General features: G+C 38.7%; 424 protein-coding genes, 1 tRNA gene and 2 riboswitches (1 of these 427 only partly in view). Of the genes, 249 read left to right on the plus strand and 176 right to left on the minus strand.

Going from position 1 to position 461,373, the window contains the following annotated elements:
* The first annotated feature begins 172 nt into the window (after positions 1–172).
* Entirely contained in the window at positions 173–718 is a 546-nt protein-coding gene (locus AC27HL_RS00005) for a gamma carbonic anhydrase family protein (RefSeq protein ID WP_487079851.1), read from the plus strand.
* A gap of 8 nt (positions 719–726) precedes the next feature.
* On the opposite strand, the gene AC27HL_RS00010 is transcribed toward AC27HL_RS00005, so the two are convergent.
* The 5 genes from AC27HL_RS00010 to tsaC all read right to left on the minus strand — a co-directional run bounded on the left by AC27HL_RS00010 (position 727) and on the right by tsaC (position 4,309).
* Complete coding sequence (locus AC27HL_RS00010; RefSeq protein ID WP_487077988.1) at positions 727–960, minus strand: hypothetical protein; 234 nt, start codon at positions 958–960, stop codon at positions 727–729.
* A gap of 28 nt (positions 961–988) precedes the next feature.
* The gene (aroE, locus tag AC27HL_RS00015; RefSeq protein WP_487077990.1) at positions 989–1,804 is read right to left on the minus strand and encodes a shikimate dehydrogenase; all 816 of its coding nucleotides are present in this window, start codon (positions 1,802–1,804) and stop codon (positions 989–991) included.
* A 116-nt stretch (positions 1,805–1,920) separates the two neighbouring features.
* Positions 1,921–2,616, minus strand: a complete 696-nt coding sequence (locus AC27HL_RS00020; RefSeq protein WP_487077992.1) for an OmpW/AlkL family protein — start codon at positions 2,614–2,616, stop codon at positions 1,921–1,923.
* A 242-nt stretch (positions 2,617–2,858) separates the two neighbouring features.
* Positions 2,859–3,767: an oxygen-dependent coproporphyrinogen oxidase gene (hemF, locus tag AC27HL_RS00025; RefSeq protein WP_487077994.1), complete on the minus strand. Its 909-nt coding sequence runs from the start codon at positions 3,765–3,767 to the stop codon at positions 2,859–2,861.
* Positions 3,764–4,309 carry an L-threonylcarbamoyladenylate synthase type 1 TsaC gene (gene tsaC / locus AC27HL_RS00030; protein WP_487077996.1) on the minus strand — a complete coding sequence of 182 codons (546 nt, stop codon included), beginning with the start codon at positions 4,307–4,309 and terminating at the stop codon, positions 3,764–3,766. The genes hemF and tsaC overlap by 4 nt, the downstream gene beginning before the upstream one ends.
* A 284-nt stretch (positions 4,310–4,593) precedes the next feature.
* Between tsaC and AC27HL_RS00035 the strand changes: the two genes are divergently transcribed.
* A complete protein-coding gene (locus tag AC27HL_RS00035; protein ID WP_487077998.1) occupies positions 4,594–6,555 on the plus strand; it encodes an alpha/beta hydrolase family protein in 1,962 nt (653 codons plus the stop codon).
* A 63-nt stretch (positions 6,556–6,618) separates the two neighbouring features.
* Here AC27HL_RS00035 and AC27HL_RS00040 read toward each other — a convergent pair whose 3' ends face one another.
* The gene (locus tag AC27HL_RS00040) at positions 6,619–8,253 is read right to left on the minus strand and encodes an acyl-CoA synthetase (RefSeq protein ID WP_487077999.1); all 1,635 of its coding nucleotides are present in this window, start codon (positions 8,251–8,253) and stop codon (positions 6,619–6,621) included.
* Between the two features lie 273 nt (positions 8,254–8,526).
* On the opposite strand from AC27HL_RS00040, the gene purE reads away from it, so the two are divergent.
* Positions 8,527–9,009 carry a 5-(carboxyamino)imidazole ribonucleotide mutase gene (purE, locus tag AC27HL_RS00045; protein ID WP_487078000.1) on the plus strand — a complete coding sequence of 161 codons (483 nt, stop codon included), beginning with the start codon at positions 8,527–8,529 and terminating at the stop codon, positions 9,007–9,009.
* A 13-nt stretch (positions 9,010–9,022) separates the two neighbouring features.
* Positions 9,023–10,183 (plus strand): 5-(carboxyamino)imidazole ribonucleotide synthase, encoded by a 1,161-nt coding sequence (locus AC27HL_RS00050; protein ID WP_487078002.1) that lies wholly within the window; start codon positions 9,023–9,025, stop codon positions 10,181–10,183.
* A gap of 55 nt (positions 10,184–10,238) precedes the next feature.
* Here AC27HL_RS00050 and AC27HL_RS00055 read toward each other — a convergent pair whose 3' ends face one another.
* From AC27HL_RS00055 to AC27HL_RS00070, 4 genes are all read right to left on the minus strand, one after another.
* Positions 10,239–10,796 (minus strand): DNA topoisomerase family protein, encoded by a 558-nt coding sequence (locus tag AC27HL_RS00055; RefSeq protein ID WP_487078004.1) that lies wholly within the window; start codon positions 10,794–10,796, stop codon positions 10,239–10,241.
* Positions 10,797–10,893: 97 nt separating this feature from the next.
* The gene (locus AC27HL_RS00060; RefSeq protein WP_487078006.1) at positions 10,894–11,367 is read right to left on the minus strand and encodes a DUF494 family protein; all 474 of its coding nucleotides are present in this window, start codon (positions 11,365–11,367) and stop codon (positions 10,894–10,896) included.
* An 11-nt stretch (positions 11,368–11,378) separates the two neighbouring features.
* Positions 11,379–12,497 carry a DNA-processing protein DprA gene (gene dprA, locus AC27HL_RS00065; RefSeq protein ID WP_487078008.1) on the minus strand — a complete coding sequence of 373 codons (1,119 nt, stop codon included), beginning with the start codon at positions 12,495–12,497 and terminating at the stop codon, positions 11,379–11,381.
* A 31-nt stretch (positions 12,498–12,528) separates the two neighbouring features.
* On the minus strand, positions 12,529–13,614 hold the full coding sequence (locus AC27HL_RS00070; RefSeq protein ID WP_487078010.1) for a LysM peptidoglycan-binding domain-containing protein: 1,086 nt from the start codon (positions 13,612–13,614) through the stop codon (positions 12,529–12,531).
* 116 nt (positions 13,615–13,730) lie between these two features.
* On the opposite strand from AC27HL_RS00070, the gene def reads away from it, so the two are divergent.
* From def to trkA, 4 genes are read left to right on the plus strand one after another with little or no spacing between them, the layout of a single operon-like run.
* A complete protein-coding gene (gene def, locus AC27HL_RS00075) occupies positions 13,731–14,246 on the plus strand; it encodes a peptide deformylase (protein ID WP_487078012.1) in 516 nt (171 codons plus the stop codon).
* Positions 14,247–14,287: 41 nt separating this feature from the next.
* Positions 14,288–15,289: a methionyl-tRNA formyltransferase gene (fmt, locus tag AC27HL_RS00080; RefSeq protein ID WP_487078014.1), complete on the plus strand. Its 1,002-nt coding sequence runs from the start codon at positions 14,288–14,290 to the stop codon at positions 15,287–15,289.
* Positions 15,290–15,291: 2 nt separating this feature from the next.
* Complete coding sequence (gene rsmB / locus AC27HL_RS00085) at positions 15,292–16,593, plus strand: 16S rRNA (cytosine(967)-C(5))-methyltransferase RsmB (RefSeq protein ID WP_487078016.1); 1,302 nt, start codon at positions 15,292–15,294, stop codon at positions 16,591–16,593.
* A gap of 15 nt (positions 16,594–16,608) precedes the next feature.
* The gene (gene trkA, locus AC27HL_RS00090; RefSeq protein WP_487078018.1) at positions 16,609–17,988 is read left to right on the plus strand and encodes a Trk system potassium transporter TrkA; all 1,380 of its coding nucleotides are present in this window, start codon (positions 16,609–16,611) and stop codon (positions 17,986–17,988) included.
* Positions 17,989–18,012: 24 nt separating this feature from the next.
* On the opposite strand, the gene AC27HL_RS00095 is transcribed toward trkA, so the two are convergent.
* The 4 genes from AC27HL_RS00095 to AC27HL_RS00110 all read right to left on the minus strand — a co-directional run bounded on the left by AC27HL_RS00095 (position 18,013) and on the right by AC27HL_RS00110 (position 23,468).
* Positions 18,013–19,479, minus strand: coding sequence for a TrkH family potassium uptake protein (locus AC27HL_RS00095; protein WP_487078020.1), 1,467 nt, complete (start codon positions 19,477–19,479; stop codon positions 18,013–18,015).
* Between the two features lie 12 nt (positions 19,480–19,491).
* Positions 19,492–20,112, minus strand: a complete 621-nt coding sequence (locus tag AC27HL_RS00100) for a YigZ family protein (RefSeq protein WP_487078022.1) — start codon at positions 20,110–20,112, stop codon at positions 19,492–19,494.
* A 10-nt stretch (positions 20,113–20,122) separates the two neighbouring features.
* Positions 20,123–21,442: a Xaa-Pro dipeptidase gene (gene pepQ, locus AC27HL_RS00105; RefSeq protein WP_487078024.1), complete on the minus strand. Its 1,320-nt coding sequence runs from the start codon at positions 21,440–21,442 to the stop codon at positions 20,123–20,125.
* A gap of 61 nt (positions 21,443–21,503) precedes the next feature.
* Positions 21,504–23,468, minus strand: a complete 1,965-nt coding sequence (locus tag AC27HL_RS00110) for a transglycosylase SLT domain-containing protein (RefSeq protein ID WP_487079853.1) — start codon at positions 23,466–23,468, stop codon at positions 21,504–21,506.
* 222 nt (positions 23,469–23,690) lie between these two features.
* Between AC27HL_RS00110 and tusA the strand changes: the two genes are divergently transcribed.
* On the plus strand, positions 23,691–23,939 hold the full coding sequence (tusA, locus tag AC27HL_RS00115; protein WP_487078026.1) for a sulfurtransferase TusA: 249 nt from the start codon (positions 23,691–23,693) through the stop codon (positions 23,937–23,939).
* A 70-nt stretch (positions 23,940–24,009) separates the two neighbouring features.
* Here tusA and glyS read toward each other — a convergent pair whose 3' ends face one another.
* The 6 genes from glyS to dnaA form a co-directional block, all read right to left on the minus strand.
* Positions 24,010–26,076: a glycine--tRNA ligase subunit beta gene (gene glyS, locus AC27HL_RS00120; protein ID WP_487078028.1), complete on the minus strand. Its 2,067-nt coding sequence runs from the start codon at positions 26,074–26,076 to the stop codon at positions 24,010–24,012.
* Positions 26,073–27,011, minus strand: a complete 939-nt coding sequence (glyQ, locus tag AC27HL_RS00125; protein ID WP_487078030.1) for a glycine--tRNA ligase subunit alpha — start codon at positions 27,009–27,011, stop codon at positions 26,073–26,075. The genes glyS and glyQ overlap by 4 nt, the downstream gene beginning before the upstream one ends.
* Positions 27,012–27,186: 175 nt before the next feature.
* Positions 27,187–29,631 carry a DNA topoisomerase (ATP-hydrolyzing) subunit B gene (gene gyrB, locus AC27HL_RS00130; protein WP_487078032.1) on the minus strand — a complete coding sequence of 815 codons (2,445 nt, stop codon included), beginning with the start codon at positions 29,629–29,631 and terminating at the stop codon, positions 27,187–27,189.
* A gap of 10 nt (positions 29,632–29,641) precedes the next feature.
* Positions 29,642–30,736: a DNA replication/repair protein RecF gene (gene recF, locus AC27HL_RS00135; RefSeq protein ID WP_487078034.1), complete on the minus strand. Its 1,095-nt coding sequence runs from the start codon at positions 30,734–30,736 to the stop codon at positions 29,642–29,644.
* A complete protein-coding gene (gene dnaN, locus AC27HL_RS00140) occupies positions 30,736–31,839 on the minus strand; it encodes a DNA polymerase III subunit beta (protein ID WP_487078036.1) in 1,104 nt (367 codons plus the stop codon). Before dnaN ends, recF begins: the two co-directional genes overlap by 1 nt.
* Before the next feature lie 28 nt (positions 31,840–31,867).
* Positions 31,868–33,229: a chromosomal replication initiator protein DnaA gene (dnaA, locus tag AC27HL_RS00145; RefSeq protein ID WP_487078038.1), complete on the minus strand. Its 1,362-nt coding sequence runs from the start codon at positions 33,227–33,229 to the stop codon at positions 31,868–31,870.
* Positions 33,230–33,711: 482 nt separating this feature from the next.
* Here dnaA and rpmH point away from each other — a divergent pair, with 482 nt between their 5' ends.
* From rpmH to AC27HL_RS00240, 19 genes are all read left to right on the plus strand, one after another.
* Entirely contained in the window at positions 33,712–33,846 is a 135-nt protein-coding gene (gene rpmH, locus AC27HL_RS00150) for a 50S ribosomal protein L34 (protein ID WP_033080930.1), read from the plus strand.
* Between the two features lie 40 nt (positions 33,847–33,886).
* On the plus strand, positions 33,887–34,243 hold the full coding sequence (rnpA, locus tag AC27HL_RS00155) for a ribonuclease P protein component (RefSeq protein ID WP_487078039.1): 357 nt from the start codon (positions 33,887–33,889) through the stop codon (positions 34,241–34,243).
* On the plus strand, positions 34,210–34,458 hold the full coding sequence (yidD, locus tag AC27HL_RS00160; RefSeq protein ID WP_487078041.1) for a membrane protein insertion efficiency factor YidD: 249 nt from the start codon (positions 34,210–34,212) through the stop codon (positions 34,456–34,458). The genes rnpA and yidD overlap by 34 nt, the downstream gene beginning before the upstream one ends.
* Before the next feature lie 6 nt (positions 34,459–34,464).
* On the plus strand, positions 34,465–36,093 hold the full coding sequence (gene yidC / locus AC27HL_RS00165) for a membrane protein insertase YidC (protein ID WP_487078042.1): 1,629 nt from the start codon (positions 34,465–34,467) through the stop codon (positions 36,091–36,093).
* A gap of 207 nt (positions 36,094–36,300) precedes the next feature.
* On the plus strand, positions 36,301–37,686 hold the full coding sequence (gene mnmE / locus AC27HL_RS00170) for a tRNA uridine-5-carboxymethylaminomethyl(34) synthesis GTPase MnmE (protein ID WP_487078044.1): 1,386 nt from the start codon (positions 36,301–36,303) through the stop codon (positions 37,684–37,686).
* A 52-nt stretch (positions 37,687–37,738) separates the two neighbouring features.
* A complete protein-coding gene (gene mioC / locus AC27HL_RS00175) occupies positions 37,739–38,182 on the plus strand; it encodes an FMN-binding protein MioC (RefSeq protein WP_487078046.1) in 444 nt (147 codons plus the stop codon).
* Positions 38,183–38,592: 410 nt separating this feature from the next.
* Complete coding sequence (gene mnmG, locus AC27HL_RS00180; protein WP_487078048.1) at positions 38,593–40,482, plus strand: tRNA uridine-5-carboxymethylaminomethyl(34) synthesis enzyme MnmG; 1,890 nt, start codon at positions 38,593–38,595, stop codon at positions 40,480–40,482.
* Between the two features lie 31 nt (positions 40,483–40,513).
* Positions 40,514–41,140, plus strand: a complete 627-nt coding sequence (gene rsmG, locus AC27HL_RS00185; RefSeq protein ID WP_487078050.1) for a 16S rRNA (guanine(527)-N(7))-methyltransferase RsmG — start codon at positions 40,514–40,516, stop codon at positions 41,138–41,140.
* A gap of 39 nt (positions 41,141–41,179) precedes the next feature.
* Positions 41,180–41,992 carry a ParA family protein gene (locus AC27HL_RS00190; protein ID WP_487078051.1) on the plus strand — a complete coding sequence of 271 codons (813 nt, stop codon included), beginning with the start codon at positions 41,180–41,182 and terminating at the stop codon, positions 41,990–41,992.
* Positions 41,989–42,879: a ParB/RepB/Spo0J family partition protein gene (locus AC27HL_RS00195; protein WP_487078053.1), complete on the plus strand. Its 891-nt coding sequence runs from the start codon at positions 41,989–41,991 to the stop codon at positions 42,877–42,879. Before AC27HL_RS00190 ends, AC27HL_RS00195 begins: the two co-directional genes overlap by 4 nt.
* A gap of 330 nt (positions 42,880–43,209) precedes the next feature.
* Entirely contained in the window at positions 43,210–43,602 is a 393-nt protein-coding gene (locus tag AC27HL_RS00200) for an ATP synthase subunit I (protein WP_487078054.1), read from the plus strand.
* A gap of 32 nt (positions 43,603–43,634) precedes the next feature.
* Positions 43,635–44,405: a F0F1 ATP synthase subunit A gene (gene atpB, locus AC27HL_RS00205; RefSeq protein ID WP_487078056.1), complete on the plus strand. Its 771-nt coding sequence runs from the start codon at positions 43,635–43,637 to the stop codon at positions 44,403–44,405.
* Positions 44,406–44,514: 109 nt separating this feature from the next.
* Positions 44,515–44,751 (plus strand): F0F1 ATP synthase subunit C, encoded by a 237-nt coding sequence (gene atpE / locus AC27HL_RS00210; RefSeq protein ID WP_074496250.1) that lies wholly within the window; start codon positions 44,515–44,517, stop codon positions 44,749–44,751.
* 50 nt (positions 44,752–44,801) lie between these two features.
* Positions 44,802–45,272 carry a F0F1 ATP synthase subunit B gene (atpF, locus tag AC27HL_RS00215; RefSeq protein ID WP_487078058.1) on the plus strand — a complete coding sequence of 157 codons (471 nt, stop codon included), beginning with the start codon at positions 44,802–44,804 and terminating at the stop codon, positions 45,270–45,272.
* Between the two features lie 14 nt (positions 45,273–45,286).
* Positions 45,287–45,820: a F0F1 ATP synthase subunit delta gene (gene atpH, locus AC27HL_RS00220; protein WP_487078060.1), complete on the plus strand. Its 534-nt coding sequence runs from the start codon at positions 45,287–45,289 to the stop codon at positions 45,818–45,820.
* Between the two features lie 13 nt (positions 45,821–45,833).
* Complete coding sequence (atpA, locus tag AC27HL_RS00225) at positions 45,834–47,375, plus strand: F0F1 ATP synthase subunit alpha (RefSeq protein ID WP_487078062.1); 1,542 nt, start codon at positions 45,834–45,836, stop codon at positions 47,373–47,375.
* 28 nt (positions 47,376–47,403) lie between these two features.
* Positions 47,404–48,264 carry a F0F1 ATP synthase subunit gamma gene (gene atpG, locus AC27HL_RS00230; RefSeq protein ID WP_487078064.1) on the plus strand — a complete coding sequence of 287 codons (861 nt, stop codon included), beginning with the start codon at positions 47,404–47,406 and terminating at the stop codon, positions 48,262–48,264.
* A gap of 44 nt (positions 48,265–48,308) precedes the next feature.
* A complete protein-coding gene (gene atpD / locus AC27HL_RS00235; RefSeq protein ID WP_487078066.1) occupies positions 48,309–49,694 on the plus strand; it encodes a F0F1 ATP synthase subunit beta in 1,386 nt (461 codons plus the stop codon).
* A gap of 55 nt (positions 49,695–49,749) precedes the next feature.
* Complete coding sequence (locus AC27HL_RS00240) at positions 49,750–50,169, plus strand: F0F1 ATP synthase subunit epsilon (RefSeq protein WP_487078067.1); 420 nt, start codon at positions 49,750–49,752, stop codon at positions 50,167–50,169.
* Between the two features lie 96 nt (positions 50,170–50,265).
* On the opposite strand, the gene AC27HL_RS00245 is transcribed toward AC27HL_RS00240, so the two are convergent.
* Together AC27HL_RS00245 and AC27HL_RS00250 are read right to left on the minus strand one after the other, a co-directional pair.
* A complete protein-coding gene (locus tag AC27HL_RS00245) occupies positions 50,266–50,514 on the minus strand; it encodes an HP1242/YdcH family protein (protein WP_487078069.1) in 249 nt (82 codons plus the stop codon).
* A gap of 11 nt (positions 50,515–50,525) precedes the next feature.
* The gene (locus AC27HL_RS00250) at positions 50,526–50,837 is read right to left on the minus strand and encodes a TraR/DksA family transcriptional regulator (RefSeq protein ID WP_487078070.1); all 312 of its coding nucleotides are present in this window, start codon (positions 50,835–50,837) and stop codon (positions 50,526–50,528) included.
* A 229-nt stretch (positions 50,838–51,066) separates the two neighbouring features.
* On the opposite strand from AC27HL_RS00250, the gene AC27HL_RS00255 reads away from it, so the two are divergent.
* The 5 genes from AC27HL_RS00255 to AC27HL_RS00275 all read left to right on the plus strand — a co-directional run bounded on the left by AC27HL_RS00255 (position 51,067) and on the right by AC27HL_RS00275 (position 54,648).
* The gene (locus AC27HL_RS00255; RefSeq protein ID WP_487079855.1) at positions 51,067–51,606 is read left to right on the plus strand and encodes a cytochrome b; all 540 of its coding nucleotides are present in this window, start codon (positions 51,067–51,069) and stop codon (positions 51,604–51,606) included.
* Between the two features lie 39 nt (positions 51,607–51,645).
* Complete coding sequence (locus tag AC27HL_RS00260) at positions 51,646–52,206, plus strand: YceI family protein (protein ID WP_487078071.1); 561 nt, start codon at positions 51,646–51,648, stop codon at positions 52,204–52,206.
* A gap of 174 nt (positions 52,207–52,380) precedes the next feature.
* Positions 52,381–52,929: an RNA polymerase sigma factor gene (locus tag AC27HL_RS00265; RefSeq protein ID WP_487078073.1), complete on the plus strand. Its 549-nt coding sequence runs from the start codon at positions 52,381–52,383 to the stop codon at positions 52,927–52,929.
* Complete coding sequence (locus tag AC27HL_RS00270; RefSeq protein ID WP_487078075.1) at positions 52,926–53,771, plus strand: hypothetical protein; 846 nt, start codon at positions 52,926–52,928, stop codon at positions 53,769–53,771. The genes AC27HL_RS00265 and AC27HL_RS00270 overlap by 4 nt, the downstream gene beginning before the upstream one ends.
* A 22-nt stretch (positions 53,772–53,793) precedes the next feature.
* Positions 53,794–54,648 (plus strand): DUF4097 family beta strand repeat-containing protein, encoded by an 855-nt coding sequence (locus AC27HL_RS00275; protein WP_487078077.1) that lies wholly within the window; start codon positions 53,794–53,796, stop codon positions 54,646–54,648.
* Positions 54,649–54,725: 77 nt separating this feature from the next.
* On the opposite strand, the gene AC27HL_RS00280 is transcribed toward AC27HL_RS00275, so the two are convergent.
* A complete protein-coding gene (locus tag AC27HL_RS00280) occupies positions 54,726–57,020 on the minus strand; it encodes a S9 family peptidase (protein WP_487078079.1) in 2,295 nt (764 codons plus the stop codon).
* 267 nt (positions 57,021–57,287) lie between these two features.
* On the opposite strand from AC27HL_RS00280, the gene AC27HL_RS00285 reads away from it, so the two are divergent.
* Both AC27HL_RS00285 and AC27HL_RS00290 read left to right on the plus strand, forming a co-directional pair.
* Complete coding sequence (locus AC27HL_RS00285; RefSeq protein ID WP_487078081.1) at positions 57,288–57,785, plus strand: AMP-binding enzyme; 498 nt, start codon at positions 57,288–57,290, stop codon at positions 57,783–57,785.
* 129 nt (positions 57,786–57,914) lie between these two features.
* Positions 57,915–58,949 (plus strand): DcaP family trimeric outer membrane transporter, encoded by a 1,035-nt coding sequence (locus AC27HL_RS00290; protein WP_487078083.1) that lies wholly within the window; start codon positions 57,915–57,917, stop codon positions 58,947–58,949.
* A 154-nt stretch (positions 58,950–59,103) separates the two neighbouring features.
* On the opposite strand, the gene AC27HL_RS00295 is transcribed toward AC27HL_RS00290, so the two are convergent.
* Together AC27HL_RS00295 and AC27HL_RS00300 are read right to left on the minus strand one after the other, a co-directional pair.
* The gene (locus AC27HL_RS00295; RefSeq protein WP_487078085.1) at positions 59,104–59,718 is read right to left on the minus strand and encodes a LysE family translocator; all 615 of its coding nucleotides are present in this window, start codon (positions 59,716–59,718) and stop codon (positions 59,104–59,106) included.
* Between the two features lie 179 nt (positions 59,719–59,897).
* A complete protein-coding gene (locus AC27HL_RS00300; protein WP_487078087.1) occupies positions 59,898–62,231 on the minus strand; it encodes a Tex family protein in 2,334 nt (777 codons plus the stop codon).
* 252 nt (positions 62,232–62,483) lie between these two features.
* On the opposite strand from AC27HL_RS00300, the gene glmU reads away from it, so the two are divergent.
* The 5 genes from glmU (at position 62,484) to AC27HL_RS00325 (ending at position 68,953) form a co-directional block, all read left to right on the plus strand.
* The gene (gene glmU, locus AC27HL_RS00305; protein WP_487078088.1) at positions 62,484–63,845 is read left to right on the plus strand and encodes a bifunctional UDP-N-acetylglucosamine diphosphorylase/glucosamine-1-phosphate N-acetyltransferase GlmU; all 1,362 of its coding nucleotides are present in this window, start codon (positions 62,484–62,486) and stop codon (positions 63,843–63,845) included.
* 227 nt (positions 63,846–64,072) lie between these two features.
* On the plus strand, positions 64,073–64,834 hold the full coding sequence (locus tag AC27HL_RS00310) for a DeoR/GlpR family DNA-binding transcription regulator (protein ID WP_487078090.1): 762 nt from the start codon (positions 64,073–64,075) through the stop codon (positions 64,832–64,834).
* A gap of 14 nt (positions 64,835–64,848) precedes the next feature.
* Entirely contained in the window at positions 64,849–66,681 is a 1,833-nt protein-coding gene (gene glmS / locus AC27HL_RS00315; protein ID WP_487078092.1) for a glutamine--fructose-6-phosphate transaminase (isomerizing), read from the plus strand.
* Positions 66,682–67,000: 319 nt separating this feature from the next.
* Positions 67,001–67,465, plus strand: coding sequence for a chemotaxis protein CheX (locus tag AC27HL_RS00320; RefSeq protein WP_487078094.1), 465 nt, complete (start codon positions 67,001–67,003; stop codon positions 67,463–67,465).
* Between the two features lie 255 nt (positions 67,466–67,720).
* Positions 67,721–68,953: a hypothetical protein gene (locus tag AC27HL_RS00325; RefSeq protein WP_487078096.1), complete on the plus strand. Its 1,233-nt coding sequence runs from the start codon at positions 67,721–67,723 to the stop codon at positions 68,951–68,953.
* Between the two features lie 66 nt (positions 68,954–69,019).
* On the opposite strand, the gene AC27HL_RS00330 is transcribed toward AC27HL_RS00325, so the two are convergent.
* Positions 69,020–69,847, minus strand: coding sequence for a hypothetical protein (locus AC27HL_RS00330; protein WP_487078098.1), 828 nt, complete (start codon positions 69,845–69,847; stop codon positions 69,020–69,022).
* 531 nt (positions 69,848–70,378) lie between these two features.
* Between AC27HL_RS00330 and AC27HL_RS00335 the strand changes: the two genes are divergently transcribed.
* The 4 genes from AC27HL_RS00335 (at position 70,379) to AC27HL_RS00350 (ending at position 73,549) form a co-directional block, all read left to right on the plus strand.
* Positions 70,379–71,056 (plus strand): response regulator transcription factor, encoded by a 678-nt coding sequence (locus AC27HL_RS00335; RefSeq protein WP_487078100.1) that lies wholly within the window; start codon positions 70,379–70,381, stop codon positions 71,054–71,056.
* Positions 71,049–72,425 carry a sensor histidine kinase gene (locus AC27HL_RS00340; protein ID WP_487078102.1) on the plus strand — a complete coding sequence of 459 codons (1,377 nt, stop codon included), beginning with the start codon at positions 71,049–71,051 and terminating at the stop codon, positions 72,423–72,425. The genes AC27HL_RS00335 and AC27HL_RS00340 overlap by 8 nt, the downstream gene beginning before the upstream one ends.
* Before the next feature lie 96 nt (positions 72,426–72,521).
* Positions 72,522–73,124 (plus strand): hypothetical protein, encoded by a 603-nt coding sequence (locus AC27HL_RS00345; RefSeq protein ID WP_487078103.1) that lies wholly within the window; start codon positions 72,522–72,524, stop codon positions 73,122–73,124.
* Between the two features lie 32 nt (positions 73,125–73,156).
* Entirely contained in the window at positions 73,157–73,549 is a 393-nt protein-coding gene (locus AC27HL_RS00350) for a hypothetical protein (RefSeq protein ID WP_487078105.1), read from the plus strand.
* A gap of 145 nt (positions 73,550–73,694) precedes the next feature.
* Here AC27HL_RS00350 and AC27HL_RS00355 read toward each other — a convergent pair whose 3' ends face one another.
* Together AC27HL_RS00355 and AC27HL_RS00360 are read right to left on the minus strand one after the other, a co-directional pair.
* A complete protein-coding gene (locus AC27HL_RS00355; RefSeq protein ID WP_487078107.1) occupies positions 73,695–74,513 on the minus strand; it encodes a hypothetical protein in 819 nt (272 codons plus the stop codon).
* Positions 74,506–75,225 (minus strand): 4'-phosphopantetheinyl transferase family protein, encoded by a 720-nt coding sequence (locus AC27HL_RS00360; protein ID WP_487078108.1) that lies wholly within the window; start codon positions 75,223–75,225, stop codon positions 74,506–74,508. The genes AC27HL_RS00355 and AC27HL_RS00360 overlap by 8 nt, the downstream gene beginning before the upstream one ends.
* A gap of 157 nt (positions 75,226–75,382) precedes the next feature.
* Between AC27HL_RS00360 and AC27HL_RS00365 the strand changes: the two genes are divergently transcribed.
* The 19 genes from AC27HL_RS00365 (at position 75,383) to AC27HL_RS00455 (ending at position 91,889) form a co-directional block, all read left to right on the plus strand.
* A complete protein-coding gene (locus AC27HL_RS00365; protein ID WP_487078110.1) occupies positions 75,383–76,117 on the plus strand; it encodes a beta-ketoacyl synthase chain length factor in 735 nt (244 codons plus the stop codon).
* A complete protein-coding gene (locus tag AC27HL_RS00370) occupies positions 76,110–76,883 on the plus strand; it encodes a lysophospholipid acyltransferase family protein (RefSeq protein ID WP_487078111.1) in 774 nt (257 codons plus the stop codon). Before AC27HL_RS00365 ends, AC27HL_RS00370 begins: the two co-directional genes overlap by 8 nt.
* Positions 76,876–77,133 carry a phosphopantetheine-binding protein gene (locus tag AC27HL_RS00375; protein WP_487078113.1) on the plus strand — a complete coding sequence of 86 codons (258 nt, stop codon included), beginning with the start codon at positions 76,876–76,878 and terminating at the stop codon, positions 77,131–77,133. The genes AC27HL_RS00370 and AC27HL_RS00375 overlap by 8 nt, the downstream gene beginning before the upstream one ends.
* Positions 77,134–77,155: 22 nt before the next feature.
* Positions 77,156–77,404, plus strand: coding sequence for an acyl carrier protein (locus tag AC27HL_RS00380; RefSeq protein WP_487078115.1), 249 nt, complete (start codon positions 77,156–77,158; stop codon positions 77,402–77,404).
* Positions 77,404–78,015 carry a COG4648 family protein gene (locus AC27HL_RS00385; protein WP_487078117.1) on the plus strand — a complete coding sequence of 204 codons (612 nt, stop codon included), beginning with the start codon at positions 77,404–77,406 and terminating at the stop codon, positions 78,013–78,015. Before AC27HL_RS00380 ends, AC27HL_RS00385 begins: the two co-directional genes overlap by 1 nt.
* A 157-nt stretch (positions 78,016–78,172) precedes the next feature.
* Positions 78,173–79,378: an AMP-binding protein gene (locus AC27HL_RS00390; protein ID WP_487078119.1), complete on the plus strand. Its 1,206-nt coding sequence runs from the start codon at positions 78,173–78,175 to the stop codon at positions 79,376–79,378.
* Positions 79,371–79,754: an ApeI family dehydratase gene (locus tag AC27HL_RS00395; protein WP_487078120.1), complete on the plus strand. Its 384-nt coding sequence runs from the start codon at positions 79,371–79,373 to the stop codon at positions 79,752–79,754. Before AC27HL_RS00390 ends, AC27HL_RS00395 begins: the two co-directional genes overlap by 8 nt.
* Positions 79,751–80,482, plus strand: coding sequence for a glycosyltransferase family 2 protein (locus AC27HL_RS00400; RefSeq protein ID WP_487078121.1), 732 nt, complete (start codon positions 79,751–79,753; stop codon positions 80,480–80,482). Before AC27HL_RS00395 ends, AC27HL_RS00400 begins: the two co-directional genes overlap by 4 nt.
* A 4-nt stretch (positions 80,483–80,486) precedes the next feature.
* Positions 80,487–81,464 carry a lysophospholipid acyltransferase family protein gene (locus AC27HL_RS00405; RefSeq protein WP_487078122.1) on the plus strand — a complete coding sequence of 326 codons (978 nt, stop codon included), beginning with the start codon at positions 80,487–80,489 and terminating at the stop codon, positions 81,462–81,464.
* Positions 81,465–81,469: 5 nt separating this feature from the next.
* Entirely contained in the window at positions 81,470–83,017 is a 1,548-nt protein-coding gene (locus AC27HL_RS00410) for an HAL/PAL/TAL family ammonia-lyase (RefSeq protein WP_487078124.1), read from the plus strand.
* Entirely contained in the window at positions 83,010–83,453 is a 444-nt protein-coding gene (locus AC27HL_RS00415; protein ID WP_487078126.1) for an acyl-CoA thioesterase, read from the plus strand. The genes AC27HL_RS00410 and AC27HL_RS00415 overlap by 8 nt, the downstream gene beginning before the upstream one ends.
* Positions 83,440–84,078, plus strand: a complete 639-nt coding sequence (locus tag AC27HL_RS00420) for an outer membrane lipoprotein carrier protein LolA (protein ID WP_487078127.1) — start codon at positions 83,440–83,442, stop codon at positions 84,076–84,078. The genes AC27HL_RS00415 and AC27HL_RS00420 overlap by 14 nt, the downstream gene beginning before the upstream one ends.
* Positions 84,062–86,368: an MMPL family transporter gene (locus AC27HL_RS00425; protein WP_487078128.1), complete on the plus strand. Its 2,307-nt coding sequence runs from the start codon at positions 84,062–84,064 to the stop codon at positions 86,366–86,368. Before AC27HL_RS00420 ends, AC27HL_RS00425 begins: the two co-directional genes overlap by 17 nt.
* Positions 86,369–86,406: 38 nt before the next feature.
* Positions 86,407–87,675, plus strand: coding sequence for an NAD(P)/FAD-dependent oxidoreductase (locus tag AC27HL_RS00430; protein WP_487078130.1), 1,269 nt, complete (start codon positions 86,407–86,409; stop codon positions 87,673–87,675).
* A 2-nt stretch (positions 87,676–87,677) separates the two neighbouring features.
* Positions 87,678–88,268 carry a DUF3261 domain-containing protein gene (locus tag AC27HL_RS00435; protein ID WP_487078131.1) on the plus strand — a complete coding sequence of 197 codons (591 nt, stop codon included), beginning with the start codon at positions 87,678–87,680 and terminating at the stop codon, positions 88,266–88,268.
* A complete protein-coding gene (locus tag AC27HL_RS00440) occupies positions 88,265–89,437 on the plus strand; it encodes a beta-ketoacyl-ACP synthase (protein WP_487078132.1) in 1,173 nt (390 codons plus the stop codon). Before AC27HL_RS00435 ends, AC27HL_RS00440 begins: the two co-directional genes overlap by 4 nt.
* Entirely contained in the window at positions 89,430–89,891 is a 462-nt protein-coding gene (locus AC27HL_RS00445) for a hotdog family protein (protein ID WP_487078134.1), read from the plus strand. The genes AC27HL_RS00440 and AC27HL_RS00445 overlap by 8 nt, the downstream gene beginning before the upstream one ends.
* A gap of 37 nt (positions 89,892–89,928) precedes the next feature.
* Positions 89,929–90,663, plus strand: a complete 735-nt coding sequence (fabG, locus tag AC27HL_RS00450; RefSeq protein WP_487078135.1) for a 3-oxoacyl-ACP reductase FabG — start codon at positions 89,929–89,931, stop codon at positions 90,661–90,663.
* Complete coding sequence (locus AC27HL_RS00455; protein WP_487078137.1) at positions 90,663–91,889, plus strand: beta-ketoacyl-ACP synthase; 1,227 nt, start codon at positions 90,663–90,665, stop codon at positions 91,887–91,889. Before fabG ends, AC27HL_RS00455 begins: the two co-directional genes overlap by 1 nt.
* A gap of 6 nt (positions 91,890–91,895) precedes the next feature.
* On the opposite strand, the gene AC27HL_RS00460 is transcribed toward AC27HL_RS00455, so the two are convergent.
* The 7 genes from AC27HL_RS00460 to AC27HL_RS00490 all read right to left on the minus strand — a co-directional run bounded on the left by AC27HL_RS00460 (position 91,896) and on the right by AC27HL_RS00490 (position 97,846).
* Positions 91,896–92,438, minus strand: a complete 543-nt coding sequence (locus AC27HL_RS00460; protein ID WP_487078138.1) for a PepSY domain-containing protein — start codon at positions 92,436–92,438, stop codon at positions 91,896–91,898.
* Between the two features lie 42 nt (positions 92,439–92,480).
* Positions 92,481–94,382: a TonB-dependent receptor plug domain-containing protein gene (locus tag AC27HL_RS00465; protein WP_487078140.1), complete on the minus strand. Its 1,902-nt coding sequence runs from the start codon at positions 94,380–94,382 to the stop codon at positions 92,481–92,483.
* A gap of 57 nt (positions 94,383–94,439) precedes the next feature.
* Positions 94,440–94,838, minus strand: coding sequence for a QcrA and Rieske domain-containing protein (locus AC27HL_RS00470; RefSeq protein WP_487078142.1), 399 nt, complete (start codon positions 94,836–94,838; stop codon positions 94,440–94,442).
* Between the two features lie 2 nt (positions 94,839–94,840).
* A complete protein-coding gene (locus AC27HL_RS00475) occupies positions 94,841–95,329 on the minus strand; it encodes a hypothetical protein (RefSeq protein WP_487078144.1) in 489 nt (162 codons plus the stop codon).
* A gap of 8 nt (positions 95,330–95,337) precedes the next feature.
* On the minus strand, positions 95,338–96,204 hold the full coding sequence (locus tag AC27HL_RS00480; RefSeq protein WP_487078146.1) for an FAD:protein FMN transferase: 867 nt from the start codon (positions 96,202–96,204) through the stop codon (positions 95,338–95,340).
* 15 nt (positions 96,205–96,219) lie between these two features.
* Positions 96,220–96,771 (minus strand): FMN-binding protein, encoded by a 552-nt coding sequence (locus tag AC27HL_RS00485; protein WP_487078148.1) that lies wholly within the window; start codon positions 96,769–96,771, stop codon positions 96,220–96,222.
* 88 nt (positions 96,772–96,859) lie between these two features.
* Positions 96,860–97,846: a DUF6662 family protein gene (locus AC27HL_RS00490; RefSeq protein ID WP_487078150.1), complete on the minus strand. Its 987-nt coding sequence runs from the start codon at positions 97,844–97,846 to the stop codon at positions 96,860–96,862.
* Between the two features lie 713 nt (positions 97,847–98,559).
* On the opposite strand from AC27HL_RS00490, the gene AC27HL_RS00495 reads away from it, so the two are divergent.
* From AC27HL_RS00495 to AC27HL_RS00520, 6 genes are all read left to right on the plus strand, one after another.
* On the plus strand, positions 98,560–99,330 hold the full coding sequence (locus AC27HL_RS00495) for a SapC family protein (RefSeq protein ID WP_487078151.1): 771 nt from the start codon (positions 98,560–98,562) through the stop codon (positions 99,328–99,330).
* Positions 99,331–99,528: 198 nt separating this feature from the next.
* Positions 99,529–100,158 carry a helix-turn-helix transcriptional regulator gene (locus tag AC27HL_RS00500; protein ID WP_487078152.1) on the plus strand — a complete coding sequence of 210 codons (630 nt, stop codon included), beginning with the start codon at positions 99,529–99,531 and terminating at the stop codon, positions 100,156–100,158.
* 111 nt (positions 100,159–100,269) lie between these two features.
* Positions 100,270–102,189, plus strand: coding sequence for a hypothetical protein (locus AC27HL_RS00505; protein WP_487078153.1), 1,920 nt, complete (start codon positions 100,270–100,272; stop codon positions 102,187–102,189).
* A gap of 43 nt (positions 102,190–102,232) precedes the next feature.
* Entirely contained in the window at positions 102,233–102,847 is a 615-nt protein-coding gene (locus tag AC27HL_RS00510; protein WP_487078154.1) for a YjaG family protein, read from the plus strand.
* A 62-nt stretch (positions 102,848–102,909) separates the two neighbouring features.
* Positions 102,910–104,169 (plus strand): sensor histidine kinase, encoded by a 1,260-nt coding sequence (locus tag AC27HL_RS00515; RefSeq protein ID WP_487078155.1) that lies wholly within the window; start codon positions 102,910–102,912, stop codon positions 104,167–104,169.
* Positions 104,166–104,696 (plus strand): response regulator transcription factor, encoded by a 531-nt coding sequence (locus tag AC27HL_RS00520; RefSeq protein ID WP_487078156.1) that lies wholly within the window; start codon positions 104,166–104,168, stop codon positions 104,694–104,696. Before AC27HL_RS00515 ends, AC27HL_RS00520 begins: the two co-directional genes overlap by 4 nt.
* Positions 104,697–105,022: 326 nt before the next feature.
* Here the strand turns inward: AC27HL_RS00520 and AC27HL_RS00525 are convergent, their stop codons facing one another.
* Positions 105,023–107,080, minus strand: a complete 2,058-nt coding sequence (locus AC27HL_RS00525) for a TonB-dependent receptor (protein ID WP_487078158.1) — start codon at positions 107,078–107,080, stop codon at positions 105,023–105,025.
* 544 nt (positions 107,081–107,624) lie between these two features.
* Between AC27HL_RS00525 and AC27HL_RS00530 the strand changes: the two genes are divergently transcribed.
* Positions 107,625–109,217 (plus strand): serine hydrolase, encoded by a 1,593-nt coding sequence (locus AC27HL_RS00530; RefSeq protein WP_487078159.1) that lies wholly within the window; start codon positions 107,625–107,627, stop codon positions 109,215–109,217.
* An 80-nt stretch (positions 109,218–109,297) separates the two neighbouring features.
* On the opposite strand, the gene rsmD is transcribed toward AC27HL_RS00530, so the two are convergent.
* Entirely contained in the window at positions 109,298–109,888 is a 591-nt protein-coding gene (rsmD, locus tag AC27HL_RS00535) for a 16S rRNA (guanine(966)-N(2))-methyltransferase RsmD (protein WP_487078161.1), read from the minus strand.
* 149 nt (positions 109,889–110,037) lie between these two features.
* Between rsmD and ftsY the strand changes: the two genes are divergently transcribed.
* The 6 genes from ftsY to AC27HL_RS00565 all read left to right on the plus strand — a co-directional run bounded on the left by ftsY (position 110,038) and on the right by AC27HL_RS00565 (position 119,623).
* Positions 110,038–111,291, plus strand: a complete 1,254-nt coding sequence (gene ftsY / locus AC27HL_RS00540; RefSeq protein ID WP_487078163.1) for a signal recognition particle-docking protein FtsY — start codon at positions 110,038–110,040, stop codon at positions 111,289–111,291.
* A 40-nt stretch (positions 111,292–111,331) separates the two neighbouring features.
* Positions 111,332–112,036 carry a cell division ATP-binding protein FtsE gene (ftsE, locus tag AC27HL_RS00545; RefSeq protein WP_487078164.1) on the plus strand — a complete coding sequence of 235 codons (705 nt, stop codon included), beginning with the start codon at positions 111,332–111,334 and terminating at the stop codon, positions 112,034–112,036.
* Positions 112,026–113,000, plus strand: a complete 975-nt coding sequence (ftsX, locus tag AC27HL_RS00550; RefSeq protein ID WP_487078165.1) for a permease-like cell division protein FtsX — start codon at positions 112,026–112,028, stop codon at positions 112,998–113,000. The genes ftsE and ftsX overlap by 11 nt, the downstream gene beginning before the upstream one ends.
* Before the next feature lie 220 nt (positions 113,001–113,220).
* Positions 113,221–114,084 (plus strand): RNA polymerase sigma factor RpoH, encoded by an 864-nt coding sequence (gene rpoH, locus AC27HL_RS00555; protein WP_487078167.1) that lies wholly within the window; start codon positions 113,221–113,223, stop codon positions 114,082–114,084.
* A 254-nt stretch (positions 114,085–114,338) separates the two neighbouring features.
* Positions 114,339–116,816, plus strand: a complete 2,478-nt coding sequence (locus AC27HL_RS00560) for a TonB-dependent receptor plug domain-containing protein (protein WP_487078169.1) — start codon at positions 114,339–114,341, stop codon at positions 116,814–116,816.
* A gap of 188 nt (positions 116,817–117,004) precedes the next feature.
* Positions 117,005–119,623, plus strand: a complete 2,619-nt coding sequence (locus AC27HL_RS00565; protein ID WP_487078171.1) for an EAL domain-containing protein — start codon at positions 117,005–117,007, stop codon at positions 119,621–119,623.
* A gap of 23 nt (positions 119,624–119,646) precedes the next feature.
* On the opposite strand, the gene AC27HL_RS00570 is transcribed toward AC27HL_RS00565, so the two are convergent.
* Positions 119,647–120,627, minus strand: a complete 981-nt coding sequence (locus tag AC27HL_RS00570) for a hypothetical protein (protein WP_487078173.1) — start codon at positions 120,625–120,627, stop codon at positions 119,647–119,649.
* Between the two features lie 91 nt (positions 120,628–120,718).
* On the opposite strand from AC27HL_RS00570, the gene tatA reads away from it, so the two are divergent.
* From tatA to AC27HL_RS00610, 8 genes are read left to right on the plus strand one after another with little or no spacing between them, the layout of a single operon-like run.
* Positions 120,719–120,952 carry a Sec-independent protein translocase subunit TatA gene (gene tatA / locus AC27HL_RS00575; protein WP_487078175.1) on the plus strand — a complete coding sequence of 78 codons (234 nt, stop codon included), beginning with the start codon at positions 120,719–120,721 and terminating at the stop codon, positions 120,950–120,952.
* The gene (gene tatB, locus AC27HL_RS00580) at positions 120,952–121,320 is read left to right on the plus strand and encodes a Sec-independent protein translocase protein TatB (protein WP_487078177.1); all 369 of its coding nucleotides are present in this window, start codon (positions 120,952–120,954) and stop codon (positions 121,318–121,320) included. The genes tatA and tatB overlap by 1 nt, the downstream gene beginning before the upstream one ends.
* Positions 121,317–122,069: a twin-arginine translocase subunit TatC gene (tatC, locus tag AC27HL_RS00585; protein WP_487078179.1), complete on the plus strand. Its 753-nt coding sequence runs from the start codon at positions 121,317–121,319 to the stop codon at positions 122,067–122,069. Before tatB ends, tatC begins: the two co-directional genes overlap by 4 nt.
* The gene (locus AC27HL_RS00590; RefSeq protein WP_487078181.1) at positions 122,069–122,590 is read left to right on the plus strand and encodes a hypothetical protein; all 522 of its coding nucleotides are present in this window, start codon (positions 122,069–122,071) and stop codon (positions 122,588–122,590) included. Before tatC ends, AC27HL_RS00590 begins: the two co-directional genes overlap by 1 nt.
* Positions 122,591–122,611: 21 nt before the next feature.
* Positions 122,612–123,397, plus strand: coding sequence for a TatD family hydrolase (locus tag AC27HL_RS00595; RefSeq protein WP_487078183.1), 786 nt, complete (start codon positions 122,612–122,614; stop codon positions 123,395–123,397).
* Position 123,398: 1 nt separating this feature from the next.
* On the plus strand, positions 123,399–124,847 hold the full coding sequence (locus AC27HL_RS00600) for a sensor domain-containing diguanylate cyclase (protein WP_487078185.1): 1,449 nt from the start codon (positions 123,399–123,401) through the stop codon (positions 124,845–124,847).
* 19 nt (positions 124,848–124,866) lie between these two features.
* The gene (gene hemB, locus AC27HL_RS00605; protein ID WP_487078187.1) at positions 124,867–125,877 is read left to right on the plus strand and encodes a porphobilinogen synthase; all 1,011 of its coding nucleotides are present in this window, start codon (positions 124,867–124,869) and stop codon (positions 125,875–125,877) included.
* Positions 125,878–125,894: 17 nt separating this feature from the next.
* Complete coding sequence (locus tag AC27HL_RS00610) at positions 125,895–126,746, plus strand: DMT family transporter (protein WP_487078189.1); 852 nt, start codon at positions 125,895–125,897, stop codon at positions 126,744–126,746.
* Here the strand turns inward: AC27HL_RS00610 and AC27HL_RS00615 are convergent.
* Positions 126,739–128,247 (minus strand): Ppx/GppA phosphatase family protein, encoded by a 1,509-nt coding sequence (locus AC27HL_RS00615; RefSeq protein ID WP_487078191.1) that lies wholly within the window; start codon positions 128,245–128,247, stop codon positions 126,739–126,741. The genes AC27HL_RS00610 and AC27HL_RS00615 overlap by 8 nt on opposite strands.
* Positions 128,248–128,250: 3 nt before the next feature.
* A complete protein-coding gene (rhlB, locus tag AC27HL_RS00620) occupies positions 128,251–129,516 on the minus strand; it encodes an ATP-dependent RNA helicase RhlB (protein WP_487078193.1) in 1,266 nt (421 codons plus the stop codon).
* A gap of 188 nt (positions 129,517–129,704) precedes the next feature.
* Here rhlB and trxA point away from each other — a divergent pair, with 188 nt between their 5' ends.
* Together trxA and rho are read left to right on the plus strand one after the other, a co-directional pair.
* A complete protein-coding gene (trxA, locus tag AC27HL_RS00625) occupies positions 129,705–130,031 on the plus strand; it encodes a thioredoxin TrxA (protein WP_085300150.1) in 327 nt (108 codons plus the stop codon).
* Positions 130,032–130,221: 190 nt separating this feature from the next.
* The gene (gene rho / locus AC27HL_RS00630) at positions 130,222–131,481 is read left to right on the plus strand and encodes a transcription termination factor Rho (protein ID WP_487078195.1); all 1,260 of its coding nucleotides are present in this window, start codon (positions 130,222–130,224) and stop codon (positions 131,479–131,481) included.
* A gap of 58 nt (positions 131,482–131,539) precedes the next feature.
* On the opposite strand, the gene AC27HL_RS00635 is transcribed toward rho, so the two are convergent.
* Positions 131,540–132,037 (minus strand): hypothetical protein, encoded by a 498-nt coding sequence (locus tag AC27HL_RS00635; protein ID WP_487078197.1) that lies wholly within the window; start codon positions 132,035–132,037, stop codon positions 131,540–131,542.
* Between the two features lie 139 nt (positions 132,038–132,176).
* On the opposite strand from AC27HL_RS00635, the gene AC27HL_RS00640 reads away from it, so the two are divergent.
* The 3 genes from AC27HL_RS00640 (at position 132,177) to fre (ending at position 135,244) form a co-directional block, all read left to right on the plus strand.
* On the plus strand, positions 132,177–132,911 hold the full coding sequence (locus AC27HL_RS00640; RefSeq protein ID WP_487078199.1) for a substrate-binding periplasmic protein: 735 nt from the start codon (positions 132,177–132,179) through the stop codon (positions 132,909–132,911).
* A gap of 101 nt (positions 132,912–133,012) precedes the next feature.
* Entirely contained in the window at positions 133,013–134,494 is a 1,482-nt protein-coding gene (gene ubiD, locus AC27HL_RS00645; RefSeq protein ID WP_487078201.1) for a 4-hydroxy-3-polyprenylbenzoate decarboxylase, read from the plus strand.
* 54 nt (positions 134,495–134,548) lie between these two features.
* Positions 134,549–135,244: an NAD(P)H-flavin reductase gene (fre, locus tag AC27HL_RS00650; protein WP_487078203.1), complete on the plus strand. Its 696-nt coding sequence runs from the start codon at positions 134,549–134,551 to the stop codon at positions 135,242–135,244.
* Positions 135,245–135,353: 109 nt separating this feature from the next.
* Here fre and AC27HL_RS00655 read toward each other — a convergent pair whose 3' ends face one another.
* Positions 135,354–136,052 (minus strand): DUF2982 domain-containing protein, encoded by a 699-nt coding sequence (locus AC27HL_RS00655; protein ID WP_487078205.1) that lies wholly within the window; start codon positions 136,050–136,052, stop codon positions 135,354–135,356.
* Between the two features lie 142 nt (positions 136,053–136,194).
* Between AC27HL_RS00655 and arfA the strand changes: the two genes are divergently transcribed.
* Positions 136,195–136,398: an alternative ribosome rescue factor ArfA gene (gene arfA, locus AC27HL_RS00660; RefSeq protein WP_487078206.1), complete on the plus strand. Its 204-nt coding sequence runs from the start codon at positions 136,195–136,197 to the stop codon at positions 136,396–136,398.
* Positions 136,399–136,447: 49 nt separating this feature from the next.
* On the opposite strand, the gene AC27HL_RS00665 is transcribed toward arfA, so the two are convergent.
* The 5 genes from AC27HL_RS00665 to cyaY form a co-directional block, all read right to left on the minus strand.
* Positions 136,448–137,647: a heme biosynthesis HemY N-terminal domain-containing protein gene (locus AC27HL_RS00665; RefSeq protein ID WP_487078208.1), complete on the minus strand. Its 1,200-nt coding sequence runs from the start codon at positions 137,645–137,647 to the stop codon at positions 136,448–136,450.
* Positions 137,647–139,059 (minus strand): uroporphyrinogen-III C-methyltransferase, encoded by a 1,413-nt coding sequence (locus AC27HL_RS00670; RefSeq protein ID WP_487078210.1) that lies wholly within the window; start codon positions 139,057–139,059, stop codon positions 137,647–137,649. Before AC27HL_RS00670 ends, AC27HL_RS00665 begins: the two co-directional genes overlap by 1 nt.
* A gap of 80 nt (positions 139,060–139,139) precedes the next feature.
* Positions 139,140–139,883: a uroporphyrinogen-III synthase gene (locus AC27HL_RS00675; protein WP_487078212.1), complete on the minus strand. Its 744-nt coding sequence runs from the start codon at positions 139,881–139,883 to the stop codon at positions 139,140–139,142.
* A complete protein-coding gene (hemC, locus tag AC27HL_RS00680) occupies positions 139,870–140,802 on the minus strand; it encodes a hydroxymethylbilane synthase (RefSeq protein ID WP_487078214.1) in 933 nt (310 codons plus the stop codon). Before hemC ends, AC27HL_RS00675 begins: the two co-directional genes overlap by 14 nt.
* Positions 140,803–140,819: 17 nt before the next feature.
* Positions 140,820–141,137 (minus strand): iron donor protein CyaY, encoded by a 318-nt coding sequence (gene cyaY / locus AC27HL_RS00685; RefSeq protein ID WP_487078216.1) that lies wholly within the window; start codon positions 141,135–141,137, stop codon positions 140,820–140,822.
* An 84-nt stretch (positions 141,138–141,221) separates the two neighbouring features.
* On the opposite strand from cyaY, the gene lptM reads away from it, so the two are divergent.
* From lptM to AC27HL_RS00720, 7 genes are all read left to right on the plus strand, one after another.
* Complete coding sequence (gene lptM, locus AC27HL_RS00690) at positions 141,222–141,395, plus strand: LPS translocon maturation chaperone LptM (protein ID WP_487078218.1); 174 nt, start codon at positions 141,222–141,224, stop codon at positions 141,393–141,395.
* A 10-nt stretch (positions 141,396–141,405) separates the two neighbouring features.
* On the plus strand, positions 141,406–142,653 hold the full coding sequence (gene lysA, locus AC27HL_RS00695; protein ID WP_487078220.1) for a diaminopimelate decarboxylase: 1,248 nt from the start codon (positions 141,406–141,408) through the stop codon (positions 142,651–142,653).
* A 20-nt stretch (positions 142,654–142,673) separates the two neighbouring features.
* Positions 142,674–143,504: a diaminopimelate epimerase gene (dapF, locus tag AC27HL_RS00700; RefSeq protein WP_487078221.1), complete on the plus strand. Its 831-nt coding sequence runs from the start codon at positions 142,674–142,676 to the stop codon at positions 143,502–143,504.
* A complete protein-coding gene (locus AC27HL_RS00705) occupies positions 143,501–144,226 on the plus strand; it encodes a DUF484 family protein (protein ID WP_487078223.1) in 726 nt (241 codons plus the stop codon). The genes dapF and AC27HL_RS00705 overlap by 4 nt, the downstream gene beginning before the upstream one ends.
* A 10-nt stretch (positions 144,227–144,236) precedes the next feature.
* Entirely contained in the window at positions 144,237–144,959 is a 723-nt protein-coding gene (locus AC27HL_RS00710; RefSeq protein ID WP_487078225.1) for an HAD-IA family hydrolase, read from the plus strand.
* Between the two features lie 156 nt (positions 144,960–145,115).
* Positions 145,116–147,290, plus strand: a complete 2,175-nt coding sequence (gene uvrD, locus AC27HL_RS00715) for a DNA helicase II (RefSeq protein WP_487078227.1) — start codon at positions 145,116–145,118, stop codon at positions 147,288–147,290.
* Positions 147,291–147,316: 26 nt separating this feature from the next.
* Entirely contained in the window at positions 147,317–148,579 is a 1,263-nt protein-coding gene (locus tag AC27HL_RS00720) for a diguanylate cyclase (RefSeq protein WP_487078229.1), read from the plus strand.
* 168 nt (positions 148,580–148,747) lie between these two features.
* Here the strand turns inward: AC27HL_RS00720 and rarD are convergent, their stop codons facing one another.
* Positions 148,748–149,659, minus strand: a complete 912-nt coding sequence (gene rarD, locus AC27HL_RS00725; protein ID WP_487078230.1) for an EamA family transporter RarD — start codon at positions 149,657–149,659, stop codon at positions 148,748–148,750.
* A 262-nt stretch (positions 149,660–149,921) separates the two neighbouring features.
* Between rarD and recQ the strand changes: the two genes are divergently transcribed.
* Positions 149,922–151,724, plus strand: coding sequence for a DNA helicase RecQ (recQ, locus tag AC27HL_RS00730; RefSeq protein ID WP_487078232.1), 1,803 nt, complete (start codon positions 149,922–149,924; stop codon positions 151,722–151,724).
* Positions 151,725–151,782: 58 nt separating this feature from the next.
* Here recQ and AC27HL_RS00735 read toward each other — a convergent pair whose 3' ends face one another.
* Entirely contained in the window at positions 151,783–152,082 is a 300-nt protein-coding gene (locus AC27HL_RS00735) for a c-type cytochrome (protein WP_487078234.1), read from the minus strand.
* Between the two features lie 178 nt (positions 152,083–152,260).
* Between AC27HL_RS00735 and AC27HL_RS00740 the strand changes: the two genes are divergently transcribed.
* Together AC27HL_RS00740 and AC27HL_RS00745 are read left to right on the plus strand one after the other, a co-directional pair.
* Positions 152,261–152,566 carry a DUF3630 family protein gene (locus tag AC27HL_RS00740; RefSeq protein ID WP_487078236.1) on the plus strand — a complete coding sequence of 102 codons (306 nt, stop codon included), beginning with the start codon at positions 152,261–152,263 and terminating at the stop codon, positions 152,564–152,566.
* A 73-nt stretch (positions 152,567–152,639) separates the two neighbouring features.
* Positions 152,640–153,113, plus strand: coding sequence for a 2-thiouracil desulfurase family protein (locus AC27HL_RS00745; RefSeq protein WP_487078238.1), 474 nt, complete (start codon positions 152,640–152,642; stop codon positions 153,111–153,113).
* A 40-nt stretch (positions 153,114–153,153) separates the two neighbouring features.
* Here AC27HL_RS00745 and AC27HL_RS00750 read toward each other — a convergent pair whose 3' ends face one another.
* A complete protein-coding gene (locus AC27HL_RS00750; RefSeq protein WP_487078240.1) occupies positions 153,154–154,167 on the minus strand; it encodes a GGDEF domain-containing protein in 1,014 nt (337 codons plus the stop codon).
* 236 nt (positions 154,168–154,403) lie between these two features.
* Here AC27HL_RS00750 and AC27HL_RS00755 point away from each other — a divergent pair, with 236 nt between their 5' ends.
* From AC27HL_RS00755 to AC27HL_RS00765, 3 genes are all read left to right on the plus strand, one after another.
* Positions 154,404–156,179, plus strand: coding sequence for a DUF885 domain-containing protein (locus AC27HL_RS00755; protein ID WP_487078242.1), 1,776 nt, complete (start codon positions 154,404–154,406; stop codon positions 156,177–156,179).
* A gap of 79 nt (positions 156,180–156,258) precedes the next feature.
* Positions 156,259–156,341, minus strand: a riboswitch (cyclic di-GMP riboswitch).
* A 152-nt stretch (positions 156,342–156,493) separates the two neighbouring features.
* Positions 156,494–158,335 (plus strand): hypothetical protein, encoded by a 1,842-nt coding sequence (locus tag AC27HL_RS00760; RefSeq protein WP_487078244.1) that lies wholly within the window; start codon positions 156,494–156,496, stop codon positions 158,333–158,335.
* Positions 158,336–158,350: 15 nt separating this feature from the next.
* Entirely contained in the window at positions 158,351–158,830 is a 480-nt protein-coding gene (locus AC27HL_RS00765; protein ID WP_487078246.1) for a hypothetical protein, read from the plus strand.
* Positions 158,831–158,889: 59 nt separating this feature from the next.
* Here the strand turns inward: AC27HL_RS00765 and AC27HL_RS00770 are convergent, their stop codons facing one another.
* Positions 158,890–159,144, minus strand: coding sequence for a hypothetical protein (locus tag AC27HL_RS00770; protein ID WP_487078248.1), 255 nt, complete (start codon positions 159,142–159,144; stop codon positions 158,890–158,892).
* Between the two features lie 231 nt (positions 159,145–159,375).
* On the opposite strand from AC27HL_RS00770, the gene tesB reads away from it, so the two are divergent.
* Positions 159,376–160,233 carry an acyl-CoA thioesterase II gene (gene tesB, locus AC27HL_RS00775; protein ID WP_487078250.1) on the plus strand — a complete coding sequence of 286 codons (858 nt, stop codon included), beginning with the start codon at positions 159,376–159,378 and terminating at the stop codon, positions 160,231–160,233.
* On the opposite strand, the gene AC27HL_RS00780 is transcribed toward tesB, so the two are convergent.
* On the minus strand, positions 160,217–161,476 hold the full coding sequence (locus AC27HL_RS00780; RefSeq protein ID WP_487078252.1) for a mechanosensitive ion channel family protein: 1,260 nt from the start codon (positions 161,474–161,476) through the stop codon (positions 160,217–160,219). The genes tesB and AC27HL_RS00780 overlap by 17 nt on opposite strands.
* Positions 161,476–162,381, minus strand: coding sequence for an acyltransferase (locus AC27HL_RS00785; RefSeq protein WP_487078253.1), 906 nt, complete (start codon positions 162,379–162,381; stop codon positions 161,476–161,478). The genes AC27HL_RS00780 and AC27HL_RS00785 overlap by 1 nt, the downstream gene beginning before the upstream one ends.
* 423 nt (positions 162,382–162,804) lie before the next feature.
* Here AC27HL_RS00785 and proB point away from each other — a divergent pair, with 423 nt between their 5' ends.
* On the plus strand, positions 162,805–163,920 hold the full coding sequence (proB, locus tag AC27HL_RS00790; protein WP_487078254.1) for a glutamate 5-kinase: 1,116 nt from the start codon (positions 162,805–162,807) through the stop codon (positions 163,918–163,920).
* Positions 163,921–163,931: 11 nt separating this feature from the next.
* Entirely contained in the window at positions 163,932–165,182 is a 1,251-nt protein-coding gene (locus AC27HL_RS00795) for a glutamate-5-semialdehyde dehydrogenase (protein WP_487079856.1), read from the plus strand.
* 79 nt (positions 165,183–165,261) lie between these two features.
* Here AC27HL_RS00795 and ilvC read toward each other — a convergent pair whose 3' ends face one another.
* The gene (ilvC, locus tag AC27HL_RS00800; RefSeq protein ID WP_487078256.1) at positions 165,262–166,746 is read right to left on the minus strand and encodes a ketol-acid reductoisomerase; all 1,485 of its coding nucleotides are present in this window, start codon (positions 166,744–166,746) and stop codon (positions 165,262–165,264) included.
* 181 nt (positions 166,747–166,927) lie between these two features.
* Between ilvC and ilvY the strand changes: the two genes are divergently transcribed.
* Positions 166,928–167,803, plus strand: coding sequence for an HTH-type transcriptional activator IlvY (gene ilvY, locus AC27HL_RS00805; RefSeq protein WP_487078258.1), 876 nt, complete (start codon positions 166,928–166,930; stop codon positions 167,801–167,803).
* A 4-nt stretch (positions 167,804–167,807) separates the two neighbouring features.
* Here ilvY and AC27HL_RS00810 read toward each other — a convergent pair whose 3' ends face one another.
* Positions 167,808–169,331 carry a YifB family Mg chelatase-like AAA ATPase gene (locus AC27HL_RS00810; RefSeq protein WP_487078260.1) on the minus strand — a complete coding sequence of 508 codons (1,524 nt, stop codon included), beginning with the start codon at positions 169,329–169,331 and terminating at the stop codon, positions 167,808–167,810.
* Between the two features lie 491 nt (positions 169,332–169,822).
* Here AC27HL_RS00810 and ilvG point away from each other — a divergent pair, with 491 nt between their 5' ends.
* From ilvG to AC27HL_RS00840, 6 genes are all read left to right on the plus strand, one after another.
* A complete protein-coding gene (ilvG, locus tag AC27HL_RS00815; protein ID WP_487078262.1) occupies positions 169,823–171,487 on the plus strand; it encodes an acetolactate synthase 2 catalytic subunit in 1,665 nt (554 codons plus the stop codon).
* Complete coding sequence (gene ilvM, locus AC27HL_RS00820) at positions 171,488–171,745, plus strand: acetolactate synthase 2 small subunit (protein ID WP_487078264.1); 258 nt, start codon at positions 171,488–171,490, stop codon at positions 171,743–171,745.
* Between the two features lie 104 nt (positions 171,746–171,849).
* Entirely contained in the window at positions 171,850–172,776 is a 927-nt protein-coding gene (locus AC27HL_RS00825; protein WP_487078266.1) for a branched-chain amino acid transaminase, read from the plus strand.
* A gap of 244 nt (positions 172,777–173,020) precedes the next feature.
* Positions 173,021–174,883, plus strand: coding sequence for a dihydroxy-acid dehydratase (gene ilvD, locus AC27HL_RS00830; protein ID WP_487078267.1), 1,863 nt, complete (start codon positions 173,021–173,023; stop codon positions 174,881–174,883).
* Entirely contained in the window at positions 174,876–176,456 is a 1,581-nt protein-coding gene (gene ilvA, locus AC27HL_RS00835; protein ID WP_487078269.1) for a threonine ammonia-lyase, biosynthetic, read from the plus strand. Before ilvD ends, ilvA begins: the two co-directional genes overlap by 8 nt.
* Positions 176,457–176,569: 113 nt before the next feature.
* Positions 176,570–178,042: a DUF418 domain-containing protein gene (locus AC27HL_RS00840; RefSeq protein ID WP_487078271.1), complete on the plus strand. Its 1,473-nt coding sequence runs from the start codon at positions 176,570–176,572 to the stop codon at positions 178,040–178,042.
* A gap of 55 nt (positions 178,043–178,097) precedes the next feature.
* On the opposite strand, the gene ubiK is transcribed toward AC27HL_RS00840, so the two are convergent.
* Positions 178,098–178,349 (minus strand): ubiquinone biosynthesis accessory factor UbiK, encoded by a 252-nt coding sequence (gene ubiK, locus AC27HL_RS00845; protein WP_487078273.1) that lies wholly within the window; start codon positions 178,347–178,349, stop codon positions 178,098–178,100.
* Positions 178,350–178,534: 185 nt separating this feature from the next.
* On the opposite strand from ubiK, the gene rep reads away from it, so the two are divergent.
* On the plus strand, positions 178,535–180,559 hold the full coding sequence (gene rep, locus AC27HL_RS00850; RefSeq protein ID WP_487078274.1) for a DNA helicase Rep: 2,025 nt from the start codon (positions 178,535–178,537) through the stop codon (positions 180,557–180,559).
* 107 nt (positions 180,560–180,666) lie between these two features.
* Positions 180,667–181,626, plus strand: coding sequence for a GGDEF domain-containing protein (locus AC27HL_RS00855; RefSeq protein ID WP_487078276.1), 960 nt, complete (start codon positions 180,667–180,669; stop codon positions 181,624–181,626).
* Positions 181,627–181,666: 40 nt separating this feature from the next.
* On the opposite strand, the gene AC27HL_RS00860 is transcribed toward AC27HL_RS00855, so the two are convergent.
* The 14 genes from AC27HL_RS00860 to AC27HL_RS00925 form a co-directional block, all read right to left on the minus strand.
* A complete protein-coding gene (locus tag AC27HL_RS00860; protein ID WP_487078278.1) occupies positions 181,667–182,431 on the minus strand; it encodes a substrate-binding periplasmic protein in 765 nt (254 codons plus the stop codon).
* A gap of 129 nt (positions 182,432–182,560) precedes the next feature.
* On the minus strand, positions 182,561–183,040 hold the full coding sequence (locus AC27HL_RS00865; protein ID WP_487078279.1) for a YehS family protein: 480 nt from the start codon (positions 183,038–183,040) through the stop codon (positions 182,561–182,563).
* Between the two features lie 50 nt (positions 183,041–183,090).
* Positions 183,091–184,656, minus strand: a complete 1,566-nt coding sequence (ubiB, locus tag AC27HL_RS00870; RefSeq protein ID WP_487078281.1) for a ubiquinone biosynthesis regulatory protein kinase UbiB — start codon at positions 184,654–184,656, stop codon at positions 183,091–183,093.
* Entirely contained in the window at positions 184,649–185,296 is a 648-nt protein-coding gene (locus tag AC27HL_RS00875; RefSeq protein WP_487078282.1) for a ubiquinone biosynthesis accessory factor UbiJ, read from the minus strand. Before AC27HL_RS00875 ends, ubiB begins: the two co-directional genes overlap by 8 nt.
* Positions 185,297–185,299: 3 nt before the next feature.
* A complete protein-coding gene (gene ubiE, locus AC27HL_RS00880) occupies positions 185,300–186,088 on the minus strand; it encodes a bifunctional demethylmenaquinone methyltransferase/2-methoxy-6-polyprenyl-1,4-benzoquinol methylase UbiE (protein WP_487079857.1) in 789 nt (262 codons plus the stop codon).
* A gap of 136 nt (positions 186,089–186,224) precedes the next feature.
* A complete protein-coding gene (locus AC27HL_RS00885) occupies positions 186,225–186,983 on the minus strand; it encodes a substrate-binding periplasmic protein (protein ID WP_487078283.1) in 759 nt (252 codons plus the stop codon).
* A gap of 110 nt (positions 186,984–187,093) precedes the next feature.
* The gene (gene recG, locus AC27HL_RS00890; protein WP_487079859.1) at positions 187,094–189,172 is read right to left on the minus strand and encodes an ATP-dependent DNA helicase RecG; all 2,079 of its coding nucleotides are present in this window, start codon (positions 189,170–189,172) and stop codon (positions 187,094–187,096) included.
* A 46-nt stretch (positions 189,173–189,218) separates the two neighbouring features.
* Positions 189,219–189,929, minus strand: coding sequence for a tRNA (guanosine(18)-2'-O)-methyltransferase TrmH (gene trmH, locus AC27HL_RS00895; RefSeq protein ID WP_487078285.1), 711 nt, complete (start codon positions 189,927–189,929; stop codon positions 189,219–189,221).
* A gap of 74 nt (positions 189,930–190,003) precedes the next feature.
* Complete coding sequence (locus AC27HL_RS00900; protein ID WP_487078287.1) at positions 190,004–190,393, minus strand: RidA family protein; 390 nt, start codon at positions 190,391–190,393, stop codon at positions 190,004–190,006.
* Between the two features lie 18 nt (positions 190,394–190,411).
* Positions 190,412–192,520 (minus strand): bifunctional GTP diphosphokinase/guanosine-3',5'-bis pyrophosphate 3'-pyrophosphohydrolase, encoded by a 2,109-nt coding sequence (gene spoT / locus AC27HL_RS00905; RefSeq protein WP_487078289.1) that lies wholly within the window; start codon positions 192,518–192,520, stop codon positions 190,412–190,414.
* Positions 192,521–192,730: 210 nt separating this feature from the next.
* Complete coding sequence (rpoZ, locus tag AC27HL_RS00910) at positions 192,731–193,006, minus strand: DNA-directed RNA polymerase subunit omega (RefSeq protein WP_487078291.1); 276 nt, start codon at positions 193,004–193,006, stop codon at positions 192,731–192,733.
* Between the two features lie 78 nt (positions 193,007–193,084).
* The gene (gene gmk / locus AC27HL_RS00915; protein ID WP_487078293.1) at positions 193,085–193,708 is read right to left on the minus strand and encodes a guanylate kinase; all 624 of its coding nucleotides are present in this window, start codon (positions 193,706–193,708) and stop codon (positions 193,085–193,087) included.
* Between the two features lie 129 nt (positions 193,709–193,837).
* On the minus strand, positions 193,838–194,815 hold the full coding sequence (locus AC27HL_RS00920) for a GGDEF domain-containing response regulator (RefSeq protein WP_487078295.1): 978 nt from the start codon (positions 194,813–194,815) through the stop codon (positions 193,838–193,840).
* A 31-nt stretch (positions 194,816–194,846) separates the two neighbouring features.
* A complete protein-coding gene (locus AC27HL_RS00925) occupies positions 194,847–201,530 on the minus strand; it encodes a response regulator (RefSeq protein WP_487078297.1) in 6,684 nt (2,227 codons plus the stop codon).
* Between the two features lie 423 nt (positions 201,531–201,953).
* Between AC27HL_RS00925 and AC27HL_RS00930 the strand changes: the two genes are divergently transcribed.
* The 4 genes from AC27HL_RS00930 (at position 201,954) to AC27HL_RS00945 (ending at position 207,199) form a co-directional block, all read left to right on the plus strand.
* Positions 201,954–204,209: a TonB-dependent receptor gene (locus tag AC27HL_RS00930; protein WP_487078299.1), complete on the plus strand. Its 2,256-nt coding sequence runs from the start codon at positions 201,954–201,956 to the stop codon at positions 204,207–204,209.
* 246 nt (positions 204,210–204,455) lie between these two features.
* On the plus strand, positions 204,456–205,640 hold the full coding sequence (locus AC27HL_RS00935) for a hypothetical protein (RefSeq protein WP_487078300.1): 1,185 nt from the start codon (positions 204,456–204,458) through the stop codon (positions 205,638–205,640).
* A gap of 3 nt (positions 205,641–205,643) precedes the next feature.
* Positions 205,644–206,582, plus strand: coding sequence for an HAD family hydrolase (locus AC27HL_RS00940; protein WP_487078301.1), 939 nt, complete (start codon positions 205,644–205,646; stop codon positions 206,580–206,582).
* Positions 206,579–207,199, plus strand: coding sequence for a DUF1361 domain-containing protein (locus AC27HL_RS00945; protein ID WP_487078303.1), 621 nt, complete (start codon positions 206,579–206,581; stop codon positions 207,197–207,199). Before AC27HL_RS00940 ends, AC27HL_RS00945 begins: the two co-directional genes overlap by 4 nt.
* A 186-nt stretch (positions 207,200–207,385) precedes the next feature.
* Here AC27HL_RS00945 and AC27HL_RS00950 read toward each other — a convergent pair whose 3' ends face one another.
* From AC27HL_RS00950 to AC27HL_RS00960, 3 genes are all read right to left on the minus strand, one after another.
* Positions 207,386–208,573: an amino acid aminotransferase gene (locus AC27HL_RS00950; protein ID WP_487078304.1), complete on the minus strand. Its 1,188-nt coding sequence runs from the start codon at positions 208,571–208,573 to the stop codon at positions 207,386–207,388.
* Positions 208,574–209,001: 428 nt separating this feature from the next.
* Positions 209,002–209,745: a class I SAM-dependent methyltransferase gene (locus tag AC27HL_RS00955; RefSeq protein WP_487078306.1), complete on the minus strand. Its 744-nt coding sequence runs from the start codon at positions 209,743–209,745 to the stop codon at positions 209,002–209,004.
* Between the two features lie 97 nt (positions 209,746–209,842).
* Positions 209,843–210,553, minus strand: a complete 711-nt coding sequence (locus tag AC27HL_RS00960) for a DUF445 domain-containing protein (RefSeq protein WP_487078308.1) — start codon at positions 210,551–210,553, stop codon at positions 209,843–209,845.
* 199 nt (positions 210,554–210,752) lie between these two features.
* On the opposite strand from AC27HL_RS00960, the gene AC27HL_RS00965 reads away from it, so the two are divergent.
* Positions 210,753–211,679 carry a peptidylprolyl isomerase gene (locus AC27HL_RS00965; protein WP_487078310.1) on the plus strand — a complete coding sequence of 309 codons (927 nt, stop codon included), beginning with the start codon at positions 210,753–210,755 and terminating at the stop codon, positions 211,677–211,679.
* 34 nt (positions 211,680–211,713) lie between these two features.
* On the opposite strand, the gene AC27HL_RS00970 is transcribed toward AC27HL_RS00965, so the two are convergent.
* Positions 211,714–212,538, minus strand: a complete 825-nt coding sequence (locus AC27HL_RS00970; protein WP_487078312.1) for an SDR family NAD(P)-dependent oxidoreductase — start codon at positions 212,536–212,538, stop codon at positions 211,714–211,716.
* Between the two features lie 149 nt (positions 212,539–212,687).
* Here AC27HL_RS00970 and AC27HL_RS00975 point away from each other — a divergent pair, with 149 nt between their 5' ends.
* The 13 genes from AC27HL_RS00975 (at position 212,688) to AC27HL_RS01035 (ending at position 233,262) form a co-directional block, all read left to right on the plus strand.
* Positions 212,688–215,576: a M16 family metallopeptidase gene (locus AC27HL_RS00975; RefSeq protein WP_487078314.1), complete on the plus strand. Its 2,889-nt coding sequence runs from the start codon at positions 212,688–212,690 to the stop codon at positions 215,574–215,576.
* Positions 215,577–215,915: 339 nt separating this feature from the next.
* Positions 215,916–216,548 (plus strand): YiaD family glycine zipper/OmpA-like lipoprotein, encoded by a 633-nt coding sequence (locus AC27HL_RS00980; RefSeq protein WP_487079860.1) that lies wholly within the window; start codon positions 215,916–215,918, stop codon positions 216,546–216,548.
* 415 nt (positions 216,549–216,963) lie between these two features.
* Positions 216,964–218,238: an efflux RND transporter periplasmic adaptor subunit gene (locus AC27HL_RS00985; RefSeq protein ID WP_487078315.1), complete on the plus strand. Its 1,275-nt coding sequence runs from the start codon at positions 216,964–216,966 to the stop codon at positions 218,236–218,238.
* Between the two features lie 11 nt (positions 218,239–218,249).
* Positions 218,250–218,951, plus strand: coding sequence for an ABC transporter ATP-binding protein (locus tag AC27HL_RS00990; RefSeq protein ID WP_487078317.1), 702 nt, complete (start codon positions 218,250–218,252; stop codon positions 218,949–218,951).
* A 9-nt stretch (positions 218,952–218,960) separates the two neighbouring features.
* Positions 218,961–220,319: an ABC transporter permease gene (locus AC27HL_RS00995; protein WP_487078319.1), complete on the plus strand. Its 1,359-nt coding sequence runs from the start codon at positions 218,961–218,963 to the stop codon at positions 220,317–220,319.
* A gap of 10 nt (positions 220,320–220,329) precedes the next feature.
* Positions 220,330–221,547, plus strand: coding sequence for an ABC transporter permease (locus AC27HL_RS01000; protein WP_487078321.1), 1,218 nt, complete (start codon positions 220,330–220,332; stop codon positions 221,545–221,547).
* Positions 221,548–221,639: 92 nt separating this feature from the next.
* Positions 221,640–222,986: a sigma-54-dependent transcriptional regulator gene (locus AC27HL_RS01005; RefSeq protein WP_487078322.1), complete on the plus strand. Its 1,347-nt coding sequence runs from the start codon at positions 221,640–221,642 to the stop codon at positions 222,984–222,986.
* Entirely contained in the window at positions 222,986–224,299 is a 1,314-nt protein-coding gene (locus AC27HL_RS01010) for a sensor histidine kinase (protein WP_487078324.1), read from the plus strand. The genes AC27HL_RS01005 and AC27HL_RS01010 overlap by 1 nt, the downstream gene beginning before the upstream one ends.
* A gap of 71 nt (positions 224,300–224,370) precedes the next feature.
* Complete coding sequence (gene greB, locus AC27HL_RS01015) at positions 224,371–224,844, plus strand: transcription elongation factor GreB (protein WP_487078326.1); 474 nt, start codon at positions 224,371–224,373, stop codon at positions 224,842–224,844.
* A 210-nt stretch (positions 224,845–225,054) separates the two neighbouring features.
* The gene (locus AC27HL_RS01020) at positions 225,055–231,846 is read left to right on the plus strand and encodes a toxin TcdB middle/N-terminal domain-containing protein (protein WP_487078328.1); all 6,792 of its coding nucleotides are present in this window, start codon (positions 225,055–225,057) and stop codon (positions 231,844–231,846) included.
* A gap of 8 nt (positions 231,847–231,854) precedes the next feature.
* Positions 231,855–232,142 carry a hypothetical protein gene (locus AC27HL_RS01025; RefSeq protein WP_487078330.1) on the plus strand — a complete coding sequence of 96 codons (288 nt, stop codon included), beginning with the start codon at positions 231,855–231,857 and terminating at the stop codon, positions 232,140–232,142.
* Between the two features lie 96 nt (positions 232,143–232,238).
* Entirely contained in the window at positions 232,239–232,529 is a 291-nt protein-coding gene (locus tag AC27HL_RS01030; protein ID WP_487078332.1) for a transposase, read from the plus strand.
* A gap of 205 nt (positions 232,530–232,734) precedes the next feature.
* Complete coding sequence (locus AC27HL_RS01035) at positions 232,735–233,262, plus strand: transposase (RefSeq protein ID WP_487078334.1); 528 nt, start codon at positions 232,735–232,737, stop codon at positions 233,260–233,262.
* 325 nt (positions 233,263–233,587) lie between these two features.
* Here the strand turns inward: AC27HL_RS01035 and AC27HL_RS01040 are convergent, their stop codons facing one another.
* A complete protein-coding gene (locus AC27HL_RS01040; RefSeq protein ID WP_487078335.1) occupies positions 233,588–233,824 on the minus strand; it encodes an RNA recognition motif domain-containing protein in 237 nt (78 codons plus the stop codon).
* A gap of 178 nt (positions 233,825–234,002) precedes the next feature.
* Between AC27HL_RS01040 and AC27HL_RS01045 the strand changes: the two genes are divergently transcribed.
* Together AC27HL_RS01045 and AC27HL_RS01050 are read left to right on the plus strand one after the other, a co-directional pair.
* A complete protein-coding gene (locus tag AC27HL_RS01045; RefSeq protein WP_487078336.1) occupies positions 234,003–234,347 on the plus strand; it encodes a MarC family protein in 345 nt (114 codons plus the stop codon).
* A complete protein-coding gene (locus AC27HL_RS01050; RefSeq protein ID WP_487079862.1) occupies positions 234,335–234,619 on the plus strand; it encodes a MarC family protein in 285 nt (94 codons plus the stop codon). The genes AC27HL_RS01045 and AC27HL_RS01050 overlap by 13 nt, the downstream gene beginning before the upstream one ends.
* A gap of 30 nt (positions 234,620–234,649) precedes the next feature.
* Here the strand turns inward: AC27HL_RS01050 and AC27HL_RS01055 are convergent, their stop codons facing one another.
* The 3 genes from AC27HL_RS01055 to AC27HL_RS01065 form a co-directional block, all read right to left on the minus strand.
* The gene (locus AC27HL_RS01055) at positions 234,650–235,741 is read right to left on the minus strand and encodes a hypothetical protein (RefSeq protein WP_487078338.1); all 1,092 of its coding nucleotides are present in this window, start codon (positions 235,739–235,741) and stop codon (positions 234,650–234,652) included.
* Between the two features lie 142 nt (positions 235,742–235,883).
* A complete protein-coding gene (locus AC27HL_RS01060) occupies positions 235,884–236,582 on the minus strand; it encodes an exonuclease domain-containing protein (protein WP_487078340.1) in 699 nt (232 codons plus the stop codon).
* A gap of 13 nt (positions 236,583–236,595) precedes the next feature.
* The gene (locus AC27HL_RS01065) at positions 236,596–238,449 is read right to left on the minus strand and encodes a putative nucleotidyltransferase substrate binding domain-containing protein (RefSeq protein ID WP_487078342.1); all 1,854 of its coding nucleotides are present in this window, start codon (positions 238,447–238,449) and stop codon (positions 236,596–236,598) included.
* Positions 238,450–238,744: 295 nt separating this feature from the next.
* On the opposite strand from AC27HL_RS01065, the gene AC27HL_RS01070 reads away from it, so the two are divergent.
* The 5 genes from AC27HL_RS01070 to AC27HL_RS01090 all read left to right on the plus strand — a co-directional run bounded on the left by AC27HL_RS01070 (position 238,745) and on the right by AC27HL_RS01090 (position 247,190).
* Complete coding sequence (locus tag AC27HL_RS01070) at positions 238,745–239,002, plus strand: DUF4212 domain-containing protein (RefSeq protein WP_487078344.1); 258 nt, start codon at positions 238,745–238,747, stop codon at positions 239,000–239,002.
* Positions 239,003–239,004: 2 nt separating this feature from the next.
* The gene (locus AC27HL_RS01075) at positions 239,005–240,741 is read left to right on the plus strand and encodes a sodium:solute symporter family protein (RefSeq protein WP_487078346.1); all 1,737 of its coding nucleotides are present in this window, start codon (positions 239,005–239,007) and stop codon (positions 240,739–240,741) included.
* Positions 240,742–240,852: 111 nt separating this feature from the next.
* A complete protein-coding gene (locus tag AC27HL_RS01080) occupies positions 240,853–241,293 on the plus strand; it encodes a hypothetical protein (protein WP_487078348.1) in 441 nt (146 codons plus the stop codon).
* 283 nt (positions 241,294–241,576) lie between these two features.
* On the plus strand, positions 241,577–243,514 hold the full coding sequence (locus tag AC27HL_RS01085) for a methyl-accepting chemotaxis protein (RefSeq protein ID WP_487078350.1): 1,938 nt from the start codon (positions 241,577–241,579) through the stop codon (positions 243,512–243,514).
* Positions 243,515–243,755: 241 nt separating this feature from the next.
* Complete coding sequence (locus tag AC27HL_RS01090) at positions 243,756–247,190, plus strand: hybrid sensor histidine kinase/response regulator (RefSeq protein WP_487078352.1); 3,435 nt, start codon at positions 243,756–243,758, stop codon at positions 247,188–247,190.
* A 26-nt stretch (positions 247,191–247,216) separates the two neighbouring features.
* On the opposite strand, the gene AC27HL_RS01095 is transcribed toward AC27HL_RS01090, so the two are convergent.
* The 4 genes from AC27HL_RS01095 to coaBC all read right to left on the minus strand — a co-directional run bounded on the left by AC27HL_RS01095 (position 247,217) and on the right by coaBC (position 251,551).
* Positions 247,217–247,876, minus strand: coding sequence for a response regulator (locus AC27HL_RS01095; RefSeq protein ID WP_487078353.1), 660 nt, complete (start codon positions 247,874–247,876; stop codon positions 247,217–247,219).
* 191 nt (positions 247,877–248,067) lie between these two features.
* Positions 248,068–249,540 (minus strand): aminoacyl-histidine dipeptidase, encoded by a 1,473-nt coding sequence (locus AC27HL_RS01100; protein WP_487078354.1) that lies wholly within the window; start codon positions 249,538–249,540, stop codon positions 248,068–248,070.
* 73 nt (positions 249,541–249,613) lie between these two features.
* The gene (gene slmA / locus AC27HL_RS01105; protein WP_487078355.1) at positions 249,614–250,198 is read right to left on the minus strand and encodes a nucleoid occlusion factor SlmA; all 585 of its coding nucleotides are present in this window, start codon (positions 250,196–250,198) and stop codon (positions 249,614–249,616) included.
* A gap of 114 nt (positions 250,199–250,312) precedes the next feature.
* Positions 250,313–251,551, minus strand: a complete 1,239-nt coding sequence (gene coaBC, locus AC27HL_RS01110) for a bifunctional phosphopantothenoylcysteine decarboxylase/phosphopantothenate--cysteine ligase CoaBC (protein WP_487078356.1) — start codon at positions 251,549–251,551, stop codon at positions 250,313–250,315.
* An 84-nt stretch (positions 251,552–251,635) separates the two neighbouring features.
* Here coaBC and radC point away from each other — a divergent pair, with 84 nt between their 5' ends.
* From radC to AC27HL_RS01155, 9 genes are all read left to right on the plus strand, one after another.
* A complete protein-coding gene (radC, locus tag AC27HL_RS01115) occupies positions 251,636–252,313 on the plus strand; it encodes a RadC family protein (protein ID WP_487078357.1) in 678 nt (225 codons plus the stop codon).
* Between the two features lie 327 nt (positions 252,314–252,640).
* Entirely contained in the window at positions 252,641–254,035 is a 1,395-nt protein-coding gene (locus tag AC27HL_RS01120) for a hypothetical protein (RefSeq protein ID WP_487078359.1), read from the plus strand.
* Positions 254,036–254,446: 411 nt separating this feature from the next.
* The gene (locus tag AC27HL_RS01125; protein WP_487078361.1) at positions 254,447–254,545 is read left to right on the plus strand and encodes a JAB domain-containing protein; all 99 of its coding nucleotides are present in this window, start codon (positions 254,447–254,449) and stop codon (positions 254,543–254,545) included.
* 39 nt (positions 254,546–254,584) lie between these two features.
* Positions 254,585–254,908 (plus strand): PilZ domain-containing protein, encoded by a 324-nt coding sequence (locus AC27HL_RS01130; RefSeq protein WP_487078363.1) that lies wholly within the window; start codon positions 254,585–254,587, stop codon positions 254,906–254,908.
* Positions 254,909–254,993: 85 nt separating this feature from the next.
* Positions 254,994–255,662, plus strand: a complete 669-nt coding sequence (locus AC27HL_RS01135) for an AAA family ATPase (RefSeq protein WP_487078365.1) — start codon at positions 254,994–254,996, stop codon at positions 255,660–255,662.
* Positions 255,649–256,035 (plus strand): hypothetical protein, encoded by a 387-nt coding sequence (locus AC27HL_RS01140; protein ID WP_487078367.1) that lies wholly within the window; start codon positions 255,649–255,651, stop codon positions 256,033–256,035. The genes AC27HL_RS01135 and AC27HL_RS01140 overlap by 14 nt, the downstream gene beginning before the upstream one ends.
* 238 nt (positions 256,036–256,273) lie before the next feature.
* Positions 256,274–256,510 carry a 50S ribosomal protein L28 gene (rpmB, locus tag AC27HL_RS01145; protein ID WP_159822134.1) on the plus strand — a complete coding sequence of 79 codons (237 nt, stop codon included), beginning with the start codon at positions 256,274–256,276 and terminating at the stop codon, positions 256,508–256,510.
* 9 nt (positions 256,511–256,519) lie between these two features.
* The gene (rpmG, locus tag AC27HL_RS01150; RefSeq protein WP_033078277.1) at positions 256,520–256,675 is read left to right on the plus strand and encodes a 50S ribosomal protein L33; all 156 of its coding nucleotides are present in this window, start codon (positions 256,520–256,522) and stop codon (positions 256,673–256,675) included.
* Between the two features lie 383 nt (positions 256,676–257,058).
* Positions 257,059–258,822, plus strand: coding sequence for a metallophosphoesterase family protein (locus AC27HL_RS01155; RefSeq protein ID WP_487078369.1), 1,764 nt, complete (start codon positions 257,059–257,061; stop codon positions 258,820–258,822).
* Positions 258,823–258,915: 93 nt separating this feature from the next.
* Here AC27HL_RS01155 and AC27HL_RS01160 read toward each other — a convergent pair whose 3' ends face one another.
* Complete coding sequence (locus AC27HL_RS01160) at positions 258,916–260,658, minus strand: DUF885 domain-containing protein (RefSeq protein WP_487078371.1); 1,743 nt, start codon at positions 260,656–260,658, stop codon at positions 258,916–258,918.
* A gap of 133 nt (positions 260,659–260,791) precedes the next feature.
* Here AC27HL_RS01160 and AC27HL_RS01165 point away from each other — a divergent pair, with 133 nt between their 5' ends.
* The 4 genes from AC27HL_RS01165 to AC27HL_RS01180 all read left to right on the plus strand — a co-directional run bounded on the left by AC27HL_RS01165 (position 260,792) and on the right by AC27HL_RS01180 (position 264,094).
* Positions 260,792–261,289 (plus strand): hypothetical protein, encoded by a 498-nt coding sequence (locus AC27HL_RS01165; protein WP_487078373.1) that lies wholly within the window; start codon positions 260,792–260,794, stop codon positions 261,287–261,289.
* A gap of 63 nt (positions 261,290–261,352) precedes the next feature.
* Positions 261,353–262,237, plus strand: coding sequence for an ATP-grasp domain-containing protein (locus tag AC27HL_RS01170; RefSeq protein ID WP_487078375.1), 885 nt, complete (start codon positions 261,353–261,355; stop codon positions 262,235–262,237).
* 1 nt (position 262,238) lies between these two features.
* On the plus strand, positions 262,239–263,114 hold the full coding sequence (mutM, locus tag AC27HL_RS01175; RefSeq protein WP_487078377.1) for a bifunctional DNA-formamidopyrimidine glycosylase/DNA-(apurinic or apyrimidinic site) lyase: 876 nt from the start codon (positions 262,239–262,241) through the stop codon (positions 263,112–263,114).
* A gap of 125 nt (positions 263,115–263,239) precedes the next feature.
* Positions 263,240–264,094 carry a hypothetical protein gene (locus AC27HL_RS01180; RefSeq protein ID WP_487078379.1) on the plus strand — a complete coding sequence of 285 codons (855 nt, stop codon included), beginning with the start codon at positions 263,240–263,242 and terminating at the stop codon, positions 264,092–264,094.
* An 86-nt stretch (positions 264,095–264,180) separates the two neighbouring features.
* Here the strand turns inward: AC27HL_RS01180 and coaD are convergent, their stop codons facing one another.
* Entirely contained in the window at positions 264,181–264,675 is a 495-nt protein-coding gene (gene coaD / locus AC27HL_RS01185) for a pantetheine-phosphate adenylyltransferase (protein ID WP_487078380.1), read from the minus strand.
* A gap of 228 nt (positions 264,676–264,903) precedes the next feature.
* Between coaD and AC27HL_RS01190 the strand changes: the two genes are divergently transcribed.
* A complete protein-coding gene (locus tag AC27HL_RS01190; RefSeq protein ID WP_487078381.1) occupies positions 264,904–265,560 on the plus strand; it encodes a TetR/AcrR family transcriptional regulator in 657 nt (218 codons plus the stop codon).
* 9 nt (positions 265,561–265,569) lie between these two features.
* Here AC27HL_RS01190 and AC27HL_RS01195 read toward each other — a convergent pair whose 3' ends face one another.
* Complete coding sequence (locus AC27HL_RS01195) at positions 265,570–266,331, minus strand: 3-deoxy-D-manno-octulosonic acid kinase (protein ID WP_487078382.1); 762 nt, start codon at positions 266,329–266,331, stop codon at positions 265,570–265,572.
* Positions 266,332–266,379: 48 nt separating this feature from the next.
* Here AC27HL_RS01195 and AC27HL_RS01200 point away from each other — a divergent pair, with 48 nt between their 5' ends.
* From AC27HL_RS01200 to AC27HL_RS01230, 7 genes are all read left to right on the plus strand, one after another.
* A complete protein-coding gene (locus AC27HL_RS01200; protein WP_487078384.1) occupies positions 266,380–267,468 on the plus strand; it encodes a glycosyltransferase family 9 protein in 1,089 nt (362 codons plus the stop codon).
* A gap of 35 nt (positions 267,469–267,503) precedes the next feature.
* On the plus strand, positions 267,504–267,926 hold the full coding sequence (locus tag AC27HL_RS01205) for a GNAT family N-acetyltransferase (RefSeq protein ID WP_487078386.1): 423 nt from the start codon (positions 267,504–267,506) through the stop codon (positions 267,924–267,926).
* The gene (locus tag AC27HL_RS01210) at positions 267,923–268,366 is read left to right on the plus strand and encodes an NUDIX domain-containing protein (protein ID WP_487078388.1); all 444 of its coding nucleotides are present in this window, start codon (positions 267,923–267,925) and stop codon (positions 268,364–268,366) included. Before AC27HL_RS01205 ends, AC27HL_RS01210 begins: the two co-directional genes overlap by 4 nt.
* 57 nt (positions 268,367–268,423) lie before the next feature.
* Positions 268,424–269,017: a PepSY domain-containing protein gene (locus AC27HL_RS01215; RefSeq protein ID WP_487078390.1), complete on the plus strand. Its 594-nt coding sequence runs from the start codon at positions 268,424–268,426 to the stop codon at positions 269,015–269,017.
* A gap of 86 nt (positions 269,018–269,103) precedes the next feature.
* Entirely contained in the window at positions 269,104–269,538 is a 435-nt protein-coding gene (locus AC27HL_RS01220; RefSeq protein WP_487078391.1) for a hypothetical protein, read from the plus strand.
* Between the two features lie 12 nt (positions 269,539–269,550).
* Positions 269,551–270,114 (plus strand): alpha/beta hydrolase family protein, encoded by a 564-nt coding sequence (locus AC27HL_RS01225; RefSeq protein ID WP_487079863.1) that lies wholly within the window; start codon positions 269,551–269,553, stop codon positions 270,112–270,114.
* A gap of 228 nt (positions 270,115–270,342) precedes the next feature.
* On the plus strand, positions 270,343–272,262 hold the full coding sequence (locus AC27HL_RS01230) for a M6 family metalloprotease domain-containing protein (protein ID WP_487078393.1): 1,920 nt from the start codon (positions 270,343–270,345) through the stop codon (positions 272,260–272,262).
* A gap of 61 nt (positions 272,263–272,323) precedes the next feature.
* Here the strand turns inward: AC27HL_RS01230 and waaA are convergent, their stop codons facing one another.
* Both waaA and AC27HL_RS01240 read right to left on the minus strand, forming a co-directional pair.
* Entirely contained in the window at positions 272,324–273,619 is a 1,296-nt protein-coding gene (waaA, locus tag AC27HL_RS01235) for a lipid IV(A) 3-deoxy-D-manno-octulosonic acid transferase (protein ID WP_487078394.1), read from the minus strand.
* A gap of 65 nt (positions 273,620–273,684) precedes the next feature.
* A complete protein-coding gene (locus tag AC27HL_RS01240; protein WP_487078395.1) occupies positions 273,685–274,113 on the minus strand; it encodes an Lrp/AsnC family transcriptional regulator in 429 nt (142 codons plus the stop codon).
* Between the two features lie 177 nt (positions 274,114–274,290).
* Here AC27HL_RS01240 and AC27HL_RS01245 point away from each other — a divergent pair, with 177 nt between their 5' ends.
* Genes AC27HL_RS01245 through glpG form a run of 4 tightly spaced genes read left to right on the plus strand, consistent with a single transcriptional unit; the run spans position 274,291 to position 277,731 of the window.
* Positions 274,291–275,505, plus strand: a complete 1,215-nt coding sequence (locus tag AC27HL_RS01245; RefSeq protein ID WP_487078396.1) for a glycine C-acetyltransferase — start codon at positions 274,291–274,293, stop codon at positions 275,503–275,505.
* 2 nt (positions 275,506–275,507) lie between these two features.
* A complete protein-coding gene (gene tdh / locus AC27HL_RS01250) occupies positions 275,508–276,536 on the plus strand; it encodes an L-threonine 3-dehydrogenase (RefSeq protein WP_487078397.1) in 1,029 nt (342 codons plus the stop codon).
* Entirely contained in the window at positions 276,536–276,868 is a 333-nt protein-coding gene (gene glpE, locus AC27HL_RS01255) for a thiosulfate sulfurtransferase GlpE (RefSeq protein ID WP_487078399.1), read from the plus strand. The genes tdh and glpE overlap by 1 nt, the downstream gene beginning before the upstream one ends.
* Positions 276,868–277,731, plus strand: coding sequence for a rhomboid family intramembrane serine protease GlpG (glpG, locus tag AC27HL_RS01260; RefSeq protein ID WP_487078401.1), 864 nt, complete (start codon positions 276,868–276,870; stop codon positions 277,729–277,731). The genes glpE and glpG overlap by 1 nt, the downstream gene beginning before the upstream one ends.
* Before the next feature lie 51 nt (positions 277,732–277,782).
* Here glpG and AC27HL_RS01265 read toward each other — a convergent pair whose 3' ends face one another.
* The gene (locus AC27HL_RS01265; protein ID WP_487078403.1) at positions 277,783–278,163 is read right to left on the minus strand and encodes a flagellar basal body-associated protein FliL; all 381 of its coding nucleotides are present in this window, start codon (positions 278,161–278,163) and stop codon (positions 277,783–277,785) included.
* Positions 278,164–278,427: 264 nt separating this feature from the next.
* Between AC27HL_RS01265 and AC27HL_RS01270 the strand changes: the two genes are divergently transcribed.
* On the plus strand, positions 278,428–278,991 hold the full coding sequence (locus tag AC27HL_RS01270) for a chorismate--pyruvate lyase family protein (RefSeq protein ID WP_487078404.1): 564 nt from the start codon (positions 278,428–278,430) through the stop codon (positions 278,989–278,991).
* 12 nt (positions 278,992–279,003) lie between these two features.
* Positions 279,004–279,864 carry a 4-hydroxybenzoate octaprenyltransferase gene (ubiA, locus tag AC27HL_RS01275; protein WP_487078405.1) on the plus strand — a complete coding sequence of 287 codons (861 nt, stop codon included), beginning with the start codon at positions 279,004–279,006 and terminating at the stop codon, positions 279,862–279,864.
* 55 nt (positions 279,865–279,919) lie between these two features.
* On the opposite strand, the gene plsB is transcribed toward ubiA, so the two are convergent.
* Positions 279,920–282,361, minus strand: a complete 2,442-nt coding sequence (plsB, locus tag AC27HL_RS01280) for a glycerol-3-phosphate 1-O-acyltransferase PlsB (RefSeq protein WP_487078406.1) — start codon at positions 282,359–282,361, stop codon at positions 279,920–279,922.
* A 189-nt stretch (positions 282,362–282,550) separates the two neighbouring features.
* On the opposite strand from plsB, the gene AC27HL_RS01285 reads away from it, so the two are divergent.
* The 10 genes from AC27HL_RS01285 (at position 282,551) to AC27HL_RS01330 (ending at position 294,811) form a co-directional block, all read left to right on the plus strand.
* Positions 282,551–283,045, plus strand: a complete 495-nt coding sequence (locus AC27HL_RS01285; protein WP_487078407.1) for an NYN domain-containing protein — start codon at positions 282,551–282,553, stop codon at positions 283,043–283,045.
* Positions 283,046–283,152: 107 nt separating this feature from the next.
* Positions 283,153–284,097: a response regulator gene (locus tag AC27HL_RS01290; protein WP_487078409.1), complete on the plus strand. Its 945-nt coding sequence runs from the start codon at positions 283,153–283,155 to the stop codon at positions 284,095–284,097.
* Positions 284,098–284,304: 207 nt separating this feature from the next.
* Positions 284,305–284,904 (plus strand): cupredoxin domain-containing protein, encoded by a 600-nt coding sequence (locus AC27HL_RS01295; protein ID WP_487078410.1) that lies wholly within the window; start codon positions 284,305–284,307, stop codon positions 284,902–284,904.
* Positions 284,905–284,919: 15 nt separating this feature from the next.
* Entirely contained in the window at positions 284,920–287,238 is a 2,319-nt protein-coding gene (locus AC27HL_RS01300; RefSeq protein ID WP_487078412.1) for a putative bifunctional diguanylate cyclase/phosphodiesterase, read from the plus strand.
* Between the two features lie 9 nt (positions 287,239–287,247).
* On the plus strand, positions 287,248–288,483 hold the full coding sequence (locus AC27HL_RS01305) for a hypothetical protein (RefSeq protein WP_487078413.1): 1,236 nt from the start codon (positions 287,248–287,250) through the stop codon (positions 288,481–288,483).
* 160 nt (positions 288,484–288,643) lie between these two features.
* Complete coding sequence (locus AC27HL_RS01310; protein WP_487078415.1) at positions 288,644–289,597, plus strand: hypothetical protein; 954 nt, start codon at positions 288,644–288,646, stop codon at positions 289,595–289,597.
* Positions 289,598–289,814: 217 nt separating this feature from the next.
* Positions 289,815–292,445, plus strand: a complete 2,631-nt coding sequence (locus AC27HL_RS01315; RefSeq protein ID WP_487078417.1) for a reprolysin-like metallopeptidase — start codon at positions 289,815–289,817, stop codon at positions 292,443–292,445.
* Positions 292,438–292,827 (plus strand): hypothetical protein, encoded by a 390-nt coding sequence (locus AC27HL_RS01320; protein ID WP_487078419.1) that lies wholly within the window; start codon positions 292,438–292,440, stop codon positions 292,825–292,827. The genes AC27HL_RS01315 and AC27HL_RS01320 overlap by 8 nt, the downstream gene beginning before the upstream one ends.
* Positions 292,828–292,839: 12 nt before the next feature.
* Positions 292,840–293,535, plus strand: coding sequence for a response regulator (locus AC27HL_RS01325; RefSeq protein ID WP_487078421.1), 696 nt, complete (start codon positions 292,840–292,842; stop codon positions 293,533–293,535).
* Positions 293,525–294,811, plus strand: coding sequence for a sensor histidine kinase (locus AC27HL_RS01330; protein WP_487078422.1), 1,287 nt, complete (start codon positions 293,525–293,527; stop codon positions 294,809–294,811). Before AC27HL_RS01325 ends, AC27HL_RS01330 begins: the two co-directional genes overlap by 11 nt.
* Here AC27HL_RS01330 and AC27HL_RS01335 read toward each other — a convergent pair.
* From AC27HL_RS01335 to AC27HL_RS01360, 6 genes are all read right to left on the minus strand, one after another.
* A complete protein-coding gene (locus AC27HL_RS01335) occupies positions 294,808–296,061 on the minus strand; it encodes a sensor histidine kinase (protein WP_487078424.1) in 1,254 nt (417 codons plus the stop codon). The genes AC27HL_RS01330 and AC27HL_RS01335 overlap by 4 nt on opposite strands.
* Positions 296,051–296,737: a response regulator transcription factor gene (locus tag AC27HL_RS01340; RefSeq protein ID WP_487078426.1), complete on the minus strand. Its 687-nt coding sequence runs from the start codon at positions 296,735–296,737 to the stop codon at positions 296,051–296,053. Before AC27HL_RS01340 ends, AC27HL_RS01335 begins: the two co-directional genes overlap by 11 nt.
* Before the next feature lie 164 nt (positions 296,738–296,901).
* Positions 296,902–298,080, minus strand: a complete 1,179-nt coding sequence (locus tag AC27HL_RS01345) for an alpha/beta hydrolase (RefSeq protein WP_487078428.1) — start codon at positions 298,078–298,080, stop codon at positions 296,902–296,904.
* Positions 298,081–298,147: 67 nt separating this feature from the next.
* Complete coding sequence (locus tag AC27HL_RS01350) at positions 298,148–298,921, minus strand: MipA/OmpV family protein (RefSeq protein ID WP_487078430.1); 774 nt, start codon at positions 298,919–298,921, stop codon at positions 298,148–298,150.
* Between the two features lie 365 nt (positions 298,922–299,286).
* A tRNA-His gene (locus AC27HL_RS01355) sits at positions 299,287–299,362 on the minus strand.
* A gap of 187 nt (positions 299,363–299,549) precedes the next feature.
* Entirely contained in the window at positions 299,550–301,574 is a 2,025-nt protein-coding gene (locus AC27HL_RS01360; RefSeq protein ID WP_487078432.1) for a methyl-accepting chemotaxis protein, read from the minus strand.
* A 205-nt stretch (positions 301,575–301,779) separates the two neighbouring features.
* Between AC27HL_RS01360 and AC27HL_RS01365 the strand changes: the two genes are divergently transcribed.
* Positions 301,780–302,328: a DUF1285 domain-containing protein gene (locus AC27HL_RS01365; RefSeq protein WP_487078434.1), complete on the plus strand. Its 549-nt coding sequence runs from the start codon at positions 301,780–301,782 to the stop codon at positions 302,326–302,328.
* Between the two features lies 1 nt (position 302,329).
* Here the strand turns inward: AC27HL_RS01365 and hemN are convergent, their stop codons facing one another.
* The 9 genes from hemN to AC27HL_RS01410 all read right to left on the minus strand — a co-directional run bounded on the left by hemN (position 302,330) and on the right by AC27HL_RS01410 (position 313,826).
* Positions 302,330–303,700: an oxygen-independent coproporphyrinogen III oxidase gene (hemN, locus tag AC27HL_RS01370; protein WP_487078436.1), complete on the minus strand. Its 1,371-nt coding sequence runs from the start codon at positions 303,698–303,700 to the stop codon at positions 302,330–302,332.
* A 181-nt stretch (positions 303,701–303,881) separates the two neighbouring features.
* Positions 303,882–304,382, minus strand: a complete 501-nt coding sequence (locus AC27HL_RS01375; protein WP_487078438.1) for a DUF2489 domain-containing protein — start codon at positions 304,380–304,382, stop codon at positions 303,882–303,884.
* A 9-nt stretch (positions 304,383–304,391) separates the two neighbouring features.
* Positions 304,392–304,967: a GTPase-activating protein gene (locus tag AC27HL_RS01380; protein WP_487078439.1), complete on the minus strand. Its 576-nt coding sequence runs from the start codon at positions 304,965–304,967 to the stop codon at positions 304,392–304,394.
* Between the two features lie 721 nt (positions 304,968–305,688).
* Positions 305,689–306,222: a VOC family protein gene (locus AC27HL_RS01385; protein WP_487078441.1), complete on the minus strand. Its 534-nt coding sequence runs from the start codon at positions 306,220–306,222 to the stop codon at positions 305,689–305,691.
* A 141-nt stretch (positions 306,223–306,363) separates the two neighbouring features.
* Entirely contained in the window at positions 306,364–308,148 is a 1,785-nt protein-coding gene (locus AC27HL_RS01390) for a M61 family metallopeptidase (protein ID WP_487078442.1), read from the minus strand.
* Positions 308,149–308,238: 90 nt separating this feature from the next.
* Positions 308,239–309,099, minus strand: a complete 861-nt coding sequence (gene purU, locus AC27HL_RS01395) for a formyltetrahydrofolate deformylase (protein ID WP_487078443.1) — start codon at positions 309,097–309,099, stop codon at positions 308,239–308,241.
* A 92-nt stretch (positions 309,100–309,191) separates the two neighbouring features.
* On the minus strand, positions 309,192–309,416 hold the full coding sequence (locus tag AC27HL_RS01400; protein WP_487078444.1) for a VF530 family protein: 225 nt from the start codon (positions 309,414–309,416) through the stop codon (positions 309,192–309,194).
* A 217-nt stretch (positions 309,417–309,633) separates the two neighbouring features.
* Complete coding sequence (locus AC27HL_RS01405; protein WP_487078446.1) at positions 309,634–310,362, minus strand: glutathione peroxidase; 729 nt, start codon at positions 310,360–310,362, stop codon at positions 309,634–309,636.
* Positions 310,363–310,568: 206 nt separating this feature from the next.
* The gene (locus AC27HL_RS01410) at positions 310,569–313,826 is read right to left on the minus strand and encodes an ATP-binding protein (protein ID WP_487078448.1); all 3,258 of its coding nucleotides are present in this window, start codon (positions 313,824–313,826) and stop codon (positions 310,569–310,571) included.
* A gap of 362 nt (positions 313,827–314,188) precedes the next feature.
* Between AC27HL_RS01410 and hutG the strand changes: the two genes are divergently transcribed.
* Together hutG and AC27HL_RS01420 are read left to right on the plus strand one after the other, a co-directional pair.
* Positions 314,189–314,986 carry an N-formylglutamate deformylase gene (gene hutG, locus AC27HL_RS01415; protein ID WP_487078449.1) on the plus strand — a complete coding sequence of 266 codons (798 nt, stop codon included), beginning with the start codon at positions 314,189–314,191 and terminating at the stop codon, positions 314,984–314,986.
* 9 nt (positions 314,987–314,995) lie between these two features.
* Positions 314,996–316,360: a formimidoylglutamate deiminase gene (locus AC27HL_RS01420; RefSeq protein WP_487078450.1), complete on the plus strand. Its 1,365-nt coding sequence runs from the start codon at positions 314,996–314,998 to the stop codon at positions 316,358–316,360.
* A 63-nt stretch (positions 316,361–316,423) separates the two neighbouring features.
* On the opposite strand, the gene AC27HL_RS01425 is transcribed toward AC27HL_RS01420, so the two are convergent.
* Complete coding sequence (locus AC27HL_RS01425; RefSeq protein ID WP_487078452.1) at positions 316,424–316,780, minus strand: hypothetical protein; 357 nt, start codon at positions 316,778–316,780, stop codon at positions 316,424–316,426.
* Between the two features lie 235 nt (positions 316,781–317,015).
* Here AC27HL_RS01425 and ccoG point away from each other — a divergent pair, with 235 nt between their 5' ends.
* Genes ccoG through AC27HL_RS01440 form a run of 3 tightly spaced genes read left to right on the plus strand, consistent with a single transcriptional unit; the run spans position 317,016 to position 320,107 of the window.
* Positions 317,016–318,449 (plus strand): cytochrome c oxidase accessory protein CcoG, encoded by a 1,434-nt coding sequence (gene ccoG, locus AC27HL_RS01430; RefSeq protein ID WP_487078454.1) that lies wholly within the window; start codon positions 317,016–317,018, stop codon positions 318,447–318,449.
* Positions 318,449–319,423, plus strand: a complete 975-nt coding sequence (locus tag AC27HL_RS01435; RefSeq protein WP_487078455.1) for a serine/threonine protein kinase — start codon at positions 318,449–318,451, stop codon at positions 319,421–319,423. The genes ccoG and AC27HL_RS01435 overlap by 1 nt, the downstream gene beginning before the upstream one ends.
* A gap of 51 nt (positions 319,424–319,474) precedes the next feature.
* Positions 319,475–320,107, plus strand: a complete 633-nt coding sequence (locus tag AC27HL_RS01440; RefSeq protein WP_487078457.1) for a thiol:disulfide interchange protein DsbA/DsbL — start codon at positions 319,475–319,477, stop codon at positions 320,105–320,107.
* 156 nt (positions 320,108–320,263) lie between these two features.
* Here AC27HL_RS01440 and AC27HL_RS01445 read toward each other — a convergent pair whose 3' ends face one another.
* From AC27HL_RS01445 to AC27HL_RS01515, 15 genes are all read right to left on the minus strand, one after another.
* The gene (locus AC27HL_RS01445; protein ID WP_487078459.1) at positions 320,264–320,929 is read right to left on the minus strand and encodes a TVP38/TMEM64 family protein; all 666 of its coding nucleotides are present in this window, start codon (positions 320,927–320,929) and stop codon (positions 320,264–320,266) included.
* 96 nt (positions 320,930–321,025) lie between these two features.
* A complete protein-coding gene (locus tag AC27HL_RS01450; protein ID WP_487078461.1) occupies positions 321,026–323,116 on the minus strand; it encodes a PQQ-dependent sugar dehydrogenase family protein in 2,091 nt (696 codons plus the stop codon).
* A gap of 47 nt (positions 323,117–323,163) precedes the next feature.
* Positions 323,164–323,817 (minus strand): single-stranded DNA-binding protein, encoded by a 654-nt coding sequence (locus tag AC27HL_RS01455; RefSeq protein ID WP_487078463.1) that lies wholly within the window; start codon positions 323,815–323,817, stop codon positions 323,164–323,166.
* Between the two features lie 93 nt (positions 323,818–323,910).
* Positions 323,911–324,261, minus strand: coding sequence for a DUF3802 family protein (locus tag AC27HL_RS01460; RefSeq protein WP_487078465.1), 351 nt, complete (start codon positions 324,259–324,261; stop codon positions 323,911–323,913).
* A 178-nt stretch (positions 324,262–324,439) separates the two neighbouring features.
* Positions 324,440–325,237, minus strand: a complete 798-nt coding sequence (locus tag AC27HL_RS01465) for a 2-oxoadipate dioxygenase/decarboxylase family protein (RefSeq protein ID WP_487078467.1) — start codon at positions 325,235–325,237, stop codon at positions 324,440–324,442.
* Between the two features lie 240 nt (positions 325,238–325,477).
* Complete coding sequence (gene astD, locus AC27HL_RS01470; protein ID WP_487078469.1) at positions 325,478–326,950, minus strand: succinylglutamate-semialdehyde dehydrogenase; 1,473 nt, start codon at positions 326,948–326,950, stop codon at positions 325,478–325,480.
* Between the two features lie 54 nt (positions 326,951–327,004).
* A complete protein-coding gene (astA, locus tag AC27HL_RS01475) occupies positions 327,005–328,021 on the minus strand; it encodes an arginine N-succinyltransferase (protein WP_487078471.1) in 1,017 nt (338 codons plus the stop codon).
* A 70-nt stretch (positions 328,022–328,091) separates the two neighbouring features.
* Complete coding sequence (locus AC27HL_RS01480) at positions 328,092–329,306, minus strand: aspartate aminotransferase family protein (RefSeq protein ID WP_487078473.1); 1,215 nt, start codon at positions 329,304–329,306, stop codon at positions 328,092–328,094.
* 337 nt (positions 329,307–329,643) lie between these two features.
* A complete protein-coding gene (locus tag AC27HL_RS01485; protein ID WP_487078475.1) occupies positions 329,644–330,789 on the minus strand; it encodes an HDOD domain-containing protein in 1,146 nt (381 codons plus the stop codon).
* Positions 330,790–330,844: 55 nt separating this feature from the next.
* The gene (locus AC27HL_RS01490) at positions 330,845–331,456 is read right to left on the minus strand and encodes an anthranilate synthase component II (RefSeq protein ID WP_487078477.1); all 612 of its coding nucleotides are present in this window, start codon (positions 331,454–331,456) and stop codon (positions 330,845–330,847) included.
* Positions 331,457–331,796: 340 nt separating this feature from the next.
* Positions 331,797–333,002, minus strand: a complete 1,206-nt coding sequence (locus AC27HL_RS01495; protein WP_487078479.1) for an alginate export family protein — start codon at positions 333,000–333,002, stop codon at positions 331,797–331,799.
* Between the two features lie 467 nt (positions 333,003–333,469).
* Complete coding sequence (locus AC27HL_RS01500) at positions 333,470–334,486, minus strand: 5-oxoprolinase subunit C family protein (protein WP_487078481.1); 1,017 nt, start codon at positions 334,484–334,486, stop codon at positions 333,470–333,472.
* A complete protein-coding gene (gene pxpB / locus AC27HL_RS01505) occupies positions 334,479–335,210 on the minus strand; it encodes a 5-oxoprolinase subunit PxpB (protein ID WP_487078483.1) in 732 nt (243 codons plus the stop codon). The genes AC27HL_RS01500 and pxpB overlap by 8 nt, the downstream gene beginning before the upstream one ends.
* A gap of 21 nt (positions 335,211–335,231) precedes the next feature.
* On the minus strand, positions 335,232–335,972 hold the full coding sequence (locus AC27HL_RS01510) for a 5-oxoprolinase subunit PxpA (protein WP_487078485.1): 741 nt from the start codon (positions 335,970–335,972) through the stop codon (positions 335,232–335,234).
* 19 nt (positions 335,973–335,991) lie between these two features.
* Positions 335,992–337,185 carry a YcbX family protein gene (locus AC27HL_RS01515; RefSeq protein WP_487078487.1) on the minus strand — a complete coding sequence of 398 codons (1,194 nt, stop codon included), beginning with the start codon at positions 337,183–337,185 and terminating at the stop codon, positions 335,992–335,994.
* Positions 337,186–337,410: 225 nt separating this feature from the next.
* Here AC27HL_RS01515 and mpl point away from each other — a divergent pair, with 225 nt between their 5' ends.
* Together mpl and AC27HL_RS01525 are read left to right on the plus strand one after the other, a co-directional pair.
* The gene (gene mpl, locus AC27HL_RS01520; protein ID WP_487078489.1) at positions 337,411–338,778 is read left to right on the plus strand and encodes a UDP-N-acetylmuramate:L-alanyl-gamma-D-glutamyl-meso-diaminopimelate ligase; all 1,368 of its coding nucleotides are present in this window, start codon (positions 337,411–337,413) and stop codon (positions 338,776–338,778) included.
* 61 nt (positions 338,779–338,839) lie between these two features.
* Complete coding sequence (locus tag AC27HL_RS01525; RefSeq protein WP_487078491.1) at positions 338,840–339,487, plus strand: flavin prenyltransferase UbiX; 648 nt, start codon at positions 338,840–338,842, stop codon at positions 339,485–339,487.
* Positions 339,488–339,542: 55 nt separating this feature from the next.
* Here the strand turns inward: AC27HL_RS01525 and AC27HL_RS01530 are convergent, their stop codons facing one another.
* Complete coding sequence (locus AC27HL_RS01530; RefSeq protein WP_487078493.1) at positions 339,543–339,836, minus strand: hypothetical protein; 294 nt, start codon at positions 339,834–339,836, stop codon at positions 339,543–339,545.
* Positions 339,837–340,069: 233 nt separating this feature from the next.
* Here AC27HL_RS01530 and AC27HL_RS01535 point away from each other — a divergent pair, with 233 nt between their 5' ends.
* The 4 genes from AC27HL_RS01535 (at position 340,070) to AC27HL_RS01550 (ending at position 345,170) form a co-directional block, all read left to right on the plus strand.
* A complete protein-coding gene (locus tag AC27HL_RS01535) occupies positions 340,070–343,321 on the plus strand; it encodes an amidohydrolase family protein (RefSeq protein WP_487078495.1) in 3,252 nt (1,083 codons plus the stop codon).
* Positions 343,322–343,458: 137 nt separating this feature from the next.
* Positions 343,459–343,875, plus strand: a complete 417-nt coding sequence (locus tag AC27HL_RS01540) for a GNAT family N-acetyltransferase (RefSeq protein ID WP_487078496.1) — start codon at positions 343,459–343,461, stop codon at positions 343,873–343,875.
* A gap of 40 nt (positions 343,876–343,915) precedes the next feature.
* On the plus strand, positions 343,916–344,326 hold the full coding sequence (locus tag AC27HL_RS01545; RefSeq protein ID WP_487078498.1) for a GFA family protein: 411 nt from the start codon (positions 343,916–343,918) through the stop codon (positions 344,324–344,326).
* A gap of 28 nt (positions 344,327–344,354) precedes the next feature.
* A complete protein-coding gene (locus tag AC27HL_RS01550; RefSeq protein WP_487078500.1) occupies positions 344,355–345,170 on the plus strand; it encodes a formyl transferase in 816 nt (271 codons plus the stop codon).
* A 21-nt stretch (positions 345,171–345,191) separates the two neighbouring features.
* On the opposite strand, the gene AC27HL_RS01555 is transcribed toward AC27HL_RS01550, so the two are convergent.
* The gene (locus tag AC27HL_RS01555) at positions 345,192–345,680 is read right to left on the minus strand and encodes a chloramphenicol phosphotransferase CPT family protein (RefSeq protein ID WP_487078502.1); all 489 of its coding nucleotides are present in this window, start codon (positions 345,678–345,680) and stop codon (positions 345,192–345,194) included.
* Positions 345,681–346,003: 323 nt separating this feature from the next.
* On the opposite strand from AC27HL_RS01555, the gene AC27HL_RS01560 reads away from it, so the two are divergent.
* Positions 346,004–346,843, plus strand: a complete 840-nt coding sequence (locus tag AC27HL_RS01560; RefSeq protein WP_487078504.1) for a hypothetical protein — start codon at positions 346,004–346,006, stop codon at positions 346,841–346,843.
* A gap of 62 nt (positions 346,844–346,905) precedes the next feature.
* Here AC27HL_RS01560 and AC27HL_RS01565 read toward each other — a convergent pair whose 3' ends face one another.
* On the minus strand, positions 346,906–347,673 hold the full coding sequence (locus AC27HL_RS01565; RefSeq protein WP_487078506.1) for an SDR family NAD(P)-dependent oxidoreductase: 768 nt from the start codon (positions 347,671–347,673) through the stop codon (positions 346,906–346,908).
* Between the two features lie 115 nt (positions 347,674–347,788).
* On the opposite strand from AC27HL_RS01565, the gene AC27HL_RS01570 reads away from it, so the two are divergent.
* From AC27HL_RS01570 to AC27HL_RS01585, 4 genes are all read left to right on the plus strand, one after another.
* Positions 347,789–348,139, plus strand: coding sequence for a winged helix-turn-helix transcriptional regulator (locus AC27HL_RS01570; protein ID WP_487078508.1), 351 nt, complete (start codon positions 347,789–347,791; stop codon positions 348,137–348,139).
* A 27-nt stretch (positions 348,140–348,166) separates the two neighbouring features.
* On the plus strand, positions 348,167–348,445 hold the full coding sequence (locus AC27HL_RS01575; RefSeq protein ID WP_487078510.1) for a putative quinol monooxygenase: 279 nt from the start codon (positions 348,167–348,169) through the stop codon (positions 348,443–348,445).
* 96 nt (positions 348,446–348,541) lie between these two features.
* Positions 348,542–349,228 (plus strand): DUF6445 family protein, encoded by a 687-nt coding sequence (locus tag AC27HL_RS01580; RefSeq protein ID WP_487078511.1) that lies wholly within the window; start codon positions 348,542–348,544, stop codon positions 349,226–349,228.
* Between the two features lie 38 nt (positions 349,229–349,266).
* The gene (locus AC27HL_RS01585; protein WP_487078513.1) at positions 349,267–349,614 is read left to right on the plus strand and encodes a hypothetical protein; all 348 of its coding nucleotides are present in this window, start codon (positions 349,267–349,269) and stop codon (positions 349,612–349,614) included.
* Here AC27HL_RS01585 and AC27HL_RS01590 read toward each other — a convergent pair.
* Positions 349,611–351,218, minus strand: coding sequence for a cytochrome-c peroxidase (locus AC27HL_RS01590; protein ID WP_487078515.1), 1,608 nt, complete (start codon positions 351,216–351,218; stop codon positions 349,611–349,613). The two genes, AC27HL_RS01585 and AC27HL_RS01590, sit on opposite strands and share 4 nt — an antisense overlap.
* A 268-nt stretch (positions 351,219–351,486) precedes the next feature.
* On the opposite strand from AC27HL_RS01590, the gene AC27HL_RS01595 reads away from it, so the two are divergent.
* The 4 genes from AC27HL_RS01595 to AC27HL_RS01610 are packed head-to-tail and all read left to right on the plus strand — an operon-like array spanning position 351,487 to position 354,853.
* Positions 351,487–353,037, plus strand: a complete 1,551-nt coding sequence (locus AC27HL_RS01595) for an ATP-binding protein (RefSeq protein ID WP_487078516.1) — start codon at positions 351,487–351,489, stop codon at positions 353,035–353,037.
* Positions 353,038–353,069: 32 nt separating this feature from the next.
* The gene (locus AC27HL_RS01600) at positions 353,070–353,741 is read left to right on the plus strand and encodes a response regulator (RefSeq protein WP_487078518.1); all 672 of its coding nucleotides are present in this window, start codon (positions 353,070–353,072) and stop codon (positions 353,739–353,741) included.
* Between the two features lie 43 nt (positions 353,742–353,784).
* Positions 353,785–354,219, plus strand: a complete 435-nt coding sequence (locus AC27HL_RS01605; protein WP_487078520.1) for a DUF3291 domain-containing protein — start codon at positions 353,785–353,787, stop codon at positions 354,217–354,219.
* Between the two features lie 37 nt (positions 354,220–354,256).
* On the plus strand, positions 354,257–354,853 hold the full coding sequence (locus AC27HL_RS01610; RefSeq protein ID WP_487078522.1) for a DUF2238 domain-containing protein: 597 nt from the start codon (positions 354,257–354,259) through the stop codon (positions 354,851–354,853).
* A gap of 95 nt (positions 354,854–354,948) precedes the next feature.
* Here AC27HL_RS01610 and AC27HL_RS01615 read toward each other — a convergent pair whose 3' ends face one another.
* Together AC27HL_RS01615 and AC27HL_RS01620 are read right to left on the minus strand one after the other, a co-directional pair.
* Complete coding sequence (locus AC27HL_RS01615) at positions 354,949–355,488, minus strand: NADPH-dependent FMN reductase (protein WP_487078523.1); 540 nt, start codon at positions 355,486–355,488, stop codon at positions 354,949–354,951.
* Positions 355,489–355,490: 2 nt separating this feature from the next.
* Positions 355,491–356,195, minus strand: a complete 705-nt coding sequence (locus AC27HL_RS01620; protein ID WP_487078525.1) for a pirin family protein — start codon at positions 356,193–356,195, stop codon at positions 355,491–355,493.
* A 230-nt stretch (positions 356,196–356,425) separates the two neighbouring features.
* Between AC27HL_RS01620 and rluF the strand changes: the two genes are divergently transcribed.
* Positions 356,426–357,355, plus strand: coding sequence for a 23S rRNA pseudouridine(2604) synthase RluF (gene rluF / locus AC27HL_RS01625; protein WP_487078526.1), 930 nt, complete (start codon positions 356,426–356,428; stop codon positions 357,353–357,355).
* Positions 357,356–357,397: 42 nt separating this feature from the next.
* Here rluF and AC27HL_RS01630 read toward each other — a convergent pair whose 3' ends face one another.
* Together AC27HL_RS01630 and AC27HL_RS01635 are read right to left on the minus strand one after the other, a co-directional pair.
* Complete coding sequence (locus tag AC27HL_RS01630; RefSeq protein WP_487079865.1) at positions 357,398–358,300, minus strand: spermidine synthase; 903 nt, start codon at positions 358,298–358,300, stop codon at positions 357,398–357,400.
* A 10-nt stretch (positions 358,301–358,310) separates the two neighbouring features.
* Positions 358,311–358,976 carry a fused MFS/spermidine synthase gene (locus AC27HL_RS01635; protein WP_487078528.1) on the minus strand — a complete coding sequence of 222 codons (666 nt, stop codon included), beginning with the start codon at positions 358,974–358,976 and terminating at the stop codon, positions 358,311–358,313.
* Between the two features lie 276 nt (positions 358,977–359,252).
* Here AC27HL_RS01635 and AC27HL_RS01640 point away from each other — a divergent pair, with 276 nt between their 5' ends.
* Complete coding sequence (locus AC27HL_RS01640; protein ID WP_487078530.1) at positions 359,253–360,557, plus strand: golvesin C-terminal-like domain-containing protein; 1,305 nt, start codon at positions 359,253–359,255, stop codon at positions 360,555–360,557.
* A 70-nt stretch (positions 360,558–360,627) separates the two neighbouring features.
* Here the strand turns inward: AC27HL_RS01640 and uvrA are convergent, their stop codons facing one another.
* Positions 360,628–363,453 (minus strand): excinuclease ABC subunit UvrA, encoded by a 2,826-nt coding sequence (gene uvrA, locus AC27HL_RS01645; protein ID WP_487078532.1) that lies wholly within the window; start codon positions 363,451–363,453, stop codon positions 360,628–360,630.
* 326 nt (positions 363,454–363,779) lie between these two features.
* Here uvrA and AC27HL_RS01650 point away from each other — a divergent pair, with 326 nt between their 5' ends.
* Positions 363,780–365,144 carry an MFS transporter gene (locus tag AC27HL_RS01650; protein ID WP_487078534.1) on the plus strand — a complete coding sequence of 455 codons (1,365 nt, stop codon included), beginning with the start codon at positions 363,780–363,782 and terminating at the stop codon, positions 365,142–365,144.
* A 40-nt stretch (positions 365,145–365,184) separates the two neighbouring features.
* Here the strand turns inward: AC27HL_RS01650 and AC27HL_RS01655 are convergent, their stop codons facing one another.
* Entirely contained in the window at positions 365,185–365,409 is a 225-nt protein-coding gene (locus tag AC27HL_RS01655; protein WP_487078536.1) for a hypothetical protein, read from the minus strand.
* A gap of 519 nt (positions 365,410–365,928) precedes the next feature.
* Here AC27HL_RS01655 and AC27HL_RS01660 point away from each other — a divergent pair.
* From AC27HL_RS01660 to pssA, 3 genes are all read left to right on the plus strand, one after another.
* On the plus strand, positions 365,929–367,959 hold the full coding sequence (locus tag AC27HL_RS01660) for an oxidoreductase (protein WP_487078538.1): 2,031 nt from the start codon (positions 365,929–365,931) through the stop codon (positions 367,957–367,959).
* A 173-nt stretch (positions 367,960–368,132) separates the two neighbouring features.
* Positions 368,133–370,070 (plus strand): methyl-accepting chemotaxis protein, encoded by a 1,938-nt coding sequence (locus AC27HL_RS01665; protein ID WP_487078539.1) that lies wholly within the window; start codon positions 368,133–368,135, stop codon positions 370,068–370,070.
* A gap of 67 nt (positions 370,071–370,137) precedes the next feature.
* A complete protein-coding gene (gene pssA / locus AC27HL_RS01670) occupies positions 370,138–371,457 on the plus strand; it encodes a CDP-diacylglycerol--serine O-phosphatidyltransferase (protein ID WP_487078540.1) in 1,320 nt (439 codons plus the stop codon).
* 73 nt (positions 371,458–371,530) lie between these two features.
* Here the strand turns inward: pssA and AC27HL_RS01675 are convergent, their stop codons facing one another.
* Positions 371,531–372,232 (minus strand): 2OG-Fe(II) oxygenase, encoded by a 702-nt coding sequence (locus AC27HL_RS01675; protein ID WP_487078541.1) that lies wholly within the window; start codon positions 372,230–372,232, stop codon positions 371,531–371,533.
* 118 nt (positions 372,233–372,350) lie between these two features.
* Here AC27HL_RS01675 and AC27HL_RS01680 point away from each other — a divergent pair, with 118 nt between their 5' ends.
* The 5 genes from AC27HL_RS01680 to AC27HL_RS01700 all read left to right on the plus strand — a co-directional run bounded on the left by AC27HL_RS01680 (position 372,351) and on the right by AC27HL_RS01700 (position 375,149).
* The gene (locus AC27HL_RS01680) at positions 372,351–372,749 is read left to right on the plus strand and encodes an acyl-CoA thioesterase (protein WP_487078543.1); all 399 of its coding nucleotides are present in this window, start codon (positions 372,351–372,353) and stop codon (positions 372,747–372,749) included.
* Between the two features lie 180 nt (positions 372,750–372,929).
* On the plus strand, positions 372,930–373,595 hold the full coding sequence (gene ssb / locus AC27HL_RS01685; RefSeq protein WP_487078544.1) for a single-stranded DNA-binding protein: 666 nt from the start codon (positions 372,930–372,932) through the stop codon (positions 373,593–373,595).
* Positions 373,596–373,839: 244 nt separating this feature from the next.
* Positions 373,840–374,457, plus strand: a complete 618-nt coding sequence (locus AC27HL_RS01690; protein ID WP_487078546.1) for a cytochrome c oxidase subunit 3 family protein — start codon at positions 373,840–373,842, stop codon at positions 374,455–374,457.
* An 8-nt stretch (positions 374,458–374,465) separates the two neighbouring features.
* On the plus strand, positions 374,466–374,720 hold the full coding sequence (locus AC27HL_RS01695; protein WP_487078547.1) for a cytochrome C oxidase subunit IV family protein: 255 nt from the start codon (positions 374,466–374,468) through the stop codon (positions 374,718–374,720).
* A gap of 60 nt (positions 374,721–374,780) precedes the next feature.
* Entirely contained in the window at positions 374,781–375,149 is a 369-nt protein-coding gene (locus AC27HL_RS01700) for a hypothetical protein (RefSeq protein ID WP_487078549.1), read from the plus strand.
* Between the two features lie 245 nt (positions 375,150–375,394).
* Here AC27HL_RS01700 and gltS read toward each other — a convergent pair whose 3' ends face one another.
* The 6 genes from gltS to AC27HL_RS01730 form a co-directional block, all read right to left on the minus strand.
* Complete coding sequence (gltS, locus tag AC27HL_RS01705; protein ID WP_487078551.1) at positions 375,395–376,594, minus strand: sodium/glutamate symporter; 1,200 nt, start codon at positions 376,592–376,594, stop codon at positions 375,395–375,397.
* On the minus strand, positions 376,587–377,027 hold the full coding sequence (locus AC27HL_RS01710; protein ID WP_487078552.1) for an ion channel: 441 nt from the start codon (positions 377,025–377,027) through the stop codon (positions 376,587–376,589). Before AC27HL_RS01710 ends, gltS begins: the two co-directional genes overlap by 8 nt.
* Before the next feature lie 146 nt (positions 377,028–377,173).
* Positions 377,174–377,569 carry a hypothetical protein gene (locus AC27HL_RS01715; RefSeq protein ID WP_487078554.1) on the minus strand — a complete coding sequence of 132 codons (396 nt, stop codon included), beginning with the start codon at positions 377,567–377,569 and terminating at the stop codon, positions 377,174–377,176.
* 215 nt (positions 377,570–377,784) lie between these two features.
* Complete coding sequence (locus AC27HL_RS01720) at positions 377,785–377,976, minus strand: hypothetical protein (RefSeq protein WP_487078556.1); 192 nt, start codon at positions 377,974–377,976, stop codon at positions 377,785–377,787.
* Between the two features lie 169 nt (positions 377,977–378,145).
* Positions 378,146–379,285, minus strand: a complete 1,140-nt coding sequence (locus AC27HL_RS01725; RefSeq protein WP_487078558.1) for an anhydro-N-acetylmuramic acid kinase — start codon at positions 379,283–379,285, stop codon at positions 378,146–378,148.
* Position 379,286: 1 nt separating this feature from the next.
* Entirely contained in the window at positions 379,287–380,705 is a 1,419-nt protein-coding gene (locus AC27HL_RS01730; RefSeq protein WP_487078560.1) for an OapA family protein, read from the minus strand.
* A gap of 156 nt (positions 380,706–380,861) precedes the next feature.
* Here AC27HL_RS01730 and tyrS point away from each other — a divergent pair, with 156 nt between their 5' ends.
* The 11 genes from tyrS (at position 380,862) to AC27HL_RS01785 (ending at position 392,669) form a co-directional block, all read left to right on the plus strand.
* Complete coding sequence (gene tyrS / locus AC27HL_RS01735) at positions 380,862–382,061, plus strand: tyrosine--tRNA ligase (protein WP_487078562.1); 1,200 nt, start codon at positions 380,862–380,864, stop codon at positions 382,059–382,061.
* 379 nt (positions 382,062–382,440) lie between these two features.
* Complete coding sequence (nosR, locus tag AC27HL_RS01740; RefSeq protein ID WP_487078563.1) at positions 382,441–384,570, plus strand: transcriptional regulator NosR; 2,130 nt, start codon at positions 382,441–382,443, stop codon at positions 384,568–384,570.
* Between the two features lie 45 nt (positions 384,571–384,615).
* A complete protein-coding gene (nosZ, locus tag AC27HL_RS01745) occupies positions 384,616–386,505 on the plus strand; it encodes a TAT-dependent nitrous-oxide reductase (RefSeq protein ID WP_487078565.1) in 1,890 nt (629 codons plus the stop codon).
* A gap of 143 nt (positions 386,506–386,648) precedes the next feature.
* The gene (locus AC27HL_RS01750; RefSeq protein WP_487079867.1) at positions 386,649–388,007 is read left to right on the plus strand and encodes a nitrous oxide reductase family maturation protein NosD; all 1,359 of its coding nucleotides are present in this window, start codon (positions 386,649–386,651) and stop codon (positions 388,005–388,007) included.
* A gap of 5 nt (positions 388,008–388,012) precedes the next feature.
* Complete coding sequence (locus AC27HL_RS01755; protein ID WP_487078567.1) at positions 388,013–388,954, plus strand: ABC transporter ATP-binding protein; 942 nt, start codon at positions 388,013–388,015, stop codon at positions 388,952–388,954.
* Positions 388,954–389,772, plus strand: coding sequence for an ABC transporter permease (locus tag AC27HL_RS01760; protein WP_487078569.1), 819 nt, complete (start codon positions 388,954–388,956; stop codon positions 389,770–389,772). Before AC27HL_RS01755 ends, AC27HL_RS01760 begins: the two co-directional genes overlap by 1 nt.
* Positions 389,773–389,783: 11 nt before the next feature.
* Positions 389,784–390,281, plus strand: a complete 498-nt coding sequence (locus AC27HL_RS01765) for a nitrous oxide reductase accessory protein NosL (RefSeq protein WP_487078571.1) — start codon at positions 389,784–389,786, stop codon at positions 390,279–390,281.
* Between the two features lie 103 nt (positions 390,282–390,384).
* Positions 390,385–390,984, plus strand: coding sequence for a DUF4136 domain-containing protein (locus AC27HL_RS01770; RefSeq protein ID WP_487078572.1), 600 nt, complete (start codon positions 390,385–390,387; stop codon positions 390,982–390,984).
* Complete coding sequence (locus tag AC27HL_RS01775) at positions 390,977–391,465, plus strand: hypothetical protein (RefSeq protein ID WP_487078574.1); 489 nt, start codon at positions 390,977–390,979, stop codon at positions 391,463–391,465. Before AC27HL_RS01770 ends, AC27HL_RS01775 begins: the two co-directional genes overlap by 8 nt.
* A 106-nt stretch (positions 391,466–391,571) precedes the next feature.
* The gene (locus tag AC27HL_RS01780; RefSeq protein WP_487078575.1) at positions 391,572–391,895 is read left to right on the plus strand and encodes a ribonuclease E inhibitor RraB; all 324 of its coding nucleotides are present in this window, start codon (positions 391,572–391,574) and stop codon (positions 391,893–391,895) included.
* 189 nt (positions 391,896–392,084) lie between these two features.
* A complete protein-coding gene (locus AC27HL_RS01785) occupies positions 392,085–392,669 on the plus strand; it encodes an outer membrane beta-barrel protein (RefSeq protein WP_487078576.1) in 585 nt (194 codons plus the stop codon).
* Between the two features lie 62 nt (positions 392,670–392,731).
* Here AC27HL_RS01785 and AC27HL_RS01790 read toward each other — a convergent pair whose 3' ends face one another.
* From AC27HL_RS01790 to AC27HL_RS01820, 7 genes are all read right to left on the minus strand, one after another.
* On the minus strand, positions 392,732–393,367 hold the full coding sequence (locus tag AC27HL_RS01790; RefSeq protein ID WP_487078578.1) for a trimeric intracellular cation channel family protein: 636 nt from the start codon (positions 393,365–393,367) through the stop codon (positions 392,732–392,734).
* Between the two features lie 12 nt (positions 393,368–393,379).
* Positions 393,380–393,769, minus strand: a complete 390-nt coding sequence (locus AC27HL_RS01795) for a rhodanese-like domain-containing protein (protein WP_487078579.1) — start codon at positions 393,767–393,769, stop codon at positions 393,380–393,382.
* Positions 393,770–393,853: 84 nt separating this feature from the next.
* Entirely contained in the window at positions 393,854–394,831 is a 978-nt protein-coding gene (locus AC27HL_RS01800) for a cobalamin biosynthesis protein CobD/CbiB (protein ID WP_487078581.1), read from the minus strand.
* The gene (mtnN, locus tag AC27HL_RS01805; protein ID WP_487078583.1) at positions 394,831–395,541 is read right to left on the minus strand and encodes a 5'-methylthioadenosine/S-adenosylhomocysteine nucleosidase; all 711 of its coding nucleotides are present in this window, start codon (positions 395,539–395,541) and stop codon (positions 394,831–394,833) included. Before mtnN ends, AC27HL_RS01800 begins: the two co-directional genes overlap by 1 nt.
* 247 nt (positions 395,542–395,788) lie before the next feature.
* Positions 395,789–395,905, minus strand: coding sequence for a prepilin-type N-terminal cleavage/methylation domain-containing protein (locus tag AC27HL_RS01810; RefSeq protein ID WP_487078585.1), 117 nt, complete (start codon positions 395,903–395,905; stop codon positions 395,789–395,791).
* Positions 395,906–396,087: 182 nt separating this feature from the next.
* Positions 396,088–396,747, minus strand: coding sequence for a DUF2726 domain-containing protein (locus AC27HL_RS01815; protein WP_487078586.1), 660 nt, complete (start codon positions 396,745–396,747; stop codon positions 396,088–396,090).
* A gap of 135 nt (positions 396,748–396,882) precedes the next feature.
* Positions 396,883–397,515, minus strand: coding sequence for a dUTP diphosphatase (locus AC27HL_RS01820; protein WP_487078588.1), 633 nt, complete (start codon positions 397,513–397,515; stop codon positions 396,883–396,885).
* A 150-nt stretch (positions 397,516–397,665) separates the two neighbouring features.
* On the opposite strand from AC27HL_RS01820, the gene AC27HL_RS01825 reads away from it, so the two are divergent.
* Positions 397,666–398,001, plus strand: coding sequence for a DUF2956 domain-containing protein (locus tag AC27HL_RS01825; RefSeq protein WP_487078589.1), 336 nt, complete (start codon positions 397,666–397,668; stop codon positions 397,999–398,001).
* A 37-nt stretch (positions 398,002–398,038) separates the two neighbouring features.
* On the opposite strand, the gene ctlX is transcribed toward AC27HL_RS01825, so the two are convergent.
* Complete coding sequence (ctlX, locus tag AC27HL_RS01830; protein WP_487079868.1) at positions 398,039–398,926, minus strand: citrulline utilization hydrolase CtlX; 888 nt, start codon at positions 398,924–398,926, stop codon at positions 398,039–398,041.
* A gap of 163 nt (positions 398,927–399,089) precedes the next feature.
* Here ctlX and AC27HL_RS01835 point away from each other — a divergent pair, with 163 nt between their 5' ends.
* Positions 399,090–399,536 (plus strand): Lrp/AsnC family transcriptional regulator, encoded by a 447-nt coding sequence (locus AC27HL_RS01835; protein ID WP_487078591.1) that lies wholly within the window; start codon positions 399,090–399,092, stop codon positions 399,534–399,536.
* On the opposite strand, the gene AC27HL_RS01840 is transcribed toward AC27HL_RS01835, so the two are convergent.
* Genes AC27HL_RS01840 through AC27HL_RS01850 form a run of 3 tightly spaced genes read right to left on the minus strand, consistent with a single transcriptional unit; the run spans position 399,537 to position 404,392 of the window.
* Complete coding sequence (locus AC27HL_RS01840; protein WP_487078592.1) at positions 399,537–400,937, minus strand: hypothetical protein; 1,401 nt, start codon at positions 400,935–400,937, stop codon at positions 399,537–399,539.
* A 10-nt stretch (positions 400,938–400,947) separates the two neighbouring features.
* On the minus strand, positions 400,948–401,769 hold the full coding sequence (locus AC27HL_RS01845; RefSeq protein ID WP_487078593.1) for an outer membrane lipoprotein-sorting protein: 822 nt from the start codon (positions 401,767–401,769) through the stop codon (positions 400,948–400,950).
* 31 nt (positions 401,770–401,800) lie between these two features.
* Positions 401,801–404,392, minus strand: a complete 2,592-nt coding sequence (locus tag AC27HL_RS01850; protein ID WP_487078595.1) for an efflux RND transporter permease subunit — start codon at positions 404,390–404,392, stop codon at positions 401,801–401,803.
* A 177-nt stretch (positions 404,393–404,569) separates the two neighbouring features.
* Here AC27HL_RS01850 and AC27HL_RS01855 point away from each other — a divergent pair, with 177 nt between their 5' ends.
* Positions 404,570–404,881, plus strand: a complete 312-nt coding sequence (locus AC27HL_RS01855; protein ID WP_487078596.1) for an ArsR/SmtB family transcription factor — start codon at positions 404,570–404,572, stop codon at positions 404,879–404,881.
* 11 nt (positions 404,882–404,892) lie between these two features.
* Here AC27HL_RS01855 and AC27HL_RS01860 read toward each other — a convergent pair whose 3' ends face one another.
* Complete coding sequence (locus AC27HL_RS01860; protein WP_487078597.1) at positions 404,893–405,912, minus strand: GlxA family transcriptional regulator; 1,020 nt, start codon at positions 405,910–405,912, stop codon at positions 404,893–404,895.
* A gap of 141 nt (positions 405,913–406,053) precedes the next feature.
* Here AC27HL_RS01860 and AC27HL_RS01865 point away from each other — a divergent pair, with 141 nt between their 5' ends.
* Both AC27HL_RS01865 and AC27HL_RS01870 read left to right on the plus strand, forming a co-directional pair.
* Positions 406,054–407,949: a beta-ketoacyl synthase gene (locus AC27HL_RS01865; protein ID WP_487078599.1), complete on the plus strand. Its 1,896-nt coding sequence runs from the start codon at positions 406,054–406,056 to the stop codon at positions 407,947–407,949.
* A gap of 298 nt (positions 407,950–408,247) precedes the next feature.
* The gene (locus AC27HL_RS01870) at positions 408,248–410,437 is read left to right on the plus strand and encodes a sensor domain-containing diguanylate cyclase (RefSeq protein ID WP_487078601.1); all 2,190 of its coding nucleotides are present in this window, start codon (positions 408,248–408,250) and stop codon (positions 410,435–410,437) included.
* Positions 410,438–410,448: 11 nt separating this feature from the next.
* Here the strand turns inward: AC27HL_RS01870 and AC27HL_RS01875 are convergent, their stop codons facing one another.
* The 4 genes from AC27HL_RS01875 to folE2 all read right to left on the minus strand — a co-directional run bounded on the left by AC27HL_RS01875 (position 410,449) and on the right by folE2 (position 419,038).
* Positions 410,449–411,276: a substrate-binding periplasmic protein gene (locus AC27HL_RS01875; RefSeq protein WP_487078603.1), complete on the minus strand. Its 828-nt coding sequence runs from the start codon at positions 411,274–411,276 to the stop codon at positions 410,449–410,451.
* 207 nt (positions 411,277–411,483) lie between these two features.
* A complete protein-coding gene (locus tag AC27HL_RS01880; RefSeq protein ID WP_487078604.1) occupies positions 411,484–412,932 on the minus strand; it encodes an FAD-dependent oxidoreductase in 1,449 nt (482 codons plus the stop codon).
* Between the two features lie 28 nt (positions 412,933–412,960).
* On the minus strand, positions 412,961–417,421 hold the full coding sequence (gene gltB, locus AC27HL_RS01885) for a glutamate synthase large subunit (RefSeq protein WP_487078605.1): 4,461 nt from the start codon (positions 417,419–417,421) through the stop codon (positions 412,961–412,963).
* Positions 417,422–418,111: 690 nt separating this feature from the next.
* Positions 418,112–419,038, minus strand: a complete 927-nt coding sequence (gene folE2, locus AC27HL_RS01890; protein WP_487078607.1) for a GTP cyclohydrolase FolE2 — start codon at positions 419,036–419,038, stop codon at positions 418,112–418,114.
* A 350-nt stretch (positions 419,039–419,388) separates the two neighbouring features.
* Between folE2 and AC27HL_RS01895 the strand changes: the two genes are divergently transcribed.
* Positions 419,389–419,736, plus strand: coding sequence for an Hpt domain-containing protein (locus AC27HL_RS01895; protein ID WP_487078609.1), 348 nt, complete (start codon positions 419,389–419,391; stop codon positions 419,734–419,736).
* A gap of 72 nt (positions 419,737–419,808) precedes the next feature.
* Here the strand turns inward: AC27HL_RS01895 and arcA are convergent, their stop codons facing one another.
* The 3 genes from arcA to AC27HL_RS01910 all read right to left on the minus strand — a co-directional run bounded on the left by arcA (position 419,809) and on the right by AC27HL_RS01910 (position 423,460).
* Positions 419,809–420,510, minus strand: a complete 702-nt coding sequence (arcA, locus tag AC27HL_RS01900; RefSeq protein WP_487078611.1) for a two-component system response regulator ArcA — start codon at positions 420,508–420,510, stop codon at positions 419,809–419,811.
* A 202-nt stretch (positions 420,511–420,712) separates the two neighbouring features.
* Positions 420,713–422,326, minus strand: a complete 1,614-nt coding sequence (locus AC27HL_RS01905) for a sensor histidine kinase (RefSeq protein WP_487078612.1) — start codon at positions 422,324–422,326, stop codon at positions 420,713–420,715.
* 84 nt (positions 422,327–422,410) lie between these two features.
* Positions 422,411–423,460: a methyltransferase gene (locus AC27HL_RS01910; RefSeq protein ID WP_487078614.1), complete on the minus strand. Its 1,050-nt coding sequence runs from the start codon at positions 423,458–423,460 to the stop codon at positions 422,411–422,413.
* A 174-nt stretch (positions 423,461–423,634) separates the two neighbouring features.
* Between AC27HL_RS01910 and AC27HL_RS01915 the strand changes: the two genes are divergently transcribed.
* The 5 genes from AC27HL_RS01915 (at position 423,635) to AC27HL_RS01935 (ending at position 429,462) form a co-directional block, all read left to right on the plus strand.
* Positions 423,635–424,921 carry a DsbA family protein gene (locus tag AC27HL_RS01915; protein ID WP_487078615.1) on the plus strand — a complete coding sequence of 429 codons (1,287 nt, stop codon included), beginning with the start codon at positions 423,635–423,637 and terminating at the stop codon, positions 424,919–424,921.
* 117 nt (positions 424,922–425,038) lie between these two features.
* Positions 425,039–425,236, plus strand: a riboswitch (Lysine riboswitch).
* A 79-nt stretch (positions 425,237–425,315) separates the two neighbouring features.
* The gene (dapA, locus tag AC27HL_RS01920; RefSeq protein WP_487078617.1) at positions 425,316–426,281 is read left to right on the plus strand and encodes a 4-hydroxy-tetrahydrodipicolinate synthase; all 966 of its coding nucleotides are present in this window, start codon (positions 425,316–425,318) and stop codon (positions 426,279–426,281) included.
* Positions 426,278–427,027, plus strand: a complete 750-nt coding sequence (locus AC27HL_RS01925) for a 2,3,4,5-tetrahydropyridine-2,6-dicarboxylate N-succinyltransferase (protein WP_487078619.1) — start codon at positions 426,278–426,280, stop codon at positions 427,025–427,027. The genes dapA and AC27HL_RS01925 overlap by 4 nt, the downstream gene beginning before the upstream one ends.
* 8 nt (positions 427,028–427,035) lie before the next feature.
* Positions 427,036–428,295 carry a PLP-dependent decarboxylase gene (locus AC27HL_RS01930; protein WP_487078621.1) on the plus strand — a complete coding sequence of 420 codons (1,260 nt, stop codon included), beginning with the start codon at positions 427,036–427,038 and terminating at the stop codon, positions 428,293–428,295.
* A gap of 18 nt (positions 428,296–428,313) precedes the next feature.
* Positions 428,314–429,462, plus strand: coding sequence for a succinylglutamate desuccinylase/aspartoacylase family protein (locus tag AC27HL_RS01935; RefSeq protein ID WP_487078622.1), 1,149 nt, complete (start codon positions 428,314–428,316; stop codon positions 429,460–429,462).
* A gap of 95 nt (positions 429,463–429,557) precedes the next feature.
* Here AC27HL_RS01935 and yjgA read toward each other — a convergent pair whose 3' ends face one another.
* Positions 429,558–430,076, minus strand: coding sequence for a ribosome biogenesis factor YjgA (gene yjgA / locus AC27HL_RS01940; protein ID WP_487078624.1), 519 nt, complete (start codon positions 430,074–430,076; stop codon positions 429,558–429,560).
* 116 nt (positions 430,077–430,192) lie between these two features.
* On the opposite strand from yjgA, the gene pmbA reads away from it, so the two are divergent.
* The gene (gene pmbA, locus AC27HL_RS01945) at positions 430,193–431,548 is read left to right on the plus strand and encodes a metalloprotease PmbA (RefSeq protein ID WP_487078626.1); all 1,356 of its coding nucleotides are present in this window, start codon (positions 430,193–430,195) and stop codon (positions 431,546–431,548) included.
* Between the two features lie 45 nt (positions 431,549–431,593).
* Here the strand turns inward: pmbA and mgtE are convergent, their stop codons facing one another.
* The 12 genes from mgtE to AC27HL_RS02005 all read right to left on the minus strand — a co-directional run bounded on the left by mgtE (position 431,594) and on the right by AC27HL_RS02005 (position 440,981).
* Positions 431,594–432,955 (minus strand): magnesium transporter, encoded by a 1,362-nt coding sequence (gene mgtE / locus AC27HL_RS01950; protein WP_487078628.1) that lies wholly within the window; start codon positions 432,953–432,955, stop codon positions 431,594–431,596.
* A 180-nt stretch (positions 432,956–433,135) separates the two neighbouring features.
* Positions 433,136–433,408 carry an HPr family phosphocarrier protein gene (locus AC27HL_RS01955; protein WP_487078630.1) on the minus strand — a complete coding sequence of 91 codons (273 nt, stop codon included), beginning with the start codon at positions 433,406–433,408 and terminating at the stop codon, positions 433,136–433,138.
* Between the two features lie 14 nt (positions 433,409–433,422).
* A complete protein-coding gene (gene rapZ / locus AC27HL_RS01960) occupies positions 433,423–434,277 on the minus strand; it encodes an RNase adapter RapZ (RefSeq protein WP_487078632.1) in 855 nt (284 codons plus the stop codon).
* A 6-nt stretch (positions 434,278–434,283) separates the two neighbouring features.
* Positions 434,284–434,736 (minus strand): PTS IIA-like nitrogen regulatory protein PtsN, encoded by a 453-nt coding sequence (gene ptsN / locus AC27HL_RS01965; RefSeq protein ID WP_487078634.1) that lies wholly within the window; start codon positions 434,734–434,736, stop codon positions 434,284–434,286.
* Positions 434,737–434,766: 30 nt separating this feature from the next.
* On the minus strand, positions 434,767–435,054 hold the full coding sequence (hpf, locus tag AC27HL_RS01970) for a ribosome hibernation promoting factor (RefSeq protein WP_487078635.1): 288 nt from the start codon (positions 435,052–435,054) through the stop codon (positions 434,767–434,769).
* A gap of 37 nt (positions 435,055–435,091) precedes the next feature.
* Complete coding sequence (locus tag AC27HL_RS01975; protein ID WP_487078636.1) at positions 435,092–436,600, minus strand: RNA polymerase factor sigma-54; 1,509 nt, start codon at positions 436,598–436,600, stop codon at positions 435,092–435,094.
* A gap of 65 nt (positions 436,601–436,665) precedes the next feature.
* Entirely contained in the window at positions 436,666–437,397 is a 732-nt protein-coding gene (lptB, locus tag AC27HL_RS01980; RefSeq protein ID WP_487078638.1) for an LPS export ABC transporter ATP-binding protein, read from the minus strand.
* Complete coding sequence (gene lptA / locus AC27HL_RS01985) at positions 437,398–437,943, minus strand: lipopolysaccharide transport periplasmic protein LptA (RefSeq protein ID WP_487078640.1); 546 nt, start codon at positions 437,941–437,943, stop codon at positions 437,398–437,400.
* A complete protein-coding gene (gene lptC, locus AC27HL_RS01990) occupies positions 437,909–438,475 on the minus strand; it encodes an LPS export ABC transporter periplasmic protein LptC (protein WP_487078642.1) in 567 nt (188 codons plus the stop codon). Before lptC ends, lptA begins: the two co-directional genes overlap by 35 nt.
* On the minus strand, positions 438,472–439,023 hold the full coding sequence (gene kdsC, locus AC27HL_RS01995) for a 3-deoxy-manno-octulosonate-8-phosphatase KdsC (RefSeq protein ID WP_487079870.1): 552 nt from the start codon (positions 439,021–439,023) through the stop codon (positions 438,472–438,474). Before kdsC ends, lptC begins: the two co-directional genes overlap by 4 nt.
* Positions 439,020–439,985 carry a KpsF/GutQ family sugar-phosphate isomerase gene (locus AC27HL_RS02000; RefSeq protein ID WP_487078644.1) on the minus strand — a complete coding sequence of 322 codons (966 nt, stop codon included), beginning with the start codon at positions 439,983–439,985 and terminating at the stop codon, positions 439,020–439,022. The genes kdsC and AC27HL_RS02000 overlap by 4 nt, the downstream gene beginning before the upstream one ends.
* A 15-nt stretch (positions 439,986–440,000) precedes the next feature.
* A complete protein-coding gene (locus tag AC27HL_RS02005) occupies positions 440,001–440,981 on the minus strand; it encodes a calcium/sodium antiporter (RefSeq protein ID WP_487078646.1) in 981 nt (326 codons plus the stop codon).
* Positions 440,982–441,349: 368 nt separating this feature from the next.
* On the opposite strand from AC27HL_RS02005, the gene mlaF reads away from it, so the two are divergent.
* From mlaF to murA, 7 genes are all read left to right on the plus strand, one after another.
* Entirely contained in the window at positions 441,350–442,156 is an 807-nt protein-coding gene (gene mlaF, locus AC27HL_RS02010; RefSeq protein WP_487078648.1) for a phospholipid ABC transporter ATP-binding protein MlaF, read from the plus strand.
* Positions 442,156–442,932: a lipid asymmetry maintenance ABC transporter permease subunit MlaE gene (gene mlaE / locus AC27HL_RS02015; RefSeq protein WP_487078650.1), complete on the plus strand. Its 777-nt coding sequence runs from the start codon at positions 442,156–442,158 to the stop codon at positions 442,930–442,932. Before mlaF ends, mlaE begins: the two co-directional genes overlap by 1 nt.
* 46 nt (positions 442,933–442,978) lie before the next feature.
* Positions 442,979–443,449, plus strand: coding sequence for an outer membrane lipid asymmetry maintenance protein MlaD (mlaD, locus tag AC27HL_RS02020; RefSeq protein WP_487078652.1), 471 nt, complete (start codon positions 442,979–442,981; stop codon positions 443,447–443,449).
* A gap of 2 nt (positions 443,450–443,451) precedes the next feature.
* On the plus strand, positions 443,452–444,087 hold the full coding sequence (locus AC27HL_RS02025; protein ID WP_487078654.1) for an MlaC/ttg2D family ABC transporter substrate-binding protein: 636 nt from the start codon (positions 443,452–443,454) through the stop codon (positions 444,085–444,087).
* Positions 444,088–444,157: 70 nt separating this feature from the next.
* A complete protein-coding gene (locus AC27HL_RS02030) occupies positions 444,158–444,448 on the plus strand; it encodes an STAS domain-containing protein (protein WP_487078655.1) in 291 nt (96 codons plus the stop codon).
* A gap of 43 nt (positions 444,449–444,491) precedes the next feature.
* Entirely contained in the window at positions 444,492–444,749 is a 258-nt protein-coding gene (locus AC27HL_RS02035; RefSeq protein WP_487078656.1) for a BolA family protein, read from the plus strand.
* Between the two features lie 39 nt (positions 444,750–444,788).
* Positions 444,789–446,051: a UDP-N-acetylglucosamine 1-carboxyvinyltransferase gene (gene murA, locus AC27HL_RS02040; RefSeq protein ID WP_487078658.1), complete on the plus strand. Its 1,263-nt coding sequence runs from the start codon at positions 444,789–444,791 to the stop codon at positions 446,049–446,051.
* An 87-nt stretch (positions 446,052–446,138) separates the two neighbouring features.
* On the opposite strand, the gene AC27HL_RS02045 is transcribed toward murA, so the two are convergent.
* From AC27HL_RS02045 to AC27HL_RS02055, 3 genes are all read right to left on the minus strand, one after another.
* Positions 446,139–447,197 (minus strand): trypsin-like peptidase domain-containing protein, encoded by a 1,059-nt coding sequence (locus tag AC27HL_RS02045; RefSeq protein ID WP_487078660.1) that lies wholly within the window; start codon positions 447,195–447,197, stop codon positions 446,139–446,141.
* Between the two features lie 188 nt (positions 447,198–447,385).
* Positions 447,386–448,741 (minus strand): Do family serine endopeptidase, encoded by a 1,356-nt coding sequence (locus tag AC27HL_RS02050; protein WP_487078662.1) that lies wholly within the window; start codon positions 448,739–448,741, stop codon positions 447,386–447,388.
* A gap of 66 nt (positions 448,742–448,807) precedes the next feature.
* The gene (locus AC27HL_RS02055; RefSeq protein ID WP_487078664.1) at positions 448,808–449,272 is read right to left on the minus strand and encodes a Z-ring associated ZapG family protein; all 465 of its coding nucleotides are present in this window, start codon (positions 449,270–449,272) and stop codon (positions 448,808–448,810) included.
* Positions 449,273–449,472: 200 nt separating this feature from the next.
* Here AC27HL_RS02055 and zapE point away from each other — a divergent pair, with 200 nt between their 5' ends.
* The 9 genes from zapE (at position 449,473) to AC27HL_RS02100 (ending at position 456,871) form a co-directional block, all read left to right on the plus strand.
* Positions 449,473–450,588 carry a cell division protein ZapE gene (gene zapE, locus AC27HL_RS02060; RefSeq protein ID WP_487078665.1) on the plus strand — a complete coding sequence of 372 codons (1,116 nt, stop codon included), beginning with the start codon at positions 449,473–449,475 and terminating at the stop codon, positions 450,586–450,588.
* A gap of 39 nt (positions 450,589–450,627) precedes the next feature.
* Positions 450,628–451,596: a hypothetical protein gene (locus AC27HL_RS02065; protein ID WP_487078666.1), complete on the plus strand. Its 969-nt coding sequence runs from the start codon at positions 450,628–450,630 to the stop codon at positions 451,594–451,596.
* A gap of 234 nt (positions 451,597–451,830) precedes the next feature.
* Positions 451,831–452,259, plus strand: a complete 429-nt coding sequence (gene rplM / locus AC27HL_RS02070; RefSeq protein WP_487078667.1) for a 50S ribosomal protein L13 — start codon at positions 451,831–451,833, stop codon at positions 452,257–452,259.
* A gap of 3 nt (positions 452,260–452,262) precedes the next feature.
* Positions 452,263–452,655: a 30S ribosomal protein S9 gene (rpsI, locus tag AC27HL_RS02075; protein WP_487078668.1), complete on the plus strand. Its 393-nt coding sequence runs from the start codon at positions 452,263–452,265 to the stop codon at positions 452,653–452,655.
* Positions 452,656–453,102: 447 nt separating this feature from the next.
* Positions 453,103–453,693, plus strand: coding sequence for a ubiquinol-cytochrome c reductase iron-sulfur subunit (gene petA, locus AC27HL_RS02080; RefSeq protein WP_487078669.1), 591 nt, complete (start codon positions 453,103–453,105; stop codon positions 453,691–453,693).
* Complete coding sequence (locus tag AC27HL_RS02085; RefSeq protein ID WP_487078671.1) at positions 453,693–454,958, plus strand: cytochrome b; 1,266 nt, start codon at positions 453,693–453,695, stop codon at positions 454,956–454,958. Before petA ends, AC27HL_RS02085 begins: the two co-directional genes overlap by 1 nt.
* Complete coding sequence (locus tag AC27HL_RS02090) at positions 454,958–455,656, plus strand: cytochrome c1 (RefSeq protein WP_487078673.1); 699 nt, start codon at positions 454,958–454,960, stop codon at positions 455,654–455,656. Before AC27HL_RS02085 ends, AC27HL_RS02090 begins: the two co-directional genes overlap by 1 nt.
* Before the next feature lie 97 nt (positions 455,657–455,753).
* Positions 455,754–456,395 (plus strand): stringent starvation protein SspA, encoded by a 642-nt coding sequence (sspA, locus tag AC27HL_RS02095; protein ID WP_487078675.1) that lies wholly within the window; start codon positions 455,754–455,756, stop codon positions 456,393–456,395.
* Between the two features lie 11 nt (positions 456,396–456,406).
* Entirely contained in the window at positions 456,407–456,871 is a 465-nt protein-coding gene (locus tag AC27HL_RS02100; protein WP_487078677.1) for a ClpXP protease specificity-enhancing factor, read from the plus strand.
* Positions 456,872–456,986: 115 nt separating this feature from the next.
* On the opposite strand, the gene hemL is transcribed toward AC27HL_RS02100, so the two are convergent.
* Positions 456,987–458,270 (minus strand): glutamate-1-semialdehyde 2,1-aminomutase, encoded by a 1,284-nt coding sequence (gene hemL, locus AC27HL_RS02105; protein ID WP_487078678.1) that lies wholly within the window; start codon positions 458,268–458,270, stop codon positions 456,987–456,989.
* Between the two features lie 49 nt (positions 458,271–458,319).
* Positions 458,320–459,327, minus strand: coding sequence for an aspartate carbamoyltransferase (locus AC27HL_RS02110; RefSeq protein ID WP_487079872.1), 1,008 nt, complete (start codon positions 459,325–459,327; stop codon positions 458,320–458,322).
* A gap of 250 nt (positions 459,328–459,577) precedes the next feature.
* On the opposite strand from AC27HL_RS02110, the gene AC27HL_RS02115 reads away from it, so the two are divergent.
* Complete coding sequence (locus AC27HL_RS02115; protein ID WP_487078680.1) at positions 459,578–460,447, plus strand: hypothetical protein; 870 nt, start codon at positions 459,578–459,580, stop codon at positions 460,445–460,447.
* On the opposite strand, the gene hemJ is transcribed toward AC27HL_RS02115, so the two are convergent.
* Complete coding sequence (gene hemJ / locus AC27HL_RS02120) at positions 460,444–460,875, minus strand: protoporphyrinogen oxidase HemJ (protein WP_487078682.1); 432 nt, start codon at positions 460,873–460,875, stop codon at positions 460,444–460,446. The two genes, AC27HL_RS02115 and hemJ, sit on opposite strands and share 4 nt — an antisense overlap.
* On the minus strand, positions 460,872–461,373 hold the end of the coding sequence (locus AC27HL_RS02125) for a chloride channel protein (protein WP_487078683.1). 1,193 nt of this gene lie beyond the right edge of the window; 502 of the gene's 1,695 nt are visible here — the last part of the coding sequence; the start codon falls outside the window, past its right edge; its stop codon occupies positions 460,872–460,874. The genes hemJ and AC27HL_RS02125 overlap by 4 nt, the downstream gene beginning before the upstream one ends.

A 461,373-nucleotide genomic window follows, 5' to 3' on the forward strand; every position in this document is an offset into this window, starting at 1 on the left:
TTTGTTTGCAGATTTATTAATCAAAGCGCGTATTATATGACCTTTTGGAGTACTACTAATAATAATTAACGCTTAAGTTTATCCGTTTAGACTGGTTTATTTACAGCAAGCTTTCTGCTTGGATCCAGTTTTTGCTATTATACCTACAACATTTATTTACTATTTCATCTTTATGCATAAAAGCAATTTACGTAGTTACCGTGGTATACACCCTAAATTTTCAGATACTGTTTATATTGATAGCTCTTCCGTATTAGTTGGCGATATAACTATTGGGGAACATTCAAGCATTTGGCCACTTGTCGCAGCTAGGGGTGACGTGAACACAATTACGATAGGTGATAATACAAATATTCAAGATGGCACAGTACTGCACGTTACTCGAAAATCCACACATAATCCAAATGGTAACCCCCTTATTATTGGAGATGATGTAACTATCGGCCATAAATGTATGCTACATGGATGTTCACTCGGCAATAGAATTTTAGTCGGTATGGGCGCTATTATTATGGATGGTGCCGTTGTTGAAGATGGCGTTTTTATTGGAGCTGGTAGCTTAGTGCCACCGAACAAAATATTAAAAAGCGGTTATTTATATGTTGGCAACCCAGTAAAACAAGTTAGGGCGCTAAAGGAGAGTGAAGCATCATTCCTCAAAACATCAGCCATTAACTATGTTGAATTAAAAGACGAATATTTACTCCAAAACGATTAACGAAAACTCTAGCGCATGTTTATATGAATTTCATTATCCTCTGGTTCATTTTTTTCGAGCCAGAGTTCGGTTATTTCTTCTAAATCATATTTAAGGCAACTATCTATTGATGTTTGTTGTTTCAATTGCATAGAGTGAAAATATATCGTTATTTTCTGTCCCGAAAGTTGGCCGGTAAAACTCCAAGCATCATGCCTTTCATCAAAATGTAAATCATCATTAAATAAGATAGCCTGGTTCATTTCTTTTCACCTATTAACAAACTAAATATTATTGTGTTAATTCTGCTCGTAACGACATTAATACGGGTTCAACATCTGGCAATACGCCCTGCCACAATTTAAAACTTTCTGCAGCCTGCCCTACTAACATACCTAGGCCATCAATAACTTGTTCAACCGCTAAGGACTTTGCTTGTGTTAAAAACCTAGTTGGCTCTTTTCCATATACCATGTCATAGCAAGTATTCGCATTAGCAATAACTTGATTGGAAATTGGCAAGCTAGCACCTGAAAGTCCAGCCGATGTAGCATTAATGATAACATCAAACACCTGTTTTTCAGTATCATCAAATGTGATAGCACTAACATTTTCAGTTGGATACTGCTTAGCAATTGCTCGTGCTTTACTTAATGTTCTATTTGCGATTGTTAACGATAGTGGTAATTGTTGTAATATTGCTTGCACAACACCTTTTGCAGCACCGCCAGCGCCAAGTAACAATATTTTACTATTCTGCAATGTTACTTGGTTTCTCAGAAGATCACCTACTAAACCTAAGCCGTCAGTGGTATCACCATAAATTTTATCATTGTTAAAAATTAAGGTATTAACAGCGCCGGCTAACTCAGCTCGCTCGCTAAGTTCATCACACATAGCAAAAGCTTGTTCTTTAAAAGGCGCAGTAATATTGGCTCCCTTACCATTGTTCGCAATTAAGTTTTGAACCGCTGCGCTAAATTTATCTAACTCAACCAATTCACTTTCATAATGCATTAATTGCTGTGTTTGCTTGGCAAATTGTTGATGGATAAACGGAGATTTTGACTGGGCAATGGGGTTGCCGAAAACGCGAAATTGGTCCATAAGTTTACTGGCTAGAATGTTTAAATGTAGACTAACTTAGTTATTGGAAGATGAAAACAAAAAAGCAGTAACTAAATTACTGCTTTTTATATCAAAAGTATCTGGCTAAGAATTTATTAAAATTTGTAGCCTAACATTAGTGAATAAACCATAGGGTCAACATTAATTTCTGCTTTACCAACATTGTTACCAGCAACGTCAAATGTTGCATCAGAGTCGATATCGATGTAACGAATAGAGGCATTAACCGACCATTTGTCATCTAAATGGTAGTCTGCACCAATTTGTGCCGATAAACCAAATGAACCGTCTAACTCTAAGTTACTTAAACCTAAAGTTTTAGGTGCAGCAGCAAACTCTTCATCAAAGAAAACCGTATAGTTGATACCAACACCAACATAAGGCTTAAACGCTGAGTTTGTATCAAAGTAATATAATGCACTTAATGTTGGTGGTAAGTGAGAAACTTCACCTAGATGTGCGCCATCAACGTTAGCTCCCAACGCTCCTTCTGAAAAACCAGTTGTATCCTGAATTGTTACATCGTGTGTATACGGCGTTGCTGCTAAAAGCTCTACCGCCCAATTGCTGTCGTAGAAATAAACAAAGTTCAAACCTAACTGCGTATTATCGTCAACTGTTAGCGTCATTGTTGAATCAGCGCCCGCTAGCATAATGTTAGATTTGCCACTATCTGGTGTGATATTCGTAGCACCGCCACGAACAATGAAATCGCCGGCTTGGTTTGCTAAAGCCAGTGGAGATAATGTAAGAGCGGAAAGAATTAATCCATTAATTACTGAAGTTTTCATGAGAGCATTACCTTTTGTTAAATATAAAGAATCTTGTTTTTCTATAAGGTAATTTTACGCCTGCGTATTAGTAGAGTAATTGATCTAGCGCAAGGTTTGTGAGAAACCTCAAAATAATTGTGGTTTTATATTGTAGATTAAATTTAAAACACTGGGTTTTGTGATTAAACGCACAAACAATAGCTGAAAATGAAACGTTTTTCGCTTGTATATTGTTTGTACGTTATAAGGAGAGTAGATTGTTATGACAACCAATCTTGAGCGATAAGGTAACTTTGTAGCTTCTCTTCATCGCTACCCGCTTCCGCTTGAAAGTTATACTCCCAGCGTGCCAATGGTGGCATTGACATTAATATTGACTCAGTTCTACCGCCAGATTGCAAGCCAAATAAGGTGCCACGGTCAAATACTAAGTTAAATTCAACATAACGACCACGACGATAAAGTTGGAATTGGCGATGTTGCTCTGTAAATGGCGTGTTTTTGCGTTTCTCAATTAACGGCACATAAGCATTTACAAAACCTTCACCCACCGCTTTCATATAAGAAAAGCAATCTTCAAAAGGCCATTTGTTTAAATCATCAAAAAATAAGCCACCAACACCGCGAGTTTCATTTCTATGCTTCAAATAAAAGTACTCATCGCACCAGGTTTTATGTGCCGGGTAAACATCATCACCATAAGGCTGACAAATATCTTTAGCCGTTTGATGCCAATGAACAACATCTTCTTTAAAAGGGTAAAACGGCGTTAAATCAAATCCACCACCAAACCACCATACAGGTGCTTCACCTTCTTTCTCAGCAATAAAAAAGCGTACGTTTGCATGTGACGTTGGAATAAACGGGTTTTTCGGATGAATAACTAACGACACACCACAAGCCTGCCATTTTCGACCGGCCAATTCTGGACGATGGGCTGTGGCAGACGGCGGTAACTTATCACCTGAAACTACAGAAAAGTTAACTCCCCCTTGTTCAATAACACTGCCATTCGTTAGCACTCTTGTTCTACCGCCACCACCTTCTGCACGCTGCCAATTATCTTCAACAAATTTACCGCTGCCATCTGCCGCTTCTAGTGAAGCACAAATGTGATCTTGTAATGATTTTAGAAATTCAATTACAACATTTATGTTTATAGTGCTCATGAGCGAATAATTTCTCCGGTAAGTGCATCAATAATAGTTGATGGTTGATCAAAGCCTAAGGTTTTACCTTTAACAATAAAATCAATTTTATCAGACAATTCACTTGGAATATCCTGCCAAGTTTTAGCTGGCTCATCACCGCTTAAATTAGCGCTGGTAGAAACGATAGGTTTATTCGTTACCTTACATAATGCAACAACATCAGGTTGGCTAGTAACACGTACTGCGATTGAATCAAACTTTCCTGATAATAGAGGTGATAGCTTTGGCGCTTTTGCAACTATTTGAGTTATGCCGTCAGGCCAACGAGATAAAACCTCAACGCGCTTTTCTTGCGGAATTTTACTATCGTCAATATAGGGCAATAGTTGTGTATAGTTTCCTGCCAACAAAATTAAGCCTTTATCTGCTGGACGATTCTTTAGAGCGAGAAGTTTCTCAATTGCTTTAGTGTTGTCAGGATCACACCCTAAGCCAAATACCGCTTCGGTTGGGTAAGCTAAAATACCACCTTGCTGGAATGTTTCTAATGCTGTTGTCATGGAGTTTTATTTTCGCCAATCAATAAAAATAATTTATCTGGGATTATACGTTTTTTCTCCTTATATGTATTTAAATTTAGAGTAAAAGCTAATTATAACTTACTCATTTTATATAGATAAAAAACTTATCCTTGCAATAATTGTTACAAAAAATTTACAATCATAATCAGCTAACAGCTTTCACAAAAGATTGATAAATATTAAATGGAATTATCTCCAAAAAATAGCTCCTTATTCAGTACTTTTCAATCCAAATAACAATTAATAAATCATGGATAGTGTTAATGAAAAAAATAAATATATTTTTAATGTTTCTTTTAGTTATTTTGAACAGCTCAAACTTAAAAGCTAATGAATGGGAAAGTTTATTTGATTACTCAAAATACCAAAATGCCAAAATATCCCCTGATGGCGAGCATATTGCGGTAGCAGTTGAACATGAAGAAAAAACTATGCTGGTATTCCTTAAACGCGAAGATATGAGCATGGTTGGCAGCCTAAAGTTAGGAGGTAGTTATGAAGTCGGAACTTACCAATGGGCAAACAACGAGCGAGTAGTTCTGAGCTTAGTTAAACGCGTACCGTGGCGCGAAGAACCTCAGTTTTACGGCGAATTATACGCAGTAAATGTTGACGGTTCACGTACTAAGTTAATTTACGGATATCAAGCAGGAGAAGATCAAGTAGGTAGCAAGCTTAAGAAAAAGAAAAGTATTTATGGTTGGGCGAGCATTATTGACACTCTACCTGAAGATGAAAAACATATTTTAATAGAATCAACACCAATGAGTAATACGGGCGAACGACTATCTTCAGTATTACTACTTAATATTTATAATGGGATTATTAAAAGAGACTATGGTAAAGCACCAATACCTTTTAGCCACTTTTTAACTAATCCTGACGGAAAAGTAAAAGTCGTTGCAGGTACTGACAGAAACAATATTAAACAACTATATACAAAGGACAATGGTGAATGGAAACGAATTCCAGAAGGAACGGTGGGCAAATCTGTTTCAATAATATCAATAAGCACATCCGGGAAGTACCTTTATACCAGAGATAACTTAAACCAAAATTATTTTGGTATTTTTAAATTAAACTTAAAAGATTTTTCATATAAAAGTTTATATACAGACAAAAATGTTGATGTTACTGATATAGAATTAACGACCAATGGCAGAACCGCCTACGCAATAAGAATAGACGATGGCTATCCCGCATATTTAATTTTGAATAAAAAAATTGATGAAGCTAAAGTTTTTAAAGACTTATTAAGCTCCTTTCCATATAGCTCAGTTAGTATTACTAGTCGCTCCGATGATGGAAAGTTTTATATTATTTATGTTTCTTCAGATACAGATCCTGGCAGCTTATATTTATATAATAAAGAAAAGAATTCACTTGGCCGTTTATTTAAGTTTAAACCAGAAATAGAAAATAAATATCTCCTACAATCAGAACCAATTCAAATAATGACCGATGATGGAAACAAACTTCACGGTTACTTTACACAAGCTAAAAGCTCTAATGACATTAGTAAGGCTCCTTTAGTTGTACTTGTTCACGGTGGTCCTCACGGCGTCCGTGATTATTGGGGATTTTCTCCTACCGTTCAATATTTAGCACTAAATGGCTATTCTGTATTACAGGTTAACTATCGTGGTTCTGGTGGATATGGTGAAAAGTTTGAAATTGATGGGCACCAAGCATGGGGCACAACAATTCAACAAGATATTTTTGAGAGTTACCAATGGCTTGTTAAACAGAATAAAGTTGAAAATGGAGAGGTTTGTATCATGGGAGCTAGCTTTGGCGCATATTCTGCAGTACAAAGCGCCGCAATTTATCCAAATACATATAAATGTGCGATTGCTAATGCCGGTATTTACGACCTTGAACTTATGTTCGAAGAAGGTGATGTGCAAGCTCGAAAATCAGGTATGAGTTATTTAAGAAATGTTCTAGGCACCGATAAAAAACAATTGAAAGACATGTCTCCGGTAAATTATGTCGAAAAAATAAAAGCACCACTATTATTAGCTCATGGTAAAGATGATGAACGCGCTCCCTATGAGCATGCGAAACGTTTACGTAATGCCTTAGATGATGCTAATAAGCCTTATGAATGGTTTGTTCTAGACAAAGAAGAACATGGCTTCTATAACCCTGAAAACCAAAAAGCTTATATGAGAAAAGTGATAAGCTTCTTAAATCAGCACCTTAAGCAACCTACAAAAACCTAATAATCAGAAAGATAAAAAGACTAACCAAGGTTAGTCTTTTTGTTTCCTACATTGTAATTTTAGCTAGGCTTCAAACAATTCTTTGATCTTTTGACGAAGCACAAACTTTTGTACTTTACCGGTCGACGTTTTAGGTAGCTCGCTAAAAATAATAGTTTTGGGTACTTTAAAACCAGCCATGTGATCTCGACAATGTTGAATAATGTCTTTTTCTGTTAAGGTTTGACCGCGTTTCAAACCAACAAAAGCACATGGCGTTTCACCCCATTTTTCATCTTTCTTTGCCACTACGGCAGCTTCTAAAACAGCCGGATGTTTATACAACACCCCTTCCACTTCCACCGATGAAATATTCTCACCACCTGAAATAATAATATCTTTCGAGCGATCACGAATTTCAATATAACCATCAGGATGCTTGACCGCTAAATCACCAGAGTGAAACCAACCATGCGCAAAGGCCTCATAAGTAGCCTGGTCATTTTTCAAATAACCTTTCATGGTGGTGTTTCCACGAAACATTATTTCACCTATGGTTTCACCGTCAGCACGTACAGGCTCCATCGTATCGGGATTAAGTACATCAACTTCTTCTTGAGTTGGGTAACGAACCCCTTGGCGAGCTTTTAAAGCCGCGCGTTCATCCGCACTTTTATTATTCCACTCATCTTTCCATTCACTGACCACACACGGTCCATAAACCTCAGTTAAGCCGTAACTTTGTGTTATTTCAATACCCAGTTTTTCGATACCTTTGATAACTGCGGCTGGTGGCGGTGCGCCTGCAGTCATGGCTTTGATATTTTTCGGCAGTTGATTTAGTAACTCTTGTTCAGCATTGAGGATCATATTCAATACAATTGGTGCGCCGCAAAAGTGCGAAACCTTATTTTCAATCATAGAGTTAACAATAGCACCAACCTCTACTTGCCTTAAACAAACTTGTGTACCGCCAACGGCAACAATTGTCCAAGGAAAACACCAACCGTTGCAGTGAAACAATGGCAAAGTCCATAGGTAAACTGTTTTATTATCTGTAGGCCAAATAAAATTATGCCCCACGGCATTGAGGTAAGCACCACGATGTGAATACACCACTCCTTTTGGGTTACCGGTTGTACCAGATGTATAGTTTAACGCTAGCGCTTGCCATTCATCATGTATAAGTGAGCCTTCAAAGTTTTCATCACCTTGATTTAATAATTCTTGATATTCAATACTCCCCAAGCGTTCTCCACCTGGGCCTTCAACATCATCAATATCAATCACCAAGGGTTTTCGCTTTGATAATGCCAATGCTTGCTTAATAACACCTGAAAATGCCGTGTCAGTAAGTAACACATCACACTCGCCGTGATCTAGAATAAAGGCTATATTTTCAGCATCTAAGCGAATATTAATCGCATTAAGTACTGCACCAGTTAATGGCACGCCATAATGGGCGTCTAAAAATGCAGGTATATTTGCCGCCATAATACTGACTGTTTGTCCCGGCTTCACACCATGATTAATAAGGCCAGATGCTAAACGGCGAACATTTTTACGATATTCATCATAAGTAAATTGCTGTTTGCCATGAATAATAGCGACTTTCTCTGGGTAAACATCGGCCGTACGATTTAAAAAATTAATAGGGGTAAGCGGCTGGCTATTAGCTGCGACTTTGTCTAGGCCTTGTTCGTATATGTTGTTCATCATCTTTCCTCATTGTAACAATGGGGTTGTTGGCTTATATAGTTTTAGAATTGCCTCCCCTTTTGTGCATATTATTAGTGTACATAATTTAATTTTTTAACCTATGCGTCTTTAGTCTAGGATCGACTAAAGTATAATCGGACTTAGTCGATGTTTTTTTAAACAACTTTATCAGAGATTATTTCCGTATTGACGTAAACCTAGGTATAATGCGCGGCTTATTTTTTGAGGTAAAAGCGCCTCTTATTTAGTAACTAATTATCAAGGTGAATAATTATGAAAGTGGGTATTATCATGGGGTCAAAATCAGATTGGCCAACAATGAAGCATGCTACCGATATGCTAGATTTACTTAATGTTGCTTATGAAACAAAAGTTGTTTCAGCCCACAGAACACCTCATTTATTAGCTGAGTATGCTGAAGGCGCAAAAGATCGTGGTATCAAGGTGATTATTGCTGGAGCTGGCGGCGCGGCGCACTTACCTGGTATGACAGCTGCCTTTACACCATTACCTGTTTTAGGTGTACCTGTACAATCAAAGGCATTAAGTGGTCAAGATTCACTGCTTTCCATTGTACAAATGCCAAAAGGTATTGCTGTTGGCACTTTAGCTATTGGTACTGCTGGTGCAGCTAATGCAGGTTTACTCGCCGCACAAATTTTAGCGACACACGACCAAGAAATAATGGCAAATATCGAAAAGTTTAGAACAGAGCAAACTGAAAATATTTTAAGTAACCCTAACCCAGCAGAGTAGGCGTAAATATTTCATGAAAAAAGTATTGGTATTAGGTGCAGGTCAACTCGCACGTATGATGGATTTAGCAGGTTCACCGTTAAATTTAGATGTAAAGGCATTTGATGTACGCACAAATAAGGTTGTTCACCCAATTACTCCAGAACACACCTATGGTGATTTAGCGCAAGGCATTGCTAATGCTGACGTTATTACTGCCGAGTTTGAACATGTCGCACATGATATTCTTGCGCAATGCCAAGCATCAGGTAAATTGTTACCTAGTAGCCAAGCAATTAAAATTGGCGGTGACCGTCGGTTAGAAAAAGCACTACTAAAATCATCTAATGTTGCGAACGCTGAACATGTTATCGTCGAATCTAAAGCTGATTTTGACCACGCCTTATCACAATTGAGCTTGCCTATTATATTCAAAAGTGCGCTTGAAGGTTATGATGGAAAAGGTCAGTGGCGTATGAAATCAGCAGAGCAAGCTGATGATATTTGGCAAGAAATGTCAGCATTTATCGCCGCTGCCACCTCATCAGTACCACAAGGTATCGTTGCTGAGCAAATGGTGCCGTTCGATAGAGAAGTATCGCTGGTAGGCACACGCAATGCACAAGGTGAAATTGCCGTTTATCCATTAACAGAAAATCATCATACCAATGGTGTGTTAAGTGTTTCAGTAGCAGCACCAATAAATAACGCACTGCAAGCGCAAGCGAGTGAGGCCTTTAAGAATTTAACGGAAGAATTAAATTATGTTGGCATATTGGCCATTGAATTCTTTCAGGTTGGTGAGAAATTACTGGTTAATGAAATTGCTCCGCGTGTTCATAACTCAGGTCATTGGACACAGCAAGGTGCTGACACTTGCCAGTTTGAGAACCACTTACGGGCAATTTGTAACTTACCGCTAGGAAGTACACAATTAGTTCGCCCAACGGCTATGGTGAATATCTTAGGCGAAGATTCAGTGCCGACAGAAGCTCTTGCTATTCCGAGTTTAAGTGTTCATTGGTACAACAAAGAAAAACGGGCCGGCAGAAAAATGGGCCATATAAATGTTAGCGGTGATACCGAACTAGAGTTAGCTCAACGTTTAAGCCAATTGGCTGAGCTATTAGATGCACAAGCATTTCCAGATTTAGCAGACTTTACTGCGAATTATTTAGCAAAAGTTAGCGCATAACCGTAAAGTTTTTATTGGTTAATAAACAAAAAAGCGAGTAGTTAACTCGCTTTTTTTATGACTGAAAATGGCCACATTTTTTCTGTGCGCATTGCAGTTTTTCGCCTGCAGCCATATTTCGTGTTAACAATAAACTGAAACCACACTTTTCGCACTTCCCTGCTACAGGAGGATGATTAACGGCATATTTGCATTTAGGATAAGCATTACATGCATAAAAGCTTTTACCGAAGCGACTTTGCCTTTCAATTAACTGCCCTTTATGGCAACTTGGGCAAGTAATATCTTTATTTTCTTTTGTTTCTTCATGTTCAATATGATGACATTCAGGGTAATTAGTACAGCCAATAAACATGCCATACCGCCCCTGTTTAACAGCCAATTCGTTGCCACATTGTGGGCATTCACTGCCAGCTAAAACCTTATCATCAACCCTTTCATGCTCAACAACAGGTCGAGTGTATTGGCAATTTGGATAATTGACACAACCAAAAAAGGCACCTGATTTACTATGTTTTATTGCTAATTCACTACCACACTCGGGACACACTTCATATTCTTTCTCTAAAGCATGTTCATGAAGTGAAAAAAGTGGCGTTTTTGAATCTGACATAGTAAATGCACCTAATAAATTAGATGCATATTATGCCATATATTAACGGAAATAATGTAGGCTAATTTTCACGCAGCGCAATACAGAAAAAATAACGCTAATGGAGCGGCCCTTCTTGTTCATCAAAAATCAAATCTTCCATTTGTGAGTACGCACTTTCTTTGCCTGGCACATTAAACAGCACCATTAATACAACCCACTTTAAATCATCAATAGAGAAGAATTTAGTATCCAATTCCATCACGCGATCAATCACCATTTCTCGCGTCGTAAAATCGAGCAAATTAACTTGCTCTAAAAACATTAAAAAGCCACGGCATTCAACATCTAGAATTTGATTTTCTTCAGCGGTATAAATGCGCACCGCCTGACTGCCTACCCGTGTTAAATATGGATAAGTTTCAACATCTTGTAAGGCAGCTAGTTTTTCTAACCAAGCGAGCGCTTTATAAATTTCATCTTGGTGAAAGCCAGCTCGGGTTAATTCATCAGTAAGCAATTCATGATCAACCATAACCTCGGCTTCACTATGAATATAATTTTCAAAAAGATACATCAAGATATCAAACATAACTCGCCCCTTTATAATTTCAGGTAGCCTCCTGGCACCGCAGACACCAGACCTCTAAGCTCAAGTACTGTTAATCGAGTTAGCACTACATCTATGGGTAGTTTACTTCGAGAAACCACCATATCTACGGGAGTGATTTCATATCCCACACTAGCTAACATTGGATCGTTACACAAGTCTTGTTTTTCACTTTTTTCAGTTGAACTATCTTTCTCTTTAATTCCCTTTAAGTTTAGACTATCTAATGGAAAATCTTGTAACTCTTCCATTATGTCGGCCAATTCTTCAACAAGTTTAGCACCTTGCTTAATTAACCAATGACAACCTTTCGCTTGTTGATTATAAATAGAACTTGGTACGGCAAATACTTCCCTACCTTGTTCTAACGCACAACGCGCTGTAATTAAAGAGCCACTTTTTAGTGACGCTTCCACAACTAATACGCCAAAGCTTAAACCACTAATAATCCTATTTCGTTTAGGAAAATGTCCTGGTTTCGGGCTAACACCGGGAAAAAACTCACTAACAATAAGACCGTTGTTTTGCAGAATTTCTTTTTGTAATTTTTTATGTCGTGCTGGGTAAATAATATCTAGCCCTGTGGCAACCACGGCAATGGTAAATCCATTTGCTTGTAGCGAACCTTGATGTGCATAGGCATCAATTCCTAATGCCATACCACTTGTTACAACAAATTTTTCAGCTAGCTCACCAGCAAGATTTAGTGCCAACTTCCGACCTGCAACACTGGCGTTACGACTGCCCACAATAGCTATTTTCGGTAAATTTAATAAAGTGACGTTCCCGAGTGCAAACAGTACTAACGGCGGATCATAAATTTCTTTTAGTAACTGCGGGTACAAGTCGGCATCATAAGGGATAATTTGAATATTATTAACAACACAATCGGCAATTATGTTGTTTATTTTTTGCCAATTAGGATTATGTAAGGCACTTTGTTGTGCTTGCGTTAAGCCAGCAAGTGATAAATCTGTATCGACATCAAATAAATTTGTTAAGCCAAATTTCTCAACAAGAAGCAACTTTTTAGGAGTAGCAAGCCGTGGAATAAGTTTCACGGCTAGCCAATAATGAGCACTCGTTAGTGATTTATCATTGCTTTTGGCCACTTGCTTCTCCTTAAGAGTGGCAAATTGTTATTTAAGGTGCAGTAACTCCGTCAAGCACACGTAGTGGTTTTTCTGAGTTTAATATTAATGCCATACTCACTTTGTCATAAACTTTAAATACCATGACTTGCCCTATTGACTCGTCTGGCATGTCATAACCTGAAGCGCCTGAACTCGCCATACGATTCCAACGAGATGAATCATTGGTGTATTGAGGTCCATTACTAGTTTCTACAACAGCTGGGCTTTTACGCTTTACAGTTAAAACATCACCAGCTTGCACATTTTGTTGATTGCCTTTATTAATCATTACAACATCATATTTGGCAAACTCTCTTAACTCTATTGCAGAGCCAACAATCAAGCCTTTAGTTGTATTTCCTGCTCGCATGGTAAAAACTGAAGGATATTGCTGATCATTATTAACAGGAATAACATAAGCGCCAGAGCGAATTTCACGCTTAGCACCTTCAACATAAATAGTGCTAGGCTGCTTTTGACTCATATTGCCACCACTAATAGCTTTTCCCGTACCAACAAGCTTGACATTAAACCCTAATGATTCAGCACTTTCAGGGTCAATAATTTCATTGCCTTTATGGTATATGCCGTAGCTTTGCCCAACAATAAGGTCTTGATTTACGTATACTTTAAAACCATCAATGCTAGATTTATAACCTTCATCACTACCAATAACATACGGCAGTAAATCAAATTCTTGTTCATTTTTAACGCTATCATAATGAATAAATGGCGCTATAACTTCTAAAGGAATTGTACTAACTGGGTTTTGATCTTTTAATTGTTTACGGATACTAGGCGACCATTTTAATTCTGGCTTACCTTTCACAAGCATTGGTTGGCCTTGCTCATCAAAAACCAATCTAAGCTCATCTCCTGGATAAATTAAATGAGGGTTATTAATTTCTGGATTAAGGCGCCATAACTTCGGCCAGAGCCAAGGCTGTTTAAGAAAGATTCCGGAAATATCCCACAATGTATCACCTTTCTTAACAATATAGGATTTAGGTGCATTAGGGTTTAATGTTAGTTCATCAGCCAATACAGCTAACGACATAGCAAGACCAAGTATTAGTGAAATAATTCTTATTAGCATGTTAATCTGCCTATTCTTATAGGTTTTGTTCTAAACCACTATGATTAATTTTAATTAATGGCTAAAATTGAAACATAACACTCTATGCGACATTTCGCGAATTCTTTTAATAAATTATGGCTATTTTACCTGTATTACGATTTCCAGATGAGAGATTAAGAACAAAAGCACAACCTGTAACTGAAGTGAATGATGAAATTCGCACTATAATCAGCAACATGTTTGAAACTATGTACGCCGAAAATGGCGTTGGCTTAGCGGCAACACAAGTCGATATTCACCAACGAATCGTGGTTATTGATGTTTCCGAAAACAAAGAACACCCTTATGTATTAATTAATCCTGAAATTGTTCGCAAGAGCGATGACACCTTAATTAACGAAGAAGGCTGTTTATCCGTACCAGGCTGTTACGCCAAAGTTGACCGCAGTGTCGATGTCACCGTAAAGGCTTTAGATGAAAATGGTAAAGAGTTTTCATTAGATGGTGAAGAGTTACTGGCAATTTGTATTCAGCATGAACTTGACCACTTAAACGGCATTTTATTTGTTGATTATTTATCACCTCTTAAGCGTCAACGTATAAAGAAAAAATTGGAAAAAGAAGCTCGCTTAGAAAAAGCCAACGCTTAAACTACCAAACATATAGATTAACACGTACTCAGGAAACGCCCTTGTCGAACACTTTAGCTAATCCATTGAACATCATTTTTGCTGGAACACCCGATTTTGCTGCGCAGCATTTAGCCGCTTTAATCAAATCTCAACACAATGTTATTGCTGTTTATTGTCCGCCAGATAAACCTGCCGGCCGAGGTAAAAAACTTACGGCTTGTGCAACTAAAATATTAGCGTTAGAGCATAATATTCCCGTTGAACAACCAGAGAATTTTAAGTCTGACGCAGACCAAACAACATTAGCAAGTTATCAAGCCGATGTTATGGTGGTGGTTGCCTACGGCTTGCTCTTACCGCCGGTGATTTTAGAAACACCTAGGTTAGGTTGTATTAATGTCCATGGTTCTATTCTACCTAAATGGCGTGGCGCAGCGCCTATTCAGCGTTCATTAGAAGCTGGTGATGCAGAAACAGGCGTAACCATAATGCAAATGGATAAAGGTTTAGATACTGGCGACATGATTTTAACATCAACATGTGAGATCACACCTAAAGATACCAGCGCCAGCTTATATGAAAAGCTAGCTAAATTAGGCCCAATAGCACTTCTTGATACACTAACGTTAATGGCAAGTGACGATTATCCACGTCAACCACAAAACGACGAACTAGCAACACATGCAGCTAAACTTGATAAAGCAGAAGCAGAGTTAGATTGGCAATTGCCCGCTTCGATACTAGATCGTAAAGTAAGGGCCTATATACCATGGCCAGTCGCACAATTTACATTTAACGAAGACAACAAACAACACCGTATACGTGTTTGGCAAGCAAGTGCCATTGATGTAAAACATGAACACCCTCCTGGTAATATTATTAGTGCTGACAAACAAGGTATTGTCGTCGCGACAATTAATGGTGCGTTGCGCTTAGAGGTAATCCAGCTACCAGGGAAAAAAGCTTTAGCTGTGGCTGATATTTTAAATGGAAAAGCTAATTGGTTTGCCGCTGGTTTATCCATTAATGGCGTCGATGCCTCAGTACAAGAGCAAGTATAATTATGGCAGCAAACCTTAGAGCTTTAGCTGCCCGCTGTACTTTTGCAGTTGTCGATAAAGGCCGCAGCTTAGCCGACGAATTACCACAACAGTTAGCAAAAATAGACGGTAAAGATAAAGGCCTACTGCAAGAGCTTTGCTATGGAGTATTAAGACACTTACCCGAGCTTGAAAATGACGTTAGAGAGTTTATTAAAAAACCACTAACAGGTAAGCAACGTGTTGGTCACTTTTTAATGTTAGTGGGTGTTTATCAAATAAAGTACACACGTATCCCTGATCACGCCGCTTTCAATGAAACCGTTTCAGCTTGCAAACAGCTAAAATGTGATCACCTAAAAGGCCTTGTTAATGGTGTTTTAAGAAATTTCCAACGCCAGAAAATAGCAAGTGGTAGTGCCAATAACCATGAATTACCAGATGCTATTGCCTTTAACCATCCATCTTGGTTTATCAAAAAAATAAAAGCGGCATACCCAGAAAGTTGGCAATCAATATTAGCAGCCAATATGCAGCGTCCACCAATGTGGCTGCGAGTAAATCAACGTCATCATAGTGTGGAAGAGTATTTAGCTCTGCTAGCGGCAGAAAATATTGAACACAGTTTTATCGACATAAAATCAAATGCAATTCGTTTAACTGAAGCAATTGAAGTTAATAAGTTACCCGGCTTTCAACAAGGTTGGGTATCAATACAAGATGGTGCTGCGCAACAAGCCGCAAGATTACTTGACTGCCAAGCGCAAGACAATGTACTTGACTGCTGTGCCGCCCCTGGTGGAAAAACTTGTCATATTTTGGAATATAGTCCCAATATAAAAGCAATGACAGCAATAGATATTGAAGCTGCAAGGCTAGTTCGTGTTAATGAGAATTTACAACGATTAAACCTAACAGCCAATGTTATCGCCGCTGATGCTGCTACTCCAGAAAAATGGTGGGACAAAAAGCTATTTGATCGCATTTTACTCGATGCCCCTTGCTCGGGCACCGGTGTAATTCGCCGCCACCCAGATATAAAATGGCTACGTAAAAGCCAAGATATCGAGGTATTAACCGAGTTACAGCAAGATATCTTAAAAAATATATGGTCATTACTAAAACCCGGTGGTACTTTGCTATATGCAACGTGCAGTATATTGCCTGAAGAAAATAGCCAGCAAGTTCAGCGCTTTATTGAAAACAATTCAAATGCTGAGTTGATTGCCATTACTGATAACACTACCGATATCGGTTGGCAAATATTACCAAACGATGATTCGATGGACGGGTTTTACTACGCCAAACTCATTAAGAAACAATAATAAAAGCGCTTAAAAATGAAAATTATAATTATTGGTGCCGGACAAGTTGGTGGCACATTAGCGGAAAATCTAGTCGGCGAACAAAACGACATAACACTAATTGATACCAACAGTGAGACATTACGCGAGTTGCAAGACAAGATGGACTTGCAAGTAGTTACAGGTCAAGGCTCTCACCCTGACGTGCTTAAGCAAGCTGGTGCTGAAGATGCTGAACTTGTTATTGCCGTAACCAGTGATGATGCGACCAATATGGTTGCCTGCCAAATTTGTTATTCATTATTTAATACCGCCAATAAAATTGCCCGTATTCGTTCAGGTAAAATTCTTAAGTATCAAAAAGAGTTATTTCAAAATAAGAATATTCCTGTCGATCACATTATCGCACCAGAACAACTTGTCACCCGGGATATTGCTCGCTTAATTGACTATCCTGGTGCGTTGCAAGTACTAGAATTCGCGAAAGGTAAAGTTAGCTTAGTTGCCGTTAAAGCCTATTATGGGGGTTTATTGGTTGGGCACGCTTTATCAACCTTACGTGAACATATTCCAAATATTGATACCCGGGTAGCAGCTATTTATCGAAACGGGAAACCAATAAGACCGCTAGGCACTACCGTTATTGAGGCTGACGATGAAGTATTCTTTATTGCAGCAACCATTCATATTCGCGCAGTTATGAACGAGTTACAAAAACTAGAAGCGCCTTATCAGAAAATCATGATCGCAGGTGGCGGTAATATTGGTGCTGGTTTAGCCCGCTTATTAGAAAAAAACCATCAAGTAAAACTAATCGAGCATTCGGCTAAACGCGCTGCATATTTAGCGTCCGAGTTAAATGACACTCTAGTTTTTACTGGCGACTCTTCTGATCAAGAACTATTAATGGAAGAGCATATTGACCAGTTTGATGTTTTCATTGCGGTAACAAACGATGATGAAGCCAATATTATGTCATCTTTGCTAGCTAAGCGCCTAGGCGTTCGCAAAGCTATGGTATTGATACAGCGTAGTGCCTATATAGACTTAGTCCACGGTAGTAATATTGATATTGCGGTATCACCACAACATGCCACCATTTCTGCATTATTAACGCACGTACGGCGCGGTAATATTGATAATGTTTATAGCCTACGTGGCGGTGCAGCCGAAGCAATTGAAATAGTTGCAAAAGGTGATGAGAACTCATCAAAAGTTATTGGAAAAACCATTCAAGAAATTAAGCTACCGCCGGGCACAACCATAGGCGCGATAGTGCGAAATGAAGAAGTATTAATCGCCCACTCGAATACCAAAATAGAAGCTGAAGATCATGTGGTACTATTTTTAGTAAACAAGCGCTATATAAACGATGTAGAAAGCTTATTTCAATTAGACCCTTTAGCTTTCTTCTAACTTAAAGAGCTACACGTAATAAAATTAAGTACGCCAAAATGCTGGTGTGAAAAGCACCAGCAAGGTAAAAATTTCTAATCGTCCAAATAACATAGCGACAATCAACACCCATTTACTAAAGTCATTTATTTCTGCGAAATTCGCAGCTACCTGCCCTAAGCCTGGGCCTAAGTTATTTAAACATGCTGCCACAGCAGTAAATGCAGAAATATCTTCCATACCTGCAGCAAGTAGCATTAGCATACAAATAACAAATACCGCCGCATAGGCAGAAAAGAAACCCCATATAGCTTCTACAACACGGTTCGGTAAGGCTTTTTTCCCCAACTTAATGGTAAACACCGCTTTAGGATGCACAAGTTTATTTAGCTCGCGAATACCTTGTAAGTACAATAACAACACTCGAATTACTTTCATGCCGCCACCAGTACTACCAGCACAACCGCCAATAAAACTCGAGAATATTAATAATATCGGTAACAAGGTTGGCCAGTTCGAAAAGGCAACTTCTCCTGATGACGTAGCAGCAAAACCTGCGGTGGTGCTAATTGATACCGCATGAAATATCGCTTGTTCAAAGTTTTCAAAACCTGATTGATAAACATTAAAACTCATTAAAACCGTAAAACAAACAAGCGTAAGGACTAACTGAAGACCTAAAAACGCTTTAAATTCTGAATCGTAAAAATAACTACGTAACGAACGACTATTAACGACAGCAAAGTGCAACGCGAAATTAACGCCAGCAATAATTAAAAAGAACACACAAATAAAGTTAATTAATGGGCTATCAAAGTACCCCATGCTCAAGTCGTGAGTCGAAAAGCCACCAATGGCAATAGTAGAAAATGAATGGCATATCGCATCAAATAAGTTCATTCCTGCCGCCCAATAACTAAGCGCACAGGCGATCGTAAGCGTTACATAAATAAGCCATAAATGCTTGGCGGTATCAGCAATACGTGGGGTCATTTTTGAATCTTTTACTGGCCCCGGGGTTTCAGCACGATACAACTGCATACCACCAATACCTAACATAGGTAAAATAGCAACCGCGAGCACAATAATCCCCATGCCACCTAGCCATTGTAATTGTTGACGATACCAAAGAACCGCATGCGGTAAACCATCAATTTGCGTAAGTATGGTTGCACCTGTGGTGGTTAAGCCAGAAAATGATTCAAAAAAGGCATCTGCAATGGAAAGGTTAGGCTCATCAAGCAGCAAAAGAGGTACAGCGGAAAAGCTTGCCAATACGGTCCAGAATAACACCACAATAAGAAAGCCTTCGCGAGCACGTAAATCGCCCTTTTCTGCTCTATTTGGATACCAAGATAACAAGCCTGCAAACAAACAAAAAACAAAGGCCATTAAAAATGAGACACCGCCACCATCGCGATAAATAAGAGAAATAAATGCAGGCGGCAACATAGTTACGCTTAAAAGCGCAACCAAAAGACCTAGTATTCGAATAATATTTTTAATTTGCACGGCAGTTTATTATTATTTTTCAGTAATCGTTTTCAGTTGTAGTTTTCCTGATGACAATGTTTGCAACTGTTGTTGAAAGTCTGCAAGCTTTTCATCTGGTAACGCGAGTGTTAACTGTACGTTTTCATTGTAGTCTTGCTTTATAACTTCTCCACCTAACTGTTCGAGAAAATACAAAACATCATTCACTTGTGTATATTGACACGCTAAAGTTTTGCGCACCATAGGAATTTTTAACTTTGTTGTTAAAAGTGTTAGTGCCTGCTTAACGCTACCCCCATATGCTCTTTGTAAACCTCCTGGCCCTAATTTTGTGCCACCAAAGTAACGTACAACAATCGCGCAAATTTCACCGACACCACTGCCCATTAGCATAGTTAACATAGGTTTTCCTGCTGTGCCAGAAGGCTCACCATCATCTGAAAAACCATACAGTTGACTATTTTCAGGTCGACCAGCGATAAAGGCATAACAATGGTGATTTGCTTGTGGGTGCAAAACCTGGAGCTCTTTAATATATGCCTTTGCTTGCACAGCACTAGCACACGGTTTTAAATAGCAAATAAAACGGCTGCGAGTTACTATCGTTTCATCGATAACCTCTTCAGCCGCTATGGTGTATGGCGTAGACACTATATTTAACTTAAGTTAATGCTAAATCACGGGTCATATTTTCATTATGTGATTGATGAACAATAATATTGTCCTCAATACGGATACCGCCAAATGGGCGCATCGCATCTACATTTTGCCAATGAACCATATCGGCATGTGCAGACTGCTTTAAATCTGCAAGCAGTGACTCAATAAAATATAAACCTGGCTCTATGGTAAACACCTGATTAGCTTCAATAATTCTTGAGGTTCTTAAAAAGGCATGTTGTTCAGGTGTATTAACATGAGTGCCACGCTCATCTGCCATAAAACCACCTACATCATGAACTTGCAGCCCTAAATGATGACCTAGGCCATGCGGGAAGAAAGTTGAAACAATACCCGCTTCAACAGCTGTGTCGGCGTCAACATTAATAAAATTAAAGTCTCGAAGCACTTTGCCAATTTCTCTATATGTCGCAATATGTAAGTCTACATAACTAACACCTGGCTTTAAGCCATCGACAGCTTTAAGCATTAATTCGTCCATACGAGCAATTAACTCAGCAAACTTATCGCGTTTAAATGAATAAGTTCTAGTGATATCGGATGCATAACCATGAAAGTTAGCGCCTGCATCAATTAAAAATGATCTATGAGCTTGCGGTACGCCGCGCTCTAATGCGGTGTAATGTAATATTGAGGTATTTTCATTTAACGCGACTATATTGCCATATGGTGTTTCGCTTTCAACATGCTGAGTAGCTTTTAGGTAAGCTTGCTGAATATCATATTCCGAGGAACCTGCTAAGAAAGCTGCTTTTGCCGCTTTATGACCTGCAACAGCAATGGCATTTGATTTACGCATGCATTCTTGTTCGTAAGGAGTTTTATATGCTCGATGGTAATGAAGATAGTTAATCAACCCTTCTGGGTTTATTTGTTCAAAACCTAACGCTTTAGCCACTTCAATATGTGCGCCGATATAAGCGAAGCCTTTTTTGTCGTAAGGCAATAACTTATCAACTTCACTAGGATTTTTTAGAATTTTAATATCAAAAAATTCATTCCAGTAATCATCAGTTAATGGGATAACTTTATGCCAAAAGTCTATCGGTTGGTAATAAATTAAGATTGGTTTATCAGTACCATTAAGTAATAACCAACAGTTTGGAATATCAACTAAAGGCAGCCATGCCTTAAAGTGTGGATTAACTCGAAATGGATAACTGTTATCATCAAGAAAAGCTTTGATTTCTTGGCCGGAATGAATAACTAAACCATCTAAATTATCTCTTGATAATGCGGTTTTAACTCGGCTTTGTAACTCAACAACATGGGCTGGATATAATTTAGCTAATGTATTCATTTAATTTATCTCTGTGTTTCTATTGGCATATTATAGCGCTTTAATAGTTTACTGATGACTTTTATTTGTTACTGATATTCATACTAGTAATTTGATCAAAGAGAGACTCTGCCACCCCAACTTTTTGTTGGTATATTTGCTGATAAGCCAATACGCTTTTGACATATTCACGTGTTTCTTTAAATGGAATGGTCTCTATCCATACATCCGCAGGTAATGGCTTGCCATCTTTAAGCCATTTTTTTACTCGATATGGCCCAGCATTATACGCCGCTGTTGCCAGTACTTGATTGCCATCATGGCGGTCAAGTAAATTACGCAAATATTTAGTACCTAGTTTAATATTGTGTTTTGCGGTCATTAATTCTCTATTTGAAACCTTTTTTCGTGCCAACTGTTTTGCTGTACCTGGCATAACTTGCATTAGCCCCTTGGCACCAGCAGATGAGTTTGCATCTGACATAAAAGAGCTTTCTCGACGAGTAATGGCAAAAGCCCATGCTGGATTAATTTTTTGATGACCAGCATAGCGTTTAATTTCTTCCTCATACCCCAAAGGAAAGCGCAAGTTTATATCATCTAAATAACCTTCTCTCGCCAATGTGAAAATGGCGCGATCATACCATTGCATTTCATGAGCGATTTTTGACGCCACTAATTTATCGCGCTTGGTTAATTTCGATAACCAATAATTCCACTCTTTACGGGCATGATGAAAACGACCGAGTGCAAATAACTCAAAGGCTCTTTTTGCCGCAGGGCTTTTAAGTATTAGCGCTTTTTCCTGTTCCGTAACCGTTAACGGTTTATTTTGAAAGTTTGCCGGCTTGTTCAAGTAGCTTGCGGCTAAAAAGCCATAATAATGACGACTATTAGCCAATTCGTTTAGCTGCTGGTTGCCCGCCGCGACTTCATTAGTTTCCAATAAACTTCTACTATACCAATAACGCCACTGTAAGCTCTCTTGCGTTGATTTTGGTAGCTTAAGTAACTTAGTTTTAATATGCTGCCAATTTTGCTCTCGTAGTGCATCAGTAATATACCATTGCGTTAAATTACTAGTGAATAGCTTCTCATCAACTTTATTTAACCACTCATGGGCTTGTTGGTGATTTTTACTCGCTAACGCTAAAGCAAACTTCAAGGTTATTTGCTGTTGTTGTTCAACGGTAAATGGCAATAATGTTTTAGCAACTTTATAGGTATCAAGAGCCAATTTTGGTGAACGCCAAATTAAGCGTTTTAGGCCGTAAGTAACTATAGTTGCAGCTTTTTCAGATTTATTCTTGAATTTTGCTAAACGCTTAACATAACTCGGATCTCTTCTAACTTTATGCCATAGTTTTGCTAGATACTGCTCATTGGTCGGCAGTAATTTAGTAAGATAAGGAATTAAGGTATGCTTGCCACCGTCTGCCGCCAAAGCTATACGCTGCCACACTATATCTTTTGTTCTATATCCGGCTGCTTGCCAGCGTTCAAAAAGTGGGTCACAAACTTTTGGCTGTGATTTGCCCGCCAACCAAAGCTTAGTTACTTTAGGTAATATCCGCGACGGTGAGACACCTGTTTGTAATTGAAAGCGATAATACTGACAGGTTAATTCTACATTGCTGGTTGGCTTAAAATAGTTTTGAAAAAGCAGTGCTTTTTTACGCTTTGCCAAATAATTTAACCATTTTTTCCGTAGTGGCCAATCTAACGGTGTACCTTCATATTCATTAAGAAATTCGCTAATCTCATTGGCTGACGATAGTTTTATTTTAGTCATCAGCCTTTTTTGGTCTAGATACGGCTGCAATGGGTAATAATGTAGCTGGTCATATAAATTTTGATATGTACTGGAACTCGCGTTCCATATTTGCTTTTCAGCTTGCAAAAAAGTTTTACGCTGTAAGCTTTGTTCACTCGCTTGTGATAAAGGGCTCAGGAAAATACAGCTAAAGAAAACAGTTTTTGCGTACTTGCTAATAGAAGCAAAGCGAATTAGCGGCATTGGTTTACCTTGGAAAAAAGATGCATGCATCAATTATTCACTCCTACAATTACAAAGCAAGTTTAATCAAAAATAATTATTAAAATAGTTGTAATTATTGATATTAATTAATGAGCTAGAGTATAAATAACAAAAAAATGCCAATTACGGTTGCTTCCTGCGCTTGAGCAGATAAACTTGCCGAAATGTAGTCGGTATACGTGAGCGCTTATATTTCTAATTTACAGAGGCGCTAGTTAAATAAGGTGACAAATGAGCTCAACATCATTACCAAAAACAGATCATCAATTAGATGCCATTGGCTTACGCTGCCCTGAGCCCGTGATGATGTTACGCCAAAAAATTCGCAAAATTGCAACCGGTGAAACATTACTTGTTACCGCTGATGACCCCTCAACGGCACGCGATATTCCTAGTTTTTGTCGCTTTATGGAACATCAACTAATTAAGCAACAAACTACTGAAATGCCCTTTCAGTATATTATTCAAAAAGGCTTATAAGAAACAATCGTTTAAAAAAGAAAAAGGAACGCTTTTGCGTTCCTTTTTTACGTTTAAAATACAACTTAAATTATTGCAGTAATGAAATATCAGCAATAGCGAAAAAGCTACTTCTTATTTCACTCAACAGAGTTAAGCGGTTTGTTTTCACTTCTTCATCATCCGCCATAACCATCACATTATCAAAAAAGTTATCTATAGGCTGCTTAAGTGTTGCTAATTCAGCTAACGCATTTTGATAATCTTTCGCTGCCATTAACGGTAGCACTTGCTGTTTTACATCAGCAAAAACGGTAGCTAATGCTTTCTCAGCACTTTCACTAGCTAAGTTTTGTTTAAATTCAGTAAATAATTCACCTTTAAACTTCACTAGAATATTGCCAACACGTTTATTCGCCGCAGCTAAAGTGGCAGACTCTTCCAATGCTTTAAAGTGGGTTACAGCATGAATGCGTTTGTCAAAATCTAAAGGGGCAGATGGTGCGTTGGCCAATACTGCTAAAATAACATCAATCGCAATGTTCTGATCTTGATAATAGGCACGGTAACGACCTAGAACAAACTCAAGAACTTGTTGAGCTACAGCGTCGTTCGACAATTTGTCTTGGTACAATTCAACACTTTTTGCAATTAATTCAGCAATATCTAGATCCAATTGCTTTTCGATAATGATACGAATTAAACCAATTGCTGCCCGACGTAGCGCAAATGGGTCTTTGTCACCTTTAGGTGGCTGGTTAATACCAAATATACCTACTAAAGTGTCAACTTTATCCGCAATAGCCACAGCACAACCAATTGTTTGCTCAGGTAAAGTATCTCCGGCATAACGCGGACGATATTGATCTTCTAACGCCTGTGCAACAGCTTCAGGTTCACCATCATGTTGAGCGTAGTACTTACCCATAGTGCCTTGTACCTGCGGGAATTCAAGTACCATATCAGACAGTAAATCAGTTTTACTTAGTAGACCAGCACGATAAGCTAAAGCTTTATCATCACCAATTTTCTCAGCAACAAACTCACTCAAGCTGGCAATTCTTTCCGACTTAGCTTTTACTGTACCTAACTGCTTTTGGAATAAAACCGACTCTAAACTTGCTAATCTTGACTCAAGCGTTTGTTTTTTATCTGTTTTAAAGAAAAATTCTGCATCAGCTAAGCGAGGACGAATAACCTTTTCGTTACCTTTAATAACTTGACTAGGGTCTTTACTGGCGATATTTGAAACAAAAATGAACTTATTCAATAACTTACCATCAGAATTTGTTACAGGAAAGTACTTTTGATGATCTTTCATAGAATAAATTAGTGGCTCTGCTGGTACATCAAGAAATTCTTCATCGAAGCTACCAACGAGAATTACTGGCCATTCAACAATAGAGGTAACTTCATCTAAAAGTTCATCGTCAGGTAATGCAATACCACCAATTTCCTTAGCTGCATTATTGATTTGCTCTAAAATGGTTGCTTTACGCTCTTGATAGTCAACCACTACAAATGCTTCTCGCATAATGGCTTCATAATTATCTGCATGATCAATTGCCACTAATCCATGGTGATGGAATCGGTGACCCGTCACTAGATTATTAGCATTAACATTTAGTGTTTCGCCAGCAATTATTTTATCACCATAAAGCATAGTTAAGGTATGAACTGGGCGGATAAATTGCGTTCTACCAGCGCCCCAACGCATAGGCTTAGGTACAGGTAATTTACTTACTGCAACGTTAACCATATCAGGAATTAGCAGCTCAATATGCTTACCTTGCTCTACTGTTTTATGTAATAGCCATTCGCCTTTATCGGTAACTAAACGCTCAGCATCGGCAACAGTAATACCATTTGAACGAGCCCAACCTTCTGCCGCTCGGCTTGGATTACCATCGGCATCAAAGGCAACATTAACTGCCGGCCCGCGTTTTTCAATCGCTTTATCTTGCTGGCTTGCAACTAAATCAGAAACCTTTACTGCTAAACGGCGTGGTGTTGCATACCATTGGATATCACTGTAAGACAACTTTGCCGTATCAAGTTGTAATTTAATTTGCTCGAAAAAAGTAATCGCAAGTGTTTGCAGAGACTTAGGTGGTAATTCTTCCGTACCCAATTCAATTAGTAACGTTTCTGTGGTCATTTTGATTGCCCCCCTGTTGAAGCCCCATTGGCACTGTTATTTTTACAAAGAGGGAAACCAAGTTCTTCTCGTTTTGCATAATATGCTTCCGCACAAGCTTTAGATAAAGCTCTAACTCGCAGAATATAGCGTTGACGTTCAGTTACCGAGATAGCATGGCGTGCATCTAGTAAATTAAATGCATGTGATGCTTTCATAACTTGTTCATATGCTGGTAAGGCTAGGCCTTCGGCAATAAGCTTTTCACTAACAGTTTCACACTGGTCAAAAACCTTAAATAGGTCATCAACGTCTGCATGCTCAAAATTGTAAGTTGATTGCTCAACTTCATTTTGGTGAAAAACATCGCCATAAAGTACTTTACCCATAGGGCCATCAGTCCAAACTAAGTCGTAGATACTGTCAACATTTTGGATGTACATAGCTAAACGTTCTAGGCCGTAAGTTATTTCCCCTGTTACTGGTGCACACTCAAGTCCACCGACCTGCTGGAAATAAGTAAACTGAGTGATTTCCATGCCGTTTAGCCAGATTTCCCAGCCTAAGCCCCATGCACCAAGCGTTGGTGACTCCCAGTTGTCTTCAACAAATCGAATATCATGAACTAACGGATCTATCCCTAACTCTTTCAATGAATCTAGGTATAGTTCTTGGATATTATCAGGTGATGGCTTCAACATTACTTGAAATTGATAATAATGCTGTAAACGGTTTGGGTTCTCGCCGTAGCGACCATCAGTTGGACGTCGACACGGTTGAACATATGCACTGCTCATTGGCTCAGGCCCAATAGAGCGTAAAAACGTCATAGGATGAAATGTACCAGCACCTACTTCTAAATCTAATGGCTGAACAATTACACAGCCTTGACGTGACCAATAGTCTTGCAACTGCAATATTAGTCCTTGAAAGGTCTTTATATTAAACGTACTCATGAGAATCCGAATTTTAAGTTATATTTATCAAATTAGGCTAATTATACCTAGTGTCTGTTTGTTAGCCTAGTGTCCTTGCATATATGTGTGAATTTTATTCGATATTTTTTGCAAGGTTATAAACAAAAAATGCCCGATTTGGTGACCGGGCATTTTTTCTTATTGCAATTAAAAGCTAAACATCTAAGTTAGCAACTTTAAGTGCGTTATCTTCAATGAAGTTTCTACGTGGTTCTACGTGGTCGCCCATCAAAGTATTAAATAGCTGATCTGCAGCAATGGCATCTTCAATAGTAACTTGTAGCATTCTACGAGTTTCCGGATCCATCGTAGTTTCCCAAAGTTGATCAGGGTTCATCTCACCTAACCCTTTATAACGTTGTATGTATTGACCACGTTTTGACTCAGCCATTAACCAATTTAACGCTTCTTCAAAGCTAGTAACTGGTTTTATTTTTTCACCACGTTTAACGTAGGCACCTTCTTCCATAAGGCCATTAATAGCTTTGTTTAAACTTTGAATCGCTTCAAATTCTTTTGATTCAATAAACTCATAGTTGCAATCATATACGGTATCAATACCGTGTTTTCTTACATTAAAGCTAGGGTAGTAAATGTTACGTTCTTGGTCATGCTTAACATCAATGGTATAGATAGAGCCATTACCATCTTGTTCATCTAGTTGCTTAAGTATACTAGCAGTCCATGTTTCAACATTTTCTTTGTTGGCAAATGCTTTGGTATCAATGATATCACCGTAAATCATTTTCTCTAAAATATCTGCAGGTATTAAGCGTGAAACACGTTTGATAGTTTCGTGTGTAGTACGGAACTGATTTACAAGTTGCTCTAACGGCACACCTGATAATGCTGGTGCAGATTCATTAACATGCACTTCAGCGTTTTCTAGTGCTAAAGTTGTTAAGTATTCAGTCAAGCCTTCGTCATCTTTTATGTAGCGCTCTTGCTTACCTTTCTTTACTTTGTATAAAGGTGGTTGAGCAATATAGATATAACCACGCTCCATAATTTCAGGCATTTGGCGATAGAAAAACGTTAATAACAATGTACGAATGTGCGAACCATCAACATCAGCATCGGTCATGATGATGATACTATGATAACGCAATTTATCAGGGTTATATTCGTCGCGACCGATACCACAACCTAATGCGGTAATAAGAGTGCCGACTTCCTGAGAAGATATCATTTTATCAAAACGAGCTTTTTCAACGTTAAGGATTTTACCTTTTAACGGCAAGATAGCTTGGTTTTTACGGTTACGTCCCTGCTTGGCTGAGCCGCCAGCAGAGTCCCCTTCCACAATATAAAGTTCTGAAAGAGCTGGGTCTTTTTCCTGACAATCTGCTAACTTTCCAGGTAAACCTGCGATATCTAAAGCGCCTTTCCGACGGGTCATTTCACGGGCTTTACGCGCCGCTTCACGAGCTCGTGCTGCATCAACTATTTTCATAATAATAGTTCTTGCGACTGCAGGCTTTTCTAGCAGGTATTCACCTAGCTTTTCACCCATGGCCTGCTCAACAGCTGTTTTAACTTCTGATGAAACAAGCTTATCTTTAGTTTGAGAAGAGAATTTAGGATCAGGAACTTTAACAGATATAACAGCCGTTAGTCCTTCACGAGCATCATCACCTGAAGCACTAGTTTCTGTACTACCACCTTTTTTGGTTTTATTTAAACCTTCTTTAACCATGTAACTATTAAGCGTACGGGTTAATGCCGTTCTAAATCCACTTAAATGAGTACCACCATCGCGCTGTGGAATGTTGTTAGTGAAACAATGAATGCTCTCTTGGAAACCATCGTTCCATTGCATTGCAACTTCAACAACAATGCCATCTTCTCGCTCTAAGTCGAAGTAAAAAATTTCTTCATTGACTGGCGTTTTATTTGTATTTAAGTAGTCTACAAAGGCTTGAATACCACCTTCAAAATAGAAATGATCTTCTTTACCTTCTTCTCGTTCGTCAATAAGTCGAATTGAAACGCCTGAGTTTAAGAAAGATAATTCACGAATTCTTTTTACTAGTAAGTCGTAATGAAATACTACATCAGAGAATGTTTCTTCACTTGGCCAAAAGCGAACTTCTGTTCCCGTTTTGTCGCTTTCACCAACAATTTTAAGAGGCTCTTCAGGTACACCCGCATGATAGACTTGTTCAAATAATTTGCCTTCTCTGCGAATATTAAGTTTTAGTTTACTACTTAATGCATTTACTACTGAAATACCTACACCGTGTAAGCCACCAGAAACTTTATAGCCAGAGTCTTCTCCGCCAAATTTACCACCAGCGTGAAGTACAGTCATAATAACTTCTGCCGCTGAAACACCTTCTTCAGGGTGAATTTCTGTCGGTATACCGCGGCCGTCATCTTTTACTGAGACGGAACCATCGAGGTGGATTTTAACAATAATATCACTACAGTGACCTGCAAGAGCTTCATCAATTGAGTTATCCAACACCTCAAATACCATGTGATGCAAACCTGTGCCATCATCGGTATCACCTATATACATCCCTGGTCGTTTACGAACTGCATCTAGGCCTTTTAGTACCTTAATACTAGCCGAGTCATATTCATTTTCTATTGTCATAGCTTATAGCCTACTCACTCATTACTGATAGTTTGCCATGTTTCACGTGAAACATTTTGTAGTTTTTTTCTAATGGAACTAATTGCTCCACTGCTGCTTTATCAATTGCAGTTACAATAATTTGGCAATCAATTGCCTTAACTGCTTTACTTAATAATGTTCTGGAATTGCTATCCAATTCCGCGCCGACATCATCAATTAATAAAATTGGTTTTACTCGGTTAACTCTTTCTATTAACTTTGCTTGTGCAAAAGTTAACGCCAGTAAAAACAACTTTTGTTGACCTCGTGATAATTGATTATCTAACGAAGTACCGTTTAAAATAAAACGAACATCAAATTTTTGTGCGCCAAACAAACTATAACCGGTTGCTAGTTCTTTCTCTCGATATTGCGATAACACCTCGAGCAAGCTTTTCTTTGAATTCCAACCTTGCAGGTATTGAATTACTATATCATCAGATACCGAAGGTAACATGACTTTTAGCCAAAAACTTAACTCATTAGTCAACTCTGATACATAACCTGCTCTCAGATCTGCAATTTGCTGTGAACTATCTGCGAATATATCAGTCCAGTAAGTTAACGTGGCATCATCCGTTTTATTTCTTAAACAGGCATTTCGCTGTTTTAGTATTCTTGAGAACTCTCGCCATACATCCGAAAAGGAATGTTTCACGTGAAACAATCCCAAATCAATAAAGCGACGACGTTGTTTAGGGCCACCAAAAAACAACTTAAAACTTTCAGGCGTAATAACCTGTACTGCTACATTTTTTGCAAGAGAAGACAGTTTAGCTTGTTTCTCACCATCAATTCTAATTTCGGTATTACCGGCACTTGAATCAAATACTTTACGGACACCAAGTTGACAATCTCTATCTGTCTTAGCGCTTACAACAAAACTAGATTTATTATGCTGAAGTAAATTCTCTATTTTGGCACTGCGAAAAGACTTTCCATGCCCCAAATAAAAAATAGCTTCTAATAAACTACTTTTACCACTACCGTTATCACCGATAATAAAATTCACATCAGAATGTAAATCTAGCGAGGCATTTTCAATATTACGAAAATCCCCAACAAATAGCTTATTTACCGCCATTACAATCGCATTGGCATAACTACGTATAAAGCTTCGCCTGACTCTCCACCTTCAATAACAACACTACTATTAGCATCTGCTAACGTAAACTTAACGTCAGTTTCCTTGATGGCATTTAATACATCAAGAACATAACTAACGTTAAAGCCTATCTCAACGTCATCGTACGGAAAACTTATTTCAATAACTTCTTCCGCTTGTTCCTGCTCTGGATTATTAGCTGTAATTTTTAATTCTGTAGCAGAAAAATTAAGGCGAACACCTTTAAACTTTTCATTAGACAAAATTGATGCACGAGACAAAACTTGTCTCAGCTCATCTTTATTTGCGTTAAGAATTTTATCGCCATTGCGTGGTAGTACGCGGCGATAATCAGGAAAGCGACCATCAACAAGCTTACTAGTAAAAGAAAACTCGCTATCAATTATTCGTATATGATTTGAGCCTAAAAACACTTGAACTGTTTCATCGACAGGATTGAGTAAGCGAATAATTTCTAGAATACCTTTACGTGGCACAATCACTTGACGAGATGGTAGTTCGAGCTCCTCGTTAGATATTTTACAAATGGCTAAACGATGACCGTCAGTTGCAACAGAACGAATTTCTTTACCTTCTGTTTCAATAGACATACCGTTTAAATAATACCTAACATCTTGATTTGCCATAGAAAAATGAGTACTTTCTATTAAACGCAATAATTCAGACTTTAGTAACTTAAACTCTACATCGCCCTGCCATTGTTCGATATTGGGAAAATCACTTGCGGGTAATGTGGAAAGCGAGTATTTACTGCGACCAGTACTAATCTTTATAACGTCATTGTCGGACTCAAAAGTAAGTGTTGAATCATCAGGTAAGCTTTTACAAATATCTAAAAGTTTTCGAGCCGGAATTGTAACTTTACCGTCTTCAGCATGGTTATCAATAACAGCATAGGCTACCATTTCAAGCTCTAAATCCGTAGCTGTCAAGGTAAGTGATTGCCCACTTACATCAAAAAGTATATTACCCAAAATAGGTAAAGTACTTTTACGCTCAACAGCACCTGAAACCAACAACAAAGGTTTTAGCAGTAATTCTCTACTTAATGAAAATTTCATTTTTGACCCACTTTAAACTTACTTATTATTATGATGACAATGTTCTTGTTAAATTTGAATAATCTTCTTTAATATCATGCGACTCTTCACGTAAATCCTTCACTTTACGACACGCATGCAATACCGTTGTGTGATCCCTACCACCAAATGCATCACCAATTTCAGGTAAACTATGATTAGTTAACTCCTTAGATAATGCCATTGCAATTTGACGAGGTCTAGCAACAGATCTATTTCTTCTTTTTGAAAGCAAATCAGCAACTTTAATTTTATAATATTCGGCCACAGTGCGTTGAATGTTATCAATAGTAACTAGCTTGTCTTGTAATGCCAATAAATCACGTAATGCTTCTCGAACAAAATCAATTGTAATTGCTCGGCCAGTAAAATTGGCATTAGCAATAACCCTATTTAATGCCCCCTCAAGTTCCCGTACATTTGAACGTAAACGCTTAGCAATAAAGAATGCCACTTCGTCAGCTAAGTTGATATGACTTTCTTCAGCTTTGCGTTTTAATATTGCTACGCGGGTTTCTAGCTCAGGAGGTTCAATAGCAATAGTTAGACCCCAACCAAAACGAGATTTTAAACGATCCTCAACATCCACTTCTTTAGGGTAACGATCACTGGTTAGTATGATCTGTTGATTACCTTCCAATAAAGCGTTGAAGGTATGAAAAAACTCTTCTTGTGTTCTATCTTTACCAGCAAAAAACTGAATATCATCTATTAGTAAGGCATCAACCGAGCGATAGTATTGTTTAAATTTTTCCATAGCGTTATTTTGTAACGCTCTTACCATGTCTTGTACAAAACGCTCAGAGTGCATGTAAGCAATTTTAGCATTTGGCTTATTTAGCAAAATACCATTACCAACAGCGTGCAATAAATGGGTTTTACCTAAACCTGTACCACCGTATATAAATAGCGGATTGTATGCTGCGCCTGGATTATCAGCTACTTGCGATGCTGCAGCACGGGCCAATTGATTTGACTTACCTTCTACAAAGTTATCAAAAGTATATTTAACTCTGACATTAGTTGTTTTAGGTAAGTTGCTTTCAGGTGCACTAGCTTCTTTATTTGCTACTTTTTGATTTGGCTGAATTTGACTAATACTATCTTTAATATTCGACGTTTGATCTGGAATACTGCCTACGTCAAAACGCAGTAATGGTGGGTTAGCTGTATCTTGCATACCAACTAATTCATTAATGCGGTTAACGTATTTATCTCTAACCCAATCTAAAACAAAACGGTTTGGCGCGTATAACGTCATTATATTATCAGTAACCACACATTGTAATGGACGTATCCACATACTAAATTGCTGCGCGGGTAATTCTTCTTGAAGAACAGACAAACATTTTTGCCAAAGTGAATGATCCAACAACCGACTCCTGATAATACTATGCTTCCTGCATCATTATTTACGCAACAAAAAACTTGCGCTAAAGCAATAACAGAGAAAAAGATAATAATTTTTTTAATGACTCTATTATCACTATAGTTATCCACAACATCAATATTGACATTTCAATAATCACGGTTTATTTACATTTATTTTTTACAAACTCAATAATAATAGGCTTTAGCTCAATTTTTTATAGCAAAATAATGCTAAAAAACTTTAAATATACGATTTAATTATGATTGCCAAATTGAAATAATTCGTAATCAATTTCACCCTTTTGTTATAAAACTGTGGATACTTTTTAGATCAACACGATCCCGCTAAGATCTTTTTAAATTTGCTAAAGAATAAACATTGACAAAGCTTGCTTCTCTATATAGAATTTCGCCTCATTTTTAGACCCAGTGTGCTCATGAAGGCTGTTTTGCCAGGGCAACAACAACAGACGGATTAGCGTAATGAAAAGAACATTTCAACCTAGTGTATTAAAGCGTAAGCGCAACCATGGCTTCCGTGCTCGCATGGCTACGAAAAACGGTCGTGCTGTAATTGCACGTCGTCGTGCTAAAGGCCGCGCAAGCCTTAGTGCATAATTTTTAACTCGTAGTTTAAGTTAAAAAATTGGTAACCAACATGGTTACTTATGAATTTAATCGGGAGTCTCGTCTTTTGACTCCCGGTCAATTTCAAGCTGTATTTTCAAAACCTCTACGTTTTGGCTCAAGCCACATCACCATACTCGTCACACCAAATTCTGATAATAATAATCGCTTAGGTTTAGCCATAGCTAAAAAACGCGTCAAACTTGCTGTTCAACGAAATCGTATTAAACGACAAATTCGTGAAAGTTTCCGTTTAAATCAACATAATCTCCCCCATATAGATATAGTTGTTATGGTAAAATCGGGTACAGATAAACTCGACAATAAACAAATTAATCAGCAATTGGAAAAAATATGGCGAGAAATAATTCAACGCCACAAAAAATAGCAATTACTTTAGTAAAAGCTTACCAGCGTTGGCTTAGCCCACTGCTTGGTCCCAATTGTCGATTTGATCCAACTTGTTCATTTTATGCTATTGAAGCAATTAATCGCTTCGGTGTGATAAAAGGTTGTTGGTTAGCAGGCAAACGTATACTAAAATGCCATCCATTAAATGCGGGAGGACATGATCCCGTGCCACTATCAAAAAAAGAGAAATAAGACACTATGGAATCTCAACGCGGTTTTCTTTTTATTGCGCTTATGGTTGTTACCTATTTGCTATTTAACCAATGGCAACTAGACAATGCTCCTGTAATTGAGCAACCAGCAGTAACTCAACAAACAACCACAACACCAAGTAACGGCGATTTTGTTCCTGAGTCTTCAGCAACAGCGTCACCAATAAATAATGAAACAACAACCGCTTCTGCAACAATAATTTCAATTACAAGCGATGTCTTGGCATTAAAAATTGATACCAATGGCGGCGACATTATTGAAGCTAAGCTTTTAAAATTTGATACCGAACAAGGCAATGGTGTTCCATTTACCATTTTACGTAATGATACTAACCGTTACGTGGCGCAAAGTGGTTTAACGGGTGCGCAAGGTTTAGACCGTGTTATTCAAGGCCGTCCGGTATATCAAACTTCAGCTACGTCATACCAAACATCTGCCGATGCGCCGTTAATGGTTGACCTTAATTATGTTGACGCAGCAGGCTTATCAGTAACTAAGCGTTTTACATTCAACCATGATAGTTACGCAATTAACGTCGAGTACATTATCAAAAACAATGCGAGTGCACCTGCAAGCGTACAAATGTATGGTCAACTTAAACAAACAACCCTGATTGATACTTCAAGTGGTTTGATCCCAACTTATAAAGGCACAGCGTATTCAACAACTGAAGACGTTTATGAAAAATATGATTTTGATGATATTGAAGATAAAAATCTAAATGTGTCAACACAAGGTGGTTGGGTAGCTATGTTACAACACTACTTTGTTTCATCTTGGGTACCTGAAAAATCAGCAACTAATCAACTATATAGCTTGTACTCAGCAAATAGAGACGCAATTATCGGCTTTAAAGCTCCAGCTATTACGGTAGAACCTAATAGTACAGCTACAACTTCAGCTACTTTCTATGTAGGTCCAAAAGATCAAGACGTACTTGAAAGCATTGAAGAAAACCTTGATTTAACTATCGACTATGGTTTCTTATTTATGATCAGCCAACCGTTATTCTGGCTACTGATCAAAATCCAATCTGTTGTGGCCAACTGGGGTGTTGCTATTATTATCATCACTCTAATTGTTAAAGGTGGTATGTATCCATTAACAAAAGCTCAATATACCTCAATGGCAAAAATGCGTAATTTACAACCAAAAATGACGCAACTTAAAGAACGCTTTGGTGATGATAGACAAAAAATGTCACAAGCCATGATGGAGCTATACCGTAAAGAGAAAGTTAACCCAGCAGGTGGTTGTTTACCTTTACTCATTCAAATGCCAATTTTCTTAGCACTTTATTGGGTATTTTTAGAAAGTGTGGAATTACGCCATGCGCCATTTATGCTATGGATCCAAGATTTATCAGCACAAGACCCTTACTATATTTTACCGGTATTAATGGGTATCAGTATGTTCATTATGCAGAAGATGCAGCCAATGACAGTGCAAGATCCTATGCAACAGAAAATCATGCAATATATGCCAGTTATGTTTACTGTATTCTTTTTCTGGTTCCCTTCAGGGTTAGTTCTTTACTGGTTAGTCAGTAACATTATTTCAATTGTACAAATGAAAATAATCTTCTCTGGCATGGAAAAACAAAAAACCAAATAATTTTTAAATTAATCACTAAAAAGGTAGCTTAGGCTACCTTTTTTATTGCCTAAATTTTAGCAATCAAAAATAAATCGCAATATTAATTCTCTGCTATTAAAGACACAGTAAAAAACGTGGCCAAACACAAACTGTCCATTTCCAGCCTGCACCTAACGGTTTATAATATCGCCAATTACATTATTTATCATGAATTGAGACCACAACATGACCGAGTTAGCTTTTTCACCAAGCGATAAAGAAACCATTGCTGCCCAAGCAACAGCTCCCGGAAGAGGCGGGGTTGGCATAATAAGAGTTTCAGGCCCAGAAGTTGAAAATGTTGCTAAAACTATTTTAGGTAAATTACCTGAATTACGAAAAGCTGAATACTTGACCTTTAAAGATCATCAAGGGCAAGCTCTCGATCAAGGTATAGCGCTATACTTTAAAGGCCCAAATTCCTTCACAGGTGAAGATGTTCTTGAATTACAGGGCCATGGCGGGCCGGTACTACTCGACATGTTACTTAAAGAAATACTTGCTCTACCTAAAGTTCGTATGGCAGGACCAGGTGAATTTAGCGAACAAGCATTTCTAAATGATAAGCTCGACCTAACGCAAGCGGAAGCGATTGCCGACTTAATTAATTCAAGCTCAGAACAAGCCGCACGCTGTGCTTTACACTCGCTGCAAGGTGATTTTTCAAAATTGGTTCACCAAATGGTAAACGATACTATACATTTGCGTATGTACGTTGAAGCCGCAATTGACTTTCCTGAAGAAGAAATCGACTTTCTCGCCGATGAAAAAGTCGTCAATGATCTTAAAGCAATTATTGCTCAAGTTGCTGAAGTTAAAAACAAAGCCCAGCAAGGCAGTATTATTCGTGAAGGTATGCGGGTAGTTATAGCCGGACGCCCTAATGCCGGAAAATCAAGTTTGCTTAATGCGTTAAGTGGCAAAGACAGTGCTATTGTCACCGATATTGAAGGCACAACTCGTGACGTGCTATCAGAGCAAATTCATATCGACGGTATGCCACTACATATTATTGACACCGCAGGTTTACGCGAAAGTGCCGATAAAGTTGAACAAATAGGTATAGAGCGTGCGTGGCAAGAAATAAACCAAGCAGACCGCGTACTATTAATGGTTGACTCATCAACAGATATCAATATTGATCCTAAATCAGTATGGCCAGAGTTCTTCGAAAAATTACCTAAGAATATTGGCTTAACCATAATAAGAAATAAAGCGGATATTAGCCAAGCAACAACAGGTTATAGTGAACCTAACGACACACCAACGGTTACCTTATCGGCTAAAACGAACAACGGCGTTAACGCCCTTACCGAGCACTTAAAGCACATAATGGGTTACCAGGGTAGTACTGAAGGCGGCTTTATGGCTCGACGACGCCACCTTGTTGCTTTAGAACAAGCTCATCAGCATCTCCTAATAGGTTTAGAACAACTCGAGTCATACGTTGCAGGGGAAATTCTTGCAGAAGAATTACGTTTTTGTCAGGAAGAACTGAATAAAATAACCGGCGAATTTACCAATGACGATCTTTTAAGCCAAATTTTCTCATCATTTTGTATTGGTAAATAACGCTAAAAATTTCATAAATTTCTTTTAATAAATTAACAAAACGGAGCATTAAATGAGCTCATTTCAAATTATTGTTGGCAGCATGTTAGGTGGATCAGAATATGTTGCCGAAGCCTGTGAAGAAACATTATCAGAACTTGGCCACGACGTAGAGTTACATTTTCAACCAAGTTTCGATGAAATAACCCATGAAAATCAAACTTGGTTAATTTGTACATCTACTCATGGCGCTGGCGACTACCCAGATAATATTCAAGCATTTGTTAGTGATCTTGAAAATAGCGATCAAGATCTATCCTCAACTAAGTTTTTAACGATCGGCATTGGCGACTCTAGCTATGATACTTTTTGTTATGCAGCAAAAAATATAAATAAACTTTTACTATCAAAAGGTTGCAATGAAACACTACCTATATTTACCTTAGATATGAGTGATGATATTGATCCAGAAGAACTGTCACAGCATTGGCTAAATAAAAATAAAGATCAACTTTAAGATAATTACCCATAAGTTATTCACAGTAACTACTAAATAAAACGCTATATGTGTATAACTTTGGGTAAAAACTATTAATTTACTATTATTATTCAGTAGATATAAATAGCATTAAAATCATCTGTGGATAAATAGCTATTTTGATCAAAGGTTATAAGTCAATTGATCAAGCTTTGATCACAAGGTTAGACCTTTAATATAGTATTGTTTTATATACTAAAAAAACACTTATCAACAGTAAAAGAGGATCCTAATAAGTAATAATAACAAGATCTATTTAAAGATCTTTATATATTATTTAAGGATCGAACCAGATCTTTTAAGTGATTTGATCATTCCCCTACGTTAAAAAAAGCGCTAAAATACCGCTCTTAATTTTTAAAGATGAACAGATCTAAGGTCATTAATTTATGTGGTATCAAGAGTCTTATGACGTAATTGTTGTTGGTGGTGGACATGCGGGCACAGAGGCCTCATTAGCTGCAGCACGTATGGGATGTAAAACCTTACTGCTAACTCACAACATTGATACTCTTGGCCAAATGTCTTGTAATCCAGCTATTGGCGGTATTGGCAAAGGACATTTAGTTAAAGAAATTGATGCTCTCGGTGGTTTAATGGCAACAGCTGCAGATCACGCAGCCATTCAGTTTAGAACTTTAAATGCCAGTAAAGGCCCTGCTGTTCGCGCAACACGTATTCAAGCGGATCGTAGTTTATATCGAAATTTTGTCCGCCATTACTTAGAAAATCAAGAAAACCTGACCATATTCCAACAACCTTGTGATGATCTTATTTTAGAAAATGACAAGATCGTTGGAGTTTCAACTCAAATGGGATTGAAATTTAAAGCAAAAAGTGTTGTTTTAACGGTAGGTACTTTTCTAGCTGGGCAAATACATATTGGCTTGAATAACTATCAAGGTGGTCGAGCAGGTGATCCAGCAAGTGTTAATTTGGCGGCACGTTTGCGTGATATGCCATTTAGAATTGATCGTTTAAAAACCGGTACTCCACCACGATTAGATGCACGTACATTAGACTTTTCAGTAATGGAAGAACAACCGGGTGATGAGCCTCGTCCAGTATTTTCATTTATGGGATCGGATAATGATCATCCACAGCAAATTTCATGTTTTATTACCCATACCAATAAGAAAACCCATGAAATTATTCAATCCGGTTTAGATAGATCACCAATGTACACTGGCGTTATTGAAGGTGTTGGTCCACGGTACTGTCCTTCAATTGAAGATAAAATTCATCGCTTTGCTGAAAAAGATAGTCACCAAATTTTTGTTGAGCCAGAAGGTTTAACAACCCACGAAATTTATCCTAATGGCATTTCAACCAGCTTACCGTTTGATGTGCAAATGGAGCTTGTAAGATCTATTCGCGGTTTTGAAAATGCCCATATTACTCGCCCTGGTTATGCTATTGAATATGACTTCTTTGATCCACGAGACTTAAAACAAACACTTGAAAGTAAATTTATTGAAAATTTATACTTTGCAGGCCAAATTAACGGAACTACTGGTTACGAAGAGGCAGGTGCCCAAGGTTTAATTGCTGCAACAAATGCTGCTGCCCGTGTACAAGGCAAAGAAGAGTTGGTACTAACGCGTGATCAAGCTTATATGGGCGTACTTGTAGACGATCTTGCAACTTTAGGTACTAAAGAACCTTATCGTATGTTTACATCTCGTGCAGAATACCGTTTATTATTGCGTGAAGATAATGCTGATATTCGCTTAACAGAAAAAGGTCGCGAACTTGGTTTAGTTGATGATCCGCGCTGGCAGCGTTTTAATGAGAAAATGGAAAATATTGAGCAAGAGCGTCAGCGTTTACGATCAGTATGGTTACAAAAAGATCATACCGCAGCACCGCAGGTCAATGAATTATTAAAAACACCATTAAGTCGTGAAAATAATTTAGAAGATCTTGTTCGACGCCCAGAAGTAAAATATGACGATTTAATGTCAATTGAAGGTTTAGGTCCTAAGCTGGCAGATAAGCAAGCAGCTGAACAAGTTGAAATTCAAATTAAGTATGCCGGTTATATTGATCGTCAGCTTGATGACATTGCGAAAAAGAAGCGTCATGAAAATACTTTGATCCCAATGGAATTCGACTTTAGTCAAATTTCAGGTTTATCAAATGAAGTGGTTGCTAAACTTAGTGATGCTCGTCCTGAAACTATTGGTAAAGCTTCGCGTATTTCTGGTATTACTCCAGCCGCAATTTCGTTATTATTAGTCTATCTGAAAAAACATGGTTTATTGCGCAAAACAGCATAATAAACCAGCATATTAATTAAGATTTAGCCTAATGACATTATCCGACCAGCTTAGTGCCTTAATCAAAGAAGCCTCTTTAGAGGTTTCTGATAAGCAAATAGCGTTACTTATCCAATATGTTGAATTATTGCATAAGTGGAATAAAGCTTATAATTTAACCTCAATTCGCGATCCAAAAGATATGGTGATCAAACATATTATGGATAGCTTAATGGTTGGCCCGTTGCTAGAAGGACAATCTTTTATCGATGTGGGCACTGGCCCAGGTTTACCTGGAATTCCACTTGCCATCTTGTATCCTGAACGTAATTTTGTATTATTAGACAGTTTAGGGAAAAGAATTACATTTTTACGTCAAGTGGTATTTCAGCTAAAACTTGAAAATGTTACACCGGTTAAAGCGCGCGTAGAGCAATACCAACCTGAGGCTCCGTTTGATGGCGTACTAAGCCGCGCATTTTCATCTTTACTTGATATGGTGACTTGGTGTGATCATCTTGTTACTGTAGAACACGGCCGTTTTTTAGCCTTAAAAGGTCTTTACCCTGACGAAGAAGTGGCGGCATTACCGAGCAATATTTCAGTTGCCAAAAGCCATACTATTGCCGTTCCCCGCTTAGAAGGTGAACGTCATTTGATTGAATTAGTTAAATCATAAATAATAATAAGCTTTTGATCGAAAGTATTTGAGGATCTTGTGGGAAAAATAATTGCGGTTGCAAACCAAAAAGGTGGTGTTGGTAAAACAACAACCTCCGTCAATTTAGCTGCTTCACTTGCAGCAACTAAGCGCAAAGTATTACTAATCGATCTTGATCCTCAAGGTAATGCAACTATGGGGAGTGGTATTGATAAATACGAAGTGCCAGCAACCTGTTTTGAATTATTGATTGAAGAGCGCCCTTTTGAGCAAGTTGTATGTAAAGATACGGCGGGTGTTTACGATCTAATTGCTGCCAATAGCGATGTTACCGCTGCTGAAATTAAACTGATGGAAGTTTATTCACGCGAGCATAGATTAAAAAATGCCTTATCAAAAGTTAGAAAAGATTATGATTTTATTATTATAGACTGCCCGCCTTCGTTAAATATGTTAACGGTTAATGCGATGACAGCGGCTGATTCTGTATTGGTGCCAATGCAGTGTGAGTATTATGCATTAGAAGGCTTAACAGCATTAATGGATACTATTTCTCAACTTACGTCTGTGGTTAATGGTAAGCTACATATTGAAGGTATCTTACGCACTATGTATGATCCGCGTAATCGTTTAGCTAACGATGTTTCTGAACAATTAAAACGCCACTTTGGCGATAAAGTTTATCGTACGGTTATTCCACGTAATGTCCGTTTGGCGGAAGCGCCAAGTTTTGGTGCTCCTGTAATGTATTATGATAAATCTTCAACAGGCGCAAAAGCCTATCTTGCACTAGCAGGTGAAATATTGCGCCGAGCAGAACAAAATAAACAACCTAAACCGCAAGCAACAACCGAGCAAGGAACATTATGAGTCAAAGTAAACGCAGAGGTCTAGGTCGCGGTCTTGATGCTTTATTAACAACCCCAGCTGCAACTTCATCTCAAGCATCTGGTAATGATAGCGAAGTTATTAATAAAGATACCGAATTACAAAATTTACCGATTGAACAATTGCACCCCGGTAAATATCAACCTCGTAAAGATATGTCGGCTGAAGCTTTAGATGATTTATCTAACTCAATTAAATCACAAGGGATCATTCAACCTATTGTTGTTCGCCCAATTAGTGAACATAGTTATGAAATTATTGCTGGTGAGCGTCGCTGGCGTGCAGCACAATTAGCTGAACTTGATATGGTTCCTTGTTTAATTAAACAAGTACCGGACGAGTCTGCTGTTGCTATTGCACTTATTGAAAATATTCAGCGTGAAGACCTAAATGCTATGGAAGAAGCGATAGCACTTGAGCGTTTGTTAATTGAATTTGAGTTAACACACCAAGAAGTCGCTGATGCTGTTGGTAAATCAAGAACAACAGTAACTAACTTACTACGCTTAAATAATTTAAATAGTGAAGTTAAAACCTTACTTGAACATGGCGATATAGAAATGGGTCATGCCCGTGCTTTACTCGCTTTAGATAATGATATTCAAACCAACACCGCTCGTGTAGTGGTTGCTAAAGAGCTAACCGTTCGTGAAACCGAAGCACTTATTAAGAAAGTGCAACAGCCGCCAAAAGCGCCAAAAGAAAAAGTTATCGACCCTAACACTAAAGCACTAGAGCAGAATTTATCTGAAAAATTGGGCTCGCAAGTTGCGATAAGTCACAATAAGAAAGGTAAAGGTAAATTAGTTATATCTTACAGTGATTTATCTGAGTTAGATGGTATTGTTTCTCGCTTTAACTCTTTTTAATCACGTCATTAATTTAGCAAATCGACAAGCGACAATAGTAGTTATTGTTGCTTGGCTAAATCCCTGCCAATTTATATTCAATATTGTGATGAGAAATATCTCAGTTTGTATTACCAAATTGGTTATAAAAACTGAAAGTTTTCACAATTGATTATACATTAGTCGTAATTTGTTCTATTGGTGTTACATTTCGCACATTATCTGGGCAATGAACACCCTCTTTTGTTGCATTAGCGCTGTAATTCAGTATACTTGCGTCGGCTTTTTAAAGAGATAATTTTATCTTTAAAAAACTGTAAAAATTACGAAGATTATCGTACGGAGTTTCTGGTGAGTTTATTTATTCACAATGATTTAGCAAAGCCAGGAAGAAAGTTTGCCTTTACGCAGGTACTCATCGCAATAATATTCGTTCTGGTTTGCAGTATAGCAACATATTTTATTTGGGGATTATCTTTCGCATACTCAGTATTAACGGGTGGCGCGATAAGTATAATCCCTAATTTTGTCTTTGCTCATAAAGCATTTAAATATGCCGGAGCAAGAGCCTCGAGAAAGGTATTAGATTCCTTTTACAGTGGGGTAAAAATGAAATTAGTTTTAACGGCCGTTTTGTTTGCGCTAGCCTTCAAGTTTTTAGCGATAGAGCCATTAGCTTTTTTCAGTAGTTTTTGTTTAGTAGTGGCTTTGCCATTAGTAACACCATTTTTTGTAAAACATTAAATTTTTAAACTTTAATCATTAGGAACTTTAATATGTCATCAAGTGCTGAAGTAACCAGCCAAGAATATATTAAGCACCATTTAACCAATTTATCTGTCGGTGAAGGTTTTTGGACTTTTCACATTGATACCTTGGGTTGGTCAATATTCTTAGGTTTGGTATTTTTAACTATCTTCCGTTCTGTCGCGAAAAAAGCAGAAACCGGTGTACCAGGAAAACTGCAATGTGCAGTTGAAATGATTGTTGAGTTTGTTGACGATAGTGTAAAAAGTACCTTTCACGGTAAAAATCCTGTAATTGCACCTTTAGCATTAACCATTTTTGTATGGGTATTGTTGATGAATGCGATGGACTGGGTACCAGTAGATTTAATTCCAAAGGCATTTGAACTTGTTGGTGTTAACTACATGAAAGCTGTACCTACCACTGATATTAACATGACACTAGCGTTAGCTTTAGGTGTGTTTTGGTTAATTATTTACTATTCAATTAAGGTTAAAGGCATTAGTGGTTTTATTAAAGAATTGACTACTCAGCCTTTTGGTCACTGGACGTTATACCCAGTGAACTTCTTACTTGAAACAGTAACTTTATTAGCTCGTCCATTATCATTAGCGTTACGTCTATTTGGTAACTTATATGCGGGCGAGTTGATATTTATTTTGATTGCAACAGTTGGTTTCTTCCAATTGCCAATGCATTTTGTTTGGGCTGCATTCCACTTGTTGGTTATCCCATTACAAGCATTTATTTTTATGACGCTAACCATTGTGTATTTGAGTTTAGCTCACGAAGATCACTAACTTTTCGGGATTAAGTTAGTACGGCATAAGCCGGCCCGAAGGGTATAGGGCAGGAAGCCCGAAGAAAAATTTTAACTTTTAACTTTACTTTAAATAATCGGAGATAAAAATGGAAAACTTAGGTTTACTATATGTAGCTGCAGCTTTATTGATCGGCTTAGGCGCTTTAGGTACAGCTATTGGTTTTGGTTTATTAGGTGGCAAATTCCTAGAGTCTGCTGCTCGTCAACCAGAATTGGCACCTCAACTTCAAGTTAAGATGTTCATCGTTGCTGGTCTTATCGATGCAATCGCAATCATCGGTGTTGCAATGGGTCTATACATCCTATTCGTTAAAATTGGCTAATTAAGTAATTAAGTCTTTTTTAACTGTAATATTTAATAGGAGGTACACAAATGAACGTTAATGCCACTTTTATCGGTGAAATGATCGCATTTGTCGTATTTGTAATATTTTGTATGAAGTACGTATGGCCACCAATCATTGGCGCCATCGAAGCTCGTCAAGCAACTATTGCTGATGGACTTGCTGCTTCTGACCGTGCTGCGAAAGATCTTGAGCTTGCTCAGGAAAAAGCTACGGCTCAACTTAAAGATGCGAAAGCGCAAGCGGCTGAAATTGTAGAAGCTGCTAAAAAGCGTGAAACGCAAATAGTTGAAGAAGCTGCTGCTAAAGCCCAAGCTGAGAAAGAAAAAATCTTAGCCTCAGGCCATGCAGAAATAGAAACGGAACGTAACCAAGCGAAAGAAGAACTACGCCAACAAGTAGCGGTTCTTGCAGTAGCTGGTGCTGAGAAAATTCTCGAGCGTTCAATTGATGCCGCTGCACACAGCGATATCTTAGATAAACTTGTAGCTGAACTTTAAGAGGGAATAGAGCTATGTCTGAATTGACAACCGTCGCTCGTCCCTACGCTAAAGCAGCGTTTGATTTTGCTATCGAAGCAAATGCCGTTGATAACTGGTTATCAATGCTAGTGTTTGCTGCTGAAGTTTCTGAAAATGAAACTATGACAAACTACCTTTCAGGTGGTGCGTCAGTTGAACAGGCCACAGAGCTTTTTCTAAAGGTTTGTGATGATCAACTTGATAGCAATGGCCAAAACTTAATTAAAGTGATGGCTGAAAATCAACGTTTGTTGGTGCTACCACAAGTTCTTTCTCAATTTAGCGAATTAAAAGCTGAATATGAAAAAGAAGTTAACGTGGATGTAACGTCTGCTGTAGAACTTGCAGCTGACCAAGTAACTACATTAAGCGCCGCGCTTGAAAAGCGTTTGGCTCGAAAAGTAAAGCTCAATTGTGTTGTAGACGCAAACGTAGTTTCTGGCTTATTAATTAAAGCTGGTGACATGGTAATAGATGGTTCAGTACGAGGTAAATTGAACCGCTTAGCAACAACAATGCAATCTTAACGGGGAACAGAGCATGCAACTGAATTCCACTGAAATCGCTGAACTGATCAAAAATCGTATTGAACAGTTTGACGTAGTTAGTGAAGCTCGTAACGAAGGTACTATCGTTTCTGTAACAGACGGTATCATTCGTATCCATGGCCTTGCCGATGTAATGCAAGGTGAAATGATCGAACTTCCTGGCAACCGCTTCGCTATCGCGTTGAACCTAGACCGTGATTCGGTAGGTGCGGTAGTTATGGGTCCATATGCGGACCTAGCTGAAGGCGTAAAAGTTAAAGGTACTGGCCGTATTTTGGAAGTACCAGTAGGACGTGGCCTTTTAGGTCGTGTTGTAAACACTCTAGGTGAGCCTATTGACGGAAAAGGACCTATCGACAACGATGGTTTTGCTCCTGTTGAAGTAGTAGCACCAGGTGTTATCGATCGTAAATCAGTTGATGAACCAGTACAAACTGGTATCAAATCAATTGACTCTATGATTCCAATCGGTCGTGGTCAACGTGAACTTATCATTGGTGACCGCCAAATCGGTAAATCAGCGATCGCACTAGATGCAATTATTAACCAGAAAAATACTGGTATTAAGTGTGTATACGTAGCAATTGGTCAGAAAGCTTCTACTGTTGCGAACTTAGTTCGTTCATTAGAAGAGCACGGCGCGTTAGAAAACACTATCGTTGTTGTTGCTTCTGCTTCTGAAGCGGCTGCATTACAGTACTTATCAGCTTACTCTGGTTGTACTATGGGTGAATACTTCCGTGACCGCGGTGAAGATGCACTAATCGTATATGATGATTTGTCTAAGCAAGCTGTTGCTTACCGTCAAATTTCATTGCTTTTACGTCGTCCGCCAGGTCGAGAAGCATACCCAGGTGACGTTTTCTATCTTCACAGTCGTTTACTAGAACGTGCTGCTCGTGTAAACGAAGCATACGTTGAAAAGTTCACTAACGGTGAAGTTAAAGGTAAAACAGGTTCATTAACTGCCTTACCAATTATTGAAACTCAAGCTGGTGACGTATCTGCATTCGTTCCAACTAACGTAATCTCAATTACCGATGGTCAGATCTTCTTAGAATCTAACCTATTTAACTCAGGTATTCGTCCTGCTGTTAACGCTGGTATTTCTGTATCACGTGTTGGTGGTGCTGCTCAAACTAAAATCATCAAGAAACTTGGTGGTGGTATTCGTTTAGCACTTGCACAGTACGCCGAGCTTGCAGCTTTTGCTCAATTCGCTTCAGACTTAGACGATGCAACTCGTGCTCAATTAGAGCATGGTCAACGTGTAACTGAATTGATGAAGCAAAAACAATACAGCCCATTGTCAATTGCTGAAACAGCAGTATCGTTATTTGCCGCAGAAAAAGGCTATTTAAACGATGTTGAAATCAACAAAGTTGTTGATTTTGAAGACGCATTACGTTCATACGTAAACAATGAGCACGCTGAGTTGATGGCTACTATCAACGAAAAAGGCGACTATAACAAAGATATCGAGTCTGGTTTAGCGAAAGCAATCGAAGCTTTCAAAGCTACCCAAACTTGGTAATTAGTTAACCTTTTCGCGGAGAATAGTCATGGCTGGTGGTAAAGAGATTAAATCAAAGATTGGAAGTGTACAAAATACACAGAAAATCACCAGCGCGATGGAAATGGTTGCAGCTAGTAAAATGCGCAGAGCGCAAGATAGCATGGCTGCTTCTCGTCCATACGCTGAAAATATGCGAAATGTGATCGGTCACATCGCGCTTGGTAATTTAGAATATCGTCATCCTTATATGGAAGAACGTGAAGCTAAGCGCGTAGGCTATATCGTTGTCTCAACAGACCGTGGTTTGTGTGGCGGTTTAAATATTAACCTATTTAAACAAGTACTTGCTGATGCTGGTAAACACCAAGCAGCAGGCGCTGATGTTGAATTTGCAGTAGTGGGTTCAAAAGCTACTGCCTTTTTCAACAACATGGGCGCAAAAGTCGTTTCACAAGTTTCAGGTTTAGGCGATAACCCGTCACTTACTGATTTAATTGGTAGTGTGCGTGTTATGTTAAATGCCTATGATAATGGTGAGATTGATAGATTGTTCATTGTGTATAACAAGTTTGTTAACACCATGACGCAAAAGCCAACGATTGATCAACTTTTACCTTTGCCTAAGTCAGATGATGACGCTATTAAGCATCGCTGGGATTACATATACGAACCTGATGCTCAAGCAATACTTGAACATTTATTGGTTCGTTATACAGAATCTCAAGTATATCAAGGTGTAGTTGAAAATCTCGCATGTGAACAAGCTGCTCGTATGGTTGCAATGAAAGCTGCAACCGATAACGCGGGTGACTTAATTGATGATTTACAATTGGTATATAACAAAGCTCGTCAAGCAAGTATTACTCAAGAATTGAGTGAGATTTGTGCCGGCGCAGCAGCGGTATAAGCAAAGGTTCTTAATTTTAAGAGCACAAGATTAGAGGATTAAACATGAGTACAGGTAAAGTCGTCCAAATCATTGGCGCAGTTGTGGATGTAGAATTCCCACAAGATGCTGTACCTCAGGTATATGACGCATTAAATGTAACTGAAGGTGACCTTTCAGGCTTAGTACTAGAAGTACAACAGCAATTAGGTGGTGGCGTTGTACGTGCTATCGCTATGGGTTCATCAGACGGTTTGCGTCGTGGTCTGACAGTAGTAAACACAGGTGATAACATCCAAGTTCCAGTAGGTACTGCAACTTTGGGTCGTATCATGAACGTATTGGGTGAGCCTATCGATGAAGCTGGCCCAATCGGTGAAGAAGAGAAGTGGTCAATTCACCGCGAAGCGCCAGCATATGCTGAGCAAGCGATGTCTAACGAACTTCTTGAAACTGGTATTAAAGTAATCGACTTGGTATGTCCATTCGCTAAGGGTGGTAAAGTTGGTTTATTCGGTGGTGCTGGTGTTGGTAAAACCGTAAACATGATGGAACTTATTCGTAACATCGCGATTGAGCATAGCGGCTACTCAGTATTTGCTGGTGTAGGTGAGCGTACTCGTGAAGGTAACGATTTCTATCATGAAATGAACGACTCTAACGTACTTGATAAAGTATCGTTAGTTTACGGCCAAATGAACGAGCCTCCAGGAAACCGTCTTCGTGTTGCGATGACTGGTTTGACTATGGCTGAAAAATTCCGTGACGAAGGTCGTGACGTATTATTTTTCGTAGATAACATCTACCGTTACACACTTGCGGGTACTGAAGTATCAGCATTGTTAGGTCGTATGCCATCAGCGGTAGGTTACCAACCGACACTTGCTGAAGAAATGGGTGTTCTTCAAGAGCGTATTACCTCGACGAAGAAAGGTTCAATCACTTCAATTCAAGCGGTATACGTACCAGCGGATGATTTGACCGATCCATCTCCAGCAACTACCTTTGCTCACTTAGATGCAACAGTTGTATTATCTCGTGATATCGCTTCACAAGGTATTTACCCAGCGATTGATCCACTTGACTCTACTTCACGTCAATTAGATCCATTAGTTGTTGGTGCTGAGCATTATGAAACAGCTCGTGGCGTTCAATCAACGCTACAACGTTACAAAGAACTTAAAGATATCATCGCCATCTTAGGTATGGATGAATTATCTGAAGAAGATAAGCAAACTGTTGATCGCGCACGTAAGATCCAACGTTTCTTATCTCAACCGTTCTTCGTTGCTGAAGTATTCACAGGTTCTCCTGGTAAGTATGTTGCACTTAAAGACACAATTGCTGGCTTTAAAGGTATTCTTGCTGGTGAATTTGATGACTTACCAGAGCAAGCTTTCTACATGGTTGGTTCTATTGAAGAAGCAACTGAAAAAGCTAAAAACATGTAATGAAGGCTGGCGACTAACTGCTTTTGAGTACGCAGTCGCCAATTAGGAGGTCAACATGGCAATACTTTCTGTAAATCTTAATGTGGTAAGTGCTGAAGAAGAGTTATTTTCTGGCAGCATTGAATCATTACAGATCACAGGTAGCGAAGGTGAGCTAGGTATTATGCCTGGTCACGCACCTTTGCTGACCTCACTAAAACCTGGTATGGCTAGAATCGTTAAGAAAGGCGGTGACGAAGAAGTTATCTATCTTTCTGGCGGTATGCTTGAAGTTCAACCAAATAACGTTACTGTACTAGCGGATATCGCTGTACGTGGTGGTGACTTGGATGAACAAGCAGCTGAAGAAGCGAAACAACGTGCTGAAGAGAAGTTAAACGCTCACGGCGACGATATTGATTATGCAGAAGCTGCTGCTGAATTAGCGCGCGCTGTTGCACAATTACGTGTTATTCAAGCGACAAGCAAGAAGTAACAAGCTATATAGAACTTACTGAAGTTTTAGTGACAAAAAAAGCGACTTTTACTTTGGTAAATAGTCGCTTTTTTATTTGCCATAACTATGGTTATATTACGCTGGTATTTGTGCTTTTTTTAACATAGCAAATAGCTCGTCTTTTAAATGCAACCTGGCCAGTTTTTGTTTTTCTAAATATTCATCGGCAGTTGATTCTACTCCAACTTCTATGCGATGCACTTCTTGATCTAACTCGTGATATTCCTTAAAAAGCCGAGCGAAGTGTGCATCTGACATTTTTAAATGGCGAATTTCTTGTTCAAACTCTGGGAATTCATGGTGTAAGTCGTGTTTCTCTAGCATTTTTATTGCTCCTATTTAGCACAATTAATACAGGTATCGATATAAGGTAGTATGCGTAAACGCTCGGGGTTTATTGCTTTAGTACATTGGCTACATATGCCATATTCATTACTTTCAAAACGAGCAATGGCTTGGTTAACTAGATTCAATTCAATTTTAGCTTCATGATGAATTTCATTGAGTACTTCGTTGTTTTCATTCTCACTTGTTTGTTCTGAAAAATCTTGTGAACGTCCTTTTTTAAAATCAGCTTCTATTGCATTAATACGCTGATTCAATTCTACTTTTTTTTCTAATAAATCGTTTAAGATAGCTTTGTTCATAATGCAGTCTCCTATGGCTTAGTTTCATTTTATGCCTCTGGTGTCCCGTTGTTTTGATCTAGCGCAAGAACCATGTCGAGTTTTTATATTGTTTTATTGGCAAGCATTAGCAATGTAATTGCGACAAACTGCACTATTTTACGTTTAATTGACTAGGCATACTGTGGGGGAATAGGTACACTAAATTTTCGAGAAGTTATTGAGAAAAGAAATGATTCGCAATAAGTTGCTGTGGAAGAATAATCAACAAGAATACGGCTTAGTTAGTAAGCTCATACATTGGTTATCAGCTATTATTATTTTTGCTTTATTTGCTTTAGGTTACTGGATGGTTGACTTAGATTATTACAGTCAGTGGTATCAGCAAGCACCTCATTGGCATGAAAGTATTGGTATACTATTGCTTATTTTGACGGTATTTCGCTTTGTTTGGCGCTTTATTGCAGGTAAACCAACTTCGCTTGATAGTCATACCAGGTTGGAAAAAAAATTAGCTAAAGCAACAATATTTATTTTATATCTATCACTTTTTATTGTTTTGATGTCAGGTTACCTAATAACTAGTGCCGATGGCAATTCAATAAATATTTTTAGTTGGTTTAGTTTACCTGCATGGCAATTGCCAGTTGAAAATCAAGAAGATACTGCGGGTAATATTCATTATTATCTAGCTTATGCATTGATTTTGTTGGCATTACTACACGCACTTGCTGCGTTGAAACACCATTTTATTGATAAAGATACGACACTTACACGTATGACTAAATAACTTAGCTATTATAATTGTTAATAAATTAAAGGATCGAAAATGAAAAAATTACTTATCGCAAGTGCTTTATTTACTTCAAGTGTATTCATGCCAGTAATTGCTGCAGATTATGTTATTGATACCAAAGGAGCGCATGCTTCTATCAATTTTAAAACAAGTCATATGGGCTTTAGCGTTTTGACTGGACGTTTTAATAAGTTTTCCGGTGATTTTTCATACGATAAAGATAATGTTAGCGCATCAAAAATTACTGTCACTATCGATACATCGAGTTTTGACTCGAATCATGCTAAGCGTGATAAGCATGTTCGTTCAGATGATTTTTTAGATGTTAGTAAATATGCACAAGCTACCTTTGTTAGTACAAATGTTGAAGATAAAGGCAATGGTAAATTAGCCATTACAGGTAATTTTACCATGCACGGTGTGACTAAACCGTTAGTCATTGACGCGATTAAAGTTGGTGAAGGTAAAGACCCATGGGGTGGTTACCGTGTCGGCTTTAATGGCACTGCCACAATATCAATGGGTGATTTTGATTTTAAGAAAGACTTCGGTAAGGTTGATCTTGAACTCTATATTGAAGGCATTCGTAAGTAGTACAAATAACTGATGAATATTAAGGGCTTTAAGCCCTTTTTTTATGTCTTAAATATTATTTAGAAAAGATTTATAAACCTTTTTAAAAAAATACAGTATTAATAACTATAGCCACAAATAAATGGCATAAGTTGAAACAAGCGAGTCTTTTTACTATGGGAATATATATCAATAATGGTAAATGAAAAGGACATCATGCAGCAGGTACAAGCGGGACAGCTAGACAAGCTCGCAATCTTGTATGAAAACAATAAAGTTAAGCTTTTTAATTATTTTAGAAATAAAGGTAATAGTCGCGCTCAAAGTGAAGATTTAGTGCAAGAAACTTTTATGAAAATATTGGCTTATCGCAGTAGCTTTAACGGTTCTAGCACTTTTAGTAGCTGGATGTATGGCATTGCTAGAAATACCGCAGCGGATATGTATCGTAAACAAAAAGGTCATGTGCAGCATGAAGATATTGAAGAGCATGAAATGGCATCAGAGCATTGTGAAACGGAGTTCGCGGTAACAAGCCAGCAGCAGGATATTTTTGATGAATCAATGGCAAGTATTTCTGCAGAGCATCGAGAAATTATTATATTGAGCCGATTTCAGCAGCTTAATTATCATGAAATATCTTCGTTACTCGATTGTAATTTAAATACCTTAAAGTCAAAAATGCGTAACGCAATTAGTAAGCTACATGAGCAATATCAAAGGCTATCTGGAGAGGTGCAATGATGAATCATCAAAAAGTTATCGATTGGAAGTTAGCAACCATTCATAAAGATGTTGCCATAAAAACTTCGCCAAGCAAAGAAATGCAGCAGTATATCTCCTCACATTCAGAATTAGAGAAAGAATTAGCATTTATTGATGCTTTTTGGCATCAAAACGAGCAAGAGCAACCGTCCAGCGAGCTTGATAAGCGTTTTTACAAAATGCTCTCACAAGCACAAGCCGCACAGCAATCTACAGAGTCCAGCTACCTAGTTAAAAAGCCCAAGAAAATTAGTGTTTTAGCTCAGTTTGTTAACTGGCTAAGTGCCGGTGTCGTAAAGCCACTTGCGCAATTTGCAACCTTAGCATTGGTATTTGTTTTAGGATTTAACGCTAACAATGGCAGCGAGTCTACAGATAGCTTAACGGCAAATGTAGGGCTAGAAAGCTTGCAGCAGGAAGTTTCCTCTCTCAGTACTATGCTAGCCCTATCTATGCTTGAGAAATCTTCAGCAGCAGAGCGTTTAACAGGCGTCGCCTATAGCCAAGAAACTGATTTAACAAACCCTGTGTTGATGAGCACATTAATGTCGACATTAGAGAATGATCGTTCCACCGCTGTAAAGCTCGCCATCATTAATGCTTTTAATACTTTGCCTGAAATTAAAGCGCAAGAGGCTAGCTTAATAGCGCTGGCGCTCAGTGAAAGAAATACTTTGGTAAAAATTGAGTTATGTAGCTTGTTGCTCAATATTGGCACCCAGCAAGCGAGAGTTAAGTTATTAGCACAATTAGAAGAAAGTGAATTAACCCCAGATATGGCTGAATTCTTAAAGAAAATTAACGCTATTTCACATATTTAATAAATTTATTGGAGTCATTATCATGAATAAAATTACCCTATTATTTGCTAGCATCATGCTACCAGCGTTAATACAAAGCGCATATGCTTTAGAGAGAACGTATAGTCTACCTTTATCAAAACCGGGAGAGCCTGCCACCTTAAATGCTGAAATTCACACTGGGGCAATATTTATAGAAGGATATGATGGCTCAGAAGTAAAAGTTTCGGCCAAAATTGAAGAGTTTACCGACACTGACGCACATAAGCCGCATCGTCAACATGACAATTATCGACGAGTCAATAAGAGTAAGCCTCGTTCTGCTGAAGGGTTAAAGTCAGTTAAAAATAATATGATGCAATTATCGATTGAAGAAGAAGATAATGAAATCGATATTTCTAGTGAGTACAGTACTCAGAAAGTGGTACTACATATTCAAGTGCCAAAAACTACCCGCTTAGACATTGAATTATATCAAGGTGGAGATTTAGAAATTAACAATATTGCCGGCGCTATTGAAGCGTCAGCATTTAAAGGCAATATTATTGCTAATGGCGTTTCAGGCCCAATGGTGGCGGAAACCCACAGTACCGATATTGTTGTTTCTTTTGATAAATTAGCACAGGAAAACCCAACATCGTTAACCACACATAGTGGAAATATTGATATTAGTGTTAGTAAAAATACCTCAGCAAGAATTAACGTACAAAATTATAAAGGTGAAATACTGTCAGGCTTAGCTACAGACTTTGTTGTTTCAGAAGATGCGACTCGAGTAAATAAAGATGGTAAGCAAAAAATTGTCATCGGCGGCATGATGAGCGCAGAAGTGAATGGCGGTGGCCAAGATATAACATTAGCTACCTATAACGGCAATGTTTACGTGCGTCGTAAATAGTTACTTTGGTAAAAATTGATAAAGAAAATGCCAACATCATATTGATATTGGCATTTTTTACATGCTGAACTTATAAATTATTTACTAAACACAAACTCTTTTGGCGGTGTAACAGCCATTAAATGCTGAACAAAGTAATCCCAACGTTTGCGCATCATGTAAGCTTCACGCGCGAAACCATGACCTCGATTAGGTAGCATTAGCATGTCAAAGTCTTTATTAGCCTCAATTAACGCCTCTACTACAACTAACGTGTTGTATGGTGGTACATTAGTGTCAGTTGTCCCGTGCGCTATTAATAATTTACCTTTTAAGTTATCGACAATTAGCTGATTCGCTTGGCTATCATAATTTGTACTGTCATCTTCATTTTTTACTAATACGCCGTGGTACTTTTCACCCCACTCATCAGCATAGTTTCTGTTGTCGTGATTACCGGCTTGAGAAACGGCTACAGAATAAAAGTCTGGGTAAGTTAACAAAGCTCGCGTTGAAGCAAAGCCACCACCTGAATGTCCCCAGATACCGACTTTTGAACTGTCGATCCAACTATGTTGTTTAGCTAATTGTTTAATTGCTGCAACTTGATCTGGAATACCGCTATCGCCCATGTTTTGATAGTAAAACTCATGGAAGCTTTTTGAACGGCCCGGCGTGCCTAGCGCATCAATTTCAATAACAATAAAGCCAAGTTCTGCAATGGCTTGGTTGTCGCCACGAGCCGTTCTAAAATGACGGCCACGAATACTACCCACTTGTGGTCCTGGATATAAGTAATTAACTACAGGGTATGACTTGCGGGCGTCAAAATCGCTAGGTTTATACATTAAGCCATGAATGTCATGTTTACCGTTACGATCTTTCACTATAAAAGGTGTCGGCGCCTGCCAGCCACTTTCTATAAGCTTTGAAATGTCCATTTGCTCAACAACAAAGCCCGATTTACTTTTGGTGCTGCGAATAAAGCTTACTTCTGCTTGATTCGGTGTTGAAACTCTATCTAAAAAGTATGCTGCATCATGACTTAGCGTAATGCGATGATGTTTTTTCTCTGGAGTTAATAAGGTCAGGTTTGAGCCGTCTTTATTGATGCTATAAAGGTAATGAAAATATGGATCTCCGCCCTCTTTGCCGGCGCCAGTAAAAATAAGTTTTCCTGTATTTTGATCAACATTTAGTAATTCAAGTACGGTCCAATCACCTTGGGTAATTTGGTTTTTAATTTCACCTGTTGCTGCATCAACTAGGTATAAATGTCCCCAATCAGAGCGTTGTGAAAACCAAATAATTTCATTGCTTTTATCAAGGTACTTCCAGCTAATGCCACTAACACCTGACTCAAAAAAACTCTCTTCAACCTCTCTTAAAATGGTGCGCACTTTGCCAGTAACAGCATCAGCCATTTTTAGCGTTGCGGTTTTATGATCACGACTTGATGATACAAAAGCAAAATGGCTGCTATCGGTTGACCAGTCTACATCAAGTAAGCTGCCATCACGGCCTGCTACATGATCGGTAATGGTTGAACGGTGATCGTCTGCTGGCATAGCCAATGGAATTACTTTTGCTTGTTCAATATCAATAACAACACGGTGAATCTTGAAGATGTGTTCATCGCCAGGTAATGGATATTTCCAAACATCAATTTCAGGGTGACCAACCGCTGTAGATACTATGCCCATTTCGCCTACGTTGCGGCCGTCATGCTTAAATGTAGTAAGCTTTTTAGAGTCTGGAGACCATTTTACAACGGGCTTTTTGCTACGAATCCAACCTGCGTTATTTGTTGCATAGCCAAAATTTTCAATGCCGTCAGTGGTTAGCTGTTTTTCGCTATTATCGTTAAGGTTGCGTAGCCATAAATTATGTTCACGAATAAAAACAGCCTGCTTACCATTAGGTGCAACATGCTCGATTTTCTTGGCATTATTTTTGGCTAACTTACATAAATAATGCTCGGTATTACATTGGTACGTTTTACCTTTAACTTGTACTGAAATACTGGTTTTATTTACTATTTCAAAGCTTTTAAAAGGTAGGCTTGCTTCGTTAATTTCTTGCTCTGTAATACGAGCAAGTGCTGTGGCAAGTTTTTGATGATCGAACGCCAATTTCTTTTGCTTAGTATTAGCATTTACAATAAAAAATTGCTCTCCTTGGCCAGTGCGACTTCGGTATAGCAGTTGTTCATTTTTGTCCCAATGTGGATATTCGACAGTACCTGTGAGCAATTTATCGGTAAATTTACTTAACTGATGCTCAGCTTTTTTATATTTATCAACACTTAATGTTTGCGCGTTAGCGTCAACAACGATATTAGCTAAACCAACTAATAATATGGTTGAAAAAAGAAATTTCGTTTTAGCAATCATGCATAACCTTTTATTTTTCCGTTATAAAAATTGAGTTTCCAACATTCTACCACTTCTTTAAAGCATGCTGCTTTAAATATCGACCAGTTGAATAACCGCTACGATAATTGACGCGAAAAAAGGCTTAATTTGCTGATTTTTATCTTTTATAGACTAAAGTCTAGCGCTTTTTTTCATCAATGTAGACTTAGGTCTAATTTCTAAATGGCGGTTGACTCTCTAGTGTTAACTACAGAGTGAATATAATTCGAACAACTATGTTGAGATATGAAAATAATGACTAATTTACCTGAACATCAAAGACAGCAAGCACAACTATCTTGGTTGCAATCTTGTAATGGTGAATGGTTTTATTTTCTTGATGACAATAGTGAAAAAAACACCAGGCAAAATCGCCAAGACAATGACCATATATGGCTTGTTTGTCAAGAAAGCTCTGCCCATAAAGTGACAGGCTATCGCATTAAAAATCACATTATAGAAAAGTTTATTGAACAACTTGCGGCAGTGAACCGTGTTGCTGTAATTGGTGTGCCACATGAACACAAAGGCAATGCCATTTATGTTTATGTTGAAGCTAAGTGTTCAGCTATCGACTTAAATACACTATCACAAGCTATTAGTGCCAAGCTTGCTGGCTCTTTCGGTGAATTTTCACGACCAGAACAAGTACATTTTGTTGATGAACTTCCGATATTTAAAGATAAACCATCATGCCGTCAACAGCTTAAAATGAAAACAATGAATTTAGGCTTTGCCGCTTAAGTAGAAAACACCCGACTCTCAAACAAATAATAAAAAATGAGAGCATTTTTAAAAATATTAAAACGATAAAAATACCGCCAGAGTATTGAAGTGGTTGCTCTAAGGTAAATAACACATGGGGAAAGTAAAATGTTGAATAAGAAAAAGCTTTTATTAGCATCAGGTCTTCTAGCTATGGCTGGCGGTGCAAATGCGGGTTATGAAATTAAACTATCTGATAAAGATACCATTACTTTTGGCGGTTACATTAAGCTTGATACACGTTATGTCGACGGTAATATCAATAGTATTACTAAAGATTATTGGGTAGGTGCTGGTAATGTTGGTGATATTTCACAATTTAGCTTTCGAGCCACAGAATCTCGCTTTAACACCAAATATGTTCATGGTGATGTTACTGGGTTTATTGAGATGGATTTTCATGGAGGCGGCGGGAATGAAATCGTCTCTAACTCGTCAAACCCAAGAATCCGTCACGCCTTTATTAAATACAAAAACATTCTTGTTGGCCAAACTTGGTCGACTTTTGTTAATACCAGTGCCTTAGCTGAAGCCGCTGATTTTGCAGGCCCATTAAACGCCGCAGCTTTTATTCGACAAGGGCAAATTCGCTATACTCAAGGTGGTTTTCAGGTCGCTATCGAAAACCCTGAGTCAGACAAAGGTGATCCGAGCCAAGACTCAGTACCTGATGTGATTGCTAAATATACCTTTAAAGGTGATTGGGGTAATGTTTCTGTTGCAGGTTTAGCACGCCAGTTGAATACCGTTGGAGGGAACTCTGAATCTGCATTTGGTTACGGTGTTGCCGGTAGAATTAAAACTTTCGGTAAAGATGATTTTCGCTTTCAATATCATGGCGGTGAAACTGGTCGTTACGTAGGTGTGGTTGCAGCACGTGATTTAGTTGGTGAAGAAGTTGAGGAAACCACTTCTTATATGGTTGCTTATCGTCATTTCTGGACGGATGATATTCGTAGCACAGCATTTTACGGCAAAACAACTACTGATGTAGCAGATGCTGACAGAAGGCATTGGGGCGTTAATATTTTTAAAAACTATACTAAAGAACTTTCATTTGGTTTTGAAATAGGTAACTTTGAATCTGTTGATCAAAATGCAGATTCTGATTATGTACAGATTTCTGCTAAATATGTGCTATAGCCAAAATATATCTACCAACTCAATTAACAGCTGTAAGTGTTAAAACTTTGCGTTAGTTAACCTCCCAACCGAGGTTGTTTTGGGGAAGCTTTTGCTTCCCCTTTTTTATATTCAGACCTCTACCAGACATCCCGTCTATTGTTAATTGCCGTAGTTAACTTGTTATTAATGCCGCAGCAAACCCAACAAAAATTCCACCGGTTGTTTTACCCACCCAACGTTGGCTAATAGAAGATAAAAAGTATTGGCGAAAACGAAATGCAACGACTACATAAACCGAAGTAAAAATAAATGCGTTACATAAACTGGTACCTGCTAATAAGAGAAATTGCGGCAAAATAGCTTGCTCTGGTTGAATAAACTGTGGAAATAAAGAGGTAAAAAATATCAATGCTTTGGGGTTACTTAAGCCGAGTATCAGGCTTTGTTTATATAGCGCTCTTTTTTGTGGTATTTGCGTATTTTTCTCGGCAAATGCCCAACAGCCTTTACTACGCCAAATAGCGATACCAATATAGACCAAATAGCCAGCACCCGCGTATTTAATCATGGTAAATGCAAGATCAGATGCCATTAGAATTAGCCCTAAGCCAGAAGCCGATATTAAGGCTAAAATCATAACAGCACTAACATGCCCTAATACGCCGGCAAGAGCGCGTTTTCGACCAAAGTTAATACCATTACTCGCCGCCAATATAACCGATGGGCCAATACTAATTGAAGCAAGAAGTGAAATACTAAAGTAAAGAGAGTAACTGCTAAGTTCCATGAAATTCCGAAGAAGTTATGCTGAGGTGTTTTAAAGGCGGCTATGGTAGCGAGCAAAATTAAAAGTGCAAGCTTTAGACTCCTTGTCGAAGCTCTTTTTTGATAAGTATCACTGTTTACCATTAAAAAAGCCGCTAAAAAGCGGCTCTCCATTTATTTGTAAAAAAGTTCATTGAAAGGCTACTTTTTCAACTTGGCAAACGCATCGGCAAAAGCATTGCCCATTGCAGCGTTATTTGTCGCTTTTGGCTTTTGCGTACGTGTTTGATTTTTATGTTGATGTTTCGCTTTATTGTTACTTTTTACATTTGCAGTTTTGTCAGATGACTGATTTTTTGCGGTAGGCAATGTTTCATCTAAACGCATGGTTAGGCTAATGCGTTTGCGCTCAGGGTCAACTTCAGTCACCTTAACTTTTACTACTTCACCTGCTTTTACTATTTCATGTGGATTGCTAACAAATTTGTTAGTTAAAGATGAAATATGCACTAGACCGTCTTGATGAACACCAACATCAACAAATGCACCAAAATTTGCGACATTTGAAATTACACCTTCTAAGAGCATACCTACTTTTAAGTCAGCTATTGTGTTTACACCGTCTTTAAAGGTAGCCGTTTTAAATTCAGGCCTTGGATCACGACCGGGCTTCTCCAATTCATTAATAATGTCAGTAATTGTAACTATACCGAATGTTTCGTTAATTAATGCTGCTGGGTTAATTTTTTCTAGCAGTGACTTATTGCCGATAAGTTCAGCAATGGAGCTATCTGTTTGTGTTAAAATTTGCTCAACAATTGTATAAGTTTCAGGGTGAACACCTGAACAATCTAGTGGGCTTTCCCCACCTGTTATACGTAAAAATCCAGCAGCTTGTTCAAAAGCCTTTGGTCCTAAGCGGGCAACTTTTTTCAATTCATTACGATTATTGAAACGGCCATGTTCATCACGAAAGCTCACAATGTTATTTGCCATGGTTTTATTTAAGCCAGAGACTCTTGACAGTAACGGCGCCGAGGCGCTGTTTAAATCAACGCCAACCGCATTTACACAATCCTCAATAACGTTATCTAAGGTTTGACTAAGTTGGCTCTGACTAACATCATGCTGGTATTGGCCAACACCAATGGCTTTTGGGTCTATTTTTACTAATTCAGCTAATGGATCTTGTAAACGACGAGCAATTGAAACTGCACCTCGTATGGAAACATCAAGCTCAGGAAATTCCTTCGCTGCTAATTCTGACGCCGAGTAGACTGAAGCCCCTGCCTCACTGACCATGATTTTTGTCGGTTTGTTTTTTTCGATTGTCGAGATCACTTCAGCAACTAATTTGTCGCTTTCACGTGAACCTGTACCATTACCTATGGCGATAAGCTCTACTTTATGTTGCTGGCACAAGTTAACTAAGGTGCGAACTGATTTATCCCAATGGCTTTGTGGAGCGTGTGGAAATATGGTGGCAGTTTGTAATAATTTACCTGTGGCATCAACAATGGCGAGCTTACAGCCAGTTCGCATACCGGGATCTAAGCCTAAGGTGGTTTTTGGCCCCGCTGGCGCAGCCATTAATAAGTCATTTAAATTACGGGAAAAAACTTTAATTGCTTCTATTTCAGCCTGCTCACGCAGGGTTCCTAATAGTTCTGTTTCTAAACTTTGGCTCAGTTTTACTTTCCATGTTGCGTTAACCACTTTAGTTAAAAACGACGCTGCTGCTTGTCCCGTTAAACGTAAATTAAAGTGCTCTGTTATTAGTTGTTGCGCACTAGAAAAAGCACTGTCTTGCCCTGGGTCAACATCAATAGAGAGTGATAATAAGCCCTCATTTCGGCCGCGCAACATAGCTAGCATTCGGTGTGATGGCACGCTTTTTAGTAATTCTGAATGCTCGAAATAATCACGATATTTTGCAGCCTCATTTGACTTGCCTTTGACAAGTTTGCTGCATAGGTGGGCTTGCTTTAATAAATGACGGCGTAATTTTTGAATTAAATTAGCATCTTCAGCAAAACGTTCAACAAGAATAAAATGTGCGCCGTCTAAAACTGATTTCTCATCATTAAAACCGTGCTCTTTGTTGATAAATGCAGTGGCTTCGTGCTCGGGATTGGTTTGCCAATTATTGTAAATTTTATCAGCTAACGGTTTTAACCCAGCAGCGATTGCTATTTGGCCTTTAGTTTTGCGCTTAGGCTTAAAAGGTAAATATAAGTCTTCAAGACGGGTTTTACTGTCAGCCTCGTTTAGTTCTTTTGTTAATGACGGTGTTAATTTCCCTTGCTGTTCAATGTTGGCAATAATAACGTTTCGGCGAGCAGCAAGATCGCGTAAATAAGTTAACCGTTGAGCTAGGTGGCGTAAATGATTATCGTCAAGCCCTTGTGTTGCTTCTTTACGATAGCGTGCAATAAATGGCACCGTTGCCCCATCGTCTAATAGTTCTATAGCAATATTTACTTGCTTTACTTTTACATTAAGTTCATCGGCTATTTGCTCAGCGATTGGCGTCATTTAACTGGGGTCCTAGTTATTTACTGTTTGAGGAGTATGCGGTATCTATATTGGCGGTATTATATACGCAAATATTTTTTCTTTTAACAAAAAGCGTATAACGAAGAGGTGAAAATTTACTTTGTAGTCAACAGTTATGGCATTTGACTGATCTTCTATGAAAATGTTGATAGAATTTTCAACGTTTGGCATTTAGAATAATGCAACAATGTTTTAACATCACCTAACTTAATAAAAATAACCGGAAAAATTATGTCTCTCTCTGTTGTTATCCTCGCTGCGGGTAAAGGTACTCGTATGCGTTCGGCACTACCGAAAGTTCTTCACCCAGTCGCTGAAAAACCTATGGTTGCACATGTTATTGATGCAGCACGTCAAGTAGCAGCTGAGAATACTTATGTCGTTTATGGTTTTGGTGGTGATATTTTAAAAAGTAAAATAACCGGAGAAGACTTAACTTTTGTTGAGCAAAAAGAACAGTTAGGTACTGGCCATGCGGTTGATATGGCATCACCATTTATAACTGATGATGAAGATGTGTTGGTACTTTATGGTGATGTACCACTAACGAAAGTAAGTACATTACAACGTTTAATTGCAGCAAAGCCTGAACAAGGTATGGCGTTATTAACAGTACATTTAGCTAATCCTACCGGCTATGGTCGTATTATGCGTAATGAATCAGGCTCTGTAGTGGGTATTGTTGAACAAAAAGATGCAACAGCCGAGCAGTTACTGGTTAATGAAGCAAATACTGGTATTTTATTGGCTAATGGTGGTGATTTAAAACGTTGGTTATCAAATTTATCAAGTGATAATGCGCAAGGTGAATATTATTTAACCGATATTATTGCCGCTTGTCATCAGGAAGGAAAAAGCATTGCTACCGCACACCCAGACAGTGAAATAGAAGTAGAAGGCGCCAATAACCGCGTACAACTTGCAGGCTTAGAACGAGCTTATCAGTTAAGAAAAGCCGAAGAAATGATGATTGCTGGCGCAAGTTTACGTGACCCTAACCGTATTGATATTCGTGGAAATGTTAATGTTGGTCAGGAAGTGGTGATCGATGTTAACTGTATTTTTGAGGGTAATGTAGAAATAGCGGACAATGTTATTATCGGTGCAAACAGCATCTTGAAGAATTGTAAAATTGGCCAAGGCGCAGAAATTAAGCCTAATACTATCATTGAAGATGCCATTATTGGTGAGTTAGCCTCGGTTGGTCCTTTTGCTCGTATTCGTCCAGGCTCTGAATTAAAGCGCGATGCGCATGTCGGCAATTTTGTTGAAATGAAAAAATCTACTTTAGGTGAAGGCGCAAAGGCTGGCCATTTAACCTATTTAGGTGATGCAGAAGTTGGCGCTAAAGCCAATATTGGCGCTGGCACCATAACCTGTAATTATGATGGTGTTAATAAATCAAAAACTATTATCGGAGCCGGTGCTTTTATTGGCTCAAATGCTTCTTTAGTCGCTCCGGTAAACATTGGCGATATGGCAACAACAGCTGCGGGTTCTGTTATTGTTAAAAATGTCGATGATAATGAATTAAGTGTTGCACGTGGTAAACAACGAAATATTGCTGGTTGGAAACGCCCGACAAAAAAGTAAGGTTATAATACTTATTTTAATAAATGCACGCGTTTAATAACGGGTGCATTTTTATTTCAGCGGCGCTACGTTTTATAAAACCGTTATCTTTTTAGGTAAATAACCTTTAAAACAGGTAATAAATTATCATTAAAGCGGCTTATTTAGATTAAATATTGTTTTTATTTTCAGCTTTTGTTCTAATAGCTAAGTTTTAAACCGAAACTTTTAAGAGTCAAACGAAAGAAATGTCAAAACGAAATACGCAACAACGTCGTCACACCATTATTGCAGAATTAAGTAGTTTAGGTGAAGTAAGTGTTGATAGCCTTGCAAAAAAGTTTGATACCTCGGAAGTTACTATTCGTAAGGACTTAGCGGTATTAGAAAATAGTGGTTTGTTATTACGCCGATATGGCGGCGCAGTACCATTACCAAATGAAATAATTGAACCAAAAACTGAAAAAGTTTCGAAACGAAAGGTTTTGATAGCGCAAACGGCGGCGTCCTTAATTCGAGATCACAACCGTATTATTTTGGATAGTGGTAGTACAACATCAGCGCTAGTACGAGAATTAAGTGCCAAGCAGGGGTTAGTTGTAATGACTAACTCTTTGGCAATAGCATCAGATTTACATGCACTTGAGAATGAACCAACATTATTGATGACCGGTGGTACTTGGGACCCTCATTCTGAGTCTTTCCAAGGGCAAGTGGCTGAAAACGTTTTGCGTTCTTATGACTTTGACCAACTTTTTATTGGTGCCGATGGCATTGATATGGAACGAGGTACAACAACGTTTAACGAACTGTTGGGATTAAGCCGTGTTATGGCGGAGGTTTCACGCGAAGTTATCGTGATGTTGGACTCTGAAAAATTAAATCGAAAAATACCCAATTTAGAGTTACCGTGGAATAAAATTCATACGTTAATAACAGATGCAGATATGCCTGAAAACGTACAAAGTGAAATAATTAAACAAGGTGTTAACCTTGTTATAGCAAGTTAAAAAGGACAGGAATTATGTGTGGAATTGTTGGTGCTGTAGCACAACGTGATGTTGCCGATATTTTAGTAGAAGGCCTTAAGCGATTAGAGTATCGCGGCTACGACTCAGCTGGTGTTGCCATTATAGATAATGATAACCAATTAAAGCGCGCACGTCGTTTAGGCAAAGTGCAAGAATTAGCTGATGCTTTACAAGCTAAGCCATTAACTGGCGGCACAGGTATTGCTCATACTCGTTGGGCAACGCATGGCGCTCCAAGTGAAATTAACGCTCATCCACATGTATCGTCAGAAACAATTGCTGTAGTTCACAATGGTATTATTGAAAATCATGAAGAATTACGCACTCGTTTACAAGGTTTAGGTTATGAGTTTGTTTCGGAAACTGATACAGAAGTTATTGCTCATTTAGTTCACCATGAATTGAAAACTGCCGACAGCTTATTAGCCGCCGTACAAACAACAGTAAAACAACTTGAAGGTGCCTACGGTACGGTAGTAGTTGATACTCGCGATAAAGACCGTGTGGTTGTTGCTCGTTCAGGTAGCCCTTTAGTTGTTGGTTACGGTGTTGGTGAAAACTTTATTGCCTCAGATATGTTGGCCTTATTGCCTGTTACACGTAAGTTCTCATTTTTAGAAGAAGGTGATGTTGCCGAAGTAACTCGCTTTGAAGTGAATATTTTTGATATTGATGGCAATGCTGTAGAGCGTGAAGCAAAAGAGTCGGAAGTGAGCCATGACACTGGCGATAAAGGTGAATATCGCCACTATATGCTTAAAGAAACCTATGAACAGCCAACCGCCATACGTAATACTTTAGAAGGTCGCTTATTAGGTAATGTATTAGATACGCAAACCTTTGGTGACGGCGCTGATGATATCTTCAAAGAGATTGAACACGTACAAATTATTGCTTGTGGTACGAGTTATCATTCAGGCATGGTGGCGCGTTATTGGTTAGAAGCGCTAGCCGGCGTTTCATGTAATATTGAAATTGCCAGTGAGTTTAGATATCGCCAATCACATGTACCTAAAAATGCATTGTTAGTGACTATTTCTCAATCAGGCGAAACCGCTGATACCTTAGCGGCATTGCGTTTAGCAAAAGAATTAGGCTACAGAGCAAGCTTAACTATTTGTAATGTTGCGGGTTCTTCGTTAGTTCGAGAATCAGACCTTGCCTTTATGACTAAAGCTGGTGCAGAAATTGGTGTAGCATCTACAAAAGCCTTTACGACTCAGTTAGTAGGTTTGCTGATGATGACCTTGGCCATAGGTCAACATCACGGCATGTCAGAAGAAAAACAAGCTGAAATCGCACAGTCGTTAATGACCTTACCGAATAAATTAGAAGAAGTGTTAGCATTGGCAAGTTCGATTGAAGACTTAGCCGAAGACTTTGCAGACAAGCATCATGCTTTATTTTTAGGTCGCGGCGATCAATACCCTATTGCTATGGAAGGTGCGTTAAAGCTAAAAGAAATTTCTTACATTCATGCTGAAGCGTACGCCGCAGGCGAACTTAAACATGGTCCACTTGCCTTAATTGACGCGGAAATGCCGGTTATTGTTGTAGCACCACAAAATGACTTAATTGAAAAATTAAAATCAAATGTTGAAGAAGTACGCGCACGTGGCGGTTTAATGTATGTATTTGCTGATTCTAGTGCAAACTTTAGTAGTGATGAAACGATGAAGGTTATCGACGTTCCTGTGTGTGATGATTTAATTGCACCGATTGTTTATACCTTGCCATTACAGTTATTGTCATACTATGTTGCTATTATTAAGGGCACAGACGTTGACCAACCACGTAACTTAGCTAAATCAGTTACGGTTGAGTAGCTGTTTAATAAAGTAATTTTTTATCTAGTAAAGTAGTAAATTACTTTACTACATCATTAATTTTAAAAGCGATCATTGCTCTAATGGTCGTTTTTTTGTCTTTACTCTTCAACAAATTATGTTATTCGCATAATTGGACCGTTTAGCCATATTTTTCAGCTTATCGCTCACTTAGCATTACATCATAGTCAGTAATACGGGTATGCATGCTAAAGAAGTAAGATTTTATGCGATTACTGACTTCAATTGTATCGCGTTAGGCCGTAATGGCGGTTTGATATTGAGTTTCAAGTTAAAACCAAAAGGATTCGAAAATGTCATGAATGTAGAGTTTATTAACCCATTTTTGTCGTCAATGCTCAATGTAATGACAACTATGGCAAAGTTGGAACTTACGCCTGAAAAACCACGTTTGAAAAAAAATATGATAGCACAGGGTGATGTTTCAGGCTTAATTGGTATGGTTAGTAAGCAAACTAAAGGCTCCTTATCTATTACTTTCGAAGGTACACTTGCCTTGGCTACGATGAGGGGCATGGTTGGTGAAGGTCCGAATGAAATTAATGAAGAGATTACAGACTTAGTAGGTGAAATAACCAATATGGTTACTGGTGGAGCAAAACGTATGCTAAGTCAAAAGGGCTTTGAGTTTGATATGGCAACACCTATGGTTGTATCAGGTAAAAATCATACCATTAACCATAAAGCCGACGGTCCGCTTGTTATTATTCCTTTAGTATCTGAGCATGGTAAAGCATTTATTGAATTTAGTTTTGATAAGTAAGTGAAGTAACATTAGGAATAGGTATCCGTTAACTTATTGAGAATAATGAAACGTAAGCGATTGTAAGCCATCATTGTCTTTTCTAAATTCTAGAGAATATCTAGTTGAGTTAGTGACTTGTAAAAGATGCGGTAATCTTATCAATATTAAGTTATAGCAAATTTTTCATTTGCTTACGTTTGTTTACTTACCAGAGGAATTAACCTTTATAAACTGCCAATAGTTAATAAAAACTAAAGGTTGTTTATGATGAAAATGAGAAATTTAATTACTTGTACCATTTTAGCAAGCACACTTGTAGCATGTGGTGGTAGCGGTTCTAAAAAAGCGACATCTACACCGGTTCCTGCTCCTGTGCCGACCCCCACTCCAACACCGACGCCAGCACCAAATGATTTGGGTATATCTGCAGTGCCTGAAGCACTTAAAGGGACTTACACTGCGGCGTTGAAATTTGATCGTTATACCAAGGTAGAAACACCCAATGGTGGTGCTATTCATATTGTCGCGCAAGATGGCATTTTAGAAAACCAAATAGTACGTTCCCGTAATATATTACAGCATTTTTTAAGGGACAACCCAGGCTCAGAGTATGGTTCAGATAAAAGCGCTATCGCTAATAAAATGGCAGAAAACAATGCCACTTTATTGTTACTAAATGGTGTTGACGACGGCACCAATGCCGCCGCTGAGCTTGATGGGCAGCCGCTTTATTATGGTGAAATGCAAGTTGAAGGGCACCGTTGGTATGTTAATCAGAATTATGAGCATCGAGATGCCTCATATGAAGAAATTCTACATTTGGTGCATGACTATGGTATTGGTGTTGACCAAAACCCTACTTTTGTTGGTGCAGGTGCAGATTTTCAAAATGAAATAAGAGCAGCGCAGGTTAATGCTTCTGCGGCGAATTTATGGGGTATAGGTGCTGCAGATTGGATTGCAGAATTGACGGCAGAAAATAGTTTAAGCCAAGAATACCTAGCGGCAGTTATTGATGTTTATTATGGCTTATGGGGAGCCGATATTGAAAGCAGCACGCATGGTATGAATGGCTTGTATGTTGCGAAAGTGCGTAGTGATATTACGCAGGAAGATTCACAAGGTGCGACACTGCTAGATAATAAATTTTTTCATTCTTATTTGACTTACAACGCCCGTATAGATGAAAGTTTTACTGGAGATTTTAGTTTGGCTTTTAATCCAGTAATAAAATATAGCCACCACTCGCAATATTTAAAAGATATCACCTTAACCGGAACAAATGATAGCAATGTCATTGTTAATCAATTAGATAACAATATTACAGGTAATGCTGGGGTAAATACTGTAACCTTTTCAGGCAGTTCTGCTGAATATAGTACAACTAAAGAGAATGATGTGGTGACAGTAAAAGATATGCAAGATAATCGGGACGGCACTAATATTTTAACAGCTGTTGAGAAAATAAAGTTCACGGATACAACCCTTGAGGTTAGTAGTTTGTAGTCAAAAAGTAAGGATGTTTGTTTTATAAAGCAAACATCCTGTTGTTAAAAATCAAAAGCTACAAAGTTATGGTACGTAGGAATCTGTACCACTGTATGAAACTTGATAACCAATATCGTCCAGCACTGCCAATGTTACCGCACCAAAAATAGTACCGTTGGCCATAAATTCCTTTGTTAGTGGCGGGATTTCATTGCCGTTATCAAGTACTCGTTTGTTATCTTCTTGCAAAACATAATCGTATAAATGACCATCGTCATCACTCATAGGAACAAAGTCGAAAGATGTACCGTATATTTCATTATATTTTTTCACAGCAATGCTATTCTCAATTCTAAATACGTTGCCCTTATATGTTGAATCTTGCTTGGTATAAGCTTCAGTGTATGAACCGATACCAATAATGTGCCCCATTTCGTGCAATATATTGGCATAAAACTCAACTGGGTCGAATCCTTGCGCGTACGTATGATTACCAATGGTTAGCTCGCCACTAGTCGGTATTAAAAAGTCACCTATTTGTTCTTCAGAATCGGGACCAGCTTGACCATTGCCCCCAGCAAGATATTTAACAAAAATTTTCATTTTAATAGTATGTAAGGTTTTACCATCTACTGCTGTTAATGCCGATAGCCATTTGTTTGCCGCATCAATATAAGGTTGCTGTAGTTCACTACTCCAACTTAACTCTTTATTATTTTGTAAAGATAGCGTATTCATGAAAACGAGTTCAAAAGCTATATTGCCGTTAGTTACTGTTTTGATAATATTTTCTGGTGTAGTTGGTGTAGTTGGTGTAGTTGGTGTAGTACTCGAGTTGCCACCACAGCCATAAAGACAGGTGATGATACCTAGGGTAGCTAATTTTATTTTTTTTAATTTGCAGATATTCACTTAATTACCTTTTTGTAGATAGTAGAGCTAATGGTTAAACCATTCTATGGTGGATAACCGAGTTTTTAAGTAAGGCTATGTAAGCAATGTCAGTGATATGTCTAAACTGAAATTCTTAGGTGAAGGTGTAAGGTAAATAAGCGCTTGTACAGAGGTTTATTTACTGAGAATTTTTGAAGTGAATAAATTACGACGCTTGTACTTTATGCTGCTTATAATCTCTTACGTTAGCCCCAAATTATTGCTTTATAACTACTTCTCTTCATATAAAAGGGCAAATAAGATGGAAAATAAATACGATCAAAACAACTTAATAAGTTGAATGCTAGTCTGCTAAACACACTTGCTTTGCCACAACTTAAACAGCTATCAAGCGGTAATATAGCAAAGCTAAACCAAACTCAGCAGGAAAAATTACTTTGATAAAACGCTGTGTTATACGCCTTGTAAGCGTATGTAAGGGTGGCTTATATTTATAAACTTTTCACAGTAAACTCTGATCTGAAGTCAAAATGAGATGGTTGCCATAAAATGAAAATACTAATTGTTGAAGATGATGCTGAAATATCGCGATTAACAGCTATGTATTTAGAGGCTGAAGGGTTTGAAAGTAAAATTATCAATGACGGTAGTGAGGCTTTAGCAGCGATAAAAGATTACCAGCCTGATTTAATGGTTTTAGATTTAATGCTACCAGGGTTAAGTGGTTTAGATATTTGCAAGCAAGCACGCTTATTTTATTCTGGCCCGATTATAGTACTAACTGCCTGTGATGATGATGTAAGCGAAGTGAGTATGTTAAAGTTTGGTGCCGATGATTTCTTAAATAAACCATTAAAACCACATATATTAGTGGCTAGAATTGAAGCTTTAATAAGGCGCTCGTGTATTTCAAAAGCAGAACCAGTAAGTTCCTCGCAGGCTAAATTGCATATTAATACGGTTAATAGAGATGTTTTCTTCAATGGTGAAGTATTAACTTTGACTGATTCGGAGTATGAAATGCTGCAGCTGTTGCACAACAATGTAGGCAACATTGTTTCTCGGGATGATTGTTGTCGAATACTTAGAGGCATTGATTATGACTTTAACGATCGCTCGATAGATATGCGAATATCAGCACTTAGAAAAAAGCTTAACGATGACAAAATGCCGTATAAAGTTATCACCACTATAAGAAATAAAGGCTATATGTTGCTCAATGGTTAAATTTTCTCATAAAATTTCCCTGTCTTTTTTTACTCGTCTGTATATCAGTATATTTTTGGCGATAATTCTCAGCTTTCTTTTAACACAGTATGTTGTTGAAGATATGATGGAACAAGATGCTATTCATGACTTTGTTAGGGATACTGGGCATATATACGCTGAAGTAAATCGGCAGATATTAGAAGACAAGGTTAAATACCCACAAAAACACGTATTTAACCTCCCTTTTATGGAAAACTTTAAGGTTCGTTGGCTACCGCTTGATAACGATGAAAGTGTTTGTCAACAATGCGACTATTTAGGCACAGTTAGTGGTGTTGCAGTATTCGCGTTAGAAAATGACGGACAGTTACTAGCAGTGCATCCTCTTGCTGAATTTAGCATGCAACTGATCATTGAAGATGAGGTGCATGCTGACAGTGCTGCGACTGATTATGATAATGATGAAGAAATTGAAAACTTAATAGGTTTAAATGTTGAAGAAGCCGTATTTATTCTGTTTGTTATTATTCTGCTACTCATTATTTCTCTTACTATTTATTGGCCAGTTCGGCAGCTACAAAAACAAATCAACGGATTAGTCTCTTCAACCCAATCTTTTGGTGCCGGCAAACTAGATGTCAGAGCCGATGAATTACTTGAAAAACCGTTGAATATTTTAGCGCATAGCTTTAATACGATGGCGACTTCAATTGCCGATACAGTTAAAGAAAATCAAATTTTCGCACAAGCGGTACCACATGAAATGCGGACGCCGTTGAGCCGAATTCAATTAGCTGCAGGTTTATTACGAAAAGACAGTACCAATGAAAAAGAGCTAACATTACTCGATAATATTGATACTTATATAGACGATATTGATGAGCTCATTAGTCAAGTTGTCGCGTTTTCAAAACTTAATGCTATATCTGAACAAGATGAGAGTGATTATTATCAAAGCATAGAGTTGAATGCTTTTGTATCATCCAGAATTGCCGCTCTTGCCCCCAAAAAAGAACTAGATATTGTGCTTGATATTGAACCGAGTGCAGAAATTACTACCAACCCTGTCTACTTGCGTTTACTACTTGATAATTTAATAAAAAATGCCGTTAGTCATTCTAAACAACTAATCAGAATATCGGTGACAGAAAACCACAACAACACTGTCCTAACGGTTGAAGACGATGGCCCTGGTATTGCCAAAGAATTTCACGATACTATTTTTTTTCCATTTGCACGTATAGATAAAAGCCGTAGCCGAAAAACAGGTGGTTTGGGGCTAGGATTAGCAATAGCAAAATCTGCAACTAAACGCATGTTTGGCGAACTATCGGTAGATAAATCTGCTTTGGGCGGAGCTGTTTTTGTAGTGGAATTTCTATACTGATGTTTTTCCATAAAATATTCTGGGTTGTTTGTAATTATTAATAATATAATGTGGTATATTTTGCGGCGGAAAAATAATAAATTGTTAGGGAAAATTATGATTAAAAATTTTTTAGTTAGTGCATTGTTTTTATTGCTATTGAGTGGTTGTCAATCAACGCTAATGGAGCCTGTAACCGAGCAAGCACAAACCAATGCACAAGCAGGAAGCGCACAAGTTATATTTATGCGTTCAGCTTTTGTTGGTCAAGCTATTCAAGCATCAGTTTATGATGTTACTTCTGGTACTCCTAAGTTTATTGGCATAGTTTCAAATGACACTAAAGTAAGTTATATGGCATCACCTGGTGAACATATGTTTATGGTAGTTGGAGAAAGTGCCGATTTTTTAAAGGCTACTGTGGCGGAAGGTAAAACCTATTATTCTGTAGTAACGCCGCGTATGGGATTTTGGAAAGCACGTTTTTCTATGCACCCTGTACGTAATGATGATACTGGAAAATTTAAGTATGGTTCAAAAGACTTTAACGAAATGCTAGCAGATAGCAAGTTTGTTAAAAGTGGTCAAAAAGCTGAGCAGTGGGCATTAAAAAATGCTAATAGTATCAGCTCTAAAATGAACGAATACCTTCCTGAATGGAAACAAAAAAGCATAGAAAAACAACAAGCTGCAACTATTGAAGTTATCGATCATATGTAAAACGACGATGCTAACATAAAAAGGAACAAAAAATGAAAAAAGTCTATCTTTTAGCTCTTAGTTTGGTATTTGTAGTACTTGCTGGGTGTAAATCAACAATTCCGGTACCGCAATATGTTGATCAACCTGTTGCTCAATATGGTGATACAAAAAGTACAGTTAAAGATGTTGAGCGCTCAATTGTTAGAGCTGCAGCGTCTTTGGGTTGGAAAACTAAGGTGAAGTCTGAAGGGGAGATCCTTGCGACACTTGATATTCGTAAGCATCAATTAGTTATTTTAATTAAGCACGATGATAAGAACTTAACAGTCGAGTATCAAAGCTCATTAAACTTAAAATATGATGGTGAAAAAATTCATCGTCAATATGCAAATTGGGTAACCAATTTATTAAGAGCAATTGATGTTCAAAATGTTACTAAGTAGAACTTTCTAACCGTTTACGTTAAAGCCATAAATAAATATTTATGGCTTTTTTATGTTCAGGAAGAATGATATATGGCCATAACACGTATGAACATAAGCGATGTACACGAAGAACCGTTATATGGCTATCAAAGAGCGACTATGTTTACCATTTTGTGAGCTTTTTATTGTTTAAATTATGGCTAGTTTTTATAGCTTCACCTGTAAAAATAGGTACTTGATTATTCTTGTAAGCATCGATGTAAAAATATGTTGGCCATGCGTGTGGTGCATAAGAAAACTTGTTGTTTACTCGAATGTCTGTGACATCAAAAGTATAGGCATGTTTTAAGTTTTGATTACTGCCAGGTACAGTATCTTTGGTATCAATATAACTATCGCTGAAATCTGCACAACTACCAAAATTATTTACGCCGTATTGCCAAAATATACCTGAATAAATTGAGACAGGATCAAGGTATGTTGTTTGAATATTTATCGATGGCTTTAGCTGTTTTAATTTTTCACATAAACCATAAATAACGAACGACCCACAGCTATGTCCAATAAGATGCACCGTTTTAAGGTTTGGTAATAAGACTATTTTTTCAGCAAGCTTTTCACCAATATTGTTACCGGTAACTGAACATACTAAGGCATTATCTGAATAGGGTTGCCAAGATAAACTTAGCTGAGCTTTTTGGAACTCTGCAAGCTGCTCATTATTGCTATCTTTAATCGTGTTCTGTAGTTCGTTACTCCAACTTTTTGGAGTATCTTTTACCCCATGAGCTGACAATGACAGATATTCTGTATTTGAATTTAAATTGATTCTGGTTATGTCGCTATAGTCTCTTGGCCAATGGGCGTAAAGTTGAAAGCCAACAGAAAATAAGATAAATGGAATGCCAGGAATGATGACAGCAAACCACCAAAATAGTTTGAGCCAAATATTAGATTGATAAATCTTCAAAAGCTTATTCATGGTTTAATTTTAGTTCTTTATCCGTGTGGATTAAATAGACACAATGAGGCTCAATTTTCTCGGTTTGCACAATAGATAACGCGAACTCTTGATATACAAAACTAATATGATGGTAACAAGATAATTGCTGTCTAGTTTCGTGCTGAAGGACCTCTAAAATTGTTTTTTTTGTGATTTTTGCTATTGCTTCTTTAAGTGTCCAGTATTGATAAAACTGCCTTTTTTCACCGTCAAGTAATGTATTTATTTCGCTAGTGTGGGCATAAGCTTTAATGAGCGCTTGGGTAATTCGGTGTTGATTTTGAAACTCAATATCGACTCCAATTTCAACATTTGCCTTAGTGATAGCAAAAAAAATAATACCTTTTGAATGGGCAAGAGAAATATTGAGAGCTACAGGCTTGTTATTGCACATTGCTTGTAATTGCACAGAACGTTCGTTGAAATTAAGTTTAAGAGTGTCATAAGGAACACTCAAGTATTGTGCAATATATGATTTTATAAGAAAGCGACTAGCCAGGTATTCTTTTTTTGCTGTAGCTTTTTTTCTTCTAGTAATAACTTTTTTTTCATCAATATGAAGTAGTTTATCTGTTAAAATGGCAAGATTAGCGTTGCATATGATGTTAGCGTCAAATACCGCATAAATAGGTAGATTTAAGTTTTTTATTTGCTTGATATTTGCTATAGGATTTAAAAACTTACTATACAATCGAAATATTTCCATAAAATAAAATATGTGAAGATTAACGTGCAACCTTCGCTATATTTTTATTAAAACAACTGTTTTAATTGCTTTGTTAGCCCCTATTGTATAACATTTCCCGCTAGTTTTTATTAGTTAATTATTTACGGTTTGGGAATTTACAATGGATATCAAAATACGCCACTTAAGTGTTTGGTATGCTCATTGTGAGGAGCTCTCTATTGAGCAAGCAATAAATGCTGATGAAACCGAGGTAAATTGGCCAAAGCTAGCTTTCGTTCCTGCCATGCAACGTCGCCGTTTAAGCCCGTTTGCTAAAATGGCGTTAAAAGTTGCCAATGACTCTGTTGCAAATATTGAACAAGACTTACCTATTGTATTTTCTAGTCGACATGGCGATTTGCCAAAAACATCCACACTATTAGCTGATTTAGCAGACAAAAATGCTATATCACCAACAGCATTTGGTTTGTCTGTTCATAATGCCATTCCAAGTTTATTTAGTATTTTAACTAATAACAAACAGGCGATAAATGCTATTTCTGCCGGACAAGATAGCTTTATGATGGCATTAATTGACGCGTATGCACGCCTTAAATCGGGTTTAGCAAAGGAAATACTTTTTATTCATGCTGATCAAAAACTGCCAGAGACTTATCTTGGCTTTCAAGATGAGCAGCAGTTGTCGCATGCCATATCTATGCTGATATCCCTTCCTGAAGAAGCACAAACAACTGATAACGCACAGCATATTCGTTTTTCCTTTGAGCAGAGTGATAATACTATGCTTAATGGTATGCCGTTGTCTTTATTGTTTTCACAATGGTGTAACAGTACCCAAGAAAAAGTTTTACTAGCAAGCAATAATTATCACTGGTCGTTGGCAAAAAATGTTTAATAAAGTTAATTATTTTTGGCGTGTTCTTGCAACTGGAGTTTGTTTCTCCTTATTTGGCATAGGTGGATTGTTGCTTTCACTTATTGTTTTTCCAGTGCAAAGGTTGTTAATTAGTGATAAAAAATTGCAAAAGCGAGCCGCTAGAAAAACTGTACATTATACCTTTAAATTTTTTATTGGATTTATGGGGTTTGTTGGTATTTTTAAGTTTAATTTGCAGCAAGCTCAACAATTAAAGTCATTAAATGGTCATTTAATTATGGCGAACCATCCATCCTTGATCGATGTTGTCGTATTAATTTCAATGATTCCGAATGCTGACTGTATTGTTAAAACTCATTTATTTAAAAATGTGTTTTTAAAAGGGGTAGTTAATAATACGGGCTATATTAGTAATGCTGATCCAGAAGGGTTACTGGAAGACTGTGAGTCGTCTCTAAGAGAAGGCAATAATTTAATTATTTTTCCACAAGGCACTCGTACTAAATTAGACGATAAACTACAGTTTCAGCGGGGAGCAGCAAATATTGCTATTAGGTGCCAAGCAAATGTCACCTCGGTATTGTTAAAGGTTGAACCTTCTACATTAACAAAAAATGTTCCTTGGTATAGAATACCGAAAACAAAAGCACATTTCTCTGCAATGGTCGTGGACCACTCGCCTATTTTGCCAGAAAATAATGTAATACAAACCTCCAAAGATGTTCGGCAATACAATCGAGATTTGGAAAAATTTTTTAGAGAGGAACTCAGTAAATATGGGTGATTTAAAAGTAGAATTAAAGCAATTAATCATTGAAACTTTAGATTTAGAAGATATAGAAGTTGCTGATATTCAAGACAATGAAGCGTTATTTATTGATGGCTTGGGGTTAGATAGTATTGATGCGTTAGAGCTAGGGTTAGCCATTAAAAAAAATTATGATGTTAAAATTGACGCTAATTCAGAAGAAACAAAGCAGCATTTTTCATCGATAAATGCTTTGTGTGAATTTGTCAGTAAAGCAAAAGCGTAAACAGGTTGTAAGGGAAAGTAATATGCAATCAAAAGAAGAAATATTTTCAACACTAGTAGAAATTATTCGCGATGATTTTGAAGTTGATGAGACGGACATTGAACTTGAAGCTAATCTTTATGAAGACTTAGATCTCGATAGTATTGATGCGGTTGATCTAGTCGTTAAGTTAAGAGCAATCACAGGCAAGAAAATTGACCCTGAAGCTTTCAAAAAAGTTCGTACAGTTGAAGATGTTGTTGTTGAGGTTGAAAAACTGGTTACAAGTTAGTGAAATTCTTAATATCAGCCATTACAACAGGGATACTATTGATGTATCCCTTTGCCGTTTATATTGGCCTAAATAAGTTAGCGCCAAGCTATTTGGCTATTATTTTAATTGCCTTAGTCTTGCTGCGAATTGTGCTGGTTAGATCTCGCCTAAAAACCTTACCTTGGATGTTACCGGCATCAATATTAGGTATTTTAGCTATTAGCAGCAGTGTTGTGATGGATAGCTCAATCGGTTTTAAACTTTATCCATTAGCGATTAATTTCTCGATGCTAAGTGTTTTTGCTTATTCATATTTTAACCCCCCTACGGTTATTGAAACATTTGCACGCTTAAGTGAAAAAAACATGTCGGCAGAAGCTATTCGATATACGGAAAAAGTTACTCTAGTTTGGTGTGCCTTTTTTATCATTAATGGCTTGGTTTCGTTATATACAGCGCTTTTTCTGAGCTTAGATGCCTGGATGATTTATAATGGCTTTTTATCATACATAATGATGGCGATCTTAATGTTGGTTGAATATTTAGTACGCTTAAAAGTAAAAAAGCATCACCGTTTGCAAGCTGAACAAACACCTGAAAATATAAAGAGTTCGACTATCAATGAATGATAATTGCTTCTATCGAAATGATAATTTCATTACTTTTTCGATGTTCTGCCAGCGTGTTTCAATAGCGCGAGCAGCCGTTAGTAAGGTTTCTTGTAATAAGGTTCTACTTTTCGATACAGACAGCTACCAGTTCGCAATATGGTTATTTGCACTCATTTTGGAAAAAAAACATGTATTGTTACCACCTAACGCCCAAGCTGGTACTTTGTCTCAACTTGCGCAAGAGTGTGAAGCAACCGCGGGATCCATTAAGGTAGCGAATAAAAGTCAAATAATAGATGCAAAAATAGATTCCACTATTGATGTTGCTGAATATACTCGAGAGCAACTTTTTGAACTTTTTAACGGTGAAATAACGTTTTTTACGTCGGGCTCTACTGGGCATGCGAAAGCTATCAAGAAAAGCTGCCAACAACTAGTTTTAGAAATTGATACCTTAAAAAGTGAATTTTCGGCAATGTTGGCTCCTGCCAACTTTATTGTCAGCACAGTTTCACATCAACATATTTATGGTTTGCTGTTTAAAATTTTGTTGCCATTACGTTTAGGTAAAAGTGTTATTAATCAAACCTTTGAGTACCCTGAGCATATATGCCAATTGCTTGGGGAGTTGTCCGCTTCAACAATTTTGCAGCAAAAAGGTCGTTTAATATTGGTATCGAGTCCAGCTCACTTGCAACGACTAGTGCAAGATAATGTTTTAATGGCTAATTCTGCACATTTTTCCGGTATTTTTAGTTCAGGTGGATTGCTTTCACGGGCAAGTAGTCAAGCCTTGTTACAACAGATGAAAATATCGCCGACAGAAGTTTATGGGAGTACAGAAACGGGCGGAATAGCATGGCGTTGTGGGCAAAATTCGGCTGAGGAACCATGGCAAGTTTTCGCAAACATCAAAATAACAGTGTCTGATGATCGCCAACGTTTAGAAGTTTTCTCGCCCTATGTTAATGAACAACCTTATATCACGGATGATTGCGTTGAGTTACTGGATACTCAACACTTTTTATTAAAAGGGCGTATTGATCGAACAGTTAAGGTTGAAGAAAAACGAGTCAATTTAAGCCATATTGAGCGTCATTTGGTGCAACATCACTTGGTTGCTGAAGCACGAGTTATTGTGACTAATAATAATTCGGCTAGTGGAAGAAAAATATTAGCTGCTGCGGTTATCTTAACGGATAAAGGGCAAGCATTTATAAATAAACAAGGTAAATTAGCATTGAACAATGTTTTGAAGCTGCATCTGTTAAGTGAAGTAGAGCGTATTTGTTTACCAAAAAAATGGCGATATTTATTAGAATATCCGTATAATTCGCAAGGGAAATTAGTGTTAAGTGATTTGGAGAAGCTGTTTGACTAATGTTACGCATGCGAATAACGATTTAGTAAATATTTGGCCTGAGGTATTAACTGAAAATACTGAAGATGGTCAAGTAGAGTTGCAGCTGCATATTCCTTCTGATTTAGATTACTTTGATGGTCATTTTCCTAAAGCGCCAATTCTGGCTGGCGTTGTACAGCTTCATTGGGCGGTAGAATATAGTAAGCAAAAATTTTCCTTAACTGAACTTGAAGTGAAAAATATTGAAGTATTAAAGTTTCAAGTGGTGATTATTCCGGGACAAAAGCTGACTTTAACATTAACAAAAAAGTCTTCGCATAAGGTACTCTTTTCTTATACCTCAGATAAAGGCCAGCATGCATCTGGCCGTATTGTTTTTGAGGAAAATTCGTGAAGTATTGTATTGTTATTCCAAACTTTAATCACACCCTTTTCTTGGATGAATTAATTAGCAAACTAGTACAGTTTGATTTACCTATAATTATGGTTAATGATGCCAGCAATGCACAAGCTACAGAGTTATTCCGTGAGCTTGCGAAAAAACACCAGCTATTAACTGTGCTCGAACATCAAGTAAATCAAGGAAAAGGTGGTGCAGTGCAAACAGGATTGCATGCTGCATTTAAACAAGGCTATAGCCACGCTTTGCAAGTGGACGCTGATGGCCAGCACAATATAGATGATGTTGAGAAATTAATTGCTGAGTCAAGGCGTTTTCCTGACGCTCTCATTAGCGGTAAGCCAATTTATGATGAGTCTATTCCTAAGTCTCGCTATTATGCGCGTAATATTACTCACTTCTGGGTATGGATAGAAACCCTATCTTTTAAAATAAAAGATACCATGTGCGGCTATCGTGTTTACCCTTTACTGGCTACTGTAGGCCTACTACAGCAGCAAAAACTGGGTAAGCGAATGGACTTTGATATTGAAGTGATGGTGAGGCTTTTTTGGAAAAACATTGAATTTAGGTTTATTGATACAGCTGTTGAATATCCTGAACATGGCGTTTCACATTTTAGAGCGCTAGAAGATAATGTACTAATTTCCTGGATGCATACTCGTTTGTTTTTCGGTATGTTGCCGCGTATACCGCAATTAATTTTTAGAAAATTTAAATAATCTAATGGCTGACGTTAAACATTGGTCAAAAATGCAAGAACGTGGTACGTATTTAGGTATACAGGTACTGCTTTTTGTCTACCGCTTATTTGGTCGAAAAATACTTTCTTTTTTTCTCTACCCTGTGGTTGCCTATTTGTACTTTACAGGCGGCGCTAGTAAACAGGCATCTAAAGAATATTGGCAACGAATTTTCGCCATTAACAAGCCTGAAAAAGCATTTACACATAGCATAGGTATTGCTCATTTTTATAGTTTTGCACAAAGCGCCTTTGATAAAATTGATGCTTGGATGGGACGAATAACACCTGCTAATATTATTTATAGTCAAGAACACCCTATTGCTGAGCTGCAAGAAAAGCAGCAAGGTGCCGTGTTTATAGGTTCTCATTTAGGAAATTTAGAAGTTTGTCGTGCGCTTGGCCATGGTCGCTATCAAACCCGTATTAATGTATTGGTTTTTACTCATCATGCGGTTGAATTTAATAAAGTGATGAAAAAAATTAATGCCAACTCTAATGTCGATCTGATTCAAGCAACACATGTTGGTGCTGAGCTAGCGATATTACTTAAAGAGCGTATTGATAACGGAGAAATTTTAGTGATTGCCGGTGACCGTACTAGTGTAAGCTCACAAGGTCGCGTTATCTATAGTCCATTTTTAGGCCAACCAGCGCCCTTCTCTCAAGGGGCATTTATTTTGGCGTCCATTTTAGATTGCCCGGTATATTTTTTATTTTGTCTTAAAGAAAAAGCACATTACCGGGTAATATTCGAGCACGTTGCCGATACCTTGAAATTTTCTCGAAAAAACCGGCAAGCGTCGCTTAATGCCGTTGTTACGCAATATGCACAACGTTTAGAGCACTATTGCTTAGCGTACCCTATGCAATGGTTTAACTTTTTTGATTTCTGGCAGAATGATCAGGATGTTGTTCGTAATGAAAAAGAACCTAACTCAACAAATGAAAAATTGGAGTAGTCACAGTGCCAACAGATAACAGCACTATTAAATTTGGTGAAGCGCACCTTAAAATAGAAGACATAGTTAATATTGCCAAAGATGATATTGATGTTGAGTTAAGTCAGTCTGTCGACTTTAGTCATAAAATTGATTCAGGAGTGAAGTTTCTTGATACGCTTTTAAAAGAAGATGGCGTAATTTACGGTGTTACAACGGGTTACGGTGACTCTGTTACGGTAAATGTGCCATTGAGTTTAGTACCTGAGTTGCCGTTACATTTAACCCGATTCCATGGCTGTGGTTTGGGTGAAATGTTTAGCTCATTTGAAGGCCGAGCCATTTTGGCTACGCGTTTAGCATCGTTATCAAAAGGTTATTCTGGTGTAAGCTGGCCTCTGCTAGAATTGTTAATAGCATTTTTGCAACACGATATAGTGCCGGTTATTCCACAAGAAGGATCTGTTGGTGCTAGTGGAGATTTAACGCCACTATCTTATGTTGCCGGTGCCTTGGTTGGTGAGCGTGACGTATATTATCGTGGTGAAATAAAAAACAGCCTTGAAGTGATGCAAAGTTTAGGTTTAACGCCGATCGTACTTAGACCTAAAGAAGGCTTAGCAATTATGAACGGTACTGCGGTAATGACAGCTATTGCTTGTTTAGCGTATGACCGATCACAATATTTAGCTAAACTTGCAACGCGAATTACCGCCTTATCAAGTTTGGCTTTGAAAGGAAATAGCCATCACTTTGATGATATTCTATTTTCAGTTAAGCCTCACCCCGGGCAACAGCAAATTGCAACTTGGATCCGTAATGACTTGAATCATGTAGACCATCCTCGTAATGCTGACCGCCTGCAAGATAGGTATTCAATTCGTTGTGCGCCACATGTTATCGGCGTTTTGCAAGACTCATTACCTTGGTTTCGCCAGATGATAGAAAATGAGTTAAATTCAGCCAATGATAACCCCATCATAGATGGCCCAGGAGAGCACGTTTTACATGGTGGTCACTTTTATGGTGGTCATATTGCAATGGTAATGGATTCATTAAAAACAGCCGTAGCAAATTTAGCTGATTTGGCGGATCGCCAAATAGCATCATTGGTAGATACTCGTTATAACAATGGATTACCGTCGAACTTATCTATGAGTGATGGTGCTAGACGTTATATTAATCATGGCTTTAAAGCAGTTCAAATTGGCGCTTCAGCATATACAGCAGAAGCACTAAAACAGACGATGCCAGCGAGCGTATTTTCACGCTCAACAGAATGTCACAATCAAGACAAAGTCAGTATGGGCACTATTGCTGCTCGTGATGCGATGCGAGTTTTGCAATTGACTGAACAAGTATTAGCAAGTACGTTGTTAGCAGCGGTGCAAGGTATTCGTATTCGTATTGCTAATAATGAACTTGATCATGACACATTGCCACTACCGGTAATGGAAATGTACGACGATATTTGCCAGTTTTTTGAGCCGCTGTTAGACGATAGACCATTAGATAAGTTATTGCGCTTTTCGGTTGATGCGATTCAAACACAACGTTGGAGTTTATATGGCTAAACAGGTGTTTTTATCAGCGGAGGCCGTTATTGACGTACCATTTCATGATTGCGACCCTATGCAGGTGGTATGGCATGGCAATTATGCTCGTTATTTTGAGGTGGCACGTTGCAATTTACTGCGTAAAATATCTTATGATTACTTAGATATGCATGCCTCAGGCTATATGTGGCCGATTGTTGATATGCGTACTAAATATATTGGCTCGGCTGTTTTTACTCAGAAAATAATTGTAACCGCGGAACTTGTTGAGTACGAATCTCGGTTAAAAATTAACTATATAATTAGCTGCGCTAAAACGGGTGCTAAATTAACGAAAGGCTATACCGTGCAAGTTGCTGTTGATATGGCAACTCAAGAAATGCAGTATGTATCACCTAAAGTATTAGTGAACAAAATAGAAGAGCTAAACAAAAGTGCTCATGAAAAAATTTAACCATATCGCTATTGTGTTAAAAGTAACACTGATTTTGATGACATTTTTTAGTCAAAATCTACTGGCTGAGCAAGTAAATACAACACCAGACAATAAATTGAAATTTAGTGCGATCTCAATCGCATCCGGTAGTTTTATCCAGCATAAATTCTTCAAAGTACTCAAGCAGCCAATTACATCACAAGGTGAGTTTTATTTTGATGTTAATTTAGGCTTGTTGTGGCAAACAAATAAGCCATTATATTCGGCGCTTGTGCTAAAGAATGGCGGTGTTTATACAGAAGATGGCCAAACCCCCGCTAAAGCGCTTAAAGGCGCGGAAAGTTTAAGTTTGATGCTGCTAAGTATTTTATCAGGCGATAGAGCACAATTAGTTGAAAATTTTACCCTAACTGAAAGTACAACATCGGGCTGCATTAATTTGAAGCCTAACATGGCAAAATTGGCTAAAGTAATGAAAATTATTGAGCTTTGTCAAAAGCATAGTGAAGATGAAAGTGTTGCGGACTTTAATCAAATAGCGCGTATCATTTTGCATGAACATAGTGGTAACAGAACAGAAATAAATGTGAAATTAACTGCAATATCGGCATTGCCAGAGTCAATTCGTGCCCGCCTTAACTAAGCTTCAAAAACTATACTGGTTGCAGTTACTTGCAGTTTTATTCCTTGGCGGGTATTTCATATTTTTTGCGAATTGGAAAATTGAAACTAATTTATTATCAATTTTGCCAAATGCCGAGCAACAACAAGACTTTGAAGCAGCTGAACAAGCGTTATTTAAGCAGAAATCTCAACAACTTGTTGTCTTGTTATCTGGTAGCAATGCCTTAGCGGCGTATGAAGAATTGCAAACGGCTATAAAACAAACTAAGTATGTAGCCGAGTTGCATACACCTGAACCAGCGTTAACAGATATAGCAAATTTTTATTTACCTTATCGACATAATTTTCTCCCTGCGGCGTATTTAGATAATATTGCTAACGGTCAAATGTTAAGTCAATTGGCCAATACTCAACTTGTGCAACTGGCGAATCCTTTTGTTAGTGAAACCATAGCTACGGCTCCTCGACTCAATTTAGCTGCATATTTACAGGAATCACTTACTAAGCTGAGTGAGGTTGAGTTTTATCAGGGCGTTGCCTCGTTAAATGTACAAGGGCAGCGGTATTTAATTATGTATCTGCAATTGTCATTAGATGGCTTTGAGCTTAATGCAAGTCAAGTGATGGCTACCAAACTTAGTCAGATATTTACTCGTATTAGTCGTGATTTTAATGTCGATATAAATTATTCGGGCATACTATTTCACACGGCGGAGTCTACCGCACAAGCAAAAAATGAAATATCTAGCTTTGGTGTCTTTTCCATTGTCGCTGTTATTTTGTTAATACTTATGGCGTTTCGATCCTTATTACCGCTAACCGCGGCTTTGGTGGTGTTGGCTATAGCATGCACTTATGGCTTCGTTGCTATTTTATGTTTTTTTGATAGTTTCCATTTATTGACATTGGTTTTTGCCGTAACGCTAGTTGGCGTGGTTGTTGATTATTGCTTCCATGCATTTGTCTATGCGAGTGATAAAGTAAGTAGCATTCATCAAAGTGGTAAAAGCGCTATTATTAAGCCGTTAACGTTAGGTTTTTTAACTACAGCACTGGGTTATATTGTTTTAATTTTTTCGCCATTATCATTATTGAGTCAAGTTGCTGTATTTATGATTTTTGGCCTATTTGGTGCGCTAATTACGGTATTGATGTTATTGCCCTATTTAGATCGTGCAGTAAGTTTAGAAAAAGCCCCAATAATTCTACGATTTAGCCAAAGCGGCGTAACACTTTTGAATAGACTTCAGCATTATAAATTAGCAATATTTATTATACTGTTTGCTCCCATGACATTACTTTTCTTGTTTAAACCTATGCAATTTAATGATGATGTTAGGTTGTTAAATTCAAGCCCTGACTGGTTATTAGCTCAAGAAGTTAAAACGGCAAATGTGCTAAATTATCAAAACTCAGAAAGGGTTCTTGTAAAAGCAAATACCATACAAGACTTGCTTGAAAATCAAGAGCATATAATTAATCAAATTCAGGTGAGCCAGCCAAATATCAAAATAAAAGGGTTACACGAGCTTTTGCCGTCTATTAAACAACAACAACAGCATTTTGGGTTAATGAGCCAAGCGAATGAACTAGGTCATTTTCAAGGGGTATTGGCAATAACAGGATTAAGTGATCCAATTTCAAGTTTCCAGCCGCTAAACTATGACGCCTTTATGAAAGGCCCGCTAGCGTTTATTGGCCAGTTCTATATCGCACAATATAGCATTGACAGCAATTTGACGACTAAAAATACAGAATTTGCCTCCTGGCTTGAGCTGACAGGCGAGCGATTGTCAGCGGAAAATTTACGCTGGTTAGACGAAAACTTAAACGCATCATTGTATGACCCTGCTCGAAAGGTAAGCGCGGCCCTATCTGATTATCGACAAGGTGTTTTAGTATTACTTGCAAGTGCCTTTGTTGTGGTGATGTTTATTTTAATGAGTCGATATGGCTTCAAGACGGGGGCGTTGTCGACTATTGCTACAGTAGGAAGTGCATTATTAGCCTTGGTGATAAGCCAAGTTATTTCAGGTCACTTAAACATATTTAATTTGCTTGCTGTTTTACTGATAATTGCCTTGGCAATCGATTATGTCATTTTTTATCAAGAGCAAGGATTACAAGCAAAAACTTTTCTTGCTATATGCTTGTCGGCCTTATCATCTGCGGCTGTATTTGGTATTTTGGTTTTTAGTGCAACACCCGCGGTAAGTAGCTTTGGCTTAACTGTGATGATAGGTATTGCCAGTACTTTTATCTTAGCACCTATGTCGGTACTCAGGCATAATAATGGGCTTACCGATTAACTCTGCAACTAGCTAGGTAATAATTTTAGGAAACGATAATGGAAATTAAGTCGCCAACACAGCGAGCCACCGAACAATACGACGTGGTTATTATTGGGGCTGGCCCTTCTGGAACAGTTGCGGCTTCATTGCTTGCTGCAGAAGGAGTGTCAGTATTGATTCTTGAGAAGCAATATTTTCCACGATTCTCAATTGGCGAGAGTTTATTGCCTCAATGTATGGAGTTTTTAAAAGAGGCAGGTCTTGAGCAGGCATTAGATAATTATGCCGAATCATTTGGCTTTCAGTTTAAAAATGGTGCGGCATTTCATAAAAAAGGTAAAAACTCATCATTTGATTTTACGGAAAAGTTCAGTGCTGGCCGTGGTACCACCTATCAAGTGAAAAGAGGGCTTTTCGACAAGTTACTAGCTGACGAAACGGAGCGAAAAGGCGTTAGTATTCGTTATGGTCATCAAGTTAATTCTGTCGTATCACTAGAGCCTCAGGTATGTCTTGATGTCAGTGATGAAGAAAATAGTTGCTATCAAGTGCGAGCAAAATTTTTATTAGATGCCAGTGGTTTTGGTCGTGTTTTACCACGACTACTTGATTTAGAGTTGCCTTCAGACTTTCCAATTCGCCATAGTTATTTTAGCCACTTTAAAGATGGTATTGATTGTTCGGAATTTGACCGAGATAAAATTCTAATTACCGTGAACCCTAATTATAGTGATGTTTGGTATTGGCTGATTCCATTTGCTGATGGCAGTGCTAGTGTTGGTGTTGTTGGTTTACCTGAACGGTTCGACGAATCATTATCGACTATTGATACATTGCAAAATTTTATCAATCAAGATGAAAATCTGAAGCGACTTTTGAAAAATGCGACACCACTGCAAGAGGCAAGAGTTATAAAAGGTTACTCTGCGGACGTTAAAAGTTTATGGGGTAAGAATTTCGCCTTATTAGGCAATGCCGGTGAATTTTTAGATCCAGTGTTTTCTTCAGGTGTTACTATTGCCATGAAGTCTGCGTCTTTAGTTGCACCGCTAGTGAAAAAGCAACTATGCGGCAATACAGTTGACTGGGAAGCAGAATATGCCCAACCGTTGAAGTTTGGTGTTGATACCTTCAGGTGTTTTGTTGAAGGTTGGTATAACGAGAGTTTTCAAAATGTTGTTTATCATGATCGTCATGATGATTCTGTGCGTCGCATGATAAGTTCAATATTGGCTGGCTACGCTTGGGATGAAAAAAATCCTTATGTGGCAAAAAGCGTTAGACGATTAAATGTATTGGCGGAAGTGTGCCAGACAGGGTTATAGACGTGACGTGCTTAAGACAAAAATTATTATTAGCGTTCTTAGCTTGCCTTGTACTCGGCTGTACTACCTTGTCCAATGATAAATCAATACATTTAACTGAGTATGTTAGTTTAAATTTAACAGTGCCTCCGGCAGAAAAAGTAGGCACGATTGATAGCCATTTAGTAGAAATTACAGCGCGTGGTGAAAGTCATCGCTTTATTGCGCAAGTCGAGTATCGTGCCAATGAAATAGCGATGGCGTCAATCTCCCCTTCTGGCGTGCCATTATTTGATTTTATTTGGTTTAATGATAGCGCTGCTGAAATTAACCAATATGTAGACTTACCTTTTAATGATATACGCTTCATTATTGCTGACATGCAATTGTGTCATTGGCCAATAAATGCTCTTAATGAATCACTATCAGGTGATAATATTAGAGTTGTTCAAGGAAAAAATGTTAGTCAGCCAGATGTAATTTGGCAAAGAAGCATTTGGGATAAAGGACAATTGATTATTAAAATTGATAAACTCCAAGATGGTTATCAATTGGAAAATATTGAACGGAATTATCGCATTAGACTAGTGAATTTGAACAAGGAAAGCGCGTGAGTATTTGCTTAAAAGAATTTGGTGTTATTTGTGCTCTTGGTAATAACAAGCAACAAGTTTTATCGGCCTTGATTTCAAGTAAAAAACAGTTTTTATCACTCGACAATGATTTACCATTAGAAGGGGCGCAATATGTTGGTCGAGCTCAATTACCCGATAGTGATGATGTAAGGGAAATATCAACTAATAACAATAAATTAGCCTATATTGCGTATCAGCAAATTGCCGAGACTATTACACCGCTAGTTAAGCAGTATGGCCAGCATCGTCTTGCAGTCGTTATTGGTACTAGTACCGCTAGTATTTATGAAGGTGAATTAGCAAGAAAACAATTGGCCGAAAATGGTAAATTTCCACAAGATTTTCAATATCAAGTGCAAGAAATGTCAGCACCAGCAACTTATGTTGCTGAGTTAGCAAATGCCAAAGGGCCTGTTTATGGCATTTCTACAGCTTGTTCTTCCAGTGGCAAGGCCTTAGTCAGTGCGAAAACTTTGCTAGAAAATGATTTGGCTGATGTTGTTATTGCTGGCGGTGTTGATAGCTTAACACAACTTACTATTAATGGTTTTAAGTCGTTGGAGTCAATTAGTCGTGAAATCTGCCAACCATTTCAAAAAGAGCGTGATGGAATCAATATAGGTGAAGCAGCAGCATTGTTCGTTATGACAAAAGATGCTGATGGTATTCAATTGCTAGGTGCGGGCGAAACTTCTGATGCTTATCATATCTCGGCCCCCTCGCCTGATGGTGCTGGTGCTGCGACCGCTATGGCGCATGCCATTGAAGATGCGAAAATGAGCGCTGAACAAATTGATTATGTAAATTTACACGGTACCGGAACCGTTAAAAATGATGAAATGGAAGCTTTAGCTATGTCATCTGTTTGCGGAGAGCAAGTATATTGCAGCTCAACCAAACATTTAACGGGGCATACACTTGGTGCGGCAGGCGCTTTAGAATTAGGCCTTTGTTGGCTATTGTTGAGTGACGATAATATTAATAAGCAAATACCCGCAAATTGTCGCGGTGGTGATATTGATGAAAAAATGCCGCCGATAAAACTGAGTCAAGGTGAAAAGTTAACTAAGCTACAGTATTGCTTGAGTAATTCTTTTGCGTTCGGTGGTAATAACTTTAGTGCCATCATTGGAAAAAATTATGAATAACTACCAGATTACGGACGTTTTACCTCATCAAGCACCTATGATACTAATTGACTCCTTGGAGTACTATGATGAAGGTGCTTGTCGTTGTAGTGTTGAAATTACTCCAGCAAGCCCTTTTTTTGATGAACTTAAACAAGGCGTACCAAGCTATATAGGTAGTGAATATATGGCACAGGCAATTGCTGCATTTGCGGGCGCTCATGCTTTAGATGCAAAGGGCGAAGTACAGATAGGCTTTTTATTAGGTTCTAGAAAGTATAAAACCTTTCAAGCACATTTTAAGCGCAATGAGGTTTTAACCATCACCATTAAAGAATTATACCGGGAAGACTCAGGGTTGAGAGTTTTTGAATGTGAAATATTAAGTCATGAAAACCATGTCTTGGCACAAGCGAACATCAATGTATTTCAGCCGAAAGACCCAGATGCCTTTATTCATGAAAGCTACGCATAAACATCTTAGAAGAAAATTTAAAAAGTGAAGAATGACAATGACGCAAGATATTAAAAGAATTTTAGTTACAGGCTCAAGCCGAGGTTTAGGTAAAGCAATTGCAATTAAACTTGCGCAAGATGGCTTTGATATCGCTGTACATTGTCGTAGTGGTATAGATGCAGCTAAAGATACGCAAGCACAAATTATTGCACTTGGGCGTAAAGCGAGCTTGCTACAGTTCGATGTTTGTGATCAAAAAGCCGCTAAACTTGCCATTGAAAACGATATGGAAGAAAACGGCGTTTATTATGGTGTGGTTTGTAATGCGGGTATTACCAAAGATATGGCCTTTCCTGCCATGGAAAGTGAAGATTGGAGTAGTGTCGTGAATACCGCATTAGATGGTTTTTATAATGTAATTCACCCAGTGGTTATGCCTATGGTAAGGGCAAAAAGAGGAGGACGCATTGTCACTATGGCATCAGTATCTGGCATTGCGGGTAATAGAGGGCAAGTGAATTATAGTGCTGCCAAGGGGGGGGTTATTGCGGCAACTAAAGCTTTATCTTTAGAGTTGGCTAAGCGAAAAATTACTGTAAATTGTGTTGCGCCAGGGTTAATAGATACAGACATGACGCAAGACCTACCGCTAGATGAAGTGAAAAAAATGATCCCATTGAGACGCGTAGGTAAACCAGAAGAAGTTGCCGCTACTGTGTCGTTTCTAGTCTCTGATGGTGCCGCTTATATTACGCGGCAAGTCATCTCCGTTAATGGTGGAATAGTGTAATGAAAAGAGTCGTAGTAACAGGAATGTCGGCAATAACGGCTTTGGGGGATGATTGGTCAACCTTTAGATCGGCACTAGAAAAAGGCGAAAATGCAGTTGAAATTATGCCACAGTGGCAAAAATTAGAAGGTTTGAATACCTGTTTGGGCGCACCAGTTAAACACTTTGAAAAACCAGCACACTATAAACGCAAAATGATTCGCTCAATGGGGCGCGTTTCTTTGATGGCAACCCGAGCGACAGAGTTGGCGCTTGAACAGGCAAACTTGTTGTCAGATGATGCCCTTACCGATGGTCGAACTGGTGTATCTTATGGTTCATCTATTGGTTCAACGTCGCCCTTGGTTGCCTTTGGCAATATGATGGAAAACGACACTATGGAAGGCGTTACCGCAACGAGCTACATACAAATGATGTCGCATACAGCACCAGTTAATATTGGTGTTTTTTTTGGTGCTAAAGGTCGTGTAATAACGACTAGCTCTGCCTGTACATCGGGCTCGCAAGGTATTGGTTATGCTTATGAAGCTATTAAGTTTGGTAAGCAAAAGGTAATGATAGCTGGTGGTGCAGAAGAACTTTGTGTTACTGAAGCGGCGGTATTTGATACCTTATATGCTACTAGTACCAAAAATGACCAACCAAAACTAACGCCAAAACCTTTTGATAGAGATCGGGATGGTTTAGTGATAGGTGAAGGGGCATGTACTTTAATTTTAGAAGAACTTGAGCATGCACAAGCACGAGGAGCTAGTATTCTTGCTGAAATTGTTGGTTTTGGCTCAAATTCAGATGGTAAGCATGTCACTCAGCCGACGGCGGAAACTATGAAAATAGCGATAGAGTTGTCGCTAGAAGATGCAGGCATAGACGCGAATGCTATTGGCTATGTGAATGCGCATGGTACAGCCACAGATAAAGGCGATATTGCAGAGTCGAAAGCTACGGCAAGTGTTTTTGGTAAGATACCGCTAAGCTCATTAAAAAGTTATTTAGGTCATACGCTTGGTGCATGTGGCAGCATAGAGGCGTGGGCGAGTATAAATATGATGCAAGATAATTGGTTTGCACCGACACTAAACTTAAATCATGTTGACGAACAATGTGGAGATTTAGATTATATTATTGGTCAAGGTCGAGAAATTCAAACGGATTATGTCATGAGTAATAATTTTGCCTTTGGTGGTATTAACACCTCTTTAATATTCAAACGCTGGCAAAATTAGTTAGCTTCATCTTGAGCTATATGAGTTAAAGCCTTTAATACGCTGTTGATTTTTATAGCGTTTATAGTAAGGCAGAAAAAACAAAATAACGCCTGTGATTGAAATAAGCAATAATGCGATTGAAAGTGGCAGTGTAAACCATAAGTTTGCACTGTCTTGCCAGTAGGTAAAGTCATGCAGTTGCTCTATAAAATCTGAGCGGCGATAAGCCGTTTTCAGCACCTTACCAGTAGTTGAGTCAATTTGAATTTCCCATTCAGACTTTGCTCTTATCTTTATAATGCCCTTACTTGGGCGAACATCTAAGCGATCGATAGCCTGCCAGGAGTCAATACCTGCTTCTGGCACTGATTTGGCAATGGTTAATACTTGTTCAAAGCTGATACTTGGATGATTTTTTACGCTGCCTATAGCACTTACTGGTTGAATATATTCCACATCTTTTTTAAGTAACAATAGAATACCGCTGATCAAGATGATCAAAAAAGGTATCGCAATAACAATACTTGCCCATTTGTGGGTACTGCGGTTAATTCGATTAAAATTCATGGTTACTCATATTTAAAAGTTATGTGTTGCTACTTGGCTAATTTAAAACTGCCAAATACCGCTAAAATTGAAGCTTCTTTCAGGTTGATAGGCCGCATCTTCGTCGCTTGATGTTTTGTATAAACGGTCGGTTAAGTTCATTACAGACATGCTTAATCGCAAGTTCTCATTTACTTGATAATCGATTTTCGTATGCCAAATTAGTCTGCTTTCTTGTGCAATTTCTGAGGCGCCAATGTGCTGTTGTGAAAATTGATAATTCAATTGTTGGCGAATACTGACACTATCATTTTGCCAGTTTAGTGACCATTTTATGGCTTTAGGAATACCGTCATCAATAATATTATTATTGTCATCTTGGCCTTGTTGCCATTGAAATCCAAAACTTGATTGCCACTGTCGGTTAATTTGCCAATGGTTAGTTATTTCAAAGCCGTTGATGGTAACTTGCCTGTTATTACGATAACGACGCACATTATCTTGCGTGTAGCGTTCAATGTAGTCATCAATTTTATAATGATAACCATTGAAAATGGTCCTGAAATTATTGTTAACATGGTGAGAAAGTGAAAACTGTAAGCCGACACTTTTTTCTGGCGTTAGCTCGCTGTTACCTTGGGTGTTGCCTCTGGGGGTTTCTCCAGAAAAGAATAACTCACTCACCGTCGGAAAACGAAAAGCATTGGCAAGTTGTAGGCTCATAGAAGTGCTATTTGATAGCTGATAACTGGTGTTTGCAGATAAGGAAACGAAGCTGTCTTCTTTTGTTTTTTGGTGTTGCTTAAGTTTAATTTGGTCGTATCTTACTCCTGTTGCTATGCTAAAATCGTCAAAATACCAGTCATGCAAAGTAAATATAGCAAACGTGTCTTCATTGGCATCAACCATGTCTTTTTGCCATGCTAATTCATTGGTGGCAGAAAACTCTTGTTCACTAATTTCAATATTATGGCGGCCAAGCCATTCAAGCCCGATTACGGTATTGTCGACTAACCAAGAGCCATAAACACCAAAAGTATCAGATTGATAGTTAGTGATATTACGACGAGAAATGTTCTGCTCTTCGTCGAGGCGAGATATATTGGTTTGCCAATGTTGCTGGTGTTGATAGAACTTAAGTTTCCATTGCCCAGAGGAAGAAAGCTCTATTTGTGATAATAGATGATCATCTTGTGGGTAGTTGCTAATGCGCTCATTTGGAAAGGTAATTGAACTTTTGCCGATATCATCCCCTTGACTAACAATGGCAGAGGCAAAAATATCAATGTTATGCCAGCTAAACTCACTTGCTAGCGTTGCTGCATGTTGCTGATATTGGCTATTTAATGGAATAGTGTTGCCCTGTTCATTTTGAGCAGAGTCGGCATTATCAGCTGTACGACTTACTGTGCTGGCACTGAAAGTGTCACCAACAAAATTAGCAAATAAATTTTTGGCATTGTCTTGTGGCTGAAATGCAAAACTAATAGCTGATGTTTGATGTGATTGTGTTGAAATACTCACCACACCGCCCATTGCATCAGAGCCGTAAAGTGTTGATTGTGGCCCCTTTTGAATATAAACCTCTGAGATTAATTCTGCAGGAATAAAGGCGATGGAATTCCCTGCTCTGCGGTCTGTGATAATCGGAATACCATCAACTTCAGTTTTAATTCTTGCGCGACTAAAACCGCGAATATTGTAGCTTTGAAATAAGCCACCTTGACCATTAAGGTTTACCCCTACGCTCTGAGAAATTAAATCGGCAACGGTATGTTGCGCACTAACGGTTTGCTCCGGGTAAATTAGAACATTGTCACTGGTTCTTACATCATCGAGTGATTTAACGGTTTTTGAATGTGAAATTACCATCACCTCTGTTAACTGTGTGTCAATATTCACAGCATTCTTTAATGAAGAGTTTGATTGCGATTGTTTACTTAATGCCGGAGCACTTAAAAACAAGTAAAAAACACTTGTGCTATATAAGAATTTAAATAGATTTTTGAACACTGTATTTACTTATTCTAAGATGTGAATATAAACAAACTGATGATCAGTACTAGTAATATAGCGGGCTAAATCTTGCTTAGCGGGTCCTTTAATTACTTGCCCAATATTGTTAAAACGTGCGCCATGGCATGGACAAATAAAATTATTTTCTTGTACAGAAACCGCACAGCCACGATGAGTGCAAGATAGTATCGATGCAACAAAGTTATGGTTATTTAATTTGGTAATGGCAATAGCTTGTTGGTTGTGGCTAACGGTAATTGTCGGCTTTTCCAGAAAGAGCTTTTTATCAACAACAACTTTATTTCCTTGTAATGTCGACTCGGCATATTTAACTGTACTTTTACAGGCGGGTAATAAACAAGCACTAGCTAAACAGGCTGTTCTTAAAAATTCTCGACGTTTCATTATTATGAATGTGTCCGATTTTTAATTTTATGTTGATAGTGAGTTTTCTTTTTTTTGCGAGATTTGCGGGCAACTTTAATATGAACTATTAAAAGTGTTGGCAGCATTAAACCAACAAGCGCATGTGAGTTACCCAATAAAGTGTGCCAATCTTCACCAACGAGATAATATAGACTGTAAGCTGATAGCAATGAAAAAATAATAAAACTCATTAAGCCAATACCAGACTTTTTTGCTTTTCCAATTGACCAGGTTTTGGAAACATGCGATGTGAATATGCTACCCAAGGCCATTAACATCATAAATGCTGCAAAACCATGCAATTGCAAAAACGGGTACTGTAAAAAATGTGATTCCGGGCCAAAATCTCCTTCAACCATTGCAAAGTTGCGTAATAGCCAAAAGCCTGTGCCACTAAATATGCTTAAAGTTAAAAAACCATAAAATAAATAACGATATTTTTTGGCTATTTTTCGACTAATATTGGACATAAAATACTCTAGTGTACTTGACGGCTAAAACCGAATTTATTGATTACTATCGCGGCTGCACAATAGTGATTTAGTAAATTTTTAGCATCCTTGCGCTTCATAAGAGCAACAATTTTTGTTAGCGCGTCGGCCTGCATGGCACTATTCGCAAAAACCGAAACACTGCCTTTAATTGTGTTGTATTGTTTTGTGATTGGATTGAAATATTGTGAACCTTGTTCTCGGTAATAGCTGCCACTGCTCGCTACAGCGGTATTGAGTAACATAACGTCTTTAAGTGCACTTGGCCGAGTCGCATACTTTATTGACACCTTTTTATTTTGCCAGTCAATAACTCTCATATCGCCACCAGCATTTATATAGCCGGCAATATTGCTTGGTAGTTTTGATATAGCCTGGTCGACAGCGTAGCCTTTAGCAATTCCACCTAAATCAAGTATGATTGGTTTAGCACTGCATATACTATTCCCTGTTAACCTTACGTCAGAAAAATCTCCATAAATGACAGCACTGCCTTGTATTTGTTGTATATTTAGATGATCTGGTAAATGCTTGTCTTTTACTAAAGCTGCAGCGACAGTAATATCATAAACACCGGCAGATGCTTGATATAAGTTGTTGGCAAAAGTTAATACTGTTAGCAAATCCTTAGAGATTTTTTTTGCAATATTAGGTGCTAACATTAATGCCAAGTTTAGCTGTGACAACTCGCTGTTTTTTTGATGGAAATTCATTGCTTGTTGTACACGTGCTATTTCATCAAATGCCAGGTTTGCATACTCAATAAGCGTTTTTTCTGGCAAGTTGGCCTGTAAGTTCACTTCGACAAAAGTTCCTAACAGTGGTCGGCAGCGTTTAATTTGGCTTATCGTCACAGTATTATCTTATGTCTACAGCGCTATTTTACTCAGCACGCTTGACCACGTATGGTTAAGTCGATTGATGCCGTCAGTTACATGGCGACAAGATAAGGTTGCACCAGAAATATTCTTAATTTGTTTGTCGAGTTTAAGAAATTCGCTGCTGTCTTTACCGTGAAATTGTGCGCGCCATTTTGGGTGCATAATTTGGTCGCCGTAAGTTTCTCGATAAGTTAATACTTCTAAGCCCATCACTTTTCCGTCAGCGCTAATCGCAACAGCTATGTCAATATTTTCATGTTTACCGATAACCTGATCAACAATGAACCAGCCGCCATCTTCTGAGCGCCAGCTATTAATATGGTGATTGCGCACGCGAATGTCAGATAAATTTTCAATTAAATCGGCTTGTTCTTCTGTTAAGTTTACTGGCGCTGGCGTTAATTTTTGCTCTGGCCATAATATTTTCTGTGCTTGCTCTATCGTTAAATAGCTCTTAGCAAAAGCTACTTGAATAGGCAAAGCGAAAGTTGCAGCGGTAGCAACTAAACCTTTTAAAAATCGTCTACGTAACATACTCATAATCGTGATTAACTTGTAATTGTTAAAAATGCAAAAGGCTTACCCTTGAGTGTAAGCCTTATCGAATTAAGCTAAGTGCTTAAAATATTTAGAATTCGTAACCATATGATAAGCCGATGTGCATTTTTTCATGTTCATCCCAGTTACGGCCATTACGAACATCGGCATGCTCTGAACCGCCGCCACTAATTTGCCAAAGTACACCAGCAGTTACCCACCACTTTTGTTCAGCAAAATGTAATGTTGGCCCGAAATAGTTACCACGTTGATGCTGGCTACCAATGCGGAAATCACTTAAATCAAAGTTGGTTTTCTTTAAGCCAATTGTGTAACCATCAGCATCAAAACCGTCTTCAGTATTACCTTTTTCCGCTTTATCTTGCGGGTTTAAGTAGTCTGACTGATGTCTAAATTCTAAACCAACAAACCATTTTGGCGCGAAACGGTATGAAATGGCGGCAGCAATATCAACAGCGAATTCGTCTTCTACTACGGTACCTGACTTTCTGCGTTCAAATTCAGTTTTAATATTTAATACAGTTATAACAGTGTCATCTAAGAAATCTTTTTGGAAAAATAGGGTACCAACAAATGAGTCTTGATCTATATCGGCGCCATCTAAGCGGTATTTATCGCGACGCTCGTACGCCAAACCATATGAGAAGCCAAATGCATCTTTATATGGGCTTAATACGTTGTATTTCATTGCTAGCTCATAACCGGCAAATTGTGTATCGCTAAATTTACCTGTGCCATCGCCTGCTTCACACATAGGACATGGAGCGCCATCTTCTTCTGAACCAACATCATAGTCATGATCAAAAATAATTGCTTCAACAGCAACCGTTAAGCTATCTGTCACGCCGTATTCAACTTCAGGACGAATATCGTGGAATCTATAGTGATCGCCAGCATTTTTATCTATACGAATTGTGTCAGCAATTTTAAATTCGTAACTACCAGCAGGACGAGTATCAGTGCCTTTAGCGTAAACCCAAAGGTTTTCACCTGCAGATGCGGTAAATGTTGCAGCAGATATTGCTGCAGCCATTATGGTGTTGAAGTTAAGTTTCATGTTTTAAAGCCCAAATGTATCGGAGAGAGTTCGTTGTTGTTATTCGGGCATTATAATTAGTTAATAAATGTAACGCAAATGATAACTGTTTTTATTTGTGTTTGTATTTTTAAGAGTGAAAAGCCTAATACGAGAAACAGGCTAGTGCCAGTTTATTCGATAAATGCAGGTGTATCAGTTATGCGGTATGGCAGTACAACAGCTGTGGTTTAGTAGGCTTGGTAGTTTTTAAATTGCGGGTGAACTTCGAGATAATCACACCAAGTGCTGAAATTTTTATAGTTATAGCGATTGTCAGTTGCTGTTATCCAACGAGAGCTAGATTTCGGCCGCAACTGAAACTTTTTTTTAAAGCCATCAATTGCAACAAAACAAGCAAGCGATTCGAACGTTTCATTTTTAATTCTAACTTGGGTGAAGCCAGTTATGGTTTTATTAAATGTGACAGTCGTTCTTGGTTTACTCCAACTAAGAGGGCTAATAATTAATAAAACTATAGTTATGTATTTTACTAAATTCATAAGTTAACTTGCTGTTATATAAGTTTTTAAATGTAAAGATAAATAAAAAATTTTAACTATCTTCAAATAATATTGAAATAATTTAAATTATATCATTGAAAGCGTGAATGTCTGTCTCCATAACTATTACTAACAACAGAAAAGTGTCATAAAACGACAATTATTAAAGACGCAGTAAAAGAGAAATTATTCATGGCTAACATTACCCCAATTAAAAAAGAAACTCATCAAAACGTTAAAATTGCAGCAAAACGTGATTTATCACATGTTGCAAATCAGCATATTGCGCCAATTACAGCGCCTGAGTTCTCACAAGGTGCGACAAGCTACCCTGTGGTATTAGTAAAAGATCAAGGCTCTGAGCGTTACCGCAGTGTCGTCATGCTAGGGTTGGAAGCAGGTGAAAACCTTTATCACAAAGAAGACTCTTGGAATGCCGTGTACATTCCTCAAAGTATCGCGATGGCACCATTCTCACTAGGTTTAGATCCTGAAAAGGAAAAAACATTAACAGCGTGTGTCGATTTGGATAACAAGTTTGTTGGTGAAGACAAAGAACATGAGTTATTTGATGCCGAAGGTAACGATACGGAATTTTTCAAAGGTGTACAAGATTCACTAGGTCGCCTTTACGACAATGAAGTTATGAATGAAAAATTCATTAAAGAGCTACTAGATAATGATCTTCTTATGGAACTCGAACTTAATATTAACTTTGCTTCAGGTGAATCTAAAAAGCTTGTTGGTCTTTACGGCATCGACGAGAAAAAAGTACACGCATTAAGTGACGACAAAGTACTAGATTTCCACAAGCGTGGTTTATTTATTCCGATTCACGCTATGTTAGGCTCAGTTGGCCAGGTAAACCGCTTAGCACAACTACGTAATCAAAGTGAGTCTACAGCAAAAATTAACGCTATTCGTTTTACACCAGTAGTAGCGGAAGAAGCTAAAGCATCGTAATTAATCTTATTATGCTGTAAAAAAGAGCCTTACGGCTCTTTTTTTGTACCCAAAATTAACCATTTAATTTAAGTCAAAATTTAATGTAGTCATTTAGGGTTAAGGCATTGAGCTTACTTTTTACGGCTTTTCTGTTTATTATCTAAGTTAATTATTGATTTTATAGAACTAAAACATAGCCGGTTGGACGATGTAACTATGGCACAAACAAAAAATGTTGATACCATTTTAGCTAAACTAAAACATCAAGGCGCAATGACCTCAGGTGAATTGGCAAAAGAATTAGCCATGACTAGTATGGGGGCAAGGCAGCATTTATTACGTTTAGAAGAAAAAGCGTTAGTAAATCATTTTCTACAAAAAGCTGACATTGGTCGTCCCAAGCAGATGTGGCAGCTTACTGAGCTAGGCCATCGACGTTTTCCTGATCGGCACGCAGATTTAACACTGCACTTAATTGAATCTGTGAATAGCCTTTTTGGCAATGAAGGTTTAGAGCAAGTTATTTCCCTGCGTGAAAAACAAATGTTAACGAAATACCAAGCTGCACTTTCACTGTGTAATACGTTGATCAGCAAAATTGAAACACTGGCATTAATACGTTCACAAGAAGGTTATATGGCGAGTGTTGAAAAAATTTCAGCAGATGAATATTTACTTATTGAAAACCATTGCCCGATTTGTACAGCAGCAAAAGAATGTCAAAACTTTTGCCGATCAGAGCTTAGTATTTTTCAGCAATGCTTAGGTGAAAACTATACCGTTAAGCGAAGTGAGTATTTGCTTACTGGTGATAGGCGCTGCGTATATAATATTAAAAAAAGGTAACCAGAACTGTTGTGGGTTACCTCAATTAAGTGTGAATAAACATTAAACCTCTGTTAGGATGTTTTTGGGTAATGATGCTTATTTTGATCTAGGGTTAGGGATTGATACCGTATGACTGAACAGAAAAAACTGCCAAGTGAATTAGAAGAAAATATTCAAAATTTAGCCGGTGATATTTATTTGCAAATTGAGGATAAAATTACCGCGTTAATCACCAGCTACAGCGATAATTTAGCCGTTACTACTGAACAAGTTGAACAGCACCCAAACTATCAGCAACTAAAAGCAGAGTATGAAAACTTAGCAAAAACCTGTGACGATAAAAGCCATGCCCATCACAATGAAGTTAACGACTTGCTCGGCAAAAATAAGCAATTACAAAGTCAAGTTGACTTACAACAACATGAGCTTGAAAACCACGCTAAATTAAATACCGCTAAGCTCACTGATACAGAACAAGTCTTAAAAGAAAAACTGCAGGAAAACTCGCAGTTAGCCGAACAGCTTGGTAAATTAAATGCCAAGCTTGCCGAGCAGCAAGGTGGCTTAGATAAGTTTCAACAAGACCACAACTCCCTATCTCAACAATTGTCGGCACTGCAAACAGAGCACAATAATTTAGGTAAAACCGATAAAGCGAAAGCGGCAACAATATCGGTTCAGAATCAAAAAATTTCAGAGTTGCAGTTAAAACACGAACAAGTTGCCAGTGAATTAGAGCTATTAAAGGCGCAACAAGAACAAGCGCTGCAATCGAGCAATGAGCATTTAACTAGCGAGAAAAAACAGGCTGAGCTACTGCTCACGCAACGACAGCAGCTAGAAAGTGACGTTAAAAAACAAGATGAAAAAGTTGCACAACTAGCGCGTAAAAACACTGAGTTAATTGCTGATATTCAAAGACAAAAAGAAGCTCAAAAAATACAGCACGGTGAGCTTACACAGCTAAATGAAAAATATTCCAATATAGTTAATGAAAATAAAGCACTACAGCTAGAAATAACAAAACTAGAAGCTGAACAAGTGGCACAAAATAGTGTTATTGATGAGCAAAAGCGACAAGTCAGCAGTGAAAAAAGTCATGTTTCCCAATTACAAAGCGATATTAAAGCACGTGAAAAAGATATAGCTCAGCAGCGAACTGAAAATCAGGACTTAGTTAAAAAAGCGCAACAGCAAGCTACAACACAGCAACAAGAGCTTGAAAACCTACAGTTGAACCATGAAAAGTCAATTGCGGATCTCGAGAAAGAACTGACAAAACAGAAGCAAAACACAGAGTCTTTAAGTGAAAAGAATCAGCAAAAAGTCGAACAACAACAGCAAGAGCTTGAAAATTTAGAGAAAAATCATAAAAAGCTCGTTGATAAATTGAATGAAGATATTACCAATTTTCGTGACAAAGAACAGCTTTCAGTGCAAAGGTTGGCAGAGTTAGAGCAGCAGATTACTGAAAATACAGATAACAACAAGCTGTTGGCTGAACAAAACAAGCAACTGGAGGTGAAGTATCAACAAGATATTGAAAAACTGCAAGCTAACCATCAACAAATCACAGCTGATTTTGAACAAACCATAAATGATAAAAATACTGCCTTAAGTAAGCTTCAACAACAAGCAGATAGCCAGGTTAAGGCACTTGAAGAAAAAATTAACCAGCAAACGATATTGCTGACAGAACATGTAGAGCAACTAACAGAAAGTAAATCAGCTTATCAAAAACTGGCTGCAGATAATGAAAATATCACAAAGCAAGCTAGTGATTTAGAACAGAAAACAGGCCATTTAGAACAGCAGTTACAGGCGGAAAAATCCGCTGCTATTAAAAACCGCCAAATGATACAAGAAAGCAAAAGCAAACAAGAGCTCGAGTACAATAAAGCGCGTGAAACTATTAAATATTTACGTGATGAAAATACTGATTTAAACCATAAGCTTGAACAACAAGTCAATGAACTTGAAGACAAGCTAACGGAATATCGCTTACGTTTTGAATATGCACAGAAGCAGTTAACGAAAATGTCTAAATAAGGTTATAATAGCTCACTATTTTACACCGATATTGAGACTCGACGTGGCAATTCACCTACCATTAAAAAAATTCAGTCAATGGCAACAAGTCGCATTTTGTGCTGCTTTACTTGAGCGCATGATACCTAATTATCAAATGTTTGCTGAGCATGCCGAATTTGGCGAGTTTAAAATATTACGAAATCAACTCGACTTAATATGGCAATGGCTAGATAAAGATAACCGTTGCAAAATAAATTATGATGCGCAAATCGCAAAACTTGAAGAGCAAGTGCCTGATCCTGAAGCGTTTGACTTTTTTGGTGTATTTCCCGCGCTTGATAGTGCTATGGCACTTATGTCTTTATTGCAATCAATGCAAGACACACAAAACAGTGCTTTTGAAAATATAGGTAAGTTGTCTGAAAATAGTGTTAGTTACTATGTTGAGTTAAGTTTAGCGCAAGAAATAGACCAGCAAGCACCTGACGATACGGAGATTATTATTACACCCGCACAAATCAAAGAACATCCATTAATGCAGTGGGAAGTTGCAACTCAAAATGAGTTATTTGATTTTCTAAAAACTGCCAGCGAAAACAAAGTCACTTGTTTAAAAGCAAAGGCGTTGGTTTTAGAAGAAGGCTTATCTAATTTAGGGATTGAAATTAATCTCTAAAGGCAAGCTTAATCGTTTTTGAGTAATTTTTAGAACATTTGCAGTGATTGAAACGAAACGAAATGCCATTTGTTAACTATCAAGATATGACAATTATCCAGCGACTATTCTTATTAAGAACAGTTGCAATTGTAATTCAGCTTTTAACGGTGTTAATTGTCTATTTTGTGATGTCATTAAAAATAGCGCTATTACCGTTAATTATTGTTATTATTGTAGAAAGTGTTTTTCATACTTTAAGTGTTTTAATTTTTAGAAAACGCAATGCAGGCAATTTGGCGATTGTATTTCAATTGATTGCCGATGTTATTTTCTTAACGATTTTATTATCTTTTAGTGGTGGCGCGACTAATGCCTTTGTGTCGTTGTTATTATTACCCATCGTTATTGCTGCCGTTAGCTTACCTGCCCGTTATCTGTCATTTATATCTTTATCAGCCGTAGCATCTTATAGTTTTTTGTTGCTTACCATGCCTGAACACACTATGCACCATATGGATATGAGCAACCATTTTATTGGTATGTGGGCAAACTTTTTACTATCGGTATTGGTGGTTACCTTAGTTGTTGGGGCAATGGCTCGGGTTATAACTAACCGCGAACGCGCAATTGCATTGCAACGTGAAGATCAGTTAAAAAGCGAACAGTTGCTTGCTTTAGGCGTTGCCTCTGCACAAGTAACACATCAAGTGGCCACCCCGCTCGCCAATATGCAATTGTTATATGAAGAACTTGCTGAAGACTATCCAGATCATGAGGCTGTTATTGCCATGGCACAGCCATTGAATCAATGTACTGAACAACTTGGCTATTTTCGTTCATTGGCAACCTCGATTCGTGAAAATAAAGCAACAAAGTTAACCACAGCTGAGCTTATTGAGCAGTTGATTGATCAAATGCACTTTCACTTTCCCGAGCAGCAACTCACGATTAAGCAAGCACAAGAAATCCGAGGCACGATAACGTCTGATGCCATGTTGTTGCCAGCCCTATTAAACTTAATTCAAAATGCCATTCGAGCGAATTTAGAAAATAAAGAAAGTGAAATTATCTTAACTGTGAGCTGTGCAAATAATAATTTGGTGCTTGAGATCAGAGATTTTGGTTTAGGTATTGAAGCAAGTATGACCCAAACGCAAAGAGCTGTATTGGGCGATAAAATGGTAAGTAGTAAGTCAGGGTTGGGCATGGCAGTATTATTATCTAATTCAACCTTTCATCGCTTAGGCGGCAAATTACAGTTAAAAAATCATCAAGAAAGCGGCTGTATTGCTTTGGTGAGTTTGCCTATTCAGTTAGTAAGCCAGGAAGGTTCCCAATGAGAAAACTTCTGATTATTGAAGATGATGTTTCATTTGCTGCGACTTTGGCGCGAAGAATGGCTAAGCATAATTTTAATTGCCAACAAGTGCATCAGGCAGACCAAGCTTTACATGCATGCTTGCAACAGAAACCTGATTGTATTTTGTTGGACATGAAGTTGGCATCGGAAAATGGCTTAACTTTAATCAAGCCAATTCGTGCTGCTTTACCTAAGGCTAGACTTGTGCTTTTGACTGGCTTTGCAAGTGTGGCTACTGCGGTGCAAGCGATGCGTTTAGGCGCAGATGATTACTTGGCAAAACCTGTGAATACACAAATGTTATTAACTGCCTTAAGTGTTGAACAAGAGCTAGAGTCATCTATTGAATTCGATATTGATACTATGTCGGCTGAGCGCGTAGAGTGGGAACATATTAACCAAGTGCTTAATAGTAATGGCGGCAATGTCTCAGCAACGGCTCGGCAGTTAGGTATGCATCGACGTACTTTACAAAGAAAGCTGCAAAAAAAACCAGTATCAAAGTGATACTGGTTCTACTATACCCGCTCTACTTCAAAATATACTTTCAGAGCTGAGCTAGGAATTCAGTTCAAGGCGCAATATGTAGATAATGGTTATTCCCTTATCAAATATTGCAACGCTGGCCTGATTTTCTAGCTTATGTTCCCTACGGGCAAGCCGATAAAGGGTCATCTCCTGCGTTATTGATTTTGACAATAGAATAACTATTCTCTTCAATCAATGTCTTGTAGCTACCCCTTTTTCGACTTGCTGAAATGCGTATTTTGAAATAGAGCGGGTATCACACCAAAATATAGTTGATGGCAGGGTGATGCCATCAAAAATAACGGTTAAAACTGGTAATCCATTGCCAAATAAACATTTCGGCCCATAGCGGAAATTTTATTTCCAACAGCAATATCACTGCCATTAGCACGATTTACGCCGCCAAGATGATCACTATACTGTTTGTTTAATAGGTTATTAGCACCGACACGAACCACAAGGCCGCTGCTAACAAAATAATCTATTTGCCAGTCAACAATGGCGTAACCAGCCGATGCTTTTTCATTGTTCAGCTCAGAGACTTTATTTTGTGAACTGTACCCATGAATTGCTAAATTGCTTTGCCAATTTTTATATTGGTAATTTAGATTAATACGCGCATTTAACGGCGATATACGGTAAAGATCACCGTTAATGTCGTCACGTTCTCCGCGCACATAGCTAACAATACCTGATAATTTAAATTGCTCGTTTAAACGGTAATGCCAATTCATATCAGCTCCGTATAACGTGGCGTCAATATTAGTGAAGGTTAGTGGGCTGTCATCACCCATCATATCTGCAACCATTTTCACCCGCATATCAGTTGATGGTGTGCCTTGAATGTAGTTATCAACTTTTTGGTAAAATAATTGTGGAGCGATGGCAAAGTCACCTTCGTCATATGAAATACCAGCATTAATTTGGTATGCGGTTTCGCTGTCTAAATTGATATTACCAACATAAGTTTTGCCATCAGCCAAGCCACCAGTTGCTTGCATTGGCACCCATAAATAACGTTCTTGGTAACTTGCTGCACGTTGTTTAACAGCCACAGAGTAGTTAACTGCTGTGGTATTGGTCCATTGATATTCGCTACTTAAAGCTAAGTCAAATGTAGTATCTGATACGCTGCGGTCAGCATCATTAAATTCGTCTTGTAGGGCTTTAATATTTGGGTTCATCATTGCCATTGAATGAGATATTGCACCGGCATCGGCACGATTAGTTTTTACTCTTAGTCCTAAAGTATGTGAAAACTTGCCACTACTTGGTGTCCATTCCGCAAAAATTGAATGGCGGGCATCTTTAACATCATTAAAGTTCTTGATCTTAAACATCATATTTTCTGGGTTAGTGATCACAGAATTATGTTCAGCGTCAAAACCTTCAAGGCCAACTAACCAGTTACCTTGGCTTAATAATAATTTGTAGTCTAGTGATTGCGCATCAGCAGTATTGTAGCGGTACATTGGCATCATCATATTAGTACGTTGACTAAAGTTATCCATGCCATGCGTCGCGTCTTGATAACCAAGCTGCCAACTTAGTTGCCAATCACTAAGTTGTAATTCGCCGTCAAGGTTGTAGCGGTCAGAATCGATGTAGTCGATATCCATTGACAATGCTGGTGTACCAGAGTCATCGGTTTTTGCATGGTGCCAAGTTGCGCCAATTTGCCAATCTTTACCATGGTGGCGTACATCTATACCGTACTGTTTTTTGTTGTATTTTGTTGAAGAGATAAGGTTGCCGTCTCCATCTTCATAGTCATCACCACTTTGATCGGTTAAGTACAACAAAACACCGGTATTTTCATTGCTAATATTAATATCGCCGGCAACCGTTGATGCATCGTTAATGTCGTTGTAACTGAGCGCCAAATCACCATTTAGTGTTGATCCGGTATCCACTTCAACTTTTTTAAGGTTAACTTCAACAGCACCGCCAAGCGTGTCTATGCCACTGCGAACAGGAGCAATTCCGCGATAAACTGATACTGATTCAACCATAATTGGGTTGATATAAGTTAAAGGTGCATCCATTGCATTAGGGCCCGCACTAACAATTTGCTGCCCGCCGATAGTTTTGGCTATGCGTTCGCCAAACATACCGCGATATTGGGCAATACCGGTGATAGGGCCGTTCTTATTAATATTTGCACCAGGTACGGTTTTCAGCCAGTCGGCAACGTCAGGCATAACTAAGTTACCTTCTGCCAGTGCTGTTTCAGAATGCGTTAATTTTGGCGCCTCGATTGTAATAACTTCAATACTATTGTCATTAAGGTCATCGGCGACAGCATTCACAGCTCCCACAGATAAAATAATAGTAAGTGCTTGGGAGATTTTTGAGATTTTCATTACCGGTTCCTGAACATCATAAATTGGCTAACCAAATGATTTTTACTGATGTTTTTTCTAAAAACAAAGTAAGATCGGTAGAGTGCGACATTATGTCGCAGGTAGGCTTGACCCAGATCAATTTAACTCTGCTGCCTGCTGGATATCGAAGAAAATGTGCCTAAAAACTTTGCGTTTTTAACAAGAATCAATAAGCAGAATTGCTAGCTTTTCAGTGGCTAATTTTATAGTTTTTTGACAAAGCTTTAAAAAATATTGGCAAAAACTTTATTGCTTTTTAATGAGTTTGATTTTCATTACACAGCAACGCATTATATACCGGAAATTTATGTTGCTACGTTTTAGTAAAGCAATAGCTATGTCATGATTGTATGATGAGCAGTGCTAACTCTGTTTTGCCGGCCTAAATGTTTTTGGAAGTTAAAATGCTTGCAATGTTGCAGTAAATCCGGACTTGGTAGCGTGCATCTTGGAAAGATAAAAAAACTCATCGCAATAAACATTCAATAAAAATAAGCGCTATTGAGCGCAATAAGGAATATTAATGAATTTAGCTTATTCATGGCTGTGTATTAGTACACTCGTTTTTTCTACGCTGACTTTAGCAAAAACTAACAGCGATAATGCTAGTGATGAAATTGCCCGAATTGAACAATCGGTAACACAAGCGATGACCGCATTTCAGGTGCCGGGTATAGCGGTTGCGATAGTCAAAGATGATCAAGTGCTGTTAAGTAAAGGTTTTGGTGTACTAAAGCATGGCAGCGAGCAAAAAGTAACCGCAGATACTTTATTTGGTGTTGCGTCTAATACTAAAGCAATGACTGCTGCCTTGTTGGCGCAGCTAGTAGATGAAGACAAGTTAACTTGGCAAACTAAAGTTATTGATATTATTCCTGAATTTCAGATGCCTGATGCCTACGTAACTCGTGAATTTACCATTATAGATTTATTGTCACACAACAGTGGCCTTGGTCTTGGTGCTGGTGATTTAATGATCTGGCCGGAAACTACCTTAACTAATCAAGACGTTATTAAAGGCTTAAAGCACTTACCCCAAGTGTCGAGTTTTCGAAGTGAATTTGCGTATGACAATTTAATGTATGTTATTGCTGGTGAAGTAATCGCCAAATTAACAGGGAAGTCATGGCAAGATAATATTCAAACAAGAATATTTGATAAACTAGGTATGAAAACTACACGTGCAAAATTCTCCTTAATCCCTTCAGATAATAAAAATGTCGCTCGTGCACATGTGCCACTTAATGGTGAACTGCACGTTGTTGGCGGTAATTTCTTAGAAAAGTTTTCATCGGCCGGCTCAGTAGCCTCCAGTGTTAATGATATGTCGCTTTGGTTAAAAGCTCAGTTAAAGCGTGGTAAATATGGCCAAGATGGCGATAAAGAGTTAAGAATCTTTAGCGAAAAACAAAGCCGTGCCATGTGGCAAGCTAGAACACTATTACCGGTTCCACAAAGTGCAACGGATCAAGATAAAACCCACTTTAGTGCATATGCCTTAGGCTGGTTTGTTAAAGACTATCATGGCGTAAAAGTGATTCAACACACAGGTGGTATTTTAGGTATGGTGTCAAAAGTGGTGATGGTGCCAGAAGAAAACCTTGCTATGGTGATTTTAACAAATCAACAGTCTGGTTTTGCTTTTAATGCCCTTTCACAGCAAATACTTAATGAATTTCTGGCATTACCTGAAAAAAATTGGGTCGAGTATTACGCTAATAAATTGAAAGATTATAAAGCGGCTAAACAGGAACAATTAGCAGAAGCGGCTGCGAATATTGATAAAAACTCAAAACCGTCATTACCATTAGCTGATTATGCTCAAACCTATAGTGATAACTGGTATGGCGATATCATTATTACTACTGAAAGTAATAAATTAGTGATGCAATTTGGTAACACACCAGCGCTACGTGGTATTTTAGAGCATTACCAACACAATACCTTTATTGTTCGTTGGGACGATCGCACATTGGAAGCAGATGCTTACGTTAATTTTAATTTAAATCCAGATGGTAGTATTAATTACGTTACTATGGAGGCTGTTTCTTGGGCTACAGATTTCAGCTTTGATTTTCATGATTTAAAGCTGTTACCTAAAGCAACTAAAAATTAGTGTAGCGATTATTTTGAAGAAAGAGTGACATTAAAAAGAGGCTTAAGCCTCTTTTTAATCGCTCGAATTTAGAAAAAACTTTAGCTAGCGCCATTTTGATAAAGCCTGTAAACCACCTGCCCTGCGACTTTCTCTTTCAGTAATTGCCAGTTTTTTGGCATTACTTGCGTATTGTTATCAACTTCCATTTCTACATAAATTAGCGCGTTTTCTGTTAAGCCATGCTGTGAGATAGCCTCTGCTGCTTGCTGTGCTAAGCCCTTTCTAAAAGGAGGGTCGATGAATACTAAAGAAAACTTCTGCTGAGTTTGCTGTAAGAAATTAATGGCATTGGTTACATGTATTTCTATATTACTTGCGTGAAGTAATGCTTTATTGGCAGATAACTGTTGGGCTGCAGCTTTATTTAGCTCGACAAAGGTGACTGTTTTAGCACCGCGAGAAAGTGCTTCAAAACCTAAGCCGCCAGAGCCAGCAAAGCAATCTAAACAGGTAGCATCTTGAATATAAGGCATTAACCAATTAAACACGGTTTCTTTAACGCGATCTGTAGTTGGACGCAGACCATCAGCCATTAACACCGGTAATTTTCGGCCGCGATGCTGACCAGCGATAATACGGATATTGCCTTTTGCAGCATTTTTGTTTGATTGTTTTTTGAGTTTGCTCATAACTTCAACAGCTTTTGTTTTTTGTCGGCGGGTAAGGTGATACTATATCGGCAATTTTATCCTTGTTTGGTAGCGAATACCAATTGAACTCATGAATAGATTGTTGGTTAGCCTCTCAGTTATTCATTAATTTAGCGCTGTATACATTTATGTCGAAGAAAAAAGGTATGTTTTCCTGGTTAGGTCTAGGGAAAAAAGAACAGGCTGCAGCCGTCGAGCCAGCAGAAGAAAAAACACAGAATATCGAAAGTGATAATGGTGTTAATGAAAATTCAGTTGCCGCTGAATTGGATTCAACAGCAGGATTAACCGCTACTTCAGAAGATAATACTTGTGAAGAATCATCAGTGGTGCAAACTCTTGCAGAGCCAGAGCCAGAGCCAGAGCCAGAGCCAGAGCCAGAGCCAGAGCCAGAGCCAGAGCCAGAGCCAGAGCCAGAGCCAGAGCCAGAGCCAGAGCCAGAGCCAGAGCCAGAGCCAAAAGTTGGCTTTTTCGCGCGCTTAAAGCAAGGTTTAACAAAAACACGGCAAAACTTAGGCGGTGGGCTTTTCAGTTTATTCCGTGGTAAGAAAATTGATGATGAGTTATTTGAGGAATTAGAAACTCATTTGTTATTAGCTGATGTTGGTGTTGAAACAACAACAAAAATTATTGATACCTTAACTGAGTCAGCCTCTCGTAAACAATTACAAGATGCTGAAGCCTTATATGGCTTATTGAAAGCTGAATTGAAAAAGGTGATTGAGCCAGTTAGCCAGCCGCTTGTGGTTAAATCTGAAAATGGTCCATATGTTATTTTAATGGTTGGTGTTAATGGCGTTGGTAAAACAACAACCATAGGTAAATTGGCTAAACAATTCCAAGCTGACGGTAAATCTGTGATGCTAGCGGCAGGTGATACTTTCCGTGCTGCAGCGGTAGAACAATTGCAAGTTTGGGGTGAGCGAAATGATATTCCTGTTGTTGCTCAGCATACTGGCGCAGATAGCGCTTCGGTTATATTTGATGCCATTAGTGCTGCCAAAGCACGAGGTGTAGATGTACTGATTGCCGATACCGCTGGACGTCTTCAAAATAAAGGCCACTTAATGGAAGAATTGAAAAAAGTGGTGCGGGTAATGAAGAAGTTAGATGTTAATGCCCCACACGAAGTGATGTTGACGATAGATGCGGGTACAGGGCAAAATGCTTTAAGCCAAACTAAGCTATTTGATGAAGCTGTTGGTTTAACGGGGTTAACATTAACAAAGTTAGATGGTACCGCTAAAGGCGGTGTGGTTTTCGCTGTCGCTGATAAACATGCTATCCCAATTCGATATTTAGGTGTTGGTGAAGGCATTGATGATTTACGTCCATTTAATGGCGATGACTTTATTGACGCGCTATTTACTGAAGAAAGCTAATTGGCGATTACCGGTTAAATAATAATAAATAAGAGCTGTAATGATCCGATTTAATAACGTAAGTAAAACCTACCCCGGCGGGTTTTTAGCACTGAAGCAAGTGAGCTTTGCAATTGCTTCAGGAGAAATGGCGTTTTTAACCGGTCATTCTGGCGCAGGCAAAAGTACTTTACTCAAATTGATGAGTATGATGGAAAAGCCAAGTGCTGGCAGTATTGAAATTAATGGTACTGAGTTGTCATCAATAAAATATCAACAAATACCTTATGTTCGCCGCGGTATAGGGATGATTTTTCAAAATCATAATTTACTGATGGATCGGACAGTATTTGATAATGTTGCATTGCCACTGGTTATTGAAGGCTATAGCCACAAGGAAACGCGAAAAAGAGTTGAGGCTGCGCTCGATAAAGTGCACTTATCAAGTAAGCTAAAGTGCTACCCCTATATGCTCTCTGGTGGTGAACAACAACGAGTTGGTATCGCTAGAGCTATTGTTAATAAGCCGCCAATCTTATTAGCTGATGAACCAACCGGTAATTTAGATCCTAAACTGTCGTTAGATATTATTCGTTTGTTTGAAGAGTTTAATGATATGGGCGTCAGTGTTTTGATCGCGACACATGACTTAGGGCTTATTGCTCGTATGAAATATCGTACCTTAACGTTAAGGCAAGGCCATATGATTACTGACGGTATTGTTGATGGTTTGCAAGCTGATGGGATTAACGCTAATGAGCATTAATCAAAGGCAACAAGGACATCACCAACTTGGATGGACCGGCCGCATAACCGCTTACGTTATTCGACATATGCAACAAGCTATAGGGAGTATTGGCGATTTATGGCGAACCCCATTTACGTCGATAATGACAGTGTTGGTACTAGGTATTAGTTTAACCTTACCCGCTACTTTACACTTATTTGTTAAAAATACCCAAACAGTGACTGAGCAATGGGACTCTGCGTCTGAAATCACTTTATTTTTAAAACTATCTACAACAGATAAAGCCGCACAAAATTTTGTTCAGCGTGTACAACTTTATCCTGAAGTCGACCAGGTTGTTTATATTTCAGCAGAACAGGCGCTTCGAGAGTTTAAACTTATTTCAGGTTTTGGTCAGGCCTTAGAATATTTAGATGATAACCCTTTACCTGCAACAGTATTAGTGACGCCAACTAAGCGATTTAGTCAAGTGCAAGCTGCGCGTGAGTTACTAGTTAAATTAGAAAAAGAACGAGAGGTTGAGCAAGGTAAACTTGATCTTGAATGGCTTACTCGGTTAGAAGCAATGGCGGCATTAATTGAAGATATGGTCATTGGTATCGCATTATTGTTGTGTTTATCTGTGGTATTAATTATTGGTAACACTATTCGCTTGGCGATATTGAATCAAAAAGATGCCATTGCTGTAATGAAATTGGTTGGCGCAACTGACAGCTTTATTCAACGCCCTTTTCTATATGCTGGTGTTTGGTATGGTGTGCTTGGTGGTTTAATTGCCAGTATTTGTGTTGCTCTTTTAGCAAGTTATCTTTCAGGAGCTTTAACGAACCTGACTGATTTGTATCAAAGCCAGTTTGTTCTGTCTGGCCTGTCATTCTATGAATTTATGTTTTTGCAAATAGTTGCTGTTAGTTTAGGTTTATTGGGCAGTTATATTTCTGTTTATCAGCATATTCGCGCGATTGAACCTACTGCGGATTAAATTAATTATCGTGTTAGGATCTTTTATGATCTTAATATCACCTTGTTATTACTATCGATTTCCCCTTCAGTGACAAAGTTTAACAAAATTTTAATAGAAAATTCGAAAGAGACTATTGTTTCCCCCTGTCTTCTAGGCTAATGTTGGCGTATTAAGTCGCGGTAATGGCAAAATTTATGTTATAATCGCGAGCTAGGTTAGATAAAGAGGTTATGATTAAATGAGTGATACAATGCAATCGATGGCACTAATAGTTCCACAAAGTGGCAGCATTGAAGCATACGTGCAATCGGCGTACAGCATCCCTATGCTGACTGCTGAAAGGGAGCATGAGTTAGCGACTCGTTTATACACTGAAAACGATTTACAAGCGGCACAAGAGCTTATTATGTCGCACCTTCGCTTTGTTATTCATGTTGCTAAAGGGTATGCTGGCTATGGCTTACCGCAGGCTGACTTAGTGCAAGAAGGTAATGTCGGCCTAATGAAGGCGGTTAAGCGTTTTAATCCTGAAGTTGGTGTACGCTTAGTGTCTTTCGCAGTGCATTGGATTAAAGCTGAAATTCATGAATTTGTTTTGAAAAACTGGCGTATCGTTAAGGTTGCAACAACGAAAGCTCAGCGTAAATTATTTTTTAACCTAAGAAAGAATAAAAAGCGTTTAGGTTGGTTTAGTAATGATGAAGTAAGTAACGTTGCTGAAACGCTAGGTGTAAGTACTAAAGATGTACTTGAAATGGAATCTCGTATGAGTAACCAAGACCAAGCTTTTGAATTATCAAACGATGATGATGATAGTGTTGGTGCTGGTAGTTATTCTCCTGCACAATACCTAGAAGACAAACAATCAGATTTGGCCACAGAAGTTGAAGATCAAAACTGGGAACAGCATGCCAATCAAAGATTAAGTAACGCATTAGTTAGTCTTGATGAGCGTAGCCAAGATATTATTCGTACTCGTTGGTTAGCTGATGATAAATCAACGTTGCAAGAGCTTGCTAATAAGTATGATATTTCAGCAGAGCGAGTTCGCCAGCTAGAAAAAAATGCTTTAGCTAAGCTTAAAGGCGCAATGGCAGCTTAACTTTGTAAAGTAAGTAATCGTTAAATGAAAACCGGCTTTTGCCGGTTTTTTTATGCCTTTTTTTCACTAATAAATTCTACTGAATTGGTAGTACCTGTTGACTAAATGTAACGATTTAACCTGAATTAACATAGTCGTGCCAGCTAATACAACTCTCCAACATTAAATAACAAACCTCAGTGAACTTTTATCGCAAGATGAATTTAGGCGATAACAAGCCAATAAAAAAATAGTAAATGATGTTGGAGAATTAGATGTATTCAAAGAAAACCCTAAGTGACGCGATTCGTGTTGCTGTGCTAGCGAGTGCAGCGAGCTCGATAGCTGTTACCAACCTAGCCACTGCCGCTGAAGAAACAGCAACAAGTGTTGAACGAATTGAAGTGACTGGTTCGCGTATTAATCGCACCGATGTTGAAACAGCGAGCCCTGTGACAGTTATTTCATCAGAATTTATTGCCCAAAGTGGTTATAACTCAGTAGAAGAAATTTTGTCTGCGCAACCTACCGCCGCTGGTATGAACTTAGGTGCAACGACTAACAATGGCTCTGGCGGCTCAGCGACCGTTAACCTGCGTGGTATGGGGGCACAACGTACATTAGTATTGCTAAATGGCCGTCGAATGGTGTCGTCAGGTACCGGCGCAGATTCGGCAGTAGATTTAAATACTATTCCTGTTGCCATGATCAAAAATATAGAAATATTAAAAGATGGTGCCTCAGCCGTTTACGGCTCAGATGCGATAGCTGGTGTGGTGAATATCATCACCAAAAAAGATTTTGTTGGCACCGAATTAACCGTTGATGGCAGCCAAACAGATAAAGGTGATGGTACCAGTAAAGGTATCAGTATTTTACACGGTTTAGAGTTAGCTGATGGTAACTTGGTCATTGGTTTACAATATTCTGACCGTGGTGAAATTATTCAATCAGATCGTGATTTTGTTAAACCAGGGCAGTCTTCATTTATTCCTGAAGGCTCACTTGGCGGTAAAGTACCCGATGGTGAAGGTGGCTTTAAAGACCGAGAGACTTCGTACGACTACACTGACGATAGCTATGCGCAAACACCCAATGAGCTATTAAGTTTTTTTACGGCCTATAACACAGAGTTAGACTCAGATACGGAATTAAATGTCGATTTTATGTACACCCGTCGTGAGTCAAATCAGCAAATGGCACCACAACCTGCCAGTATTGATCTAGCAGTATGTCAATCAATGGATGCTGATCCTGACTCTTGTATAGAACTAGGTGATACGCTTATTCCTGAGTTGAAAGAACTAGAATACCGTCGTCGCATGACAGATGCTGGCCCGCGCATTTTTGAACAAGAAACTGATACTTATCGTGCCTCTATTGGCCTAAAAGGCTACCTAGAAAATGATGCAATTTGGGAAGTTTCAGCAACTTATGGCCGTAATGATTCAAAAGATCGCGTACAGAATTCAATTCATGCTGGTAATATGGAGAAAAGTATTTATCAGGATCAATCATTATGGTTTAGTGGTGACCCGATTGAACGAGACACTCTGCTATCTCAAGGAATTATTTATACCGAGAACAACGAAGGTGGCAATGAACAATTTACGTTAGCAGCTGGCTATAGTGGCGTAACAGAAAGTGATATTGGTTATGCGGTAGGGTTTGAAACTCGTCATGAAAGTGGTTATTACACGCCGGATGAAGTAACACAGGCTGGTGAAAGTACTGCAGCTCAACAAGACCCAACAGATGGTGACTATTCGGTGCAGTCAGTTTATGGTGAGGTATCAGTACCGGTTACAGATGAGTTAACAGTTGAAGCCGCAACTCGTTACGATGAATACTCTACCTTTGGTGGTGAATTGACTTGGAAGTTAGGGGCAACCTATCGCTTTAGTGATTCTTTTATGATGCGTTCAGTTGCTGCAACCGGTTTTAGGGCGCCAAATGTTAGTGAATTATACGGCGGTAATAGCGGCTCGTTCGATTACTTAACTGACCCGTGGGGTAATGAACAAGACGAACAAATTAAAGTTAATTACACAAGTGATGAAAGCTTGCAGCCAGAAGAAAGTGAGTCATTCACTTTAGGTGCGGTTTGGGAAGTCACTGATGGTTTATCAACAACGTTAGATTACTGGAAATTTGATATCACCAATGCCATTAGCCGTGTTGATGTACAAAAAGAACTAAATGCCTGTTTTGACGGTATGCAAGCGTCGTGTGAAGCCATTAATGTCACTGCAGATGGTGATTTATCTCAGATGACATCAGCATTAACCAATATCGGCTCACAAAAAACCTCCGGGATTGATTGGAATATCAGCTTTAGTCATGAGTTATTTAAAGTGACTTTAGATACCACTTACCTAATTGAGTTTGAACAAGATGGTACAGAATATACTGGTACTATTGACGGTAATATCGGTGGTTATTCTGAAATAAAATCAAATCTTTCTGTTCAGGGTTTTGTCACTGAAGATTTCACCGTGTTGTACAGTGCTCAGTATATTCAGGGGATGGATGGCGAGTATTACGGAGATAAATTCTCAACAGATAATGTGGTTTATCATAATGTATCGGCGTCATATCATATTAACGATCAATGGATTGTTAACGGTGGCGTGAAAAATGCTTTTGACACTGAGCCAGAAGCAGTGCTTGGCGGAAATGACATGGGAACAGTACCAAGTATATATGATGTTGTTGGCCGAACTATGTTTGTTAGTACCACATACAATTTTTAGTAATATTTTTTGTGAAATGAAAACGGTGGTGTAGCCACCGTTTTTTATTTTGTATGCAATTAATTACGGTTAAATGGGCATTTGTGATCAATCACACAGAATAATTACAACTCAGGTCTAGCCAAAAAATTTTAATTTGTTAGACTAAACGTACAAAAATAATACTAATAATAGATGGAATTTCCGTAATGGAGCCGAGGGCGAAGGATAATATCCACGCGATACGCCAACTTCCAAAGTTAAAGTCGTTATTAAAAAAATATCGACAACTTAAAACCATGCAGTCAGGTTTATTGCAGCTGTCAGAATTGGCCAGCACGGTAACCGACATGGATGCGTTTTATCACGCTCTTGAATCAGTGATTAAAACCTTAATGGTCACTGATAGCTTTCATATCGCCTTATTAAATGCTGACGACGAATTACAACTAAGTTATTGCCATAACCCAGTTGAAATGCGGTTACGTGAACATGTTGACTTAGCAAATTGGCGAAAAAGTCTTACCGGTTTAGTTTTACAACGACAACAACCTTTACATTGTTCTGCCAAAGAGCGAATGGCGCTGGCTAAAGCTGATGAAATCGTATTATACGGTTCAGTATGTGTTGATTGGTTAGGTGTACCTTTGCTGCGGGGTCAGCAAGTCATTGGTGTTATAGCTTTGCAAAGCTATGACGAAAAATTATATTTTTCAGAACGTGACTGTCAAATATTGGAGTTTATTGCCGAACACTTAGTAACAGCCATTGATCGTGTGCGAAGTAGAGAGCTTTTGGAGTCAAGTATTCGACAACGTACATTAAAGCTCACGGAAACTAATCAACAGTTACAGCGAGAAATTGTTGAACGACAACAAGCCGTTAAAACTCATCAGGTTTTATTAAATATTTCTGAGTTAACAGCGAAAACGCAATCAATAGATCACTTTTATCAAGTTTTACATCAAGAAGTTAAAAAGTTACTCGCTGCGAATAATTTTTATATCGCTTTACTTTCAGAAGATAAAACCGAATTAGAATTTCCATATTATTGTGATGAGAAGCTGGCGCCACCGAAAACTAGGAAGTTAAGTAATGGCTTATCTGAGCTGGCAATTAGTACTGCAAAGCCTGTGTTATTAACGGATAGAATTGTTTATACGCTAGCCTCTCAGGGCGAGATTACTCAGCGCGCTTTTAATTTGAATTACCCTGAAAATGAATTACCTAAATCTTGGTTAGCAGCGCCTTTATCGGATCAGGGGGATATATTTGGTGTCATAGCGATACAGCATTATCAAGATGATAAAGCCTATCAGAGCAAAGATTTAGAATTGATGCGCTTTGTCAGCCATCATATATCAGTAGCCATATTACGACATAAAACACAACAACAAGCTTTGCGGAGTAATGAAGCACTTGAGCAAGTTATTAATAAACGTACTCAAGAATTGCAAGCAACCAACCTTAATTTACGCATGCAAATTGAAGAGCGTCGAAAAGCTGAAGCTCGTTTGTACCATGAAGCACACCATGATGCTTTAACTCAGTTACCTAATAGGGCGATGTTTTCAGATCGCTTAACTTATTCAATTAGGCACTTAAAGCGTCACCCAAACCATAGATTTGCTGTTTTATTTATAGATTTAGATCGCTTTAAAATGATTAATGACACGCTAGGACATCATGCTGGAGACCAATTCTTAATTGAAATTTCTCAACGCTTACGTGAATGTGTGCGTGACAATGATATTCTTGCTCGTTTAGGTGGTGATGAGTTTGTTGTGCTATTGGACTCTTTGCAATCACTCGAAGATGTTGAAGAAATCGCCTCTCGAATTATCAATTCTATCGAGCAACCCTTCGAATTAGAGGGGCATACGCTATACTCAAATGCCAGTATAGGAATTGCGCAAAGTCGTGTTAGTTATAAAAACTCCAATGAAATTCTTCGCGATGCTGATGCGGCTATGTACCAAGCGAAGAGCTTAGGAAGGGGGCGCTATGTCTTTTTTGATGACAGTATGCGAGAACAACTTATTGCTAGTATGACCTTAGAACAAGAATTAAGGCAAGCAATTAAAAGTAAACAATTTGAGTTACATTATCAGCAAATTTCAGACTTATCATTAACCAACACTCTAGGTTTTGAAGTTTTACTACGCTGGCAACACCCAACTAAGGGGTTACTAACACCAAGCGAGTTTCTGTTTATGGCAGAAGAAACGGGTATGATTTTAGAAATTGAAACTTGGGTGATTGAAGAAGTATGCTTACAGTTAAAATTGTGGAAGCAATCTAGTGAATATCAACATGCCTATATTGGTGTAAATTTATCGGGTCGACATTTAACACAAGCCAATCAACTAGCAAAACTTATTGAATTAATTAATGTAAACACTATAGAGCCAGAGCGTCTTATTCTTGAGTTTAATGAGTCGGCGTTTGCTCGTCATACTGAATTAGCATTAAAAGGTTTACGAAAATTAAAAGAGTTTGGTGTTAAATTAGCATTAGATGATTACGGTGCAGGACTATCATCATTTAACTTTTTGCATAATTACCCCTTTGAATTTATTAAACTTGACCGTAGTTTTGTTCGCACATTGAATCATAATGAGAAGAACCTTTCTTTAGTTAAGGCATTACATGAATTAGGTACTAATTTTGGCTATCGTTTGGTTGCTGAAGGTATCGAATCAGAAGAAATGCTGCAAAAGTTGCAAACGGTCGGTTGTGAATATGGTCAAGGCTATCACATTAGTCGCCCTGGGAAGATATCTAAAGAAAAAGTTGAAGATAATGTGATTGAGATGTATCGCGCCTAATCGCATTTTATACGTTTAAGTATTTAGCCTTTATGGAAAAAACCTTCAACTCTTAAGGCAATACCCGGGGTTGTAGTGTAGTTTTCTTGCTCAGGAAACTCTAAAAAAGGCTCTACCTCGAAAAACAACCAGTCTCGTAATGCGTTAAATCGGTATCGATAACCTAAAGTATAATTATCAATAACAAAACCACGAGCACCATTGCGCTCTCCTTCTACTTGCAAACTTATTACAGACGCTGTGGTTTCGTTAATTTGGTGTAGCTTGTATATGCCGTGTTTCCAACGGATTCCGCTAAAAGCAGCAGAGCCTCGAATGCTGTAATTTATGCGAAACTGAGAGCTTTTATCGATTTGATAGTCATACTCAAGCAGTAGCTTTGCGCCGAGTCCGTCATCTAAATAATAATACAGTGAAGGTTCTATTAAAAAGCCTTGTTGCTCACCAAATTCAAAGTTACGTTTATGCTTTGCTCTAACAAAAATATCTCCGCCTGAAATACCTAAGCGATAATTCATTAACTTTTTTCTATTTTTTTTCTCAGTGTAATTGAGCGCTAAAGAAAACTTTTCATCTTCAGCTTGTGGGTTCGCATTGGCTGACTCTAATGGTAGATTAATCAGTTCATCATCAGTTTCATCTGAAAGCACTATGCTCGCTTTATTTTGAAAATGAGGTAATTTAACGCGTACGCGAAACCGTGTTTCAATGTCATTCCAATCACGACTTTTTGGCAACCAGGCAAAACGAATTTTAGCCGTTGTGGTTGGTGATTGCTGTTCGCTATCATTTGCAATAAAAAAACTATCAAACCATTGCGCTGATTGATAAACAGAATTAGAAACTGTTTCATGCAATCCTTGCATCCAGTGATCATCTTTTTCTTCAGCAGTTACACTTGCTTTTGGGCTTTGTTCTGCAAGTACTGATGTTGCAAATGCAAAGTAAAATAAAACTAGGCCAAACAGCCTGTAACACAGTTTTTTACAATACATTTTTATCAAAATTTGTTTTACCTCATTATTTAGCATATCAGTTGATGATTTTTTTTCTATAAACTTTATAATGAATTCAATTAAATTATAGGGGTTTTTTATGGGCGGTATAAGTATTTGGCAATTATTAATTATTGCAGTGATTGTTGTGTTGTTATTTGGTACTAAGAAATTGCGTAATTTGGGCTCTGATTTGGGCTCAGCAGTTAAAGGGTTTAAGAATGCCGTAACAGATGAAACAGCCAAAAAAGAAGAAACAACAGATGCTGAGAGCATAGCGGATAAGTCAGCTGAGCAAAATAAAGTCTCTGAAAAAGAGAAAGATCAAGCCTAATGTTTGATATTGGCTTTTGGGAATTATTATTAATCGCGATTATTGGGCTAGTGGTACTTGGGCCTGAGCGATTACCCGTGGCAATTCGAACAGTTCGTGGTTGGATGAGCAGTATCCGAAGCTTTAGTGATGGCGTGAAGAATGAACTTTCTGAAGAGCTTCGTATCCAAGAGTTACATGCTAATTTAAAGAAAGCAGAACAGTCGGGTATGAAAAACCTTTCACCAGAGGTGGCAGCGTCAGTTAAGTCGCTGCAAGAAGCTGCCGATATGGTGAATAAGCCGTATCAAACAGCTGAAAAAAAAGACAGTTCTTTTGAAGAAACTGAGCCCTCTCACGATAAAATAATTGATAAGCAGGATAAATGAGTTCAGGCGCTAAGCAAAACTACACGTTATTTGATCATTTACTAGAATTACGAACTCGACTTCTACATGCTGTATTAGGTGTATTGGTGGTGTTTTGTTGCATGATCTACTTTGCTCAAGATATCTATCAGTACGTTGCACAGCCATTATTAGAAGTAATGCCTACCGGCACACAAATGATAGCGACAGATGTGGCTTCACCATTTTTTACGCCATTTAAGTTGACGATTGTATTAGCTATTTTTGTAGCAATGCCGTACATTTTGTATCAACTTTGGTCATTTATTGCCCCCGGGTTATATCAGAATGAAAAACGTTTAATTGCGCCGTTAATGTTTGGTAGCACCTTGTTGTTTTATGGTGGTATAGCGTTCGCCTATTATATTGTTTTTCCGGTAGCTTTTGCTTTTTTCTCGTCTGTTGCACCCGACGGTGTAACCATTGCGACAGATATAAGTAGCTATTTAGATTTTGTCTTAAAGCTATTCTTTGCTTTTGGCATGGCTTTTGAAATTCCAATAGCAATAATCTTAATGTGTTGGACTGGCATGACAAGTCCGGATAGTTTACGTGCTAAACGTCCATATATTGTTGTTGGCGCTTTTGTTATGGGCATGCTATTAACACCTCCAGATATTATTTCACAAACGATGTTAGCTGTGCCTATGCTGCTGCTCTTTGAGGCAGGGGTTATTATTGCTTCTTTATATCATCGTGAAGAAGAACCTGAACCTAAGGAAGAAAAATAATGAAAAAAATTACCTTCATCTCGTTAGCCTGTGCTGGGTTAACGACACTCTCTGTATGTGCGGATACTCTGACCACACAATTAGCTCAATGTGCACAAGTTCAAGACAGCTTAGCGCGCTTGGTTTGTTACGATGATTTAGTAAAAACAGCATCTTTGCCATCCGTTAGTAAGAAGCAAACAGTAATTGTGAGCAAAGAGTCTAAAAAACCATCAGTACCGTCTTCTTCTTCGGTGTTAAGTAAAGAAGCGAGTTTTGGTGCTGAGCATTTGAATAATAAGAATGTAAGTGAAGAAGACTTACAAGTTGTATTTACAGTTGATAAAGTAAAAAAAGATCAACATGGTAAATGGCGTTTTACTTTTAAAAATGGCCAACAATGGAAACAAACCGATGACAGCTATTTTAAAGTTAAAGCAGGTGAAAGCGTGCTTTTGAAAAAAGGTGTGCTTGACGCTATTTATTTAAAGAAAAATGATTCGAATTCTAATCGAAAAATACGTGTAAAACGTGTTAAATAAAATATTTGAGTAGACTCTCTTTTGATTGATGTTGGTGTTAATTTAACCAATACACGCTTTGACAAAGACCGGTCAGCGGTAATCGAGCGTGCTCAATTAGCGGATATTAGTGCTATGTTAGTAACAGGCACTAATATCACCGAGAGTAAAAAAGCCGTATCACTTTGTCAGCAGTATCCTAAGTTTTTATATGCTACTGCCGGTGTTCATCCGCATGATGCTGATCATGTTCCGCCACATTATATTGAAACCCTAAAAGACCTAGCACAGAACGAGTGCGTTAAGGCAATAGGTGAATGTGGTTTAGATTTTAATCGAAATTTCTCCTCACCAGAAAATCAACAGCGTGTTTTTGCAGAGCAAGTTGAACTTGCACAGCATTTAGGGCTACCGCTATTTTTACATCAGCGCGACGCATTTACGCCTTGGTTTAATATTTTGAAACCTTATATTGGTCAGGTCCCTGCTTGCATTGCTCATTGTTTTACCGGTACTAAGGTTGAATTAGAGCAGTGTTTAGATGCTGGTATGTATATTGGTATTACGGGATGGGTTTGTGATGAGCGACGCGGACAGTCTTTACGAGATATTGTGCCTTTAATTCCGTTAGAGCAATTGATGATTGAAACTGACGCACCCTACTTAACGCCTAGAACCATTCGTCCTAAGCCCAAAAGTAGCAGAAATGAGCCAAGTTATTTACCGTATGTGGTTGCTATGCTGGCGGAGTTAAAAGGATGTAGTGAGCAAGAGCTGATTGTTCAGACACGTCGCAATAGCGAAAATGTTTTTAATATAAGTAGTTAACATGCCTAGCCGCTATTTTTTTATTATTTTTGCTATTACGTTTCTAATGTCTTTACCGGTTTATTCTCAAATGACGACAATGACTGCTATAGCGAGTGAGACAACATTTTTTCCAGCGGCTATGCATGTCCATCTTCAGCATAGTTTTATCGGTAGTAGTTTAATTCTTGCGTTAATGTGCTTTGCCTGGGCACGAGCTTTACGAAGTTACAGCATGGCTATTTTAGCATTATACTTTTCAGTGAAGTCATTATGGGTGCTTGCTGATGGTGGTATTTCTTTTGTAGCGCTGTTTACGGCAAATGCGCATTTATTAAAAATTGAACATACGCTATTTTCAGCGCTTTCTATAATGGTATTGATGGCGTTTACCGCTAATTTATTTGCATTGAAAAAGCATAATTATTACTACTTTCTGTGGTTGAAACGCCTAGCGATTATTATTTTTCTTTCAATACCATTAAGCTATTTTCTAACTCAGTTGGACATAGCTTTATTAACACAAGTACTGACAAGCTTAGGTTTACTGCCATTACTTTACATTGCTCGAAATTTACCTGAACAACAAAGTCATTTGTCGTTAACCTACTCAGTAATGCTGTTAGTGCAATTAAGCTTTAATCTTATTGCCTATATTTTGCACTTTGTAGGTGTTGATGTACAAGCTATTAATTGTATCGATATGCTAGCGTTTTGGGTTATGGCTATTATGGTCACCTATATTATGGGACGACGTTATTACAGCCATTTGCAAGACGTAAAATTAGCAAAACAGCAAGTTGTATCTAGTGCTAAAGCATCTGAAATTGCACAGAAAAAATTGTTTGCGGTGCAACAGGAAGGGCAAGAGCTACTCGAAAGTCGAGTGCAGGAAAGAACATTAGAGCTCAATATTGCATTACAAGAGTTAGAAACAGTTAATCAAGAGCTAAAAGAAAAAAGCACGGTTGATGAATTATCAGGGCTTTATAATCGCCGATATTACGATCAAAAATTATTGGCGGAATTTAGACGTAGCCGACGTAATTTAACACCGCTAAGTATTGTTTTGGTGGACATAGATCATTTCAAGCAAGTGAATGATAATCATGGTCACTTAGTCGGTGATAAATGTATTGTTGAAACCGCTAATATTATTAAATCTTTATTGCGACGCAGTACCGACATCGGTTGTCGTTATGGTGGTGAAGAATTTTGTTTGATACTACCCGAAACAGATGGTAAAGGCGCTTTAGCTCTTGCACATGAGGTCTGTCAAAGCGTAAGAGAGCAAGGCGTTTTAACTAATGAAGGTATTATTAACTTAACGGTTAGTTGTGGTGTTACAACCTATCAGCAAGAGAAATCTGTGACACCGGAAATTATGTTTTCAAGCGCAGATAGCGCGCTTTATAAAGCTAAGCAAGCTGGTCGAAATCAAGTCCAAGTGGGCTTGTTAAACGAAATTTAAATTATGGTAGGAAATGAAAATGAATAATAGTTTTGGTCAATACCCTGCTCGTCGCTTGCGCCGTATGCGCAGTGATGATTTTTCTCGTCGCTTAATGTCTGAGCACCAGCTTAGTGTTAATGATCTTATTTATCCTGTGTTTGTTTTAGAAGGTGAAAATCAGCGCGAAATTATAGAGTCTATGCCAGGCGTTGAGCGTAAAAGTATTGATTTACTATTAGCAGAATGTCAGGAGTTAGTGGACTTAGGTATTCCTGCCATTGCTATTTTTCCAGTAACACCAGCTGAAGGTAAGTCTTTAATGGCAGAAGAAGCTTATAATCCTGATGGTTTGGCGCAACGTACTGTCAGAGCAATCAAAGCTAAGTTTCCATCGTTAGGTGTTATTACTGATGTTGCATTAGATCCTTTTACTACCCATGGTCAAGACGGCATTATTGATGAAGAAGGTTATGTATTAAACGAAGTAACCAAAGATATTTTGGTTAAGCAAGCCTTATCTCATGCACAAGCAGGAGCTGACGTTGTAGCACCATCAGATATGATGGATGGCCGTGTTGGTGCGATTCGAGAAGAGTTAGAAAAGCATAATTTTGTTAATACTAAAATATTGGCATATTCAGCAAAATATGCATCGAATTACTATGGTCCATTTCGCGATGCGGTCGGCTCAGCAGGTAATATTAAAGGTGGTAATAAATACTCTTATCAAATGGATCCAGCCAACAGTAATGAAGCCTTGCATGAAATCGCACAAGATATTCATGAGGGTGCTGATATGGTCATGGTTAAGCCAGGAATGCCATATTTAGATATTGTTCGCCGTGTGAAAGATAACTTTCAAGTCCCTACTTATGCTTACCAAGTTAGTGGCGAGTATGCCATGCATATGGCTGCCATTCAAAATGGTTGGTTAGCAGAAAAACCCTGTGTCATGGAAGGTTTATTAGCATTTAAACGTGCCGGTGCCGATGGCATATTAACTTACTTTGCTAAGCAAGTGGCACGTTGGTTAAAAGAACAAGCTTAGTTGACAACAATTACTAGATGACAAGTTATCGTACAGCAATAACCGCGCTACATAGCGCGGTTTTATTGTTTGCTTTATCCGGTTTATTTGGCAAATGGTTAGCAATTTCACCGAGTGTTATTGTTTTCGGTCGAGCATTTTTTGCAGCTATCACCCTTGTGGTTTTTATTAAAATTGTTCAAAAACAGCCACTAAAAGTTGCAGGGAAAACCTTATTAGTTATGGCAATATCTGGTGCAATTTTAGCATTGCACTGGTTAAGTTTTTTTCAGTCTATCCAAGTATCAAATGTTGCTATTGGACTAATTACCTTCGCAACTTTTCCGGTTTTTGTCAGTGTGCTTGAGCCGCTATTTTTTAAAGAACCCATTCGAATTAAGGCTCTTTATCAAGCGGTGTTAACCTTGTTAGGAGTAGCCTTAGTATTGCCGTTGCAGAATCTATCAGTAGATGCTATTTCAGGGCTTTACTGGGGAGGGTTATCAGCATTTCTTTTTGCCGTGTTGGCAATGATAAATCGCCTTTACGTTCGCAAGGTATCACCACAATGCGTCGCCTGTTATCAAAATTTATTTGCCAGTATTACATTGCTACCACTAGTCATATTTTCTGTTGTTAGTCCGACATTAATCGAGTTATCTTTGCTGATTTTATTGGGGGTTGTCTTTACTGCGCTAGCTCATACTCTTTATAATTTAGCTTTAACGCGTTTAAATGCCTCGACAGTCAGTATTGCTGTCTCGCTAGAGCCTATTTATGGCATTGTGGCCGCTTTTTTATTTCTAAATGAAGCATTGACACCAATAATGATAATGGGTGCTGGTTTAGTGATTTTAGCTAATGCTTGGGCGGCAAAAACGGCTAGCTAGTATGAATACTTAGTAATAACTTTATTTGTGTAAAGTGCTGAGTTTCTTGCTGCAGTTCATCAGCAATTAGTGGGTGTTGCTCTAGCCAACTTTTTGGCAAATTAAGCTGAATACCCTGCTCTTTGATAGCTAAAGCATGGCTTGGTAGTTCAGCTTCAGTGCGGTCACGACAGAGAATAATTGCAAGGCGAAATAGCGCCAATAACTTATTTGCCTGCGTTTCACTTATAGCAGATTGCTTCGCTAGTTCATTAGCATCTATATCGCCTTTATAAAGTGTTACAAACATAATGAGTAATTGTCGATCATTTAAACTAAAACCGGCTAAGTCAGCGTGATGTAGAATGTAAGCACTGTGCTGCTGATGATTTTTGTACGCTAATAACAAGCCTATTTCATGTAGGTCACAAGCGGCCTGTAAAATTTCAAAAGCATTGTCTGTAGTTAATTGCCAAGCAGTACTTGCTTGCCTAAAAAGCTCTGCAACTTGTTGTTTAACCATGCTGGCATGTTGTTGATCAATATGAAATCTTTGTAATAATGCTGATATCGTTTGCTGCCGAATATTATTATGGCGACTATTAGGTAGCATTTCGTAAAGTAGGCCTTCTCGCAATGCGCCGCTCGATAGGGTTAGTGACTCAATAGACAATTGCTGAAATAAGGCTATTAGTACTGATAAACCGCTAGCGATTACTGGGCTTCGTTCAGCTGAAAGTCCTGCAATTTCGATGTCTTTGATATTAGAAAAAGTGAGTACTTGTTGCTGAATTTGATATAAAAATTCTAAACAAATTCGTGCAGGCTTATGCTGGTGTAGCAGTATTTCGGCCAATGCTTGCATAGTACCTGAGCCGCCCAAAACACATTGCCAGCCAATATCTTGGTACTCATCACGTATAGGCTTAATTATTTGCTCTGCAGCGTTGATGGCTTGTGTAAAGTTGTCTGGGCTTATGATGCCATTTGGGAAAAATTGCTGGTTAAACGTGACACAACCCATATCAAGACTAATGGCTTTTTTTACGTTGAAGCCATGGCCAGCAATTATTTCAGTACTGGCGCCGCCAATATCTAAAATGAGTCTTTGATCTGCACTACAGCTAGTATGAGCAACGCCTAAGTAGATATTTTTAGCTTCTTCAATACCGCTAAGTAAGGTTATTTTGTGTTTTAAAACTTGCTCTGCTTGGGTAATAAAATCAGCGCGATTTTTCGCCAACCTTAGTGTTGCGGTGGCAACAATACGAATATTTTCCTTAGGGATATTTTGTAAACGTTCGGCAAAGAAACTTAAACATTCTATACCTTTGGCAATTGCTGCTTCAGAGAGAATGTTATCGTTATTTAAACCCGAAGCAAGTCGTACTTTTCGTTTGATTTTATCGACAACCTGCACGCTATCGGCAAGTTGTCGAGTAATCAACATGTGAAAACTGTTAGAGCCTAAATCGATCACCGCATACAGAGGCGGCAAAGTCCCTTCTTTGGTGAACGTCATTGACTAACGGTTCCTTTGTTGCCTATTTCCACCACTACGATTGCGGTTTTGGCCACCATTGTGCGGTTTATGACGACGCTGGCGCGGTTTTGGTTTAGGCAAATCTGTTAGTAACGCATCATGATCATACTTACTAACGGGTAATGTGTGTTCAATATAGCTTTCAATTGCTGGCAAATTAAAAACATATTGCTCACAGGCTAAACTAATCGCATGTCCGGTTGCGCCTGCGCGCCCTGTTCTACCGATACGATGAACATAATCCTCACAATCGTCTGGTAGGTCATAGTTAAAAACGTGGGTAACGGCAGGAATATGTAAACCACGCGCTGCAACATCTGTTGCCACTAAAACATCTAAATGTCCGGCCGTAAATTGTTCTAATATTTTTAGACGTTTCTTTTGTACAACATCGCCGGTTAGTAAACCTACGCGAATTTTATCGGCATCAAGATGAGCATGTATTTTTTCACAAACATGTTTTGTATTGGCAAAAATAATGGCTTTTTCAGGCCAATCTTCCTCAATTAACGTTTGCAGTAATGGCATTTTATCTTCATTTGAAGGATAAAATAGCTCTTCTGAAATACGTAGATTGGTTTTTTGTTCCGGCTCTATTTCAACACTGTCTGGCTCATTCATGTGTTCAAAGGCTAGTTCTTTGACACGAAACGACAAGGTTGCAGAAAACAGCATGCTTAAGCGTTCTGTTGCTGCCGGCATTTTTCTGAACATATAGCGAATATCTTTAATAAAGCCTAAATCGAACATGCGATCCGCTTCATCAAGGACGACAGCTTCAATATTGTTTAGGTTGTAAATACCTTGTTTTAGGTAATCGATTAAACGGCCACAAGTACCGATTAAAATATCAACACCTTGTTCTAATTCTTGACGTTGGCTTTCATACCCTTCACCGCCATAAACACAACCTAAACGTAAGCCAGTGCTTTTTGCCATTTCAATGGCATCGCGATGAATTTGAATGGCAAGCTCACGTGTTGGTGCCATAATAAGTGCGCGTGGTTGCTTATGCGTAACATTTTTCTTTTGTAATAAATGATGAAATGTTGCTGCTAAAAAGGCGATAGTTTTACCTTCACCAGTTTGTGCTTGGCCTGCTATATCTTTACCTTTTAACAGGATAGGAAGAGACTTTGCTTGAATTGATGTGCAATATTCAAAGCCCATAGATTCGAGGCCAGTAACTACCGTTGGCTCGAGCTTAAGTTCCGAGAACTTTATTTCAGTTAAGTGTGTTTTTTTCATACCGCTAGCTTAACAGGTTACGTGATTTAATAGAAATGAGATTTAGTAAAATTGCCGGATAAATTTGTCGCATTAGTTGATTTTGAAATTAAATGCCCATAACTGTTATATATGATTGTTGGTAATTCAAGATGATGAAGGTATAATCTTAACCAATTGGCATAGTGCCACCATTAATGGAGATATAAATGAGCGATAAAATTGTTCAGTTAACTGATGATAGTTTTGACTCTGATGTGATCAATGCATCAGGCCTTGTTCTAGTTGATTTCTGGGCTGAGTGGTGTGGTCCATGTAAAATGATCGCGCCGTTGTTAAACGACGTTGCTGAAGAATACGCTGACAAGGTGACTGTTGGTAAATTAAACATTGACCAAAATTCAAATACCCCACCTAAGTATGGTATTCGCGGTATTCCTACCCTATTACTATTCAAAGATGGTGTAGTTGCAGATACCAAAGTTGGCGCATTATCGAAAACTCAATTAAAAGAGTTTATTGATAACAACTTGTAATAAAAAGGTCCGATATTCGGGCCTTTTTGTTTTTTAGTTAAAGATCAAGCAGGTGATCCTTTACCTGTTTTGTTTTTAATGCTAAGTTTAACATTCGAAAGAAAATAACATTTCAAAAACCATACTCAAACAATCCTAAATTGCCAAACGGCAAAGCATAACAACCTAAATAGTTTAAGAAACCCCCACTATGAACCTTACCGAACTCAAAGAAAAAACCATTAATGAATTAGTTAAGCTAGCTGAATCTATGCAGTTAGAAGATCTTGCTAGAACTCGCAAACAAGACATTATTTTTGCTATTTTAAAAAAGCATGCCGAAAACGATAATGATATTTTCGGTGGTGGGGTTTTAGAAATTCTACAAGACGGATTCGGCTTTTTACGCTCGGCTGACTCGTCATATTTAGCTGGACCTGACGATATTTACGTATCGCCAAGCCAAATTAGACGTTTTAGTATGCGTACCGGTGATACTATTCACGGCAAGATCAGAGCACCTAAAAAAGGTGAGCGTTATTTTGCTTTATTAAAAGTTACTGAAGTTAACTTCGATCGTCCTGAAAACTCTCGAAATAAAATCCTTTTTGAAAATTTAACGCCGATTCATCCAACTGATCGTATTACCATGGAGCGTGGAAATGGTTCGACAGAAGATATTACCGCGCGTGTACTAGATTTAGCGTCACCGATAGGTAAAGGCCAGCGTGGTTTGATTGTAGCGCCGCCAAAGGCAGGTAAAACCTTATTACTACAGAATATTGCGCAAAGTATTGCTCATAACCACCCTGAAGCAGAACTAATGGTACTTCTAATTGACGAACGTCCTGAAGAAGTTACAGAAATGCAGCGCCTTGTAAAAGGTGAAGTGGTTGCATCAACATTTGATGAACCAGCAAACCGTCATGTGCAAGTTGCTGAAATGGTAATTGAAAAAGCAAAACGTTTAGTTGAACACAAAAAAGATGTTGTTATTCTTCTTGATTCAATTACCCGTTTAGCTCGTGCATATAACACGGTTATTCCTTCGTCAGGTAAAATCTTAACAGGTGGTGTTGACGCTAACGCTTTACATCGTCCAAAACGTTTCTTTGGTGCGGCTCGTAATATTGAAGAAGGTGGTAGTTTAACTATTATCGCGACAGCGCTTGTTGAAACTGGCTCGAAAATGGATGAAGTTATCTACGAAGAATTTAAAGGTACAGGTAATATGGAATTGCACCTTTCTCGTAAAATTGCTGAGAAACGTGTATTCCCTGCGATTCACTTCAATCGCAGTGGTACGCGCCGTGAAGAGCTTCTTACTAAACCTGATGAATTACAAAAAATGTGGATTTTACGTAAGATCGTCCATGAAATGGGTGAAATTGATGCGATGGAGTTTATGATTGACAAATTAGCGATGACCAAAACCAATAATGAGTTTTTTGATTCGATGAAACGTCAGTAACTTTAAGTATGCTTTAAAAAATGCCAGCAATTGCTGGCATTTTTTATGACTGGATCTGTTACTTTTTACTGCTTTTTGTATAAAGTCCATCAAAGGCAGTTTGCCAAGTTTTACCATTGTCCTGGCTAATTTGCCAATGTTGTTGAACGGTGCCATCACTATGCGGTATCCAGCTTATTTTATTTAAAACCTCTTTTTGATCTGAGCCTAAGGTTTTCCCTTTCATCACCATAGCCCTGTTTTCTAGGCCACCTTGTAGCTTCAACAGTAAACCTGAGCTGTCGGTCCAAGTTTGATGCCACTGTTTTGTTTGTTGATCGTAAATATTTAGGCTTTTGCCAACATAGCCACTCGGTGAACTATACTCTTCCAAAATAGTGCAGCCATTATTTATTTTACTAATGTGATTAATGCGAATGATATCGTCGGTTTTACTTGTTACTTGCCAATGTCCAAGCCAAAAATCAAAGGCTTGATGATTTTTATCGGTGCAGTTTGCAAGTGCGATATTCGGGAAAATTAATAATCCAAATAGTACATAAATCGTTTTTTTCATTAAGGTGAATCCTTTGTATAGTTTGCATAGCTTTTAATTATGTTTGTACGAAAATTATACGACAAATAAAGATTAATAGTGTAGTATGCGCGTTTTTTTAACTTGTGTGTTGTTATTTTAACCATTTCAAGGGCTGTTTATGCGTTGCATTTCTGTTTTTTGTTTATTGATATTACTTGCAAGCCACTGCGCTTTGGCATTTGAAGATAAAGTAGATATTCATATCAAAGTGGTAACGGAAGACACTTTTCCGGTGCAATATATCGACAACGGAAAAATTGCTGGTCCAGCGACGAAATTAGTCGAGCAGGTGCTTGCTATGTCTGGCCTCAGTTATGATATTGAGGTATTACCTTGGGCTCGAGCGTATCGTTTAGCGACTACAGAGCCAAACGTGCTGATATATTCACTAGCAAGAACGACCGCAAGAGAAAAGCATTTTAAATGGATTGGTCGTATTATGGCTCTTGACTACTATTTATATGGCTCCGTTGATAGTGACGTTAATTTTAGCACTACCATGGAAGCGCTTAAAGAATATCGGATAGGTACTGTACGCGATAGTGCGGTTGATCAATATCTAAGAGCCAATGGCTTTAATAATCTAACAACGGTTGTACAAGGAAGACAAAACTTTCATCTATTTGCACAAAATCGTATTGATTTGTTTCCCGCCAATAAATCAAGTTTCCAAGCGATTTGTTTACAATACGCATTTAACTGCGAACAACTTAAGCCATTGTATAAGCTTAAAATATCCTCTATAGATTTATTTATGGCGTTTAGTGCGTTTACTGATGATGCTCTAGTTAAAGAAGTTCAATCAGCTTATACAAAATTAATAATGCAGAGAAAAGCAGCACTTGAACTGTAAATCTAGACGATTGGTAGATTTATGAATGATTCTAATTGGCATTAGGGTTTTTAGCTTTGTTACCGTTATAATGCTGAACAAATTTTTAGCCTGCATCAAATATGAAATACAGTGATTTAAGAGATTTTATCGATCAACTTGAGAAACTAGGCCAACTAAAACGTATTAGCCAGCCAATTTCTACTGATTTAACTATGACAGAAATCAGTGATCGTACTCTACGCCGAGAAGGTCCAGCCTTACTATTTGAAAACCCAGTTGATAAAGATGGTAAACCACATGGTATGCCAGTATTAACTAACTTATTTGGTACACCTGAACGTGTTGCACTTGCCATGGGGCAAGAAAATGTTAGTGCACTACGTGATGTTGGTAAGTTGTTAGCAACATTAAAAGAGCCTGAGCCGCCAAAAGGTTTTCGCGATGCTATGGATAAGCTGCCACTATACAAGCAAGTGCTCAATATGCCTGTTAAAGTGGTTAAAAAGCCAGTTTGCCAGCAGGTTGTATTAACGGGCGACGAGGTTGATCTGACAAAATTACCGATTCAAAAATGTTGGCCAGGTGACGTAGCACCATTAATTACTTGGGGTTTAACCGTAACTAAAGGCCCACATAAAGAACGGCAAAATCTTGGTATTTACCGTAATCAATTATTAGGCCCTAATAAAGTTATAATGCGCTGGCTATCTCACCGTGGTGGCGCATTAGACTTTCAAGAATTTAAAAAGGCTTTTCCTGGTGAAAAGTATCCCGTTGCTGTGGCCTTAGGTGCCGACCCTGCAACTATTTTAGGTGCGGTAACGCCTGTGCCTGATACCTTGTCAGAGTACGCTTTTGCGGGTTTGTTACGTGGCAGCAAAACCGAAGTTGCAAAATGTATTAGTAATGAACTTGAAGTACCAGCCAGTGCTGAAATTGTTTTGGAAGGTTATATTGACCCTGAAGAGATAGCACCAGAAGGTCCATATGGTGACCATACGGGTTATTACAACGAAGTTGATGATTTTCCAGTATTTACCGTTACACATATAACCCATAGAAAAGAGCCAATTTATCACAGCACCTATACTGGAAGACCACCGGATGAACCGGCAATTTTAGGTGTGGCATTAAATGAAGTATTTGTGCCTATTTTGCAAAAGCAATTTCCTGAAATTCAAGACTTTTACTTACCACCGGAAGGCTGTTCGTATCGTTTAGCGGTAGTGACCATTAAGAAGCAATATGCGGGGCATGCTAAGCGAGTAATGATGGGCGTTTGGTCATTCTTACGTCAGTTTATGTATACCAAGTTTGTTATTGTTTGCGATGATGATGTTAATGCACGTGACTGGAAAGACGTTATTTGGGCAATGACCACACGCATGGATCCAAGTCGAGATACAGTGTTAATTGAAAACACACCAATTGATTATTTGGATTTTGCTTCACCTGTATCTGGCTTAGGTTCAAAGATGGGAATGGATGCCACCAATAAGTGGCCAGGTGAAACGGATCGAGAATGGGGTGAGCCCATTGAAATGACACAGTCAATTAAAAACCAAGTAGATGATATTTGGGACGAACTTAATATTTCTTAATAGATAAATTAAACCACTGCTTAGTTATAGAAGCAGTCATAGGGTAAAGAATTAATGAATGAGATTACATGTCAGGTAGCAGCGGTTACGCCGTTAACAGAGTATGTTTATAAAGTGCTATTAAAGCCAGAGCAAGCGGTTGATTTTGCTGCCGGACAATATCTAAACTTTGTGATGAGTGATGAAGATAAACGACCGTTTTCAATCGCCAGTGCGCCGGGAGCTGAACTAATTGAGTTGCAAATAGGTGCATTTGGCTCTGACAGCTACCCAATGCAAGTTATTGAGCGCATTAAAGCGAATGCAGAAGTAAGCATTGAAATGCCATTTGGTAGCGCACAGTTACGTGAGGATAGTGAACGGCCATTATTGTTAATTGCCGGCGGCACGGGCTTTTCATATATTAAGTCAATGTTTGAGCATTTAGTGAATGAGAACTCACAGCGTGAAGTTATTGTTTATTGGGGCTTGCGTGATCCAAGTGCTTGTTACGAGCTCGAAGAAACAGCAGCCATGATAGCTAAACTGGCCAATGGTAAGTTTATTCCTGTTATTGAAACACCACACGATGATTGGCAAGGTAAACTAGGCATGGTGCACAAAGTTGTCATGAATGACATTAATAACTTAGCTGATTTCGATATTTACTTAGCTGGTCGCTTTGAAATGGTTGGTGCGGTTCGCCAAGACTTTGTTGCTAATGGTGCATTAGTAGAACATATGTTTGCCGATGCTTTTGCCTTTATCTAAATTGGTTTAATTGGTGCTATATGAAAAGCTGAACATAGGCTATGTTCAGCTTTTTTATGTTCCGGACGAAGCGTAAGACGTGATCACATAGATGTGAAATAACGCTCAGTTAATTTATATATGGCGTTTCTTTAGCATTACGTAAATAACTATTGGCTAATACCACGAAGTTATTAACCGGACCATTCAAATTATTTGCGGCAATAAATATATGTGCGCCAAAGGCTTGGTGTAATACTAGGCTGTGATGTAAAAATGCCGCCAATGGGCCTTTAACGGTTTCACCACTTGTTAACTGGAAAGGCTCAAAATTAATTATGCCTTGTTGAAACGTAATTAAATTGTGTTTTATGGCATAGTGAATTAACGGCTTTTGTTCGTGGATAAGTCGATTCGCTAGCCGCAAAGAAATATTATCTACCAGAACATCGAGAGAAAACAATTTAATACCGACATAATTTAACTCTTCTCTGCTTACACCGACAGTATTTGTTACCCCATGCACGTTCTGTAGTTGATGCCATTGAAGTTGCCAATTGCCATGACGATGATAGAAGCAGATATTATCAGAACTAAGAATTAGACTGTGTTGAGGCTCTGCTAGCTTCAGTAAGCCAATAAATATAGCGACACAACTGGCGAGGAGTAAAAACATTAATGGCAAGCGAGCTTGCTGCCAAAAATAACTAGATAGAAATGCGATTAACAGCAAGGCAATAAAACCGAGTAAAGTGATAAACATGCCGTTATGCCGTGCAATGGCTTTTATTTTTACAATTCTTTCTTGCTGTTGGGCAGATGGTTTCATCGAGTAATTGTTAACTGAAGATTTTAATCGGTGTTTATATATTACTCATATTTCGATGCTTAAGATATAATACACTCTGCCAATAGATAAGAGTATTTATTAGTTACTAATCCAAATAACACATTAATAAGGAACTAGCTTAATGGCTAAACAAAAACCAAGTAAGGCTCAGAAAAATAGTGCAGCCTGTGAATTAGGACGAGGAGTTATAAAAGATAATTTTCTTGCTGCGGTGGTAACATCTAAACTTTACAAGCAACAAATTGTTAGTGCTAAGAAAGGCAAAGGTTCATACCAACGTAAGCAAAAGCACAAAGGACAAGAGTCCTATTTAATAGCGGCGTAAATTCGTTGTTATTAAATAGGGCTTTTAGCTGTTTCAGAAATGGTCAATTTTAAGCGTGAATTTTTCGCAATACCTGATTGGCTTTTTCTAGCTGATTTTGTTGCTCTAAAACCAATGCAAACGCTAGCAAGTCAACATCGTCGTATTGTGCCCCTTCAAGGTTAACTAACGTATTAAAAGCTTTTTCTGCCAATGGCCATTGTTGAGAAAATACTGCAAAGTGAGCAACTAATGATAACCATAATGCATTATGAGGATCATTGTGCAGATGCTTTTGAGCGGCGACAATTAAATCATTTGCTTGGCTTATAGGTAAGCTTCTTGTCGCCTTTAATAGCTGAACATTTGCACCTTTTTTGACGACAGGTAGTAATATTTTTGCTAATGGTTCATTTATATTGTTTTCTGCTAATACTTGGCAGTAGGCTAAAACTATAATTTCTGTTTGTTTTGTTTTCTTAGGCAGTTGCTGCCAATAGTGCATTAAAGCGTTGTTGTCACTGTGTTTTATTTGTTCATTGAAGGCACCATAAAAGGCTTGTTGCTGCCATTGCGTGATTGTTTGCTCGGTAATTGCTTTTTGCTTTTGTGCTGAAACTAATTGCTTGATTACATAATCAAAGCGCTTTTCAATTAGGCTTAAATCAATTTCTAACGATAATAACCTTGCGTCATGACCGATATGCTTATGGTGTTGGTCAATAACTTCTCGTGCTTGTTGATAATTTTGCTGACCGATCAGTAATTTTATTTTAATGAGAATGGCTTCTAAACCTGCAGACTTTAATGTGTCTGTACTTTTTTCTAGTAGTGCTAGGTAATGTTCAGTATTAGGTTTTAATGCTTGTTTCTGCGCAGCATCGGCAGCAACTAGATAAGCGATATGTTCAAGTGATGAGGCATCTGCAGACTTCGCCAGCAAATGCTCTGACTGCTTGTAGTCACCTAGCACATAAGCGGCAATGCCTTTGTTTAAATCCCTTAAGGCACGTCGACGACTAGCAAAGGCAATTTTATTCCAAGTGGCAAAACTAATATTTAACCCGCCTTTTAATAGTTTTAATATTAATAATAGAGTTATAAAAATGATTACTAATCTAATAGCCATAGCAACAATTGTTGACTCAATGATTAAATCTCCACTCGATATGAGAATATAACCAGGATCTTTAATTAGTGTCGGAGCATATGCAACCATCATTACAATAGAAATAAAAACAATGAGTAATATAAAAGTTATACGTTTCATTATTTGCCCTCTATCAAATCAGCATTGTTATTAAGCTCAGGCTTTATAGGTGCACTTTGCTTTTGATTTTCTGAAGGCTTTTCGGTAGCAATATTAGATGAACGAGGTATGATATTTATATCTTGTATCGACTTACGAACTACTTCGAGTGACAGTAAATTATTTGGGTAATCCACATCAATGGTCTTTGTTTTGATAAGTTCAATAGCTTGGCTGAAGTTTTGATTTATTTTGTCTTCCATATCAAAATATTTAACTAGCCATGACTGAATATCATTCAATGAAGACAGATATAAACTTTTGTCCGTCTTTCGAGCGCTCCAAATAGCCGTTTGTATTTTCAGGCTTAAATTTTCTCGTAAATTTTGTTGAAAATTAGGAGACATTAATGGCTCAACATTCCCTGTTCTATAACTCACAGTTATATAATCACTGATAAACCTCTTCCATACTTTAGCTATGTTTTCTCGCCAATCACTTGCATTATCAGTGACGTTATTATTTGCAGATTGGTTTGTATTTTTTGGTTTCTCTATTTTGGGAAATGGTAACATTGATAACTGCGTATCTAGTGCCATCAGCTTTAATATAACTTCATCTGTATTTAACTTTGGCAATAACTTTAAGCTAGCAATGTCTTGCTGGATTATTTGGCGCAGTGGTAAATATTGTGGGTCGTTAAGCTCTTGAATGCGCTGTTCTGCATCTGCTAATAAACCAATGGCTGCGGTGGTATCTTTTTCTAACCATAAAGTGCGTGAAGCAACACGAATTAAATATTCCGCTTCGTGCAATAACCAATCGCTCGGTTGATTCTGATTTAAACTTTGCACTTGTTGCTTAACTTGGGCTAGTGCTTGTTGAAGCTCTGAGATATTGTCAAGCGTATTACCTTGAATAGCACTTTCTAAGGCTTTTAATTGCGCGCTATTTTGTTGGCCTTGTTGTTGAAGTTGCTTTGAGACTTGGGCTTGATTTAACTGTAGCTGCTTTTGAAATTCAGTATTTAATTGTTGGGCAAACTGTGCTTTTTGTTGTTCAGCCCAAAAATAATGGCCAAGGCTTGCAGCAATTGCCAGTAACGAAATCAGTAAGGCAAATACTGCTGTTTTCGATAATTTATTTGGTGTTTCAGCTGCTTTAGTTGCGGAAGTTTTTGCTGATGAAGCCGCAGATGATTTATTCACAGATGGTTTACTCTTTTCCTTAGTTTTGGCGATAGTAGAAGTTTTTGTTTTTTTCGTGTCGGTATCGGTTTTATTTTCCGGTACGGAATTATTTTCGCTTGCCGTTAAATTTATCGAAGCAGATAGGCCTTGCTGATTTTCTAAATGCTCAGCGCTAGAGCTACTGGCAGTAGTCTTACTATCTTGTTTGGCGTTTTCTTGCTCTGGCTGATTTTTATCGCTCATGAACTGATCCTATCTTACATGTTGGCGCAAATGTTTTTATTGGTATGAATTTATTCACTCATGCATTTTTAATTGATGGCTTATCTAGGTACTGATAATAGTGCCGATGTTATAGCTTTTTTATTGGCGCCATGCGCATTCATAACTCGTTTAAGCCCCACTTTTTCAGCGTTATTTGCAATTCTGCTACTGGCAACTATCCAAATGCAGTCTTCTTTCCAATAAGTATCTGATTGATTAATTAAGTTTACTATGAATTCTAGTAAAGCGTTACTGGTTACTAAGATACAATTTATCTGCTGTTGTTGCCACGTTTTGAAAAGATTTTGCGATAAATTTCGCCAAACACGTCGATAACTTTCAAAATAATGAACATTTGCGCCGCGTGCAGTTAGTGTTTCGGCAATTAATTCTCGGCCACCATCGCCACGAATAATGATAACGTCTTTGCTATTGATATTATTAAGCTGTGGTAAGGCTAGCAATCCTTCACTGTCATGCTGCTCAGGTACATATGCGCTGACATTAAGTGCTTCGAGTTTTTGTTGAGTGGCGCTGCCAACGGCAATAACATCTTGTTTTGCCCAAGCAGTAATGGGAAGTAGCTTATTGGCAAATTCAACCGCAGCTACACTGACAAAAATAATGATAGGTGCTGTTAATTGGCGTTGCAGGCTTGTAAGTTGTTCGAGCGTGTCTTTGGCTTGATAATCAAAAAAAGGTTGGCAAAGACTTTTAATACCATTTTTTTTCAGGTGGTGTTGAAGCTCACGCCCAGCGGCTTCTGGGCGTGTGATCAGTACATTAATATTACTGTTGGTCATAAACCTGGCGAAGAATTTTATCTGCGCCGTCAGCCAATAACGTTGCGGCTAGGTCAGTACCTAATTGTTCAGCATTGGCAATGTTGCCACGTACTTCGCTAGTTAATATTTCGCTGCCGTCTACCGCGCCGACTAAACCGCGTAAGAAAACTTGGTCATTTTCAATAACAGCGTAGCTACCAATTGGCACCTGACAACCTCCTTCTAACGCTCGGTTCATGGCTCGCTCTGCCACAACGCGTATACGTGTTTCTTCACAGCCCAGTGGTGCAAGTAACGCTTTAATGGTTTCATCGTCAGTACGACATTCAATACCGACAGCGCCTTGGCCATTTGCAGGTAGCATTACTTCTGGTGCAATAAACTCACGAATACGTTCTGGCATTTCTAAACGAATCAAGCCTGCAGCAGCTAAAATAATGGCATCATATTCACCGTTATCAAGCTTTTTAAGGCGAGTATTAACATTGCCGCGTAAATCTCGAATATCTAAATCAGGGCGTAGTGCTTTAATTTGACACTGACGACGCAAACTAGAGGTTCCAACAACAGCGCCTTGCGGTAAATCAGCGAAGCTGGCAATGGTATTAGAAACAAAAGCGTCGCGAGGATCTTCACGAGGACAAATAACTTCTAGGCCTAAGCCTTCAGGAAATTCTACCGGAACGTCTTTCATTGAGTGTACAGCAATATCGGCACGGTTTTCTAACATGGCCACTTCAAGTTCTTTAACAAATAACCCTTTACCGCCTACTTTCGCTAGTGGCGTATCAAGAATAATGTCGCCTTTAGTGGTCATGGGTACTAGTTCAACATTAATACCTGGGTGAAAGTGTTCAAGTTGTGCTTTCACATATTCTGCTTGCCAAAGTGCTAAGGCACTTTTTCGTGTTGCAATACGAACAGTTTGTTGAGTCATCTCAGTTACCTTATTTATTATGCAGACAGGACAATGTTTTCTTCTGCTTGTTTGCTGACTGCGCTGGACAAAAATGTCCATAGCTCGTCACCGCCGCGTTTATCAAGCCATTGCTCATTTTCAAAGTGAAAGTGGTGGCCGTTAAATTTCGTTGCGACCCATATTTCGTGTAAGGGTGCTTGTTTGTTAATGATGATTTTAGTCGCATTTTTAAAAGTCAGTGTCAATAAGCCACCAACGCCTTCGTAATCAATATCGCAGCCACAGTCTTCAATGGCTTCTTCTACCGCTAATAATATTTCGTCGGCGGCTAAATTGTATTGGCTATCATTCATTAACTATTCCTTATTTACCTAAGTGTTGTGATTGTTTAATCTTTGCTTGGTAATTATTGGTCATGGGATTATAAAACGTCTATCATGGGAAAAAAATCGAATAAATCAATTATGCGTAAACAAATTGCAATTATTTTCATCACTATGTTTAGTTTAGCCACAATATCTGGCTGTGGTATTAAAGGTCCTTTATACCAAACTCCTGAACAACAGCAAGAAAACTCGTCTAAAACTGGTGACGAAATCATTAAAAAGTAGGAATAGCCCCTTGGACTTTTTTAATTGTGAACAAAATTCACTGTTTGCTGAACAATGTTCGGTATCAGCATTAGCTAAAACTTATGGTACACCGCTTTATGTTTATTCAAAAGCGACCATAGAGCGACATTGGCATGCGTTTGACCAAGCGGCAGGAGAACGCCCTCATTTAGTGTGTTATGCGGTTAAAGCAAACAGTAATATTGCTGTGCTTAATGTTATGGCGCGCTTAGGTTCGGGGTTTGATATTGTTTCCAAAGGCGAGTTATTGCGTGTGCTTGAAGCCGGCGGTGACCCTAAAAAGGTGGTTTTTTCTGGCGTTGGTAAAACCTCCGAAGAAATAGCGTTTGCTTTAAACCTAGGTATTTATTGTTTTAATGTCGAGTCGGCAGCAGAGTTAGAGCGAATTCAACACGTTGCTAAAAAGCTTGATATAGTTGCGCCGATATCATTGCGGGTTAATCCTGATGTTGATGCCGGTACTCATCCGTACATTTCTACCGGCCTGAAAGAAAACAAATTTGGCATTAGCATCGACAAAGCGCCTGAATTATATGCTTATGCTGCTTCGCTTTCACATGTAAATATTCAAGGCGTCGATTGTCATATTGGCTCGCAGCTAACTGAGATTTTGCCTTTTTTAGATGCTTTAGATCGGGTATTAAATTTGATTGATAAACTCGCTTGCCAAGGCATTGCAATTTCACATATTGATGTTGGTGGCGGCTTAGGGGTTTGTTATGACAATGAACAACCACCGCACCCGAATGAATATGCTAAAGCCATTGCGGATAAGCTTGCTGGCCGTGAGTTAAACCTGATTTATGAGCCAGGCCGTGCCATTATGGCCAATGCCGGTATCTTAGTCACAGAAGTGGAATATATAAAAACCAGCGAAGATAGAAATTTTGCTATTGTTGATGCCGCAATGAATGATTTGATTCGTCCGTCGCTGTATCAGGCTTGGCAAGCGATTATTCCTGTTGAATTGCGTAACGATATTGCCGAAGCGCAATACGACGTGGTTGGGCCGATTTGTGAAACCGGTGATTTTCTTGGTAAAGAACGAAGCTTGGCAATTGAAGCCGGCGACTTGCTGGCCGTGCGTAGCGCTGGTGCCTACGGCTTTACCATGAGTTCAAATTATAATAGCCGACCTCGAGCTGCAGAAGTTATGGTTGATGGCGATAACAGCCACTTAATACGAGAACGTGAAACCTACAGTCAACTGTGGCAAGGTGAGCACTTATTGCCGTGATGGTGTGAGAATAAATAGTAATGTTAGTAAATTTTTCTAAAATGCACGGCCTAGGTAATGATTTTCTGGTGCTGGATAATGTCACACAGAATGTTTATTTGTCGAACGAACAAATAAAGCAGCTTGCCGATAGGCATTTTGGTGTTGGCTTCGACCAAGTATTAGTCGTTGAGCCGCCTTATGATCCTGATTTAGATTTTCATTATCGTATTTTTAATGCGGATGGCAGTGAAGTAGGTCAGTGTGGTAATGGCGCTCGTTGTTTCGCTAAGTTTGTTCGCTTAAAAAATCTAACCAATAAAAATAAGATTAGAGTATCGACCCAATCGGGTAAAATGACACTGTTTATTGAGCGTGATGGCAATGTTTCAGTCAATATGCCGGTACCACAATTTGAGCCCAATAAAATTCCGTTTACCGCACAAAAAGCCGAAGGTACCTACATACTGCGCAGTGAAGAAGAAACAGTATTGTGCGGCGTTGTTTCGCTTGGAAATCCACATTGTGTGCTGACTGTTGATGATGTGAAACAAGCCCCTGTTGCTAAATTGGGCAAGGCGTTGTCGCATCATGAGCGTTTCCCTAAACAAGCCAATGTCAGTTTTATGGAAGTGGTTTCGATGGAATATATTAAGCTACGAGTTTATGAGCGTGGCGCAGCAGAAACGCTTGCCTGTGGCAGTGGTGCCTGTGCTGCAGTTGTTATTGGGCAAATGCAAAAGAAGCTTAATCGACAAGTATTAGTCGACTTACCTGGTGGCCAATTAAAAATTTATTGGAAAGGCCCAGGTAACTCAGTAAAAATGACAGGCCCAGCGGTTCATGTATTCGACGGGCAAATTAATTTATGACACAAGATAAAAATAAAGCTATGCAATCAAAAGAAACATCAGCAGTAAATGAATCTGCAATAACAGCGAACGATATTAGTTTGACCGACGAATTGGTCGTAACTTATTTACAAGATCATCCTGAATTTTTTAATCGCCAAGCAGAGTTTGTTACGGGCTTACGCTTACCAGATCATCAACGCGGTGCCGTGTCTTTAGTCGAACGCCAACTTACACAACAAAGACAAAAAATTCATAGTCTTGAAGAAGAAATTACGCAATTGATGGTGATTGCAAATCAAAATGAGCAATTATTTGCTCTGTATAGCGATCTTTATTTACGCTTGCTTGACTGTACAACCGCCGAAGAATTATTAGATTGTTTGCACTTGGCAACCACACAATTGTTATCTTTAGATGCCTTAAAACTTTGGTTAGTCAAGCCAACTGCTGTCAGCCACAGTTCAATTGTTACCGTTGATTGCTCAGATATAGTTGAGAGTCGACTAAGTAAAGATGGTTATTACTTTGGTCGTTTGCAACAAAGTGAGCAAGAGCTCATTTTTGCTGAACCTACCCAAGGCTCAGTGGTGTTAGTGCATTTAACACATCATGATGAAGAAATTGGCTTTTTGGCGATCAGTAGTCGTGACGCTGAACACTTTGACCCTAGAATGGATACCTTATTACTTAACCAATTTAAAAAATTGGTTGCTAAGTTACTTCATCAACAGCTTTATTAAATAATATTTTATGAGATTTTATCGTCGCCTATTGCCATTTCAAGCTATTAGTTTTGACTTGGACGATACTTTATATAGTAATCATCCGATAATGCAGGCGACCGATAAAAAAATGTCTGCTTATTTTAAGCGTGTGTTGGCTGACTACGGTATTGATACCGCTAAGGCATCGTATAATTTTCGTTTTTGGTTTCCATACCGTCAGCAGGCTATTTTACATTGGCCACATTTAAAGCATGACGTTGGCTTATTACGACAAAAGAGCTACCTGCTTGGAGCACTTGCTTTAGGGCTAAAAAGTACTGAGGCAGAAGAGTTTGCGAATGCTGCATTAAATTATTTTGTTGTGCAGCGTAGTGACTTTTCATTGCCACAAAAAACACATGACTTTCTTGCTGCTTTACAGCGGAAAATACCATTGGTAGCGATTACCAACGGCAATGTTGATACCGATAAAATTAATATTGCCCAATACTTTGCTCATCATTTTCATGCATCTATTGAAAATCGTTTAAAGCCTGACGCTGATATGTTCATTAAAACTTGTTCGGCATTAAATATTAACACTCAACAGTTATTTCATGTGGGTGATTGCGGTAAGAATGATGTTATTGGTGGCATTAATGCTGGTTGTCAAACGGCTTGGTTAAATAAATATCAAGTTGGCAAGCCACTAACGGTTTTACCAACCCTAATGCTTGATGAGGTTGAACAACTTTTGAGCATTGTATAGTTACTTGTGTCATAGCTGTATTTAGATGCTTGCTTAACTGCTAGTAATATCAAACTTTAGCTCTTTTTAGTTGATAAGATTTTTCTTAAAAGTTACTAATAAAGTGCTGAGCTTGTTATGATAGCGGCATATTTTTGTTATTAATTTTGTTTTGCTATGGATGTTTCTGAACTACTTGATTCGTTAAATGATAAACAGCGTGATGTGGTGGCTGCTCCGCTACAAAACATGTTGGTACTTGCTGGTGCTGGCAGTGGTAAAACACGTGTTTTAGTGCAACGAATAGCTTGGTTAATGAAAGTTGAACAAGCTTCCCCTCATAGTATTTTAGCGGTAACTTTCACCAATAAAGCTGCCGCAGAAATGCGCGCCCGTGTAGAGCAAACCGTTGACGGTAATGTTCATGGTATGTGGGTTGGCACTTTCCATGGTTTAGCGCACCGTTTATTGCGTATGCACTTTCAAGAAGCAAAGTTACCGCAAAGTTTTCAAGTGTTGGATTCAGATGACCAACTTAGGTTAGTGAAACGCATAGTACGTTCATTAGAGCTTGATGAAAAACGCTGGCCAGCAAAGCAATTTCTTTGGTATATCAATGGTAAAAAAGACGAAGGTTTACGGCCGCAACATATTGATACGCAGTTTGACGTTACCGAAGAAATGTACGTTAAGGTTTATCGTGTATATCAAGATACCTGTGATCGCGCTGGCCTGGTAGATTTCGCAGAATTATTATTAAGAGCACATGAGCTTTGGTTAAATAACCCTGAATTGCTGCAACACTATCAACAGCGCTTTTCCCATCTACTTGTAGATGAATTTCAAGATACCAATGCTATTCAATATGCATGGCTGAATATGCTCGGCCAGAAAAGTGCTAATGTTATGATTGTCGGTGATGATGACCAATCTATTTACGGTTGGCGCGGGGCAAAAATAGAAAATATTCAACGATTTTTAAAAGACTTTGACGGTGCAAGAACCATTAAGTTGGAGCAAAATTACCGCTCTACAGCCAATATTCTAACGGCTGCCAATCAATTAATTGGCAATAATAATAATCGCTTAGGTAAAGATTTATGGACCGATGGTGATGCTGGCGAGAAAATTTCTATTTATACCGCTTTTAATGAAATCGACGAAGCCCGTTTTATTGCTGGCCGTATCGCTGATTGGCAGAAAAATGATGGTTCACTTGATGATGTTGCCATTTTATATCGTAGTAATGCGCAATCCCGCTTAATGGAAGAAGCGTTAATTCAGGCACAATTACCTTATCGGATATATGGTGGTTTGCGATTTTTTGAACGTCAGGAAATTAAAGATGCCCTCGCGTATCTACGTATATTAAATAATCGTGATGACGATGCGGCGTTTGAACGCATTATTAATACGCCAGCGCGTGGTATTGGCAACCAAACCTTAAGTTTAGTGCGCGATGCTGCTCGTAGCTTGGAGTGCACTTTGTGGCAAGCATGCCAACATATGATGCAAAATGAGCAACTTAAAGGTCGTAGTGCGAAAGTTATTCAACAGTTCATTCATTTAATTGACCAACTTGAAGATGATTCTTGTAATTTGAATTTAGACCAGCAAGCAAACTATGTTATTCAACATTCCGGTTTGAAAGCTATGTATCAAGCGGAAAAAGGTGAGCGTGCTGAAGCGAGAATTGAAAACTTAAATGAGCTTGTAACTGCCTGTCAAACCTTTGAAATTGACCCTGAGTTAGAAGAGGAACAAAGTGAATTAACCGCATTTTTAACTCATGCCGCATTAGAGTCAGGAGAGTCGCAGGCCGATGATTACGAAGCTGCCGTGCAATTAATGACCATGCATTCCGCAAAAGGCCTAGAGTTTCCACTTGTTTTTATCGCTGGTTTAGAAGAAGGTATGTTTCCATCGCAACAATCGGTAGAAGATATAAGCCGTTTAGAAGAAGAGCGTCGCTTGTGTTATGTCGGAATGACGCGGGCAATGGAAAAGCTGTATTTGTGTCATGCGGAAAGTCGTCGTTTGTATGGCCAAGAAAAATATCACAAGCCAAGTCGCTTTCTTAAAGAGCTGCCTGATAAGTGTATTGAAGAAATTAGACTGCAAAACCAAGTTAGTCGCCCAAAAACAACTGGACGTTTTTCTTCGACTATCACTTTAGAAACCTTTGAAAGCACAGGTTTTAAGTTAGGTCAGAATGTTCGACATAAAAAGTTTGGTGATGGTGTTGTATTAAATTACGAAGGCAGTGGTGCGCAAAGCCGAATTCAAGTAAATTTTGCCGATGTAGGTAGTAAATGGCTCGTTGTCGCCTATGCTAATCTAGAAGCGTTATAAAAAAAGAACGAGGAAGTAGGATTATTATGTCAAAAAAGTTGTTAGTAGTGGAAGACAGTCGTCCGATAGCTCGTGTTATAAAACAAATTGGTGAAGCGTTAAATTATCAAGTTACGGTAGCGGCAAGTTTAGCTGAAGTTGAAGCAATTCTTCAGGGCGGAGAAAAAGAGTTTTTTGCGGCCACCATAGACTATGCCTTACCTGATGCTAGTGATGGTGAAGCGATTGCTTGTGTGCTATCTCACGGTATTCCGGGTGTGGTTATGACCGGTAAAATGGATGATGTCACTCGACAGAAGATTTTATCGCAGCCAGTGATTGATTACATTCCAAAAGAAAATAGCCAAGCATTTTTGTATTTAAAGCGCATTTTGCATTGGCAGTTAACCAACCAAGGTAATGGTATTTTGGTGGTTGATGATTCATCGTCAGCACGTAATCACGTTGTTGAGCTGTTAAAGCGCCGTAATTTCAATGTTTATGTCGCTGACAATGGGCAGCGGGCGTTGGAAGTATTAGCCCAACACAATGATATTAAAATGGTTATTACCGATCTGGAAATGCCGGTAATGGACGGTATTGAACTAACCAATGAAATTCGTAAATTATATAGCCGTGAACAATTAGCTATTATTGGTATTTCTGGTGCCAGTAATGGCGTTCATTCCGCACGTTTTATTAAAAACGGTGCTGATGACTTTTTAAGAAAACCGTTTTGTCCGGAAGAGTTTTATTGTCGTATTACGCAAAATATTGAGAGTTTGAATAATATTGAGCAAATACAAAAAGCTGCAAATACTGATTACTTAACTGAGTTACCTAATAGGCGGGCATTTATACGTGATGCGCAAGCTAATATTGCGGAATTTACGGGCAATAAAACCCCTTATGCATTAGCCATGTTAGATATCGATTTTTTTAAGCAAGTGAATGACAACTATGGCCATGATGCTGGTGATCACATCTTGAAGGTTCTAGCACTTTATATGCGTAAACATTTTGGCAATGGTTTAATTGCCCGTTTAGGTGGCGAAGAATTTGCGATATTGATTTCAGGATTAGATGAAGATCAATTGTATAACCGGTTAGATGATTTTCGCCGCACAATTTCTGTTGCGCAATTATCCTTTGAACAGCAGCAAATTACTTTCTCTGTTAGTCTAGGTGTTATCTTTAATAGTGCAGAAAGCTTAGCTAAACAAATGAGTTTAGCGGATGGCGCATTATATTATGCAAAAGAAAATGGTCGTAATCAGGTTAGTATTGTTGGTGCTTTAGAAGAGTCGTAGCAGTTTGAAAATATAGGCAATTATGTTTGGTGGTCAGTGCTATCGCGACATACCTTTCATCCTGAACATGGTCACTTTCATATCGATGTGATCGTGACATATTGTGCGTTCTGAACATAAGAGTGTCTTAAAGACACTCTTTTTTTATTACTGAAAAGTGAGCAGTTATTAGCTAACAACCTCTTTTTGATGCCTTCTTCTTGCTTTAATTGAATCAAAACTAAATACTGCTAGTGCTGTCCATATGCAAGCAAAAGTGACGAGCTTGGCAAAGTAAAGTGGCTCCTGATAATAAAAAGTTGCTAAAACAAACATAATGCTGGGGCCAATATATTGGAAAAAACCGAGAGCAGATAATGTCATACGTTTGGCGGCTGCGGTAAAGCACAGTAATGGCGCTGTGGTAACAATACCGGCACAAATCAAGATGGTATTTAATGACCAAGCATTGGCTAAAATATTACTTGTGGTGGTTTCTAAAAATAATAGCCAATAAATAATGGCGATGGGCAGCATCATTAAAGATTCAACCAATAAGCCAACAAATGAATCAACAGGCATTTTCTTGCGCAATAAGCCATAAATACCAAAAGTTCCCGCTAGAGCTAAAGAAATAATAGGTAATGAACCCGCAATAACTAATTGAATAACTACACCAATAAGTGCTAACACAACCGCAAATATTTGCCATGGTCGTAAACGTTCGCCGAGAAAAATTACCCCTAAAGCAACACTTAACAGTGGGTTAATATAATAGCCTAAACTGGCATCTAGCAAATGATCATTATTGACTGCCCATATGAACATAAACCAATTCACGCCTAAAAATGTGGCGGATATGGTTAAGCGTAATACAACTTTGGGCTGGCTAATTATTTGCACAAAACTACGCCATTTATTAGAAAACAATACAACTAATAGCAATAACAGCGTTGACCAAACGACGCGATGAACCAGAATTTCATCGGCACCAATATGTTGGATTAATTTGAAGTATAATGGTGCTATACCCCACATGGTATAGGCACTAACGGCACTAATTATACCGCCACGTAAGGCAGTTTGTTGAGCTGTTGACATTGCGTATTAGCTTATAGGTAAATGTTCGGCAAGAGTGCGCAATGATAGCATTAATTATCAGTTTTGAGCATTAGTCTTTGTTGCCATTGTTGATCTCCAGTTCGTGTGCTGTACTAAAAGGAGTTTACCGCAGGCAGTTGAAAAGCAAACTTTACTATCTTCAAGGTATTCATATTTAATCTTAGATAATGAAAATAATTCTCTGCACAAGGCGACTACTGCGTTAAAATAACCGCTGGTTTTATCAAGCGAAGATTATCTGTTGCACGCCACGTCATCAACAACATTAACAGAAGCCCTAAAACACCATTTTGGCTATCAAACATTTCGACCCGGTCAGGAAGAAATTATTCAACAAGCAATTCAAGGCCGAGATAGTTTGGTGTTAATGCCCACAGGTGGTGGCAAGTCGATGTGCTATCAGTTGCCGGCAACCATAATGTCGGGAGTAACTATAGTTATTTCGCCGTTAATTTCCTTGATGAAAGATCAAGTAGATGGTTTGATCAGACAAGGAATTTCAGCGGCTTACGTTAATTCATCACTTAACAGTGATACGATTAATGATATTTTTCGACGCTTAGGACAAGGAGAAATAAAACTTCTGTATGTTGCACCAGAGCGCTTGAAAAATTATTACTTTGTGCAAGGTTTGTCGCAGCTTGATATTAGTTTGTTCGCAATTGATGAAGCCCATTGTATTTCACAATGGGGGCATGATTTTCGCCCTGCATATACTCAATTACATTTACTTAAGCAGCACTTCCCTAATGTGCCCGTTATGGCACTGACTGCTACCGCTGATGTTACAACTCGTAGAGATATTTTGCAGCAACTTGCCTTACATGATCCTTATATTCATCTTGATAGTTTTGACCGACCAAATATTCGTTTTACCTTGGCGGAAAAGTATCAAGGTGAGCAGCAAACTCTCGGCTATATTAAAAAACGTAAAGATGAATGCGGCATTATTTATTGCAATAGTCGCTGGCAGGTGGAAAAGCTAGCTAAGTCATTGGCAGGATCAGGTATTAATTGTGCAGCTTACCATGCCGGTTTAGAGCCAGAAATTCGTAATATCATTCAAGACAAATTTGCTAAAGATGATGTGCAGGTAGTAGTGGCAACGGTTGCTTTTGGTTTAGGTATAAATAAGTCTAATGTTCGTTATGTTATTCACTATGAGCCCCCAAGAACATTAGAGTCTTACTATCAAGAAATAGGTCGCGCCGGTCGAGATGGTTTGCCTGCTGAAGCACTATTTTTGCATGACGATAAAGATGTTGAACGGATCAGCAAACGTATCTTAGAAGGTGAAAACGAACAGCGTGTGAACGTTGAAATGCAACGTTTTCAAGCAATGCGTGGTTTTGTTGATGCGCAAACTTGTCGTCGGCGCGTAGTACTAAATTATTTTGCCGAGTTTACCGAACAAGGCTGTGGTAACTGTGATATTTGCTTAGACCCACCTAGCCAATTTGATGCCACACAAGCGGCACAAAAAGTATTGTCTTGCGTTTATCGTATTGAGCAAAGTGGTGATATTGAACATGTTATTGCTGTATTAAGAGCTGATAACAGTAATGAAAAAATTCGCCAATTAGCACACGATAAAGTCTCTACATTTGGGATTGGTAAAGATAAAACACCAGGATATTGGTTTTCTATTATTCGACAGCTAATTCATTTGGGCTATTTGCAGCAAGATATTGCTGCGCAATCAAATTTATGCTTAACACAGGCTGCAGGTGGTGTTTTAAAAGGACAAGAGCCATTAATGCTTGCGGCACCAAGATTGCAAAAAGCCAGCTATTGGCAACGGAATAAGCAAGGTAAAGTGTATGATAGAGCGTTATTTGCTAAGTTAAGATCATTACGAAAAGAAATTGCAGCGCTTGAAGATATCGCGCCTTTTATTGTGTTCAATGATGCCACGCTAGCCGAATTAGCACGTGTGCAGCCTGTTACCTCAGCACAAATGCTCAATATTAGTGGTATTGGTGACACTAAGCTGGCACGTTATGGTGAACCCTTTTTATCCTTGATTAAGCAACATATAGTGTAAATAGGTAGAAACAAAAAAAGCGCTAAGTAGCGCTTTTCTATAATAGCAGAGCTTAATATTATTTTAGGCTTGCGTAGTATGCAGCAATGTTAGCTACATCTTCGTCAGATAATGCCATCGCCATTGGTGCCATTACTGGATCTTTACGGGCGCCCGATTTAAAATCTTTTAATTGCTTAGCAAGGTATGCTTCTTTTTGACCAGCAAGATTTGGGTACATAGGAACTGCAGAAATACCTGCAGCACCGTGACAAGCGGCACACATACCTGATTTAGCTTTACCAGCCGCTGCGTCGCCAGCGAATACAGGTGAAGCCATCATAACAGTAGCAGCAACAGCTAAAGTAAGTTTTTTCATAAATATTATCTCTCTTTGATAACTAATTTTAAAGGATCCTTACTTGATTATATGTAAAAAATAATCAGTTGTCCTTGCTTTTTTTGGTATCGTGCCAGTTGTTAAATTTATCTTATATTTAGTTGCGCTAGCACAAGTTTTAGTCAATTAAATTATCTTACAGGAGTACTTATTATCTATGCAGACAGATAATGAAATTGAAATTTCTGAAATAACCTTAGTCGGCGAAGGTGTACTACAAGTACAGTTTAATCGAGAGTGGTCAATGGACGATTATGCAAAATTAAGTGACAAGCTATTGTCTTTAATATCTGCACAAGTTACCGAGCGTATTCAAGGGGCAGATTTACATTGCTTACGTTTACTTTATGCTGATGCTCACCTGTTACTAACTTTCGAAGAGTATAGTCAGTCTTGTTGGTTTGAATGCGCAACAGATCAAGATCAAGCAGCCCTGTTGTCCCTGCAAAAACTGCTACGATAAGCATTTGGGCGATTGACCTTTGTTTATATTTTCAGCAATAGATTGATTTTATCGGTATAGGCGAGCAAAGTTTATGGAAAAAATACTCATTAGCAGTTGTTTTTTAGGTAATAAGGTTAGATACGATGGCGGTGATAATTTATTAACCACGAGAGTTATTCAACGTTGGCAGCAACAACAGAGATTAGTGGTGATTTGTCCTGAATTGGCGGGTGGTTTGTCAATTCCACGTGCTCCTGCAGAAATTCAACCAGGTAATGTAATACAGGTTATTACCAATAAAGGTGAAGATGTAACCGCAGAGTTTACCCGTGGTGCAAACGCTGCATTAATGCTATGTAAACAACATAATATTCGTTTTGCCCTACTGAAAGAGTCGAGTCCATCTTGTGGCAGTAAAACGATATATGACGGTTCCTTTACCCGACAAAAAATTTCCGGACAAGGCATAACAAGCAAATTGTTAAAGGACCATGGAATAAATGTGTATGGTGAAAATGATATTGCCGAGCTATCAGCTCAGCTAGCAACAATAGACGACATATAACTAATGTATTCTAAGTGGTTTTGTTTTCATTGCTAAGTTTTTATGCCTTAGCAATATGCACATGATTAGTGATGTTACTGGTAATATTATTAATTAACTGGCGCGTTTGGTTTAATATTGAATTGGGGCTGGTAGCAACATTGTAGTCGCTAACACCAATACTTAAGGTCATTTGTGGTAAGCGAGCACCAGATTTACTGCTAACAAACCGTAATTTTTCCACGCCTTGTCTAATCTTTTCCGCTATTTCTCCGGCAATATTACGTTCTAAATCAGGTAGTAATATTAAAAATTCATCACCAGCAGATCGTACCGGTAAACCACTTTCGCCAACATAGCTGCTAATTTTATTTGCCACTTTTGTTAGCAATACGTCGCTAATTAATGGACCAAACTGCTCGTTCATCTTTGAGAAATGGTCAATATTAACAATAATTGCAGCGACTTGTTTATTTGGATTGTCTGATAGCCAGATATCTAAATGTTTAGTCATAGCTTTTCGGTTATATAAGCCAGTCAAAGGATCTAGGTAAATTTCCTTTTTGACATCATCTAATTCACTTCTTAGGTTATCAGTGGATTGTTGAGATGCGAGTAACTGCTGTGCTAACTTTTGCTGTTGAAGTTTAAACTGTTGCGTTGCTTGACGAATTTGCTTAATTGCAGAAAAAACTTGGCGTTTATCCGGTGATTTTAAACTTGAGATATTATCGTCTAATTGATTAACAAGCTGCTCGGTACAATGCTGTGATTTCTTACTGTTATCTTTTAACTCAACGAGTACTTCGTCTAGATCATCAATTAGCTCGCCATTTAGTGCGCTCTGCCCCAAAACAAACTGGCGATATACTTCTTCTAAAAAAAAGTTATCAAGCTTTTTTCCTGTTGCAAGTTGTTTTTCGATTGCGCTATTGAGGGCTTTTGACGATTTATTAAGATAATCATAACTAACAGCGTAATTAATTGGCGTCGCCGGTATATGCCATAACTGCAATTGTTTTATGGCGGCGTGCATTTTTTGTTCGGCTTGTGCTATGGAATCATGGTACTTCACTATTCCAACCTTATTAAACCTTACGACGATAATCTTATACTAAGTATTCTCTAGTAAATTGTGTAAAAGTGCCATAGTTAAATACGTTAATATCGCTAAAAAAGAGCAAATTGAAGATAAAATTTGTAAATTTTCTTTTATTGGCCTTGATATCAATAAATACTTTATAAATGGTTTTGTTTTGTTAAGGTGAGCAAGTATCAAATGTCTTTATTTATTCACCGTTGGGATTTTTAATGAAAGTATTGCTATCAACCATAACTATGCTGCTTTTTCTTATGGCCTGCCAATCAAATTTAGCGCAATTACCTGCGTCATCACTTAAGCAAGTGATCAGTGATTATCAGCAATTTAAAGATAAGCAAAGTCCGTTTAATCAGGATCTCGCTGGGGAAACGAATAATTTATTACCTGATTTATCGCCGGAAAAGCTTAAATTACAGCATCAAAAGCTACATGCTATTTATCAACGGTTAAGTGCGATAGATAATAAACTATTAAGTCGCCCCGAACAGATAAACCATGCTGTTTTGTCTTACACAATTAAAAATCAGTTGGATAGCTACACAAACAAAGAGCACTATATGCCACTAACGGCGGAATCTGGCTTTCATGTTTGGATCAGCCGAATTAATCAACAGGTTAGCTTTAAAACTGAGCAAGATTATCGTGATTATTTAATGAGATTATCAACTTTACCAAAGTATTTTTCTCAACAAATTGCTTGGATGGATAAGGGCATTGCTGAAGGAATTACGCAGCCAAAAGTCGTTCTAGAAGGTTTTGAAGAGTCAATTAAAGCCTTTATTAAAACGGATGTCACAACAAGTACTTATTATCAACCGTTTAAAAATATGCCAAGTTATTTTTCGGAGTCACTTAGTTTGCAATTACGCAAGCAAGCGGCTGAGGTAATTGCTAGCCATGTTATTCCAAGTTACCAAAATTACTATGATTTCATGGTACAAACATATAAACCTAATGCCCGTAGCAATATTGCAGCGACATCTTTACCCAATGGCCAAGCGTATTATCTAAATAGATTGCAGCATTACACAACGCTGCCTATGAATGTTGAACAAGTTCATGAAACAGGCTTGTCAGAAGTAAAACGTATCCGTGGTGAAATGGACGCAATTATTAAGAAAGTTGGTTTTAAGGGCAGCTTTGCTGATTTTGTGCAATTTTTACGTACTGATAAACAGTTTTATGCAACCACGCCTGAAGCGCTGTTAAAGGAAGCATCATTTATAGCCAAGAAAATGGATGCACAGTTACCTAAGCTTTTTAAGACTTTACCTAGAACACCCTATGGTGTAATTCCAGTTCCGGCAAATATTGCACCTAAGTATACAACTGGGCGATATTCAGGGCCTTCACGAGATGACCAGCCAGGTAATTACTGGGTGAATACGTATCGATTAGATCGTCGACCTTTGTATGTGTTAGAGGCATTAACCTTACATGAAGCCGTCCCCGGTCATCACTTACAAGGTTCAATTGCTCGAGAAATGCAAGAAGTACCAAAGTTTAGAAATCGTACTTATATATCGGCTTTTGGTGAAGGTTGGGGCTTATATTCAGAATATTTAGGCATTGAAGCTGGTTTTTATCAAGATCCTTATAGTGACTTTGGGCGCTTAACCTATGAAATGTGGCGTGCAGCACGTTTAGTCGTTGATACGGGTATGCATGCAAAAGGCTGGAGTCGTAAACAGGCTATGGACTTTCTTGCTAACAATACCGCGCTATCATTACACAATGTTAAAACTGAAATTGACCGTTATATTTCTTGGCCAGGGCAAGCCTTGTCATACAAAGTGGGTGAACTAACAATAAAGCGTTTGCGTAAAACTGCGGAAAAAGCTTTAGGTGAAGCATTTGATTTAAGAGATTTTCACGATCAAATTTTGAAAAACGGTTCAATGCCTTTATCTATGCTAGAAACCATTGTTATGGAATATATTAATCTGCAGCAAGTAAAAGCGTCAGCTGAAAATAAAGAAGAATAGACAGAGGAAAGGCACGCAAAGTTACCAGAGGTAATGATGGCAGGCTGTTCAATGAAGATAAGCCCCCACTATATCTAAATTTGGCAGTTCCGCTATCATAGGTTTCCCCTTAGATCGGTAACTTTGCGTCTCCAGTTTTCACTGGGTTTGCCCTTGTCGAGCTTTAGCAGCTCAAAGGTGATTATAGGCAAAGAATTTTATTTGTAAACTTTTTTTGATGTTATATCGCCAATTCATGCGTTAACATATTAAATAATAAACAAAAGTAAAAAACTTATTTGCTTTATAAATGTTGCACATGGAAGTTTATTTAAATGACAAAAATGCTGCAAGGCGCACTTTTTATTCTGATTTTTTTCGCTACCATTGTTGTTGATGCATTGGAAATTAATACGAAAATTCGCAATGAAATCAATAGCTATTATGAAAAAGATAAAGAGTCTTTAATTTACCAAGAAGTCGTAACTGTAGCGCAGTCGGTTATTAATAGTCGGCAAAGTTATAGTCGTAATGTAGTGGCAAAGGCTTTTTCGTTATTATCTGATGTTGCCTACAACCGTGGTGATTTAGCAGCGGCACTGCAATTTGCTCAATACGGTACTAAAGTTGAAAATGCAGATATACCAATTCAGTTGGATTTACTGTTAAAAGTTGCTCGCGGTTATTATTCTCAGGGTAAGTTCATACAACTTCGGGAAGTATCGCAAGAAACAGCTTGGCTAGCTGAAGAAGCTGGCAATATGAACTTTCATTTGCAGGCGATGGCTTATTCTGTCGTCGCATATGCGTTAAGTGCTGATTATACATTAGCGATTAATGAACTGAGTAAAGTTGAGCAGCTACTAACTCAAAATCAACAATCTGTAGAACAGGTGGCATTATTAGAAATTATTGCTCAGGCACACTTCTATTTGTCGGAGTATAATAATGCCGCAGAATTACTCAATAGAGCATTAAAGCTTCGTATTGAATTATCAAAACTGAAAGGTATTGCAAAAACCTATCATTTACTTGCCTCCGCTTATTATCAATTGCATCAGTATGATGATGCTTATCACGCTTATTACGAGTCAAAACAATTAGCAGCAAATTTTGGTTTGAATATTCGGGCTTCGTATGCGGAGCTAGGTCTTGGCAAGGTGCTTTATCAACAACAGAATTTCTTACAAGCCAAATCTCACTTATTGAATGCGCAAACTGTATTTGAACAATACAACTTACCGAGAGTAAAACTTTCGGCACAAATTATTTTAGCGAAAGTGTACTATGCACTAGATGCTCCAAAACAAGCTGTGCAATTGTTGCTCGTTGCTGAAAAAACAGCTGATAATATTGTGCTTAAGCCTGAGCAAGTCGAACTATATTTGTTATTGGCAAATTACTATCAAAGCATTGGTCTTTTTCAACAAGCTGCTAATATGCAAGCACGCTTTATTGAATTACATCAAGGGTTTAATCATGCTGCTGATGTTAAAAATGTTGTGTTTTCAGCGGCAAATAATACCAGTAAGAAAGCAAAAAATTTGGCATTAAACCTAGCAGAGCAAAGCGAGCTTAGTATTCGATTTAATGAGAAATTTCGCCGTCAAGAATTACAAATCGTGCTGCTTGTTACGGCGTTAATATTAATAGCATTGCTATATATGTTAAGACGCTTTCGCCGTTATCGAAAAAAATTGAGCCAAGGCTATGATGAAATAGAGTTACTTAAAACCCAATTAGCGCGCCCTGTTAAAACAAAACAGTGGTATCAACAGCAATATAAAATGGCACGTAAATATCAATACCAAGTTTCTATTGGTTATTTGATAATTGAAAATTGGCAGGAACTAGCATTTCATTTTAATGCAAAAATATTAAATGATGTTTCGCAAGCGATTGCGGTAATTGTTAATGAAAACCTTGAAGAGGAAGACTATTCAGGGGAAATTTGTGCAGGGGAGTATTTGTTTTTATGCCCACACCAAAATACAGAACAGATGTTTAGTAAGTTAACTTGTATTAAACAAGCAATAAATACCAGATTTTTTGCCAATTTAGGAGATTATTCAGTTAAAATTAAATTTTCCGTGGCGTCGCCCAATATCCAAGATATTGATCCATATGTTTTTCTTTCGCGCTTAAGTGATAATACTGAGGCGGAATTAACAGGGTAGTTTATAGGTTAAATAATGATTTTTGTTTTAGCAGTGATCGCAATATTTGTTGCGGTAAGTATATATTTCTTTTTTAAGGCCGAAAGTTTACAACGTGAAATACTGTTGATGAAACGAGAAATATCAACAACTAAAAAGGAAAACAAGCAATACATTGAAACTGTAGCAATTATTGCTCAACGTTATGAGGATATTGCCAAACATAAACTTAGTAGCTTACGAGAAAGTGGCGCTATGGCTGATAAAGAACTTGAATTGATTGCTCCTATGGTTAACAACTATGCTGTGATTTTTAATGACAGCATAAATGGCAAAGGTAAAATGCAAGCGGCGATTAAAAAGGTCTACGAAGGCTTTCAAAAAGGTTCGTATAAAACTCTTGCTAACCATATTGCGCAATCGAGTAAAGACATTAAACGTGCGTGGGCGAGTAATAATATTAACGGCTGTATCATATTGGTTGATGCTTTATTACAAGCTGATAAGAAAAAATAGTGCTTTAAACTAAAAAATCTACCGTTGAAAGTGGATTTTTATTTTAACTTTATTACCGTTTATGGGCGAATGGTAATATCAGGAGAAGTATCTATTTCACCATCGTCGGTAATGGTAGCGGCATTGCTATCACACAAAAGCACAGCAATATTACCGGACTTGCTGCTGCGAATAAAAGCGAGATCATAGCCAAATTGCGTTAGGCTACTTGTGGCAAATTTCTGAGCAAGAGACAGTTTATCCCATAGATTTGACTGCTCTGGTACATATTGACGTCTTTCGAGTAAAATCTCGCGTTCTAGAACTGCTTGCACAATTGCCTCTTTAAATAATTTCGATAACTTTGTTGTTACATAGAGCAACTTATATGAGAAGTTTGCTAATTTCAACAATAATTCAAAAATAATTGTATATTTCTTATGCTGGTGAACCAGATGTTTTAAATAAAATGTATGGAAAGAGGCGATTTTAGAGGCTAAGCCGTTATGAATTATTGTTTTGCTCGTTATAATACCGACAAGTTAAGTTAAGCATTAAGAGATTATATGAGCCAGGTATTGAATGATTTATCAGCGTTATTGAAGTTAGAAGCAATAGAGCAAGGCATATATCGTGGTGACAGCCAAGATTTAGGATTCCGTGCATTGTTTGGCGGCCAAGTTATGGGCCAGGCGCTTTCCGCAGCCCAAGAAACCGTTGCAGCAACACATAGCGTTCATTCTTTACATTCATACTTTTTGCGACCTGGTGACGCCAGTAAACCGGTCGTTTATCAGGTAGAAAATATTCGAGATGGCCGCAGTTTTAATACGCGCCGTGTTAATGCTATTCAAAATGGTAAAGCTATTTTTTATATGACAGCGTCATTTCAGCAGCAAGAAACAGGGTTTGATCACCAGGATAAAATGCCAGATGTGCCTGGCCCAGAAGAGCTAAGGTCATATACAGATTTTATTTTTGACAACCAAGCAGCCATTCCTGAAGAAATACGGGGGAAGTTTCTGTCGGAAAAACCAATAGAAATACGCCCTGTTCACCAGTATAACTGGGTTAAACCAGAAAAAACGGCCGCCAAATGCCAGATGTGGATAAAGTCGAATGGCTGTTTGCCAGATGATTTACGTATTCATACCTATTTATTAGCTTACACATCTGATTTTCTGTTTTTACCAACGGCACTTTACCCGCATGGGCTTAGCTATTGGCAGCCCAACTTTCAATTAGCAACAATTGACCATTCTATGTGGTTTCACCGCCCGTTTCGTCTTGATGAATGGTTGCTGTATAGCATTGATAGCCCGTCAGCGAGCGGTGGTCGCGGCTTAGTTAAGGGGCAAATATTTAATCGAGAAGGTTTACTGGTTGCCTCAACCATGCAAGAAGGTGTTATGCGCCAACGTTAGATGTTTGCCAATCATAGCCACTAGGGTGTTGAAATATGCGTAACTTAAACATTGGTGCTGCGGCGTATAGATGGTCAAAAATATCTGCTTGTATTGCTTCGTAATTCACCCAATTTTTGTCATTACTGAAAAAGTATAATTCTAAAGGTAAGCCAACTTCTGTTGCTTTAAGTTGTCTTACCATACATGTCATGCCTTGATGTACTTTCGCATGTTGCTTTAAATAAGCTTCAATATACGCCCTAAAAGTACCAATATTGGTAAGTTGCCTATGATTGATATTGATACCGTCAAGCTCGCTATTAGGTGTTGACGGCTCATCTTGAATGGTAATTTCTTGTTGCTTATTTGCTAAATATTTGGCGAGTAAATTGACTGATTTTAACGCCTCAACTTGCTGTTTGTTGTAAAAACAAATGCTACGAACATCAATTACAATAGCGCGCTTGATGCGTCGACCACCTGAATTGAACATGCCGCGCCAATTTTTAAATGAGCCACTGGTTAACGCATAGGTTGGTACTGTGGTAATAGTGTTATCAAAGTTTTTCACTTTAACAGTGTTTAAGCCGATTTCTAAGACATCACCATCAGCGCCATATTTAGGTAATTCAATCCAATCACCCGGAGCGACCATTTTATTGGCTGATATTTGAATACTGGCAACTAAACCTTTAATTGTATCTTGAAACACTAAAATTAAAACTGCCGTTAACGCACCTAAACCGCTGAGTAAATACAAAGGTGAGCGATCAAGCACTAATGATATGGCCAATATGGTTGCGACTAAGTAAACGGCGAGCTTGATGACTTGCAAGGTTGAGTTTAATGGTAAGTATTTTTCTGAGGCTGTTTCTCGATATACATTATTAATAACATTTAAAACAGAGCTAATGCTGCGAGCAATTTGGAAACAAATCGCAACCTTGGCGAAAATTATTAGTCCATTTGCGAGCAGTGTTTCTAGCGGAATAAATATCGGTGTTAAAAATAACAATAAAACAAACGGTACTAGTAATGCGATGCGGGTAAATACTTGGTGCTCAAATAGTAAATCGTCCCAAGTGTTTTTTGAGGCAGTAATAACTTTTTTAATAATCACCAGAACTTGATGTTTGGTTAAGTAATAGCTGATGCTGCATAATAATAAAATTACTATACAGCCAATTGCTGCGGCACTTAGTGCTAGGTAAGAGCTATGAACGCCTTGCTCGGTTAACCATGCGGTGATTATTGCTTGCATTACATTTCCTTGTTTGCCTTTTCTTCAAGTTGCAGCATTTTTGCATCTTTATCAAGCCAAAGTTGGTTTACCCATTTTTGAAACTGAATTTTATATGCACGATCATTAACATAATCACCTTGGAGGGTATCGTCAATATCTTGAGTTTCGATACAAATGTCGACTTGATGAATTCGACCACAAAGAAAGTCGATAAAGTTAGGTGTTCCATCGGGGTAATAAATGGTAACGTTAACCACCTTACTCAGGTTACCTTTCATTGCTTGTAATACAAACCCAATCCCGCCGGCTTTAGGCTTTAATAAACGTTGAAACGGCGAATTTTGTTTTTGATGTTTCTCTTTAGTAAAGCGCGTACCTTCGATGAAGTTCATCACACTGACCGGCTTGTGTTTAAATTTTTCACAAGCTTTTTTAGTCGTTTCTATATCTTTACCTTTTAAATGCGGGTTTTTCTTTAAAAAGTGTTGGCTATAACGTTTCATAAAAGGGAAGTCGAGTGCCCACCAAGCTAAGCCTAAAAATGGTACGTATATTAATTCTCGTTTCAGAAAGAATTTTAAGAAAGGAATTTTACCATGCAAAATACGTTGTAAAACAACAATGTCGACCCAGCTTTGGTGATTGCTGATCACCAAATACCAGTCTTTCATTTTGAGCTGCTCTAATCCTGTAACTTTGAGTTTGGTTTTAGTGAATAATTTTTGATTGTAGGTATTAAGCAACACCCAATTACTGGCCATTTGATCAAGCAAATAACTAAATATTTTCTGCCAAAAGGTTAAGGGGACTAAGGCTTTTAAAAGAGAAAAAATGAGAATTGGCAAAAGCCATAGCAAGGTGTTGGCAATATATAAAATAAATGAAAGGCAACCAACTATAGGGCTAGGTAAAAAATGCAACATAACGCAATAACCAATATTTTTTGAGCTAAATTTAAGAATCATAATATTAATGGGTTTCAAGAATGGTTTCAGTAAAAATCTTGAAAAAATGTTTGCTATTAAATTGCCAATAATCTGTAAATTGTGATGAAAGTCACGAAAATTACAGTTATGACCGACTAAATTTTTAAGATGTGAGCTTGAGTGTATAGAAATTGGTATTTTTGTCGCTAAAGTACAGTGGCTGAAAACGCATCACATTTTTATTGCTTCGTGGTGTTAACCATTAAATAGCTTTTTTAGCTTAGTAAAACTGTTATTTAACAAGACTAATTCCATAAAGCGTTAGAAAATAGCAAACAAGTCTATATTTATTGCAAAAGTTGATTGCAAACTAAGCACTATTCAAGGCAAGCTTAATGAACATAAAATAGAGGAGTGGTCATGAAGTTTAATCGTGCGGTTATAAAAGTGGGTAGTGCTTTAGTTTCTCCTGATGCTAAAGGTTGCAACGGTAAGTATTTACTTGCTATTGCTCGCTTTATTACTGAATGTCAGCAAGCAGGTAAAGAAATAATTTTGGTTTCATCTGGCAGTGTTGCCGCTGGTCGAGGTTTGATTGCGCACGGCTCCCCCAACCCCTCTATCCCCACAAAACAAGCTATGGCCGCCGTTGGCCAAATGAGAATGATGGCAAATTGGCAGCGATTTTTTGATGTGCCCTGCAGCCAGTTATTAATAACTCACGGTGATCTTAAAGACCGCCAACGTTATATTAATATTAAAAATACCCTACGAATATTACTCGATAACGGAACTATTCCTATTGTTAATGAAAATGATACTGTGGCAACAGATGAGTTGAAAGTGGGTGACAATGATAATTTAGCGGCTTTGGTTGCCTTAGTAAGTGAGGCTGACTGTTTGTTTATTTTAAGTGATGTTGACGGTGTTTATGAACAAGATCCTAGAATAAACTCTAACGCAAAATTATTACCAACCATTACTAAAATTGATACGTCAGTGTACGCCATGGCGGGTGCCACTAATAACCATATTGCTACTGGTGGTATGAAAACAAAGATTCAGGCAGCAGAAAAAGCTGTAGAAAATGGCATAGAAACCTATATTTTAAATGGCAGCCGTGCGCAAGTGTTTGAGCAAATATTATCAGGGCAAAACCCGGGGACACACTTTGTTGCCAAACAAGGCGCTACACGTGCGCGAAAACATTGGCTAAAACATACACTAAAAAGTAACGGTAAAGTTTTGTTAGATACTGGGGCTGTAAACGCGGTAATAGCAAAAGGCGCTTCTTTACTTCCATCGGGAATTACCAGTATTACAGGAGAATTTACTGCCGGTGATTGTGTCGATCTTTATAATGCTGCCACTGAGCAATATGTTGCTAAAGGTATAAGCCAATATAGCAGCCGAGATTTGCAGCGTATTCAGGGCCAAAAAAGTGATGAAATAACAAGGATTTTAGGCTGTTGCCCTAGTAAAGTTGTAATGCATCGAGACGATATGGTTGTGATTGAGAACTCAGAACAAAATTAGCAGAGTAAAAAATTATGTTTGATATTGTAAAAAGCGCTGCCTTAGCAAAACGAGCAGCATTAACGGTCGCTCAATTAACAAGCCATGAGAAAAATCAATTACTTGTGAAAATGGCGGATGCTATTACTGCAAATAGTGCAGTAATTATTGCTGAAAACGCGAAAGATATTACTGCCGGTAAAGCGAAAGGCCTAACGACGGCAATGCTGGATAGATTATTATTAACACAGCAAGGTGTTAATGATATTGCTGAAGCAATTCGTGACATCGTACGTTTAGACGATCCTGTTGGTCATATGAGTCAGTTGGCATTGCGGCCTAATGGCATGCAAGTAGGTAAAATGCGCATTCCACTTGGGGTTATCGCTATGATTTATGAAGCTCGACCAAATGTAACCGCAGAGTCCGCTGCTTTGTGCTTAAAGTCAGGTAACGCGGTAATTCTGCGCGGTGGCTCAGAAGCTATTCATAGCAATATTGCAATAGCAAATTGCTTACATCAGGTGTTAGAGCAAGCTAATGTTGATAAAAACTGTATTACCGTTATTCCAGATACTAGCCGTGATGTTATCGAGCAGCTATTAAAACAACGAGAAAGTATTGATTTAGTGATTCCACGCGGCGGCGAAGGATTAATTCACTATGTAACGGAAAATAGCCAAATTCCGGTAATTCAGCATTTCAAAGGGGTATGTCACTTATTTATTGATAAGTATGCTGATGTTGAAAAGGCGATTAATATTTTAGTCAATGGCAAAACACAAAGGCCAAGTGCTTGTAATGCCCTTGAAACGGTATTAGTTCATGCCGAAATTGCAGAAAAAATATTACCGAAAATAGCCGTTGCTTTTAAACCTGCGGCTGTTAAAGTGCATGCTTGTGCGGGTAGTATTGAGTATTTTGAGCATGCGGCTCTTGCAACAGAGACTGATTTTCAAGCGGAATATTTAGCACAAGAAATTGCAGTTAAAATTGTATCTAGTTTTGAACAAGCCCTTGTGCATATTCAAACCTATAGTTCTGATCATACTGAAGTTATTGTTACGCAAGACACGAGTCGAAGTCAGCGCTTTGTGCGCAGTATTAACTCTTCCGTGGTAATGGTAAATGCCTCATCGCGCTTTTCAGATGGTGGCCAGCTTGGCCTTGGCTCAGAAATTGGTATTTCTACTAGTAAATTACATGCCTATGGTCCGATGGGACTTGCAGCACTTACAACGGAGAAGTTTGTGGTATTAGGAGATGGACAAATTAGAAGTTAGTAGGTTTAGGTATAAAAATGGCATTGAGTGTGAATCTCAATGCCATTTTTCGTAAGCTTTGTTAATTATGAGTGGCTAACTAGTGATTTGCCTCAACAATACGCTTCATATCTGTCATGTAACCACGTAGCTCCTTGCCAATAATTTCTACTTGATGGCTACGAATGGCTTCATTTACTTCAATTAAACGCACGTTATCAACACCGGTATTTTCTGCTGATAAACCTTCGCCTAACTGTTCTAAGGTTAAATTACTGGCGTAGTCAGCTAGTAAAGGTACTGCCGCATGGCTGAATAAGTAGTTGCCATATTCTGCGGTATCAGAAATAACTACATTCATTTCATAGAGCTTATTACGTGCAATACAGTTAGCAATTAACGGTGTTTCGTGTAGTGATTCATAGTAGGCTGATTCTTCTATGATCCCTGCGGCTACCATAGATTCAAATGCTAGCTCAACGCCAGCTTTAATCATAGCAACAACAAATATGCCTTTGTCGTAATATTCTTGCTCTGTGATTTCGATATCGCAATCAGCGGCAAGTTCAAACGTTGTTTTTGCCGTTTCTGCGCGCCATTTTAATAAGTTAGCATCATCATTAGCCCAGTCTTCCATCATAGTTGCTGAAAAACGGCCTTCAATAATATCATCCATATGTTTTTCAAATAATGGTCGTAAAATGACTTTTAGTTCTTCTGACATATCAAAAGCTTTAATTTTCGCCGGATTTGATAAGCGGTCCATCATATTAGTGATACCGCCGTGTTTTAGCCCTTCTGTTGTTGTTTCAATGCCATATTGCAGAAGTTTACGAGCATACGCGGCGTCCATTCCTTGGGCAATTAGTTGCTTATGCCCAAGAACCGCCGCGGTTTGTAACATGCCACATAAAATGGTTTGCTCACCCATAAGATCTGATTTTACTTCGGCAATAAATGATGACTCTAAAACACCAGCACGGTCGCCACCGGTAGCTGAGGCATAGGCTTTTGCAATAGCTAAACCGTTACCTTGCGGATCATTCTCTGGGTGTACAGCAATTAATGTGGGCACACCAAATCCGCGTTTATATTCTTCTCTAACTTCAGTGCCTGGACACTTAGGAGCAACCATAACGACAGTAATATCGGGACGAATTTGCATGCCTTCTTCAACGATATTAAAACCATGCGAGTAAGATAATGTTGCCCCTTGTTTCATTAATGGCATTACCGCATTAACTGCTGAGGTGTGTTGTTTGTCAGGTGTTAGGTTTAGCACTAAATCTGCTTGAGGAATTAATTCTTGGTAGCTACCCACTTTAAAGCCATTTTCAGTGGCCCATTGATAAGATTGTCGTTTTTCGGCAATAGCTGCGTCACGTAATGCATAGGAAATATTCAAGCCTGAATCACGCATATTCAAACCTTGATTGAGGCCTTGAGCACCACAACCGACAATGACAATATTCCAATCTTTAATAAAGTTGCAACCGTCATTAAACTCTTCTCGCTGCATAAAACGACATTTGCCTAATTGCGCTAATTTTTCGCGCAAGCTTAAAGTATTAAAATAGTTAGCCATGTGTATCTCCTGTGCTTGGCTATCAACCAAGGAATCTAATGAATCAGTAAAATAATTACTATGTGCTATATCCTAACCAAATTTTTATGTTGCTTAAAATGATATATTTGCACTGTTGTGTTGCGAAAATCGCAATATATAATTAATCTTAGTTAATTCTCTTTGTATTGAAAATTAAAATATGGATTTGAAAGCATTACGCATGTTTGTTGATTTAGCTAAATCACTACATTTTGCAAAAACGGCAGAACTTCACCACGTTAGTCCATCAACCTTAAGCCGAACAATTCAACGCTTAGAGCAAGAAGTGGGTAGTTCGTTATTGCATCGTGACAATCGCTCAGTGGTGCTGAGTGAAGCAGGAAAGCAGTATAGTAAATTTGCTGAGCAGCAACTCGAACAGTGGCAGATATTGCAATTATCATTGCATCAAAAACAGGCTGAATTACAAGGAAAATTACATATTTATTGTTCAGTAACCGCCGCTTATAGTCACTTGCCACCATTACTTGAACGCTTTCGACAGCAACATCCTTTAGTGGAGATCATGCTAACAACGGGTGATGCCGCAGATGCACTAGATCAGGTTGAGAAACAAGCGGTTGACTTTGCAATTGCCGCACGGCCCGAGCAGTTATCTCGTATTTTTAATTTTCATCATCTTGCTGAAATTCCGCTGTCTGTTATTGCGCCGACTATGGTGTGCCAAGTACAACAGCAATTGCAGCAAGACTTTCTATGGTCTGAAATCCCAATTATTTTGCCTGAGCATGGTCCTGCCCGTAAACGTTTTGAATTTTGGTATCGTAGGAAGCAGCAAGGAAAAGCGAACATCTATGCCACAGTTTCAGGGCATGAAGCCTTGGTTAGTATGGTGGCGTTAGGTTGCGGCGTTGGTATTGTGCCACAAGTTGTTGTTGAGAATAGCCCAGTTAAAGAGCGAGTACAGTACTTAACGGATGTGGGAGAAATTGAACCTTTTGAACTGGGTGTTTGTTGCTTAAATCAAAGTAAAGATCAACCATTAATTAAAGCGTTTTTTGCATCAATTACATGATTATTTATACCGCCACTGCTTCCGTTAAGTGACGTAAAATTCTATCCATAGCGCGATACGATAATGCCTCTGTTAAGTGTTTGCGTTCAATATTTTCGAGTGCCTCCATGTCTGCAATCGTGCGGGCAATTTTTAGAATTTTGTGGTGCGCTCTGGTAGACAAATTTAACTTTTCAATTGCTAGTTCTAAAAATTCACTGTCATCAGCATTAAGCCGGCAGTGAATTTTCAATTCGGCACTTGATAACTGGGCATTTGCTTTACCTTGTCGTAGCATTTGTCGTTGATGACAGGTAAAAACGCGTTGCTGAATTATCTCACTAGATTCACTTTTTTCGCTACTGTTTGCCCACATGCCTTTTGGCAACCGAGTAACTTCAATTTGAATGTCGATGCGGTCGAGAAATGGTCCAGATAGGCGATTTAAGTACCGCAATACTTGCTCTGGTGTGCTGCGCTGATCGTTGTAAAACCCGGTCGGGCTAGGGTTCATCGCCGCCACTAGCTGAAAGTTTGCTGGAAATGTTTGCTTAACCAATGCTCGCGATATGGTTACCGCACCTGACTCCATGGGCTCTCGCAAAACATCGAGTACTTTACGTTCAAATTCGGGTAGTTCATCAAGAAATAATACGCCGTTGTGTGCAAGTGATATTTCCCCAGGTTGCGGGTGACTACCGCCGCCAACTAAGGCAGCCGATGAGGCGGTATGATGTGGTGCTCTAAATGGCCGAGTTAACCAAGAATCAGGACTAATGCTTTTATGGCAAATGGATTGAATGGCGGCACTATCAAGTGCTTCTTGCTCGGTCATTGGTGGTAGAATTCCAGGTAAACGACTGGCTAACATGGTTTTTCCGGTACCTGGCGGGCCAATAAATAGTAAATTGTGTCGACCGCTCGCCGCAATTTCTAAAGCGCGTTTTGCTAGCGGTTGGCCAACAACATCGGCAATGTCTTCTTGAATTGTATTGTGTGCTTTGCTGGTTAAGTTTGTTTCAACAAAGGGCAATACTTGCTGATTAAGAAAATGGGGAAACAGTTGTGTTAAATGGTTTAAGCTCAATATTTTTGCCTGTTTTACCCAACTTGCTTGGTTGGCATTTTCGCATGGAATGACTAATGTTCTGCCACTTTTTTGGCATGCCATAGCCATTGGAATTTCACCAATAATGGCTCTAAGCTCGCCAGAAAGTGCCAATTCGCCCGCGAATTCATACTGCTTGAGATCTGTTTCGGGCAATTGTTGAGCCGCAGCCAAAATACCAATTGCTATGGGGAGATCAAAACGGCCACCTTCTTTGGGTAAATCAGCTGGCGCTAAGTTAACGGTTATGCGCTTGGCTGGAAATTCATATCCGCAATTAATGATGGCACTTCGTACGCGATCTTTTGCTTCCCGTACTGAAGTTTCAGGCAGTCCAACGATATTGAATGCAGGTAGTCCATTGGCTAAATGCACTTCTACAGTAACTAGAGGTGATTCGAGGCCGATCCTTGCCCGGCTATAAACGCATGCTAATGCCATAAAAGTCCATTTCAATTATGTCAGGTTTAGCACCTAGTTTAGCCAATAACTAAATTTTGTGCGAAAAATTGTCTTGATATAACCAATTAAATAAGCTGGTTGAAAAAAACTATAATAAAAATGCTTGCGTTGAAGATTAGAGCTATGGTACTAATTTAAATAGGCTGAAAACAGCAAAACTAAAATTAATAAATTTACAGAAAATCGATATAAAAATGCAAAACTATAGCTCAGTGATTATTAACATTCTCGTCGTGGTGATTATTAAATCGTCGCGAGGTTGTTTGTTGAGCTAAAGAAAAATAATTCTAAATAACAAACCCCTCGCTCCGAAAGGACCGAGGGGTTTGTTATTTTTAGGCTTTTTAAAAATAAAATACAACTTACTAGCATCATTAATCTTGGAGAAAACTGGCATATTACGAAGTTTTAGAATTTTTGTTCGAATTGAATGATTTCTGAATAAATGGTAATTGAAAGTTAAATGAAACATGACAACAGAAAAGAAATTTACCGGTGGAAATTTGCTATTTAACGTGTTGGAACAACACGGTGTTGAGCATGTTTTTGGCTATCCTGGCGGTGCGATTATGCCTATTTATGATGCACTTTATGACAGTAATGTTGAGCATTTTTTATGTCGCCATGAACAAGGTGCTGCATTTTCTGCCGTTGGTTACGCAAGGGCTTCAGGCAAAGTTGGTGTCTGTTTTGCCACCTCGGGCCCTGGAGCAACTAATTTAATCACCGGCCTTGCTGACGCCCTTGCTGATTCTATTCCTGTGGTAGCTATAACGGGACAAGTTGCGACGTCAGCGATGGGCTCAGATGCTTTCCAAGAAATTGATATTTTTGGTTTGTCATTAGCCTGTACTAAGCACTCCTTTCAGGTAACTGATGTTAATGAGTTAGCTAAAGTGTTGCACAAAGCGTTTGCTATTGCTTTAGAAGGCAGACAAGGTCCGGTACTAGTAGATATTCCAAAAGATATTCAGTTGGCAGAAGTTCAAGCTAGCTTAGATGAAATGGTTAGCTTGAAAAATAAAGTAAAGTTACCACCAGCTAATGTGGGTAGCGCCATTGCATTATTAAGCCAAGCAAAACAGCCGGTGTTATATGTTGGTGGTGGTGTTGGCATGGCCAACGCAATTGATGAGCTTAGGGAGTTCTCGAAAATTACCCATGTACCCAGTGTTTCGACTTTAAAGGGGTTAGGTGCCATTGCTCCAAATGATGAAAATTACTTAGGTATGCTAGGTATGCATGGTACAAAAGCAGCTAATTTGGCAGTACAAGAGTGTGACTTATTGATTGCAGTTGGTGCCCGTTTTGATGATCGGGTAACAGGTAAGCTAAATGAGTTTGCGCCGCATGCGAAAGTGATTCATTTTGATATCGACACGGCTGAAATTAATAAACGTCGAATGGCTGATGCGGCGATTTTAGGCGACTTAAAAGTAAATTTACCGGCATTGGCTATTCCATTAGCCATTGCTCCATGGCAAGAAAAGTGTCAGCAAATGAAGGCTGATTTTGCTTGGGACTATAATCATCCTGGTGAATCAATTTTTGCACCGGCGGTACTTAAAGAAGTTAGTGAGCGTATGCCTGCCAATACTTGTGTTACGACAGATGTCGGTCAGCACCAAATGTGGGCTGCTCAACATATGTTATTTGATGATCCAAGTAACTTTTTAACCAGTGGTGGTATGGGAACTATGGGTTTTGGCATTCCTGCAGCAATTGGTGCACAGGTGAGCCGGCCAACTGACTGCATTGTTGCTATATCAGGCGATGGTTCATTTATGATGAATGTGCAAGAATTATCAACAATTAAACGCTTTCAATTGCCGGTTAAAATAGTACTAATTGATAACGCTAAACTAGGGATGGTGCGTCAGTGGCAAGATCTATTCTTTAATGGTCGTTTAAGTGAGACAGATTTAGCAGACAACCCTGACTTTATCATGCTTGCCAAAGCCTTTGATATTAAAGCACAGCAGATCACAAAAAAATCACAAGTGAGTGATGCCATTGAAGAGATGATGAATCACGATGGCCCCTACTTACTGCAAGTTAAAATTAATGCCCAAGATAACGTTTGGCCTTTAGTTCCACCAAATACTGCCAATGACAAAATGATGGAGAATAGCTAAATGAACCACTATCAATTAATGATTAAAGCAGATGATAAGCAAGTGGTGCTTGAACGAATTTTGCAAGTGGCTCGTTATCGCGGCTTTTTAATTGCTGGTATCAATGCACAAGTTAATACCGGTACGCATATTGGTACTATTGAATTGCAGGTGAAAAGTGAGCGGCCCATTGAACTTTTGGTCGATCAAATTAATAAACTGATCGACATCAAAGAGGTCAAAGTAGACAATAGCGCATCACAGCGATGCATAGCATAATGCTGGATGACAATAGACAACAACAAGTATTCAAAATTAAATCAGTAAAGCTCACTTAATTTAGCTTTATCTGATTGATATAAAATAAAATTTAGGAATTTAAAATGGCTAAAGTTAATGCAGAACTTATTTGGTTTAATGGTGAACTCATGCCGTGGCAAAATGCTACAGTCCATGTAATGAGCCATGCACTTCATTATGGTTCTTCAGTTTTTGAAGGTATTCGTGCCTACGAAACACATAAAGGCACTTGTATCTTTCGTTTAGAAGAGCACATTAAACGTTTATTTGATTCGGCAAAAATTTACCGAATGAATATTCCATATACGCAAGAAGAAGTTGTTCAGGCATGTAAAGATTCTGTAGCAAAAAATAACTTAAAGTCAGCGTATTTACGTCCATTAGCTTTTCTAGGCGATATTGGTATGGGGCTTCGTCCACCAATTGATGCAGTTGCTGATGTAATGATTGCTGCCTTTAGTTGGGAAGCATATTTAGGTGCAGATGCGGTTGAAAATGGCGTTGAAGTAGGTGTATCAAGCTGGAATAGATTGGCGCCAAATACTATGCCTACAGCGGCTAAAGCTGGTGGTAACTATTTATCTTCACAGCTAATTTCAACGGAAGCGGCGCGTCATGGCTATGCAGAAGGTGTTGCTTTAGATGTTAATAATATGGTGAGTGAAGGTGCCGGACAAAATCTATTTTTAATCCGTAAAGGTGTGATTTATACACCGCCTGGAACGGCTTCAATTTTACAAGGTTTAACTCGTGATACGGTATTTTTCCTTGCCGAGCAATTGGGTTACGAGGTGCGTGAAGAGCCTATTTCTCGTGAGTCATTATATCTTGCAGATGAATTTTTTATGTGTGGCACGGCAACTGAAGTTGTACCGGTGAAATCAGTTGATGGTATGCCGGTGGGTAATGGTTCTCGCGGACCTATTACCAAAGCACTACAAGAAGCATTTTTTGGTATTTTTGATGGTACGACTGAAGTGCCAGAAGGTTGGTTAGATAACGTAGAATAACGTTAGATTAAATTCAGTGCTCGCTGATGTTAGCCCAGCTACGTGTTCTGCGTACTGGGCTAGTTTAACCTATCGTATTCACTTCATCTATTCTTGCCGCCTGATATATTTTGCATGTGAGCAAGTTAACGTTAGTTAACACTAATAAGTAAAATTATTTTAAAAGACCATTCAAGTAGTGCTTTTTTAAAATAATTCATTTCACAATTTATAGATTTAACTTAACGCATTTAGGGAATTTGTTATGCCAAAATTACGCTCAGCAACCTCGACTCAAGGCCGAAATATGGCGGGCGCTCGTGCGCTCTGGCGTGCAACAGGCATGACTGACGGTGATTTTGGTAAACCAATTATTGCCGTAGTGAATTCTTTTACGCAGTTTGTGCCAGGCCATGTGCATTTAAAAGATATGGGGCAGTTAGTAGCCGGAGCAATTGAAGAAGCCGGTGGCGTTGCTAAAGAATTTAATACCATAGCCGTTGATGACGGTATTGCTATGGGGCATAGCGGCATGCTGTATAGTTTACCGTCTCGTGATTTAATTGCTGATTCAGTTGAGTATATGGTGAATGCGCATTGTGCTGATGCCATGGTTTGTATTTCAAATTGCGACAAAATTACCCCAGGCATGTTAATGGCTGCTATGCGCCTGAATATCCCTGTTATTTTTGTCTCGGGTGGCCCGATGGAAGCGGGAAAAACCAAGCTTTCAGATCAGATAATCAAATTAGATTTAGTTGATGCCATGATCCAAGGTGCTGATCCAACAGTATCTAACGAGCAGTCAGAACAAGTAGAACGTTCTGCCTGTCCTACCTGTGGTTCTTGTTCTGGCATGTTTACCGCTAATTCGATGAACTGTTTGGCAGAAGCCCTAGGATTAGCTCTACCAGGCAACGGTTCAATGTTAGCGACGCATGCAGATCGTGAGCAACTTTTCTTAAAAGCAGGTAAACAAATTGTTGAGTTAACTAAGCGCTATTATCAAGACAACGATGAAAGTGCCTTGCCACGTAATATTGCTAGCAAAGAAGCACTGCACAATGCTATGTGTCTTGATATTGCGATGGGTGGCTCAACAAACACAATTTTGCATTTACTGGCGACAGCCCAAGAAGCTGAAATAGATTACACCATGGCAGATATGGATAAATTATCTCGTATCGTGCCGCAGTTATGTAAAGTGGCCCCGTCAACACCAAAATATCATATGGAAGATGTTCATCGTGCCGGTGGCGTTATCGGTATCTTGGGTGAGTTATCACGTGCCGGGTTATTAAATACAGAAGTACCTAATGTTTTAGGCTCAACTTTAGCTGATGTTATTGCTCAATACGATATTAAAGTGACTGATGATGAAAACGTGAAAAAGTTCTATCGTGCTGGGCCTGCTGGTATTCGCACAACTAAAGCGTTTAGCCAAGATTGTCGATGGGATACCTTAGATGATGACCGTGAGAATGGTTGTATTCGCAGTATTGATAACGCCTTTTCTACCGAAGGTGGCCTAGCTGTACTATCCGGAAATATAGCAGCAGATGGTTGTGTTGTTAAAACGGCGGGTGTGTCAGATGATAATTTAACATTCACAGGTCCCGCCCATGTCTTTGAAAGCCAAGATGCCGCAGTAGCGGGTATTTTAGAGGGCAAAGTTGTTGCTGGTGAAGTGGTTGTAATTCGTTACGAGGGACCTAAAGGCGGCCCAGGTATGCAAGAAATGTTGTATCCCACCACGTATTTAAAATCTATGGGGTTAGGTAAAGCATGTGCGTTATTAACTGATGGTCGATTCTCAGGAGGGACCTCAGGTTTATCTATTGGTCACGTTTCACCTGAAGCCGCTAGTGGTGGCACTATTGCGTTAATCGAGCAAGGGGACATTATTGAAATAGATATTCCTAATCGTGCAATTAACTTAAATGTTGATGAGACAGTTTTGGCTGAGCGCCGCGTAGCCATGCAAGCGAAAGGCAAGCATGCTTGGCAACCCGCAGAGCGAATTCGTCCTATCAGTTATGCTTTAAAAAATTATGCCATGCTGGCAACTAGCGCAGACAAAGGAGCAGTGCGAAATCGTGCCTTACTTGATGGTGAAGGCCATGACTGAAACTGAACAGCAAGCTTTAGTGCAAGCCAATGCAATTCAAGAGCAAGCACTCGATTATTTACGTAGAATACTGCTGGCGCCGGTTTATGATGTAGCGGTTGAGACTGAATTAACACCGCTAACAAAGTTATCGTCTCGTTTAGGCAACCAGGTATTTCTTAAACGTGAAGATCAGCAACCCGTACATTCATTTAAGTTACGCGGTGCATATAACAAATTAGCAAATTTATCTGAAGCGCAATGCATTCACGGTGTGATTGCTGCGTCGGCGGGTAATCATGCTCAAGGGTTAGCATTAGCGGCAAGTAAACTTGGTATAAAAGCTACCATAGTGATGCCAATAACCACACCTGAAATAAAAGTCGATAATGTTCGACGTTTTGGCGCTGAAGTGCGTTTAGTGGGTAAAAGTTTTAATGAAGCACAAACGGCTTCTTTAACATATGCAAAAGAAGAACATAAAACGCTAATTCACCCATTTGATGACGTTGATGTTATTGCTGGCCAAGGTACAGTGGCTAAAGAGTTACTACAACAGCAGCCCAAAACTGAGGTAGTGTTTATTCCTGTCGGCGGTGGTGGTTTGCTGGCAGGTATGGCGGTTTATTTAAAACAGTTACAGCCAAATATCAAAGTGATTGGCGTTGAAGCTGAAGATTCTGCTTGTTTACAAGCGGCTATGGCGGCTGGTGCCCCGATTGATTTAGCACAAGTCGGCTTATTTGCTGATGGTGTTGCGGTAAAGCGCATCGGTGAACATACTTTTAATTTGATCAAGCACTATTGTGATGACGTGATCACCGTGACGACTGACGAGATATGTACCTCGATTAAAGATATTTTCGAGCAAACCCGCGTTATTTCTGAACCCGCAGGAGCTTTGTCGCTTGCTGGCTTGCAAAAGTATTGTAAAACCAGTCAAGGTGGTGAGTCGTTGGTGGCTATTCTTTCCGGCGCTAATATGAATTTTCATACCTTACGCTATATTTCTGAACGTTGTGAATTGGGTGAACAAAAGGAAGCTGTCTTTGCCGTTAAAATACCTGAAGAAAAAGGTAGTTTTAGAAAATTCTGTCAATCACTTGCTGGCCGTGTCATTACTGAATTCAACTATCGTTACGTAGATAAAAGCACGTTAACTTCAAAAGCACAGCAAGCTAATATTTTTGTAGGTGCAAGATTAGGTGGCAATGCTGACGATAGAGAGCAGTTAACACAAAGTCTGCAAGCAAAAGGCTATCAAGTAACTGACTTTACCGAAAATGAATTAGCAAAATTGCATGTTCGATATATGATAGGCGGTCAAAATAATCTATCTGCACAAGAGCGCATTTTTCGCTTCCAGTTCCCTGAATATCCAGGTGCATTAGAAAAGTTTTTAGACACCCTTGGCGAACGTTGGAATATTACGTTATTCCATTATCGAAATCACGGTGCCGCTTTTGGACAAGTGCTGGCAGGATTTGAGGTACAATCAAGTCAAGAACAAGATTTTTTTACTCATTTGCAAGACTTAGGTTATGAATGGCAAGAAGAAACAGATAATCAAGCTTATCAAGCATTCCTGACTTAAATTGAAAAGCTTGATAGTAAATTAATTATAAAAAATGCAGCATTTCGCTGCTTTTTTTATATGGAAAGATTTATATTTAAACCTAAGAAAATTACAAAAAATAAGGAAGTTTGATGTCAAATGCTCCAACTAGCCAAGCAAGTTTGTTGCCGCCCTCGATAAATCACACAGATGATTTATCGCCAATAGCAGTTAATAAACGTATCGATGCAATGGATATAATCCGAGGTCTAGCCTTAGTTGGTATTTTGTTGATGAATATAGAGTGGTTTAATCGTGCTATAGCGGGGTTAGGCAGTCAAGATACGAGTTTAACGGGAATCGACCACGCCGTAGCTTGGTTAATTCGTTGCTTTATTGAAGGCAAGTTTTACACACTTTTTTCATTGCTTTTCGGTATGGGTTTTGCGGTGATGTTAATTAGAGCAAAAGCAGCACAACGACCTTTTGGTGCTTGGTTTTCTCGAAGAATGTTTGCGCTCATTGTTTTTGGCCTGTTGCATATGGTGTTTTTGTGGGGCGGTGACATTCTGCATGTTTATGGTTTTGCCGGGTTTTTATTACTGGCTTGGGTAACATTATTAAAGCGAGAGCGTTTTAAAATATATGATAACCCACAGGCCTTTTTTAAACTTTCTGTTGTCTGGCTCTCTGTACCCATTTTTGTAGCTATTCTGGCAGGTATTAGCTATGGCGTAATGCAAGACAATGACGAATTAACCGCACTATGGCAAGAAGAACGAAAGGTTACTGAGCGTGTTGAGGCTATTCATGCTCGCACTGATGTTTTATCAGAAGAGAATAATGCCGAAATTGAACAGCAAGAAAATACTGTTCTAGAGCCGTTGTCTTCACAAACAGACATTGAGCAACAAGCACAAGCTATTATCGCTCAGCAACAAGAATTGGCAGCCGATGAAGCAGAAGAGATAGCCGCCTTTACTCAAGGTAGTTATATAAAAGCAACAGAATACCGATTAGGCTTTATGCTGTTCATGCTGATATTTGCCATACCATTTTCTTTTATGATGTTATTGCCCATTTTTATTTTGGGTTATTGGTTAGTATCAAGCGGTGTAATGAAAAATTATCGGCAATATACAGGCGTTTTTAAAGCGATCGCCTGGGTTGGCATAAGCATGGGATTGGTAATGGAAACCGCGGGATTGTTAGTTGCGCAACACCCTGTTGCCAATCAGGTTTCACTAATACTAGCGGTAGGTGAAACTCTATTTTATATCGGTCAACTAGTCATGACGGCAGGATATTTTGGCATAGTTATGTGTTTGTTAAGTATTGAAAAGTGGCTTCAAAGACTATCAGTATTTGCGCCAATGGGTCGTATGGCGCTTACCAATTATATTAGTCATTCAGTAATATTAACCAGTATTTTTTATGGCTATGCGGGTGGCTACTTTGGTGAAATATCTCGTGCGCCGCAAATGTTAATTGTATTTGCGATTATATTATTTCAGCTATTGTTCTCACGTTGGTGGTTAAATAATTATGCATTTGGCCCACTTGAATGGCTATGGCGCTGTTTATCTTATAAAAAATTACAGCCCATGCGTATTGCTAAAAATTAATAGCTAGCGTTTTTTTGAAGGCCTATTGTTGATTAACATTAGGCCTTTTACGACTCTACTCAGCGTTAAATTTGGCTTCTAATTCAGCTACTTTAGCCTCAAGTTCGCTCAGCTTTGCGCGGGTTTTTATTAATACTTGTGTTTGTACATCAAACTCTTCTCGGGTCACAACATCAAGTTGAGATAATTTACGCTGTAAAACAACTTTAGTTTTATCTTCCATTTCGTTGGCAAATTCTTTCAAGCCTGCTGGAATCGAGTCAGTAACTTGCTTGGCGATATCTTCTATTTTTTGAGCGTTGATCATCTGAGTTCTCTTTTAGGAAAAGCAATGACGTTATTGTAACCAATCTTACCGGCATTGATAATTAATTCGTACAGAAGAATGTAAGAAATTAGCTTACTTAGAGAAAGTTTATGTTGTCTTGCGATAAAAGCAGGTAAAATTGTCGGCCGATCATCTTATTCACGAAATTGAGTTACAGCGCAGCAATGAAATTAAACCCAGGTCAAAATGAAGCAAAAAAATATGTTAGCGGTCCTTGCTTAGTATTAGCGGGCGCTGGTAGTGGTAAAACAGGGGTTATTTGCCAAAAAATTGCGTACTTAATTCAAAATTGTGGCTATAAAGCAAAAAATATTGCCGCGGTTACCTTTACCAATAAAGCTGCGCGTGAAATGAAAGAGCGGGTGGTAAAAATGATGGATAAGTCGCTAACGCGTGGCTTAACAGTGTGTACTTTCCATTCATTAGGTTTAGATATTGTACGTCGCGAATTAAAAACTTTGGGCTATAAACCTGGTTTTACCTTATTTGATGATCAAGACACTCTCGCATTATTAAAAGAGCTAACTCAAGAGCAACTTGATGGGGATAAAGACTTATTAAATAAGCTGCAGATGATGATTTCCAACTGGAAAAATGATTTGTTACTACCTGATGCCGCAATTAAGCAAGCAGGTGATGCAGATACGCGTTTATATGCTGAATTTTACGGCATGTATCAAAAACATATGAAAGCTTACAATGCCTTAGATTTTGATGACTTGATTTTAATACCGACATTATTATTGCGCAATTACCCTGAAGTTCGTGCACGTTGGCAGCAAAAAATTCAATATATGTTGGTAGACGAGTATCAAGATACTAATGCTAGCCAGTATGAATTAGTTAAGCTGATCACCGGCGAAAAAGGTTTACTAACTGTAGTAGGTGATGATGACCAATCAATCTACTCTTGGCGTGGTGCGAAACCACAAAACTTAGTACTGTTGGGGCAAGATTATCCGAACTTAAAATTGATTAAGTTAGAGCAAAACTATCGCTCAAGTGGCCGAATTCTAAAGTGTGCCAATATTCTGATTGCTAATAATCCACATGTATACGACAAAGCGCTGTTTAGTGAGCTTAATTATGGTGTTGAGCTGAGAGTAGTACAAACAAAAAATGAAGAGCATGAAGTAGAGCGGGTTGTTGGGGAGTTAATTGGCCATCGCTTTTTAAATAAAAGTAAATTCAAAGATTACGCAATTTTGTATCGCGGTAATCATCAATCTCGTTTACTTGAAAAAGCCTTGATGACTAACCGTATTCCATACAAAATTAATGGTGGTACTTCGTTTTTTTCACGCGCCGAAATTAAGGATATGATGGCGTTTTTGCGAGTATTGGTGAACCCTGATGATGACAATGCCTTTCTTCGTATTGTTAATGTACCGCGTCGTGAAATAGGGCCAACAACGCTAGAAAAACTAGGCAGTTACGCAAATATGCGACAAATTAGCATGTTTGCCGCAAGCTTCGAACTAGGGCTAGAGCAACACTTAACAGGTCGAGGACTTAGTAGTGTTCAGCGATTTACTCAATGGTTAGTGGAAACTGCAGATCACGCGGAACGAGGTGAAACCTCAGCGGTATTGCGCTCTATGGTACGAGAGATCAATTACGAAGATTGGTTGTACGATACGTCACCGAGTGCGAAAGCGGCAGAAATGCGCATGAAAAATGTCACACAATTATTTAGCTGGGTAACACAAATGCTAGAAGGTGATGATGACGAAGAACCAATGACCTTAGCACAAGTGGTTACACGCCTTACCTTACGCGACATGATGGAACGCAACGAAGATGAAGAAGATACCGACCAAGTGCAATTAATGACCCTACATGCGTCAAAAGGGTTAGAGTTTCCCTATGTATTCCTAATTGGTATGGAAGAAGGCTTGTTGCCGCATCAAACCAGTATGGATGAAGGTAATGTTGAAGAAGAGCGTCGTTTGGCTTATGTGGGCATTACGCGTGCGCAGCGTGAGTTGATATTTACCTATGCACGCGAGCGTCGACAATTTGGTGAAGTGGCCCGCACTGAGGCCAGTCGTTTTTTACATGAGCTACCGCAAGATGACTTAAGTTGGGAGCTAACTCAAACCAAGCAAAGCCTAGAGAAAAAACAAGCTACGGCGAAAATAGGTGTGGCAAACTTACGTGAAATACTGAAAAAGAAGCAAGAAAGCTAATTTACCGAGCGAGCTGGTTTGCTCACTTGTTGAGCTTATGATTGACGGTTAATATTTAGACAGGTATTTTAAATGGCTATAGAATTTCCTTAAAAGGAATTTAGTTAATGATAAAGCGCACTACATCAGAAATTATGCTACTGGTTTTAAGTGTGCTTTCTGCCTTGATAATCTCCCCGTTTGTGTACTTGCGCTATATTGATGGTGATTTTGTTGTTGCACTTGTTGATGCCTTTATAATATTTATTTTATTGCTGTTTTTTATTTTCGTATATAAAACTAGAAAAGTTGAAAAAGCAAAATTACTACTTGCAATATTTTTAGCGCTGGCAATTACTGCCGTAGTCATAATTCGTGGCATGTCTCATTTGTATTGGCTTTATCCAGCCATTATTGCTTTTTATTATATTTTACCCGAGCGTTCTGCAGGCTTAATTTGCCTAGCGGCAATTAGTGTTATTTCGCTACAAATTTATCCGCTACTTAACTTAATCGATTTTTTCACTATTGTTATGTCTTTATTGTTAACCTCACTTTTTTCTTACATGATTTTCAGTAATTACCGAAAAAGTAATGAAAAATTAGAGTTATTAGCAACGATTGACCCCTTGACTTTAAGTGGCAACCGTCGGGCTTTAGATCGGCAGTTGGCCGATGTAATTACGGCGCAAAACCGGCAACAATCAACCATGTGTTTATTGTTGTTTGATTTAGATTTGTTTAAACAAATTAATGATCAATATGGCCATGCCATTGGCGACCAAGTGCTTGTTGAAGTAGTGGCACTGGTTTCCAAACATACGCGTGTTTTAGATTCTTTATTTCGCTATGGCGGTGAGGAATTTATCATTGTGCCATTAAAGCTTAAATTAACTGATGCAGTGGTTGTTGCGGAAAAACTCAGGTGCTTAGTTGAGCAGCATATGTTTATTAATGAGATTTCGCTAACTATTTCTGTAGGTGTTGCTGAGTATGTTGCGGGCGAGTCTGCGGAGTCATGGATAAGCCGTGCTGATACCGCATTATACAGAGCCAAAAATTCAGGCCGCAACCAAGTGATTGCCTAAACTATATAAGTAGGTGTTGATAAACGACTATTCATTTGGGCTATAAATCGTATTTAGTTAAAATTGCTTGGTAATGACCTGATTTTTTAATAGCTGCCAGCGCTATTGATAGCTTATTAACTATTTCATCGGATGTCGCTAAGCTTGTCGCAATATTCAGCTCATTTGGAAAATTGTTAATTGATAGATAAGGTACAATATTTTCAGGCTTAAAACCTGCCTTTTTAATATCTCTATCCATTGCCATATAATTCGTTAATACTAAATCTAAGCGTTTATTAAATAGCATTGCCCACATATGTTTGCTGGTTACACTGAGGGATAAGTTGCTATGTTCTTTGAAGCCATTTGTTTTTAAAAAGTGTGCGGAGTGATAGCCGCGAATTGTGCCGACCATAAGCGATTTTGCATCATTAAGTGATGATAGTTGAATATTTTTATTATTTTTTATGCCAACAAGAACCGCATAACTTCGGTAAGTTTCTCCGACCCACTGGAATTTACTTTCGCGATTTGGTGTTTTCAATAAAGAAAACATAAAGGTATTAGCTTGTGTTTTTGTTGCTTGAAAACTGCGTGCAAATGGCCTTATTTCTATATCGCCAGACAAGTTTGCTTGCTTGAGCATAGCTTGCACAATTTCAACTAAAGCGCCGTCAGCCTCTCCCTGTTGATTTACAAAGTGATACGGCGGTAGCTCTTCTGCGAGAAATATAAGTGGTTGCTGCATAGCAAAAGCAATATGTGCTAAGCAACACAAAGCTATACATGAAACCTTTAAACCTAGCATACGTTTTAAAAGCATTTGATAACTACAGCAAACTGTTATTGTACATAATATAGCCTAACTGGCTTTGCAGGTAAACCAGTTAGGTTGACAGAAACCAATGATAAACTGGCAAATAGTAGCCAATTAACGAGTGTTTTTGCAGGACTATTCTCTAATTTCTTTAATGGTGTTGCGAAATTTTAAATGTAGGCCGTTGAAAAATTTTATTAATGTTTCATCATGGCATGGGCGGTAATGCTTGTGCTCGGGTTTTCTAAAAAAGGCACTAAGCTCGTGCTTGCTAAGTGTTAACTCGGCTGTTGCTAGCAAGTTAATAATGTCATCAGCTTTTAGCGCTAATGCTATTTTTACTTTATTGAAAATAACATTATTATTAATCGCTTGATCTAGCTGTGCTTGAGTACCTTCTTTTTTACCTCTATGCTCGATAATTAGGCCATCGAGAAAGCTCGCTAGAATATTGCTAGGTAGACGTGAAAACTTATGTTCACCATTTTTTCGTAGATAATTTTCAATTGCTTCATCGCTTTGTGGGCATTTAGCGTGCTGAAATAACGCTGAAATTTTTTCACTATTTAAAGCAAAAATATAACGAATATGTTGGAATACTTCGTTGTTTGTCATTTATGTTCCTGTTGAAAATACATTGCTAATGTTTTAGCAATGAAAAGTAATTAGGTAAAAGCAATTGTAAGGCAAATAGCGAGAGTTGCGATTAAAGCTAACTTAGTTACGTGCTTACTATGTTGACTTTGCTGTTGATGAAGCTTGTTCAGCATCATAAGTTGCTGACGCTGTGCTTCACGGTTAGTTTTTAAGTAGTCGTAAACTAAATCTGGAATTTCAGGTAATTTTTCATTCCAAAATGGCAAATTGTCTTTAACTTTGCTAAAAACAGCTTTTATGCCCATTTGCTCTTTTACCCAGTTTTCTAAAAATGGTTTCGCGGTTTGCCATAAATCGAGTTGTGGATATAACTGGCGCCCAAGACCTTCAATATAAAGTAAGGTTTTTTGCAATAACACCAATTGTGGTTGCACTTCCATATTAAACCGGCGGGCGGTATTAAAGAGATTTACCAATACTTGGCCGAATGATATTTCAGACAATGGTTTATTAAAAATAGGCTCGCAAACAGTGCGGATAGCAAATTCAAATTCGTCGACACTAGTGTTACTAGGTACCCAACCAGAATCTACGTGTAATTGTGCTACTTTGCGGTAATCGCGATTGAAAAAGGCGACAAAATTCTCTGCTAAATAACGCTTATCTTCTCGGTTTAACGTACCAACAATACCACAATCTATGGCAATCCAGGTTGGATCGTCAGGGTTGCTAGCGTTTACAAATACATTGCCTGGGTGCATATCAGCATGAAAGAAGCTATCACGAAACACTTGTGTAAAAAATACTTCAACGCCTCGCTCTGCCAATAGTTTCATATTAACGTTTTGCGCCGTTAAGGTCTCAATTTCACCTACGCCGATGCCGTAAATACGTTCCATTACCATCACGTTTTTTGAGCTATATTCACTATACACTTCAGGTACATACAGCACCTTGTCGCTTTTGTTGCCCTGACTGAAGTTTCGATTTAATTGAATGGCGTTGGCGGCTTCTCGGTTTAAATCAAGCTCTTCCAAAATGGTTTTTTTGTACTCTGCAACCACTTCTACAGGACGCAATCTTTTTCCATCTGGTAGCCATTTCGCCACGATACCAGCAAAGCGTGACATGACTTTAATATCAGCTAATATTGTTTTTTTGATATTTGGCCGTAAGACTTTTATAACGACTTCATGCTCGCTGTTTTGGTGTAACAAGGTTGCGGTGTGTACTTGGGCAATTGAGGCAGAGGCAAGCGGAGTAAAGTCGAAATGTTGGAAGTGCTGTGCAAACGCTTCTTGGCCCATTGCATCAATGATGATTTGTTGTGCATCCTCACCTGAAAATGCCGGTACTTTGTCTTGCAGCAGTGTAAGTTCAGTTGCAAAATCATCAGGTAATAAATCGCGGCGTGTTGATAACATTTGGCCGAATTTTACGAATACGGGCCCAAGAGATTCAATGGCAATACGGAAGCGTTCAGCTTTGCTTTTATCTCGATGCTGGTTACGTAACCAAAAAAGTGACAAGCGAGCAAATTTAACATACCAAGGTAAGTATTTTTTCGGCACTAGCTCATCAAGACCAAACTGCAAAAATGTTTTTACTATTTTGTATAAACGCTTGCTACTCACTATGTGCCTTATTAGGTTGTTTAATTAAATGTTTAATACGCTCACTAAGCTGTTCAACCTCATTAAAAACTTGTTCAACATCTTGATAGTAATATGATACTTCACTTTTGGTAACTAAAATGTTTTTTTCATGAATTAACCATTCACTGGCGTCAGCTTGGATTTGTTGACGGGCAAAATTTAGCTTATTAGCAAAGACCGTCCCGAGTTGGCCAAGTTTATAGGTAGGGATGTCGCCAATACGCTTTGCTAACTCAGTTCGCCAGTCAATATCAAATGAGCTGGCAATATCGGCAAAACGTTGGGCGATTTTTATGTCACCATCAATATCTAATTGATTTTGTTTAATTAAGTCGGTTAGTTTTTGTTGATCTTTTAACGCAAATAAGGTTTTTACACTAGCCGTTATGCAACAATCACTTGCACTTTCACCAGATGTCACATTGATTTTTTCGGCAGAAATAGCAAAGTTAATTGGAAAACCTAATTCGGCTAACTTTACCGTTAGGGTTTTCTCATTTAACGCGGTCAGTGCGCGGGTACCATGCAAGTTATAAACTAATGCTTGGTTGCATAATTTTTCAATGACCGCACTTAAGGCTTGAGCAAACATTATTTGTTGGCTGAAAGAAGACGCCATAAATTAAAACTTATAGCCTTTGTGCAGTGCAACTACACCACCGGTTAGGTTTTTATAACTGGTTTGTTCAAAGCCGGCATCGTCCATCATAGACTTTAATGTTTCTTGATCAGGGTGCATACGAATTGACTCTGCTAAGTACTGATAACTATCGCCGTCTTTTGCAACAAGTTCGCCCATTTTTGGCAATATATTGAACGAGTAAAAGTCGTAAGCTTTATTAACGATCTCGTGTTCAGGCTTCGAAAACTCTAACACTAGTAGTCGACCACCTGGTTTTAGCACGCGAAAAATAGAACGTAATGCCATGTCTTTATCGGTAACATTGCGCAAACCAAAAGCAATGGTGACAATGTCAAAGGTATTATCTTCAAAAGGTAAGTATTGTGCATTGGCTTGTACATACTCAATATTTTGTACTAAGCCTCGATCGCGAAGTTTATCGCGACCAACATTAAGCATAGAGCTGTTAATGTCGGCTAAAATCACTTTTCCTTCACGACCAACAAGTTGTGAAAACTTGGCAGTTAAGTCACCTGTACCGCCAGCTAAATCTAATACTTTATTGCCGGGACGAACGCCGCTGGCGTCAATAGTGAAACGTTTCCACAAACGATGAATGCCAAATGACATTAGATCATTCATCACGTCGTATTGTTGGGCTACAGAATGAAAAACACCGGCGACTTTCGATTCTTTTTCATTTTTGTCGACGGTTTGAAAGCCAAAATGTGTCGTGTTTTCATCGCCACTAGCGTTATTGTTGTGATGATTTTGATCGTGTGCTGACATCATAAGTTCACTATTAACTAAAATTGTTGATAGTTTACCGTATTTTCTTTGATTAATTAACTATTGAGATCAAGGCAATAATTAATAATTGCCTAAGTGTTATTAAAGACACGTGTCAGAATTGATTTATGGGTATTTAGAACCATTTATCGGCGATAGCTTTGATTTTGCCTTGTGCCTGTAATTCTTGATAGGCGGTTGTTATTTTTTGACGAATACGTAAGGAAGTATTTTTGCTAGCGGCGATATAAAGCTCATCTACAGAATTGGACAATTCAAAAACTTCGGTAATATCGTTTTTAGCAATTGACATGAGTTTTAAACGCCAATTTAAAATGTATTCATTGGCAAAGAAGTATTGCGCTCTGTTTTTAATGATTAGTGCAATCGCTTGTTCTTTTGAGTTAGTTAAAATTATGTTTTTATCGGTTATGTTTGGATAGTTTTTTAGTATAAATTGATGATGATCATAGCGGCTAATTGCGATAATTTCATTACTGATTTGGTCAAGAGATGTTAATTTACTTTTGTTATTTTTGTTGCTCCACAAGCTAGTTTTACTGTCGCTCAGTTTTATTAGCCAATGAAATTCTTGCTCGCGCTCGGGTTTTCTTACCATAGAGAGAATAAGTGTATTAGGCTTTTTTTGGCCAATTCTATAGGCTCGACTCCAGCTCATCGGCATAATTGAGTAGTCAATAACTGCTTGTTGCAGTGTGCTTTTTAGTACGTCGATGCTATAGCCTTTAACGGGGTATTTAGGATTTTCATCAATAAATTGAAATGGCGGCATGTGCTCGGTCACAACCATAAGATTTTCATTTCTGGCTTCCGCCGTTATTGAAAAAATGGCAACCACTAGTAAGTAAATAATGATTAAAATGAAACGGAACATGTAATGCTTTGATCGTAAGAAAAATTAATTAGCGCAAATTATAAGCGATTTGTATTACAAGTAATTTGTATATTTGTAGTCACTTTGTTAACAACTGTACAAAGGTTACATTAAGCATTTGAATAATGTTCACGGTTGCCAAGCCAGCGGTCAATAAGTGCTTGTGCTTGCGCAGGATATTGTTTCCAAATGAGGTAGGCGTTTTGCTGTACTTGTGGAATTAAATGCGCATCTCGTTGTAAATCCGCTATTTTTAAATCTGCCAGTCCAGTTTGTTTAGTTCCAAGTAATTCACCTGGGCCTCTAATTTCCAAATCTTTTTGTGCAATAACAAAGCCGTCGTTACTTTCCCGTAATACATTTAAGCGCTTGGTGGCGGTTTTAGACAAGGGTGCTTTATACATTAATACGCAATGTGAAGCGATTGAGCCTCGGCCAACACGACCGCGCAATTGGTGTAATTGCGCAAGGCCTAGTCGCTCTGGATTTTCAATGACCATTAAACTTGAGTTAGGTACATCAACGCCAACTTCTATTACCGTGGTTGCAACGAGTAAATCTAATTTGGCTTGTTTAAATTGTTCCATAACAGCTTGCTTTTCATCGGCTTTCATTCGGCCATGTACTAAGCCAATTTTTAGTTCTTTTAAATGCTCTTGCAAATATAAGGCAGTATCTTCGGCTGCTTGGCATTGTAATACTTCTGACTCTTCGATAAGTGTACATACCCAATATGCTTGGCGATTATCATTGATGCAGCCTTGTCGGATACGCTCGATAACATCATCTCTGCGACTGTCGGGTAAGGCTATAGTTTGAATTGGCGTACGGCCCGGTGGCAATTCATCGATAACAGAGGTATCAAGGTCGGCGTAGGCCGTCATGGCTAATGTTCGCGGAATTGGGGTAGCTGTCATGATGAGCTGGTGCGGATAGTTACCTTGCCAAGCTCCTTTTTCTCTAAGCGATAAGCGTTGATGAACGCCAAACCTATGTTGTTCATCAATAATGATCAAAGCTAACTTATTGAATTCTACTTGCTCTTGAAATAGTGCATGAGTACCTATGACCATTTGCATATCACCGCTGGCAATATGCTCGAGGGCAATTCGTCGTGCTTTGGCTTTGGTTTTTCCTGCCAGCCAACCGACTGAAATGGCAAGCGGTTCAAACCACTTTTGAAAATTTATGGCGTGTTGCTCAGCTAATATTTCAGTGGGGGCCATTAATGCCACTTGAAACCCTTGACCTATCGCTGTGATTGCCGCTAAGGCAGCAACTAAGGTTTTTCCTGAACCAACGTCACCTTGTACAAGTCGCATCATAGGTAATGGCTTTTGTAAGTCTTGCTGAATTTCAGAGGTTACTCTTGCCTGAGCACCTGTTGGGGCAAATGGCAGTGATGCGAGAAATTTTTCACTTAATGATTTATTTAGTGTTAGTGCAATAGCGGGGTGTTGGTCACTCGAAGCCCGTAGCTTTAACATGCTTAAGTTGTGAGCGAGTAGTTCTTCTTTTATTAATCTAAGCTGTGCTGGGTGTTTCCCTTCTTCTATTAAAGTAACGGATGTATCTGGAGGTGGGCGATGAATTAGTGCCAGCGCTTCCGATAAATCATACTGTTCATGACTTATATCCTTCGGTATAAGCTCTTCCACTCGCCCTCGTTGTAGACGTTTTAATGCTTGCTCAGTTAAATTTCGTAATGAAATTTGTCGTAAGCCATCTGTGGTTGGATAAACGGGTGTTAATGTTTCTTCCACAGGTGTTAGTACTTGGTCTTGATCGAGTGGCTTGTATTCAGGGTGAACTATTTCAAAACCCCGCATGCCTCGGTTAATTTCTCCGTAACAACGAATACTTAAACCAATTGATAAACTGTTTTTTTGGCTGGCAGAAAAATGGAAAAAACGTAGATTTACGCTACCCGTGCCATCGTTAATGGTTACTAGCATCATTCGTCGTTTACCTTGAATGATCTGGTTTTGGGTAATTTCACCAATAATATTGGTATAAATTCCCGGTATAAGATCTCGAACTGAGGTAATACGGGTGCGATCTTCATACCTTAACGGTAAGTGAAACAGCAAGTCTTGTAAGCTGGATAAGCCTATTTTTTCCAGTTTGCTGGCCATACCAGGTCCTACCCCTTTTAAGGTGGTAACTGGGATTTGAGCGAGATTTGTCAGCGCTTCAGTCTGGCGTGGCACGGCTTAATTTCTCTATGCTGTTAGCTTATTCGTTATCAATATTCTGCCAAGCATCTTGAGTCATTTGCATTTGTTGCCACCATTGTTCTGAGGCTACTATTTGTCCGTCGTCATCAATAGCTGGGTAAGGTAAGCCCTTACGCTGACATGCTTTAGCAAAAATTGGATGACCACCTTCAAATAAAATACGCTGACGACGTTCATGACTTATGCTTGGTTTATTGTATAACCCTGCTGCTTGTCGCTGGCGCTGTGCTTCATAAAGAACAACAGAACAGGCAACTGATACATTTAACGATTGCACCATACCAACCATAGGTATAATGATATCTTGATCGGCAAGTTCCAACGCCTTTTCTGATGCGCCAAATTTTTCTTGGCCGAGAATAATCGCGGTGGGTTTAGTGTAGTCAATTTCGCGAAAGTCAACCGCACTGTCAGATAAGTTAGTGACTAATACTTGCATACCTTGCTTTTTTAATTCAGCAATGGCGTCTTCAGTGGCACTGTAATTGTGTACATCAATCCAGTTTTGGCTACCGGCCGCACTACCACCAGAGACACGCATTTGTTCATTCTTCCAGATGGCATGAACATCGCTAACACCGACAGCATCGGCGGTACGAACTACCGCGGCTAAATTATGGTTTTTATGCACGCCTTCCATACACACAGTTAAGTCAGGCTGGCGATGATCTAACATGCTGTTAATTCGTTGTAGTCTATCTGGGGTCATATTATTTTCTAACGTTGGATGAAGAAGAGGTAAGCACTTTTTCGCATACTTACCTATTATTTAATGCTTGTTAATTAGCTATAATTTGGCAATTCCATAACGCCGTCTATTTCTATAGCCACATCTTTTGGTAAACGCGCCACTTGTACAGCCGCTCGAGCAGGATAAGGCTGCTCAAAGTATTGACTCATAATTTCATTAACCGTAGCGAAATTGGCTAAATCTTGTAAGAAAATATTAACCTTAACCATATCATTAATATTGCCACCGGCTGCTTCACATACCGCCACTAAGTTTTTAAAAACTTGCTGTGTTTGTTCTGCAAAGTCTTCAGAAACAATTTCCATTGTCGCTGGCACTAAAGGAATTTGGCCTGATAGATAAACGGTATTATTAACTTTAACGGCTTGACTGTACGTACCAATTGCACTTGGCGCTTTGTCTGTATTGATAATAGTTTTCATTATTTTTCCTAAGCTAGTTTATTTGTTACGAACAACGCGTTGTACGTCAACCATAACTTTAATTTTTCTAATAATATCGGCGAGGTGGATACGATCGCGACAAGTTATTTCCATATCGATTAGATATAATCCGGAATCTTTTTCGCCGGAATTCAATGTGTGTACATTTGAGCCACCGCGAGCAATAACATTGGTTAAGGCAGCTAATGCACCTTTATGATTCATTATTTCTATACGTAGCTTGGCAATAAAGTCTCGATCGATGTCAGTATCCCATTTTACAGGGAATAAGCTACCTTGCTCATGGCCTTTGTGATTACGGCAGCCCTGCTGGTGTACCATTAAACCTTTGCCTGGGCTAAGGTAAGCAACAATTGAATCACCAGGTATAGGTCGACAACATTTACCATAGCTAACCATCATGCCTTCTGTACCTTTAATTGGCATTTTTGTTTTTGAAGGTGCTTGTTGTAAATCAGACTCTTCAGAAAATTCATCTTTCAAGCGTTTAGCAATACCTATGCTCAACGCGTTACCTAGACCTATATTGATCAGTAACTCTTCAATATTTTCATTGCCTGAGTCTTTAACAACCTGGTTTAACTTATCTTCATCAATATCTTCAAGTTTGGTGGAACCTAAGGCGTGGCTTAACAGGCGTCGGCCTAAAGCTAATGATTCAGTTTGCTCTTGTGAACGTAGGTAGGTTCGGATTTGCAGTCGTGCTTTCGAAGTGACAACAAAGTTTAACCAAGTTGCGTTTGGCCTTGCTGCTGTTGAAGTAATCACTTCAATTGTTTGACCAGAGTCTAATGGTTGGCTCAGCGGAAATGGTTTACGATCAACTTTTACGCCAACACAAGAATTGCCAACATCGGTGTGGACAGCATAAGCAAAATCAACAGCTGTAGCACCCATAGGCAATTCAATAATACGGCCATCAGGTGTGAATACGTAAATCTCTTCGGGGAATAAGTCTGACTTCACGTTTTCAATAAATTCAAAAGAGCTGCCGGCACTTTGCTGCAATTCTAATAAGCTTTGCATCCATCGACGCGCTTTCATTTGCGCGGTAGTGCCCGATTCGTCGCCATCTTGCTTATAAAGCCAGTGTGCCGCAACGCCTTTATCGGCCATTTGGTCCATATCATTGGTTCTAATTTGAATTTCAACTGGAATGCCGTGTGGACCAATTAACGAAGTGTGCAATGACTGATAGCCGTTGGTTTTTGGAATAGCAATATAATCTTTAAAACGAGTTTCAATAGGTTTGAATAAGTTATGCACGGCGCCTAATGCACGATAACAGTCATCAATTTTTTCGCCTACGATAATTCTAAAGGCGTAAATATCCATGACTTCGTTAAACATTAATTCTTTGTTTTGCATTTTGCGGTAAATTGAATATAAATGCTTTTCACGGCCAATAACTTGTGCCTTTATACCGCTTTCCGCTAAACGGGCAACTACCTCACCTTGCGTATTGTTAATGATCTCTTTGCGATTGCCACGCGCTTGTTTAACCGCTGACTTTAATGCTCGAGAGCGCATCGGGTAGAGCGCTTCAAAGCCTAAAACTTCTAATTCATTTTTAACATCATGAATACCTAGACGGTTTGCTATCGGGGCATATATGTCTAAGGTTTCTCTGGCAATACGGCGACGTTTATCTGGGCGCAATGATTCCAGCGTACGCATATTATGGGTGCGATCGGCAAGTTTAATGAGAATAACGCGAATATCTTGCACCATGGCCAATACCATTTTACGAAAGTTTTCCGCTTGCATTTCTTCTTTATTGTCGAACTTTAGTTTGTCGAGCTTACTAACACCTTCAACAAGTTCTGCAACGGTATGGCCAAATAATTCTGCTAGCTCGTCTTTGGTGGTGGCTGTGTCTTCTATAACATCGTGTAATAATGCTGCCATGAGAGTTTCATGATCTAGATTCATTTTGGCGAGATTCAGTGCCACCGCGACAGGGTGCGTAATATAAGGCTCACCACTTGAGCGCATTTGGCCGTCGTGTGCTTCACGCGCGACAAGGTAAGCTTGTTTTAACAGATCAATCTGCACTTTCGACAGATAGTTTGATACATGTTCTTTTAATGGTTCAAAAAGGTACACCCGATACTTCCTTAATGATATTTGTGATTCTGTCTAGTTCAGTAAAGTTAGAATACGACTATTTTGCCGCAATGCCAATGTTTTAGCATGCTAGCATCCATTTTTGTTATTTATGTGCTAAAAAACGTACAGATAATAAAAAACGCGTAAATTACTAAAAAGTAATTTACGCGTTCTATTGTTGCGATTAACGTAAAACGTTAATAATAATTATTGGTTGCCACCAACAATTGCTGCAACAGCTGCTAATTCAGCAGAATCTTGCTGTATTTGCTCGTGACGCTCTGAATTGTCCATTACTTCTGTAGTAATTAGACCTTCTTCAATTTCACGTAAAGCTAATACTGTTGGTTTGTCATTTTCAACTTCAACCAAAGGATCTTTTCCGCCCGTAGCAATTTGACGAGCACGACGAGATGCAATTAACACCAAGTCAAAACGGTTACCGACTTTTTCTACGGCACCTTCAACAGTTACGCGAGCCATTTGGTCACTCCAACAATTAAATTTAAATACAAAATAGTGGCGTAGTTTACTTGATCCTTACCTAGGTAAGCAAGCATTCTAGGCTAATAAATCTTTAAATAAGTTTTGATGCTCTTGAGCTTGTTGGCTACGTTTTAATCGCTGATTGTTAACGATAGTGGTTAGATCGGTAAGCGCTTGCTCGAAATCATCGTTAACAATAATGTAGTCAAACTCTTGATAATGTGAACATTCAGCTTGTGCTTGTGCCATTCTGCTTTGGATCACTTCTTCGCTGTCTTGGCCACGGCTGCGTAATCTATTTTCTAATTCTTGTTTTGACGGCGGACTAATGAAGATAGTGGTCACATCAGGTTTTTTCATTCTAACTTGTTGTGCTCCTTGCCAATCAATATCTAAAAATACGTCGATACCTTGTGCGAGTTGTTGGTCTATAGCAACTTCACTGGTGCCATAATAATTGCCAAAAACTTCCGCATGCTCATAAAAGGTATTGTCGGCAATGGCCTGCTGAAATTGCTCTTTACTAACAAAGTGATAATGCTGACCGTTCACTTCTCCAGGGCGAGCATCACGCGTGGTATGAGATACGGATACTTGCATTGGTCGAGATGTTGCTTGCTTTAGCAATGCTGTAATTAAGCTAGATTTACCAGCACCGCTTGGCGCTGACAAAATGAATAAATTGCCTTTGGTTGTCAAAATTTTTCCTTTGTAGTTGTATAAATCACAACTTTACAATGCTAAAAGTTAATTGCGCGCACTATACCCAAATTCGTTGTTAAATTCGACAATAAAGTCGCTTAAGGAAGTGAATTTATCCTACTCCCTTTAGGAGATATCGAGAGAAATTTGTTGCTCGTTGAGATTTAAATCGAGCAGGCTAACAGCATTTCGGGTGCTATTTTTTACCATATATAGCCTCTCGTCTGCCTGTTGCATTATTTGTTCAACCGATAATTTGTCATTAGGAATTAATTGGATGGCGCCAATACTTACCGACACATAGCTGTTTTGACTAATGGCGTGATGAGGAATTGCTAACTCTTGGGTGTTGGTTAAGCACTTGGTAAGAATTTCGTCAGCGCAGGACTGTTGTTGAACAGGGAAATAAAAGTAGAATTCTTCACCGCCACAACGGAAAATCGCCCCACCATACTCAAACAAGGTTCTTCTAATCCCGTTTGCTATTTTGCGTAGCACAACGTCGCCTTGTTGATGGCCGTAATGGTCATTGTATTTTTTAAAGTGGTCAACGTCGATAATGCCATACACCATTGGGCTTTTCGCATTTTTTGATGAAATCCAGTAGTCGACACTATCTTGCTGCCATTTACGACGATTAGGTAATTCCGTTAGGCTATCAAATAAAGCGAACTTTTGTAGTAGATTGCGTTGTCGAACTATTTCTAGATGAGTATTCACCCTGGCACGGACTATGCCGTAATTAAAAGGCTTTTGAATATAGTCACATGCTCCCATCATTAAGCCTTTTTCTTCATCTTCGGCATCTTGTAATCCGGTGATAAATATAACGGGAATATTGGCAAGTTTAGGGTGTTGTTTCAGCTTTTCCATTAGCTCAAAACCATTTTCTTCTGGCATTAGTACATCGAGTAAAATAATGTCAGGGTTTTCTTGCAGTGCTCGTTCAAAGCCTTGCCGAGCACTTTTAGACACAACAACGTTGTAGTGATCTTTAAAGATTGATGCCAACACCTTTAAGTTGACACTTTCGTCATCAATACACAGTATTGTGTAATTTTGTTCGCCTACTCGGCGATTTTCTTCCTTGGAAAACGAATGCATGGTACTACCTCTATAGCAATGACGGGAATGGCTATTTCCCATCAACTATCGCTTGCTCTAAGGCTAATAATGCCGCTAAAGCATCATCAAAGTCAAAGTCATTAACCAATTGTTGAATATCGGCTATTTGTTGATGGTAGGTGGTTTCATGACCAACAGCCATTAATTGTGCAACAATATCTTCAGCTTGAATATTGGCTGATTCTATACAAGGTTTTAATTCCGCTATAATTTTTTTAGCATTTGTGCTGTTAAAACGCTGATCACTTTTGGTGATTTTTTCTTGATGGTAGATATGATTGAGCTGCCCCAAAATATAATCTAAATGTGTAGTGACTTCGTTTAGTTTTAGTTTAATGTGCTGCCCGTTATTGTGTATTTCACCTTCTAATGCATTGGCAGAAATTGCTAATTCATAAGCACCTATGTATTGAGCCGTAGATTTTAATGAATGTGCTGCGCGATAAAGTTCATCTGTCCTGTTTGCTTGGTATAAAGTCAACATTTCTTGCGCAAGTGACTGATACTTAGACCAGAAATCGTAAATTAATTCAGAATAAAGCTTTTCTTTACCTTGCAATTTACTAATTGCTTGGCTAACTGACAAGCCAGTTTGTTGACGTAATTGTGAAATTGTTGATTTTACGTTGTCAGTTTGCTGAAAAGTATCGACGTTTTTCGTGTCAATATCAGCTTTATCACCTAAATATTGGTTGAGTGTTTTATATAATAATTCCGGTTCAATGGGCTTAGTTAAATGCTGGTTCATACCTGCGGCGACACTTTTTTCAATATCGCCTTCCATAGCGTGTGCGGTCATAGCGATAATTGGCAACTCAGTGAGTTTTAAGGTTTCACGAATTTCTTGTGCTGCAGTTAAGCCATCCATTTCTGGCATTTGAATATCCATTAAGACTAAGTCAAAACTTTGCGTGGCAATTTTTTCTAGTGCGATTAAGCCATTTTCAGCACATTCAACTTTGATATTGGTATCGGCCAGGAACTCCTTCGCTACTTGCTGGTTGATCATATTGTCTTCAACAAGTAGTACTTTATAAGCGCCTAAATTTGGTGGCTCAATAGGTGGTAATGTGTTTTCCACGGTAATTCGTTTACTCTCTTTACTTAACAATTCGACAATGGCATCGACTAAGACTGATTGGTTAATGGGCTTTTCGAGAAATTCATCGATACCTGAGAATTTCGCCAATTCTTTGGCCTCATCTTTATCGTATGCTGACACCATGAGGATATGGGGTAACTGCCCTTTTGCTTGGGTTTGGATTTTTTTAGCGGCCTCAATACCATCCATTTTAGGCATTTTCCAGTCCATTAATACCAGATCATAAGGGCTGCCACTTTTCTCAGCGGATAATACGGCATTTACTGCTTGTTCGCCATTTTCGACACCGTCTGCGGCAATCTCGATATGTGCTAGCGCTTCAATGAGTACTTTGCGGGCAATTTCAATATCGTCAGCTACTAAGACTTTCAGGCTGGTGAGCATTTGGCGATTCACCGTTTGTGTTATTTCAGCTTCTTGTTCGGTGTGTTCAAACTTGGCCGTGAAGCTAAACGTTGAGCCACTACCTAATTCGCTGGTTGCTGATATTTCACCGCCCATAAGTTCTGTTAATTGTTTACAAATAGCAAGTCCAAGGCCTGTGCCGCCATATTTGCGAGTCACTGAGGTGTCAGCTTGGGTAAAAGACTGAAATAAGCTACTTTGTTGCTCTTGACTCATGCCAATGCCAGTATCATGCACGGAAAACTTTAAGGTGCTGGTTTTGCTGTCTTGTATTTGCAACGCAATACTAATGTGGATTGCGCCAGATTGCGTAAATTTAACGGCATTATTCGCTAAGTTAATAATGACTTGTTGTAAGCGCAGCGGATCACCTAACAGATATTTAGGTACATCAGGAGCAACATCAATAACAAATTCCAAACCTTTTTCATGAACCTTGAAAGTACAAACATTAACGACACGCTGTAATATTTCATGCAGAGAAAAGCGGATGTTTTCTAAGGTTAATTTTTGTGCTTCAATTTTAGAAAAGTCTAAAATGTCATTGATTAATCCAAGTAACGACTTTGATGAGTCTTGTATTTTTTCCAAATAGTCGTGTTGGGTATTTGACAAATCAGTACGTAAAGCTAATTGACTTAGCCCAATTACCGCGTTCATTGGTGTTCTAATTTCATGGCTCATATTCGCTAAGAAATTAGATTTTGCTTGGCTTGCTTGTTCCGCTTTAATTTTTTCGGCGGCTAGCTCTTTTGTTCGCTCATGTATTTGATTTTCTAAGTTTCGGCTGTAGCTGAGAACTTGTTGGTATAGCTTAGCATTGTCGAACGATATTGCGGTTTGGTCTGCTAGCAATTGTAAAACATTGACTCGGTCATCACTAAAAGCGCCTTCTATATCATAATGTTCAAGATAAACAATGCCTTGTAAGTTTCCTTTGACAATACTTGGAATACAAATGATAGATTTCGGCTGATGAGTTTCAAAATATGGATCTGAGATAAATTGTTCTTGCGCGCTTACTTTGCTAATGACTTGTGCTTTTAAAGTTCTAGAAACTAAGTTGATTATTGAATAAGGCAATTGTTGGCTTTGATTTGAAGTGCCTTCATTGGATAAGGCAATTTCAACATTTAATATGCCGTCACTTTGCAATAATAATGCGCCACTTTGTGCTCCGGCATTTTCAATAATAATTACCATCATACGATGTAAAAAAGCGGTTAGGTCCGCTTCTCCACTTAAGGTTTCAGATGCTTTTAATACTGATGCAAGGTCAAGAACTTGGGTATTGCTGTCTGTTTGTTGGCTAGGTAGTTGCGCTAGGCTATTTAACTTACGATTAAAGAGTGCGCTGTGGGTTTGTGTTAAATGATTTGCTTTGTTACTTGCTCCCCAAACTTGGTAGCAGTTGTATGCGTGATTAAAATACTCTGTTGCCATTGCAACTTTGTCGGCCCGCAACCAGAAGTTGCCAGCAAGTTCGTTGATAATTGCTAGAGAGTTGTTTATTTGATACTTTTTCGCTAATGCAATAGCCTTATCATAATGTTGCCATGCCGTGGCATTATTTGATATTGCTGCTAATTCAGCCTCGACAAGACTTACTTTATAGGCATAGTTTTCTGGTGCGCTATTTGCCCATTGCTGGAGTAATTTCAGGCTTTCTTGTAATTGCTCGAGATTTTTTGCAATGAGATTTTCTTCATTGCCTGCGCCCTGCAATATATGGCAATGCTGAGCAATAATGAGGCTAGCGTAAAATTGAAACTCGCCGAAATGATACAACGAAACAACAGAGCTTTGGTATTGCTGAGCTAGTTTCATCTGTTCAAGTGCTTGTACGTTATCATTGAACAAGTAAGCCTGTATCATTCTCGCCAGATGATAAGTAAATAATGTGGTTATGTTATTTGTATCATTTAGAACTTTGAGCTGATTTTTTTCATCAAAAAATTCTCCATGCAGGCAAGTAGTGTCAGTGTCATTTTGCTGTAAATTAGCGATTAGTTGCTGCCATACTTGCATCATGACTAATTGATAATTTTGCTTTTTATTTTTCATGGTTTCAGTGTGCTGAACAAATACACTTTGACAGGCATCTAAAGGTTCACCACTTAAAAAGCTATACATGCTTTGAAAGAGTGCGGAATGAAATGCGTACTCTATGCTGCCACATTCAATGCCATGGTAAAAATTATGCTCAAATGGCTTAAGCGTGTTCTTTAAAGATGAGGTCCAATGGATGATAGAGGCATTGCGAGTAAATTCAATTTCAACTTGGATCAATTCTGAAGGGTATTGTTGGTTCACCTTTCTTGCCAAAGTTGCAAATGCTAACCCTTCTTCAAAGCGACTAAATGCGCCACATAGTAATAACCCATGAGTAATAAAAACTTTTGCACTTAACGGTGATAAACCTGCGGTTAGACATAACTCCAGCGAGCTGTAAGCTATTCGCATAAAGGCTACCGGACTCAGTAAATATGCTGGTGTGTGCATGGCATTAAGGATATCTAATGCTAACAGTTGGCTTTCATTCGTCATTGGTGCCAACTTACTTAAGTCATCAATTTTTATATTCTGATAATGCTGCTCAATTGCTAAATAATTTAATGCTTCTTCTTCTGAAGGCAGCGCAACACCAATAGTTTGAATAATTGAAATACCAAGGTCGAATGCTTGCTGCATTTTGTTTTGTGCGATTAATGACAGCACCTGAATTTTAGCAAATTTTGCCTGATCGATTGTTGCTGTTAGTAAAGCGTTGGTACTCTGAAAATGTAAATTCCCTTGATTATAGTCTTGAGTGTAATAAAGCACATTGGCCTTGACTAAGGCAAGTTGAAAGCAAAGTGTATATTGAGACTGCCAATGTGTGTTGCTTAAATAGTTTTCAGCCTGTTCAATATAATAAAGTGCGCTATTGTAATCATTTGCTTCTAACGCTTTTTGGCCGGCGATATAGTTAAATTTGGCGAGTAATATTTGTTTGTCTTGCTCAAGATATAGTGATGCCGCTAAATTTAAATGTTCGATAAATTCAAAAATTTTCTCGTCAACCGCGTCAGATTCTTGTAACGACAAATAATATTGTGCAACTTTATAATGAATGAGAGATTTAGGCTCTGGATTAGTTAACAAATATGCCGCTTGTTGAATTTTATCGTGAGAAAATTTTATTTGCTGTAACGTTTCTATACTTTGACTGTCTGAATAGGCGATTAATAGACCATCGGTAATCATAGGGCGAAGTTCACGCTCTATTTCATGATTTGAGATATCAAGAATATGTGCGAGTAATTCAATTGGTACAAGGCTGCCAATACATGCAGCGTGATGTAATATGCTTTGGCCCATTTTTGATACATGGGTTAACCGTAGCGCCATCAGCTCAATAACATTATCGGTTGCAGAAAGCGCATGTGATAATTGTTGATCCCATTGCCATTGGTTATCGCTATTTTTGGCGAGAATGCCTTGTTCTGTGAGTGACTTAATAAACTCTTTAATAAAAAATGGATTGCCGGCTGTTTTTTCGATGACTAAATCAACTAAGGGCTGAATTTTTTCAAGTTTTAATGCTAGAGATGCTGCAATGAATTGACTGACAGCAGAAGTGTCTAATGGCTGTAAATTAATGTGACTGTGAAATGCCGGCGTATTCTTAATGTCTGTTAATAACTGCTTTAATGGATGGGTGTCACTAACTTCATTGTCGCGGTAGGCAATAATAAGCAATAAATTTTGACAGTTGTTTTGGCTAACTAAATGTTGAATTAATTGCACGGTTGCGACATCTGCCCATTGCATATCATCAATGAAAATTGATGTGACTTTACTTTGTTGCCCTAAAGCAGAAAAAAACTGCTCAAATGTTTGGTGAATGCGATGGCGAGCTTCAGCAGGAGGTAATTCAGGCAATGCTGGCTGAGGGCCAATAATTAACGAAAATTGTGGAACTAGGTCGATAATAACTTGGCCATTACCTTGTAAAACATTGAGAAACACCTGTTGCCAGTTTTTTAGGCTTTCAGCGCTTTCCCCAAGTAGTTGTTCAACTAAATCTTTACAAGCTTGTACTATCGCAAAGTATGCACTTGGTTTTTTATATTGCTCATACTTGCCTGACACACTATATCCATGTTTCTCAATTATTGGACGCTGTATTTCTTTGACAAGCCTAGATTTTCCTACCCCAGAATAACCACTAATGATACTTACTTGCGTTTCATTTTGTTCAAATACTTGATTGTATGCATCGAGTAGGGTTTGTTGCTCATTGGCACGTCCGTATAGACTATTTGAAAATATGAGTTTATTGCTAAAGTCTTTTGTGCCAAGCGGGAATAATTCAACATGCTTTTTCTGACTTTGAGCTTGTAAGCAGCGAGAAAAGTCTTCTTTTATTCCAGTTGAGGTTTGATATCGCTGGCTTGGTTCTTTGGCTAACAGGCGAGCTAAGATAATTGAAATTTGCTTCGGTAGATCAACATTATATTCGCTTGCTAGTTTTGGTGTTTTAGCAATATGAGCATGTACCAACTCCATTTCATCTTGATATATAAATGGTAGTCGACCTGAAAATAGCAAATATAAGCAAGCGCCAATGGAATAAAAATCAGAGTACACTTCCACGGCATGGTTCATTCTGCCGCTTGCTTCAGGTGAAAGTGTTGATAAATATTGTCGTTCAACACTTATGCTTGTAGCGCGTTTATGTAAAGCAGAAATCTTAGTTGCAAAACTTAAGTCATATAGCTGCACTTCAAATGCTTGGTTGACGTATAGGTTATTGGGACAAATGTTGTTAACAATAAAACCAAGTTGATGTAATTCAGCAAACAATTGGCAGACATTAATAGCGACAGTCAGCTTATTTTCGAGAGATAGTGATTGCTGAGATAAGTCAGTCAAAGAGAGAGTATTTTTTTGAAATGGAAAAACTGCGTAACAATATTGATGATCGTCCAGCAACTCTATGGGTGAAATCAGTTGATTAACGGGGAGTTTTTTTTGTAATTCTGTGAACTTTTTAAACCGACTAGTGCTTTGATTAGTTGAGTTTTTATTAAATCGTTTTACTAAGAAATTTTCTTTTTGTTCATTTTTCGCCATGAAAACTTGTGTTGAACTGGAAATTTCCTGTTGTTCCTTAACTAATGTATATCCGTTAAAATTTACCATTTTTGTTACATCAACCTTGCTGAATTTAAACGCTTGTAAGCTTTATTAGAGTTTCAGGTAAGAGAATCGAAACTATCAAGCATGGTAGTTGATTTTTAAGTAAATATTAACCCTTTATTTACTTAAAATATGCGGTAAGTTGCTTATTATAATTGTCAGGAATGTACTTTTTAGCCGTTCAAACCTGTGTATTTATGTAATACCTTGTACACAAAACATCTGCAAAATGTAACATTATTTGCTATTGATACACTTTATTTAGATAATGGTACGATAATGTATGCTTTTTCGCTTACAAACAGGATTTGAAATTTTCTTTAAGGACGTTATAGCGATTCCTATGCACGTGCATAGACTGGCAATGAAAAAAGTATTTAAGCCATGGTAACAATGGATAAAAATAAAATTCTTGAAGGGAAATAAATGTTCAGGTCAACTCCTCTTGCTACTGCGGTAAGTGCCGCGTGTATAACCTTGTTACCTCTTTCAGTATTGGCTGAATTAGCTGTAGATGAAAATTTACCGAGCAATTCAAGCTTAAATAAAGAAAGTGTTGAAGTTATAGAGGTTTACGCACAAAAACGTAAACAAGATATTACCGAAGTTAACGTAGCGGTTTCAGTGTTCGATGGCGAAGAAATTGCTCGTCAAAAGCTTAAAGACACTACACAACTTTCAGCTCTCGTACCGAATTTAAAAATTACCAATAATGCGGGTGAAGGCACGCCGCCGGCGTTTAATATCCGTGGTGTCGGTATGATTGATTACAACACTTCAACCATTTCACCGATAGCGGTTTATGCTGACGACATTGTTAGCGGTAGCGCTAATAATTTATCAATAAACTTATATGATTTAGAGCATGTTGAGGTATTAAGAGGCCCACAAGGAACGTTGTTTGGTCGAAATACTACCGGCGGAGCAATTTTATTACGTTCGAAAATGCCAGAGCATGAATTCAGTGGTTACATTAATGCAGGTGTTGCTGAGTTTGATACCTATTCGTTGGAAGGGGCGGTCAATATTCCTGTATCTGAAAGCACAGCCATGCGTTTTGCTTTCAGCCATCAAGATTATGATTTTTCAACTGACAACCAAATGCCAGGCCAACCAGACGGCGGCTTGAAACAAACAAACCTGCGTTTAATTGTTTTATCAGAATTTGATACCTTAACGGTTACGAGTAAGTTCCATGCCGAGGATTGGTCAGGTAAACCTAAACCTATTGCTAGTTTAGGTGTTAACCGAGTCGATGGAAGTGGCTTATGTACGCCTTCGCAAGCTGGTTCAAGCTTATGTGCTGATAATTTTGGTAACCAAGTGGGCGGCAATGATTTTTGGGCCGTGAATGCCGATACCGCTGATAGAGAACATGACACAGATAGCTGGGGCGCAAGTATTAAGTTTGAATGGCAACTCACTGACGATATGTTATTAACCTCTATTAGTGGTTACCGCTCATTAGAACGCTTTCATTCATGGGATTCTGACGGCCCAGGTAACTTTGTTGAAGGCTCAATGGGTACTGACAATACTTTATTCAGCCAAGAGTTAAGTTTAGCTGTTGATTTAGGTGACAGTTTTTGGACCAGCGGTGTTTTTTATGTTGATGAAGAAATTAAGCAAAATAATGACTTTGATTTGTTTCGTGATTTTCGCCCAGTACCAGCATTAGCAGCTATTCCGGCACAGTTTTTTTATGATAATGAATTAGAAAACAGCTCGATTGCACTTTATTCTCAGTTTGAACATAGGCTAGACGAAGCCTTTACCTTAACGGTAGGTGTTCGCTATACAGATGAAACAACGGACTATCATGCACGTGCCGATCTTGATACTGTGGCGGGGTTTGTTCCTAGTCTTTGGAATATCAAAGGTGCAGTTGAAGATGATGAAATTTCAGGAAAAATAGCGTTAAATCAAAAGTTAAACGATGACTCATCGCTTTACTATAGCTATTCGCGCGGTTATAAAAGTGGTGGTTATAATGCCGGTTATTCAACCAGTCCAACTCAAGCCGCTGAATCAGAATATGCGCCAGAAAAACTTGATGCCTATGAAATTGGTGGTTACTTTCAGTTTTTCCAGCAAGACGCGCGTTTACATTTAGCAGCGTTTTACTATGACTATAAAGAACAGCAGGTATTTGTTAATCAAACTCAAGGTGTTGCTGTAGATCACGTACTGAAAAATGCAGGTGATTCAACAATTTATGGTTTGGAATCTGAGCTTGTATTAACGCCAAGTGTTGATTGGGAATTACGCCTAAATATTGGTTATTTGCCGGAAGCAAATATGGGTGAATTTAATCAGCATGGCGTAGTAGTTCAAGATAATCGTTTACCATTTTCATCAAAATGGAATGTTAGCGGTGCCATTCTTCACGAAACATTGTTGATGGGTCGTGAACTTTCTGCGCAATTGAGTTTTGATTATCAATCTGATTTTTATTTTGACCAAGAAGAAAATGCTTATACAGAACAAACAGACTTTGTCGTATTTAATGGTCATATTAGTTATGAAATCAATAATGCGCTTACATTGACCTTATGGGGTAAGAATTTAACTAATACTGAATATAGTGAATTAAGGTTTAATTCAATTGCAGCTTTAGGCGCAGTTACTGAATTAAAAGCCAATGCTAGACAATTAGGTATTGAAGCCAGTTTTAAATTCTAGCTAACTATTTCATTTCTTAATTCACGAAAAAGCTGAGATTATCTCAGCTTTTTTTATTGTTTTTATAAGAGGTCAACCAGAATGACTGTTACAATTATTGAACTATTGTAAAATATTCTCAAAGTGTTTGATGTTGTTAGATTTTTATCATACTTCATATCGCAGTTTTGTAGGTTTACTTTGCACTAAGTGCTTGTTATTTTAATGAGACAAACGCAACTATAACAACAACAAGAGAGAGCTCTAATGAAATGGAAGTTACTGTGGCCAGTTTTGCTGACCTTAATCATCCCTCTTATCGTCGCTTGGTTTATTTATCCAAGCCACCTACCACCTAAGTTTGGTGTTTTTCCACCGCAATTTGTTGCTAATGCCCCTGGCTTTAGTTTGCCTTACTTTTTAGTGATGCTAGCTGGAGTAATTTACATTGGTGGCTTGATTTTAGTGCCCAAATATTTTGGTTTTAAAGGTGCTCCGGTTATTCCTCGGCCAAAGTCAACTAAGTCGCTACCCTGGTGGTTTTGGGTTGGTGGTGCTGTTATGGGCTTCTTTTGGTGGCTCATGTGGACGCGAGTAACTCCATTTGGTGACTTAGTACATTGGGCTTTTACACCGCTATGGTGGGGCTTTATCTTTTTCTTAGATGGCATTGTTTATCAACGAAACAATGGCGCATCCTTGTTCTCGAAAAAGCCATTAACATTGTTGATTGCAGCGGGAATCTCTATTCTGGGTTGGTTGTACTTTGAATACTACGACTACTTTGTACTTGGTAATTGGTATTACCCAAATGCTGATAAAGTTGGTTGGTCTCAAACAGTAATAACGATTGAGTTTTTAATTACCTACTCAACGGTTACTCCAGTTTTATTTCAATGGTTTAACTTGCTTCATACCTTCCCGAAAATGCAAGCAAGATACCAAAATGGGCCGAAAATGGCACTAAATGGTAACCATATGATATTCATTGGCTCAATATTAATTGCCGCTATGGTGTATTGGCCTTACGAATTATTTTGGGCGGTTTGGATTGGCCCATATGCAGTGATGACCGGCATTTTGATGCGTTTAAACATATGGAATCCGTTTACTGATATTGCAAAAGGAAACTGGACAGCAGGTGTACTTATTGGTGTGTCTTCATTACTCAATGGACTGTTTTGGGAAATGTGGAATTATGGCAGCAATGTTAATGCGGCATTGCCAGTTACTAATCCGAATTATTGGATTTACGATATTCCCTACGTCAATGTAATTCATATATTTTCTGAAATGCCATTATTAGGCTATTTTGGCTATATCCCGTTTGGCGTCTTGGTTTGGCAGGTATTTATTTGGAGTGGCAAGTTTATTGGCTTTGATTCCGATATTCTAATAAAACCTGTGCCGCCAACAGAAGAAAACCAAAATGCGGCAGCGGTTACCTCATAAAAAATGGAAAATAATCATTATGATCCCTTACCTTCATGGCATGAAGGTAAGGTTAAACAACGTATATTAGAATTTGTCGAGCAAGTTACAACTCCGGGCTCAGAACATTTTGTTGCCGAAGAAGAGCGCATTGCAACTTTTGATAATGACGGTACGCTTTGGGTTGAAAAGCCTTTGTTAGCTCAGATGGCATTTTATAAAAAAGAACTACTCGATGCTGATGTGCTTGAAGATGCCTCAAAACTAAAGCGTGCAATGAACTGGAGCATTCGAGGGGTTAAAGATCTCGGTGGCTTAACAAAAATGCTGGTCGGTTATTTTCGTGTCGGTATTACAACCGACGAATACCGTGAGCGTGTAGCGCAGTGGATAGCAAAAGCAGAACACCCTAGGTATAAACGCAAGTACACCGAGCTTGTTTATCAGCCTATGCAAGAGGTATTGCAGCTTTTCGCCAAACATGGCTTTACCAATTATATTGTCTCAGGTGGCAGTGCAAACTTTATCCGCCCATGGGCCGATGAGGTTTATAACGTACCTGAAAATCGCATTATTGCCAGTAGTAGTCGAACGCGTTTGTCAAAACGAGATAATGAGCTGGCGGTGAAATTAGAAGCAATGCCATTTTCTTTTGAATATCGTTCTGGCAAAGTTTTGGGTATAGAACGACGATTAGCCAAGCGCCCTATTGCCGCTTTTGGCAATAGTTTAGGTGATGTGGAAATGTTACGCTGGGCGCGAACCACAAAACAATCCCTATGTGTTCTTATTCATCATACTGACGATGTGCGTGAATATAAATATGGCCCTGACCCTCGTTTTCATTTTGGTAAAAGCACCTTAAAGTTCGCACAAGAGCTAAATTGGCAAGTAGTTGATATGAAAAATGATTGGCAAACATTGTTTAGTTTTGAACGTACAAATAATAAGGAAGTTTTATGAATTCTGTCCCGGTACATTTTACCGTAGTGATAAATTTTATTTTGGCATTTATTCCATTTGCACTAGCGTTTTATTTATTTAAAGTCAGCCATCATCGTACCGTTTTATGGTGGTTGCTTAGTTTAGTATTTATAGCGTTTTTACCTAATAGTGCGTACGTTTTGACTGATATTATACATTTTATTGCTGCTGTAAAATCGCCTGATATATCAACGGGCTACTTGTTGTTTGTTTTGGTTCCTTTTTATTCTATTTTCTTATTGGTGAATTTTGAGTTTTACGTTATTTCAATTCAATGGGCAGATAAGTATTTAAAGCATATTAATCAAGGCTTTTTGAGTAAGGCATTTGTGCCCTGTATTCACTTTTTAGCGGCGATAGGGGTTTATTTAGGACGCTTTCAACGCTTAGAGAGTACCGATATTATTCATCATCCCGTTATCGTATTTCGTGATGTATTGGTTGATATTTCTGGTGGCAAAAGTTTGTTAATTATTATTGGCTTATTTGTTTTATTTTATTTGCTATATGAGGTGTTCAGCCGCATCAACGATAGGTTTGCTAAGCGCATAAATGCTAAGCTGGCGTCGCACCCAATGAAGTTAGTAAGTTCATAACAATCAAACACTGCTGTAAAACTACTATTTTTAAAATAATAAAAAGCCGCTAATAATAGCGGCTTATGTTCACGAAGAAGGGCTAGTTTTTTGTTTCTGAAAAAAACTAACTACCTACATCCATGTAGGCAATGTCACGGTCACATTGATGTGAAAGAGTGACGAAAATTCATTAATGCGAATAACTTAAAGTACTTTCGCAATTGACTGCGCCAAGTAATCAACATTGCTGTTGGCAATGCCTGCAATACTCATGCGGCTAGAGCCAACCATGTAGATGCTGTACTCGTCTTGTAACTGCTGTACTTGCTCAGGAGTTATACCTAAGAATGAGAACATGCCTTTTTGACGAGGTATAAAACCAAAGTCTCGCGTTACGCCATTTTCAACAAGCTTATCAACTAATAGTTGGCGATTACCGTTAATGCGATCTCGCATTTCCTTCAGCTCTGCATGCCATTGGGTACGTAATTCATCAGAATGTAAAATGGTTTCAACTAATGCCGCGCCATGTGCTGGTGGCATTGAATAGATACAACGAATTACGGTCAGTAGTACCGAGTTCGCAATGTCGACACTATGCGAGCTTTCGCCAATAATAGTACAAGCACCAATGCGTTCTCGATATAAACCAAAGTTTTTTGAACAAGAGCTACAAACGATCATTTCCTTTACGCTATCTGCCATTAAGCGCAAACCATAAGCGTCTTCGTCTAAGCCTTCACCAAAGCCTTGGTAAGCCATGTCAACTAAAGGTAAAAAGCCAATGTCTTTTGCAACTTCAGCAACTTGTTGCCATTGCTCTTTATTTAAATCCATCCCGCTTGGATTATGACAACAGGCATGCAGTAACACGGCATCTTCAGCTTTTACTTCTTTTAATGCCGCTAACATACCGTCAAAGTCTAAATTCTTGTTTTCGTAGTCGTAATAAGGGTAAGTTTTAACTGTTAAACCGGCAGCGGTAAACAACCCTGTGTGGTTTGCCCATGTTGGATTACTCACCCATATAGTAGTGCCAGCCTTACATGAATTAATAAATTCAGCAGCAACACGCAATGCACCTGTGCCACCAGGTGTAGAAACGGTGCGAGCGCGATTTTCAATTAATACTTTATGATGACCGAATACTAACTTGCTCATTTCTTCGTTAAACAATGGCGATCCCGTAGGGCCAATATAAACTTTGGTATCTTCGGTTTCGAGTCGATGTTTTTCTGCAGCTTTTACACAATCTAAAACAGCGGTATGGCCTGCTTCATTTTTGTAGACACCAACACCTAAGTCGATTTTTTGAGGATTTGAATCTTCACGATATTTAGCCAACAAGCCTAAAATAGGATCGGCAGGCAACGCCGTTAAGCTACCAAACATTTCTGGGTTTACCTTTTTACGAAGAGAGGGAATTTAGTAATTTAACACCTATGTTAAATCACCACTATAATCCCTGTGATTAAAGGGCAAGCATAACGGCAATACGGCGAAAATTAAAGCATAAAGACTAAAATAATCAGCAGAAAATAGTTGAAATAGATCTAGCTGATAACTGAACGCTATTTACTGATTGTTTTACTTGTTAATGTATTGATTTATATAGTTTTAGTTTTTTATTTTGTTTGTGGGTTATGTGTCAATTTAGCTGTAACTTATACTTAACACTTAGTGTTGTTAATTTCTAATACATTATTTTTGAAAATATAAATAAAGATCAACAACCCAAGTTAGCTATCCAATATAATCTCTGTGGTAGAATTACAAAGTTGCTGGTTAACGCTAAATTTTATGACAGCTAAGGTTACTAGCTACTTTATCCGCTCAAAAAGTAAAATAAAACGGTCGGTTTTGCGTCTTAACTCAGGAGAAAATACTGACGCTGCGTGATTATCTTGTTTGTTTTCCAATAACAGCGAACGCTTCACTAAACGAAAACCATATTTTTTTAGATCTTTGATGACGAAGTCTGCTTCAATTCTATGTAAGGTTTTTGTGTCTTTTACACCTCGGCCTTTTGCTGCTTGGTGGTCGACAACCAATAGTTTGCCGCCAAGTTTTATCGATTTTGCTACTTGTGGCATGACAGTAGCGGTTGGAAAACTCCAATCACCTTCAGTAAAAAACATATCATGGTAGCCTAATACTAAAAAAGCACTGTCGTAGGTATTAGTCGGTAATTTTAAGTTAGGTGCTTCACTTAATAGGTAGTCAACATTGGCCAAACGATTATTTGCTAGGCGTTTATCTAGCTCATTGCCAATAAAACTGAGGTAAGCTTTTGGAATTTGCAATGTCACCCTACCATGCTTACCAACCGTATGAGCTAGCAATTCTGAATAATAGCCAGTGCCTGCTAGTAAATCTAAAACCTTGTCACCCTTATTTACACCAATAAAATCTATTATCTCAAAGGGTTTTCTATCTTTATCCAGTGCAATATCTGCTGCCGGCCTAGCGGCAAATTCCGACTCACTTGCCACAGTTGGCGGTATTAGAAAAAGCAAAAAGCTAATAGTGAAAACACGCTTTACTAGAGTCGAAAATAGAGCCATGAATAACATTTCCAATAATTTTTATTTTTAGAATTATTCAGTGTAGTTAACTGGTGCTGAAAAACTAGCCTTTAACTGTTTCAAATTATGTAACTTGTTAAATATTGCCGGTTATTGCTGCTATAAAACCAATAATAGCACCGAAAACGCCACCCCAAACCACAAGCCAACCTAAGTGTTCGTGGATCATTTTCTGCACTATTTCTTTGACCAATTGTGGTGTTAGCTCATTTAAACGTTTTTCGATAATGTCGCTGACTTTCTCGCGCATACCGGCCATGACATTAGGTTGCTCTAATTCTTCTCGTAAAATGTGATTAAACTCTTCACTTTGGCTAATGTCGACAACCGATGCGCGCATTTTTTCTATGAAAGGCTCACGCATTGGTTGTAACGCTTCTGTGCCACCAACCATAGCAAGCATGCCACCAAAAGAAGACTGTTCTACAACCGTAACTAAATTATCAAAAGCAGGTGATAAATCGACTTTATTAATTACTGGGGTTAAATCGATGGCTGAGGCTGGGTTATCACTGCCAGCTAAAAAGCGATCAATGTTTTCTTCGGTGAAAAATTGCTCCATCATTAAATTACGTATGGCAATTTTAAAATCTTCAAAACGAGCCGGAATAACGCCAGAGCCATAAAGAAATGGTACACGCTCAAACAACATATGTATGGCAAGCCAATTGGTTATTGCTCCCGATAAAGCAAATAAACCAAGGGTGAAAATAATGTTATTAGCAAGAAAATATCCAAAAACAACGGCTAAAAGGGCTGAAAAGTTAGTGATAACGCTCTTATTCACAAAAACTCCGTAATTTAATAAAGTTTGATACCTGATCTAGAGAGATATGGTATCAATTGCCCGCGTTTACGCCAATAATTGATTTTTCCGCAATCTTTTTTAAGAAAAACTAGCACCAATATCCGTGATCTGATTTACTAGAGAAATAAAGACGAAGCAGTCCAAAAATCAATAATTATTATAATAATCAAGGCGTGACATGAAGTTTAAAAAAATCTTTTCTAGTTTGCTATTGGCACTAAGTAGTATGGCAATTGTTTCTAGTAATGTAGCCAATGCTGAGCAAAGTGTTCAAGAGCAAATCATGGCAAAAGTTGCCGCTGAAAATGCTATTAAACATAAAGATGAATGGCGTAAAGTTGCCATTGAAAATATGGTGGTAATGACCTTACCTCATGGCCAAGTAATTATTGAGTTAGCACCGCAATTTTCACCTGCGCATGTTAAGCAATTTACTGAGTTAACACAGCAAAATCATTATGATGGTAATAAATTTTACCGAGTAATTGATGGTTTTGTTGCGCAAGCTGGCCCAGAAGATGATAGCCCTGCCGACCGTAACGTACCATTACTTAAACTTGAAGGTGAATGGCAAACCGATAAAGACTGGTCATTTACCTTAGTACAAAACCAAGATCTATTTGCTGAACAAACGGGTTTTAAAGATGGTTTTGCTCTGGCACATAGCCCAAAAGAGCAAAAAGCGTGGTTAACTCATTGCCCTGGGGTTATTGCCATGGCACGAGGAAATGATGCCGACTCGGCATCGAGTCACTTTTACATCACTAATGGGCAAGCACCTAGGTATCTTGACCGTATTATGACTATTTTTGGTCGGGTGATTTATGGTATGAATCATGTTCAAGCGATTACTCGCACGGCAACGATTGAGGGAGAAGCTGAAGTTCCCAGCTCAGCACAAACGCCAATTATTTCAATGAAAATGATGGCTGATTTACCGCAAGATCAGCAATTGCAATTAGAAGTTAAAAATACTGAAAGCCAGTTATTCGCCACTAAACTAAAAGAGCGCATTAAGCGAGAAAATGCTTTTTTCTTTAAAAAGCCACCACCTGTGCTTGATGTCTGTCAAACACCTGTACTTACGCGTATCACCACTAAATAATCGCAACAATAGTGCGGTATAAATACAGGCAAGTTTAAGCATTGTTTTGCTTGTATTTTTCTTTTGCTTTACGGCCTTTTCGATATAATGCAGGTCGTAAAACACGTCGAAGTTTAGGAAACAAATACGAAATCATTGTTAACCAACCGCTAGTGCGGGGCAATGAAATTTCTACTGTTTCGCCACGGGCACAACGTATTATCGCGTCGGCAACCTGTTGGGTACTGCTCATGGGTTGTGAAAATACAATATCTTCCACCTGATCAATTTCCGACATAATAAAGCCTGTTTCTATTGGCCCAGGTGACACAATACCAACATGAATATTACTGCCTTTTAGTTCATCGGATAAAGAGTAAGTGAATGCTCGCAAACCTGCCTTGGTTGCAGCATATGTTGCTGCGCCCTGTAAGGGGGTTCGTCCGGCTAAAGAACCAACATTAACAATGGCGCCGCCTTGAGCTTTGCGCATATAAGGTAGCGCCAGTGCAGACAATTGAATAGGAGCGCGTAAATTAACATCAACCATTTGTGCTAATTTGTCTGCCTGATTCAACTCAACATCGCCACGTTGATGAAAACCAGCATTGTTAATTAGTACATCAATTGAGCCAAACTTTTGCGATGCTTTTAGCAATAACGATTCATTAGCCTTGGCATCATTGATATCCATAGCTACCGTGAATACTGAAGTTAATTTTTCGAGTTCTTTGGTTATTTTATCAAGTCCAGCTTGTCTGCGGGCAACAAGTACTAAGTTAGCGCCTAATCCGGCAAAAGCTTTAGCTGTGGCAGCCCCTACACCTGCTGAAGCCCCAGTAATAATGACAGTTTTGTTGTTGAAGTCGGCATTCATCATTCTAATTCTCTTGTTTTTATTGTCAGATTGACGCTGTTAGCTTGTTTGTATGTATTCTGTTACAGAAAAATTTGTAAATTTATTGTTAAAGTGATGAAAAACATCAGTGAGTTTCATAAGATAACAGCATAACAATAAAGGGATCGACAATGAAAATTAAATATTTAGCAGCAGCTATTGTAGCTAGCTTGACTCTCTCAGCTTGTGTAGCGACACAAAATAATCAAAACTCAACACCAGAAAGTGCAGCGGTTGAAGTAAATCAGAATAAAGTATTTAGCCAAAACTATGTTTTTAAAGAATTAGATAATGGTTTACGTGTATTGATCGTTAAAACTGATTATCCAGATCTTGTTTCTGTACAAATTCCAGTTTCTGTCGGCTCTCGTGACGAAGATGAGGCTGGTCGAACTGGCTTTGCACACTTTTTTGAACATATGATGTTTAAAGGCTCTGAAAAATTCCCACAAGATGTATACGCTGACTTATTTAAAAATGCCGGTGTTGATAACGGTGCGTACACCACCAATGACTATACCAATTACCATTTAGACTTTTCTAAAGATCACTTAGACAAAGTGTTAGAAATTCAAGCGGATCATTTCAAAAACCTTAAATATACTGACGCACAATTTAAAACTGAAGCCTTAACCGTGAAGGGCGAGTATTTAAAAAATAACGCCAGCCCAATTCGTAAATTACTAGCGGCAGTTCGCAAAGAAGCGTTTGACACTCACACCTATAAGCACACAACTATGGGTTTCTTTGAAGATGTTGAAGCTATGCCTGAGCAGTTGGCTTACGGCGAAAAATTCTTTAAACAGTTTTATAAACCAGAATATGTATCAATTGTGATTGTTGGTGATGTTGAACCCGATGCAACTATGGCGATGGTTGAGAAACACTGGGGTGACTGGAAAAAAGGTGATTTTGTTAATGATATTGCCCAAGAGCCAGCACAAACTGCACCACGCTATGTTCATGAAAAATTTGACGGTTTACCAGGTCACTGGTTATTAGTTTCCTATAAAGGTACTGATTGGCAACCAAAAGAGAAAGATCGTGCCGCATTAGATTTAATTTCTGAGCTGTATTTCTCAAATAATTCAGCCTTGTATCAAGAATTGGTGGTAGATAAACAATTGGCGAGCCAAATGTTTAACTATAACCCTGAAACTAAAGATGCTGGTTTGCGCCATGTATTTATTAAAGTAAATGAAGAAAAAGACTTAGCAACTGTTCGCGATGCTATTAACCGTACTTATGCGCAAGCGCGTACAGAATTAGTTTCCTCAGAAAAATTAGACAATCTTAAAGCAAATTTAAAATATAGTTTTGTAAATAGCTTAGATTCTTCAGAGGCAATTGCTGCAACCTTAGCAAGCTACATGCACTTTGACCGTGATCCGGAAACCATAAACTATCTTTACAATAGTTTTGATAATATTTCTGCTGAAGATATTAAGCGTGTTGCCAATAAGTACTTTATTGACGATAACCGCACTACGGTTACTTTATCAGCGTTAGATAAAATTGATGCTTTTGCACAAGAAGTTGATTTAAATGCTGCCGTTGCAAAAATTGAAGCAGATAGTGCCAAGCCTAAAACCGCACAATTTGCTGTGCTAGATAAAACCAATGACTCGCCATTAATTGACGTTAACTTCTTGTTTTACACGGGTGCTGCGGCAGATCCTGCAGGTAAAAAAGGTGTGGCAGCATTAACGGCACAAATGCTAACGCGTGGTGGTTCAGTTACTCGCACTTATAAAGACATTCAAAAAGGTTTATACCCATTAGCCGGACGATTTTCTTCACAAATTGATAAAGAAATGATGTCGTTTACCGGTCGTGTTCACAAAGACAATGCCGAACAGTGGTACCAGTTAATTAGTGATCAATTATTGAATCCAGGCTGGCGTGAAGATGACTTCAAACGTTTGAAGAAAGAACTGATTGACGGTATTAAATCCGGCTTAAAGTCTTCAAATGATGAAGAACTTGGTAAAGAAGTACTTTATAGCAAGTTATATCAAGGTCATGCTTATGAAAACTTTAATAGCGGCGATCTATCTGATTTAGAAGCAATTACTCTTGAAGATGTAAAAGCTTTTTACGCGGCACAGTTAACACAAGCTAAATTGCATTTGGGTATTACCGGCGCTATGCCAAGCGAATTAAAAGCGCAGCTAATGACTGACTTAACAGCATTACCAGTAGGTGATGAAAAACGTTTAACTATTGCCAAAGCGCCGATTTTAAAAGGTCATCACGCCACAATTGTTGAGAAAAATGCACAATCAACAGCTGTTTCGTTTGGTTTTCCAATTGATACCATCCGCAACGATAAAGACTGGGCTGCACTTTGGTTAGTGCGTTCATACTTTGGCGAACATAGAAGCTCAAATAGTTATTTGTACCAACAAATACGTCAAGCACGTGGCATGAACTACGGTGATTATGCTTATATTGAGTACTTCCCACGTGGTATGTTCCAAACGAAGCCTGATGCTAACTTAGGTCGTTCAAGCCAAATTTTCCAAGTATGGTTACGTCCATTGCGTTCAAATAATGATGCTCACTTTGCAACACGTGCAGCTTTATATGAATTGGATAAATTAATTGAAAACGGTATGAGTGAAAAAGACTTCCAAGCCACACGTAATTATCTAACTAATTACGCTCCGCAATTAGTCGCAAGCCAAGACCAACAACTAGGCTATGCACTCGATAGTGAGTTTTATCAAACAGATGAGTTTGTAAAATATGTACGTGAACAGTTTGCTAAACTAACTTTGGCTGACGTTAACCGCGTGATTAAAGAAAACTTGCAAACGGATGATATTCACTATGTGTTTATTTCAGGGGACGGCGAAGACATGAAAAAACGTTTATTGTCTGAACAAGTATCACCATTGAAATATAACTCTGAAAAACCGGCGGAGCTATTAGCAACTGATAAAATTATTGAAGCATACAAATTAACATTACCAGCGAAGAACGTTGAAGTGATTGCGGTTGATTCAGTATTTGAATAGTTAATTTATCGACTTGTCACGCATGCACATTTATTCTGTGCTCGTGACATTGTCTACATGGAGAAAGGCGGTTAGTTTTTATCTGGAATAAAAAAACTAACCGAACGTCATATGCATAAACACCACGCTCGTCGTGGTGTTTTCTCTTCAGTATTTTTAATATCTAAATTACTTCCTTACATGGTTAATGTGAATAGGAAATAATGGTATTTATAGTAAATTTTAAAATATAATATCGAGTAATTTTTCTTGTTCATCAAGGGTTCAGTTTGCACCCGTATGATGAATTCAAAGCTACTTTTTCTTAGGATAATTTTCATGCAGTCACATAAATCCGCAATATCTCTTAAAAAGCCTCTTATGGTTTCACTTATCGGCCTTTCTTTGGCCGTTACCGGTTGTGCCAGTACTAATGCCGAAAAAGGTGCTGCCATAGGCGCTATTACGGGAGCTGTGCTAGGTAAGTCAACCAGCAACCATAAAAATAAACGTGCCGTTTGGGGGGCAGCAATTGGTGCTATCGCAGGAGCAGCCATTGGTGACTATATGGATAAGCAAGAGCAAGAGTTTCGTGACGAGCTTGCAGGCTCTGGTATCGAAGTGGTGCGTGAAGGTGATAACTTACGTTTAATAATGCCTGCCAATATTACTTTTGCTACTGGCCAAGCTTATATAACTTCGGGCTTTTACAATACCTTAGATGATATCGCCCGAGTATTAAATAAGTATGAGAAAACCTTATTAAGTATTGAAGGCCATACTGACAGCCAAGGTTCGATGCAGTTTAACCAAAACTTATCAGAACAGCGTGCAGGCAGTGTTAAGCAATACTTAACCAATAAAGATATCATTGCTAGTCGTTTAAAAACAACAGGCTACGGTGAAACACGTTCGATAGCTGATAATGCCACGGCAAATGGTCGCGCACTTAATCGTCGCGTTGAAATTCAGATCATTCCTAATCAAGCCTAATTATAAAACTCAACCAATTTTCGAAAATACCGCGAAAAATCGCGGTATTTTTTTATCCATTGCAATGCGCTTCATTAATACCAATTGAAATAAGTCGTCAGTCATTTTAAGGCGGCTTAAATATCCAACAACTTCGTTGCTTTCAATCCCAATAGCCAGCTATTACTCTTTCAAGCGCCTTGATTTTGAATATTTATTCTCACTTTTATTTGTTCACTTACTTAATTTAATTGTTATTAGTTTTTCGTTAACTGAAGACACTGTTCGCACAGCAAATCTTGCGAACACAGGCCTGTTCGCACAAACACAAAAATAATATTTTTCTTGTTTATCAGTTGGTTATGTTTTGGCATTGTTTGTGCTAAATCCTCTAGCAACACAACCCCAAATGATAATAAGTTTCAGGGAAAAGAAAATGTTAAAAGACACTTCTGGTCAAGATGTACAGATTGCCCAAACAGGCAGAAAAAAATCACTGATGATTAAAGTGGTAATTGCAACCTTGGCTATTGCCGCCATTGGTTTTTTTATTGCACCTAAATTTAACAATATGTTTAGTTCAGACATGGCAATTTCGAAAGAGCGCTTACGTTTTGCTGTGGTGGAAAAAGGTAACTTGCAGCGTGATATTGGCGTACAAGGCCGCATAGTTGCTGCCAATAGCCCAACGCTATACGCAACAGCTCCGGGTATTGTCAGCTTATTTGTTAAGGCCGGTGACACAGTTACTGAGAATCAAAAACTAGCCGAAGTTGATAGCCCACAGCTGAAAAATCAATATGAGCAAGAATTGGCAACTCTAGAACAGCTCGAGCTCGCGGTTGGCCGTCAGCGCATAGAAATGAAAACAACACAACTAAACAACCAACAAACGATAGAAATGTCGGCGGTTAATCTAGAAGCGGCGAAAGTTAACAAAGACCGTGCAGTCACTAGCATTAAAGATTCATTAATTAGCAAAAAAGAATATGAAGAAAAAGTTGCTGAATTTAAACGTGCTAGCTTGTCGCATGAACATGCCAAGCAAAGTTTTGATTTGCAAAAAGAAAGTATGGAATTTGAATTGAAAACCCGCCAGTCACAGCTTAATCGTCAACAATTTGTTGTTAATGATCTGCAAAGACAAGTAAACGAACTGACCTTATTCGCACCGACTGACGGCATTATTGGTAGCGTTAATATTCGTGAGAAAGACAGTGTTGCAAGTAACACCTCGCTCATTACTGTTATCGATTTAAGTGCCTTTGAAGTGGAGGTGAATATTCCTGAAAGCTTTGCTGATGATCTTGGCGTTGGTTTAGCATCAGAAATTAGTTTTAATGGTGAAGCACATGATGGTCAACTAGTGGCTATTTCCCCAGAAGTTACCAATGGACAAGTGGTTGGGCGCTTACGCTTTAACGCCGAAACTGTCGCAAACTTACGCCAAAATCAGCGTGTTAGCGCTCGTATTCTTATTGAGTCCAAAGAAAATATTTTAAAAGTTCGCCGAGGTGCATTTGTTGAAAGTGGTGGTGGACGAATTATTTATCAAGTGAATGGCAGCAATGCAACGCGTCAAAAGGTCACTTTAGGTGCCCGAAGTATTGGCGAAATTGAGATAGTTTCCGGCTTAAATGCTGGTGATGAAATTGTTATTTCAAGTATTGATGTTTTCAATAATCGCGAACAAATCTATCTGACTAATTAGGAGAAAAACAAATGTTAAGAATGGAAAATGTCAGCAAAATATATCGTACAGAATTAGTAGAAACACATGCCTTACGCAAGGTGGACTTACATATTAAAAGTGGCGAATTTGTGTCTGTTACCGGCCCATCAGGCTCGGGCAAAACCACATTTCTCAATTTAGCTGGCGCATTAGAAACCTTCGAAGAAGGTGATTATTTTCTTGATGGCCAAAACGTAAAAGGACTCAGTGATGACAAATTATCAGAAATTCGAAATCAAAAAATTGGATTTATTTTTCAAAGCTTTAATCTTTTGCCTGATTTACCCCTCTTTGACAATGTTGATGTTCCATTACGTTATCGCGGTATGAGTGCAAAAGAGCGCAAAGAACGTATTGAACATGCGCTTGAAACTGTTGGTTTAGCATCGCGTATGCAACATTTACCAACGCAGCTTTCAGGTGGACAACAACAACGTGTCGCCATTGCCCGCGCTATTGCAGGAGAGCCGTTATTTTTATTAGCCGATGAACCCACCGGTAACTTAGATTCATTAATGGCGCAACAAGTGATGGAATTATTAGAAGATATCAATGGTAAAGGCACGACTATTATTATGGTAACTCATGATGATCAATTGGCCCGTCGTGCGCATCGCAATATTCAAATTTTTGATGGTCAAGTCAGTGATATTGAAAAGTCAATTGCTGAAGACGTTATTCGCAGCGCATAGGAGTTAAGCATGTTCAGTTATAATTTTCAGTTAGCGCTGAAAAGTTTGAAAGACCGACCTGCGCTGACTATTTTAACCATTCTGGCTATTGCCACGGGGTTAGGTTTATACACCACAGTGAAAACCATGAGTTATCAAAGTAGCCAAGTACCTTTGGCGCACAAAAGTAAAAATATTTTTTTACTACAAATGGATAACCGTGAAATTACTGCTGATGCAGTAGAGCATCAAGCGCGTATGGTTGATACCACTTACAAAGACACCTTGAACCTAATGCAACTGGAATTGCCTGGCGTCAAGCAAAGCTTTAATTGGTCTACCTATGGCATTTTAAACGTTGAAGATGAAAATATTAACCCGCTGCAAACCACTGCAGCTGTAGTCAATAGCACCTTTTTTAGCATGTTTGAAACGCCATTTTTATATGGAAACGGTTGGGATAAAGCCACTGAAGACAGCGGTGAAGCCGTTATCATTATTAGCAAGCTCATGAATGATAAGCTTTTTGGTGGCCGCAATAGTGTTGGTGAAAGTGTGCGAATCAATACCCATGTTTTGAAAATTATTGGGGTATTAGACACTTGGTATTTAAGTAGTAAATTTTATAACCGCAGTTTTTGGCCGGGTTACCCTGATAATTTCTTTATTCCTTATACCTTTGCAATGGATAATAACTTACCACGTAGTGCTGGCTTTGATTGTTGGGCGGCAAATGCTGATATTGCTCGCTCGTTTCGTACTGAGAATAAAGACCGCTTAATTAACTCTGAATGTGCGTGGGTAACGTTTTGGGCAGAAGTACCTGACGCAAAAGTTGCTGATTATCGTCAACAAATTATGAGCTATATGGAAAGTGAAAAAGCCTTAGGGCGTTTTCCTCGTGAGTTAGCAATGTATTTAACAAACCTTAACGACCAATATAATTATGTGAATGGTCGAAATCAGTTTCTCAATACTTTCTCTGTGCTATCGACTTTATTTTTCGCCGTGTGCTTGTTAAATGCGGTTGGCATATTACTGGCTAAATTTATGCGTCGTAAAAAAGAAGTCAGTTTACGTCGAGCGTTAGGTGCCAAGAAGAAGACTATTATCATGCAGCATTTGCTTGAAGTGATCATTATTGGCTTCTTAGGTGGAGTGCTAGGTATTGTTATTTCATACTTTGGTCTTCAAGGAATGCTAAATATACGTTTGTATTCATCAGACTACACAGTACGTGTTGAAGATATTCAACCGCTATTTCAATTAAATTGGCTGATGATAGGTAATGCCTTTGCCACAGGTATAGTGTGCACCATAGTTGCCAGTATTTATCCTATTTGGCGTTTATGTAATGTACCGCCTGCTAGTCAATTGAAATCACAATAAGGAGAAAAACATGGATCTGAAGCCTATTTTTCTTAGCCTAAAACAAAATAAATTTATGGCATTGCTGATGATTATTCAGATTGCCTTTACCATGGGCGTATTAAGTAGCTCAGTGTTAGTTGCCACAACAACCCTACAAGAGTGGAATGTACCTTCAGGTATTCCCCATAATGATATTGTTAGAATTTCACCAGAGTTTTTTGACGATAGCCAAGATGTTGGCCAAGCCATAGTTAATGATCTTAATCGTGTCAAAGCCATTCCTGCTGTTATTAATGCTGCACCGTCAAATGCTGTGCCTTTTACGGCTGAAAATATGATTGACGTATATTTAGCAACCGAAGAAGATGCACAGGGTTTTAAAACTGTGGTTTTTGAATCAGACGAACAAATTATTGATGTGTTACAGCTTTCACTGATAGATGGACGTTTAATTACCGCCAGTGATGTTGTTAAAGGTGAGATTGAATCAACACCACAAAGTGCATCTGAGGTGATGATCAGCCAAGATATGGCGAAAGTTTTATTTGGTGATGATTCTGCCATTGGTAAAACCATTTGGTTAGCGAAAAGTGCAGATCCGGTAAAAGTTATTGGTGTTTATAGTAACTTTATGACTGGTGAGCGCTTGAATGGTCGTGGCAAATCTTATCACTCAATTATTCGCCCACAAGTTAAGTGGAGTCAAAACCAACAACCACATTATTTAATGCGTGTGGAAACAGGTACGGCAGTTGCTTTACTTGAAGATATTATCGACGTATTTTACTTAGAACGTGGCCGTTATATTAATTCAAGTGAACTACTCAAGCGTACGCAAAAGCGCATGTATGATGGCCGAGGTAGCCGTGCGTTAACTTTCTTAGTATTGAGTTTCGTATTATTGATAATTACGGGCTTAGGTATCACTGGGTTAACTGCTTTTCAAGTAACACAAAAGCGTAAGCAAATAGGCACACGCCGCGCGTTAGGTGCTAAGAAAAGCGATATTATGCGCTACTTCATCACAGAAAATAGTGTGCTTACACTGATTGGGTTGATAATTGGGGTGCTGGTAACTTTATCAATAACCTTTGAATTATCAGAGCAAGCAGGACAAAACTTTTTTAACTTAAGTGTGTTGTTAATGACTGCATTGCTGCTTTGGCTCGTCAATATTCTCGCGGTTTGGTTTCCGGCTAAACGCGCCGCGAATATTGCTCCTGCCATAGTGACACGTAGCGCATAATTTATAGCTAAGTAGCTTAACTTATCTGATTGAATTTTAAAGTTAAGCTACATGCGTTAACATCTAGCTGTAGAAAAATCACAAGGAATGAAATGAAAGCTCGTATACTCGTTATTGATGACAACTTAGATGTTGCTCATGCGCTAAAGGTATTGTTTACCATAAATAATTTGGAGTGCGATCATTGTTTAACACCAGAGTCAGGGCTCTCAGCGCTTGAAAATAGCCACTATGATCTTGTGATTCAAGATATGAATTTCAGCCAAGATACCACGTCAGGCGAAGAAGGTATTGAGTTATTTAATGAAATTCGAGCTCGTTTCGCTGACTTACCGATAATTTTGATGACCGCATGGACGCATTTGGAAACAGCGGTCGATTTAGTAAAATCTGGTGCCAGTGACTATATTTCCAAACCGTGGGATGACGATAAGCTGATTGTAACGGTTAATAACTTAATTGAGCTTAGTGAGTTACAACAAGCCCACAGAAAAAGTGCGCTGAAACACAATCGCCAACAACGTGAATTGGCTGAGCAATATGATTTATGTGGTATTCGCTATCAAAGTGATGCCATGTTCAATTTATTGCAAATTACTACACAGGTTGCACATGCTGATGTTTCGGTATTAATTACCGGTCCAAATGGTGCAGGTAAAGAGAAAATAGCTGAAATCGTGCAGGCTAATTCCAGTTGTCGTCAAGGGCCTTTTATTAAGGTTAACGTTGGAGCGCTTTCGCCAGAATTGATGGCGGCAGAGTTGTTTGGCGCTGAAGCTGGCTCTTATACCGGCATTACTAAACGTCGTATTGGTCGTTTTGAGCTAGCCGATAACGGCACGTTATTTCTCGATGAAATAGGAAACTTATCTTTAGATGGCCAAGCGAAATTACTTCGAGTACTTGAAACTGGCGAGTTTGAACGTATTGGTGGTAGTGAAACCTTAAAAGTAAAAGTACGTATTATAAGTGCTACCAATGCTGATATTAAAAGTGCCATTGCTAAAGGCGATTTTAGAGAAGATTTATATTATCGCTTAAATGTTATTGAACTGCCGTTGTTGGCACTGAATGAGCGCAAAGCTGATATTTTACCGTTAGCAGAACACTTTTTAGGAGAAAAATATCAATTAACTGAAAAAGCTAGTTTAACACTGAAACATTACACTTGGCCGGGTAACATCAGGGAATTAAAAAATGTTATGCAGCGGGCGTCTTTGCTTGCGCGCGATACGGTTATTGATGAGAAAATATTGGCGTTAAATGTTCAGCTACCAGAATCAACCGTTACATCGGCCAATTCTGAAGAGATCACCGCACAAGATATTCAGCACGCGATTGCTGATGCTGGCGGTGTTATTTCTGAAGCGGCTAAATTATTAGGTCTTAGCCGCTCTGCCCTTTATCGTCGTATGAAAAAATTTGAGATAGTCAGTTAATGGTAAAACGGTCGTTATTTCTACGCTTATATCTAGCATGTACTACTATTATGGTGCTTTATGGCGTGATATTGGCAAACTTACCAGGTGAATTTCATTTTTTTAGTGCGCCAGTTATATTAACTACCCTTGGTTTTTTAATGATACTGTTTTTGTTATCAAAATGGTGTTTGGCGCCTTTAACTAAAACCCTTTTAGCAATCGACAATGGTATTGATGCGTTTAAAGATAACGATTTTAGTCTCACTATTCATAACCAGAATTACACGGAAGTTTCAAGCTTAGTCAAAATTTATAATGAACTCGCTACCGTATTGCGCAATGAACGCATGGATATTTTTCAACGTGAATTACTGCTTGATACTGTGATACAAAGCACGCCAGTTGCTATGGTGCTGGTTAATAGCAGTAACAAAGTGGTTTATAGCAATTTAGCGGCAAAAGAAATGTTTAGCCAAACACGTAAACTTGAAGGCGGCGACTTTTCGCAGCTAATAAGCAATCTTACGCCGGTGTTACAAACCGCGACAATTGAGCGAAGTGAAGGCTTAGTAAGCGATGTACTAGAAGACCAAGCATTGGTTTATAACATTAATTGCCAACAATTTATGCTTAATGGTCGAGAGCATCAGCTATATCTTTATAAAAACATGACTCATGAAATATCTCGCAAAGAAACTGATATGTGGAAGCAAGTCATTCGACTAATTAGCCATGAGTTAAATAATTCATTGGCGCCAATATCATCATTAACACGTTCGGCACAAAAAATTATTGCCCAACCCGAGCATAGCCATATGTTAAATGACGTGTTAGAAACCATTGGTAATCGAGCCAGCCATTTACATGGCTTTATCGAACAATACGCTAGTTTTTCTCGTTTACCTAAGCCCAACTTAAAAGCAGTGAATTTAAGCAGTTTTTTTCAACAAATTGAAACGCTAATTGGCGTAACTTGTTATTTAGACGTGGTACGAGAGAAAGCGGTTTTTGACGCTGGGCAAATTGAACAAGTCATTATCAATTTAGTGAAAAATGCTAAAGAATCCGGCTCTGCTTTGGAAGACGTTGGTTTTGAAATGAAGCAACAAGGCCGACAATTAGTGTTTAATATTTTCGACCGTGGCACAGGGTTAAGTGCACAACAACAACAACAGGCTTTATTGCCATTTTTTACCACCAAAGCGACAGGCACGGGTGTTGGTTTAGCCTTATGTAATGAAATTGTGATTGGTCATCAAGGTAAGCTACGCCTTTATAACCGTACACACGGCGGCTTATGTGTTAGCTTTAGTCTAGAGCTGACAGACTAGCACAATAGCCAAAATCACTATATCATCAGCTACTTCGCTTATTACCATATTAATAATTCCACATCAGCACTATGAAAACGAAACTAATTACTCGCCCTGGCTATATTTTACTGCAACAAGAATTAGATAAACTATGGCGTGAAGAGCGACCGGAAACAACGCGAAAAGTTTCATGGGCTGCTAGTTTAGGGGATCGAAGTGAAAATGCTGATTATCAATATAATAAAAAGCGCTTACGTGAAATTGATCGTCGTGTCCGCTACTTACGCAAAACTCTTGAAGAACTAAAAATTGTTGATTATGGCCCTCAACAAGAAGGGAAAGTGTTTTTTGGTGCTTGGGTGAGCCTAGAAAATGATGATGGCGAGACCTTAAAGTTCCGCATTGTCGGCCCAGAAGAAATTTACGGCCGCAATGACTACTCATCAATAGATTCCCCTATTTCACGGGCATGTTTGAAAAAACAAGTTGATGATGAAGTCGTAGTGAATACTCCCACAGGTGAAAAAATTTGGTATGTCAGTGAAATTGAGTATGAGAAATAGTTAAAATAAAAGTTTCTTTTTGTCTGTTTTTTTACGTTATATACGAATATGTTCAATGTTTAATCTGGTCTTATCTTGTGCCATTAATGATGCAATTAGGTTATTTCTCAGGTTCATTTCAATGAAATAAATATTTACAAATTTGCAACATCTGGTACTGTGTGCGAAAAATTATTGTATATATTTAATATAAGTGAAATGGAATTCATAATGAAATCTTGCATACACTCAATCCTACTAATCCTATTAGTATTAAGCTTTAATGTATTGGCTGGTACTTACGTTGGACAAACTAATGGCTCATTTCGTGTTGATGAATCTGGCAGTGCTACCTATAACATCCCTTTAAATATTCCTGCGGGTATCGCAGGTGTTCAGCCTCAGCTTAGTTTTTCTTACACCAGTAATAGCGGTGACGGAATAATGGGACGAGGTTGGAATTTTTCAGGCGCATCAGCGATTTCAAGATGTCCGAAGAATATGACCCAAGACGATGAACAAGGAAATGTCAGCCATTCAGAAAATGACCGATTATGTCTCAATGGTCAGCGTTTGGTCACTTGGGGAAGTCAGCATAATAAAAATACGTCAAATAGTAGCTACTGGTCTGCGGATAAATACCATACTGAGCTTGATGATTTTAGTATTGTTCGAGCACATGGCAGCACCAGTCAAGGACCGGCCGCTTTTACCGTAGAAACAAAATCAGGTGAAGTTCATTATTACGGCTTAGCATCAAGTGTCAGTGGTAGTGATAGCTTGGGGCAACCGATGTCGATAAGCCTTAAAATTTATGGTGGAGGCAATGAAAGCAGCAGTGATGCTTTTGTTAATGCGGGCAGTGCTAACATAGCCAAAACATGGGCCTTAAAAGCCATCAAAGATGTGAAAGGCAATTATATTGTTTTTCGCTATCATGAAGATGCAACAAAGGGAGAACATTACTTAAAAGAGGTACATTATACTGGCCGTACCGATGGCAAGTCGCCGTTTGCTCGTGTTGTATTAAATTATGTTGATAATCCGAAAATGTTTGTTGGTTGGTCAGTGGGTACACCAATAACAATGAGTAAAATATTGGATAGCGTTACGGTTTATCAAGACCATGAAGTATATCGCCATTATGCTTTAAATTACTTTACATCGTCTGTCTTAGAAGAGAAAAATTATCTAGAATCAATTCAAGAATGTACAGATAAAAATAAATCCAATTGTCTCCCAGCAACAACCTTTGGATGGCAAAAGCCTGCACCTAAATCTACGAGTTATACATGGAGAACAGAGCCTGAAACCGGGTATCGATATAAAGTAGCTGTTACAGAGAATTTTTCACCATTTAACTCTTATGGAGTTACAAAAGGTGAATCTGACAATCGTCATTACAATCACATTATTGACCTAGATGGTGATGGTTATTCTGATATTGTTTATCCATCAGGGAGTTATTGGTATGCGCGCTTTGGCCCATATTACAATACTAACACTAGGCTAAGTAGTATTGGAGTATCCAAGAAGGAGTATGCACAAACCATTGATTACAATGGTGATGGTCAGCGAGACTTATTAGTTGCTAACGGTGAAACCAGTAACTGGATGATAATTTCCTATGTCCCTAGCACAAATACGGTAACGCGATGTGAAACAGAGCCAGGCTACGAATATGTATGTGAAACATATGAACAGGCTTCGAATTTAACTATTGTAAATACGGGGGTTAGAGCGACTGGCTTGGAAGGAAATGCGCAAGTTGCTGACGTTGATGGAGATGGTTTAGAAGATATTATTTTCAGTAAAAATGGTAACTTGCAGGCATATTTAAATAATGATGGTGATGGGAGTTTTACATTTGATAGTTTAGTCGGCACACTTTCGAGTTCATCAGGCCGAATATTTGAAGGAAATGTAAGTCGAAAAAGTGCAAATATAAAGAATGCTTCAGGTATTGATGTTAATGGTGATGGTAGAACAGATCTCGTCATTAAAGTGTCAGAATATGGTGGGAGTTGTAGCGTAGGCGGTCGATTTGTTGGCAGTAGTAGTGAGTGTCATGACGCAGGCGGCACTTGGACTGTGAACAACTCTTCTGGATATCAGCTTCTGGTATCTGACGGTAGTAACTATGTAAATCAACAAGAGCTTAGTGACTATGATGAAGTGAGAGTTGCCGATCTAAACGGTGATGGTTATACCGACTTAATGTATCAACAAGGCACGCGTTGGTATTACCGCTTATCTAATGGTATTCAGCTTCTGAGTCCACAATCTACCAGTTTCAATACCACTGATACATTAGATCATTTGATGTACTTCGTTGATTTAAATGCCGATGGCCGTGCTGATGTACTATACCCTACCTCGTCATCTAACTGGAATGTTATGCTATCGCGCCCGAGTACATCGGCTAATAAAATCATTTTTGAAAAACGTGGTACAAAGTCTTTTGATAAAGATGCAGTTGTTCGCTTTGGTGATATGAATGCTGATGGCAAACTTGACTTATTAACTTCAACCAATGATAACGGTTGGAAAACTTACCTAGCAACAAACCCTAACAGAAAAGAACATGTGATTAATAGCATTACTAATGGTTGGGGTGTTACCACTCAAATATCGTACAAAAACATTACCGACACGAGTGTGTATTTTAGGCAAGACTCAAGCTTTAACAACAGTAGTGATTATATCTCGCCAAAAGCGGCTTTTTATGTGGTTGATAATGTCAGTACGCAAACAACAGCCAATGATAGTGTCAGTGTTGACTATCAATATGGCGGTCTTCTGTTACATAAAAAAGGCCGCGGATTAGCAGGCTTTGAAGCCCTACGTACTACCGATAATCAAACAGGCGTTATCACTGAAACAGCATATAACCAACACTGGCCTTATATCGGCATGCCGCTAAGTACCGTGCAAATGAAAGACAGTGTGCTATTGAGTTCATCAAAGAATTACCTGAGGAATCGAGATACCGCAAGTGGCGGTGTCATGCCATATATTCACCAAAGTACTGAGCTAAGTAATAGCCTAGGCTCTGATTTAAATAAATATGAGATCAGTAAAACAGAGAGTACATTCACATATGATAGTTACGGTAATTTAACCAATTCAATTATCCATGTTCGTGATGCAGAGAACAATAATAATAGGTTGTCTACTTATACGAATAATACTTATGGTTCAAATACTCTATATAAGCAAAAAGGGCGTTTAACTTATGCTACGGTTCAAAAAGCGCTTTATAATAATGCTGCACTAAAGAGTAATATCACCCGTAAGTCCTCTTTTACCTATTACTCTGACGATTTACTCTTAAAAACATCAACGGTATCTCCAGAAAATAACAGAACCAAGCAAACGACTACTTATGTTTATGATGCTGCGGGGAACAAGGTGGAAGTTTGGTTAACGGCTGCGAAAAATAGCCTAGGTAGTAACTTTGAAACGCGTAAAAGTTACACTACTTTTGGTAGTCGCTATCGTAATGTGCAATCAATTAAAAACCATTTAGGCGAGTCAACAACCTTTACTTATAACGGAACCTCGGCAAGTGCAGTCAGGGGCCTAATTGGTTATGTTGAAACCACAGGTGCCAATGGCATCAAAAGTCGAAAGTATCAAAATTTATTAGGGCAAACAACACAAAGCCGATTGTATGGTAAAGGGCAAATAAACAGTTATAGCTATCAAGATTATTGTGCAAATACCAGTTGTGCTAATAGCGACGCTTACGTTCGAGTTCGCTCACTAACCGATGGACAAGCTGAAAAACAAAAGTTTTTAGATGCGTGGGGACGAGAAATTGAGTCGCGCGTTAAACTCCAGGATGGAAATTGGAGTGTGTCGAAAACGACATACGATTCACAAGGTCGAGTTAAACGAAGTTACGAAGCCGGTAAAAACAGTGCGAGCAGCTATTACAGTGAACCAAGCTACGATATTTTAGGTCGTGTGACTGAAAATAGGCAAGCTAATGGCGGTTTTACCGAAATTGAACGCTTTGGTAAGCAAGTGTTTACTACCAATGCGAAAGGTCAACGTACGGAGACGTTGAAAAATTATTTGGGGCAAAATAGTAGTGTTTTTGATGCGTTAACCAATGAATTACGTTATCAATATAACGCCTATGGGCAGCTGCTAAATGTTCGAGCAATTAATCGTAGCAACGTAAATAGTTTACGTACAAGTACCACGTACGATGTTTACGGTAATAAACTCACCACTAATGACCAAGACAAAGGCTTATGGCGTTATACTTATAGCGGCTTTGGTGAGTTACTCACTCAAACCGATGCTAAATCACAAGTTGTCAGCTTTGCTTATGATATCTTAGGCCGTAAAACTCGTCGTTATGATGGCAGTGGTACTGTTTGTTGGGATTTTGGAACATTAGCAGACAAAGCCACTCACAGTGTTGGTAAACTTAAAAAGTTACGATTCTTTGAAGGGCAAAACCAGTCTTGTGGTACAACAAGCAGCCCAAGTTATCAGCAAACACAAACCTATCACAGTTATGGTTTACCGTATCAACAAACAGTTAAAGTAGACGGCTCGAATTATACTTCTACAACAACACACGACAGCTATAACCGTGTTTATACACAAACCTATCCTGCCAATAATTTTATTGTTCGAAATGTTTATCAAAGTGGCTATATGACCAAACAACTCAACCATAGAACAGGCCGAGTGTATCGTCATATAGAAAGTGTTAACGGTCGAGGCCAAGCAACTAACGTTAAATATGCCAATGGCAGCTCTGAAGAAAGAGCATATCAAGCAAGTACCGGTTGGTTAACAAATATAGACACCGAGTTAGGCGTACTTACCCTACATGGCTTTGACTATGAATATGACAAATTAGGTAACTTAACTGACAGAGATGTATTCTTTGGTGTAGGTAATAGTAGTAACTTTGCCGAGCACTATGTTTATGATGATTTGAATCGAGTTACGCGTCGAACCATTGCCATTTCTAATGCGGGTGGCGGTGACGGCTTAACGCCAATTGACCCCGGTGGTCCTATTACATTGCCAATTGACCCTGACCCATGTGATGGCGGCGGTGGAGGTGGTAAAGAATTACTGCTAAGCCAATCGATGATGAAAGTAACATCTGGTTTTGTTCCAGCCTTGCGAGCTCCAGGTGATGCTTGTCTAGATTCTGCGGCAATCTCAACAGCTAGTAGTTCTACATCAAACCATACGTTTAATTTATATGCTCAATTACCTAGTCGTTACCGTATGAACGAAACGTACAGTTATGATGACTGGGGGAACATAAAATATAAACAGAATACCGGTTACTACAAATACGATACCAATAAAACCAATCGTTTATTGGGTGTACACCAGTATAGTAACTTTACTGGTACGCAATATTACAACATGAGTTACGATGCTAACGGTAATATCACTACAGATGGCAAGCGAACTTCATATTACACTAACTTCGATAAGCCGTATTTAATAACCCAAGGTAGCAATAGAACATCGTTTAGTTATGGGCCTAACAGAGAAGTATATAAACGTGTTGATACACGTGGCGGTAAACAAACACAAACTCTGTATTTAGGAGGGTATGAACGCGTTAAATTACCAAGTGGTGTTATAGAACATAAGTTTTACGTTGGTAATGTGGTTATCACCGAGCGTAGCAATAATGCTAATGATGAGTTTTATCTGCATAAAGACCATCAAGGCTCTACTACGTCTATCACCAATGCGAGTGGCGGTATAGTACAGCAATTTATTTATGACCCATGGGGTAAACAATACAACGTTCATAGCAATAGTATTTTTAGTGCTTATTCAAGCCCAGGTATTAGTAAAGGATATACGGGCCATAAAATGGTCAATGATATGGATATTATCCATATGAACGGGCGAACTTATAACGTAGCGCTAGGGCGATTTATGCAGGCGGATCCGTTTATTCAATTTCCAAATAATAGCCAAAGTTATAATCGTTATTCGTATGTATTGAATAACCCAATGAGTTATACCGATCCTAGTGGATATTTTCTTAGTGGATTATCTAAGAAAATTGGCCGCAAGCTGATACGATCTGCTGCTAAAATTTTTGGCGCTAAACTTGTTAACATGGTGGGGACTGCTGTGGCGACATATTTTGGTAGTGCTTTTGGGGCTGCGGCATGGACATATGAATTTAACCGGGCAATGGGGAATAGTTCTACTGGATCATTGCGGGCAGCTTTTACCTCTTTTATAGCAGCGTCATTACCTGCCGCCAATACTGGAAATGAATTTGTTAATTTTGTTGTTGATGGCGTAACTGGGGGCAGTATATCCTATGCGTCAGGAGAAAACTTTGGTCATGGCTTCTGGGCTGCTGGTCTGAATAGTGCAGTCGGTGGAGGCAACGTTTCCTCAAATCCCTATGTTAATATTCTATCTTCAGCAGTTATTGGCGGCACTATATCTAAAGTTACTGGTGGAAAGTTTGCTAACGGTGCATCGAGTGCTGCTTTTTCTGCTGCTTTGAAACAGGATTGGTCAAGTCCACCTAAAGAAGGTAGCGCAGCATGGGACGCCAGAGAAGAAGCTTATTTCCAAGCTGAATATAAGGCGATGATGGACTCATTGGCTACAGGTGAAGATATGTTAGCTTACAATGATCCAGGTTGGATGCGGAATCAAGAGCGAATGATGTTAGATGGAGTCGGTGGAGAAGGTGCATATTTGGATGTTACCGGAGATGCTGCTGTTGATGCATTAGAGTATGCAAGTTATGCTGTTGGTGGAGTTGCGTTGTATAGGGGGACTGGTATTCTTTTATATAGATCCTTAGCCAATTCTAGAATTGGTCATCCTGCATTTAGAAATGGAATGAGAGGGACGTGGAATACAGGTAAATATCGATTTGGTTGGAGTGGTCGAAATGGTTCAGATACATATTACTTGCAACTAAGAGGTGGTGGACGAAGATCTATTCATTGGCCACCTGAAGGTAGAACAATACAAGTAACGAGGCCGAAACCATAAGGAAATGTATGTCTGAAAAAATTAATGATGTCCTAAATTCACATGTATTAGAAGCTCTTAGTTGGAATGTTTCTGATTGGGGGGGAAAGTGTAAATTAAATTCACCTTATAGAGTTGATGGAAGTGATTACCTCTTAAATGTTTGGCAGGAAAGCTTACCTATAGGTGATGTTCTAATTTTTGAGTTTCGAACTAAAAAGTGGTTTATTGAACGTGCTTTTGTTTCTGGAGTTATTGCTTCAGGTAAATGTATAAGGGAATTAACAGAAGAAGAGGTTTTCGACCTCGGAATATAATAAAAAAAGAATAAAAGGGGTCGGTGACGAATTAAATGCTACCGGCCTTATTTTTTGAGTTGGCTATACTTGGTGTTTTAATCGAAAGGATTCGATATGCCGAGAAAACCAAGGATGTTTCAACCAGGCTTACCTTGCCATGTGATTCAACGAGGTAACAATCGCCAAGTTTGCTTTTTTACCGAGCAAGACTGTCTGTTTTATTTGTCTTGTTTAGCATGTAGTTGTGAAAAGCACAACGTAGATTTACATGCTTATGTCTTAATGACTAATCATGTTCATTTACTAATGACTCCAAGTTCGGTTGACGGTATATCTAAGGTCATGCAGTCGATTGCGGTAAAAGGGGTCGGTGACGAATTAAATGCTACCGGCCTTATTTTTTGAGTTGGCTATACTTGGTGTTTTAATCGAAAGGATTCGATATGCCGAGAAAACCAAGGATGTTTCAACCAGGCTTACCTTGCCATGTGATTCAACGAGGTAACAATCGCCAAGTTTGCTTTTTTACCGAGCAAGACTATCTGTTTTATTTGTCTTGTTAGCATGTAGTTGTGAAAAGCACAACGTAGATTTACATGCTTATGTCTTAATGACTAATCATGTTCATTTACTAATGACTCCAAGTTCGGTTGACGGTATATCTAAGGTCATGCAGTCGATTGGACGCAGATATGTGCAATATATTAATAAGCAGCTTCATCGAACAGGCACTTTATTTGAAGGCCGCTTTAAAGCAAGCTTGGTTCAAGCTGATGAATACCTTTTAGCCTGTATGCGCTACATAGAACTAAATCCTGTTCGTGCTAATATGGTTGCTCACGCTGCTGATTACAAATGGTCGAGTCACCGAGCAAATATTGGTATTACTTCCAGAAAATTATTGAAACCACACCCTGCTTATTTGGCATTAGCTAATTCCCCCGCCGCTATTTATCAAAAGTATCAAGGGCTGTTTTCAGAGGCCTTACCTGACAAAATGGTGAATCAATTTACGCAAGCGGCTTTATGTTCAATGCCAATTGGCAATTCACGATTTATTGAAGAAATAGAAAAAGCTTTAGGATATTCAATTGGCAAAATAAAACGAGGAAGGCCTGTTAAGGTTAAAGAAAATTAATTCGTCACCGGCCCTATTTCTCCTTGTCATCATTTAGTTATTCACTCCGTTTACGAAAGTACTGATATTTTCGATTTTAATCCTGCTAAATTAATGGCGCTGAAGAGTTCCTCATCTAAAGTAATGATCTTGTAAATTAGTAGTTATTTAGCCTAATAAAGCGGTGATCTGTTTTGGTAAAAGGGTAATTTGTAAAGTTATTATCAGACAATAATATTTTTGATTGGCTATTTAAATTAGAGTTGATGTTGCGATAGTAAAATCAGCGATGAATAGAGTAAAGCCAGCATTTTGCGGGCTTTGCTCTTTTAATTTTAACTTACCATTACTGCGCTATTTTTACGCGAATTTTATTTTTAGCAACTCTTGTTTCATGCAAGCTAGACAAAGCAGCCTTTGCTTCTACTTCATTTGGCATTTCAACGAAGCCAAAGCCTTTTGATTTACCTGTTTCTTGATCTAAAACTAAGCTGCATTCCGTCACTGAACCATGCTCAGAAAATAAAATACGAATTTCTTGTTCCGTGGTGGTGCGAGAAAGATTTCGAACTAAAAGTTTCATAATGAACCTTTGATATGTGATTGCGACCTGAATTGTCTCATAGTTTCGTCTTAGTTGTGGTTTTTTGTCAGCATAAGAGAAAAAAGCATATTACTGTTATTTCATAACTCTAACTTAAATTATGGTACGGTAATTATTCAGCTTCAATTTCATTAGAATAAGAAAGGCTACTCGCTTTATGATTGATATTTACACACAAGGCATGACTGTATTTTTAGGTTTTTTTGCCATCATGAACCCTATTGCTAATACGGCGGTTTTTGCTGGCTTGGTAGGTGATAAAACAAAAGCTGAGCAAACAAAAATTGCAGCCAAAGCATTAATATTGACCTTCTGTGTAATTTTATGCTTTTCAGTACTTGGTAAAACTATTTTTCATATGTTTGGTATTACTATTTCAGCGTTAAGGATTACGGGTGGCATATTAGTATTTTTAGTTGGTTATCATATGCTAAATGGTCAAGGCTCGAAATTACTTCAGCTGAGAGCCATGATGATGCAGATATCGCCATTTCTCCATTAGCTGTCCCTTTACTTGCTGGCCCCGGTACTATTGCTACCGCCATTAATTATTCGTCCTCAGGAGAAGCGACAGGTATTATAATTACTGTCGCCGTATTTGCATTATTGTGTTTGATTACATTCTTCTGTTTTGTTTTTAGCTCAAACATTATCCATATTATTGGTAAAGCCGGTATTAGTATTGTTACGCGTTTAATGGGCCTTATTCTTGCTGTTATTGGCACGCAAATGGCGATTGTTGGTGCAACAGAAGTTGCTAATTCCTTGAGGTAATGAGGCTATAAATTTTAGGTGTGTGGCTGTTTATAACAGCAGAGCTTTATCTTCTTTAAGTGCATTAATTAGCTTTGTAAGTTGATGGTATTTCTGATTCAACTTTGCTTTGTCATAAAATGTCTTACTTAACATCGGTATTTTGATCTTTTCTTTGTTCATAAAAGCTGTAAGTTGCCTTTGTCTGGTACTGCTTTTAACTGGGTAGTTTGCAAAGTTACCTTTCGGTTCAAGAATATCTGCTTCAATACTTTGCCAGTTTTCATACCAAACGGCGTGGATATCTTTTGTGTTTGTATTTTCGGCCAATGAAATATTAGCAATTATATCTTGAAAATCTGCATATTGATTTTGAGCTTTTTTGAAACTAGGTTTCATTGACTCTTTAGCTAGTTGAGGCCGAACAAGTGATAACAGTTTAATACTGTCAGCAGTTAGTTGTTCATTTAACCCAATTAGTCTTTTTGCGCCATGGTAACGGGAAAAGTTTGAAAAGTAGTTACGAGCTTGAGTCGTTATGTAAAGCTGATTTTCTATTGAGTTTTGCCATAATGATAGTTCAGGAATTTTTCTAGCAGGCTCTTCATTTTCAATTAAGATAAGTGCCCTATTTAACACAATAATTGCTTCGCTTAGCTGTTCAACAGCAGTATTAACTTCAATAATATCCCATTGTGCTAAAGGAAGTTCACTATACCTATTAAGCAAAGGTGTTAGGTGTTTAGGTAGGAATTGGAATGATTTATCAATATTTAGTTGTGCTTTTAAAATGGGAACTAATGTTTTCCCTGAGCTGATGAGTATTTTTTTTGCTGCTGGATTTGACACGCTACGATAAGAATCATGGCTTGCAATGTATGCAGCATAGCTGTTACCTAGTTTTAGCTGAGCTTCAGCGATTTGTAAATGTGAGTGTGCTTCTTTTACTTTAATCGACTCATTTTGAAATTCGTCCGGTGCGATATACGCTAGTGTTTTCAATGCTAATGACAGTTTTTTTAGGTCTTTTGTTGATTTTGCTAACTCATAATCTGCTAAAGCTTGTTTATATTCAGGAGATGTACATGCTATTAGAAACGACAGTGAAATTGCGACCCATATGTTTTTATTAGGATATAGCATGACAAACCCCCTCCCTAGAAGAAACCCTAAATATTTGATAAATATAAAAATCCTTCATTAATTTTAGTTGTTTGTTGAGGGGATTTCAATAGAAAATTTAAGAACAGACTCAAGCTAGTGCAAGCCATAAGTTGATTTTACACTATAAAATTAGCTTTTTTAACGGTGGGTTTTCGTCCCGCTCATTAATTTGAGCCAGTAATAGCTCCGCTGTTGCAATAGCGTCATTTAAGGCGTTATGGGCGTAATGATCTGGCAGGTCATACTTTGCGCGTAATGCTGATAACCTTAATTCTGAGGGGTCATAGGCGACATCTTTTTTATCTAATCGTCTTTTTGCGACCATTAAGGTGTCTATCATAGGAATAGGTGGCGCCATACCGTAAAGTTCTAGGCAAGCTTGGCGTAAAAACTGCCGCTCAATACGCGCAAAATGTACAAGCATGACTTTCCCTGCAAGACGATTTAGTAATTGCTCGATAACGGCTTCAAGTGGCTTACCTTGATCTTTTTGGTCATCTGTAATTTGATGTATGGTGACATTGCTAGGCTCTAAGCTACCTTTTGTACTAATAATTTGATGATAGCTGCTACCAAGCTTTATTTGGTTATCAATAAGATCGACACAGCCAACACTGAGTAACTTGTCTTGGATTGCATCTAAACCCGTTGTTTCAAAGTCGACTGCTAAAATAGGCACTTGATCAAAAGGGGTAAAAAGTGCCGGAAATGGCTCACTGAGAAAATTACGCAAGGGCCCATTGGGTGCTTTATTTAGCATGCGTTTTCGTTGTGCTTCATAGCCCATAAGCCAGTTTGTAAATGGATGATTAGTTAACATATATGTTCACTTACTAAAAAGTTGACTGACGACTATCTTGCAAGGTTTTAATAACTTTGAAGGCATCTTTTAAATGCTCACGTTCAAGTTTAGAGATTTCTTTTGGCGACAAGTAATTGTTTGGCTGTTGCCCTAGTTGCAGTTTATTAGCTTGGTGCTCCATTCGTAGCATGCTTAAAAACTCATAGGCATCGATGAGATTAGCTGCTGATGCTTTGGTAAGTGAAGGTGTACCAGCCGCTTGTTGTAATCGTTCGATGGTATTAACTGACGCGATCCCTTCTGAAAGTGCATAAATGCGGGCGAGGTCGACAATAGGGGCAATGCCATTGTGCTTTAAATCTAAAGTAGCTTTGTTCTCACCATCTTGAATCAAGACAAAGTCGCGAAAAAAGCCCAATGGAGGTCTAAGTTGTAAGGCATTTCGAGATAAATGTGCAATAAATAATGTGCTACGTTGCGTGGTTTTTAGCATGTTAGCTCGTACAGTATCGAGTAGTCGATTGTCGCCATGAACTGTGCTTAAGTCGAAGAATATACTGCAATGCATTAGGGATTTTGGATCTGGATGGTTGATCCAGTGAGCAAAGTATTGTGACCATTTTTCTTGTGTTTGGCACCATTTTTCGTTAGTTGCCATGACTTCACCAGGACAATAAATAAAGCCACATGCGGCTAAACCATCAGAAACAAAGGTTGCTAGATCTTTAAACCAAGGCCGGTGCTGTGGCTGCATTTCATTTGAGATGATAATGGCATTGTCTTGATCAGAATGAGCAAATTGCTCTTGTCTAGCTTGTGAACCAGCAGCCAGCCAAGCATAAGGAACAGGTGCTGGGCCGAGGAGTTTTTCTGCCATAGTGATTAAGCGTATGGTAAATGCCATGGTAATGGCACTAATACTTTTACCAACGTGATCTGCGGTAGTGCCAAGCTTTGCCATGCGAATTTGCAATTTAGGGATCATTTTACTAATTTCTGCCAACTCACTGACGGTGCCCGCTTTGTGTATCACACTGGTAATGTTAACAGCGTTTTGACCTTCGTTATTCATTAAATCAGTTACGGTGACCATACCTTTTAGCTGATTATTGGCCGTTACGGGTAAATGATGAATATGTTTTTGAGTCATCATCATGAGCGCGTCATAGGCTGTGGATTTGATGTCTATGGTCAGCATGTTGTCAGTCATAATACTGCTAACAGGTTGTTGGGTGTCTAGCCCTTGTGCCACACAACGACGACGAATATCTTTGTCAGTAACTATACCTACAGGTACATCATTAGTGGCAACCACCAAGCACGAAAATCCTTGTTCGGTCATCAAAATTGCTGCTTGTTGAATACAAGTATCTGGGCAAACGGTAATCACAGGACTATGATAAAAATTGGCAATAGGCGCGTTAAGTAATGAAGAGTTTAAAATGGCATCTTCATTCACTTGTAGCATTTTTTTATTTAGTCGTTCCTCTGCAGATTGTTGAAAGAAGGCGACAACATCGGGGTGTTTTGCTACTATTTCTTGAAATTTTTCATAATTTACACTGTAAAGTAGAGTGTCTTCATCTGTTGTTACAGAGATTTGGTTGCCGTTATCATCATTTTTTTCTAGGCAAAAAACGGTACAAATATCTCCTTCGCCATATTTGCCGATTAGCTCATTATTTTCTGTGAAATAGCTTAATGCGCCTTTGCGTAGTATGTATAGGTTTTTCGCGACATTACCTTGTGGTGGTAGCGGTAAGCCACGGCGAACATAACAAATACTGATTTCCTTAACGATGAGTTCAATGGCCGTAGGTGGTAGTAGGTCCATCGGAGGAATTGCTTGTAAAAATTCACTGATTTCCGTTAGTGCCGATTCCATGTCATATCTCATTCAAAAGTAAAATGCGTTTGTTGTTGGTATTTAGGGGCTTTAACGACATGAAGTCAACAGTTTAGCTTAGCTCCTAGACTAAAGTTTAATAGGAGCGCAGAAAAAAGGTTGCTAGTGTGTAAGTCAGAGTAGGTTAAGTATTCATTTATCGCATGTTAGCCAAGCTAACAGGTCGAATTAATAGTCAGCCTCTCTTTAAACAACAGGTAACAGCGTATAAAAATCATAAAACGCTATGCCTATTAAGCAGTTAAGGTTTAATAGGAATAAATGCTAGGAGAGAATGATGGAAGGTGAAGGTAATACAACATATTGGCAGGAAAATCTGCGCTTAATATTTATATGTCTTGCCATTTGGTTCGTGGTTTCATTTGGCTTGGGCTTGCTATTAGTCGAGCCGTTAAATGCGATACGTCTAGGTGGATACAAACTGGGATTTTGGTTTGCACAGCAAGGCTCAATTTATTCATTTTTAGGTTTGATTTTTTGGTATGGCGCCAAAATGAACAAACTTGATAAAAAATATCACTCGGAGGACTAAAAATGGAAGAGTTAAAACTTTATACATATATTGCCGTTTTTGGAACTTTTGCTATTTACTTCGGTATCGCATGGTGGGCACGTGCAGGATCAACGAGTGACTTCTATGTAGCCGGTGGCGGCATTACACCAATGCAAAACGGTATGGCAATTGGTGCTGATTGGATGAGTGCTGCGTCATTTATCTCTATGGCTGGTTTAATTGCCTTTTTAGGTTACGGAGGCTCTGTATTCCTAATGGGGTGGACTGGTGGATATGTCCTTCTTGCCATGCTGCTTGCTCCTTATATGCGTAAACACGGTAAGTTTACTGTGCCAGAGTTTATTTCAGATCGCTATTACTCTAAAACGGCACGTATTGTTGCGGTAGTTTGTTTAATTATTGCATCAGTGACTTATGTTATCGGTCAGATGAAAGGTGTTGGCGTCGCGTTTTCTCGCTTTCTCGAAGTTGATTACGATTTAGGCTTAGTAATCGGTATGGTTGTTGTTTGGGTATACGCAGTACTGGGTGGTATGAAAGGTATTACTTATACGCAAATCGCTCAATATGTTGTGATGATTTTTGCCTATACCATTCCGGCAGTCTTTATTTCATTACAATTAACGGGCAACCCAATTCCTCAATTAGGTTTAGGTAGTACCTTAGCCGACGGCAGTGGCATATACCTACTTGATAAGCTAGATATGGTGGTTACTGATTTAGGCTTTAAAGAGTATACAACCTCGAATATGGGCGGCACGTTAAACATGTTTGCTTACACTATGTCGTTGATGATTGGTACCGCGGGCCTGCCACATGTAATTATGCGCTTCTTCACGGTTCCTTCAGTACAAGCGGCACGTCAGTCAGCAGGTTATGCGTTAGTATTTATTGCCTTGCTTTATACGGTTGCGCCAGCAGTAGGTGCTATGGCACGTTTCAATTTAATGAACACAATTGAACCAGTAGCGGGTCAAAACTTAGAATATTCTGAACGTCCTCAGTGGTTTAAAGATTGGGAAAAAACAGGTTTATTAAAGTTTGAAGACAAAAATGGTGATGGCAAAGTTCAATACACAGCGGATAAAACAACCAATGAAATGGTTAAAGTTGACCGTGATATTATGGTATTAGCTAATCCTGCTATCGCAAATTTACCAAACTGGGTGATTGCACTAGTTGCTGCTGGTGGTTTAGCCGCCGCTTTATCAACCGCAGCTGGTTTGTTGTTAGCGATATCCTCATCCGTTTCTCATGATTTAATGAAAGGGGTGTTTGTACCTGACATGTCGGAGAAAAGTGAACTGCTGGCAGGAAGGGTAACCATGACCATAGCAATATTGTTTGCCGGATATTTGGGGATGAATCCGCCTGGATTTGCGGCGGGAACGGTGGCGCTAGCCTTTGGTTTGGCTGCGTCGTCAATTTTCCCGGCACTGATGATGGGTATATTCTCTAAGAAAATGTCAGGTAAAGCAGCTGTTTCAGGTATGATCGCGGGTATCGGTGTTACTATGCTGTATGTATTCCAACATAAAGGTATTATGTTTATTCCTGGTACATCGTTCTTAGGTGATATGGGTCCAAACTGGTTCTTTGGTATTTCACCGAATGCCTTTGGCTCAGTAGGCGCTTTAGTTAACTTTGCTGTTGCCTTTGCAATGCTTAAAGTAACAGGTCCTGCACCGTCGCATATTCAAGACTTAGTTGATAATATGCGTATTCCAATTGGTGCTAATGCAGCACATGATCACTAAACGACTGTGATTGATGTAAAGGCTCCATTGATGGAGCCTTTACTATTTTACTTTTTAACCTTTTTGAAAATTTAGCCTTAAACGTTTTGATAGACATACAAAAGGATGATTATGAACCGTCATACTAAATTAGCCCTCATGATAGCGCCTTTTCTTCTTATTGGTGGCTATATTGCTTCAGACTTTTATATAGAAAACCAAGCGGGTAAACAGCGTATATTTAATATGGTACCTTTTGGCCATTGTGATGTGATCAACCAAAAATGTATTCTGAAATCTGGTGAATTTGAAGTTAATGTTTTTGATGAAAATAATATCACAACGTTAAATGCCACTTTTCCTTTAGATAGTGCAACACTTTTTCTTGTTGATAATGCAGGACAAGCAACAGCATATCCCCTTGGTATGAGTGATAGCCCTTATTATTGGCGCAGTGAAACACCACTGAGAAGTAAAATTGCTAACAAAGGTGAAAAATACAAATTACGTATGATCGCTAATATTAAAGGCGGTCAGTATATTTCTGAGTTTTATACGCAAACGGTTAAGTAACCAAAGTAAAGAACGACCAGTTTTGGTTGGTATAAGCATTCTGTAATATGCTCAATTGATTATGTTCTATTTATACTGCGATAGGTGTTTTGGTTTTTCTTCAATGTGCAGTCATGCCTTGCAATGAAAATATCATGATCCCTATCATTGCTAAGTCATCCAAATTAGGTGGGTATAGTCAGGCTGTGTAACGATAAATGGGCTTTGAACCGAGTTGCTCTTTCTATCGTTGTGCATTTTCTCTAAGATAGTCGATATTTATCCCAATTACTTTATTGTAACCATGCCGAATTTGTCTATAAAACAGAAAGTCACACTCGCTTTAATCATCTTTGTATTATTAACAGCCACATTAGTGGGTATTTTGAGTCAATGGAGTGCTAGAAGCATCATTGAAGACAGAATGCTTAAGCAAGAGCTGCCCAACACGATTAAACAAATTAACGGTGAAATAGACAAAGAAATTTCACAGATGCGTATTATTGCCCAGCAAATAGCGACCGACCCATTTATAAAAAGTTGGTTTGAACAAGGTCGCTCAAAAGCAGGTGAACAGCAGTTATTAGAGAAGTTAACCGCTATTGCAAATAGCCATAAATTAAGTAAAACCTCTTTTGCTGATCGTGAATCAGGGCATTATTGGAATCAAGATGGTTACCTTCGTCAATTACAAAATGATAATGTTGATGGCTGGTTTTACGCCTATCGTGACAGCAACAAAGAGAGTTCGGTGAGTATTTACGCTTACCCTGATTCAGATAAAATAGACTTATTTGTTAATTACCAAGAAGTTAATGGCAAAGGTTTAGCAGGTATCGCTAAGTCATTTGAAGATATCGTTAACCTATTGAGTAGCTTTAAATTAGAGCAAACAGGCTTTGTTTATTTAGTGGATGACCAGGGCATTATTCAATTACATAAGAATAAGTCACTTGTAGGTCAATCCATTGATAGTATCTATTCGCAAGGTATCGCCGGCAAAATTTTAAAGCAATCGGCATTTAGTCTTGATGAAATACAAGATAATAAAGAAGACATATTTGTTGCCGCCAGCTTTATTCCCAGTGCGCAATGGTACGTTGTAGTGCAAGTTCCAAAATCAGAAGTATTTTCCTCATTAAATGAAACGAATGCGCAGATGATTACTTGGTCTTTAGTGGTTACAACAATTGCCATTTTTGTCGCGCTATTGATTGCTAAATCAATTACTAAACCGATTAATTTACTTGCAGAGTTATTTCTACAACTGGGTCAAGGGAAAGCCGATATTTCGTATCGCATACCTGAAAGCGGTCAAAAAGAATTGGTCAATGTAGCGTTAGGTTATAACCAATTTATTGCTAAGCTTGAAGATGTTTTTTCTCAAGTTTCACATACAACAATAGCATTGAGAGAAACGGCCGATGCTTTACAAACTAAAGCGGGGGAAACCATTACCAGCTCAGTAAATAATGATGAGCATTCACACCATATTTCAAGTGCTTTAGGTCAAATTAGCGAAACAGTTTCTGATGTCGCGAAAAATGCAATTCAAGCTTCTGATATTGCAGGAAACATTAAAGAAAATAGTGACTCTATAAGCCAAGTCATCCACTCTGCAAAGTCAGAGGTAGAAGAACTGGGTCACAAAATTAATGATGTTTCTAATGTTATTAGTACACTCGCCACTAACAGTGAAACAATTGCTGGTGCACTAGGTGTTATTCAAACCATTTCAGATCAAACCAATTTATTGGCATTAAACGCGGCTATTGAGGCAGCACGAGCAGGTGAGCATGGTCGAGGATTTTCAGTTGTTGCGGATGAAGTTAGAACACTGGCAAGTAAAACCGTTGAGTCAACAGCGGAAATTCAAACTATAATGAACAATTTAAAAGACACATCAGCAATTGCTTCAAAAGAGATCGCGCAAATTATTGAGCAGTCAGAAAATACCACTCAATCGATCGCTAAGGCGGAAGATATTTTAAAAATGAGTGTTGAGCTGACAAATCAAATTTTAGATTCGAACCATTTAGTTGCGTCTGCAACAGAAGAGCAAGCGCTGACGATTAATGATATTAATAACAACATGACCGATATTACTCGTGCCTCTAAAGAGAATATGAATAATGTAGAAGATATTGTTGGAAATGCCGATAATTTGAATCAACTTGCAGAAAACTTAGAGGGTTTGGTTATTCAGTTTAATGGCAATGCAGAGAATAAGTATCAGAGCTAATATTTAGTGCTAAGGTAAATTAATGGCTTTCTTATTGATAACTTGCTTAAACATCAGTTTTTAATAGTTAACACTTAGCCTGTGTCATGGTTTGAATACGCAAGCGTATCAAATCGTATGATAAGGAAGCTTTCTACGACTAATGTCTAATAAAGGGCAGTTTCATTCGCTTAGCACGCTTGCTATTTTAATATTGACCAAAGTGATAGACGTCGTTGAAAATAATAAATAGAGAGCTTATATGTTTCCAAATTGGCAGTTAGCAGGCTTAAGTTTTGCCTATATAGGTTTACTGTTTTTTATTGCTTATTTTGGGGATAAATATCGTCATAAGTTAGTTCGTAAAAGTCAGGCGGTTATTTATGCGCTAACGCTTGGTGTTTACTGTACCTCATGGAGCTTTTTAGGTACTACAGGTCAAGCGGCAAGCAACTTTCTTTCTCATATTCCTATTTATTTAGGGCCTATATTACTGTTTATATTTGCTTGGCCGTTTATTCAGCGCATTATTCGGGTCAGTTTAAAATTAAACCTTACTTCGATTGCTGACTTGCTGGCGGCTCGCTTTGGTAAATCTCATAATCTAGCCATTTTGGTGACCGTAGTGGCACTAGTCGGCACTATGCCGTATATCGCCCTACAACTAAAAGCAATTGTTTACTCATTTCAACAATTACAAGCAGAGCAAAGCCTAGCAAATTGGCATTTTGGCTTAATAGTGAGTCTTGTTTTGGCAGGTTTTACCGTTGTTTTTGGTATTCGCAATATTGATGTTACTGAGCGCCATCCTGGGGTAATGTTAGCAATAGCTTTTGAATCTCTCGTTAAATTGTTTGCCTTTTTAGCTGTGGGGATTTTCGTCACTTATGTATTGTTTGATTCGCCTATGGAAATTTGGCGTCGCTCGTCTGCTAATATTCAGCTCGATCAACAATTAAACTTTCCAAATATTATGTCAATGTTCGCCATGTTGGTTATTACAATGGCAGCGTTTTTAACGCTTCCGCGCCAATTTCAGGTGATGGTGGTTGAACTTAAAGATGAAAAAGATACTTGGCTAAGCCGGCGTTTATTTCCATTCTACTTGTTAGTGTTTGCAATATTTGCTGTACCTTTAGGTTTAGCAGGGCACCTATTATTGGGCGATAGTGTACCTTCTGATGCTTATGTGTTGTTTTTACCTTGGTATCAACAACAACCTTGGTTGACACTTTTAACCTTTTTAGGCGCAATTTCCGCAGCGAGTTCTATGGTGATTATTTCCTCAATTGCGCTAAGTACTATGCTCAGTAATGAAATTGTTTTCCCTTGGTTATATCGCGCCAAAAAGAACAGTAATACGGACTATGATAATTTTCGTTTACGGCTTCTAACAATTCGTAAAGTATTAGTTCTATTTGTTATTTTGCTCGGCTATGGCGTGTTTTTAATGGCTTCGCCAGACACCTTAAGTTCGTTAGGGCAAATAGCTTTTGGTGCCTTTGCGCAATTATCACCAGCCTTAATAGCGGCTTTTTATTGGCGTAGGGCAACATTAACAGCTGTGTACGGTGGTATTGTTATTGGTTTTGGCGCCTGGTTATTTTTAAACTTTCTGCCACAATTTGGGCTTTATGCGCATCCCTTTGAAGGTGGCTTTATACCAGCGAGTTCAATGGCAAGTTTATTGTCATTATCTGCCAATATTGTCTCAATGTGGCTACTGTCTCATGTTAGTCGGCAAAGTGTGCAAGAGCGGATGCAAGCATCGTTATTTATGGAATATCAAGCGCCAAAATCTTTGCAGTCGCAACGTAATAAACAAATAAATTATCAAGAATTAGAGCTATTAGTTTCTCGCTTTGTTGGCGAAGAAAAAGCCAGTGTCAGTTTTGCCCAGTTTCAACGGTTAGCAGTCAAAGATACATTAGGGAATGTTGCGTATAACCAACAACTTTTACAACACACCGAAAAAACTTTAGCCAGTGTTATGGGGGCATCGTCAGCGCGTTTAGTGCTTTCTTCTGCTTTAGAAGGACGTGATATTGCTTTAGATGAAATAGCGGTATTGGTTGAAGAGGCATCAAGCCAACGTCAGCAATTTAGCCAAGATTTATTGCAAAGCGCCATCGAAAATGCCAGTGAAGGTATTTCGATTGTTGATAGTGATCTTAATTTAGTTGCTTGGAATAAAAAGTATGTCGATCTATTTGATTATCCAAGCAAGCTTATTTATCAGGGCAGCCCTGTTAGTGATTTAATTCGCTATAATGTTCGTCGAGGCCTGTGTGGTGTGGGTAAGGTTGATCAACAAGTTAATAAGCGTTTAGCACATTTACGCAATGGTAGTCCGCATAGCTCAGAACGTGAACATAGTGATGGTAGGGTTATACGTATTGAGGGTAATCCGCTTCCGGGTGGTGGTTTTGTTATGTTGTTTTCTGATATCACCGCTTATCGGCAAGCAGAAAAAGGCCTAAAAGAAGCTAATGTTGACCTAGAAACTCGTGTGCTTGAACGTACGCAAAAATTAGAGCAAACCAATGAAGCATTAGCTTTAGCACGTGAAAAAGCAGAACAGGCCCATGTTAAGAAAAGCTTGTATTTAAAGGCGTGTAGTCACGATTTAATGCAGCCTTTAGAAGCAGCAAGATTATTTACTTCAGCGTTAGCAAGTCAAGGCAACTTGACTGATATCCAGCAGCGCCAAGTGGACAACATTGACCATTCATTAAAGGTTGCCAACGACCTAGTGGCGGATTTAGCAGAAATAGCGCGTATTGAAAGCGGCAATATTAAACCAAATATTACGGTATTCTCCGTTAAATCTTTGTTTGATGACCTGGCAAAAGAGTTTTCTGCCAATGCGCTTGAGCTTAATGTCGAGTTTCGTGTGCACTGCAATTCATTGTGGTTACGTTCAGACCGTAATTTATTACGTCGTATTCTACAAAACTTAGTCGGTAATGCTTTTCGTTATGCTAGCCCCGGCAAGGTGTTATTAGGCGCCAGAGTTAAAGATGAAATGATCTACATTCAAGTGCTAGATAATGGCCCAGGTATCCCTGTTGATAAACAAACTATGGTTTTTGAACAATTTACCCAACTTGATAACCAACAAAGCTCTACCGCCGGCGGCTTAGGTTTAGGTTTGAATATAACGCAGAGTTTAGCAAAATTATTGGGCCACTCCTTAGCATTGCATTCGGAAGTTAATATGGGCTGTAAGTTCACCGTTGGTGTTGAACAAGCTGCAGCGAAAACAGAAGAGGTTACTGTTAAACCGATTGGTAATGTTGGCCTTAAGGGCGTAACGGTCATGTGTATTGATAACGACCCAGATGTACTTAATGGCATGGTAGAGTTGCTGACGGCTTGGGATTGTGATGTTATTGCGGCCAATTCATATAGTCAGGCACTTTCGCTATACAATGACCACAAAAATGATATTGAGATATTGCTAGTAGACTACCAGTTGGATCATGACTTCAATGGTATTGCTTTAATTGCTGAATTAAGAAAGCAGCTTAGCCATTACTTGCCTGCCATTTTAATTACCGCCACGACTGATAGCGATCTAGAAGAAAAAACCTTAGCGGCCGATATTGGCTTTATGCGTAAATTAGTTAAACCTGCAGCACTAAGAGCTATGATGAGCGCAATGCTAACAAAAAAACTCCAAGCTAAATATTTATAAAGCTTGGAGTTCGATTGTATTTGTCGTTAACTATCTTGTAATTGCACGTCAGCAAGGTCTAGCTGACTAATGGCAATAACCGCTTGCGTGCGATTGCGAACATCAAGCTTACGAAAAATAGCGGTGGCATGTGCTTTAATAGTTGCTTCTGAAACATTTAAATCATACGCAATTTGCTTGTTAAGCATGCCTTGTGCAAACATCATCAAAATTCTGTATTGCTGCTGTGTTAGGCTGGCAACGCGCTCGGCAATATCATTGTTGTCTTGTGTTGGTGCAGACTCACTATAAGCTTCTGGCGTCCAAATATTACCTAAGAGTACATGTTGAATGGCATTGTAAATATCATCCACAGGTGTTGATTTTGGAATGAAACCTGAAGCACCGTAGCCCATTGCTTTGCAAATGGTTTCATGGTCTTCATGAGCAGATACCACCACCACTGGAATTTGTGGAAAGTGGTTACGGACATGAATTAAGGTATTAAAACCATGTGCGCCGGGAATGTGTAAATCTAGCAAGACCAAGTCGCTATCATTATTTTCAATAAGTTGCTGTTCTAACTCAGCAATTGTTTGTGCTTCCAACCATTGTGTTTGCGTTAGTTTTAATTTTAATGTGCTTAACAACGCTTGCCTAAATAATGGGTGATCGTCAGCTATTATTATTTTATCTGGCTGAATCATGTCATTGTTTCCTTTAAAGAACCCCAAAATTAGTTTAGGACGTTTAACGTTATTTGTTTATTAGACTTTAGGCTAATTACGCTAACATTGATCTGGTCGACCTTTTTATTATAGGTAATTAAAGCGCAAAATAGTAGGAATGCTAGCGCAGTATAAGGCATATACTGCGCGAAAGTGTAACGGCTAAGAAGTTATGCTTTTTCAGGAATATTGGCTAATACAGCCACCAATAATTGCCAGTATTGCTCAACGGTCGCTATTTGGATTTTTTCATCCGGTGAATGTGGGAATTTAATGGTTGGGCCGAATGAAACCATATCCCAGTTCGGGTAGGCGGTTTTAAATAAGCCACATTCAAGACCAGCATGAATGACCATAATTTCCGGTACTTTATTAAACAATGACTGATAGGTATCACGTACTGTTTGCATTAGGGCTGAGCTAGTATCTGGCTTCCAACCTGGATAAGCGCCAGAGAATTTAATCTCGGCTTTAGCCAATTCAAATACTGATTGTACAGCTGTTTGTGCGTCTAATCGACCATCGTCATGTAAACTGCGAATCAAAGTCATGGCAACAAATTTATTGCCTTTACTGCGCATAACACCTAAGTTTAGTGATGTTTCGACAATACCTTCAATATCATCACTCATACGCAATACCCCATTAGGGCAGGCGTTAAGAGCACGTAAAATAATGCTTTGAGTGTCGACAGTCCAACATTCATCAAAAGTTTCTGGCGAAATTAATAGCATCTCAATGTCAGTTTCGACTGAACCTAACGACTGACGCATTGTTGCTAAATAGTCTGCTAATTTAGCTTTGAAAGCTTCAACTTGTGTCGCACTTATAACAAAACTTGCATCGGCTTCACGTGGAATAGCGTTGCGTAAACTGCCACCATTTAGCTCAGTTAAGCGTAAATCAAACTCGTTACTTGCATCTAATAAGAAACGTACTAATAGTTTGTTTGCATTCGCGCGGCCAGTATGAATATCAACACCTGAGTGACCGCCTTTTAGGCCTGAAATTGACAGATTAAAAGACTCAACATCAGCAGGTGCATCTTCATATTTAATGGCAAAGGTTGCTTCGCCATCAATACCACCAGCACAGCCCATGTAGACTTCGCCTTCTTGCTCAGAGTCAGTATTGATCAGTAAATCACCTTCTAACCAGCCGGCTTCTAAACCAAAGGCACCGGTCATGCCTGCTTCTTCATCAATGGTAACTAAAACTTCCAGTGGCCCATGAGGAATGTCATCACTGGCTAGTACCGCTAGCGCCGAAGACAAACCAACACCATTGTCAGCGCCTAAGGTTGTACCTTCTGCAGTTACCCAGTCACCATCAGCTTCGGTAACAATATATGGCTTAATAGGGTCGACTAAAAAATCGTGCTCAGTGTCAGAGTTTTTTTGCGGTACCATATCCATATGAGCTTGTAAAATAACCCCCTTTCTATTTTCCATACCTGCGGTGGCAGGCTTTTTAATAATAAGGTTGCCTACTGCGTCTTCTTTGACACTTAGCCCTAATTCTTTTGCCCAAGACTGGATCCAAAGTGATATTTTTTGCTCATGCTTTGATGGGTGTGGAATACTGCAAATTTGCTCAAAAATTTGCCATAATGAACTTGGTTTCAGGTGTGCTAACTTACTCACGATGTTTCCTTAATTTTATGCTTTGCCAAATAATTTGGCAGACAATTAACAATGCAATATTAATAATGATGGGCTATTTATCTGCCATTAAAAATTGCCATTGCTCGTTAAAATCATTACTTGGTTTTTTGCTAAAATCAGAACGCACATATTGATTAATTTTACCTTCAGCAAAGGCCATTAAAATATTAGCTAATGCTTGCTCTGAAATAGTGAAGCCCTTGCCTTCACGTAGCTTTCGCTCACGCAATACTTGTTTGAATTGCGATTCTAATTTTTCAAAAAATTGGTTTACACGAGCTCGTAGTCGCTCATTTTCACCCATTAACGCATCACCAGCAAGAATACGGCACATACCCGGATTTCGTTCAGCAAAAATTAATAATACATGCAGAATATGATGACAGCGCACTAATGCTTCTTTATGGTCAGACAGAATTAAGTTAACTCTTGAAAAAATTGATTCTTCAATAAATTCAATTAATCCTTCGAACATGCGTGCTTTAGACGGGAAATGGCGATAAAGAGCGGCTTCAGATACGCCAACTTCAGCGGCAAGTTTTGCTGTAGTGATACGTTGTCCTGTTCCGGTTTGTAGCATATGGGCAAGGCATTCTAAAATTTGTTGTTTGCGATTTGGTTTTTGAGTCGCCGGCATAAAACTGATTCTCTATTTTTGTTATTTTTCAGTGTAACTACTGAAATGTTAGCGTAATTGTATAGCGAGAGTTAGCAGCGATTCAACAATCAACACTGCTAATCATATGCTAGATTAACTTTTCAGTGAATTTTGAAATTTTTCTTGAATAAATTGTACTAGCTGCATGGCAAGCTCACTTTTACTGGTCAGGGCAAAGTCTTTTTGACTGTTGGCTGTAAAAACTGATAATGCGTTATCATCGCTATTAAAGCCTTGCCCTTGTTCAGCCACGTTGTTAGCAGCTATCATGTCTAAATTCTTGCGCGCAAGTTTCCCACGAGCGTAGTGCTCAATATCTTGTGTTTCTGCGGCAAAACCAACCGTGAACGGCTTGTTATTCATTGCGGCAACATCCGCGACAATATCCGGGTTTTTCACCAGATTAAGTTGCATTGTGTCGTGAGACTTCTTGATTTTTTGGCTGGCGACAGTATCTAGGCGGTAATCTGCCACAGCGGCGCAAGCAACAAAAACATCAGCGTTGGCTGCTAATGACATTGCCTGTTGGTGCATCTCAACCGCACTATCGATGGCAATTTTTTGGCAATGCTCAGGTGTTGGTATGTTAACAGGCCCAGATATGATACTGACGTCGGCACCTAATTTTTGTGCAGCGGATGCGATTGCAAAACCCATTTTACCAGAGCTGTGATTCGATATATAACGTACCGGGTCAATAGCTTCGCGTGTTGGGCCTGCGGTAATAAGCCATTTCTGCCCTTTTAATAGTAATGGCAGTTCAGCGAGGGTGGTGTGTTCGCTATGGGTAAATTGCTGGCACGTTAAAGCCACTAATTCGTCAACTTCAAGCATGCGCCCTAAACCAACATCACCACAGGCCTGTTCACCGGCGCCAGGGCCAAATACTTTGTAACCCCATGAGGTTAAGGTGTTGATATTATTTTGCGTTGCATGGTTGTGCCACATTTGTTGGTTCATTGCCGGAGCAATCGCCACAGGGGCTGAAGTTGCTAGGCACAAAGTGGTCAATAAGTCACTCGCCATACCGGCGGAGATTTTTGCAATGATATCGGCAGTTGCAGGGGCAATTAAAATAAAGTCGGCCCATTTTGCTAGCTCGATATGGCCCATCGCCAATTCTGCTTGGGTATCCAATAAGCTGTCTGACACAGCGTTTGCTGATACCGCCTGTAATGTTAATGGTGTGATGAAGGCTTTCGCGCCGTCTGTCATCACCACTCGCACGTCGGCGCCTTTGTCTTTTAAACGACGAACTAGCTCAGGCGTTTTATAGGCAGCAATACCACCACTAATACCTAATAGAATTTTTTTACCCTGAAGAATCTGCATAAACTGCTAATCTTAATAACGACAATTGGCGATAAGATAGCATTATTCACACTTTTTTTAAAATCACTTTGCAAGGACGCAACTATGTTAAAAGACTGGCCCAGCGATGAAAAACCTCGGGAGAAGTTACTGCAATATGGTGCAAAAAGCTTAAGTGATGCCGAATTGTTGGCAATATTTTTGCGCACCGGTGTTAAGGGCTGTCATGTTGTGGACTTAGCGAGGAAACTGTTGAAAAGCTTTGGTAGTATTTCGCGAATATATCAAGCAGAACTAGATGAGTTTTGTCAGCACCATGGCTTAGGGGCCGCAAAATATGTGCAATTACAAGCATGCTTAGAAATGTCTAAACGTTACTTGGCCGAACAAATGCAAACCGGACATGAGCTAACGTCTTCATTAGCAACACAACGTTTTTTAAAGGCTGAATTGCGCAATGAAAGCCGAGAAGTGTTCGCTATTTTGTTCTTAAATACTCAGCATAAAGTGATTAAATTTGAACGCTTATTTCATGGCACGATTAATGCCGCTGCTGTCTATCCACGTGTTGTTGTCGAAGCGGCAATAAAACACCAAGCGGGTGCTGTGATCTTGGCTCATAATCACCCTTCGGGTATTGCAGAGCCAAGTATTGCGGATAATCAAATAACCGATCGATTAGCGCAAGCGCTTGCTTTAATCGATGTTAAGGTGCTCGATCATATAATAGTTGCGGGTTGCTATTGTTATTCGTATGCTGAACATGGGCGAATAGATCCGTAAACATAAGATGGCTGAACAAATATTGAACTACAATCACAATTTTCGTTAAACCGACAATCGTTATTCATCCTAATGCTATTTCAGCCAAAATAACCTATTTGTGGCATCAGCGTGCGAGACTTAAACTCAATAATATCCAAGTCTGTTGAATGGACTTAGGATTTCATTTATTCTACTTGTAGTCTGAAAACCGAAGGCTAAAAGCATAATTTTGATTCACGCCAGCCCATATTAGCGCGGCTAAAAAACGTAATAATTTGCATAAAACTATTAATAATTAGTGGTGCAAAATTAACTTCCCACATATCCATACCAAGTAGACAAACCATGACACAACAAAATGCGCGTATCAAACTAGAAGGGCAAGAAGCCATAGACCTATGGCAAAAAGGCAAAGACGAATGGAATCAATGGGTAAAAGAGAATCCTGACGCCGACGTGAGTTTCGAAAGTGTCGACTTTTCCAAATACCGAACAAGAAAAGAGCCATTCATTAGATTTCACAGCTACAATTTTCCAAAAGGCAATGTGAACTTCAATTATGCAACATTTGGTGATGGGAATGTGATGTTTGGTGATGCGACCTTTGATGACGGTAATGTGTCCTTTAGTTCCGCAATCTTTGGCGATGGGGATGTGTCTTTTAGTGCCACCACCTTTGGCACAGGAAATGTGGACTTTAGTGGTGTCACCTTTAAAAGTGGGAATGTAAGCTTTGGATGTGTCAACTTTGGTAATGGCGATGTATTATTCCATGGCGCCAGCTTTAATAAATCGACAGTATCCTTTAATAGAGCCACCTTTGGAGATGGAGAGATTTGCTTTAGTCACGTGCTCTTTGGTGATAAGTGGGTGGACTTTAATAGAGTCACCTTTGGTGATGGGTATATAAGCTTTGAAGGTGCCACATTTAGTGGTGAAGGGGTATCCTTTGGGCATACCAGCTTTGGCAATGGAAGTGTGAACTTTTTAAGAACCAAGTTTCTAAACGAAACTATCACTTTTACCCCATGCAAATTCAAAGGCCAAGTTGTTTTTGAAAATTGTGAATTCACTGACAATCTTAAACAATTTACTTTCCAAAATGCTCAATTCGAAGACGCATTAACCTTTCAAAACATGAACGTTCCATGCCCCATTGACTTTCGTAATACAAAGCTAAGCAATCAGTTATCTCTTGATGGCCTAACTTGCCGACTGAATAGGAAGCGAGAAAAATGTTTTGAAATTATCGAAGACAAAGAAGACATTCACCGATTCACGCGTTTAAAAGAATTGGCCGAAAGTAACAAAGCTCATGAGCAAGCAATGGCCTTCCATGCCGATGAGCAGCGAGCAAAACGATGGCTTCAAACGGGTGCTTTCGGCTCAATTTTAGATATGATATTTTCAGATGTGAGTAATTATGGCCAATCGGTTCTTCGACCTGCATTGTACTTCTTTACCTCAATCCTAATTTTTGCTTCTTTATACTGTGTAATGGCAGATGAGGAGCATCAACACCCAGGTGAAAAAGTGAGCCTGGTACTGACGGTATCATTGGCAAATAGTGTTCCGTTTTTATCCATAAACAAAAACACTAAAGAATATTTGCTACCAAAGCTATTTGATAAGCCAAAACTACACAAAAAGCTCTATTGGCTAATGGGTACCCAAGCACTTGTATCAATGATGCTCTTATTTTTAATCGGTCTTGGGCTAAGAAACCAATTTAGAATTTAAACAAAGAAAATTATCAACCGATGAATCACTTTTGGTATATCAGTTTGTTGAAAATCTTCGGCAGGGTTATAGGCGCTGCCCACATAGATTTGATGCCATTTATTGTTGCATTAACCAAAGCACCAAAGATGTTTAGCTATAGAGAATACAACCCGTCGATTTCAAGATGACCGTGTTCGGTTATGGCTGTTTCTGGCTCATTTAAGATAATACGGGTTGTAAAATTCCAGTTGATCAACTCAGTTGCATTTCATTCTTCAAATATCAACTATCCTAAATTAAGCTATATTTATTCTCACATATGTGGTTAAAAAATCACTTTATATTGAGTAAATAATGAAATCATAAGTGCTAAAGGTTATTCATAGGATGCTTAAGTAAAATTGTGCGTTACAAGCTGTTTACCCAAAAGTGCTGGCACTGGTCGATATTACCGTGCTTGATCATATAATAGTTGCGGGTTGTCGTTGTTATTCGTATGCTGAACATGGTCGAATAAATGCACAATAATCGGCTAGATTGAAATCACGGTGTTTACAAGGAGTCTCTATGAGCGTTATTGACAATACGAAAGATAATGAAGAAAACGAACGTCGACAGGCTTTTCGAATTGATATGGAAAAAGAGTTAGTTGATATTGTTTGGACTGATGCCAAAGGTGATGAACAGCGAAAAAAAATTGCCTGCTTAGATTTTTCACGTGGCGGTTTAAAAGTGGATTGTGATTGTGAAATAGCAACTAATACCCAAGTCACTATTATATTTAAGGCCGCTAACCCGAATAGCCAGAAACTTTTTGGCCAAGTAGTTCGTTGTATCAAACAAGAAAACGGTTGGTTTGAGGTTGCAATGCAGCTTACTGACTTAGCTTAAATATTCGAGTGTAAGTTGACTGTTAATTATTGAACTATAATGAAATGGTTGTTGTATTTGTAGTAGTAAACAAGGAATTAGCAAAATGATGATTTTAGTAGGCGGGGAAAAAGGCGGAAGTGGTAAAAGCTGCCTAGCACAAAATTTAGCTGTGTATTTTGCCCGAGAGAAGAAAGCCATTGTCTTAATGGTTGATTGTGACCCCCAACGTACCACGTCTGATTGGATACAAGCACGTAATGCTGATCCTTCCTTACCCGCAATTAATTGTATTCAGCTTTATGGTAAAATTCGTAATGATTTATTAAGTTTAAACCAACACTACGATTATGTTGTGGTTGATTGTGGCGGCCAAGATAATTTAGCACTACGAGCGGCAATGTCTGTAGCTGATCACGTTGTTATTCCGTTACGACCTAAACGCCGTGATTTAAAAACCGTTCCACATATGGAAGACATGCTAAGCACCTGTAAAATGGTCAATCCAAAAATGTTGGCATCGTTTGTTATTACTCAGTGTCCTTCACTACCTAATCAAGCAGGGCGAATTTTAGAAGCAAAAGATGTTTGTAGCTCATATGGGATTAATGTATTAAATGCTGTGACTTTTAATCGTAACGTTTATGATGATAGTGAAGAGTTAGGTTCTTCAGTGTTAGAAATTGAGCCTGATGGTAAAGCAGCTGCAGAAATGAAGGCAATAGCAGAAGAGCTATTAGCGATGAAACCGGACAACTCCCATGAGTTTAACTGATCTAAAAAAATCCAAGGACGGGCCGAAGAAAAAGAAGCAATTCACTGTTGATGAATTTATTGCAGATGCGGAAAATTATGCGCAGGGCAAACCTAAAATTGTTAGCTCTGAGCAGAAAGACTTGTCTTTACAAGAAGCCATTTTGGCGGCAAAAGCGCATGTTAAGCAAAAGCAAGAACACAAAGCTGATAGTGGTCGACGCTTTCGCCATGCAACTTTTACCCTGAGTGAATCAGCAATAGAACAATTACAAGAATTGTCTATTGATAGCAAGTTGGCGAAATCTCATATCATTCGAATTTTGATTGATGAATTGTGTAATCAGGATCAAAAAGAAAAATTAACCAAATTATTGGCGTCTAAAATAGGCTAAATTTGCTTTAATATTACTCGACTCGGATGATATTGCAGCAAAAAGTGACCTGCTTAGTGAGTTTTTATTTGGTTAAGGTTATGAATTTTAAAGGTTTTTAAATCTATCTGCTTTAAATTGGATTAAAGCTGGTATTCGTTTTTCAGTTTCTCTATAATATGCCACCTTTTTCAGGATCCCGAGGCGACGGTCTTGGGGAAATATAGCTCGAGCTGAAATTAATTTTGGAGTGACTCACATGTCTAAAGTTTGCCAAGTAACAGGCAAAAAGCCAGTCGTAGGGAACAACCGTTCTCACGCAAGAAACGCAACACGTCGTCGTTTCTTACCTAACCTTCAATCTCACCGTTTTTGGGTTGAGAGTGAAAACCGTTTCGTTAAATTACGTTTAACTCCGAAAGGAATGCGTATTATCGATAAAAAAGGTATTGATGCAGTATTAACTGACATTCGTGCCCGTGGCGAAAAAGTTTAAGGAATTACAATGCGTGATAAAATTCGTTTAGTTTCTAGTGCTGGTACAGGTCATTTTTATACTACTGATAAGAATAAAAAGACTATGCCAGAAAAAATGGAAATCAAAAAGTTTGATCCTAAAGCACGTAAGCACGTGATTTATAAAGAAGCTAAAATCAAATAATTGATAACTTCTGATTTAAAAACCCGGTTCTTACCGGGTTTTTTATTGCCCGTAACAACTACTCTTGTCGATACCTTCCATCCCACTTTATATTTGCTTACGTTTATCTGCTGGTGGAAAGTTGTCATGATAAATTCATCTGATATACACTTAATGACAGAAAAATAAATTGTCGTCGTGAACTTTTATAGTTTAACGCAAAGGCAAAATAAGTTGTTTTCGGAGTTATTATCAGTACAGCGCATGAAATTCCAGCTATTATTGCTGGTCCTATTGTTAGGCATATTAGCCAGCAGCAGCTAACATTTTGGTTAGTAACGAGTAAGTCCTACACGCTGCAATTTCAACTATTTACTGGCAGCAATAATGCACCGGTGCATAACATGGTATTAGCTGCTGAGCAGCACCAGCAAGTGCCTATTGGTGAACATGCAATTGTTAACTTAGTTTCAATAAGCTTTACTGAGCCACTGGCTCTTGATCAGTTACTTTCTTATAACTTTTTATTGTTAGCAAATGGGCAGCAGCATTCATTAGTTGAGCTGATGCCCGAGCTGTTATATCCCAACCAGCAGTACCCAAATTTTATTATAAAATCTGATGTAAAGCAGATGTTGCATGGCTCCTGTCGTAAGCCGCATTTTGATAGTGGTGATGGCTTAGTTCAGGTTGACCATGTTATTGCCGATTCTGTTCTTGATGCAGAAGCTAGGCCTGCTATGTTAATGATGTCTGGCGATCAAATTTATGCAGATGATGTGGCGGGACCAACGCTAGTAGCGATACATCAAGTGATTGAATTGCTAGGTTTATATGATGAGCAATGGCAGGGCACTGTGGTAAATTCTAGCGATGAACTTTTTGCTAGCCCACTTTGTTATTATCAACGTGATCAGCTGCTACCACATGACTCTGCCAATAAAGCGGTTTATGACAAAATATTTGCCGCCAGCAAAAAACCGATATTTACCTCGGTGAATGCGAAAAATCATTTGGTTACCCTAGCAGAAGTGTTTGCTATGTATTTACTGACATGGTCACCTGTGATGTGGCGCTTTGTTGATGTAGAAGCTCATAAGATAGCTGATGAATTTTTAGATACCTATGGCAAAGAAGCTAAAATTATTGCGCGATTTGTTGATGGCTTATCTGTGGTGAGCCGAGCATTAGCGCATATTCCAACCTATATGATATTTGATGATCATGACATTACCGATGATTGGAACTTAACTCGGGGTTGGGAAGAGGCAGCTTATGGACACCCGTTTTCAAAGCGTATTATAGGCAACACTTTAATTGGTTATTGGTTATGCCAAGGTTGGGGTAATGCGCCAGACAAATTTACAGAATTTAATCAGAGAGCGTGTCAGTACTTTACTGATGGTCAATACCGTCAGCAAGATGAATTAATCGATAGCTTACTTGCCTGGGAACAGTGGCATTACAGTTTGGCTACATCGCCAAAGGTTATCGTACTTGATACCCGCACCCAGCGCTGGCGTTCAGAAAGTAATGCTGGCAAACCATCTGGACTAATGGATTGGGAAGCCTTGTCGGAACTACAGCAGGAGCTGATTAATCAACCTGAGGTTATTTTGGTTTCTCCTGCGCCGATATATGGTGTCAAAATGATAGAAACTATCCAACGAGTATTTACCTTCCTAGGAAAGCCATTGGTAGTGGATGCTGAAAACTGGATGGCACATTCTGGTACCGCTAACGTAATGCTGAATATTTTTCGCCACCACAAAACGCCACCGCATTTTATTATTCTTTCTGGTGATGTACATTACTCGTTTTTTTACGAGGTTACTCATAGGTTTAGGAGAAATAGTTCACGTATTTTCCAAATCACATCAAGTGGTATTAAAAACCAATTCCCAAGTGGCCTATTACGTTGGTTAGAGCGTTTAAATCGCTATTTATATGCTACGTATTCACCATTGAATTGGTTTACTAAACGCCGGCGTATGAAAGTGAAAGTACGTAAGCCTGACCCCGAAAGTAATAATACCTTAGTGAACCAAAGTGGCATTGGTTTAATTACCCTGACTAATGACGAGCAAGTGGTTAAAGCTGAGCTGTTAACAGCAAACAATGAGCGCTTGTTGTTTCATCCATTAATATCAAATGAACGAGAAGATTAGCTCTTTTTTCAGTTACATCGTGCCCAATAAAAAAGGAGAAAGCACATCATGTGTTTTCTCCTTTATTTTTATCAATCGAATAATGATTCTATTTTAAGCTTTTTGTTGCTTAATCCAATCCATGGTTAACTCTTCAAGCAATGCCATCGGTAAGCTACCATTTTTCAACATTTGGTCATGAAAGGCTCTAATATCGAACTTGTCACCTAATGCTTGCTCAGCTTTGGCACGTAATTGGCGAATTTTAATTTCACCAATTTTGTACGACAAAGCCTGTGCTGGCCAGCTGATGTAGCGATCGATTTGGCCAATAACATCAGCCATGCTTAAGGCAGTATTCTCAGCTAAATAATCAATCGCTTGTTGGCGCGTCCAACCTTTTGCATGAATACCGGTATCAACCACTAAACGGCACGCGCGCCATGCTTCATAGGTTAAGCGGCCAAAATCACTGTAAGGGTCTTGATAAAAGCCAATTTCTTTGCCTAAGCGTTCAGAATATAAGCCCCAACCTTCACCATAAGCAGCGTGGTAAAGCGTTTTGCGAAATTCAGCCATATCAACTTCTTGGGCAATAGCACTTTGAAAATGATGGCCGGGCTCGGCCTCATGAAACGTTAACGCTTCTAAGGTATATAAAGGCTGGCTTTTTAAGTCTTTAGTGTCTAAAAAGTAAGTGCCTGAAGTAGTACCACTGCCGTCAGAAGCAACGTAATATGCACCACCATTCGGACTAGATTTAATATCAAATGTTGAGCGAGGTAATACCGAGAACCATTTCGGTAATTGCGCTGCCATCTTACGGGCGATATAGCTGGCTTTTTCAATCATATCCATGGCACTGTTAGTATAAAACTGCTCATCTGTGCGTAGGAATTGAATAAAGTCTTTAAACTCACCATTAAAGCCGACTTCCTTGATGATTTGCTGCATTTCTTGGCGAATCCGTTTAACTTCATCTAGGCCTATCTGGTGTATTTCGTCTGCGCTTAAGTTGGTGGTGGTGTAGTATTCGATTAAATATTGATAGTAGTCATCCCCCCCTTTTACGCTGCTGATACCGGCCGTTGTGCGACAATTAGTCATGTACTCTTGGGTAAAGAAATCGTAAAAGGCTTGGTATTCAGGTAATACGGTATCAACAATTAAAGTTTTTACTTGTTGGCGATATTTTTCTTGAGCTGCTGCTGAAATAGTCTTTGGCATATTTTTCATAGGAGCATAAAAAACACTGTCTTCAACATTGGCTACTAAATGTTTACTGATAGACTTTTCATAACCTTTAAAGCTTTCACAATAATGGGTATGACCTAAAGCGATTGCTTGCTTCATATCAACTATATGTTCTTGGTTGTACCTTGGGTAATCTGCCAGACTAATCAAGTAGTTGCTATAGTCTTTTTCGGTAAGAAATGACATATTAGCCGGCGCACCAGCAAAGTAGCTATGAAAGCCTGAATAATAGGTTAACGGATAAAGGTGGTCTTGATATTGGTAGCTTTTGGCTTCTGCTTCGCGCTCGTATTTAAATAAGCGATATGTCACTTGGTCGGCAGCAGATAACTTATCGACATCAATATTTGCCATGCGCGCCAATAATTCGTTGTTATATTTTGAGCGACGTTCGCGACCTTTCGCCGACATTTCTGGCAATTTGCCATTCATCCGAAAAGCGTCAGGGTCTTTACGGAAGAATATTTGTTCTTTATTGGCTGTTTGCCAGTGCTCATCAAGTAGCTGTGAAAACTGCTTGTTGGCTTGATTGGCAACTGCATTTGCTGCACTGAATAAGCCAGCAAACATGAATATGCCAGCACCTAATTGTTTTAATTTCATATGAAGGCCTTGCGTTAGGTTTGGTATTTTTATAATTGGATACAATATTCGTGCTTGCTAGTGTAAAGCTAAGTACAATTAAGCTCAATTATTTCGTATGATGTTGGTTGGTTTTAATGTTTATTGTGATGTCATGATCAAATTGTCAAAAACGGGCTGGAATAATGTCATTATTTTTGCGGTAATGGGCTTTATTTTGTTAATTAATGCCACCCATGAAAACGTTTACTCGCCGAATAATAGCGGTGATAAAAATATTGATGAACAGGTAGCGTTGATTGGGCCGCAACAGGTTATTTTAACCTTAAATATTAGTAATAGTGTGGTTATTGAACGTATTGGTCGCACGTGGCGGGCGCTGCCAGCTCGAATTTCAGGGCAAGCTTTAGAGCAAATGATGATGTCTTGGCAGCAAACAAGTGGGCAATTAATGGCGCAAGCACCTGAAGTAGATCAACAATTTGCCTTGAAAGTAAAACTTGATATTGCTGGCCTTGATGAGCCAATGCAGTTAAGCGTTTTTGCCACTGACCAACAATTGTTGGTTTTTAACCCGTTGTCTGAGCAATGGTTGGTGTTACCGATTGCATTGTATAGTCAGTTATTTCCACCAGAAATCTTCACTAATTAACCAGCATTTAGGTTAATTAGTTACCGTTATTTATTATCGCTTTTCAATTACAGGTAAGAAATTATGAGAAAGTGTGCAATTTTATCTATGGACAGCTTGGCTGACTTTGAAGTTTATGATTATTTAATTGATGAGCCGTTAAATGCTTTGGGTTGGCAAACTGATGTGGTTTCTTGGCGAGATAGTCAGGTCAATTGGTCAGACTATCAGGTAGTTATCATTCGAAGCCCGTGGGACTATCAAGATGATATGGAAAATTTTCTTAACGTGTTGACGAAAATTGAGCAATCAACGGCTCGGCTGGAAAATAGTTTGGCGGTTGTTAAGTGGAACATCAATAAAGACTATCTAAAGTGCTTAGAAAACGATGGCGTTACTATTGTACCAACCCTTTGGCCAGAAGCATTTTCAGCTAGTAATATGGCGGGGTATTTTTCACATTTTGCTACCGAGCAAATAGTGCTTAAACCGCGGGTAAGTGCCAATGCTGATAATACCTTTTGGCTAAGTAAAGATAATTACCAAGAGAAAATTCCTGAGTTGCAAAGCGCGTTTGCTGACCGTGAACTAATGGTTCAACCTTTTATGGCTGATATTTGTCAAGAGGGTGAGTATTCACTGTTTTACTTTAATGGAGAGTTAAGCCATACCATATTAAAAACACCGGCCAAGGGTGACTTTCGCGTGCAAGAAGAACATGGTGGCGGCTTATTAGCGGTAGCACCTGAGCCAGCATTACAAGCGGCGGCAAATAATACCATGCAAGCTATAAGCAAATTACATGGCGAATTACTGTTTGCTCGTATTGATTTTGTTCGTCATCAAGATACTTTTGCGCTGATGGAAGCGGAACTGATTGAACCGTCATTATATTTCAATATGGACGCTGAATCCCCGCAACGTTTTGTTGATGCTTTTGCGGTGCGCATCGCCGAAGGTAATAAATAAAATGCCAGAATTGCCAGAAGTAGAAGTTTGCCGCTTAGGCATTACGCCGCATATCAGCGGACAAAAAGTTGAGCATGTTATTGTTAGAAATGCCAAATTGCGTTGGCCAATCCCTGAAGCAGTGCATGGCATAATAGGAAAAACCCTAGAGAATATCGAACGACGTTCAAAATATTTATTGCTGCGATTTTCCAGCGGCACTTTGCTATTACACCTAGGCATGTCAGGCTCCGTACGAATATTAGAGCAAGGCACTCCAGAGACCAAACATGATCATTTTGAACTTATATTTGATAATGAAAAAATGCTGCGCCTGAACGACCCGCGTCGTTTTGGTGCTGTGCTGTGGTTTCCAGAACATCATGATCAACAAGGTTTGTTGGCAAAGTTAGGGCCTGAGCCATTAAGTGATGACTTTACCTATGGGCATTTATTTGCCAAAGCCAGTAACCGTAAAGTGCCAGTTAAAACTTTTCTTATGGATAACCACGTTGTTGTTGGTGTTGGTAATATTTATGCCAATGAATCGTTATTTATTGCCAGTATTCATCCGGCGACACCAGTGAATTGTATTAGTGAAGAAAAATTTAATGAGCTAACTGATATTATTAAACAGGTATTGGCGGCAGCGATTGAACAAGGGGGCACAACCCTGAAAGACTTTACTCAGGTTGATGGCAAACCGGGTTATTTTGCACAAAAACTCTATGTTTATGGCCGCGCGGGTGAAAAATGCGATGGTTGCCAAAGTGTTTTAGAAGAAATAAGGCAATCAAATCGTAGTTCTGTATTTTGTCCACAATGCCAAGTATTGCCCAAACTGAAGGTAAAGGCGAAGAAAAAAGTGAAATCAGCGAAGGTAAAAACAAGTCAATAGATAATTTAGTGAAAAGCTGCTGATGAGCTGCGAAATTGAAATATTTTGCGCCTGATCAACAGCTTATTTTCAATAATGTTTTACAATCATTTTATAAGGTTGTTACTTGAGGAAGTATAAACACTATGAGATGGATTTATTTTATTGTCCTGCAAGCCATTATTGCCCTAGTAATAGCTGTAGTTGTTTATCAGCATGATGACAAGGCAGCTATTGTTAAAACACCGCCAAAAGCGTTAGCGCAGTGGTACAAACCAGAAAACAAACGCCAAGTTTGGCTGCACAATATGTTTAAGCTTCGCCGCGAAATGCAAGCAGTGGCTTTTTATGCTAAGCAAGAAGACAATGAGCATTTGCAAAAATGGGCAAGTTCGTTAAATGAGCATTATCTCAAAATAGCAGACATGGTGCCGAGTTGGGAGAAAAAACTCGATAAACTAACGCTTGTTAACTTAACGCAAAGCGTTGCGGAGAAAAGTTACGCTGATGTGCTTACTTCTGTTAAAGCCTTGCAAGAAAACTGTGACGCTTGCCATAATGATTATCAAGCCATTACTGCGTTAACTTACCGTGCTCCTGACTTTTCAGGCATTGAGGTAGCATCTGAGCAATCTTTTAATGGCCATATGCAGACGTTAATCACCCATGTAAATCAGATCAAAATTGCCTCAACTGATGGCATGACAGAGCTAGCATTAGCATCATTAGCTGATCTTAAACAAGATATGCAATCGCTTGGACAAGTTTGTACTGATTGCCATAAAAAAGACAAAAAGCCATACCCAAGCGCGCAAATGAACAACACGCTTTTAAGCTTAGAAAATAGTTTGAAAGAGGGTACACTTAAAGAGCAAGGACGAGATTTAGGTACCTTAGCTGTACTTGCTTGTGCACGTTGTCATGGTACGCATAGGTTAGTAACGGGAGCTAACAACTTATTGTCAAAAGAGCAAAGTTTAGCGGAGTTGTTAAAGCATTAACGTTATTCAGCCCAAATATGGGAAGAGTTTAAAATAACCTCTTCCCATAGCTTCATAATGCTTGAGTTTATCTCGTAGAGTTTCGTTTATATGTTTTTCTTTTGCTGTAATGAGCTCTCAAGTGCTTGCTTTACCACCGGATGAACAAACTGGCTAACATCCCCATTATGTAAGGCGACTTCTTTCACTAACGTTGAAGAAATGAATGAATTTTCTTCTGCAGGCGTTAAAAATACTGATTCTAGATCAGGTGATAACCGACGGTTCATATTTGCGAGTTGAAATTCATATTCAAAATCAGATACCGCACGTAAGCCACGAATTAAAACATTGGCTTGATGTTTTTTAGCAAAGTCGACCAATAAACCACTAAAACCAACCACAGTAACATTGGGCAGATGTTTCGTTACCGCTTCTAATAACTCCACACGTTGTGCTAAATCGAATCTAGGTTTCTTGCTGGGGCTAGCTGCAATACCAACAATTACTTCGCCAAATAAACGACTAGCTCGCTCTATTAAATCGGCATGACCATTAGTGACGGGATCAAAGGTTCCCGGGTAAATTGCTTTTACTGACATAATGTTAAATGTGTTTAAGAATATTAGTTGTCATTGTAATAGCTGTTGATATGAAACTCAAAACGCAATTTTTTTCTTAAATTATATTGAAGAAACAAAGCAAGAATGGGGACTGGCAACAGTTTAGATAAAATTTGCTTAAAGTATTTACTCGAAATGCTTTAATTTTGGCTAATTTTGATAGTATGATAGAAAAATCTAGGTCAATAAATACGAGAAGTAGTATCGATGAAAACTCGGGATAAAATAATTCAAGCCAGTATTGCATTATTTAATGAACAAGGTGAACGTAATGTTACCACGAATCACATTGCTGCCGACCTTGGTATAAGCCCAGGCAACCTTTATTACCACTTCCGCAATAAAGAAGACATTATTCTCTCTATTTATGAAGAATATGCGCGTAATTTATTAATTGAAACCATGCCGGAAGTCAGCCCTGACGTAAAACCACTTGACGCCATTATTTTATATATGGATGTAGTATTTCAGGCAATGATGAAGTTCCGCTTTTTCTACAGTAACTTACCAGTGTTATTGGCAAAAAATCCATTGTTGCATGACAAATATGTCGAAGTACAAGGCTTTATAGCGCAGCGTGTAAGTGAGTTGTTACTTTCATTGCGTGAAGCAAATATGATGGAGTTTGCTGATGAAGATTTACCTGATATTGTCAGTATATTACGTTTAGTAAATACGTTTTGGTTAAGCTTCTATCAAACGCAAAATAATGACACTGAGATTAATGACGCAGTATTTTATCAAGGCGTTTTAAAAATATTAGTGATCATACAACCATATATTAGTGATTCAGCGCGTAACGAATTTTTAGAAGCTCGGGCTATGTATCGCCAACGATGCCAAGACAGTCTTAACGCTGCTTAAAACGTAATCTTATGAACTTGACTGGTAACCGCCTAAAAGTGCTTGCCAGTTTTCTTCTTGCCATTGAAAATTAGCTACCCTATTCACTTCTTTGCGAAATGAACGTAATAATCTTGCCATATTCTCTTCAGGCCATTTATTTTTATGCGATCGTTGCTCGCCTCGGTCAAAATCTATTAGCCAAACTTGGTTGTTATCATCAACTAAAATGTTATGGGCGTTTAAGTCGTGATGATAAATACCTTGCTGATGAAACGCTTTAATTATTTGACCAATTTGCTGCCAAAGTTGGTTATCTATCGAACTCTTACTAAGAATACCGACTAAATCGTTGGCGTTTTCGATGCGTGATGATAATAAATCTGCGCGATAAAATAAGCCTTGTTTAATAATGCGAAAAGCAACCGGTTTTGGCGCCGGTAAACCTAACGCTCGCATGGTTTTCAATAAGGAAAATTCTCGTGCTGCACGGGTGTTTTCTATACCGGTAAAAAAATATTGGTCGTTAATTACCTTACCAATTAAACCACCGCGATAGTAATGGCGTAGCACCCAATTTCTAGCCTCATTATTAGCATTTTCTGTGGCTATAAACCAAGTTGTGCCACGTCCTTGGGCACTGCCAACGATGGCATTTTTTTCTTGCCAGTATTCTCCATCAAGCATTTCTGGAGAAAAGTCACCAATTTCTAGGTGATCGTATTGGCAATAAACATTGCCTTTTTGGAAAGTTTCTTGCTGACAGGGTTTTACAATTGCAGGCTGGTTCAAGATAATAGACCTATATTATATATCTGCTCCTATTGTGGTGATTCCTTTATGCTGGGTCAATTATCTGTACCAAAAAATTTATGTTTATTACGTTTATCGGCAATCGGTGATGTTTGTCATGCGGTTGCTATGGTGCAAAACATCCAGCGACAGTGGCCGGAAACGAAAATTACTTGGGTTATTGGCAAGGTAGAAGCGAGTTTGTTACAAGGGTTGGATGGTGTTGAATTTATTATCTTTGATAAACGAGCGGGTATAAAAGGTTATCAAAGCTTACGTCGACAATTAAAGGGGCGTGAATTTGATGTGTTATTGCATATGCAAGTGGCACTTAGAGCCAGTATTGCAAGTTTATGTATTCCTGCGAAAGTAAAAATTGGTTTTGATAGCCAACGGGCGAAAGAAGGTCAATGGTTATTCAGTAATAAAAAAATTGCTGCTCAAGCTGAACCACATGTATTAGACGGCTTTATGGGCTTTGCCCAAGCACTTGGCTTAGAAGTAACCCCGCCACTATGGAAAATGCCAATAACCGACACTGACCAGTTGTGGGCAAGCGAGACATTAAGCAACCATAATCCGGGTAATAAACCAATAGCAGTGATTTGTCCGGCTGCAAGTAAAGCAGAGCGTAATTGGCATGCTGAAGGTTATTCTCAAAGTGCGAAACATTTAACAATGAAAGGTTTTAAAGTTGTTATTTGTGGCGGGCCAACGACCATGGAAAAGTTGCTGGCAGAAGCTATTATCAGTCGCAGTGAGTTCAGTCAGGGCGATAATGAAATAGTTAACTTGGTTGGAAAAACAAGCTTAAAGCAATTATTGGCAGTATTGAAAATTGCGCACTTAGTGATAGCCCCAGATACTGGGCCAGCACACATGGCCGTTACCGTTGGTACACCCGTTATTGGTTTATACGCACATAGTAATCCAAAACGCACAGGGCCATATTTATATCCTCAATATGTTGTCAGTGCTTATGAATCTGCTATTCAATTACAATATAATCAAAGTGTTAGTGAGTTACCTTGGGGAACGCGCGCTAAAGGTAAAGACTTAATGATGCAAATTAGCATCACTCAAGTTAATAAGACCATTGATCGAGTCATTTGTGATAATTACCCTGAATTACTGTAAAGACAATTTTCAGCTTTATGACGACAAGGATGTGAATGAAAGTTATCTACAGTTTTTCTGCGAAGCATATTGAGCAGGTTTATCTATTACACAAACAAGCATGGTGGAGCAGTGGTCGCTCAATTGTAGATACCAAAAAATGTATTGAAGGCTCGCAAGTTTGTATTGGCATACTGGATAACAATGAAAACCTAATTGCCTTTACCCGTGTTATCACTGACTATATTTTTAAAGCCATCATCTTTGATGTGATTGTTGATAAGGCTCACCGTAACTTAGGATTAGGGCAGCAATTAATGCAGTTGCTTAAAAATCATGAGCGGCTACGTAGTGTGCAGCACTTTGAATTATATTGTTTACCCGAGATGATCCCTTTCTATGAAAGCTTTGGTTTTTCTACCGATATTGATGGTATTAGGTTGATGCGTTGCGTTAATACGACAAAGGATAACGAGTGAAAAAATATGTTACCGGCTTTATGTTTTCTAAAAATTTAGAACATATTGTCTTGATCAAGAAAATAAATCCGATATGGCAACGGGGTTTATTAAATGGTATTGGCGGTAAAATTGAAACTAATGAAACCTCCATTGATGCTATGGTCAGAGAATTCACCGAAGAAACAGGAGTTAGCACTCAAGCAGCAGATTGGACTTGCTTTGCTAATGTATATCGGCCGAAGGTTTATGATGTTGATATGTACTTTGCCCAATCTAATCTCGCGTTTCAGGTGCAAAGCATTGAGCAAGAAGAAGTGCATATAATTAACGTTAATAAATTACCTGAAAATCTTATTCCCAATTTACGTTGGTTAATTCCACTGGCATTAGACCAACAGGCTGATTTTTCGGTTCCTGTTCGAATTCGTGAAATAGCACAAGAGCGCATGACTGCTTAACTGAATATAACATTAAGGCTTCATTGAAATACTATTATAAGGCGCATTAACAAGGTGATGAAAAGTAGAAAACTGCACAAAATTATTGGCCTCATTTTAGTGTTGCCTATGCTAGGTTGGACTATCACAGGTGTAATTTTTTTCATAAAACCTGGATATCAAGGCGCTTATGAACAACTATCAATAAAAACTTACTCACTTAACGATGCAATCCTTGTTCGGCCAAAAAGTGACTGGCAAGAAATGAAATTAGTCAGCAGCATTTTGGGTGACCATTTATTGGTAAAGGCTAATAATAAAACTGAACATCTAGACCCAAATTCATTCCTCCCTAAACCTGTACCGACCGAAATTGAGTTTAAAGCCTTATTAACCGATGCCTTTGCTCGCAATAGTGGACGTTATGGCGAAGTAATAAAATTGGATGGTTTATCTGCTCAAACCAATACCGGCATTGAGGTAAAGCTGGATTGGAATAACTTACGCTTAAGTCAAAAAGGTCAAGACACTCATTTAATAAACTTGCTTTATAAAGTGCATTATTTGCAATGGACATCGCATAAAGAGATAGATCAAGTGCTAGGAGTGTTGGGTTTAATCCTACTGATTTTATTAACAATTTTAGGTGTTAGGATTTATCTTAAAAAATAAACCTGTATTGTGAAGTCAACGGTATGGCTCAATGAATGAGCTGTTGTATCCAATTCTCTATTTTCAGTCATTTATAAGGATTTAAGATGAATAAAACCTTTATTGCATTATTTTTTTTGGAATTGCCGTTATTTGGTCATACGGCGGAACTTATTGCCGATAAAAGTGTTCTCGCTGAAAGAAACTGTTTTCGTCAAAACTATAGTGATTACGATACTTGGCGTGAGAGTATGGCTCAAAAGTATCAAAAGAAGTTTAAAACAGAAGCAAAAATAAAGCGTGCGTTAGCTCGCTTTGATAAAGCATTTAAGCAAGAGGCGTTCACTGCATATCAAGAGCAACTAACGTGTCAAACATTTGTATATTTGGTTGATGGTATTAAAGTGAAAGGCTTTATTATTCAAACCAAAAGTACCTCTAAAAAGTTACCTGTCGTGATTTATAACCGTGGTGGTAATGGCGATTTTGGTGCCGTTACCTTTGGCTCTATGATGCATAACTTGTTTCCAATTGCCGAGTAGGGTCTTGTTATTATTGGTAGCCAGTACCGTGGAACTTTTAATAAGAACAAAGCTGACGATGATGAGTTTGGTGGTAAAGATGTTGATGATGTTACGGCTTTGCTAGATTTGATCCCAAGCGCAGCTGGCGCAGATGATAAGCGCATAGGTATGTTAGGCGCGAGTCGTGGTGGTATGCAAACGTACTTAGCACTAAAGCAAACGAATAAAGTAAAAGCAGTCGCAGTAATTGCCGGTAAATCAGATGTTATTGTTGGCTTAAAACAACGACCAATAATGGAAAGGGTTTATAAGGAACGTATTCCAAAGTACGAACAAAACAAACAGGCCGAGCTTGAAAAACGTTCTGTACTTTATTGGCTTGATGAAATCCCTCAAGATGTGCCCATTTTATTACTTCATGGTATGTCTGACGAACGTGTTTCTGTTGAGCAATCTATAGCTTTGGCTGAAGCGTTAGAAAAAGCTGATATGCCGCATAAGCTGGTACTTTATCCCGGCGATAATCACGGACTAGTTCAAAATAAAGAGCAAGCAACAGAAGAAATTGTGACTTGGTTTAAAAAGTATTTGTAGTATTTCTCAGTTTTTTGAGCTTAAGAGTTAAGTTGTAATTAACTGATATTATTTACATTAGTTTGTTTTTTATAATATAACATGTCGGTAACCTACGAAAAAAAGTCGTTTATCTGCTAACAGGTCAACCACAATGTATGTTCATAATGTCTCCAAGGATATCGATGATAATTTGTTCTCGATATTCAACCATCACAATAATAATAATTGATTAACGAGGTGATAGAGATGAAGTTGAATACAAAAGTAGCCCTAGTGGCGGCCGCTATTGGCTTAGGTAGCCAATTCGCGGTAGCACCATCAGCAATGGCAAACCAAGCAAACCCAAACCCTATTCTGGAACGCCAACCTGATGGCACTATGATTGAAATTCGAGTTAAAGGTGATGAACACTTTAACTGGAATGAAGATAAAGATGGCTATACTATCTTGCGCCATAACGGTTGGTACAAGTATGCGACTAAAGAAAGTAATGGTCGTTTGAAAGCATCACCACATGTTGTTGGTCAAGCAAACCCGAAAGCATTAGGTTTACAAAAGAGACTAAAACCATCAAAGGCAGTGCAAGCACAATCATCAAAGAAAATTGCTAGTGCTAATGCAGATGCACCTCAACGTGTTACGCCAGTAGGTGCGGTTAATAACCTTGTTGTTATGATTCGTTTTGCTGATCACGCTGGACGTAACCTGCCTTCTGTCGCGCAAGTTGATACCCTATTTAATGCTATTGGTGGTGATCCAGTAATAGCACCTACGGGCAGTATTCGTGATTTATATCTTGAAAACTCGTATGGTCAGTTTCAGCTAAATTCCAGCGTTTATGCATGGATAACTTTGTCTGAAACTGAAGCATATTATGCCAATGGCCAATCAGGTGACCAAACGTTATGGGAAGGCTTACGAGAGGCGTTAACTCAGTTAGATCAAACGGTTGATTTTAGCAATTTTGATTCTGATGGTGATGGTAATATTGACGCTATAGCGTTTTTGCATTCGGGCTATGGTGCTGAATGGGGTGGTACCGATGTTGATGGCGCAGGTCAAAATGACCGTATTTGGTCACATCGTTGGGCAATGCAAAGTTCCGCCTGGACTTCCGCTGAAGGTGTTACCGTTAATGATTATCATATTAGTCCAGCTTTATGGAGTACGTCAGGATCTGAAATAGGCCGCATTGGTGTTATCGCCCATGAAACTGGGCATTTCTTTGGTCTACCTGATCTTTATGATACAGACGGAGGTGGCGCAGGTATTGGTTCTTTCGGCTTAATGGCTAACTCTTGGGATTTTGAAGGCACACAATATTGTCCACCACATTTTTCTCCATGGAGTAAAACGCAATTAGGCTGGTATACACCACAAGTAATTAATACAGCGGGTGAATACACATTACGTGAAGCTGAACACCACCCTGATGTTTATAAAATTACTCAAGGTTTCCCAAATGGTGAATATTTGCTTGTAGAAAATAGGCAGAATTCAGGTTTTGATTGTACGATGCCACAAGGAGGCCTTGCTATTTGGCATATCGATGAGCAGACCGGACATAATACGGAAGGTTATCCAGGGCAGAGAAATTGGCCACAAAATGGAAATCATTATCAAGTCGCATTATTGCAAGCTGATGGAGGATACGAACTTGAACAAGGCATAGATCGTGGCGATGCTGACGACCTATTCCATGGTCAAGGTAACGACGCTATAGCTGAAGGCCCTGGCGGTCACCCGAATACAGATACGTATCAAAATGGTTTGATTAACCAAACAGGTAATACTATAAGTAATATTAGTAACTCTGCGGCAAGTATGACCTTTTGTTTAAATGGTTGTGGCGGCACTGGTACAGGGTTACCAGCACCAAGCAATTTAACAGCTAATGTTACCACCTCGGGCAAAGGTAAAAATGCGACTAAGTCGGTAGCTTTGAGTTGGCAAGATAATGCAGCGACTGAAGATCAATACATTATCGAACGTTGCCTTGAAACAGGTAAAGGTAAGAGCAAAACATGCAATTTCAGTACATTGGCGACAGTTGGCGCTAATGTTACCAGTTTTATCGATGTGCCCGGTTCTGGTACGTTTAAGTATCGTGTAAAAGCAAGTAACAGCAGTGAAAACTCTGGTTATAGTAATGAAGTAAAAATATAATCTTATCGTTTATATTTAGTTTTTAAGCCCCGTTGATACGGGGCTTTTTTATATCAAGGTATTAATGAGTCGATATTAAATATTTTAATGCTTCGATGCTTAAGTTTGTTGCTCCTTGATTTGCTTGCACGACCTGATAAGCATTATGTCCTAACGACTTTGCCAAAGCGCTATCTGATAATAAGAGCAATACTTCAGTCGCTAATGCTTTTGGCATATCGTCATTTTCAGCAATTTGCACTATTGCTTGAGCGGATGTCAACTGTGCTAAAATTTCTTTAAAATTACTCATATTTGGGCCAACGATGACCGGTTTTTTAAATAATGCTGGCTCTAATGGGTTATGACCGCCAATATCGCTGAAACTTCCACCCATAGTTACTACATCAGCTAAAGCACAAGCTGGAAGTAATTCACCTAAAGTATCAATGATCCAAACTTGGGTAGCGAGTGTTACCGCTTGTTTTTCACTACGTTTGAGTACTTTGTTACCCGCCTCTTCAGCCAGCTTAGCTACTTGTGCAAAGCGCTCTGGGTGACGAGGAACGATAATTAATAAAATATTATTATCTTGCTGTTTTAGGTGTTCAAAGGTTTGTAAAGCTATGGCTTCGTCGCCTGGATGAGTACTGGCAATGAGCAATATATTGCGCGGCTCTACGATAAGTTTTGCTAACTCTTGCTGCTTTTTAACCACGTCATCATTTAATGAAATATCAAATTTAAGATTGCCAGATAGCTGACACTGCTTAGGGGTTGCACCCATGGCCAGGTAATTATCTTGATTAACTTGGCTCTGGGTTAATATTTTATCAAAACGCTGTATTGCCGGCGTAATTAACCATTTAAGCTTTTGATAACTTCGCATGGATTTGTCCGAAAGGCGGCCATTAATTAAGAGTAATTTGATTTTGCTATTTTTACATTGTGCGATTAGGTTGGGCCATAATTCTGTTTCCATAAAAACCATAGTTTTAGGTTTTAGGCATCGCAAAAATAACTGTGTTGCAAAGATATTGTCGAGCGGTAAATAGCAATGTTGCACTTTGTCAGCAAAAAGCTTTTTAACTTGCTCAGAGCCAGTTGGTGTGAATGTTGTGACGGTAATCGGCAAGTTTGGATATATTTCTATCAATTCGCTAATAAAGGGTTTAAGTGCAATAACTTCACCAACGCTCGCAGCATGGACGATGATACCATCAGACTTTAGTGACGAAGGCAATATTCCTAGCCGTTCGCTAAGTCGTTGGCGGTATTTTGGATGATTAATTGAGCGAATAACCAGTACCAGTAAAAGCACGGGTGTTAATAATAAAACTAATAAACGATAGAGAAATAAAGCTAAAGAATTTCGCACGCAACGGGACTCAACATCAACTGGTTTATGGGGGCTAGTATACCTAAATATCAGTAAATTACGTACTAGCGTTCGAATATGGTGTCTAAAATAATTGATGAATTTGTTCTTTCTACTCCTTCGGTTGAGCACACCAAGTTCAATACTTCACTAAGCTTTTCTAAAGTGCTGGCTTGAATAGTAACCAACAGATCGTATTCGCCACTTATAGAGTAAATATGACTAATTTGATGAACTTTTCGCAATGCCAAGCAAATGTTTTGGCGCAGGTTAGGATTAACTTTTAAAGATACGTTAGAGGAAATAAGCTTACTAGTATATTCGCTGCCTAGCACAACACTATAGGCTTTAATAACATTGTTGTCTTCAAGCTTGTTGAGGCGGTTTTGTATTGCTGTGCGCGAAACTCCAGTTGCTCGAGCAATATCAGAAACACTGGCTCGAGCATTTATCCGCAATATTGACAACAATTCTTCATCTTTTTCAGTTAGCAAACTACACTTCTCTCAGCAGTAAATTCATAAAATAGCCTGTAACTTACACTTTGACATGTATATATGTCAATTTAACTATTAAAAAGTGCATATCAACAATTAGTGTCACTTTTCTTGCAAGGCTGACTAGACTGATAATATAACGATTAAATGACACTAATTTATTAAGGAATTAACGTGACTGAATCTGCATCAACAAAAGGTTTTTACACGCATTTAACTGCGCAAATTGAGCAGGTAAAAGCTGATGGTTTATATAAAGCTGAGCGTGTAATTACAACTGCCCAGCAGCCACAAATAGCGGTAAATACAGGTGAAGACGTGGTTAACTTTTGTGCCAATAACTACTTAGGCTTGGCAAACCATTCATCGTTAATTGCCGCAGCAAAACAAGGCTTAGATGAGCATGGTTTTGGTATGGCGTCAGTACGTTTTATTTGTGGTACGCAAGATATTCACAAAACTTTAGAGCAGAAGTTAAGTAACTTTTTAGGCATGGAAGATACAATTTTGTATTCTTCTTGTTTTGATGCCAACGCGGGTTTATTTGAAACCTTATTAGGCCCAGAAGACGCAATTATTTCAGATGCGCTTAACCATGCTTCAATTATTGACGGCGTGCGTTTATGTAAAGCGAAGCGCTTTCGTTATGCCAATAATGATATGGCAGAATTAGAAGCGCGTTTAAAAGAAGCTGATGAAGCGGGTGCTCGTTTTAAGTTGATTGCTACTGACGGTGTGTTCTCAATGGACGGTGTTATTGCCAACCTTAAAGGCGTTTGTGACTTAGCGGATAAATATAACGCTATGGTCATGGTTGATGACTCACACGCAGTTGGTTTTGTTGGTGAGCAAGGTCGTGGTAGCCATGAATACTGTGAAGTAATGGGTCGTGTTGATATTATTACCGGTACGTTAGGTAAAGCTATGGGTGGTGCGTCAGGCGGTTATACGTCAGCGAAAAAAGAAGTTGTTGAGTGGTTACGTCAACGTTCGCGTCCATACTTATTTTCAAATTCATTAGCGCCGGCAATTGTAAATGCTTCCATTAAAGTATTGGATTTACTTGCAGACGGTGATGACCTACGTAAAACCTTAAAAGATAACGCTGCATATTTTAGAACTCAAATGGAAGCGGCTGGCTTTACTTGTGCCGGTGCTGATCACGCCATAGTACCTGTGATGTTAGGTGATGCGAAAGTTGCAAGCGATATGGCTGACCGTCTATTAGCTGAAGGTATTTATGTGATTGGATTTTCATTCCCAGTTGTTCCAAAAGGCCAAGCACGTATTCGTACGCAAATCTCTGCTGCACACACTAAAGCTGAATTAGATAAAGCCATTGAAGCATTTATTCGTATCGGTAAAGAAATGAAAGTGATTGAGGGTTAATCATGAAGTCTTTAGCAAAATTAAAAGCAGAACCGGGCATTTGGATGACCGACTCACCAATGCCAGAGCTAGGGCATAATGATCTGCTGATCAAAATAAAGAAAACCGCGATTTGTGGTACTGATATTCATATTTATAACTGGGATGAGTGGTCACAAAAAACCATTCCAGTTCCTATGGTTGTTGGTCACGAATATGCCGGTGAAGTGGTTGGCATTGGTGAAGAAGTGAAAGGCTTTGCCATAGGTGATCGTGTTTCAGGCGAAGGACATATTACTTGTGGGCATTGTCGAAATTGTCGCGGTGGCCGCACACACTTATGTCGTAATACTGTTGGTGTTGGTGTTAATCGTGAAGGTTCATTTGCTGAATACTTGGTTATTCCTGCGTTTAATGCTTTTAAACTACCCGATGAAATTTCTGATGACTTAGCAGCGATATTTGACCCATTTGGTAATGCTGTACATACTGCGCTTTCTTTTGATTTAGTCGGCGAAGATGTGCTTATTACCGGTGCTGGCCCTATTGGTATTATGGCGGCAGCGGTTGCTAAGCATGTTGGTGCTCGCCATGTAGTGATCACCGACGTTAACGAGTACCGTTTAGATTTAGCACGTAAAATGGGTGCCACACGTGCGGTTGATGTTAGTAAAGAAAAATTAGCTGATGTTATGGCTGACTTGGGCATGACCGAAGGGTTTGATGTTGGCATGGAAATGTCAGGCGTGCCTATGGCCTTTACTGATATGTTAACCAATATGAACAATGGCGGTAAAATAGCTATGTTGGGTATTCCAGGGCAAGATATGGCAATTGACTGGAGCCAAGTTATCTTTAAGGGCTTAACCATTAAAGGAATTTATGGTCGAGAAATGTTTGAAACTTGGTATAAAATGGCAAGTTTGATCCAGTCTGGCTTAGATTTAACGCCAATTATCACCCATCACTTTAATGTTGATGATTTTCAGCAAGGATTTGATATTATGCGTTCAGGTCAATCAGGCAAAGTTATCTTAAATTGGGAAGCATAATGGCAAGTAGCGAAGAAAATTTTAAACACATGCAAATTGGTGAATTACAGCAAGTACTAGCTGATAACACTCATGTTGTGGTTGATATTCGCGATCCGGCTTCATTTCAAGCGGGCCATATTCCAAATGCTCTACATTTAAGTAACGAAAGCTTACCTGAATTCTTACGTACGGCTGATTTTGATGCACCGGTCGTGGTTTGTTGTTACCACGGCATTTCAAGTCAGCAAGCGGCGCAGTTTTTGATCAGTCAAGACTTTACCGACGTATACTCACTTGACGGTGGCTTTACTGATTGGCAGTTGCAATATCCGGATACTATTGCACGTTAATGACTACTGAAGGTTTGCGCCCACTTGTTAGTGTTAAGCAACACAATATTGCTTTATTGTTTTGTGACTACTTAGACACTATTGAAATAAGGGCGCAAATCAACAATGAAAACGATAACTTTGTTATTTATTGTCAGCCGGATAAATACGAATTAGCGGTTGTTGAATTTAAGCAATTTATTGAACAACCGTATCAAGCTAAATATCAGCAAGCGGCCTGGAAAAATGGCAATATTACTGATGTTAACCCACATTCCCCACCGTTACTGACTAGTTTCAAAAAGCAGTTTTTTGCTCATGCTGGTATCGTTACTTTATCAGTTTTTATTTTGTGCTGGGCAGTATTTATTGCGAGCCTATTGGGCTGGGCTGGCACTATATTTCAGCAATTGAAGTTTTATTCATATTTGAACTTAGAGCAAATTTTTCAAGCACCGCATCGTTTATTAGGGCCAGCCTTGTTTCATTTTTCTTGGCTACATATAGTGTTTAATACTATGTGGTGGTGGCAACTGGGTGGCTCTGTAGAACAAACGTTTGGTCGAGCCAGTTTAATTAAGTTATTTTTGGCAACGGCTGTTATTTCAAACCTTGGCCAGTTTATCGTTGATGGGCCAAATTTTGCTGGTTTGTCAGGTGTGGTATATGGATTAGTAGGGTATGTTTGGTGGCTGGGTTGGCTGTTACCAGAAAAAGGTTTAGCCTTATCTAAGCCAATTGTTGGCTTTATGTTGTTTTGGTTATTATTAGGCTATACCAGCATATTACCATTTAATATTGCTAATACCGCGCATTTACTGGGTTTGGTAAGTGGTTGTTGCTTAGCATATCTTAAAGTTGTAAAAGAAAAAAAGCGCATTTAGTTACTACTAAAATGCGCTTTGTAATATTCCAGTATTGTTAATCTGCTAACTTTAGTTGTCTAACCATTGTGTAAACAGAAGCTTTTTAATTAACGGTTTGCCAGTTTCTTTTTCCAACAACTGTTTCACTTTTTCTTCACACAAACGTTGGATTTCATGCCGACCATTAATTGATTTAACTTTTGACTCTGGCTGCTGACCAATAATGTTAATAATAGCGTCACGTAGCAGTGGTGAATGGTGTTCCACAACCTCATAGTTTGATGCATCTTCAATCATCAATTCTACCGTTAGTCGCACATAGCCCATTTTTTTCTTTACTGCGATGTAGTTAGTCACAATTGACGGTTCAAAGCCAAAGTAGGCGTAATCCGCGGCTTTGACTGTTGTTGAACCTAGCAGGGCTATCAATAAAATTATCGGCATTTTCATAATACGCAAACTCGAATGAAGTCGTTAGTACATTGGTGAATTAGGTCATTAGGATCAATAATAACGCGAATTTTACTTGTGCGCAGAATTATTTAGCGATTTTTTTACCTGCTAAGTTAGTTTTTGCCTTAGTGCTTGGTATTCTTGAATGTATTGATAAATCTTTCAAACATGTAAAGGGGCGGAGTAGGCTATATTTTTCCCATGCTAAGCGCTATCATACGTCGTTTTTTGCATTTTCAGTTAAAGGTATCGTTAACAGGTATGACAGCAGAGCATTCTTTATTTCCTGTACAAATGATTGCAACTTGGCTAACACCAAGTTCGGTTGTATTAAAGCCAATGTTACGTAACTGGTTACTCGACCCAGCGTCGCTAACTGCGCGCTTAAAACAGCATAGCCAACAATTTCGTGTTGAAGTACTTGGGCAAAAAATTGCAAGCTGCAATGCAGCTGAAGCCAATGAAGACATAGTTGCAGGCGAGCAAGTATTAGTGCGCGAAGTATTGCTGTATTGTGACGACATACCGCAAGTTTTTGCCCGTAGTTTATTACCGTTGAAATCACTTACTGGCGACCAACAACAGCTTGCACAACTCGGCACTCAATCGCTGGGGCAGGTATTGTTTAATCATCCCAATTTGTTAAGAAAGAAAATTGAAGTTGCAAAATTTAATGAGCAGTCAACGGTGGCAAACATAGCCCAGCATTTGGCATTAAAAGTTGAGCAGCCTATGTGGGGGCGTCGTTCGGTTTTTATGCTTAATAATAAACCACTAATGGTGGCGGAAGTTTTTCTACCGGGTGCTTTTGCATACCAAGAATAAGAAGATTTGACATTGAGTGAATTAACAGAGAAATTAACGGCGATAAAACAAATTACCCGTATGGATAAACCCATAGGCACTTATTTGTTACTTTGGCCAACATATTGGGCGCTTTGGATAGCGGCTGATGGCTGGCCGTCGTTGCATATGTTATTAGTGTTCAGTTTAGGGGTATTTTTAATGCGCAGTGCCGGTTGTGTTATTAATGACTATGCAGACCGCAAAATTGATGGCGCAGTAAAGCGCACACAAAACCGACCGCTCGTAACAGGAGCATTAACAAGTAGCGAAGCATTGCAGTTATTTGCCAGCTTTATTCTTATCGCTTTTGGTTTAGTGCTAACGTTAAGCGAATATACCATTCTACTGTCATTTGTCGCTGTAGGACTGGCGGCCAGTTATCCATTTATGAAACGCATTACCCATTTACCACAAGTGGTACTTGGTGCAGCATTTAGCTGGGGCATGATCATGGCATTTGCTGAAGAGCAAGGGCAAATCCCTGTTGTTGCTTGGTTGCTGTTTAGTGCCAATGTATTGTGGACTGTAGCATACGACACTATGTATGCCATGGTGGATCGTGATGATGACCTAAAAATTGGTGTTAAATCGACTGCAATACTTTTCGGTAATAACGACAAGCGTATTATTTTATTGCTACAGTTACTAACATTGGCTCTACTGTTTACTGTTGGTGATATGCTAGCTTTTGGTTGGCCATATCTACTAGCATTAGTGATTGCAGCAGGCTTTTTCTGTTATCAACAAATACTTATTGCTGGCCGAGAGCGCGAACGTTGTTTTCAGGCTTTTTTAAATAACCATTATGTTGGTTTGATTGTTTTTATTGGCGTTACAATCGAATATTTATAGCACTATAGTGAAAATAAGCACTTACTTGGTGGAGTCAGTGCTTATTTGCAGTTTATTAACGCATAATACTTTGCAGTACTTCAATATCGACTAAGTTACTAACCGAACCTTTTAATAAGCCTAATGTGCTGCTGTCTATGAGCTTATCGTCTTCATCTTGCATAATATAACCTTGCTCTTTCATCGCCAAAATTAAGGTTGATTGCGCTTTCTTATCAATAAACTCTGGCGCATTAATATTATTTAGAACCGATAAGCGTTGGGCAATAGCAACGACTTTCTCGTCCAACTCTGATTTGGCAATAGGCGCTAGTCGGCTTAATAGTGAGGTAATTATTGCAAAGCGTTGCATGGTTTCATTAACACACTCCGCCATTAAGCGCACTGTTGCTTGTGCGTCACTGGTGTTATTGAGTGACCAAAAGCCAGCTTTGCTTTGTTTAGCTATGTTTTCATCAGCTAAAAACTGGCAAATTGTTTGTACTTGCTCTTTGATGTCATCAGCCGATTGCCATAAAAACAAGTCAGTTTTCAGTAGTTGTACTAAGCGTTGAATTTGTGTGATCAAATCTTCTTCATTAATTTTCGCGTTGCGCTCTAGCAAACGACAAACCAAAGAAGGTACAACGAATGAATGTAAGATATTATTGCGGTAGTAGCGCAGTTCTAAAGTAGCACTTTCTGTTAATGAAATGATTTCACCAAAGCTGTCTTGGTTGACGGTGACCTTATTTAAGGTAATAACATGAGCAAGTAACTCTGCTCCTGTTTGTTCAGGTACTGTTAGCTCTTTATGGTAAGGTGCTGCACGTTGTAAGGATAAAAAGAAATCAAGCTGAGTAATTAACTCGGCCTTGGTTAGTGCTTTACTTTCTGTTGCATGTAAAATCAGTGAAACCAGCGCCACGCCATTTAAAGCGGCACATTGGTTAATTGAAACCATGACTTGTTGCGCTAAGGTGTTAACACTAGGTGTTAGCCATTTTGGTTTTTGCGGGTCGATTGGGTCAATAGCTTGTTTCCAGTCAGGAACTTGTTTATTAAGAAATTGGTTAATGTTAATTGGCTCACCAAAATTAACATAACCTTTACCATAGTTTCTCAAATTCCGTATTGCCTTAATTACGCCAAATATCGACTCACCTTTTTTCTGACTGCCGCTGAGTTCTTTATGGTAAGTGCCAACTTCCATCACATGTTCATAGCCTAAATACACGGGCACTAAGGTTAATGGACGATCAATACCGCGCAATAAACTTTGAATGGTCATGGCAAGCATGCCGGTTTTTGGCGAAAGTAAACGGCCAGTGCGGCTGCGACCACCTTCAGAATAGTATTTTACCGAGTAACCACGCTCAAAAAGCAAGCCTAAATACTCACGGAAAATGGTTGAGTAAAGGCGATTACCTTTAAAGCTTCGACGAATGAAAAACGCACCTGCTTTTCTAAAAATAGGCCCAGCAGGCCAGAAATTTAAGTTAATGCCGGCAGCAATTCGCGGTGTTACTAAGCCTTGTTGAAAAATAACATAGGTCAAAAGTAGATAGTCCATATGGCTACGATGGCAAGGTACATAGATGATTTCATGGCCTTCTTGCGCTAAATTACGTAAACGTTCAGCTTTGCTGACCTCGATACCATTGTATAATCGATTCCACAACCAGCCTAAAATTCGCTCGCCAAAGCGCACGGTAACATCGCGATAATCGCCAGCAATTTCATCCATTATAGCCAGAGCTTGTTTACGTACCTCGGCTTCGCTGATCGATTTATTAGTTGCTTCGTCACTAATTAAGCGTTTAATTGCGGGATTCACCATTAAGGTTTCAAACATTTGCTGACGATGCATTAATCGTGGGCCAGTGGCGGCAATAATTTGGCGATGAAAATGAAAGCGAGCGATACGCATTAATTTACGTGCGCTAGCTTCGTCACTGCCGTGTTTGTCGGCCATATGGCGAAATGAGATTGCTTCACTGAAACGCACCATGGTATGGCGACCTAAAAATAATACGATAAAGAATTTTCGTAGCCAGGTTGGGGATTCTTGATCGGCCAATAAGGTGCCGACATTGGTGGTATTTTTTTCTTTTGTTGGCGTACGTCCCCAAATAACATTTGCGGGAATTAATTGAGCATCAAGCTTTTCATCTTTGGCATGAGCATTAAGTAGTTCAAAGCCTTGTGCAATAGCCGTTGTTTTAGTCGGTTTACGCCAATGAAATAAGGCAGTTGGTTTTTCTAAAAATAATAAACGTGAAAGTTGCTGCTCGTTAACAGTTACTTTTTCAAGTGGATCAGGTAAGTTAGCTTTTTTACAAGCTTTACGTAAAGATAGTACATCGCTGGCAGATTGATGGCGTAAAACATAAAAAATGGGTTGCTCAGGTTTGAGCTGACCAGCGCTTATGATCTTATCAGCAACAATTTTGCAGCGAACCAATAACATGATCGGGAAACGAAGCACTAAATAGAATATTTTACGAATGGCTAACATCTTGTTTTACTCAACTTTATTTGACCGCTTATTGTATCACTTAGCAGCAATCTTGTCTCTTTTTCGCTAATATCTCGACAACTTTTTAATTTTTAGTTTATAACTCGTTATAAAATATTTGCCTGCTATTTCAATAAAAGCAAAGTACCATAATGGGATATCAGCATTATAATTTATGAGCTAGAAAATATGTCAGAAAACAGTGTGCCACCAAAAAAAATAGCAATATTTGTTGATGTGCAAAATATTTATTACACCACTCGTGATTCCTTTGCTAGGCAATTTAATTACCGAGCGTTTTGGCGGCAAATCAGGCAAGAAGGTGAAATTGTCACGGCCAATGCCTATGCGATACAACGCAGTGATGATCAACAGCATAAATTTCAACAAGCATTAAAACATATTGGTTTTGATGTGAAGTTAAAGCCGTTTATTCAACGACGTGATGGCTCAGCAAAAGGTGATTGGGATGTCGGCATTACTATTGATGTTATGGAAGCTGCGCCAAATGTTGATATTGTTGTGTTGTTATCAGGAGATGGAGATTTTGAGCTTCTACTTCGAAAAGTAATGTTGCGTGATGGCGTAAAAACGCATGTTTACGGTGTTACAGAACTAACGGCACAAGCGCTAATCAACAGTGCTAGTAAGTTTTTCCCGATAGATAACCATTTACTTATCTAGTTAGTGTATGGCTATTACAGTTAAGTAACGATATTTGTATTTTTCCTTTGGGCGCAGTATGGTATTTCGACAATTACGATAAAAACAATAATAAATAAGGAATCGTTATGTCTGTTGAAGCTCTCTATAAAGTTATTTTATACCCATTTATTAATGAATCATTGGCAAGCTTGAAAGCGATGACCAACTTATCTGGTGAGGCGGGAGAGGCCTTTGTTGATAGTGTCGATGATTTTCGTTTTAAAGGTTATGCGGTTTGCTCAGAAGTGACTGGTGGCTTAGACGGGGTCATTATGATGCATCATTACCCAGAAACTGCAATTGCTATTGGTAACTCTGTATGTCAAAACATGTTTGAAGAAAACTATGACTATCAGGAAATTAATCAAGATCTAAGTAATGCGCTGGCAGAGTGGGGCAATACCATTGTGGGTCGCTCAACCGATTTGCATGGTCGTTATAGCTTAGACTATAAGTTTTCTAGCCCTTACTTTGTTCATGATGTTGAAGATATGGATAAGTATTTAGTGGCGGTAAAAGAAGTGATTACTGTGCCTATTACTGTTGCCGGTGTTGGTCGTTATTATTTTAATTTATTGATTCGTAATGTTGAGTATCAATCGGTTGGTATTAAACGCGAAGCGAGCACAGGTATCGCCAATACACACACTAAAACGCTGCCACTTGAGAGTAAAATTTTACTCGTAGACGATAGTGCTATGATACGTAAAGCCTTACGACGCTATTTATCGCAGCTGGGCTATAATAATGTTATTGAAGCGGATGACGGTTCCACGGCCGTAACTATGGTGCAACAACATCAGCCTGACTTTATGATCATGGATGTGGTGATGGGTGAAATGAATGGTGACCAAGCGTTAGCAACAATACGTGCCAATGGTTGCAATGTACCTGTAGTGATGTTGTCGTCAGTAACGGATAAAAGCTTAGTTAGCCAGTGCCAAGAACATGGTATTTCTGGCTTTATATTTAAGCCTATCCAAGCTGATAACGGCGCTGAAATTGTGAAAGATTATCTTAAAATAGCTTAATAACTTGGTAAAGTTTTCATTTTTGTTGCTGTATTTAATTGTTTTATGATCTAGGTACGGCAACAAAAATAAATGAGAATAGTCATATAATATTGAAACAAAATTTCGATTTTCTAGGTCATGGTTAGTTAACTTAAATTAATTCTGGGTATAGTTGTGCGGTTTTTTTGTTTTACATTTTTTTTAATACTACTGAATTCATACTCGGTGAAAGCTGAAGATTTTGAGATCACACTGGTTGATGCTAGTGATAATCCACTTGCCGATTTAGTGGTATTTTTAAAACCTCTAAATGCAATGGCGCTTCCTGTTAGCGATAAAGTTATTGAAATTGGCCAGTTGCAGCGAGCATTTACTCCTTACATTAGTGTTATGCAGCTTGGTAATCAGGCAATATTTCAAAATAAAGACGATATTACGCACCATATATATTCCCCCGTTGGCGAAAACAAATTCTCATTTAAAATTCGTGCGGGAGAATCACGAAATAAAAACGACTTTCAACAATTGGGTGAAGTTGCCATGGGCTGTAATATTCATGATTGGATGAGCGGATATTTATACCTTGTTGATACGCCTTACTTTGGTAAAACTAATGTTCAGGGAATTGTTAATATAGCGATTGAGCAACAGGGCAAATATGAATTAGTTGCTTGGCATCCGCAAATGCAAGTTGATGGCCATAGTTATAGCCAAGCAGTTGAATGGCCTGAAATAAAACAAATAACGATAAAAATTCCTCATGAAATTACTAAAGCACCAAAGCAGGAAAATGAAGAAGATTTCGACTTTCTATCAGATTACTAAGGACTGTTTTTCTTAATGAAAAGCTTACAAACCAAGATATTTATATTTTTTGTATTGCTATTATTGCTGGTACAAGCGATTGCATTCTGGACTATCATGGCTGGTAACAAGAGCCAGGAAAAGCAAGAAATTACCAATCGTTTGACAACAGCAAAGACTATTTTTAATGCGCAATTTGACAGCCGACGTGACTACCTAACGGCATTCGCTGAAACGGCCGCGAAAGACTATGGTATTAAACAAGTGTTTGAAGATGAATTACGTAGCTTATTAGTAGCAATGAATAATCATCGTAAGCGTATTGATGCTGATATTGCTATGGCAATTTCCGCAGATGGTGTTGTTAGTGCGCAGTTGATTGCAGAGAAAACAGCCACAGGCAAAACGAAAATTAGGCAAGGTAGTGAGCGTGATCAATTGTTTCGATTCCCAAAGTGGTTAGAGAACCAAGATCAAGCGCATTTATATATGGTTAACGATGAAGTATACCAAATTAGTTTTTCTCCTATGACCGTAGGAGCAAGAACCATAGGATGGTTAGCGTTTGGATTTGAAATTGATCAGGAGTTAGCACAACACTTTTTTGATATTACCCAATTGCATACCGACTTTGCTATTCAACAAGGAGACGAGTGGCGTTTAATTGCTTCATCTAATGACGCTGCCCAGTTGTCATTAACTAAAAGTATTGTTACTAACAATACGCCAGATGAATATATTGCCGTTGGACACTTAATTGATGAAGATGGACATGTGCAATTGGCGTTAGCCATGTATGGCTTGCGATCAGATATTGTTGAAGTATTACAAAAGCAATGGTGGCAGTTTTTAATATTGACCTTTGTAACCCTGCTACTTTCACTAGCTGTTGCTTATATCATTGCTGCGTCGATAACTAAACCCATTAAACAACTCGTAAAACAAGCAAAAATAGTGGCAAGTGGTGATTATCATCAAACGGTAAAAGTTAACGATAATAGCGAGTTAGGCCAGCTTGCTAATGAGTTTAATGCCATGCAATCAGCAGTATTGTCGCGTGAAAAATCTATTACTCATAGGGCCAACCATGACCCACTAACGGATTTACCTAATCGCAGCGTATTAAAGCAAACTCTGCAAACATTGGCTGATAAGGAGATCGCGTTTACAGTGTTTCATTTGAATTTAAGCCGATTAAAAGATGTCAATGAAACACTAGGCCACGATGTAGGTGATTGGCTCATCAAATCAACCGCTAAACGACTGAGTAGCTTGAAAGACTTTCAATTGTTATGTCATGTTGGTGCCGATGAATTTGTTTTAATAGCAGAAATTTCTCCTGAATTATCGACCGACGCTTTGGTAGAAAAAATTTATCAGGTGCTAGAAGAAAACTGTGAATATCAGGGTATTAGCTTACAGTTACAAGTGCGGATTGGCATAGCCGCCGTGCCAGAGCATTGCCAAACGACTAAGTCAGTATTGCAAATGGCAGATACTGCCTTACACCATAGCCACAAAGTAAATCAACGTGTACAAACCTATCACCAAGATTTAGATGTTAATAGTGTCGAACGTTTAAACTTAATTAATGATCTTAAAGATGCCATTGCCGGTGACCAGTTGGAATTACATTATCAACCTAAGCTAAACCTTCAAACTGGCATAGTCACTCATGTTGAAGCGCTAGTGCGCTGGCGACATCCTAGTTTAGGTATGGTGCCACCTGATAACTTTATTCATATTGCAGAACAAACCGGGCAAATTAATGCCTTAACACGTTGGGTGTTTATTACAACATTAAAGCAGTATCAGTCGTGGCGAAAGTTAGGGCTAAATATTAGCGTTGCGATAAATATTTCGGCCGAAAACCTTAAAGATAGTCATTTCTATCAGTTTATTTGTCAATCAATTCAAGAGTATGACGTTCCTGCTGAAAAGGTCACGCTAGAAGTTACAGAGAGTGCTGTTGTTGAAGACCCAGAGTCAGCCATTGCATTATTACAGCAATTTAAAATACATGGTATGCGAATATCGATTGATGATTATGGTACAGGCTATTCATCATTGGCACAGCTTAAACAATTGCCGGTGCACGAGCTAAAAATAGATCGATCTTTTGTGCAGCGTTTATGTGATGACGAAGACGATAGAATTATTGTACGCTCAACCATTGAGTTGGCGCACAATATGGGCTTAAGTGTTGTTGCCGAAGGCATTGAAGATGAGTTTGCTTTAAATTGGCTAGCGAAAAATAATTGTGAACTTGCTCAAGGGTATTATGTTAGTCGCCCTAAGCATGCCAATGAACTAACACCGTGGCTATTGGAGCAGGAAGCATATGTTTTTGAATAGGATTTTAGCTTGTTAAAAACTCTGTTAACCTTTGCATTACTATTTTGCATCGCCAATACAATTGCGGCGGAGTATAAAGTGCATGGCGTAGTCGATATTAGGGCGACTAGTGCAAAAACGATAGCGAGTTACATCGATGGGGGTTATGGTAAATTTACCAGTAGTGACGGCGAAAACCTGTCACTAGCGCAGGCAGGGCTAGAACTTTTAATTGAGTTTGATACTGGCGTCAGCGCTCATATTGTCGCCAATGGCTATGGCGATGAAAACGATAGCACTTTAGGAATAACAGAAGCGTTTTTAAAGTATCGTAGTTTACCTAGTAGCTCAGGTTACCGCTGGCAAACCAAAGCCGGTATTTTCTACCCTGAGATCTCACTTGAAAATAATGCCTTTGCATGGGCAAGCCGAAATACTTTAAATTCTTCGGCAATTAATACCTGGCTTGGTGAAGAAATTCGAGTATTAGGAAGTGAGTTGGCGATAACTCGGTTAGGAAAGTTTAATGACAATAAATTTGACCTAACTATCGCAGCGAGTACCTTTGTCAACAATGACCCTGCTGGCGCCTTACTATCTTGGCACGGCTGGACGATAGGAAACCGGCAAACATTATGGACAGAATCAAAAGCGATCCCGGATTTTCGTGCGCGCATGCCTGGTTATGATCTAAATGGCCAAGCCAGCAAGTCAGAGCCTTTTTTAGAACTTGATGATAATTGGGGCTTGCACTTACGCGGTAAAATAAAGTTTCATAATAAAGGTCAAGTTTCGGTAGGTTATTATGATAATAAAGCCACACCTTATATGGTGGAAAACGGTCAATATGGTTGGCGCACGCGTTTTAGTCACTTTGGATTTAGCTGGCGATTGCCCTACGCTGTCGAGCTAAGTGGACAATACCTTTATGGCGATACCCTGATGCAAAGCCCACTGAAAATGGATGTGGTAAATAATGATTACGCCAGTGGTTATTTAGCGCTATCGAAAAGAATTAAAAAACATCGAGCCACCATAAGATTAGAAGAGTTTTCAGTAACGGATAATGATCAAACCGTTGGTGATAATAACAATGAATACGGTAAGTCTGCGACAATAAACTATACCTATCGCTATAGTAAACCTTGGCTACTATCGGTCGAATACAATTGGATTAACAGCCAACGTATGGCTCGAATGTATCTCAATCAGCCCGCCAATTTAGTTGAACGTCAGTGGCAAGTTGCCGCAAGATACTTTTTTTAACGTGTAGATCAAAGTGTCAAAATTTTTAACAATTTTATTAAGTCAGAATTCAAGAATACGTTACCTCGCTGTAAAATAAAGATTTTTTTATATGGTGTGCTTTATGCATTACTATATGATCATTTAGAACTCTTTAACTTAGTCATAAGGAATTTTGATTATGTTGCGATTAATTCAAATATTATTCATTTTATTTTTATTGACGTCTGGCCCTGTTTTTGCTGGTTTTATCGCCAACCCAGGAACATGTGATGTAACCCGTGCAACTCTAACTTCAGTTGAGCAAATTGTTGCACCTCCTTTGCCATCAGGACAACCGTCGGGTGTCAATTTACTTGTGAACGCTTATGATGCGACTGCATGTGTGGGAGTTTACGCTGGTAATGACGATGCTGGAGGGTTGAGCTCTCCTAGCCCAAATATCGGTCAAGCAGGCGATGGTTTATTGAATGGAGAAGATATTTTTAATGGCGAAGAGTTTGTTGATCCAAGTGACTTTCAGGCATTAGATGTTGATGGCATTAAAAATGATCCCGGATGGATTCATTTAGCACACTTTAATGCAGAAAATAACAATATAAGTTACAGTACAGTGGGGCCCGCACCATTGAATGATAACCCTGCATTAACTTTAGATGTTAGTGACTTACTAACACTTAGCCTGACTTGTACATCTGGTAGTATTTCGGATTGTAGCTCGATTAGCTGGCTTTTAACGACTAAACTTGATGTGATTGAAAATGTACAGTCATTACTGGGCCCCTCTACATTTGACCATTTAGCTTTTTCAGTTAAAGCTGGAAATGGAAATGGAAATGGAAATGGAAATGGAAATGGAAATGGAAATGACACGGGAGGTTTCGCGGTATATGACTTTAATTTTAAAACAATCTTCGCTGCAGAAAATAATCCAGCATTGAATTTTCTAACGCCGTATCAACTAGGTGGAACTTTGAATACCGGTGACTTGGGTAATAAAGGCATATCACATTTAAATGTTTGGGCTCGAGATCCAATTGATAATACGACAAGAATTCCAGAGCCAACCAGTTTAGTTATATTTGCAATAGCATTGCTTATTGGTGGTTATATTCGAAAAGGCCATAACATTTAGCTACAAGGTAAAATTAAAGATAGTTAAAAGCGCCTCCTAATTGGAGGCGCTTTTTTTTGGCAAAAAATATTTTGTTAATGTTTTGTTAACCTATGATAAGCTAACTTATATATTTCAATGTATCCAAGCGGATACAATGTGTAGACAATTAGCTACTAACAGCAATTATTTTTAACGCTATGATGTAAATTCAAAGTTGTAAAAGCAGGAATTAAAAATGGTTAAATCAAAATTATTTCTCGGTTTGTTTTGTTTTATCGGAGCAATAAACATTGCTCAAGCAAGTGCTTATGAAAATGTAGCTATTGATAAACAGTTTTGGCAAACACCTAGCGACACAAGTATGGCACCTGTATCGTTGACAAAGGTAAATAGTAAGGCAACGTCAGGTTTAAATTTTGAAGTTGATATCTCAGTACTTGAGCAGCAACTTTTAAATAACGACAGAATATTAGTGGACTTACCTTTACCTGATGGTCGCTTCGCTAAATTTGAGTTAACTGCATCACAAGTAATGCACCCTGAGCTAGCAGCTAAATACCCTACCATAAGAACTTTTTCTGGTAGGCAAGTAGAAAATGCTAATAACGTCGGACAATTTGATATTACCCCGCAAGGTTTTCATGGTGTATTTAACCAAGGGGATGAACAAATTTTTATCGACCCGAGCAGCCAAGCCAGTAATAGGCACTATTACAATTATTACCGTAAAGATGCTGAGCCGATTGTAACAACCGAATTTTCTAAACGCTTAGCTCCGCGCAAACGAGCGGCAGGCGCAAACAATGTAAATTTGCAAAAATTAACTTCAAATAATACCAAGGCGACAACTTTAACAACATATAGACTTGCAATTGCTACTACAGGGGAATATGCAGCATTTCATGGCGGAACAAAAGAAAGTACCCTTGCGGCATTAGTAACTTTAGTTAATAGATTAAATGATGTTTATCAGCGTGATCTATCAATGAAATTTGAGTTGGTAGCTAAGAATGATAGCATTATTTTTACCGATAGTAGTACCGACCCTTTTGCCAACACCGATGAGGATATTGATTTAAATGCCGGAGTTATTGACGGCGCTATTGGTGCAGAAAATTATGATATTGGTCACTTGGTAGGTACAGGTGGTGGCGGTTTAGCTGGCTTTGAAGTGGTGTGTACGAGTATCAAAGCAGAAGGCGTTACGGGCAGCAGTAGACCAACATCTGATTCATTCTATATTGACTATGTTGCTCATGAAATCGGTCATCAGTTTGGTGCGGATCATACCTTTAATGGTGGTATAGAAGCGTGTGATGGCAATCGTGAAGCTGGCAGTGCTTATGAGCCAGGAAGTGCATCTACTATTATGGGCTACGCTGGTATTTGTGGAGAACAAAATATACAAAGAAACTCAGATCCTTATTTTCATATTCATTCTATCGAACAAGTGCGTAACTTTACCTCGCGATTATCAAGCTGTGGTACAACTTCAAGCTTATCGAATGATGCTCCTACGGTGAATGCTGGAGTTGATCGGACAATTCCAGCCAGAACTCCGTTCACGTTATCTGGGACAGCAACTGATCCTGACGGTGATAGTTTAAGTTATAGCTGGGAGCAATTTGACTTAGGTGCGCAATCGACTAGTGCCGCTGAAGATGCAATTGATGATGGTAAACGGCCACTATTTCGCACATTTAGCCCGGTTAGTAATGCTGAGCGTACGTTTCCTAAGCTAGCTGATATCTTGACCAATACAACTACCTATGGTGAAGCGCTACCTACTATGACGCGTGAGTTAAACTTTAGACTGGTAGTGCGTGACAATCAAAATAACTTAGTTGATGATGCGCTAAAAGTTAATGTGATTGCTAATGAAGAAGGCTTTAAAGTTAATGACATTGCCAATTGGAATAGCTCAGTACAAACCGTAACTTGGCTAACTGCGGGAACGGAAAATGCTCCTGTATCTTGTGCGGCGGTAGATATTTTACTTTCAACGGACTCTGGTCAAAGCTTCTCGCAAACACTGGCAAGTAACGTTGACAATGATGGTAGCCATACAATTAATTTACCTAACCTAACAACGAGTACAGCACGGATAAAAGTTGCCTGTAGTGACAATATTTTCTTTGCAATTAATAGCGCTGATTTTGAAATAAATTCAACAGATGCTGCACCAACCAAGCCAGTGTTTTCAGGGCAAAATAATATAAGTACAAATGAAGACACTAGTATTGCATTAAATGCGGCATTACTAACGTTTGAAAATAGTCCGGTAATCGAGAGCTTAGTCATTACAGCAGGTGAAAACTATAGTTTTGATGGTTTAACGGTAACACCAGCGCTAAATTTCAATGGCAATATCAAGGTTAATATGACGGCAACTGCCAATAGCCTAGTGAGTGACCCATTCCAAGTTAGTATTGATGTTAAAGCTATAAACGACCTGCCGGTGGCAAATGCTGATAGTGCAACTGTCGCTCAAGATTCCACGAACAATGAAATAGATGTTCTGGTTAATGATAGTGACGTCGAAGGGCAAGCGCTAACCCTAAAAACAGTTAATGCCTCAGGCAACGGCACGGTCACTATTGTTAATAATAAAGTTAATTACACACCAGCAAATGGCTTTAGCGGCTCTGAAACCATTAATTATACCATTGAAGATTCTGAACAAGGCGGTGCCAGTGCGCAAATATCTATAACGGTTACTGCGGCGCCAGTTACACCAACGCCAGTAACTCCTCCAACGGTTGAGCCAGAAAGTAGTTCTTCTGGCGGTGGTAGTGTTTATTATTTACTGCTAGTTTTATTTATCGCTCTGCGTCGTATTGCTGTTAAAGGATCGAATAATGCTTAAAAACTATTGTTTAGTAATAATATTCATCGTGGCGTTAGCGAGCATGGTAGCTTGTAATAACCAGCCAGAAGCCGAACAATTAGCGAGTAAAACAACAGTTAAAGCGGTAACAGAAAGTGATATATCAGTTGCAATTGAAAAGTCGATATCCAAGAAAGACTTTCGCTTACTGCACAGTAAAGGAAGACGGATTGTCGTACCGGGGTTAGAGCAAGAAGACATAACCTTGATACAGTCACAGTGTGGATTAAAGCCTATGAATAATAGCAATGATGTTATGAAAACCAGCGAGCAAAGGCAGCAGCAAAAATTAGCTTATGCTTTTGCGAAACAATTTAACCAAGCTATGTATGTTCATTGTTTAAATGCGATAAAAAATTAAGGTAAAAAGGGTTTGGCAATAGAAAAAATTCTCTTAATTGATGATGATATTGAACTCACTGCCTTAGTTAGTCAGTTTTTGATTATGAATGGCTTTGAGGTGGAAGTACAAGGGGATGGTGCTAAAGCGATTAGCCATATACTTTCAGCGAAACCGGATCTAATCGTTTTAGATTTAATGCTGCCAGGCTTAGATGGCTTATCGATTTGTCGTCAAATTAGAGAGGATTTTTTCGGTCCTATTATCATGTTAACAGCGCTTGATGATGATATTGATGAGGTAACAGGGCTTGAGGTTGGTGCTGATGATTATTTGTCTAAGCCAATTAAGCCGAGAGTTTTGTTGGCTCATATTCGCGCACAATTACGTCGCCATACTCATATCAGCCAGCAGCTTGATACTCATATTAAAACGGCATTGTCTGATGAGTTAGTGATTGATGCCACTAAGCGAAAAGTTAGTTATCAGCAGCAAGAAATCTCATTAACCTGCGCTGAATTTGACCTATTATGGATACTTGCCAGCCATGCTGGGAAAATTATTTCACGGGATGAATTACATCAAGAAATATTTCGTCTTGCCTATGACGGTATAGATAGATCGATAGATTTACGCATTTCAAGGTTGCGTAAAAAGTTGTCTGATAACTCCAAAGAGCCCAATATAATTAAAACTATTAGAAATAAAGGTTATTTACTTGCTAAGTAAAACTAAAAAAAAGTTATCGTTACTTTTTTTACTACTCTTGCTTAATTTGGTTTTTGCAAGCTTATTGCATAGCCATATTTATAACTTAGTAGAAGATTATATCTATCAAGAATACGATAAATACGTATTAAGTGCTAAAGAGAAAGTACATTTAACCTTTAATAATCTTAACGTGGAAGACTGGCAATTAAAGGCAACTGAGTTAGGCAATATGTACGATACTCAGTGTTTAATTGTTGCCAATACCAGTGATAATTTCTCTAATGATATTTTACAACTCATTAATTCGCCGCAATCCGTCTCGGGCGTTGCCGACTTAACTGGTGCTATGGTTTATTACCCACTTAATGGTGAATTTGTTGCAGAGTTGGGACCTATTCCATTTAGTTCCATGCTTTCATTTATTTATGATTGGTTTGCATGGGCCTTAGCGATAGTTTTGAATTTAATTTTTGCCTATTGCTACTTAACCTATAGCGAACGAAAGCAGCAAGAATTGACCAAAGAAATTTTAGCGCTGCCTATTTCAATTAAAGCTGATGAGCAGCCCTTAGCAATTCTTGCACAACTAAAGGATTCACTAGCGCAGGCACAGCGAGAAAATGAAAGTCGTTTGTTATCACAAAGAGATTTACTGCATGGTGTAGCACATGAGTTTAGAAGTCCAATGTCGCGGATTCAATTTGCTTTAGATATGCTTGAAGATACCCCAATTGATGAGCATTCAAAACTAACTAACAGCATGCATACTGCGTTAGCTGATTTAGACGAATTGGTGAAAGAGCTATTGTATTACGCGCGTTTGAAAGACAGTCAAACTGTTTTACAGTGTGAGTTAGTCAATTTAGTGAATATTTGTAATGAAAGTATTGACCAAGTGAGTTCATTTTATCCAGAAGTTGAGTTTTCTTTGCAGACTGCACATGCGGTTCCTATGTATGCAGATGGTAAACAAATTAAACGAATGTTAGTCAATTTATTGCGAAATGCCGGCCGATTCGCCAAATCTAGCTGCCGCCTTAGCGTTAAGATGAATGGGTCAAATATTAATTTTTGGATAGAAGATGACGGCGTTGGGGTTCCCCCAGGTAAAGCAGAAAGGATTTTTGAGCCATTTACGCGTTTAGACCCTAGCCGTTCGCGAGACTCTGGCGGTTGTGGCCTTGGTTTAGCTATTGTTGCCTCTATAGTCGACAAACATCACGGCTCTATAGAGGTTAAAGAAAGTAAACTAGGCGGTGCTTGCTTTAACATAACTTTTAATAACAACGGCTAAGTAAATTCAATAGTAGCTGTTAAGTTTTGCTCTGTTTCTTTTAGTGTAAATGTCCAGCCCTGTTGTTCACAAATACGGCGAATAATGATTTGCCCTAAGCCATACCCTTGAGCTTTAGTATGTTGATAATTATTACTTTTAACATTGCTGACGCTGATACTGTTACCTGATAAATGAACCGCTATGTTATTTCCTTCGGCATATTTAATGGCATTTATTAATAAGTTGCCAATCGTGATATTGAAATGAATTTTGGGTACCGACAAGGTTGGATAAATACTGCCCTGACAACTAAAGTGTTTGCCTTGTTTCTCGGCTCGTTGTTGGTAAGCTTTTAATAAACTATTGAATAGTGTAGTGATATTTTCATACTCTATATTCGTTTCTTGTCTTTCCCGAGCAAGGCTCAACAAGACATTTATAATGTCTTCCATTTCCTGTGTTGCTCGTTTTATACGCTGTATTTGCTTGACGGTGCCGGGCTGTTGTTGCATTTCTAATAATTCAGTTGCCCCTTTAATTATCGTTACTGGCGTTCTAAGTTCATGGCTAGCAAAACTGGTGAATTCTTGCTCACGATCGATAAAACTTGAAATTCGCTGACTGTAATCATGAAGGGTTCTATATAGTAAGCCAACTTCTTGATCATTCGCCGATAAACCTGGATTTGCAAAGGTATTAAGTGTGCTGTTATCCGTATTTTTTATTTGTGCAATAAGCTTAAACATTGGTGCCATTGCCTTATTGATTGTGCGTTGGAAGATATACAGAACGACGATTAATAATACGAAAAAGAGTGCTAGGGTGATCTCGGCAATAACAATTTCAGACGCTTCACTAATCTCTAAATCGTAAACATCATAAAAAAAATAAAGTGTGGAATTAGAATCGTTTACTACAGCAATATGAAACTCTTGATATGGTGCGAATTCTACATCATGAAAACCAACACCTAGACTTGCTAAGCGTTCTTGATATTGCGTTGGTACTTGCTTTATATCTCGATAAATAGTGAGATTGACACTGGAAAATTCGTTGCGCTGGGCTGTGGAAAGTTTCTTGTATTGTTTTACTATTGTTTGTAGTTGTCGTTCAAATATATGATCTTCTACAGATTTACTAGTAAAAACCAGTGCGACAGCACCAAGTAATGCAATAACTATAAAGCCGCTAATTAGCGTTAGCTTAAGCTGCTGGCTTAAACTTAGTTTACTAAGGTAAGCTTTAATGACGTGGTTTTTATTGTTCATGGTTTACATGTTCCAGTTTGTAACCCTCGCCATGTTTAGAGGTAATAATTAAATTTGGAACATAAGTCGATAACAACTTTCTTACTTTGTAGATATGACTGCGTAAAACATCTTTTTCAGGCTTTAAGTCTCCCCATAATTGAAATTCGATTTCTCGTTTGGCGACAACCTCCGGTTGTTTTTTCATTAAAATTTGCAGAATTTTGAAGTTAGCCAATGTTAATGGCAATTCTCTATTGCTAACTTTGGCGGTTTTATTTGTTTGATTAATAGTCAATTGTTCAAAGGTTAACTCATTAACATAATCGAGATTTATTCTACGAACTTGCGCTTGTAAACGTGCATATAATTCCTGTATCGCAAACGGCTTAACTATGTAGTCGTCAGCACCAGCGTCAAATCCTGCTAGTTTATCAGATAGAGTATCGTTAGCCGTTAGCATTAATATCGGAGTTGCGGGTTTGTCACTGTTTCGTATTGCCGCTGTTGCCGATAACCCGTCCATTTTCGGCATATTGATATCCATAATGATCGCGTCGTAAGTATTCTCAGCCGCTAAAGCAATAGCCATTTTCCCATCATATGCAAAGTCAGCTTGGTGACCTTGGGCTTCAAGGTAATCGGCTATATTTTCGGCCAAATCGAGATGATCTTCAGTGATTAAAATACGTAGCACAGGTATTGTCCTTGGCAACCTTGTTATCATGAGCATATCAATTTTTTCTGTTAGTAACCTTATTTGTACGCAAATAATTTCAGTATTAGGCGTTTGAGTCGGTCAAGAAATCGTGATAGTGATTTCTTGACTTTTTGTCAGTAAGGTTAATAAAGTTGCATAGCCTAGTTGATTGGAAAATGCTGATTTAACCAGTTGACGACTAATGGCATAGTTAGCTCGTCAGATGAACAATGCCCTTGGCTAATCTCTTCTTCAACAATTATATACTGTCCTTGTGTTGATGATTGTGCAATTAATCGCATATCACTAACCGGTGAAATTTTATCACTGCCTTGGTTAATCGCCAGCATAGGTACTTCAGTTTTTATTTTGCCTAAATATTGGCTTGATAATGCTAAGGCTGAGCCTTGTTGTTCTAATTGCTCTTGCGATAAGGCAAAACGAGATAATAGTGCATCTCGTGTCATATCAGGTATCAATGTCATAATAAAATCGAATTTTAGAAATGGGCCATTGACTGCACCACACCAACTAATGGCACCGGCAATCTCGTCGCTATTGGTGAAGGCGGTTTTAATTGCTGCGTTACCACCAAAACTTTTCCCCATTAACACTATATTATCTGGCTGGAGTCGTGGGTCTTGCTTAAGTTTTTTAATGACTTGCTGATGAATAATATTCGTGCGATCAGTATGTTGTACAAAGTTATTGTTACTGCCTAAACCAGGCAAATCAAACGTTACCATGGCCCAGCCGGCTTTTTTAATGTAGTCACGATAAATAGGATAAAGCTGGGTTAATGCGTGGTCGCTACCGTTGGTCATTACTAAAACAGGCATTGCCTTAGCAGGCTGTTGTTTTGGTAAGTGTAAAAATGCTCTTGCTTGGCCATCGCTAGTAGATACGGAGATTTGTTCAAGTACCGCACCGTCAGCTTCAACCGCTTGTTGATAATTTTCTAAAGCTTTACGGTAAGAATTATTTGAGAGAGGTTGTTCGTTGATAAATGGGTAAGCGGCAATAGTGTAATACATGCTTGCCGCTAGAAAATCACCATCGGCATTTGCCTGCTGACCCGCACTATCCCATTCATAATGCCAATTACCACTTTTGTATTCTGTGGTTGCAAGGTCAAAACGAGCGTCTTGGTTTTGATTCTTTACCTTAATGTTATTAATAATTTGCGTTATGGTTTGTTGATTAGCGCCGGATGCTTGCCAACCATAGGTACGTAAATCACGATACCAATCATCCTGGCCTTGTAAATAACGCATTGATGATGAACATGCCGTTAATGCCAACACGGCTGTTAAGCAAAATAATTTTGTTGTTTTTTTCATGACTAAACTCTGTTCCAATATAGCAGGAGCTGGCTCCTGCCGGTTTTAGCTAGTGAATAGCCCGTGATTAGAATCGGTAGCCGATGCCTATTGCTGCACCAAATATATTGGTACTGTCAACAAGATCAGAATCGGTGATAGAGCTATTTAATTTACCGGCTTCTAGTAAACCTTGTAGGTAAAAGCTTTCACTAATTTGATAAGAAGCAATAGCTTTTACACCGTAGCTAATACCACTGTCGGCATTGTAAGTGCTGTTAATTTTATGGTTTAGAGGGTTGTTCATTTCGTCTTCACTAATGCCAAAGTAATAGTTTTGGTAGTCAGCACTGTCGTATCGAACATAGCCTTTAAGTTTGAAAATATAGCTGTCAGATACCCACTTACGGCTGGCATCTAATTCAAGTGAAAGTCCTTCGCCATTGTATAGAGGGGTAATGGTGGTAACGACCGGGCCTGTGTTAAAAGCTGCACTGAAACCATATTCCATTTTACCGTCACGGTCTTTGAAGCCTTTATAGCCTTCAGATAAGTCGGCAGCTTCTAAATCAAAGCCTTCAAAAGGTCGAATGATTGAGGAAAATTGAAAGTTTTTATTTTCAATAAAGCGATAACCAAGTTCATTTCCTTGCCAATAAAAACCACCATGCTTAATGCTGCCGGCAATGATGGGATGACTATCATTACCAACATCGACAAAAGGTGAAGATTCAACTTTAATACCTAAGCCCATATTTAGGCGATCTGGGCCATTTGAAATTTCAACGCTTTGTGCAGCCGAAGAAACTAAAGCAAGTGTAGGAAGCGTGATAGCTGTTAAAAATTTATTTAACGTATTCATAATAAACCTTTATAGGTGAGTAGATTGACTAATATGCGGTGATTATAGAAAGGCAAATGTCAACCAAATGTCACTTGGCATAAGGTAAACAAATTAATATTTAACAATTAATTTAAAGTCTTGAAATTAATAACAATTGACGTCTTAGTTACAGAGAAATGATGAAGGTCATGAATTTTAAATCCATGGATTAATAGGCTGGAGGTCATTCCCGTTTCGCCATTGAATATAAAGCAGCAATGATTTTAGTTTATAGAAAATAGAAAATAGAAAATAGAAAATAGAAAATAGAATTAAATAATTAACTAACTGAGCATGACTATAGAGCTAATGACTAGATTAAAGAATTCTTAAGAAGGAGAAGATGGGGTGGCTAATGGGACTTGAACCCACGACAACCGGAATCACAATCCGGGGCTCTACCAACTGAGCTATAGCCACCACTGAATTTACTTGAAGCGCCTCTTGATAAGGCGCGAGGATTGTATTGCATTTTATGGTCGATTGACAAGAAAAATATCGGCTTTGTAGCGACTTTTAGCAAAATAATTATTAATAATTAAAACTAGCGCTTAAATTATCGTATTTTCATTGGCTATTATTTGCAACATGCCATGAACTTAGCGATCTAAACTTTAAATGTTTTTACTTGATCAGATAAGTCAGCCGCTAAGGTTGCTAATTCATCACTTGCCGCAGAAATTTCTTTTGCACTATCGCCTGTTTCCACGGAAATATCGCTTATTTGCACGGCTTGTTGGCTGATATCACGAGCAACCTCACTTTGTTGTTGTGTGGCTGTTGATATTTGAATATTCATGTCAGAAATGACAGACACTGAAGCCTCTACTTCGGTTAATGACTGCGTTACTTCATGAGTTTTGGCTACAATGCTTTTTGCTTGTTCGCTACCTAAATTCATAGAGTCTGTTGCTTTAATCACTTTGCTTTCTAGTGATTGGATCATATTTTCGATTTCAATGGTCGAATTTTGGGTATTTTGCGCTAAAGTTCTCACTTCATCGGCAACAACAGCAAATCCTCGGCCTTGTTCACCCGCTCTGGCAGCCTCTATGGCAGCATTTAGCGCTAATAAATTTGTTTGGTCGGCAATACCTTTTATTACCACGAGAATGTTTACAATATTGGTTGTACCTTCTTGTACTTCGTCGATCATGGCTTTTGAAGCCAAAATACCTTCGGACAGCTGCCTGATTTGTTCTATGGTTTCGTTTACTGCCGTTGAGCTAGTATGTACAAGTCGTTTTGAATCATCGGCAGCATCGGAGGCTTCCGAGGTTCTACTTGTTACTTCATCTATAGAAGCGCTCATTTCGTTTATCGCCGTTGCTACTTGCTCAGTGGCCTGATGCTGCTGATTAACATTAGTATTCGTGTGTGCAGTTATGCTGGATAGTTCTTGTGACGCGGCTGCTTGTTGCTGTGCAGACGCAGAGATATGTTCAATCATGTCTTTTAACTTTATGATCATATCGTGCATAGCCTGTTGTAATAAACCTAGCTCATCAATTTGGTTTACGGCTACATTTTGCGTTAAATCACCAGCAGAAACATGCTGGGCAACATTAACCGCTTGTACAATTGGAGTGCTAATATTTTTCGCAATAAACAGGCCAATCAAAGTAATAATAATTGATGCCAAAATAACGGTTATGGTTGATATGTTAATGAGGCTGTTTGCAGTTGCAAAGGCTTCAGCTTCATCAATTTCTGCGATTAATGCCCACTTAAAACCATCTAGTTCTATGGTTGTAAAAGAGGAAAGTACGGGATTGCCGTTATAATCAATGATTATCTTGCTGGTATGTAGGTTGTTAAATGCGTCGTTAACGGCTTCCGTATCAACACCGTTTTCAGCCACTGTACCAGCGAACGAAGCCAAAAGAGAATGACCGCTAGGATCTAAGAATGAATCTGAGCGCATACGTTTATCTTGCCCGACGAGATAGGTTTCACCTGTTGCGCCCATTCCGTCACGTTGTTGCATAATTTCGTTAACTTTATTTATTGGAAATTGTAATGCTACATAGCCCGCAGCGTTGCCATTTTCATCTAGTAGCTTGGTCATCATAAATGCCGCAGGCTCGTTATTGGATGGCGGGTAAGGCTTGAAATCACTAATGCTTAATGTGTCGTTGCTACTGTTTTGAGCTTTCTTATAAACTTCTCCAATACTACTGTCTGCTAAAGTTGAATTGAGTATATTCATACCTAAATCAGACTCTTTTGCGGCACTAAAAACAATATTGCCGTTTAAGTCGATTAAAAATAAGTCGTACCAAGCATTTAGCTTATTTATATTTTGAAAATGAGCGCCATATTGCTGCTCAAGTTGCTGCCATTCGGGGCTTGCAATGCCAGTGTTTAATGTTGCTGAGGTAAAGTCTTGCAATGCTTTGGCTGTATATGGGGAGTTGTTGAGAACTAATAAGCTAGATTTTAACGAATTTATGTAATTTTCTAATTGTGACTTTTTTATTGTTCTAACAGATTCGAGTTGATTAAAGGCCTGTTGCTCTATGGTGCTTTTGGCCATATTAATGGTAAAAAATGCAAAAATAATTAGAGGAAACAAAGAAAGGGATAAAAAAGAAAATACCAACTTGTGATTAATTTTTTTAAATTTGAACATGGAGTTAGCTGCCTTAGATTTATTTTTTATTCCTCCTTGACTCAAATAATTTCCTTTGTATTGAGCGTAACACAAATTTTCAATATTTCGACTTGGCATGACTATTTTTATTGATAGTAGTCAAAGTTATTAATTTAATTAGTATATTTTTACTTTTATTGTTATTTTGCTACAGTTAAATAACAATGCTTTGAAGAAAAACTTTATGTCATTAGAAAAAATAACTGAACAAATATCCAATTCTAAACAAGGTGTTGCGGGTAAAATTCCACCAGTAGAATTATGGGATCCACCTTTTTGTGGAGATATTGACTTGGTGATTAAATCTGATGGGAGTTGGTTTTATAATGGCACGGTTTTTAAGCGTTTATCGTTAGTTAAATTATTTGCATCGGTACTTAAGAAAGAGCAAGAAAATTACTACTTAGTAACACCCGTAGAAAAAATTGGCATTGTTGTTGAGGATGCGCCGTTTCTTATTACCCAGTGGCAATGGTTGGATAGCGAACAATCAAAATTACAAGTGACGACTAATTTAGATGATACTTTTGAACTCAGTAATGAGCACCCTATTTCGCTTGATAAATCAGGTAACTTATATGTTAGGGTTAGGCGTAACCTGTTAGCGAAAGTGCATCGCAATGTTTATTATCAATGGGTTGATATGGCGTCAGAGGAATCAATTAAGAACGGCACTGAATTGTGTTTATACAGTGCCGAAACTAGATTTGTGTTGGGAGTGTTAGAAAATTAACCTAAATGACACGTGAAAAGCGCTGTTTACTCACATGTTGTTTCATGTAGGCATCAAAACTCATGCAAATATTGCGAATGAGTAAGCGAGCTTTTTGCTCAACTTTAATTTCATCTTGGTTATTAGTTACTAAGCCGTCATTAATAAATGTTTCAAGTAATGGCAAATCATCTGCAAAGTAGTCGTCAAAATTAATTGCAAACTTAGTATTAATTTTGTTTTTATCTAAATATAAATTACACATAAGTTCACGAATAACTTCACCGCGAATAATATCATCAGTCGATAAACTAACACCTTTAACTTGTGCATGAGCTTGTTTGTCGATGGCTTTATAGTAGTCTTGCAACTCTTTGGTATTTTGGCTAAAACTGTTACCTATGGCACTAATAGACGACACACCTAAACCCAGTAAATCGCAACCACCTTTGGTGGTGTAGCCTTGGAAGTTACGGTGTAAGCTACCATCTTTTTGCGCAATTGACAGCTCGTCTTCTGGTTTTGCAAAGTGGTCCATGCCAATAAAGTCGTAGCCAAAGTCACATAACTTTTCAATTGCTAATTTCATTAGTGCAAATTTTTCATCAACACTAGGTAGCCATTCATCGCGTAATTTTCGTTGTGCAGCAAAGCGTGCTGGTAAGTGGGCATAGCTAAACAATGAAATACGGTCAACGTCCATTTCGTGGGCTTTATTTAACGTACGGGTAAAGGTATCAATATTTTGGTGTGGTAAGCCGTAAATGAGATCAATGTTAATTGATTTGAATCCAACCTGTTTTGCATGGGCAATAAAGTTTTCAATAAATTCGGTTGATTGCACACGATTAATAGTTTGTTGTACTTTCTCGTCAATATCTTGCACACCAATACTTAAACGATTGAAACCTAAACTGTACAAGTGCTCGGCCAAGTTCATTTCAATTTCACGAGGATCAATTTCAATACTCATCTCAACTTGTTCTGCAAAAGTAAATTTTTCTTTTAACAGTTCAACAAGTTTGGTGATTTGCTCGTGTCTTAAAAAGCTTGGTGTACCGCCGCCCCAATGTAATTGTTTGACTGTGTAGTCTTTAAATAACGGTGCTCTAGACGCAATTTCTTCTGCTAGAAACTCAAGGTAGGTATCGGCTTTGTCTCTATGGCGCGTAATAACTTTGTTACAGCCACAGTAGTAGCAAAGGCTATGGCAAAATGGGATATGAACATATAAAGACAACTCACGATTAGGCGATGTTTCTATCGCTTGCACTAAATGGTCATGGTTGAATTGATCATGAAATTCAAGCGCCGTTGGATATGAAGTATATCGTGGACCACTAGTGTTGTATTTCTTTAAAAGTGCGCTATCGAAAAATTGAGTTGCTTGCATGAGTCTTCCCGTTTATCAATCTGTCGTTATTATAGGGAAACTGGCCGCACAAACATTGATCAAGCGCAAAGCAGGTGTTGTTATTGTGACTTATATCAAATTCTGTGTAGTTTTATTAATAAATACAGCTACTTAAAGTTATATAAAGTAGCTGTTATTTATTGTGGTGTAATGAAGCGACTTAAATCGCTTCATTATTCAGAACGGCTGTGCGTTCGTTGGCATATTGATGCAATAGTTCAAGATCGCGTTTAATATCATCGGCTAACGTTGCTTCAATTTTCATACGTTCTAAATCGAGTTTCATGCGTGCTTTTTTAGCTAGTTTTTTACGCTCTTCTAAAATAGGCATATGCTTTATTGCATCATAAAGTTGGAAAATGGCGGGAAACTGCTGTTGCAGGTCTTTGCTCAATTTTAATGAATCAAGCAGTACACTTAAGCGCCAACAACCTTCCGCGAGATCGCATTGTTCTTCTTTCATTGCGCGAACAATAATGACAACGCTTGAGATAATTTTTTTATCGTGTTTTTGTAATGCTTGTTTTTGCGCAAGTTTTGCTTGCTGTTGTGCCTGCTGTTGCTGTTTTAATTGTCGTAACAACTTAATGGCAATTGTTGCGAGCACAACAATAATAATGACACCGATTAAAGTGATATATAGCCAAGGATTTGTAAACATTAATTAGCCCTATTCAAATCGAGATAAATCGCTGTTATCAAATTTATCCCAAAGATCGTCTTCAGAATCGGTTTTGGTTGTTGTTATCGCTACTTCATCTTCTTCGCCAGTGTCTAGCTCTTGACTAATTTTTTCATGCTGTTCCATTAAATCATTAAAATAGTCAACTTCATCTGCCGTTAAAGCTTGATTGCTATCTTGTTTTTCAATGATTTCTTGTAACTTAGCATCTTGCTCAATTCGCGAGAGTTGTTCGGCTAATGTTTCGCCTGATTCAACAACGCGAATAGCAGCAATTGGTGAATTTTCTTGAGTTTTCTTTTTAGTTGGCTGAGGTTTATTCATCGCCGTAACGGCTTTGCCTAAATCAATAGGTGTTTTATTGCCGATACGAGGGTCTTTTTTTACCTTTGGACTTTGCTTGTTATTAACGCTAGCTGTTGCCTCTTTTTGTCGGTTACCTGCTGCTTTGCCACTTTTTTTCTTTGGTTTACGAGGTGCAGGTGAAGCTAGTTTCTTTTTGTCGTCTTTTACAACACCAATTGAACCAGTACCTGGTTTACGTGATTTTTTCGTACGGGACATAGTCATAAACTTAAAATAATGAACACTTGTTGGTATTTTACGACATTCCGAACCAAACAGCGATAGAAAGAAAAAAAGCGACGTTAATAACGTCGCTTTTGGAGAAGAATGTGGTGTTTATCCACATATGTAGTTCCGATTCTTAAGTGGTTGTCCTAACCTTTTGTTACAGTCCCTGTGAATTTGACAGTTTCCGATCTTGTTATATTATCTTCCGTGTTTAATTTTATTTTTCTCGGTCATCCTAACGCTTTCTAGTGCTTTCCCTAATGCCCTTTTTGAGCTTAACTTCAGTTCTCGTCCTGAGATAAAGTGAATAATCCGTATTTAAAATGATTTGTTGCGTTAATAACGCGTATTGCTTTCCATGCAACAACTTTCCATTTTGTTATATGCTGCTTCAGCAGCTGCCCTATACTTTACTGAAGTTTTTCGAAGCGGCAAGTGACTTTTAACGCTTATTTAATGTGCAAAAAAAGGTTTTTTTATAACTGGCTGTTTTCTAATGTAATTTAATGTAAAAAAAATGTAATTTATTTTTAATGAGGTGTAAAACTATGGTCAATGTCTTACAAGTTTGGCATTTAGTAATTGAATTAAATTGCGATATATAGGTTACGAAATTCTTCGTTAATAGCGGTAGTGCTAGATTTTAATTTTTCATTAGGGATAAAAAAAGCGAGCTACTTATTAAGAAGCTCGCTGTCTTAACTAATTGAATTTAATCTTCTTGTTGGTGCAACCAAGCGGCGTGGGTTGGAGCTTTTTTGGTTTGTGACCATTCTTCTATCATTAATGGCGCAACACGCTTTAATTCCGCATATTGTTCTGCCGTGCCGGTATTAGCGGCCAATTCTAAGCGATGACCATTCGGATCAAAGAAATAAATTGATTTAAATACCCCGTGATTAACTGGCCCCAGAACGTCAATACCTTGCGCTTGCAATTCTGCTTTTGCTGCATTTAGAGCGTCAACATCTTCTACTTCTAACGCAATATGCTGTACCCATTGTGGTGTGTTTTCGTCACGCCCCATATCTGGTGAGTTAGGGATTTCAAAAAAAGCCAAAACATTGCCCATACCTGCATCTAAAAATATGTGCATGTATGGGTCAGGCGCTTTCGTTGACGGTACTTCATTTTCTGCTATGGCAACAGTAAGTTCCATATTGAGGTGTTTTTTATACCAATTTACGGTTTCTTTTGCGTCTTTACAACGGTATGCGACGTGATGGAAGCGTTTTAAATTAATCATAATATTGTTTGTTATGCGACTCTCGAATGAGCTAATTTTTACCATAACTCAATAAGTGACCCTAATTTTCTCACCAGTTTTATACATTTATATTGTCAGCAAATACGTACGCTTTAGTTTACATAGCCAAATTTTAATGTGCTAGCCTTGGCTCTGCCAGCCCTTTACCTGCATCTCGTCAACAACTTTCAAGCCAATGGCTGAAAGCGGCGAGTCAGTTATGGTAAACGATGCTGTTAATAATTGGTCATCTCGAAAGTAATGACAATTAACGTCAGTGTTTTTGCCTATATGATCAAACAAAGCTTGTATTGATTGTTCGGTCATTTTTAGTCCATCAACAGCAATAAGTATGTCATTTACAGCTAAACCCGCTTTTTCTGCTGGTGAGTTTGCTAAAACCTGTGTGATTTTTAAGCCAGTATCTTGTGCTTTAAAGTGAGCACCGAAATAAGCATGATAGTTTTCTGCCGTTGTGGTTTCGAGGCTATTAAGTTTTTTGAATTTTTGTTGGGTTAACTGTACGCCGAAAGTTGCTAATTCATCCGTTAAATCTATACGTTCGCTACTATATAGATGGTGTTTGAATTGAGCCGAAATATCTTCTGCACAAAGTATATTTGCGATGTTAATAAAGTCTTCTTCATTGGTACCCATGCTAGTGCGACCGAAATGGATCCATAGCTCTTTCATTAACGTGTCTAAGCTATATTTTTGCTGAGACTTAGTTCTAATGGTTAAGTCTAACCAAAGAGCTATTAGCGAGCCTTTGGTGTAGTAACTGACAATATTATTAACAGCATCAGGCCCTTGCTGATAAAACTTTGTCCAAGCATCAAAGCTTGATTCAATAACACTTTGCTTTAGTTCTCCTTCTCCCCGGTAAACTCGTGTTGCTGTTTTGGCTAATAATGCTAGGTATTCGTTAAAGCTAATCAGGCCTGTTCGGTACAAAGAGAAGTCATCATAATAAGAGGTTATACCTTCAAACGCCCATAATTGTTTAGTGTAAACTTCTTCTTGTAAATTATATGGTGCAAATTCTTTCGGTTTAATACGGCATACATTCCAAGCATGAAAATATTCATGTGAACATAAGCTTAAAAATGTTTTGTAATTGTCAGTTAGTTCGGTTTCTGGGTGTTGTGGATTAGGTAAATCAAAACGACTGGCCTGTAAAATGGTTGAGTTCTTATGTTCTAAGCCACCAAAACCACTGGCTTGCAAATGAGTGATAAACCAATACTCTTGAAAGGGAGCTTCACCAAATAGATTAATATGGTGTTGGCATATTTTGCGAATGTCGGTTGCTAAACGCTCGCTGTTTCCGTAATGCTTACTGGTAAAAACTAAGTGATGTACCACGCCTTCGACGGTAAACTCTGTGCTATCGAAATGACCAAGTGCGACTGGGCAGTCAATTAAATGTTGATAATTATCAGCAAGGTAGCGACCAAAATGGTACTTCTCTGTCTCTCCGGCTCGTGTCAATCCTGTCGCAACTTGCCAAGTTGCATGCGCTGGCATTTTAGATTGCTCAATAATTAGTTCACAGGGCAAATGATTAAGTTCTGCAACTTCAAGGAAAGTTGAACTGCCGTTAAAGAAGCCCCGTTGGCTATCTAGATAAGCTGTGCGTACGGAAAGGTCAAAGGCAAAGACTTGATAGCGAATATGAGCTTGTGTGCTAGTGGCAATGAATGTCCATGTTTGCTTGTCAATTTTGTTTAATGTTATTGGTTGCTCATGTTCATTACGTGCCTGAATTTCAATAATATTTTTTGCAAAATCTCGGATCATATAACTACCAGGCAACCACGCTGGGAGTGACAAGGAATATTCTTTTTCTGCTGAGGTGTTAAATGTTAAATAAACCTCGAAGATATGACTATTTGGGTGAAGAGGAGAAATTTTATATTGGATCATAAAGCACAAATGTTGGTGACATATTTGTGCTTCAATTTATCAGAGTTAATGAAATAAAGCAGCTTAAAGGTTGATTGGCCGTTGTAACAGTTAGCTTAAAATCACTGTTTTATCATTATTTAAACAAATGCGTTGTTCAGCGTGCATTTTCACTGCTTGGCATAAAGCTGTTGCCTCTAAATCATGACCAAGGTGTACCATTTTCTCTATGGTATAGGTGTGATTAATCGGCTTTACTTCTTGCACTATAATTGGCCCTTCATCTAAATCAGCCGTAACATAATGTGCAGTTGCGCCTATCACTTTGACACCGCGATGGTGGGCTTGATGATAAGGTTTTGCGCCTTTAAAACTTGGTAAAAATGAATGATGAATATTAATTGCGCGGCCGCGTAAGCTGTGGCAAAGCTCGTCAGAAAGAATTTGCATATATCTTGCCAGCACGAGTAAGTTGCCTTGGTAGTGTTCGAAAATAGCGAGCATTTCACGCTCTTGCTGCGGTTTGTTTTCTTTAGTTACTGGTAAATAGTGAAATGGAATTTTATGCCATTTAGCTAACGCTTCGCAGTGTTGGTGGTTTGAGGTAATGGCAACAATATTAACGGGTAGCACACCGGCTTTCCATTTTGTTAACAGTGAAACTAGGCAATGATCATCTTTTGAAACTGCAATAACAACATTAGGCACATTACTGAGCTCACGTAGCTGGTATTGCATGTTTAATGGTTTTGCCAGTAAATCTAGGGCTTGGCTAAACTCATCTATGGTGACATTAAGTTCCCGATCATCAAAAGCAATACGAGAAAAGAAAGTGTCGGTGTATGGGTCGCTGTATTGACATGTTTCCGTAATAAACGCACCGTGCTCGAATAAGCTTTGGGTAATTTTAGCTAATACGCCTGACGTATCAGGGCATTGCCAAGTTAAAATGTAATGATGGGTATTTTCCATGTGCCTGTAAATCTTTGTAAAAACGATTTTTCAGTGTGTCACTTCAACGCTTGAATCGTAAATAATATTAAGCTATATACTAATGCCTTTTTTTAGCTTAATTTGCTTTTATGTTGAATGTAGAGCGCTTCAACTTTTTCACGTGCCCAGGGTGTTTTACGTAGAAATTTTAATGTGGAATTAATACTTGGATTATCGGTAAAACAGCGTATTTTAATTTGTTTGCCAAGGTAAGCAAAACCGAAGTGTTCAACAAGCTGGGTGACAATAGTTTTTAATGTGATGCCGTGTAAAGGATTATATGGCTGATGATCCATAGTATTGTCCAAGAAAATATTGTATCGCTATTCTAGCATTAAATATGAGGTGGTGAACATGGCCACATTGCTAACGACATATGAGGATATATTGATGTTGTGAAGTGAAGAGGCCTAGGCACAGTCATGGCACGACGACATTCCTTTTGTCCAGAATATCGTCGTTTATTGTCATCCGTGACATGCCGCTCAACCTGAATTTATATCAACTGGTAAATTAGCTAAAGTGAGCTATTAAATCTTCGCTACCACCAATGTGCTGACCATCAATAAAAACTTGTGGCACAGTATCGGCATTGGTAATGGCTTTAAACATAGTTAAATTAATGTCTTTGCCAACCTCTAACTCTTCAAATGTTAAGCCTTTTTCAGTTAACAATGCTTTTGCTTTTTTGCAATATGGGCAGGTTAGTTTGCTAAAAATGGTAATTGCTGACGTTTGACATGCAGCTGGGTTAATATGGGCTAGCATAGTGTCGGCATCTGATACTTCAAAAGGGTCACCAGGTACGTCAGGTTCAATAAACATTTTTTCAATAATGCCATTTTTCACTAACATGGCGTATCGCCAACTACGCTTGCCAAAGCCAATGTCAGTTTTGTCGACTAGCATGCCCATAGCATCCGTAAATTGGCCGTTACCGTCAGGAATGAAGCTAATTTTGTCGGCATCTTGGTCTTGTGCCCAAGCATTCATAACAAAAGTGTCGTTTACCGACATACAAATGATTTCATCAACACCATTATTAAAAAATGTTGGTGCCAATTCGTTATAACGTGGCAAATGTGAAGACGAACAAGTAGGTGTGAAGGCGCCAGGCAATGAAAACACAATAACAGTTTTGTTGGTAAAAATGTCGTCGCTGGTTCGTGTTGTCCATTCGTCGTTGGCACGTAAGGTGAAAGTCACATTTGGGACTGTTTGCTGCTCTTTATTTTTTAACATACTAGCTCCGCTATCTATTGCTTATTTATTGTTGCTATTTGGTATGGCGTTATTATTCATCTATACCATGCTTAAGTAAAATTTCTAATTTGGATGCTATCAATCTAAAAAATAGATTAATAACAAATAATAGGTTCGATTATTTAGTGTAGCAATAGATTTTCTTTTCGCTGCTAGAGCTGTTTAACGCAATTTGGGCTCAAATGTTAACTGTACTGTTTTAACCAATGATGTATTTCATCAACAAGCTGGTCTATATGCATAATTAATTCTGCGGCCTTGGTATTCATTTTTTGCTGTTCATGGCTTTGAGCAAGCAATTCTGTTTGTTGAGCGATGCCATCGAGCTTTTGGCCACATAAATAGCGTACACTTCCTTTTATTTTATGAACAACAGCTTGAATATTCGGATACTCTAAAGCAACAAGCGCTGCCTGGAAATTGCTTTTGTCTTGCGCCCAAGACTCGATAAATATCGCAGCAACATCTCGACTTAGTTCAATATCATTACCGTTGGTAGCCAATAATGATTGTGAATCAAATAAGCGGTAGTTTGACGACAGATTTTGCGATATTTGGCTGCTATTTTTCATTTGCTGTAATTGGCGATAGGCATGATTGAGTTTATTGGTAATTTGTTCCTGTGGACACGGCTTGGCCATATAGTCGTCAAACCCTGCATCTAAGCACATTTGTGCAGCACCGCTTAAAGCATCAGCTGTTACCGCGATTAGCCATAGTGGTCTGAGGTGCTTAATTTCTGTGAGGCGGGAGGCTAGCTCAAAACCGTCAATATTTGGCATATGACAATCTGAAATTATGATGTCGTATGGTGTTTCGGTATGTTTATCGAGTGCTTGTTGACCGTCATAAGCTATATCGGCAGTAATTTTTAAACGAGCTAACTGCGCGGTAAGCACTTTAATATTTACCAAATTATCTTCAGCAATTAATACTCTTATACCATGAAAGCGTAAGTCATCTTCTGCATTTACTAGCCTAGTACTTTCTCTGCGATCATCTTTTGCTTCTATTTGTTTTGCTAGTTTCAGCTTTAAATTAAATGAAAATGTACTGCCTTCACCCTCTGTCGATTGTAGGGTGATTTTACTCCCCATAGCTGTGGCGATTTCTTGGCAAATACTAAGGCCTAGCCCTGTGCCACCAAAGTTTCGAGTTATTTCGTCGTTTGCTTGAATAAAAGGTGTAAAAAGTAGCGCCTGTTTGTCTTTGGCTATTCCTATGCCTGTGTCAGCGACCGAAATGCAGATGGTATGATAAGTATTATTGTGACTCACAGTTTCATCGATTAGTTGTATTGATAGTTTAATAGAACCTTCGGCTGTGAACTTTTTCGCATTACTGAGTAAGTTATTAAGAATTTGTGTCAGACGAGTTGGATCGGTGAAATAGCGGTTGGTAATTCTATCATCAATTTCTAGGATAATAGGCGTTTGATTGTTGTCAGAGATATGACTAATGCTACTAATAACGTCTTTGGCAATTAGCTGTAAACTCGCGGCAACTGACTCAAGAGTTAATTTACCCGCTTCAATTTTGGAAAAATCTAATACGTCATTAATCAATGCCAGTAAATTGCGGGCTGAGCCCTTTAGTGTCGTCAGTAATTCTTGCTGAGAGCTATTGAGATCGGTAAATGACAGCGATTCCGCCATGCCTAAAACCCCATTCATTGGCGTACGAATTTCGTGGCTCATGCGTGCTAAAAAGGTGAGTTTTTCTTGTGCTGATTGTTCCGCTTTTTCGCGGGCGATTTCTGCTTTCGATAATGCTTGAACAATTTCTCTTTGCTGCGCTTTTTTGATACGTCGACGTTGATAGTTAAACCATGTGATGATCAATATTATTAGCAGTGTGACTAAAAGAAAAAACTTCACATTTTGATAAGTTACCGCTATTTCGCCTGTGTTAGTTTGCCGATTACTAAAAACCGATTTATTCCATTTGGCATAAATATCATCGAGTCGGGTTGCCGAGATATCGCTGATGGCGCGATTAATTATGGTGAGTAAGCGAGAGTTGTCTTTGTGGCTGGCAAAGGCAAAGTTTGCATCTGGTAAAAACTCTGGTAGTGGCTGACTCGTTAAACTTGATAGTTGCATTTTCTTGATCAAGTAAGCAGATGACAATGATTGTCCGATAAAAGCGTCTGCTTCTTTATTTGCCACCGCCAGAATTGCTTTATTAATATCGTTGTAATGCTGAAATTGAGCATGCGGGTATTTTTGTAGTAGATGCTCGCTTGAAGTTAGCTGTTCAACAATAGCTATTTTTTTATTGGCTAGGTTATCTACATTAAGGTCGTCATGTTCATTAACACGATAAATAACACTATGATTGGCTTCAAGGTAAGGCATAGAAAAGTTGAAAAATTTTTCATAGATTGGGCTTTGTTCAATATGCACGATAATATCGGTTTGCTTACTTCTAACGCTGTCAATTGATGCTGGATAACTGGGTACATATTGCGGCCGAAAAACTATGCCTGTTTTTTCTGTGATAATGTTTAGTAAATCGATGGCATAGCCGCGCTCGGTGATGTTATTGAGGTTTTTAGTGATCACATAAGGTGGAAACCCTTGTTCAAGTATTGGGTATGTTAGTTCATTGTGATCAATAAGGTATTGCTTTTCATTTTCTGATAAATCTTCAATATAGTTGCCTAAGGTAATATTAATTGTGCCATTACCATTAAATGCGTATTTCTTCCGCCAAAGCTGTGCTTGTATTGCTCCTACTGCGCGTAAACTGTCATTGATTTGATATAGCAATTTACGATCTTTCTTTCGGGTAACGGTATGAAAATATATTTTAGGGGATTCGTCAAAGTTTACCGAGTAATTATCCAGTAAATTGCGTTGTTGAAGTTGTCGAGTTAAATGCCAAGGTTCAACAGAATAAAGCACATCGTATTGGTTAATGTTGCTAATTAAACTATTGATAGAAGGGTAGTAATGACGCTCTATATTTTTATTTAAATAGTTTAATGTGCTTGACTTGTCGCTATGAATGCCAATTTGAATATTATTATTATTGCTGCTATTTATTCTTCTAAAAACCCGTTGCTGAAAACTGGCAAAAGGCACGCTATATAAGACATGCTTTTGGTTTTCTTCCAAAACAGATATTGCAGCAATATCAATCTCATGATTGGCTAATGCTTGGTAAATATCGCGCGATGCCATGTAAACAAATTCAATGTTTTTTTGATGATCAATAGCCCAAATTTGCCAATATTCACGCAAAAATTGCGTTAGGCGTTGTAAATCACTGTTGCCAGTATCTTCTATTGCTTTTTGTATGGGTAATGCAATACGTAGCGGTGGTTGTTTTGTTGTTATTTGAGCAAGGGTGTCGTTGGCATAAATTACCGACGTTAACCAATGCCCCGAAATAAGAAACAGCATACAAAGAAGCTTTAACAAAGGTATTTTAAATGTCATCAGTATGATTACTCTGCTGGTGAAGATAAGCGAACAATTGGAAACTTAGTGAGTGGAAAATAAAGCTATATTGTAACTTGAATGGCAGTAATAACGAGCAGATTTACACGCCAGTAGCAATTAAATAAGGCTTAGTTACGCTTGGTTAACAAAGTTTGAAGAACTTAGTAACAATTGCCTTGTTTTAATTGTTTTCAAGGCCAAATACTTGAAGTTTTGAGTCTGTAATTGGGTGTGATTTTGCTAGTGAAGAGATGTGGACATATGATTAATATTGGTAAAGCTAACAAAACTATTTATGTTCAGATTATTGCATGGTAAATTATCCACAATAAAGTTGTATATACAATTTGGAGAGTCAAATGTCAGAAAGTTATCAGTTAATAAAAGGTAGCGTACCCTTATTAATAAGCATGCCACATAATGGCGAAGAAATTCCGAGCGATATCGCTCAGGTGATGACCGAGAAAGGCATTGAGGTTGCTGACACTGACTGGTACATGGATCGTTTATATGCGTTTGCACGTAAACTGGGAGCTTTTATTTTAGTGCCTAAGTATAGTCGTTATGTTATCGATTTAAACCGTGATCCTAATGGTGTCGATTTATATCCAGGCGCTAATAGTACAGAACTGTGTCCCACAACGGCGTTTGACTTATCACCACTGTATAAAGACAACCGTGCACCTTCTGCAGAGCAAGTGAGTCAGCGAGTGTTGAAATACTGGCAGCCTTATCATGATGTTCTATCGTCAACATTAAGCGCAATTCAACAGCAATTTGGTCGAGCGGTTTTATTAGAAGCACACTCGATTCGTTCCATAGTGCCACGCTTTTTTGACGGACAGTTACCTGACTTTAATTTTGGTAGCTCTGATGGTAAAAGCTGTGCAGCTGACTTAGTTGAGTCGATTACCAGTCTTGACTATGCGCCATATTCTATGGTGTGTAATGGCCGGTTTAAAGGTGGTTATATCACCCGAGCTTATGGTCAACCTGAAAAAAATATTCATGCAATTCAGCTTGAGTTATCGCAACGCACATATATGGATGAGCAAGCAATGACATATCAGGAAGAATTTGCACAACAGGTGCAGCCCAAGTTACAAATGTTAGTGCAAGCATTAATTGATTTTGCATTAGCACCAACAGAAAAATAGAGAAGCACTATGAAACTTTTTGCAAATAAAATTTTGCTTGCCGACGGTTGGGCAACGGAGCAAACCTTAACCATTGAAGATGGTATTATTACTGACATTACTGCCGGTTTTGTAGACGGTGCGGAGCAGGCAAATGGCGTGGTGATTCCTGGTATGGTTAATTGTCATTCTCATGCCTTTCAGCGCGCTTTTGCTGGCTTTAGTGAACAAGGTAGTGAAGGTAAAGATAGCTTTTGGACTTGGCGTAGTATTATGTACAAGTTCATCGAACAGTTGACGGCAGACGATGCAGAAGTTATCGCAACCCAATTGTATATTGAAATGCTGAAAATGGGTTATACCCGAGTGGCGGAGTTTCATTATTTGCATCACGATATTGATGGTGGGAATTACCCGCGCTTAACGGCAATGGCAGAAGCTATTTTTGCCGCCGCCCAGCATTCAGGTATAGGTTTAACATTGCTACCTGTGCTTTATCGTTATAGTGGTTTTGGTCCGAAAGCAGCGAATAGTGGTCAGAAGCGATTTATTAATACGGTGGAACAATTTAATACGTTAATTAGTGATTGCTTTAACATTGCGAGTAAACAAAAAAATAGCAATGTTGGTATTGCCCCACATTCATTACGTGCTGTGGACAAAAGCTCACTGATTGCCGCTGTTAGCCATATTCGAGCACTGGATAAGCAGGCGCCAATACATATTCATATCGCAGAGCAGCAAAAAGAAGTTGATGATTGCCTTGAACATTATGGTCAACGCCCGGTGCAATGGCTACTTGATAATGCTGATTTAGATAAGCATTGGTGTTTAATTCATGCCACACATATTAATGAAGAAGAACGTAAAGGTATTATTGCCAGTGAAGCAATTGCAGGTATTTGCCCAACAACAGAAGCGAATTTAGGTGATGGTATTTTTCCAACCGATGAGTTTTTACTTGAACAAGGTACTTTTGCCATTGGCTCCGATAGCCATATTTCTGTTAACCCAATTGAGGAGTTACGCTGGTTAGAGTATGCGCAACGTTTAAGTAAACAACAACGGGCATTATTGGCAAATACGCAGCAGCCATCGGTTGGGTTAAATTTATGGCAAAGGGCCGCGTTAGGTGGAGCGCAAAGTACAAATAGTAATACCGGCGAATTAGCGATAGGTAAACAAGCCGATTTGTTAGTATTAGATGCTAGCCAATTACGTTTATTTGCTCATGATGATACGCATCTACTTGATAGTGTTATTTTTGCTAGTCAGCAAAGCCCTGTGCAAGATGTTATGGTATTTGGACAATGGGTAATTCGAGACGGGCAGCACGCACTGGAGACAACTAGTGCTGATAGCTTTGCTCGTTTATTGTCAAAACTCTCAGCGTAACTAATGTTAAATATTCTAGACGACTAGCATTGGCTAGTTGGTCTAGTTATTTTTTGACATTCATTACAGTAAAGCACTGTATTGGCTAATTACTTGGCAGACCTTAGCCAAGTTTTCTCTATGTAATTTTGGCGTCTGCTTTTTAGTGTCGCAATACTGGTTATAAAAGCTTTTAACGCTTTTTCTGTTCTTGGTGATCTCTGCTATGTATTCTTGTTCTTTGGTGGTGAATTGTGCGAAATCACGTGATAAATCCTGATATATTTTATCTGCCTTCAATCTAACCTTAGTATCCGTTGCATCAGAAAAAACACTGAGCACCATAGCTTTTTGTTCACTTAACCAAGCGTTTAGTTTTTCATTCGGATAAAAATGAAAATATAACGCGGCTGCGACGATTAAGATCAATAATTTTTTCATATCCTACCTTATAATCAAGATGCGCGATTAAATAACAAGCAGTTAACATTTGCTTAATCTGCTGAGCGCACAGAACATTTTTGTTTAATTGGACGAAATACAATGAGAATAGTTCTAGGGTAATCAATTTTGTACTAACAAAGCAATATTTTGCTATTTTTTGATAGGTAATCAGGTCTAATTCGTTATAATTGGACGGCATTATCGAACTAAGAGTCGAACTAAAGGATCCGCTTTGAAATCAAACGATAATAAAACCAAAACCCCTCGCCAAATTCCGGTTAAGAATGTTGAAATACATCAACCAGAAAAAAGTGGCGCATACAAACCACGCGATCAGATTTATGTACGCAAGGTAGAGGGAGTCTTTCAAAAAATACGTCAAAAGATGAACTTTTTCTTTTTAGCGTTATTTGCTGTGTTACCCTGGCTTAGATATGACGGGCACCAAGCGATTCTTTTTGATATTAGTGAACAACGCTTTACCTTGTGGAGCGTCACCTTATGGCCACAAGATTTAACCTTACTGGCTTGGATTTTTATTCTTAGCGCTTTCTTGTTGTTTTTTATTACCACGTTTTTAGGGCGTGTTTGGTGTGGTTACCTTTGCCCGCAAACGGTTTGGACTTTTATTTTCATTTGGTTTGAAGAAAAAATTGAAGGTAGTGCAAACCAACGTAAAAAGCTTGATAGTCAGCCAATGTCGACTAATAAATTTTGGCGTAAAGCGCTAAAACATTTTTGCTGGGGCTTTTTTTCACTATTAACCGCTTTGACCTTTGCAGGGTATTTTGCACCAGTAGAAGAAGTATTTATTGACTTCTTTACCTTTAATGCCTCATTTACTTTGGCCGCTACCGTTTGGTTTTTTGCTTTTTGTACGTATGGCAATGCAGGCTGGATGAGAGAAATCATGTGTTTGCATATGTGCCCATATGCGCGCTTTCAGTCAGCAATGTTTGATAAAGACACACTAACGGTTTCCTACGATGCAAAACGTGGTGAAAACCGAGGCCCACGCTCAAGAAAGCAAGACCCAAAAGAAATGGGGTTAGGGGATTGTATCGACTGTAATCTATGTGTGCAGGTTTGCCCAACTGGTATCGATATTCGTAACGGTTTGCAGTATGAGTGCATAAACTGTGGTGCTTGTGTTGATGCCTGCAGTGGCGTTATGGAACGGATGAAATATGACAAGGGTTTAATTCGTTATACCACTGAGCATGAATTGGCAGGAAAAAAAGTACATTTTGTGCGTGGAAAGCTTATTGGTTATGCCGTGGTTTTGATTGTTATGACGAGTTTATTAATTATGGAAATGGCAAGCCGAGTACCGGTTTCTATGGACATTATTCGTGATCGAACAGAATTAGCAAAAGAGAACTTTAATGGTGATATTGAAAATGTTTACACTCTTAAAATATTGAATAAATCACAAAAAGATAACCATTACCGTATTTCAGTAAAAGGTATAGAAAATACTAAATGGCATGGTGAACAAGAAATTTTTGTTAAGGCTGCAACTGTTTATACGCTGCCAATCAGCCTTTCGGTTGATCCGTACGAATTAGAAGGTTATATGACAGATATTAGTTTTGTGATTGAGTTAGTTTCGGATGAGGATGAAGTAAGACTTGAACATGAAAGTCGCTTCTTTAATAAACGCTAATGTCAGTATTTGATTTTACCTCGCTGTCACCAGACTTAATTCTAGATGGCTTGGAAAGCACGGGCTTAACCGTCGACAGTGGCCTGTTAGCGTTAAACAGTTATGAGAATCGTGTCTATCAATTTCATGATGTTGATAAAACTAAATATGTGACTAAGTTTTATCGACCGCAACGTTGGACGGAAGCACAAATTCGCGAAGAGCATGCCTTCTCATTTGAATTAGATGCTAATGAATTGCCGTTAGTAGCACCAATAAAAATTGATGGTGAGTCATTGTTTAACTATCAAGGCTATCATTTTGCAATATTTCCTTGTCGTGGAGGACGCATTTTTGAAGTTGATAACCTTGAGCAGCTAGAGTGGATGGGGCGATTTTTAGGCCGTATTCACGCGGTTGCCGCGAAAAAAGACTTTATTGAGCGACCGAGATTTAATAGTGAAGAGATGTTGCAGCAAGCGCATCAAACTATTGAGAAATCAAATTTTGTTCCTGATAGTTTAAGCTCACCATTTTTCACTATTTTAGAGCAGGTAATCAAGGTTGCGAGTGAGCAATATCAGCCTGACTCACAAATTCGTTTACACGGTGATTGCCATGCCGGCAATATTCTTTGGACCGATGATGGTCCGCACTTTGTTGATTTAGATGATTGTCGCATGGGGCCGGCGATACAAGATCTATGGATGATGCTCAGCGGTGACCGACAACAACAAATTCTACAACTTGATACCCTATTAATGGGTTACGACGAGTTTCATAGCTTTGAAAGCAATCAATTGCCTTTAATTGAATCATTGCGTACTATGCGGGTAGTTAATTATATGGCATGGCTATGTAAACGTTGGCAAGATCCCGCATTTCCACATAATTTTCCTTGGTTTAATACTGAAAAATATTGGGAGCAACAAATTCTTATGCTGAAGGAGCAAATGTCAGCTTTACAGCAGCCGCCGTTAAGTTTAATGCCGTAGAAAGCATTTTTGCTGTTGTATATTTTATTAATGATTAGGAATTGTATTTTTATGAAAAAGTTAGTGAGCTTATTCGCTTTAATGTTATTACCGGTATTTGCTTTTGCAGCAAATTACACCGAAGGCGAGCATTACACTAAAGTAAGTGAAGAAATCACCAAAAAACCTGAAGTGCGTGAGTTTTTCTCTTTTTATTGTCCGCATTGTTTTCAGTTCGAACCATTTATGGCGAAATTAAAAACATCACTGCCAAAAGACGCAAAGTTTGAAATGAACCACGTTGACTTCTTACGTGCAGCTTCTCCTAAAGTACAACAAATGCTGAGTAAAGCTGTTGTTGTTGCACACCAAATGGGCGTGGAGAAAAAGGTAATTGGCGCATTATTTAACTATATTCATGTGCAACGTGCGGTATTTACTTCACAAAAAGATATTCGTAATGTTTTCGTGCTTAACGGCGCTGACGGTGAAAAATTTGACAAGTTAATGAAAAGCTTTGGTGTGGTAAGCAAAGCAAAAGCTATGAAGAAGCAACAAGATTACTTTGCTAACAAAGGCGCATTAACGGGTGTGCCAGCAGTGATTGTTAACGGTAAATACCGTGTTGATGCCAAAGGCTTAGATAGAAATAACTTTGAGCAAGATTATATCAACTTAGTTAATCACCTATTAACATTAAAATAAGTGACTAAATTGATTTGTTAAAAGAGGCTACGGCCTCTTTTTTTATGTCCAATGTATGTGATTTAGTTAAGGTGATGTTTGAGTATTGGAGGCGCACCGCAATCTTCAGGTCTAACTAGCTTTAGATATAATTTATGTGACAAAGAGCAGTATGTACTAATTTAATGGCAGTTTTAACCTGGTATTTTTATAAAGGTAGGCGCTCAGTATTATGGCAATAGTGAGTAAGATAATACTGAAGATGATCTGTTGTTGATTACTGACTTTTAGTCCTGCTCCCATTAAAGTAAATATCGCCATTTGTGGAATAAAGCCCAGAGCTGAACCACATATGTAAGCAGCTGTCGGAGCTCGGGCTGATCCCGCTAAGATGTTTGTTAGAAAGTTAGAGCCTGCAGGTATCAGACGAATGATTACGGCTTTTAAAAATGTTTGATGTGCAAAAAAACTCTGCACTCGTATGAGCTGTTTAGGGTAATGTTGTTGTACAAGGTTACTAAATAGTTTTCTAGCTAATATTAGCGTGAATATACAGCCGAAAATAGCCGATATTGTCGCGAGCAACATACCATAGCTGACACCAAATAAATAACCGCCAGATAAGGCTGTTATTTGTCTAGGTAAACCAATCGCCATAGCTAGCGTCAGTATGGCGACAAATGTAACAGCGCCCTGGAAGGAGTTAGGAATATTTGAGTTTAAATAGTTTTGAATATTCTCACCATAAGTGCCTAGCAGTATGGTGAGCATTACTATAGCGATAAGAATTGATAAAAGACTAGCCAAAACAGCAATTTTAAAGGTATTTTTTTTTGGCAACATTGACCGCTCAACTTTATGCTCAATATGAAATAAAGCGCTATTTTGCGGCGCTTGATAGTGAAAAACAAGGCTGAATTCTTGTTCCTATAAAGTTTATTATTCTTTGGCTAAATCGTTAATAATTTTAGTTTTTGCAATGTTAAATTCGTCATCGCTCAAAAAGCCTTGTTTTTTCATTGTCACTAATTTGTCTAACGCCATGACAAGTTTAGTGTCTTGACTTGTTGCACTATGATCTGTGGATGCTAAAGCTTCATTTTCGATTTCAGGTGATAAGCCACTATTGTTAATGGTTTTTGATGGTACTTGTACTGCTTTTGTCACCTGTGCGCTATATTTTTTATCAACTGACGGCGCTATTTTTGATTTCACCCTGATTTTTCTTTTACTGCTGTGTTGAGGGTTGATGTAACTGGCAAACAACCAATGCCAATCAATAACCTTGGTCAGTACCTTATTATATTTGAGTTTGGTGTGACGAATATTACCAACACGATAATAAAGACAAATTAAGAAGCTTACTTCGTTGTCATCGATTAAACGTACTTGTATTTTTCTTTGCTTGTCGTTAATCATTTTTAGTCGATGCTCTTTCGCAAAAACTGCTAGCACCTGGTCTTCTAATTCGTTAGAAAACCCGTGCTCAGCATTATTGCTAATAATAGATATTACCTGATCGTTTAATAGCAACTCACTGCGTATTATTGTCGATAACTCGAGCTTCTGTTCAGCGGTTTGGCTATGACGTTTATAAAGAGAAAGCGTTTCATTGGTAGTGTTGATCTCAAAATTTGCCCACTGACTATGAAGGAAATGTTGCTTCTTTTTAGCCATTAATTTTATATACCATATGCTGCCAGCAACACCGATAATTAAGATAAAAATAATTAAAATGGCAGAACTATTTTCAGTGTCACCGTCTGCAATTGCGGTTTTTGGTGTGACTACACTGACATTTTCTAAATCTGCTTTAATAGTATATAAAAGTTGTTGGTCGTGAGTGAGTACTAATAATTCATTGTCGCTATGTTTATACAAGCTAAGTTTTTTTGATGTTGCGATATTTGCTAAGTTATACGAGCTAAATGTTGGCAAGGTTTGGGCTGTTGTATTTGGCTCTAGAGATAGCGCCTGTAATTGCCAGTTATTTTCAATTTTATTTAGTTGTAGCACTTTTCCCCATAAGTTCTGTAGCGCTCGTCCATGGTAAATAATTGCTGTGTTGTGGTTGCTATGTTTGCTGGGTAAGCTGTTTTCCAATTCAGCTGATGTTGATTGTCTTAGATCATCTCCTAATCTTGCTTGTATAAAGTAATTTTCCGCGGCACCTGCGATTTGCATCAGCAATGTATTTTGGCCTTTTTTAATCCAATCAAAGTTTTGAACATTGCCACCGGCAATGGTGATAATTTCATTACGAATATCAGCTTGTTTGATGAATGGATTATTGTCTGGAATGGTGTAACTTTGTAAGCCAAAGCGCTCAGGCCTTATCCGTAAAATAGTGCCAGAGTAGATTGCTTGTTTCGCGACCTTTTCATTCTCTGCTTTACTTAGCAACACGTAAAGTAAGCCAAAATCTTCATGCCAAGGCTCAGTATACGGGTTAAATGATAATTGCTTAAAAGCTTCATAAGGTTGATGGATGGCGATGCGAATAACCTCATGCTGGTTGGCAACAGCTATCGGTTGGTTAAGGGTTTTACTTAATTGCCAGCGAATAATAACAGCATCATACGGTAGGCTTTTATCTAGCCCACTATTGGGTGCGTTTTTATCCTGATGGCTATTGTTTTCTTCAATATGGGCAGTGTAAATTGTGTTGTAACCGTTGCGGTCACGATAATGGAAGCTTGGGTCGACCGCCATAGCCGTCAAGGCGATTAGGTTTGAATCTTCAATTCTCTTAGTTAAGTCTAACAGTGGCTCTGCTGCAATTGTGCTGTCTTTTAAGGTGTATATTTTGCCTTGTTTTGTTGCAAGAAGGTACTCGGAACTAGTGCTGACAATCGGCGAAACAGTCAGCCACTCATCGTTATTAAGTTTTACTGCTGAAAGGTCTGCAATTACTGATAATTTCAGCTTATTTAATGCATGTTGCGAAGCGTGTACATTAGTGCTGAGCACTAGCAATACTAAATAGATTAAAGTTACTTTACTATGTTTTAGCCAGCAAGGTTTGTCCATAAAACTGCTATTGTCCTAATCAAGTTGTAAGGCAAGTTAAGTGCAATTTAGTGTTTGCTAAGTAAAATAGCTTGATGAGCTTCTATAAATTGACTTTTATTCTTATTATTCAGATAGCTTAATTTTCCGTCAACTATTATTTGATCATTTCTTTTACCGTGTTCGGCAATATTGAGTGCTTGCTTACCCCAAATATGTATCGGCCTTTCGATGGTAAAGGTGTGATGTTGTTGAGTTAGGGTTGAGTAGACATTTAGCTTTGATGTTAAAGTTATTTCTGCAAGCTCTTTATTATTTTCAGTCAATATAACATTTATATCTGACGTAATTGTGCCACTAAAGTGTATTTGATTTAGTGACTGTGCAAATCCCTTAGGGTAGGTTTGTGCATAACTTGCGTGAATGATTTCGCGATTATTCTGCTTGCTATTAATTAGGTAGCCTTGCAGTAGCAAAATATCACCTTTGTCTGCATGAATAAGACTTTGTTCGACAATTTCGCCAATAACCTTAACGGTATGATAGCTTGTCCATTCTTTAAATTTTTTGCTTGTTTTATCGAACCAACGACTATGGGTAGCCAGTGTTAACTCAGCGACAGCAACCACTGGATTCGCTTGGTAACGTATTTCCGGTTTTTTCACTAAGTTACCTAGCAAAGTGACATTACATAAGTGGTTGTGGGGTGTTTCAGTTAACATAGGCGTATTGTTTCTATAGGTAACTCGCTTTAAACTAGCGGTATTGGAAAAGTTATCTTTAAACGGCGAAAACTTTGCTATAAAGAACTTTCTCTATAGCAAAAACTGACTGTGAATCTCAGTATCAAATAAGTTTTTGATTAATAACGAAAACTCTTTAATGAATGTTAGTTGTTGCTCGGTAACTGCATTGTTAACCACACCTGAAAGAATTTCTTGCAGGTCATACACAATGGCGTCAATTTCACGAATGATAGTATTTCGCTGATTAAAAGTAAGTGCTTCATTTTGATTGCACAGGGAAATGATTTGCTCGCTCATTTCCTCTTCAATAACTTCAATGACACTACTATTGCCTGAACTGCCTTCACAATTTTCAAACAGCTCTAAATGTTCAGTTAGGTATTCAATAATATGAATGTAACCTTCGGTATCGGTAACCATGCCATGCAACTAATTATTTAACTTATTATACTACTTTACCTTTTAATTAAGGCGATAATCAAGAGGTGTAAATTTATGAGGGGATTTCAGAGGGGACAAATTACAATAAGGTAATTATGAGTGCGAATTGTTCAAATAAAGCACCTATTTTCTAATAGGTGCTTTGAACGAACGGTTCTTATGCCGCAGCGTTTGTGCTTTCAAAGATTTTGTCGGCAGACGCGGCGACAAAACCTGTGTAAAGCTCGCCGTTATCCATTGGATAGCGTTTGGCGAATTCGTAGAAACAGCTTGGAATTGCAACTGTTTTATCTGAAAACTCTACTAAAACGTGATCAGCCATAGTTGATGACTGCTCAAGTTTCACTTCTTCGTCGCCTTTGATTTCGCCACCAACACTATTTAGTGTAAAACCACCGGCTTTAACTGCATCGTTTACAGATTCAATTGAATCATAGTTTTCTAGGTGATTAATACTAACGGTAAAGTGGTTAGCACGGTAGCCCCATGCAGCAACCCAAGCGGCATATTCACTTTCCGCTAATAGGTCTAAATATTCTTGATGGCTTACTTGCCAGTGCGTACCTGAGTATAAAAAGCTCTCAACATTGATGTCATTCTCGTTGATGTTCGCAACCATACCTTTGATAATTTCTTGTACTCGTGGTGAAAACTCTTCCACTAATAATTCGCTAATAAAAACTTTTGGTAAGTTAGTATCTGTATGCTCAAAATGCTTTGCGTATAACTTTTTAGCTTCAAAATGGTATTCACCACATTCTTTGTAGCCTAAGTTAAGTAAATGAGCAGAAATCTTTTCGATATTAACTTTAGCAATATTGAACGTGCGATAAGCTACATGGTCGTTAATTAAATCGCTACCTGAGCTTAATAGCTGGTGTACTTTATTAGCCGACGGAGTAACTTCTAAGTAATTTTGCCAAATATTGTTAAATAAATTTTTAACTGGAGTCATGTTAAATTCCTATATGCTTAAAATAAAATTTTTCGATAATTCATCTTGATTGAATGGCATAAAAAAGCTAATTAACTGGATATTTAGAGTAGATAACAGTTCTACAAAATATTTAGGACAAGCGTGTTTGATAACCACTCAGAACGATGGTTATATTTGATCGATACTCTTGAAAAAGCTGGGACGTATCCCAGCTTTTTTAATTGGACAGTGAAACTTCATGCTATTAAACAATAATAATTACTTAATAGATAAACCTGGGCTTAAGGTTGCAGGTAAGGCAACTTTTTCAGCTTCAACTGATGCTACTGGGTAGGCACAATAGTCAGCTGCATAGAATGCGCTTGCTCTGTGGTTACCGCTAGCGCCAATACCACCAAATGGTGCTGCACTGCTAGCGCCAGTAATAGGCTTGTTCCAGTTTACGATACCTGCACGGATGCGACGGAAGAAGTGGTTGTATAACTCTTCGCTATCGCTTAATAAGCCTGCCGATAAACCGAACGAGGTATTGTTTGCTTCGTCAATGGCGGCATCAAAATCAGTGTAGCGGTAAACTTTTAATAATGGCCCGAAATGCTCGTCATCTGGCATGTCAGTGATGTTTGTAACGTCAACAATACCAGGAGAAATAAAGCCAGTACCCACTTCAAGGTGCTTCATCATAACAATTGATTCACCGCCAAGGTCAAGCAACTGCTGTTGGGCTGCAACTAAGCCTAGTGCTGCTTTTTCAGAAATCATTGAACCGATAAATGGTTGTTCTTCATCATCAAAGTAACCGATTTTAATTGCTTTTGTGCTGGCAACTAATTTCGCTAAAATTTCGTCACCCTTTTCGCCCGCTTCAATAAATAAGCGGCGAGAACAAGTACAACGTTGGCCGGTGGTAATAAACGCAGATTGTAGAATGTCATGTACTACCGCATCGATATCAGACACATCTTTAACAACGAGTGGGTTATTGCCACCCATTTCAAGTGCTAAAATTTTGCCTGGTTGGCCACCAAATTGTTCATGTAATAAATGACCAGTTGTTGAACTACCAGTAAAGAATAAACCGTCAATTTGTGGGTGACTTGCTAATGCTTTACCTGTTTCAACTTCACCTTGAACCATGTTAATTACACCTGCTGGTAAGCCAGCTTGTAGCCATAGCTTCAAGGTTTCTTCAGCAACCATAGGGGTTAATTCACTAGGCTTAAATACGACAGTATTACCTGCAATTAGCGCTGGAACGATATGGCCGTTAGGTAAGTGGCCAGGGAAATTGTATGGGCCATAAACAGCAACCACACCATGTGGCTTATGACGAATAAAAGCTTTAGCACCTGGCATAGGATTTTCCACGGTACCTGTGCGCTCCTCATTGGCACGTACAGATATGGCAATTTTGCCAACCATAGCACCTACTTCAGTACGGGTTTCCCAAAGCGGTTTACCTGTTTCAAGGGCAATGGTAGTAGCCAACGCTTCTTTGTTTTCTGCTAATAATTCAGAAAACTTAACTGTTATGGCAATACGCTCTTCTATTGGCATATTAGACCAGGTTTCAAAAGCTGTACGTGCCGCAGATACTGCTTCTTCTACTTGTGCAGGAGAAGCAGTATTACCTTGCCAAATAACTTCGTTTTTAGCAGGGTTTTTTGAAAATATTTCATGGCCTAAACCGGTTGTCCAGTTGCCATTAATCAGTTGTATTTTGTGTGACATTCTTTATTCCTCTGCGCGTTTGTCGCAAATGAGTATAGTAATTATTGAGACGTATTAGTTAGCAACTAGGCGAACCCAGTCACCTTCATTCACCATAAGTGCATCGGCAACGGTTTGTGATAACACTACTTGATTAGCCGTTTCACGTAATAATACCGATGCTTGTGTTGCTCTGAAGTTTGCAACTTGGCTATTACAAATAATGTATTTGTTATCGCTGTCAACATCGCCAATTAATACTTGGCACTTCTGGCTTTGACGCACGGTTTTTACTAATGAAGTTTGTGTTTCTACCGTTGGGCCACCATCAAAAATATCAACGTAACCGCGGCGAGAAAAACCTTCAGCTTCTAACAACCTTAATGCTGGCACAGTTTTCGGGTGTACCTTGTTAATCACTTGCTGAGCTTCATGGCTAAGCAAATTGACATAAATTGGGTACTTAGGCATTAATTCAGCGATAAATACTTTTTTACCAATACCTGTAAGGTAATCGGCTGTTGGAAAGTCTAGAGAGAAGAAGTGCTCTTCTAACCATTTCCAAAATGGCGATGAGCCATCTTCATCTGAAACACCGCGCATTTCGGCAATAACGGTTTCAGAAAAGCGCTCAGTATGCTCTGCCATAAATAGAAAGCGAAAACGTGATAAAAAACGACCATTGCTATTTTTACGATGACTCTCACTTAAAAATAATGTGCAAATTTCTGATGCACCTGTGTAGTCATTACATAAAGATAGTGTTTCCACCGTATTGTAAATATTAAGCTCTCGAGAGCTATGCACCACTTTACCTAAATGGTAATGATAAAAAGCATCGTCTAAACCGACGGCCGCTTCAATACCGCTGGTACCAACGACTTTTCCTGTTTCGGTATCTTCCATTACGAACAAGTAACCTTCATTACCAGGCTCTGTTACTGTACTTTGAAAAGATACTTCCGCGTGAGAAATACGTTTTCTCAACAATTCTTCGTTGACCGGCAGTGATGTAAAACCGTGTCCTGACTCAACAGCAATGCGATGAAGGGCATCGTAATCACTATTTTGTATAGGGCGTATAATAATCATAGAAAACTCTCAATGAGACGACTAAACACCTTGCATGTAAAGATATTTAGTCGCTTTAATAATAGGTGTTTTACTTAGCTAACTTAGCAACGGCTTTTTCAAAACGTGCTAAACCTTCGGTGATATCTTCATTTGGAATAACCAAAGAAGGAGCAAAACGTACAATATTTGCGCCAGCAACTAGCGTCATTACGCCTTCAGCCATTGCAGCATTTAAAAAGTCTTTTGCTTTACCTTGGTATGCTTGGGTTAATACCGCACCAATTAATAAACCTTTACCACGGATTTCACTAAATACATTGTATTTAGCGTTGATAGCATTTAAACCGTCAACGTATAGTTGCGCTTTAGCTTTTACGCCATCTAATACTTCTGGTGTGTTTACGGTATCAAATGCAGCTTCAGCAACGGCACACGCTAATGGGTTACCACCGTATGTACTACCGTGCGTACCAATTTTAAGGTGCTTAGCAATCTCTTTAGTAGTAATCATCGCACCAATAGGGAAACCACCACCAAGTGCTTTAGCTGTAGTTAAAATATCTGGAGTAACATTTAAACCCATGTATGCGTATAACTCACCTAAACGGCCAACACCTGTTTGCACTTCATCAAAAATTAATAGTGCGTTATGTTCGTTACAAAGTTCGCGAACACCTTGAGCAAATTCATCTGTTGGTGAAACAATACCGCCTTCACCTTGTAATGGCTCCATTACAACAGCACAAGTTTTGTCAGAAATTAGTGCTTTAACGCTTTCTAAATTGTTGTATTCAGCGTGAACGATATCGCCAGGCTTAGGGCCGAAACCGTCAGAGTAAGCTGCTTGACCGCCTACGGTTACTGTGAAAAATGTACGACCGTGAAAACCTTGTTTAAAGGCAATGATTTGCGATTTATCTGCGCCGTGGTTATCTAATGCCCAACGACGTGCTAACTTAAGTGCTGCTTCGTTTGATTCTGCACCAGAGTTGGCGAAATAAACTTGATCAGCAAAGGTGTTGTCAGTTAATTTTTTTGCTAAACGTAATGCTGGCTCGTTAGTCATGACATTTGATAAGTGCCAAATTTTATTGGCTTGTTCAGTTAATGCGCCAACTAATGCAGGATGACAATGTCCTAAACAGTTAACCGCAATGCCGCCAGCAAAATCGATAAATTCACGATCTTGTTGATCCCAAACACGAGAACCTTGTCCGCGAACAGGGATAACAGCAGATGGCGCATAGTTTGGTACCATAACATCATCAAATAATTCACGATTTACCGGGAAGTGGTTAGACATTGTAAACTCCTCTCATAATTAGGATATTGTAATCAATATATGTATATTAATTTCGCTCAAATAAAGTGAACAAAATTAAATGAATTAACTAGTATTACTGTTTAAAAGTGACTACTAATCAAAAAATAGACAGAGATTATGACAGAAAAAACCAGCATTGTCTTGCCTAATCAGGCTGTAAGCCTTATAAAATAAAGGCTTAACCGTTTTTATTCAGAATTAGTGCATAACTATGTTTGAGATGATTTTGCTTGTGTGAAGTGGTGTACTAGTGCGTTAAGTCAACTGAAGAGAATTAGAATTGTTGATAATGTTTCATAATTAATCAAAAATAATTTTAATTAAAACTCAATTTAATATGGTCAATATCACTTTTCTTTAATAATGCGATGTCACTCGTGCTTAATTGCCCTGCCGTGAGTAATATTTTGGCTTCTTCGGGGCTGATTAAATCTTCTTTTGCCAAGCTTCTAAAAGCGATGTAGGCCTTTGCTTTCGTCACTAATTTTGCAATTGGGCACATATGGTTAATATTTATGGCGTAGGCAAGGTCAAAAAGTGCTTCGGTGATTTGTAAGCGATCAAAGCGCATCAGCTCCACCATATCGGCGGCCACTTTACTACTGCGTTGAATAAGTTGTTCTAGTAATAATTCTGGCGAGACATCAAGCTCCACTAGTACATCGTGTAGTCTTTTATCTTTGTTTTCATATGCGCTACGCAGTTCTTCATTGTATAGCTCATTATAGGTATTTAAAAATCCACGTGTGACAGCCAGTAGTCCTAAGTTACTAAGCATGCCGGCAGTAAATGCAGTAAATTCATCAAGTCCCTGTTCTTTCGCTAAACGTTGAGACGCTAGGGCAATAGACAAACTATCGTTCCATAATTTCCGTTTCATTAGCGGGTAAGGAGCGGTACTTATTGGTAGCCAATGTTTTAACATAAAGGTTGGCATCACCAGTTTAAGGTTGTCTAAGCCAACATAACTCAATGCCAAGTTTGGTTCAGTAACCTGTACATCCGAACGTTTTCGATATTGTGGTTTATTAACTAGGTTAATTAATTCTGTACATAGCCAAGGTAAGGCTTTTGCCAGTGGGGTGATGCGATTAATTGAAGCGGCTTTTACTGCCAGTATTTCCATGATAGAAGGTGCAGCATCCTCAATTTTTAAGATATTACTATAAAGGTGTTCTTTGTTATCAAATTCTTTATTAACTTGTGTCGATACTTTATTAAAAAATCTATTCATTACCTGAGCTTTAAAATGCTCTTGGCCATGTGCTTGAATAATTTTATTTTTTTTAGCTTCTTCTTCAACGGCCAATAATTCGCGGCGACGGTTTAGTTGTTCGCTGTCTTGATGCTTAGCTACTCGCACTTTGCCGTTTTTTAGTTGGGCAAAGTCTTTACTAATCGCAAGGCTAATAGCGCGACTGTAAATTGGAGCAACGAGTTTATTATCTTCAAATATCTGCATCAGAACTTAATTATAGGTGTACTGTTATTTAGTGGCTAATTTGGTTATCGACCAGTTAATTAATTTCATTAATATTATCATCTATTTGATTGCAGTATTGGTCAATAAAGTTTTGCAATAATTGATGGCCTTGTTCAGTTAGTACTGATTCGGGATGAAATTGCACACTGGCAATGGCTAAGCTTTTATGATGTAACGCCATTATTTCCAAATGTTGCCCTTTACCTAACCAAGCACTCACTTCAAGTTCATCAGGTAATGTATTTTTATCGACGACTAAGGAATGATAACGGGTAACCGTTAATGGTTGGGCTAAAGCTTTAAATAGCCCTTGCTCATTGTGACTAATAGCACTGGTTTTACCATGCATAACTTTTTTGGCTTTTATGACTTTTGCGCCAAAATGTTGGGCAATACATTGATGACCAAGACAAACGCCTAAAATAGGAATTTTGCCTTTAAACTTGTCAATAATTGCTAAGGAAATACCCGCAGCATCAGGGTCACATGGTCCGGGAGATATGACAATAATTTGCGGTGCTAATGTGGTAATTTGCTCTAGGCTAATTTCATCATTTCTCTTTACCACGACCTCTTGGCCCAGTGCTTGGAAATAATGCACTAAGTTAAAAGTAAAAGAGTCGTAATTGTCGATCATTAATAACAAAAAAATACCTGCGCCGAGCTAGAACTAAAAGCGGGCGCTATTCTAGTCTTTTATGTCTAGCCAATCTACCCCTAAACTTGCTCTTAACAAGCTTGAGATTGAAATGTAGCAGCTATCGTCACTCGTTCACACCCTAGTGACAGCGACATACGGTACTTCGACGTGCACGGATGCACTAATGCCTCGAAAGATAGGAAGTCTGAGAGAGGCCTGTATATACACGCTCTTTCACATCCATGTGATCGCGACATACCTACATCCTGTACATAAAAAAGGGCTTAAACAAATGTTTAAGCCCTTTTAATAACTTTTCTAGCAATTAAGTTATGGCAAATTCTTTTTAGAATTTAGCAGCAACTTGTACCCAAAGTTTATCAGTGTCTATATATTTTGAATCATCTGAGCTGAAGCTAGCTAACTTAACTAAAACACTGTAGTTTTTGTTAAATGCATAAGCTGCTGCAACATCAATTTCTGTACCGTAATCTCTGTTGTTAACATCTGAAGACAAGTCATGGTAAGTGGCAGAAAGCTTAATGCCGTTTACTTTTGTTTTAGCGGTAACGTAAATATCTTCAATACCGTCTTTATCAGTAGTTAAGAATTTATCGGCAAAACCTTGGAACTTGTGTAATGTTGCTAAAGGCGTTGAGAACGCTACACCGTTATCGCTACCTAAAGATTCTATACCGGCTAATAATGTTACTGAGCTTACTTTTGTGCCTAATTCAAAGTTGTAGTAATCGGCACTAAAGTCAGCAGCATTGTCGCCCGCTTCACTTTGTGTTGCGTAGGCAGCATTAACCATTACTGGACCAAATTTACCTTTGTAGCTTACGCCGTATGTGTCAGTAGATAACCCCGCCGCAGTATCAAAATCAAGTAAGTATGCATAAGCGTTGATTTTATGCTCTTTATTAATTTTGTAGCCAGTATTTAATAAATGGAATTGACCGTGTAAATCAGCCGCAGGGCTGTCAGGGCCAAAAATACGGTTTACATTGTATATATAGCTATAATCTGCAGAGAAACCATTCGCTGGATTAACTTGGAAACGGTAACCGTCGTAAGTTTGCTCGTTTTGTCTCCAACCTACACCGCCAACAAAACGTTGGTTGTTGTGTAAAATGCGTTGACGACCAGCAGTTGCTGAAAAATTGTCAGCTGTGTACTTTAAGAAAAATTGGTTTACATCAGTACCTGTAGGGTCAACAACTTTTGAATATTCATCTTCACCATTAGTGGTACTGTTGTAGTTATCGATAATGTCTGTCACGTTATCAACTTCAACGCCAGCAGAAAAACCTTCAAAGCTACCTGTGTTTACTGTGATGCGGCTTTTTAATGTTAATGCACTTGCATTATCTAAAGCATTGTCTTCATCAACGCCTTCGTAACGAGCACGGAAGTTTAGTTTAACTGTACTATCTGAAAGTGCTTTTTTAACACCTGATGCAACAGAAGTTTCTTCGGCAAATGCTAATGGTACACTTAATAGAGAAGCTGAAAGTAAAGCTAGAGTAGTGTATTTTATGTTAGTGTTCATAATATCAAACCTTAATGTTTTAAACTTGAGAGAGTTTATTTTTTAATCAACTGTAGTAATACTTTAGTCAAAATTCCAGCTTGTTTAAGGCAGTTTTTAATAATTATAATTTGTCATAACAAACAAAATTTTTATTTAATTACATATCGTTACATTTCGCTTTTTGTTTTGGTTGCACCATTTTACACATTGGCCATTACTTGGCTCGATATTTAACCTGTTTAAAAAACGAGTAACTTTTAATGACGGTAAAATTAGCACTACTCTGGTCGAATGAGAATGATAAAAAGCGAAAAATTCATGATTAGTGTCGCAAAGCTGATCTGGAACAATAAATGAGTGCATTTTTCAGGGAACTCTTCGAAAATTGTATTGTTCGTACTTTAAAAATATCGTTAATTTGTAAACAAACGGTAGTTAAGTGTTAACGGTATAGAGGCATATTTTAGATGATGAAATTTTCTTTTTTAAAACTTTTCAAAGAATGCGTGCAATTGTTGTTGTGCTTGTTGGTAATTAATGGTGACAAAGTTAACGGATTGGCCAGGGCGCATTTGGCTTAAGCGAAATAAATCGGTTTGTATCACTGTACCTAATACTGGATAACCACCCATAGTTTGCCTTTCTTTCATTAGAACTATGGGCTCTTCGTTGGCTGGCAATTGAATCGTGCCGTAATTAACTGGTTGTGAAAGTAAGCACTGTTGACGTAACTCGTCGGCTAGTATTTTTTCAGCTACTGCTAAATGCTTAACTTTTGGCGCTAGCCGATAACCCATACGATTACTACTAGCGGCAATGCTGTATTTGCAGGAGCAAAACTCTTGTTGCTTTTGCTTTGTCATATTTAAAAATACATTACTGGCTATAAAACGCAGTGTTAAGGTTTGCTTGGCATAAAATTGTTCAAGTTTATTTGAGTCGTGCTTTGTTTGCTCAAAATCATCGGCTTTAATTTGCGCAGAAGAAAAATAGATTTTACTGCCCGATGATAAAAGTGCACCACAATAGGCTAATGCCAGTTCATTGATTGTTTGTGAATAACTGCCAAGCCATTGCTGTTGCTGAGGGTGTAACTTTACCCCGCCTTTAATGGCTAAATAGCTATGTAAGCCTGATTTTGGCATTGAAAAAGTAAGGATGTCATTGGCTGACAATTTGTAACTTTGCCAATTTTCAATGGCTTTATGGTTAATTTGTGCTTGGCAATCTGCGCCGGAAATAGCGATGATGCAATTTGCATGCGCTTTAAAACTGATTTGTCCTAGGGTGATTTCAAGTGCGGCACAAGCTTGCTGTATTTCAGTGCTGCCATTTGAAACCTTATAATATTTGTTACCCAATAGCTTGTTGGCGTAAAGAAAGGCATATTCATCTGCAGCGCCACTGCCACTAACACCTAAGTGTTGGCTATAGGTTCGGCCAAGATCTTGAAGACTTGCACGACCATTTATGGCAATAATCTCTAAACAAGGTTCAGCCATGCTGTAACTCCTGCTGCATGGTTATAAATTGTGCTTTTGAAATACGATAAAACTGTACACTTTGCCCAACGTTAATCGTTGCGGCGAATTGCCCATTTACTGAATGATACATAGGTAGTGGTGTTTGGCCAATAATATGCCAACCACCTGGACTTTCATTAGGATAAACCGCAGTTTGCTGCTCGGCAATAGCAACTGCCCCCTTTGGTACTTTGATGCGTGGCGATGCTTTACGAGGCATTACAATAGCTTTAGGCAAGCTTGCTAAGTAACAAAAACCAGGTGTAAAACCTAAAGCATAACTACGATAAACCGTTGAACTATGAAGTTTTATGACCTGTTCTGTGCTGAGTTGGCAACTTGTTGCAACATGATTTAAGTCCCATTGTTGTTCGATATCATAATAGACAGGAATACGAATAGTACCTGCAGTAGGCGCTGCTTGCCCTTTGTCGTTTTGTTGGCTGGCAATGGCAAGAATGTACTCAATCAAGGTTTGCGCTGCAATGTGCTGAAATGGGTAGTAAATCATCAAACAATGATAGCTAGCTACCGATTCTAGTATTAGCTCTGGTAATTTGTCTTTAAGTTCAGCTTGTAGTGTGATGATGTTGTGGTGTTGCGCACTTGAAACTTGCGGTTGCCAACTTAATAACAAGGCGTTTTCTGCAACTAGCTCGATATTGAAATCAACAGCGCTTGGCTGATTATTTACAAGCTTCATGGTATAAATTTCTTTGTAACGCTATTTAGCATTATTAGTTATGGTTTGGCGCAATGCTTTTAACATAGCTAGGGCATTTGGCGTATCGCCATGCACGCATAAAGCATCGAGGTGAAACTCAATAGGCTGCTGATTGATACTCAGTAGTGGTTCGTTATTAATGAGTTTAGTACAGCGTGCTATTACGGTTTGGTTATCGCTTAACACGGCATTTGGTTCACTACGTGGCACCAGCAAGCCATTATCTTGATAGGCACGATCGGCAAAAGCTTCAAAATATAATTTAATACCTTGCGCTTTAGCTATTGTCTCAAAGGCTGAGCTATCTTTTATTGCTTGAATCATTAGTGCTAATGGTTGCTTACTGTTGTTATTTAACTGAGCTATTGCACGACAGATGATGGTAAATATCTCACTGTTTTTCATCATGTCATTGTATAGTGCGCCATGTGGTTTCACGTATTCTACATCCGCATCTTCGGCATGACACAATGCTTGTAAAGCGCCAATTTGATATTGAATAATGGCGATTAACTCTTCAGATGGCAGAACCATGGATTGGCGACCGAAGTTTTCAATATCAGGGTAACTTGGATGAGCACCAATGATGACTTGATGCTTAACAGCAAGTTGTATGGTTTTTTTTATGGTCAATGGCTCTGAGCCATGAAAACCGCAGGCAATATTGGCCATATCAATATAGGGCATAATGTCAGCATCATTATTGCTTTTAAATTCCCCTAAATCACAGTTTAACTTCATGGTGTTCCTAATCAATGGTTTAATTTTGGCTTATTGCTCGGCGTTTTCTTACCGGGTGTTCAATTGCTACGTCGGTCAATGGTGTGCTGCTGCAGCTTAAAATGTAGCCTTGGCTTTGTTCTTCGTCAGATAAACCATCTTGGCAGTGCTGGCGAACCTCGCCTGATATTAATTGTACTTTGCATCGCCCACACATTCCGGCACGACAAGAGTATGGCAGCATCAAACCGGCATTTTCCCCTTGCTCTAATAAACTTTGCTGATTGTTACCCTGAAACGTTTTATTAAAGCTATTAAAAGAAATGCTAGGCGTTTTAGTGAGTGCTGAACTGGCCGATTCTCGGTTTTCACTGGCCTGTAGCTTATTGCTGCTCGTAGTTGGTTTTCTAAGCACTGGCGGAGATTGTGTTTTGAGTACTTCAATACTATCACCCTGTTTTATTTGTCCTTGATTTAAGGGCACCAAATTTTGCCCGAAAATAACGTCACCATTTTCGAGTTGGCGATAACTTTTTAAGGTTTTTAATGGTTCTTGTTGGCGATGTTTTTCGCCTGTATCGGGGTCAATAGTTGTGAATATGCAACGTGTACAAGGTTTGGTAATTTCAAATTCCACTTCACCTATGCGAATGTGCTGCCATGAGTCTTCTGCAAAGGCGCCACAACCATTAACAACAATGTTTGGCCTAAATTGTGCCATCGCTATTGTGGTTTCGTCGGTTTTTATTTGGCTATTAAGCTGGTCTAAAGAAGCTTGAGAAATTAATAAAAGTGGGTAGCCGTCGGCAAAGCCTACTTGCGTGTTTCTGTTTTTGACAAAGCGTTGTGAATCTTTACCAAAAAATAATAGCTGACAAGGTTTTTGCAGATACTGCGTGAGCCAAGCGTTAATATCGCTATTGCATTGTTGGGCATTTATATTATCTTTCCAAACTAAAACATTGGTGTAATTGCTAGTTAGTTTTTGGTAATCAATGACTAAGGCTGGCATGTCAGGTGCTGTGAGTACTAGGCCTGAAGCGGTTAAATTTGCTTGGATTAGGCATAATGTCGGCTCAGTACGAGCGGTAAAAAATTCGCCATTTAAGCTTGCCACAACAAATCTACGGTCAAAAGCTAAGCCAAGTTCCTCTACCCAACTGGATGATAGTTCAATACCTGAAGTGGATTTTATCGGATATATATTGATATTTTGCAGTCTTGCTTTCGTCATGAATTCCCTTAAATATTGCATCTGGCCAACGGCATTGATAGTGAGCAAAAAGCGGCAATTTTGCAATATGTATTTTTACCAGATTAAGGTATATTGGGGGCATAATTTCTAAATTGGAATTACACTAGCGCCTGTTAGTGCAAACCAAACAATTGGCCTGATTTGTTTTGATAGCAAAACGTTTATTGACGGCGATTAGTATCATTATCAATTAATAAGGTTCTTATGCATCTTCATATATTAGGTATTTGCGGCACTTTCATGGGTGGCATTGCCGCTATTGCCAAGCAAATGGGTTTTCGGGTTTCTGGCTGTGATGCCAATGTGTATCCACCAATGAGCACGCAATTAGAGCAGCTTGGTATTGAACTTAAGCAGGGTTATTTAGTTGAGCATTTAGATGATGAACCGGATTTGGTGATTGTTGGTAATGCCATGGCGCGTGGTAACCCTATGGTTGAATATGTATTAAGCCGTAAAATAGCGTATACCTCTGGTCCACAGTGGCTATTGGAAAATGTCTTAAAAGATCGCTGGGTTCTGGCAATATCGGGAACACATGGTAAAACAACCACCAGTTCTATGCTGACTTGGATTTTAGAATATGCCGGTATGAAGCCAGGTTTTTTAATTGGTGGTGTGCCACAAAATTTTGACTGTTCCGCCCGTTTAGGTGCCGCACCATTTTTTGTTATTGAAGCGGATGAGTATGACACAGCGTTTTTTGATAAACGCTCTAAGTTTGTGCATTACCGACCAAACACATTAGTGATTAACAATATGGAATTTGATCACGCTGATATATTTAATGATATCAGTGATATTCAGCGACAGTTTCACCACCTTATTCGTATGGTGCCTAATAATGGCTTAGTTTTATCACCGAAAAATGAGCAAGCAATTGCTGAAACTTTACAGATGGGCTGTTGGACACCGACTGAGTTTAGTGTTTCGGATACAGAGCGAAACCTAGGTTGGCATGCTGAAAAACAACAAGTAGATGGCAGCGAATATCAAGTTTCATTTCAAGGGGAAATTCAAGGAAGGGTTAAGTGGAATTTAATTGGTGACTTCAATATTGAAAACGGACTAATGGCAATTGCAGCAGCACGCCATGCAGGAGTTCCGTCGGCGGTGGCTATTGAAGCTTTAGCAGAATTTGTTAATACCAAACGACGCTTAGAGTTCAAAGGTGAAATAAAGCAAATAAGGGTATTTGATGATTTTGCTCATCATCCTACTGCTATTCGTAAAACCTTAGCAGGTATGCGGGCAAATGTTGGCAATAAGCGTGTTATCGCAGTGCTCGAGCCAAGATCGAACACTATGAAATCAGGCGTGCATAAAGATACCCTTGCCAAGTCATTAGTTGATGCCGATGTGGTGTTTGTGTATCAAGGTGAGCAAGTACTGTGGTCGGTCGATTCATTAATTGAGGACTGTCATCAACCCTGTTTTGTTGAACAGGATATAGAAGAACTAGTCAGTGCCATTGTTGCCAGTAGCGAAGCGGGCGATACCATAGTGGTTATGAGTAATGGCGGTTTTGGCGGTATTCATGAAAAGCTGCTAAGTGCGCTTTCTAATGTATAATAAAGCGAATTGACTACATAATTGTTCATTTTCTTCATTGATAAATTTTTAAGGCAGGCGAGTGCAACAAGCAACTAATATTAAAAACCAAACAAACTTTAATAGTAAAATTACCTTAGCAATCACGGGAGCATCAGGGGCTGCCTATGCATTAAGGTTACTCGAATGCTTAGTTGCCGCGAATTATCAGGTCTTTGTTTTATACTCAAGCGCGGCGCGTGTGGTATTTGATACTGAACTTGGCCTGAAATTACCAAGTTCCCCCGATGCTGCCAGTAAGTTTCTAACTGAGCGTTATAAAGCCAAGCCTGAGCAAATTATTGTTTTTGGTAAAGAGCAATGGTTTTCACCTGTGGCGTCTGGCTCTGCAGCACCTAAAAAAATGGTGGTTTGCCCTTGTTCCACAGGAACGCTTGCCGCGATTAGTCAAGGCATGAGTGATAACTTAATTGAACGTGCTGCAGATGTGGTGATTAAAGAACGTGGTCAATTAATCTTAGTGCCGAGAGAAACGCCGTTTTCGACGATACATCTGCAAAATATGCTGACTTTATCGCAAATGGGAGTAACCATTATGCCGGCAGCGCCAGGGTTTTATCATCAACCAGAGTCGATTAGTGACTTAATTGATTTTATGGTGGGGCGGTTGCTTGACCATTTGGCAATCGAGCAGTCGATAATGCCACGTTGGGGCTATCAAGCAAAATAGTCCCAACTTAGATTTTTTCAAAACATTTAACTCGATGTAAAAAGTAACAGCGCCGTTAATCGGTATCGGACGGCACTTTATTTTGTGCTTTAATCTCTTTTATATCAACACCATCAAGTAGTAGCATGACATCTGCAAGTAGCCTTTTTAATTCACTAACTTCACAAGGCACGGATTTTTTTGCTTTTTGTACATATGCAATAGCCTCACGATTTTGAATCACCTCTAACAGAGCTTTTAGTGTTTCAGAATCGTTAGCATCGATTGCCGGCAGTGGCTTTTCACTGGCAGCATTATAAAGCGAGTAAGTTGCAATTAAGTTAGCTTGTGCTTCGGCTAATCTCTCCATATAAATCTATCCTTATTTTTATTATGGTTATTGTTCTACCATACTGAAAAATAAATAATTGTCTAATTATTCGCTCGTTTTCATCAAATAAATTTTTATATTTACAGTCGGTTAACAATTGGCGCTGAACGGTAATTTTATACAATTTATCGTATAAGGCTTAAATTCTCCGTGCTGATGTGTTGTAGTAGAGGCATAACAATAATTCATACAGTTAATTAGGTTTTAAAATAATGTCTAAATTTACTTCTCGAATGTCTTCGGTTGCGCTTAGTGTTGCGCTTGTTTTGGCAACAGGCCAACATGCTATTGCTGCAGATGACGCAAAAAAAACTAGCGAAGAAACTAAAACTGAAAAGTGGTCGGTAAACAAGCCGCAAGGAGAATTTACTACTGCGAAAATTGATGTACGCCAAGGTACTTGGATGAACGTTGATATAAGTCCTGATGGAGAAACATTAGTTTTTGATTTGCTAGGTGATATTTATACTTTACCGATCGAAGGTGGCGAAGCAAAAGCGCTAATGACAGATATTGCATGGCAAATGCAACCACGTTTTAGCCCTGATGGTAAACATATAGCGTTCACATCTGATGAAGATGGTGGTGATAACCTTTGGATCATGAAAGCCGATGGTAGCGAAGGAAAAGCGGTAAGTTCTGAAACATTTCGTTTATTAAATAGTCCTGCGTGGTCGCCTGATGGCAACTACATTGTTGGTCGTAAACATTTTACCGGCTCTCGTTCTTTAGGTGCGGGTGAAGTGTGGATGTACCATAAAACCGGTGGCAATGGTGTCATGCTAACGAAGCGCCCAAATCAGCAAAAAGATTTAGGTGAGCCAGCGTTTTCTCCTGATGGTAAATATGTTTACTTTTCTCAAGATGCAACACCGGGTAAAACGTTCCACTACAGTAAAGACTCGGAAAAGGGTATATATAAAATTAAGCGCCTTGATTTAGCCACAGGTGAAATTAAAGTTATAGTTTCTGGTAAAGGTGGTGCAATTAGGCCAGTACCGTCGCCAGATGGGAAGTATTTAGCCTACATTAGCCGTGATGACTTTCAGTCAAACCTGTATTTGTACGACCTAAAAAGCGGTAAAGAGAGCCTGATTTTTGAAGGCTTAGACCGCGATATGCAAGAGACTTGGGCTATTCATGGTGTATATCCGAATATGGCGTGGTTGCCCAATAGTGAAGGCATGGTGTTTTGGTCAGGCGGGCAGATTAATAAGTTAGATCTTGCAAGCAAGCAAAGTTCAGTGATCCCTTTCCATGTAAAAACTGAAAAGAAAATTCAAACAGCGTTACGTTTTCAACAAGATGTTGACCAAGACAATTTTGACGTGAAAATGTTGCGTGATGTAGAAATTTCACCGAATGGTCGCCAAGTGGTTTATGAGTCTATGGGGCATATATACACTCGCAATATTGCCAACGGTAAAGCGAAGGGCAAAGCTAAGCGCTTGACTAAACAAAAATCTCATTTTGAGTTAAATCCGAGTTTTTCTCGTGATGGCAAATACATTGTTTACAGCACATGGAACGACAACAAACTTGGCGAAATTCGTATTGTTTCAGCCCGTGGCGGTAAAAGTAAAGTGCTTACTAAAGAGCCGGGCAAGTATATTGAACCAAGCTTTTCACCTGATGGCAAAACAATAGTATTTCGTAAAGTTTCAGGTGGTTACATTACTGACCCTACGTGGGGATTAAACCCAGGTATTTATACGATGAGTGTAAAAGGAGGTACTCCTAAACTTATCACCGAATCTGGTTCACTCCCTCACTTTGGCAGCCATAATGACCGAATTTATCTATTACGTGATGGCGACAAGCCTCAGCTAGTAAAAGTTAACTTGAACCGTTCTGCTAATGCCGAACAAGAGCAAGCTATCTATCAAGGTAAATTTGCCACTGAATATAAAGTCTCGCCAGATGGTAAATATTTAGCTTTTGCTGAACGTTTTAAAGTGTTTGTTACACCATTTGTTGAACGAGGCCAAGTGATTGATATCGGCCCGAAAGCGAAAAACTTGCCAGTGAAAAAACTGTCAATGCGCGCGGGAGAAAGTATTAATTGGAATGGTAAATCAAACGAGTTGTATTGGAGCTTAGGCCCAGATCTATACCAAGCCAGCGTAAGTGGTTTATTTGATATATCTGAAGCAGAAAAGGTGGATAACAAGTCACAAGAACCAGTTAAAACTTATTTAGGTTACAAAGAAAAGGCCGATAAGCCGTCGGGTCGTGTTGCTTTCGTTGGTGGTAAAGTTATCACTATGGAAGGCGAGCAAGTAATAGACAATGGTGTAGTTGTGGTTGAGGGCAATAAAATTATTGCTGTTGGCAAACAAGGCCAAGTTGATGTGCCTGCTGATGCAAAAATTATTGATGCCACGGGTAAATCCGTTATGCCAGGCTTAATTGATGCACATGCACATGGCCCGCAAGGTAGTTATGAGATTATTCCACAGCAAAACTGGAAAAACTATGCAGGTTTAGCATTGGGCGTAACAACGGTTCATGATCCTTCAAATGACACAACCGAATTTTTTGCCGCCAGTGAAATGCAAAAAGCCGGAGATATAGTTGCCCCACGTTTGTTTTCAACTGGTAGTATTTTATATGGTGCAACGGTTGCTGGTTATACCTCACATGTGGATAGCTTAGATGACGCTAAGTTCCATATCGAGCGTTTGAAAAAAGCTGGTGTATTTAGTGTTAAGAGTTACAACCAACCTCGTCGTAACCAACGCCAACAAATGGTACAAGCGGCACGTGAAGCAGAAATTATGGTGGTGCCAGAAGGCGGATCATTATTACAGCACAACCTGTCTATGATAGTCGATGGCCATACAACCTTAGAACATTCGATTTCGACGGCGAAAATTTATGACGATATTAGACAGTTATGGTCGCAATCAGAAATGGCTTACACACCAACTATGGGTGTTGCCTATGGCGGAATTTCAGGAGAGCACTTTTGGTACGATACAACTGATGTATGGAAGCACCCGCGTTTAAGCCAGTATGTACCTAGTGAGTTTTTAGACCCACGTTCAATGCGCCGTACTAAAGCACCACACCATCATTACAACCACATTAACGTGGCAAAAGTTGCAAAAGAAATGCAAGACTTAGGTGTTGAAGTTAACTCTGGAGGTCATGGCCAGCGTGAAGGTTTAGCTATGCACTGGGAAATGTGGATGATGGCGCAAGGCGGTATGTCACCACTTAATGCTATTCGTACCGCAACTATGTCGCCTGCTAAAACTTTAGGTTTAGATAGCCAATTAGGTTCGTTAACGGTTGGCAAGTTAGCCGATATTCTTGTTGTTGATGGTGATGTTAGCCAAGATATTCGATTATCAGATAGAGTTGTTTATACCATGGTCAATGGTCGCTTATACGATGCAGAAACTATGGATGAAGTGGGTAACTATGATAACAAGCGTAAGAAATTTTATTTCGAAAAGTAACTTGTTCTAGATTAGTTAACTAAATAAAACCCGGATTATCCGGGTTTTTTATTGCTAGTAATTTGATCGTTCAATAAATCAAAAAACACGGTACACTCATCAAATAATACTGAGGCTAGAGTATAATTAGGAATATTTTGAAAATCGAAGTTATTGATACCTTTGATTCCGAACTCGTGTCATTTTTAGATGCTAAAATAGCGGAATTTAATTGGGCTCGCTGGGAAGTCAGTGAACGTAAAGCCATTGCAGTGAAATTAGCTGATGAAAATGGCGAAATTATTGCCGGCGCCGCTGGTCGAACGTTTGGTGATTGGTTGATGATTAATACTTTATGGGTCAGTGAGGTATTACGAGGCCAACAAGTGGGCAGTAAGCTTTTGCAAAAAATTGAAATGGCAGCGCAGGCACGCGGCTGCAATAAAGCGTTACTAGATACCTTAAACTTTCAAGCCATGCCATTTTACAAAAAGCATGGTTATCAAGTGCAGTGGACGCAAGAAAACTACCCAAAAACCGGCTGTAAATATTATATGGTTAAGCAGTTGGCATAATCGTTTGAAGAGCAAATAACAATTAAAGAAAGGAAAGTGAATGTATTCAGGAAAATGTTTGTGTGGGCAAGTGAAAATAACGGTAACAGGCAATATCAGTGATATTATCCATTGCCATTGTTCGTTATGTCGAAAAAATTCAGGCACTGCTTATGCGACAAATGGTTTTGTAAACCGTGACAATTTTATTGTTGAGCAAGGTGAAGCGCTGTTAAGTCAATTCTCTTTTAAGCCAGGTCGAACAAGGCATTTTTGCAAAAATTGTGGCAGCCCTGTTTATAGCAGTAATGAAGAAGACCAAAGTAGAGTTCGCGTAAGATTAGGAATTTTTGATTCTGATTTATCTGAACGGCCAATGTCACATAACTTTATTGACTCTAAAGCAAACTGGGAAGATTTAGATGCCGATTTACCCCGCTACTCGACCTTTGAGCCTAGTCGGTTAAAGTGAAGCAATACATGCAGTTATAGGTGTTTTAGTGAACATTGTTTTATTATTAAATAATGATATCGCGAGTAATTTAGCGCTAAATTTATTGATGCCTAAACTTAGCGCACATCAGGTATCGGTATTTTTGTCGAGCAAAGTTGGTGGTAAAAATACTCAACCTAGAGCGTTACAAGAGTTAGCCAAATTTGAACAAAAGACAATTTATCAATGTTTAGAGCAAAGTACTTTAGGTGATGAACATCAGCCGAAAGATCTAGAAAAGTTTCGAAATTACCATGAAATAGCAAAATTCTATGGCATTGATGTCTCACTTTTAAATGAGATCAATAGCCCAATTGGCCTAGCGAGGCTTACTGAGCTGTCACCCGATATTATTATTTCTGTTCGTTATGGTGTGATATTGAAACAACCGGTTATTGATATTGCGCGTTACGGAGTTTTGAATCTTCATTCTGGTATATTGCCAGAATTTCGTGGGGTTATGGCTACATTCTGGGCAATGTTAAATGGCGAAAAAAGCCTAGGTACAACATTACACTTTATTGACGATAATTTGATTGATACTGGGCGTATTGTTGCCACTTCACGTACTAATGTACAAGCTGATAAATCATATTTGTGGCATGTATTGACTTTATATTTTGATGGTTGCTCGCTTATTACTCAGGCACTGGAAAATATTGCCGAAAATGGTAGATTAAAAACTAGGGTTCAGCGTGGGCAAGGTCATTATTACAGTTTTCCAAATGCAAAAGCACTAAGTTTATTTCAAGAAAAAATAGCTGACTTATATAATGAACGGGAAATTATTGCCTTGCTAAATAAAGCAATAAAAGCAGGGTAGACTAACGTGAGTTGTAGTGTATTAGGCCAAAGATTTTATTATGATTTCAGCGCATTGCTGCGGAGAGTTTGCCGCAGTATCTAGAGTTAAGTCATAAGTGACACCGTCATGGGTACTTTTTAGTTGCGATTGTGCCAAACCGTGGGGGCGATCTCCTCTTGCTAGTTCGCGTTCCTCTAATTCATATAACGGGCAGTCGACTTTAATAAAGCTAACCTGAAAGCCAGCTAAAGTACTAGAAAATTCGTTATAGGTTTTCTTGCCACAAAATACAATATCGACAATCACGTTATGCTCTGTCTCTGCTAAAGCCTTTACTGATTTAGCCATCGCTAGTTTCATTTTTGGAAAATTAATTGAGCCTGCGGGTATTTTGTAAGGCGTCATATCCCAAAAAGCATCAAGAGAACATAGCAGGTAAGCGTCTGCATATTGTGTTTGCAACTCTCTCGCTAGGGTTGTTTTTCCTGAGCTTGAAGTGCCATTTAAGATGATTATTTTTCCGGCCATAGTAAAATTATTCCTGTAAAAGTTTATCCCTAAGAATAAACCTAGTGTCTTTGCAAATAAAAGAAAGCTATTTTTTATGATTGAGCCTTAATTGCAATTGCCTGTACAACCAAGCCTACGCCTTTATAATACAAGCCTTTGTTAATATTGCGCTCTAGTTCAAATAAGTGCGTAAAGTTTTGTCAGGTACTTAACTTTTTAGTAAAAAAGGGCGTTGTTCTAAGGTTAATTTATAGGTAATTAGCGCAATACATAAAGATCATTTCTTTATTATCCTCACATAACTATACTTATTACAGGCTTTGTCGCGTGACATAAATTTTATGTTTAATAATCTAAGCATCGTTTCATTAATTTTTACTTTAGGATTAACCGCACCAGCTAGTGCGGATACTATTTTTATTCATACCGATAATATTAATGATTTAGCTAATCTTGAAAGCAATAACAAAAAAGCAAGTTTGAGTGCCGCCACAAACCTATCTACTTTACAGAATGAGCGTGGAATTATTCAGTTTGAATATATGAATACTAAACGTTCGCTAGCCTTGATGGATAAAGGTGAAAATATTTGTATTGTTAATAAAATAAAAACTCAGCAGCGACTTAGCAAGTATGTTTTTAGCCAACCAATAAACTTGTTTTTAAGCCGACGTTTATACCAAAATGCTTCTTTTACGCCAATTGTTAAACCTGCGCTTGGCATTGATACGTCGGTGACGTTAGTAGATGTATTCAATGCTAAACCTGAGTCACAGGTTATTGTTTCAGGGCATATCTCTTACGGTGACAATCTTGATAAGCAAATTGCAAATTTAGCGGATAAAAATAAAATAGAACGATTCAGTAGTGAGCATGAAACGGGTTTAATTAATATGTTTGCTAAGGGAAGGGCTGAATTTGCCTTGCTTTACCCTCAACAAGTATATGATTATTCAAATGAGATAAATTTTCGCTCCTATGAGGTGGCAACAATTTCTCCATATACCTTAGGGCACTTAATGTGCACGGATAATGTTGAAACTAATAAATTTATTGCACGAATAAATCAGCAGCTAATTAAATTAAATCATTCTGGCGAGTTGTTAAATATACATTTAGCTTTTATCAATCCTAAAGAATCAACTATTTTTCGGCGTTATTTCCAACAAGCGTTTAAATAGATTGAGATACTCCACATTTCCCCGAAATATCTCAGTCAACCAGATATGCTAGCGTGTAAAAGTTAGTTTCTACCTGCCATAACGCCGCCATCGTGATCCCAAATAGCGCCGGTTACCCAAGATGCTTTTTCGCTAAGTAAAAAGCTGATGCTGTTGGCTATATCTTCAGCCGTGCCTATTCGACCAATAGGGTGAAATTCATTAAACCCAGCTAAGGCTGAGTCTAATTCATCGTTTGCGATAAAAGAGCCGTAAATTGGCGTTTTAACGACAGCAGGCGCTACAGCATTTACCCGTATATTGTATTGTGCAAGTTCCATCGCCATATGTTGAGTAAGCGCATGTAAGCCTGCTTTCGCCATAGAATACGCTGAAGATGGCGTTGCCTTTACTGCTTGTTGTGCCCACATCGAGCCAATATTAACAATTGCCCCGCCATTGTTAGCAATCATATTCTTTGCAACTGCTTGTGAAATAAAAAATGTTGCACGATTTAGCTCCATATATTGATCATATATTGCATTGTCGTGCTCGATAAAGCTGGTTGGCTTAAAATAGCCTGCGGCATTTACTAAATAGTTAATGTGTTTTGGTAGCTGTTCAATATATTGATTTAATTGATTAATTTGCTTTGAGTTATATAAATCCACTGCTAAGGTATCAACCTGAGTTAGTGGTAACAGTTGCTCTTTTACGTGTGCTAGTTTTTCTTCATCGCGGCCAACAATAATTAAGTTGCTGCCATTTTCTGCCAGCTGTTTTGCCGTGGCTAAGCCCATACCACTTGATCCTCCAATGATTAAGGCTAATTTCTTACTTGTATCACTCATATTTTTCTCCAAATAGTTGTCTACACTTGCTAAAGTAGACTCAGCTTATCGACTTCATTAGCTTGTTGAAAAGTAGGTACAATTTAGTGGGGTAGGTACTTTTTGGTACATCTTTATGAATAATAATGAAAATTTAATTTCACAAAAATTACCGCCAATTGATAGTGCTCGAATGGTGGAAACAATTTATGGTTGTAAATGGTCATTGACGGTTTATCAATTGTTAGCAAGTGGTATAAAAAGGCCTGGTGAAATGGTACGTAATGTCGATGGCTTAACCACTAAAGTGCTAAATGGCTGCTTGAAGAAAAACGTTGAGTTTGGCATTTTAAAGCGGGTTAGTTATAACGAATTACCACCACGAGTAGAGTACTTTGTGACTGAGTTTGGTCAAAAGTTTTTGGCTATCACAGACGCATTAGAACAATTGCAACACGACATTAATCAAGAACATAATTTATTATAATATGTAAAAGCCAATGTAGGAGCTGTTATGACAATTGTACGAGTAAATGAATTTACTGCTGCAGATGGAAAAACTGCCGAGCTTTTTTCATTTTTAGAAAGCTTAGTCCCTTATATTAGCGGTGCTGATGGATGCTTGTCATGTGAACTATTAACACATCAAGAGCATACAAATCAGTTTATGGTTATCGAGCGCTGGCGTAATATTGAATGCCATCAACAAGCGATTACCAATTATCCACAAGAGGAGATGCAAGCGGCGATGAGTTTATTTGGCGCACCACCTAAAGGTGCCTATTTTACGTGAGTTATTTTAAATAACGAATAAATACTGACAAGTAATTAGTTCAGAACTAAATCGGATGTAAATTTAATTTGTATGCATGATAAGTATAATAATCAAATGGAGCTACCAGATGTTCCATATAATTCGCCAACTATTCCGTATGAAAAGCCTGAGTTAGGGGTAAACTATTGGATTAAAGATGATTTTTTTCCTACAAAGAAGGCTAATGAAATAGCAAATAAGTGTTTTAACAAAAAGAAGTGGAAATTAGGTAAGCCATATACTAATGAACTTTGGCCGGGCATGCGCTCTAAAAATGCTTTGAATAAAAAGGACTTGAAACTCGTTGAGGATTGGGCAAAAGCACAAATTAACAAATCTGAGTTTTGGGTCGCAGAGTCAGATAGTGTTATTGTTGATTCCAATACGGCCATCTTAGTTGGCGAAGATGAAGGCTCGGCTAGGCCTCATGTTGATAATAGAAAGTTATGTAGATATGGTGCTGTATTATATTTAAGTCAATACCCCAAACCACATTCTGGTACGAGCTTTTATCGCCTAAAATATAGCAATGGAGCGGCAGGAGGTAATAAAGTAGTAGCACCATACGATAATTTGGTTGATGCGTTAAATACGACAAGTTTACCTCCGAGTGCATGGTATGAAGATATAACGATTGAAAATAAATTTAATCGATTGATATTATTTAAAGGAAACTTGGCACATAGTGCGAGTGGATATTTTGGAAAAGATAAAAGAGATAAGCGCTTAGCAGTAACTTTTTTTTGGATGACTGAAGATTAGTAAACTTTATGTTCTTGATTGCTTTATTTGGCCTATTAATGATGCTAATAAGTGTGCATATGATAAAGGCGCCTGACGGTTTTGCTAAGGCAATTATTGCGTTTAGTCAGCTTAAATACTTCCATAGTATCGAAATAATCAGCCGGCTATTGTTTGCGGTCATTTTTATTCACTATGCAGAGGAAACAAATGCTGAACTGATCAATAGCCTGTTTGGCTTTTTGATGGGGTTTACGTCGATATTTTTAGTGGTTATTGGTGAAGTGAAACATCGAAAGTTTGCGCTTTGGTCGGCGACGAAATTTAATTCGATGTTTCGCTATTTAGGTGTTTGTTCACTGTTTTTTGGTGGCTTTATAATTTATTCCGTGATTTATAATATTTAAAGTGTCCGCCCGTTTATATCAATGGCGATAAGCACATTGCCATCAGGGTTGTCTGTTACAGCGTCGGCAATCCAAGGCGCCATACAAGCTCTATCTTCAATACATGGATCTGTTAAGCTTTCTAAAAATGCGACCAACTGCTCTACTTGCTGATCACTTAGGTTAATTTGTGGAAGGCGCGATGTTCCCGCCATACGTTCACGATTAAGCTTATTGGCCGCCGCTTGAGAATTTTCACTGGCATTTGGGTACAAAAGTTGGCAGTTGCTAATATTACGAAATTGCCCAAGCTGACACCAATCTTGATTATTAGCATAGTCGATCGCACTGCGCTGAGGGTTATTATAATGTCGTACTACTCGAGTTAGCGTGGCGTAAGCACCGCTATGGCCATAAGGCGCTGTTTGGGCAATATTAAGTAAGCTTGGTGTTCTAAAGTGATAGTTATCTGCTGTTGATTGAGTGATTGCCCCACGACCTATATCATCATCACTGTTAGTGCCAGCACCTTTGCCTGTGCCTATTTGAGGGAACGCTACGGTGTGATGCATTTCATCACTTAATAACGGACCATTATGGCATGCAGAACACCCAGCGCCGTTATCCTCTGGTGCTTGAAAGAACAATAACGCACCTTGCTTTTGCTGTTCGGTTAATGCGGTTAAGTCACCCTGAAGATAGTTTTGCCATGGTGAATCTATAAAAATCATTGAACGTTGGTATTCAGCAATGGCATGAGCGATGTTTTCAAAGGTAATAAGTTGCTCAGCATTGTTGCTAGAGTTAAATGCAAGTTGAAATTCTTCTAGCCACAGATTTAGTGATAGTTCGTTGCTACCGACACCAAAATCTCCAATTCGAGCTGCTAGGTGGTGCCGAATATTATCGTTTGAGCTACCCTCTTCAAAAGCTGATGTTTTCATTTCATCGACAGATGTTACCGGAAATTTTGCTTGTGCCGCGACTAAGTTCGCGCCGGCATTTACATCGGCGATACCAAAACCACTATCTGGCGTACTAATTGCTGATAAAGCGCCATTCGCGCCCGGCTCTTTGTTAATGCTTTCAATTCGTGAATCCCAAAATAAACCACTATCCCATAGTGCGACATTGAAGATTGTGGGGCTATTTCTTGGTACGAGTGGCGTGCCAAGGTTATTAACACGACCTTGCCCTAAGACATTACTATCGATTGCTTCAACTCCAATAGGCAGGCTTAACTCGTCTGCTCCGGCTAGCATAGGGTGATGGCAACTTGCACATGCGGTGTCTTGTACGCCACTTAAACTTTTACTGAAAAATAGTTTTCTGCCTAATTTAGCTAAAGGGGAATCGATATTGGCAACAATACGATTTGCAAGTGGTGAAACCGCAAGGTCGTTATCAATTATGATATTCGTTAATGTTTGATCAAGTTCTGCTGGCTCGGTAATTATCGGTGTTGTAGGTGTTGTCTCTACAGGTGCGGGAGCTATGACTATTGGTTCATCTATGACAGGTGTTTCAGTGCCATCTGAACCGCCACAAGCACCAAGTATGCTACAGGTTACCCATATCATGAAAAATCTTACTTTACAGTTATCTATGTAAATATTAACTAACATTTCTATAAACTCCGGACGGCATTAACAGGTGTTATAGAAAGTTTATTCAATGATTAAGGAAGCAAAATGTAAGAATTAAGGAAAAAATGTGCAAGCTATCGACAAAAAAAGACATTTACTTAAATAAACAGTATAACTGTTTATTTAACAAGCCATAGTTATCAATAAAATGCGTATATTCCCAAAGCTGCTACTAGTACTCATATTGACTAGTTTAATACTACTTTTGCTTTTGTATGCATTATTACAGTGGGGCCTCGATCGAGGCATGCTCAATTACGTAAACCAACGGCAAATGCAGGGTTTACAGCTAATCTCTAAAAATTTATCTGCAGTTTATCAAGAGCATGGAAACTGGCAGAAAGTGATCGCGTCAAGTGCTCCGCCGCATGAACGAAATACATTCTCAACAATAAATCATCCTAGAGCTAGGCCCGAGAGGTTCGAACCTAGACATTCACCTAATAGGCGTCATAAAAACAATTTTAGTGAACGTCAGCGTCATTATACTGGAGTTGAATATTGGCGGAATATCGTTCGTTTGTCTGAACAAGGCTTGGATTATCCAGATGACTTAGCGGAACTTAAGTTTGTTAATAGCCGTCGGCAGAGCTTAGCTGAAAGTGACGAGTTTGAGAGCCGGTATTCTCAACAAGATAGAACAAAAAATTTAGTCGATAAAAGGTTGAGAAATAAACGACCAAGACAAGATGGCAAACGTGCGCCAGCAAATGGCCCTGCGATTCCTTCACGAGTGAAGTACAGTCTACTTAATGAAAACAGTGAGCTGTTGATTGGCCGATATACGCCAAGGTTTGTTAAAAAAGATATAGTTGTTAATAATAAAGTTGTTGGTTACGTTGCCATACCACCTACAGAACAGCTTACCAATAAGTTTGATTTACAATTTGTTGATGAAATTAATCAATATTTGACAGTAGTTTTAATGGTTGTTTTTATCATTATTATTATTATAACTATCCCGCTTTCTCGTCACTTCGTTAGACCAATAACTAAGTTAAAACAGGCGGTTATTAGTGTTAACTCTGGAGAGTTGGCAACGCGTTTACCGATAACGGGTAGTGATGAACTTGCCACACTTGGTCGAAATTTTAATGACTTAGCGGCAACGCTGGAACAAAACGAAATATCTAGAAAGCGTTGGCTGGCGGATATTGCTCATGAATTAAGAACGCCGTTGGCAATTATTAAAGGTGAAATAGAAGCAATGGAAGATGGTATTCGGCCATTGAATCTTGAAAGCATTAGTAGCATTGCGGATGAAGTAAATCATTTACAGCGCCTCATAAGTGACTTGAACGAATTAAATCAAGCTGAAATTGGTGCTATGCGTTATCAAAAATCAGTAATAGATATCAACCAATTAATTAGTACGAATAGCGACAGGCACCGTGAACTTTTACAAAGTAAAGGGATTGAATTGTCGGTTAACTTGCCTAAGCAGAAAATTAATTGCTGGGCAGATGCAACAAGGCTTAATCAACTTTTAGATAATTTATTTTCAAATTCCAGCAAATATACTGATGCTCCAGGAAAGGTTGCTTTGCGAGTTAAAGAAGAAAAAAGCCAAGTTCTTATTTATATCGAAGATAGTGAGCCAGGGGTAAATGAGGCTGACTTAGATAAACTATTTGAGCACTTGTTTCGGGTTGAAAATTCCCGAAACCGCACAACTGGTGGCAGTGGTATTGGTTTAGCTTTGTGTAAGAATATAGTGCATGCTCACCAAGGTGAAATTTCTGCTCATCCTACGCAATTAGGTGGCTTGATGATAAAAATTACCTTGCCTACCTGTTAGGTATTCGTATTAACCTAGCTTTAGGAAACCTTATGACAAATGTTTTAGTGGTAGAAGACGAAGTTAAAATAGCGAAACTATTGTCAGATTACTTGCTTCAGGCTCAGTATCATACGGAAATGCTACATGATGGCAGCTCCGTTGTTGCTGCAATAAAAGCCAATAATTTTGATATGGTTTTATTGGATTTGATGCTACCCGTTAAAGATGGTTTAACGCTATGTAAAGAGATCAGAGCATTTTCTGATATTCCTATTATTATGATCACCGCGCGAGTTGAAGAGATTGATCGTTTGTTAGGGTTAGAACTTGGTGCCGACGATTATATCTGTAAGCCCTTTTCACCCAGAGAAGTCGTTGCTAGGGTGAAAACCGTGCTGCGTCGAAGTCACCGCAACCAGCAAACACCCAAGCATGCGGTGATTGAGTTAGATGAAAGTAGGCATTTAGCTACAGTTTATGGGCAATCAGTTGAGTTAACCGCTATCGAATTTAATTTACTAAAGGTGTTAGCTAGAGATCCCGGAAGGATTTATTCGCGCGCACAACTTATTGATTTAGTTTATCAGGATCATCGTGTGGTTAGTGAACGAACCATTGATAGTCATGTGAAGAAATTACGAAAAAAGATAAATGTATTAAGGTCTGACAGTGAAATTATCCAATCTGTATATAGTGTTGGCTATAAAGTCGAGTTAGTGTAAATTGAAGATATGAAGAAAATTGCTGTGTTTACAAGGATGAAGAATGCAACTAGCCCAGTTAAATATTGCCCAAGCAAAATACTCGCTTGATGCACCAGAAATGAAAGAGTTTGTTGATAACCTTGACCGTGTAAATGCTATTGCAGACGCAAGTGAAGGCTTTATTTGGCGACTCAAAGGTGATGGCAATAATGCAACAAACATTCAAGCATTTAGCGATCCTAATATCATCGTGAATATGTCAATTTGGTCGTCGATTGCAGCGTTAAAAGCTTTTATGTTTAAAACAGATCATCGAGAGTTTATGCGCAATAAACAGCAATGGTTTGTCCCCATGAAACAAGCGAATTATGTATTGTGGTGGGTTGAAGATGGCGAGCTCCCAAGTGTTGACGATGGTATTGTTCGTTTAGAGCACTTGCGCTGCTATGGTGAGTCACCCTACGCGTTTTCATTGAAAATTCCGTTTTCTGTTTAACAGAGTATAAAAGCAAAACAATTATAGGTTATATCTGATGTTAAAAGCATTGTGGTTAGTGGTTTTTATTGCAGTATTTCTTTGGTCAGCTATAAACCCGAAAGGCCAATTCACGTGGTTTCTAGAGGTTTTGCCTGCCCTAATTGGTGTTGTATTAATGGCCTATACTATTAAGCGATTCCCATTGACGCCACTATTAAATTTTTTCATTTTATTACACTGTATTGTACTAATGATTGGTGGCCATTATACCTATGCTGAAGTACCGTTGTTTGACTCAATTGCCCATTGGATGGGGTCAGAGCGTAACAATTACGATAAAGTTGGTCATTTTTTTCAAGGTTTTGTACCTGCACTGCTAGCACGTGAAATATTTATCAGGCGTGAGGTTATCAACGGTACGTATTGGCGCAATGCTATGACAGTTTCAGTTTGTTTAGCTTTTAGTGCCTTTTATGAACTTATTGAATGGTGGGTAGCATTGGCAAGTGGTGAAGATGCAGAAGCGTTTTTAGGGACTCAAGGTTATGTTTGGGATACTCAATCTGACATGGGTATTGCGCTATTAGGGGCAATTGTTTCATTGTTTATTTTAGCTCGTTCACACGATAAACAGTTGGCCAAGTTGCGCTAAGCTTGTCATTAACGTAGCAGCAATGATGATGATTTCACCATTGCTGCTGTCACTAAAACACTAAGTTCTGTCTTTGCTTGGTTATTTCAATGGCCTTAATTTATTAAGCTTGCAATGGCTGTTGCCATTTGTTGCTTAAGCTCGTTATTGCTTAAGACTTGGTTTTTAACATCAAAATTATCAAAAAAACTTGGAACGGATAAACTGGCTTTTACATCGCCAGCAAAGTACGGTGCTGAACCTGTTGCTGCCGCCAGAACGCTGCCGGCGCCGCCAGGTCCGGGTGATGTCGAGAGCAAAAGCATAGGTTTTTCTTGAAAAACTTTTTGATCAATACGCGATGCCCAGTCAAAAATATTTTTATAGGCGGCAGTATAACTTCCGTTGTGCTCGGCAAATGAGATAATAATTGCGTCACTTGCACCTAGTTTATTAAAAAATTGCTTTGCAGCTTCAGGCTGGCCAAGCTCTTGCTCTTTGTCTTGGCTAAAGAGTGGCAATTCAAAGTCGTTTAAATCAAGTACTTCTATTTCGATGTTTACTTGTTTTTTTGCTAAAACTTTTGCGGCATAAGCTGCAAGTTGTTTGTTGATTGAATTGCGACTTGTACTGGCGCCAAATGCGATAACTTTCATAATTATGCCTCGTCTTGTGTATTGGTGTGATAAATAAATATTGCTTGCCCTTTTGTTAATGCCTTGAAGGTTATTCCTTTTTTACAATGCACTAAGCTTCGGGGCTTGATTTCTTGGCCATTTACCTCTGCTTTACCTGCGCTTAAATACAGTAAAGCTTCTTGTGCAATTGTGACTTTTTGTTCTGCCAAGGTATTACTAACGGAAATAGAAATTTGACTGTTAAATCTTGTTTTTTGGGATGTATTGCCACCATAAACATGCTGTAATTCGCCTGGAGCAGCTTGATATACTTTATAGTCAGCCTTGCTGCCCGGCGTATCCGGTAAAACCCAAAGCTGTATCATATGGTTTTCGCTGTTATTTGGATTAACCTCGTTATGACTAAACCCTTCGGCACCTGCTCGTTGTACTTGCACAGTGCCAGCGGTTAAGTGCTCGCCGTGGCCTAAACTACCATGATGCTCTAGTTCTCCTTTGACAATAACTGAAATTACGTCAACTTCTTTGTGGTTGTGCATATGCGTTTCGCCAAAGGGCAAAAAGTTTGCGTCTGCTAGATAAACAAAGTTTCCTAAACCAGGGAAGGCAATGGTATTTGAACGGCCAAATACTTGTTGATTAATGACAAAACGCTTTTCAATCAGCCCAGCAAAGCCGCCTTTAGGTAACTGATCAAATGTAAGGATTTTGGTATTGTTTGTCATGATAGTTGCTGCCTTTAAAAATCTTGAAACTATGTTATGTTTTTAATTTATCGTAATAAATAGCAGAAAGAGAAAATAACTATTGTATGTAATGCAACAATACAACGTTTAGTCATATTGCGGTGAATAAAATTTAAATTCTAAGACAACTCTACAATGCTATAAATATTCGGTAAAATAGAACTTATTCATTTGTACAGCGCTTTGCTGCCATATAACTAGGAAATTCGGTGTCTAATAACGGAAAACGTCTCAATAAATATATCAGTGATTCAGGTTTTTGCTCACGTCGATTTGCTGATAAGTTGATTGAAAATAATCGCGTTAAAATTAATGGCAAGATTCCGGAATTGGGTACTAAGGTACTTCCTGGTGATATTGTATGTGTCGATGGTAAAGAAATTAAGGCCAGTGAAAGTAATCATACCGACCGTATTTATATTGCTTACAATAAACCTATTGGCATTACCTGCACCACCGAGCGCCACGTTAAAGGCAATATAATAGATGCCATTGGCCACACCAAGCGTATCTTTCCTATTGGCCGCTTAGATAAACCGTCGGAAGGTTTAATATTTTTAACTAGTGATGGCGATATAGTTAATAAGATCTTACGTGCTGAAAACGCCCATGACAAAGAATATATTGTTACGGTAGACAAGCCGATAAGTGAACGTTTTGTTGAGCGAATGTCAAAAGGCGTGCCGATTCTTGGCACAATAACTAAGCCTTGTATTGTTCGACCAGAAAGCAAGTATGTATTTCGCATAATATTAACCCAAGGTCTAAATCGACAAATTCGCCGTATGTGTGAATATTTAGGTTATGAAGTTACTAAATTAAAGCGTTCACGCATTATGAATGTTGAACTTGCCAATCTAGGTCCGGGACAATGGCGAGACTTAACAGAGTTAGAAATGGCTGAGATTAATAGTGCAGTTGCAGGATCGCGTAAAACGGCTGCCGATGATGATTTTGTTGAGGCAAGTGTTAAAGAGCAGCCAGCTAAAGTTGCTATTACTGATATTAAGCACCCACATCAAACCATTGAATCTACAGCGGATAAGTTAACTAAACGAAAGCTTACTCGTATTGATGTGAACAAGCGTTCTTCGGCTTCTACAGGTAAGAAAAAACTGAGTCTAAAAAAGAAAAATTAGTGTCGCTAATACGTGTTAACGACACTATGTTTGGCCAATAGGCTAATTATCTAAATTTAATAAGTTTGCTGGTGAGTATTGGTCAGTTAAAAGTCGAGTATTGTTGGGCCAGTCTTGCAATGTTGCGGTAGAGGTCATTTGACTGGTAATTTGGCCTATATCAACTCCGAAAACCGATAGTTTTTCTGCCAATGTCTTAGCGCGATCTGCTAGCAGTTTGCCGTCTGGTAAAGGCTGCATACTGGTTAAAATAATACGGTTACTGTTTTTATTGTTTCTGACGTTAAAGAAGTCACCAAAGACGGCTTTGTATGTGGCCGACTCAAAGTTATATAAATCACTAACCGAAAAAGTATTGGCTGATAACACGCCTTTATCACTTAGCAGTTGTTTGGTTTCTTGCAAAAACTCTCGGGTTAGTAAATGCTCTGGAATGTAGTCACCATTAAATGCGTCTAAAATTATCCAATCATATTTTTGCTTTCTTAATGCTGCACGTTTAACAAAAATGCGTCCGTCTTGCACTACTGAGGTTATTTGTTCATTTTCAAAAAAACCAAAATAATCTCTGGCTACTTTAATGACCGCAGGGTCAATTTCTACGTTGGTTATTGCTGCGTTGGGGAAAATTTGGTGTAAGGTATTCGACATAGTGCCACCGCCTAAACCAATAATAAGAATTCGTTCAGGATCAGGGTTAACTAATAAGCTTGAGAAAAGCATTTTGGTATAATTAAATACCAAGCGCTGTGGATCATCAACCAGCATACAGCTTTGCTGAGTTTTTGAACTTCGGACATTAAATTTTAGGCAGCGTAGTCCTCGCTTCTCTTCCACCAAAATATTACGGTAAAGTGAACGTTCGCTATGAATTGTTTTAGCTTGTGTTGGTGCACTAAAAACGGTGGCAAGGGTTAGGCTAGTAACCAAAGCGAGAATGGTCATGGTGATAATTTTATTCATGGGCTGTTCCTTGCTGAGGTAGGTTGCTTTTAACGCTATTTTTTTGCCCTAAACGATTAAATAACATTGCGCTGATACCAAGCATGACTAATACACCACTATAAACAGTAATAATATCATTGACTTCGAACCAAAGTACTAAATAGAATGACGTAATGATAGTACCTAAAGCACTACCGAGTGTTGAGACAAAGTAAAGAAATCCAGCAACTTGACCACTTTTATTTTTGTCAGTAACAAGTAGGCGGACAGAGTAAGGAGAAATCATTCCGAGAATAACCGTAGGGATGAAAAATAGCGCCATAGAAGCGACGAGCGAGCCGTAGCGAGTATCTTCTATTGCTAAGAATATGCTTTCCATAATGCCTTGCGACGAAAAGGCAACCGGTAATACTGTGATACCAGCGAAAATAAAAATTAAGCCATAACGATTTAATGACGCAGCCTTAGTAGAAAGCTTTCCGCCAATTAAATAGCCAATTGATAAGCTCAGCATAAATACCGTGATGATACTGCCCCAAATATGAACGCTGCTACCAAAAAACGGCGCTAAGATACGGCCACCAAGTAACTCAATACCCATGATAGAAAAGCCACTGCTAAAAGCTAGTAGATAGATTAAGGGATTTTGAAATCTGCTGTTTGTACTTGTATGCATATTTTTAATACGTCTTTTTTTGGTTAGGTTGTTCAACATAATACCTTTAACTGACAATAGGTTGCTAGTAGGAGCTTTTGATTATTTGTAACTTAATAGCAACAGTTAACTCGCATTAGAACTCGAGGTTTTTTAGCAGGGAGAAATCGACATCAATTTTTATGGCGCTTTTGTAAACGCATAGACAATGTCTATGTGCTTGTAATATATCGTTATGTGCAAAAACTAAATTATCGTGTTTTGATTAAAAAACATACATAACGTTGGAGAATAATAATGAATAAAAAACAACTGTTTAAAATGTTTTCTGTTGCTATGCTCATGACTCTGCCTTTATCTAAGGTTGCAGCAGAAAGTGACAATTTAGTTTATTTTGTCAAAGGTACAATCCCTCTGCTAATTACTGCCCCTCATGGGGGGAGTGGGGCGCCTGATAGTGTCAGTATTCGTACAGGTGTCGATAGTAATGGTGTCGCTATTGAAGATTTTAATATCGTTAAGGATAGTTGGACTAAAAGTATTGCTAAAGATATACAAGCAAAGTATGTGCAAAAATATGGTGGTGTTCCTTATCTTGTTGCTGCGGACTTTCATCGTAAATACATAGATGCTAATCGACCTGAACATCAAGCATTTGAAAGTGAAACTGCGCGTATTTACTATGATACTTATCATAATAAAATTAATGAATTCATTGCCGATATACAACAGAAGTTCGGCCAAGGTTTACTGTTAGATATTCATGGGCAAGCCCAACATCCAGATAAGATTCTGCGTGGTACTCGCAATGGTTATGCTGTTGAAAACTTAGTTGGAAAGTATGGTTGGGATGCAATAGTGGGTAACCAAGGTATTTTTGGTCTGTTGGCGCAACAAGGTTTCAGTTTACAGCCCACTAATAGCCAAATACCAAATAATTCAAATTTAACCCCTGAAAGTAGTTTAAGCGGTGGTACAACAATTAAGTTTAATGGTAGCCACAATGCTTTTGGTATAGATGCGATACAGTTTGAACTTGGTAGTAATATTCGGTTTTCGTCAGCGGAGCGGGCATTATTTGCTGATCATATGGCTGACAATATTCGAACCTTTATGAAAACTTACTATTGTAATGGTAGCGTGGCTAATTACCCTTGTTCTCCAAAAACTATTTTGGTTGATCGTGACCATAAGGGCTACTACGAAAGTAATGATTGGGAACCATCAAATGCTGTAGATAATTACCCTATTAAAAACTTAAGTAAATCGCGATATGCCAATCAAGCAGGTGAAGTAACCCGCTGGCGTAGTCCGGTTCAGCAAACAGGAAATTACAACGTATTTGCTTGGTGGACAAACACTAAATCTGATGGCTCTAAATATACTCGGGATAGTTCAGCAGAGTATAAAATAAGTGCAGGTTCAAATAACTTAATAGTAATTAAAAATCAAAATGTCTCGGCCGGGCAATGGGTATTACTCGGTACAGTAGCGGCGGTTCAAGGAGAGTCAATACAAGTTAGTTTGACACGAGAACATGACGGAGACCAAGGTTCAGCTACGGTTGCAGACGCGATGTCGTTTGTTTGGGCAGGCCAATAAGCTAAAACATTAGCGTTATAAATAAACTTGATGCCCCTAACTTTGGGGCATCAAGTTTAAACTGCTAAGTTTAAGAAAGTAGCGGCTTTAAAAACCTCGCGGTATGTGAACTTTTATGTTTTGCCACTTGCTCCGGTGTACCGGTTACTAATATTTCACCACCACCTGAGCCACCTTCTGGGCCTAAATCAACAATCCAGTCAGCTGTTTTCACTACATCCAAATTATGCTCAATCACTACTATGGTATTGCCATGATCACGTAAGCGATGAATTACTTGCAGTAATTGTTTGATATCATGAAAGTGCAAACCTGTAGTTGGTTCATCAAGAATATAAAGCGTTTTACCCGTATCGCGTTTTGAAAGCTCTTTTGATAATTTAACCCGTTGGGCTTCACCACCCGATAATGTGGTGGCTGACTGCCCAAGCTTAATATAACTTAAGCCAACATCCATTAAGGTTTGTAATTTACGTTTCACAGCAGGAATAGGTGCGAAAAATTCAAAGGCATCTTCGATAGTCATATCCAATACTTCATGAATATTCTTACCTTTGTACTTTACTTCTAATGTTTCGCGGTTATAGCGCTTACTTTTACAAACATCACATGGCACGTAAACATCAGGTAAAAAGTGCATTTCAACTTTTATTAAGCCATCACCCTGACAGGCCTCACAACGACCGCCTTTAACATTAAAGCTAAAACGGCCTGGCTTGTAACCGCGAGATCTAGCTTCTTGTGTGGCGGCAAATATTTCTCTTACCGCTGTAAAAATACCAGTATAAGTAGCAGGATTTGAGCGAGGCGTTCTGCCAATTGGGCTTTGGTCAATATCGATAACTTTGTCTAGCTGATCTAACCCTATAATTTCTCTATAAGGTGCAGGCTCTTGTGTGGTTGCACCATTTAATTCGATATGAGCAAGTTTATACAAGGTATCATTAATTAAGGTTGATTTACCTGAGCCAGAAACCCCTGTAATACATGTCATTAAACCGTTTGGAATTGTTAAATCAACATTTTTTAAGTTATTGCCTGTTGCGCCTTTTAGCTCAACAACATTATTTTTATCAAATGGTGTTCTTACTTTAGGTATTGCTATCGCCTCTCTACCAGACAGGTATTTGCCTGTTAGTGAGTGTTCACATTCTAAAATAGCATTAACGTCACCTTCAGCAATAATACTGCCGCCGTGCACACCAGCGCCTGGGCCAATATCTATCACATGGTCGGCAGCGCGAATAGCATCTTCGTCATGTTCAACAACGATGACGGTATTACCCAAGTCTCGTAGGTGGATCAATGTATCTAATAGGCGTTCATTATCGCGTTGGTGCAAACCAATTGATGGCTCGTCGAGTACATACATAACCCCAACTAATCCCGCGCCGATTTGGCTTGCTAAACGAATACGTTGCGCTTCACCTCCGGAAAGAGTGTCAGCACTTCGGGACAAATTTAAATAATTCAAACCAACGTTGACTAAAAAGCCAAGGCGGTCATTAATTTCTTTAAGAATTTTTTCGGCAATTTGACCTTTCTGGCCCGTTAAGCTTAGCCCTTGGAAAAATGCTAATGCGTCTGCTATAGCAAACTCTGCCACGGTTGGCAGTGGCGTATCATCAATAAAAACATTACGAGCTTCTAAGCGCAAACGGCTACCACTACAATCTGGGCAATGTTGGCTATTTAAATACTTTGCCAATTCTTCTCGTACTGCGTTTGATTCAGTTTCGCGGTAGCGACGATCCATATTATTTAAAATACCTTCAAATGGATGCTTGCGAATAACAATATCGCCACGATCATTCATGTATTTAAATTCAATTTCTTGTTTACCACTACCGCGTAAAATTAATTGCTGCGTTTTTTCGTCTAATTCATTAAATGGTAAATCTAATTGGAATTGATAATGGTCTGCTAAAGCTTGCAGCATTTGGAAATAGTAAAAATTTCTTTTATCCCAGCCGCGAATTGCGCCACCCGCTAGGCTTAACTCTGGATTCGATATCACTCGGCTTGGGTCGAAATATTGCTGATTACCTAAACCGTCACAGGTTTGGCAAGCCCCCGCTGGGTTATTAAATGAAAATAATCTTGGCTCGAGTTCCTGCATACTATAGCCACATTTAGGGCAGGCAAAGTTTGCAGAAAATACTAGCTCTTCTTTATCTGGAGCATCCATAAAGGCCACTTTAACTGTGCCTGAAGTTAACGACAGTGCCGTTTCAAAAGACTCAGACAAGCGTAGTTGAATATCTTCGCGTACTTTTAAGCGATCCACTACCACTTCTATAGTATGTTTTTTATGTAACTCTAATGTTGGAGGATCAGATAAATCACAAACTTCGCCATCAATACGGGCGCGAATGTAACCTTGGGCAGCTAGGTTATCTAAAAGCTTTACATGTTCACCTTTGCGGTCTTGTAACACAGGCGCCAGCACCATCACTTTTGTGCCTTCTTCTAGCGCTAAAACACGGTCAACCATCTGCGAAATAGTTTGTGCTGTCAGTGGTAAATGGTGATCAGGACAACGAGGTTCACCAACACGGGCGTATAATAAACGCAAATAATCGTATATTTCGGTTATGGTACCTACGGTTGAGCGTGGGTTATGCGACGTTGACTTTTGTTCAATAGAAATAGCGGGAGATAAGCCTTCAATATGGTCGACATCGGGTTTTTCCATTAGTGATAAAAATTGGCGAGCGTAAGCAGAAAGCGACTCAACATAACGCCTTTGTCCTTCTGCATATAAAGTATCAAAAGCTAATGAAGATTTGCCCGACCCAGAAAGACCTGTAATAACAATTAATTTATCGCGGGGAATATCTAAATTAATATTTTTTAAGTTATGAGTGCGCGCACCCCTGACTTCAATTTTCTTCATAATGACAATGTGACCAGTTTAACGCCCAACCAATAAGGTGCGAACAATTCCGCAGTAAATGGATAGACTGATTGCAAATTACCTTACGCTATATCAACACTTGAAATAACCAATAACGATAAAATAGCCACTAAATAGGGTGACTGATAAAACGAAATAAGCTTTTGGTTATTTTCACCTGAACATAAAGTTAGAACCGAGCATTATCGCACAGTTTTTAAACCGAATTCACCTTAAATCTCTGTTTTTGTTCATTCGGTGGCCGTGTTAAGATATGCGAGTTTTTCCTAGCAATATTCTAAACAATTTAAGAGTTAATAAGTTTCATGAGCGCATCCGGTTTAAATAGTATTGAAAAAAAGGCAGCCTTTTCACTCGCCTCCGTTTTTGGTTTAAGGATGTTGGGCCTATTTATGATTTTGCCGGTGTTTGCTATTTATGGTGAACAGCTTATTGGTTATAGCCCAATATGGATTGGTTTAGCGATAGGTGCCTATGGCTTGACGCAGGCATTGTTACAAATACCTATGGGTATACTTTCTGATAAATTTGGCCGAAAACCAGTAATTCTCGCCGGCTTAGTGGTATTTTTATTAGGTAGTATTGTCGCGGCTATGTCTGAAACTATTTATGGTGTGGTGATTGGTCGCGCCTTGCAAGGTATGGGGGCGATTGCCAGTGCTATATTAGCGTTAGCCGCAGACCTTAGTCGCGAAGAACAACGGCCGAAAGTGATGGCAACTATTGGTATGTTTATCGGTATTTCGTTTACTGTTGCTATGATTATTGGGCCAATTGTTGCACAAGCATTTGGCTTAAGTGGGTTATTTTGGTTTATCGCGATACTAACTATTTTCGCCATGATAACAATTCAATTTGTGGTGCCTAACTCTATTAATAGTGCACCTAAAGGCGACAACGTAGCCCTGCCCGAAAAGTTAAAAGGCTTAATATTTGATGGCCAATTATCTCGACTTAATTGGGGCGTGTTTATTTTACACATGGCCTTAACCGCTTGTTTTGTCACATTACCAAAACAGTTTGTTGCTAGTGGTTTGGCGCTTGAGCAACATTGGCAGCTTTATTTACCAACACTGATTGGCTCGTTTTTTTTAATGGTACCTTTTATGATTATTGGTATTAAAAAGCAAAAAGAAAATCAAATGTTTAGTGCCGCGGTTACCTTATTAACATTAGCACTCTTGTTACTTTGGTATTTGCCAACAAGTATCACGTCGCTGGTAGTACTCGTGATGATGTTCTTCACAGCTTTTAATTATTTAGAAGCTACCATGCCGTCTATTCTTTCTCGCATTGCACCGGCTGGTGTGAAAGGCAGTGTGATGGGAATTTACTCTAGTAGTCAATTTTTAGGGGCTTTTGCAGGTGGCATTCTTGGTGGTTTTATTGCTAGTGCATTTGGTGAGCAATATATATTTTTGGTTATGGCCATATTTGCAGTTATTTGGTTGCTGTTAACCTTAGGTATGAAGCCGCTGAAAAAATCTAAAGCTTACAGCTTTTCAACCAATATTGATAATGATGAAAAAGCAATACAGATAGCGGCAAAACTAAGTGAAATGCCCGGTGTTATTGAAGCAACTATAATGCATGACGAAGCCGTCGCTTATTTAAAAGTTGATGATAAAACGGCAGATTTAGGAAACATTAAAGCCCTGCTCAATAGCTAATTAATTAGGTGCTTAAAATTATTGCGTAGCCAAGCTGAGGCTATTGGATTTCAGTGATGAAGTCATAATGTGCTTTTGTGCCAATGAGTAGCTTGACTTCATCATCACGCTCTTTACCTAACAGAGCCTCACCCATAGGTGATTTTGGCGTAATAACCGTAATATTTGCCACGATATCTCGCTCGACAATTTGACAACGATAACCGCCGGCAGCAGGGGCAATAAAAAACCACCGCTGTTTGGCAATATCTTGCTCTAATTGCACAAGTGAGCCAAGTACAATCGTTTCTTGCTCATCAGATAATCTAACTTGAAAACCTTCAAAACTTTTAATGGCTTGGCGAATTTCTGCTACTCGCCTTGATTGCCCTTCTGCTAGGTAGCTTTGCTCAATGGCTAAGGTGTCATATTGCGTTTCAGCAACGGACTGATCATCTGTAGCAGCTTTATGAGCGCTATCTGCGGCAATTAATGCTGAACTTAATTCTCCATGCAGCTGTGAGACTATTTCCGAAATAATAGTGTTTTTGTCGACTTTAATAGCGCTTTCCCGAACAGGTGTTAAGTAATAGATTTATCTCGCAGCATACGGAGATTGCAGGGAAAGTAAATATTCATCGAGCAACGAATTTTAGTTTTCACTGTCATAATTCAATCTGACAGGTGTCAAAATAAAGCTTGAGTTTTACCTTAGTAGCAGATATTTTATACACTAACTGGTTCGACCATAAATTGTGAGCTAGTTTTAAATATAATTTATAACACCAACAAAAAGTGACTGAATATGAATGACAATGCTGCCTTTCCACATTTATTAGCACCATTAGACTTAGGCTTTACTACCTTAGCCAATAGAACCTTAATGGGCTCTATGCACACTGGTTTAGAAGAGGAAAAAGGTGGCTTTGATAAATTGGCTGCATTTTATCAAGCTCGGGCAAAAGGTGGGGTTGGTTTAATTGTTACGGGTGGAATTAGCCCTAATACACGTGGTCGTTTAGCGCCTTTTGGTTGCGAATTAAGTAAGTTTTGGCAGGTAGGAAAGCATAAAAAAATTACCGAGGCGGTACATAAATACCCAACTAAAATATGTTTACAGTTACTGCATGCTGGCCGTTATTCTTATCACCCATTTAGCGTTTCAGCCAGTAAAGTAAAATCACCGATCAACCCGTTTACGCCAAAGGCTATGTCTGTTCGACAAATAAAAGGCACCATTAAAGACTTTGCTCATTCTGCCAAGTTGGCGAAGAAGGCTGGTTACGACGGTGTTGAAATTATGGGATCGGAAGGTTATTTAATTAATCAATTTAGCTGTGTAAAGGTAAATAAGCGCACCGATGAGTGGGGCGGCAGTATTGAGAATAGAATGCGTTTAGCCACTGAAATTATTCGCGCTGTTCGTGCTAGTGCTGGTGATGAGTTTATTATTATCTTTCGCTTGTCGATGTTGGATCTCGTTGAAGGTGGTAATAGCTGGCAAGATGTTGTCACTATGGCAAAAGGTGTTGAAGCGGCCGGCGCGACACTGATAAATACCGGTATCGGTTGGCACGAAGCTCGTGTACCTACTATAGCTACATCAGTGCCTCGAGGAGCGTTTTCGTGGATCACTGAGCGCATGAAAAAAGAAGTTAAGGTACCACTAGTGACAACCAACCGCATTAATACACCTGAGGTAGCAGAAGATATTTTATCTACTGGACAAGCCGATATGGTCTCAATGGCACGACCATTTTTAGCGGATGAAAACTTTGTTGAAAAAGCGGCTGCTAACAAAAGTGATGAAATTAATACCTGTATTGGTTGTAATCAGGCTTGTTTAGATCATGTTTTTAAACAACAAAGGGCTTCTTGTTTAGTTAACCCAACCGCATGTTATGAAACTGAATTAACGTTTGCAAAAGCCCCAAGTAGTAAAAAAATAGCGGTTGTTGGTGCGGGCCCTGCGGGCTTAGCGTTTAGTGTGTATGCAGCGCAACGTGGGCATAAAGTTGAAATATTTGATCGCGGCTCGGAAATTGGCGGGCAATTTAACTACGCTAAACAAATCCCAGGTAAAGAAGAATTTTATGAAACGCTACGTTATTTTAATAAGCAAATTGAATTACACAAAATTGCTTTACATTTAAATCAGGAACAAAGCGCCGAGCAGTTAATTGCTGAAGGGTTTGATGAAATTGTGCTAGCAACCGGTATTTCGCCTCGTCAGTTGAATATTCCCGGTATTGAGCATGAAAAAGTAAAGTCATACTTGCAAGTACTTCGAGATAAAGCGCCAATTGGTAAACGTGTGGCAATTATTGGTGCCGGTGGTATAGGCTTTGATGTTGCTGAGTTTTTAGTGGAAGAGCAATCATTAACCACCAACCCCGAAAAATGGTTGCAAAACTGGGGAGTCGATAAAGATTATCAAGAAAACGGTGGCTTAGCGAAAAGTGTACCTCAAGAAACGCCAATTAGAGAAGTGTATTTATTGCAGCGTAAAACCACAAAAGTTGGTGCGGGTTTAGGTAAAACTACCGGTTGGATACATCGCGCAACACTGCAAAAAAACGGTGTACAAATGCTTGCGGGTGTTAGCTACGATGAAGTCAATGACGATGGTTTAGTCATTACTATTGATGGTAAGCAGCAAACTTTACCTGTTGATCATGTTATTGTTTGTGCGGGGCAAGAGTCTGAACGTACCTTGTATCAGCAACTTGAAGATAAAGGTGTACAAGCGCATTTAATTGGTGGTGCTAACGTTGCTGCTGAATTGGATGCAAAGCGGGCTATTAGACAAGCGGCAGAATTGGCAGCAAAAATATAGTTTAAAAACGGAATTGTATTTTAATTAGTTAAGTAAATTATGGTGTTTAATTCGCGGGCTAAAACATGGCTTCTATGCTCGTGAATTAAATTTGAAATAATCATTACCTTATCTTGGTCAAATGATATGCTATGTAAAGCATAATATTGATAATAAAAAAGATAAGAGTAATTATGACGTTAATACTTAAGCCGGCAATCGCCATTTCTAATTCTTTAAGATTTAAAGCTAAATTCTCTCTGCTTGCAGTGATGTTCTACCTACCGCTTATTGTCAGTTTTATTTGGATTGTTAAACAGCAGTTTGCAGATTTAAGCCAGTATCAACAAGAATTGTCAGGCCATAGTCAAATTACAACAATCAAAGCTTTAGAGCAGCTTTCAGCTGATAGTCGTTTAAACAAAGGTAATACTGAACGAGTAACTCAGCATATTGAAACATTAAAGTTAACATTATCAGATAAGCAAATATTACAAGAAGGCTGGCAAGCCTTGTTATCAGGTGAAATGCAGTTTGCTGATTTTTCAATGTATTATGATAAAACCTTAGCTATACGCGAAAATTTGTCAGCCGTTAGTGGTTTATCGCGAGAACCTGATCCTCAAGCATTTTATCTTGCCGAAGCCGCGGTTATTCGCATGCCGGCATTGGTTGAATATATTGGCAGAATCAAAGATCTTACCTTCTCTATTATCAACAATGATGGCTTTAGTGCTGAAACCTATACATTATTAGTGGCTTTGGACAACCGTGTTGATGAATTGCAATTGCAATACGCAAAAACCAATGAGCAATTAAAGCGTGTTGCGCCTAATATGTTTCAAGATTACTTAACACAATACCAAGAAATTGACGCGGCTTTAGATGCCTATCAATTGCAGTTACGAAATGAAGTGATCAACCCTGATACTATTACCTGGAGTAGCCGACAAGCACAAAGTTTAGGTCATAACCAGTACCAAGGCTTACTGACATTAATGTCGATGTCTGAGCAATTATTAATAAAACGTATTGAGACATTACAAAGTAACAGCACGCAAACATTATGGCTATTATCAGTTATGCTAGTGGTGATCATGCTCGCAATTAGTTATTTATTGATTGGTATTTATCACTCATTACATGTCAATGTTAAAAACATCAACTTAGCCGCTGAGCGCTTGGGTAATGGCGACTTTTCACAAGAAATTGCAATAGAATCGAAAGATGAGCTAGGTGATATTGCCCAACGCTTTCGCCTGATGCAAAGTAAAATTCATGATTTATTGTCTAATGTAGACAATGATGTAGCCATCTTGAAGTCGGCTGCAATCAACATAAATACCCTAACTGAATCTATGGAGCGCAATATTGCTCAGCAACAGCAAGATACACATCAAGTTGCCAGCTCTATTAATCAAGTAAGTGACTCTGTGCAGGTTATTTCCTCTAACACCTCTGGAGCACAGGAATTAACAGAAAAAGCTAGTGTTAATGTTGAGCACGGTGAGCAAGTTATTAGCGATACCGCGAATGTGATCACGGCTATTTCAACCGAGGTCAATAATTCTGCACAAGTGATAGATGAATTAGCGGCTTATAGTGCTGAAATTGGTACCTTTGTGAATGTTATTCGTGAAATTGCTGAGCAAACTAACCTGTTAGCGTTAAATGCTGCAATTGAGGCGGCTCGTGCTGGTGAACAAGGTCGTGGTTTTGCCGTGGTCGCTGATGAGGTTCGAACCTTAGCCAGCAGAACACAAGATTCAACCAGTGAAATACAACGTATTATTGAACACTTGCAACAAGGTACAAGCCGCTCTGTGGCAGCAATGAAAAGTGGTGTTGAAAAAGCGGAACAAGGTGTTGAAAAAACAGCACAAGTTGCAGAAACATTTCAACAAGTTAGTCACAATGTTAGTGAGATAGTTTCAGCAACTACAGAAATATCTAGCGCAGTTGAGCAGCAAAGCAATATGGTGGTAGGAATTACCGGCAATACACATGATATAGCGGCAAGTACTGATAACTTATTGCAATCTGCCGAAGATGCAGCGAGCGCAGGTGTGAATATTTCTCAACTAGCGGAAGAACTTGCGGTACAATTAGCGCAATTTACTTTGAAAAAATAACTTTACGCAAAAATGAATAATAACAAATATCAGAATTTAGCCCGTTATTCAAAGGCTAGCTGTTAGTATGGTGACATTTAAAACGTCGACAGGTCTGTCGGAACAAGATATTGATATTGCTGAATCAGCGGCTGATTTTAAACAGTTGCTATTGGCCGAAATTTCATGTGCTGAAACTCGGATATACATTTCTGCGCTTTATGTGCAAGACGATGATGCTGGACGAGAAGTACTTGGGGCATTGTACCAAGCAAAAGCGCGGCAACCGCTGTTAGATATTTGTGTTTTTGTTGATTTTCACCGCGCACAACGCGGTTTAATTGGTGAGAAAGCACAAGGTGGAAATCGAGATTTATACCTAGCGCTTGAGCAGCAACATCAAGTTTCTATTGCTATTTATGGCGTACCTGTTAAACGCAAAGAGCTACTTGGAGTTTTACATCTAAAAGGTATGGTGGTCGACAACACTCTGCTATATTCCGGTGCCAGTATTAATGATGTTTATCTGCAACAAGCTGAACGATATCGTCTTGACCGCTATTATCGGTTACAAAGCCAAGCATTAGCGGATAATTTTTGTGAATACTTCCAACGTTGTTTTATTGATTCAAGATTAGCACCGCTATTAAACCAAGCGACTCTACCCGATAAAAAGCAATTAAAACGCGATATTATTCGCTTAACTAAGCTATTGAAAAAATCGAAATATCGAGATTTTCTGGTAACTGAGCCTAGTGATATTCAAGCTGCCATGTTTGTAGGTTGTGGTCGTCGTGGTAATCAATTAAATCGTGTTGTTAGAGATTTAGTGCGCAGTAGTCGCCAATCTTTGGTTATTTTTACCCCGTATTTTAACTTGCCCAAACCACTATTGCGTGATTTAGACGCAGCGTTAAAGCGCGGTGTACAAGTGACTTTGACCGTTGGGGATAAAAAGGCAAACGATTTTTATAACGCCAATGAAGACACGTTTTCAACGGTGGAAATAGTGCCTTATATCTACGAACGTTTGTTAGTTGCATTTTTATCAAGACGTCAAAAATACCTTGATAATGGTCAGCTAACGCTGAGGCTTTGGCAAGACGGTTCAAACAGCTTTCATTTAAAAGGCCTTGTTGTTGATGATCGTTACCACATGCTAACCGGTAGTAATTTAAACCCAAGGGCGTGGGCTTTAGATATTGAAAATGGCATTTTGTTAGATGATCCTCAAGGCGTTTTACGTAACAAATTTGCACAAGAGTTTAAGCGAATAACCGCTCATACCACGGTAATTAGTAATCCTGCACAAATTGAAGGTATTAATAGTTACCCTGATAAGCCGAGAAAGTTACTGAAAAAAATAAAAATGACCCAAATAGATCGGTTACTAAAGCGGTTTCTTTAGTGGTTGATGATGTGAAAACACAGCACTAGCGCTGTGTTTTCTTTTTCAGTATTTTATCTGATAGTCGTATCGATTATTGAGTTGGTGTATATATTTGGCTAGCTTGATTAAAACTCACCCATGAGGTTAAAACATATTTACTTGAAGAAATTGGAATATTTCCTCGGTGGGTATGAGTAAAGCCACAAGGTGCAATAATCATAGTACCTGCCTTAGGTTTTATACTTTTATTTTGGTAATAAAAGTCTGTTTCACCACCTTCTTCAACATCATTTAAATAAATGAGAAATAGTAAAATACGATGTAGTGCTTTATTTTCGCCAGGTTGAGGATAAATTTCAGAGTGCCAATAACCATAGTTGCCTTTACCCTGTTCATAACGCTGAGCGTTAATTGGCGCTAAGTTAAATAAGTAGCGCACCAAGTTAAATAGGTTTGGTTTACCAACTTCTTCAAAATTATCCGCAGTAAGTAAAACCGGTTCTTTGGTTTCTGGGTGTTGCACTGTCAGCGAAATACCACTAATTAAACTGAAAAAGTATTTGCTAATATAATCCGTAATTTTGTCACCACAGGTTTGTAGTATGGTTTGTAATGCTGGCTGAAAATCAGCATGTTGGTTTAAGTAAATATCTTCACTTAATTTCTTTGTGGTATCAACACCATTACCTGTTCTACCAGGGACTTTATGTGGGCTGTTATCAAAATCTAAAATAAATTTATCGCAAAATTCTTTGCTTAATGCGTTCGGGTATACTTCGATAAAATCAGTCATAGCTATATTCTTATTATTAATCTGGCCCAAGCATACAACAATGCGCAAGGAATTTAATTACCTTATTGTTAATTCTCTGTAGAATACTGAGCAAAATTTCTATTTAAAAAGAGTTTTTATGTTTAGTGAAGTGATTACCACTCGGTTTAGTGACACTGATGCGCTTGGTCATATTAATAATACTATGGTACCAGTATGGTTTGAAGGGGCACGTGATCCAGTTTTTAAGTGGTTTATGCCAGAATTAAACTTACAAGAGTGGCGTTTAATATTAGCTAAAATTGAGGTGAATTTTCATGCTCAAATATATTACGGCAAGGAAATCGAACTAAGAACATATATTGGAAGAATTGGCGGCTCATCTTTCGATGTTTACCAAGAGTTATGGCAAAATAATATAAAATGTGCTTCTGGAAATGCGGTGATGGTACATTTTTGCTATGAAAATCAGCGCTCTCAAAAAATTCCTGTCGATGTAGAAAATGAAATGAAAAAACACCTGTATGTGGTGGAATAGAAATTGAGTTTTCGTTCGTAAAATTTTTTAGAAAAAGGGCTGTAAATCTCGCGTAATTTATTACGTCTGGTGGTAGAATCACCTTATCGTAATTGAAAATTAATATTCTGAGCGAGTTGTCGCTCGAATAAATGTTAAATCAGTGAAGCTGGGCTTTACTGCAAATATAGGATTTTGTTCATGGCTGGTGTCAATAAAGTAATAATTTTAGGTAACTTAGGGAAAGACCCTGAAGTACGTTTTATGCCTAATGGTGGTGGTGTTGCTAACCTCACGATTGCAACTTCTGAAAGTTGGAAAGACAAGCAAACGGGTGAACAAAAAGAAAAAACAGAATGGCACCGTGTGGTAATGTTTGGCAAGTTAGCTGAAATTGCTGGCGAGTACCTAAAGAAAGGTTCAAAAGTTTATATTGAAGGTCAGTTGCAAACGCGTAAGTGGCAGAATCAACAAGGCCAAGATCAATACACAACAGAAATTGTTGTACAAGGATTTAACGGTACGATGCAAATGTTAGATTCTCGTGGTGGCAGTGGTGCTCAAGCAGGTGGTTTTAACCAGCAAGCTCCTCAACAATCAGGTGGCTTTAATCAACAAGCAGCTCCGCAGCAATCAGGTGGTTTTAACCAACAAGCAGCACCTCAGCAAGCTTATAATAAACCGGCTCAACAATCAGGTGGTTTCCAGCCTCAACAAGGTGGCTATAATAACCCGCAAGGTCAGCAACAAGGTGGTTTTAACCAGCAACACGCTGCTCCACAGCAAGGCGGTGGCTTTCAACAGAATGCGCCTAAAGTAAACCCGCAAGAGCCAACGATTGATTTTGATGACGATATTCCGTTCTAGATCATGTTAACTTTAAAAGTGTAAATATAAGCACGTATTAAAGCTAAAGTAATCTCTAAGCCCAGCTAAATGCTGGGTTTTTTATTTTCTAAATTCTATTTTTCAAATTTTAAGGTTTCAATTAGTGTTTTCACAACGTTTGTTTTTTAGACAAAATGGCAGAATTTGATTTATATCACTTAAATATTCTACCGAATCTGTATGCTGTGCTTTGTTTAGCTCGCGACTAGTAGACAAGGTTGATATGAATAACGAATACCCAAGTAAATCATTAGGCATTTTTCCCTCCTCATGGAGTGAAGAGCGCGCAGGGCGGATTCCCGGCAATATTCCCATTTGGGTCGGAATATTATCTGAACTCACAGAGTTTGCGATATTTTTTGTTGCCTACTTTATTGCCAAATATCATTACCCAGAAGTGTTTGCTAGTGGCCCTAAAGGGCTGAGCACAAGTTTAGGTGTGGCAAATACTATAGTTTTATTATCGAGTAGTTATTTTATGGCAAAAGCCATGATGAATATTCGACTTGATAATCGCATTAAATGTGAACGTTATTTGTGGCTAGCGGTAAGTTGTGGTGCTTTCTATCTGATTATCAAAACGTGGGAGTTCTATTGGAACAATCTGCAAGGCTTAAGCACCAGTACCAATGAGTTTTATACGGTTTACTATTATATGACCTTCAATCACTTTTTACACGTAGGCTGGGCTTCTTGTGCGATATTGTGGGTTATTTTTCGTTTACGAGCAGGGCAATATTCAGCGAAAGAACATAGCGGTTTAGAAGCTCTAGCGGTTTATTGGCACATGATTGATTTAATGTGGATTTTAATATTTCCATTACTTTACGTGTTACGTTAGAGGTGTATATGAAACAATTTAAAAAATTAGAGCTTTTTTGGGCGATACTAATATTTATTACCTTATTTAATACGTTTTTAGGAGAGCAGTTTGCTTCCACGGCTCTCGTTAGTGTTATTGTGGCATTAACCGTAATGTATAAGGGAATTACCGTTATTGATCATTTTATGGAATTAAAACATGCCAATAAAAATTTACGTTGGTTGATGCGTATGTATTTCATCTTATTTCCGTCATTGATTATTGCAACAGTGTTTTTCTAAGGTCATCATATAGTTGAAGTTTTAAGTTTATATAGTAGCAATCAACATAGGTAGCTAATCATGAATTTACAGACAAAAATCCAGAGTAAAGAACAAATAAAGCAGGCCTCTAATATTGCCTTATGGTCGATATTAAACTTAACTTTCTTGCCCGGTATCGCCTTTATTTTTTTATTGCTTAAACTTAATAAATGTCAGAAAAGCAGCTTGTCTGATTATCATCTCTCGTTTGCAATCAAACTAAACTTGATTGCCGCGGCGGCTTTAATATTGGTTAGTATTTTAATGATCATGTTAGGAGGCTTTAATTCAGGCTGGACTTGGGTGTTTGTAATTACCTACTTTGTGCTGGTACATACTATATTTATTGTAATTGCTGTATGGGCATTAATTCGCTCTTGGGCCGGTAATAAAGTCTTTAAACCTTAACATTCTCATATGTCATAAGTGTAATAATTTAGTTTGTTTTAACAAAACCTTACAGCTTTTTAAGGTAAGTATTTGTAATATAAAAAATAAGTATTACACCTTACAGCAACATTACTGGCTTTCGTGAAGCTGTAGATCGTGCCCATGGAAAAAGAACTAATTAGTAAGATGTTGCAGCCATAAATTTTGCTTTATGGCTGTTATTTTTGAGTCATTTTGCTATCAGTCGATTACTGGTATTTCCACTAAAACTTCAATAAAAAGCTGATCACAAACGCGTTCGTTACATCAACGAAAAATGCAGCTACTAACGGCAATATAATAAATGCCATAGGTGCTGGGCCGTGTGCTTTGGTAACTGCTGTCATATTGGCAATGGCAGTTGGAGTTGCCCCTAGCGCAAAGCCACCAAAGCCCGCACTTAATACTGCGGCTTGATAATTTTTACCCATTAGTGGGAACAAAATGAGTAAAATAAAGGCCACGGCTGCTATGGTTTGTAGGGTTAAAATAATAAGTAAAGGCCCGGCTAGGCTAGCTATTGTCCATAATTGCATGCTCATAAGCGACATGGTTAAAAACAAGCTTAATGAAAAGTCAGAAACGATAGCTAATGAGCGAGTACGTGCTGGCCAAGCAAGTTTAGGGAAGCATAATGGCACTATATTCGACAGAATAATTCCGGTCAGCAGGCAAGTAACGAATAATGGCAATTTAAAACCAAGTTCGGTAATGACATTATTTGCTAAATAGCCAATAATAATACAGATATGGAGCACTAAAATAACCGACATAAAGTTAAGGTGATTAAAGGTTTCTGTATTCACTTTGTCGTAGGAAATGCCAACCGAAGGGGCTGACTTTTTATCGTTTGAAAGCTGGTTTTTAGTTAATAAGAATTTGGCAATAGGGCCGCCTACTAAACTGGCAACAACTAAGCCCAATGTTGCACTTGCAACGCCAATCTCTAAAGCGTTTTCTATGCCAAGGTTTTTAATCTCAGGAGCCCAGGCAATTGCAGTACCATGTCCGCCTATTAAAGAAGCTGAACCTGCTAAAACGCCAATAGCCATGGGTAAATCTAATAATTTTGCACTACCCATGCCAACTATGTTCTGCACAACAATAAATGTTAACGTAAGAAAAAGTAATATTAAGAGTGGTTTGCCACCTTTTACTAAATCAGAAAAGCGTGCATTTAGGCCAATGGCAGTAAAAAAGTAAACTAAAAGTCGATCACGGGTCGATAAATCAAAACTCACCTCTGCCCCGCTGATAAGATATATCCCATATATCACCATGGCTGCAAGCAGTCCGCCAGTGACTGGCTCTGGTATATTATAATCTTGAAAAGCTTTGACCCGTTTCGTTAAGGTAACGCCGAGAAAGAAAACTATAATGCCTATGGTGTATGATAAAAAACTATCAATGGCGATATTATTCATGAAGCTTTCCATGTTGTGCATGTCGAATTCGCGCTATGGCTTCTACTAATACCGCAGTATTTAATCCGACAATTATTAGCCCGTTAACCGCAGTTAAGCTACCTAATATGCGCCATTGGGGGTCTAAAACGATATCACCGTAGCCTAAGGTTGAAAAAGTGACGATTGAGAAATATAGCGCCGGTTCAATACTATCAAAAATTCCCATAATAATATAAATACCTGCCCATAAGGCAGCACTAACACTTAGCCCTGCTACTAGCCAAAGTACCATGGCACTGAGTATAAAAACTGTTTTAAATTGTACGGGAGGCATGGAAAGCCATGTAGTTAATTTATGCAAACTATGAGTTAAGGTACTAATAAAAATTACCTGAATAATTACCGTGCCAACAATTAGCAGGGAGCCATAGAACAATTGAGTAAAAATCACGTGTTTAGTCCAGTATTTAATCGCTAAAACGGAGAAGGTAAATAATCTAACTTATTGCCTTTTAAGTCAATAATTGTCAAAACATAGTAAATACGGCAAGTTCAAAAATTGCTTAAGCTTTCAGGAGGACTGTGTGGGATTGATAATTATACTAGCTTCGTTTTTAACCAGGATTTCGCCGCTTCAGTGGTGTCGAAGCTTTGATTTTCCAAACCGGCTTTATCATACACTTTTTTAAAAACACTTTCGGTTATTTGCGCCGCGTTACTTAATGAGGAGTTTATTGCTAAGGCTTTAGTCGGCCCTTGTTTAACGAGTTGTAAATGGTAATTTAAGCCATCTTGAGTGGCGAAAGAGTCACCTTTTAGAATGAGTAAAATGGCAAAATTATGAAAATCGACATCGTGTAAAATAATCTCAGATAGCTCGCGATGCATTTGTTTAAAGAATTCTAAATTCCAAGGACCTGTCGCATCAATAGTCACAATATTATCTTCAACGGTATAATTACATGTGCCGTGAGCAATGAATTCTGCTTTCAAATTGACAACCCAATGATTTTTATTAGTGTTATAACTTAATTAATAGTTGTTTTAAGGCAATCTGTAAAGTACTTGAGGGAAACTGAGTCTTATTAGCTAACACGTCGGATTAGTTTAGCAAGAAAATAACGTGATTTTGAAATTTGCTAAATATAAGACAATAAAAAAGCCCCCTAAGGAGCTTAATTACACTAAGCGAATTACTTTGAGAATACTTAGTAGTAGGTATCTTCTTTATTGTGTGCTTGCGGATCTTCAATGATCTCTTCAAAGCCAACTTCAAAACTATTATTGTTATCAGTATTTGCCATATAAATTGTGCGGGTTGAACCATCTATCCAGGTTACTGTGCCGCTACCTTTTTTACTACCGCACTTCATACCAATATGAATATCATTAAATTCCATTGTTTCCTCCTAGTTTGTCGTCGAACATCGAATAATATATTCGATTAAGCAAACCGCACTTACTTAGAAAATCAGTTATTAGAATAGTTCAAATATTCTGCAAATAACGTGCTTTTTTTCGACAGGGACGGTTTATTATAAAGAGAAAATTATTCAAATCTAGTCATTTTTATGGATTAACACTGTGCCCTAAAACAGTTTGCTTGCTAGCCCCTGTTACTGCTGGAATGTTGCCAAAAATATTTTTATCAAATGCAAAGGCTAACCAAGCAAAAGCCATAGCTTCCATTGCATCACTATTTATATTTTTTGTATGAGTATTCATTAGTGAATGTGACTTAAGTTTATGATTTAGCAATGAAATTAAATGGTGATTTTCGACGCCACCGCCGCAAATGTATACGTCAGATTTCGTACTTAATCTAGCAATTTCATTACCGATAGTTTCGGCTGTAAGTGCTGCTAATGTTGCCTGAATGTCAGCAGCACAAAGCGCAGTATTTTGGGTAAATTTTGCTAGCCATTGTGGATTAAAATATTCTCGACCGGTACTTTTAGGGGCAGATTGTGAAAAGTAACTATCGCTTAGCATTTTATTCAGTAATGACTGTGACACTTGCCCAGATTTTGCCCAATTACCGTTATGATCAAAACGTGTTTGATGATGTTGAGCATACCAAAAATCCATTAATGCGTTACCAGGACCGGTATCAAACCCTGAGGTGTTTTCGGGCGCGTTTTGGGGTAAAAATGTTATGTTGGCAATACCACCTATATTAACCACAAAAACATCATTTAAAGCAGAGCCAAATATTGCTTGATGAAATGCCGGTACTAGCGGAGCACCTTGACCACCCAAGGCAATATCTTTTGTACGAAAATCCCCAACAACACGAATTCCTGTCAATACCGCTAAGGTTTGCAAACAACCAATTTGCAAGGTAAATGGGGCACTTATTTGTGCACTAACTTGCGGGCGATGACGAATTGTTTGCCCGTGACAGCCAATGGCGCATATATCTTTTGCTGTCAGTTGTTGTTGCTCTAAAAAGAGCTTAATAGCAGTGGAGAATTGCTGTGCTAGCTCTACGTGTAAGCTACCTGCGCGATCAATTTCGTAATTACTCGGGTTATATAGGCTAGTAATTTTCTCATGAGTGGCTTGGTCATAAGCTTGATAGTAACTAGCGATTAAATTCGCTTTATTGGCGTGTTCTGAGTTATTTACATCAAACTCAACAAGTGCAAGGTCAATACCATCGGCGCTAGTCCCTGACATTAAACCAATATAACGAATTTTTGTACCCATATTAATCCGCACGGCTCGAAGTTTTTTGCGTTGTAATTAATGCCTGACGAGAGCCTGCTAATTCTGCTAAGCGTTGTGATGCTAGAATATCGAAATCATGCTTATATTTATTGCCGATAGGTTTAGCATCAGGCAATTTTACCGTTCGCGGATTACGATGAACGCCATTGAGTAAAAACTCATAATGTAAATGTGGTGCTTGCGACATACCTGTTGAGCCAACATAGCCAATAACTTGCCCTTGTTTAACACGCTGGCCTTTTTTCACTGCCCGCTTCGAGAAATGCAAATACTTAGTCACTATGCCATTGCCGTGCTGAATAAATACATAATGACCATTGTATTTGTTATAGGTTGAATGCGTAACTTTACCATTACCTGCAGCAACTACGGGGGTGCCTTTTTTAGCACGATAATCAGTTCCGTTATGTGACTTCCAGCGTTTTTGTATTGGATGGAAGCGTTTGCGTTTAAAGTTTGAACTAATATAGCGGAAGTTAACTGGCGCACGTAAAAAAGCTTTTCTCATGCTTTTGCCATCAGGTGAATAAAATTCATCGTCGGTAAAGCGAATAGCTTGAAACGCATCACCTTGGTTAACAAATTCAGCAGCTAATATTTTTCCTGTACCGATGAATTCACCTTCAATATATTGCTTTTCAAAAATAACATTAAAGCTATCACCTTCTCGAATATCGAGAGCAAAGTCTATATCCCAACCAAAGACATTGGCTAAGTTAATAATCTGGCCATCATTAAGGCCTGAAGAAGATGCGGCATTCCAAAAGTTAGATGTAATTGTGCCATAAGCCATGGCTTCGCGAATTTCGACAGTTTTACTTTCTTTATGAGAGTGATATTGCTGATTTTGCAAATTTACAAAGAGAGTATCTGTTTTTGATAACGGATACTCTAAAGAAATTAAGGTGCCTTCGTTGTCCTTTCCAATACGTAAAGTATCACCAACATTGAGCTTTTTCAGTAACTTACTTTCTTGCCCTTTAGCAATCATAACATTGTGGGTCGTGGTGGCGCTTAAGCCGTTGCGTTTAAATATTTTTGCTAAAGAGTCGCCACTCCTTACTTTTACGGTTTGCCAATGTAATTGAGCTGCGTTTTCGTCAATATCATTTACTTGGTTATCATTGCCGCCTGCTTGTTTTTTTTGAGTAATTGCCAATGGCGCTAACGATTTCGCGGGTAACTGAATTGCCTCAGGTGAAGGCTTTGTTGTGCCTTGCTCTGGCATTGCGACTTGATATCTTTGCCCAGCTTTGAATTCACCATTGGCGTTTTCTTTTGACGGGACATTGCCTTTAAGTGGTACAACTAACAAAAAAAGCACCACCACAACACAGGAGATAATGATGACTTGGTGTTGTTTCGGGAGGGCAAAATATAAATTTTTTATATTTTTCAAAAAGCTAAGACCTATAGATGAGAATATAATACGACAATTGTCGTTTACTATAACAAAATAATATCAACTGAAACAATGATAGGGTTTTCACCGCAGTTAAAATTACAGTAGAATTCGGCAATTAAATATTAATACCCCCTGTTTGGAGCCTAATAAATGTCAGATGTAAGCCAAGCGTTTGCAGAGTTAAAACGTGGTGCAGAAGAGATTCTGCTAGAAGATGAGTTATTGGAAAAGCTTAAGCAAGGGAAACCGTTAAAAATTAAGGCGGGATTTGATCCAACGGCACCAGATTTACACCTTGGTCATACGGTACTTATTAATAAGTTACGCCAGTTTCAACAACAAGGTCATGAAGTTATTTTTCTTATTGGTGACTTTACCGGCATGATTGGTGATCCAACCGGAAAAAATGTTACGCGTAAACCATTAACGAAAGAAGATGTGTTATCGAATGCTGAAACTTATAAAGAGCAGGTATTTAAAATACTAGATCCGGCAAAGACCACAGTTGCCTTTAACTCAACATGGATGGAAGAGTTAGGCTCAGCTGGCATGTTAAAGCTTGCCTCACGCCAAACTGTTGCGCGCATGATGGAGCGTGACGACTTCAAAAAGCGCTATGCTGGTGGTCAAGCTATTGCTATTCATGAGTTTATGTATCCGTTAGTGCAAGGTTGGGATTCTGTAGCGCTTGAAGCTGATGTTGAACTGGGTGGTACTGATCAAAAGTTTAACTTGTTAATGGGTCGTGAACTGCAAAAATCTGAAGGGCAACGTCCTCAAACAGTTTTAATGATGCCATTACTTGAAGGTTTAGATGGCGTTCAAAAAATGTCTAAGTCATTAAATAATTATATTGGTATTACTGATGCGCCAAATGAAATGTTCGGTAAAGTGATGTCAATTTCTGATGATTTAATGTGGCGTTACTATGAATTGTTAAGCTTTAAACCCATTGACGTGATTAACGATTATAAAGATAAAATCGCCGCTGGTGCTAACCCGAGAGACGTCAAAATTGACTTAGCAAAAGAGTTAATTGAACGTTTTCATGACACGGCAGCTGCAGAAACCGCTCATCAAGAGTTTATCAACCGTTTTCAAAAAGGCGCTATGCCAGACGATATGCCTGAAAAAGACGTAATGACTGAAAATGGTGAAATTGCCATTGCCAATCTTTTAAAAGAAGCTGGATTGGTAGCAAGTACTTCAGAAGCTATGCGTATGATAAAACAAGGCGCAGCAAAAATTGATGGTGAAAAAATTACCGACAATAAATTGGTTGTCAGCGCTGGTACTAGTGCTATTTACCAAGTAGGTAAACGTAAATTTGCTAAAGTTACCATTAAGTAGCGCAATATGGTTTTGTTCAAGCTGTAAAGCAGCATAAACCTATTAAATTAAGCCAGCATAAATGCTGGCTTTTTTGTAGTGCAGTGAAAATATCACTGTGTCAATACTAGACGTTTCCTTGGCAAAGTTACTCCTAATCTTGCTTAAAAAAGTTAACAAACATTATCCATATAGCCTTGTTTTCTATTCAAAAAATTCAAATTAAGCAAAGTCAGCTATATGTTCTAAAATTAACATAACTTTAATTGATCTAAGTCAGTATCGTTAATTTCAATCGGCGTAGTATGTGCGACATATTGTCGCAGTTATGTAATTTTTGAGACTGATATTTTTCTCAACTTTTGATGACGTAGCTAAGTACTTAAGGTTATACGGAATAATGCTACTTTTATTGTCGCGGTTTAAAAAACATTTAACACTAATAGCCGCTTTGCTGCTCTGGTGTAGTCAGTTTTCAGCCTACGCTTTATTTGTTAGTGAAGCGCGAGATCCTATTCCGTTAATAAATGAAATTTTCCCACAAGCGACAAAAATCTCAGATAAAACTGGGGAGCCACTAGTTTGGACCATTTATAAACAAGACGAAATTATTGGTTATGCTTTTGAAACCAATGATATCGCAAGAATTCCTGCCTATTCAGGAGAGCCAGTAAATATGCTGGTTGCTATTGATCCTAAAGGTGTTTATCTAGGTGCTAAAGTACTAGAGCACCATGAACCTATTATTCTTGCCGGAATCCCTGAAAGTAAATTATGGGCGTTTTCAGACCAATATCCTGGGTTAAATGTTAGCGATCGCTTAAAAGTTGGTGGTAATGCTAAAGGTGACATGATCCACCTCGATGGATTATCTGGCGCTACAGTCACCGTTATGGTGATGAATGTTGCAATAACTAAGTCGGCCACTAAGGTTGCACGTTCGCTTGGTATTATTGATGAAGCAGATGAAATTAAACAGCCAATGGCAACGGTTTACCCTGAGGTTTATCAAAAAGCTAATTGGCAAACTTTAGTAGGTGATGGTTCAATTCGAAAACTCTATTTAGATCGTAAAACTGTCGATGAAGCATTTATTGGTACAGAAGCGGAAAATATTGAACAAGCATCAGCCGAACAAAAAGCAGATATGTTTGCTGAAGTTTACTTTGCACAAGCCGACATTCCTACGATAGGTCGTAATATTTTAGGCGACAGTGAATACGAATGGCTAATGAAAACTTTGCAACCGGGTGAGCATGCCATAGTCGTGCTGGGTAACGGTTATTCGTTTAAAGGCTCAGGGTATGTGCGTGGCGCGATTTTTGATCGTATTCAGATTTTACAAAATGATGCCGCATTCGCTTTTCGCGATTTAGATCATAACAGAGTTACTGATTTATTTATTGAAGGTGCACCGAATTTTCAAGAAATGTCATTATTCATTGTGCGTGAACATCAAGAATTTAATCCTGGTGTTGATTGGCAGTTTGAATTACTTGTACGTCGCCAAATAGGTGCCATAGATAGTGTTTTTACCAGCTTCAAAGGCAGTTATCATGGTTTAGATAAGTACATGGACCGCCCGCCAATTATTTTGCCAGAACCTGAATTAACGCTGACTCAGCAAGTTTGGCAAGAGAAAAACACCGAAGTGGTTATTTTAGCTATCTTGATGGTGCTGTTGCTTGCAACATTATTTTTCCAAGATATTTTAGTTAGACACCCAACCTTTATGCATAACTTTCGTCATGGTTTCTTAGTGATAACTGTAGTCTTTATTGGTTGGGTATGGGGTGGACAATTGTCTGTGGTAAATGTCTTTACCTTCCTACAAGCCTTTATGTCAGATTTCTCATGGGATTTATTCTTACTCGACCCGGTAATATTCATGCTTTGGGGAGCAGCCGCGGTAACTATGTTGTTGTGGGGACGTGCAGTTTATTGTGGTTGGTTATGTCCATTTGGTGCCTTGCAAGAACTGATTAATGTTTTTGCACGCTACATAAAAATACCTCAATTTGAATTACCTTGGGCCGTACATGAGCGCCTATGGGCAATTAAATATTTAGTGCTGTTAGGGTTATTTGCTTTATCGCTTGATTCATTAGCATTAGCTGAGCAATTTGCAGAGATCGAACCTTTTAAAACCACGTTTTTATTGAAGTTTGACCGTGAATGGCCGTTTATTCTTTATGCACTAATATTATTAACTATTAACATTTTTAATCGTAAGTTTTTCTGTCGCTATTTATGCCCGTTAGGTGCCGCACTTTCAACCAGTAATAGTGTGCGTTTATTCAGTTGGTTACGCCGTCGTCCTGAATGCGGTCAACCATGTAAAACCTGTGCAAAAGAGTGTGAAATTCAAGCGATTAATCCTGATGGTGAAATCAACATGCGTGAGTGTCACTACTGCTTAGATTGTCAGGTAACCTATTTTAATGATGACAAATGTCCACCATTGAAAAAACAAAAATATAAAAAAAATAAGTACAAAGAACAAGAAATCGCGGCAGTAAATGTCGGATAAAAATTTTCTATTAACACCAAACGAATAAATCAACGGAGAAAGTTAATGAGTAACAACGAAGAAAATGCAAAACACAATGAGTTGGAGAACGCCGACAGACGTAAGTTTTTCGGTAAAACAGCCTTAGTTGGTGCAGGCGCTGTTGCTGCTCCAATGACTGCGGCTATGTTTGCTTCAATGGCGAAAGCTAACGCAGCGGAAGCGGCAAATAGCCCATTCGTACACCCAGGAGACTTAGACGAATATTACGGTTTCTGGAGTGGTGGTCATTCAGGTGAAGTACGTATTTTGGGTATTCCATCTATGCGCGAACTAATGCGTATTCCGGTATTTAACGTTGACAGTGCTACCGGTTGGGGTTTAACTGACGAAAGTAAGCGTATTAAAGGTGACAGTGCTCATTTACTTGCTGGTGATTCACATCACCCGCATATGAGTATGACTGACGGTAGCTACAATGGTAAGTACGTTTTCATTAACGATAAAGCCAACTCTCGTGTTGCGCGTATTCGTTGTGATGTAATGAAAACTGATAAAATGATTACCATCCCTAACGTACAAGCTATCCATGGTTTACGTGTACAAAAAGCACCGTACACTAAGTACGTAGTTTGTAATGGTGAGTTCGAAATCCCAATGAACAATGACGGCAAAGACGGCATGGAAGATGTTAGTACTTACCGTTCACTTTACAATGTTATTGATGCTGAAAAAATGGAAGTTGCCTTCCAAGTTATGGTTGATGGTAACTTAGATAACACAGATGCCGATTACGACGGTAAATACTTTGCATCAACATGTTATAACTCAGAAATGGGTATGAACTTAGGTGAAATGATAACAGCTGAACGTGATCATGTTGTTGTATTTAGCCTTGCAGCTTGTGAAGCGGCACTAAAAGCAGGTAAGTTCAAAACTTACAATGGTAATAATGTACCTGTGTTAGACGGTCGCAAAGGCTCTGAATTAACGCGTTATATCCCAGTACCTAAATCACCGCATGGCTTAAACACTTCTCCAAATGGTGAGTACTTTGTTGCTAACGGTAAATTATCGCCAACAGTATCAATCATTTCTATCAAAAAATTAGATGATTTATTCGCTAACAAGATCAAGCCGCGTGATGCAGTAGTCGCTGAACCAGAATTAGGTTTAGGTCCACTACATACTGCTTTTGATAACAAAGGTAACGCATTTACTACCTTATTCTTAGATAGTCAAATTGCTAAGTGGAATGTACAAGACGCAATTGATGCGCATAACGGTAAAAAAGTTAACTACATTCGTCAAAAACTTGATGTACATTACCAACCAGGCCATAACCACACCTCACAAGGTGAAACGCGTGATGCCGATGGTAAATGGTTAATCTCGCTTTGTAAGTTCTCGAAAGACCGTTTCTTACCTGTTGGCCCATTACGCCCTGAAAATGATCAGTTAATTGATATTTCTGGTGACGAAATGAAACTTGTTCATGATGGCCCAACATACGCTGAACCGCATGATTGTATGATTGTACATCGTAGCAAAATGAAGCCACTTAAATTATGGCCACGTACCGACCCTATTTTCGCTGAAACAATTGCACAAGCAAAACGCGATGGTGTTGATGTTTACATGGACAACAAAGTTATTCGTGACGGTAAAAAAGTTCGTGTTTATATGACGTCAATTGCACCTAACTACGGTATGAATGAGTTTAAAGTTAAGTTAGGTGACGAAGTTACTGTTATCGTAACTAACCTTGACCAAGTTGAAGATGTTACACACGGTTTCTGTATGACTAACCACGGTGTGCAAATGGAAATTGGTCCTCAAGCTACGGCGTCAATTACCTTTACGGCAAACCAACCAGGCGTACAATGGTACTACTGTAACTGGTTCTGTCACGCATTACATATGGAAATGCGCGGCCGTATGTTAGTAGAAGCTTAAGCAATAAACAGCCTAAGTGATTTGATTTATCGCGCTAACTATATGCTAGTGTTAGAATAATCAAACTACCAGCGTAAAATAAGCGGCAATAGCAGGTTATGTTATTGCCGCATTTTTAATTTTAAAAAGGCCGAATTTTGAAATTGCCACTATTTAAAATTTTATCGATATTGATTGTGTGTTTTGCCGCAAGAAATTTAGTATTTGCTGCAACAATTCACGTTTCCCCCGATGATAATTTACAGCAAATACTCGATGCGAGTGTCGATGGTGATGTCGTTACGTTGTCACCTGGGCGTTATTTAGGCAATTTCGTTGTGAATCATCAAATTACTTTAACTAGTAATAATGGTGAGCATACCGCAACGCTTGATGCGCAAGGACAAGGAAATGCTTTAGTACTTAAGGCGAGTGATATCACGGTTGAGAATTTAACGATTGTTAATTGGGGCGATGATTTAACCGCGCAAAACACCGGAATTTATGCTGATACCAATGCTAGTAATATCATCATTAAAAATAATCGCTTAAAAGGTGATGGTTTTGGTATTTGGTTGCAAAAAGGTAAAAATATAAAAGTATTGGCCAATGTTATTGAAGGTAATACCGCTTTACGCTCGGCCGACCGAGGTAACGGTATTCAGTTATCTATTGTGCAACAAGTTGAAGTCAGAGATAACGAAGTATTTAATACGCGCGATGGCTTATATATTATTTCTAGCCAAAATAATGTTCTAGAAAACAATACTATGCACGATTTACGTTATGGTGTGCATTATATGTACTCTCATAGTAACAAGGTGCTAAATAATTACGCTTATAATACACGTGCCGGATATGCTTTGATGAGTTCGCGTAACTTAGTGGTTGATGGTAATCGTAGTGTAGATAGTGAAGACTATGGTTTTTTAATGAACTTCATTACCTCGTCAACCATCAGCAATAACTCTATAGAAAACGTGTGGACTAAGCCTGAAAATAAGGTGCTAGGTCGAGACGGTAAAGGCTTGTTTGTCTATAACTCAGCCTACAATACCATTAAGAATAATCGCATAGATACCGCAGAAATTGGTATTCATTTAACTGCTGGCTCTGAAAACACTAAGGTTTATGGCAACAGCTTTATTAATAACCCTGTGCAAGTTAAATATGTTTCCAATAAAAAACAGGAATGGAGCCATAAAGGCAAAGGCAACTACTGGAGTAACTATTTAGGCTGGGACATGAACGGTGATAACATTGGCGATGTTATTTTTGAACCTAATGACGGTATAGACCAATTGATATGGCAATATCCTGAAATGAAAATGATTATGGACAGCCCTGTGGTGCTTATATTGCGCTGGATTCAAAAAGAGTTCCCAGTATTAAAGCCACCGGGGGTTAAAGACAGTTTCCCATTAATGCAATCGTCAATGCCAGCGAAAACGATTACTCATCGCGATTTATCATCTGAAAAAAGTGGTGGTAAATTAGCCGCTAATGTAAATAAGGCAAATTAATAACAATGAAAACACCAGTCGTTTCTCTTGAAAATGTCAGCAAAAATTATAAATCATTGCAGGCGCTTTCATCCGTAAACCTGCAATTGGCGCAGGGTGAAGTATTAGGTTTATTTGGTCATAATGGCGCCGGTAAAACTACTATGATGAAGCTGATTTTAGGGGTTATTTCTGCTGATGCTGGCGATGTTACTGTTATGGGTATGAAACCTGATAACAAGGCTGCGTGGCATATGCGGGCTAAAATGGGTTATTTACCAGAAAATGTTATGTTTTATGAGCAACTAACTGGCTTGGAAGTACTTACTTATTTTGCTCGCTTGAAAGGAAAATCTAAAACTCATGCCAAGGCTTTATTAGAGCAAGTCGGTATTGCTCATGCGATGGGGCGGCAAGTTAAAACTTATTCAAAGGGCATGCGGCAACGTTTAGGGTTGGCACAAGCATTTATTGGTGAGCCAAAACTTTTATTACTAGATGAACCAACTGTAGGATTAGATCCAAGTGCCACCGCTGAATTTTATCAAAGCGTTGACCAACTTAAAACCCAAGGAACCAGTGTCGTGTTGTGTTCACATGTATTACCTGGCGTTGAGCAACATATTGATCGCGCAATGATTATCTCTGGTGGTAATACCTTAGCATTAGGAACTATTGCTGAGTTAAGAGCACAGGCGAATTTACCAACACAAATTACTCCTCAGGGACTTAATGGCGCATTGGCGGATGATAGCTTACTACAACCTTATTTGGGCACAACAGGACAGTTAGTGGTGCCAGAGCAAGAAAAGCTTATGGTGCTACGCCATTTATTAGCGGACGACTCATTGCAAGATATTTCAGTTGAATCAGCCAACCTTGAACAAGTTTATCAATACTATTTGGCAAAAACCGAGCGAAGCAAAGCGGATAAAATGACAACAAACAACAGTCAGGCAGGTGCGTAATGAGAGAAATAATTACTGTTGCCAATAAAGAGTTTCATGATGGTCTACGTAATCGTTGGTTGTTATCAATCACATTAATATTTGCGATATTTTCAGTTGGGTTAACTTATTTTGGTGCCGCAGCATCTGGTACCGTAGGCGTAACTTCACTTTCAACAACCATAGCCAGTTTAGCAAGCTTAGCGGTATTTTTAATACCACTTATCGCTCTTTTGTTAAGCTATGATAGTTTTGTTGGTGAACAAGAAGGTGGAACCTTACTGCTATTGTTAACGTATCCGTTGAGTAAAAATCAATTATTGCTGGGTAAATTCCTTGGCCAAGGTGGTATTATTACTTTAGCCACTGTTTTAGGGTTTGGTTCGTCGGCAATATTACTTTTTATTCAAAATAACGATATCGCGATACTGCAAACTTTTGGCTACTTTATTATTAGTGCTACATTATTGGGCTTAAGTTTTACGGCAATTGCTTATATGATCAGCCTAGTTGCTAGTGAAAAGTCTAAAGCGGCGGGCGTGGCTTTGATCACTTGGTTCTTTTTTGCTTTAGTGTTTGACCTTGCACTATTAGCATTATTGGTTGGCGCTGAAACTGGGCTCAGCCAGTCGGCATTAACACAATTAATGATGTTAAATCCCGCCGATATTTTCCGACTCGTTAATTTAGCAGGCTTAGATAGTGCCGATGTCAATGGTGCACTTGCTATTGCGATTAAAGCAAACCTTACTCAAGGCCAACTTTTATTTATATTAGTGGCTTGGGTAGCGGCGCCATTAACTATTGCTTCGCTTATATTTAAAAATAAAAAACTGTAAAGGTAACAACCATGCTTCGTAAATTATTCTTTTCTCTTATTTTAATCACTGTAGTTGGTTGTTCTGAGCAGTCACAGCAACAAGAAGTTATTCATCAGGCGGTCGCCATTGAAAGTAGCGATGAATGTCACTTATGCGGCATGTTAATCAGCAATTTTGCCGGACCAAAAGCCGAATTATTTCGAAAAGGTATCACCCAAGCTGACGGTAATGCCGTGAAAAAGTTCTGTTCAACCCGAGATATGTTTAGTTTTTATCTTGATCCTGAAAACAAGCGCAATGTGACCAGCATTCTAGTGCACGACATGAGTAAAGCGCCGTGGGATGCACCAAAAGATGAGTTTTTTATTGATGCGCGAACAGCTTGGTATGTTATTGGTTCAAGCCAAACAGGAGCCATGGGTAAAACGCTAGCAAGCTTTTCTAAGCAAACCGATGCTGAAGCATTTGCCAGTGAATTTGGTGGTCGTGTTATTAGTTTTGAACAGATCCGCTACGATGTTTTATAGCTAAACAGGTAATTATTCATAAATTGCAACAGAGTTTTAAGGTATGTTGTAATTTTTAGGCAGATCGGTAATCTAGTCTTATCATTTTTTCTTTGAATCCGACATGATAATTATTAGATTACTGAGTTGTTTAGCCTTTGCCACCACGCTTGTTTCTTGTTCATCATCTAAGGTAGCAACAACTTCCTTTCGTAGTAACTTTAATTTTACGGCTGTTGAAAGCTATAGCACTTATGGCCGAAACTCGGCATTTGGCGATCTACAAAACCTAAGTGATAGTACACGAAACACCATTGAACTAGCGATAGAGCAAGGCTTTGATGATAATGGGTTTCATTATAAAACCATAAAAAAAGCAGACATAGTCGTTGCCTACCATGTGATTAACCGGAATTTTAACGAATTAAAGCGCTATAACCGAGAGGTGAAATATTGTGGCTATTGCTTAAAAGCAGGACAAGCATCACGTAAAGAGCTCGAGGCTAAAATGCTGCCAGGCAGTTTAATTCTTGATATTATTGATCCCGAAAGTCAACGTAGTGTATGGCGTAGCGTTTACCCTTTAGGCTTTAAAGAGAAAGACAATAGTCGAGAAATGCAGGAAAAAATCAACAGTGCCATTGAGAACATGTTAAAAGATTTTCCTAAAGGTAATAACCCAAATTTAAGTAATTTGAGGCTACAAAGGAACGCTTATGCTTAAGTGGTTGGTGATCACAATTGTTGTATTAGCGGGCTTTATGGCAATATTATTAGGCCTAGGTTATTTATTAAACGAAAATGAGAAGTCGACGACTGCGTTAAAGGCCCAGCTTGAGCAGGAAAGTTTACGCGAAAAAGCGCGACAAGCGAGTAGAGAGCAGCGCACATCAATAGCGGCATATCCCTCACCTGCACCGAAAACTAAAGTGTCGCCGCAAGTATTCAATGTCGCTGAAAATATGCGGGTGATTGAGCAGTTTGAAAAAATTGTCGTTGGTAATTTAACCTGTGTTTCTACATCACAATGCCAAATTGTCACGGTTGATTTTAAAAATAACCAATGTCGAGTGGCTATTAATAATATTGGCGCATCTTTATTGCGTAACTTAAACAGCAAAAATAGTATTATTTCGTCTTGTCCTGACGCCGCTGAGTTGAGTATGCTTCAATGCCAACAAAACCTTTGCACGTTAGGAAACTAGGTAAAGTAGCCTTTGATAAGTAACGAAGAAGTTTTCTTTTAGAAATAAGCATATTCGTTTCGTTTAAGGTTATAATAGCGACAACATTTTATAGGTATCATTCTTTATGACATTTCCCAACGATGAAACTGGCCAAGTGCTTGCTGAAATGCAAACGGCAGGTATTGATTTAACAATACAACATAAGGTTGTTTTTTTTCAATTATTTGAACAAGAGCAACAAGCAAAAGCTATGGTTGCCCATTTAGCTTCTCAGGCTCCTGATATGATTGTAGAGTTAGTACCAGATGAAATGCCAAATGTATGGGATGTTAATTGTACTGTTGAGATGACGCCAAGCTACGAAGCCATAGTTGCGCAAGAAGCCGAGTTTGAACAGCTTGCAGGAAAATTTAAAGGTTACAATGACGGCTGGGGCATTGAAGCTTAACGACTGAAATTTATTAATATTATCCAAGTAACTAACTAGTGGTTACTTGGGACGGGCTATTTTATTTTCAAGTAATTTTCACTTTCTTACACATTTATACATCTTCAAAACATTTGTAAAACAGACCTTACTGAACTTTTGTTTCACTATTGCTTTATCTTAATTACAAGGATTTAGCAGATGAAATTTATGACGATAGTTCCCCCATTACTTTTGGCCACAGTGGTAAGCTTTTCCGTAAATGCCGACGTAGATAAACCTCATAGTGTTGGTTTAGAGTTTTCAGGTGGAGGCATTGACTACAAAGGCAAAGACACAGATGGTACTGGCGTTGGCCAATCATATCTTTATTATAACTATCAATTTTTGCCGCATTATTACTTAGAAGTTGGTTTAGTGCGCGCTGAAGATGTTGATGATTGGAAATGTGAAAATGAGGCAGATAGTGGTTGGCGTTGTCGAGAGGGCAGCAATAACTTTTCACTGGCAGTTGATAATTACAAACAAGACAGTTTAATTCTTGCCTTAAAAACCGACCTGAGCTTGTCTAAACGCAATAGTCTTTATGCAAAAGCGGGTGCTGAATTTTACGAATACGAATTAAGCCTAGATAACAATAAATTATCTGATGAGTCTGGTGTTGGCTTATTTGTTGAGGCCGGTTGGCAATACCAATGGGACAATGGCATGGGGATTAATGCTGGTGTTCAACATCATGACTTAGGGGATTTAGAAAGAACCAACGCCACTTTTGGCGTTAGTTATTCTTTTTAATTTTGCATTTTTGCTGTGAAAGTATAGTGAAGTGAGGCTGGTAAATATTATAAAGATAATTATCAGTCTTTTTTCTTCTGATCAGACTCTAATATTTGAAATGCGGGCAAGGTTACGCGCCAATAAATAGCCGCTAAACGCAACAGCAGCGCCCCTAACACTGCACCAACAATAGCAAATTGTTCTGGCACCGCAAAATGAATTAACAACGTGTATAAGGCGCCACCTAAAATAGCGGCTGTAGCATAAATCTCTTGTCGTAAAATCATTGGAATGACATTACATAACACGTCTCGTATCATACCACCTGCAACCCCCGTCATCATGCCCATAACAATAGCCACAGGGATTGCTGAACCTAAACTTAAGGCTTTTTCTGTGCCTAATACCGCAAATAACGCTAAGCCAAATGCGTCTGAGATCAGCAGAAATCGCTTAGGTATGCGTCTAGGACAACGGATAAAAATGATGGTCAGTAGTGCAGTGGCCAAAATCACATATAAATATATTGGATTTTCCAGCCAAAATACTGGTGTTTGTAGAATGACATCTCGTATGGTGCCACCACCTATGGCCGTTACTGCAGACAACACAACCACACCGAATGGGTCTAATTTATAGCGTCCCGCCATTAAGGCACCTGACAATGCAAAAACGGCGACACCAAAAAGATCTAGCCAATAAAGGAGTTCAGACATGTGAAGCCCTAGTTATTTTACTAACGGCAGTCCTGCAGCTTTCCAGCCCTTCATGTCGCCCGCAAGATGGCGAAGATCACTAAAACCTGCATCTCGTAGCGCATTTTCTGCACTTACCGCACGTCGACCAGAGCGGCAATGCACAACAACGGTTTGGTCTTTATGAGCAATAATTTTGGCAAGATTGTCTGATATTTGATCGTGACTAATATTAATGGCACCTTCAATATGACCTTGTGCGAATTCTTGAGGTGTACGCACGTCCAAAACAATTGTTTGATTTTTAGGAGCGGCCATTAATGCAATCAATTCTTGCTGGGTAATGGTTGGGGTTTGCCCGGCAACACTGATAAAAGCAAAAACGCTGAGTACTGTAAGTAACGTTAATTTTATGAATTTCATTTGATTTCCTATACGTTAAAGGCGTTGTTGTTGGTTGTTTTGTAGAAGTAAATAATGTCTTTTTTTTAGGAGAATATCAAACCACTAGCGAAAGCCAGATGTTGCATATGAAATAATTGCAACCATCATAACTAAAAGAATACAAATATACAGTGCGTAGTTGATACGCTTGTTGGCGTGAATGATATCGGTAGCTTGTGGTTGCCGGGCATGGTCATTAAAGCTTGTTTTTCGTAATTTATTGCCTTGATACATTGCCACACCACTTAACTTAATTTCCAACCCTAATGCCAGAATATGTAGCAATAAGCCATTACCAGTTTGTAAGAACTTACTTCGTGTTAATCGCCAGCAGAGAACCGGACTTTTACCAACAGTGCCAATCAGTAAAATAATGGCAAATATTCTTGAGGGAAACCACTGTAATAACTTAACAATATGGTTAATTGCCGCGCCAAAATATATATAGCGTGATAGTTTTATGTTCCAAACGTAATGCATTTCTAATAGCAGTCGAAAAGACAAGGCGGTAAGCGGACCAAAAAATAGTGCATAAAAACCAACACAAACCAGCAGCTGCGAGCTACGCAGTACTTGCATTTCAATGCAGGCTTTACTAAGACCTAGCATTGAAAGCTGTTCCGTTTGTCGTAACAAGTATGGTGCAAGGGCTTGCTTGGCTTGGTAATTATTATTGGCAACAAGTTCGCGTGCAATTTCTTTGTTGACCCGTCCTAAGCCAATATTGCCTAATGCTAAATACAACAATAAGCCATGCCAAAGCCAAGGTACTTCGATAAAGGTTTCAAACAGCCAGAGAATCGCAATAATGGGCGTTAAGGTAACAAGAATGGCGATGAAACCGGATATATTTTGCTGCCGGGTACTATTGCTGGCTTTGTTGACCTTATTGGCTAGGCGCTGACAATAAAAATTAAAAAATGAGAATGGTTGTTGAGTAGTAAAAGAGCCAACTATCGCCTTTAATGCAATTACCAATAACAGGATTACCGCAGAAGAATAAAGGTATGGTGTCGCTAAAATATTACTCAAACTATCCATTAGTTTAATGATTTTCCTTGCAACGCCGCAAGCATGCTAATAACTAGCTGAGAAGAATTTACCGAGGCGGTTTCTAAGTATGCTTCAAAAGAGCTCGGCGATTCTTTACCAGCTATATCAGACATTGAACGAATAACCACAAATGGTGTGTTAAATTGATGACAAGTGTGGGCAATTGCTGCGCCTTCCATTTCTACAGCCGCCATTGTTGGGAAGTTTGCTCTGGCTTTAGCAATATCATCATCTTTGGTCATAAAAGTATCGCCTGTGGTGATCAAGCCGACTAAGGTTTGAATATTTTCAAGAGAGCTAACCCCTACTTTTGCTGCGTCGACAAGTGTTGGGTGTGGAATATAAGCCGCAGGATTTGCTGGCAGTTGACCAATTTCGTAACCAAAAGCGGTAACGTCGACATCGTGATAGCGCACTTCTGAGCTGATAACGATATCCCCAACTTTAAGTGATTGTTCAAAACCACCCGCTGAGCCAGTATTTACCACATAGTCTGGTTGAAACTTATCAATAAGAATTGCTGTTGCTAAAGCTGCAGCAACTTTGCCGATACCTGATTGCACAATTACCACATCAGAGCCATCTAATTGCCCTTGATAAAAAGTATAACCAGCGTGTGTTGATGTTTCACAATTGCTTAATTTGCCTTTTAAAATCGCAACTTCTGGCTCCATTGCCCCAATAATACCTGCTTTCATTTTTATCCATCACATTTAACAATATTTAATATTGGCTAATTATAAAGGCTGAACCAGTATTTGTCGCTGGCAGTGGTCAAACTTTTGATGAGAAAAGCAAATAAAATGAACTTAGTAGCAAGAGTTAATAAATATGCCACTTGCTTAGCAGCTTGACGTGAACTCGCCAAATTTCGGGGCAGCACCCGTTTCAAGGTTATAGTAATAACTGTTGCATAAGTCGTTTAATCGGCAATCTTTTGGCCTACTAAAGACCATAGTACGTTCCGAATTTGAAAAGCCTAACCCCGCGCAGTGCGCTGGTTGCCGATGGCGCAAAGGCTATTACTAACTCTATTAGGGTAAAACCTTTACATTTTTGCATGTCGCCGCCCCGAAGAATTCATAATGTAATTGTACGTTTTAACGGCGATTACTCCGTTACGAATTGAAGAGCTTGTTAAATTTTGCAAAATGCCATGTACATGGGCGGGATGTAAACATGCTAACTCGCAAAAAATAGTGTCGAGTTAGCTTATTCGTTTAAATGCTATCAGATAGCATTCATTAATGTGGTAAAGCCCTCATTTGTGGAGCAGGTATTTGCTGCGGCGTAATAGGGTTTGACGTGTGCGCTAGTTCTTTTGCTGCCGTGGCAGGTATCGCACCGACACTTCTAGGACGGGCTTTAACTAAAGGTGCAGGAATAACTCTACCTTTAACTTTTGGTAAAGGTGCATTATTGCCTAAAATACGGCTATTAATACAAGCGCGAATTTCATCAATAGTGTAATTGGGCTTTACTTTTATACGAATATGAGGAATGGCCGCAGCTTCTAATGCACCGCTGACAAACCAGTCTTTTTTGACTTTGTAGCCTTTACCTTTAGTATCGACTAAATCAATTGCACCAAGCAGCTTCATAGATTCTCGGTCACAAATAACAAAATCTAAGTACTTACCATTGGCGTTATTCGCCGCCGTTTGACTAGCACGATTAGAGACACCGTTACGAATAGTGACAATATCAGCTAGCTTAACACGATTTAAAATGCGGTATCTGCCACCCATTGCTTGTTCAACTAAATTCTGGAAGTTTTTTTCTGCCGGGGTAAAAATGGCAGTTTTACGATCAAAAGGAAAAGGAAAGCTATTATCGTTTAGGCGACTTGCTAACAAAGCAACAATAACAATAAGGCTGATCATAGCAAATAGAATGAGTTCCATAGACATCTCCGGCAGTTCAAATTCTTGACGTTTATCTTATAGTGTCAAAATAAAGCAGAAACTGTGCCAGAGATGTTTATATAAAAACTATTCCATCTTAATGGTTTTTATATAATTACCATTAAGTGGCTGATTTTATTTTGGATATTTTTCTTCTAGTGCAGTATAAAGTTGCTGTTGAAAATCTGTTGCACTCGCATCTAGGGTATTTACTAAATTCGCTAACACTTCGTTATCTTCTTCGCCATGCCAAATTTTAATATAACTACCTTCTTTGTAGCCGTGATCTTGACGGAAAAAGTTTAGGGTATTTTTACCTACGTATTGGCGGAATAACTCATTTAAATCCATTGACATTAAACGCATACAATCGGCTAATGCTACGGCATCAAATGCCTTTTTGCTAACAGCTGCACAGGCTAAGTTTTCTAGGGCAATTTTAAAGTCCTGTTCACCACTATTTTCTGTTAACTCTACCGATAAAGTTTCGGTAATTTCTTCAATAGTACCACCTGCCATTAAACGTAAACTTAGACCAAAGTGAAAAATATCAACCAGTTCAAGTTGTACTTGAGCAACGTCGATTTCTTGATGTTTCCACCACTTCCAACCGTGGTGATCTAACATTTCAGCACATTCAACCCAGATGGCACGGTACCATTCATAGTTGTTATCGCGCCAAGTTTCACTTACGCGTGAATTCATCGCGTCTTGCATTGATAACATTTGTAATATTTGATTTTTTGCGGTGCTAAGTGAATCGCTCATTTTTCTCTCTATTCTAGTGGAATTGACGGTCAACAAGGTGACTTATTAATAGTTTGCCGCAGCAAACATAAACTAACAAGCATTGTACTTAAATTTATGAAATATTAATGGCATTATACTCATATAACTAACCAGAACAGAGAGTAGTTTTTGACAACTAAAGTCTCGACACAAGTGCAACAAGAAGCATTACGTATAGCTAAAGCCACACAAAAGAAAGCATTAACTAAAGAACAAACTAAATTAATTGCTCAAGGTATCGAAAAGGGAATTAGCGAATATAAGAAACAGCAGAAAGCGAAAGCACGAGAGCGTGATAAACAGCGTAAAAAACAATCGTTCACTAACGCTAAAAATGTAACAGATTTAAGCCCTCAACCGACAGAAAGCAAACAGCAAACCTCAAAGCTTAAAAATTCAATATTCGTTTTTTTACCTTGGGTGTTATTACTTGCCAGTTGGGCTTACTTTTTTATAGCCGTTTAATTATACAAATACCGTGGCTTGCGATGCGTTGGTAGCTTTATCGAGCGGATAAATGCACGCCTGCTAGCATACAGCGAATCGACCCACCAGCTAGCTCAATGGTTTCAACGTTGATAGCAACAAGCTCTGCACTTTTTTGTATTAAGGATATTTGATGCGGTGTTAAGGCGTTATATGCCGTTGTCGACAAAGCGAGTATTCGGCCATTTTTGCCTTGAAGTTCGATGGCATTGCCACAAAAGCTATCAATTTGTTGCTCTGATAATGTAATAATTTCACGGCCTGATGCTTGCAGGCGCTGAATAATTTCTTCACGGCGTAAAGGGTTTGTGATCATCTCAGGTGCCAATAATACAAACTCCGTGGCTATACACATTAGTACGTTGGTGTGATAAACACTTTGCCCTGTGTGATTTACGGCGTCAAATAACATAGGTTCATAGTTAAAATGTGTACAGAAGCGTTCAAGCGCTAAAGAGTTCGCTCTTTTAGACTGCACTGCGTACGCGACTCGGTCTAAATGATCTAATACCATAGCTCCAGTGCCTTCCAAATAAATTTTATCTTGCTCCAAACCTGAATAATCAACTATGTCCTGTACTCTATATTGCTGTTTAAGCAATTCGATAATATCGCTACGTCGTTCTAGGCGGCGGTTATTGGCATACATAGGGTAAATGGCAATATGGCCGCCATTGTGGGTTGAAAACCAATTATTGGGAAATACTGAATCAGGTGTTTTTAAGCCTTCATCTTCAAACATATGCACAGTTATTCCGTATTGTTCCAAAGTGACTTTTGCTTGGCTAATTTCCCTATATGCATTCTTAGCAATTTCTTGTGCTGTTGCAGCGAGTTGTTTTGACTGAAAACTATTGTCATCAAGGGTTTGCGGATTAGGTAAAAAATGGTGTGCTCTGATCATGACAACACTGTTTGGAGCTTGTGGGTTTAAAACAGTCAAGGCAAGTTTCCAGTACGAACTTAAATTATAACTAAAGTGTAAATTTTATTTTTGCTAGTTAAAATGTCATTATTGTTGTTATTTATGATTAATATTTATCATTTTGTAAGGTTGGATTGGCGATATGACAAATTTAAAGGTAAAGCCTTATCTACACGATCAACTTGATCAGCAATTAATTGCCTTACTACGTGAAGATGGTAGAGCGTCAATTTCTAAACTGTCTGAACGATTGAAAGTATCACGAGGCACAGTGCAAAATAGAATTGATCGCCTTGTTTCTTCTGGTGCTATATTAGGTTTCACGGTAAGAGCACATGAAGCCATTGAGTCAGACTCGATTAAAGCGGTCATGATGATTGAAGTTGTAGGGCGCTCTACGGCACAGGTTATTAAAACCTTAAAAGGCCTACCTCAGTTAATAAAGTTACATACCACCAATGGGGCTTGGGATTTAGTGGCTGAATTACAAACGGGTAGCTTAATTGAGTTTGACCATGTATTGGCACAAGTGCGTATGATTGAGGGTGTACTTAATAGCGAAACAAGTATTTTATTAACTTCAGCTTAATTAAAATTGGAATCGAGTACTTAGCCAAATATTACTATTGTCTTGGTGCTGCCCGAAAAATGAATAGTCATTCTTACCAAAAAATATATTTGCACCAGCACTGAATAGCCATTGGTCATTGTATTGGTAATTAATACTTGGCTTTAGGTAGCCATCATCGTCTGTTGGTGAATAAAAGCTAAACAGTGAGTAGGTTAATGTTTGTTGTTGAGTGCGGTAGGTTAAACGGAGTGTCATTAACTGGCGATTTTCATTAACTACTTGCTCAGGTAGCGGGGTGTTTTTTATAAGAGCGTGATAGTCTTTTGTACGCTCTAAGTAATATTGCACACTGGCGGTTAAGTTCTTGGCAAGTTCTCGCTCATACCCTATCAAAAACCGGTGTTGGCCATTCGCTATTTTGTTATCATTTCCTTGTTGATCTTCAATGCTATTATAGCTGGCATATTCGAAATTAAATATTCCCCCAAAATAAGGTGCTAATGCACTTACCCCCCAAGTATTTAGCTTTGGAAAGTACCCTTGGCTTTGTGACTGGCTTGGCAGTTGAGTCGACATTTCTTCAATTATTCGTGCTTTATTGCCCATAGGCGTTGGCCAAAAACCACGGTAACCATAAATTGAAAGTTCAATATTATCAATGTGGGTATTTAGGCGTGCTGCCCATTGTGATTTATTGGTTTTGTCGATCAGAAGCGTTTCATCAGGCGCTATCACTTGCTGCATTTGTGGTGAGTAAAATGAGAAGCGCTCTCCGGTAATGTAGTTATCTGGAGTAAATTCTGGTGTCCAAACTAACGTAAAATTTACGTCAACAAAGTACCAGTTTGTACGTATGCTGTCAGACGGAGCTTTTAAATATTCATCTGCTCGACCCGAAAAGAAAGATTGCCAGTCTTTAGCGAATAAATCATTAAGAAATAAATAATCTCCGGTTCCCCAGGTAAGCACTTGTCGACCAATTTTTACGTCAAGGAAACTGGATACACTGGCGGCGACATTTAGCTCTCGAGTTTGCCATATTACTTTCTCTAGAACTGCATCATAATAGTTATCGACTTTGCCATTTAACTGAAATCTTGGATGGCTATAGTCGATATTCATTCTCGCTTTTATTTCATTAAGTGATGATGATTTTTCAGTAACATTATTTTGCAGAAATTGGCCATAGGCAGTTTCGATAAAGCCAGTAACTTGCCAGAGTGACGTTTCTTGCTCTTCAGCCCAATCATCATCCCAGTCGTCCTCTTCTTCACTAGTATGCTCAGGAATATTGTCATTAATGTTGCCATAGTTATTCTGCGCAGCTATTGCTTGTGCTTGATTGTTAGTTAGTAAAGCTGCTGTAGCAAGTAAAGCGATGATAAACGGCAATAATGAGCGTAAAAATGAAGATGTCATAATTAATATTTTATTTTAACCAGGCTTTAGGTGGAGTGCGCATGCTGCGCTCGCTGAAAATATTTTCAGGTAAACCAATATCATATTTTACTTTGCGAAATTGTAATTCGGTATAGCTGTTGTTAGTCAGGTCAGTGATACGAGATTTCATTACCGTCGCGTTACCTGCAATATCTTTAACTTTTAGCACTGTCATCTTTCTAATCGGTTTATTTTGGGCATCAAAATAGATGCTCACTGTCGGCAAAAAGTTACTTTTACTAATGTTGATGGTGTAATAATTAAACTCAACACTATTTTTGTTTTTGGGTAGTGCTTTAATGGTGTAACTATTGTCATCTTCACTTAATAAAGAAAAAGTGTCTTCATTCGGGTTTCGGCCGGAAACATCTTCGTAAAAAAAGTGTGAGCCAACAAATGAGGTGCGTTTATCACCAGCAGAGATACGCTTTACTAAATCGAGTGCGGGTAAGTATAACCAGCGATTGTCATCCTCAGTGGTGTGTTTTTCAACACGAAATACTGTGTCTTTAACATTACTGGGGCGAGAGAAAAATACCAACATATTTTGATCACCAAGATCGGCAATATCTTGGCGTAAAATAAAGAATTGGCGCATTTGTTTTTGACCATTCTCATCAACAATTATCATTCTTGCTTGTGCGCTACCATCATCTCCTGCGTAATAAGCGGCTAAATTTGCTTTGTTGATTATCTGTTGAGCAGTTAACTCTTGTGCCTGCAATGGGCTATTAATAGTAAGTGCGAGGATACACATTGTTAGCATTAGAGGCTTTATATTTGATAAAGACAAATCACGTAAACGTTTCATGCTCTAGTTCTCCATTAAATTTATGACGTTACTAAGCTGTTTTTTCGCTCGGTTTAGCGCGCTTTAGTAAAGTAAGCAATGCCGGTAATAGCACTAATGTCACTAATGCCGACATGATCATAATACTGGCCAAGAAAAAGCCAACAGTGATGTAAGGCATTAATGGCGATAATAATAACGGTGTGAAACCAATGGCAATTACAATGGCATTTCTGCTAATTGCCCGGCTTGGTTCTTGAAACATGGCGCTAAGTGCTTGTGTAAGGCTTTGATATTCATTTTCTAACTCGCGAACTCGTTGGATAAAGTGAATAGCAAAATCGATAGAAAGTCCTAAAGTTAGTGCTGATAATACTGCAATAGGCATATCATACGCTTTGCCAAACCAACCGATCAGACCGTAAATCATCGTTATCGTGAAAGTCAGTGGTAGCATGGCAAGCACACCATATTTGATTGACCTAAATAGTAACATCATCATTAAAAACACGACAATAAACGACGATAACAAGCTGTCGATCATACCGCTGACCATAGCGTCTTGCCACACAACATTTAGGTATGACTTTCCTGCCCATTGATATTGCACATTCATTGGCGGAGGATTGTTAGTGATGTAGCTTTCCACCCAGTTAACAACTTTTGTCATGTGTTGGTTATCACCACTGGTCATTTGTAACCAAAGCAATGTTTTTTGGTAATCTTGACTAACAAAGTGCCATAAATCTTGCGGTCGATGAGATGATTGAAATTGTAGTAAGGTTTGTGCCACACCTTGACTTGTTGTTGGAATAGCAAAGTCGTGGTCATCGCCTGATTTAAGCTCTCGATTAACGGTACTTACAATATCGGTCAAACTATTAACTTTACCAACATCACCATTGGCGACCAATGCGCTTTGCAAGTCGGCTAGCCAGTTGAGCATAGTAGGCTCAGTAAATACTTGTTTAGCAGTCAATGCTTGTTCGCTAATATTGTATAGTTGCTCGAGCCAAGCTTGCTCAGTATCAGGCGCTTCAAAGCGTAAGTCATCTAAGCTAATTAATAAGTTTTGTGAAAAGAATGGATTTTTTTGCTTACTGCTTGCGGTTTTATTTTGCTGTAATTTTTCTACTAATTTTACAACAGTTGATTTTGTTGAGCTTGCCTTAACAGCTGATAACACTTGCTGAAAGCGATCAACAGCAGCGGATTCATTAACACTGTTATTGCTAAAAACTAACCATGCGTCGTAAGTGCCAGCAAAATGTTGATTTAGAGCTTTGTCGGCAATACGAATTTCATGATCGGCTTTAAACCAATTAACAGGATTATCGTTAATTTCTATACGAGTAATGCCTTCAAGACTAACGGCAAATAAAGCAATAAAGGCCATTAAGATTACTTTGCCTCGCTTTACTGAAAAAACACCAAGTTGTTGTAAGCTGTTTGCTAAACGACCTTTTTGCTCCATCCTTTGTAAAGCACGTTGCAAGTTCGCCAGTGTTTTAGGTTTCATGCGAGCGATATAAGCGGGAATGTAAGTAATGGTTAAGAAAAATGCTAGTAAAATACCGGTGCCGATAAAGGCGCCAAATACTTTCACTGGTGGAATTGGTGTTAGCATTAGTGAATAAAAACCGACTGCTGAAGTAATAGAGGTGAACAACATAGGGGTATATAAGTGTTTCATCACCTGTTTGACAGTATCTGATGCTTTGTCGCCGGCTTTATAACGATCGGCAAATTCGGAAAGAATATGCACAGAGTCAACCACAGCAATTGGCATTAAGAATATTGCAATCATCGAAGACATAATATGCACAGTAAAACCTAAGCCAATTAACGCACCCATAATAATAAGCACGGTTGCCATAGCAACAACCATAGGGGCGATGATCAGTGGGATATTACGGAAGAAGTACCAAAGTAACACAAAAATTGCTAAACCAGCTAAAGGCGCTGCCACGCCCATTTGAACAAACATTTCATAGCCAAATTGATCTTCAGCTACCGGCAGACCGGTGATATGAAAAGCTAAATCTGTATTTTTCTGGTGAATATAGTTTTCGCTAATTGCTCTAATTTCTTCTGCGATAATGTAGCTTTGATCTTTACTAACGATAGGCACATAAATAGCAATAGCTTTATCGTCGCCAGAAACCAGTGTGTTATTGAGCATAGGCAAACGTTTTACTGCTTGTTGAATTGCCGCACTGCCTTGCGTTGTTGCCGGCGCATTTTTCATTAAATATTCAAAAACAATACCTTGGTTTTGGCCGTTTTCGTCAGTTAGCTGACTGATGTTGTCAACGACATTGAGCGATAATAAGTCTTGCTTAATAACGCCATCAAGCTGAAGAATATCATTAGTTAAATGCTCAACAGTGGCTAAGGTGTCGGGAGTGAAAATGTTGTTTTCACTGACGAGGCCTACAACGATCATATCGCGCATTAAAAAGTCAGTTTTAATATGATTGTGAAATACCCGAGCTGGTGCATCTTTACTGAGCATATTTTCTGGATCAGTATCAATTTCAATCATAGGTATCATGGCTAAACTCAATAAGGTAATGAATAACACTAATGAGTAAATTGCTTTGGGTTTAGCAATGGCAAAATTTAAAACGCGTTGATAATTCAATGTATTTCCTTAGTGAGCAACTAACACGAGTATAGATAAAGATGGTTATTTGCTATATTAGAGAATCGTAATATACTTTTATATTAGCAGTATCTAATGTAATATCCAACTAGAATTAAATTTTCAATATGTTTTATATAGCGGCGGGATTGATACTGCCGCTTTAGAGAGAAATAAATGACGACCCTTTTACCAATTGATATAAAAGAAATGCGTAGTAACGCCTCACAAGCGGCTGAATTATTAAAAGCGATGAGCAATGAGAATCGCTTATTAATTTTATGTCACCTTGGCGAGAAAGAAATGTCGGTAAATGAACTTAATAACTTTATTGATTTAAGCCAATCTAGTTTATCTCAGCATTTAGCTAGGTTGCGTCAAGACGGCTTAGTAAAAACGCGTCGCGAATCTCAAACCATATTTTACAGCATTGCTAATCCTTCGGTGGTGAAGTTGATTAGCTTTTTACATAGTGAGTTTTGTGCATAGCCTGGATGGCGCTAATCGCTACTAAAAAGTTTTTTTCTTACCATAGCTCGGTAAGCTTTAGGCGTTAGATTTAGTGCCTGCTTAAACAAACGGGTAAAGTTAGTTTGGTCTTGATAACCTACCTGAAAGGCAATTTCTTGAATTGATAAATTACTTGCCGCCAGTAATTCTTTTGCCGTTTCAATTTTTAATTTTTGCCAATATTGATTCGCGCTTACGCCTGTTGCTGTTTTAAATCTTCGAGTAAAGGTTCGTTGGCTGATACCAAATTGTTGAGCAATTTCGTGCAGTGTTAATGATGAGTTTAAATTAGTTTGTAGCCAGAACTGAATTTGGCTAATGAGCTCATCAGGGTGTCGGTCTCCGGCGCCCTCTAAATAGCGTTGCTCTTCATATGGTTTTCGTATTTCATGAGAAAAGTTTCTTTCTACTTGTTGTGCGGCATTTTGTCCGTAAACTTGAAAGATAATATGTACAACGATATCGGCTAACGCGTTCAAGCTGGCAGCGCAGTAAGTTCGCTCTGATTGAGTAATAAAAAAGTCGGGTTTTAAGTCAACCTTTGGGTAATCACGTTTGAACTGCTCAACATAGTGCCAATGGGTAGTTGCTGGGTGGTGGTCTAAAATTCCGGTTTCCGCGATTAAACAAACACCAGTACCACCGCCAATTAATGTTGCACCTTGCTGCCAAATATTATTTAGCCAATTGAGCATTTTAGGTTGCTTAATTATGGTGGGCCTTGGGTTACGCCATAAGCTTGGAATAAAGGCAAAGTCAGGTGTTTGCGCACTTTCAACATCGGTATCTGGTAACAATTTAATAAGCGCACGTGTTGAAATTGGTTGTACAGATTCTGCCACCATTTGAATAGACAGACGTGGCGCGTTTCGATTTTCTTGTAGTGCGACAGCCTCGCCAGCACGCAACATTTCTACCGGTAAGCTGACACTGGTAGCCAACATGTGGTCATAGAGGAGTAAGGCAATGTTGATACTGTTTTCTTTATTACGCTTGAGTTTAGCTTTCATATAAATTCACTTATCGGCAGCTTACGCTAGTTTGTGGCCTTATTTGCATGTTTTTTGGCTATTATTGATTATTAATTATTTTTACTAACTTTTAAACTACAAACAACTAAATATTAAGTTTGAATTTTAAAGAGATTTTTCATGACTGCATTACCGATTATCATTGGCATGGGTGGCATTAATGCTGCTGGTAGAACTTCCTTTCATCAAGGCTTTCGTCGCATTGTTATCGATAAACTAAATGCTGAAGCTCGCCAAGAAACTTTTGTGGGTTTAGCGACCTTAATGAATTTGCTAACCAGCAAAGATGGCGAGCTTGTTGACCAAGCAGGTAATGCTGTAGAAAAATCTGCTGTTGAACAACGTTTTGGTGAAGAAATTCTGGCCGGCACTTTAATTCGTAAAATCGAAAATGAACATTTTGATCCTGATGCAACGCCTTGGCAGCAGAAATTAACTATGGATGTTGGTGAGCAAGGAATTAGCTTTGAAACACGTGCACGTGATTTACCAAATCCATTGCCTCGCACTTGGCAGGTAACTGAGCTAGAAGATAAGCGTGTTCGTGTTGAAATTGCTGGCGAAGTGGAAGTTAAGCATGACTCAACTCGCGACAATCCAATTAAGGCGGCAGGGCAATTTCCAACGGGGTTTAAACCAGCGAGCTTATACAATAGCCGTTACCAGCCACGTGGCTTACAAGCTACAATATTTGGTGCTGCCGATGCAATTCATTCAACAGGCTATAGCTGGAATGAAATTGCCGATAAAGTAAGCCCAGATGAAATCGGTACTTACTCGGCATCTGTATTTGGTCAAACACAAGCTGAAGGCGTTGGCGGTATGATGCAAAACCGCCTTAAAGGTGAGCGAGTTTCAACGAAAAACTTAGCGCTTGGCTTAAATACTATGCCGACTGATTTTGTTAATGCTTATGTTACCGGTAATGTTGGTACAACTTTCACATCCACTGGCGCATGTGCAACATTTTTATATAACTTAAAAGCGGCAGTGCAAGATATTCAAGCAGGCCGTATTCGTGTGGCTATCGTTGGTAGCAATGACTGTGCAATTACCCCTGAAGTGGTTGAAGGTTTTGGTAACATGAGTGCGTTGGCGAATGAAGAAGGTTTGAAAAAACTCGACGGCAATGATGTTGCAGACCATCGTCGAACCAGTCGCCCATTTGGTGATAACTGTGGTTTTACTATAGGTGAAGCGGCGCAGTTTATCATTTTAGTCGATGATGCCCTAGCCCTTGAGTTGGGCGCAAATGTTTTAGGTTCGGTTGCTGATGTTTATACCAATGCCGATGGCATTAAGAAGTCTATTACTGCACCTGGCCCTGGTAATTACATTACTATGGCGAAATCAGTGGCATTAGCAACAGCGATTGTTGGTGAAGAATCTGTTCAGCAGCGCAGCTTTATTTTGGCCCATGGTTCAAGTACACCGCAAAACCGCGTTACCGAATCGTTAATTTATGATCGTGTTGCGCAAAGTTTTAATATTTCTAACTGGCCAGTGGCAGCGCCAAAAGCTTTTGTTGGCCATACTATCGGCCCAGCAAGTGGTGACCAAGTGGCGATGGCATTAGGTGTTTTCGAACACAATATTATGCCGGGTATAACCACTATCGATAAAGTGGCCGATGATGTGTATAGCGAGCGCTTAAATATAGCGACTGAGCATTGGGATTGTCATAATATGGATGTAGCCTTTATTAATTCGAAAGGCTTTGGTGGGAATAATGCGACCGCGACGCTATTTTCACCAGAGGTTACTCTATCTATGATAGAAAAGCGCCATGGTAGTGATGCTATGGTTAATTACCGTGATAAATTAGCCTTAGTTAACGGCGCAAGAGCTGATTATCAAAAACAAGCTGACAATGGTGAATTTCAAATAATTTATCGTTTTGGCGATGGCACATTAACCGATGATGATGTCGAGCTATCATCAGAAGATATTAGCGTAACGGGCTTTGCCAATAAAATTTCTTTACCTCAAGTTAATCCATTTGCTGATATGAGCTAAAGTATTTCTCGTTAATTTATAAAGCCCTGCAATTTTATTGACAGGGCTTTTGTCTTTATTGCACTATAGTTGAGTGAAAGCTAAGTTAGACTTAGCTGTATCAAAATGCCGCTAATTTTGAAGTAATTTTATCGTGTTTTGAAATTGTGAGCTGTATAGCCGGTCCTTTCTACAGAGGGTAAACGTAATCAAAAAAGGTCAGCTAATAAAAGGATTTAATGTATGGGTAGAAAATGTACTTAATGCAATGTGGTTTGAATTTTAGCAATTTACTTATGAGTAATGTGGTGTGTTATAGATGACTATCTCCCCGATAAAGATATCATTGAAGCTTGAAGAGCAACCTACCGAAATTAAAAAGCCACAATATAAACCTGTTTTTTTAGCAATTCTACTGGGTTTGTTTGGCGCACTTATTAATAGCTTTCCTATTGAACTGGCCTATAACATTTCCCTGATTTTAGGCAATTTTGTGTTTATTATTGCTGCCGCTTATTTGCGTCCTCCTTTAGCGCTACTAACGAGTTTAATTTGTGTAACGCCATTGTTATACATTTGGGGACATCCTTTTGGTTTTGTCACGTTTGGCTTAGAAGCCTTGTTCGTTGCTTTTATGCGTGGACGTGGGTGGTATTTACCAACCGCAGACTTCTTATATTGGCTAATCATTGGCATGCCTTTAACGGCATTTTTTATTTGGATCAACAATGCTGATGCACAGGGTTATGTGCTATTTTCATTATTTAAACAAAGTATAAATGCTGTGTTTTATACGGCGATGGCTGTTATTTTTCTTTTTGTTTTTGGTGAAAGACTAACGTCATGGGTTCAATCGCAACAACCGAAGCTAGAAAAAAACTTAAAGCAATATTTACATTATATTTTGTGGGTAATGTCGGCATTTTTTGTGGTTGGTATTTGTTTGTTTTTAAGCCGAAGCTTAAATGATATTCACCATCAACAGTTTGAAGAGAAACTTGAAATTAGCAGCAAATACCTTAATCGTATGGTTGAAAGTTATATCAGTGAACATATGATCGCAATTGCTCAAACGGCCAATAAGTTATCGGTGATTAATACTAATGAATATGCTGAGGCTTTAGCAAAAGTTCACCAGTTATACCCTGGATATTTAACCATGCTAATTGCCAATGAAGAGGCTAATATAACGGCTGCATCGCCAGGAGACTTGTTGGATAACCTTCCTAAAAGTGCATTTAGTGTTGCTGATAGGGCCTACTTTTCTCAAGCCTTTTACAATGAAAGTTTATATGTTTCTCCGGTTTTTCTTGGCCGAGGTTTTGGTGTTGATCCTATTGTCGCAATAAGTGCGCCGATATATCAAAATAACAGCGAAAAGCCGACAGGGATTGTTGAAGGTTCATTAAATCTTAATATGATTGAGAGTGCCAAAAGTATTGAAAATAATGATGATGGTATTTCGATTATATTAACAGATGAAAATAATAACATTATTTATGCTGATGATAACTTAGCCTTAATTACTCTATCTCAATTTAACTTTACTATTATTCAGGAAAAATTGAAGCATAAATTGATGACGATAGATGCCGGCAATAGTCAGGGAAATCATTACTTATATCGACAAAGTTCGCTAAAAAATGGTTGGAAAATATTTGTCGTGGTAGAGCATGGCCAATTACTGAATTTAATTGAGCGACAATATCTCACCATTTTTATGTCGCTGTTTCTTATTTTCATTTTTGTTGTCTTGTTAGCTAACCAGTTTTCGCATACGTTGAATCAGCCATTGAAGTTTGCCTTAAACGAACTTGCTAATGGTGGCGGAAAAGACGGCTACAAAGCTATGCCGTTTGAAGCACCAACGGAGTTTTTAACTCTTTACAATGAATTGCAAAAATCACAACAAAGTCTCTTGAAACACCAATATATTTTGGAAGAAAAAGTTGAAAAGAGAACGCGTGATCTTAATAAGGCGAATAAAGCGTTAAAAGAACTAGCAAATAAAGACAGCTTGACGGGATTATATAATCGCCGCTATTTAGAGCAAAAATTTAGTGACCTGCAAGCAATATTATCTCGTAACAATGGCGCTATGTTAGTGGCAATGCTGGATTTAGACCACTTTAAGCGTTTAAATGATGAATATGGCCACCTTATTGGCGATAACTGCTTAGAATATATTGGGCAATTAATGAAAAACAAATTTGATCGTCGTAGTGATATTGTTGCACGCTTTGGCGGCGAGGAGTTTATCGTAGTTGCTCAACATGATGAAAAACATGGTGTGATACAAAAACTTGAAGAATTGCGTGAAGAGGTTGCTCGTCATTGCTTTCCTTATGATGGAGAGCACTATCTCGGTGTCACTATTTCTATTGGTGCAGTTACCGCCCAGGCAAGTTATGCTGAAAAAATTGAGCAGTGGATAGCACTTGCTGATGAACAGCTATATTGGGTAAAGAACAATAGTCGGAATAAAATGTCAGTAACACATTTAGACTAGCACCGGTATAGCTATTGATCTGACAACCATTTGTGCCTAAGCTTGTAAATAACTCCATCTTGCTCTAGTTGCTGATAAGCAAACCTTAAACGCTGGGCCCATTGCGGCTCACTTTTTAAACTTAAAGCTATACAGAGTTTATTATTAAGTTCGTTAGCGTTACGCACTTTAACGAGTTGCTGATAATCATAACCTAGCTTTTTAGCCCTATGTTTTACCGTTAATTCTGTTGCAACAATTAAGTCAGCACGACTATTAAACAGCATTTGTATATTTTGATCTTCTTGGATTAATCGTAATATGTTTGAAAATTCCTTATCTAAAACAAATTGCTCTGCATTTGAGTACCGTGAAACCGCAATTTTATGCGCTTTAAGTTGCGCCATACTGTAGCTGCTATTGCCATAGTATTTTCTTAGCCCCCAAAATGAAAATTTCTCATCGGTAATACAACCTATCCAATGAAATAAATCTGCTCGGTGTGGCGTATGAGCAATAGAGAATATCAACACATTAGCTTCATTTTTTGCTATTTCATATGCTCTAGCCCATGGCATAACTTTTATATTAGGTGTTACGGCAAGCCTTTGTAGCATTTCCTGAACAATTTCAACGGACAAGCCAGTTAAATGGCCATTAGTGTTTAGGATTTGGTAGGGGACAAGATTCTCGGTCACGATATTGAGTTTTGGCAACTCACTACCGTTCGTCGACAGCGATATCGAAAAAGCGAGCAGTAAAAGATACGGGAATAAAATTAACTTTGTTGTAGTTAAATTAAAGGAATTTTTTATTTTATTGAGTTTAGCCACTGTTACGTCATAACCTCCCTCGCACATAGTTTTAGCCTAGACTATTGATAGGCTTTTGTCGAAGCAGTCATGATTAAGCAATAAAAAAGCGGCCGAAGCCGCTTAAATTTAAAGAGTGATGTTTATACCCAAGCCACTTGAAGATGCAGTTTCAGAGTTAAGCTAGGAAATCAGCGCAAGGTGCAGCTCGAAGATAATGGTTACTCCCTTAGCAAATAGTATAATACTGCTTAGTTATGCCTGTTTTTGTTGGCTTGTGGTTACATAATCAAGTATGCCGATTGCTGCTTTTCGGCCTTGATCTATCGCAGTTACCACCAAGTCAGAGCCAAGTACCATATCACCACCAGCAAAAATGTTAGCCTTACTGGTTTGCAAGGCAAAATCGCTACTGTCGGAGGCTATCACTCTGCCACGGCTGTCTACCTCGACACCGGCATCTTTCATCCATTGCGGTGGGCTAGGTAAAAAGCCAAAGGCAATTACCACAGCATCTGCTGGCATCATAAACTCAGAGCCTTCAATGGCTTCCGGACTTCTACGGCCATTAGCATCAGGGCGACCAAGTTGTGTTTTGACAAACTTAACGCCACACGTTTTGCCTTCGTCATCAACAGCAATATCAAGAGGTTGAATATTAAATTGAAAATCAACACCTTCTTCTTTAGCATTTTGTACCTCGCGTGGCGAACCAGGCATGTTTGCTTCGTCGCGACGATAAGCACAGGTAACTGAGGTTGCGCCTTGTCGAACAGAGCTTCTAACGCAATCCATGGCAGTATCACCGCCGCCGAGTACGACAACTTTTTTACCAGAAAAATTCACGTATGGCTTAGCATTTTCATTACCGTCTTCTTGCGAAAGTTGCATTAATTTTTGGGTGTTGCCAATTAAAAAATCTAGTGCATTGTATACACCCGGCGCTGATTCATGCTCAAAGCCGCCAGCCATGTCGGTATAGGTACCAAGTGCCAAAAATACCGCATCAAACTCGTTACTAATATCTTCAAAACTAATATCAACACCGACATTAGTGTTTAAGCGGAATTCGATACCCATGCCTTCGAGTATTTCTCGACGAGTTTGAATAACGTCTTTTTCTAGTTTAAAAGATGGAATACCAAAGGTTAACAGGCCGCCAATTTGCGCATGCTTATCAAATACTACAGCTTGAACACCATTACGAGTGAGCACATCGGCACAAGCTATGCCCGCAGGACCAGCACCTATGATTGCGACACGTTTACCGGTTGAAATTACGTCAGAAAGATCGGGTTTCCAGCCTTGAGAAATTGCCGTATCGGTAATGTATTTCTCAATATTACCTATGGTAACGGCACCGAAGTCATCATTAAGGGTACAGGCTGACTCACATAGTCTATCTTGCGGGCAAACGCGGCCACACATTTCAGGCAGGCTATTGGTTTCATGACAAAGATCAGCGGCTTCGAATATCTTACCTTCGGTCACTAACTCTAACCATTGTGGAATGTAATTATGCACTGGGCATTTCCATTCACAATAGGGGTTGCCGCAATCTAAACATCGATCGGCTTGGCCAGCACTTTGTTCATTACTTAACGGTTGATAAATTTCGACAAAATTGATTTTTCGCTGTTCGATGGCCTTTTTCGGCGGATCAATGCGTTTTACATCGATAAATTGATAAATATTTTTACTCATGAATTAACTTCTCCAACTCGTGTTCTTGTTACTGTGCTTGAACACGAAGTTCTGCAGACGAACGGCTGTGATGACCTAGCAAGGTTTTTACATCAGTTGCTTTTGGTTTCACTAACTTAAATAATGGTGCGTAAGATGAGAAATTAGCTAAAATTTCTTGTGCTCTTAGGCTACTGGTTTCGTCAAAGTGTTGGCTAATAATGCCACGTAAATGCTCTTGATGAATGCTAAGTTCATCAATAGGTAACATTTCAATTGATTCAGTATTTAAACGGATATTAAGATCATTATTTTCATCTAACACATAAGCAAAGCCACCTGTCATACCGGCACCAAAGTTAACGCCGACTTGTCCTAAAATAGTGACAATACCACCGGTCATATATTCACAAGCATGATCACCAGTGCCTTCAATAACCGCATGACAGCCTGAGTTGCGTACTGCAAAACGTTCACCGGCTTTACCACAACCATAAAGTTTGCCGCCAGTAGCACCATATAAACAGGTGTTACCCATGATCATGGCTTCATGGCTTAAGTACTCGACGCCTTTTGGTGGCTTAATGGTTAATTTACCACCCGCCATACCTTTACCAACATAATCATTGGCATCTCCGGTTAAGGTCATTTCTAAACCACCGGCATTCCAAACCCCAAAACTTTGCCCCGCGGTACCACTAAAAGCAATTTTAATTGGATTTGCTGCCATTCCTTGGTCGCCATGCTGACGAGCAATTTCACCTGACAATGCCGCGCCAACAGAGCGGTCGGTGTTTTGTATCGTTAATCGATACTCGCCACCTTGGCTATGCGCAATAGCTTCTGCTGCCAGCGTTACCAATTTTTGGTTTAACTCGCCTTTATCAAAAGGTTGGTTTTCTTCTGTTTGATAAAGAGCGGTATCTTCTCCTGCGACAACTGGTGCGATAATAGGAGACAGATCCAGTTTTTGCTGTTTCGCACTAATACCAGATAAAGACTGAAGTAAATCGGTACGACCAATAATTGCTGTTAGGCTTTCTACGCCTAATTTCGCTAATATTTCTCGGACATCTTGTGCAATGAACTTAAAGTAATTCATTACTTGATCAGGTAAGCCTTTAAAGAACTGCTCGCGTAGCACTTCGTCTTGTGTTGCCACACCTGTTGCGCAGTTATTTAGATGACATATGCGTAAAAATTTACAGCCTAGCGTTACCATAGGCGCGGTGCCAAAACCAAAGCTCTCGGCGCCTAAAATGGCTGCTTTAACAATATCAATACCAGTTTTTAAACCACCATCGACCTGTAAGCGCACCTTATGGCGTAAGCCGTTGGTGACTAATGATTGATGTGCCTCTGCTAAGCCAAGCTCCCAAGGGCAGCCAGCATATTTTACTGAGGTTAGAGGACTTGCCCCTGTGCCGCCGTCGTAACCAGAAATGGTAATGAAATCGGCATAAGCTTTGGCAACACCTGAGGCGATAGTACCGACACCAGGACCAGAAACTAGTTTGACTGAGATAACGGCTTTTGGATTCACTTGCTTTAAATCGAAAATAAGCTGAGCTAAGTCTTCAATAGAATAAATATCATGGTGTGGTGGTGGCGATATTAAGGTTACTCCAGGTACTGAAAAGCGCAGTTTCGCAATTAACGGTGTGACTTTATCACCTGGTAATTGTCCTCCTTCACCTGGTTTAGCCCCTTGCGCCACTTTTATTTGTAATACATCAGCATTGACTAAATAGTGTGGTGTAACGCCAAAACGGCCAGAAGCGATTTGCTTAATACGAGAATTTTTTACCGTACCAAAGCGACGTTCGTCTTCACCACCTTCGCCAGAATTTGAAAAACCACCTAAGCGGTTCATGGCGATGGCTAGTGCTTCATGGGCTTCTGGGCTTAAAGCGCCAATCGACATCGCGGCGCTGTCAAAGCGTTTAAATAACTCGCTTTCCGGCTCAACAGTAGCAATATCAATCGCTGGTTGGTCATCTTTTAAGGCTAATAAATCACGCAATGCGGCAGCTGGGCGATTATTAACTTGCTCGGCAAATACTTGATAATCTTTATAGTTTCCACTACGAACAGCGGTTTGTAGTGTGCTGACAACATCAGGGTTATAAGCGTGATACTCACCACCGTGAACATATTTTAATAAGCCACCATGGCTTATTTTTTGATGTGGTAAAAAGGCTTTACGGGCGAGATTAATATTATCTTGTTCGATGTCAGAAAAATCAGCGCCTTGAATACGACTTGGTAAATCAGGGAAGCAAAGCTGCATAATATTTTGGTTTAAGCCGATCACTTCGAATAAACCAGCACAGCGATAACTTGCTATGGTGGAAATCCCCATTTTTGATAATATTTTTAACAGCCCTTTATTTATGCCCTCTCTGTAGTTCACTACGGCTTGGCGTGGGGTTAAATCAATTTGTTTTTGCTGAACAAGTTGTTCTATGGTTTCGTAAGCTAAGAATGGATAAATGGCAGTTGCACCAAGCCCTAATAAAACGGCAAACTGGTGAGAGTCTCTAACCGATGCGGTTTCAACAATAATATTTGAGTCGCAACGTAGTTGTTGTTCAACTAGGCGTTTTTGTACCGCACCAACTGCCATTGCTGCTGGAATTGGTAGCATGCCTTGGTGTATTTGGCGATCTGACAATACTAAGATTACAGTATTTTTTTCACGTACTAATTCTTCCGCTTCATCACATAAACGTAATATCGCGGCTTCTAAACCTTCATCTTGATCATAGTTCAGCGTTAACGTATCAGAGCGGTAGTGCTTAGGATCCAGCTCACGCAGCTGCTTTAGGCCGGTATACATTAATATTGGCGTGGCAAATAAAATGCGATCAGCATGACCAGTTGTTTCATTGAAAACGTTATGCTCTCGACCGATACAAGTACCAAGCGACATAACGTAACGTTCACGCAATGGATCAATTGGTGGATTAGTTACTTGAGCAAATTGTTGCCTAAAATAATCGTATAAAGAGCGAGGCTGGCTTGATAAAACCGCCATAGGCGTATCATCGCCCATTGAGCCAGTCGCTTCTTGGCCATTTTCTGCCAATGTTTTTACTACTTGATGAATTTCTTCATAACTGTAGTTGAACATTTTATGGTATTGAGCAATTTCTTGGTCGTTAAAAACGCGTTGACCAATTAACTCGCCATCGAGTTGGTCAAATGGGATTAGTCGGCGGATATTATTATTTAGCCATTGGCGATAAGGATGACGAACTTTAAGTTCGTTATCTATGGCGTTAGAGTCAAATATTTTACCTGTGTAGGTATCGATAGCGAACATCTCGCCAGGGCCTAAACGGCCTTTTTCAACAACTTCATCCTCACCGTAATCCCAAATACCAACTTCTGACGCAAGTGTAATAAAGCCGTCACGAGTGATAACATAACGAGCAGGGCGCAGGCCGTTACGGTCTAAGTTACAAGCAACATGGCGACCATTGGTAACAACAACACCTGCAGGGCCATCCCATGGCTCCATATGCATAGAATTGAATTCATAAAACGCTTTTAAATCATCATCCATAAGCGGACTATTTTGCCAAGCTGGTGGCATTAGTAATCGCATGCCACGGTATAAATCCATACCACCCGCTAGAAACAGTTCCAGCATGTTATCTAATGATGACGAGTCTGAGCCTTTTTCGTTAACAAACGGCGCAGCGTCTTGTAAGTCGGGTAGTAGTGGAGATTGAAAACGGTGAGTACGTGCTCGACTCCATTGTCTATTGCCTTTTATGGTATTAATTTCACCATTATGCGCTAAATAACGAAATGGCTGTGCTAAGTGCCATTGTGGTGAGGTATTAGTTGAAAAACGTTGATGAAATAAGCAAATAGCGGTTTGCATGCGAATATCAGCAAGGTCAAGATAAAAGTTTGGCAGATCTACCGGCATCATTAAGCCTTTGTAGATAGTTACTAAGCAAGACAAGCTTGCCACATAGAAACGTTCATCTGTAATGCGTTTTTCTGCGCGCCGGCGTGCCATATATAAACGGCGCTCTAAATCTCGATTACGCCAACCAGGAGGCGCATCAACAAATACTTGTTCAATACTTGGCAGGTTACTTTTAGCGATTTCACCTAATGTCGATATATCGGTAGGTACTTCGCGCCAGCCTACTAACGTTAACGTTTCTCGGGCTAATTCTTCTTCAAGAACTTTTTTACTTAGGCTAGCTTGTACAGGATCTGGATTGAGAAAAATCATGCCAACGGCGTATTTTCGGCCTAATTGCCAATTATTTTCTTCAGCGATGGCGCGAAAAAAACTATCTGGCTTTTGCATCAGTAAACCACAACCATCACCGGTTTTTCCGTCGGCAGCAATACCACCTCGATGTTGCATTCTGTCGAGCGCATGAATTGCAGTCTTTACTAGCTTATGACTTCTTTCGCCGTGTTGATGGGCAATTAAGCCAAAGCCACAATTGTCTTTCTGATAGGTATGATCGTAAAGCTGCATTCTCTTCTCCTAAATAATCGCACCAACTTTTGTTTTTTTGAAATTAATTAAAATGGATATAATTATGCTTATATTGCATAAATAGTCTAAATTATTTTGTTGGAATCATGCCTACATTAAACATTTACAATTGAAACGTCAATGTAAATAGAGTAATTGCTCGTAGGTTTTTTACAGGTTGTTTGATGCTTTATCGCACTAAACTTGGTTTTTAATGAGTTTTCATGCTGTTTTTCTGCGTTTTTAGCGGGGGTTTTAGCAAAAACATAATTAAAATTTATATTTTTGTAATTTAATTACATGTTGTTTTGTGGGGGAATATTTTGCAATTTGAAAAATATAGCCCTTGTTTATATTCAATATTTATTCAGCGTTATAATCTTTACTTTTAACGGCTAGAGTCATGTGTTTGGCCAAATTATGCTGAGTAAATATGATGAATCGATAAAGTACTAAGCAAATAGTCGGCAGGGCTATCGGGTTAGAAATTAATAACTTGCTATTAATAAGTGCGATTAGCTAACAGTAGCTAAGAAATTTGGAAACTTTCAGCGATAATGTGTTTTTTAAAGTGAAACAGACTGGTAATTACATAAATATTAGCTGACTAGAAAGTAAAAAACCTCCAGCAAGGTACTATTTTGCTAGAGGTTTATTTGTTATTTACTAGAGTGTAGGGGCGTGAAGCCGCTATGGTTGGTAACCGTCAGCAATGCCTTTAGTTGTTACACTAACCGCGTCATGGGCGTGCAGAGATTCTAAATGATTGATACGTAGCCAGAAGTCATCAAATTGTTCAGAAGTATTCATGGTATGTTGTAAACGACGCGCTGCGTCTTCACAAAACATTAAGTTTTGACCATTTAGGCGTGCAAATTCTTGCTCGTCTTCACGCTTAACGGCAGCTTGTACTGGTGTTTTAAGTGAATTCTCAATCAAATCAACTAAATCCGTAATTGGAAACTCTGTTGTCGTACTATTTAATTTCACTTTCAACTCAGCAACAGAACGCTGACTATGTGGAGTGGCGACAACACCTTCTGTTGTGCCCAACCATTCATGTACTGTATCTAAATTGATTTCATTGCTATCTGAAAACTTATCTTTGAATGCTTTTTGTATTAACTGGCGAGCTAAGGCGGCAGAACATGGGCAGGTTGAAGAGTAACGAACATCAACGCTTAGTTCGATATCAAGTTTGCCTTTGTTTAAACGGCCAGTGATCGTAACTGGGTATGCTTTCCAGCCTTGTTTGCCACTTATTAAAGATTTACGACGTAAGTGATAATCAAAACTGAACTTAACTTTGGCATTATCACTAAGTTCTTGATGACTGCTAATAAAACCATCAAGCAATGTCACTAAACTTTGATGATTTAGTACATTTGAGTTTGATAATTCATCAAGCAATAGGTATAAGCGCGACATATGAATGCCTTTCGCTTTTGGCTCTTTAAGGTTTACAAACGCGTCTACGTAAGCTGAAACCATACGTTCAGATTGACCTTTTGAGGCAACCATGATGGGCATTTCGATATTTCCCATGCCGACCCAATCCAAAGTCCCCTCAGTTTGTGCTGTGGTATGATTTGCTATATCAGGCATTATTGTTGGCATTTTGACTCCGCTTTTCGCTTGTGCACTATGTAAAGGGCTATCTATGGTAACTTCAGTACATAGTAAAAATTAAAATTTGCATTATTATCTCTGTCCAGATAAGCCTATTTGAATATCTGAAGCGGCAGGTAATGCTGTGACCTTAAAAAGGGCGGCCATTTTGAACCATCCAATTACTAAAAGCAATGTTTGTCATGGCGATAATGATATTGATCAAGAATATGATATTTACTTTGACTGTCTGAGATAACTTCTATAGAAAAGAATGTTAGGGCATTGTATTCCACAAATAATGCAGCGAAAATAATAAGCTACTGGCTGGATCCATTCGGCGTCACAAAGGGGATTTTATGGGGACGATTCAACATTTAGATTTAGCTTTGCTTGAAGGCTATTTAGAAGCTTTAGATATTGACGTATTGACACAAATGTTAGATTTGTATCAACAACAATCGCAAGTATATTTAAGTGAAATTGACAGTGCCATTGTAAATATGGATCAAAAAGATTGGCAAGAGCAATGTCATAAAATGAAAGGCTCAGCGGCTAGTGCGGGTTTAACACAAGTGCGTGAAAAGCTTATTGCAATAGAGAAGTCAACACAAGACTGGCCAATAAAGTCAGCGCACTTAAAAACGCTAGTATTGCTAAATCAACAGGCAATTGATGCTTTCAAACAATGGCTTGCTAGTCTATAGATAGTCAATAAAAAAGCAAGTTAAGTGACTTAACTTGCTTTTCAGTGTTACTAAATTGCCTATCTGGAGTGCTTAGTCAACACTACCAATAAAACGATAACCTTCACCGTGAATAGTATTAATAAGTTCTGGTGCATCTTCTACCGATTCAAAATGCTTACGTAAACGACGAATGGTTACATCAACTGTTCTATCATTTGAACGTAAATCTCGACCTGTCATCTCTTTAATCAATTGTTGGCGTGTAACAATTTGACCTGCGTTTGCAATTAAAAGTCTTAGTGCTCTATATTCACCACGAGGGATTGAAATTTCTTTGTTATCAGGTGAGGTCATTTTTCTTGAGTTGCCGTCAAGTGACCACTGATTAAATGTGATTATGGCGTCATTTGATTCTGTTTTGCTATTCGACATACGATTTAAAATATTGCGTGCACGAATAGTTAATTCACGCGGATTAAACGGCTTAGTTAAGTAATCATCAGCACCAATTTCTAAACCTAAAATTTTATCAATATCGCTGTCTCGACCGGTGAGAAAAATCAAAGCTAAATTATTATTGTTAGTTAATTCTCTAGCTAATAGTAAGCCGTTTTTTCCGGGTAAGTTTATATCCATAATAACCAAATTAATGGTGTTGTTTTGTAATTCGCGATCCATGCTGTCACCATCTATTGCTTCTGACACAAGGTAGCCTTCAGCTTCAAATAGATTTCGTAGATTAAAGCGTGTTACGTCTTCGTCTTCTACGATGAGTATATGTGGTTTTTGCATGTTAAGTGTCCAGTATTATATGGTTCATATGTAAATCAATAGTTAACAGCTATTGATTAGATTCTTGTAATTATAGATGATTTCAAGAATTAAAAATATTGCTTAATGGTATAGAAGCTAATATAAAAACACAATCGTCGTTGCTGTGTTTAGCTGATTGTAAAATAATCCGCTTATTAAATGTTCCGTTTAGATCAAAGATCTAGTTAATTGGGAAATTTATTTCAATAGTTACCCCTTCCCCCAAAACACTATTTAGCATAATGGTGCCGCCAAGCGCCTGTGTAACTAGGTTATAAACCAAATGCAAACCTAAGCCGCTACCACCTTCGCCACGTTTAGTGGTGGTGAAAGGCTCGAAAACTTTATTTTTGATTTTTTCATCAACACCAACCCCATTATCTTTGAATAGAATATTGAGCTGGTTGCTTAACGGCATAACAGAAATATCTATTTTTCCTTCTGCTTTACCTTCAAAGCCATGAATGACTGAATTCATAATCAGGTTGATGAGTATTTGATTTATCGGCCCAGGCTTACTGGCAATAATAAGCTCTTTTGGGCAATCAATATTGATGATATAGGGTAAGTTTTGCAATTGTGGTCTTAACGTTAGCAATACTTCGGAAAATAGCTCTTTGACATCAAATTGGCGAACTTCTTCACTTGACTGATCAACGGCGACTTTTTTAAAGCTAGAAATGAGATTGGCCGCTCGGTTTAAATTTCTATAAATAATAGCAATATTCTCACCACCTTCGTGTAAGAACTTTTTAAGTTGACTCGATTTTAATGTTTTATTATCAAAAGCTTGAGTGATTTCATCTATTCTATCCGACAATAAAGTTGATGCCGTAACACCTAAGCCAATTGGTGTATTAACTTCATGTGCAACACCGGCAACCATGTCACCTAATGACGCCATTTTTTCACTTTCGACTAATTGCCCCTGAAATTGATGTAGCTTCTCAAGTGTTGATAGCAGTTCTTGGTTGGACTCTTTTAATGCCGCGGTGCGCTTATTAATTTTGTCTTCAAGCTCATGTGAATGCTCAATACTTTGTTGTTCAGCGGCGTCTAACTGGGCAATATGTTTTTCCATACGTGAGAATAATATATTGATATTTCTTGCCAGTATGTCGGCTTCTCGATATGGCATTGCTTGACATTTTTGCTGAAAGTTTTTTTGTCGAGCCGCCACCTGTACTGTATTGACCAAGTTCATGTATGGGGTTGAAATATAACGTTCTAATTGCAATACGATAAAAATAGCGACTAATAAAACAATAAAAGTAATGAGCACGCTCGTGGTTAACAATTTGTCTGTGATTACCGTAATATGCTCTTTACTACTTTGTATATAAACAAAACCCAATATCTTGTCATCCATAGTGATTGGAGACATATACTCAAGGTAATTTTCTCTAAATCTAGGTTCAAGAAGGTTATTAATTTCGCTAGATTTTTCAGAGATTGCGGAACGCCTTTCATTGCGTTTGTAGCTATAAAACAGCTCAAGTTTATTATCTTGCTTGTTGTGCTGGTAAATATGTAAGTAATTTAAATTGGGAATTTGATGGGCAATGGTTAAATTGTCTTTCAGTGCTTGACGGTCTGAACCCAAGAGAAAATCTTTACTTTCACTGGCCACCTCATCAGCCCAATATTTAATATGAGTGGCAGCTAAGTTGTTGTAACTTGAACTATATTGCTGTGAAATAATAGCAAGGTTTATAATGCTGATAAAAATAACAAAGCCAATGATCGAGACCAGAAATATTCGGCGAATTGACCAAATGCGTTTGGTTGTGGGCATATAAAATTTAGCTTTAGTTAAGTGGCAGATAATATGATTGTAGAAAACCTTTTTGCATTCAACAATCGCTTTGTGTCTGTAATATTAATTTGTTGTGCGGTTAAGGCACTGATAAATAGCAAATCCCTTGGTTACCGTTATAGTTTTCGTCGTGCCAATCGCTTGCTCCATTATTGGAGGATACTTTAAAAAACTGTTGGCGACTATAGTGATGCAACCGTTAGGTCTTATATGTTGCTTAATTTTCATTAAAAATTGCTCAGTAGCCGCATAGTGAGTTTTCACGCCTTGGTGAAAAGGCGGGTTTGAAATGACATAGTCATAGCTATCAGTAACATGTGATAAACTGTTTGAGGCGATAAAGTCAGCTTCAAGTTGGTTCAGTTCAAATGTCTTTTTAGCGGATTGTAATGCTAAGGCGTTGACGTCTACAAGTGTAGGCTTGCTTTCAGGGAACAATGTGCTGATATAGGCGGCAATGACTCCAGCACCACAGCCAAAATCTAACACTTTCCCGGTAATCGTTTCGGGTAAATTATCAAGTAAAACTTGTGTGCCAATATCGAGTTTATTCTGGCTAAATACACCAGGTAAGGCGGCTATCTTAATTGATTGACCAGCAATTTCTATCTGATAATTATGATAAAAATCTGCTAATACAAAATCAGGCAATGTTGATTTAAACCTTGCGACGTACAACAGGCAATGGCGTGCGGCATCAATTTTATTGCAAAAACTTAAGTAATTTTTTCCTAATTTATCTGCTGACTTTATGCCACTTTTATTTTCGCCAACAATAATAATTGTAGCATCCTCGGTAACAGCACGGGCCAGCATTGCCAAGGTAAAGCCATATTCTGCTTTGCTTTTTGGAAATGTCATAATCACTAAGTCATGACTTAATGGGGTTTTATATTCAGCACAAAAATGGCTTTGAACTCGCTCATCAGAGATGGCTTGGCTCAATTGATAGTCAGCAAAGTTGGTGTGATAGCAAGTTATGTTTGCTTGGCTGTGATTACTAAGATATTCGGTAATAAAGCCGTCGTCTGTTAGATTAACGAATAACGGATTGTTTGCAGAGATCTCGTTAATATTACGAAGTAATAATTGGCTGATATTACTGGTTGCCATGTAAGGTACCTTTAATGCTACTGTATTTAGGTCGAATTTTGCGCTATTTTGTACTGAATTTAGCCACAAATATAAGCAGAAATTAATCTGACTATGTCATAATGTTGGCTATTCTACGCGATTTTAAATATCTCGCCATCAATAGTCCCAAAGGAGTTGGGTATTTTTAATAAAATGATATTCCGTTTAAAAATAAAGTGGCTACATAGTCGTATTCGGCAGAATTTGCTTACTTTTCGTTATTTTTTTCTCGGACGTTTTTTTGGTAAACAGGCCAGTGCCGATGTTTATTTAGCATTAAATGATCCACACAGCTTTATGTTAGTGCAAATGCTATCTCGCTTGCATACTCGATATGATTTAAAACTAACGGTGTTTTTTATCTGGGGGGCACTGCCTGGTGTGACAATTTCACCAAAACTTCATCGACGTTGGTCAATTCAGGATGCCAATTTAATTGCTGAGCAGTACCAGTTAATTAAAGTTAGTACGCCGCCATCAATTTTACAGCTTTCTACTGGGCAGCAAGAATGGCAGATGCTTGCCAACAATATAGAGAACGCAGAGCAAGTTTTTTTAAAAACATGGTGTAACGAATACCGTGACTATTTTCAAACATCGACACCCACCATTACTCACCAAGTGAAAAATCAAGCGCGATTAGAAGAAAAAGGTCATTATTGTGCAGCAACCATAAATTTTTCTGGTGACTGGTTTATCGGTGTCGACCGTCTTTATCATTTTGAACAGGCTCTTTGTCAATTGGGTTTGTTGGCAAACCCGGCCAATGAACTGTTAGCGTACACACCAATGACTCAGGATTTAATAAAAGCTAATGGCGGTCATAGCAAAATTAAAGCTGGAGTTAGTTTTGCAACAAAAAAGTTAGAGATATATCTGTCGTTACGCAGCCCGTATTCTTATTTGGGATTTGTGCAAGCAATTGCCCTTGCCGAGCGCTATCAACTAGAGCTTGTTATTAAACCTGTGTTGCCGCTATTAATGCGGGGGGCGTCAATTCCCATTGCTAAACAAAAATATATTTATTTAGATGCGTTACGAGAAGCAAAAAAACTGGCTATTGAATTTAATGGTTTTGTTGATCCATTAGGGGCTGGTGTAATTAATGCCTATCGAATGTTTGCATGGGCCCAAAAGCAAGGGCAAGCAAAGGAATATATGCTGGCCTGTTTTCGCGCAGTTTATGTAGAAAATATTGACTTGTCTGTGGCAGAGAATGTTGATTCTATTCTAGAAAAATTAGGGTTAGATAAAGTTGCAGCGCAGGCATACCAAGCAACACATGACTGGCAACAGTGGGCGGACTGTAATCAAAAAGCGCTAACGGCACTGGAGTTTTGGGGAGTTCCTTGCTTTAAATTAGATAATCATAGTTATTGGGGGCAAGATCGCATTCCATATTTGGAAAAAGAAATAAAATTAAATTTATCAATAAATTAGCTGAATAATGCTGATATCCGTATAGACGTCTATTGACGCAGCTTATACTTAAATGGTTTAATAATTAAGTCCCTTATTCCAGTTAGGTTAGCTAATTATCAGCTAACTTGATGATGAAGGGCCAGAAGAGGAGCGTTTACCAGGTAGTTATTGTGAAGAGATCAAACTCTTATGAGCAATAATGAGGGGGGAAATCGCCGAGATAATTGTATTTTTGATGGTGCAATTATCGGTTGTCGTCGTTAAGTGTATAAAACTTAGCGCTAGGTTGAATCCTTGCAACTGTCACCTATTGGGTGGAGAGCTTCTGGCCTTTGTTAAGGCCAGATTCAGTTCTTGAATTTGGCTTTCGCAATCGCCTATAAGTTCTCCGAACGAAACGAGTTCGAGAGAAATGAATCAAACAAAACACTTTAATACCCTAAAAGATTTTCAGCGGCCTATTGTATGGACCGCTTTAATTACGCCTTTATTGCCCTGTGGTGAAATTGACTTTTCTAGCTTAGAAAATATTGCGATACAACAAAGTCAGGCAAGAAATGGCATTTTATTGCTCGGCAGTACAGGTGAAGGTCTGGCACTAACGGATACCGAACAATTATCAATTGTTAAGTTTATTGCAGGCTTAACACTCGATGTGCCAATTATGGTAGCCGTTGGTGGTTATAATCTTGCTAACCAACTTGCATGGATTGAGCAGTGTAACCAATTATCTATTGATGCTTACCTGTTAGGCAGTCCAATCTATGCTAAGCCTGGACCGGTTGGGCAAACCGCGTGGTATCAAGCGCTGCTTGATGCCGCTCATGTCCCTTGTATGTTATACAACGTGCCGTCAAGAAGTGGCGTTGAATTAGCACTTTCTGCACTACAAAAATTACAACATCATGAGAATTTTTGGGCGCTTAAAGAAGCCAGTGGTGATTTACAAAAACTATTGAGCTACCGTCAAGCTTGCCCTGAAATTGAGCTGTACAGTGGTGAAGATGCCATGATGCCTTACCTTGCGAATGCGGGTGTTAAAGGCTTAGTTTCAGTATGTGCCAATGCATGGCCTGAAGCGACTCAACGCTATGTAACACGTGCACTAACACAGCAATGCTCAGATATATTCCCGTTATGGCACAAGGCTATTGCGGCATTATTTCAAGTGACAAGCCCAATTCCCGTGAAAGTGCTAATGGCAGAAACTGGCATGATCGAACATGCCACATTGCGTATGCCACTGTGCCAAGAGGAGCTAGCAACAAATCATGGCTTGCAATCGATTCATCAACAAATTCAACAATGGTTAGCGGTACAAACTTGTACACCAGCAACAAATTCATCAATAACTAATTTAAGAGAAGTAAATCAATGACCTGGCAACAAACTTTAACGGCATTAGAGTCTGGAACTGTACGTGCAGCAGAGCAAACTGATGCGGGCAATTGGCACGCAAATATTGACGTAAAACAAGCTATATTAGCGGCGTTTAAGGCGGGAGATAATACAGAATTCGATGGTATTTATCGGGGCTTTGTTGATAAACATAATTTGCCAGCGCGTGAATTTTCGGTAAGTGATAATGTCCGTATGGTTCCGGGCGGTTCTTCTGTTCGCCGTGGTGCTTACGTTGCGCCAGGCGTTATTATTATGCCTCCGGCCTATATTAACGTTGGCGCCTTTGTTGACAGTGGCACTATGATTGACAGTCATGCCTTAATTGGCTCTTGTGCGCAAATTGGCAAAAATGTCCATGTTTCGGCAGCCGTACAAATTGGTGGTGTGTTAGAGCCAATTGGTGCTAGTCCTGTGATTATTGAAGACAATGCCTTCCTGAGTGCTGGCGTTATTATTGTTGAAGGTATTGTTGTGAAAAAAGGGGCGGTGTTAGCACCAGGCGTTTCTCTGTCAGCATCAGTACCGGTTTATGATTGTGTGAATGACGTAATGTTAGAAAAAGGCGCTGATATTCCTGAAAATGCTGTTGTTGTGCCTGGTACTCGCCCTATTTCTGGCGGCTGGGCGGAAAAACAAGGGCTGAATATGGCTTGTGCTTTGATTGTGAAATATCGAGACGAGAAAAGTAACGCGGCTTTAGAGCTAGAATCTGTTTTACGGTAGGAAGAAGTATGACCGTTATATCTCATTTAAAGCCTAAGCCTGATTGGTTGAAGCAAAGTGTTGTTGACGCGCTAAATCAACAACAAGCAGGTAATGTTATCAGCGATGAACAAGCCGATGAGGCAGGTTTTTTTCTTTATGACTTGGATGCTATGGCTGAACACGTGTCGGCGTTAATGCAGCAAGATGTCATTAAGCTTTGGTTTGCTGTTAAGGCGAACCCTTTATCACGGGTTATTCGTACCTTGGCAGCGCAAGGCTTTAATTTTGATGTCGCGAGCCAAGGTGAATTAAGCCAAGTACTGAAGCAAGATATAGCGGCAAATAGAATTTTAAATACCGGCCCAGCAAAGTCAAAACGTCAAATGAAAGCATTTCTAACGCAAGGAGTAAGCACTTTTGTCGTTGAAAGCTTGTTGCAATTGCAATGGTTGAATGAAGCCGCAATTGAATTGGCATGTCAGCCGCAGGTGCTATTGCGAGTGCAACTACAATGGCCTGATGGCGAGAAAAATCCGCTTGGTGGTAATGAAGTTACGCCATTTGGCTTGTCGTGTGAGCAGTGGCAAACCATTCATGTTAGTGACTTTTCTGCGCTTAATATTAATGGTTTACATATTTTCCAATGGGGCAATATGCTCAGTAATGGAAAAATGTATCAGTTGTGGTCACAGATGGTAGAGCCACTAGTGACACTAGCTGAGCAAGTGGGCATGTCGTTAGAAATATTAGATTTAGGCGGTGGCTTAGGTGTTGACTATTTGCAAAAAGGCCAACAACTCAGTTGGCAAAAAATTGTTGACGATTTGGCAATTATAAAAGCGCGCGCGGGTGTCAAAGAGTTGTGGCTTGAGTTAGGTCGCTATGCGGTGGCTGAGTCGGGCTATTATGTGACTTCAGTAGTTGATAAAAAACAAAATTATCAGCAGCAACAACTTGTGCTGGCGGGTGGTATTAATCATTTATTGCGCCCTGCCATCACCGAACAAGCATTTCCAGCCAGTTTGTTACGGAACTCAAGTGCAGCAGAAGTTGATTTTGATCTGCATGGCCCGTTATGCACGAGTTTAGATAAATTGGGAACCTTGCCGTTGCCTGAAGATATCAATGTTGGCGAGCAGATTATTTTTGGTTTATCTGGCGCCTATGGTTTTACAGAAAGTATGCCATTTTTTCTTTGTCATCAAATTGCTGCTGAATATGTATTGCAACATGGTGCTATCGAACAAGTTCGTGCGGCTGAGCCTGCGTCTTGGTATCTACGTTAAGGTTGGAAAATTTGAGCTATGAATGTAATTAGTAAAGAAGTCATGCATGTTGGTGAAATGGCAAGTGGCGCAGCACTCACTGTGCCTGTATATCGTATTAACGGTTCAAAACAAGGGCCTAGTGCTTATATTCAAGCCAATATGCATGGTGCAGAAGTGCAAGGTAATGCCGTTATTTTTCAACTATTGGAGCAACTTAAGCATATTGAACTTAAAGGCTCAATTACCTTAGTCCCATACGCTAACCCGGTTGGATGTAATCATAAAAATGGTGAATATACTTTAGGGCGATTTGACCCGATAACCGGGGTAAATTGGAATAGAATGTATCATTTTGATGCCAGTATCATCGCCCCATTCGCTCAAGAATATATTGATGCCAGTAATGCTGAAATTGAAAGTGCCTTTAAGACCTTGATGCTTGAGCAAATTGAGCAAAAGTTAAATCACAATATTTATGGCCTAACTACTGGTCAGCGCATTGCCTACCAATTACAGCGCCTTGCCCATCAATCTGATATTGTCTTAGATTTACACACTGGGCCCATTTCTAGCAAGCATTTATATTGTCCTGAATATGCTAAAGACAGTGCCCGTTATTTTGATATTGCTCACACAATATTAATACCAGATAGTTTTGATGGTGCGCTAGATGAAGCAACATTTTGCCCATGGTGGCAATTGCAATCGGCTTTTACAGCATTAGGTCGCAACTTTTCTATTCGTACCGTCAATGATGGCGTAAACAGCATAGTAAAAGAAAGCTTTACTGTTGAGCTGGGCTCGCAAGAACAAATAGATTTGGATGTCGCCCATCAAGATGCATTGGGTATTTTAAGTTATTTACAGTACCAAGGAGTAATTAACTCAAGCTGTTACTTTCCAAAGACTATGGTGCGTTATAGTTGTATGCTTGAGGATTACAAGGCCTTATATTCACCTATGGGTGGTATGGTTGATTATTTAGCTGAATTTGGCAAGCCGTTAGCGGCGGGTGAGCCTTTGGCGAGAATTCTACGTATGGATAATTATGGTGATGGTGATGGTGACCCGTTACATTATATTAGCTTAGATCATCCGGTGCTTCCTATTTTGCACTTTGCTTCGGCCAGCGTTAACCAAGGAACGGAGCTTTATAAGGTTTTTAGTAAGTTTTCCATATTGTAGTAAGTTAAAATATGCGGGTAGTTAGTAGCAAGCGCCTTATGTTAACGCTGTATGGCTCAGCGAAACATTAGGCGTTTTTATTGATTTAAAATGGCTTAAAAGGTGACATGCTCTTTAAGGTAAGCAAATAAGTCACGAGTATGCTTGCCTGTTTTTTCAGCTTTATGTTCTTTTTTTGCGTGACGTACTAATTGTCTCAGCTTTTGCCTTTCCATGGTGTCAAATTTTGCTAATAATGCTTCCACTGATTCATTACCTTGAGCAATAAGCTCATCTCGCATTTGCTCTAACTTGTCAAATTTAGCCGATTCTTGCTGATGCTTATTGGCCATAACATCCATGGCTTGCTTGATTGGCTCAAGATCAGTTTCTGATAAAATTTTTGCAATATGGCGAACATGACGGCGCAAGGCTTCATGCTTGTTAGTAATTTTGTCAGCCAATATCATGGCATCTTTTAATTCTTCTGTTAACGGTAGGCGACTACGCTGGTGCTTAGACATTTTCACTAAACCAAGAGCAAAATCTTGTAGTCGGTGCATTTCGCGTTTTATTTCTGATTTACTCAGTAATTCTTCTTCTAATTCGTCGATATCGTTGGCAGACTGGGGCATAATATTGGGTAATCAAGTAATAATTCCCTATAGTATACAACAAAGCTGGTACAGCAAAAACATTCCTATTGCTGGTATCGAAAAAAATAGCATTCAATGTGAGAAATAATTTACCCATGAGCGATTCAGATAGTATCCAAACGCAAATAGAACATGTTAAGCAGCGTGTAAGTGACGCAATGGCGATGGCCAAAACATTAGGTGCTGATGGTGCTGAAGTGGCTATGAGCCGCCAACAAGGCTTAAGTGTTAATACCCGCTTAGGAGAAGTGGAAAATGTTGAATTTACCAGTGACGGCGCTTTGGGCATTACAGTGTATAAAGCAGGGCGAAAAGGCAGCGCTTCGACGGCAGACTTATCTGAAAAGGCACTAAAGCAAACGATTGAAGCTGCGGTAAATATTGCTAGATATACCTCAGTTGATGACTGCTCGGGCATTGCAGATAAAGAGCTGCTAGCTATGTCACCTGATGATTTAGACTTATATCACCCAAAAACACTAACAACTGAGCAGGCCATTAGTTTCGCGAAAGAATGTGAAGACACAGCCTTAGCTTATGACGAACGTATTAATAATTCTGATGGCGCGACATTGGCAAGTTTTGAAGGCTTTAAAGTATATGGCAATAGTCATGGTCAACTAGTCGGTTATCCAAGCACCCGCCATAGCTTAAGCTGTGTCATGATTGCCAATGAAGGCGAAGATATGCAACGTGATTACGCCTATACGGTAAATCGCGATTTTGATGCCATGGAAAGTGCCGCCAGTATCGGAAAAAAATCCGCATCAGAAGCTTTGTCGCGTTTAGGGGCACATAAACTAGCAACCACGAAAGTGCCAGTGATGTTTCGTGCTGATATTGCCAATACGCTTTTTGGTCATTACATTGCAGCAATTAGTGGTGGTAACTTATACCGTGAGTCATCATTTTTAATGAATTCGATGGGAAAACAAGTTTTCCCTGAATTTTTAACTGTCAATGAACGACCACATTTGAAAAAGGCGTTAGCCAGTAGTGCTTTTGATAGTGAAGGGGTGGCAACCATCGATCGAGAAATTATTACCAATGGTCGATTAGCTTCTTACTTATTGACCAGTTATTCTGCGCGCAAACTTGGTATGCAAACCACAGGTCATGCAGGTGGCATTCATAACTGGCAGTTAGCACTAAAAGAACAAGGTCAAGGTGGAGACTTTGATGCTATGCTGAAAACCTTGGGTACAGGTTTACTGGTGACGGAATTAATGGGTCAAGGCGTTAATGTAGTTACTGGTGATTACTCGCGCGGTGCTGCAGGCTTTTGGGTAGAAAATGGTGAAATAGCTTATCCTGTCGATGAAATAACCATTGCTGGTAAATTGCAGGATATGTTTGCTGGTATTGTGGCAATCGGTAACGATTTAGATATGCGCGGCAGTATTCGTACTGGTTCTATTATTATTAACGAAATGCAAGTAGCGGGTAACTAGCTTAAGTTGCCTATTAGGCGGGCGATCAAAGAGCGCTCGTCTTATCTACGTGCCTAAAAATAGCGTTGCAGTGCCTAAAAAGGCAAAAATACCGACCACATCGGTTATCGTGGTTAGTATGACGCTGCCAGCCAAAGCAGGGTCGATATTCATCTTTTTAAGCATTAATGGAATGGTAACTCCGGCAATACCCGCTGCGGTCATATTCATTAACATCGCAAATGCAATAATAGCACCTAGCATTATATTTTGTTGCCAAAGGGCCACAACAGTGGCGATTAGTATCGCCCAAATCATACCATTGAAGAAGCCAACCGCGAGCTCTTTATAAAGTAAAACGCGTGAGTTACTTTCACCGACATGGCCTAAGGCAATACCACGAATAACCAGAGTTAAGGTTTGATTTCCTGCTACGCCCCCCATACTCGGTACTAGTGAATTTAAAACGGCTAGTATCGCCAATTGACTTAAAATGCCTTCAAACATACTTGAAACGGCAACAGCCATAAGTGCGGTAATTAAATTGACGCCAAGCCAAACAGAGCGCTGTTGAGTACTTTTAATAACTGGGGCGAATGTATCAGCTTCATCATCTAGACCTGCCATACTCATCATGGAGTGTTCGGCTTCTTCACGAATAATATCAACAACATCGTCTACGGTAATACGACCAACAAGGCGATCTTCTTCATCAACAACGGGCGCAGAAAACCAATCATGCCTTTCAAACAACTGTGCAACGTCTTTTTCATTTAAATCTGCGGCGATAGCTTCAATTTCATCATCAATGAGGGTTGAAATGATGGTTTCAGGTTTTGCCGTTACTATGGCTGTTAAGGAGACTGCACCGACAAAATGATCTTCTCGGTCAACCACATAAAAGGAGTCGGTTGCTTCTGGCAACTCACCACGAAGTCTTAAGTAGCGCAAAACCACATCAACCGTCACATCGGGACGGATTGAGATGGTGTCAGTGTTCATGATACCGCCAGCGGTATCTTCTTCGTATGACAATGCCGCTTCGACTCGGCTACGATCTTGTGAATCCATTGAGCTGAGAACTTCTCGGTAAACACTATCAGGTAAGGTACGGAAAACTTCCGCCAAGTCATCAACGTCCATACCTTCTGCAACGGCAGCTAGCTTCTCAGGTCGAATATTTTTCAGTATGCCTTTACGAACTTCTTCATTTAGTTCTTCGAGAACTTCACCGTGATTATCAGCGTCAATTAGTTGCCAAAGTACAGCACGACTTTTAATTGGTGAAGATTCTAGTAATAGGGCTAGATCAAAGGCTGGCATGTCTTGTAATAGTTTACGGACATAGACATACATACCACTGCCAAGGGCATCATTTACTTGCTGTAAGCGTTGGTGGCTGTACTCTTGTTCAGAAACTTCCGGCATATTACTGTCCTGTGCCGTTACAAAAACGAAAACTGAAAATTATTATTATGGAGGATGTTTATTAAGTTAATGTTGCAGAGTAATTTTAATAAACTCCGAGACTGAGTTTATCGTAATTTGTTATTTTTCGCAGCTTTTTTATTGACTTAAAAACTGGTTGAGCAGATAGGGCAAGTTTTATTACTCGTCCTCATCAAATTTATCACTAAATAATTGACAAACTTCGTTTAATGCAAGTTCAGCATCTGTACCTGAGGTAATGACATTGACAATTTTACCCTGTGCGCCAGCTAGTAACATTAAGCCCATGATGCTGTTGGCGTCAGCATGGTTACCTTCAAGTTCTATGGTAATAGAGGCATTAAACTTCTGGCTAAGTTGTGCCAATTTAGTTGCTGCTCGGGCGTGTAGCCCTAGCTTATTAATTATTTTTACTTGGCGGTCAATTGGCATAGTTATTGGTGAAATCAGGTACTGGCAAGTGTTAAGTCACGATGGCGAGATTGCACATCATCACGCTCTTTTCGCATATTATTAGCAAGAAGCTCCGCGATATAAACCGATCTGTGTTTTCCTCCTGTGCAACCAATCGCGATAGTGACATAGCTGCGATTGTTGCGTTCTAGATGCGGTAACCAGGTCATCATAAAACTGTTAATTTGCCAGATAAACTTAGTGACTATTGGTTGGCTTGCTAGAAAGTCTTGTACAGGTTTATCTAGCCCTGTGTGACTTTTTAGTTCTTTATCCCAATATGGATTAGGTAAAAAGCGAGCATCAAAAACATAGTCAGCATCCTGAGGAACGCCATGTTTAAAACCAAAAGATTCGAACACAATTACCATAGAACCAGATTTCTTGCCGAGAATTCTTTCGCGTACTAGATCGGCTAATTGATGCGGTGACAATTGGCTGGTATTTATATACAAGTGCGCACGTGTAGCAATGGGTTCAAGGAGTTGCTTTTCGAGCGCAATCGCTTGGTCAAGAGCGATATTTTGTTTGATCAAGGGGTGCAAGCGTCGAGTTTCACTAAAACGTCGAATGAGATCGCTATCATCTGCGTCTAAATATAATAAATTTAGCTCAACCGCACTGGGCAAATAGTCGATTATTTCTGGTACATCATTAGGATCTGCTGGCATGTTGCGAACATCGAGACTGACGGCAACATTTTCATAATCATTAATGACTGTATGGGTTAGTGCCGGCAATAAATTAACAGGAATGTTGTCAACACAGTAATAGCCTAAGTCTTCTAAAACACGTAGCGCAACACTTTTACCAGATCCCGAGCGACCACTGACAATAATTAGCTTCATTACAATTTAACTCGCTTGTTGGATTAAGTCGAATAGTGCTTGGCTATTGTCACACTTGCGGACTTGTTTACAAAATTGTTTATCACGAAATGTTTGGGCAATGCTTTGTAGTGTACATAGGTGATTTTGGCATTCTTCTTCAGCAACAAATAAGGCGATAAAAATATCTACAGGGCGATGATCAATAGAATCAAAATTAATGGCTTGTTCGGTGGTGATAACGACGGCAATTGGTTTTTCGGCATTTTCTAAACGACCATGTGGAATGGCAATACCATTTCCAATACCTGTAGAGCCCATTTTCTCACGCTTAATTAAGCTCTCTAATAACTGAAATGTATCGTGATTGGGTAATTTCTCTGAAGCTAAGCTACTTAAATATTCTAATACACGTTTTTTGCTGGAGCCCGGAGCTGCACATATTGTGCAGTCCGGAGTTAAGATGTCTTGCAACTTCATAATTACTTCAAAGACCTAATGAGAGGGATATTAGTGTTTACTAATTTTGCCTTTATATTTTAATATTTGGCGGTCGAGCTTATCGATTAATGAATCGATAGAAGCATACATATCGCTATTTTCAGCTTTAGCATGTACTTCACTGCCACTTAGGTGAACCGTTGATTCAGCAATTTGATTAAGCTTTTCAACGGTTAAAACTACATGAACATTGTTTATATGATCAAAATGTCGCTCAAGCTTTTCAAATTTTCCATTAACATAATCACGTAATGAATCGGTAACATCGACATGGTGTCCGGTAAGATTAATTTGCATATGCTTCAATCCTCTTTTTCGGGTAAATAAACCAAACCTACAATAGGCTTTTACGTTGATTCGATGGTGGTATTGAAAGTGATTCGCGATATTTAGCGATAGTGCGTCTTGCTACTTTAATACCTTGTTCTGCCAGAATATCAGCCATTTTGCTATCACTTAGCGGCTTGGCTGGAATTTCTGCAGAAACGAGCTTTTTAATAAGTTCACGAATAGCTGTTGATGAACATTCACCGCCATTTTCGGTACTAACATGACTAGAGAAGAAATACTTTAACTCAAAAATACCTCTTGGCGTATGCATGTACTTTTGCGTAGTAACCCGAGAAATTGTTGACTCATGCATATCAACCGCTTCAGCAATGTCATTCAAAACCATAGGGCGCATTGCCTCTGGCCCGTGTTCGAAGAAGCCTTGCTGGCGTTGCACAATACAATTAGATACTTTTAACAAGGTATCGTTTCGGCTTTCTAAGCTCTTAATAAACCATTTTGCTTCTTGCAAATTTGAGCGAATAAATTGTGAGTCGGTAGAAGATTTCATTGAACGAGACATTGCCGCATATTGCTGATTCACTGAAAGCTTAGGGGCAGTGTCAGGGTTTAATTCGACCGTCCAACGACCATTTTTCTTTTCTACTGAAACATCAGGAATAACATATTGTTCTTCGCTTTTGATAACACTGTCACCTGGGCGAGGGTCAAGGGTTTGGATTAAGCGAATGACTTCACGTAATTGGTCTTCTTTTAAGCGCAGTTTTCGCATTAATTGACGGTAGTCGCGGTTACCAAGTAAATCGATATATTTACTAACAGCTAACTTGCTCTCTTCTAACCATGGCGTATCGCTGGAAAATTGATTTAACTGTATTAATAAACATTCGGGGATGGAACGAGCTGCAACACCAACTGGGTCAAATACGTTGATGCGTTTAAGTACAACTTCAACTTCATCAAGCTCTACGTCTTCTATGCCAACACTTTCCAATATTTCTTCTGCAGATACAGTTAAGTAGCCGGCTTCGTCAACCGCTTCAATAATGGCTGTAGCAATAGCTTGGTCTGTTTCTGTAAAAGGGCTTAGCTCCATTTGCCATAATAAGTGGTCTTGAATAGAGTCTTTAGTTTCACCTTGATAAGTATAATCTTCTGAGGCTGGACCTACCGCACCACTGCTAGCACCGGCACTAAAATTGTCATCCCAAGTGGTATCGTTATTTAACTCTTCCGGAATATCTGTTTTTGCTAAACCTTCGGCTGAGCTTATTTCGTCAATCGTTGGCGCTGAATCTTCGCTACCATCTGAAAGAGTGACTTCTGAGGCTTCGCCAACATTGGCTGAAAAGGCCTCTTCTAAATTATCAGGGGTGCTTTCTGAAGTGTTTACTTGATTTTCATCCATTTCAAGCAGCGGATTACTTTCAAGCGCTTCCTGAATCTCTTGCTGTAAGTCTAAAGTCGACAGTTGCAACAACTTAATTGCTTGTTGCAATTGCGGGGTCATGGTTAACTGTTGTCCGATACGGAGCTGCAGAGTAGGACGCATTTAGGTTTTCTTTTCCCTGTTACTATTTAACACATTGTTATTTTATTGCTAAAGCCTGCTATTAACTATAGCGTGAATTGTTCGCCTAGGTATACATCTCTTACATGTTGATTTGCAAGAATTTGATCCGCGTCACCTTCTGCAATTAGTTCACCATGGCTAACAATATAGGCATGTTCACATACGTCTAAGGTCTCTCGTACGTTGTGGTCGGTTATCAAAATACCTATGCCTCGTTCTTTTAAGTGTAGGATAATTTTTTTTATATCACCTACTGAAATTGGATCAACACCGGCAAATGGCTCATCTAATAAAATAAATTTAGGATCGGCGGCAAGAGCGCGAGCAATTTCAACTCGGCGACGTTCGCCACCAGATAAGCTCATTCCTAAATTATCTTTAATATGGCCGATATTAAATTCTTCTAATAAATGCTCAAGCTTTTCTTCTTTCTCGATATCTGATAATGATTTTCGAGTTTGTAAAATGGCCATGATGTTGTCATATACAGACAATTTTCGAAATATAGAGGCTTCTTGCGGTAAGTAGCCAATACCTTTGCGAGCACGTTCATGCATTGGCAGTAATGTTAAGTCTTCGTCATTTAATACGATGGCACCGCTATCATTGTTTACTAAGCCTACAATCATATAAAATGAGGTTGTTTTACCGGCGCCATTAGGGCCAAGTAAGCCGACAATTTGTCCAGCCGATACTTTTAAACTAACGTTTTTAACAACCTTTCGGCCTTTATAAGATTTCGCTAAACCCGTTGCAGATAATGTAGATTTTGACATTTAGTTCTGCTTTTCCTTTTTCTCTTTCGGTAATTCAGGTTTGTTTTTAGGTTGTAGCACTGTTTCAACAACCGTATTTTCTAAGCTTTCAGCATTGACGTATTCAGTTTCAAAGTTATAGGTGATTTTATTACCACTGACTTCACTGCCTTCTTGGGTTAGTAAGGCGTTGCCTGAAATAATGACGATTTTTTTTGCTGGTTCATATCTAATTTCATTAGCTTGTAAGTTAATTGGGCTGCCGTCTTCTAAGGTTTGTGCAAATGTAGCAGGTGAGCCTTTGGCAATATAAATTTTATCTTCGCTTTTGTCTTGGGCAATAACTTGCACTAACTCTGCGTTAATGGTGAGCGTGCCTTGCGAGATAATGACATTGTCGATATAGCTGAATATCTTGTTTTTTAGATCAGCGGCCTGTCGAGAAGAAGAAATTTTAATTTCTTGGTCAACATCAAATTTTTCAGCATTCACTGCCGGTGTTAAGAATATTGCCGTAGCAATGCAAGCTAAGCTAACTTTTAGTTTTTTTGTAAATGGTTTGTACATGTTCGGTCAATGTCATCTGAGTTGTGTTTAAGTCTACAATTAATCCTGAGCCATACATAGTAAATCCTTTACCTAATATCAGAATAGTTTGTTCTGAGCTAATAATATTACTTTTTAAGTCCATTTCTAAATTTTTGCCGTGTACTTCTTGTATTAAGCTTTCCTTGTCAGTAGCAATTAAGCGTACGCGATTTTCCAATCTAACTCGATTGTTATTATACAGTGTGCCTTCGTTAGCGGTTACTTGCCACGTTGGTTTGTTGTTTTTTGGGTATAAGGTATAACGCGGATACTCAAAGTGTGTGACATCTAATTGTGCATAATGTTCCATGCGTTGTGCTTCTACAACGTAAGATATATCGCCAGCTTCTTGATAAATATCACTATTTAAATTTTCTGCGATGAACTCTGGCTCATTACTGTTATCGAGTATATTGGTGTCAACGTCTTTAGCGTTATACCACTCCATTAAGCCATAAGTGCCAACAGCAAAAATAAAAAAAGCTATTGCTGCACCGTATATTCTATTCATATGCTTGCGCCTGTGGCATGCTCTAGCGTACTTTGACTTTGCATAATTAAATCGCAGGATTCACGAACGGCGCCAAAACCACCACGGGTATAAGTAATATAATCACAAGTATTTAATATTGCTGGATGAGCGTCATTTACAGCAATACTTAAGCCAACGTAATTTAAGCACTCAAAATCGGGCATATCGTCGCCAATATAGGCAATTTGTTCAGGTGTTAAATTCAGTGATTTTGCCATTGCTTTTAGTGCTGGTAACTTATCTTCTTGTCCTTGCACTATATGTTTAACGTTTAAGGCAGTCATGCGGGTTTGCACTATATTCGATTTTCGACCAGTAATAACAGCAACATCAACACCACTTGCTCCCAGCGCTTTTATGCCATAACCATCCTTAGTGTGAAAGGCTTTTAACTCTTCGCCAGCATTGCCTAAATATATGCGACCATCAGAAAAAACGCCGTCAATATCGCAAATGAAAAGTTTAATATTTTTAGCTTTTTGCCAAATGTTATCAGCTACTTCACCGTATAAACTGTTCAAAGTTATAACACTCCAGATTTAAGTAAATCATGCATATTCATGGCGCCAATAGGTTGGTTATTTTGATCAACTATAATCAAACCATTAATCTTTTTATCTTCCATAATCTTCAATGCTTCTGCTGCTAGCATATCTTGTTTAGCAACATAAGGTTGCTTGGTCATTACGCTAGTAATTGTATCTTGATGAATATCGACTTTTGCATCTAATATTCGACGTAAATCACCGTCGGTAAACAATCCAATCAAGGTGTTGTTGTTATCTGTAACCGCGGTCATACCTAAGCCTTTAAGTGACATTTCCACTAAGGCATCTTTGATTTTAGCATCAGCATTAACCACTGGGATACGGTCATCTTTATGCATTATATCTGTTAAACGCAATAGTAAACGCTTGCCTAAACTACCGCCTGGATGTGATAAGGCAAAATCATCGGCGGTAAAACCACGTGCATTTAATAGTGCGACAGCGATAGCATCACCCATAACTAACGTAGCTGTGGTACTGGACGTTGGCGCTAAGCCTAATGGACAGGCTTCTTGTGAAACTTTGACACAAATATGGTGATCGGCGAGTTTTGCTAATGTTGAATCAGTATTGCCGGTCATGGCAATGAGTTTGGCTCCGATGCGTTTAATAACAGGAATAATGGCGAGTACTTCGCCAGTTTCACCGGAATTTGAAATGGTCATCACCACATCATCAAGCGTGATCATACCTAGGTCTCCATGGCTGGCTTCCCCCGGATGAACAAAAAAGGATGGTGTGCCTGTGCTGGCTAATGTTGCCGCTATTTTTCCACCAATGTGCCCTGATTTTCCCATGCCGATAACAATAACTCGACCTTTACAGTTAAACATCAGCTGACAAGCTTGCGCAAATTCATCATTAATAAATGAAGCTAATTCTGCTATGGCGTTTTGTTCTATTTCAATAACGTTTTTTGCTAATTGCTTAAAATTTTTCATCTTATAAACCGCAAGTTATGCTTTAAGCTGACTAAAAAGTAAAATTTGATAACCAATAAATACCGCTAATAATAGTAAACCTTTTGCGCGTGTGATGCGAAACTTACCACTGCGGCTAAAACAGAGAATAAACAACAAAAAGGTTGTGGCAAGCATATAAGGTGCATCGCGAGATGCTGCTGCTTGATCAATAGCGCCAGGAGAAATTAATCCAGCCAATGATAGTACTGCGAGAATATTAAAGATATTTGAGCCAATGATATTACCTAAAGCTAAGTCATCTTCTTTTTTAATTATACTCATAATACTGGCGGCAAGCTCAGGCAAACTTGTGCCAACAGCTATTACCGTTAAACCAATGACTAAATCGCTTATACCGAAAGCTTTGGCAATAAAGATTGAAGAGTCAACCAAATAATTGGCGCTAAGAGGCAGAAATATCATGCCAAATATTAACCAGAAAAATGATCTTGGTTTACTTACCGCCTCAGGCACTTCTTGTTCAGCTTCTAGCACCATTTTGTCATCAATTGGGTTTTGCTTAGCGCGCTTTAATGTCACCATTAATAAGATTGCTAGATACGACACAAAACCGATAATTAATATTAAGCCTTCAATAAAGCTAAAATTACTATTTGCCAACATATAAGTTGCGATTGCGGTGATCAGTAAAATTAATGGGATTTCTCGTTTAATGGTTGAAGAGGAAACTGATAAGGGATGAAATAAAGCCGTTAAACCTAGTACCAATGCGATATTGGTAATGTTTGAACCTATAGCATTACCGACCGCTGTATCAGGGTTACCTTGAAAAGAGGCCGTTCCAGCAATCATCATTTCAGGCGCTGACGAGCCCATGGCGACAATAGTTAAACCAATGATCATAGGAGAAATGCCATAATTTCGTGCTAATGATGAGGCACCAAATACAAATTTGTCTGCACTCCACACTAAAGTGATTAGTGAAAGCAATAAGATCAAAATTTGGACGAACATTCAAAGCTCCTGTTGGCTAGGTAATTTACAATTTTGTGCGAATAATGAAATAAAGAGGAATTATAAACCAATGTTGGAATTTGATGACACCCTACTAATACTCATAACTGCTGATTTTGCCAACAAGTTTGTCGGGCAAAGATCATTATAAACTTTTTCTAAAATTTTTGGCAGATGCATTCAGCATTTTATTGATAAATCTACTTAAGCACGAAAATAAGCAACAGCAAAGTCAATCTTACACTTTATTACATTTACATACGCTTTTAGTACCAAATATTTGTGAATTTGTAATGACTGCCATCTAACCCTAAGGTAGAATTCTTTCCAATAAGACAATAATAAGCCAAGACGTTAGCCCCCAATATATGTCCGAAATTTTAGTTGATATTAAAGATATGACCTTTAAACGTGATGAGCGTGTCATTTATGATGGCATTAGTTTATCTATCCCTAAAGGTAAAGTTACCGCCATTATGGGCCCTAGCGGTATTGGTAAAACAACTTTGTTACGTCTCATTGGTGGCCAAATCAAACCAGAGTCAGGGCAAATTTTGTTTGATGGTCATGATATCCCTAAGCTATCCCGTAATGCCTTATATGATGTTCGTAAACGTATGAGTATGCTTTTTCAAAGCGGTGCGCTTTTTACCGATATGAGTGTGTACGACAACATTGCTTTTCCAATGCGTGAACATACTGAACTGTCTGAAGATTTAATTGAGAAAATGGTCTTAATGAAGTTAGAAGCGGTTGGTTTACGTGGCGCCAGAGAATTACGCCCAAGTGAACTTTCTGGTGGTATGGCGCGTAGAGCTGCATTAGCCCGAGCAATAGCATTAGATCCGGAGTTAATATTATATGATGAGCCTTTTGCTGGCCAAGATCCTATTTCAATGGGGGTGATTGTTCGCTTAATTCGTGAACTTGGACAAGCACTAGGTTTAACATCAGTTGTGGTTTCTCACGATGTTCCCGAAGTCATGAGTATTGCAGATTACATTTATATAATTGCTGAGCAAAAAATTATTGGCCAAGGTACGCCAGAGCAAATTCATAAGCAAACGTCTCCGTTAGTACAACAATTTGTTAAAGGTGAGGCCGACGGCCCTGTGCCGTTTCATTTTCCAGCAGCATCATATCGCGATGAACTTATTGGCCGAGGTGACAAGTAGTGACAGCATTGCAAAATTTAGGTGGTACGATCATCAACCTAGTTTCAGGATTAGGTCGAGCATTATTGATGTTAGCGTCTGCTTTGTTTCATATGCCAAACCCGCGCAAGGGTTTTCCACTTTTAATGAACCAGTTGTATTCGGTAGGGGTATTATCACTAATTATTATTTTAGTGTCTGGCTTATTTATCGGTATGGTACTGGCATTGCAAGGCTATACTATTTTAGTTGGCTATGGCGCTGAAGCAAGTTTAGGGCCCATGGTTGCGCTATCATTATTGCGTGAATTAGGTCCTGTGGTTGCTGCGCTATTGTTTGCGGGTCGAGCGGGTTCAGCATTAACGGCTGAAATTGGCTTGATGAAAGCAACAGAGCAACTTTCCAGTTTAGAAATGATGGCGGTAGACCCACTCCGACGCGTGGTTGCACCACGATTTTGGGCAGGGTTTATTAGCTTACCGCTACTTGCCGCTATATTTTCTGCTATTGGCATACTCGGTGCGCATTTGGTTGGCGTTGATTGGCTTGGCGTTGACAGCGGTACGTTTTGGTCGGTAATGCAAGCACAAGTTTCTTTTGAAAAAGACATCATGAATGGTGTTATTAAGAGTTTAGTATTTGCCTTTGTCGTTACTTGGATTGCCGTTTACAAAGGTTATGCCTGTGAGCCTACCTCGGAAGGAATTAGCCGAGCAACAACGTCAACGGTTGTACAGTCATCGCTATTGGTATTGGGTTTAGATTTTGTTTTAACAGCGTTAATGTTCGCAAACTAGTGCGTGCTGTTATTTAGTTGAATATTTATTGAATTTGGTGGAAGACATGGTGTCGAAAAAAGTAGAGTTATTGGTTGGTTTATTTGCAGCAATAGGTATTGCGGCTTTGTTGATGTTAGCGCTAAAAGTTGCTGACAGTGGTATTTCAGGCAATGGTACAACATATCAGCTCTATGCTAAGTTTGATAATATTGGTGGTTTAAAAGTTCGTTCGCCTATCAAAGTTGGTGGTGTTGTCGTTGGACGAGTAAGTGATATATCACTCGATCCGGAAGATTATACGCCAGTGGTAACATTAGATATTTACACTGAGTATGATGGCTTTTCTGAAGCGACTTCGGTATCTATTTTAACTGCCGGATTATTAGGTGAGCAGTACGTTGGTTTGTTGCCAGGTTTTATTGATGATTCGGTAGATACTTTGCAGCCAGGTGATTTTATTGAAGATACTAAACCAGCGTTGGTATTAGAGGAATTAATCGGCCAGTTTTTATTTAGCCAAGGGAGCGATGACTAATTATGATGAAGCATCTTGTTAAGAAAATAGCGTTTTGTATTACATTGTTAGGTTTGTCAGCCGTGGCTAATGCTGAGGTTGATAAAAAAGACCCTTATCAAATGATAAAAACGGTTGCTGATATAACTTTTAAGCGTTTTGCCAATGAACAAAGCGAAATTCGAAAAGATCCTAATTTATTAAAGAACATTGTTAGTGAAGAGTTAATGCCGTATGTAAATTATCAATATGCAGCATATAAAGTGATTGGCAGTAATTTTAAGAAAACAAACAAGGCAGATCGCGCTAAATTCGTACCAGCATTTCGAGATTATTTGATCACTTCTTATGCGCAAGTTTTCACCTTATATAACAATCAAAAGGTAGAATTTTCACCGGCAAAAAATTTCGCTAAAGAACGTGTTGTTTCCGTAGATACTAGGGTTATTGAACCAGGGCGCGAACCGATCAATATTTCTTTTAGAGTGCGTAAACACAAGAAAACCGGAGAGTGGAAAGCCTACGATATGGTGGCTGAAGGCATTAGTTTACTTGATAGCAAACAGGCAGAGTTAAGCAGTTTAATTCGTCAAAAAGGTTTGCCACATGTTACCGCTATGCTGAAAGAGAAAAGTGCCAAGAATATCGTTTTTAAGTAAATCGCTTAAAGCATTATTTATAGAGTGAAATTAAAATAGCGTATTAAAATGACGTTATCAGTAGGTTGATATGATAAATGTACAGCAACTAGAGCATAAAGTGGTTATCAGTGGCGCGTTGACTCGTGCTACAATTACGCGAAATTTCGATAAAAAATATCGCAAAATTGTCAATGACACAAAAGTCACCATTGACTTGGCTAATGTTAGTCAAATTGATACTGCCGGTCTTGCATGGTTATTAATGTTGGTTGAGCTTGCTGGCAAGAATGCTTGTCAAATGAACTTAGCTAATTTACCTGAAGATTTATTGAAATTGGCAAAACTAAGTGCAGTTGATACCCTATTACCTATAGAATAGGCGAATTTAAATTAATGAGCCTAAACGCTATTTGGAGCAAGAAGTGGAAATAAAAGATATAGAAAAACTTATTACTGATGCGATTGAGTTAGATGAAATTCATGTAGCCTTTGATGGTTCGCAATGTAAAGTTATTGCCGTTGCAGATTTTTTAGGCGAGTTAAGTCGAGTAAAAAAGCAGCAAACAATTTATGCGCCATTAGCTCAAGCAATTAACGAAGGCACCATACACGCAGTATCCATTAAAACTTTCACAACAGCTGATTGGCAACGTGAAAAAATGTTTAATTTACCACTTTAATTTTCCTTTTAATAAAAACTGACAGAAAAGAATATACTATTGGACGCATTTAAAATTATTGGTGGACAACCACTGCAAGGCGAAGTTACCATCTCAGGGGCGAAAAACGCTGCACTGCCTATTTTAATGGCAGCCTTACTTTCGGAAACTCCCATCACCTTTTCCAATGTTCCTAAGCTTAATGATATTGAAACGACGCTTAAATTATTGACGCAATTTGGTGCAAAAACGCAATGGTTAAATGATGACAGCTTAACCATTGATGCCAGCAATATTGACCATTGTCGAGCATCATATGAACTAGTTAAAACTATGCGTGCTTCAATATTAGTTTTAGGGCCACTACTGGCTCGATTTGGTCATGCTGAAGTCTCGCTGCCTGGCGGTTGTGCAATTGGTGCACGTCCTGTTAACTTGCACATCCATGGCTTGAAGCTGATGGGCGCTGATATTGACGTTGAAAATGGTTATATCATTGCACGCAATAATGGTCGCTTGCAGGGGGCAACCATCTTTATGGATACCGTGAGTGTCACAGGCACGGAAAATTTAATGATGGCAGCTGCTCTTGCTGAAGGTGTTACAATTATTGAAAATGCTGCTCGTGAGCCTGAGATTGTTGATTTAGCAAATTGTTTAAATGCAATGGGCGCGAAAGTTTCTGGTGCTGGTACAGATACCTTAACTATTGAAGGGGTTGAACAGTTATTAGGCAAGCAGTACTCCGTCATGCCAGATCGCATCGAAACGGGCACATTTCTTGTTGCTGCAGCAGTTACGCAAGGTAAAGTAAAATGCTTAAATACTGATCCTAAAGCGCTAGAAGCTGTCTTGAGTAAGCTGCAAGAATCTGGTGCTGAAATTACCTGTGGTGACGACTGGATTGAACTGGAAATGTTATCTAAGCCGAAAGCTGTCAATATTCGTACTGCACCGCATCCGGCATTTCCAACAGATATGCAGGCACAGTTTGTGGCTCTTAATGCTATTGCAGAAGGCACAGCAACCACGACAGAAACGATTTTCGAAAACCGTTTTATGCATGTACCTGAGTTACAACGAATGGGCGCTAATATTAGCTTAGAGGGCAATACGGCAATCAGTACAGGTGTTGAGCAACTCAATGGTGCACAGGTGATGGCGACGGATTTACGTGCTTCTGCCAGCTTAGTGATTGCAGGCTTAGTTGCTACAACTGAAACACAAGTTGATAGAATTTATCATATTGACCGTGGTTACCAAAAAATTGAAGATAAGTTACAGGCACTGGGGGCAAATATTACCCGCATCAAGGCCAGTTAATTTCGGATAAGTAATAACAAAAAGCCCAGCGAATGCTGGGCTTTTTGTTATTTTAATTCCGCTAATTTGAAACTGGCTGAATTCAAACTATTTAGTGACCTCAGCAATGGTTACTGGAAGCGAGAATTGTTGGCCACCGCGAGAAATGATGAAGTTTAATATACTTCCAGGTGATGCTTCAGCAACAATATCTAGCCCATGCTTTACATTGCGAAGTTGGATATCATTAATTTGATATACCACATCACCTGCTTGTAATCCTGCTATCATAGCTGGGCTATTTGGTGTTACAGCATCAATAATAAAGCCTTTAAAGTTTGAAACATTGTCTCTGGCATCAACCCCTAACCAGCCGCGTACTACTCGACCATTTTCAATGATTTTTAGCATGACTTTATGAGCCAGTTCATAGGGCACAGCAAAAAATATTCCTTGAATGCTTAAACCAGAATCGCCTCGAGTAAAGTTTCGTGAATTAATACCGACAAGTTGACCATTTGAATTGATCAGGGCACCCCCTGAATTACCATTATTAATCGCGGCGTCCATCTGAAGAAATTGCAAATAACTACTACTGAGGCCACTTTGCCCTGTGGCACTGATAATACCTTGAGTAACGGTTTGTCCTAAATTAAGTGGGTTACCTATCGCTAGCACCACATCGCCGACTTGCGATTGCAATGCCTGATTTTGAGGTATAACAGGTAAATTATTTGCTTGTACTTTTAGCACAGCTAAGTCAGTAATCTCGTCGTAACCTATCAGCTCGGCATGTAATTCTTGACCTCGTTGCAGTACTACAACAATTAAGTCGGCACTTTGTACAACATGATAATTGGTTAATATATAACCTTGCTCATGCATGATAACACCACTACCTAAACGCGTCGTTCTGCGTGGTTGTCGGGTATAGTTACTGTTAGTTTGAATATCTTCAGAGTAAATATTTACCACCGCAGGGCCGGCTAGTCTTACTGCGTTAGCATAAGATAAAGGTTTTTTTTGTGGTTCAGTTTTATTAAATACTTGCCATAAAGACAAACTGTCGTTGCGTAATTCTGGTACTAGTAGCAGTAACACAACCGCGAACATAACGCCGTAACTAGCGGAGCGAATAACAAATTTCAGAGCATTAAAGACTTTCAACAGGTTTATTTTTATTAGATGGTTTTTTCTAGACTAACATAATCCCTTAACGCGGATAAAGTGTTGTCTTACCTCATTGGTTACCACTCAATAAAAGAAATGACGAAAATTCTTTGGGAAAATAAAAAAGCCTATCAATCTGATAGGCTTTTAAGGTTAAGCATTCTAGCGCTTAAAGTGATAGGTAATTAGCGGATCATTAAGAATAATGATGAATTATTACGAACAACGTTTAAAGCAAATACACCTTTATGCTCATTAAGGTAACTACGCAGTTCACCAATGTTGTTGATACGTTGACGGTTAATGCCATTGATAACATCACCTTTACGTAAACCTACGGCAGCGGCAGGACTGTTTTCAGCAATGTCGACAACTGAAATGCCATTGCCCTGACTATTGTTCTCTAATTCTGCGCCATCAAGCATACGATGTAAACTTGCCGCTTCAATGTTAGTCGATTCAGACTTTTTCAAGGTAACGTCAAACTCTTTTTCCTTACCGTCTTTTCTTATTACCGTGATTTGCACAGTTTTTCCAGCGCCTATTGAACCAATTTTACCTCTTAGTTCATTAAAGCTTTTGATCATTTTACCATTAACTTTAATGATCACATCTCCTGCTCGAATACCCGCTTCATCGGCGGCAGAATCAGGCGTAACTTGTTCAACAAAACCACCTTGGTTAATATCAAGCTCCATTGCTTTTGCAATTTCGCTGGTGACACTTCGCCCGGCAACGCCAAGTACGCCACGACGAACTTCACCAAACTCAATAATTTGGTTGACCAAATTTTGCACCATATTACTTGGAATAGCGAAACCTATACCGACATTGCCACCGTTAGGGCCCAATATTGCAGTGTTAATACCGATCAACTCGCCTCGTAAATTAATTAGAGCGCCACCAGAGTTGCCACTATTTATGGCGGCATCTGTTTGAATAAAGTCTTCATAGTTTTCTACATTTAAACCGCTGCGACCTAAAGCGCTAACGATACCAGAAGTTACCGTTTGCCCTAAGCCAAAAGGGCTGCCAATTGCGACTGTAAAGTCACCAACGCGCAACTTATCAGAATCAGCAATTTTTACTTCGACTAAATCATCTGCTTCTATTTGCAGTAGTGCAATATCACTCGCTTCGTCGCCGCCTATTTTTTTGGCTTCTAATTGACGACCATCTTTAAGTGTTATTTGAATTTCATCAGCATCATTTACTACATGGCTATTGGTAACAATATAGCCTTCGTCAGCATTGATAATAACCCCTGAGCCTAAACCACGGAATTGGCGCTCTTGCTCTTGGCCTTGGCGTGGGTTGCCAAAGAAGAATTTAAACGCGTCTGGTACTCGTTGCTTTACTTCGTGGGTGCCACGAACAGAAATTAAGACAACGCCTGGAGTTACACTTTCAAGCATAGGTGCCAAGCTTGGCATACTTTGGCCATTAACTGCATGAGGTAATGCTGCTTGCACTGGAAGACTTGCCATCGCAATAGTGCTGGAAAGTAAGACGCTATTAACTAAAACTGATAAATTTCTCATATAACAGAAAACTCCTAACTAAAATATTTATACTCAAGTGAAGACATATAATAAAAAAATTAGTTCCTAACTATTTGTTTCGGTATTTGTAACACTTTGTTTCTTATCATCAAACAAACCACTTGGCGCGCCAGAATAATCTAAAGGTGGCTCTGAAATGGTTTCGTCGCTTTTACGCTCTTGCTTGTTATGTCGCAAACTGACCGTTTGCGCTAACTGTTCTTGTGTTTCTTTAGAGAAAAAAGGCATGCTTTCAATATTTTCCGGTGTTGCTTGTTGCAGCAACTGTGTGCTTTGTGCCATTTGTGCCATTGCAGTTTGACAAGTGTTATTCATCTGCTCTAGCAATTTTGCAGAACTATCAAGGTGCTCTGCAACATCAAGCTTATATTGTGCCAATTCAGATTCGCGTTGGCTGGCTTTTTCAGCTAACTTTTTAGTTTCTTGAGATGATGCGAAAAGCGTTTTGTTGGCAATAAACCCGACGATTGCACCAACGATAAATATTCCTAATCCTAAAACAACATTCATATTTCTTTACCTTCATTGTATTCATGGAGAAAATTAGAGAAAATAACCTTTAATACCAATTATTCAACTTGGTATAATTCAATATAACGCGCTTCACGCTACATACCTAGTGAATATATTTGCAAAAAACTATTTTTCAAGCGAAGTTTGTGCAAACGTATGAAGAAAACACAATAAGTTGCTAACTAAACGGTTATTAAATGATTAAATTATCCCCTTTTGATAAGTATACCCAAGATTTAACTCGAGATGATTTTCTCTTTGATGCCGCGCAAGAAAATGCGGTTAAAAATTTACAAAGGCTATATGACGATCTGAAAAGCAAACCTTTACCCGTTACAGGATTTAAGAAAGTACTCAATCGCTGGAAGCGAGTGGTAGCAAAATCTGAACGTAAGACCATCACAGGTTTGTATTTTTGGGGGGGAGTAGGTCGTGGTAAGACGTACCTTGTTGACACCTTCTACGATTGTTTACCATTTGAAAATAAAATGCGAGTGCATTTTCATCGTTTTATGCACCGCGTTCATGAAGAGCTCAAGAGTTTGCATGGACAGTCGGATCCACTAAAGATTATTGCTAAACGTTTCGCTGAAGAAACCTGTATTATTTGCTTTGATGAATTTTTCGTTTCTGATATCACCGATGCCATGATCTTAGGCACATTATTTGAGGAGCTTTTTGCCCACAATGTTACCTTAGTTGCAACATCGAATATTATTCCTGATGAACTGTATCGCAATGGTTTGCAGCGTGAACGATTTTTACCGGCGATAAAGTTGATTAATCAACATTGCGATATTGTTAATGTTGATAGCGGTATTGATTATCGCTTACGTACCCTTGAACAAGCAGAGATATTTCATTATCCGCTTGACCCACAAGCCGACGAGAATTTAACCCATTATTTTAAACAATTATCAGTAGAAGCAGGCACGAAAAATAAAGTTATTGAAGTGAATAATCGACAACTAACGACGATACAAGAATCAGATGGTGTCGTTCATTTTGAATTTTCAACACTTTGTGAGTCGGCCAGAAGTCAAAGTGACTATATGGAGTTAAGCCGTTTGTATCATACGGTGTTAATGGCGAATGTGACGCAAATGAATGCCGAACATGACGATGCTGCACGACGTTTTATTGCCCTTGTTGACGAATTTTACGAACGCAATGTTAAATTAATTATGTCTGCGGAAGTGGCACTTGAAGACTTATATATCGATGGCCGCTTAATGTTTGAATTTAAGCGTTGTTTGAGCCGATTACTTGAAATGCAATCTCACGATTATCTTGCAAGTGAGCACTTACCTTAAAGCACTGACTTGCTTTGAATTTAAAAAAGGATTTTATTTATGAAAAGAAAATCAGCTCAGCTGTTGATACTGCTGTTTAGTGCTGTTTTTGTCTCGCAAACAGCTTTTGCTAGCTCGAACCCGTTTGTTCAGGCCATGACTCTTTCCAATAAGTACATGCGTGGCGCCGTCATTAGTATGTGGAATTCTGAGCATTTAAGTTGGCGAGCACAATTGTTTCAAGCTGCGTGTACTGATGATTTTACTGAAATAAACCACGAGATTGCCGCAAGCTTTACTTTGGTACATGACAAAATTATTGACCAAGCGATTTTAAATGGCGAGTTAATTACTGAAGACGAGAAAGCTGCATTAGCAGATATGGCTAAGCTGCATTATAAAATATACAGCTCAGCGTACCGTTATGGTTATATTTACCGTCTAAAGGTTATCCAAAAACATTACCCTGAAATAAACCCAGAGTTTTGTATAGATGCAGAGGAAATGTCAGAAAACTTCCCGGTGGATCATGCTGCGATGTTGCCGTGGCGTCATACTGGCAACTTAAGAAATGAGCAATGGCAAGATAATATACATGCCATGCGAATATTAAATAAATATTTGTTGCCAGCATATTTAGCTCGCCAGCAGCAATTTAGTCATCTAGTTGATGCGCAAATATATGCAATGATAAATGATGACAAAAACTCCTTTGCTGCTTTAGCTAAAGTTACTACAAGCCAAGATTATAAAAATTTGTTAGTGGCAGAGGTTGCTAAAGCACGTGAATTAGCTACAAATAAAAAATTACCAAAATCTCCTTGGCTGGCTGCGTATTTAACTCAAGCGGAAACTTGGCTGTGGCAGGCTTATGCACAAAGCACTATTTCGGCGTTGCAACGTATTGAAGAAAAATACCCTAAAGTGCATCAAAAGATTGAGCGGCATATGGATAGCTATATCGAATTGCAACGTGCAGGACTAGAAGCTGATAAAGCAAGACTAAAACAACAACTTGATAATATTTAGTGACGTTAGAGATGGTTTCGCTACTTTGTTCGAAAAAGATTAAAAAATAGGCGTGATCTTTAATAACTTCTTCTGTATAATCCGCGCTCCCTACGTTACAAATGCATGTTCTTTTTCCAGAGAATTTGCAAGGGACTCGATGCTCGAAGGGGCAATTGCGTAGTCTTTATAACGGATAACTTAAGGAATTCTTAGGTTATTATTTAAGTAACATTTATATAATTGGGTTTTTTAATGAAAACTTTTGTAGCTAAACCAGAAAGCGTACAACGCGAATGGTTCTTAGTGGACGCCGAAGATAAAACTTTAGGTCGTATCGCTACTGAAATTGCAAGCCGTTTACGCGGTAAGCATAAGCCAGAATACACTCCTCACGTAGATACAGGCGATTACATCGTTGTTATCAATGCTGAGAAAGTAAAAGTTACTGGTAACAAAGCGAAAGGTAAAATTTACTACTCGCATACAGAATTTGTTGGCGGTCTTAAGCAAATTAGCTTTGAAAAGCTAATTGAAAAAGCGCCAGAGCGTGCAATTGAATTTGCAGTTAAGGGTATGTTACCTAAAGGTCCTTTAGGTCGTGAAATGTTCCGTAAACTTAAAGTTTATGCGGGTACTGAACACAAGCATACAGCACAACAACCACAACTTTTGGAGCTTTAAGCAATGGCTGATAATCAATATTACGGTACTGGTCGTCGCAAGAGCTCAACTGCTCGTGTGTTCATGAAAGCTGGTAACGGTGCAATCACAATTAACAAGCGTGACATTTCTGTATACTTCGGTCGCGAAACTGCTCGTATGGTAGTTCGTCAACCATTAGAACTTTTAGAAATGCTAGAAAAGTTTGACTTTAACATCACTGTTGTTGGTGGTGGTATTTCTGGTCAAGCTGGTGCAATTCGTCACGGTATTACTCGTGCATTAATGGAGTTTGATGAAACTTTACGTAGCCCTCTACGTCAAGCAGGTTTCGTTACTCGTGATGCTCGTAAAGTTGAACGTAAGAAAGTTGGTTTACATAAAGCACGTAAACGTCCACAATTCTCAAAACGTTAATATTTACGTTATACGATTTCAAAAACCGGCTATTGCCGGTTTTTTTATTGCTAAAATTTGATTAACATCATAAGTACTTCCATCCCCGCCCTTTAAAATTTACGCTGGTAAATATCAAATTTCGATTTTGCACAGCAAGATGATTTTTAGACGTTAAAGCGTCAGCTATTTTAGATCTTTTACCAAAATTTTTTTTCAACAAACACAACAACAAAACGCACAAATGCGAATGGTTTTTATTTACAGGTTGTGTTGATTACTAATTGACTTTTATTTGCATAATCACGCGCTGAAATGGGGAATTGCCTTGTAAAAAACAGGGCTTTTCTTTATCATCAGAGCAATTTTTTTGTCGTTGATTTAGTCAATCAGCAATCAGCACATTAGCTAAGCAGTTTTTCTGCTTATGTGTTGTTGTTTTAGCTAGATAATAATTGGAGAGTTTGAATGAGCAATGCGCCCGTTAACAACGGCCGTCGACGCTTTTTAACCGCGGCTACTTCGGTAGTTGGTGGTGTTGGTGTTGTCGGTGTGGCTGTGCCTTTCATTGGATCTTGGAACCCAAGTGCGCGAGCGAAAGCTGCTGGTGCACCGGTTGAAGTCAATGTAAGTAAAATAGAGCCTGGTCAATTAATTCGTGCTGAGTGGCGCGGTAAGCCAGTATATGTTGTGCGTAGAACTGAAGAAGTTCTTGCTAATTTAAGTGCACATGATGATGAGCTAAGAGATCCTAACTCTGAAGTTCCACAACAACCTGTGTATGCAACAAACGCATACCGTTCAATTAAGCCTGAATATATGGTGGCATTAGGTGTATGTACTCACTTAGGCTGTGCTCCTACATATCATAAAGGTGATTTTGAACAACACGTTGAAGGTGTGAAAAATGGCTTCTTCTGTCCTTGTCATGGCTCTAAGTTTGATATGGCTGGTCGTGTATTCCAAGGTGTACCGGCACCAACAAACCTAATGGTTCCAGATCATTCATTCCCTAACGATGACACCTTGTTAATTGGTGTAGCTGAAGGAGAGGCATAATGTTTTCTAACTTAATGGCTTGGATTGAACAGCGTCTACCTTTAATGGATGCAATGAACAAGCACGCGGTACAATACCCTGCACCAAAGAACTTTAACTTTTGGTACGTATTCGGTATTTTGGCCAGTGTTGTTTTAGTTAACCAAATATTAACTGGCGTTTGGCTAACAATGAACTATGAACCATCAGGTGATGGCGCTTTTGCTTCTATAGAATACATTATGCGTGATGTCGACTACGGTTGGTTATTGCGTTATATGCATTCAACAGGTGCGTCGGCATTTTTCGTAGTTGTCTACATGCACATGTTCCGTGGCATGATTTATGGCTCTTACCAAAAGCCTCGTGAGTTATTGTGGTTGTTTGGTATGCTAATTTTCTTAGTACTAATGGCTGAAGCTTTCATGGGTTACTTATTACCTTGGGGTAATATGTCTTATTGGGGAGCTCAAGTTATTATCTCCATTTTTGGTGCTATTCCAGTTATCGGTGATGATTTAACTCTTTGGATACGTGGTGATTACGTTATCTCTGGTGCAACATTAAACCGTTTCTTCGCCCTACATGTTATTGCCTTACCATTAGTGTTAGTTGTTTTGGTTTTCTTGCACATTTTAGCGTTACATGAAGTGGGTTCAAATAACCCTGATGGCACTGATATCAAGAAGCCTAAAGGTAGTGTTCCTCCTGAAGAGCAAAGTAAGTTTACTTTCCATGAGCAATACACTAAAAAGTACGATATTGTCGATGCGATCCCGTTCCACCCATACTACACAGTCAAAGATTTGGTTGCTGTGGTTATTTTCCTAATTGTTTTTTGTTGGGTAATGTTCTTTGCACCTGAAGGTGGCGGTTACTTTATTGAGGCGCCAAACTTTGAACCTGCAAATGGCCTGAAAACCCCTGAGCATATTGCACCGGTTTGGTACTTTGGTCCTTTCTATACCATTCTACGTGTTGTTCCTGATAAGTTATTAGGCGCAATTGGTATGTTCGGCGCTATTATTGCGTTGTTCATGTTACCTTGGTTTGACCGTGGTACGGTTAAATCACTTCGCTACCGTTGTACTGCTCACACAGTAAACCTTATTCAATTCGCTATTTGTTTTATTGTTTTAGGTGTTTTAGGTACGCTACCTGCAAACCCACTAAATAACATGATTGGTACTATTGCAAGTTTAGGTTACTTTGGCTTTTTTGTTGCACTGTGGATTTACAGTAAAAATGAAAAAACTAAGCCAGTTCCAGAGAGGGTGACAGGATAATGAAAAAATTTATTATTGCAGTTCTTGCTGCACTACCTATGCTGGCAATAGCCGCTGGCCCAAGCTTAGACTTAGACAAAGCAAACAATGATTTAACTGATAAAGAGTCATTAAAACGTGGTTTTGAGTCATACATTAACTACTGTTTAGGTTGTCATCAGTTGAAGTACCAACGTTATAATCGTACTTTTGCTGATTTGGGAATTTCTGACGAAGATGGTAAAGCTAAATATATGTACACTGGCGAAAAAGTTGGTGATCATATTACTAATACTATGCCACCAAAAGAAGCTGCTAAGTGGTTTGGTAGCACACCACCAGACTTAACGTTAGAAGCTCGCTTTAGAAGCCCTGATTGGATATACACTTACTTGCGTTCATTCTACGTTGATGAAAAACGCCCGTTTGGTGTTAACAATAAAGTGTTTAAAGATGTTGGTATGCCGCACGTATTGCAAAACCTTCAAGGTGTTCGCACTATGGATGAGCATGGCAATTTATCAGAAGCGACAGGTGGTTCTATGACAGCGGAAGAGTATGACAATTTCGCTCGCGATTTAACCAACTTTTTAGAATACACCGGTGAACCAAATAAGCTTGAACGTGAAAACATGGGCTATTGGGTAATTGGTTTCCTATTCATCCTGCTATTCTTCTCATACTTATTGAAGAAAGAATATTGGAGAGATGTACACTAATTACATATGTTCTGTAAAACAGTGTAAGCTATAAATATTAAATGGGGGCTTTGGCCCCCTTTGTTAGTTTTTTTTATTAAGATTTTTTGGAGGCATTATGGCCATAGCCGCAAACAAACGCTCTGTTATGACTTTATATTCGCATGCAGATGATATGTATAGTCATCAAACACGCATTGTGTTGGCAGAGAAGGGTGTTGGAGTTGACATCCATTTAGTTGACTTAGCCAATTTGCCAGAGGATTTACTAGACCTAAATCCATACGGAACAGTTCCAACACTTATCGATCGTGAATTAGCGCTTTATGAAGCATCTATCATTATTGAGTATTTAGATGAGCGCTTTCCTCATCCACCATTGATGCCGGTTTATCCTGTGTCACGTGGACGTAGCCGTCTAATGATGCATCGTATTGAGCAAGACTGGTACAGCTTAGCTAAAACTATTTACAACGGTCCAGCTGAAGCAGCAGCTAAAGCTCGCCAAGAGTTAAAAGAAAGTTTATTAAGTGTGGCACCGATTTTAAACGAAGCACCATACTTTATGAGTGAAGAGTTTAGCTTGGTAGATTGTTATTTAGCACCATTATTATGGCGCTTACCTGTGATGGGTATTGAACTTGAAGGCCAAGGTTCAAAAGAATTGAAGTCTTATATGCTTAAATTATTTGAGCGTGAATCATTTCAAGCATCATTAACTGAAGCTGAGCGTGAATTACGCTTTGGCGCCTCAGTGTAAAGTTATTCACTATGACAGTCGAAATGACATCAAATAAGCCTTATATTGTTAAGGCTTTTTATGATTGGATTTCTGATAATGGCTTAACACCTTATATTGTTGTTGATGTTAACGTTTATGGTGTTCTAGTGCCTATGGCCTATGTTAATGATGGTCAAATTGTTTTAAACATATCAGCGTCTGCTGTAGGTAGCATTGCTTTAGGTGATTCATCTATTGAGTGCAGCGCTCGCTTTGGCGGTAAGTTAGAGCATATGAGCGTTCCATACGGCGCTATTGCGGCTATTTATGCGAAAGAAAACGGTGCGGGTACATCACTTGCCATCGAGCACATTGAGCCTGAAGAACGTGAGCAAGAGAGCTCTAAAGCGCCTAGTATTACTGCCGTTACAAGTAGTGATAGTGCTAAAAAATCTGAAGGCGAGAAAAAAGATAAGCCTGCGGCGAAAAAGCCGAGTTTAACCGTTATCAAATAGTTCAATTGTGACATTGTGTAAAATATTTAAAAAAGGTAAGCAACAGCTTACCTTTTTTATCGACTCTAATTAGGTAGGTTGATGGTTTTATCCTACCTCATTAGTATTTACTGTATTAAAGTTTTGCAAAACAACGGTCAGCAGCTTCTAAAGTAAATTTCAATTCTTCTTCTGTATGTGCTGTTGACAAGAAGCTTGCTTCAAATGCTGATGGTGCTAGGTATACGCCTTCTTCTAACATTAAGTGGAAGAAACGTTTAAACTTCTCGCTGTCGCATGCCGTTGCTTGAGCATAGCTAGTGATCTTCTCTTCATCGGTGAAAAAGAAACCAAACATAGCACCAACATAGTTAATAGACAGTGAAACACCATTGCGCTCAGCTGCTGCTTTAAAGCCCATGGCTAATTTTTCAGTAGCATCACTTAATTGTTGGTGTTTGTCACCTTGGCAAAGCTCTTTTAGCGACGCTAAGCCAGCTGCCATAGCGATTGGGTTACCTGATAATGTACCAGCTTGGTATACAGGGCCGACAGGAGCAATGTAGTCCATGATTTCTTTTTTGCCGCCAAAAGCGCCAACCGGCATACCACCGCCGATCACTTTCCCTAGAGTGGTCAAATCTGGAACAATGTTATAATGAGCTTGAGCGCCTCCTAAAGCAACGCGGAAGCCAGTCATTACTTCATCGAAAATTAGCACGCTTTGGTATTGGTCACATACTGCGCGTAAGCCTTCTAAAAAGCCTTCAACTGGTGGAATACAGTTCATGTTGCCGGCAACAGGCTCTACAATAATACAGGCTATTTCATCACCAAGCTCTGCGAAAATTTCTTTCACTTCGTCTAGGTTGTTATAGCTAACGGTTAACGTGTGCTTAGCAAAGTCGTCTGGAATGCCTGGCGAACTTGGTACGCCCATAGTTAACATGCCTGAACCTGCCTTAACCAATAATGAGTCGGCGTGGCCGTGGTAGCAACCTTCAAACTTCAATATTTTGTCTCGACCCGTAAAACCACGGGCTAGGCGAATAGCACTCATGGTTGCTTCTGTACCTGAGCTAACCATACGTAATTTTTCCATCGAAGGTACAATTTCACGTACCTTTTCAGCCATAGTAATCTCAAGCTCGGTTGGTGCGCCGAAGCTTAAACCATTTTGCGCAGTTTCAATAACGGCATTTAATATAGCTGGGTGGTTGTGCCCTAATATCATAGGGCCCCATGAACCAACATAATCTACGTATTTTTTGTCGTTGGCATCAAATATATAGGCACCTTGTGCTTTTTTGATAAACAAAGGTGTGCCACCAACGCCATTAAAAGCGCGTACGGGTGAATTAACGCCACCAGGAATAATATCTTGTGCTTCGTTAAACAACTGCTGTGAATCTTTTGTCATAATATCTTACTCTTTGTTAGTCTTAGCCATGGTTAATTTACGGCTAATATCAATATTTGTTGGTGTACCAAGTGACAGGTTTTTCGTAGTGACTGAGGCGATTCTCGACCCCTAAACTCAAAGCAAATAATGCCATACGCACTAAAACGCCGTTTTGTGCTTGACGGAATATAGCGAGGTTGTCTAGGTCATTTAAATCGGTATCTAGCTCGTTTGCTTCAGCACGAGAGTCACGTGGCAAAGGGTGCATAATAACGGTGTGGTCTTGGCAGTATTTCTTATATATTTCACGATTTAAACTAAAGTGGCCACGATATAGATCTGCTTCATCTTTACTGGCAAAACGTTCTTGTTGAATACGAGTTTGATAAATAACATCACAAGCAAGATTGCCTTCAATTTTATCTGTTAGCACGACTTTATGGCCGGCGTTTGTGAGGGTTGAAATAACGCTGTCTGGCATTTGTAACGCAGTAGGTGCAATCATAGTGATGGTAATATTCTTATATAAGCTTAATAGCTTAGATAATGAGTGCACGGTACGGCCATGCTTAAGATCACCCATAAGTGCAATGTTTAAACCATCTAAGCCCATATCATATCGCGCCATTTCAGACTGGATAGTGAACAAGTCGAGCAAGGCTTGGGTGGGGTGTTCGTTAGCGCCGTCGCCACCATTTATAACCGGCACACTACTACCTTTGGCGAATTCTTCCACAGAATGCATCGTAGGGTGGCGCATAGCGATAACATCTGAATAGCCACTGATTACTCGCGCCGTATCAAATAGTGATTCACCTTTAGACAATGAAGAGTTTTCTTGCCCAACAGTTTCGCGCACGAAACCACCCAGTAAGTTAAATGCAGTACCAAAGCTAACACGAGTTCGAGTGCTTGGCTCAAAAAATAAATTACTAAGTATGGCACCATCAAGGACATGACAGCGCTTTTTTCGCATGGCATAAGGGGCCATCAATGTCGAAATTTCTAAGATGCGAGAAATACTCTCTCTATCGAATTGCGAGACAGATAAGATATGGCTTCCTTCAAATTTCATCATAGGTTTTACCTAATTATGTAGCAATGAAATGCCTGATGTTAATCATTTACTTGATTGCTTAATTTAGTGAGTCGTTGCTTTATCAGAGCGACGGAAAATTTGCAGCGAAATATAGCACAAAACTCAATTGCTGAGAATGTATTATCTTGATTTGGATTAAGATAATTGATTAACAATTATACGCAGTAGACAGTTTTTTATTCTAAGGTATAGTTATAGGCATAATGGATATAAAGTAGCTAGGGAAATGCGAAATCTCATCTTGTTTTTAAAGGCAATTATTCTACTGTTAGTCAGTTTGACTGCAGCTGGCAAGGATATTGTTCGATATAATTTATCAGAAATTTATCCCGATCCTAAACAAAGCTATTATATTGATTTACTCACTCTCATTTTGAACTCTTCTCGTGATAAGTATGGTGATTACCAACTTATTCCTGTGACTCTAGAAATGTCACAAGGTCGTACATCGATTATGGTGCAACAAAGAAAAGCCATTGACGTTACATGGCGAATGACTACGAAAGCACTGGAGGACGATTTACAGGCTATTTATATTCCAGTTTTGAAGGGGTTAATGGGCATGCGTATTGCTGTTATTCGCCGAGAAGATAGCCATTTATTTTCACCGACATTATCTCTTAAAGAATTAAAGGCATTATCAGCAGGACAAGGTTATGATTGGCCTGATAGTGATATTCTACGTCACAATGGTTTTGATGTTATTGAAGGCAGCGCTTTTTCAATGCTAACTATGCTTGAAAAGTATCGATTTGACTACTTCCCACGTGCACTCCATGAGCCTTGGCTTGAGATAGCCGGAAAAGAACAGTTTATTGTTGAATCGCACTTTTTACTAAAGTACGCAGCGCCAATGTATTTTTTTACCAGTAAAGAAAATATGCGATTGTCTGAACGCATTCTATATGGCTTTAGTAAGATTGTTGAGTCAGGGGCTTTTGACGAATTTTTTTACCAACATAAGGTAACGCAAAATATTTTAGTAAAAGCGAACTTGCCGCAAAGAAGAATATTCTCTTTAGAAAATCCACTTTTATCAGAACAAAGCCGAAAAATTCTTAACAATAAATCATTATGGCTGGAGCATTTTCATTAAAATGGCTTTACATAGGCCAGTATCACCACAATAAACAAGATTATTACCGGTACTTCATTGAATATCCGATAAAACTTTCCTGAGCGTTCATTTTTGTCGGCAGCAAATGTTTTTACTAGCTTAAAGCAATAGCCGTGGTAAATGAGTAAAAACGTGACGAGAGTAATTTTTACATGTAGCCATTTTGCTGTGACGAACCAGTCGTAACCATATTGATAAATAATGGCGATACCCAATGCAACGGTAAATATGGCAAAAGGTGTAACAAACAATAATAAACGTCGCTCCATTCCTTTTAACTGCTGATGAACTAACGGCTCTTTCGACTCGGCATGGTTAACAAATATACGAGGCAAATAAAAAATGCCGGCAAACCAAGCCACCATGAAGATAATATGAAATGCTTTAAGCCAAAGAATGCTTGTCATAAGTGCGTTTTTCCTTTCAATAAATAAGAGCGTATTGCATCAAAGGTTATTATACCCATAATTTCATCTGGATTATTTTGATATACATACACGCCACCGCTTCTTTCTCGAACTAGTAATAAGTACGCCTCAGCGAGAGTTGACTGACTATTTAATGGCAGCAGCTTATGTCGAATAAGTGAATGATTGGTATGACTATCGTTTAAATGCTCGGGTTGGCACCAAATATAGTCATATTTATTTTGCTGACTCTCTTTTTTAATAATTATATGTTGGTGAGGCGTTAAATTTGAGAATTTTTCTGCGATGGTTTTGTTGTCGTTGTCGGCAATGAGTGTCAATTGCTCTTGCATCACGCCGATTACGCCTACGCGTTGCAGTGATTTTTCAATTGGCGGTCTACGGTATGCTAAACCTTGTACTTCTAATTGCATAATAAATATTGAGCGGTTGCGAAAAAACTGCCCTGATGAAATGCAAGAGCTGGTGATCACTATC

Source organism: Colwellia aquaemaris (genome assembly GCF_057548755.1).

Bases quoted from the DNA above. Each gene is read 5' to 3' on its own strand.
- cyaY (WP_487078216.1), bottom strand. From the start codon at position 141,137: ATGAATGATAGCCAATACAATTTAGCCGCCGACGAAATATTATTAGCG.
- AC27HL_RS01880 (WP_487078604.1), bottom strand. From the start codon at position 412,932: ATGAGTAAAAATATTTATCAATTTATCGATGTAAAACGCATTGATCCG.
- AC27HL_RS01090 (WP_487078352.1), top strand. From the start codon at position 243,756: ATGTTTCCAAATTGGCAGTTAGCAGGCTTAAGTTTTGCCTATATAGGT.
- AC27HL_RS00365 (WP_487078110.1), top strand. From the start codon at position 75,383: ATGGATATCAAAATACGCCACTTAAGTGTTTGGTATGCTCATTGTGAG.
- yjgA (WP_487078624.1), bottom strand. From the start codon at position 430,076: ATGCCCCAGTCTGCCAACGATATCGACGAATTAGAAGAAGAATTACTG.
- AC27HL_RS01615 (WP_487078523.1), bottom strand. From the start codon at position 355,488: ATGAAAGTTATCGCATTTGGCGCCAGTACAAGTCGCAATTCAATCAAC.
- glyQ (WP_487078030.1), bottom strand. From the start codon at position 27,011: ATGAGTACGTTTAATATAAAGACCTTTCAAGGACTAATATTGCAGTTG.
- AC27HL_RS02030 (WP_487078655.1), top strand. From the start codon at position 444,158: ATGATAAATGTACAGCAACTAGAGCATAAAGTGGTTATCAGTGGCGCG.
- AC27HL_RS01005 (WP_487078322.1), top strand. From the start codon at position 221,640: ATGAAAGCTCGTATACTCGTTATTGATGACAACTTAGATGTTGCTCAT.
- AC27HL_RS01810 (WP_487078585.1), bottom strand. From the start codon at position 395,905: ATGCAAAAATGTAAAGGTTTTACCCTAATAGAGTTAGTAATAGCCTTT.
- AC27HL_RS01380 (WP_487078439.1), bottom strand. From the start codon at position 304,967: ATGTCCCGTACGAAAAAATCACGTAAACCAGGTACTGGTTCAATTGGT.
- ssb (WP_487078544.1), top strand. From the start codon at position 372,930: ATGGCTGGTGTCAATAAAGTAATAATTTTAGGTAACTTAGGGAAAGAC.
- AC27HL_RS00935 (WP_487078300.1), top strand. From the start codon at position 204,456: ATGAAATGGAAGTTACTGTGGCCAGTTTTGCTGACCTTAATCATCCCT.
- AC27HL_RS01860 (WP_487078597.1), bottom strand. From the start codon at position 405,912: ATGAAAGCTAAACTCAAGCGTAATAAAGAAAACAGTATCAACATTGCC.
- tsaC (WP_487077996.1), bottom strand. From the start codon at position 4,309: ATGACAACAGCATTAGAAACATTCCAGCAAGGTGGTATTTTAGCTTAC.
- AC27HL_RS00290 (WP_487078083.1), top strand. From the start codon at position 57,915: ATGTTGAATAAGAAAAAGCTTTTATTAGCATCAGGTCTTCTAGCTATG.
- AC27HL_RS01590 (WP_487078515.1), bottom strand. From the start codon at position 351,218: ATGTTAGTTAATATTTACATAGATAACTGTAAAGTAAGATTTTTCATG.
- AC27HL_RS00825 (WP_487078266.1), top strand. From the start codon at position 171,850: ATGGCTAAAGTTAATGCAGAACTTATTTGGTTTAATGGTGAACTCATG.
- AC27HL_RS01840 (WP_487078592.1), bottom strand. From the start codon at position 400,937: ATGACATCTTCATTTTTACGCTCATTATTGCCGTTTATCATCGCTTTA.
- AC27HL_RS00275 (WP_487078077.1), top strand. From the start codon at position 53,794: ATGAATAAAATTACCCTATTATTTGCTAGCATCATGCTACCAGCGTTA.
- AC27HL_RS01455 (WP_487078463.1), bottom strand. From the start codon at position 323,817: ATGTTAACTGAAACACCCCACAACCACTTATGTAATGTCACTTTGCTA.
- AC27HL_RS00975 (WP_487078314.1), top strand. From the start codon at position 212,688: ATGAAAATTAAATATTTAGCAGCAGCTATTGTAGCTAGCTTGACTCTC.
- rnpA (WP_487078039.1), top strand. From the start codon at position 33,887: ATGGTTACTTATGAATTTAATCGGGAGTCTCGTCTTTTGACTCCCGGT.
- trkA (WP_487078018.1), top strand. From the start codon at position 16,609: ATGAAAATTATAATTATTGGTGCCGGACAAGTTGGTGGCACATTAGCG.
- AC27HL_RS01045 (WP_487078336.1), top strand. From the start codon at position 234,003: ATGATTGATATTTACACACAAGGCATGACTGTATTTTTAGGTTTTTTT.
- AC27HL_RS00760 (WP_487078244.1), top strand. From the start codon at position 156,494: ATGACAAAAATGCTGCAAGGCGCACTTTTTATTCTGATTTTTTTCGCT.
- radC (WP_487078357.1), top strand. From the start codon at position 251,636: ATGTTAAAAGACTGGCCCAGCGATGAAAAACCTCGGGAGAAGTTACTG.
- AC27HL_RS00640 (WP_487078199.1), top strand. From the start codon at position 132,177: ATGCGTTGCATTTCTGTTTTTTGTTTATTGATATTACTTGCAAGCCAC.
- AC27HL_RS01040 (WP_487078335.1), bottom strand. From the start codon at position 233,824: ATGAAACTTTTAGTTCGAAATCTTTCTCGCACCACCACGGAACAAGAA.
- AC27HL_RS00490 (WP_487078150.1), bottom strand. From the start codon at position 97,846: ATGAAACTTAACTTCAACACCATAATGGCTGCAGCAATATCTGCTGCA.
- AC27HL_RS01420 (WP_487078450.1), top strand. From the start codon at position 314,996: ATGAAACTTTTTGCAAATAAAATTTTGCTTGCCGACGGTTGGGCAACG.
- AC27HL_RS01640 (WP_487078530.1), top strand. From the start codon at position 359,253: ATGAATAAAAAACAACTGTTTAAAATGTTTTCTGTTGCTATGCTCATG.
- AC27HL_RS00670 (WP_487078210.1), bottom strand. From the start codon at position 139,059: ATGAGCGATAAAAATCAGCCAGAGCAAGAAAACGCCAAACAAGATAGT.
- AC27HL_RS01310 (WP_487078415.1), top strand. From the start codon at position 288,644: ATGTTGCGATTAATTCAAATATTATTCATTTTATTTTTATTGACGTCT.
- AC27HL_RS00940 (WP_487078301.1), top strand. From the start codon at position 205,644: ATGGAAAATAATCATTATGATCCCTTACCTTCATGGCATGAAGGTAAG.
- AC27HL_RS00635 (WP_487078197.1), bottom strand. From the start codon at position 132,037: ATGAAAAAAACGATTTATGTACTATTTGGATTATTAATTTTCCCGAAT.
- astA (WP_487078471.1), bottom strand. From the start codon at position 328,021: ATGATTATTATACGCCCTATACAAAATAGTGATTACGATGCCCTTCAT.
- ubiK (WP_487078273.1), bottom strand. From the start codon at position 178,349: ATGATCAACGCTCAAAAAATAGAAGATATCGCCAAGCAAGTTACTGAC.
- AC27HL_RS01515 (WP_487078487.1), bottom strand. From the start codon at position 337,185: ATGACGAAAGCAAGACTGCAAAATATCAATATATATCCGATAAAATCC.
- AC27HL_RS01930 (WP_487078621.1), top strand. From the start codon at position 427,036: ATGACCGTTATATCTCATTTAAAGCCTAAGCCTGATTGGTTGAAGCAA.
- tesB (WP_487078250.1), top strand. From the start codon at position 159,376: ATGAGCCAGGTATTGAATGATTTATCAGCGTTATTGAAGTTAGAAGCA.
- AC27HL_RS01870 (WP_487078601.1), top strand. From the start codon at position 408,248: ATGACTATCTCCCCGATAAAGATATCATTGAAGCTTGAAGAGCAACCT.
- dapF (WP_487078221.1), top strand. From the start codon at position 142,674: ATGTTAGTAAATTTTTCTAAAATGCACGGCCTAGGTAATGATTTTCTG.
- AC27HL_RS00785 (WP_487078253.1), bottom strand. From the start codon at position 162,381: ATGTTGCATTTTTTACCTAGCCCTATAGTTGGTTGCCTTTCATTTATT.
- AC27HL_RS02050 (WP_487078662.1), bottom strand. From the start codon at position 448,741: ATGAGAAATTTATCAGTTTTAGTTAATAGCGTCTTACTTTCCAGCACT.
- rsmD (WP_487078161.1), bottom strand. From the start codon at position 109,888: ATGAGCAAACTCAAAAAACAATCAAACAAAAATGCTGCAAAAGGCAAT.
- AC27HL_RS00525 (WP_487078158.1), bottom strand. From the start codon at position 107,080: ATGAAAATCTCAAAAATCTCCCAAGCACTTACTATTATTTTATCTGTG.
- AC27HL_RS01055 (WP_487078338.1), bottom strand. From the start codon at position 235,741: ATGCTATATCCTAATAAAAACATATGGGTCGCAATTTCACTGTCGTTT.
- coaBC (WP_487078356.1), bottom strand. From the start codon at position 251,551: ATGCAGATTCTTCAGGGTAAAAAAATTCTATTAGGTATTAGTGGTGGT.
- AC27HL_RS01665 (WP_487078539.1), top strand. From the start codon at position 368,133: ATGACGTTAATACTTAAGCCGGCAATCGCCATTTCTAATTCTTTAAGA.
- AC27HL_RS00460 (WP_487078138.1), bottom strand. From the start codon at position 92,438: ATGAATTTTAATCGAATTAACCGCAGTACCCACAAATGGGCAAGTATT.
- AC27HL_RS00720 (WP_487078229.1), top strand. From the start codon at position 147,317: ATGTCAAAAAAGTTGTTAGTAGTGGAAGACAGTCGTCCGATAGCTCGT.
- AC27HL_RS00500 (WP_487078152.1), top strand. From the start codon at position 99,529: ATGGCACAAACAAAAAATGTTGATACCATTTTAGCTAAACTAAAACAT.
- AC27HL_RS01650 (WP_487078534.1), top strand. From the start codon at position 363,780: ATGAGCGCATCCGGTTTAAATAGTATTGAAAAAAAGGCAGCCTTTTCA.
- aroE (WP_487077990.1), bottom strand. From the start codon at position 1,804: ATGGACCAATTTCGCGTTTTCGGCAACCCCATTGCCCAGTCAAAATCT.
- AC27HL_RS00520 (WP_487078156.1), top strand. From the start codon at position 104,166: ATGAGAAAACTTCTGATTATTGAAGATGATGTTTCATTTGCTGCGACT.
- AC27HL_RS00840 (WP_487078271.1), top strand. From the start codon at position 176,570: ATGTCAAATGCTCCAACTAGCCAAGCAAGTTTGTTGCCGCCCTCGATA.
- plsB (WP_487078406.1), bottom strand. From the start codon at position 282,361: ATGTTAGCCATTCGTAAAATATTCTATTTAGTGCTTCGTTTCCCGATC.
- AC27HL_RS00590 (WP_487078181.1), top strand. From the start codon at position 122,069: ATGAAAAAAATTACCTTCATCTCGTTAGCCTGTGCTGGGTTAACGACA.
- AC27HL_RS01680 (WP_487078543.1), top strand. From the start codon at position 372,351: ATGTTTAGTGAAGTGATTACCACTCGGTTTAGTGACACTGATGCGCTT.
- AC27HL_RS01405 (WP_487078446.1), bottom strand. From the start codon at position 310,362: ATGTTAAAAAATAAAGAGCAGCAAACAGTCCCAAATGTGACTTTCACC.
- hemL (WP_487078678.1), bottom strand. From the start codon at position 458,270: ATGACAAAAGATTCACAGCAGTTGTTTAACGAAGCACAAGATATTATT.
- AC27HL_RS00780 (WP_487078252.1), bottom strand. From the start codon at position 161,476: ATGCAAGCAATAATCACCGCATGGTTAACCGAGCAAGGCGTTCATAGC.
- AC27HL_RS00900 (WP_487078287.1), bottom strand. From the start codon at position 190,393: ATGAAAACTATTATCAATACAGACAAAGCGCCAAGTGCAATTGGTACG.
- rpoH (WP_487078167.1), top strand. From the start codon at position 113,221: ATGAGTGATACAATGCAATCGATGGCACTAATAGTTCCACAAAGTGGC.
- ftsX (WP_487078165.1), top strand. From the start codon at position 112,026: ATGAGCATTAATCAAAGGCAACAAGGACATCACCAACTTGGATGGACC.
- AC27HL_RS01220 (WP_487078391.1), top strand. From the start codon at position 269,104: ATGAATAAAACCTTTATTGCATTATTTTTTTTGGAATTGCCGTTATTT.
- AC27HL_RS01350 (WP_487078430.1), bottom strand. From the start codon at position 298,921: ATGAATACGTTAAATAAATTTTTAACAGCTATCACGCTTCCTACACTT.
- ubiE (WP_487079857.1), bottom strand. From the start codon at position 186,088: ATGTCAGCACACGATCAAAATCATCACAACAATAACGCTAGTGGCGAT.
- slmA (WP_487078355.1), bottom strand. From the start codon at position 250,198: ATGCCGGCGACTCAAAAACCAAATCGCAAACAACAAATTTTAGAATGC.
- AC27HL_RS01800 (WP_487078581.1), bottom strand. From the start codon at position 394,831: ATGGATAGTTTGAGTAATATTTTAGCGACACCATACCTTTATTCTTCT.
- AC27HL_RS01410 (WP_487078448.1), bottom strand. From the start codon at position 313,826: ATGACATTTAAAATACCTTTGTTAAAGCTTCTTTGTATGCTGTTTCTT.
- AC27HL_RS00950 (WP_487078304.1), bottom strand. From the start codon at position 208,573: ATGTTTGGTAGCTTAACGGCGTTGCCTGCCGATCCTATTTTAGGCTTG.
- AC27HL_RS00675 (WP_487078212.1), bottom strand. From the start codon at position 139,883: ATGACCAACAGTAATATTAATGTACTGATCACACGCCCAGAAGCCGCT.
- AC27HL_RS02005 (WP_487078646.1), bottom strand. From the start codon at position 440,981: ATGTTCGTCCAAATTTTGATCTTATTGCTTTCACTAATCACTTTAGTG.
- AC27HL_RS00755 (WP_487078242.1), top strand. From the start codon at position 154,404: ATGAAAGTATTGCTATCAACCATAACTATGCTGCTTTTTCTTATGGCC.
- AC27HL_RS01320 (WP_487078419.1), top strand. From the start codon at position 292,438: ATGCTTAAAAACTATTGTTTAGTAATAATATTCATCGTGGCGTTAGCG.
- rsmG (WP_487078050.1), top strand. From the start codon at position 40,514: ATGACATTATCCGACCAGCTTAGTGCCTTAATCAAAGAAGCCTCTTTA.
- AC27HL_RS00335 (WP_487078100.1), top strand. From the start codon at position 70,379: ATGAAAATACTAATTGTTGAAGATGATGCTGAAATATCGCGATTAACA.
- AC27HL_RS01785 (WP_487078576.1), top strand. From the start codon at position 392,085: ATGACGATAGTTCCCCCATTACTTTTGGCCACAGTGGTAAGCTTTTCC.
- recF (WP_487078034.1), bottom strand. From the start codon at position 30,736: ATGGCGGTAAATAAGCTATTTGTTGGGGATTTTCGTAATATTGAAAAT.
- AC27HL_RS01600 (WP_487078518.1), top strand. From the start codon at position 353,070: ATGACAAATGTTTTAGTGGTAGAAGACGAAGTTAAAATAGCGAAACTA.
- AC27HL_RS01720 (WP_487078556.1), bottom strand. From the start codon at position 377,976: ATGGAATTTAATGATATTCATATTGGTATGAAGTGCGGTAGTAAAAAA.
- AC27HL_RS01545 (WP_487078498.1), top strand. From the start codon at position 343,916: ATGTATTCAGGAAAATGTTTGTGTGGGCAAGTGAAAATAACGGTAACA.
- arcA (WP_487078611.1), bottom strand. From the start codon at position 420,510: ATGCAAAAACCACATATACTCATCGTAGAAGACGAAGACGTAACACGC.
- AC27HL_RS01775 (WP_487078574.1), top strand. From the start codon at position 390,977: ATGCTTAAGTGGTTGGTGATCACAATTGTTGTATTAGCGGGCTTTATG.
- AC27HL_RS01535 (WP_487078495.1), top strand. From the start codon at position 340,070: ATGTCTAAATTTACTTCTCGAATGTCTTCGGTTGCGCTTAGTGTTGCG.
- AC27HL_RS02000 (WP_487078644.1), bottom strand. From the start codon at position 439,985: ATGAAAAATTTTAAGCAATTAGCAAAAAACGTTATTGAAATAGAACAA.
- AC27HL_RS01165 (WP_487078373.1), top strand. From the start codon at position 260,792: ATGATCAAATTGTCAAAAACGGGCTGGAATAATGTCATTATTTTTGCG.
- AC27HL_RS01675 (WP_487078541.1), bottom strand. From the start codon at position 372,232: ATGACTGATTTTATCGAAGTATACCCGAACGCATTAAGCAAAGAATTT.
- AC27HL_RS01955 (WP_487078630.1), bottom strand. From the start codon at position 433,408: ATGCCAATTGACCGCCAAGTAAAAATAATTAATAAGCTAGGGCTACAC.
- AC27HL_RS01555 (WP_487078502.1), bottom strand. From the start codon at position 345,680: ATGGCCGGAAAAATAATCATCTTAAATGGCACTTCAAGCTCAGGAAAA.
- AC27HL_RS00995 (WP_487078319.1), top strand. From the start codon at position 218,961: ATGTTCAGTTATAATTTTCAGTTAGCGCTGAAAAGTTTGAAAGACCGA.
- AC27HL_RS00010 (WP_487077988.1), bottom strand. From the start codon at position 960: ATGAACCAGGCTATCTTATTTAATGATGATTTACATTTTGATGAAAGG.
- AC27HL_RS00495 (WP_487078151.1), top strand. From the start codon at position 98,560: ATGGCTAACATTACCCCAATTAAAAAAGAAACTCATCAAAACGTTAAA.
- AC27HL_RS00250 (WP_487078070.1), bottom strand. From the start codon at position 50,837: ATGAACAAAGCTATCTTAAACGATTTATTAGAAAAAAAAGTAGAATTG.
- hpf (WP_487078635.1), bottom strand. From the start codon at position 435,054: ATGCAAATTAATCTTACCGGACACCATGTCGATGTTACCGATTCATTA.
- rplM (WP_487078667.1), top strand. From the start codon at position 451,831: ATGAAAACTTTTGTAGCTAAACCAGAAAGCGTACAACGCGAATGGTTC.
- AC27HL_RS01580 (WP_487078511.1), top strand. From the start codon at position 348,542: ATGGAGCTACCAGATGTTCCATATAATTCGCCAACTATTCCGTATGAA.
- AC27HL_RS01465 (WP_487078467.1), bottom strand. From the start codon at position 325,237: ATGACTCCAGTTAAAAATTTATTTAACAATATTTGGCAAAATTACTTA.
- uvrA (WP_487078532.1), bottom strand. From the start codon at position 363,453: ATGAAGAAAATTGAAGTCAGGGGTGCGCGCACTCATAACTTAAAAAAT.
- atpE (WP_074496250.1), top strand. From the start codon at position 44,515: ATGGAAAACTTAGGTTTACTATATGTAGCTGCAGCTTTATTGATCGGC.
- AC27HL_RS01815 (WP_487078586.1), bottom strand. From the start codon at position 396,747: ATGGAACTCATTCTATTTGCTATGATCAGCCTTATTGTTATTGTTGCT.
- lptB (WP_487078638.1), bottom strand. From the start codon at position 437,397: ATGTCAAAATCTACATTATCTGCAACGGGTTTAGCGAAATCTTATAAA.
- AC27HL_RS00710 (WP_487078225.1), top strand. From the start codon at position 144,237: ATGAGATTTTATCGTCGCCTATTGCCATTTCAAGCTATTAGTTTTGAC.
- AC27HL_RS01315 (WP_487078417.1), top strand. From the start codon at position 289,815: ATGGTTAAATCAAAATTATTTCTCGGTTTGTTTTGTTTTATCGGAGCA.
- ilvA (WP_487078269.1), top strand. From the start codon at position 174,876: ATGACTGAAACTGAACAGCAAGCTTTAGTGCAAGCCAATGCAATTCAA.
- AC27HL_RS00240 (WP_487078067.1), top strand. From the start codon at position 49,750: ATGGCAATACTTTCTGTAAATCTTAATGTGGTAAGTGCTGAAGAAGAG.
- tusA (WP_487078026.1), top strand. From the start codon at position 23,691: ATGAGCTCAACATCATTACCAAAAACAGATCATCAATTAGATGCCATT.
- ftsE (WP_487078164.1), top strand. From the start codon at position 111,332: ATGATCCGATTTAATAACGTAAGTAAAACCTACCCCGGCGGGTTTTTA.
- AC27HL_RS01565 (WP_487078506.1), bottom strand. From the start codon at position 347,673: ATGAGTGATACAAGTAAGAAATTAGCCTTAATCATTGGAGGATCAAGT.
- AC27HL_RS00615 (WP_487078191.1), bottom strand. From the start codon at position 128,247: ATGACGTTCACCAAAGAAGGGACTTTGCCGCCTCTGTATGCGGTGATC.
- AC27HL_RS00350 (WP_487078105.1), top strand. From the start codon at position 73,157: ATGAAAAAAGTCTATCTTTTAGCTCTTAGTTTGGTATTTGTAGTACTT.
- AC27HL_RS00415 (WP_487078126.1), top strand. From the start codon at position 83,010: ATGGCTAAACAGGTGTTTTTATCAGCGGAGGCCGTTATTGACGTACCA.
- folE2 (WP_487078607.1), bottom strand. From the start codon at position 419,038: ATGCCAACAATAATGCCTGATATAGCAAATCATACCACAGCACAAACT.
- AC27HL_RS01095 (WP_487078353.1), bottom strand. From the start codon at position 247,876: ATGATTCAGCCAGATAAAATAATAATAGCTGACGATCACCCATTATTT.
- AC27HL_RS01925 (WP_487078619.1), top strand. From the start codon at position 426,278: ATGACCTGGCAACAAACTTTAACGGCATTAGAGTCTGGAACTGTACGT.
- glyS (WP_487078028.1), bottom strand. From the start codon at position 26,076: ATGACCACAGAAACGTTACTAATTGAATTGGGTACGGAAGAATTACCA.
- AC27HL_RS02025 (WP_487078654.1), top strand. From the start codon at position 443,452: ATGATGAAGCATCTTGTTAAGAAAATAGCGTTTTGTATTACATTGTTA.
- AC27HL_RS00565 (WP_487078171.1), top strand. From the start codon at position 117,005: ATGGAGCCGAGGGCGAAGGATAATATCCACGCGATACGCCAACTTCCA.
- glpE (WP_487078399.1), top strand. From the start codon at position 276,536: ATGGCAAGTAGCGAAGAAAATTTTAAACACATGCAAATTGGTGAATTA.
- AC27HL_RS01285 (WP_487078407.1), top strand. From the start codon at position 282,551: ATGTCAGAAAACAGTGTGCCACCAAAAAAAATAGCAATATTTGTTGAT.
- AC27HL_RS01180 (WP_487078379.1), top strand. From the start codon at position 263,240: ATGAGATGGATTTATTTTATTGTCCTGCAAGCCATTATTGCCCTAGTA.
- AC27HL_RS01160 (WP_487078371.1), bottom strand. From the start codon at position 260,658: ATGAAATTAAAACAATTAGGTGCTGGCATATTCATGTTTGCTGGCTTA.
- AC27HL_RS00745 (WP_487078238.1), top strand. From the start codon at position 152,640: ATGGAAAAAATACTCATTAGCAGTTGTTTTTTAGGTAATAAGGTTAGA.
- ilvD (WP_487078267.1), top strand. From the start codon at position 173,021: ATGCCAAAATTACGCTCAGCAACCTCGACTCAAGGCCGAAATATGGCG.
- AC27HL_RS00965 (WP_487078310.1), top strand. From the start codon at position 210,753: ATGAAGTTTAAAAAAATCTTTTCTAGTTTGCTATTGGCACTAAGTAGT.
- AC27HL_RS01010 (WP_487078324.1), top strand. From the start codon at position 222,986: ATGGTAAAACGGTCGTTATTTCTACGCTTATATCTAGCATGTACTACT.
- AC27HL_RS01630 (WP_487079865.1), bottom strand. From the start codon at position 358,300: ATGACCATTCTCGCTTTGGTTACTAGCCTAACCCTTGCCACCGTTTTT.
- AC27HL_RS00020 (WP_487077992.1), bottom strand. From the start codon at position 2,616: ATGAAAACTTCAGTAATTAATGGATTAATTCTTTCCGCTCTTACATTA.
- AC27HL_RS01025 (WP_487078330.1), top strand. From the start codon at position 231,855: ATGTCTGAAAAAATTAATGATGTCCTAAATTCACATGTATTAGAAGCT.
- ilvG (WP_487078262.1), top strand. From the start codon at position 169,823: ATGACAACAGAAAAGAAATTTACCGGTGGAAATTTGCTATTTAACGTG.
- AC27HL_RS01935 (WP_487078622.1), top strand. From the start codon at position 428,314: ATGAATGTAATTAGTAAAGAAGTCATGCATGTTGGTGAAATGGCAAGT.
- AC27HL_RS00925 (WP_487078297.1), bottom strand. From the start codon at position 201,530: ATGGTAAATTTTAACGGATATACATTAGTTAAGGAACAACAGGAAATT.
- AC27HL_RS00345 (WP_487078103.1), top strand. From the start codon at position 72,522: ATGATTAAAAATTTTTTAGTTAGTGCATTGTTTTTATTGCTATTGAGT.
- AC27HL_RS01700 (WP_487078549.1), top strand. From the start codon at position 374,781: ATGAATTTACAGACAAAAATCCAGAGTAAAGAACAAATAAAGCAGGCC.
- AC27HL_RS00280 (WP_487078079.1), bottom strand. From the start codon at position 57,020: ATGATTGCTAAAACGAAATTTCTTTTTTCAACCATATTATTAGTTGGT.
- lptM (WP_487078218.1), top strand. From the start codon at position 141,222: ATGGGAAAAAAATCGAATAAATCAATTATGCGTAAACAAATTGCAATT.
- AC27HL_RS01570 (WP_487078508.1), top strand. From the start codon at position 347,789: ATGAATAATAATGAAAATTTAATTTCACAAAAATTACCGCCAATTGAT.
- AC27HL_RS01725 (WP_487078558.1), bottom strand. From the start codon at position 379,285: ATGGGTACAAAAATTCGTTATATTGGTTTAATGTCAGGGACTAGCGCC.
- AC27HL_RS01975 (WP_487078636.1), bottom strand. From the start codon at position 436,600: ATGCGTCCTACTCTGCAGCTCCGTATCGGACAACAGTTAACCATGACC.
- AC27HL_RS00340 (WP_487078102.1), top strand. From the start codon at position 71,049: ATGGTTAAATTTTCTCATAAAATTTCCCTGTCTTTTTTTACTCGTCTG.
- AC27HL_RS00380 (WP_487078115.1), top strand. From the start codon at position 77,156: ATGCAATCAAAAGAAGAAATATTTTCAACACTAGTAGAAATTATTCGC.
- coaD (WP_487078380.1), bottom strand. From the start codon at position 264,675: ATGTCAGTAAAAGCAATTTACCCGGGAACCTTTGATCCCGTCACTAAT.
- AC27HL_RS01500 (WP_487078481.1), bottom strand. From the start codon at position 334,486: ATGGCTGAACCTTGTTTAGAGATTATTGCCATAAATGGTCGTGCAAGT.
- AC27HL_RS01360 (WP_487078432.1), bottom strand. From the start codon at position 301,574: ATGTTCAAATTTAAAAAAATTAATCACAAGTTGGTATTTTCTTTTTTA.
- dnaN (WP_487078036.1), bottom strand. From the start codon at position 31,839: ATGAAATTTTCATTAAGTAGAGAATTACTGCTAAAACCTTTGTTGTTG.
- AC27HL_RS01190 (WP_487078381.1), top strand. From the start codon at position 264,904: ATGAAAACTCGGGATAAAATAATTCAAGCCAGTATTGCATTATTTAAT.
- pxpB (WP_487078483.1), bottom strand. From the start codon at position 335,210: ATGAAGCTTGTAAATAATCAGCCAAGCGCTGTTGATTTCAATATCGAG.
- AC27HL_RS00285 (WP_487078081.1), top strand. From the start codon at position 57,288: ATGAAAATAATGACTAATTTACCTGAACATCAAAGACAGCAAGCACAA.
- AC27HL_RS01755 (WP_487078567.1), top strand. From the start codon at position 388,013: ATGAAAACACCAGTCGTTTCTCTTGAAAATGTCAGCAAAAATTATAAA.
- AC27HL_RS00375 (WP_487078113.1), top strand. From the start codon at position 76,876: ATGGGTGATTTAAAAGTAGAATTAAAGCAATTAATCATTGAAACTTTA.
- rpmG (WP_033078277.1), top strand. From the start codon at position 256,520: ATGCGTGATAAAATTCGTTTAGTTTCTAGTGCTGGTACAGGTCATTTT.
- AC27HL_RS01400 (WP_487078444.1), bottom strand. From the start codon at position 309,416: ATGGATCATCAGCCATATAATCCTTTACACGGCATCACATTAAAAACT.
- AC27HL_RS00050 (WP_487078002.1), top strand. From the start codon at position 9,023: ATGAAAAAAGTATTGGTATTAGGTGCAGGTCAACTCGCACGTATGATG.
- atpB (WP_487078056.1), top strand. From the start codon at position 43,635: ATGTCATCAAGTGCTGAAGTAACCAGCCAAGAATATATTAAGCACCAT.
- ptsN (WP_487078634.1), bottom strand. From the start codon at position 434,736: ATGAAGTTGCAAGACATCTTAACTCCGGACTGCACAATATGTGCAGCT.
- AC27HL_RS01835 (WP_487078591.1), top strand. From the start codon at position 399,090: ATGACAAATTTAAAGGTAAAGCCTTATCTACACGATCAACTTGATCAG.
- AC27HL_RS00245 (WP_487078069.1), bottom strand. From the start codon at position 50,514: ATGCTAGAGAAACACGACTTACACCATGAATTCCCAGAGTTTGAACAA.
- atpA (WP_487078062.1), top strand. From the start codon at position 45,834: ATGCAACTGAATTCCACTGAAATCGCTGAACTGATCAAAAATCGTATT.
- AC27HL_RS00990 (WP_487078317.1), top strand. From the start codon at position 218,250: ATGTTAAGAATGGAAAATGTCAGCAAAATATATCGTACAGAATTAGTA.
- AC27HL_RS01610 (WP_487078522.1), top strand. From the start codon at position 354,257: ATGTTAAAAGCATTGTGGTTAGTGGTTTTTATTGCAGTATTTCTTTGG.
- AC27HL_RS01765 (WP_487078571.1), top strand. From the start codon at position 389,784: ATGCTTCGTAAATTATTCTTTTCTCTTATTTTAATCACTGTAGTTGGT.
- AC27HL_RS00260 (WP_487078071.1), top strand. From the start codon at position 51,646: ATGAAAAAATTACTTATCGCAAGTGCTTTATTTACTTCAAGTGTATTC.
- AC27HL_RS01200 (WP_487078384.1), top strand. From the start codon at position 266,380: ATGCTGGGTCAATTATCTGTACCAAAAAATTTATGTTTATTACGTTTA.
- def (WP_487078012.1), top strand. From the start codon at position 13,731: ATGGCTATTTTACCTGTATTACGATTTCCAGATGAGAGATTAAGAACA.
- AC27HL_RS01690 (WP_487078546.1), top strand. From the start codon at position 373,840: ATGAATAACGAATACCCAAGTAAATCATTAGGCATTTTTCCCTCCTCA.
- AC27HL_RS01375 (WP_487078438.1), bottom strand. From the start codon at position 304,382: ATGTTTACAAATCCTTGGCTATATATCACTTTAATCGGTGTCATTATT.
- AC27HL_RS01635 (WP_487078528.1), bottom strand. From the start codon at position 358,976: ATGCATACAAGTACAAACAGCAGATTTCAAAATCCCTTAATCTATCTA.
- AC27HL_RS00110 (WP_487079853.1), bottom strand. From the start codon at position 23,468: ATGCATGCATCTTTTTTCCAAGGTAAACCAATGCCGCTAATTCGCTTT.
- yidD (WP_487078041.1), top strand. From the start codon at position 34,210: ATGGCGAGAAATAATTCAACGCCACAAAAAATAGCAATTACTTTAGTA.
- ilvM (WP_487078264.1), top strand. From the start codon at position 171,488: ATGAACCACTATCAATTAATGATTAAAGCAGATGATAAGCAAGTGGTG.
- AC27HL_RS01480 (WP_487078473.1), bottom strand. From the start codon at position 329,306: ATGTCTAACCACTTCCCGGTAAATCGTGAATTATTTGATGATGTTATG.
- AC27HL_RS01065 (WP_487078342.1), bottom strand. From the start codon at position 238,449: ATGGAATCGGCACTAACGGAAATCAGTGAATTTTTACAAGCAATTCCT.
- AC27HL_RS01080 (WP_487078348.1), top strand. From the start codon at position 240,853: ATGAACCGTCATACTAAATTAGCCCTCATGATAGCGCCTTTTCTTCTT.
- AC27HL_RS00040 (WP_487077999.1), bottom strand. From the start codon at position 8,253: ATGATGAACAACATATACGAACAAGGCCTAGACAAAGTCGCAGCTAAT.
- AC27HL_RS01120 (WP_487078359.1), top strand. From the start codon at position 252,641: ATGACACAACAAAATGCGCGTATCAAACTAGAAGGGCAAGAAGCCATA.
- AC27HL_RS00860 (WP_487078278.1), bottom strand. From the start codon at position 182,431: ATGCTTTTAAAACGTATGCTAGGTTTAAAGGTTTCATGTATAGCTTTG.
- AC27HL_RS01230 (WP_487078393.1), top strand. From the start codon at position 270,343: ATGAAGTTGAATACAAAAGTAGCCCTAGTGGCGGCCGCTATTGGCTTA.
- astD (WP_487078469.1), bottom strand. From the start codon at position 326,950: ATGTCACACAAAATACAACTGATTAATGGCAACTGGACAACCGGTTTA.
- ilvY (WP_487078258.1), top strand. From the start codon at position 166,928: ATGGATTTGAAAGCATTACGCATGTTTGTTGATTTAGCTAAATCACTA.
- AC27HL_RS00420 (WP_487078127.1), top strand. From the start codon at position 83,440: ATGAAAAAATTTAACCATATCGCTATTGTGTTAAAAGTAACACTGATT.
- AC27HL_RS00325 (WP_487078096.1), top strand. From the start codon at position 67,721: ATGAGAAATTTAATTACTTGTACCATTTTAGCAAGCACACTTGTAGCA.
- AC27HL_RS00405 (WP_487078122.1), top strand. From the start codon at position 80,487: ATGGCTGACGTTAAACATTGGTCAAAAATGCAAGAACGTGGTACGTAT.
- pssA (WP_487078540.1), top strand. From the start codon at position 370,138: ATGGTGACATTTAAAACGTCGACAGGTCTGTCGGAACAAGATATTGAT.
- AC27HL_RS00855 (WP_487078276.1), top strand. From the start codon at position 180,667: ATGATAAAGCGCACTACATCAGAAATTATGCTACTGGTTTTAAGTGTG.
- AC27HL_RS01425 (WP_487078452.1), bottom strand. From the start codon at position 316,780: ATGAAAAAATTATTGATCTTAATCGTCGCAGCCGCGTTATATTTTCAT.
- AC27HL_RS01085 (WP_487078350.1), top strand. From the start codon at position 241,577: ATGCCGAATTTGTCTATAAAACAGAAAGTCACACTCGCTTTAATCATC.
- AC27HL_RS00455 (WP_487078137.1), top strand. From the start codon at position 90,663: ATGAAAAGAGTCGTAGTAACAGGAATGTCGGCAATAACGGCTTTGGGG.
- AC27HL_RS01510 (WP_487078485.1), bottom strand. From the start codon at position 335,972: ATGAAGTTAAACTGTGATTTAGGGGAATTTAAAAGCAATAATGATGCT.
- AC27HL_RS01130 (WP_487078363.1), top strand. From the start codon at position 254,585: ATGAGCGTTATTGACAATACGAAAGATAATGAAGAAAACGAACGTCGA.
- petA (WP_487078669.1), top strand. From the start codon at position 453,103: ATGAGCAATGCGCCCGTTAACAACGGCCGTCGACGCTTTTTAACCGCG.
- AC27HL_RS02090 (WP_487078673.1), top strand. From the start codon at position 454,958: ATGAAAAAATTTATTATTGCAGTTCTTGCTGCACTACCTATGCTGGCA.
- AC27HL_RS00005 (WP_487079851.1), top strand. From the start codon at position 173: ATGCATAAAAGCAATTTACGTAGTTACCGTGGTATACACCCTAAATTT.
- AC27HL_RS01855 (WP_487078596.1), top strand. From the start codon at position 404,570: ATGACGACCCTTTTACCAATTGATATAAAAGAAATGCGTAGTAACGCC.
- AC27HL_RS00470 (WP_487078142.1), bottom strand. From the start codon at position 94,838: ATGAAACGTCGAGAATTTTTAAGAACAGCCTGTTTAGCTAGTGCTTGT.
- AC27HL_RS01060 (WP_487078340.1), bottom strand. From the start codon at position 236,582: ATGTTAACTAATCATCCATTTACAAACTGGCTTATGGGCTATGAAGCA.
- AC27HL_RS01450 (WP_487078461.1), bottom strand. From the start codon at position 323,116: ATGGACAAACCTTGCTGGCTAAAACATAGTAAAGTAACTTTAATCTAT.
- purE (WP_487078000.1), top strand. From the start codon at position 8,527: ATGAAAGTGGGTATTATCATGGGGTCAAAATCAGATTGGCCAACAATG.
- AC27HL_RS00885 (WP_487078283.1), bottom strand. From the start codon at position 186,983: ATGTTCCGTTTCATTTTAATCATTATTTACTTACTAGTGGTTGCCATT.
- AC27HL_RS01460 (WP_487078465.1), bottom strand. From the start codon at position 324,261: ATGGTTACCGATACCGAAGGTTACATTCATATTATTGAATACCTAACT.
- AC27HL_RS00765 (WP_487078246.1), top strand. From the start codon at position 158,351: ATGATTTTTGTTTTAGCAGTGATCGCAATATTTGTTGCGGTAAGTATA.
- greB (WP_487078326.1), top strand. From the start codon at position 224,371: ATGAAAACGAAACTAATTACTCGCCCTGGCTATATTTTACTGCAACAA.
- AC27HL_RS00560 (WP_487078169.1), top strand. From the start codon at position 114,339: ATGTATTCAAAGAAAACCCTAAGTGACGCGATTCGTGTTGCTGTGCTA.
- AC27HL_RS00270 (WP_487078075.1), top strand. From the start codon at position 52,926: ATGATGAATCATCAAAAAGTTATCGATTGGAAGTTAGCAACCATTCAT.
- AC27HL_RS00600 (WP_487078185.1), top strand. From the start codon at position 123,399: ATGCCTAGCCGCTATTTTTTTATTATTTTTGCTATTACGTTTCTAATG.
- AC27HL_RS01905 (WP_487078612.1), bottom strand. From the start codon at position 422,326: ATGCCCACAACCAAACGCATTTGGTCAATTCGCCGAATATTTCTGGTC.
- AC27HL_RS01170 (WP_487078375.1), top strand. From the start codon at position 261,353: ATGAGAAAGTGTGCAATTTTATCTATGGACAGCTTGGCTGACTTTGAA.
- AC27HL_RS00970 (WP_487078312.1), bottom strand. From the start codon at position 212,538: ATGATGAATGCCGACTTCAACAACAAAACTGTCATTATTACTGGGGCT.
- AC27HL_RS01790 (WP_487078578.1), bottom strand. From the start codon at position 393,367: ATGTCTGAACTCCTTTATTGGCTAGATCTTTTTGGTGTCGCCGTTTTT.
- AC27HL_RS02065 (WP_487078666.1), top strand. From the start codon at position 450,628: ATGAAAAGAAAATCAGCTCAGCTGTTGATACTGCTGTTTAGTGCTGTT.
- sspA (WP_487078675.1), top strand. From the start codon at position 455,754: ATGGCCATAGCCGCAAACAAACGCTCTGTTATGACTTTATATTCGCAT.
- fabG (WP_487078135.1), top strand. From the start codon at position 89,929: ATGACGCAAGATATTAAAAGAATTTTAGTTACAGGCTCAAGCCGAGGT.
- atpF (WP_487078058.1), top strand. From the start codon at position 44,802: ATGAACGTTAATGCCACTTTTATCGGTGAAATGATCGCATTTGTCGTA.
- AC27HL_RS00610 (WP_487078189.1), top strand. From the start codon at position 125,895: ATGACAAGTTATCGTACAGCAATAACCGCGCTACATAGCGCGGTTTTA.
- ilvC (WP_487078256.1), bottom strand. From the start codon at position 166,746: ATGGCTAACTATTTTAATACTTTAAGCTTGCGCGAAAAATTAGCGCAA.
- mioC (WP_487078046.1), top strand. From the start codon at position 37,739: ATGAGCTCATTTCAAATTATTGTTGGCAGCATGTTAGGTGGATCAGAA.
- AC27HL_RS02055 (WP_487078664.1), bottom strand. From the start codon at position 449,272: ATGAATGTTGTTTTAGGATTAGGAATATTTATCGTTGGTGCAATCGTC.
- mlaF (WP_487078648.1), top strand. From the start codon at position 441,350: ATGTCCGAAATTTTAGTTGATATTAAAGATATGACCTTTAAACGTGAT.
- pmbA (WP_487078626.1), top strand. From the start codon at position 430,193: ATGAGCGATTCAGATAGTATCCAAACGCAAATAGAACATGTTAAGCAG.
- AC27HL_RS00355 (WP_487078107.1), bottom strand. From the start codon at position 74,513: ATGAATAAGCTTTTGAAGATTTATCAATCTAATATTTGGCTCAAACTA.
- nosR (WP_487078563.1), top strand. From the start codon at position 382,441: ATGCTACTTTTATTGTCGCGGTTTAAAAAACATTTAACACTAATAGCC.
- ctlX (WP_487079868.1), bottom strand. From the start codon at position 398,926: ATGATCAGAGCACACCATTTTTTACCTAATCCGCAAACCCTTGATGAC.
- mnmG (WP_487078048.1), top strand. From the start codon at position 38,593: ATGTGGTATCAAGAGTCTTATGACGTAATTGTTGTTGGTGGTGGACAT.
- AC27HL_RS01865 (WP_487078599.1), top strand. From the start codon at position 406,054: ATGACTGCATTACCGATTATCATTGGCATGGGTGGCATTAATGCTGCT.
- AC27HL_RS01660 (WP_487078538.1), top strand. From the start codon at position 365,929: ATGAATGACAATGCTGCCTTTCCACATTTATTAGCACCATTAGACTTA.
- AC27HL_RS00265 (WP_487078073.1), top strand. From the start codon at position 52,381: ATGGTAAATGAAAAGGACATCATGCAGCAGGTACAAGCGGGACAGCTA.
- AC27HL_RS01035 (WP_487078334.1), top strand. From the start codon at position 232,735: ATGACTAATCATGTTCATTTACTAATGACTCCAAGTTCGGTTGACGGT.
- AC27HL_RS02115 (WP_487078680.1), top strand. From the start codon at position 459,578: ATGCGAAATCTCATCTTGTTTTTAAAGGCAATTATTCTACTGTTAGTC.
- ubiD (WP_487078201.1), top strand. From the start codon at position 133,013: ATGAAATACAGTGATTTAAGAGATTTTATCGATCAACTTGAGAAACTA.
- glmU (WP_487078088.1), top strand. From the start codon at position 62,484: ATGTCTCTCTCTGTTGTTATCCTCGCTGCGGGTAAAGGTACTCGTATG.
- AC27HL_RS01385 (WP_487078441.1), bottom strand. From the start codon at position 306,222: ATGATTAATTTAAAACGCTTCCATCACGTCGCATACCGTTGTAAAGAC.
- hemC (WP_487078214.1), bottom strand. From the start codon at position 140,802: ATGACTCAACAAACTGTTCGTATTGCAACACGAAAAAGTGCCTTAGCA.
- rpmH (WP_033080930.1), top strand. From the start codon at position 33,712: ATGAAAAGAACATTTCAACCTAGTGTATTAAAGCGTAAGCGCAACCAT.
- AC27HL_RS01585 (WP_487078513.1), top strand. From the start codon at position 349,267: ATGATGCTAATAAGTGTGCATATGATAAAGGCGCCTGACGGTTTTGCT.
- AC27HL_RS01075 (WP_487078346.1), top strand. From the start codon at position 239,005: ATGGAAGAGTTAAAACTTTATACATATATTGCCGTTTTTGGAACTTTT.
- AC27HL_RS00920 (WP_487078295.1), bottom strand. From the start codon at position 194,815: ATGCATTCGTTTTCCAAGGAAGAAAATCGCCGAGTAGGCGAACAAAAT.
- AC27HL_RS01290 (WP_487078409.1), top strand. From the start codon at position 283,153: ATGTCTGTTGAAGCTCTCTATAAAGTTATTTTATACCCATTTATTAAT.
- AC27HL_RS01575 (WP_487078510.1), top strand. From the start codon at position 348,167: ATGACAATTGTACGAGTAAATGAATTTACTGCTGCAGATGGAAAAACT.
- AC27HL_RS02100 (WP_487078677.1), top strand. From the start codon at position 456,407: ATGACAGTCGAAATGACATCAAATAAGCCTTATATTGTTAAGGCTTTT.
- rhlB (WP_487078193.1), bottom strand. From the start codon at position 129,516: ATGAAAAAAACACACTTAACTGAAATAAAGTTCTCGGAACTTAAGCTC.
- AC27HL_RS01335 (WP_487078424.1), bottom strand. From the start codon at position 296,061: ATGAACAATAAAAACCACGTCATTAAAGCTTACCTTAGTAAACTAAGT.
- rpoZ (WP_487078291.1), bottom strand. From the start codon at position 193,006: ATGGCTCGCGTAACTGTTGAAGGTGCCGTAGAAAAAGTCGGTAACCGT.
- AC27HL_RS01595 (WP_487078516.1), top strand. From the start codon at position 351,487: ATGCTCAATTACGTAAACCAACGGCAAATGCAGGGTTTACAGCTAATC.
- tyrS (WP_487078562.1), top strand. From the start codon at position 380,862: ATGTCAGATGTAAGCCAAGCGTTTGCAGAGTTAAAACGTGGTGCAGAA.
- mpl (WP_487078489.1), top strand. From the start codon at position 337,411: ATGCATCTTCATATATTAGGTATTTGCGGCACTTTCATGGGTGGCATT.
- AC27HL_RS00475 (WP_487078144.1), bottom strand. From the start codon at position 95,329: ATGTCCAATATTAGTCGAAAAATAGCCAAAAAATATCGTTATTTATTT.
- trmH (WP_487078285.1), bottom strand. From the start codon at position 189,929: ATGACCCCAGATAGACTACAACGAATTAACAGCATGTTAGATCATCGC.
- hemB (WP_487078187.1), top strand. From the start codon at position 124,867: ATGAATAATAGTTTTGGTCAATACCCTGCTCGTCGCTTGCGCCGTATG.
- rep (WP_487078274.1), top strand. From the start codon at position 178,535: ATGAAATTAAACCCAGGTCAAAATGAAGCAAAAAAATATGTTAGCGGT.
- proB (WP_487078254.1), top strand. From the start codon at position 162,805: ATGAAGTTTAATCGTGCGGTTATAAAAGTGGGTAGTGCTTTAGTTTCT.
- AC27HL_RS01215 (WP_487078390.1), top strand. From the start codon at position 268,424: ATGAAAAGTAGAAAACTGCACAAAATTATTGGCCTCATTTTAGTGTTG.
- atpH (WP_487078060.1), top strand. From the start codon at position 45,287: ATGTCTGAATTGACAACCGTCGCTCGTCCCTACGCTAAAGCAGCGTTT.
- mlaD (WP_487078652.1), top strand. From the start codon at position 442,979: ATGGTGTCGAAAAAAGTAGAGTTATTGGTTGGTTTATTTGCAGCAATA.
- hutG (WP_487078449.1), top strand. From the start codon at position 314,189: ATGTCAGAAAGTTATCAGTTAATAAAAGGTAGCGTACCCTTATTAATA.
- AC27HL_RS00705 (WP_487078223.1), top strand. From the start codon at position 143,501: ATGACACAAGATAAAAATAAAGCTATGCAATCAAAAGAAACATCAGCA.
- AC27HL_RS00985 (WP_487078315.1), top strand. From the start codon at position 216,964: ATGTTAAAAGACACTTCTGGTCAAGATGTACAGATTGCCCAAACAGGC.
- mnmE (WP_487078044.1), top strand. From the start codon at position 36,301: ATGACCGAGTTAGCTTTTTCACCAAGCGATAAAGAAACCATTGCTGCC.
- AC27HL_RS00300 (WP_487078087.1), bottom strand. From the start codon at position 62,231: ATGACGCCAATCGCTGAGCAAATAGCCGATGAACTTAATGTAAAAGTA.
- AC27HL_RS02110 (WP_487079872.1), bottom strand. From the start codon at position 459,327: ATGAAATTTGAAGGAAGCCATATCTTATCTGTCTCGCAATTCGATAGA.
- AC27HL_RS01485 (WP_487078475.1), bottom strand. From the start codon at position 330,789: ATGCAGATATTTGAAGATAATAAACTCGTTGCTCCAATTTACAGTCGC.
- AC27HL_RS01770 (WP_487078572.1), top strand. From the start codon at position 390,385: ATGATAATTATTAGATTACTGAGTTGTTTAGCCTTTGCCACCACGCTT.
- AC27HL_RS01265 (WP_487078403.1), bottom strand. From the start codon at position 278,163: ATGAAAATGCCGATAATTTTATTGATAGCCCTGCTAGGTTCAACAACA.
- AC27HL_RS00875 (WP_487078282.1), bottom strand. From the start codon at position 185,296: ATGGCGTCTTCTTTCAGCCAACAAATAATGTTTGCTCAAGCCTTAAGT.
- AC27HL_RS01605 (WP_487078520.1), top strand. From the start codon at position 353,785: ATGCAACTAGCCCAGTTAAATATTGCCCAAGCAAAATACTCGCTTGAT.
- AC27HL_RS00295 (WP_487078085.1), bottom strand. From the start codon at position 59,718: ATGGAACTTAGCAGTTACTCTCTTTACTTTAGTATTTCACTTCTTGCT.
- gyrB (WP_487078032.1), bottom strand. From the start codon at position 29,631: ATGACAATAGAAAATGAATATGACTCGGCTAGTATTAAGGTACTAAAA.
- zapE (WP_487078665.1), top strand. From the start codon at position 449,473: ATGATTAAATTATCCCCTTTTGATAAGTATACCCAAGATTTAACTCGA.
- AC27HL_RS00735 (WP_487078234.1), bottom strand. From the start codon at position 152,082: ATGAAAAAACTTACTTTAGCTGTTGCTGCTACTGTTATGATGGCTTCA.
- AC27HL_RS01560 (WP_487078504.1), top strand. From the start codon at position 346,004: ATGTTTAATAATCTAAGCATCGTTTCATTAATTTTTACTTTAGGATTA.
- AC27HL_RS00955 (WP_487078306.1), bottom strand. From the start codon at position 209,745: ATGGCTCTATTTTCGACTCTAGTAAAGCGTGTTTTCACTATTAGCTTT.
- AC27HL_RS01070 (WP_487078344.1), top strand. From the start codon at position 238,745: ATGATGGAAGGTGAAGGTAATACAACATATTGGCAGGAAAATCTGCGC.
- arfA (WP_487078206.1), top strand. From the start codon at position 136,195: ATGGCTAAACAAAAACCAAGTAAGGCTCAGAAAAATAGTGCAGCCTGT.
- hemF (WP_487077994.1), bottom strand. From the start codon at position 3,767: ATGAGCACTATAAACATAAATGTTGTAATTGAATTTCTAAAATCATTA.
- AC27HL_RS00035 (WP_487077998.1), top strand. From the start codon at position 4,594: ATGAAAAAAATAAATATATTTTTAATGTTTCTTTTAGTTATTTTGAAC.
- AC27HL_RS00320 (WP_487078094.1), top strand. From the start codon at position 67,001: ATGAATGTAGAGTTTATTAACCCATTTTTGTCGTCAATGCTCAATGTA.
- AC27HL_RS00430 (WP_487078130.1), top strand. From the start codon at position 86,407: ATGGAAATTAAGTCGCCAACACAGCGAGCCACCGAACAATACGACGTG.
- AC27HL_RS01030 (WP_487078332.1), top strand. From the start codon at position 232,239: ATGCCGAGAAAACCAAGGATGTTTCAACCAGGCTTACCTTGCCATGTG.
- fre (WP_487078203.1), top strand. From the start codon at position 134,549: ATGAATGAGATTACATGTCAGGTAGCAGCGGTTACGCCGTTAACAGAG.
- yidC (WP_487078042.1), top strand. From the start codon at position 34,465: ATGGAATCTCAACGCGGTTTTCTTTTTATTGCGCTTATGGTTGTTACC.
- tdh (WP_487078397.1), top strand. From the start codon at position 275,508: ATGAAGTCTTTAGCAAAATTAAAAGCAGAACCGGGCATTTGGATGACC.
- AC27HL_RS01895 (WP_487078609.1), top strand. From the start codon at position 419,389: ATGGGGACGATTCAACATTTAGATTTAGCTTTGCTTGAAGGCTATTTA.
- lptC (WP_487078642.1), bottom strand. From the start codon at position 438,475: ATGAATAGAATATACGGTGCAGCAATAGCTTTTTTTATTTTTGCTGTT.
- rho (WP_487078195.1), top strand. From the start codon at position 130,222: ATGAACCTTACCGAACTCAAAGAAAAAACCATTAATGAATTAGTTAAG.
- hemJ (WP_487078682.1), bottom strand. From the start codon at position 460,875: ATGACAAGCATTCTTTGGCTTAAAGCATTTCATATTATCTTCATGGTG.
- AC27HL_RS00195 (WP_487078053.1), top strand. From the start codon at position 41,989: ATGAGTCAAAGTAAACGCAGAGGTCTAGGTCGCGGTCTTGATGCTTTA.
- rsmB (WP_487078016.1), top strand. From the start codon at position 15,292: ATGGCAGCAAACCTTAGAGCTTTAGCTGCCCGCTGTACTTTTGCAGTT.
- tatA (WP_487078175.1), top strand. From the start codon at position 120,719: ATGGGCGGTATAAGTATTTGGCAATTATTAATTATTGCAGTGATTGTT.
- AC27HL_RS01875 (WP_487078603.1), bottom strand. From the start codon at position 411,276: ATGTGCGAGGGAGGTTATGACGTAACAGTGGCTAAACTCAATAAAATA.
- AC27HL_RS00530 (WP_487078159.1), top strand. From the start codon at position 107,625: ATGAATTTAGCTTATTCATGGCTGTGTATTAGTACACTCGTTTTTTCT.
- glpG (WP_487078401.1), top strand. From the start codon at position 276,868: ATGACTACTGAAGGTTTGCGCCCACTTGTTAGTGTTAAGCAACACAAT.
- AC27HL_RS01820 (WP_487078588.1), bottom strand. From the start codon at position 397,515: ATGAGCGATTCACTTAGCACCGCAAAAAATCAAATATTACAAATGTTA.
- AC27HL_RS01365 (WP_487078434.1), top strand. From the start codon at position 301,780: ATGTCATTAGAAAAAATAACTGAACAAATATCCAATTCTAAACAAGGT.
- AC27HL_RS01910 (WP_487078614.1), bottom strand. From the start codon at position 423,460: ATGGCAACCAGTAATATCAGCCAATTATTACTTCGTAATATTAACGAG.
- AC27HL_RS01845 (WP_487078593.1), bottom strand. From the start codon at position 401,769: ATGAAACGTTTACGTGATTTGTCTTTATCAAATATAAAGCCTCTAATG.
- atpD (WP_487078066.1), top strand. From the start codon at position 48,309: ATGAGTACAGGTAAAGTCGTCCAAATCATTGGCGCAGTTGTGGATGTA.
- AC27HL_RS00740 (WP_487078236.1), top strand. From the start codon at position 152,261: ATGCAGACAGATAATGAAATTGAAATTTCTGAAATAACCTTAGTCGGC.
- AC27HL_RS00370 (WP_487078111.1), top strand. From the start codon at position 76,110: ATGTTTAATAAAGTTAATTATTTTTGGCGTGTTCTTGCAACTGGAGTT.
- AC27HL_RS01760 (WP_487078569.1), top strand. From the start codon at position 388,954: ATGAGAGAAATAATTACTGTTGCCAATAAAGAGTTTCATGATGGTCTA.
- AC27HL_RS01915 (WP_487078615.1), top strand. From the start codon at position 423,635: ATGATATTCCGTTTAAAAATAAAGTGGCTACATAGTCGTATTCGGCAG.
- AC27HL_RS01345 (WP_487078428.1), bottom strand. From the start codon at position 298,080: ATGAAAAAAACAACAAAATTATTTTGCTTAACAGCCGTGTTGGCATTA.
- tatC (WP_487078179.1), top strand. From the start codon at position 121,317: ATGAGTTCAGGCGCTAAGCAAAACTACACGTTATTTGATCATTTACTA.
- AC27HL_RS01390 (WP_487078442.1), bottom strand. From the start codon at position 308,148: ATGATCCAATATAAAATTTCTCCTCTTCACCCAAATAGTCATATCTTC.
- purU (WP_487078443.1), bottom strand. From the start codon at position 309,099: ATGGAAAATACCCATCATTACATTTTAACTTGGCAATGCCCTGATACG.
- pepQ (WP_487078024.1), bottom strand. From the start codon at position 21,442: ATGAATACATTAGCTAAATTATATCCAGCCCATGTTGTTGAGTTACAA.
- rapZ (WP_487078632.1), bottom strand. From the start codon at position 434,277: ATGAAGCTAATTATTGTCAGTGGTCGCTCGGGATCTGGTAAAAGTGTT.
- dapA (WP_487078617.1), top strand. From the start codon at position 425,316: ATGAATCAAACAAAACACTTTAATACCCTAAAAGATTTTCAGCGGCCT.
- AC27HL_RS01140 (WP_487078367.1), top strand. From the start codon at position 255,649: ATGAGTTTAACTGATCTAAAAAAATCCAAGGACGGGCCGAAGAAAAAG.
- AC27HL_RS00445 (WP_487078134.1), top strand. From the start codon at position 89,430: ATGAATAACTACCAGATTACGGACGTTTTACCTCATCAAGCACCTATG.
- atpG (WP_487078064.1), top strand. From the start codon at position 47,404: ATGGCTGGTGGTAAAGAGATTAAATCAAAGATTGGAAGTGTACAAAAT.
- AC27HL_RS00485 (WP_487078148.1), bottom strand. From the start codon at position 96,771: ATGAGTATGTTACGTAGACGATTTTTAAAAGGTTTAGTTGCTACCGCT.
- AC27HL_RS00070 (WP_487078010.1), bottom strand. From the start codon at position 13,614: ATGCTAATAAGAATTATTTCACTAATACTTGGTCTTGCTATGTCGTTA.
- AC27HL_RS01020 (WP_487078328.1), top strand. From the start codon at position 225,055: ATGAAATCTTGCATACACTCAATCCTACTAATCCTATTAGTATTAAGC.
- trxA (WP_085300150.1), top strand. From the start codon at position 129,705: ATGAGCGATAAAATTGTTCAGTTAACTGATGATAGTTTTGACTCTGAT.
- uvrD (WP_487078227.1), top strand. From the start codon at position 145,116: ATGGATGTTTCTGAACTACTTGATTCGTTAAATGATAAACAGCGTGAT.
- AC27HL_RS01205 (WP_487078386.1), top strand. From the start codon at position 267,504: ATGAAAGTTATCTACAGTTTTTCTGCGAAGCATATTGAGCAGGTTTAT.
- rpsI (WP_487078668.1), top strand. From the start codon at position 452,263: ATGGCTGATAATCAATATTACGGTACTGGTCGTCGCAAGAGCTCAACT.
- rpmB (WP_159822134.1), top strand. From the start codon at position 256,274: ATGTCTAAAGTTTGCCAAGTAACAGGCAAAAAGCCAGTCGTAGGGAAC.
- AC27HL_RS01440 (WP_487078457.1), top strand. From the start codon at position 319,475: ATGAAAAAGTTAGTGAGCTTATTCGCTTTAATGTTATTACCGGTATTT.
- mtnN (WP_487078583.1), bottom strand. From the start codon at position 395,541: ATGAAAGCAGGTATTATTGGGGCAATGGAGCCAGAAGTTGCGATTTTA.
- AC27HL_RS00515 (WP_487078155.1), top strand. From the start codon at position 102,910: ATGCCATTTGTTAACTATCAAGATATGACAATTATCCAGCGACTATTC.
- AC27HL_RS01695 (WP_487078547.1), top strand. From the start codon at position 374,466: ATGAAACAATTTAAAAAATTAGAGCTTTTTTGGGCGATACTAATATTT.
- AC27HL_RS00055 (WP_487078004.1), bottom strand. From the start codon at position 10,796: ATGTCAGATTCAAAAACGCCACTTTTTTCACTTCATGAACATGCTTTA.
- gltB (WP_487078605.1), bottom strand. From the start codon at position 417,421: ATGCAGCTTTACGATCATACCTATCAGAAAGACAATTGTGGCTTTGGC.
- nosZ (WP_487078565.1), top strand. From the start codon at position 384,616: ATGAGTAACAACGAAGAAAATGCAAAACACAATGAGTTGGAGAACGCC.
- AC27HL_RS00665 (WP_487078208.1), bottom strand. From the start codon at position 137,647: ATGAAACGTATAACTTTTATATTACTCATTGTTTTTATTTCTATTGTA.
- mutM (WP_487078377.1), top strand. From the start codon at position 262,239: ATGCCAGAATTGCCAGAAGTAGAAGTTTGCCGCTTAGGCATTACGCCG.
- AC27HL_RS01300 (WP_487078412.1), top strand. From the start codon at position 284,920: ATGAAAAGCTTACAAACCAAGATATTTATATTTTTTGTATTGCTATTA.
- AC27HL_RS02085 (WP_487078671.1), top strand. From the start codon at position 453,693: ATGTTTTCTAACTTAATGGCTTGGATTGAACAGCGTCTACCTTTAATG.
- mgtE (WP_487078628.1), bottom strand. From the start codon at position 432,955: ATGCCGGAAGTTTCTGAACAAGAGTACAGCCACCAACGCTTACAGCAA.
- AC27HL_RS00655 (WP_487078205.1), bottom strand. From the start codon at position 136,052: ATGAAACCATCTGCCCAACAGCAAGAAAGAATTGTAAAAATAAAAGCC.
- AC27HL_RS00060 (WP_487078006.1), bottom strand. From the start codon at position 11,367: ATGTTTGATATCTTGATGTATCTTTTTGAAAATTATATTCATAGTGAA.
- AC27HL_RS00930 (WP_487078299.1), top strand. From the start codon at position 201,954: ATGTTCAGGTCAACTCCTCTTGCTACTGCGGTAAGTGCCGCGTGTATA.
- AC27HL_RS01135 (WP_487078365.1), top strand. From the start codon at position 254,994: ATGATGATTTTAGTAGGCGGGGAAAAAGGCGGAAGTGGTAAAAGCTGC.
- AC27HL_RS01445 (WP_487078459.1), bottom strand. From the start codon at position 320,929: ATGTTGCCAAAAAAAAATACCTTTAAAATTGCTGTTTTGGCTAGTCTT.
- tatB (WP_487078177.1), top strand. From the start codon at position 120,952: ATGTTTGATATTGGCTTTTGGGAATTATTATTAATCGCGATTATTGGG.
- AC27HL_RS01620 (WP_487078525.1), bottom strand. From the start codon at position 356,195: ATGACAAACAATACCAAAATCCTTACATTTGATCAGTTACCTAAAGGC.
- AC27HL_RS01435 (WP_487078455.1), top strand. From the start codon at position 318,449: ATGTCAGTATTTGATTTTACCTCGCTGTCACCAGACTTAATTCTAGAT.
- AC27HL_RS00865 (WP_487078279.1), bottom strand. From the start codon at position 183,040: ATGACAAACAACGAAGTATTCCAACATATTCGTTATATTTTTGCTTTA.
- AC27HL_RS00310 (WP_487078090.1), top strand. From the start codon at position 64,073: ATGTCAAAACGAAATACGCAACAACGTCGTCACACCATTATTGCAGAA.
- AC27HL_RS00505 (WP_487078153.1), top strand. From the start codon at position 100,270: ATGACTGAACAGAAAAAACTGCCAAGTGAATTAGAAGAAAATATTCAA.
- AC27HL_RS01780 (WP_487078575.1), top strand. From the start codon at position 391,572: ATGACATTTCCCAACGATGAAACTGGCCAAGTGCTTGCTGAAATGCAA.
- AC27HL_RS01270 (WP_487078404.1), top strand. From the start codon at position 278,428: ATGACAGCAGAGCATTCTTTATTTCCTGTACAAATGATTGCAACTTGG.
- gltS (WP_487078551.1), bottom strand. From the start codon at position 376,594: ATGAATAATATCGCCATTGATAGTTTTTTATCATACACCATAGGCATT.
- AC27HL_RS01495 (WP_487078479.1), bottom strand. From the start codon at position 333,002: ATGAACACTAACATAAAATACACTACTCTAGCTTTACTTTCAGCTTCT.
- AC27HL_RS01155 (WP_487078369.1), top strand. From the start codon at position 257,059: ATGGTATTAGCTGCTGAGCAGCACCAGCAAGTGCCTATTGGTGAACAT.
- AC27HL_RS01000 (WP_487078321.1), top strand. From the start codon at position 220,330: ATGGATCTGAAGCCTATTTTTCTTAGCCTAAAACAAAATAAATTTATG.
- AC27HL_RS01795 (WP_487078579.1), bottom strand. From the start codon at position 393,769: ATGAAATTCATAAAATTAACGTTACTTACAGTACTCAGCGTTTTTGCT.
- glmS (WP_487078092.1), top strand. From the start codon at position 64,849: ATGTGTGGAATTGTTGGTGCTGTAGCACAACGTGATGTTGCCGATATT.
- hemN (WP_487078436.1), bottom strand. From the start codon at position 303,700: ATGCAAGCAACTCAATTTTTCGATAGCGCACTTTTAAAGAAATACAAC.
- ftsY (WP_487078163.1), top strand. From the start codon at position 110,038: ATGTCGAAGAAAAAAGGTATGTTTTCCTGGTTAGGTCTAGGGAAAAAA.
- AC27HL_RS00810 (WP_487078260.1), bottom strand. From the start codon at position 169,331: ATGGCATTAGCATGCGTTTATAGCCGGGCAAGGATCGGCCTCGAATCA.
- lptA (WP_487078640.1), bottom strand. From the start codon at position 437,943: ATGTACAAACCATTTACAAAAAAACTAAAAGTTAGCTTAGCTTGCATT.
- rarD (WP_487078230.1), bottom strand. From the start codon at position 149,659: ATGTCAACAGCTCAACAAACTGCCTTACGTGGCGGTATAATTAGTGCC.
- AC27HL_RS01530 (WP_487078493.1), bottom strand. From the start codon at position 339,836: ATGGAGAGATTAGCCGAAGCACAAGCTAACTTAATTGCAACTTACTCG.
- AC27HL_RS00945 (WP_487078303.1), top strand. From the start codon at position 206,579: ATGAATTCTGTCCCGGTACATTTTACCGTAGTGATAAATTTTATTTTG.